The sequence below is a fragment of the Bartonella sp. LJL80 genome (genome assembly GCF_054871565.1).
The window spans coordinates 621,201-956,768 of sequence record NZ_JBTXLM010000001.1; the positions used below are offsets into that span (position 1 = coordinate 621,201).

A 335,568-nucleotide genomic window follows, 5' to 3' on the forward strand; every position below is an offset into this window, starting at 1 on the left:
AGCCGGCCAACCAATCTGTCATTGCGTGTCAAAAACACGCCTCCGGGGCTCACAACCCAATCAAGTTTATAAGTGGGTTTTTGACAGCCGGTTTGCGCGATCTCGACGGCGGCCAAACGGTTGGCAATTTCCGCTTTCAAACTGTCAGCAGTCCAATGATCATTATAGCGAATATTAAAACGGATACTGCATTCAGCCGGAATGATGTTGGTCGCATTATTGCCGGTATCAAAAGTAGTAATTTCAAGGTTGCTGGGTTGGAAATTATCCGAACCATGGTCAAGCGGCTTGCCGGTCAGTGCGTCACATAATTTGATGGCAAGAGCAAGCGGATTTGCGGCCCGCTCAGGATAGGCAACGTGGCCTTGCCGTCCTTTCACCGTCACAATGCCTGAAAGGGAACCGCGCCTGCCAATTTTGATCATATCACCCAGTTGATCGGGATTTGTCGGCTCACCGACAATAGCGGCATCCCAAGTCTCGCCTTTTTCGGCCGCCCATTGTAACAATTTCACGGTGCCATTAATGGCCGGGCCTTCCTCGTCATTGGTGATAACCAGACTGACAGAGCCTGCAAGCGGCTGTTTGTCCAAATGGCGCGCCAGAGCTGCGACGAAGCAGGCAATGCCGCCCTTCATGTCTACCGCACCCCGTCCGAACAGCATATTTCCTTCTATCGCACCCTCAAAAGGCGGGTGACGCCATTGTGCGATGTCGCCGGTGGGCACAACATCGGTATGGCCGGCAAACATCAGGTGTGGTCCAGCATCCCCAAGCCGCGCGTAAAGATTCTCAACATCCGCCGTATCGGAATCGTGAAAGATCGGCCGTTCCACCATAAAGCCAAGACGCTGCATCCATGCCTGCATAGTTTCCAGCACACCTGCCTCATCCGGGGTTACAGAGGCGCAACGGATCAGCGCTCGTGCCAGAAAAACAGGATCTTTAAGCGATTGCATAGGGGATGTTCCTTTAAAAGACATTTGTTCCGGCGATTATGATTCACCATGCCAAAAAATAAAAGGAAAAAGATAATGAGAACGTTTTCACCGTGCCGATAAAGCAGTAAGGTGCAGCACCGCCGAAATTCGGGCGGATAATTTTAGTGCAAAAAAGAAGAGGGCAATGGGACAATGACGGAACAAGGCAGAAAGCCGCAACCAGCGAATGGGCAGGTCGGCCTAACAACGGGCAAAGAAAAAACAAAATTGATAGTGGCCGCCGGCGTCGGCAATTTTCTCGAGATCTTCGATTTTACGGTCTATAGCTTTTTTGCAGCCATTATCGGCAATGTATTTTTCAATTCCAGCGATCCGCTGATTTCCTTGTTGATTTCTGTTTCTGTTTTTGGTGTCGGCTTCATTATGCGGCCGCTTGGCAGCATCGTCATCGGCGCTTATGCCGACCGTCATGGGCGTAAATCCGCCATGCTGTTGACCATCGTGCTGATGGCAATCGGCAGCGCTTTGATCGGCTTTGCTCCGCCTTATACATCCATCGGTATCGCCGCCCCCTTGCTTATTGTACTCGGCCGTTTGTTGCAGGGCTTTTCTGCCGGTGGTGAAATTGGTGCAGCCACAACATTGTTGATGGAATCCGCGCAGCGCAACCAGCGCGGTTTTTTCGTTAGTTGGCAGTTTTTTGGCCAAGGTGTCAGCTCGCTATGCGGGTCATTGCTTGCGGCCGGCTTGATGGGATTTCTGTCAGATGAAGCCATGCATAGCTGGGGTTGGCGGGTGCCATTCATCTTCTCGCTGGTGATCATTCCGGTCGGTCTTTATATTCGCGCCCATATCAATGAAACCTATGAAGCGCCGGCTGCAGAAAGCCACGTCGACCATCCCTTCAAGATTTTAATGAGCCAGCATACGCGCCAGACCTTGCTTGGCATTTTATTCATTTTGCCGGTAACGGCGCTGATGTACATTCTGATTTTCTATATGCCAAATTATCTGAAAACGGTGACCGATATTGGCAAGTCGCAAGCCTTCCTGGTTTCAAGCTATGCGAGTGTCATCATGATTGTGCTGACCTTTGTTTCCGGCTTTATGTGCGACAGGCTGGAGCGGCGCAAACCCACAGCCTTGGCCATTTTGGCAGTTGCCTTCGTAGCGGCTTACTTTGCCTTTCACTTTGTCGGAAACATAAAGTTGTTCCTGCTTTTTCACACCGTGGGCGTGGGTTGTCTCGGCCTCATCATGACATTCTCGGTCTTGATGATTATGGAAGCTTTCCCGCAAAAAATCCGCGCCACGGCAACGGCGGTTATCTACGCTTTCAGCGTTTCGATTTTTGGCGGTACGGCACAGATGATTGTGACGCTTTTCCTGAAGATTTCAGATAGCAATATTATGGCGCCATTCTGGTATCTGGGCGGTGCGCTGGTTATCGGTGCGATAGCATTGACGTTGTTCAAGGAAGAACGTCACGCGGTTTAGATGGTTTTCGCAAAGTGCCCAATTGGGGATTTGCTAGGAACTGCTTGATCGAATTAAAGAGAGCGTCACTTCCTTTTTTTGAACGAAAAGGCGCTCTGAACCCAGCTAAGGGAGATTGTTATGGGTGATAGAAAACTTTCGCAGGATGCGACAAAAATTCTCGACCATATATCCGGCTTTGTCCCGGAAATGGTCGCCATACGGCATGATTTGCATGCTCATCCGGAATTGGCTTATGAGGAGCATCGCACCGCGAAAATCATTGCGGATTTGCTGACGAAATGGGGCTATGAGGTAACAACCGGGCTTGGTAAAACCGGCGTGGTGGGACGGCTCAAGGTTGGCAATGGCGACAAATCCATTGGATTGCGTGCTGATTTTGATGCTTTGCCGATCGCAGAAATGACCAACCTCGATTATTCCAGTAAAAATGAAGGAAAAATGCATGCCTGTGGCCATGACGGCCACACAACCATGCTTTTGACGGCGGCGCGTTATCTGGCTGAAACAAAAAACTTCAATGGTACGCTCAACCTTATATTCCAGCCTGCTGAAGAAGGTTTTGCCGGTGCCAAGGCCATGATGGATGACGGGCTTTTCGAAAAATTTCCCTGCGACGCCGTATTTGGCATTCATAACTGGCCCGATGCCGCCACCGGTACTGTGGCTGTACGCACCGGCGCGTTTATGCCTTCAAGCGATACGGTTAAAATTCGGATCAACGGCAAAGGCGGCCATGGTGCGGTGCCGGAAAAAGCCATTGATCCGATTGCTGCCGGCGCGGCCATCATTACAGCTTTGCAAACCATTGTTTCGCGCAATGTGCCTCCGCTTGAAACAGCAGTTGTCACGGTTGGCAGTTTTCAGGCAGGATTTGCAGCCAACGTTATTCCCGATAGTGCCGAGATGCTGTTGACGGTGCGTTGCTTCAGTGCGGATGTGCGCGATTTGTTGCAAAGCCGCATTGAGAAACTGGTGAAAGCACAGGCCGAAAGTTTTGGAGCAACAGCCGAGATTGATTATCAGCGCATGTATCCACCGCTCGTCAACCACGCTGCTGAAACCGATTTTGCCGTGGCTGTGGCTGAAAAGGCCTTTGGTGCCGATCAGGTTGATGCCAATATGGTCAAGGCATCGGGCAGTGAGGATTTTGCCTTTATGTTGGAAGCGCGTCCTGGTTCCTATCTAATGATTGGCAATGGTGAAAGTGCGCCATTGCATAACCCGCATTACAACTTCAATGACGAGCTTATCCCGCTTGGCGGTTGCTACTGGTCATCCTTGGCTGAAACATTTCTACGTTGATCGTTAAAGGCCCGTCACAATAGGTGTGACGGGTCATATCCTTGGCGTCTTATACAGGAACTGAAATAATGGACCATATTCGTCAGCATATCGAAAAGACCCTTCCTGAAATGGTCGCCATAAGGCGTGCTTTTCATGAAAATCCCGAACTTTCCTATGATGAGCATCAAACAGGAGACAAGGTTGCAGAATTGCTGGCGGGCTGGGGCTTTGAAGTTACACGCGGACTTGGAAAAACCGGTTTGGTCGGCACGTTGAAAGTCGGCAACAGCCAAAAATCCATAGGTATTCGCGCCGATATGGATGCCTTGCCTATCTATGAGCAGACCAATCTGCCCTATGCCAGCAAAAACGAAGGTGTCATGCATGCCTGTGGTCATGATGGACATACAACCATTCTTCTCACAGCCGCACGTTATCTTGCTGAAACCAGAAATTTTGATGGCACGGTCCATCTGATTTTCCAACCGGCTGAAGAAGGACATGCCGGTGCCAAGGCGATGATTGATGATGGGCTTTTTGATAAATTCCCTTGCGATAAAATATATGGGCTGCACAACTGGCCGGGTTTCCCCGCTGGAAGCTTGCGTTTTGCCAAGGGGCCGATGATGGCATCGGTTGATACCGCATTTGTAACCATTCACGGCAAAGGCGGCCACGGTGCCCGTCCTGAAACGACGGTTGACCCGATTGTCGCGGCGTCTTCCATCGTCATGGCTTTGCAAACCATTGTTTCACGCAATGTGCCACCGCTTGAAGCAGCCATTGTTACGGTCGGCATGTTTCAAGGCGGCGCAGTGTCGAATGTCATTCCTGACGAGGTAAAGATGGAACTGACCATTCGCGCTTTTTCGCCGCAAATCCGCCAGCAATTGGAAAGCCGCATCTGTAAGATCATCCATGCACAGGCAGAAAGCTATGGCGCAAAGGCCAGCATCCATTATGAACACGGTTATCCGGTGACGGTCAATGATGCCGATGCGACGGATTACGCGTGCACAATCGCGGAAAAGCTGGTCGGGCGGGATAATGTGGTCGACAATGCCGAGCCTCTTACACCGAGCGAGGATTTTTCCTTTATGTTGGAAAAAGTGCCCGGTGCCTATATCATCATGGGCAATGGCGACAGCGCCGGGCTGCACAATCCGCACTATAACTTCAATGACGATATCATACCCGTCGGAGCCAGCCTGTGGGGGGCTTTGGTTGAATCCTATTTGGTAAAACCGTGAATACATCCCCCAACGCAACAGGAAAAAAGATGCAGACCAAAGCTAATGAATGGGACGCCCAGCCGGATGTCGGTTTAAAAACAAGCGGTGAAAAGGCAAAGCTGATTGTTGCCGCCGGTTTCGGTAATTTTTTGGAAATTTTTGATTTCACCGTTTACAGCTTTTTTGCCGCCGTGATCGGCGTCGTTTTTTTCAAAGCTGAAGACCCGATGGTGTCGTTGATGATTTCTGTTTCGGTGTTTGGCGTCGGTTTTATCATGCGGCCGCTTGGCAGCATCCTCATCGGCACATATGCTGACAGAAAAGGTCGCAAGGCGGCTATGCTGTTGACCATCGTATTGATGGCTTTGGGCAGCGCGGTGATTGGTTTTGCGCCGTCCTATGATGCCATCGGCATAGCAGCGCCTATTCTGATTGTTGTCGGGCGGTTGATGCAGGGCTTTTCAGCGGGCGGCGAAATCGGTGCGGCCACGACGCTGCTGATGGAATCGGCAGGATACCGCCAACGCGGATTTTTTGTCAGCTGGCAGTTCATCGGACAAGGGCTTGCGACCTTGTGTGGCGCACTATTGGGCGCGCTTTTGACTGCAATTCTCAGCACGGAACAATTGCACAGCTGGGGCTGGCGTATTCCGTTCATCCTGTCTTTGGCGATTATTCCGGTTGGACTTTACATCCGCGCCCATATTGAGGAAACCTTTGTTGGCGTTGACCACGATAAGGAAGGCGCTGCCCACAACCCTATCAAGACCTTGCTGACCCAGCACACATTGCAATTTTTCCTTGGTGTATTGTTGATCGTGCCTTCTACGGTCATGGTCTATTCGTTGGTCTATTATATGCCAAATTATTTGAAAGCCGTGACAACAATCGACCCGTCGATCGCTTTTCTCATTAGTGCGATTATCTGCGTCGTATGGATTATTTTTTCACTGCTTGCCGGGTTTGTTTGCGACCGGATTGAAAAACGGAAATTCTTTGCATTGGGTATCCTGGCCGTTGGTTTTGTCTCATCCTATCTGGCATTTCGATTTGTGCATGAATTTCCGATCTTCATCGTCAGCCTCTGTGTGGGGGCAGCAGCCCTTGGCGCCTTCATGACAACAAATCTGCTGGTGATCATGGAAGCCTTCCCGCGTGATTTGCGCGCCACGGCAACAGCGGTCATCTATGCGGTCGGCGTAACGATTTTTGGCGGAACAGCGCAGATGATTGTCACGCAATTGCTGATTTGGTCGCATAACAATCCAATGGCACCATTCTGGTATCTCGGTTCTGCGATTGTTGTCGGTGGTATTGCGTTTTCGCTTTTCCGCGAGGATCGCCATGTCTGAGGAAAAAATGATGTTTGATCGCCAAAAAATCCGGCAAACAATTGAAGCTTTCTTGCCAGAAATGATCAGCTTCCGCCATAACATGCACCAAAATCCCGAATTGTCGCTGGTTGAAACCGAGACTGCCGATAAAGTTGCAGAGCTTTTGCAAGGCTGGGGCTATCAGGTTCAACGTCACTTCGGCGGGCATGGGGTTGTCGCCAGCCTGACTGTCGGGCAAAGCAAGCGCTCGATCGGCATACGCGCCGATATGGATGCGCTTCCTATCTTCGAAGAAACCAACCTGCCCTATGCCAGTAAGAGCGAAGGTGTCATGCATGCCTGCGGGCATGACGGTCATACGACGACGCTGTTGGCGGCGGCGCGCTATCTGGCTCAAACCCGCCAATTCGACGGTACCATTCATTTGTTTTTCCAACCGGCAGAAGAGGTAGGAAAAGGTGCCAAAGCCATGATTGCAGATGGTCTTTTTAACAAATTTCCCTGCGATGCGGTCTATGGATTGCATAACTGGCCCGGCCTTGAACAGGGTAAAATCCAGATCACCCGAAATGCCATGATGGCTTCGGTCGATGCTGTGACCATTACCATTCAGGGCAAGGGCGGCCATGGGGCGGCACCAGAGCAGACGGTAGATCCGATCATTGTTGCATCATCGACCATTATGGCGCTGCAAACCATCGTCTCGCGCAATGTCCCGCCGCTGGAGGCAGCCATTATTTCTACCGGATCTATTCATGGTGGCCACGCTTTCAATATCATTCCCGATACGGTGGAAATATCGATGACCGTGCGGACATTCTCAGCCGAGATACAAGACAAAATAGAGCAGCGTATCCGTCAGATTGTTACCGATCAGGCGCAAAGTTTTGGTGCCAGCGCCGTTATACGTTACGACCGGTTGGTTCCAGTTCTGGTCAATCATCCGGCACAGGCCGATTTTGCCGCAAAGGTCGCGGCTGCGGCTTTGGGGAAAGACAAGATCGTGGAAAGCCAGAACCCGACTACGGTGAGCGAGGATTTTGCCTTTATGCTGCAGGCTTGCCCGGGCAGTTTCTTCTTCCTTGGAAATGGTGATAGTGCCGGTCTCCACAATCCGCATTATAATTTTGACGACCGCAATATTATTGATGGCGCGCTGTTTTGGAGTGCCTTGACGCAAAGCGCTCTGCCAGTCAATTAACGCTTCTGCAACCATCATCATGCATGATCACGGGCTGCCGGAATCCATCGGCAGCAATATCAGGTGTGTACTATGAGCGGTTCCAATCTTTCTTTTTCACGGCGGTCTTTTATTCTGGGGAGTGGCGCAGCTGCACTTGGTGCGTTGTCGGGTTGTACCAGCAATGGCCTGATGGGAAGTGTCGATGGCACAACAACAGGCTCCGTCATGCGCCCGCGCATCGGCATTGATGCCGGTTTTACCTCACCCGATAAAATGTATGCGGCTGTGCAGGAAGGCCCCTATGCGCTTGAAGCCATCCCCTACAGCAAGGTGCCGAAACAATTCTGGCGACAGATTGTGCCCAATCCTACCGGTGAAGCACCGGGAACGATTGTGGTAAGCTTGCAAGAGCATTTTCTTTATCTCGTCCAGCCGGATGGCGATGCGCTGCGTTATGGCGTGGGAATTGGCGCAAGCGGTTTTGAATGGTCGGGCCGCGCCAATGTACAGTTCAAACGCGAATGGCCGCGTTGGACACCACCGGCAGAGATGATCCAACGTAAGCCTGAACTGGTCAAATATCGCAATGGCATGGATCCCGGTGCAACAAATCCGCTGGGCGCGCGTGCACTTTACATCTATCAGAACGGTCGCGATACCGGTTACCGTATCCATGGATCGCCTGAATGGTGGTCGATTGGTCAATCCATGTCATCCGGCTGCATCCGACTGATGAATCAGGATATTATCGACCTTTATAATCGCGTTCCGGTTGGTACGCCGATCGTTGTACGCTGACCATTTAATCAAATCGAATTTTTTGGGGGGAAAGAATGAGGGGTGCCCGGCAAATCAAGCGGGGGCAATTGTGCCGGGCCCCCAGATCACCTCGCCATTTTCATGGCTTGGTATCATCATAACGGCGTATGGTGTATAAGGTTCCAACGGTTTTATATTTTTTTGAAAAGGTGATCAGATGCTGAAAAAAACAATTTTTGCTGTCGTGCTGTATGGTTGCGGTGCCAACGCATTGCCTGCTTTGGCAGATGATCTATCGGTAAAGAATGAAACCTATATTTGCGAGCGCGGAGTACAACTGCCGGTCGTATTCATGAACGACAGCAAAGGCGATTCCTATGCGATTGTTTCAGTTGAAGGAAAGCTTGTGCCGATGCGCCAGCACGTGGCTGCATCAGGGGTGCTTTATGTCGCATTCGATGAACAGGACAGCTATCGGCTGCATACCAAAGGCAATGAGGCCTTTTTGACCTATATGGAGGCGGACCACACGGCCAAGGAACAGACGATCCTGAATGCCTGTGAAGCAGACGTTGCGGAGGATTGATCGTGCAACCCGATTTTGACAGCGGGCTGTTTGGCCGGTTGCGTCATGATGCTGGTGCTTTATGGCAGGGCTATACCCACCACCCATTTGTGTGCAAGCTTGCCGATGGCTCATTGGAAAAACGCTGTTTCAAACGGTTTTTGACGCAGGATTATCTTTTCCTCATCCATTTTTCCCGCGCATATGCATTGCTGGCAGCGAAATCGACACGGTTGGATGACATCAAGGATGCGTTGACGGGGTTGCAAGCCATTGCCGACGAGCTTCCATTGCATGTGCGCTATTGCGCGCAATGGGGTATTTCAGAAAGTGAAATGCAGCGGGAAGTCGAAGCCAGCCAAACCATCGCCTATACGCGTTTTGTGCTGGATATCGGGCATATTGGTGACCGGTTAGACCTTTTGGCAGCGCTTATGCCCTGCGTAGCCGGTTACGCTGAAATAGGTTTGCGGCTTGCGCATGCTGATAATACTGTTTTTGCGGGGAACCCCTATGCAGATTGGATACGCAATTATGAAAGCGTGGAATATCTGCAGGGCGTTCAGGCCGGTATCGATATGATCAACAGGCTTGGCGAGAAGGAAGATGGGAAGGCGCGTTTTGCGCGACTTTCCGATATTTTCAAAACAGCCACCCGTCTTGAAACCGATTTCTGGCAGATGGGGCTTGATGGTTGACATCGCTCGACCATCAGCCACTGCCGAACCAAAAGCATCGATTATTATCATCCGATGAGTATCCAAGAGCATAAAGCTGTTGACTCTTGCTTATATTTAGACTGGTATACCAGTCATGAACCAGTCTGTTTCAAAACCCGTTGATGCCTATAGCTATATCCGCGACGAGATTATAGCAGGGCGTTTGAAAGCCGGTACTGCGCTGTCCGAGCGTGGCATCGCCGACACGTTGGATATTGGACGCACGCCGGTGCGCGAGGCCATTAAGAAACTTGCATTGGAAGGGCTGCTGGATGTTGCCCCCATGCAAGGCACATTTGTCCGGCAATTAAGTGTCAATGATCTGCGTGAAATCCATGAAATAAGGCTGATGTTGGAAGATCAAGCGGTGCAGTTGGCCTGCGCGCAGGGGGGCGATACGCGTCTGGCAGATATCATGCAGCGTTTGCAACGTGTTCTAGAGCGCGACCAGCTTCATGTGAGCGAGGCACAACAGTTGGGATGGCTGTTTCACGACGTGCTTTTCGAGGCGACGCAAAATAGCCGTTTGTGCAAAATGTATAATGATCTGCGTGCGCAGAACGGTTTGGCTTTGCAGGCGCTGCCATTCTACGACGCTGATCGCACGCGAATTGCGGTGCAGGAACATATCCAAATCATCCAAGCGGTTATCAGCGGCGATGTGCCAACTGCGCGCCACCTCATGCGTGCGCACATAAATGATGCCATGAAGGCGCGCTTGGTTACGCTGATCTGAATTTATACAATCGAGGTGAGGGAAAAATCATGGCTTCGGCAAAACGAAAACGATTGATCAGTCTGCCGGTGCAGATGGTTTTGGGACTTGTTCTTGGTATTGCATTCGGCTTTCTATTGCCGAACGCCGCAGCCTATTTGCAGCCTGTTGGCACAGCCTTTGTCCAGGCAATCAAAATGATTGTCGTGCCTTTGGTGTTCACAGCCATTACACTGGGTATCTACCAGATGGGTAATATGGCCAAGGAACTTGGAAAAGTGTCCTTGGTCAGTTTAAGCTACTTTTTTGTCGCAACGGTGGTTTCCATCATTATCGGTCTGGTATTGAACGGCATTTTCCATCCCGGCCTTGGAGCAGATCTGCACGAGACAGCAAAAATACCGGCCCATATCGATACGACCGTGAATTGGACAAAATTTTTCCTTGATATGATACCCTCGAACATCGTCGCGGCCATGAGCGGCAACAATCTTCTGCCGGTGTTGGTTTTCGCAGTGTTGTTAGGGTTGGCACTGGCATCCACCGGTGCACGGGCAAAACCGATGATCGACGTGCTTGATGCGCTGATGGGGGCGGTTTTCAAAATTACCGACTGGATCATCTCGCTTTCGCCGTTAGCCATTTTCGCCATTATGGCGTGGCTGTTTGCAACACAGGGATTTGCCACGATCCTTTCCCTGCTCAAGCTCGTGGGCGTGATGTATCTTGGATTGTTTGTTTTGCTGGTCATCTTTGCCATTATCTTGAAAGCTATCGGCGATAAGCCGCTTAAAGTTGCAAAAGATATCGCCGAACCTTTCATGCTGGCTTTTGCAACCCGCTCGTCAGAAGCAAGCCTTCCGCTGCATATGGAAAAGCTCATTGGTATGGGCGTGCCGAAAGCTGTCGCATCTGTGGTTTTGCCGCTTGGTTATGCCTTCAATCGCGATGGTTCTATTATGTATTTCGGTTTGGCTGTCGGCTTTTTGGCAGATGCCTATCATATCCCGCTTGAATGGCCGACCTTGTTGTCGATCATCATAGTTACGACCCTTGCCAGTAAAGGCAGTGCTAACGTTCCATCCGGCGGGCTTGTTGCCATAGCCATGGTTCTGGCAACAATCGGCGTGCCCGTGGAAGCCATTGCCATTATCGCTGGTGTCGATGCATTTTTGGACATGGGACGCACGGCAATCAATGTTGTCAGCAACACGGTTGCCGTCAAGCTTGTGATGAAGTTTACCGGCATCCAATATGTCGATAATAACGCTATTGCGGCAGAAACTCAGGAGCAGTCAGCATGATTGATTTGCGCAGCGACACAGTAACCCAGCCAACCGACGAAATGCGCACTGCCATGGCGGCAGTTCACCCCCATGATGACACGCTTGAGGGGGATCCTGTCGTGCGGTCTTTGGAAGAGAAGGCCGCAGCGATGTTGGGTAAACAGGCAGGGCTTTACGTTTCAGGCGGTACAATGGGCAATATTATTGCCTCGCTTGTGCATTCATCCGGTGGCGGGGAAGCGCTTCTGGATTGTCAGGCGCATATGGCTTTGTCTGAAGCTGGTGGTATCTCGCGGCTTGCAGGTCTTTATTCTATCCGCATTCCTTCAAAAAAGGGCGAGATGGATTTGGATATTCTAAAGAAATCAATACGCGCAGAACCCTCCCGCTATGGATTGGCAACCGCGATGATCAATGTGGAAACCAGCCACAACCATTCGGGCGGTTTTGTACCGTCGCTGGACTACATGCGCAATGTTTACGACCTTGGCCAAAAAAATGATGTTTCCATCCATATTGATGGTGCGCGTCTTTTTAATGCGGCAACAGCGCTTGGCGTGTCCGCACAAGAAATCGCGCAATATGGCGACAGTGTTTCCATTTGTCTGTCAAAGGGATTAAGCGCACCCATGGGGGCAGTGCTGGCGGGCAGTGAAAAATTCATAGAAACAGCACGCAGTTTCCGACGGATGGTGGGTGGCGGGCTTCGTCAGTCGGCAGGCATTATGGCTGCAGCCGGTTTGATCGGTTTGGAAACAATGTCAAAAAGACTTGCAGAAGACCATCAACAGGCCAAGCGTATCTGGCAGGGTATCGCTGAAATTGACGCGCAGATGGTGGAATCTGACGCACCGCAGACCAATATATTTCAGGTTCATATCGGACATTTGGCTGAAAGTGACGCGGCCATCTGGTGCCATCAATTGCAAGATTGCGGTTTGTTGGCGCGCCCCGCTTCCAAAACAACCATTCGTCTGGTCACCCATCGCCATATTGACGAAAAAGCCGCTGATGAAGCTGTAGCCATTTGGCAAAAAGTTTTCGCAAGGCTTAAACGTTGAGTGAAACGCGCTTTGAGAAGGTTTGCTCCGACGACGGAATCTTAGCCGGTATAATCGTAAAAAACGTCTTCAGCGAGCTGTTCCAGCGAGATTTGTGACCGGCGGTTATAAAGGGGCTTGAGCTTTCGTAACCATTGGGCAAAATGGATATAGACATCATCCTGACTTGCGCGGCGTTGCCGCGCATTGTTACACATTGCAACACTGAACTGTGTCATGAAATCGAACACCAGTGGATCGTCGATCTTCAAGTCATTATCAGACCGCATAATACGTTCCATCCAGAATACCAGATCATCACAATCGAAGCGCGCTGCACCGATTTTCAAAAAACGTTCCATACTGTCGGTAACAGTTGTGCTCGTCGATGGTGGATTTTGCGTTGTCGACATCAGCGACCCTCATGAAATTTCCAACGACCCTTATATTCATATAAGGCGCGCGGATATAACAACAAGAGCAGGCTTGCCTAGATTGGAGTGAAAACGCCGCTAAATCGGCCCGCTATGATGATTGATCTGGTCTTTTCCGTGGTGCTGTTCGCTTCACCCACATAGGGAAAGCTCTATTTGAAATCTATGGCGTGCAAGGCTTGGCCGTTGCGCTTCAGCCAGGCTTGATAGCGTTTGGATTCGGGACAAAGTTTTTCACACAACGCCCAGAACCGCGGGCTATGGTTCATTTCAATCAAATGCGCTGTTTCATGCGCCACCAAATAGTTGATAACACCTTTCGGTGCCATGATGATACGCCACGAAAATGACAGATGGCCATCTGCGGAGCATGAGCCCCAGCGGCTTTTTGTGTCCTTATAGCGGATGGATACCGGCTTTCGTCCCACCGTCGCGGCGTGCTTCGCCACCAGCGGCGCAATTGTTTGCTCCGCCTGTTTTATCAAAGCCGCAGATAACCGACGCGGCAGGTGGGCGGCATCACCATAAACAATGATATGCGCCGGGCGATCTTGCGTTTCGGCTACGATTTCTGCTGTGCCACGTCCGTCTTTATGAACAATTTCATGGGGTATGCCAAAAATCGGCAGAAATGCCCCTGCTTTTAACATTGGTGTGTCTTGCGGTGGCGGCAAACGTGCAATGCGGCTTTCGATCCACCCACGGTGCCGTTCGACAAAGCGCATGACCTCCGCCGCTTTCGTGGCTGGCGGAGTGGTTACGCGCAAAGCCTTGCCACCCGTTTCAATCCGCAATGTCAACCGCTTGGCGCGTTGGCTTTCACTCACACGAAGCGGCAATATACGGTCGGAAAGGGTAAAGTCCTGCTCATAGGAACGTGTGGTTGGAACGCTCGTTTTGCGGCTCAAGAAAAACATGGGCTTTATATAGTCGATTCGTTTTATCTTTGTAGGGCTCGATCGCAACAATAGACCAGCAAACCGGCTATCAAAGCCCAAAACGGTGCGCCTATTCCAAGAAGGGATATATTTGACGCCGTAAATGCAAAGGTGACAGTTGCGGCAATACGGTCGCGGTCAACGGCCATTGCAAGAACAACAGCATTGATAAATGCCGCAAGCAAGCCCAAACCCGCCACAAGAGCGATCAACGTCACCGGCAAGGCCGCAAAAAACGCTACCAGAGATGCGCCGAAAAGCGCGAAAACGACATAAACCGCACTGTAAACAGGGCCGGTCATCCAGCGCTTTTGTTTGTCGGGATGGGCGTCTGCTCCGGTACAGATTGCTGCGGAAATTGCGGCCATATTGCTCGGTGATGCAGCAAAAAAAGCAGACAGAATGGTCATCAGTCCTGTGACACCAAGACAGGATTTGGCCGGCACTTCATAGCCGGATGCACGCAAAACGGCAAAGCCCGGAAGGTTTTGCGATGCCATGGTGACAAGATAAAGTGGCAATGCCAAACCTATAAGGCTGCTCGGGCTGAACACAGGTTTGACGAAGGTCAGGCTGGAGAGTTCGATTGATGGAAGATGGGCAACCCTGTGCGTAAAATAGGCATAGAAAAAACCGGCAATCAGGACAACGATCACTGCTAAAGCAGGCTGAAACAGCCTGACGATAAAAAACACGACCATCAGCGGCAGAACGAAAGAGACGTCAACACCCAGCGTTTTTGCAGCAGCGACGACGAAAGAAAATAATACGCCTGCAAGCATACCGGACGAGATGGAAGTGGGAATGCGTGCGATAGCTTGTGAAACAGGATGGATCAAAGCGGTGGCAATAATGGCAATGCCGGTGGTGATAAAAGCACCGGTCGCCTCGCCCATATTGTACCCGCTGGTAGCGGCGATAAGCGCCAGTCCCGGCGTTGACCATGCTGTTACAATGGGTATGCGATGGCGGATGGACAAGATTGCCGTCGACAAAGCGATAGCCAGACAGATGGACGTGACCCAGCTTGCGGTTTGTGCTTGTGTTGCACCCAGACGATGTGCCGCATTGATAACCAGTGCCAAAGTACCGCCAAAACCGACGATTGCAGCAACAAAACCTGATGCAATCACCGAAAACCGCATCATCAACCTCGCTGGTGCGCAATGAGCATGGAAAGCGCATTGTCGAGACTTGCAAGATCTTGCGGCCGTGACAGGCGGTGATCTCCATCGCGAATAAGTGTCAAGGTCACATCATCAAGAGGCAGATGTTCAAGGAGCTCCAGCGTATGATGATAGGGGACATCTTTGTCCTGCATGCCTTGCAGGATATGCACCGGACAGCCCACGTCGATCAGCCCGCGCATAACCCGATTTTCCTCGCCATCCTCAAGGAGAATTTTTGTAAATGGTGTCGGTTCAGGGCCATATTCCGACGGAATTTCGAAATAGCCCTGGCTATCGAGCGCCCGTTTTTGTTGGTCTGTCAATTGCGGTTGGATCAAGTCATGGGTAAAATCCGGCGCCGGAGCTATAAGAACAAGACCGGCAAGAGCGATATTTTTCTTGCGTAATTCCTGCGCCATGCGCAGTGCGATCCAACCGCCCATCGACGAACCGACGAGAATTTGCGGCCCTTTGCAGAAGGTTTCAAAAACCTTCAGGCTTTCCTGCAACCAACGCGAAATGCAGCCTTGAAAAAAATCGCCGCCTGATTCTCCATGGCCAGAATAATCGAAGCGCAAACATGAAAGGTTATGAGCGGCAGCAAAGCTATCCACGGCCACAGCTTTAGCGCCCAACATGTCCGAGCGATACCCTGAGAGCCAGACAAGTCCGGGATTGCCTGTGCCATGGCGTGCGCGCACGGCAATCTGGCCGTGTTCGAGAGACAGGAACTGCACCTCTTCATGTGTCATGATAATTATCCAACCTATGTTGCTGTTCCGTTTGTGCACTGCATATGCGCTTTTTCCAATGATGGTATGAGGAAACATCAGCAAGGACAAGCCTTAAAGCAAACATGCATCGCGATAGTTCGGGCGAAAGCCGACATCTGATCAACTTAGGCAACGGTCAGGAAGGGCCGGAAAGCCGGTAAAAAGTACCCGCATGGCGGTTTGATGGCGCAATTCGACAAATCCAGCATGATATGGTTGTTTTTAACGATGTATTCTTTTAAAAAACATGTTATGGACAACGCCTGTTTGACTGAATATGACGCGCGACAGTTGTTTGGAACAATCTGACGCCATCTATGGTTAAATAGGACATATTGAAATCATTTGAGGAGAATCGACCATTCGCCGACCGTTTAAAGCAACGCCAGTCCAGAAAGACGGACCGCGTTCAAATCAGGATATCCGCGTTCCCCGCATCCAGCTTATTGATGATGAGGGACAAAATCACGGGATTGTTTCAACGCAGGATGCCTTGGCCATGGCTGAGGAAGCTGGTCTTGATCTTGTAGAGATCGTGCCTAATGCAGAACCGCCGGTTTGCAAGATCATTGATCTGGGCAAGCTGAAATATCAGAGCCAGAAAAAGGCATCTGAGGCGCGCAAGAAGCAAAAAACCGTTGAAATTAAAGAAATCAAGATGAGACCTAATATTGATACCCACGATTATGGGGTCAAGATGAAGGCCGTCGGGCGGTTTCTTGAGGATGGCGATAAGGTCAAAATCACGCTGCGTTTCCGTGGACGTGAAATGGCTCACCAGGAATTGGGTATGCGGCTTCTTGAAAGGGTAAAGGGCGACACCGTCGATATTGCCAAAGTCGAAGCGGAACCCAAGCTCGAAGGACGCCAGATGATGATGGTGATCGCACCCAAATAGGTGGCAGATCATCTTAAACAAAGCACCGCAACCTGCGGTGCTTTTTCTTTATAAGCATGTTTTTAAACGGTAAGCGTCCGGTGCAAAACCGTGCCCTTATACGTATTATCCCTGGCGCATGTAGCAATGCAGTTTCGGTCATCAGCGCTATTCTTTGGTGTTATTTTGCGTTGACTTCGGCAAAGGCTGGATTCTGCCAGTGCTATGGCATAGAAAAGAATTATCCAGTCTGTAGTGGGGAAAAGATTGTTGTTTGAATTCTTATCCATCAAGCATGGGTAAATGGAGGGAAATAGAGATGTCCAATTGGCTCCGCCGCAAGGCCGTATCACATCATGAAACCAAACAAGGCAGGCAGTTAACGCCTACTTTGGGTTGGCCCCATCTTATTGCGCTGGGTGTTGGCGGTATTGTCGGCACAGGTATCTATACCCTCATCGGCATTGGTGCGGATCGGGCAGGCCCTGCCGTTCTGATCGCGTTTGTGATTGCAGGTGTGATCTGTGCCTGTGCAGCCTTTGCCTATGCCGAACTTGCAACCTTGATACCCGTGGCAGGCGGTGCCTACACCTATTCTTATGCTGCTCTGGGCGAAATGATTGCATGGATTGTCGGTTGGAGCCTCATTCTGGAATATTCGTTGGTTGTCAGCACTGTTGCTGTTGGCTGGTCGGCCTATGCAACCGGTTTTCTCGACGGTGTGGGCGTGCATTTGCCATTCTGGCTAAAAGCCGGCATCGATGCCGTTGATCCTGCAACCGGACAGCATGGTCTTATCAATCTGCCGGCTGTATTTATCGTATTTGTCGTTGCCGGTATGTTGATGATCGGCACAAAGGCAAGCGCCACGCTCAACATGGTTTTGGTGGTGGTTAAAATCGCGGCTCTATTACTTTTTGTTGCGGTTACATTGCCTCATTTCAACGTTGACAACCTTCATCCTTTCATGCCGAACGGCTTCACCAAAGTCATGTCCCCTGATGGTGTGGAGCGTGGCGTCATGGCAGCTGCGGCGATTATCTTTTTCGCATTTTATGGCTTCGATACAATCGCAACCGCGGCTGAGGAAACGAAAAATCCACGCCGCGATTTGTCGATCGGTATCGTCGGCTCGCTTATCGCTTGTATCATTATTTATGTTTTGGTCGGATTAGGTGCAGTTGGCGCGCTGAACTACACCGCGTTTGCGCATAGCGAAGAGCCGCTTGCCCATATCCTGCGCTCGCTTGATTCCAATCGTGTTGCAGCTCTGATTGGTGTTGCTGCCGTCATTGCACTGCCTACGGTTTTGCTGGCCTTCTTCTATGGTCAGACACGCATATTCTTTGTGATGGGTCGGGATGGAACACTTCCTGCTTTTCTGTCCCGCGTCCATCCCAAAACCGGTACGCCGGTGGCGACCACACTGTTTACCGCTATCATCATTGCTGCGATTGCCGGGCTTTTCCGGCTTGACGAAATTGCCGCTCTCGCCAATGCCGGAACATTGGTGGCCTTTACATCGGTGGGTATCTGTCTGATCGTTTTAAGAAAAACCGCGGCTGATGCACCGCGCAAGTTCAAAGCGCCTTATGTTTGGATCATCGGGCCGTTGGCTGCTTTAGGCTGTATCTATCTGTTTTTCAGCCTACCCAATAAGACCCAGTTCTATTTCCTGATCTGGAACATTATCGGTATTATCTTTTACTTCTGCTACGGCTATCGTAAAAGTAACATTGCCAGAAAGACAGCAGCTGCTGGTGAAGCGAATTAATATCGGCGCTGAACGCGTTCACCCACGAAACGAGTTCATGGCAATTAGATTATCAGGTTTAATTTTGCCATGAATGTGCGGCATAAGCAGTTGAGACAGGTATAAAATACAAGGTTTGAGGTGAGCGCGTGCGAAGATTTACGAGGCTATTGGTTGTTGCTTTGGCAATGTTAAGCTGCCCTTTGCTTTCAGCGCAGGCAGCAATTTATCAAAAAGTGCCAGGAACTGCGGTTTATGTCAGCGCACCGGATGGCTTCGAATTGACCAATGCGTTTAGCGGTTTTGTCAATCAGACGACTGGCGCAACCATACTCATTGCAACCTTGCCGCCTGCCAATCCCGGTATGCAGGAAATTTTCACCGATGATAAAAAGTTTTCTGCGGAGATGGCATTGCAACATTACGCGATCTCAGGTCAAAGCCATGCTAAGACACGAGACGGCTATCTGCTGACGATCTATCAGGGCAAACAGACATCCGGTACAGACATTTTTGACAAATGGTCGACAATGGTTTTTGCCCCCGATGCAGCTTATGTGGTTACCATACAGGCACCGGAAAAAGCACAGCTATCAAATGACGAAGCGATGAAAATTCTTCGTTCGCTTTCATTGTCGCAAAACAATTTGCCCTCTGACCAGTTGGATGCTCTGCCTTTTACATTTAACGTCGAACCGCCTTTCCAATTCGTCGGCTCGATTATGAATAGCTCGGCTATGTTGACTGTTCCTGATTATAATAGGGATGATGTTAAAAGGCCCGATATCATCCTGACCAAAGGGCTCGAGATTGTGCGCGATGAGCCTCTCGAAAAAATTGTCGATACTTATCTTCTGTCTTTAAAGGGCACTGTAGATAATGTCGAAAATCGACAGCTGGTTGCGACAAAGTTTGCTGGACACTCTGCCGTCAGGATGGAGGCAACCGCGCGCATGAAAGGTGAGGCTGTAGATCTTATTATCTACGCTGCTTTGGATGATGCTGGTCGCCCGATATTCCTCCACGCTACAGGTTTGAAAGGTGCTCTTGCGGGCTATAAGCCGCAAATCGAAAAAATTGCCGCCAGCGTCACGCTCCGTAACAATACTGATACGGCGCAATAATCTCACCCAAACAAATATCGGCACGAGGGATGCAAATGGACATCAACCGGAAATTGGCGTGCCCTCAGCGTGCTGTACCGGGTATGTAGGTTGTCGCGATTTCTAAATTCTGTCGATAACAGACCAGCGCAAACATACGCTCAATAGCATGGAGCATTGTTCCGTCATTATCCAACGGCTCTTGTGGGTAATCCGACCATTTGAGATCGAGATCAATAAACGGTTTCAAGATTTTGGGCTTCGCCCAAAACATTGTTCCTACGGGAAAAACAACGTATTTTGGCAATTCGCCAATCCCAAGGCGTTCGGCAATCTTGCAACCGGCGTCATAGTTTCTTGCCCAACCGACAGCATAGCGATCATCAGGGAAGACAAGCGCGGTTTTATCGTTTTTGACCATATAATCGACAATGGTGTCGGCTGTTTTCATTGATTTCCCATCACCGAGAAGGTTATCCAATAAAAAACTGTTCCATTTTACCACGGATGACCGGTTGGACCGGTGAACACTTTGCTTGGTGTGTAGATGTCCGATGATATTATAATTGCCGATGAGTTCTTGTCCGAACTCGGTCAGTAATGGCCCAATATCACGTCCGCGATTGGGTACGGTTCTTATATCTATTCGCGCTTCATAATTGCGCAGAGACTCTTCGACCAAGCGACGCTCTGTTTCATCTTTAATACTGATGAAAAGGTCGGGTCGAATACTATTCGTTTTCAGTGTCGCTATGATTGGCGCAAGCATTTCCGGGTAAAAAGCGTGGATGTGCAACCCGATTTTTTGCTCTGTGCGATCAACCTTCGCGGTCGTTGCCGTTTTCAAGACCGTCCATGTCCACGGCCCATTTGGTTTACCTGCTTTTAAATAGTGGACAAAAGGGTCGATGCGTTCAACCCCCAGATTATGGTGTTCTGCATAGACACCGGGATGAAAACCCGGTTTCGGACGAGCGGCTGAGGCGCCGCTCTTATAATCGCGAATATATCGGCGCGCCAATGGCAACCGGCGAAAAACGTGTTTTCTCTTTCCTGTCCAATAAGCGACATCGAAGTCGGCACTGCAAGCGAGATAACGACTATCGCTTTCCTGTTGCAAGAGCTGGGCATGGGCTTGCTCAGTGATGGATGCAATCGTTTTCACAGTGTGAGCGATTTCGCCCCGTTCTTGCTCGGGAAGATTCAAAGCGTCGAGGCAATCAATGCTATCTGGAAAGGCCCAAAGATAATCGGAAAGGGTTTGCAAGAAAGTTTGTTTCGTATCGTAGATCACACGCGTGGTATAGGAGAGTATTCTATCAAGTGCATGGCTGCTCTGCACACGCGCTTGATTGATAAAAAGCACCGATGCAATGAGATTTCGCCAAAGATCGCGCATAAAGTAGCGTCCGACCTCGGCATCTACCAGCACGGCACGTAAATTTGGTAATCGCGTCAGCAGGCCCAAAAGGTGACGCGCTGCAGGATCAACAATCTCATGCCTGTCAAATTCATAGACCTTCCAGCAATCTTTTAGCGCTATCTTGGTTTGGTGTATATGGTTATCTGGTAGAAACAACACAAGATTATAGCTTAAAGCCAAAGACGGAATGCATTGTTCTAAATGCAGGCTTCCTGCGCTATCAGGGTCGCAAATCAGTGCGAGAGCGGGCAGATCGGGCTTGAAATGATTTATCGCGCCCGGTATGCGGGCAGGATAGTAAGCATGTTCCAGCATTTTTGATAAAAAGCTGCCAATTGGCTTACTGTTGCTCAACTGCCCATCCCCGATGATATTGCACCGATATGTTTAAAATAATTCTAAAATAGTACATCGTCCTGCCCTAGCGCAAAAATGCTACACTGTCACCATTTGGCGCAGAAGCAGCAATATATCGCTTTATTCAACCGATAGGATAGAGTCTCAGGATGGCTTGTAAAGGCTTTGTCTGTTCAATATTTACCCGATAGCTTTTTATGAACCGTGAGGTCTATAGCCACCCGGTCATAGAGGTCAAGGCACGAATAAAAGTGATAACGATCGTCCGTGCCTTGCATCTTCCGCTTATACAGGGTAGGGAAAAGCCGCCAGATTTATCATACTGTTCATATCATTGGCAGTTTGAGTGCCCACATTGAATAGCGTTCATATGGTCACCACATTTTTGGCAGGGAATGTAAAAGGTTGAGCTATTTATGGCCAAAAAAAAGCAGATATCTACTTTCGATAAGAAATTGATTGTACGCCTTTTGCGCGACAATTTTCGTAAACATGCCGGTTGGTATGTTTGTGCCATTATATCAATGCTTGCTATCTCGGCAACAACGGCTGCCAGTGCTTGGATCATGCGCGATGTCGTCAACCATATCATTGATGCGCAGGATTTCCGTATCATTGCCATGGTATCGATCGGCGTAGCGGTTATTTTCATCGTCAAAGGTTTCTCGACTTTTTTTCAAACCTATTTTCTCAGTAAAGCTGGTAACAGTATCGTTGCGGAACAACAGCGAAAAATCTATTCCCGTTTGATGCAGCAGGGCGTTTCCTTCTATCAGAACAATGCCTCTTCCGATCTTTTGGTGCGTGTAACCCACAATGCCAATGCGGCACGCAGCATCATTGATACTATCGTCACCACTTTTGTGCGTGATCTGTTTTCAGTCATCAGCCTTTTACTGGTAATGCTGGTGCAAAACTTCACCTTGAGTGTTATTGCATTGACGGTCGGTCCAATAGCATTCATCGCTGTCAGGCAGGTTTTAAAGCGCGTTCGCGGTTTGATGGAAAAAGAACTATCATCAATCGCCGAAATCATCAAAGTCATGCAGGAGACCTCAATCGGTATCCGTGTGGTCAAGGCGTTCTCCTTGGAAGACCTGATGAAAAATCGCATGAATAAGGCGATCAGCGATGTCGAAAGCCGTGCCAATAGCATTGCGACGCTTGAGGCCGCGACAAGCCCGATCATGGAAACGCTGGCTGGCATTGCAATTGCTGTGGTCATTTGTTTTTCGGGTTATATGGCAACACAACGTGTTGGCGTTCAGGGCGAATTAATGTCGTTTATCGTTGCGCTGCTTTTGGCTTATGAACCGGCAAAACGTCTCGCCAATGTGCGCGTGAAAATTGAGTCCGGTATGATCGGTGTGCGCATGATGTTCGAGATTCTCGATCATCCGATTACCATCATGGAACATGAAAATGCCAAAGATCTTGATCGCTCCAAGGGCAATGTCCGTTTTGACCATGTGGCTTTTGCCTATGTCGATGATCATAAGGTGTTACATGATATTAACCTTGAGATACCTGCGGGAAAAATGACAGCACTTGTCGGGCCTTCCGGGTCTGGGAAGTCGACGATGATTAATCTCATCATGCGGCTTTACGACCCGACCGAAGGGAGCATTCTCGTCGACGGGCAGGATATCCGAGAGGCCAGTTTCAAGTCTTTACGCCAGCTAATGTCTTATGTTGGACAAGATACCTTTTTGTTTCAAGGCTCTGTGAAATATAATATCGGACTTGGAAGAGAAGGCGCAAGCGATGAGGAAATCATCGAGGCGGCAAAATCGGCCAATGCGCATGACTTCATTATGAAACTGCCCAATGGCTATGATACCGATGTCGGTGATAATGGTGGTAATCTTTCGGGCGGTCAGAAACAGCGTGTCGCTATTGCCCGGGCAATGCTGCGCGACAGTGAAATTCTGATTCTGGATGAGGCCACCAGTGCGCTCGATTCCGAATCGGAAGCCTTGATCCGTGACGCGCTCAACCGTCTGACGAAAGGGCGTACCACAATTGTAATTGCCCACCGCCTTTCAACCATTTCACGCGCAGATAAGATCGTCGTTATGCAAAATGGTGAAATTGTTGAACAAGGCACACAACGTGAATTGCTGCAAATCGAAGAGGGGCTTTATAAGCGCCTCCACGACTTGCAATTCCGCGATCCGGACTTCGACGACATGTAGTCAAAGGTCATCGCATTGCAGGATGGTTCTGGTCATCTCCTTGTAATGCGGTTGCGCTGTCTTGATATTGCGCTTATCTTGAACTGGAAAGACCGCTTGCGTTCATAGTGTTTTTTTGACGCGAAATATGGCCGGTGAGCCTGCGGTCATCACAGTTCACTTTGGGAGAAAGTGCAAATGAAAGCCATAGGATATTTTGAAAATCTACCGATTAGCGACGATAAAGCCCTTCAGGACGTTCAAATCGCCGAACCGACCATTCGGGATCACGACTTGCTTGTTGAAGTTCAAGCCATTTCAGTCAACCCGATTGATGTAAAAACGCGGTTAATGGCGCCACCGTTTGATTCCGGCCCTCGTATTCTTGGATTCGATGCCGCGGGCACTGTGGCTAAAACCGGCAAATCGGTGAAAGGGTTTAGCGCGGGGGATGAAGTCTATTATGCCGGTGCCATTAATCGACAGGGATCAAACAGCCAGTTTCAGGCCATTGATTCACGTATTGTGGCCCATAAGCCCAAAAGCCTCGACTTCAAAACAGCGGCTGCCATGCCGCTCACGTCTCTGACAGCCTATGAAATGCTGTTTGACCGTTTGGACATTACCAAGCCGGTTCATAAGGGCAGAAATGCTCTTTTGATGATCGCCGGTGCTGGCGGTGTCGGTTCCATTGCGATTCAGTTGGCGCGACATCTTGCCGATGTGGAAATAATCGCTACCGCGTCGCGGCCGGAATCGCGCGAGTGGTGCCTGAAAATGGGTGCCCATCACGTGATTGATCATAGCAAACCGTTTGCACCGCAATTGCAGGAAATCGGCTATGATAAACCGGCTTTCATCTTTTCTACGGCAAATTCTGATGGGTATCTGCCCCAATTTGTTGATGTGCTTTATCCGCAAGGACGTTTCGGCCTTATTGACGGACCAAAGGTTTTCGATATCAATCCACTGAAGCTGAAAAGTATCTCGGTACATTGGGAATCGATGTTCACCCGCTCCATGTTCGAGACCGATGATATCGCCCGTCAGGGTGAAATATTGGCCCATGTAGCGGAGTTGATCGATACGAAAAAAATCACCCCAACCCTTGCGAAGGTGCTCTCACCAATTAACGCGCATAATCTTCGTGAAGCGCATAGGCTGATTGAAACCGGACGTTCCATTGGAAAAATTGTTCTCGAAGGGTTTTAGAGCGCTTTTTGACCTGATGCTATCCGGCCAGCGCGTTCCAAGATTTTGGTTTGTCGCGGTATCTTATCCGATTGATGACTCACATCAATCGGGAACCGCTCTAACGATATGCCGTCTTAAGGTCGCGGCTGGCTGGACGCAAACGGCACAAATGCAGAATCTATCGCGATAATCCCTATCTTATAAAAGAAGAAGGCGGCTTTCGCCGCCTTTTTGGTCTATTAAAGCAAGCGTCCGAGCCGTACGGCTGTGGTTCCCTTGCGCGCATGGCGTAGCGTTGGTTGAATAAGGACACAGCGGTCGTAAGGTGTTTTAACTTCCCTTTCACCGTCATAGCCAATCACGGTGCCCGCCTTTTCAATAATCTGCATCCCTTTATAGTCTTCGGCAAACCGGAAATCATCTGTTTGGATGGTCACGGCATCGGTGATGTCGACAACTTTTTGCTCCGGCTTTGACACAGGCAATAGATAATCCTTGACGTCATCCTCATGCGCTACACCCGCAACAATCAGGAAGCGTGCGGCAACATCCAACGCCAAAGGATAAGCTTGCTTTTCGAAATGGTGGCCAGATTCAAACAATACGGCTGCTTTGTCACTATTGGGATCACCGAAACCACCATAATCACGCAGACGCTTTCCTGCCGCATGGCCCTTATCCATGACAATAAATTCCGGCACACCGATTGCGCGGGCAAGGTCTTCGCCTTTCTTGAGGTATCCGCCCATCATGATTGCAGGATCAGCTTCATGCATGGAATGGAGATCCAGTAAAAGATCGACCTGATCCATCACCGGACGCAATATCCGCGCCCGCCGCAATTCAACCGTATCGCGTGAACCATCAAGAGAAGCATCATCCCAAACGCGGTTCATATCCTCATCTAGAAAACGGGTGGCATCGGGTGCATCCGGTGAAAAGGCTTCATAGGCTGCCACATTGGCAAAACCCAAGGTCAGGGTGCCCGCACGCGGTTTGAAACCATCACGCAACAACCGGTCGACGACCAATGCACCGCTGACTTCATTGCCGTGGACCAAGGCCATAATCATCGCATGTTTGCCCGGTTTGTCGGACTTGAACTGATGGATATATTCAACTCCACAATTGCCTTGTTTCCAAGGCGTGATATCGGGAAAGGGAAGTTCGATAGGGTATTGCTTAAAAGTCTTAGTCATCATTATTCCTCAAGATTCAGCCGTGTGATGGCGACGTGCCAACAGGCAAATGGATATCAGGCTTAAAATAACGGTCAGCATCACGTAGTAGCTTGGAGACATGTTGTTATGTGTGCTTTGAATAAGCCAAGTGGCGATGAGCGGTGCAAAACCACCGAAGATTGTGACGGATAGATTGTAGCTAACCGCCAGGCCGGTGCTGCGCACATTGGTGGGAAAGATATCGGCGATCAGTGCCGGCATTGCGGCCAGGCTGCAGGCCAGCAAAAAGCCGACAAATGCCTGCACCGCGAAAAGAACAGCCGGAATGGGCATCGCATTGAGAATGTAGAATAATGGCCAAGAGGTCAGCCCCAGACATAGCAACGAAACACCGACAATCCGCATACGTCCGAAATGGTCGGACATGGCACCGATCATCGGCGATACGATCAACAGCATCAGGCCGGTAATCATGGCGCCGATGAATGAGAATGTTTCAGGAAGGTGCAACTGCTTGATGGCATAGGTCGGCATATAGATTTTATGCACATAATTAAACGCGGTTGCTGCGGCAACAACGCCGATGCACAGCAACATATTATGCCAATTGTAACGGATGAGGTCTTTGAAAGGTGTGTTTTTGGGTTGTACGGCCTTGGTCTTTTCAAAATCGTCGGTTTCAGCAACGCTGCGACGAATGTACCAGCCGACGGGCCCGATCAGCAAACCAAAGCCAAAAGCCAGCCGCCAACCCCAGCCCTCAAGCTGTTCCGGTGTCAGGACAGCAAAAAGCAGAGCGCTCATACCAGCGGCAAAAACGGTTGCAAGACCCTGTGTGGACATTTGGAAACTGGCAAAAAAACCACGCCGTTTTATACCGGCATGTTCAACCAGAAAAGCCACGGACGCTCCAAACTCACCGCCAGTTGAAAAACCCTGCAACATGCGGGCAATAATGATAATGAGCGGTGCCCAGAAGCCGATCGAGTCATAGGTCGGGCAGAATGTAATCATCGCTGTACCAATGACCATCAATGTAATGGAAAGCGACATGGAAGCTTTTCGCCCTGCTTTATCGGCATAGCTTCCCAAGATGATAGAGCCTAGTGGACGGGTGATAAAGGATATACCGAATGTGCCGACCGAAATCAGCAGAGATACGGCGCTGTCTTCACTCGGAAAAAACAGGTGTCCGATGGTGATGGCGAAATAGCCATAGATGAGAATGTCATAAAATTCCAAAGCATTGCCGGCGCTGGCTGCTGCAAATTCACGCCAATGCGTGCGCAAGCTTTGTCGGATTGTTGGTGTTGTGTCAGATGTCGTTTGTCCCATTGGTGTCTCCCTCTACCGAAATACAGGCATAAGAAAGCAAGCCGACAGCATGTCTTCAAAGCCCGGGTTCACGTTGCCCACGCTCCATATTGAATATGCACGAAAAGCATATCCCCCATTTTAATGGATTAAGGCATCAAATTCTAAACTGCAGGAAGGGTAAAACACCCGTGCTTATTTTGCACAGTTGCGTGCCGGTATTGCACTATTTTGCAAATAATAGGCCCAAATCTTGTCAACTACCGGATGGCTGGAAAACTTCTTGCGATATAAAGCAATATCGACCGGCATAAGCCAGTCAGCATTATTGACTTGCACAATACGGCCAGTCTCCAGAGCCGGTTGGCAAAGCCGATAGGGCAACCATGCCATCCCCAAACCACTGGCGACGAGTTCGAGGATCGAGCTGAAGGAATCCGTCTCGTGGGCCACGTGGAGATTGGGCTTTTGATCCAGTGCCGAAAGATGCTGGGTGACGATTGTTTTCAGTGCCGTGGTAGGCAATAGCGCAAGAAAGGGATCGGATTTTTCTTTCATGCCGGTAAAGATCGGTTGCCCGTCCTGATCGGCGGCGCTGATTGGAACCAACGTTTCATCACCAATCGTCATCCAGTCGAATTGTGCTGGATTGATACGCAGTCGCGTATGGTAGCTTGAATAGGCCAATAGAAGGTCTGCATTATCGGCTGCAAGACAGGCAATAGCACCTTCGTTGCTTCCCGCCGTGATGCGGGTTTTAAAATTACCGATTTTTTCGCATATTTGCTTATACCACTGCGGGAAAAAGGTGACAGACAACGCTACGCCGGTGGCGATGCGCAGGTCTGGTTCCGCATCATTGTCGCGTGTGACTAAGCGTTCACGCAGAAGACGCATGGTTTCAAGGATATCAGCAGCCGCTTCAAGCACAATAACGCCATCCGGTGTTAATTGTACCGGCTTGCTACGCTCCACCAAGGCAACACCGGCCCACTCTTCCAACAATTTAATGCGTCGGCCGAAAGCGGGATGCGTGACATTGCGGTTTTCTGCAGCTTTGGTAAAACTGCGGGTGCGGGCCAATTCCAAAAAATCCCTTAGCCAGACCACCTGCATGCAATATTCTCCTAATCCGGCCGACGGTAACAGGTCGGTTGCGCATAAAGTCGGGCGATCCGCTCGATCGCCGTGTCGAGCGGCTCCACTTTTACATCCATGGATGCACCATTGGCGTGAATAATGTTTTGCTGGTCAGCCATGATAGCGACGTGGCCTTTCCAGAACACAAGGTCTCCGCGCTTCAGGCCGTCATTACGGGAAATTTCCCAGCCGATCGTGGTGCTTTGCATATCGGTATCGCGCAATACGGTTTTTCCTGCCATCATCATGGAAAGCTGCACCAAGCCTGAACAATCAATCCCTAGACTGCTCGCCCCACCCCAAAGATAGGGTGTGTAGATCAGACTTTCGGCGATGGCGACGTAATCTTTTATCGTCTGTTCTATATCTGCAATATGCGATGAGACGACAAAGCAGCCATTATCCAAAAGGGCATAAAGTGTTCCGCGTGTTTCAACCTCGTCCATAACGGTCAGATTGCTGCCGATCGATAGTGGCGCAATCATCGGGCTTCTCAAGTCGGGACCGGCATATTGGAAACTTCGCGGCTTGATGATGCGATGGCTGGCTTTTGCACATGTCGTGCTGAACGCCTCGCGCGCGATATAACCGACATAGCCGTCTTTGCGCGATTGCGCCCAACCGAAGTCTTTCGTTTCTTCAAAGATCGTCAGCTCTTCGCCAAAAAGACATTCGCTTTGCCGCTCGGATGACTGGTCGGCTGTTTTATGCAGTGCGGCAACCGGCACGACCACCCGCACAGGCACACCTGCGGTGAAACGTTCGGCAGTTACGTCGCCTTTCAACCGGCTGTCAGCGATATCGGGTCGAAAAGCGTGAAGGCGCGGATCAAGCCCTTGCATCATAGCCCCTTCAAGACATGGAAAAGCGTGCGAATACCTTGTGCCTCGCCGCCAATGGGGAAACCCGGCTTTTCAGCCGGTGTCCAACCATAAATATCAAAATGGGCCCAGTGGGCGGCTTTTTCCACAAACCGGCTGAGGAACAGGGCTGCGGTGATGGAACCGGCAAAGCCATCCGTCGTGACATTGTTGATGTCGGCAATGCGCGATGCCAATTTGGCCTGATAGGGTTTCCACAATGGCATTTGCCAAAGCGGATCCGCAACACGCAAGGCTGTGGCGGCAATTTTATCCGCCAAGCCTTGGACGTTACTGTAAAAAGGCGGCAAGTCCGGGCCCAAGGCCACCCGCGCAGCCCCAGTTAGAGTTGCCATGTCAAAGAGATATTGTGGCTTTTCCTCATCGCCATAGCTCAGCGCGTCGGCCAGAACGAGACGGCCCTCGGCATCGGTATTGCCGACCTCTACCGTCAAGCCTTTGCGGCTTTGCAAGACATCGCCGGGCCGGAAAGCATTGCCAGAGATCGCGTTTTCTACTGCCGGTATCAGCACACGCAAACGCACCGGCAATTTCGCATCCATGATAAGCTGTGCAAGGCCCATAACATTGGCAGCGCCCCCCATATCTTTTTTCATCAACAGCATGCCGCTGGCAGGTTTGATATCAAGGCCACCGGTATCAAAGGCAACACCTTTGCCGACCAGTGTAACCAATGGGTGGTTGTCTTGGCCCCAACGCAAGTCAACAAGACGCGGAGCTATGGCACCGGCACGTCCAACGGCGTGGATCAGGGGAAAGTTTTTTTGCAGCAGGTCGTCGCCACAAATACTATTGACCTCGGCCCCAAAACGCCGGCCCAATTGTCGGATAGCGTGTTCTATTGCATCCGGCCCCATATCATTGGCAGGCGTATTGATAAGATCACGCACCAGAAAGGTTGCTTCGATTTCGCGCTGGAGAGCGGCGATATCGATGCTTTCCGGTACATAAAATTGCACTGCGGCTTGTGCTTCGGCCTTGCGATAACGATTGAACCTGTAAGCGCCTAACGCCAAGCCAAGGAAAAGTGGGGTGGCATTTTCCGGCAGATTCTCAAAGTGCCAATGACCACCTGGCAGCGCGTGAGACAATTTGCCGGTGATGAAGGGATCTTCCCCTTCATCATAGCCGAACAGGAGTTGGGAGAGTTCCCCGTCGGCAGCCGGGACAGCTAATATTTGGCCGCTTTTGCCGGTAAAATCATGATGGCGGGCCCAGTTTTTTGCCAGCGGGTTCCCGGAAAATGCTGCTTCGCTCTTTTCGGTCACCAACACAATAGCGCGACTGTCTGCGGCTTTTGTGGCGCTTAACTGGATAGGGCAGTGCGACGTGTAAGAGCTTTCACCGGTCATAAATCACCTATAATTTGCGCAGCGCCACATATTCCACAAGATGGTTGCTGCCTTTACGCAGGATCAAATCAGCTCGCGGCCTTGTCGGCAAGATGTTTTCCTGCAAATTTTTGAGATTGATGTTGCTCCACAGTCCTTCGGCCACAGCCAGAGCTGCATCTTCGGTTAATTGCGCATAACGATGGAAAAAAGATTGCGGATTTTGGAAGGCAGTTTCGCGCAAACGCTTGAAACGCTCCATATACCAGTGTCGGATGATATTGATTTCTGCATCAATATAAATGGAGAAATCAAAGAAGTCGGAAACGAAAGGCACTGCCTTGCCATCGTCGGGCAGATCGCGCACTTGCAGAACGTTGATGCCCTCGACAATTAGAATATCAGGCCGGTCGATGATTATCTTTTCGTCCGGCAAAACGTCATAGGTTAGATGGGAATAAAGCGGCGCGGCAACATCACCCATGCCTGCTTTTATCGCAGAAAGAAATGCCAAGAGTTTGCCCACATCGTAAGAATCGGGAAAACCCTTTCGTTCCATGCGGTTTTCAGCCCGCAAAACTGCATTGGGGTAGAGAAAGCCATCGGTGGTGACCAGGTCGACCTTTGGGCTTGACGGCCAGCGTTTGAGCAATTCCTGCAAAATACGCGCCGTGGTGGATTTTCCAACGGCGACAGATCCGGCAATGCCGATGATGAACGGCGTTTTTGCGGTGTTCTGGCTGTGCAGGAAACGTTGACGCTTTTGGAACAGGCCCTGGATAGCCTCGACATGGGTTGAAAGCAGCCGCGAAAGTGAAAGATAGATGCGTTGGACTTCTTCCAGATCAATCGGGTCGCCGATAGAGCGCAGGCGTTTCACCTCGTCAAATGTCAAGGTGAGCGGCGTATCGGCCCGAAAGGCAGCCCATTCATGTGCGTTAAAAATACTATAGGGCGAGTATCGTCCGGCAATGAAATCAATCAGGTCGTTATCTTGCTCAACTTGAACAGGCCCATCAACCATCTGTGCGTGAAGCCTTTTCCTGCAAACCCGATTGTGCGGTGCGTCGCGCAAGCTCGGCCATAACGTCGTCTGATTGAATGCCTGCAATCTTCCACATCACCAGAAGATGATAAAGAAGATCGGCACTTTCGCTGATAAAATGCTTTTTATCTTCGGTGAGGGCTGCGATCACTGTTTCAACAGCTTCCTCGCCCATTTTTTTGGCAGCGCGCCCCATGCCCTTTGTCACCAGACTGGCGGTATAGGAGCTGCCATCCGTTGCCGATGCACGTTCGGCAATAATATCTTCAAGTGTTTGCAGGTTAAAAGTGGTCATCAGCCTTCTCCAAATTCGTCAAGGCGCATCGGTATGCCGGCCGCAGCCATATAGCGTTTGGCCTCGCCGATGGAATAGGTGCCGAAATGGAAAATAGACGCTGCAAGGACTGCCGTTGCATGGCCATCGCGGATACCTTCCACCAGATGGTCAAGTTTGCCCACTCCACCGGAGGCAATAACCGGGACATGCACCGCATCGGCGATGGTTCGGGTAAGCGCGATATCATAGCCGGCTTTCGAGCCGTCGCGGTCCATTGATGTCAGCAAAATCTCGCCCGCACCTTTGGCGACAACCAGTCTGGCGAATTCCACGGCATCAATTCCGGTGGATTGCCGCCCGCCATGGGTGAATATTTCCCAACGCCGATGCGTACCATCGGTCGGAACTTCTTTCGCGTCGATTGCCACGACAATACACTGATCGCCGAATTTATCGGCCGCTTCCGCCACGAAATCGGGATTTTTAACAGCAGCAGTGTTGATCGACACTTTATCCGCACCGGCAAGCAACAATTTACGAATATCGCCGACAGTACGCACTCCCCCGCCGACCGTTACCGGCATGAAACACTGGTCGGCCGTACGGGCAACAACATCGAAGATGGTTTCACGATTATCGCTGCTTGCCGTAATATCCAGAAAACATAATTCATCGGCACCGGCGGCATCATAGGCTTTTGCCGCTTCTACCGGATCACCGGCATCAACAAGATCGACAAAATTAATGCCTTTGACAACGCGTCCGTCCTTGACGTCAAGGCAAGGTATGATACGGGCTTTCAGTGTCATGATATTGGCCCTTTCGACTTTTGTTGTAAAAGCGCCAAAGCGGCCTTGCCGTCAATCCGTCCGTCATAAAGCGCGCGGCCTGTTATGGCACCATTGAGGATTGCAGCATCCGGCTGCATCATCCGTTCAATATCGGCCATGGAAGCCAGACCGCCTGACGCGATCACCGGTATAGAAACAGCGCGTGCCAGCTCCAGTGTTGAATCCCAATTGATGCCGGTGAGAATGCCATCGCGGTCAATATCGGTATAGATAATGGCTGCAACACCTGCGCCTTCAAAACGGCGTGCAAGATCAAGCACGGTGAGTTCGGATTCTTCTGCCCAGCCTTCCACGGCAACCTTGCCGCCGCGCGCATCAATGCCTACCGCCACTTTGCCCGGAAAACGTTGGCAGGCTTCGCGCACCAATTGCGGGTCGCGTACGGCAATCGTACCGAGGATGACACGCGAAAGCCCTTTTTCAAGCCAGGTTTCTATATGGGCCAATGTCCTGATGCCGCCGCCAAGCTGCACCGGATTTTTGGTGGCTTTCAAAATAGCTTCTACAGCTTTGCCATTGACAGAGGCGCCTTCAAAAGCGCCATTCAGATCCACCACATGCAGCCACTTGAAACCTTCAGCCTCGAAACTTTGCGCTTGTGCTGCGGGATCAGCATTATACACCGTTGCGGCATTCATATCACCCAGTTTCAGACGAACACAGACGCCATCTTTCAGGTCGATTGCGGGATAAAGAATCATGGCTTCCATTCCAGAAAATTGGCGATAAGGGCAAGGCCAAGACGTTGGCTTTTTTCAGGGTGAAACTGGGTGCCGAACAGGTTGTCACGTATAACGGCGGCACTGACCGGTCCGCCATATTCGGTTGTGGCCAGCAATTGATCGGGTTTTTCACAAACCAGATGATAGGAATGAACAAAATAGGCATGCAGGCCGTTTGCACCGGTCGGGATACCGTTGAAAAGCGCATGCGGGCGTTCAACTTCCAGCGTATTCCAGCCGATTTGCGGGATTTTCAAAGTTCTATCCTGTGGCGTCATCAAAGTAACATCGCCATCAATCCAGCCAAGTCCTTGCGTCACGGATTTTTCCAATCCGCGCGATGACATAAGCTGCATGCCGACACAAATGCCCATAAAAGGCCGGCCTTTATGCAAAGCCACTTCATTGATGGCGTCAACCATGCCGTCAACCGCCTGCAAACCGGCTTGGCAATCGGCATAGGCACCAACGCCGGGTAAGACGATACGGTCTGCCTTGCGGACATCCTCAGCCTTGTCGGTCAGCAAAATCTCGCCACCTGTGCCTTGGGCTGCGCGCTCGAATGCCTTGACGACCGAGCGCAAATTGCCAGAACCATAATCTATAATTGCTACACGCATCGCTTAGCCTTTCAGCGAGCCTTTGGTGGAAGGCACAACATTTTTTTGCCGTGGGTCGCTTTCCATCGCACTGCGCAAAACGCGTGCCACCGCTTTAAAACAGGTCTCGGCGATGTGATGGCTGTTGACGCCATAATGGTTGGTTATGTGCAATGTGATGCCGGCATGCTGGGATAAGGCCTGAAAAAACTCCCGAACCAGTTCGGTATCGAATGTGCCTATCTTCTGGGTTGGAAAAACCACTTGCCATACAAGAAATGGCCGCCCCGAAACATCAATGGCCGCACGGGTGCATGTGTCATCCATAGCGAGATCGAGCGAGGCATAACGCATAATACCACGACGTTCGCCTAAAGCCTGACTTATCGCCTGTCCAATCGCAATGCCACAATCTTCTACCGTATGGTGGTCGTCAATATGGGTATCGCCTTCGGCTTTGACCGTCATATCAATCAGAGAATGGCGCGACAGCTGTTCCAGCATATGATCGAAAAAGCCGACACCGGTCGCGATGTCAAATGTGCCTTTGCCATCAAGATCCACCGAAACGTCAATAGCGGTTTCGTTGGTCTTGCGTTTTACGCCTGCCTTACGTGCCATGCTCCATATCCCGTTTTATAGCCGGACAGACGATGTTTGCCTTGTAGCTCTACTATGAAACATCGTTGCCTGCTTGTTTGCAAAAGCCGTTTTAAAGCATGCAGCAAGAATATCCAAACGCTTTCGCAGCGTGCTTTCAATGCATTGCCGCTACTGGTTAACAGCCGGGCCAGGGTTTCCACTGTGACGTGATTTTTTCAAGGTTCCATCCCGCGCCCAGATAGGCCCATAATTGCAGGCGTGCTTTGACCGGCGAAAGCCATCCCGCCATCAGTACACCGCTTGCGATGAGGTCCATTTCAGACCCCTTATAGCCATAAGTTGCCTGCGTCGTCGGGCCGTTATAGGACCGCGTGGCCATGACAACAGGCAGTTTTTCTGCATAGAATTTGATGATGTCGGCTTCTTCGCTGCTGACATGGCCCGTGCCAAAACCCGCAAGAACGACACCGTCATAAAGACCGCTTTCAAATATCAGTTTGAGATGGTCATCGCCGGAAGAAAGACAGGTTTGCACCAGAGCGACTTTATGTTCACGATTTTGCGGAACGTCCAAAGGTGTGGCGAAATATTTTTCGTGGCTAAAATAGATCGGCTTCCCCTCAATCAGCGTTCCAAGCGGGCCGGCAAAGCCGGATTGAAAGGTTTGTACCTGAACCGTATGACTTTTGCGGGCAAAATAGGGCGAGTGGATTGTATCATTCATGACAACCAGCACACCGCGGTTGCGGCTTTGCTTATCAAGTACGACACGGGCGCAAGCCAGTAGGTTGGCAGGCCCATCCGCACCGGCGGCCAAGGGTGTCCGCATCGCACCCGTCACAATCAACGGTTCGGGCCGCTGCCAATAAAGACCAAGCAAAAAGGCTGTTTCTTCCAGGGTATCGGTGCCCTGTGTCAAGATAATACCTGCAGCGCCTGCGTCAATCTGTTGGTTGGCCCAGAAAAGCGCATCAAACAGGACGGAAAATGACAGAGATGCACTGGGCAGCTGTGCCAGTGTTTCGGCGTGAATGCGCGCAATATCGGAAAGGCCCGGAACACTTTTGATCAATGTTTCCGCCGTCAATGTCGGTTGCACGCCGCCCGTCGCATCGGCAACCATGGCAATGGTGCCGCCAAGTGCGCCGATGGCAATTTTTGGGTGAGCTGTCATGATATTGTCCTTTTCTTGGCTGTCGATTTAGCAGGAATTCTTCATTGCAACAATCTGCGTTTTGTTGCGGCGTGTGCAAGTTTCGGCCATTGAAAATCTATCTTGCGATAAGGTTGTGTTTTGGCGTTCGACTTCCTAAATACGGTAGCTGTTGCCGCTTTTCATTGCTGGATTCGGGATGAAGGCGCGTGGATCAAAGGAGTTTTCTTGTGACAGAACATAAGCCCGATACAATTTATGGCACAACGATTATCACAGTGCGCAAAGGCAATAAGGTTGTCATAGCCGGTGATGGGCAGGTCTCATTGGGGCAAACCATTATGAAGGGCAACGCACGCAAGGTGCGCCGGATTGGAAAAGGCGGCACGGTCATTGCCGGTTTTGCCGGTGCAACAGCCGATGCCTTTACGCTGCTTGAACGTTTGGAAGCAAAGTTGGAACAATATCCCGACCAATTGATGCGTGCCTGTGTGGAGCTGGCCAAAGATTGGCGTACAGACCGCTATCTGCGTAGACTGGAAGCGATGATGCTGGTTGCCGATAAAAATGTGACCTTGGCACTGACCGGCCTTGGCGATGTCTTGGAACCAGAGGATGGTGTTATGGCAATCGGTTCGGGCGGCAACTATGCGCTTTCGGCAGCGCGCGCTTTGATTGATACGGATATGGACGCCGAAAGTATTGCCCGCAAAGCCATGACCATTGCCTCGGAAATCTGTGTTTATACCAATGGTAACTTTACCGTTGAAACTTTGGATGCCGAATAGACCGTTTATTGGATATTGCCAGCTGCCGAAAGAAAAAGGCAAAATGGCTTGAAGAGAAAGCTTTATCGAATGAGTTCTGTATTTTCCCCACGAGAAATCGTGTCCGAGCTTGACCGTTTCATTATCGGCCAGAATGACGCCAAGCGCGCTGTTGCCATTGCTTTGCGCAATCGCTGGCGCCGTCAGCAGCTGGAAGGCCAGATGCGTGAAGAGGTTATGCCGAAAAATATTCTTATGATCGGGCCGACGGGCGTTGGCAAGACTGAGATATCCCGTCGTCTGGCAAAGCTTGCCGGTGCCCCCTTTGTCAAAGTCGAAGCCACCAAATTCACCGAAGTGGGTTATGTCGGTCGCGATGTCGAACAGATCATCCGCGACCTTGTCGAGATTGCCATCGGCCTTGTGCGCGACAAGCGGCGTGAAGATGTCAAAGCGAAAGCCCATATCAACGCCGAGGAACGCGTTCTTGAAGCGCTGGTGGGCAAGACAGCCAGCCCTGCAACGCGTGATAGTTTCCGCAAAAAACTACGCGAAGGCGAGCTGGATGACCGCGAAATTGAAATTGAAGTGGCCGATAACAGCAATAATGGTGCCCCGACATTTGACATTCCCGGCATGCCGGGTGCGCAAATGGGCATCATGAACCTGTCAGACATTTTCGGCAAAATGGGTGGCCGCACCAAAACGCGCAAAACCACCGTCAAAGATGCATTCCAGCCGTTGATTGATGATGAATCTGACAAACTTCTCGATCAGGACCAGATTGTGCAGGAAGCGCTACGCGTGACGGAAAATGACGGTATCGTATTCATCGACGAGATCGACAAGATCGCCACCCGTGAAGGTGGTGTGGGTGCTGGTGTCTCACGCGAAGGCGTGCAGCGCGATCTTTTGCCCCTGGTTGAGGGAACCACCGTTGCTACCAAATATGGCCAGATCAAAACCGACCATATTCTGTTTATTGCCTCGGGTGCTTTCCATGTTTCCAAACCGTCAGATCTGCTGCCCGAATTGCAGGGACGCTTGCCGATCCGTGTGGAGTTGAATGCTTTGACGCGGGAAGATTTCCGCAGCATCCTGACGGAGACAGAGGTCAGCCTGATCAAGCAATATATCGCGCTGATGGCGACAGAAGAAGTCACGTTGGAAATTACCGATGATGCCATCGACGCTTTGGCGGACATCGCTGTGGATTTGAACTCGACCGTTGAAAACATTGGTGCACGTCGCTTGCAAACGGTGATGGAACGGGTTCTTGACGATATTTCGTTTACTGCGCCCGATAAATCTGGCTCCACCTTTACGGTGGATGCGGCCTATGTCAAAAAGGCGGTTGGAGCGCTTGCGGCCAATACGGATTTGTCACGTTTTATCCTCTAAAGCATGTAGTCGCTTGGTGACTTTTTTGGACATGCTTTGAAGGCAGACCATATCATTTAAATGAATAGTTCCCGATGAGAAACAGCCCCTTGGGCTGTTTCTTACTTTAAGCATTATTGCATTTTGATCACTGAAATCATCACAAGGCTTGCCAGGGCAAGAATGCAGAGCGAGCATATCGCGGTCAAAATCACGCGTCCGCCGGCTTTTTTCAAAGACCGGACATCGACACCAAGACCAAGGGCCGCCATGGATATGACTGTCAGCACATTGGCAATTGCGGCCATCGGCTTTAAAGCGACTGTTGGTATGATGTTTGCCGATCGTGCCAGCATCAATAGGACAAAGCCGACAATGAACCATGGAACAAGGCGCGTTAAGCGCATTTTGCCACGTTCACCAGCGCCATAGAGAAGTGCAAGGAAGAATATTACCGGTCCCAACATCAACACTCGAACGAGTTTGACGAGTGTTGCAATCTGCACGCTGGCAAAGGAAACCGGCGCGGCTGCTGCCAAAACCTGCGGCACGGCATAGACTGTCATTCCTGCCAAAACACCATATTGCGTGTTGGATAGCGACAAAAGTGGTGCTGCAAATGGCAAAGCAAGGATGACAACAATACCCAGAACCGCTGTAAACGCGATAGATGCGGCGACATCCGATCCGTTGGCCTTGATGACCGGAGCGGCAGCGGCGATGGCGGAATTGCCGCAAATAGAATTGCCGCATGCTACAAGCATTGCAAGATGGGATGAAAGCCCGAACAGGCGGCCCAGCCCATAGGTTACGATAATCACCATGAATACGATAATTGCAATGCCGGCCAGAAGCCCGAAGCCTGCGGAAATGACCGCGTGGACACTGATGCTCGCCCCCAACAGAACCACCGCTATTTCAAGCAGAATTTTTGCGGAAAAACCGATACCTTCGGCAAAGATTGCCGGCATAGGTTGCCACATTCTAAGGGCAGTACCGATCAGGATAGCCAGCACCAGACTTTCAAGCCATGCTTCCCCGAAAATGGATCTTTCAGCGATTTCGAGAAGATAGGCGATAATCGACACACCGGCGCATAGAAGAATGCCGGGTGCGAAGCGATAGAGTAATGTTTGCGTTGTAAGCGACATGATATGAAACCTTTTGATCCGTCTTGGCTATCGTGGTTCCAATGTTTAATCAATTTGAAAATATGATATAAAACGTTTGATAATATCGAACGGTAGGGTAGAATGATCACGTTAGAGCAAATGCGCATATTTGTTTTTGTCGCAGAAAGGGAGCATTTGACGCAGGCGGCGGCAGCGTTAAATCTGACACCTTCGGCAGTTTCAAGTGCCATAAAAACGGTGGAAGAGCGCTTTCAGGTGCAACTATTCCATCGTGTGGGCCGACATATTCGTTTAAGCGATGCCGGTTCGATTTTTGTTGAAGAATGTCGCCAGACACTGGCGCGTGCCAAAATGGCCGAAACAACCTTGCGCGAGTTTGGCACATTGCAGCGCGGTTCGCTTTCGATCCATGCCAGCCAGACGATCGCCAGTTATTGGCTGCCGCCTTATCTCGCTCGATTCCGCACCACCTATCCGCTGATTGCGCTTAACTTGACGATTGGCAACACAAAGCAGGTGGAAGAAGCGGTAAAGTCCGGCATGACCGACATCGGGCTGGCAGAAGGCGATATGCTGGATGGCGGATTGGACGTGCGTATCATCGGCCATGACCGCCTGGTGATCGTCGTCGGCAAACATCATGCTCTGGCGAAAAAGGCAAAGGTGACGTTTTCCGATCTCGTGGCCTTTCCGTGGATTATGCGTGAAAAAGGTTCCGGTACACGATCGGTATTCGAGCAAACTTTGACCGAGCGAGGCCATGATTGCGCGGCGTTTCCTGTCGTCTTGACACTGCCATCAAACGAGGCGGTCTTGTCGGCGGTGCAATCGTGCAATGCCATAACAGCGGTGTCCAATCTCGCCGCCGGTACGCAGATTGCGGCAGGCACTATGGTGATGCTGCATTTCGAACCGGTTTCGCGTGATCTTATTTTGGCTCGACATCCAGCCCGATATCAAACCAAGGCAGTGCAGGCATTTGTGAATCTACTGGAAGCCGAAACCAAGGCGTGAGCGCACGATGCCTTTCCACTCCCGACAAAATGATGTTAGACGAACCCGTTGAAAGATTCGAGAGCGGAGGATGCGCCATGAAAAAATTATTACTCATTCTGGTTACCGGTATTGCCTTGCCGGGCAGTTCTTATGCGGCTTCTTCGCGCTTGGATGCTGTACTTGAATCTAAAACCTTGCGGGTTTGCACAACCGGGGATTACAAGCCCTATACTTTTCTCAAACCAGATGGCAGCTATGAGGGGATCGACATTTCCATGGCGCAATCCTTGGCCAAGACCCTTGATGCGAAAGTGGAATTTGTGCCAACCACATGGAAGACCTTGATGCCCGACTTTCTGGCAAATAAATGCGATATCGCCATGGGCGGCATTTCCATTTCAATGGCCAGACAGCAAAAAGCCTATATGTCTGAACCGCTGGATGTTGACGGCAAAATTCCATTTGTGCGCTGCGAAGACAAAGATAAATATGCCACCATCGCGCAGCTCAACCGCAATGATGTTCGCGCGATCGAACCGGCAGGTGGCACCAACGAGGCTTTCGTGCGCAAATATATGCCGGATGCACAGCTCGAGCTCTTTCATGACAATACGATTATCTTCCAGAATCTCGTGGACAATAAAGCCGATGTCATGATTACCGATGCTTCCGAAGCGCTCTATCAAAAGCGCAATTATCCGACATTATGCGCGCTTAACCCCGATATGCCGCTGCAATTTCTTGAAAAGGCTTACATGCTGCCGAAAGACGATATTTCGTGGAAGCTTTATGTCGATCAGTGGTTGAAACTGACTAAAAAGAATGGTGAATATAATGTGATTGCGGCGCAATGGCTGGGTGAACAATAGAATACCTAAAAGGCCTAAGAAAATGTATTTTGATTAACATTTAAAAATGGAGGAAGTAATGAAATTAAAGTATAAAATTGTGTCTATCGCATTAGCTACATTTGCAACGATAGCATCTGCCAGTGCGCAAGATATTGAGAAAATGACATCATTTGATTTTCTAGTTCAATATGATGATTTAAAAGGTAAGACTGTCGAGATTGATGATTGTCTCGCTGTTGCTGTCAGTATTGATAGACTTTTATGCAATGTGAATTCGGCTACAGGCAATGTTGGAAATATCTATGTTCGCCTTAAAAATGCTCCCAAAAAAGATCTGGTTTATGGTTTGAAAAAATGTGCCAGTCTTATGCCGGATAAGAAACAGTGTAGCGCATCAATTTCCGGAGAAGTAATTGATAGTCCAGCAAATGCAACGATAGAAGCCAATGCAATTAGCTGGAATGCAGAAAAAAAATAAACGTGTTTTATTTTTTCAAAAATAGCACTGATGGATAAGATGGGCAAAACCTGCCCATCTTTTTTCTTTTAACCGATATCTTCCGCCATTTTTTTCAGAGTCACATAATCGATTTTACCCGTGCCAAGCAAAGGCAGCTTGGCGACTAAAAATTTTGACGGGATGCCGATTTCCGCAACACCGTTGTCGCGCGCGAATTTTAACAATTGGGCGCGATTGGGTGTATCATCTTCGCTGACCAGCACCAGACGTTCGCCTTTTTTGGCATCGTGCACAGAAACAACAGCCAGCGCGACACCGGGCCAAACCTTGGCGGCAAGGGCTTCCACAGCTGAAAGCGAAACCATTTCACCGCCAATTTTTGCAAAACGCTTGGCACGACCCAGTATGGTCACAAAACCCTCGTCGTCAATATCCACAATATCACCGGTGTCATGCCAACCGTCTTTCGGCGGTAAAAGTTTGCCCGGCTGTTCCACTGTGACATAACCGGCCATGATGTTGGGGCCTTTTACAAACAGGCGCCCGCCTTTTTCCACGCCTTCCACTGGCTCCAGACGCGCGGTGATGCCCGGCATTAATTTGCCGACGCTGCCAACCTTGTTATACATAGGTGTATTCAAGGCCAAAACGGGTGATGCTTCGGTGACGCCATAGCCTTCAAGAATACGAATGCCGAATTTATTCATCATCATTTCGCGGGTGGCAGCCTTGACCGGTTCGGCACCGGCAAAGCAATAGCGGATCGAGCGCAAATCATAAGGGTGGGCATTGCGGCCATAACCGTTCAAGAAAGTATCGGTGCCGAATATAATCGTCGCATTGGACGAGTAGATAGCTTCCGGAACCACACGGTAATGCAGTGGTGAAGGGTAGAAATAAACCGGTACGCCATAGACCAGCGGCAACACCGTTGCGGCAGTCAGACCAAAGGAGTGGAACATCGGCAGCACATTGAAGATTTTGTCGGATGTATTAAAGTCAATACGCGCAGCTGCCTGTGCCGCATTCGCCAACATATTGGCATGGCTCAGCACGACACCCTTCGGTGTGCCTTCCGAACCGGAGGTGAACAGGATTGCGCCCGCATCCTGCGCGCTGATCTTCTTGTCAACCGGCTTGCTGCGCATGATAAAAGCCTTCAGCTTTGCTGCCGTCGAGATATTCTTTTTTAAATCTTCGAGATAGATAAAGCGGATGCCGGCGGCCTTTAGTGCTTCAGCGGTTTCATCCAGACGGGCCTGCCGTAAAAATGCCCGTGCCGTAATAATAGTGCGAATTTCGGCCGCCTTGGTTGCTGCCTGCAATGTGGAAAGTCCAACCGAAAAATTGAGCATGGCGGGCACTTTTCCAGCAGATTGCAGCGCAAAAAACGACAAGGCCGTCATATTCGAATTGGGGAGCAGAATACCAACAGCTTTTTCATTTTTGGTTAAGGCTTGAAACTGCACGGCAAGCGCGCGAATGCCTGTCAGCATAAGCCCATAGGTCATGCCGCCGTTGAGCGGGTCGGCAATGGCATTGGTGCGCATGCCGTAATTGTGGGCAGCTTTCACCAGCTCTTCAAACACTGTGCCATCTTTGCCCGATGTTGCAAAAACCAGATCGGACATAATGCGATAGAGTTCGTTGCCTGCCGCCTGCCGCCGTGCACGGCTCTTCAATTCCGGATCAAGCTCCAACGTGACGGGTTCGGTAATGGTAACGCGCACTTTAGGAAACAGGGAACGGCGGGTTTGAATGCCGGAAAGACGTGAAAAATAGGTGCGCTCCAAACCATCAATCTTGATTGGCACCACCTTTGAACCGGTCTTGTCGGCAACCATGGCGGCACCATCGTAAACTTTCATCAAGGCACCGGTTACTGTGATACGACCTTCGGGGAAAATAACCAGAGGAGAGCCTTGCTTGACCGTATGGATAAGACGGCGCGCAGCAAGCGGACGGGTGGGATCCATGGGGAATGCATTGATGAATTGCAGGAACGGACGCACCCACCAGCGGCGTGCGACTTCCGAGTGGATGGCAAAAGCAGGACTTTTCAAACCGGTGGTTTCACACACGGCCAATGCCAGCAAACCATCGAGAAACGAAACGTGATTGAGCGCCAGGATAGGCGTTTCGCCAGCCTTGGCAAAATTGTCCATCCCTTTGACTTCCAGACGGAAGAATGCGCGGAATAATATGGACACGAAATCGCGGAAGGCGTTGGTGGGTAGAAATTTCAACATGAAAGCGGATGCGACAAGCGAGGCGATGCCAAGGCCCAGCACGATCATATCAAGCGTCGCGCCAAAATATTGGATCAAGGCGACAAGACCGGCGCCAATGGCCATAATAGCGGAATTAAGAATATTGTTTGCTGCAATAATACGGGCGCGTTCTTCACGCTTGGCCCAAGCCTGCAAGGCGGCAAAACCCGGCACAACCAGAAATGCACCCGACAATGCTGCAAAAGCAAGATCAATGACGATGCGTGTAAGACCCGGATGGGCAAGAAACTGGCTGAAATTCTCGACAATAATCGTTGTATCAAGACCGCGAATAGCAAAGGCCAGATCAATCGAAGCCAAACCGCAGATAAATGTGCCGACAACCGATTGCAGCAGAACGATACGTCCTGCAGAAAGCCATGCCGCAATGGCCGAGCCAGCCGCCACAGCAATGGCAAAAACGGTGAGGAAAAGCGTGAAACCGTGATGATAGCCACCCAGAAGGTTGGTCAAAGCAGGCATGACAGAAAGCAGCATGGCACCGACAAACCAGAACCACGAAATCATCAATGTCACTGTCAGCAATCGTTTATCGACACCGAGATTTTTGAGAAGTGAGAATGTCGCACGGGCTATATTGCGGTCGATGGCCAAATCCGGTTTGGCGGGCGTATGGGCAGGAATAAAACGGCTCGCACCCCAAGCAATCAGCGCAAAGGCGATCATCAGCATCGCCGGTATGATTTGTGGCCCTTCATGCAGGCCAAAGCTTAGGCCGGCCGCCAAAGTGCCGGCAAGAATAGCGATAAAGGTTGCCGCTTCTACCCATGCATTGGCGCGTGGCAACTGATCCTTGCTCATCTGCTCTGGCAGAATGGCATATTTGACCGGCCCGAATAGCGCCGACCCCAAGCCGAAAAGAAATAACGAAACCATCATCAACGTTACCGATGACACCAACAGCGAACCAGCCGCAGCAAGGGCGGCAAAGATTTCGGCAAATTTGATCATCCGCGCGACACGGGCCTTGTCAAAACGGTCAGCAAGCTGGCCGCCCGTGGCTGAAAACAACAGGTAAGGCAGAGCGAATATGCCGCCAGCCAGAGTTATCATGGCAGGCTGGTGCTGCAATACAACTACCGAAAGAATAAGGAACACCAATGTGTTTTTAACAAAATTATCGTTGAAGGCAGAAAAAAACTGGGTCCAGAACAGCGGTGCAAATCGGCGCGAACGCATCAATTTCGCAGGTTCATGAACAGGTTTAAAGCCATCATTGGTGTTTGTTTGGTCGGTCATCGTCATCCCCTCTGGCTGACAAAAATTGAACATTGTTCATATTTAAGCCGGTTCCTTCGATAATGCAATCAAAAAATGAACGCCGTTCAATTATTTTCCCGTAAGGCAGTTTTGCAAGCCGCTTCCACCATTTGGCGCAAAACGATGATGCGGCTTTCCAACCAATCAAGCTCCTCATTGGTAATCTCGTATTTGGGCGAATAGCGCGCTTTGACATAGGCATCACGCAACCGCCCAAAGGCACGTTCAGCAAAGCGGTCATGGACCGGCCAGACATCTTTCAGCTCTGGCACCAGATCCACAGCGCGCTGATGCAGCGCCTTTAAATCATGCAATTTCGGCGCATATAGTTGCAGTGTGAGCAGGACACAAACGTAAAGGCATTCCGTGGTTTGATGGAGATTGAAAGCGGCAAGATTATTATTGCCTTCTCCTTCGCTTCGATCAAATTTATAATGTCTAAAAAACTTACCTGCCTCAGTAAGCTCCTGATGAAACCATTTGACGGCCATTTCATGGCGGCGGTCTTTTTTCATCGGGCCGATCGGTGCAAGGTCATAGCCATCCAGCGTGTAAAGCGTCATACCGTCACGCACAATGTCTGCGTAAAACGGCCAGCCATCCTTCAACCTTGCATTCATTTCCCGATAACTATGTACAATCAGGCTGGCGCGTGAGTGGTCTTTGTCACTTGGGGAGGGAATTTCTTTCAGTGCCGCTTCCACGCCGTGCCAATATTTGAAGTTTTTAAAACGCGCATTGTTGACCAGAATGCAAAAATCATAGTCGGAATGATAGCCCGAAACAAAGTCGTTTACATAGCCGCCGCGGGCATGCGAACCGTAAAGAATGACTTTGACAATATGGGCATCCTTGATGCTGCGGCCGCGCTTTGGCGCAAACTGTTCTTGAAACACACGCAATATCGTATCAAGCATCCGCTCGATCATCTGTTGTTTGGCTTGCGGCAAATGGGACAGTCTGTTTTCCATCATCAAAAGCTTTAAACGATATATCTTAAAACAAAAGTAAAACCTGCAGGATCGTAGACCAAGTTCATCCAAAAATCATTGTCAGGGCTGCTGGCAGCCCCAGTGATAGGCCGGAAAGAAACAATAGAACAAACACGACGCGTCTGATTCCGTTGGGAGCAAGCTTTGGTGGGTATCGCCGCGCCAGAACTGTTGCGATGATAACGATAGGGCAGCTTAACAACGACCACCACAAAATGCTGATATGCCAGCCGCCTGTTACAACAACAGTGCCAAGGCGCATAAACCCCGTGCAGGTGAAAAGTGCCAATAAGGTTTCACGTATAACCGGATAGGCGATGGGTTGGCGATAGAAGTGATAGACGATGGGCGGCCCCGCGCTGGAAAACAACCCGCTGAGCAGCCCGCCAAAGGTGCCGAAAAGTGTGAAAGTCCAGCCATGGGAAACATGGTTGAGCGGTTTAGGCTGGAAAAGAAGTTGAAAGCTCGAGGCGATAATGACCAAACCTAAAAGCATTTCCAGCAGAAGCAGGGATGATCCCGCCAACCATTCAAGAATGCTGTAACCGACCAGGACACAAGGGATGGCCCCCAGTAATGTCAGTCCCAGGTAGCGCAGGTTGACGCAACGCCAGCCACGCACCAGAACCACAAAGGCATTGACGATGGTTGCAATACTCACCACCACGGCAGCATCTTCCACACTGATAAGGCCGGTTAATCCAATCAAGCCCATGAATACAAGGCCGAAGGCAAAGCCCGTCACCGTTTGCACATAGGCGGCAGCAAAGACAACGATGATAAAAAGGAAAATATGCGCCACACCCAGCCCTCCCGTGCCGGGAAAAGCTGTTGCGCATTTTGCGCCGGTTGGCAATGGCAAGAATGTAAAAAGCCGCTATCCTTCACAAAGCTTTGTCGTTGTCGCAACGGCAAAGCTTTGTGAAGAATGGCTCCTTCAGCTGTTAGGCGCTGATGGCGCGGGCAGGGAAAAGCAGAAAAATCCGCGTCTGGTTTTTCAAGCGGTCAACAATCGCATTGTCTCCCACCTTGGCGCCAAGACGCAGGCAATAGCGCAACATCGGCGGCAGTGAGGAAAATGCCTCGTCAGGCTTGATCGCTTCTTCCGGCATAATGTCCATCGTCACACCATTTTCAGCCTTGGCCCGCAAACCCGATTGCGACCGGCAGAAATGGTAAAGATAGGACAATTCCAACGCGTGGGCTGCGGGATAGCGGCTATTGAATGCCAGACTGCCAACCACATAATCCACGTCGTTCAAGGCACAATAACGTGCAATCGACTGCCATAACAATCCTTGGGCACGGTGGGCCTTTGCCTCGTCGGCAAACTCAAAAGGCGCGATAGTCAGGAAACATGGTTCGGTCTGGTTGACCTCAACCTTGAAATTATCCACAAGACCGGCTGCGCGAAAGCTTTCGGAAGGTTGCAAATGGCCCGATAATGTCATGCGGCACAAGGCCATAGCCTCATGCGGACTATCCTTATCGCTAACGACGATGAACAAGTCGTCCTTATTCTGCATCTCGGCTTTGGATGCCAACTGGCGTGCCGTTTCATTGAGAAGGTCAAATGACATCACGACACGCGCATTGAGTGAACCGAGCGTCGCCAAAATCTCTGCATCTGTTCCTTCGCGTTTCTCATGATGAGGACGGTTGAGAAGTGTCCGTGCATAGGCTGTCATTTTAGGGCTCCTTCAGGCATTTTTTGCCGATTTGGTTTTGCGCATGTCGAATTGGGCCAACATTTGCTACAGCCCATTTAGGCACAACTTGTTGCACGACAATGACCGGAAAGTGATTTTTTCAAGGCAATTCACACACGCTATGTGACATGCTTAATGAAAGATGAATACGTTGGTTCCGGCCTCTTGAGGCTTTTACGGGCTGAGAAGACTTTTCAATCGATTTATCTCGCCGCGGATGGCACTGACGCGGTTTTTATCGCCCGGATGCGTATCAAAGATGGACATTTGGTTGTCATCTTCATCCGATTTGCGGATCTTGGCAGTCAATTGCTCGAAAAAGCGTGCAAGCGCCTCGGGGTCATAACCGGCATCCATCATCAGCTTGACACCGACAAGGTCGGCCTCGGCTTCTGCTGCGCGCGAATAGGATAAGGATAAAAGCACATTGCCTTCCAGCAGAATACGTTCCAATAACTCGCCCATATCGCCAGTGACGAACATGATCAAAGCCGACATGCCCGCTGCACGGTAGATTTGCCGCAGGCTATGCTGGCGCTCGACATGGGCAATTTCATGGGCGAGCACACCCGCAATCATCGCATCGTCATCACCGGCAAATGTAATCAATTCATCGGTAATCACCACGCGTCCATCTGGCAGTGCAAAAGCGTTTGGCCCCATATCGTCTGGCGCTTGCCTGAAATAAAGCCTGAAACGGGAATGGTCTTCGGGAGTTTTGCTTACAAGCCGATCAAACAGCGCGCGCACATCCTTTTGGCGGCTTTCCGGTATTTCTGACGGTGAAAGCATGGTGCGTTCCAGCGCCGCAAACGTGCTTTTGCCCATGGCATCGGGAATTTGCTTCGGCGTGGCATAAACAGCCATTTCAATAAAAGCAGGAATGCTGACACGATATGCCCCGTAGATCAATGCGACCGCCACAAGGATAAACACCAGAAGCCTTGGGCGGAAACGCTCCAAATCGGCTATGAAGCGGCTTTTTTTATGACCCGTTAGCGCCAAGAGTCGATCGATCGCGTCATTGTCAAAACTGGTAAATAGCGAGCCATCCGGAAAGGTCAGTTCGCGCGCGATGCCGCCGACACGGGCTGAAATGACAATCGCTTCCACCGGTGCATGGCAAAGCTGTTTTTGCTGGTGGTCACGAATGAGCAATTCCTTGCCGACAAGTTCCAATGTGACCGTTTCAAAACGGTTGGAATTTGTCGGATACCATTGCCCGTCAACCGGTGTCGCGCGTTCGTTAGAAGCCAAAATCGAAGCCTTCAAGATCTAGATATTCGGCAGCCATCGGTGCTCCCGTTTTTTCGACCTGCGATACAATTTCGCCCAGGTCTTCGGTAAATTTGATTGCGGTGTTTTCCCATGTAAAACGCGCCGTGCGGACGGCTGCCCAAGGGCGCATGAGACCGAATGTGACGATCGAGACGATGCTGTTGGTCACAATGATCCATAGATAGCGCCGACGCCCCATGGTGGAGCGAATAGGATGCTTGTTGTCGAAAATACTGTGCGACCACGCCAGATTGCGCAAACTGACAGCGTAAACCATCCACGCTATAATGGTAACAAAATAGGTCAACATGAAAAGAAACGGCAAAAACAGATGTATGCTGCCGGTCTTGTCATTGATCATGACAATCATAAAAACAATGTATGTTGCTACCAGAAAGCCGGTAAAAATGATAGGGATAAACCAGATTCTATAAAGGCTTGTGATGGGAATTTCCGTTTTGAATGGCCGGTCGCCATACATCATGTTGTTACCGATATATTCCTGCTGCCACTGAGCGGAGATTGGCATAAGCACACCAAAACTCATCGAGCTGATGAGGGGGCCAAGCAGGAAGGCCTTGTAAGCTCCTCCGGTTGTTCCTTGAAAGCTAAACCGTACATTCCGATAGCTGGTCATTTGCGCGTTAAACCGCAAAGAGCGGTGGTAGAGCATCGGCAATACGGCCAAGACACCGGTATAGGCAAAGAAATTAACAAATGGAATGAATAGCAGGATAATCAGACCCAAAGCCAAAAGGCGGCCAAGAAGGATTTGTTTGCCGGTGGCATGGTATCCAAAGCCATGCCCTTCAAGAATGGTGTGCCCTTGGAAATAACGCCGACGCCGCACCTTCGCCCAAGCCGAATAGATACCCAATGTCAAAACCGTCAGCAGAATATTGACGATCCAGATGCCAAAATAATCGCGCGCTGTGCCGGTGAACTGCAATGGCTGATACTGCGGTGTCGTGACACCGGTTGCTATTGTCTTGTCCAAAAGAGCCCCCTCTTCGTTTAGCGTGTGAAACAGAAAATCGCAGCTGTTTCTGTGTCAAAATTATGTGTCGCCAATCTTACATCTTTGTAACAACTGATAATATTCTGTGCATGAGGCCGCTTAAATACGTCAACCGGCAACTATTTCGGCTTATGTTTCTCCCGACGCCAGCTGAGCAATTCATCGACAATAATGAAAATTGCACCAACGGTGATAAAAGCATCAGCCAGATTGAAAATGGCAAAAGAAAACACGCCGTCAATATGGAACGAGATATAATCGACAACATAATGAAAACGTATCCTGTCGATCAGATTGCCAAGCGCACCGCCGATTACCAATAGAAACCCCAACCGCGACAGCGATTTTTCAGGGCCGGCATTTTTCCACAGCCACGCGACGAAGCCGATGATAAACACGGTTAGAATAATCAGGCCCCAATCGGAAAATGACGACAACATCGAAAAAGCAATGCCGGGATTGCGGGCATGATAGAGTGAAAGAAACGGTAAAATCACGATTTCTTCGCCCAATTCCATATTCTGGATGACCCAATATTTAATCCACTGATCAAGGCCGACAGTTATCAGCAAGCCAACGATCAATATCAATGCAGATTTACGGTTCATGAGCGCGCCTCACGCGGGTCAAGCGCCAAGGAATGGCGGCAGATTTCATACAGCATTACACCGGTTGCCACTGCAAGATTAAGAGAATCGGCGCGGCCAGCCTGTGGAATACGTGCCAATACATCACAACTGTCAGCCAGCGTGTCGGGCAGCCCCTGCTGTTCATTGCCCATCAACAAAATGGTCGGGCCTTTTTTAAAATCAATTGTGCGATAATCAACCGAACCCTTTAGATGGGTACCGACGATTTTGCCTGAAAACCCACCGCGCCATTTAAGAAAATCCTGTTCGCTCAAACGATAGAGTGGCAGGGCAAAAACCGAACCCATGGTGGCGCGAACGGTTTCAAGTGAAAATGGGTCGGTTGTGTCGCCAACAAGGATCAGCCCCTTGGCACCCACCGCATCGGCTGTACGGATAATCGTGCCCAGATTGCCCGGGTCGCGGATACGATCGAGCGCGACATAGACATCATCCGGCTTTGCCTTGAGGGCTGTGATTGGCTGCCATTGCTGCTCGAAAACCCCAACAACCATTTGTGGGTTGTCGCGTCTTGTTACCGATTCCATGACCTTTTGCGAGGCTTCGATGACCAGGCCGCCAGACGCAACGGTGCGCGCGGCGGTTTTTTCGATCAATGGATTGCCAAGGCCGCTTTTAGCAAAAAGAAGAGTCCGGATGGTCCAGCCAAGGTCCAGCGCATCAATGACGAGTTTCAAGCCTTCCGCCATGAAAACGCCCTCGCGGTCGCGGTTCTTTTTCTGGCCCAACGCTTTCAGATCCTTGATGATCGGATTGGCAAGGGAGGTGATTTCTTTCACCTGACCGGTACGTTTTTGTGTCATGTTCAAGCGATCCATCGGCTAAAAAGAGAGGTAGAAAGGGCGCGTTTTGCCTGTTCTTCACGCAAGATAAGTTCCCCGGATTCAACGGTGCCGCCAAGCCCGGTAAATTCGTCACGCATCAATTCATGAATGGCATAAAACGACGAGCGGATAGAATAGGCCGTTAGAATAACTGCCAGTGGTTTGGCTGACAAGATTGCACGGCATCCCCTGACCATATCCGGTAAATGGTCGAACAATTGCCAGACTTCACCATGCGGCCCCCTGCCGTAGGCGGGCGGGTCGAGCAAGATAATGTCATAGGTTTTTTCACGTCGCGCTTCGCGTTCAACGAACTTCATGGCATCGTCGCAAATCCACCGAATTGGCCGGTCAGTGAGACCTGCCATTTCCTGATTTTCCTTTGCCCACAATATGGCTTTTTTGGAAGCATCGACATGGGTCACTTCGGCGCCAGCGCGGGCTGCAATTAGTGATGCAACACCGGTATAGCCGAAGAGATTGAGGACTTTGACCGGTCGGTTTGCTGTTTTGATCAGCGTTTCCATATAGCGCCAATGCGCATCCTGTTCTGGAAAGACCCCCACATGACGGAATGAGGTAAAGCGGCCGAGAAACGACAGTCCATTCCATACGAGCGGCCATGTTTCGCCCAAAGCCTGTTTGGGAAAATGCCAACGCCCCATGCCTTCTTCGTCGGTATTGCCGGTAAAAATAGCATCGACATCCGACCATTCTTTTTCGCTCAATGCCGGTTGCCATAGTGCCTGGCCTTCCGGACGAATGATTTTCAACGGGCCATAGCGTTCGAGCTTAAGCCCATTACCACTATCGATAAGGGCATAATCATCGCCGGCACCTGTCTCCATAATCAAGGGCAGGTGTTCTTGCGGCCGTGCGCCGGTTGGGCGCGGTTGAAACTTTTTAATGGTAGGCGCTGACGCGGTTGAGCTTTCTATAGATGCTTTGTTGCGGTCGCCTTCAGCGCTGAAACCCGGTTGCTTTTGCGGCCTCATTGGTGCCCCAGCATGGGCACTCCTTTTGGCAGCTGCTTTCATATGGCCGGATTTATCTGTTCCGCCCGGTTTTTGCTGGTTAGCACGCGGCGTTGGCGCGTTTTTCTTGTCTTTAATTCTGAAAGGCGGTTTCACGGTGTTGTATTTCCGGTCTGTGACAAAGTTTTTCATGCTTATAAAGCATTCTTAACAAAAGGGGCATAATTTTTCCAAGGCTTCGCAAAACACTGTTGTCTGCGGTGGCGGAACAGGGGATGGCCAGCAAAATGGAGGGGGATTGATGTTTTCGATAATTATGATGGCATTATTGCCCATCGCTTTATTGGTCGGTCTTGGCTACGGCCTGCGGCGTGTCGAGTTTGTCGAAGCCGGTTTCTGGTCCGGCGCTGAAAAGCTCTGCTATTTCATTCTTCTACCATGTTTGTTCATTCATGGTCTCGTTCATGCGGATATGTCCGGCATTGGTTTATTGCCTCTATGTGCAACGCTTATTCTGCCGGGCTGTATTGTCGGTATCGTATTGGTTGTCTTGAACAGGTTGACCGGTTTTGATGGAAAAGCCTTTACCTCTGTTTTCCAAGGAAGCATCAGGTTTAATAATTATGTCGGTGTCACCGCCTCCATCGCACTTTTCGGGGCGCAAACGGTTGGTTTGACAGCGGTAGTCAACGCAATTCTGGTTCCAACCGTCAATATTCTAACTGTGCTGGCCTTTGCCCGATACGGTGGAACAAAGCCTAGTCTTATCGGTGTCGTTCGCGGTATTGCCAGCAATCCTCTAGTCGTCAGTTGTGCAATCGGGGCAGGTCTTCATGCCTTTGGATTGTTCCTGCCTTTCGGCATTGATGAGGTGATGCGCATCCTAGGCGCTGCATCTTTGCCGATTGGCCTTCTATGTGTCGGTGCTGCACTGGATCTCAGTATGTCACGAAGCAGGCTTTGGGCTGTTGGTTTTTCGTCGATGGTGAAATTCATCGTCATTCCGGCCCTGACGCTTGGTTTATGCCTGTTGACGGAAATGGATGGACAAATGGCTCTGGTTGTTCTGGTGTTCCAGTGTCTGCCGACAGCCTCATCATCTTATGTCATGGCACGGCGTATGGGGGGCGACCATGTGTTGATGGCAAGCATTACGGCGTTTGAAACTTTAGCCGCGATGGTTACAATGCCCATAACACTGCTGATCTGTATGGAGATTTTTGCCCTATAGAAAAGATAGGAGCCAGCATTCCTTCGGTCTGCTTTTACAGCTTTATATGGAATGCGCCAGCGCAGCCAATTCTTAAATTGCCAACGCGTCCTAGGAATGTAATGCGCCCTAGGAATGTAATGTCAGGTCGGTCTTTTTAGCCATATCCATCTTCAGTCCCTGCAATTCCGTTTGCGTATCTTTTAACGCTTTGCGGAAACGGTGCTGAGTCAGCCACATGGTGGCACCGCCAATAAGAATGCCCAAGGCCAAAAAAACGAAGAGCCAGACAAAGAACGGCGCATGATAGGTCAAGCCTTCAGCACCCGGCTGAAACGGATTGAGTGTCAGTGCCACACTTTCACGATTGGCAACGATAAATGCGATAAGCACAATGGCTATCGGTATCAGTATGATCAGTGAGATAACCCGTTTTGCGTTCATTGCATCACTCGCTGTTCAGGCGGTCGCGCAGTTCCTTGCCGGTTTTGAAAAAAGGAACCCATTTTTCATCCACTGAAACAGATTCACCGGTGCGCGGATTACGGCCGCTACGTGCAGGACGATTTTTAACCGAAAACGCTCCGAAGCCGCGAAGTTCAACACGGTTGCCTTCAGCCAATGCTGTCGAGATTTCATCAAATACAGCACCGACAATATTTTCCACGTCCCGTTGAAACAGGTGGGGATTGCGATTGGCAATAATCTGTACGAGTTCCGACTTGATCAAAACAGCCTCCATTTCAAACCAACAACAAAACCGTGCGATTAACAAGGCCGACCGCTTTTCCGTTGAAAGCATTTAAGGCCATGGGTTAAAAGCATCGGCAGCCCTGTTTTCCACATAAGATCGCCTAGATCGGGAAAACCTGCCAGCCAATCAATAGCTTATTGACCGTCTTCGGCTTTTCGTCAACGCTGTTTGACAAAAAATTGTTGCCTATCGGGCGGATTCAGGAAAAAAAACAGCTCTTGACGAATTTTTGTTTTGGTTTGTCACGAAAAACACCATATTGAATGGTTACAAAACAGCCGTAGGTGATGGGTGGAGTGGTGTACGCTCTTTTTGGGCCACGGAATCGGCAACAAGCGGATCGGGTAAAAGCCAAGGAGCAGAATGAACGATAGTTCTGAAATTTTTTCGGCCAGTCAGAAATCTGATGCGGTCTTCAATTCGGCGCACCGCCATTCGGCTCGGGTGCGGGTGTTGAAGTTTGTTTTGCCTTTGGCGGCACTGGCCATTGCGCTGGTTTTTTGTTGGTTTACATTTTTTGCTGCGCCCAGTTCGGCCGATCTTGTCGTTTTAAACGATGATCAGGGTGCCGATGGCCGGCTCACCATGACGGATCCGAAGTTGGAAGGCTATACGAGCGCCAACAAACCCTATTCGCTGAAAGCGGCGAAGGCGATACAGGATCCATCCCATTCGGGCATGATCGAATTGCAGAATATTATTGCGCAGCTACCATTGGGTGAGCGCGGGCAGGCCGATGTTGAAGCGGCAGGCGGCTTTTACGACAATATCAATGGTCGTTTGCAACTTGATAAGCCTTTTACAGTACAAACAGATGACGGCATGGTGGCAAAGCTGGAATCAGCCGATGTCAATCTTGCAACCAGCCAGTTGAATACAGACCGACCGGTGGATATCCGTCGGGATGGGCAGCATTTAAAGGCAAATGGCCTGCAAATCCGCGAAAACGGGCAGGTTTTGTTTTTTCGTGGTGGTGTCAGTCTTGTCATTGACAACACTAATGGGCAATAAGAGTTATGGTAAACGATGCCGGTCATGCGTGTCGTATTGATTTGAGGGTTGTGGAATGAAGCCGTTAAAACACTTTTCGCGCCGTTTGGGTGCGGTATTGGCCCTAGGCTTGGCTTTGACAAGCCTTCATGGTGTATCGGCCATGGCGCAGCAAACCAATTTCGGCGTTAATCTTTCCGGCGGCAAGGAGCCGGTGGAACTGAATGCCGACGATCTGGAAATGCGCGACAAGGACGGCGTAGCTATTTTCACCGGAAATGTCTCTGTGGTGCAGGGTGATCGTATTCTGCGGACATCAAAGTTGATCGTGCATTATGCCAAGGCACCGGATGCCGCGGGTGGCGATGCACAGGCAAAGCCGGCTGGCGCCAGTGCAGGCGGACTGGGCACGACCGGTGTTGAAAAAATGGAAGCGTCGGGCAAGGTCTATATTAAAACGGCAACGCAGGTCGCAACCGGAGATCAGGGTGTATTCGATGGCAAATCCAACGTCATGGTGTTGACCGGCAGTCGCGTCATTCTGACCGATGGGGATAATGTGGCAACCGGCTGCAAGCTGACCGCGCATATGGATACCGGAAAAGCCTTTCTCGAAAGCTGCAAGTCTTCGGGTAAAAAAGGCCGTGTGTCGATCATCATGAACCGGAACGAACAGAACGGAAACTAGTCCTTCATGTCACAAAGTGAATCCTCCACGGCTTTCGAGCAGATCGCCTATGAAGACAATTCAGGTGATGCGTTGGCGCAACGCCTGAAAGGCACGCTGGTTGCCCGCGAACTTACCAAGACCTATCGCGGTCGGCAGGTCGTCAATGGTGTTTCCTTTGGTGTGCGGGCTGGCGAGGCCGTGGGCATTCTTGGCCCCAACGGTGCAGGCAAAACAACGTGCTTTTACATGGTAACCGGTTTGGTTGAAGTGGATAGCGGCAGTATCGAAATTGACGGTTTTGATGTCACCGATATGCCGATGTATCGCCGGTCGCGTTTGGGCATTGGCTATCTGCCGCAGGAAGCTTCGATTTTTCGCGGTCTCTCCGTTGAAAACAATATCAAAGCTGTTTTGGAAGTGGTCGAAAAAGACCGTCGCAAGCGTGCGGAAGAACTGGATGCACTGCTTGATGAGTTTAAAATTGCACATTTGCGCAAAAGTCCGGCCATCTCTCTGTCGGGTGGTGAAAGGAGGCGTTTGGAAATTGCACGCGCTTTGGCCTCACGTCCTAATTTCATGCTTCTGGATGAGCCATTTGCCGGTATCGATCCCATCGCAATTGCCGATATTCAACAGTTGGTACGTCATCTGACCAGCCGCGGTATCGGTGTTCTCATTACCGACCATAATGTGCGCGAAACACTGGGTCTTGTCGACCGCGCCTATATTATCCATGCCGGTCAGGTTCTGACGCATGGCCAGCCGGATGATATCGTCACCAATGCCGATGTGAGAAGGCTTTATCTGGGCGATCAGTTCTCGCTCTGATCTTTCCATTGCGCATAAGAAATGCGTTTCATTTCAAACAGGTCGTGGCAACGTGTGTAGCCACCACTGCCATGCATCCGGCCAATCAAATCAAGTGCTTTCGTGTCGACATAGTGACGCTCGGCATCCTGGATATAGGCATCATCGATGCGGATTTCGACCACGCGACCGATGACCATATACTGCTTTGGGCCGGTCAACATTGTGGCATGGTTGACGCATTCAAATGAAACCGGTGATTGGGCTATTTGCGGTGTCTGGACAATATGGGACGGAGTGGTCGTCAGACCGGCCGCAGCTATCTCATCAAATCCATAGGGCGCATCCATAGCTGTCAAATTCATTGCTTCAGCCAAGCGTGCCGGCACAAGGTTGACTACGAACTCGTTGGTATCCAAAATATTGGCGATCGTATCTTTTTTGTCTTTGTCGTTCGATTTTCCCACGCTGAAAACCGCCAAGGGCGGCTCGCTCCCCATAATATTGAAAAAACTGAAGGGGGCTGCGTTCACGTTGCCTTGCCTATCGCAGGTGGTGACCCATGCAATCGGGCGTGGCGTTACAGTTGCCGTCAGCAACTTATAGATGGCTTGTTGCGGCAGCTCGCTGACTGTAAAACGCATGGGGAATGTCTCCGTTTCTTTCGTCCGGTTTGATTTCAAGCGGTGTTTCGCGGTCATGTTAAAGTGCGAAACCGGTTCGCACAAGCTGCTTTCAACGGCAATGAAAAGCCGTTTTTGCCAGAAAATTGGTTGTTTCTGCATAAATTCCGGTTGACAAGCAAGGTTCATACCAGTTTGCTAAAGTGGTCAAACAATGATGGACGGGGCCATGCGGATGAAACAAAAAATGCGACATAAATGCCGGCATTCTGTCTGGCGTAAGAGGGACGGCTGATGGCTCTTGCCCCGTTCCTTGATCTGCGCCAATCGCAATCTCTGGTCATGACACCGCAATTGATGCAGTCGATCAAATTGCTGCAGATGACAGCGCTGGAGCTGGAGCATTTTTTGGACGAGGAGCTGGAAAAAAATCCGTTATTGGAACGTTTGGAACCAACGCAAGAGCCTATGCCGGATAGTCATGCGGCTGATAACCCTTATGACTCTGGCAAGCCAGAGGCGCCGTTTGTAGCAGACGATGCAGCCATGCCGGATGGCGAAGTGTTGTCGAATATGTTTGATTCCTCGCCAGACAATATCGACCCCGATGCTTTGCGCCATGATGCGATGTCGCTGGTACCAAAACCCGTCGATTGGAGCGACGTTTCTACCCAGCCTTTATCGTTTGACTCTATCGATCTCGAGCAAACCCTGGCCGAAAAACCAAGCCTTCGCAGTCATGTTAGTGAACAGATTATCTTTTCGTTCAGCAATCGTACGCTGCATGAGGTTGCGCTTGATCTTGCCGATCAGCTTGATGAGGCCGGGTATTTTACCGGGTCTTTGGAAGAAACAGCCTCAAGACTTGGTGTGGAGTTGGAACAGGTTTCCATTGTTTTTGACACTCTTCGCCAATTTGATCCACCAGGCTTGTTTGCTACCTCGCTTAGCGATTGTTTGGCTTTGCAGCTGGAACGACAGAACCGGTTGGATCCGGCCATGCAGATTGTGCTGGATAATCTTCCGGTGTTGGCAAAACGGGATTTTGCAGGTTTGGCAAAATTATGCGGTCTGGACCAGAGCGAACTTGTCGATATGTTGCAGGAAATTCGCGCGCTCGACCCTAAACCGGGTATGGCTTTTGGTGCGGCGACTGCCGATGTTGTGGTTCCCGATGTGATCATCCATGCCTTGAACGATGGAGATTTTCAAGTTGAGCTGAACAGCGCCGTTTTGCCAAAGCTCGTCGTCCATCAGGATTATTCCTTGAAAATCTGCGCCAATGCCGACGAGCGAGGATTTATCGGCGAGTGCTTGCAAAATGCCCATTGGCTGTTACGTGCACTTGATCAGCGCGCCAAAACGCTTTTGACAGTCAGCGGGCAGATTGTGCGCCATCAACAGGATTTTCTGAAATATGGTATTGGCCACTTGAAGCCGCTCAATCTGGCCATGGTAGCGGATGCTGTGGGTATGCACGAATCGACCATTAGCCGGGTGACCGCCAATAAATATGTGGCAACGCCACGCGGTACATTTGAAATGCGCAGTTTTTTTTCTGCGGCTTTGCAGTCAGCAGAAGGTGGAGAAACCCATGCCGCTGACGCCGTGCGACATCGCATACGCCAGTTGATTGATGGCGAAGATGTCGACCATATTCTGTCGGACGATACGTTGGTCAGCCTATTGAAGAAAGAGAATATCGATATTGCCCGCAGAACCGTTGCCAAATACCGTGAAGGCATGAACATTTCGTCTTCAGTTGCACGCCGCCGTGAGAAAAAAGCCAAAGGCAGTTGCAACTAATGGTTGATTTTTGCCGGTTGACTTCGCCTTTGCAACCCACTAGAAGCCCGCTTTAAAGGGTTGACCCGGTCTTTTCCAGATTTATATGCGCTTTTGGTTGCGTCATATGGAAGATGTCGCTAAATTAGCCTGATCACGAATTATGAACGAGGTTTATAATGAGCTTGCGCATTTCGGGAAAGCATATGGATATCGGTGAAGCTTTCCGCACCCGGATCGAGGAACGTATCGCTGATGCTGTTTCCAAATATTTCGACGGTAGCGCCACCGGTCATGTCACTGTTGTCAAATCCGGTTCGCGCTATTCGGCTGATTGTGTTTTGCACCTGAGCACAGGCGCCATTTTGCAAACAACCGGCCAGGCGCAGGACCCGCAAGCCGCATTCGATGCGGCGGCAGAACGGATTGAAACCCGTTTGCGCCGGTATAAGCGCCGTCTGAAATCGCGCAGCAATATGCAAAGCGAAAGTGCTGCATTTTCCGAGTTTGCCTATCACATCATGGAGCCCATGCCGGATGAGGATGAAGATCTTCCGGCAGATTACGCCCCGACAATTGTTGCGGAAACATCCATGGCGTTGCGTGCGATGTCTGTAGCAGACGCGGTTGTTGAACTCGACCTCATGGACAATCCAGTGTTGGTTTTCCGTAACGCCGGTAGTGACAAGGTCAATCTTGTCTATCGCCGTGCTGATGGAAATATCGGCTGGGTTGACCCGTCATCTGTCACCAATAAGGCTTAACGAGCACAAATCCCGAACTGCCGCATTCATGGTTGGCAGGCTAATGGGATATCCGCAACCTTCACTGCCTTAGGCCGTTTTGTCGAAACCGGGGCAGTTGTTGGGTGTGAAAGAGGGAAACAGAGTATGGATCTGAGTGATTTGATCGCACCGGAAGCAGTTATTCCGGCGCTCAAGGCCAATTCAAAAAAACAGGTTTTGCAGATTCTGGCCGAAAAGGCGGCTGCAATTACCGGATTAAACGAGCGTACTGTTTTCGACACGATTTTACAGCGCGAAAAACTCGGTTCGACCGGCGTTGGCAATGGCATTGCCATACCCCATGGCAAGCTCAACAATATCGACCATATTGTAGGTGTGTTTGCCCGTCTGGAAAATCCGGTTGATTTTGAGGCTCTTGATGACGAGCCAGTTGATCTGGTATTCCTCTTGCTGGCCCCTGAAAATGCCGGTGCAGATCATCTGAAGGCTTTATCGCGGATTGCACGCGTCTTGCGCGATCCTGATATGGTGCAAAAGCTGCGTAATACGCATGAGGCGCAGGCCCTGCATTCTTTCCTGACACAGCATCCGGCAGCATCTAACGCTGCCTAATGCGTTTCCTGGAAAGTGTGAAGCGGTTTTCGGATAAAATAGATACTTAATGCATGTAAAGTGGATGAAATAAACCACGACATGCATTAGGCATACCTCGTGGCCGCGTGCCCATCTGCTAAATGAAATAATGAGTCTTTCTTCGCTAGGTGCGACTGATCTATAGCCTTTTTTCTGAATTTAGAGCGCTTTTCGACCTGATGCTATCCGGCCGGTGCGTCTCAAGCTTTTGATTTGTCGCGGTATCTTATCCGATTGATGTTTTACATCAATCGGGAACCGCTCTAAATCGTGTTCGAGCTGTTTTCAATTTTAATAACATTGGGTTCAAAACCGCCTGCGACACGAGATGCACGAATGGAAAAGCGTATTTGTTCGAAAAACATGTAAAGTAAGCTTTACATTTATAAACATCGGTTTATGATTTCTTTTGGACGTCATAAGGATGATTGAAAATGGAAAAGCGCCGTTACATGTTGAAGTTAGCCTTGTGGCTGTTCGTTTATGCTGTCGCCCTCACCGGTTCGATATATTTGTTGCTCAGCGCAGGGCCGAACTCGGCTTTGCTCCCTTTGTTTGCTTTATTGCCGATGGTTCCGGCTTTTGTGATTTGCTGGGTTGTTGTGGGTCAGCTGAGAAGGCTTGATGAAATGCAACGGCAAATGCAATTTGAGGCGCTGGCCCTTGCTTTTGCTGCGACAGCACTTTTAACCTTCAGCTATGGTTTTTTGGAAAATATAGGTTACCCAAAGCTGTCAATGTTTGCCATTTGGCCTTTAATGGCAACTCTATGGATTATTGGAACACTCGTCAGTTACTGGCGTTATCGATGAAGAACTGTGTCAAACAAAGGCGACAGGACATAGGCTGGTCGCAGAGCGAATTGGCACTGCGGCTGAATGTTTCGCGGCAGACAGTCAACGCCATCGAAAATGAGCGATACGATCCAAGCCTTCCCTTGGCATTTGCCATTGCCCGTGTCTTCGCTGCAAAAATTGAAGAACTTTTCGAGGATGAGGCGCCAAAAAATTGAATATACCAGCTTGAAATGATGGGGTCGACAACACCAATTTGGTGGCAGTGGTTGGAAAATGCCTACCGGTAGCTGACGCAAGTCTTGATGATCGAGAACGCCATCGTCGCTTTTGATCTCATGAATTGCGATGTATTTTCGGCTAAGACGGGATATTGGAAGAAATTAAGTATGTTTTGCCCTAGCGCCACCAGCAAAGTTCCAATAGCATCCGGTATGTAACAGGCGCTCCAGTGCCAGATATTAGATCGCAACAGGATGAAACCTATGACATCGCTTGCCCATGTTCAAGATGACCGTTTCCGCGAGCCGGGAATTGCCACACCGCTGACTTTCCTTATCATGTTTATCTTTTTCATTTATGGAGCCCTGCTTGTCGGACTTTTAGGCGTGTCCGACTGGATTATCCATGCATGGAATTTGACATTCTTTTTGAATCTAGGCGGGTTCGGGGTTTTTCTTCTGGCACTTATTATACCGGCTTTATGGGCGGTGCTGGTTGCAATATGTGCAACCGTTCCTTATGTCATTTTGCGCGCGCGCGGGCGGTTTATTCTGGCATCAAAGGTGGCAACGATTATCGTATTTGCCATGTTCCACATTTTTGCCCTGCCATGGATCTTATGGCCGATGATTCGCCGTGGGTCGCCGAAAATGCGCCAAAACCATATCAGGAAATTGCGCCAGATGGTCAAGGCCGGCAAAATGGATGACAGGCTTGCCGAACGGCGCCAGAGGTTGATCGACAAAGGGTATCAGTTTTAAACGATATAGGTGTTAAATTTTGTTAGAAAAACCGGATTGAATGCAATGCATATCAATCCGGTTTTTTTATATAATTCAGCTTAGAACGTATTAAGCGAACGGCGGTTATAACGCCGCGGAGTAACCCACCAATAGACCGCGCCTGAAACGATAGCGGCGATAAGATTGATGGCAAAGCCACCCAACGACAATGAAAAGCCGCTCATCCACAATGACAAGAAATAAAGCAATGCGGCGACAATCGCTGCCACAATGTAATAGCCCATTTTAAAGAAATGGCGATATTCGCCGTAGATGATGCTGGCAAAAAATACGATGCCGACAATCGCAAAATGCGGCGGTATGGCATAAAGCGGATTATTGGGTGAAAGCAGTTCATGCAGGCTGTAATTTTGTCCCGACAGCAATAATGTCAGCCCGATCTGCACAACCATAAAGGCGGCTTCCGCAAAAATACAGCCGACCAAGATCCATACAATGTGAAATGCTGTAATATTTTTCATGGTTTTTCCTGTTTCAGTCACGAATATCAATCACCGTGTCCGGCAATCATCATGGCTTCAAGTTTCAAACGATCCGATTTGCGCAAACGCTCTGACTCCGACTTCAGTTGCCCGCATGCCGCAAGAATATCGCGGCCGCGTGGCGTGCGGATCGGCGAAGCATAGCCGGCTTGATTGACGGCATCGGCAAAACGCTCGATCTGCTCCCAGTCCGAGCACTGATAGTTGCTACCCGGCCACGGGTTGAAGGGGATGAGGTTGATTTTCGCCGGAATGCCTTTCAAAAGCTGCACCAAACGCTTGGCATCTTCAAGACTGTCATTAACATCCTTCAGCATGACATATTCAAACGTAATACGTTTGGCATTGGACAGGCTGGGATAGGCCCGACAGGCATCCATCAATTCATTCAGCGGATATTTCTTATTGATCGGCACCAGCATATCGCGCAATTCATCACGCACTGCATGCAGCGAGATAGCCAGCATAACGCCGATCTCCTCACCTGTTCGGAAAATTTCCGGCACAACGCCCGACGTTGAAAGTGTGATCCGTCGTTTAGAGAGTGAAAGACCATCGCCATCAGAGGCGATCAACAGCGCTTTCTTGACGGCTTCAAAATTATAAAGCGGCTCGCCCATACCCATCATGACGATATTGGTAATTTTACGCCCTTCAGCAGGCACAATCGCACCATCGGGCGTGTCTTTTTCAGGAAAATCGCCCAAGCGGTCACGGGCTGTCAAAAGCTGCGCCAGAATTTCTTCCGCTGTCAGGTTGCGCACAAGCTTCTGCGTTCCGGTATGGCAGAAAGAACAGGTCAATGTGCAGCCAACCTGTGAAGACATACATAAGGTTCCACGCCCCTCTTCAGGAATATAGACCATTTCGATCTCGACAGGTTTTCCTGCTCCGCGCGGGGGAAAGCGTAATAACCATTTGCGTGTGCCGTCATTGGAGACTTGCTCTTCAACGATCTCCGGCCGCGCAATGGAAAAATGCTTTTTCAACGTTTCGCGCATATCCTTGGAAATGTTGAACATATCGTCAAAGCTTGCGACGCCGCGTACATAAAGCCAATGCCATAGCTGGCTCACGCGCATGCGGGTTTGGCGCTCCGGTACGCCGACATTCTTCAAGGCATCGGCCATTTCCTCACGCGATAAGCCGATGAGCGAAGGTTTTACCGCATCCATCACGGCTGGTCGCATGGCGGCATTGGCACCAATAGGTCTGAGATCGTAGGATACGCTCATTGTTTTCCGGTTCTTGACTAAAACTTTTACGTGCTGCCTGTAGCACAGAAAACCGGCAGCGTCACGCGCGCCAGCCACATAAAATAAGCACTGCAACATGGCAATACCATGATGCAGTGCGCTGATTGTGATAAAAAATGATTATTTACATTTTTGTGCAGCATTCAATGCTGCAGTCACACCTTTGAGAGAATAGGTATAGCTGGTGTTGGTTCCGCGTTGTGAAACAGCCTTGACGCTGAGATTAGAACCTGCCCGCATGGCTGCAATCAACTGAGTTTCAGTGGTTTGCGAAGCTGCCCATGCCGATGAATCCTTGGTGAAGAATTCAAAGTTTTTGCCGTCTACGGTCACCGTGACTTTTGAACCTTCTTTCAGCGTATAACCTGCCATGAACTGCGGTTCAAATGAAACGGCACCACCGGGGCGCTTACTGACGAGGAAAAAATTATCGCCATGGTTTACGCTTGCAGGCTGGGTGGTCAACGGGGCCGAAAGCACATAACAAACCGTGTTGGCGCCCGATTTATAGGAATAGGCACCCCATGCATCAAATTGGTTGAGGCGGGTGGGTGTCTGTGCCGAAGCTGTTCCGGCTACGGCCAGAACCATGACAGACGCAGCGACAAAAGTCTTTCCAAACATCGTATACTCAGCTCACTTCTTGTTTTCCATTGGCAAAGCCTTACGGCTTCGAACCGGCGGTGATTTCTATCACACCAACATAACATCTGTTGGATATGCCGCCAGTGTTTCATGCAATTTTGACCTGTTTGTGGTTACCAAAAGGTGAAATTTTGCATCAAATGGCAAAAAACCGGAAGAAATTCTTTATTTCACGCTGTCTTGATGTTCGCTCTCGCCAGCAAGCGCTTTGCGCGCAGCCAAAAGATGGGCTTCTGTAATATGGGCGCGCACGGTGGCAATGGCGATGGTCAAAACTGCCAGGTCGTCAGAAAAGCCGATGACAGCCAACATATCGGGGATAAAGTCGAACGGCATGACAAAATAGGCAAGCGCTGCCAGCAAGATACCCCGAACGCGTTTTGGGGTTGTGGGGTCAAGCGCACAGTAATAAGCTGCAACGACATCTTCCATAAAGGGAATGTGCGATGCGGCCTTGCGCAAAGTTTTCCAGAAGCGGGCACGTACCTTTGCCGCTCTTCCGGCTTGCACCTTTTCAGTGCCCGGTTGCAAAATATCGTCGATTGTTGCCTTATCCATTGTCAAACTTCCATTTGGGCCCCCGCCCAATATAGCCCTGAGATAAGAAGCCTGTATGCTATTTGCAAGTTTCCATAAAGCCCAGCCGCTATGAACGAACACGATGGGGTTCAAGCTTTGGTGCCTGTTTCACACCATATGCAATTATAATAATTCTGCTTGGTTCATCCTTAAGCCGAAAGATCGGGTGGCTTTATGCCCGGTGGTATCGTCCTAAAAAAACAAGCGATCCTGAGCCTTAATTGTTGAATTCGCCATGTAAGCGCTTTGGGCTGGAAGGCGGCACAACAGGCTATGTAGTAGGGAAGCGTGAAGGTGAGCAATTTTTTTCATCCAAAGACTCTGCTTGACTCTGTTTCTTATTCGATTCCATAATAGAACAAAACAAGAACATATATCGAGTCTTACGATGAAGAATATTGCCCAATTGCGCCATCTTGTCGCCCGCATGGAGGGACGGCCCATAGCCCCGCTATTGCCTGTTGGCGATGTGGGAGCTGCCGATAGTATGGGCAATTATGCTGGCCACCATTTTTACCTTGGTCATAGGACAGCCGACCTTTTGGCTGGCCCTTTTCCTTGTGGCGCGCTGCATGAAGTGGTGGCAGCACCCGCATCGATGAATATCGCTACCGGTTTTTGTCTGGGACTTTTGGCCCGCAGCCAGCAACCAAATCGCCCATTCATCTGGCTGGAGGAAGAAAGTGTCACAATGGAGTATGGCATGCCCTATCCGGCCGGTCTGGCCGCTTTCGGGCTTGATCCCGCCCGCTTCATCTTGGTGCGCTGTCATAAGGCGACAGATGCTTTGAAAGCGGCAGATGATGCGCTGGCGACACGCAGCATAGGCGGCATTATACTTAGTCTTTCGGGCCCTTCCAAAGCGCTTGATTTTACTGCCAGCCGCCGTCTGCATCTGGCGGCAGAAAAAGCCGGTCATCCGGCATTGCTTCTGCTTGGCAAGGCGGCACTGAAAACCAGCAGTGCCGCAACCAGATGGCAGATAGCTGCAGCTCCGTCGCAAAGTTCCGGCGCCAAGGCACCGGGGCTTACCGCTTTTGATGTCACCCTTCTGCGCAATAGAACCGGCCATACCGGCCATTGGCCGATGCAATGGAACCTCAATGACCAGACCTTTATTGAAACTCACGCCGATCAAATCGCTCAAACGGCTTTATCTGGCCCTCGCCTTTCCGCGCCTGCCCATAAACCGTCTCATGACGGTTTTGCCGCCTGAGCGTGTGCCAGACCCACAACAGCCTTTTGCCATCATAGATCGTGCGGCGCGCGGCCTGAAACTGACCTGTGTCAATCAGGCCGCGTCGCAGGCAGGGCTTTATCCCGGCCTGTCACTGGTTCATGCGCGCAGCCTTTGTGCCAGAATAGAAACCGCCCAGCAGGACGACAATGCCGACATGGTGTATTTGCAGCATCTGGCCCGCAATGCAGGGCGGTTTACCCCGCTTGTTGCCTATAGCCTGCCGTATGGATTGATGTTGGATGTTACTGGCTGTGATCATCTTTTTGATGGCCCAGCGGCGATGTTGCAAAAAGTAACCTGTCATTATCGGCAGCTTGGCGTTGAAACCTTGGCGGCGCTTGCGCCGACGCCTGCAGCAGCGCGGGCTTTTACCCGTTTTGGGGTCAATCGTTTTGTCCCGCGTGAAGAGCTTGCTTGCACATTGGATATGCTGAAACTGCCAGCCCTTGAAGCGCCGCCCGCAACGCAAACGGGGCTGAGGCGTGCCGGTTTTCAGACATTGCATGATATAAAGCATATTTCGCCCAAGGCGCTTGCCGCGCGTTTTGGGGAAGTTCTGCCTGCCCGCCTTGATGCGCTTTATGGCAAAAGCCGCCAACCGATTTCTCCCATCAGCCCGCCGCCGGCGCTCTATCTTCCCCTGCGTTTGAGCGAACCGTTGAGCGACCAAGCAATGGTCGAAAACCAGCTTGTGGTTCTGGCCAAGGATTTTTTCCAACGTCTTGAAAAATTGGGACTTGGCAGCCTTGCTTTAGCTATCGGCTTTTTTCGGGTTGATGGTCATATAGAAAATTTGATGATTGAAACCGGCCGCCCGCTCATTGATCCGGCTATTTTTCACCGTTTGATGAAAGAACGGCTTTCAACATTGGCCACACCACTGGATGCTGGATATGGTTTTGATACATTGACGCTTTCGGCCACCCGTTGTGCACCGCTGCAAGTGGTACAGACCGGCTTGATCGAAGAGGGTGCCGACACAGCCGAAATTGCTCAATTGGTAGACCGATTATCAACCCGCCTAGGGGCGTCGCATATTGTGGTGGCGCAAACGATCGAAAGTCATATGCCTGAGCGCGCAGCTTTTTGGGGTGTCGCCCAACACCGCCATCCGCAAACTGCCGCACTGGCTGCCCGTCTTGCCGCACAGGGCCTTGTGCCCCTTGCACCCAATCCGCCGGAACGGCCGCTGCGTCTGTTCTGCCCGCCGCAACCTGTCGACGTTATCGCAGCGCTGCCAGATGCGCCGCCGGCATCTTTTCGCTGGCGTCATGTCACCCATAAGATCCGCCTTGCCGAGGGGCCCGAGCGGGTGAGCGCTGAATGGTGGCAAAGCACGCAGAAAGACCGCGATTATTACCGCGTAGAAGATGAAAACGGTCAGCGATTCTGGATATTCCGCCATGGCCCATACCCTAAAACAAAATGGTTTTTGCATGGCTTGTTTGCATAAAAAACCGGTATATTTGCCCATAAGGCGCCACATGGTTTTGTCTGTCGGTGATGGCATCAAGGCCAAAAGGCCATGCATTGCCTGCCGGTCAAAGCGTGATAGGTGTGTGCCATGCTAGCATTGGCCGTCAGAAGCAACTTTTCGTTTCTGCGGGGTGGATCGCACCCTGAAGAATTGGTAGAGCATGCCGCATTGCTTGGCCATGGCGGTATTGGGCTGGCCGATGAAAACACCTTGGCAGGGGTCGTGCGTGGCTTTTCCATGGCCCGGGAAATTGTCAAACAGCATGGTGCCTTTCGTTATCTGGTGGGCTGTCGGCTGGTCTTTGCCGATGCAACGCCTGATCTGGTGGTTTACCCGCGTGATCGTGCCGCCTATGGCCAGCTGTGCCGCCTATTGAGTGAAGGAAAAACAAAGGCAGGTGAAAAAGGTGCCTGTCATCTGACATTGGAAGACTTTTTATTCCGCGCCCGCGGGTTTCAAATCATCGTCACATCATCAGGTGGTTTTGAAGCTGCCTTGGCCCGGTTGCAGATGGTCGCCAAAGGGCAGGTCTGGCTGGCATTGCCAATGGATTTTGGTGGTATGGATGCGCGTCGGGCAGAATATCTGGCACGCATCGCTGCGACCTATCATGTACCGCTGATTGCAGCCGGCGATGTGTTGTACCATTTGCCGGAAAGACGCCCTTTGCAGGATATCTTGACCTGTATTCGATTGCATAAAACGATTGATGAGGCCGGTTTTTCCCTGCAAGCCAATAGTGAAAAGCACCTTAAGCCGGTTGCAGAAATGCAGCGGCTTTACAGCCATTATCCCGAAGCGCTTGCGCAACAGCATGTCTTTATCGCGCCGATTGCTTTTACACTGGACGATCTGTCCTACTCTTATCCTGATGAACCGGTGCCGAAAGGCAAGACGCCGCAAGGCTATCTGGAAGAGCTGACATGGAAAGGTATGGAGGAACGGTTCTCACCCCAAGACCATACAAAGATAAAGCCGCTTCTGGACAAAGAATTACGACTGATTAAAAAACTCGATTACGCACCCTATTTCTTAACCGTCTACGATATTGTGCGTTATGCGCGCGAACAGAAAATCCTTTGTCAGGGGCGCGGCTCGGCCGCCAACTCGGCCGTGTGCTATTGCTTGGGTATTACCAATGTCAATCCGGCAGAAATCGACCTTTTATTTGAACGGTTTATATCGGAAGAGCGCAAAGAACCGCCGGATATCGATGTCGATTTTGAACATGAACGGCGCGAAGAAGTCATGCAATATGTCTATCGCCGTTATGGGCGTGAACGCGCCGCCATTGTGGCAACGGTTATCCGCTACCGGTCGCGCAGCGCCATCCGCGATGTTGGTAAAGCATTGGGCCTGAGCGAAGATATTACCGGCGCGATAGCGGCTACCGTCTGGGGGACATCGGGGCAGGGTGTCAGTGATGACCAGATCAGGCAGGCAGGGCTTGATCCTGAAAATCCGATGATCGGTTTGACGGTGCGTCTGGCCCAGGAAATTTTGGGCTTTCCGCGCCATTTATCCCAGCATGTCGGTGGTTTTGTGCTGACACAGGACAGGCTGGATGAAACGGTCCCGATTGGCCCTGCGGTGATGAAGGATCGCAGCTTTATCGAATGGGATAAGGACGATATTGATAGTGTCAAACTGATGAAGGTCGATGTACTTTCTTTGGGTATGCTCACCTGCATCCGCAAAGGGTTTGACCTTTTAAAGCAACATAAAGGGCTGAATCACGGCCTGCATGATATACCGCGCGATGATAGACCGGTTTATCAGATGTTGTCCAAAGGCGATTCTCTGGGGGTTTTTCAGGTGGAAAGCCGGGCGCAGATGAACATGCTGCCCAAGCTCAAGCCCAAAACATTCTACGATCTGGTGATTGAAGTGGCCATTGTGCGGCCAGGGCCTATTCAGGGAGATATGGTACATCCCTATCTGCGTCGTCGCAGCGGCGAGGAAAAGGTGGATTATCCCTTTCCCTCTGCCGAGCATGGCCCGCGTGACGAGCTGGAGCGTGTATTGGGTAAAACCATGGGGGTGCCGCTATTTCAGGAACAGGCAATGCGCATCGCCATTGAAGCGGCCAAATTTACCCCCGATGAAGCCAATCTTCTACGCCGCGCAATGGCAACATTTCGACGGGTTGGCACCATTCATACCATGCGTGAAAAAATGGTGGAGGGCATGGTCAGGCGTGGTTATGAACGGCCTTTTGCTGAAAACTGTTTTAAACAGATTGAGGGTTTTGGCGAATATGGCTTTCCAGAAAGCCATGCCGCAAGCTTTGCTCATCTGGTTTATGTTTCGGCTTGGCTGAAGTGCCACCATCCTGAAGTGTTTGCCGCAGCATTGCTGAATTCGCAACCCATGGGCTTTTATGCACCAGCCCAGATTGTGCGCGATGCACGCGACCACGGAGTGAGAGTATTGCCGGTGGACATTAATCAAAGCCGATATGACCATCGGTTGGAAAGGCTGGATCAAGTCTTGGCTTTGCGTTTGGGGTTTCGTCAAATCAGCGGTTTTTCAAGCGAATGGGGGGAGAGACTGGAAGAGGCGCAAACCAGCGGACGCTTCGATTCCATTGAACAACTGCACCAGCGAGTGGTGTTGCCCAAGCGGGCTTTCCAGCTTCTGGCTGATGCCGATTGTTTCCATAGTTTGCGTATTGAACGGCGTAATGCCTTATGGGCAGTGCGCCGCCTGCCTGACGATGCTGCACTGCCTTTGTTTGAAGCGGCAAAGCAATCAGAAATGGCGCGTGAAAAACGCCTGCTCTTGTCGCCGATGAAACTGGGTGAACATGTTATCAATGATTATGAAATGACCCGCCTTTCCCTTAAGGCCCACCCGATGAGCTTTTTGCGGGAAGCATTGAAAAAGCAGGGCATCATACCCTGTCAGGATGCGATGGAGGTTGCCGGAGGCGCTGTCGCTGCCATTGCCGGCATTGTAACGGTGCGCCAAAGACCCGGCAGCGCCAAAGGTGTTGTATTTCTCACGATGGAAGATGAAAGCGGCATTGCCAATATCGTGGTTTGGCCGAAAATCATGGCGCGGTTTCGCCGCGAGGTCATGGGCGGAAAAATGCTATGGGTCACCGGTAAGGTTCAACGCGATATATCCGGCGTAACACACCTTGTTGCAGCAGAAATTGAAGATAGAAGCATGGATTTACTGTCGTTAAGCGACATGCCGGAGCGTTTTGGGCCAACAGCATCGGAACCGATGGCACAACATCCACGTCAATTCCGTGCTATTCCGAAATCACGCGACTTCCATTAAGAGTTTGGCGCCCAGCCGGTTGAGACCCACCAACCATGTTTGAAATCTCAGGCGATAAAAATAACGGGATGCCTGTTTCGTTTGGCGCTGTCACCGTTTTGGAAAATGCCATGGCAATTTATAACAATGCCGATATTGGATAACCAAAGCGGCGCAACCCAGAGCCATTCCCCAAAAGTGTGAAGCGCATCCGCAGGAGAATTGATTCATTGGATCAATTCATTATTCCACTCCTATCGGATGAGTTGCGGTAAAACAGAGAGTTAGATGAAATTGATGGTTCAACATTAAAAATGTTTTGCTCGAGGCACATCAAATACTTTGAGAGGCGGTCAATCGGCTTATCTACGGGCTTACATCATTTTGGTGGTATTAAATGGATGGTAACCCATGGGCAAAAACGTTCCCCATGCTTTCCGTAAGGTTGCCACTATAGCTTTGGTAGATGTGATAAAATAGCTCTGCATTGAAGCGCGACATGAGAAATCAATCGCCAACCAAGCCAATAAAAAATGACTGCCAACAGCATGAAGCGGCAGGATTTACCTTATGAAATAGCTAAGCCAGACTATTGTTCTGCACTTTATTTTTGTTATCATGCCATTGAAAGGGTTGGGCAGAAATTTCCTATAAATGCATCGGAAAACCTTGACGGTGAAAACCACGCTGCCTGCATTTTTCTCTTATTCAGATAAGATTTTTGCGCCAACCAAGCCGTTCTTAAATGGTCACCGCCCACTTGCCTTGTATTTCAGAGTGTCTTTTGTTCATGTGCGGGGTTCAAGCTATATTAGGCGACAGCGGCAAGACGCTCATTGCCTAGCCGGTAAGAAATCGCCTCTGCAAGATGGTGTCTGGTGAGGCGTTGCGAGCCATCAAGGTCGGCAATCGTCCGAGCTACCTTCAAAACCCGATGATAGGCACGGGCGGATAACCGCATTTTTTCGCTGACATCGCGCAACAACGCCGTTGCACCAGCATCGGGAATGGCAATTTGCTCGATCAGGCTTGCCGGACAGTCGCCATTGGCACGGATATGGGGTGCGCCTAAACGGGCAAATCGTTCGGCCTGTAATAGACGCGCCTTTACAATGCGTGCGGCAACAACGTGGCTCGGCTCTGATTTGGCCGGTTGCATCAGGTCTAAAGCAGATAAAGCCGGCACTTCGATACGCAGGTCAATACGGTCGAGTAACGGGCCGGAAATACGTGCCTGATAATCAGCCTGACAGCGCGGGCCGCGGGCGCAGACATGGCCGGGTTCGCCCGCCATGCCGCAGCGGCAAGGATTCATCGCGGCGACGAGCTGGATACGGGCTGGATAGCTGACATGATGGTTGGCACGGGCAACCACACATTCCCCACTTTCCAAGGGTTGGCGCAATGAATCGAGAACCTGCGGTGAAAATTCTGGAAATTCATCAAGGAACAGCACACCATTATGCGCCAAGGACACCTCGCCCGGGCGGGCTTTTATGCCACCTCCCACCATAGCGGCCATCGATGCGGAATGGTGAGGCGACCGAAAAGGACGATGGACGGATACAGAACCATTGGTGGTTTCGCCAGCAATCGATGCAATCAGCGAGACATCCAGCAATTCACGCGCATCCAATGGAGGCAAGATAGAAGGCAGACGTTGCGCCAACATGGATTTTCCCGCCCCCGGAGGGCCAACAAATAACAGGTTGTGGCGACCGGCAGCGGCAACTTCCAATGCCCGTTTTGCCGCTTCTTGTCCTTTAATGTCGGCAAGGTCTGGCAGATTGTCCTGTATGACATATTGGCGGGGTTGTGGACGGGAAAGAATTTGCGCACCTTTAAAGTGGTTGACCAGAGCCAATAATCCCGATGGTGCCAGTATTTCGATGTCAGAACCGGCCCAAGCAGCTTCAGCACCGCATTTTTCAGGACAGATCAAGCCTTTGCCTAAAGCGACAGCGGTCATCGCTGCAGGCAGGACACCGCTGACAGGCGCAATAGAACCGTCAAGGGACAATTCACCCATAACAACATAGTCTTGCGCGACTTCCGGTGGCAAAAGCCCCATAGCGACCATAAGACCAACCGCAATTGGCAGGTCATAATGGGAGCCTTCCTTTGGCAGATCGGCAGGCGCTAGGTTGATGGTAACCCGCTTGACCGGCATGGAAAGACCGCAGGCGTGCAATGCTGCCTGTACCCTTTCACGGCTTTCGGCAACAGCTTTGTCGGCAAGGCCAACAATAGACATTCCCATTTTTCCGGGGGCAATCATCACCTGCACATCCACCGGTAAAGCATCAACACCGCTAAAGGCGACTGTCGTTATACGTGCAACCATGATGCTATTCCCTTTAAAAGTGTCCCAAATTGATACAACCATAGATTTCATAACAAATCAAGAACAATACGTGAACATTTTTGTGTCTTTTGCGTCACGCATAGCAGCTATGCGCCGCTAAAGTTGTGCGGTTTAACACTTCTTTGACAAAGATCATGCAAATTCAGCCGGCGCGGTGTAGGCATGAAAAGTCTGTTATGGTAACAAGGACAAACTTTGAAACCCTGCAAGGCGCGGCGGTTTTGCGTAAAATCGGCAGTATTGCGGGGCTGCCTATTATGCGTGTCGGTGCCGTCTCATATGTAGAGTAAAACGTTTAAGAGTACCTGTTTTGATTATATGTCGGGCAAAATCTTGGTTGAAAGCGGGAAGCGCGATAGCGTTGCTTGCCGGTTTTTCGCTTGTTTTTGTCCCACCGCAAAAGGCAGGCGCATTCGAACTTTTCGGCGTGCATCTTTGGGGCAAGAAAAAACAGGATGATGCCGCGGCCGATGTGATCGGCGAACCTAAATATTACACAGTCGATGTCGTTGCCGCACCGGGCGCACCCGAGGATGGTGTCAAGACGGTCAAAGCGGCCTCATCGCTGGTTGGCGATCATGAAAAACCCGCTTCGGGCTCTGCCGGACTGCTTGCAAAGGCCCGTGGAGATTATCGAAAGATACTGGCAGCCCTTTACGCTGAAGGGCGCTATGGCGGTGTTATCAGCATCACCGTGAATGGTCAGGAGGCGGCAGATTTACGCCCCGACACCGAGCTTCCGGAAAAATCTTCTATTGTCATTACGATTGATACCGGCCCTGAATATCATTTTGGCACGGCCAGCGTGCACGAGCTCGCACCGCCCACCGATAACAAAAAAGACAAAGTTCCTTTGCCACAGGATTCCGGCTATGCCGCGGGCGACGTGGCCAAATCCGGCACCGTATTCAAAGCCGAACAGCTTGCGGTTGAAGGTTGGCGCCAGCAGGGCTACGCCAAGGCAACAGTGAAAGGGCGCGACGTTGTGGCCGATCATGCCACACGCATTGTTGATGCCAATATTCAGGTGGAGCCAGGGCAAAAAGCGCATTATGGCCCGCTGACGGTGCGCAATGTGACAAAAAAGCCGCGTATGGATTCGGCGTATGTTGCTTGGATGACCGGCATCAAAGAAGGCGAAGAATACGACCCCGATGATATCAGCAAAGCCAATAAGCGGCTTGCGCGTCTTGATGTTTTCCGTGCCGCGAATGTTCGCGAAGCTGATAAGATCAACCCCGACGGCAGTCTGCCGCTGAATCTGGTGGTTCAGGAGCGCCCGCCACGGCGTTTTGGCGTTGGTGGCAGCTATTCGACGCTTGATGGGGCCGGCCTGGAAGCCTACTGGATGCACCGCAATCTGTTCGGCCACGCAGAACGCTTACGGTTTGATGCCCGTATCAGTGGTATCGGTGGCAGTCAGGATGATTCATATAATCCGAAGAATTTCAGTTATCTTTTGGGCACCACCTTTACTCGGCCGGGTGTGATAACGCCTGACACCGATTTTGTTGCCGGTTTGAAGGCGCAACGTGAAGTGCTGGACAACTATACAACGACGGGTGTCAGCGGCCAGCTCGGCCTGACACACATATTCAATGATGAACTGTCGGGGCGGGCTTATTTCAACGTGGCACAGACCAAGTCCGAAGATGACTATTTCGGCAGCCGCGATTTTACGACAATCGGCCTTCTCGGTGGTTTGCTCTATGACAGCCGCGATGACAAGGCAAACGCCAAGCATGGGCTTTATGGCGAGGTTGTGCTGGAGCCTGTCTATGAAGCGCAATACGGCAATTTCATCGGCAAGATGACGGTTGAGGGCCGGTCTTATTTCGCCCTCGATTCAAAAGACCGCTACGTAATTGCAACCCGTGCAAAAGTAGGCACAATCACTGGCGCGGAGGCCAAAGAACTGCCTTCCGATATGCTGTTCTTTGCCGGCGGTGGCGGTTCGGTTCGCGGCTATGGCTACCGCAATATCGGTATCAAGACAGAAACCGGCGACACGATTGGCGGTCGCTCGCTGGTTGAGGGCTCAGCCGAATTGCGCACAATGGTAACGGATACGATTGGTGTTGTCGGCTTTATTGATGCCGGCGTTGTGGGAGAGGATTCCTATCCCGATTTTTCCGAGAATACAAAACTTGGCGCCGGTATCGGCGGCCGCTATATGACGGGGCTTGGCCCTTTGCGTTTCGATGTTGCCGTGCCGCTTGATCGCGCCAGCGGCGATCCGGATCTCGGTTTTTATATCGGTATAGGGCAGGCGTTCTAATGATGAGAATTTCGCACATTTCCGCTATTGTCTTTGGTCTTTTCATGTTGCTTTGCAGCAGCTTTGTCCATGCCCAGAACACGCCCGCAGCGCAGGAAACTCAGGCTGATGAAGATAAGTCATGGGTGCTGTCATTTATTGAACGAACGATTTCGGCCCCAAACCGGCAAATCAAGATATCCAATATTCAGGGTGCTTTGTCATCCAGCGCAACGATCGGCTCTATTACCGTTGGCGACCGTAATGGCGTATGGCTGAAAATCACCAATGCCAAGATGGATTGGAGCCGTCTGGCTTTGCTGCGCGGGCAGATTTCCATAGACCAGCTATCGGCAGAGCGGATTGACGTTTTACGCAAACCTTTGCCATCCACATCCGCTCCTTCGCCGGAATCGCGCAGCTTTGCCATTCCCGAACTACCCGTCGCGGTAAATGTCAAATCAATCGATGCCAAGACAGTCGCTTTCGGGCCAGAGCTTTTCGGGCTGCAATCGCAGGTCTCTCTCAAGGGCGCTTTGTCGCTTGCCGATGGTGATTTGGAAACAAAGCTCGTCATGCAGCGTCTCGATGCGGCCGGTAGCTTTGATATTTTTACCGATATTTCGAATAAAAAACGCAAGGCCAAAATTGATATCAAAATTTCCGAACCGGAAAACGGTATTATTGCCAATGTGCTGAAGATCGAAAATCGCCCGCCGGTCGCTTTGACAGTGAAAGGCGATGGCAGCCTTGATAACCTTGTTGTCACGCTTGCCATGCAGGCGGGTGTGCAGCCGGTTTTAAACGGCACGTTGAAGCTTTTGGGTACGGAGCAGGGGCAAACAATCTCAGCTGATCTCTCCGGCCCGATTTCGATGTTGATGCCTGGAGAATACCAACCGTTTTTTGGTTCTGACACCTCTTTGAAATTGAATGCCTTGTCTAAAAAAGATGGTGGCTTGCGTCTTGAGACGCTGGCAATCAATGGTGCTGCCATCCATGTCAGCGCCAGTGGTGAAACGCTGGCCGATGGTTTTCTTCGCCGGTTGCAAGTCAATGCCGAAATCGCATCGGCCAACGGCGGTACGCTCATTCTGCCCGTTGCTGGTGGCAAAACAAGCGCGAATAAAATCGCCTTGAATGTTGATTATGGCACGAACAATGCGCCGATGTGGAGCGGTCAATTCGTCGTCAATAATTTTGCCAACGAGAATTTCCACGCTCATGACATCACTTTTGATATGGGCGGTGACAGTGAAAATCTGGATGATGCCGCAACGCGCCATGTGGGCGTGCAAGTGACCGGCGGTATTAATGGTATTACAACCAGCAGCAGCAAGGTTTCGGCGGCGTTGGGCAGTACCATCAATCTGAAAATTGATACCGATATTATGGCTGGCCAGCCGGTAACTGTGCGCACAGTCAACCTGACCGCAAACGGTTTAACGGTCTGGCTGAAAGGCCAGATCGAGAAGTTGGTTTTCAAGGGTGATCTTGGCGTGAAGGCCGATACTTTGGCACCGCTGGCAATGTTGAGTGGTAAACCCCTTTCGGGCGCTGTTGACATTGAAGGAAAAGGAACGATCGGTTTACTCACCGGCGCTTTCGATCTCGACCTTGCAGGCACTACAAATGCGGTAAAGACCGGCATTGATGCGGCCGATCGTCTTCTTGCAGGCAATGTCAAACTGTCAGGTGGCATTGTGCGCGATCAGGCCGGATTTACCACACGCAATTTCCAGCTTGGCAATGACAAACTCAAATTGACAGCAAATGGGCAATTTTCGAGTGTCAGCGCCGATATGGATTTCGGTGTTGAGCTTGCCGATCTTGGTTTGCTTGACCCGCGTATGAAGGGCCCAATCACGCTCAAAGGTGCAGCCCGCGGCCATAATCGGCTGGTTGCTTTAAGCGTTGGCGCGAAAATTCATGATGCGACGCTTTCGGGAAGGAAGATGCAGAATACAGCACTCTATCTCAATGCTCTTCTCGACAATACCTCTCCTATCCGTTCTTACATCAGTGGTGCACTTGACGGGGATGGCATTTTTGCGGGTGAAACCCTTCAACTGGCAGGTTCGTTTGCTGACAATGATAACGGACGAGGTTTAAATGGCCTGAATATAAGGGTAGGCGGCGCCCAGATTTCCGGCGACTTAACGCAAAATCTCGCAGGTCTTGTGACGGGTAAACTGCATATTGATGCGCCCGATATTTCCACTTTGGCCGCTCTTGCTTTGACCGAAGGCCGCGGCAGCATGAAGGGAGATTTTGCCTTCACTGATCAGGACGGCAAGCAAAGCGCTGATCTTTCTGCGAATATTAGGAAGCTCGTTTTTGCCAATAATCATATTGAAAGCCTTGATATGAAAGCCGGTCTGAGCGACCCGACCGGTCAATTGCGTATCGATGGATATATCAATGCCCAGAACATCCAAACTCCGGCTGTGGCTATCAACACTTTGGCAGCACGTGCAAATGGCAGCAACGGTCAAACAGCATTCAGTGCAACCGCTGATATGCAAAACAATACGAAAGCCGAACTGGCTGGCGCGCTGATTTATGCAGATGCAGCCGGCGGCGAACGCATGACGATCAATCTTGATCGCTTTATGCTGTCGCAAGATATGGTTCACGCAAAGCTTGTGAAACCGGCTTCAATCGCCCTGTCCGATGCAGGCTATCAAATAAACAATTTTATGCTGGATGTGAATGGCGGTTCGCTTTCACTGGCGGGCAATGTCGGTAAAACTTTGGATCTGCGCGTGATTATGGACGCGTTGCCGGTATCGCTTGCCAATATCGTCCGCTCTCATCTAGGTGCATCAGGCACATTGACCGGGCAGGCAGATATTAAAGGCACGACGGAAAATCCAAATATCCAGTTTGCACTTAAAGGCCAAGAGCTTACACTCGCAGCGCTAAAGGAAAAGAATATTGCGCCTTTAACGTTGAATGCGCACGGAACAACGGACGGCAAGTCACTCGCCATCAAGGCCGATGTTTCAGGTGGTGGACTTGATGTGAACGCAACCGGCAAAGTGCCGCTTGGCCAGGGTAACCTTGATGTTGACGTTGTGTTGAAAAATCTTCCGGTCGCACTTGCCAATGGTTTTGTCAGTGGACAAAATCTTGGCGGTGCCATCACTGGCAATGCTCATATAGGCGGGGCCGTGAAGAATCCAACAGCACGTTTCAACCTTGCTGGTCAGGGTTTGACGGCGCAAATCATAGCAAATAATGGCTTGGCACCCATCAGCCTGACAGCGCAAGGTGCCTATGAAAATTCGGTTCTGAACCTCGAACGGTTGAACGCAAACGGCCCTCAGGGGCTGAACATATCCGCACAGGGCCGAATTCCGGTATTGGGTAATGGTATTGATCTGAGTGTTAAAGGTTCTGCACCGCTTGGCATTGCCAACCAGTTTCTTGCCGAACGCGGAGCGCAAGTCTCAGGTTCGGCCACAGTTGACGCAACGGTGAAAGGATCCTTTGCACAACCCCAGCTTGGCGGAAGTTTTGCCGTATCGAATGGCAGCTTTCTTGATTCGGAAACCAATTTGCGTCTGAATGGTATTACTGTTCAGGGTAGTTTGAATGGTGATCGCATTGTCTTGAACAGCGTCAATGCCACTTCATCAGCCGGTGGTTCGATTGCGGCAAGCGGTTCCATCTCGACGGACTTCGCCGCTGGTATGCCTGCTGATATTACTGTTCGGTTGAACCATACGCGCTATAGTGATGGCGCAATGGTGGTAGCAACTGTTGATGGCACGGTCACAGTGACGGGTGCATTGTTGCGCGATCCTGTCATTGGCGGCGATATCACAATCGAAAAAGCGGAAATAACCGTTCCAGACCGCTTTGGTGGCGCAGCACAGATCGACGTGAAGCATAAACACCTTACCAAGGCAATCGAAACAACGCTGGAACGTGCCAAGATCATAACACGCAGTAGCGGTGTACCAGTGCCGGCAAACCGACCATCGGTTCCGCAATTGAAAATGCGTATTCGTGCACCCAATCAGATTTTTGTGCGCGGTATGGGCCTTGATGTCGAGTTGGGTGGTGGTATAGGGCTTGTTGGGCCTATCAATGACATCCACCCTGTTGGTGGTTTCCAAATGTTGCGCGGTCGGTTTGACATTCTTTCACAGCGTCTGGAGTTCAGCGAAGGGCGGGTGACACTTGTGGGGAACCTCAATCCGGAAGTTAATTTCGTGGCAACCAGCGATGGCAGCGATATCACCGTAACGGTGACGGTCAGCGGCACCATTGATGCGCTTGATATCAAGTTTACATCCACACCGGAATTGCCACAGGATGAAGTGTTGGCACGTTTGATCTTCAATCGCTCTATCAGTGAGTTGTCTCCGTTCCAGATTGCGCAACTTGCTTCGGCAGCTGCGGAACTTGCAGGCGTAACCAATACGTCATTGCTGGGCGCATTACGTTCTAGCACAGGTCTCGATGATCTTGATGTGGTTACGGATGCGCAGGGAAATACCGGAGTTCGTGCAGGACGTTACATACGCGATAATATCTACTTAGGAGTTGAAGCGGGTTCGGGCGGCAACACGAAAGGTACCGTCAATCTCGACATTTCCAAGAACCTGAAGGCTAAGGGCGCTTTGGGTGCCGAGGGAGATTCCAGTGTAGGTGTATTCTATGAAAAAGACTATTAGGTTCAGTTAGGTCTATGTCATATTTGCGTGGTAGAATTCTGTTAAACCATGTGGGATTAAAAAAACACAAAGTTCTGTGCTGATGATTCTAATGGTTTAGCGGTCTTCAAAACGATCATTGTTTAATCATGGTCACGAACGTTGAGAGTTGAAGCTTTCTTCAAGAGCGCTAAGGTTGATAGAACGAGATAGACGACACGTTTTGTATGCATAGGATATGCGCTACAGTTATTGAGATGCCGACACAGACAAATCAGGAATGACAATGCCACGCCTCTTTACCGCATTGGAAATATCTCATGATGCTTCATTATCGCTTTCACTGCTGCGTGGCGGTTTACCCGGTGCTCGCTGGATTGATACAGAAAACTATCATATTACACTGCGATTTTTTGGTGACATTGAAAATCATCTTGCAGATGAAATTGTTCAGGCGCTAGATCGAATCGAGCGGGAGCCGTTCCAGCTTCGCTTAACGGGCATTGATGTTTTCGGCTCCAAGAAACCGCATTCGCTTTTCGCCCGTGTGGCACCGAGTGAAGAGCTTTCGCTATTACAGGCGGAGATTGACCGGATTGCCAAAAGGCTTGGTCTTCCTATAGATAAAGCCAAATTCACTCCGCATGTGACGATCGCGCGCCTGCGGCAGGTCAAGCTGGACGACTTGTTAATTTACCTATCATCTCGCGGCAATTTTTCAACACAGCCATTCACAGTCAACCGATTTGTCATGATGTCATCACGAGAGTCTGTGGGCGGTGGCCCATATATCGTTGAAGAAAGCTGGGCGTTGCGCGGAAGGCAACTTCACCTTTTATAAGGCCGGTGCTGCTTATTTTCGCTATTATTTGAGATTTGAAATTAATCAAAGCGGCATCTACCGATATCAGTAGTTTTTCAATGTATTGATCTGACGATGAAATTATAAAAAGCTAACACAGCAATGCTGAACAGCTTTTATTATGAAAAAACTCAGACTGAATGTTTTCGTAATTCAAGTTTTATTGCACTTCGAATAAGTTCTATAGCGATATGATGACGCCAAAATGATAGGATGTTTTTATCTGGTTTTATGCCTGTACGTTTAATTGGTTTTTTGGCTCCGAAAAACCAATATTACTTAACGTGAACTTGGTGCAAAATTCCACGATGTTGATTTGCTTTCCGGGTGTAAAAATATCATCAAGGTAATCTAGCCAACAAGCGATCCAATTTTACCACTACTTCCGCGGTTTAATTTGGCCATCTCGGTTGATCAAAGCGAAAAGCACCCAATCGGACACTCTCTTATCCCAAAAGTTGCACTGAAGATATCGGGTTAAGAAGGCGATAATGACCGTTGGTTTGACAATTCAGTTGATAAATGACGTTTATGAGCTTTACTGTGGCGCAAACATAGTAAGGCTCTATCACGATTTTGCGTTCTCAGCGCTATCTAATTATTTGGTAACTTCTAAAACTGGATTGATGCAGGCATGACAACGAAAAACACAGCGGTTGCAAATTTGGAAAAACAACAAGATCGTTCCGTGGCTGTTATCATCCCTTATTATAATGGCTCGAAATATATTGAGCGTAGCGCCAAAAGCGTCTTGGAACAAACAATCAAGCCCGACGAATTTGTGGTTGTTGACGATGGTTCAACGCCAGAAGAAGCCGCTTTTTTGGATAAAATTGGCGCACAGATGGGCTTCACCGTTCTGCACAAAGAAAATGGCGGTCAAGGTTCTGCCAGAAATTTTGGTGTGGCGCATACCAAATCTCGTTTCATTTCATTCCTTGATCAAGACGATTTTTATCTCTTGCAACATATTGAAATCCTTTTGGATGAAGTCGTTTGGGACGATCCGCGTTTTGGATGGGTATACGGCGATTTATATGAAGCAGATGAAGAAGGAAACATCATTTTAACTGATATTGTAACGCGTTATACAAAAGACAGTCATCCTAAAAAAAATATTTATAGCATGTTGCGCAATGACATGTTCGTTTTACCTTCGGCATCACTTATTTGCAGGACCGCTTATGAAGACGTAGGTGGATTCGATCCGCAATTCACTGGCTACGAGGATGATGATCTATTTCTACGACTGTTCCGTAGTGGCTGGAGTAATTATTTTACTCCTAAATCTGTAACGGTGTGGTGCGTAAACAGCAATAGTACTTCATACAGCATCAAAATGAGCCGAAGCAGACTTCGCTATATTAAGAAAATATGTGAAAACTTTCCGGAAGAGGATCGTTTAGGCCGGTCTTATATCCGAGACTGTTTGGTACCACGTTTTATGGATACGATTATCAAAGAAGCGCGTTTTGCAGTTGCCAAGCCTAAAACTCCACAGCAATTTAAGATAAATGAGACTAGAGATGAATTTGTTTCAATTTTAGACGATTTTAACATGTTGATCAGAAAATACACGCGCTTAAAAAGCGCTTTGAGGTGGAAAATAAAACGCCGTACATTTAAAATAAAATTGAAATACAAATGGAACTCTCTCTTCAGAGATTGATTGCCCCAGATGCAATATAAACATCTGAGGCTCAAATAGTTAACTGGTTATTTTTTTCTCTCACACAACATGACATCATCTACAAGACGAAACAGGTTTTGCTCGAATATTTGAGATGAAAAATGTTTCTCAAAAACCAAACGTCCCTCGTTCCCAACAACCCGCCATTCATCGACCCGCTTTAAAGCTTCTTCTAACGCATTCGCCATAATTTCTGGTTTCAATTCATAGATGATGAAGCCGGATTTATTATTTTCGATATATCTGCTAGTGCCTGTCTCGACAGTGCACATGACCGGCACGCCAGCTCCTAGTGCATCAATCGAAACTATAGGCAATGTATCACTTCTAGAAGGTACTATAATTAAATCAGATAGTTCAGTCTCCAGCATACACTCATCATGCGTTAACTCTCCGTTTACATTTACATTTTGATATCTACTTGCGGCGATAGAAAGATTGTTCTTAAAGTCTTTATCATGATTTCTACCGAAAAATTGAAGTGTGAATTGATTAAGAGAGTCGGCGGATATATGATCCATTGCCTTTAAGAGGATATCCTGCCCCTTACGGTATTCAAAGGATCCGAAAACAGAAATTTTAAGCTTGCTTTCCTTGTTTTCTTTCCTACAGAGTTGGGGGAAACCCGTTTCCAACAAAGGTGTATTGAAGGTTCTATATTTTTGTATGTGTTTTAAGGCATATTCGCTAACAGCTACAATATTTTTTGCATCTCTTAATATTAGTGCACAATCTGCAAATGATTCAGCAAGTTCAGAAATAAGCTCAACTTCATGGATATACCACAGTACAGGCACCGTCTGATCTAACTGTTTTACAATAGGCCAGGATACGACGGTATTGGCGATCACTATATCAAAATTACGGGCAAACGATAATACACTTTCATGCATTGTAAAGAGAAGGCTGTCGACTATAACATTAAAGCCTAAAGACTGCAGCTCATGCCGCAGTGGCCCATCTTCACACGATGCGATAACAACAAAATAGCCTTCCTTGGACAGAGCTTTAGCCATTTCAACCACGACACGTGGCGCTCCGCTATTTGTTAAGTCGTGGCTGACTAAAAGAACATCACCCTTTGCTTTCCCAGTGTATTCATTACCCGGATATATAATGAAATCTTCCGGTGAATCATGATACAATAGCGCTTTCATAAGCGGCGTGAAGTAAGGATCATCGGCAATTTCAGCGGGCCATCTTTTTAAAAGATAGATGTCTGATTTATCAATCTTAGCTATCTTATCTTTTTCAATTTCTGCGATTGATTGATGGCCTAGATGCATCAGCTTTACATCAGGTTGATATATGCAAGTTTGCTGAAGCGCGCGAATTTTAAAACACAAATCTATATCGGAATGCGCGATTGGGGTATTAATTGCATCAAATCCTCCAATTTTTGTGAAAGTCTCACGTGATACAAGCAAACACGCTCCACAGAGTAACGAAACTTCACGCAACTGGCTCGGCATATTAAAATAAGTATCTTGTGTATCATTTAGTCCATGAAAGGCGGTACCAACCAATCTTCGGACACCTGTTACCATGCCAGCGTGCTGTATAGTTTGGTCCTCATATAACATTTTTGGTGCAACAGCACCTACGCCTTCTATAAGACCTATATTTACCAATTGCTCTAGCCAATCTTGATCGATAATTCTTACATCATCATTAAAAAAAACTAAAAACTGGCCTGAGGCAATTTCGGCGCCTTTGTTACATTTATCAGAAAAATTGAACGGCTTATCGTAAGCGACGAACTTTACCTCTAGTCTTTCTTTTTTGAGTAACTTTATAATATTAGAATTTGTAACTATCACCACCTCATAGTTGGGATATGTGCTTCGATTTTCGATGGATTCAATGGATAGTTTTATATTTTCGACATTGTCCGATGGTACAATAATAGTTACTTTTGGCCAAACATCTTTTTGCTTCCAAACTATACGATTCGCATGGGATAAAGGTGTAGCCACACCTTGCCACTCCCTGCGGTCAGCCGCTGCCTGTAAGGCCGCTATATTTGTTGTTCTTGCAAAATCTTTTCCGCCGCCTGCCGCAGAAGAAGCAATAGCGCGCCACCCATATAAAGGTTGAGCAATATGATAAATTTTATCTGTTGTTTCGGTCACTCGTAATGCAAGGTCATAATCTTGAGAGAAATCAAATGCACTTTGGAAGCCTCCAATTTTTTGGATAATGGAACGGCGGTACACAGATAGATGACCTAAATACATGCAGTTCGTAAGATAAACTGGACTCCAGTCTGGTTTAGCTAAAATTTGTATAGGATATCCATCTTCATTCAATATGCATTCATCTGAGTAAACTAGATCGGCGTCAGGATGTTGCAAAATACATGCAGCAACACACTCAAGTGCATTCCATGCCAATTCGTCATCATGATCGACCAGGGCAATATAGTCCCCGGTTGATATCTTTAAGCCAGCATTATGGGCGCCAGAAATACCAAGATTTTCTCCATTTTGAACGAGCTTGATTCTTTTATCTAGGACAGAAAACCGTGAAAGAATTTCATGCACATGAGGCTCAATAGAACAATCGTTAACAATTACGACCTCAAAGTTTTTATAACTTTGCAAGAGTACAGTTTTCAGAAGGCGCTCCAACAAATGAGGTGGAGTATTGAATATTGTTATGAGAATAGTAAACTTCAGAGAGCCGTCCTCAACGAACTCATACTTAGAGCTGTAGTCGGAATGAAGTAGGAACTCTTGAACCGCTCTCATATAGTTTTGTGGGATCGGTAATTTTATGGCAGGATTACCTTTAGTCTGCGGATGTTTTTGTCCAATGCCAATACTATTTAATCGCTTCGTTAGGCTTCTCTTCCATTTTTTTTTGAACCGCTTTAATTTGCTAATGTTTCTTTGCTTATCAGTATTTTCTGGTTGTGACGTAGGTTCGCCTACATTGACTTCAGATGCTGTATTTTGAAGTTTTCTGAGATTGGTGTATTTATAAAGATATGAATTTTCGTCTCTTAACACAGAAATCAGTGACGGGTTGATATTCGTTTTTTCTCTAAATTCTTCATCTACAGAAGGTAACAGTGAGTGAGAAACAACCAGACGATGTTTGCTATCATTTGCTAGATATCGAAGTTGTTTTAAATTATCATACACAGGTCTATTATTGCCAGTTAGGAATCGTCTATATAGATGATCCTCAAATTTATCAGCTAATTCAACTACAACGACAGAATCGTAAAAAGAAATAGAGTCAATACGCTTGTGATATTCATGAAAGCGATCCGAATTAGGTAATGTACTTATTTCATTCTCAGGAATATGATGATAATTTAATACGTCTGTTAAGTTTTTGAAAAACTCAAGCGCTGATCCTTTTTTACGGAAGCCTCCTTCAAAATTTTGATCATAGCTACAATGTAAGTCTTCGACAACATATATTCCACCTGGATTCAATAACTTTAGGCAGCTAAAGAAAGTAGCTAGAATATCAGGTGACCTATGAGAACCGTCATCTATGATTATGTCGAATTTCCTATCAGCTAAAACAGAATGTAACTTATTACTGTCAGCAGCATTACAACAGAATACTTCTATATTATTGCCGAGGTTGAGATTAGCACATTTAGGATCAATGTCCAAACCTGTAAAAGTAGAATTATCGGGAAAGAATTTCTTCCAGATTTGAAGTGAACCGCCATTTTGCACGCCGATTTCAAGAACGCTTACCGGTAAATTATTTTTTACGAAAAATTCGAAATGTTTATTATATATTTTGATATAATTTTCCCATTTATCTGATAGGTTTTCGCTATGATTCCAAAAAATTTTTTCTAAATTGCGCATTTCTGTTCCTGTGTAACTTTCTCGAACATCTACTCAGCTTGCGTCAGAGATAGTGTTTCCAGTTAAGTATATCTAGATGATAAATCGATCGAATTTTTTGATTATCGATTATTGAATTTTGCGGTCTACTGGCTATGGTTTTATAACGCGAAGCGGGTATTGATGTAACTTTTATTGTTTTTTCATTATTCTTCAGTTTTTGCAAAAATATTTCACGCGCAAAATCGGCCCAATTGGTTTTCCCGTCAGGAACCAGATGAAATATCCCGCGCCATGTTTCCGGCGGATTGGGTCCTAGTATCTGCCTGGATATCTCGACAATGTTTTCAGCGATGAAGTCAGCGCTTGTCGGCGTGCCCCATTGGTCACAAACAACACTGATCTCGTCGCGTGTTTCAGCAAGCTTCAGCATGGTTTTGACAAAATTACTGCCATAGCTACTGTAAACCCATGCGGTTCTTAGAATAACGTGATCGGGATTGGCCGCCTGTACGGCCCATTCCCCTTCCAACTTTGAAAGGCCATAAACATTCAGTGGGCCGGTTGCGTCATCTTCCTCATAAGCACCGTCTTTTTCGCCATTAAATACATAGTCGGTGGAGATATGGATGATAGGAAGGCAATTTTCAGCGGCAACCTCGGCAACATTTTTTGCGCCGTCGCGGTTGATAGCAAAAGCAGCGGCTACGTCATCTTCAGCCTTATCAACGGCAGTGTAAGCAGCGGCATTGACAATTATATCAGGCTTATGGGCTTTGACGGCGCGTTCAACCGAAGACTTGTCGGTGATATCAAGCTCCGGCCTTCCGAGTGCGATTATGTCCAAACCGTCTTTCGCGCAAGCAAGCAATGCTTGAGCGACCTGTCCGTTTTTACCTGTTACCAAAATTTTCATCGATGCTTTAACCTTTTAAGAGATTTTCGCCCGTTCGCGTAAAGGCTGCCACCACCACTGGTTTTCAAGAAACCACTGGACGGTTTTCTCAAGGCCGGTGGTGAAAGTTTCCTGTGGCGCCCATTTCAACTCGGTTTCGATCTTGGTCGGATCAATAGCATAACGGCGATCATGGCCGGCACGATCTGTCACGAAGCTGATAAGTTCGCGATAGGATTGGCCATTTGCCCGCGGTTTTAAGCGATCAAGCGTATCGCAAATCGTTTCGACCACTTGCAGATTGGTGCGTTCGTTTTTACCACCCACATTATAGCTTTCGCCGACTTTTCCCTTCAGCACTATCGTTTCAAGGGCACTGGCATGATCTTCAACATACAGCCAATCACGCACATTTTCGCCTTTGCCGTAGATCGGCAAAGGTTTCTCATCCAGAGCCGAGAGGATGACCAAGGGTATAAGCTTTTCAGGGAAGTGATAGGGCCCGTAATTGTTGGAACAATTAGACAGCACCACCGGAAGCCCATAGGTATGGTTCCAAGCGCGCACCAGATGGTCCGATGCTGCTTTTGAGGCCGAATAGGGCGAAGACGGATGATAAGGCGTTTCTTCCGTGAAAATACCACTATCGAATGGCAGATCACCAAAGACTTCATCCGTTGAAATGTGATGGAAACGGAAAGCTTGCCTTCTATCTGCGGGAAGCTTCTCCCAATAAGCACGGACCGTTTCGAGAAGACGGAAAGTGCCGACAATATTGGTGTCGATAAAAGCGGCTGGGCCGGAAATAGAACGATCAACATGGCTTTCAGCAGCCAGATGCATAACGGCGTCAATCTGGCTTTCGTCGAGAATGCTGCCAATGGCATCACTATCGGCAATATCCAGTTGATGAAAATGATAATTGGGAGCGTTGGCAATGGTTTTCAATGATTCCAGATTGCCTGCATAGGTCAGCTTGTCAATATTGAATACATCATGGCCTTGTGCCACCAAATGACGACAAAGCGCCGAACCGATAAAGCCAGCACCGCCGGTTACAAGAATTTTCACTTCTTCATCTCCGAATACTCAAAAAGGTCTGCGTCAGCGACAAATGATGCTTTTTTATCTTTTTCTGAAAGCTGTAGTTGGGTTAAATCAAATGGCCATTCGATGCCGATTTCCGGATCGTCAAAGCGAATAGATCTGTCACATGTGGGTGCATAGAAATCCGTGACTTTATAGAGGAACTCGCAATGGTCTTCCAACGTTAGAAAACCATGGGCGAAGCCTGCAGGAATATAGAATTGCGTCCAGTTTTCTGCTGAAAGTTCAACGCCGGTCCACTGCAAAAAAGTCGGCGAACCGCGGCGTATATCAACCGCGACATCGAATACCCGACCACGCGTGACGCGCACAAGCTTGGCTTGTGCATGTGGTAGCAATTGATAATGAAGGCCACGCAAGACGCCGGCTTTTGCTGAATAGGAATGGTTATCCTGCACAAAAGTGTCGTCGATGCCATGTTCGGCAAATAATTTTGCATTGTAGGTTTCTGAAAAAAAACCGCGATCATCACCGAATTTTTGTGGGTGGATAATGACCACGCCTTCTAGGGAAGTTTTTTCAATCTCAATCATTTTCCAGCTCTGTAATCCGGCGTTTTAAATAAGCGGCATATTCTGTTTTTCCTAAACAGTCCGCGCGTTTGAGAACCTGTTCGGCAGTGAGGTAACCAGCTTCAAAAGCAATTTCCTCGGGGCACATAACTTTAATGCCCTGACGCTTTTCGATAGCCCGCACATAAGAGGAAGCATCGTGCAGACTATCATGCGTGCCAGTATCGAGCCATGCGTAACCCCGACCAAGCCGGATGACTTGCAAACGGTTGAGCTCTAAATAGATACGGTTAATATCGGTGATTTCCAATTCGCCGCGTGGCGACGGTTTTAAATCGCGGGCAAAGCCTACAACGTCATTATCATAGAAATAAAGACCGGTGACAGCCCAGTTGGATTCTGGATGCGATGGTTTTTCAACCAATGACTTTGCTGCGCCCGTTTCCTTATCAAAACCGACAACGCCATAGCGTTCCGGGTCATCAACACGATAGGCAAAAACAGTTGCCCCACTTTTACAGGCCTGCGCCAGTTCTAGATAAAGCGATAAACCATGACCAAAAAAGATATTGTCGCCGAGGATAAGCGCCACAGGGTCGCTGCCGATAAAATCTTTGCCAATAATGAATGCTTCTGCCAAACCATTGGGATGTTCCTGCTCGGCGTAAGATAAGGAAATGCCATAGTCACTGCCATCACCAAGAAGCTGTTGAAACAAAGGCAGATCGCGCGGTGTCGAAATAATCAGAATTTCTCGAATGCCTGACAGCATTAAGACGCCAAGCGGATAATAGATCATCGGCTTGTCATAAATCGGCATCAGCTGTTTGGACACACCAAGCGTTGCTGGATAGAGGCGGGTTCCACTGCCGCCTGCAAGAATGATTCCCTTCATTTTCCACCTTTATTGGAGCGGCTTACAGCCATAAATTGCGTTTGTACCGGCTATTTACAGAAACCTTACGTGTCCCAATACACCTTCAAACAGTTTCTGACCCTATTAGGGTGGTTACCGCTTTTTCTCTGTAAAGTCCAGTAAATGCATAGATATTTTGCCCCAGTCCACCGCGTGTTTTACTTCAAGATATAAAGCCATCTTTATATCTTGATTGCGTTAGATGGTGACTTCTGGTAAGTCGGTTGCAACTGAAAGAATGAAGGAGCGCACAATGGCTGCCAACGATTACGTCATCAAAGATATCAGTCTTGCCGATTATGGCCGCAAAGAACTGGATATTGCTGAAACTGAAATGCCGGGTCTGATGGCCTGCCGCGAGGAATTCGGTTCGTCGCAACCTTTGCGTGGTGCCCGTATTTCCGGCTCGCTGCACATGACCATTCAGACAGCGGTTTTGATTGAAACCTTGAAGGCTATTGGTGCTGACGTGCGTTGGGCGTCTTGCAATATATTTTCGACCCAGGACCATGCTGCCGCAGCGATTGCTGCTACGGGTACACCGGTATTCGCCGTCAAAGGGGAAACATTGGAAGAATATTGGACCTATACCGATGCAATCTTCCAATGGCCGGATGGCGAACCATCCAATATGATTTTGGATGATGGTGGCGATGCGACCGCATACATTCTTTTGGGTGCCCGTGCCGAGGCTGGCGAAGACGTTCTTTCCAGGCCGGAATCGGAAGAAGAAGAAGTATTGTTTGCACAGATCAAGAAGCGTATGGCAGCAACACCCGGCTTCTTTACCCGTCAGCGGGCGGCAATCAAGGGTGTCACAGAAGAAACAACAACCGGCGTCAACCGGCTTTACCAGTTGCAGAAAAAAGGCCTACTGCCTTTCCCGGCAATCAATGTGAATGACAGTGTTACCAAGTCGAAATTCGACAATAAGTATGGCTGTAAGGAATCCTTGGTGGATGGTATCCGTCGCGGTACCGATGTCATGATGGCGGGCAAGACTGCCGTTGTTTGTGGTTATGGCGATGTTGGCAAAGGTTCTGCCGCCTCGCTTTCGGGTGCCGGCGCCCGCGTCAAGGTTACGGAAGTCGATCCAATTTGTGCCTTGCAGGCGGCTATGGATGGCTATGAAGTGGTTACGTTGGAAGATGCGGCCCCGACGGCCGATATCATTATCACGACAACCGGCAATAAAGACATTGTACGCATTGAACATATGCGCATGGTCAAGGATATGTGCATTGTCGGCAATATTGGCCACTTCGATAATGAAATTCAGGTTGCAGCGTTGAAAAACCTGAAATGGACCAATATCAAGCCGCAGGTTGATATGATCACATTCGCGGATGGCAAACGCATGATCTTGTTGTCAGAAGGCCGTTTGCTCAATCTAGGCAATGCGACGGGGCATCCTTCCTTTGTTATGTCGGCATCTTTTACCAATCAGACACTTGGCCAGATCGAGTTGTTCACCCGTGGCGAGCAATATAAAAACGAAGTCTACGTGCTTCCCAAGCATCTCGATGAAAAAGTGGCACGTCTGCATCTTGATCGTCTGGGCGTAAAACTCACAAAGTTGAGTGAAGAGCAGGCAGCTTATATCGGTGTTACACCTGAAGGCCCTTATAAGCCCGAACATTACCGTTATTAAGCGTCGCAAATCAACAAGATAGGAAAAGGCCGGATAGGGATCTATCCGGCCTTTTGCTTACGCCGTCCCCTTCACCTTGATTAACTGGCCATGTATGGTGAAAAATGATTCGGTCACTGGCAATTGAGATGTGAATTTTGCAGAAACAACGCGGATATAATGGCAAGACACATTGGAATGGCTCGCTGCAAACCACTCTATCTGTGGTATTCTTTCTGTTGATCTTGGTACCGATTGATGCGCAGGCGGCGCCGTTGGATTTCTCGGCCATCAACGCAGTTGGTTTACTAGTCGCAGCAATCGGCGCGGGGATTGTTCTGACGATTTTGCTATTGATCTATCGAAACCGCGCCAACACCCCTGTGAAACGAGCTTCAGCCGAAGCGGATTTTATCCAACAGCGCGATCATTATGAACGCTTGCTAGCCTATACGGGACAATGCGTGGTGAGTTGGGAAAGCCCGTTTGCCCGTCCGCAAATAGCAGGACGAATGCACGCTCTGGAAGAGTTGGGTATCCTGCCTGCCGATATTTTACGGTTTGGGCAATGGCTGGAAGAAAATGAACTGCGTGTCTTGGATCAGGCATTGGAGGCGTTGCGGCAAGAGGCGCAACCGTTTGAGCTTTATTTGAAAAATCGAAAAGGCACTCTGTTGCAGGTGAGCGGCTTGATTGCTGGCGCATCTGCCATTGCCCGCTTTCAGGATATTTCGGCCAGTGAAAGGGTAGCCGCGCAACGCCAGCATGATATGGCGGAAATGCAACAACGCCTGCAAATGCAAACAGCGTTGCTTGAGGCGTTGGATGAGCCGGTTTGGATCAATTCGGCTGATGGAAACTTCACCTTTACCAACAAAGCCTTTCGTGACGCTGTCGGATATAGCAATAGCAGCGACTTGCCGGTTGATGCCTCGTTGTTCAACGAAGCGACACGCTTGAAAATAGCCGAAAGCAGACCGGTTTTCAAAGGCATGGCACATGCCATTGTGCATGGCGAGCGGCGTATTTTCGAGGTTACCCAAATATCCGGCGATCAGGGGGCAGCCGCAATGGCCCACGATATCAGTGCGGCGGAGAACCTCAACGATGAGATGAAGCGGATTATCCGCGGTCACTCCGAGACGTTGGATCAGATCTCGACGGCTGTGGCTATTTTTGGCGCGGATCAAAAATTGAAATTCGCCAACCAGTCTTTTGCCATGTTGTGGCCTTTGGACACATTGTTTTTGGAAAGCGAACCGAGCCATACATTGTTGCTTGACCGATTGCGTGAAGGCGGCATCATTGCCGAACAGCCCGATTGGCGTGGCTGGAAGGATGATCTGTTTTCTGCCTATCGCTCTGGTGAGCCAAGCCAGCATATCTGGAACCTGCCGGATGGGCGGACCCTGCGCGTTTTGGCCAGTCCACATCCGCAAGGGGGTGTGACATGGCTGTTTGAAAACCTGACTGAAAAAATCGACCTCGAAAGACGTTATAATACGCTCATCAAGATGCAGGGCGAAACACTTGATCATCTGTCTGAGGGCGTGGCCGTATTCGGTGCCGATGGGCGTGTACAGCTTTCAAACCCTGCTTTGGCAAAATTATGGTCGCTGCCGCAAGGTTTGATGGTAGAGGGCACGCATATCACCCGGTTGCAGGCGCATTGCGCGCCGATGATCAGCGGACAGGAATGGAACCGTTTTGCGGCTTTTATTACCGGCTTTGCCGAAACCCGCGATGCTGTTTCGGGCCGCATGGATCTGCGCAGCAATGTGGTCCTTGATTATGCGCTGGTGCCCTTGCCAAATGGCCAGACAATGATGACCTTTGTCAATGTCACCGATACGGTCAATGTCACCCGCGCACTGCAAGAAAAGAACGAGGCATTGGAAAGCGCCGACCGATTGCGCAGTGAATTTGTGCAGCATGTTTCCTATGAGCTGCGCACACCCTTGACCAATATTATCGGCTTTTCGGATATGCTGCGGACAGAAACCTTTGGGCCCCTCAACCAGCGTCAGCATGAATATCTCGATCATATCGGTTCTGAATCGGGTGCACTGCTGAATATTGTCAATGATATACTCGATCTTGCCACACTGGATGCCGGTATTATGGAGCTTGATATCAAGGAAGTCGATATTGCGGATGCCATGGCTTATGCGACGGAACGCACCGAAGAGCGCCTGGGTGGTCGCCCCGTAACGATTGTGGAAACGATCGATCCTGCCCTGGGATGTATTGCAGCGGATGCTGCGCGCTTGCGTCAGATATTCGTCAATCTATTAAGCAATGCCGCTAATTTTGCGCCCGATAACAGTTCCATCTTGTTCAGTGCTGAGAAGGACCATGATGACGTTGTCTTCACTGTTCATGATGATGGCTGCGGCATTCCTGAAGACATTCTGGATACGGTGTTCAAGCGCTTTTCATCCCATTCCCATCATGGTGCAAGAGCGGGTGCGGGTTTGGGACTTTCGATTGTTAAAAGTTTTGTGGAATTGCATGGCGGCAGTGTGACAATTGAAACAGGTCAAGGAAAAGGGACGACGATTTTATGCCGTTTTCCTTCTATGCAGAAAGCGATCGAGCGGAGCGATATGCAATGAATTTCAGTTTTTTTCTTGAGGATGAAGCGGCAACAAAACGCTTTGCACAAGACTTCGCCTTGGCGCTTAAAGCCGGAGACCTGGTGACCTTGGAAGGTGATCTCGGGGCCGGCAAGTCAACCTTGGCACGTGCCATCATCCACACGCTTGCCGATGATGAGGGGATGGATGTTCCAAGCCCGACATTTACGCTGGTCCAAATTTATGAGCTTGCGCGTTTTTGTGTTGCCCATGCCGATCTATATCGATTGAGCGAAGCGCAGGAAATTGACGAATTGGGTTTCGATGATGCGCGTGAAACTGGTGTTTTATTGGTGGAATGGCCGCAAAAGGCAGATGGCGGGCTCGGCACGCCGGATTTTGCTATCACCCTTACCCATGAGGGGCGCGGACGCCGTATTGATATCATTGCCGGGGAAAGTTCTGGCAAACGGTTGCAACGCTCATTGACCATTCGTGATTTCTTGCAAAAAAATGGACGGGGCGATTGTGTCAGACGGTTTTTTACCGGTGATGCATCGGCCCGCTCATACGAGCTGATCTACTGCGATAATGGCCATGAGGTGCTGATGGATGCACCGGAAATGGAAATGCCGGAAACAACCGGCCCATCCTATGCCGAGATTGCCCATCTTGGCACTGACATTACCCAATTTATCGGCACAGACCGGCTCATCGTGGCCCATGGTTTTGTCGCACCCCATATCGCGGCACAAGATATTCATAACGGCCTATTGATCACCGATGATTTGGGGCGTGACGGGATTCTCGATGGAGATCGCCGGCCGATCCCTGAACGCTACATAGCGGCAGCGCAACTGCTTGCCGCTTTCCATCAGAAAGATTGGCCGCATGAACAGGTTTTTGACGACTTTGTTTTAAAGATACCGCGCTATGACCGTAGTGTGTTACAAGCCGAAGTGTCGCTTCTACTCGATTGGTATCTGCCCTATGTCGGCAGTCAAAATGTCGACGCGGCGCTGAGAGACGCCTTTTTTGACGCTTGGGAACCTTTCTTCGCGGCTTTCGAGGCGGCTGAATCTACCTTTGTCATGCGTGACTACCATTCGCCTAATATTATCTGGCGGGCAAATGAAACCGGTTTTGACCGTCTTGGTTTGATTGATTTTCAGGATGGGCAGATCGGCCCCACGGCCTATGACCTTGTTTCACTGGCGCAAGATGCGCGTGTACCCATTTCAAGAGAATTGGAAACGCAGATTGTCGATGCTTATTGTGTCGCACGTCGTGAAGCACGCCGCCCCTTTGATGAAGTTGAATTTCGTAAAGCTTATGCGATAGCCGGCGCACAGCGCATATCAAAAATACTCGGTATTTTTGTGCGCCTTGACCGGCGCGATGGCAAGCCTGCCTATCTCAAATATTTGCCCCATTGTCAGGATTATCTCATCCGCAATCTGGCCCATACGGCTCTTGTCGATCTCAAAGCCTTCTATCTGAAAGCCGGGTTCATCCATGATTGAGCGGCCCGATATACAAAAAGCCATGGTGCTGGCAGCCGGTCTTGGCACCCGCATGCGGCCATTAACACTGAAAACGCCCAAGCCATTGGTCAAAATTGCCGGTCGCACGTTGCTTGACCGCACGCTCGACCAATTGCAAAAAGCCGGTATTGATGAGGCGGTGGTAAACGTCCACCATCTCGGCAGCCAGATTGAAGACTATCTCGAAGCCCGCAAAAGCCCGCATATCATCATATCAAACGAGCGGGCAGAACTGCTGGATTCCGCCGGTGGCGTGGTCAAGGCTTTGCCGCATCTGGGATCTCATCCGTTTTTTATCCTCAATGCCGATACATTCTGGGTGGATCATGGCGCAGCCACTCTGGCCGCAATGGCCCGTCATTTTGACGACGATAAAATGGATATGTTGCTTTTGACCGTTCGACGCGATCAGGCTGCAGGGCCGGAGCGCGGTGATTTCCTTGTTGGGGAGGATGGAAAACTTTCCCGTGCCCCTGAAAACATGCAGGAAGCCGTGATCTATGGCGGGGCTATCCTTGTGCGGCCCGCCATTTTTGCAGCTGCGCCCGTAACGCCGCATTCGCTTAATCACTATTTCGATCAGTCAATCGAGAAGGGCAGGCTTTTCGGTTTTCCGCTCGAAGGAAACTGGTATACAGTGGGCACTGTCGACATGATCGCAACAGTGGAAGAACTATTGGAAAAACGGGGTGAAGGCGCTTGATTGAAAAAGCCAATCTGTTTTCCATCAGTTCCGGTTGTGCGTTTTTGCCCACCTTCGTCGATGCCCTACTGTCAGGCAGTCTCATAAAAGATTATGTGCAAAACGGCGATGTGCAAGCCGCACTGGCAGATACATTGATTTACGTGCCGACACGGCGTGCGGCCCGCGCCTTACGCTCATGTTTTGTGGAGATGAGCGCTCGGCAATCCAGTTTTCTGCCCACTATCCGCCCGCTTGGCGATGTGGATGAGGATGCGGCGTTTTTTCTTGATAGCGGTGTAGAAGCGCTTAGCCTCACCCCGAAGATCGGTGATATCGAGCGTCTGGCCCTGTTGGCCCGTTTGATCCGTCCATGGCGGGAAAACTTACCGACACATGTGCGGGCAATGTTTGGCAGCGAGGATGTTCTCATACCAGCCAATACGGCCGATGCAATCTGGCTAGCGCAAGACCTTGCGCGTTTGATGGACGAGGTTGAAACCGAAGCCGCCGATTGGTCGAAATTGGGCGAGATCGCACCCGATATGGTTGCGGAATGGTGGCAGGTAACACTGGATTTCCTCGACATTGTCACGAAAAGCTGGCCGAAAATCCTACAGGATAGAAACTTAGCTAATCCGGCCGAATGGCGCAATCATGCGGTCAAAGCCGAAGCGGAACGTCTGTCGCGCACACGGCCAAACCGGCCGATATTGGCCGCCGGTTCCACCGGTTCTATTCCGGCTGTGGCGGATTTGCTCAAGGTTATCTGCCGGCTGCCCAAAGGCGCGGTCGTTTTGCCGGGGCTTGATCTCAACATGGATGACGCCCAATGGAAGGCTTTGGACAATACCGAACAGGATGCTTCGATTTTTGGCCATCCGCAATATAGCTTGAAAAAACTGCTTGTGCGGTTGCAGGTTGCGCGCGATGATGTGCAAGAAATAGGGACGCTTTCAGCCGCAAAAAAAATACGGGCGAAAATTGTGTCGGAAGCGCTAAGGCCTGCCGATACAACGGAATTTTGGGCCGATTTGCCGCGTGACGGTTTTACGGAAGTCTTCAACGATATTGCGCTGATTGAAGCTGCGAATGAGCGTGAAGAGGCCGTTGCCATCGCCGTGGCGTTGCGCCATGCCATTGAATCGCCGAAAAAAACGGCGGCTCTGGTTACCGGCGACCGTAATCTCGCCCGCCGGGTGGTGGCGGAATTGAACCGGTTTGGCATTGATGCCAATGATTCCGGCGGCATACCCTTATCGGAAGCTTTGCCGGCAACACTTCTACGCTTGTTTCTCGAAAGCCTTTTCCATCCCGGTGATCCGGTGGCCTTCCTGTCATTGTTGAAACATCCTTTAACCTCGCTTGATATGTCACGCGGGCGGTTGCGGCAATGGGCTGAAGATTTCGAACTCTTCGCCCTTCGTGGCGGTACGGGCAGGGTCAGCCTTTCTGCCTGTGACCGTTTTGTTGAAGCGCGGATCATGGCATTGACAACGGCGCAAAATATGCGGGACGACATCGACCAGAAGATGATTGCCAATGCGCGTGATCTGGCTGCCCGCCTGAAGCAAGCGGTTGCACCACTCGTGGTATTGATGGAAAAGAGTGAGCCTGTTTCGCTGGAACTGGCAGCCACCGCCACGGCACAGGTCTTTGAAGCTTTCGGACGGGATGAAAACGGCTCACTTGCCCGTCTCTACGACGGTGAAGCGGGAAAAGCCATTGCCAATTTCTTCCGCGATCTTGTTGCCGACCAATCAGGGCTTACCTTCGATATTTCCGAATGGCCTTCGATTTTGCAGGCCTTGATGGCAGCACGTTCTGTCAGTCCGGCGGCAGGGGGACACCCGCGCCTGTTTATTTGGGGTGCATTGGAATCACGTTTGCAAACGGTGGATACGATGGTTATCGGCGGCCTCAATGAAGGTTCCTGGCCAGCCAAAACCCGCAACGACCCGTTCATGTCGCGACCGATGAAAATGACCCTGACGCTAGACCCGCCCGAGCGGCGTACCGGGCTTGCCGCCCATGACTTCCAGTTGGCCATGGGGATGGATAAAGTGGTGCTGAGCCGCGCATTGCGGGCCGATAACGCACCATCGGTACCGTCGCGCTGGCTGCAGCGTTTGGAAACTGTCGCAGGTCAACAGGTCAGCCGGAACATGCGCAATCGCGGACATGTTTTTGTCCATTGGGCGCGCGCGCTCGACCGCGCCAAAAACGTGGCCTTTGTTGCACAGCCTTGCCCTAAACCGCCTTTGAATGTGCGGCCAAAACGCTTTTCAGTCACGGAAATTGAAACCCTGCGCCGCGACCCTTACGCTATTTATGCCAAAAAGATTCTAAGGCTCAAACCGCTGGAAGATCTCATCCATGACCCATCGGTTGCAGAGCGTGGCACGCTTTACCATGCCATTGTGGCAGGCTTTGTCGAACAGGGCATTGATGCTGCCGCACCCGACGCGTTGGAAAAATTTCTGGCACTGGCACGGGCCGAGTTTGATAAATTGCAACTGCCGCTTGATGTGGAAGCGGTCTGGTGGCCGCGTTTTGAAATTCTTGCTCCGGCGATTATCGAATGGGAAAACGGCCTTTTGCAGCGGCAGCGTTTGGTGGAAATATCTGCTCGCCCAACCGAAATTTGCAAAACCGGTGTGACGCTTTCCGGCCGCGCCGACCGCATTGACGTGCTTGCAGGCAACCACGCCGAAATTCTCGATTTCAAAACCGGCACCAGCCCATCGGTCAAACAGGCGGCAACGTTGATGGCACCGCAATTGGCCTTGGAGGCTGCACTGTTGCGGCGCAATGCATTTGAAGAATGTCAGGATATGACGCCGGCAGAATTGCTCTACATCCGTTTGAACGCCAAAGGCGAAGTGCAGGAACAGCGTATTTGCGAGGCCGCAGGAAAAAGTGCGGTGGAACTTGCCGAAGAGGCGTGGACAAGGCTCGGCGAGCTTGTGGCTTTCTATGAAAATTCGGCCCAAGGCTATCTTTCGCGTGCAATGCCGCCTTTGGCCAATTATGAGGGCGATTATGACCATCTGGCGCGGGTGCTGGAATGGTCGGCAGGCAGCGATGCGGCAGGTGAAGAATGAGTGCTTTTATCATTCCGCAAAAGGCATTGGATGCCCAAAGCGAAGCGGCCCATCCACGCAACAGTGTCTGGGTGTCCGCCAATGCCGGTTCAGGAAAAACCCATGTTCTGACCGAACGGGTTATCCGGCTGTTGCTCAACGGCACAGAGCCTGCCCGCATTTTATGCCTGACTTATACCAAAGCGGCAGCCGCGGTGATGCAGACGCGTATTTTCCGCACATTGTCGGGCTGGACTGAATTTGACGAACAAAAGCTGACACAGGAACTTTTGCGGCTGGAAGGCAAAAGGCCGGATGCGAAACGGCTCGCCGAGGCGCGGCGTCTGTTTGCCCGCGCGCTTGAAACGCCGGGTGGTTTGAAAATCCAAACCATCCATGCTTTTTGTGAAGGGTTGCTGCACCAATTTCCTTTGGAGGCCAATATAGCCGGCCATTTTGAATTGATGGACGAACTGCATCGCGATGAATTGCTGCAAAATGCCCGTCGATATGTTTTGGAAAAAGCCTATCTCAAGGCTGACCCGCAGCTCTACGACGCTTTCATGCAGGTGCTTAAAACCGTCGGGGAAAGCGGGCTGGATAATCTGCTGTCGGAGGCGATCGGCCAGCGGCAGGCACTCAGACCGTTCTTGACTGCTATAACGGCGGAAAATGGCAAGGCTTTGCTGGCTGATGCATTGCAAATTGGCCCGCAAGATAGTGTCGAGACAGTGGTGCAGCAAATTTTAGAGGCGGCCTTGCTGCCGTCAGATATTTTGCAGCAATGTCTGGCTCATGGCCATAGCCGCACGGCCGAGTTTGTGGAAAGATTACGCCCGCTTGCTGAAACCAAAAATGTTAGCGCGGTTTTGGAAGCTGTTTCACAAGCCTATTTTACTGGCGGCAAACCCCGCTCGGTCACCCATATGACATCGAAAGCGCTGCGTGAAAAGCTGCCTTGGCTGGAAGCCGACATTATCGGGCGGCAAGATATTCTGCTCAATCTGATGGACAAGATCCGCCGGTTAAGGCTTGTTCCGCTCAATCTTGCGGCCTTCAGGCTTTGTGACGCACTTTTACGCCGCTATGAAACTTTAAAGAAGGCCGACGGTCTTTTGGATTTCGATGACCTGATCGAGCGTTCGCTCAATCTGTTGCAGCGCGAGGGTGCGGGCCAATGGGTGCAATATAAGCTTGACCGCGGTATTGACCATATTCTGGTGGATGAAGCGCAGGATACAAGCCCTGCCCAGTGGAAAATCGTGCAACTTCTGGCGCAGGAATTTTTTGTCGGTAAAGGCCAACGCGATGTCGAGCGTACAGTCTTTGCTGTTGGCGATGAAAAACAGTCGATCTATTCATTTCAAGGTGCCGTACCGGAAGATTTTGACGCCAATGGCCGCGTCATCGAAAAAGCGGCAAACCAGATCACCCGACCATTCCGCCGGTTGCGCTTGGACTTTTCATTTCGCTCCACAGCCGATGTGTTGAAAAGTGTCGATCTCGTTTTTGAAAGCCCGCAAAACTACAAAGGTCTTTCAGCCGAAAATATTAAAACCGTGCATGAGCCCATTCGCGTCAATGACCCTGGCGAGGTTGTAATCTGGGAAATGCTGACACCCCAACAGGTGGAAGAGCCTGACGATTGGCGCCTGCCGGTGGATCAGCTTCATGCACCCGCAGTGCGTTTGGCTGAAGAAATCGCCAATCAAATTGCCAGCTGGCTGAAAAATGGAGAAATGCTGGCCGGCAAAGGTCGGCTGATGAAGGCCAGTGACATTATGGTGCTGGTGCGCAAACGCGACCAGTTCGTGCCTGCTTTGGCACGGGCGTTGAAAAACCGTGATGTGCCGGTGGCCGGTGCCGACCGTTTGCAGCTGACAAACCACATTGCGGTGCGCGATCTTATGGCGCTTGCCCGTTTTGTCCTTCAGCCGCAAGATGACCTTTCGCTGGCTTCGGTTTTAAAAAGTCCGCTCTTCGGGCTTGATGAGGATGACCTTTATGGCTTGGCTGTCGGGCGTGAAGGTTCTCTTTGGCAAAGTTTAAGCCGTAAGGCTCAGGACAATACACGTTTCGATGCCGCCTATCAGGCAATTTCAAAATATCGGTCATTGGCCGACAAAACACCGGTTTTTGAATTTTACAGCCATATTCTGAGTGAAGATGCGGGGCGCAGCAAAATATTGGCGCGCCTTGGAACAGAGGCAAGTGATGTTCTTGATGCCTTTATGGACTATGCCTTGGCCATACAAAAAAGCGGCTTGCCGGGTTTGCAGGCGTTTTTAGAAACCATCAGCGCTGCCGAGCCGGAAATCAAACGTGAGCTTGACCAGAACCGCGAAGAGGTGCGTATCATGACCGTCCATGCCGCCAAGGGGCTGGAAGGGGCGGTGGTGTTTTTGGTGGATTCTGGCAGCCGCATCTGGAATGCGCAGCATGAACCAAAACTGATCCATCTTGAATTTGGCGCACAAAACGGTTTCCTTTGGCAGCCTTCCAAAGACTATAAAACGATACTGGGCGAAACCTACGTTCAAGGGCTGAAAGAAAAGGCGGCAGAGGAATATCGGCGCTTGCTTTATGTCGGCATGACACGCGCCGAGGATCGGTTGATTGTGTGTGGCTATCGCGGCAAAAACGCGGTCGAAGGCACTTGGGCGCCAATGGTGGCTGCGGCCATAAAGCCGCATTCGCAAGAAATACAAGGCCCCTCAAACGATATTGCGGCATGGCGCTATGTCGCCGATCCTGGCCGTAAACCCCGCGAGATTGTGGACGACACGGATGACCGTTCCTTGAACGAACCGCCATTGCCTGATTTTTTGAAAATTCGCATGGCGCCAGAGGCGGATTTGCCCAAGCCCTTGACGCCGTCTGGCGCTTCGCTTGAGATTGATGGCGATGCCCCTGCCTTGGAAAATATTGTAAGCGTTTCACCGGTGCTCGGCGAGAAAACCGCCAATGCATCCTTTGCGATCGAGCGCGGCAACATCATTCACCTTTTGCTGCAATATTTGCCGCAATGCGATGAGGCGGCGCGTCGGCCGCTTGGCCAAGCCTATCTTGCCAAAACTGCGGCCCACTGGAGCGAGGACGAAAGGCAGGATGCAATCCGGCGTGCTTTTGATTTGATGGATGATGCACGCTTAAAGCCACTTTTTGCAGCTGAGGCCCGTGCTGAAGTGTCGCTGATGGGCGTGGTCGAAATCAACGGCAAAGACCATGCGGTTTCGGGCCAGATTGACCGGCTGAATGTGGGGCAGGACAGCATTGTGCTTGGCGACTTTAAAACCGGTCGCGCACCGCAAAGTGCCGATACCATCCCGCAAAGCTATATGTTGCAAATGGCTCTATATCGGCGGTTGTTGAAAGCCATCCACCCACAAAAAACCGTGCAAACCCTGTTGATTTATAGCGATGGGCCGAAAGTGTTTGAATTAAACGCTGAAAAACTCGACGCAATGCTGTATCATGGGCACAATAATTTGAATTCCGAGTGAAACACGCAAAGGCTTGCCCTTGACGGAATGGGTCAGGCACGCCAAATTCAAACCAATAAGAATCAAGAAGGATAGATCAATGAGCACTGTGAAAGTCGATACGAGCAATTTTGAAAGCGATGTGCTGCAGTCGGCAGAACCTGTTGTTGTGGATTTCTGGGCTGAATGGTGTGGCCCGTGCAAGATGATTGCACCGTCGCTCGATGAAATAGCCGCCGAATTGCAGGGCAAGATCAAAATCGCCAAAATCAATATCGATGAAAACCCGGAATTGGCAACCCAGTTCGGCGTTCGTTCTATTCCGACACTTTTGATGTTTAAAAATGGTGAAGTGACATCCAATATGGTCGGTGCGGCACCCAAAAGCCGTTTGGCTGACTGGATCAAAGGTTCGGTAGAATAATCTCAAATCAGCGAGTGGGGATGCACACCTTACGTTGATGGCGGTGGTCTGAAAAGGCCGCCGCCTTTTGCGTTTCAAGCCTTGTCTTGATCTGGCCTGCCATAAAGACCGGCGGTACTGTGTCAATCTGAGCATTTCCAACAAAAGTTGACAGACTTTTGTGTCAGGATAATGCGACTAAACAAAAAGCTAAAGCATTTTCAGCAAAAGTTGAATCGACTTTTGCATCTGAATAATGCGACAAAACAAAAAGCTAGAGCAATTCTTATCCGATAGGAGCAGGATAAAGAATTGATCCAGTGAATCAATTCACCTTCGGATGCGCATCACACTTTTCGGGAATTGCTCTCAGTCAGGCAAGATGGCCGTTGATGGGCTGTTCATTGGAACCGACAGCCCTAACTTAAAGTTATGATAGCTATAAAAAGGAGTTTATCATGACGACGACACAGAGCACAAAATCTCAGACATTGGGAAAAGGCGGGGAAATCCATCAGACGGATGACATGGGATATTCCACACTGACCACCCAGCAAGGTGTTGCCGTCAGTGACGATCAAAACACCCTCAAGGCCGGTATCAACGGTCCTGCATTGATTGAGGATTTCCATTTTCGCGAAAAGATTTTTCACTTCGACCATGAGCGCATTCCAGAAAGAGTTGTGCATGCACGCGGTTACGGCGCACATGGCTATTTCGAAACCACAAAATCATTAAGCGATATTACCAAAGCCGACATCTTCCAGCGCGTGGGAGATAAAACACCGGTCTTTGTGCGCTTTTCAACGGTGGCCGGCAATAAGGGGTCTTTCGATGTGGCGCGCGATGTGCGGGGCTTCGCTGTTAAATTCTATACACAGGAAGGCAATTGGGATCTGGTCGGCAATAATATGCCGGTGTTCTTCATTCAGGACGCGATTAAATTTCCTGATCTGGTACACGCGGTCAAACAGGAGCCGGACAGAGACTTTCCGCAGGCGCAAAGCGCCCATGACAATTTCTGGGATTTTGTTTCGCTGATGCCGGAATCCATGCACATGATCATGTGGATTATGTCGGATCGCGCCATTCCAAGGTCATTCCGATTTATGGAAGGGTTCGGCGTTCATACCTTCCGTTTTGTCAATAAGGACGGCAAGTCAACCTACGTCAAATTCCATTGGAAACCCAAACTCGGGCTTCAATCGGTGGTTTGGAACGAAGCTGTAAAAATCAACGGTGCTGATCCGGACTTCCACCGCCGTGATTTGTGGAATGCAATCTCACAGGGAGATTTTCCAGAATGGGAGCTGGGTGTTCAGGTTTTCGATCAGGAATGGGCGGATAAATTCGATTTTGACGTGCTTGATGCCACAAAGCTCATTCCCGAAGAGCAGCTTCCAGTCGAGATAGTTGGCCGTATGGTGCTTAATAAAATGCCCGATAACTTCTTTGCTGAAACCGAGCAGGTGGCGTTTTTTACCCAAAACATCGTGCCGGGAATTGATTTTACCGATGACCCGTTGCTGCAGGGGCGCAACTTCTCCTATCTCGATACGCAGTTGAAACGTTTGGGCGGGCCAAACTTTACCCATATTCCGATTAACGCGCCCAAATGTCCTTTCCACAATTTCCAGCAGGACGGCCATATGGCCATGCACAATCCAAAAGGCCGCGCCAATTACGAGCCGAATGGGTGGGACAAAGATATTGCTGGCCCGCGGGAAAGCCCGACCAGGGGCTTCACAAGTTTCCGTGGTCAGGTTGAAGGTGAAAAAACACGTCTGCGCGCCGAAAGCTTTGGCGACCATTATTCGCAGGCAAGACAATTCTATATTAGCCAGACCGATGTTGAAAAAACACATATCGCCAATGCGCTGACATTTGAATTGAGCAAATGCGAGTTTCCGCAAATTCGCAAACGCGTTGTGTCACAACTGATGAATATCGATGAAGAACTGGCAAACAAAGTGGCCCAGAGCTTGGGTATTGATGAAAAGCTGCAAGCGGCGGAAACCAAAATCAAAGCCAACACTACACTCAAAGCATCCGATGCGTTGAGTATTTTGAAAAATACACCGCAAAGTTTCAAAGGCAGAAAACTTGGCATCTTTATCAGTGACGGCATCAAGCAGGATGATCTGAAAATTCTCGAGGCAGAATTTACAAAAGCCGGTGCCACTGTTGAGCGCATTGCTTTGAAGGTGGGTGGTGTCAAAGACGCGCAAGGCAAACGGATTGAAGCGCAGTACCAAATTGATGGTGGCCAGTCGGTTTTATTTGATGCAGTGGCTATTCTCGTGTCAGAAGATCAAACAGAGACACTGGGCAAAAGCGCCGCCTTGCGCGATTTCCTTAACGATGCTTATGCGCATTATAAGTTTATCGGCTATCACGCTGCTGCCATGGGCCTATTTCAATCCATCGGCCTTGATAGCAAAATGGATGACGGATTTGTCAAACTAGACGATAAAAATGCCAGTCAGGCTTTCCTCAAGCAATGCTGCGCCTTGCGGTTTTGGGATCGCCCAGACGGGGCATGAAGGTTGCATTGAACGATATAAAGGTTTAATATCGTTTCAAATACAGTTCAACATGTGGGGATGCACACCTTACGTTGATGGCGGTGGTCTGAAAAGGCTGCCGCTTTTTTATTGGTTGGTAATGCCTCCCCTGCTATACTACTAGCCGCCGGGGGCTTCGGCCATGTCCAAGCTCTCACGAGCCAAAAGCCTGAGGCTACTCACAGATTAGCTGTTGCAACTCCCGGCATTGCAGATTTTTTGGAACGATCAGGTTGCTGCGCCGTTCATCGCATGGACAGTTTCAAAACACTTTCTCTTTTCAAAAGTTGATAGGCTTGCTACTATCGTTGTGTTCAGCCGTGACGGCGGCTGAATCGGGTTTGCAACCCCGTAACTAGTGTAGTGTGTCGACCGCTCGAAGTGTTGACCATCCGGTTTTTGGACCGGGGGCTTGGGTTATGTCCAAGTTCTCGCGAACCAAAAGCCCGAGGCTATTACTAGTTATAGCTGTTGCAACTCCCGGTTTCTTAAAACGGATGATTTGCGTGGACGCACGCACGAAACCGCCGGGGAGACTAGACATGGTCGAGGATACATCAGTTTCAAAGCCGGCTGCCGATATGCTGATGGAGGAGCAGCTGCGCCAGCATGAAAAACAGATTGATATTAAAATCGGCGCAACGCTGCGCTATTTTCGGTTGCAAAAAGCCGTAACACAAATGGCGCTTGCAAAGGGTGTCGGTGTAACATTCCAGCAAATCCAGAAATATGAAAAAGGCCTGAACCGCGTTTCTTTCTCCCGCCTACTTTCGATGCTGGATTTTCTTGATCAGGATATAGGAAGCTTTTTCAAAAAGGCGGAATTGCTTGACGAGATACCTTACACGACACCAATACAGCCTATAGCGCACCAAAGACAGATACATTTGCTTTTTCAAATGGAGGGTCTATCGCCCACCATGCTGGCTTTTGCTGAAGAGAATATCCGTCAATTGGCACGTCTGCAAAGTCGCATTTATGACGAGATGAAGATACGCCCGACAGAACCTGCATTTGACCCTTAATACCAGGTATATTCGCCCTGTTCGCGTTCCTGCTCGATGGTTTTCACCATATAAAGACAAGGGAGATCCTTGCCCCATATTTGTGGCATGACCTCTAGGGCGCTAAATCCCACGCGCGCAAAAAACTGCCTGGCGCCGCCAAAATCGCGGTCATGATCGCTTTCGGCGACCGTTTTAGCGGTCAGAAAGGATGCTTTTTGGTTTCCGCAAAATTCTTCCGCCTTGCGCAGCAAAGCGCGTCCTGCCCCTTGGCGCTGGTGGCTGCGCAACACGCCGACGAACACGACGGCCCAACTGCTGGCCGCCATTTGCTGTAAACAGACGAAGCCGGCGACGCGGCCGTTTAAATCGGCAGCGAACATTGGCAGTTCCATTAAAGCCTGGATGGCGGCATCTTTATTGCGATCAAGCCCGGGCCAAGCAACCGCCATATCGTTGAGGATATTCCGGCAAATTTCCGCTTTATTGGCAATGGCCCGTTCTACAATGATCATTTCTCTTATCCGTTACGCACCTGATAATCCTTGAAGGTGGCAAATTTAATCTTTGGTGCGCGTTCCGCCTCATAATTCAACGAAAATCCGTGTTCTGCAAGGAAAACCGGATCGCCATCCAAATCATGGGCAATGGCCGAGCGATGGCTGGTAACAAATTTTTCCAAATCCGCCTTGTCATCAGCGGAAATCCAGCGACAAACCGTAAAGCGCGCCGGTTCAAAACCAACCGGCAGCGAATACTCAACCTTCAAACGTTCGGTCAAAACGTCAATTTGCAAAGCACCGATAACACCCACAATAGCGGGCGAACCGTCTTCTGGCGTAAACAATTGCACCACGCCTTCTTCGGCCATTTGCTGAAGCGCTTCCTTCAACTTTTTTGCCTTCATCGGGTCGCCCAAACGCACACGACGCAAAATTTCCGGCGCAAAGTTCGGCACACCTTTGAACAGAATGTCTTCACCTTCCGTCAACGTGTCACCAATGCGCAAAGTTCCATGGTTGGGAATGCCCACGACATCGCCGCCATAGGCTTCATCGGCAATCTGTCTTGAACGGGCAAAGAAAAACTGCGGTGCCGACAACGTCATCGGCTTGCCGGTACGCACCAATTTTGCTTTCATCCCGCGTGAAAGCGTGCCGGAGCACACCCGCAAAAATGCTATACGGTCGCGGTGGTTGGGGTCCATATTGGCCTGAATTTTAAACACAAAGCCCGTCATTTTCGGTTCGGTCGCCGCCACCGTTCTGCTATCGGCTACTTGGTCGCGCGGGCTGGGGCCAAATTCCACCAAAGCGTCAATCAGGTCACGCACACCATAATTACGCAAGGCCGAGCCAAAATAGACCGGTGTCATATGCCCTTCACGGAAGGCTTTGACGTCAAATGTTTTACAAGCATCACGTGCCAGCTCCACGCCTTCGATAAAGGCTGCGCGGTCGTTTTCCGGTAGAAGCAGTGCAGCCTCTTCCGGCCCGCTGACCGGACGAGCTTTGACCTCTTCATCCTTTTGACGCACTTTGTTATTGTGTAGGTCAAAACTGCCGGCAAAGTTTTTGCCAGAACCGATCGGCCACGTCACCGGTGCCGTATCCAACGCCAGTTTTTCTTCAATTTCGTCCAGGATCTCCAGCGGATCGCGCGCTTCACGGTCCATCTTGTTGACAAAGGTAACAATGGGAATGTCACGCATGCGGCAGACTTCGAAAAGCTTCAACGTTCTAGGCTCGATACCGCGCGCACCATCCAGCACCATTACCGCACTATCAACTGCGGTGAGCGTGCGATAGGTGTCGTCGGCAAAATCTTCGTGGCCCGGTGTATCCAACAGGTTGAAGATGTGATCCTCATATTCAAAGGTCATCACCGATGTCACCACGGAAATACCGCGGTCGCGTTCAATATTCATCCAGTCCGAACGCGTTTGAATGCGATCTTTCTTGGCCTTGACTTCGCCCGCAAGCTGAATGGCACCGCCAAATAAAAGCAGCTTTTCCGTCAAAGTCGTCTTACCAGCATCCGGGTGCGCAATAATCGCAAACGTCCGGCGCCGCGCTACCTCTTGTGCCTCACTCATGATCGTCTCCTATTGGCTTACGGGGCTATTGCCCCGGTCCCCATTTGGGGAATGAATTCCCCAAACCCCTTCTTTTTCTGGTCATCGTTCCAAAGAGAAGAGAGAGGGGTGGTATTGGTTTCAAAAATGGCTCTGATGCCCCTCTCTCTTTTCTTTGGAAAAATAATTAAAAGAAAAGGAGGGTCTGGGAGTTCTCTCCCAGATCGGGGATTGGGGGTGATAACCCCCAAAGTCCACCAGAGACGTCAGGTGTTGGCACCGAGTTTGCCCGCAAGCGCATCGGCGATAAGTTGTCTTGTTTCGTTGATGCCATAGAGGGCGACGAAGGAGCCGAAGCGTGGACCGCGTTCCTGGCCGATCAGCACTTCATAAAGCATCTGGAAGAATGATACCGAAACGCCGGGGCCGCCTTCGGGGCTTTTCTTGGTGTGGTCCTGATAACGCTCTGTCACACGGGCGACATCAAGCAGCGCATTTTGAATGGTATTGCCATCGGCATTGTCGGGCAGGTTTGCCAATTTCGCATCAATTTCGGCCAGCACTTTTTGTTCGATGTCGTCGGCAGGACGGAATTTTTTCGTTGGTTTAACAAAGTCGTTAAAATAATGAATGGCAAAGCCGACAAGACTGTCCAGCTCTGGGTGGGTCTGAGCGTTTGCACCATCGGCATAGCGCGAGATAAAGCCCCACAAAACATCGGCATTTTCAGCATTGGATGCGCTGACAAGGTTGAGCAACATGGCAAAAGGCACCGGCAGATCGATCTGCGGCGGGTTGCCATTGTGCATGTGCCAGACAGGGTTGTTCAACCGGTCTTTCCATTCCTGCCGCGTATAGGCGGAAAGATAGGTGTAATATTCATCCACTGCTTTGGGAATGACATCAAAATAAAGCCGCTTGGCGGTTTTTGGCTTTTGATACATGTAAAGGCCAAGGCTGCTGGTTGGCGCATAGGTCAGCCAGTCGTCAATGGTGAGGCCATTGCCCTTGGATTTGGAAATTTTCTGGCCCTTATCATCAAGAAACAATTCATAATTAAAACCTTCTGGCGGAGTACCGCCAAGGGCTTTACAGATTTTCGATGAAAGGGTGACCGAGTCGATCAGGTCTTTTCCGGCCATTTCATAATCTATGCCAAGGGCTGTCCAGCGCATGGCCCAGTCGGCCTTCCATTGACACTTGACTTTGCCGCCAGTGACTTCGGTTTCAATCGTCTCGCCGGTTTCCGGTTCAATATAGGTGATCGTACCTTTTTCCACGTTGCGGGCAATCATCGGCACTTGCAACACTTTGCCAGAAACCGGTGAAATCGGCAAAAATGGCGAATAGGTGGCGCGTCGTTCTTCGCCCAAGGTTGGCAGAATAATCGCCATCACCTTGTCGTAGGCGGCAAGCATTTTCAGCAATGTTTCATCAAAACGGCCGGATGTATAATAGTCGGTGGCGCTGGCAAATTCATAATCAAAACCAAAACGGTCAAGAAAAGCGCGAAGCCGGGCATTATTGGCCGCACCAAATGATGGATATTCGTTCGAAAACGGATCCGGTACGCGGGTGAGCGGCTTGCCGATATAGCTTTCCATCATGTCGCGGTTGGGCACATTTTCCGGTACCTTGCGCAAGCCATCCATATCATCGGAAAAGCAGAGAAGTTTGGTTTTGACCTTATTTTCCGTCAAGACATGAAAAGCATGACGCACCATGGTGGTGCGGGCAACCTCGCCAAAGGTGCCGATGTGTGGCAGGCCGGAAGGGCCGTAGCCGGTTTCAAACAGCACAGTTTCGGGATAGCCGGTTTTTTCATAACGTTTGACAATTTTGCTTGCCTCTTCAAACGGCCATGCTTTTGACTGGCCTGCCGCCGCAATCAATTCGGGCGTAAGATTGAGGGCGTGGAAATTGTTGATCGTCATGGGTTTTATCCTGAACTTAACTTGTATATGACATTGCTCTATGGCTGTTGCAGCAATTCGTCAATAATTGCACGTTAAAAGCGGCAAAAAAACCGATATATCGAACGGGTTATGAGGAAATGATGGAAAAACTGACCGCTCAGGAAGCACTGATTTACATTATGGTCACGACATCCGCCGCCGATGCGGCAATGAGCACCGATGAATTGCAATCAATCAGCGAGATTGTTTCGCACTATCCGGTCTTTCGCGGGTTCGATTTTGACCGTCTCGATGCATTGGCTGCCGAATGCTACACCTATCTTGAAGAAAATGACGGTATCGAGCAGATATTGGATGTTGCCCACGCCGCTTTGCCGGAAAAATTGCGTGATACAGCCTACGCGCTTGCTGTAGAAGTTGCGGCCAGCGATCTGGATGTAAAACAGGAAGAACTGTTATTCTTGCAATTATTGCGTGACCGTTGGGAGCTTGATGACTTGACCGTCGCCGCCATTGAACGTTCTGCCCGCATCCGGTTTAGAAAAGGCTGAAGTGGTCGAGTGGAAGAAAACCGTGTGCCGCTTCAGGTTTTGAACGGGGAATAGAGCCCCAATTCTTCATCCGTTGCGTCGGGATAATTTAAAAGAGCGCGTTGATCGGCTACGTCCTGACGCTGCAAAAAAGCATCGAAGGATAGGCTGACACGTTTGGCGGCTTCGCTTTCAGGATCTATCATGGCGTCAAGAAAATCGGCCAATGTGACATCCACGATATCGAGGCCGAATTCCTTCTCAATAGCCGCAATATCAAAATTGTTTGCCGGTGAAAACAGGTGCGCTTTCAGGTAAGCGGCCGCTTGCGCCAGAGAAAAGCCTGCCGGCTTTTCAATACCGAATTTCTCGGCAATAAGACGCAGAAGCTTTTCTTCCTCATCCTCGATTTCTTCCGCGCTCTTTTGCTGGTTGGCGGGTTTAAACCGGTTGGCAACCTGCCGCGCGCCGCTCTCGGCCTGCGACGACATGCTGGGATTAACCGCATTGAACGTTTCCACCGCATCTTCAGAAGAGGAATCGCCATCAAGCCCTTTGGCACGGCGGCTGTTCATTTGCTGGGCAGCAGCCACTGTTGCGTAGAGATGCACGGGAATGGGCGGTATCATGGCAAATCCCTTCCGGCTTTTTATTGAAGCAAATCTTTTTGGTTTTGAACCAACGATTTGCTCTCAATCTTTGTTTGACCGTAATTCTTATCCGAAAACCGTTCCACACTTTTCGGGAATTGCTTTAAAGCGATATTCGGACGGTTTATCGCTCTCGGTCTCGATATTGGCGCTGTTATGTCGTATGTCTAACCAAATGCGCTCTACAACCTATAGTAAACCAATTTCAGATTTGCAGCAAATGCAGAAGCGGTTGCGCATCAATTTGTAGCTTGTTTCAAGGTTGATGCATATTGGTTTGATACTGTTTGGGGGTAAAGCCGCTATAGCGGCAAAAAAAGCTGACAAAAGCGCTGTCGCTTGCAAAATCCAGTTCCATTGCGGTCTGATGCACGGAAAGACCGTCAGCCAGATATTCCACGGCGCGGATAAACCGCCATTGCTGCGCCCATTGCTGATAGGTTAAACCCGTTTCACGCAAAAACATGCGCGAAACGGTTTTGGCATGGAGATTGCAACGGGCTGCGAACAACAGCAAAGGCGGCAGATTGTCATGCTCTTTATAGGCATCCAAGCTGTCGAGAATGCGCTGGTCGTGTGGCAAGTCAATTGCGGGCAACAGGGTGCCGGAGGCCTGTATTTCTTCCAGCAACAAGCCGACAAGGTGACCTTGCGGGTGTAGGTCTGCCTTAAACGATGTGATAGCAACACGCTCGATCAGAGCGCGCATCAAGGCCTTCACGCGCAATGCTTTAACATGACCGGACAGGTTTAGAAGCTGCGGTTTAAAATAGATGGAGCGGTAATCGACGCTGCCCGAAAGGCTTACCTGATGGGGAACATCTGGGGGTATTAACAGAGCTTGGGTTGGCGTTAAGATCATCCAGCGGTCTGTAAAGGTGACCCGCATACATCCTTTCGGCGCGTAGAGCAGCTGCGCTGCTTTGTGTTGATGCATGGGGGCATGATGCCCGCGCTGCAAAACAGCCGCTATGCCGATAACAGGTGTGGCAAAAGAGTCGGGATTGAAAGCGTCATCCGCTTTGAGAATAGCCAAATCAAGTCCCTTTTTTGATATTTTTTGTCTTTATAGCTGTAATGGAACGTCCTGCAAAGCGCTATAGCCAATCAACTTCTTTAGAATAGGGCGCATAGCTGATGAAAAAGACCTTTTTCCCGCTTTTGGTTATCCTGATGATGATGCCGCAGATTTCAGAGACGCTTTACAGTCCAGCGCTTATCGGTATCAGCCGAACGTTTCACATTTCAGCCGCGGTTGCTGGGCAAACCGTGTCGGTATATTTTTTTGGCTTTGCGGTTGGGGTTGTGTTTTTCGGCATTGCCTGTGATCGTTTCGGGCGACGCAAAACGATGCTTGCTGGGCTTACGGTTTATGTCTTAGGTGCGGTTGTTGCATTGCTCGCCAAAGATTTTTCTGTATTTCTATTGGCGCGCATTGTGTCTGCCTTTGGCGCAGCGGTTGCCTCGGTTGCAACGCAAACCATCATGCGCGATGTCTATAGGGGTGAAAAACTTGCTCGAGCCTTTGCGGTGATGGGTTTAGCCCTGTCTTTCAGCCCATTGCTCGGGCTTTATGCCGGTCATGCTTCATTTCAATGGGGCGGGGTCAATATGGTTTTCATCGTGCAGATAGGAATGGCTGCGACCCTGTTGACGGCGTGTTGTTTCATCTTGCAGGAGACCCGCACCAAAGCAAACCAATCACACGCCCTTTGGCCTGTTTTGCAGGTCATGCTGCGTGATTGGGCGATATGGCGTTCAGCTATTCTAATCGCGGCTTTCAATATTATGCTTTATGGATTTTATCTGCTGGCTCCTTTTTACTTTGCGCGATTGGCATTGGGCGATCATATCTATGGGGCTGTCGGGCTTTGTTTGGCGGCGGGCGGTATCATGGGCGCTTGGTTAAATCATGCAATGGTCAAGGCGTCCGTTGCACATGCTGTCCAACTCCTAGTTGCGATAGGTTTCGCTATGGTCAGTGCCGGGCTGTTTTCCGGTGGCACAAATGTTTGGCCGGTGCTTTTATCATGCTTTTTTCTAAGTTTTGCCTATGGCGTTGCCATACCGGCACTTCTAGCGGCAGCGTTGACATCCTATCGTCAACACTACGGCGTGGCTGCCGCAGTTTTGGGGCTTTTTTACTATATGGTGATTGCCTGTGGATTGGCCATTGCTGGTCGAGAGCAGCAGCTTGCAGGGACGGTTTTCATCTGTGCGTTCATCGCCCTTATTCTGACATTGCAGCTACGGAAAACCAAACTTACGGCACGAGATAGTGCTTGTCCCAATGATCACGCGGAATGAGTTTTCCGATTTTATAGTTGAAGGACGCAATGGTCATATGGTCGGCTTGCGCCGTACAATCATAGCTTAAATGGTACCATTGCCCTTTGGCACGAAAAGCGGCACCCTTCGCCTGAATGCGGTGTTCGGTTGTTTTCGGATCACCATACGCATAGGCCAGCACCTTATCGGGCGACCATTTCGTGTCTTTGTTCAGCCGTTCCATGGCTTCAATGTCACAACGCTGTTCAAGGCGTGTCTGAGGATCAAGCTCTTCCAGCTGGCGTTTTTCCACCGGGTTCATGGCATAGGCGCCGAAAGCTGTATAACCGTTTATCATGCAAAAGACCGCCAATAGAGCAGGCAGCCTGCGTGTTATTTTTTTAGAATCCATCATTTCAAGCATGGCGGCATAATAACGCGATCGGCCTTGAGTGCAAGAAAGGATGTTGATTTCTTTTTCGTTTCATGTGTTTTGTGAAGCACAAGGAGAAATAGCATGAAACCGATCTTCATCCAGTTGCAATGTGCCCCGGGCACCACCTATACTGTAGCCGATGTGCTTTATCAGCGCGAGATCGTTTCCGAACTCTATTCAACCAGCGGCGAATTCGAGTTGCTGGCGAAAATCTATATCGAAGAGGGCAAGGATATCGGTAAATTTATCAATGATAACGTGCTTGATATTCCCGGCATTACCCGTTCGTTGACAACACTGACGTTTACAGCTTTTTGAGGTTTGTTCGACAGCTAAAATGACATACGACCGGTTGCAAACCATCAATCGTTTATTGGCAAGCCTGTTGCTGGCCTTTGCGGTGTTTATGCAATCAATGGTGATGGCGAAAGCAGGCTTGCCAGCCATTACGCCGAAGCTGGATGCCTATGGCAGTGTTATTTGTGGTTCCGATACCGTTGGCGGCGGCGCAGAACACCAAAGCGCTCCAGCCTGTTGCTTGAGCGGATGTATATTGACGGCCGCTGGAACCCATTTCAATCCGCCGGATTTATTTTTAAGTTTGCATATGCGGTCAAGCGAAGCGCTGCCACTCATGCAAGCGGTTTCATCGCCCCATCTGGTTTATCGCCTAAGCCATGAAGCCCGTGCTCCGCCAAATCCCATGATGTTTTCACCGTTTTAACATTGCTGCCTATCGCCTGGTGGCATATCAGCAGTCCAAAATATGAAAAGACCGGCATGTTGACATGCCAAACATCATGGAGTTTCCAATGTCTTATATTATTCCTAAGCAAAGCACTGGTTTGAAATTGCTTTTTTCTACTTTCATTGCTGTCCTGTCGCTGGCATTTTCAGCAACATTTTCGAATCTATCCGCCCATGAATACAAGGTTGGTGACCTTGAAATCATCCACCCTTGGTCACGTGCCACGCCGAATGGCGCAAAGGTGGCAGGCGGCTATTTCAAGATCATCAATCACGGCAAAACACCAGATCGTCTAGTTTCCGTTTCCTCTGAACTTTCTGATAAGGCAGAGATCCATTCTATGGAAGTGACGGATGGCGTGATGAAGATGCGTCATCAGCCCGAAGGCATCGTCATTCCCGCCGGCGGTGAAATCGAGTTCAAGCCCGGTGGTTACCATGTCATGTTTATGGATATCACCAAGACCTTGAAAAAGGGCGACAAGGTTACTGGCAAGTTGAATTTTGAAAAGGCAGGCAGCGTAGATGTCAATTTTGCCGTCGATGCGATGGGTGTAAAAAGTCCCGGTGAAAACAGCAATAGCGGCGCTGAGCACCAGCACTAAAGCTTTTTCGCAATATCTCATGTTCAAAAATGACGATAGGCAGTGAATCAAATTGCCTATCTCTGCCGTGTCTGCCGGACAAGAAACATGCATTCGAGAGTGATGTTAAACGTGCAGACGCTCTCTATGTACGCTGCTGGCGATCCATAGCAAAACGGGATAGGTTGCAAAAATTGTTTGTTTAGGGCGCTTTTCGACCGATGCTATCCGGCTGGCGCGTCTCAAGCTTTTGATTTGTCGCGGTATCTTATCCGGTTGCTGATTCACGTCAATCGGGAACCGCTTTATTGCGGTGTCACACGGCGAAGCGTCAGGTTTATGCGCCCTGGCGTTTTAAGCAGTGTCGACGTATCCGGGTAGATACGGTCTACTCCGTGATAAGCCAGTCTGGTAGCGCCGCCAAACATGATCACATCGCCGCTATTCAAACGGATAGAATGGGTTTTGCCACCACGGGTCGTGGACCCCATACGAAAAAGGCAGGAATCACCGAGCGAGATCGATATGACAGGCGCTTCAAGGGCGTTTTCATCTTTGTCTTGATGCATGCCCATTCGCGCATCGGGGGCATAAAAATTGATAAGACAAGCTTCGGGCGGCGCAGAAAACCCCGAAAGTGTTTCCCAAAGATCAAGCAATTGCTCTGGAATATCGGGCCAAACCTGCTTTGTCACCGGATGGTGTGCTTGATAGCGATAACCGCGCTCTTTGTCTGTTACCCAGCCAAGTTTTCCGCAATTGGTTTGCCGCACGCTCATTGCCTTGCCTGTATTGGGCATGATTGGCACAAAAAGCGGCGCTTTAGCCGCCACCTGTCTTACCTCATGAAGAAGCGCCTCCTGTGCGGTCCGGTCGAAATAATCTGGAAAATAATCAAAGCCGTGAAGTTTCATCGGTTAAAAATAAAGCGGCGGGAGACCCGCCGCAAGAAGTTTCGATCAAAAACGCTTTTCACCAGGTGCAAAAAGCGTGTCAGAAACTTTAAGCCTGATCAAGTTCAGGAATACGCAAAAGCTGACCGGGGTAGATTTTATCGGGCGAGGTCAACATTGGTTTGTTGGCTTCAAAAATGACTTTGTTTTTATCGCCATGGCCTTTACCATAGACCTCTTCAGAAATTTTCCAAAGATTGTCACCTTTTTTGACCTCGTAAAAACGCGGTTCTTTGCCCGCACCTGCGTTGGCCACCTGAAGCTGGTCTGTATCGACAGATTCGATACCCAATGAGTTGCCAACTGCCAGAACAGCTTTTTCAAGCGTTTCCTGATCTTTGACTTCGCCGGTCAAAACGGCTTTACCATTTTCAACCTTGACGTCTACCTTGTCGGTGCCGAGATTGAAATTGTCGAGTGCAGATTTGATGTTCTGAGCCTTGGGCTCATGATCGCCGATTCCAAGCTTTTCACCGACAGATTTTACAAAGCTAAAAAGTCCCATTCCATTCTCCTTTCAGGAAATATCACCGTGCTGCCCTTAAAGCTTAACGGTTGCTATATGACAGGGACATTGTGTCCCTCGCTGTAAAGAAACATAGGGCGCAATCTGAACTTTCAATCCTCCGATATTTTTCCGCGCATTTTTTTTATGCCGGATCGGCTGGTTTTTGCTTTCAACCGTCGTTCGACCGAGCCTTTGGTGGGGCGCGTTTTCTTGCGTGGCGGCGGCGGCGGTTCTGCCGCCTTGGTGATCAGGGCCACAAGCCGGTCACGCGCATCTTGACGATTGCGCTCCTGTAATCGGAAGCGTGAAGCCTCGATGAGAATTTCCCCCTCTTTCGTGGCGCGCTGGCCTGCGAGTTTGATCAGACGATGATAGACATCGTGCGGCAAACTTGCCCGATAAGCAAGAAACCGCAATTGGACAGCGGTTGCAACCTTGTTAACATTTTGTCCGCCTGGGCCGCTGGCTCGAATGAAGCTTTCTTCCAGATCGCTTTCACGGATCCGGATTGTTGCGTTAATGAAGATGCTGCGGCTTGTTTCACTCATACTGTGATTATAACGAATACACGCCAATAAAAAAGCCCGACTGAAACAGCCGGGCTTTTTTTAGACGATCGTCTTATTTTCAAGCGTTTGGCGCTGCATTCTTTACGGCATCATCGACATGGGCGGCAAATTTCTCGAAGTTTTTGATAAACATGCCCGCAAGCTTTTTCGCCTGTGCGTCATAGGCTGCCTGATCTTTCCATGTGGAACGTGGATCGAGAATGCCGGTATCAACGCCGGGTACAGCCTTTGGCACCATGAAGCCGAAGTTTTCATCCTTACGGAATTCGACATTCTTAAGCGAACCGTCTAACGCCGCTGTCAGCAATGCACGGGTGGCCTTGATCGGCATACGGCTGCCAACGCCATAGGCGCCGCCGGTCCAACCGGTGTTGACCAACCAGCAATCGACCTTATGTTCAGCGATCAATTCACGCAGCAAATTGCCGTATTCCGAAGGGTGGCGCGGCATGAAAGGAGCACCAAAACAGGTTGAAAATGTTGCTTCCGGCTCGGTCACGCCTTTTTCGGTGCCGGCAACCTTGGCCGTGTAGCCTGACAGGAAGTGGTACATTGCCTGCGCCGGTGTCAATTTGGAAATGGGAGGCAGAACACCAAAAGCATCGGCTGTCAGCATGATAACATTTTTCGGCTGGTTGCCTTTACCGGTGGCGCTGGCATTGGGAATGAAATCGAGCGGATAGGCAGCGCGGGTATTTTCCGTCAACGAACCATCGTCAAAATCGGGTTGGCGGGCTGCATCAAGCACCACATTTTCAAGCACAGTGCCAAAACGCTGGGTTGTTGCATAGATTTCAGGCTCTGCTTCGGCTGAAAGGCGGATAGCTTTGGCATAACAGCCGCCTTCGAAATTGAATACGCCGTCCTTGCCCCAACCATGTTCATCATCGCCAATCAATGTACGGCTCGGATCGGCAGAAAGGGTTGTTTTGCCGGTGCCGGAAAGACCGAAAAAGATTGCCGTGTCACCCTTCGGCCCTTCATTGGCCGAACAATGCATCGGCATCACGCCCTTGGCAGGCAGGATATAGTTTAATGCCGTGAAGACCGACTTTTTCATTTCGCCAGCATAGGAGGTGCCGCCGATCAACACGATAAGGCGTGTCAGGTCGCAGGCAATAACCGTTTCAGAACGGCAGCCATGACGCTTGGGATCGGCACGGAACGACGGCAGATTGATAATCGTCATTTGCGGCAGATAACCGGCCAATGCCTTTTCCTCAGGCCGGATCAACAGATTGCGAATGAAGAGGGCGTGCCACGCATATTCCGACGCAACGCGGGCGCGAATGGAATTCGCACTGTCGGCACCGCCAACCAGATCCTCCACGAACATGTCGCGGCCTTTGGCGTGCTCGATGAAATCGGCGTAAAGCACATCGAAGTGCTCCTGACTCATCGGCTTATTGTTGTCCCACCAGACATGCGGTTCTGTCTCGGCCGTGCGCACGACATATTTGTCCTGTGCAGAACGGCCCGTGTGTTGTCCGGTATAGGCCACGAGAGCACCCTGTGCCGTCAGTTTTGCCTCGTCACGACGGATCGCTTCTTCATAGAGCAATGCCGGTGTCAGGTTGTAATAGACATTGCCGAGGTCTTTCAAACCTGAAGTTGTCAACGATGCTGCCGGGTTAAAGGTGCCAATCTCTTTCATAATATCTCCGCATATTGCTTATGAAACAAGGATTTTGCCCGTATGAAACGGACGGTCGTGACTTCACAAGCAGAAAATCCATGCAGTTTCAAATATTTAATCGATTTAAAGAAAATTTAATTTTTTTAAATTCTGTGGAAAGGGGCCAAAACCATACCGCGCTGCGTTTGATAAACGATGGCCAAGCGGTGTTATTTATTATGGAAACAGCGGGTTTTATTGCCTTTGCCACAATTTGTACCACATTTGTTTTGCAAAACACCGACGGTTCAACCATATAATGGCTGCACAAAGACAAAAGGCCGAGCGGCGGTTAGGCCGACAGAAAGGGCAAGAATATGAAAGATATTGCAACGACCACGCAGACGATTGCACTTGTCGATGACGATCGCAACATTCTGACATCGGTGTCGATTGCCCTCGAGTCGGAAGGCTATCGTGTCGAGACATATACAGATGGCGCCTCTGCGCTGGAAGGGCTGACAGCACGCGCGCCCAATCTTGCCATTTTCGACATCAAGATGCCGCGGATGGACGGTATGGAATTGCTGCGTCGTTTGCGTCAGAAGTCTGATCTGCCGGTGATTTTCCTCACCTCGAAAGATGACGAAATAGATGAGTTGTTCGGCTTGAAAATGGGTGCTGACGATTTCATCACCAAGCCGTTTTCCCAACGTCTTCTGGTCGAGCGTGTCAAGGCAGTGCTGCGGCGTGCCGCTGCCCGTGGAGAACCGGTCAAGGCGGGAGCGCAGACGTCATCTTCGCTCGAGCGTGGAAACCTTGTTATGGATCAGGAGCGCCACACATGTACGTGGAAAGGCGAGCCCGTCATCCTGACAGTAACCGAATTTTTGATCCTGCATGCATTGGCACAACGCCCCGGTGTGGTGAAAAGCCGTGATGCTCTTATGGATGCTGCCTACGATGATCAGGTCTATGTCGATGATCGTACCATTGACAGCCATATCAAGCGGCTGCGGAAAAAATTCAAGCAGGTCGATGATGATTTTGAAATGATCGAAACGCTTTATGGTGTTGGCTACCGCTTCCGCGAAGCTTAAATCCGCGTGGCATAGGTGCTGATAAATATATGGTGCCTATTGTCTGGCTATCCGCGTGATGGCCAGCATTGAAGAAGCAACAGAAGGAACCATGTGCCCCTGATGGTCACACAGGAAGCTCAAACCGAGGCAAATGCCAAGATGGATGCGAAAAAGCCGACGCGCAGGCCGACAACGGCAGCGCGTTTGCGCATGCGCGGGCATCGTCTGTTTGAGCAGCTTTTCTTTTCCAGCCTTACACGCCGCATTGTTATTCTTAACCTCGCAGCTTTGTGTGTTTTGGTTGCCGGTATCATGTATCTCAACCAGTTTCGCGATGGGTTGATCGATGCAAAAATTGAAGCCCTGCGCACACAGGGCAAGATTATTGCCGGTGCCATCGCGGCTTCTGCTACGGTGGATACCAATTCCATCTTGATTGATCCGGAAAAATTGATGGAATTGCAGGCGGGGCAAAGCATCACGCCCAAGCCGGAATCCACCGACAATTGGGACTTTCCCATCAATCCCGAGCGTGTGGCACCATTACTGCGCAATATCATTTCGCCGCTCACGACCCGCGCACGTATTTATGACCGCGATGCCAATTTGCTTCTTGATTCGCGCGTTCTCTATTCGAGCGGGCAGGTATTGAGTTACAATCTGCCGCCGATAGCAGAAGACCAGCCCGGTATTTTAGAGCGCTTGCGGTATTGGCTTTCCAATACGATTTACGGCAGCGATATTGTGCTTGATAAGGATCAGCCGGGTGGCAATGGTGCTGTTTATCCCGAAGTGATCAAAGCCATTAACGGGCTGTCGGCGACTGCGCAGCGTCGTAACAAACAGGGGGAACTTATCGTTTCCGTTGCTGTGCCGGTGCAGCGTTATCATGCTGTTGTCGGCGTTTTGCTGCTTTCGACCGTCGGGTCTGATATTGACGATATTGTGCGGGCTGAGCGGTTGGCCATTTTCAAGGTGTTTGCCGTTGTTGCTGCGGTGCTTTTGGTTTTGTCGCTGTTTTTGGCCTACACGATCGCCAATCCGTTGCGCAAACTTTCCGCTGCGGCCGATCGTGTACGCCATGGCAACAATAAACGCGTGGAAATACCGGATTTCTCGGAGCGGCAGGATGAAGTGGGACATTTGTCCACCTCGATCCGCGATATGACAGATGCACTTTATGCCCGCATCGAGGCGATTGAACGCTTTGCTGCCGATGTCAGTCACGAGTTGAAAAATCCTTTGACGTCACTGCGCAGTGCGGTGGAGACATTGCCATTGGCAAAAAATGATGAATCACGTGTGCGATTGTTCGAAATCATCCAGCACGATGTGCGCCGTCTCGACCGGTTGATTACCGACATTTCCGATGCTTCCCGTCTGGACGCGGAACTGGCCCGTGAAACGGCTGCGACTGTTGATATGACAGCCCTCTTGGAAAGCATTGTGCGTGCTGCACGTGAGGTGCGGCGAAACAAAGTCACGGCCAATATCGAGTTGGATATTGCACCGCGCACCGGCGGTAAATCCTATCGCGTTGCCGGACATGATCTGCGCTTGGGGCAGGTCATATCCAATTTGATCGAAAATGCCCGTTCCTTCATTCCGGTCGATGGCGGAGAGATCCGTATTGCGATGAAAGCGGACGGCAGCAAGCTGGTCCTAACGGTCGAAGATAACGGCCCAGGCATACGCGCTGAAAAAATCGATCGTATTTTTGAGCGCTTCTATACCGATCGCCCCGGTGCGGAATCTTTCGGTCAGAACTCCGGTCTTGGGCTATCTATCAGTCGGCAGATTATCGAAGCGCATAACGGAACGCTGAACGCCGAAAATATCTATGCCGCAAAGGACCCTCAAACCAAGCGCGGCGCGCGTTTTACCATTGTTCTGCCGCTTGAAAAATAACGGGGCACTGAAATGCAGCAAGTTCTTGAAACGATCCACGCCAATTGCCTTCGCTTAGGCGACAAGGGTGTGTTGTTAACGGGGCCATCGGGTACAGGCAAGTCCGCACTCACGCTGTCCTTGATCGAGCGTGCAGGTTGGTCGGGCAGGCAGGCTTGCCTTATCAGCGATGACTATACCGCGTTGCGTGCAGAAAATAACAAGGTGATTGCGGCTTGTCCGCCTGCTTTGGTCGGCGGTTTGGAAATCCGCGGTGCCGGTCTTTTCCAGATACAGCATCAAAACCAGATTGCATTGGATATGGTGGTTGCTCTGGGTGATGACTATGAGCGCTTTCCCTCGGGTGAGCAAATCACCTTATGCGGCATCGAGCTGCCATTGTTTAAGCTCCCGGGATTGAATAACGCCGATAGCGCAGCCATTTGTCAGGCCATCGAGGCGTTCTGTTTTAGGACCCGCTGGCAAAATTCCGCCTGAATTGTGACAGTTGCAGAGAGCGCACGCTTTTTTTTATGAAACATGAAAGATTTTTCTTGGCACTGGCAACAAGCCCTGTCACAATGGAGAACCCGCTGCCGACTGCCATGGTTCAAGACGGTCGGGTCGTTGATGACAGGAGCTTTTTTGAATGATCGGACTCGTGCTTGTGACGCACGGCAGATTGGCCGAAGAATTTCTTCATGCTGTAGAGCATGTTGTAGGACCCCAAGAAAAATTTGCCACTGTGTGCATCGGCCCGGACGATGACATGGATCAACGTCGCGACGATATATTGGCGGCGGTAGCTTCGGCTGATGAGGGGCATGGCGTTATCATTCTCACCGATATGTTTGGTGGAACGCCTTCCAATATGGCCATTTCAGTGATGAAGGAAGGACGTATCGAAGTGATCGCGGGTGTTAATCTGCCGATGTTGATCAAGCTGACATCGGTGCGTCAGTGTAATGATATTTCCATGGTTGACGCATTGAAAGCCGCACAAGATGCCGGCCGCAAATATATCAATGTACCAAGTATGATCTTGTCGGATGAATAAATGAGCGAACTTGCTGAACAGTTGGTGGGTGGCATGTTAAGCCGTCGATTGGGTATTTGTAACAAACGCGGGCTGCATGCGCGCGCTTCGGCTAAATTCGTCCAGACCGTCGATGCTTTTGATGCGGTGGTCGAGGTGGAAAAAGACGGCCAGACAGTCGGTGGCACATCGATTATGGGCTTGATGATGTTGGCAGCCTCGCCGGGCTGCTGCGTGGTGGTACGGGCAAGCGGCCCGCAGGCAAGTGATGTTCTGGATGCTCTGGAAACCTTGGTCAATGATAAATTCGGCGAAGAATGCTAGGGTCAGCCTTTATCAAGCTGCAATCTGCTTCATCGAAAAACTCAAACGAATATACCATCCGCTTTTCGCTTTCCTTGGCGCGGCTCGCGATTGATGTGAATGATCAATCGGATAAGATAGCGCGATAAATCAAAAGCTTCAGACGCGCCGGCCGGATAGCATCAGGTCGAAAAGCGCTCTAGCGCTTCAATATGACAGTCCAAACAACTTTGGGTGAGATGACAATCCAGCGATAGACGGTTGAATGCAATTTGCTATCATGGTGGCCCCATCACCTTTTTGGAGAAAGCCCATGGCCACGTCGCTCAATTCAGCAATGAAACAATTGGAACCAGCAATTGACGCTCTGGTGGCACCGCTGACAGCATTATATAAAGACCTTCACCAACATCCCGAACTATCCATGCAGGAATTTCGGACTGCCGGTATTGCAGCCGAACATCTTAACAAACTCGGCTTTGAAGTTTCTGAAAAGATCGGTGTGACCGGAGTTGTCGGTATACTGAAAAACGGCAAAGGCAAAACCGTGATGTTGCGGGCCGATATGGATGCGTTGCCGATGGCCGAGAAAACCGGTCTGGATTATGCCAGTACAAAAACGGCGACCAATGATGACGGGGAAACCGTTCCGGTATCACATATGTGCGGTCATGATATGCATGTCAGCTGGATGATTGGGGCGGCTGAGATATTCGCTGCCCATAAAGATCTTTGGCAAGGAACGTTAATGATAGTCTTTCAGCCGAGTGAGGAGGTTGGTAAAGGGGCGCTAGCCATGCTGGATGACATGGATGCGTCTTTTCCCAAACCCGATATTATCTTGGGCCAACATGTCATGGTCGGTAAGGCTGGCACGGTGAGTTATCGCGCCGGAGCGGTCTTGACTGCCGGTGATAGTATGCATGTCAAGTTTACAGGCCGCGGGGCGCATGGCTCGATGCCGCAAAACTCTATCGATCCGGTGATGATGGCCGCCTATACCGCGGTGCGTCTGCAGACGATTGTTTCGCGTGAGACGGCACCGCTGGACAGCGCGGTCTTGACGATCGGTAGCATACAGGCTGGCACCAAAGAAAATATCATACCTGATGAAGCGGTCATCAAGCTGAATATGCGCAGCTATAAAGATAATGTACGCGATAAGATGATGGCATCGGTCAAGCGGATTTGTTGTTGCGAATGTCAGGCTTCTGGCAGCAATGTGGAACCGCAATTTACTGTTATCAGCAGCTATCCGGTGACGGAAAATGATGTGGCGGCAACGCAAAAGATCCAACATAGTTTCGAATCATTTTTTGGTGCGAACGCTTATGAGGCTGAACCGGCTACCGCCAGTGAGGACTTCAGCCAGTTTGGGCGCAAGTGGAAAGTGCCTTATGTTTTCTGGTTTGTCGGTGGCACCAATGAGGATGTCTGGAACAAAGCGGTGGAACAGAATGCCGTTGAATCCATACCGGCCAACCATTCATCGCTATTTCAGTTGCAGCTTGATCCCACGGTAAAAACCGGTTTGGAAGCAATGGTGGTTGCGGGACTGAGCTGGTTGACGGGAGATGCCACGGCTTAAAACCGTCAGTTTTAGGGCGGCAAACAACGCCATGACAAGTTTGCCGCTGTAACATGAAGTGTTTTATGATGTATTTGCCTTCCACAAAAACCTCTGTATTTCAGGCGTTTGGTGTGCAATCTCCACCGCCTAACTGTGATTGGCGAGAAAGCCGTCTTAACTGCTGGTCGTTTGGCTTGCTTTTCTAGCTTGCGGCATGAAGACAACAGCAGGAACGCAAACAAAGGTTGCAGTCTTTGCAATGCGCTGTTTGCAATAAGCCGAACTTCTGTTTATTGACGTTATGCCTTTGGCCTATCTGTTTCATTGTGTGTTTGGATAAAAATATGCTGCTTCACTGGATTGATGTCATTGGTACGTTTGTTTTTGCGCTGAGCGGTACAAGTGCGGGCATTCGTCGCGGGTTCGATATTTTCGGTGTATTCGTGGTGGCGACGGTGACTGCCTGTGGGGGCGGTATTATCCGCGATGTCTGTATCGGTGCCACACCGCCTGCCGGCCTTATCAACGCGGAATATTTCATTGCCATTATCGTTGCCATCATTATCGGTATTTATTGCCAAGGGCTGATTATCAGAATGGAAAAGCCCACACTGTGGCTTGATGCTTTAGGGCTTGGTTTTTTTGCGGCTTTTGGCGCCGACAAAGCGTATCAGATCACCGGCAATATCCAGATTGCGGTTATTCTTGGTTGTGTCAGCGCGGTTGGCGGTGGTTGTGTGCGTGATGTGCTGACGGGTCGGTCACCGGTCATTTTCAGTAAGGAAATCTACGCCAGTGCTGCCATAGTAGGGTCGGCAATTGCGCTTTTGGGTTCAACCCGTTTGATCAGTCCCACTTATAGTATCTGGATCGCCATCGGCGTTTGCACGGCCATTCGCATTATCTCCATGCATTATCAGATCAATCTGCCACCGGTCACGTTGAAAACACCCAACAGACCAAAGTAGCGGTCATGCCGCAATCGTGACAGGGCAACTTGATTGACAGCACCCGACAAGCGGTTCATCCTCTCAGGCAATTTGTATGGAAGGATTGAAACGATGGAAACGATACGTTCAAAACGAATTGTTCTGGCATCCCGTCCTAAAGGCCAGCCGGTAGAAGAAAATTTTGCATTTGAAGAGGTAACCTTGCCCCGGTTACAACAAGGGCAGGTGCTGTTGAAAATATTGTTTCTGTCACTCGACCCCTATATGCGCGGTCGTATGGATGACGGCCCCTCCTATGCCAAGCCGGTTGCTGTTGGTGACGTTATGGAAGGGGGAACGGTTGCTGAGGTTATTGGCTCTCGTCATGCTGACTATGCAGTCGGCGACAAGGTCCTGTCCTATAGCGGCTGGCAAAGCCATAGCATTGCCGAAGGTGAAAGCCTGGTCAAGCTTAACCATTGGAAAGCACCGCTGACAACGGCTTTGGGTGTTTTGGGCATGCCCGGTTTTACGGCTTATGCCGGTTTGCGTAATATAGGCAAGCCGAAGGCGGGTGAAACGGTGGTTGTGGCTGCGGCAACCGGGCCGGTCGGTTCCATGGTAGGGCAGCTTGCCAAGATTGCCGGTGCCAAAACCGTGGGCATCGCCGGCGGTATGGAAAAATGTGCCTTCGGACGTGATATCCTTGGGTTTGATGTCATGATCGATCATAAAAATCATGCATTTTCGGAGCATCTGGCTAAAGCCTGTCCCGAAGGTATCGATGTCTATTTCGAAAATGTCGGCGGCGCGGTTTGGAATGCCGTCTTTCCCCTATTGAACGACTTTGCACGTATACCGGTTTGCGGTTTGATCGCGCAATATAATGGTTTGGAAGCATCCCGACAGGCGATTGATAGGTTGCCGGAACTCATGAGCCATATTTTGCGCAAAAGTTTGACACTGCGTGGGTTTATCCAGCGCGAATATATCGCCCAACGAGAAGAGTTTATTGCCGAAGCGCAAGACTGGCTGGCTCAGGGGCGCATCCATTATCGTGAGGATATTGTGGACGGGCTGGACAAAGCGCCGGAGGCTTTCTTTGGTTTGTTAAAGGGTAAAAATTTCGGCAAGCTGATCATACGTTTATAACGTAAACTCTGTCGCTTTTGCTTGTAGGCCTGTTTCATATCATCGAGAAGCCGCCTGCTTAGCGTTTCGCGGCTTTAGTTGTGAAAGCTTCAGTAAAAGCCGACAGGAAAATAGCGCAGATATAATTCCGTTAGCTTGCCTTTGCGCTCGAGTTGCTTAAGGGCATAATCAAGCGCATAGACAAGTTGCGGATTGTTCTTTGCCACGGCAATGCGCATGCCGCTTTGCAGAAATTGCGGGGCGAGATAAGCCTTGCCGACGAAATGACAGCAATGTTCCGATTGTTTGTCGTTCAACCAGAGTGAAAAGCCCATACCATCGCCAAAGGCGAGGTCGATTGATTTGGCTTTCAACGCAGCCCGCAACGCGTCCTCATTATCGAATGGTTGCCATTTGAGCTTTGGAAAATAGGCGGCAAACAGCTTTTCATGGGCGCTGCCGCGTACAATGCCGATTTTCATTTTCCGTAATTTTTCAGTGATCGGTTCCTGAAGATCGATATTGTTTGCTGCAACAAAGCGCGCTGGAAAGCGCAAATAGCTTTGGGTGAATGAAAGGTTTTTTGCGGTATCGGGTGTTTCCCTCAAACCGGCAATGATGGCTTCACCGCCCTGCGCTTGTAGGTGCGGAACAAGCTCATCCCACGGCAGAGCCTCCACCTGACAGATCTGTTCAAGCTTCAATTCGCTGCAAATTGCCCGTAAAAGGTCGATATTATAGCCCGAAAGCCGGCCTGTCTGATCGATAAAGTTAAAAGGCGGAAAGTCCACAGTGGTGAGAAAACGCAGCCGCGTAAGTGTCGTCACATCGGGACGGTCCAATCGTTCCTGACTGTCGAAAAAATGCGGCAGACCAGGATTATTCGCCGATTGGGCAGAAGCGCCGGATAGTACGCCAAGGCCGATTAACGCCGCGATAAATAGTCGATAGAGAATGGCAAAAGAATGCATCTTCATGATCAACATATGTTGCTTTCCTCGAAACGCGTGCAACATATATCAGCTCCTTAATCTATCGCCTTTGTCAAACCTGATACGGCGTGTCTTTTTCCATATAGACCACATCGCAAAACTGTCGCTGTAGCGGATTGCATGGCAGCCACGCAATCGCCTCGTCACGGGTTCAGTCATTGCGCAATTTCACCATCACTTCAACTGGTTTGACTGAGAAATTCCGGCCCTATTCCGATAATCTTTTCGTCTTCCGGTCCAATCGCTTTGATATCGCGGTCGGCATAGGGAATGGAGAGCAAAATTCTTCGGATGACCGCCAGCCTTGCACGCCTTTTGTCATTTGACTTAACGATTGTCCACGGAGCCATTGCCGAGTGGGTGCGTTCAATCATACGTTCTGACGCTTTGGTGTAGGCGTCCCACATAGCCATGCCCGCCTCGTCCATCTTCGAATATTTCCAATGTTTCAACGGGCTGTGGCGGCGGTCATGAAAGCGTTTGAGCTGCATTTCCTGCCCGATATCAAGCCAGATTTTGAAAAACCGGATGCCGTCGGACACAAGCAGCCGCTCGAATGTCGGTGCTTCAGCAAGAAAATTTTCTACCTGGGCAGGGCTGGCAAAACCCATCACCGATTCAACCCCGGCGCGATTATACCAAGAGCGGTCAAAGGTGACAATTTCACCATGGGTAGGAAAATGACGGGCATAGCGTTGGAAATACCATTGCCCGTCTTCGGTTTCATCGGGTTTGGGCAGTGCAACATTGCGTGCCGAGCGCGGATTCATATATTGGCGCAGCGTAAAGATGGTGCCGCCTTTACCCGCGGCATCTCGGCCTTCAAACAGCGCGATGACCCGCTCGCCGGTTTGTTGCAGCCATGTCTGCAGTTTCACCAGCTCTATCTGCAAGGCTATCAATGTTTCTTCATACTCTTTACGTGGCATGCGTTTGTCATAAGGGTAGCCGCCAGATGCGAGAGCATTCTTTTCTATCCAATCGGGGATTTTGGGTTGATTGATGTCGAAAACGCGCTTCTTGCCGCCGATTGTCAGCTTTATGCCCGCACCGTCTTTATCCACCGTCGTTTTCTTCGGTTTTGTCGCCACGATCGTCCCCTTTATCGGCCAGATGCTATCGCTATAGATTGTTTCATCAATTTCGCAATACAATCCATCTATTTTGCCGTGTCATATAGTTGTAAAAAAACTGTAATAATTATCATACTGGCTTTATGCTGCATGCAACCAATCAAGCGCGATTATAGGGCCTCGTGTAAAAAAGAAAATCGGCATTTCTGCTGCAAGGACATAAAAATGGAAAACAAGCGCTTATTATGGTGTGTGGCAGGCGGATTGATTGTGCTTTGTGCTATCGCGCTCCTTCCTGCAATGGTTGCGGCACCGCTTTCATTGCTGGTATTCGGTATGGCATTTTGGTGGCAGAGACCGGTCGATCCTGAGGGAGCAACCGGACAGCTCAACCAGCCCGTCGCCCCCTCCAGTGAGCATAACAGCATGCTTGACGTACACGCACTTGCCGATGCGCTTCCCGACGGCTTGTTTTTTCTCGATGGCAATAGCGACATTGTGTTTTTGAACAAAATGGCCGGTGAAATTTTCTCCGGCGTCAATGCTGGACAAAATTTTATCACGCGGTTTCGCGCGCCCGAACTTGTCAATGCGGCGCGCAGATGCCTGCAAATGCGCCAGACGGTCAAGGTGGATTATCTTGACAAGAAAAACAACGAACGTTTCTTCATCGTTCTGTTTGTGCCATTGGACGGCAACCATACTTTATGCATCTTTCGTGATCGGACTGAAACCCGCATGTTGGAGCGTATGCGGTCGGATTTTATTGCCAATGCCAGCCATGAGTTGCGCACGCCTTTAACGTCATTGCGTGGCTTTATCGAAACAATCCGTGGTCCGGCCAAGGATGATGCGGCGGCGCGCGACAAGTTTCTGTCTATCATGCAAGAGCAGGCTGAACGGATGTCGCGTCTGATTGACGATCTTCTTTCTCTTTCCAGATTAGAGATGAAAAGCGGTCTTGATGGTGCAGAGCCGGTCGATATCCGTGGTGTACTAACGCATGTCGTCGAGACACTCTCGCCGCTTTCACAACAATTGGGTGTTCAACTGACATTGGATCTGCCAAAGCTGCCGGTACAGGTTTTCGGGCGCCGTGATGATCTTATCCAGCTTTTCCAAAACCTGATTGAAAACGCCTGTAAATACGGTCAAACCGGTGGCAAAGTTGAAATTGGGGCCAATGTCGATGCCGCACAAGTGGCTGTCATGGTGCGTGATTTCGGCCCCGGTATTGCTGAGGAGCATATTCCGCGCCTGACGGAAAGGTTTTATCGGGTCAATGCGGAGGCAAGCCGCTCGCATAAAGGCACCGGTCTTGGGCTGGCCATTGTCAAACACATCCTTACACATCATAGCGGCAGGCTGACGATTCAATCCAAACCGGGAAAAGGCGCTCGTTTTACCGTTGCGCTTCCAATTATAAACGCGTAAGAGCGCGAGAATTGAAAGTCGGGAGGGTTTATCAATGCGTCATGTCGCCATTCATGTATCACTAGCTATTACGGTTTCTCTGTCTCTGGTAGGTTGTAGTTCAAAGCAACAGCTTTCGCCAGAAATGCAAATCAAGCAAGCGCAATTATCCAAACTGCAATTTACCTATATGCTATCGGAATGCACCGTGGCAGACCAAATCAATCAAAATCGTCGGACAACAAAACCCGCAGAAGTCACTATACCGCAAGATGATTGCAACTATTTCCGCTCCAAAGGGAAGGCCGAAGGTTACATGCCAATGTCGTCCAAGATTCCTTCATTGAGCATTAATGGCATACCGCTGCCATTCCACGAGATGAAACTTTTGCAAGAAGGCATGCAGACCCGGGCAAATAGTCAAAGAGCATCGAATGCGCAGGTGCCTGCAGCGATTAGCGCAAAAGGCGATGGCGCAACAACCGTTTATAGAAATTTGGTCTATCGCGGTTTTCGTGAGGATGAAGTGAACAAAATTATAAACAGTTCGGGGTTCCAACAGGCGGTCGCCAATTATAACGCTGTGCAAGCCTATCGTTTCGATTAGGTCTTCCGGATTTTCTGCATATAGCATCTGTCGGGAGCAGCAATGTCCCGACAGTATTCTCCTGGTCGATCTTGGCATGGCGCGTCTTTTAGACGCGTGACCCTTACGAATCGCAAAAGCATTGGCGTGTTTGATAGCTTAAGGGATTTTGATTGATCTGTTCAAACAGCAAAACAGGCCGGGCAGTTTTTTTTGATGCACCAAAATGGTGACATCCAGCATATAAACGATAGACGCAATATGGGCTGAACATGAAAGGGTGAATTAATGGCTTTGGATAGCGTAACGTGCCGACTATACCGCGAAAGCGACCGGGATGGTGTTGCGCGTTTAGTCATAGCACTTCAGCAATTCCATAAAATCCCGTTGCAGAGCTACGATACGATATGCGCGGACTTACAAAATATGCCGGTTTCTTTCGAGCTATGGGTGGCAGTCGATCTCGATGACAATATATGCGGTTTTGCATTGCTTTGTCTTTTTCCCGGTCCGGGCGTTTCATGCGGCCTTTATTTGAAAGAACTATTCGTTGCCGAGGAAAAACGCAATCAGGGTATCGGCAGACGCCTTATCCAGACAGTCGCTTCTTCGGCGATCAAGCGCGGCTTCTCGCGTATCGACTGGGTGACTGGCAGGGGAAATGCTGCTGCACGCAAACTCTATGATGATTTGGGTGCTGTCGCCGATCCGGAGAAGTTGTATTATCGCCTTCAAGGCCAACCACTGGCAGACAAGGGTACATGTAGCGAACCGCAATAACCGAGTTGTCTTTCCGGTGCAGTATTACCAGAAAGAGTTGCATGATTTTTTCGTCCGGAAAATACCATAAAATAACGAGTGGGAATGAATCCGTGACTCTATCCAAAACGGATTCACTCTAACCGGCGACAATCAGGCCGAATCCCATAGCTCAATAGTCGACTTGTGTCAGATATAGGCCGGAAGGCGGAGCCACGACACCACAACGTTTACGGTCTTTGGCTTCCAACGCCGCTTGCAGGTCGTCTGCTGTCCAACGTCCAACACCCACTTCCATCAAGCTTCCCGCAAAGGAGCGGATTTGATTGTGCAAAAAGGAACGGGCGCTGGCATAAAAGTCGATTTCATCACCGCGACGAACCACATCCAGCCGGTCAATGCTGCGCACTGGACTTTTTGCCTGACACTGCGTTGCGCGAAAGGTTGTGAAATCGTGTTGACCCAGCAGGCGCTGCGCTGCTTCATGCATGGCTTGCGCATCAAGCGGTTTTGGCACCCACCATACGCGATTGGCAAGAATGGCAGCCGGTGCGCGACGATTGAGAATGATGAAGCGATAATGGCGTTTGCGGGCAGAAAAACGGGCATCGAAATCATCAGCAACGTTTTCTACCTTCAAGATGGAAACGGTTTCCCGATTTTGCACCAGATGGGCATTAAGGGCATCGCGCACCACATCGCTACGCCAGTCTTTCGCCAAATCGACATGCGCCACCTGACCTGTTGCGTGAACGCCTGCATCGGTACGTCCCGCCGTCGTAATGCTCAATTCTTCACCACAAAAGCAAAAAATCGCCTGTTCGATGGCAGCTTGCACGGTATGATGGCCGTCCTGCCGCTGCCAGCCTGAGTAATTCGTGCCGTCATACTCAATCGTCAGTTTGAAACGGGCCATGTCAATAAACCGCGGAAACGTGGAAACCGCGTACAAATGTGTCACAATCCAGTGCTTTACCGCCAGATTTCTGCAAACGCGTTATGGAAACACAATTATCTCCGCAGTGGACGGTGAGCGTTTGCGGATCAATATGACCAATGCCGAGGGATTTGCCCTCAACGAATTTTGCGCCAAGAATTTTTACGCGCTCGCGCTTGCCACCAATGTCCATTTCGCACCAACTGCCCGGAAACGGCGAAAGCCCGCAAATCTGTTTTTGTATAAAAGCAGCCGGTTTCGACCAATCGATACGGGCTTCATCCTTGCTGATTTTGGCAGCATAGGTCACACCATGTTCCGATTGCGGTGTGAAGGACAAGGTGCCACGTTCAAGTTGCGCCATCGCATCCACCATCAGATCCGCACCCAAGCGGGAAAGCGCATCATGGAGTTCACCAGCCGTCATTTCCGCCGTGATGGGAATAGATTTTGAAAGGGCAACCGGCCCCGTATCCAGCCCCTCGTCCATCTTCATAACCATCATGCCTGTCTTATTGTCGCCCGCCATGATCGCCCGCTGTATCGGGGCAGCACCACGCCACCTTGGCAAAAGCGAAGCATGGCCATTAAAGCAACCATGTTTTGGCGCATCCAGAATGGCTTTTGGCAATAAAAGCCCATAGGCCACAACGATAGCCGCATCCAGTTCAAGGGCGGTAAAACTGTGTTGCTCGTCCTCATTTTTCAGGCTTTTGGGTGTGTGAACAGGAATATTCAGTTGCTGGGCGGCGAGTTGCACCGGCGAAGGGGTCAATTCCAGTCCGCGCCGTCCCGCAGGGCGGGGCGGTTGACTGTAGACGGCCACAATGTCATGGCCGGCACCTTTAAGAGCATGCAGGATAGGCACTGAAAAATCCGGCGTTCCCATGAAGGCAAGCCGCAACGCCATTAGAGCACCGTCCCGCTTTTGGCTTTTTCTTTCGCCAGTTTTTTGAATTTGCGTATCACCATATCGCGTTTCAACTTCGATATATGGTCGATAAACAATACGCCGTTGAGATGGTCGATCTCATGCTGCAAACAGGTTGCCAGCAAATCATCGGCCTCGCATTCCGCCTTCGTGCCATCGCGATCCAGAAAGCTGACACGGACGCGTTTCGGCCGTTCCACTTCGGCATAATATTCGGGAATGGACAGGCATCCTTCCTCATAGACATTGCGCTCATCTGATGACCAGACGATTTCGGGGTTGATAAAGACTTGTGGTGCCTTCGGCTCGTCTTTTCCAGCAACATCAATCACCAGCAAGCGCACCGGCTTACCGATCTGGATTGCGGCCAACCCGACGCCGGGCGCGTCATACATGGTTTCCAGCATATCATCGGCAAGTTTCCTGATTGCACCATCAATACGCTCGACAGGTTTTGAAACCTCGCGCAAAATGGGATCGGGTAATATCACTAAAGGTTTTATCGACATAAATCTGAGTTAATCAATCACTGCTTATCCGTCAATGTCGAATTGCATCTTTGTTCTTGTTTTGATCGCTTTGTTGCAGGAAAACCTTTAAGCTTTCGCCATGATTGATTCGTCTTCGCAACCTTTATTCACCATTGCCGGATGGCCCGTTGATCTCATGGGGCTATTGATGGCGGTCCTTGTGTTCTTCGTCATCATCATGGTGTTGGCAATTTTCAGCGGCAACCGGCGCCGGTCGATGTTGGAAATCCAGACCGCAGAACGGGCGCGGGATGCGGAGATGCATATGAATGCCTTGCTGAAAACCCAAGCCGAAATGCAAGGCCGTATGCAGACAATGGCCGAAATTTTCGGGCGTCGTCAGGCCGAGCTTAACCAGTCGATCCGCGAACAGCTTACCGGGATGACAAGTAATCTCGGTCAGACAATCAACGCGCAAACCAAATCCACCCACGAAAATCTGGCGCGCTTGCAGGAAAGGCTGGCGGTTATCGATACCGCCCAAAACAACATTCAATCCTTGGCAGGGCAGGTGGTGCAGCTGCAAGCTATCTTAAGCAATAAGCAAACACGCGGCGCATTCGGACAAGGCCGCATGGAGGCGATTATTGCCGATGGCTTGCCGCAAAATGCTTATGCATTTCAAGCAACGCTTTCCAACGGCAATCGGCCGGATTGCGTGGTATTTATGCCCAATAAAGCACCCTCGCTGGTTATTGATGCAAAATTTCCGCTTGAAGCATGGAATGCCATGCGTGAAGCGGCTTCCCCCGAAATACGTCAAGCAGCGGAGCGGCAATTTCGCAGCGATATCGACATCCATATCAAAGATATTTCCCAAAAATATCTGATAGCGGGTGAGACACAGGACACCGCTTTTATGTTTGTGCCTTCGGAATCCATTTTTGCGACAATCCATGAAGATTTCGAAGCTGTTGTGCAAAAGGCCAACCGCGCCCGTGTCATTATTGTTTCACCTTCGCTTCTGATGTTGTCGATACAGGTGGTGCAAGCCATCATGAAAGATGCGCGTATGCGCGAACAGGCTCATCTCATCCAATCAGAAGTTGGCAAACTGATGGAAGATGTCGGCCGTCTCGACGACCGTGTCCGCAAACTGCAAACCCATTTCCAGCAAACTGGCAAGGATATTGACGATATTCTTGTCTCGACCGGAAAGGTCAAGCGACGCGGCGAACGTATTGAGGGACTTGATTTAAAAGCGCCAGAAGCAGCCGTGGCCGCCTCGGAAGAAAATGCGCCGCGCTTGCGTCTTGTTGATGAGGACTGAAATCCTGGCCGAGAGTGTGTCGACATCGGCCTGACCCAAGAATATTTTCAACAAACGTTGATAGACTTGTGTGTCAGGAAAACACGCCAAAACAAAGAGATAGAGTTAATTCATGACTCTATAAAAACAGATTCACTCTTCAGCCTTCAGCCTTTTCCGAAAAGTGTGAAGCGCATCCGTGGGGAAAACGATTCAAAGGATCGTTTTCTCAATCCCACTCCTATCGGACAAAAAATGCGGAAAATCCAAAAACTTAGAGCACGTATTTGGTTCATCAAATACCGAACGTGCTCTAAGGCGTATTCGTCTTGCCTGGTCACCAAAACGGCAATGCTGTGAGAAAAAGCGCACTTGCGTGTCGGCTTGCAATCCTGACCGACACGCAGCAATATTTAGCCTGATCCATGCATATTGCTATGCTACATGCATGGATCTTGACGATTGTTCGGCTGCTTTATTACCAGCGGTAGCCCAAGCCGACTTTTCCAGAAATTTCCTCACGTTTTCCGGCAACGCCCTTAACACCGGCATTGGCCGTCCAGCCTTGCATACCGGGTACAGCTTCGAACTTTCCACCCAGTTCAAACACCGCACTGGCTCCGCTGAAGTCTGGTTTATCGACGCTGAAGCCGTCAAGCTTGCCACCGGTTTCCCCGTCAAGCTCCTGCTCCCACGCCGCACCGGCGTAAAGCTTGGCCTGCTCGGTAACCAGGTGCTCATAGCGGGCGCCGAGATGGGTGCGTACTGAACGTGCCTGATCAAAATCCAGATATTCACCAGCATGCGAAGTGGTGGAGAAATCTTCAATTTCGCTCCACAACAAGCGACCATTCAAGGTGACTTTATTGGTGGTTGAGATTTCAACCGCCTTTCCGCCGCCAATATGGAAACCGTAATAGTTCGAGCTTTTGTCGTCAAAGCCACCGTCCACCATGCTGGAGCTTGAGAAGTCGCGTTTGACGCGACCGGCCCGTGCCGAGCCATCCAAAAACCAGCCATTGTCCCAGCTTTGTTTGGCATAAACACCGCCACCGGTATAGCTAAGGTCGCCTTTCCCATGGATGGATGCATGGTAGGTATCATAGTCGCCGTCACCATGTTCTATAAACACCGTAGCCAAAAGGTTGCCCTGTTCCTGATGATAGCGAATACCGGCGCCGCCCATCAGGTGGTAGCCGTCATTTTCAATGTGACTTCCGGTTTCAACCGTCTGGTTAAAGCCGCTGCCTTGCAGGAAGACGACACCTTCAACCGGTTCGCCAATTTTCTTTATATCCATGGGCAAGACATAATCATCAATGGATGCAATTTGATCGGCTCCGAAATTAATCGCGTTAAGTGCCGCTGCATTGCTCTGGAAATAGGCTTTCGCCTTGTCGCGGTTAATTGTCACCGCACCATAATTATCGGTGTAGATGTTGCCATTGCCGTCATCCCTGCCAATAAGACCGCCCGGATTGCCGGTATTGCCTTGTCCGCTGCCTTGATCGCCGGCATTACCGCCATTGGCGCCGGTGCCAGTGTCGCCGCCGCCGGTTGTCGAGCCGGGTAAAGACGCAGTTAGATTCTTGTTTTGCGTGGCGATCTGGAAATTCCATTCTTTTGCGCCATAGCTGACAGTTTGCGCAGTTGTCGCAGCGTTGCCGCTCACATTGCCTTGTATCAGATTGATACTGTCGCCCGCCTGCAACTGGCGCAAATCTGTGCCTGCCAAACGTAAATCTACAGCGGCATTGTCAACGATGATATTGCCAGTACCGCTATTGTTCAGAATCACGCCGCCATTGGCGATATCTTCCGGCAGATAAAAGGTTAATTTCGACTGGCTACCGAATTTCAAATCCGTCGCGGATGAAAAATCTGCTGCGGTTAAAGAATTCTGCCCTTCGCCGCCAATAGTCAGTGCCGAAAGGGTGTAAGCGCCATCACCGGTAATGCTGACCTTGCGGCCCATACCCATCATGAGCTCGCCAAAGGTGACGCCTCTATTGTTGTTGTTGCTCCAAGCTTTTGTCCCTTGCAGATCAATGGATAGATTGCCTTTTGTGGCATCGAGCTGTTTGGTTTGGAAATAGAAATCGCCATCTTTTTGTTCGAGCGTTAAATTGACGTTTTTATCCTCGCCAACAACCAATTTGTCAGCATAAAACTCGACAGTGCCACCACGGCTTTTTTCTGCAATTGCGTTACCTGAAGCACCACTTGAAACAGTCAGGCTTTGATTAAGTGTAACCGCGTGGCCGGTCGCATCGAAACGAACACCGCCGCCCATACCGCCGACACCGACTGGATCGGTGCTGCCGCCCGATGCTGTGCCAGAATCACCACCGGCACCTGCTTCAAGAATCAAATTTTCAACCGTGATGTCTTTCGTCACTGTCGCGGCAACATCGCCGCCTTTTCCACCCCTACCGTAATTGTCGTTAGTGCCATCAATGCCGTTGCCGACAGTGACAGTTGTAACGCCATCGATAGGCTCGCTCAAAGTATTTTGGCCGTTTTGACTATCCGAGCCGCCTTTTCCGCCTTGACCACCTTCGGGTGCCGCTCCGGCAGTCCCTTGACCTTCTGTTGCAGGTCTTTGTGACGCGACCAAGCCACCGGCGCCGTTACCTCCAAGGTTATTGAAAGCACCGCCACCGCCGCCGCCGCCAGAAAGAAAGAGTGACTGCGCCTGTGTAGGTAATGGTGCAGCAGTCGCCAGGAATACCAGACTGAGACTTCCGGCCAATGCGGTTGCACCAAGCCAATTCGTGCGACTTTTTCGACTTACGCCGTTCATTTCAAATGCCCCTATTCGAAAAACACAACAATGATAAAAAGAGTTTATTTTTACCCGTCATGTTCATCGCCAACTCTAAACAAAAGGTTGCCGATAAGGACAATACGGCCTGAAATGGGGGCTCGAGCGCCAAAAGCTTGCATTATGGTTAACGCGGAAATTAACAATCTGTTAAGACGCCCGCTATATCCTGCCCAGTCAAAATAGAGGTATTGATCATGAAGCGCATTTTGTTTCTCGTGGCGCTTGTGGTGATGCTGGGTGGTTGTGCAACAAAGCCCCCGACACGCACAAACAATGTCTGCGCCGTTCTTGACCAGAAAGACGGGTTCTTCAATAACTGGGAAAAGGCCGCTAAAAAGGCCGAGGCCCGCTATGGTATTCCGATGCCGATTATCATGGCGACGATGAATACCGAATCCGGTTATCGTCATAATGCGCGCCCGCCGCGTACAAAACTATTCGGCTTTATACCGTGGAAACGCCAATCTACCGCTTATGGCTATTCGCAGGCGCTTAACGGGACATGGGACCACTATGTGCGTGCGACCGGCAATCGCGGTGCCAAGCGCACGAATTTTGCCGATGCTGCCGATTTTATCGGTTGGTATCATCGCGAAAGTGTGCGCCGCAATGGCGTCAGTCCCAATAATGCCTATGCGCTTTATCTCAATTATTATATGGGGCACGGCGCTTATGCGCGCAGTGGCGGCAAAGCAAGCGGCATTGGTGCCAGAGGTGCGCAGCGTACAGACCAGATGGCGCGCCGTTATGACCAACAGTTGCGGGCATGTGGGCGGCGTTGATACGCCGCTTGATATTTGTTTGACACCTGTTAATGCAATAGGCTGCTTTGGAGATAGTTGCGGATAATTTCAGCGAGCATTTCAAGGCTTACGCTTAATACGCCGTTAAACAAACGGGGCTGCCGGGGCAAACTACCCTAATGCGCCGCTTTCTTCATATTGGACCAAATCGGGCAGACAGGTACTTATTTATATTTTTTCATTTCCAGCCGGTGGCGTGCCAATGCCGCATTGCGATAGGCATTGATCTGGCGGATCAGTGAATCGCGGTTGGTATCAAGGCGAAAATTGAAACCGGAGATCATCAATTTCTTCTTCTGCTTATCATAATAGGAACCGCCGCGGCATTTTTCATTTTCTTCCGGCAGATACCGGTCGGCAATAACGAATTCCATTCCAACAGCAATATTCATCGAATTGCTCTTGGAAGAATTGATCTGGAAGTCTTCGATACCGCGCCACGGAACCGGCGTTTTAAAAACCGTTGTTTCCAGACCTTCAGGCGTTAACGTCATGAATGGGACGCGTCGTCTGATAAGCGTGCGGAAAAGAATGAAAAACAACAAAAGGGCGAGGGCACACAAAATGGCAACCGTCATCATTTTGCCGATCATCAAGTTCTGATATGCCGTCCCCAATAGCGCAACGCCAAGGACAAAAAAAGCTGCAGGAATGAAAAATCCCCCCTCCCAAACGGTGAAAGTGCCATTGGCGCCCTCGGCCATGGCTTCCAACGTTCTTCTGTCATTCGGCAGCTTTACGTCGCTGATCAGGTGGGTTTCTTCTAATTTGCGGTCGACCATTTGATACTCCGGCGTGCATGAAGACAAAACCTCATGCCGGTATGTTGATTGCAGTGTGATAAAATCCTTGTTACAGGCCAACTCTTATAGGCCTGAATGAGCCTATTAGCTATCGCTTTATCGTCGCAGGCTCAAACCGGATGCTTTTGTCGGGCACGATTTTTGCGTTATTGCGCAGCAAGCCGCTATCCCGACAGCAAGGAAAATAGACACGTTTCTTTTTCAATTGCCACCCGATTGTTGTGGCCGATGAAAGGCATGGACAAAGGCTTATAATTCTGTAAATCTCGAAGGCTGAACCGGCGTGAATCGCCATGCATAAAACCAATGGCGAAGGGCCTTTCAGATGAATTGGCTTAAATCTATAAAATTATCCGACCGGGCAGTTTTCTTCGGTATTCTTTTGATGCTCCTGGGCGACTTTATGTTTGCCGCCAATGATGCAATGGGCAAATGGCTGGTCGTTTCTTTTTCGGTCGGGCAAGTTTTGCTGTTGCGCTCCGTCGGGGCCTTTCTGGTCTTAGGCCCGATGCTGACCACAGTAAGCGCCAAGGCCCTGTTCAGGCCTAAAAAACCGGTTTTGATTTTCATCCGTGTGGTTTGTGCCACAATGGATACCGGTCTGTTCTATGCCGCAGTCGCCTATTTGCCACTGGCGGATGTTTTAACATTCTACATGGCAGCGCCGATATATGTTGCTGCGGTGTCCCACTTCTTTTTAGGAGAAAGAATCGGCTGGCGTCGTTGGCTTGCCATTATGGTCGGTTTTATCGGCGTTATCATTGCATTGCGGCCTTCCACGGCCATGCTCTCATGGCCATCGGTTTTTGCGATTCTCGGCAGTATGGGTTTTGCCTTGGTGATTGTTTTCAGCCGCGTTTTGAAAGATATCAGCGACACGGTTCTGGTGACATGGCAAACATTCGGCGCGCTGGTTGTCGGCCTTGTATTGACCATCCATCAATGGAAAGACCCGACTTTGACCCAATGGGGTGCCATGGCATTGCTCGGCATCGTTTCCTGCTCGGCCCATTTGCTTATTTCCCGTTCCTTGAAAATGGCACCGGCATCGGTTCTGGCGCCGTTGCAATATACATTGCTTCTATGGGGCATTATTTTCGGCATTGTGTTTTTCGGGAATTATCCCGACCCTTATATTGTCGTGGGCGCAGCTATCATCGTTATTGCGGGGTTGTTTATCTTCCACCGCAAACGCGTTGTCGACAACGAAGTGCCCGATGAAGATGTGGCCAATATTAAACAATAAATAATAAGCACGAGGTGCCAAACCTTGCGAAGATTTAATTAAACTTCGCAGAATTGGCACCTTTTCACCGCATTCCTGCCTTTTTCGGTGCCCAAATTAAACTCCAAGCAAAATGTTTTGCTTTGTGGTCGGTAGAGACCCTCACAGTATCTGGAGTTTTGACATGAAAAAATTTATTCTCGCATCTGTTCTGGCATCATCCATGGTTGCGCCTCTGCTTGCATCAAGTGCAATGGCAGAACCGACACCACCACCAGCCCACGGCGAGCATAAGCCAAAACCTCCACATGAAAAGGGTCCAGGTCATAAAGGCCCTGAGCATAAGAAAGGCCCGCACGGCAAGCATAGCGGCATGCGCATGGCGGAAAAGCTTTCTGCGATGGAAACTGCTGTCGGTATCCGTTCGGACCAGCTCGACGCTTGGCGTAAATATACATCCAGTTTCGTCGATATGACGGATATGACACCTCCCAAGCCTGAAGAAGCTGCAGCAGAGGCGAAAAACAAACCCATTTTCGGTGAGCGTATGGCCGATATGACCATCGAGCGTGCTGAAAAGGCGGCGAAGTTCAAAACCGCCGCTGAAGAATTGCGTAAGGTGCTTGACGCGGAACAGCTTAAGAAGATGGAAGAATATGGCAAGCATCCCCATGGTCCGGCACATGGCGGTCCGGATGCACCTAAAGAACATCCCAAGCCTTAATGCTGAAGCTGGATGATGGCGCGTCACGCCAAACATTGAAGTGAGGACGCGCTCTAAATCCTGCTTTTGGATTAAAACAACTTTCGAGTGGCGGTGCGAACAGGCAGAATGATTTGTTAATCGCCACTCGAGAAGCAAATTTCGACCTCTCCAGTCCCGGCCTTTCAGGCCGGTTTTTTTTTGTGCTTCCGAAGCTAGTGTTTTCACCGTACGTCTTGCATATTAGAGCGCTTTTTGACCTGATGCTATCCGGCCGGAGCGTCTCAAGTTTTTGATTTGTCGCGGTATCTTATCCGATTGATGTTTCACATCAATCGGGAACCGCTTTAAGAGCGGTATTGTCTTGGCAGGCGGAACGCCAACCGGGAACCTTACCGGATTTTGTGGATTACCCTGATATAAAAGGAGCGATCGTCATGCGTGACAAACAAAAATATGCAGTGGGTTTGGTACTGGTTCTCGGAGCGATGCTGGGTGGACAGGCGAGGGCCGATGCGGGAGGCATCGTCGCGGGAACCCTTATTTGTGATAGCGATGGCGGATTAGGAAAAATCTTTACGTCGGCCAAAGCGTTGGAATGTCGTTTCAAGCCATTGGGTGGACGCGCGCAGCAGGACCATTATCTTGGGCGAATTGATAATTATGGCTTGGACCTTGGTATCACAGGACGCACCAAGATGGTTTGGTCCGTGCTTGCCAGTTCCCGCCAGCCGCAAATGTCTGGCGCTTTAGCTGGTACCTATCATGGTGTGGGGTCAAGCATTGGGTTTGCTGCCGGTGTAGGGAGCCAACTTCTCGGTTTCGGCCCGGTAGAAGGCTGGACATTACAACCTTTGAGTATTGATGTGCATGAAGGTGTCAATCTCGCGCTCGGCGTATCGAAAATGACACTGACGTCCGCTTACGAGCGACGTTGAACGCGTGTTGGAAATCGCGCGTTGGTTCAAGAGTGGCGTTGGAATAGTCATCAGACAATTACAAGAGATCAAAACAGCATGGCTGCCTTAAACTCATATTTTGTTTGATAATATCAAAGTATAAATACAATTCATTCGACCAGTCAGCCATCTGTTCTGTACCTCAAAGACCACTTTGGCAGAAACTATCCCACAACCCTCGCGCAAGCTTGAGAAACTATATTAAGCAAATAGAATTTGCGAGGGTGTTGGTCATGGCGAAATTGGATATGTATCACGAGCATAATCTCATTCATCCAGTTGTTTACGGTGACGAGGATATGGATCTCCAGCGCCGCGACAGGGCTGAAAATACCGCGTGCATGATTGCATTGATTGTTTGTGTACCGTTTTTCATCGCCGCCGCTTTTTACGGCCTGCATGATTTTGCAGCCTATATTAAAAGCGGTGTCGGGCACATGACGACACTCGCAGACATCTTCTCAACATCGCCTATTTCTGGTGGTCATCATAGTGGTCTGATGACAACCTTATCTTTCATGCCCGCATGTATTGTGTTTTTTCTGCTCGCCGCTTTTTTACCCTTCGCGGTTTTGAAGGTACTTTTCCGGCTGATGAAATAATCTCTACCGGCGCTGTTTGCGTGGGCAATTTTGAACGACAAATTGCGCCGCCTGTTTTAAACCTGCCATATCTGAAAACTGTAGCTGAATAGCCCCCTTCAGGTCTTGTGGTACTTGAATTCCATTAAGGTAGGGCGCATCAACACGCCAATTCTGGGGCGGTGTTTTTGGCAATTTTAATGAATAGACAATACGTCCTTCTGAATAATTGAATTGTAGATCGGTGATGGGAATCCCCATTCCCCAAAGATCCATTTTTGTGGCGGCCTGGCGATAATTGTCGAAGCTTGCCGCATCGTAGCGGGTCGGCCCGCTGATTTCTAGAAAGGTGGTTTTATGCATATCGCAGTAAAGACGTGCCGTGGTTTTTTGGTCATCACTCAAAGCCACAGCCGAAAGCGCATTGTCTGCCGGAACAAGCTGCCATCGGCCAATCATATCGGGTGAAAATCCTAACCTGAAAGTGGTTTTTTCCTGTTCGGTATAGATGTGCGGATCCGCATGTTCCCAATCGATGAAGGCAATAGCCGGATCAAAACCCATTTCGCGTGCATAGTCGGAAATATAGGCGATATCGGCCAATTGCTGTTTGCGCACATCCACTTCCTGTCCCGATGTGGTGCCTGCTTCGTCAAGAGGTGGCCGGTATGTGCGCATTTCAAGCACACCACTATCGGCATTGCGTGCCCGGCCGCCAAAAAATGCCCATAGGCAAGCTTCCTTACACATGCCAGAGGCCTTGGTTTTTGATGTCTTGTCCTCTTTGTCAGGTTCCGCCGCCACTTGTTCGATCGTGGTATCAAGCCCGCGGCGGCGGATATCGCGGCCAAGGGCTATTGCAGCCAAAATATCGCCACCATTGGAATGAAGTGCCAGCGTCAGTCCGCTTTGGTAGCTCGCAACATTATCCAAATGATTGTCGGCCATAAAACGGCTGAATGCTGCGGGTGTCTCGGGCGTGATATCGCCTTGTGCGCTGATCCACCGACAGCTGGCGCAGCCTTTATCATTGTTGATAAGTGAAAATTGCATCGCGCCGTCAGGCGGATTGGCGATATCGGCTTCCGATTCTGCCTGGGTGGTTTGCGCTGCTACTGCATCATGGGGTTGATGCGCTGTGTTATCCTCTTCCGCAACAGCATAGAGCGGCAAAACAAGCGATAAAAAAAAGGCAGCAACAACTGATTTCATCATGAATACACCGCTTGAGGAATAGAATAACCTTGTCCGATCCTACCACTGCGCTTGGTCACGCGCAACGCTAAGCCTGCGCTATCCTTTTGATACCAGTCGTAGAGCTGTTTGATACCAGAAATGGAACGAAGCCCGCGCAAAATAGTTGTAACTTTCAGAAGATTTGAAAAGGAACGTAAAATGGCAACGCATATAGACCAGAAAACCGACGAGCAGAAGCATGTTTGGGATCTGATTGAAAAAGTCCGATTTTGTATGTTTACCACACGCCATGGTGAAATGATGCATGCCCGCCCCATGGCGGCATATGTCGACAAACAGGATGGCTATATATACTTCCTTACTGATAATACCGGCGACAAGATCGACGAGATAGAACAGCACGATGACGTCTGCTTGTGTTTTGCCGATACGGGAAGCCAGAAATACGTTTGCGTGATGGGTAAAGCGCAGGTTCAAAATGACCGCGCGAAAATACACGACCTCTGGGGCACACCGGCAAAGGCTTGGTGGAATGATCCGGAGGATCCCAAAATCCGTGTCATCAAGGTTGCACCGCAAAGTGCGGAATATTGGGATGGCCCGGGCAAGCTCGGTTCGCTTTTCAAAATGGCACTTGCGGCTGTAAGCGATCATCGCCCCGATATGGGCGAGACCGGACATGTCAATTTGGCTTGATTTATTTAGAGCGTCGGTCTGATCCCAGCAGATCACCGCTCTGATCGGTCTTACCGTGATCAATTCGGGTGCGTTTACATATTTTGCCCCGACCATGAATTTTTTCAAAAAGCGTCCCTCAGGGCGCTTTTATTTTGTTCGACTGCCGAATCGTACATATTTACAGCAGGAAAGCACATACCAGCTTGCCATCGCAGCAGGTGCTAACAACAACATAGACCAGCCGATATGATCATAAAAAAAGCCAAAGCTGATACCGAGATAGGATGTCGGAAGGAATATGCTGCAAAGTGACGTTGCAAGGGCCGCACCGAACATCCAAGTAAAATTGATAGATCGATGCCAAAGGCACAGCGCCAGTGTGAAGAGACCAAAAATAACGCCTGCATGCATATAGGCCAAAGATAGGTTGGCCGTAAAAAATGTCACGGGTGGCAGTGCAAATAACAAGGCGCGCCATAAAATAACACCGCATTGCCAGATGGGCGGTGCAACAATGCAGATGATGATGGCAGCAAAGGGTGCAAATGCCCGCAAGGAACCGCTAGCCAAAAGGGGGGAAGGACGGATGCATGTGTCCATACGGTGCCCACGAAATGAAACACCCATCATACGTAAAAGCCCCCCACCGAAAACCGTAAGGCTTATGGCTGTTGCAAGATAGACACCGAGGTGATGCATTCCGGTTTTTTGCCAGTCGGCTTTAGAAACAGCCAGACTATCCACAATCCAGAAACATAACGCGATAGCAATGCTGACCGTGAGCAGCCAAATCCACGACAGGCTGCCTTCCAGACGCAGCTTGCGTACGGCAGAAAAAACAATCAGCGTAGTCAGCATCAAACCGGCAGTGTTGATGTCGCCCGAAAGCGGGCCCTGCGCTGCCAGAAATGCCAGTTCGGCACCCAACATCAGCCATAATGTCGCTATGGCATAGAGCATAGGGCCGAATATGGCAAAAACCAATGTCACCTTTGCAGCATCGCTCAGCCGCACACGTTCATCCGCTTTATAGCGTTTGCTCAGTCCGCTTAATGCCAGAACACACCAATATAATCCCCCTGCAAAAAACCATGCACCGACCCAGTAGAAGAAAGCCTCATTTGCCAATCCGAGGTCGGCCATTTTCTGTGGCCAGATGGATATGAGAATACGCAAGCCGGCATCAAAACCTATGGCAGCCACCAATGATGCAATCAGGCAGAAGCGTAGCGAAACACTGCCCCAGCTGGCACTGCGCAATGCCGTTAAAACCACGATGACGCAAGCAGTTAAAAAACTTGGAGGATAAATCTGATAGGGTTTGAAAAAAGCGGTTGCCAGGGAAAATCCGAGGGTCTGGAACCAGCCACCGAAGGTCAGGAAGAAAAACGCCCATAAGCTTGGTAAAACAACCATGCCGGAAATCCCGACAAGGATTGCCTGTAACAGACGTGCTTTCCAGAAACTTGCCTCTGGTTGCGGCCCTGTTGCGTGTCCTGCCATTATACCGCTTTTTTCGTAAGTCGGCATAAAGCCAGCACAAACCAGACAAGAATGCAGGCGATCAACCAAATAGGCCAGACTATAGCGAGAATATCAAAAAAGCGCGATGTCGCCTCGATCCATGTGCAAATGGCAAGTACAACAAGCAATGTAAGCACGGTCTTGAAAAAACTCAGATAGACGTTCCATGCCGCCATAACGGCAAGGACAAGAGCGCTGACAAAGCTTGGGCCAAAGTGGAACCGATAAGAAGCCAGATAGGCCTCCGGTGAAAAACGGCCAACAAAATAGGTCAGCACAGACGGCAATGTTTCCAACCTGACCTGTCCCACCGTATTATATGTCGATACCAGATAGGTTGCGAAGACATAGAGCGGCCCTGTGATAATAAACACCACGATCAACATTGTGATCGCGCGCTTCCATGCAGCTTTTCTTCCGTTCATAAAGTCCTCAATTGATTGTCAGCCGGTGTTGCGCAGGCGGGGCAGGTGTTCCCTTTGCAACTTAGGCGTCTCCACTTTGATGGGGTTGCGTTAAAGCCGATGCAGGCGTGTGGGCATGAAATAGACGTAGAAAATTCCAGCATACTGCCGATGTCACAATCCATACAAACAAATCGACCAACATTGTAGGCGAAATATAATCTTTTCCATCCGGCGCAAACAGGATGCTGAAAATAGCCAGAGCCAGCCACAGGCATAAAGCGCCCGCTATCGAAAAGCGCAAAGATACGCCCTTATTTTGCATGGCTCGCAAGGCCACTATAATGCCAAGGATTGTCATGAAGGGAAGAAAAGCCGCATAAGCCAGACTTGGATAGCTTTCGACCGGCCCGTTGATAAACTTCTGGAAGCGGGCTGCTATCGTATCGGGATTGGCGGCTGGGGCATCGAGGGGCAACAGGATGTCGCCAAGACCAATTAAAAGAAAAGTGATGATCGGCCCCATGGCCATATAAACCAGCAGAGCAATCAAAGCTTTTCTTGGCTGCTTTAACATCGACGCCTAATCCACAACCGGCTTGTCCAGCCGGAAACCGGTTGCTAAAATCCAACAGATCCAGCCCACCCCGATCCATTGGATCAAACCGAAGAACAGGCTGCGCACAATGTTTTCACCCGCGACGTTTTGCATATAGGGTTGCGACATCAGAAGATAGAACACTTCCACGCACAGGCTGACCAGAATGGTGCGCCAGATAGAGCCGGAAAGCGACAGGCCTTCCCCGCGTGATGGCGGCAGTGAACAAACAATACCGCTGAGGAAAACCGACGGCATATAATAGGAATAGCCCGGCAAAATTCGCGGCCAGGCTTCCTTGCTCAATACATCGAATATCTCAACCAAGAGGTTTGCGCCCCCCACCCAATGGTGGAACAGATAGGTGCCGACAATGGTTTGTACCGCGGGGCCCAGTGCCAAAAAAATCGCAACAATGCCAAGCCCGCGCATCGGGTGGCTGTAAAGAGGTTTTCTGCTCGGGTCTGGCATAACAATCCTAAAAATAAATTGACACCGAACTTTTAGAAGCTGTGTTGAGGCTTCGCAAGCCAATAAATGCGCAATACCGCATATGCAAACCATATCGGCAGAAATATGCAGATCAACGGCAACACAACCACATAAAATGCGACCGATTCCATGGGCATGGTTACGCGCGCCATATTGAGATAAAAAGCAATGCCGATGACACTGACAAAAAAGATCGCGCAGGAATATGAGAGCGCAAATGCGAATGGAAGTTTTTGGGTCGTATAAAAATAAAGCGATGGCAGAATGGATATGAGACAGGCGCTGCCAATATTTTGCGCCACGAACCAGCATAGCAGTTCGCTATTGCTGAAATTATTCATCATTTCATTGAGGAAGCGGTCGTTGTGAAAGCGCTGTGAAAGAAGATAACTATAGGTCAGGCGACCGGCCAAAAGCGCCAATCCGCCGAAAACGGACAGAATAATAAAGACCAAGGCCGTTTTAAACCGCAAATTCACCCCCTCTGTCACTCCTTCGCAATGGGAAAAGCGGTAAGTCCAATACCGTTTCCATAAAGCCGTTTTGGGTGCGGGGTGATGCATTGTGATAGCCTATAGTCCCTCTAAGCTATCGTTAAGCCACCCATCGTCCCAAATCCCTTCCGCATCAATATGCACAAACCGGCTGCCAGCTGATACCGTGGCGTCATCGCGACGGTAGTTTTTGCTCACCTTGCACATATCACACCCCGATCTAACATCGAGACGGTGTGGAAATAGCTATAATACAATTATAACGGGAAGGAAACGGGGAAAACTGCGGCAATGTGAACCATGAAGGTTCAGAAAGTCCGCCAAGCTGACGAGTCCAAGACGTTCGTTAAAGGCAGCCTTGCCGCCGTCATGTCGGCAAGGCCTATCGCCACAAAATATTAAAGGGGTTCCGGATTGAAGTGAAACATCAATTGGATAACACACCGCGACAAATCAAAACCTTGCGACGTGCTGGCCGGATAGCATCAGGCGCGAAAAGCGCTCTAATGCAGCGTGACGGTTTGTAATTCGTGATCATTTGCCCCTTCCAGCGCTTTTGCGCGGGCATCGGACAGAATAATCGGTTCACCGGCAGCGCCAAACAGACCCCAAAGCGAAATGCCGGGTGCCATTGGCGGCATGTCGGGAAATTTTTGTGCCAGCTCATCGGTGCGGATTTGACGCAGATAGGCAATCTGGCCTTCGCCCAACAAAGCAAATTCTTTTAACGAAAGTGGCTGTTTTTCAGTTTTCATTTTATTCTCCTCTCGCATTACTCGTCGTCGCTTGCGGTAATGGTAATGCGTTTGACGCGCTTTTGTGGTGTTGGACGCTCCAGATCAATACATAAAAGGCCATTTTTAAGGTCAGCCGCGCCTACGCGCATACCGTCTGCAAGGACGAAGATACGCTGAAATTGACGCGATGCTATACCTCGATGCAAGAATTCGCGCTCCTGCGCGTCTGTTTGCCTTCCACGAATGATAAGTTGGCTATCCTCGACTGTGACATCCAGTTCTTCTGGCGCAAAGCCTGCGACTGCCAATGTAATGCGCAGACGAACATTTTGATCCTTCTCGCAAAGCCGTTCTATATTATAAGGAGGATAGCCGTCGCCAGACTTGGTCAGACGATCCAGAGTTTTTTCCATTGTCTCGAAGCCCAGAAGCAACGGGTTGGAAAAAGGTGTCAAGCGTGTCATACGATAGTCCTCTTCGAAGCGACCATATAGGTGAGAACCCGTTAGCGGCATTCTCATTTCAAAACCATATATGGCAATCGGCTTGGAGCAAATCAAGATAGTGTATCGCAATGCCATTTTGCGGTGCCTTCAGGGCTTGCTCGGCCGTGTTTGTTTTGAAAGGTTTGCTTGACCAAAGGATGTGGCCGCAATGAACGAACATACAAAAGAACGCCGAATTGCCGGAACGCTTTATACCAAATCGGAAGTGGCCGAAATTTTTCGTCGCTTTTCCGTCCAGCGTCCAAACCCGCAAAGTGATTTGATTTATCATAACCCTTTTACATTGCTTGTCGCGGTGGTGTTGTCGGCGCAGGCCACCGATGCCGGCGTCAACAAAGCCACCAAGCCGCTGTTTGAAATTGCCGATACACCGCAAAAAATGGCAGAGTTGGGTGAAGAGGGTATTGCAGATTATATCCGCAGCATCGGCCTGTGGCGTGCCAAGGCCAAAAACGTTTATGCGCTTTGCAATATATTGGTGGCGCAATATGGCGGAATGGTTCCCGACACGCGTGACGCTTTGATGGCACTTCCCGGTGTGGGAAGAAAAACGGCCAATGTGGTGCTCAATGTCGCCTTCGGCCAGCCCACCATGGCGGTGGACACGCACATTTTTCGTATCGGCAACCGCTTGGGACTGGCACCGGGCAAAACACCGGACGAGGTGGAAAAGAAGCTCGTCAAAATCATTCCGCCGCAATATATGGATCATGCCCACCACTGGCTGATCTTACATGGCCGCTATATCTGCAAAGCCCGCAAGCCCGACTGTCTGCATTGCATTATAGCCGATATCTGTCAGGCAGCCGTTAAAACCAACGTCATTCCCGCTCCGTTGGTGGAGATTAAAGGCAATGGCGCACCAGTTCCGGTTTAGGGCAGAATGAAATTGCCATTTCCATCAATTTCGGCAAAAGGATTATGTGCAACCTCCCAGAGATGGCCGTCAAGGTCGGCAAAATATCCGCTATGGCCGCCCCAAAATACATCCTGGGCCGGCTTGACGAGGGTCGCTCCGGCGCTCACGGCTCTCTCCAGAATGGCCGCGACCATCGGCTTGCTTGCAACGTTATGGGCCAATGTCATTCCGCGAAAACCGATGTGACTGTCGGCTAAGGCAGGCGCTAGTGTTGTATCTTCTGCAAGTTTTTCCCAAGGGTAGAGCGAAAAGGCAATCCCGTTTAACTGGAAAAACACGATGTTTTCCGTGCTAACATTTGCTGCTTTCCAGCCGAGCCCGCTTTCATAAAAATTGCGGGCCTTTGCAAGGTCGTTTACGCCCAGTGTGATAAGTGACAGTCGTTGTTCCATATCGCCTCCCAAATGTGCGAACCATGTTAGTTGTGTTGAATAGTGAACGTTTTATTTTTCAGTGTTTCTTCGCAGAAGGTTTTGACCAGCTTTTGCAAAATTTCGATGCGCTCGAAAAGCCATATCAGTTCTTCCGGCGTGATCTTGTATTCAGACGAATAACGCGCTTCCACATAAGCGCGTTGCAGCAGCTCAAACCGGCTTTTGTAAACCCTTAGATTTTGTGGCCAAGCCGCAACAACGCTGTTGGTGTATGCCTCAGACAGCGCGCGCAATCTTCGTAAACTATGCAGTTTCGGGCTGTAGAGTGAACGTGTCAGCAGCAGGCAGTGATAAATATGTTCCGTTGCTTGATGCGCTTCAAATGCAGCACTTCTCAAAAGCAAGTCTATTTGTTTTTCATCATTTTCTGATTTTATTTTGTTAAGACTATATTTTGCTAGGTCGAGGCTTAAGAGTGATTTTCTGTACCAAGTATCAAAATATCCTTCTGCTTCCTCCAGCATTTCGCTTTCGCTCAAGTCAATTTTTGCCGTCGTGTCAATCGGGTAACGGCTTGAATCAAAAAGCGTGATGCCATCGCGCATAATGTCGACAAAAAATGGCTTTCCTCGTTTGAGTTCTGAGACTACTTCACCATAGCCATGCACAATAAACTCGACCGGTGTTTTGATCCGTTTTGTTATTAACCATTCCTGATCCAAACGTAGCTCTGCCTGCTCCCAATAATCGGATTTGGTGAAGATTGGGTTGTCTACAACAACCAGCAGGTCATAATCGGAAAAATAGCCGCCAATGCGGTCTTCCACCCAATCGCCACGCGCATAGGAACCAAACAGCACCAGTCTGACAATATTGCCCTTGACGCGGCCAACACCGACTTCTTTTTTCTTGACCTTGGCCGAGGCGATAAACTGTTCGAAAATGATTTCGGCAACACGGCCAAGCTCACGCCGTTTTCTCAGCGGCAGGTGCTTCAAACGCTCGTCAAAATCTTCCGGCAGTGAACCCATCGTGCCCCTCAAAGCATGTTCTCATGTCCCATCGTTATAAACATATATTCGGTGAAAACAAAACAATGCAAAATAGCTATAAAAATGCCTGCCTGATTTCTGGCGCACAGTCTTTCATTTTTGTCTATATTGCTTGCCATGACATTATTGATGCACAACTCCGACCAACTTTATGATGCGCTCATCAACAAAGACCGTTCTTATGACGGGCATGTTTTTGTTTGTGTCACTACGACTGGTATTTTTTGCCGTTTATCGTGCTCTGCCCGTAAGCCGAAACGCGAGAATGTATTCTTTTGCGAGAGTGTCGCCGCCTGTCTGGAGCAGGGCTATCGCCCATGTCAGAAATGTCGACCGTTGGAAGCGGGCGGCCGCGTTGATCCGCTTTATCGCGATTTAATGGCAAGGCTGGATGCTGACCCTGAACATATATGGTCTGAAGGGGATTTGGCGCGTTTGGGGTTCGATCCATCTACGGTGCGCCGTGTTTTCAAACGCCAGATCGGCATGACATTTCTGGATCTTGCACGGTTGAAGCGTGCGGGCCGCGGTGCGGCCGTACTGGCCGAGGGGCAGCCGGTCATCGAAGCGCAATTGACCGCGGGCTATGATTCCGGCAGCGGCTTTCGCGAGGCTATCCACCGCTTGATTGGCAATCCGCCGAAAGCGTTGCAAAACCGGAGCCTGCTGAAAGCAGCATGGATTGAAACACCGATAGGCCAGATGCTGGCAGTTAGCGATGCCCATGTTTTGCACCTATTGGAGTTTTTTGACCGCAAGGGCTTGCCGGCCGAGCTTAAAAAGTTACAGGCCACAACGCGCTCGTCCATTACATTCGAGCGGACAACGGTCATTGATCAGGTGGAAGCCGAGCTTGCGGCCTATTACGAGGGCAAATCCTGCCATTTTGAAACGCCGCTTGCCAAGGTTTCCGGTGGTTTTGCGCCGTCTGTCTGGGCTGCGTTGCGCGCAATTCCGCCCGGTGAGGTTTGGTCTTACAGCCAATTGGCGGTGAGTTTGGACAAGCCAACAGCCATGCGAGCGGTGGCGCGTGCCAATGGCCAAAACCAGATTGCCATTATCATTCCGTGCCATCGTGTCATTGGCGCCGATGGTTCGCTGACTGGCTATGGCGGCGGCTTATGGCGGAAAGACTGGCTTTTGCGCCACGAAAAAAAGGTTTTTTCCTGAGAGTCTGCTTGCTATTTCGGCCATGCTGTTTTATGAGAGCACCGTTCAAGCCGTCCGGCAGGGCATGCCGTGGCGACTTTCATGCTTGATCAGACTTTGGTCAGTCTGATCATCAATCACAATAATGGAGAAGCAAAATGCCCAAGATGAAGACCAAATCGTCTGCCAAAAAGCGGTTCAAAATCACCGCAACAGGCAAAGTCAAAGCGGCTGCCGCAGGTAAGCAGCATGGCATGATCAAACGTTCCAATAAGTTTTTGCGTGACGCTCGCGGCACGATGGTTCTGGCTGAACCAGATGGCAAAAAGGTCATCAAAAATTATTTGCCGAACGGCCTTTGAACCTGACGTCTTAAGGAGATTATGACATGGCACGCGTAAAACGCGGCGTTACCGCCCACGCCAAGCACAAAAAAGTTCTCAAGCAAGCTGAAGGCTTCTACGGCCGTCGTAAAAATACGATCCGTACGGCAAAAGCTGCTGTTGATCGTTCCAAGCAATATGCTTACCGCGATCGTAAAAACCGCAAGCGTACTTTCCGCGCATTGTGGGTTCAGCGTATCAACGCTGCTGTCCGCATGGAAGGTCTGACCTATGGCCGCTTCATTGATGGTTTGACAAAAGCTGGTATCGAGGTTGACCGTAAGGTTCTTTCTGACATTGCAATCCATGAACCGGCAGCATTCTCTGCTCTGGTTGCTTCTGCAAAGAAGGCTTTGGAATATCTGAAAGAGACAACCCCGAATGCTTTTGAAGGCGCCGTCAAGTAAGCCGGTCGCGTTCCTTTCAAGCAAACTAAATTCGGAACCCGCACTGGCCAACCGCCGGTTGCGGGTTTTCTCTTTTGAGGATTCCATGGTTGTTGAACCCCATCATGAAATGCACGAGGCAGCTAGCCACGACCGCCAGCTGATTGCCAGTTGTGCCGGCGAGCGTATCGCCACGGTTATGCGTGATGGTCAAAAGGTTTGGATCAAGCGGCAGGGCATAGAGCGACGGCCCTTTGGCAAAAGATTGCACGCCGCATTTTCGTTTCTTCTGCCCGCCGCTTTTATGCGGGCCTCTCCGGTGCGCGATGCTGTTGCCATGAATGAACAGGAAGTGCGCAAGATCAACGCCTTTGCCAAAGCTGGCATCGCCGTGCCGCAAATACTGGCAATTGATGGCCCGGCTTTGATGATTGCCGATGTCGGGCAGACCGTGCAAAAGCGTCTGGATGCTTTGCGTAAAACCAACCCTCAAGCCCATGATGCTCTGCTGGTTGAATGTGCGGCCGCTTTGGGAAAAGCCCATGCCAGCGGGCTGGTGCATGGCCGTCCGCACCCGCGTGATATGTTTTTGACTGATGGTGGCCTTGGTTTTTTCGACTTTGAGGAAGAGCCGGAAGCCGTTATGCCGTTGGCTACCGCGCAGGCGCGTGATGCATGGTTATTGTTTTTTCAAATCAGCGCGCAGGCAATCGCCAAAGATCAAACGCAGGACGCGGCTTTTAGCGCATGGGCGGGGAGTGTTTCCCGTGAATCATTGCAGCAGCTCGGCAAGCTCGTGCGGTTTTTCTCAATATTTATCACGCCATTAAAACTTGTCCGCCCGATTTATCTTGGCGGTGATGGCAAGCGCATGTTAAGCGCAATGGAGTTTCTTTCATCTCATCTAAAAAAACAGGCAAAGACATGAGCGATATTGACAGTCTGGAACAGGAAATTTGTTCAGCCATTGAGGCCGCAGAAGACGAACAGGCACTGGAGACCGTGCGTGTAAATGCGCTGGGCAAAAAAGGCAGCATTTCAGAAAAATTGAAAGGCTTGGGCAGTATGGGCGCAGAAGAGCGCCAGATTGCAGGCCCGGCATTGAACGGCCTGAAAAATCGCGTCATGGAAGCGCTGGCAGCCAAGCGCAATGTTTTGAAACGTGCAGCCACGGCTGCCCGTCTAGCCAATGAAACGGTTGATGTAACCCTGCCGGTTCGTGGGTCCCCTGCCGAGCGTGGGCGCATTCACCCGATTGCGCAAGTGATAGACGAGATTACCGCGATCTATGCCGATATGGGTTTTTCCATTGCCGAGGGGCCGGATATCGAAAGCGATTATTACAACTTCACCGCGCTGAACTTCCCTGAAGGCCATCCGGCGCGTGAAATGCACGATACGTTCTTTTTCAATGCCGATGAAAAGGGCGAGCGTAAGCTTTTGCGCACCCATACATCGCCTGTGCAGGTGCGCACGATGGAAAAGCAACAGCCACCTATTCGCATAGTTATTCCGGGCAAAACCTATCGTATGGATTCGGATGCCACCCATTCGCCCATGTTCCATCAGGTTGAAGGTTTGGTCATCGACAAGAAATCCACCATTGCCAATATTATGTGGATCCATGAAGAATTCTGTAAGGCGTTTTTTGAAGTGCCTTCATTGAAGATGCGTTTCCGCCCTTCCTTCTTTCCATTTACCGAGCCTTCTATGGAAGTGGACATTCAATGCGACCGTTCCGGCTCGGAAGTTAAATTCGGTGAAGGCAATGACTGGCTGGAAATTCTAGGTTGCGGCATGGTGCACCCAAATGTGCTGAAAAATGTCGGCTTTGATCCGGATGAATATCAGGGTTTTGCCTGGGGCATGGGCATCGACCGTATCGCCATGCTGAAATATGGCATGCCGGATTTACGCGCTTTCTTTGATGCCGATGTGCGCTGGCTTGACCATTATGGTTTCCGCCCACTCGATATTCCAACTTTGTTCGGCGGCTTGAGCAATAGCTGATCTTTCTGCGCTAGAGCAGATCCATTTTATGTTGGGTCATAGATCTGCTCTAACTCTTTGTTTTACCGCAATTCTTATCCGAAAACCGCTTCACACTTTTCGGGAATTGCTCTAGCGTTTAAAATGAGGTTTTTAAAATGAAATTTACATTGTCCTGGTTGAAAGATCATCTGGAGACAGACGCATCGCTTGAAGATATCTGCGAAAGATTGACCGCCATTGGTCTGGAAGTTGATGATGTTAACGACCGTAAAAGCATCAATGCTTTTGTTATTGCCAAAGTGTTGAGCGCTGAAAAGCACCCCGATGCCGACAAGTTGCAGGTATTAAGCGTTGATACGGGTGAAGGCAAGCCGTTGCAGGTTGTCTGCGGTGCTCCCAATGCGCGCGCCGGTCTTATCGGTGTTTTCGGCCCTCCCGGTGCCTATGTTCCCGGCCTCGATGTCACCCTGTCCGTTGGCAAAATCCGCGGTGTGGAAAGCTTCGGCATGATGTGCTCCGAGCGCGAGCTTGAACTTTCAACGGAACATAATGGCATTATCGAATTGCCGGAAGATGCGCCGGTGGGCACTGCCTTTGCCGCCTATGCCGGTTTGAATGACCCGATCATTGATGTCGGGCTGACACCGAACCGTCCCGATTGCACGGGCGTTCGCGGTATTGCCCGCGATCTGGCTGCCAGCGGTATTGGCCGTTTGAAAGAGTTGAAAACGCCTGAAATTTCCGGTTCTGGCGCAGCCTCGGTGGATGTGTCGCTGGACTTTGGTGATACAGCCCCGCTTTGTCTGGGCTTTGCATGGCGCGAAATCCGTAATGTAAAAAACACCGCTTCGCCAAAATGGATGCAGCAGCGCTTAACCTCCATCGGCTTGCGCCCTATCAACGCGCTTGTCGATATGACCAATTATCTCACCTTTGACCTTGGCCGCCCTCTGCATGTTTTTGATGCTGACAAGGTCAAAGGCAATTTGACCGTGCGCCGTGGCCGCGAAGGCGATACCCTCTTGGCTTTGAATGGCAAGGAATATAAGCTTGGCGGCGACAATTGCGTGATTGCCGACGAAAACGGCGTCGAGTCGATTGGCGGCATTATGGGTGGTGAAACCACCGGCTGCGATGAGAACACCAAAAATGTCATCATCGAATCGGCCTTGTGGGATGCGCGCAACGTTGCCATGACCGGCCGAACATTGGGCATTATTTCCGATGCGCGTTATCGTTTTGAGCGTGGTGTTGACCCTGAATTCATGCAAGCCGGGCTGCAATTTGCCACAAAAATGGTCACAGAGCTTTGCGGCGGCGAGCCCTCGGAAGCTAAAACCGTTGGCTATGAAAAACCTGTGCTGAAAGTTATTGATTTTCCCTTTGCTGAAATCAAACGTCTGACCAGTCTTGATCTTGGCCATGACGCAGCAAGCGAAATCCTGACCCATCTGGGGTTCAAGGTCGAGGGCAAGGGGAACGTGGTGAAAGTTCAGGTGCCGTCATGGCGACCCGATATTGATGGCAAGGCTGATCTGGTCGAAGAAGTCATGCGTATCCATGGACTGGACAAGATAACACCACAGCCGCTTGATACCCATGCGGCCATTAATGGTCGCATTCTTACAACCATACAGACCCGCTCTCGCAATGCCCGCCGTGCGCTGGCTGCCCGCGGCATGATGGAAGCGGTCACATGGTCGTTTGTGTCTGAAAAACAGGCCAAGGCTTTTGGCGGCGGCAAGCAGGAATTGAAACTTGCCAACCCGATTGCTGCCGATATGTCGGAGATGCGCCCGTCGCTTTTGCCGGGCCTGCTTGCAGCCGCACAGCGCAATGCCGACCGTGGTTTTGCCGATCTCGGCCTTTTTGAAGTGTCAGGCACCTATGAAGGAAACCAGCCGGAAGACCAACGCCGCGTGGCTGGTGGCATTCGTCGCGGCACATATAAGCTTGATGGTTCAGGCCGCTTCTGGTCTGGCGCGTCAAAGCCCGTCGATGTGTTTGATGCTAAAGCCGATGCCCTTGCCGTGCTTGAGGCCTGTGGCATGGATGTCTCGAAACTGCAGGTGGAGACGGGTGCACCGGATTGGTATCACCCCGGCCGGTCTGGCGTGGTAAAACTGGGCCCCAAGGTGACACTGGCGCATTTTGGCGAGTTCCACCCCGACACATTGGAAGAATTGGACGTGAGCGGCCCGCTCTGCGGCTTCGAAGTGTTCATTGATATGGTGCCGGAACCGAAGAAAAAAGCAACCAAAACCAAACCGCCATTGGAGCTTTCAGCTTTCCAGATGGTGCGGCGCGATTTTGCTTTTGTGGTAGATAAAACGGTGGCTGCTTCTGTCATCATCCGTGCCGCCAGCGGTGCCGATAAAAAGCTCATCCGCTCTGTTCAGGTGTTTGACTTGTTTGAGGGTGCAAGCCTGGGTGAAGGTAAGAAGTCGGTTGCGATTGAAGTGTCGATCCAGCCGGTCGAGCGTACATTGACGGACGAGGATCTAGAGGCACTGGCCACCAAGATTATTGACAATGTTACTAAGTCCACCGGCGGGACATTGCGCGGCTAAGACTCTGGGTTATGTCACCTCGGCTATAAGATTATTTTTTGGCATGACATACAACCGTCATGCCAACAAAAACTCTATCAACGAAATAATGACTATTAGTGTGATGAGAAATTAGCGTCTGTTTCAAAGCTTCAAACCTGTGTTATTGGTATTTTGGAGGGGAATGTCATGCGTCGATTTCTACAAAATCACCTAATTTGGTTTGTAGCACTTGTTGGGGCTGCCATTGGTGCACTGCCTTTGGCATTGTCCACTCTGCGGGGGGCAGACTCAATTGGTCATGGTTTTGTATTTTTTATTGTTATTGTATTATTTTTTCTCCCTGCCAGTCTTATCCTTGTACAACTCATCAACGTATCGATTTGGACATATCAGCAGATAAGATTGTATGTTTGGTTTTGCGCGCTTCCTTGCATGCTCCTTCCCTATTGGCTTTTTGCGCAGCTCAACAATTCATTGTCTCATTTTACCCGATTGCTTTTACCGTCATTGCCAAGCTTTTTTGCTGTAGTGATTTTGGTTGTGGCTTGGTTGGTGATGAATATCAGGGACGATAAATTATCTATCTCTTCGGACGTGCTTATCATTGCTCGCAACAAAAAACCAAATTTCCAATCCATGTTTGATGCTTATATGGCAGGCACGATTGGAATATCGCTTGCGGTCATTTTGAGCTTGGCTTTACTGAATGCGACTGAAACAGCTCAAGAAATAATAAAAAACATCGTTACAGATACGGGAACTTATTTAAACATCGCTGCCTTTTCTGTCATTGGCTTTTTGCTTTGCCGAGATTTGCAAAAACATGGTCAAATCAACCGCCGTTATTTTATCAATAGGTCAGTTGTTGTTGTCGCATTGGCCAATGCGATGTTGTCTATCTATATTTGGCTTGATGGAACGGATGGGGACGGCCCTATCGCCTTTCCTTTTTTAACAGCAATTATCGTGTGGATCGTCCAGACACCTTTATGTGTCTTTCCTGCCCTATGCGGATTTTGGCTGGTCGAAAATTTTTGGCTTTCAACCAAGTTAACGAGCCGTTCTTCCGATTGATATCTATTAAGTAGAGTTCAATCAATAGACTGTTCGGCTTCTATACACGATGGCGTCACGCTTTTCGATTCAAGCCGAAATCCCCCTACTTCTCTCGCTGCGCCATCCAAGCCCCTTTCGCGAAAGTTGCGTGTTTCCTAGCGCTACCTTTACCGGTTGTCGAGTTAAGCAGTGGGTCGTATGTCGCTGTCTCATTCTGGAACCTTTATCGATCTTCAGCATTCTATTGCCTCAGGACAACATTAAGGGATGGAATGATGAAAGTGGTTATATCAATAGGTTTGGCACTTGGTTTGGCACTTACCGCGGCGGGTTGCACAGCGCGTGAAAAGCGCACTGCCGGTTATGGTGTAGGTGGCGCGGCGCTTGGCGGTTTAACGGGTGGTGCTATTGGTGGTGGTAGCGGCGCCGCAGCGGGTGCGGCAGTTGGTGGAGTTGCAGGAACAGTGATCGGTGCAAACCGCTAGAGAATCCGACTTTGGATTTTCAACTGGAATCGGCGAGAGACAAATAGCGTATCGTCGTCATCAATCCTGAAGATTGAAGGTTCCGGTGCGTTTGCATCCGATATTGGGCGACGGGCGTCCTCCCCGAAAGGGAGGGCGTCCGATTTGTTTCCGAGGCACGTTCCAGAAAAATGCGCCGGTTCGGACACTGACCCTTGCTATAGTCGCGTCTTTTCCATAATCCTGCGGGGCAGAATGTAATTGCAAGGATTATGCCCCGTTTGGCAAATCAATCGATGATGAGGCTCTTTATGGTGTTCCGAGCGATACGACTCTATCTATTTCTTTTGTTCTATGGTCTGGTCGCCAGCATTCTCGTTGCTATACCGGAATTCTTTCCAGTTTCATTTTTTTCAGCACTTGCCGACCCTACAAATGGAGGCTTTATCGCCCGTCCCTTTGTCGCCAGCGCAATATTCGCAACAGTTATTTCCTGTTTGATCACCAGTTTTTTTGGCGTCGCATCTTGGGTTTGGCTCAAAAAAATCCATCCGCTTATGTTCGTTTTGTCACTCGCATTTTGCATTGTCATTGTGGGTGGAATTTTCTTGCAGGCCTATGGCGCAGACCTCTTGGGCCTCATGCTGATCACTTATCTCAGTCTTTATGCGCAAGTATTGAGCATCATTTGCTGGTTCGCCAAGCAGGTTTACGACATGCGCGGCCGTACCATCGCGATCCATATTATAAAGGATCAAGATCGTACTCAGCAGGCATGGATGGCGGCAATCGGCATCTTGGTATTTTATGCATTCATTTATGTTTTATGCTTGGTTGTGCCGCGCATCATCCTGGCGGTTGCTGTCGGCACGCTTGATAGCCTTGACATAGTAAGTTTGGTGAGTGGACCGAGTTTGCTCGTCGCATTGCTTCCGGGGCTGCTGTTGGCAATCTATGTCACGTTTTATTTGAAGCGCCACGATGCAATGCCGATGGTGAAGTTTACGCGCATAGCGATTTTGGTAACTGTCTTGCTCATGTTGATAGCGGGTTGTCTCGCCCTCTTGGCGCAACCCCTCCCATCGGTCAGCTATCTGGGAATATTTGCTCTTTCTCTTCTGCCGACGATCCTGACGGCCATTTGTCAGGTTTCAGTAATCTTATCCCTGTCATTCTGGCTAACCATGAAACTACTCGATGTTAAAAATAGCCGAACAACAGTGAAAGGTTAATTGCCATTGTGATGCCTATGCCACGAGGGCGCGGTATTTTGGCATCAAAGTTTTCTATCATCGGGCAGGTTTTTGTTTTAAATTTTTAAAGGGTATGCTGGGCATTGGCTTGAGTGGAACGAGCTCATATATACAAAAAAGAAGTAAAATATCGGGAAGAAAATACGAAGACGATTGATGAGCAATGCGTTCAATAAATGTGCCGATGATCAAGGATACTATGATGACAGAGCCTGATGATGTTTAACGCGTTGAGCGAAAACGAGCGGCTATAAGATAATGCTATGAAAGAGCGTCAATTTTGAAGAGCTTCCCGTATAATGGTTCACACGGGAAGCTTTTTGTTAAATCTAGCGGCAGCGTGCCTCATAGAGGCGGCCATTGCGATCACGATATTGGCAATAACGCACACCGTCTTTTGTGCGGATATAGCCGATCAAACCACCGGCAAGCGCACCAACAGCTGCGCCGGCCATAACAGCGCGTCCACCATTACCAAGAACAGCACCACCGAGCGCACCGACGGCTGCACCGCCAACACCCCATTTCGTCACTTCTTTTTCTGTCTGCGTGCAGGCAACCGTAGCGAATGCGAGTGCGGAAACGGTAAGTAAAGAACACAATCTTTTCATGATAAAACTCCAAAACCCTCAATAGCACCCTCTATAGCACAAGCCCAAATGCGCCGCCTTAAAATAGTTTGTGATAACGTTGCTTTTAGACATAACAAAAAAGCGCCTGACGACGCTTTTTTAAGTACCGTGAATGGTGCGAGCAAAGCGCCGCTGGTCGCGCTATCGCATCTTATTGCATAAGAATGGCGCAGTCTTCCGCAGGACAGCACTGTTGCACGCAACTATGTTGTCAGAGAAGATGGTTCAGATTTTCACGCCATTCTTGTAAGTACGAGCGTTTTTAGCAAATTGCCCGTGCGGACGGAACCGCCAGAGATAGGCAGGAAGTACAGCTTCCATGGCGCGCGCTTCAATGCCGACGCCTTCAAGGGTACGGCCTTCACGTTCTGCGTCATCGGATACGACACTATCATATTTCAGCATCTTGATCTGTTCGGCGGTGGCGATTGTCGGCAACATCGGTAGTTTGCCAATGAGGCCGAAAATGCCCCCCATCACAGTTCCGACAGAGAATGGAACGGAAAGAAGAACCTTTTTGCGCAGGATTACTTTCAGCATTTCTTCCATGGCATGGCGGAAAGACAGAACCTCTTTGCCGCCTAACTCATAGACCTTACCCGGCGCTACCTTGCCTTCTAATGAACGGATAACAAATTCAGCAATATCGCCGACATAGACCGGCTGTAATTTGGTTTTGCCACCGCCAAACATCGGCAATACCCATGTGAAGCGCGACATATCGGCGAATTTGTTGAAGAAGGAATCTTCCGGCCCGAAAATGACTGATGGGCGCATGATGATGGCATCCTTATGGGCCGCTTGTACGGCCTGTTCGCCTTGCGCCTTTGTCTTGGCGTAGGAAACAGAAGAATGGATATCGGCGTTCAAAGACGACATATGGATAAGCGGAATGCCAGCACTATTGGCCAGCTCGGCGACATTTTTAGCGCCTTCCACCTGTACATTGTTGAAATTGTTTTTGCCTGATGAATAGAGCACACCAGGAAGAAAGACAGCCGCGTCCGCATCAATAAGCGCACGGGCCACAGACTCACGATGGCGAACATTGGTTTTGACCATCTGTGTCTGCCCGACCTCGCCGACCTGCAACATATAATAAGCTGTCTCTGGACGGCGCACAGCAATGCGCACGCGATAGCCGCGTTTGGTCAGCGCTTCCACAACATGACGGCCGACAAAGCCGGAGCCACCAAAAACAGTAATGAGTTTTGGGTGTTGGTAAAGATCGGTGCTAAGCGTCATGGATGCACTCCTGAAAGTCTTAAATCTTGCCTGATATTGGTTTAACTTTTTTTGGCCGAAAGGCAAGTCTTTAGAGCCAAACTCATCAAGAGTTGAACGCTTTCACCCGATTTTCGACGTTTTAAAACTTGTATAAAAAATGAAGGTTTCACAGCTGCTTGAAACAGTCTTGACGCTAGGCATGAAGGTGTGATCCTGTTGACCGTTTAGCGCTGGCAGAAGCGCATTTACGTTGGTGGTGTGCCATTCTGTTTCAAGAAGTCACCCGCAAGATAGAGGGATCCGCCAATAAGGATGGTGTTGTCGGGGTTTGTCGCTGCGATACGGTGGAGCGCAGCCTGAATGCCCGTCATCGCCTCGGCATTGAGGCCGGCACGTCGCGCCGTTTCGGCAAGCTCGTGCGCGGGCACGCCGGCATCGCTGGAATGCACCGGCACGGTATAGACTTTTTCAACAAGACCTTTAAAGGCAGAAAAGTAGCCGCCTGCATCCTTCGTGTTGATCATGCCGGCAACCATGATAACCGGTTTGGCGCCTGTATATTGCTTTCGGCGCAGCTCTTCGGCAATAACCTTTGCGGCTGCCGGATTATGTCCACCATCAAGAAAAACCTGTTGGCCTGCTGGCAACATATCGACGATGGTGCCTTTGTCCATGCGCTGCATGCGGGCAGGCCAATCAACATTTTGCAACGCTTTGGCAATATCGGCTTCTTCTAGCTTGAAACCGGCTTTAAGCACTGCTTCTATGGCGGAAGCGCTGTTGGCAATCTGGTGTTGTCCGCTTAACTTTGGCCGTGGCAAATCCATTAACCCGTTTTCATTTTGGAAAACCATGCGGCCATGTTCTTCATAGGCTTGAAAATCTTGACCGAAAACGGCCAGCGGCGCGCGGTGTTTTTCAGCTAAGCTGCGCAATACATCAATGGCCTCATCGCTGTCCTGCTTGCCAACAACAACCGGAACATTGTTTTTAATGATGCCGCCTTTTTCAAATGCAATTTTTGCAATCGTATTGCCAAGATATGCTTCATGGTCGAGCGCAACCGGCATGATGAGGGAAACTGCCGATGTTTCAATGATATTGGTGGCGTCAAAGCGCCCACCCAAGCCCACTTCCAGAATTACCGCATCAGCGGGATGTTCAGCAAACAGTACAAAGGCTACAGCGGTGAGGATTTCAAAAACCGTAATGGGCTGGTTGTCATTGGCCTTGGCCACCCGTGAAATGGCGTCGGCCAAAGTGGTATCATCCACCAATTGTCCGCCGCCTTTTCGGCCCAGCCTGTAACGTTCATGCCAGTGAACGAGGTGCGGCGAGGTATGAACATGAACGAGATAGCCCGCACTTTCCAGCAATGCACGGCAATTGGCTGAAGCGGAGCCTTTGCCATTGGTGCCGGCGATGTGGATGACCGGCGGCAACTTCAGCTGTGGATTGCCGAGAACCGCAAGCAGCTTGGTTATGCGCTGCAGAGAAAGGTCGAACCCTTTCGGATGCAGCTTCATCAAATCGTCAATAAGCTGTTCGGCGCGGGAATCCTGCATCGTCTTCAGGCGGCGCTGCTGCCCTCAATCCGAGATGCCGGTGCAGTATAAGCTGGCTGTTTCATCATCAGGCGCAAAAGTTTGGCGATTGTTGCCTTCATTTCCAAACGCGACACGACCATATCGACCATGCCGTGTTCCTGTAAATATTCGGCACTCTGGAAACCTTCGGGCAGTTTTTCCCGAATAGTCTGTTCAATCACGCGTGGGCCCGCAAAGCCGATCATGGCACCCGGTTCTGCGATATGGACATCACCCAGCATCGCATAGGAAGCTGTTACACCACCGGTTGTCGGATTGGTCAAAACGACGATGTAAGGCAGCTTGGCATCTTTCATCATCTCGATTGCCACGGTTGTGCGCGGCATCTGCATCAACGACAAAGTGCCTTCCTGCATACGCGCGCCGCCGGAAGCGGCAAAGAGAACCAGTGGGCGTTTTTCTTTAATGGCCGTTTCAAAGGCTTTAACAATCGCTTCACCCGAAGCCATACCCAGCGAGCCGCCCATAAAGGCAAAGTCCTGCACGGTGGCTATAATCGGCAGGCCTTCGATCGTGCCGCGGGCATTCATAATATTGTCGTCGACACCCAGTTTGGCGCGATAGTCCTTCAAACGGTCGATATAACGCTTTTCATCACGAAATTTCAGCGGATCGATCACCACTTTCGGGTTTTCCAACAGCTCATAGGCGCCATTGTCGAAAAAATGGGTTAAACGGGCCTTGGCCGGTATGCGCATATGGTGGCCGGAAGCGGGCACAACATACTGGTTCTTTTCCAAATCCTTATGGAATACCATTTCGCCGCTGGCCGGATCCTTGATCCATAGATTTTCCGGCATCTCGCGACGACCCAACATCGAGTTGATTTTCGGACGAACATAATTGGTAATCCAGTTCATCTTTTCACCCTTATCCTTATCATCTGCGGTTACATTCCGTCGCCCTATTGACGGGCTGCGTGGACACCGGCACTTAATTCCTTAACCAGCTCGCTGGCAGCTTTGACAGCATCACCTTTTGGCCGACCACTATCGTCTAATGTTGCTGCAATAGCGTTGACAATGGCACTGCCGACAACCACACCATCGGCGGCTTGTCCAACTTTTGTGGCCTGTTCTTTTGTCTTGATACCAAATCCCACGGCAATTGGTAAAGATGTATGTTTTTTTATCGCCTGGACAGCATCAGCCACAATGTCTGTATTCGGCAAAGCCTGTCCGGTGATGCCGGTCATGGAAACATAATAGACAAAGCCCGATGTATTCTCCAGCACTTTCGGCAAACGCTTGGCGTCGGTGGTAGGGGTGGCAAGACGGATGAAGTTGATTCCCGCTTTAACGGCTGGAATGCACAATTCCATATCCATCTCCGGCGGCAGATCGACAATCAACAAACCATCTACACCGGCAGCAGCCGCATCTTTCAAAAACTGTTCAACCCCATGCACATAGATCGGGTTGTAATAGCCCATCAAAAGCACCGGTGTTGTGTCGTCGGTTTTGCGGAAATCGGCGACCATTTGCAACGTCTTGTTAAGCGTTTGCCCGGCTTTCAAGGCACGCAAACCTGCCGCCTGAATGGCGGGGCCATCGGCCATCGGGTCTGAAAAAGGCATGCCAAGCTCAATCACGTCGCTACCGGCTTGCGGCAACGCTTTCATAATGTTCAGCGCGGTTTGATAATCGGGATCGCCAGCCATCATATAAGTGACAAGGGCAGGGCGGCCTTCTTTCGCCAAAGCGGCAAATTTAGCGTCAATTCTTGTTGTCATAACCGCTCTCCTTACATTTCCATGCCAAGCAGGGTGCCAACCGTATGGACATCCTTATCGCCACGGCCTGAAAGGTTGACGATGATGATCTGGTCTTTATCCATTTTAGGCGCTCTTTTTACGGCCTCGGCAATCGCGTGGGATGATTCAAGCGCCGGTATAATGCCCTCACAGCGTGTCAAAAGCTGGAAAGCATCCAGCGCTTCACCATCAAGAATAGGCACATAGTCAACGCGGGCTGTGTCTTTCAGCCAAGAATGTTCCGGTCCAACGCCGGGATAATCAAGGCCGGCAGAAACGGAATGGCCTTCTAGAATCTGGCCATCATCGTTTTGCAAAAGATAGGTGCGGTTGCCATGCAATACACCGGGGCTTCCCGCAGTCATCGAGGCGCAATGTTCCACACCGTCGAGGCCACGGCCGCCAGCTTCAACACCAACAATCTTCACAGACTTTTCGTCAAGGAAAGGATGGAAAAGCCCAATCGCATTGGAACCGCCGCCAACAGCGGCAATGATCATATCCGGCAAGCGGCCTTCGCGCTCCAATATCTGCTCTTTGGCTTCCTGACCGATGACTGCCTGAAAATCGCGCACCATTTCAGGATAAGGGTGCGGGCCTGCGGCCGTGCCGATAAGATAATAGGTATCGTGGACATTGCTGACCCAATCGCGCAGCGCTTCATTCATGGCGTCTTTCAATGTGCCGTTGCCTGCTGCAACCGCGTTCACTTTAGCGCCCAAGAGATTCATGCGGAACACATTGGGTTTCTGGCGTTCCACATCTGTCGCGCCCATATAAACAGTACACGGAAAGCCAAAGCGGGCTGAAACGGTTGAGGCGGCAACACCGTGTTGCCCTGCACCGGTTTCCGCGATGATGCGGGTTTTACCCATGCGCTTGGCAAGCAGGATCTGGCCAAGACAATTGTTAATTTTGTGACTGCCTGTATGGTTCAAATCTTCGCGTTTAAGATAGATTTTCGCGCCACCCAAATGCTCGCTCAAACGCTCGGCGTAATATAGCTTGGAAGGGCGACCGGCATAATGGGTGGAAAGCGCCTGAAGCTCGGCCTTGAAAGCCGGATCATTCTTGGCCGTTTCATAGGCTTCCTGCAATTCCAGGATAAGCGGCATCAGGGTTTCTGCAACAAAGCGTCCGCCAAAAATGCCGAACATGCCATCTTCATCAGGCCCCGTGCGGTAGGAATTGAGTTCAGCCGACTTTTCCACGTCAGTCTCCTTTGGTTTTTAGAGCTTTTTCGACGCTGTCAAAAAAACCGTCAATCAATTTCACATCCTTTATACCGGGTGCGCTTTCCACACCGGACGATATATCAAGGGCAGCAGGTTGTGCTATTGCAATGGCCTCGCCAACATTAGCCGCATTCAGCCCACCCGAAAGCATGGTTTGGCTTGCCGCGTCAAGCGTTTCGTCAAGCTTATGCATTAACGACCAGTCAAAGGAAACTCCGTTGCCGCCCGGTAGATTGGAACTTTCGGGCGCTTTGGCATCAAACAAGAATTGGTCTGCTATAGCTTTATAAGCTGAAACGGTGTCGAAATCGCCAGCTTCCCGAATGGAAAAGGCTTTGATAATCGGCAACTGATAGCGCTGCTTGATCTCGCTTGCACGTAGCGGTGTTTCCGATCCATGCAGCTGTAAAATGTCGGGCCGGATTTTCTCGACGATTTCGTCCAGCATTGTGTCGTCTGCATTGACTGTCACAGCCACAAGTTTGACCGGCTTTTGAATGTGTAAACGCAAGCGTGCCGCGTCCGCAATCGGCAAATGGCGTGGACTTTTTTCAAAGAAAATAAAGCCGATATAGTCGGCGCCACGTGCAATGGCGGCCGCTATGGCTTCGGGCGTTTTCAGCCCGCATATCTTTATTTTTACATCCATGATTTCTTGTTGTCATAAAAACATGTCAAAGTCGAGTTCAAGCCCGCGATAAAAGCCTGTCATTTTTACGTGACAGGCTTTTATGCAAATGCGTCATAAGCGCAGCCGCAAAAAGCGGTGTCAGCAAATTCAAAAGGGGCACGGAAACAAAAAGCGCAATGACAAGTCCGCCGCCGAAGACTGTCAGCGCATTTTGTCGGTAAAAAGCATGGGCTTCTGCTTCAGGTCGCAAACGACAGGCGGCAAATTCAAAATATTCCCGTCCCAGAAGATAGCCGTTGATTACGTAAAAAGCGATCAAATTGACGCCTGGCACAAAGAATAAGATCAACGCCACAATATTACCAATGATACTCAAACCCACAAAGCGCAATGAAATGACAAGTGAGCGGCCAAGCGGCATTTCTACACCGGCTTTGTCCTGGGGATAGTCGTTATCTTCGATGATTTTTGCAGCATCATCCATAAACAACCCGCCAATCATAGCGGTGATGGGGGCAACGAGCAGCGCCATCAGCAGCGCGAGGCCGATGGAAAACACAATCGCGCCAATGAAACCGAGCCAACCAACCCAATGAGGCAGTGTGGGCAAAAATTCTGCGATCCAAGGCCAGACAAAGGCAAAGAAGACCTCTCGAACCAGAAGCCAAAGCAAAACCAGAACGAGTAAAGTTGCGCCCAAGGCTTTCCATAGCATGGAGCGGTACTCAGGGGTGAAAATGCGCTGGAAGGCGCGGATCGCTGCGTCGAAAATCATGGATTAGTAAATAAGAAAACAGCGGATAATAAACAAGAGGCAGGGCTTGCTCTGGCAATTTCATTTCGCAACAGGTAAACGGATTGGATTGAAGTGAGATGGAGCAGAGTGATGGCCCAATTCGATGTTTTGACAATCGGCAATGCGATTGTGGATGTAATTGCACGGACTGATGATGATTTTCTTGTCAATAATGGCATTATCAAAGGCGCAATGAATTTGATTGATGCCACACGGGCGGAACTGCTTTATTCACGCATGGGGCAGACCGTTGAAACATCTGGCGGCAGCGCTGGTAATACAGCTTCGGGCGTTGCCAGTCTTGGTGGTAAGGCTGCTTATATGGGGAAGGTGGCAAATGATCATCTTGGACAGGTATTTGCGCACGATATGCGCGGTCAGGGCGTGGCTTATGATACAAGGCCTCTGGAAGGCGGCGCGCCGACAGCACGTTGCATGATTTTCAATACGCCTGATGGCGAACGCTCAATGAACACTTATTTGGGTGCATGTGTTGAATTCGGGCCGGAAGATGTGGAAGTCTCCAAGGTGGCCGAGGCGAAGGTTGTCTATTTTGAAGGCTATTTGTGGGACCCGCCACGCGCCAAGGAAGCTATGCGTCTCGCCGCAAAAATTGCCCATGAGAATGGCAATGAAATGGCCATAACACTTTCTGATTCCTTTTGTGTCGACCGCTATCGCGATGAATTTTTGGAGCTGATCCGTACCGGTACGGTCGATATCGTTTTTGCCAATGAGGCTGAACTTCTTTCACTCTATGAAACGTCCTCATTCGATATGGCAATGACAGCGATAAGGAATGATGTGCGTGGCTTTGCTTGTGTGACCTTGGGTGAAAAAGGTTCAGTGGTCATGCGCCGTAACGAGACCTTTTCGGTCAAGGCCTATCCGGTGGACGAGGTGGTTGATCAAACAGGGGCCGGAGATGTCTATGCAGCTGGTTTCCTTTACGGTTACACAAATGGCTTGTCGTTTGAGGATAGTGCGCGTCTTGGCTCGCTTTGTGCCAGCACCATCATTCAGCAGGTTGGCCCGCGGGCACAGTTTTCGTTGCGTGATCTTGGTGTGCAGGCAGGACTCATCCAGCCCGAATAAAGCAACTCGGTTTCAAGATAGAAATGTCCCTTCAACTTTTTAGATTTGAGGGGACATAATTATAAATTTTTCTGCGCGTTGAATTGCTGGCAAAGCCGTTTGGGTTAGCCGCCGATTTCGCGCGAAATTCGAACAAACCTGTGCGTCGTGGTATATCTGATATTTCGTCTAACGATAGAAGGCGTTCAGTCCTTGTCATTTGCAATTCGTTAGATAACGACCTTTTTCCCGATGTGTAGTGTTAAGATTGTTACTTTACGGTGGGGGGATGAAAAAATGATCTTCGTCCATTGTTCTCTTTTTGGCAAGCCATCGTCTGTAATGGCTGGTTGGAAAGGTAAAGATTGGGGAACAACATCTCAAAACATAATAAAAGCATTACAGTCCGCGAAAAGTACTTTAACAACTATGCGTGAAATGAAAGACGCAGTGGGCGGAGATAAAAATTTTATTTATTTTTGGAAACCATGCTTCAGTATAAGCAGCCATAGAAAATTTCTGAAAATATAAGATAAAAATGCCTCATGAGAGTTCGTTATGCAATATCATTTTATAAACGCAACAAAAAGTAAAATGTTTCATTCGTCAATATAGCCAACACCACGAATGATAGAAATTTAGCCAAATGTAATGGTCGGGCGGTAAAGTAGACGAGTTCGTATGCACTGCAAGTCTAAGTGCAATTAATGTCCATAAATCCTATTATATTTTGATGCTGTACGATAAAATGCAGCCGTTATAAATTAGCGCTAATTCAATTTTTTATAGAGAATAATATTTCAGCCGATGGAGCAATCCAATAACTTCATCTAAAAAATCATAGATTTTTTATTGGAGCTGCTTTATCGTTGCATCCAAGAAATGGGTGCGCATGACCATTTCCTGCGCTTTAGAAGGCGCTCGAGCGATGCGTTAGACTGTTCAGGATAACGCAATATCAATGCGTTTTCCTTAGTGTTGAATATTTGCTGGCTGTGCCATCGGTACAGGCAGATGTTTTGCTATGTGGAACAATCTAACTCCCCAATCCTTATTGAATAGGGCGGGGAGCGTCTGTGTGTTCAGGTGGTATCTTGCGCTCGCGCAAGAGGCTGTTCCAGCCGTCATGGATGGAAGAGTCAACACTAAAAGCAACGACCATTTCGTTCGAGTGGCTTCTAACTCTCCGCCTCAAAAGTGTCTGCATCATGCGCAGCAGACCGCACGGGGGACGCTATATGACCCAAACAAAACACCATCTGCACGCCAGGCAGAATGCCGTGGGCATGCCGGATATGAAGCAGAGACAGGCCTGGCTTGACAGCAATCGCGATCAGGATGTGCGCAATACCGTTGCCAACAAGCTTAAATATCTAAGAAAAGCGGTCGGTGTAACGCAATCGGAAATCGGTGCATTTATGGGCGACATTTCTTTTCAGCAAGTTCAAAAATACGAAAACGGTTCTAATTTGGTTCCGCTAGACCGCCTTTCCATGTTGGCAAAGAAGTTCGACCTTTCAATCGAATTCTTCGTCGACGCGGAAAACTACAATATTGCCGATTTCGTCAAGCAGACAGACGAAGAACGCGTTTTGCCTTTTTATAGCAACACAACGCTTGAGCTGGCAGAGATGATTAGCGGGCTTCCTGAAGAGAAAAGAAAGGCTCTGCGTGTCCTATGTGAAATGAAATGACCCCCGTAGATGGTCTCGGGGGTCATCATCGCAATTGTGTTTTATCGTTAAGTCCGTTCCTATTGCTTTAGGCGATTGGCGATAGCGTTGAACATCAAGGAAGCTTCCAAGGGTTGCTCCAAGAATGAAGGTTCGGCCTTCGGCCAAGTGGACCACTGGATGATAACAAGATTTTCTTTCTGGTTGATCATCATCATCTGGCCGAAAATACCCAGACCCCACATTGTCTCGCTATTATCGAGGCCGGTTTTAGGGGAGACATCATGAGCGTCTTGAGGTACTGAGTTGTTCCACCATTCATAGCCGTAAGTACCTTCGGGGTGGGCGCTTGTGACTGAATTTTTAGCCTGGTTCCATGACCGTGCATCGGCAACCCAGTTGTCAGGCAAGATTGTCTGTCCATTTGGCAGGGCGCCATTTTCAAGCACAAACTGGCCGAATTTGCCCCAATCTTCCAATGTGGCGTTAAAGCCATGCGCTCCGACGTCATGCTTGCCAACCTGATAACTATGCCACACGCCATCATTGACCATGCCATAGGGTTGCCAGACCTTTTCCTGCAGATATTGCGCAATCGGCATGCCGACGGCTTTTTCAAGCGTATCGCCTAAAAGCCACGCTCCACCAGAAGAATAAGACCATGCTTCGCCGGGCTTGGCATAGGCTTTGCGGTTTTTGCTGATGATAAGGTCGTGCACACAGGAATAGGTGTCTTTGCCTGCTTCACATTGTGTCAATTGAGCGAAATCCGACTTTGGATTTTCGTAATTTTCTGACCATTCGACGCCTGATGTATGTTGCAGCAATTGGCGAACACTGACATTTTCCCATACAGTACCAGCAACGTCGGGATTATATTTTACGATTTTATCATCAAGGGATTGGATTTTACCGTCTTTGACAGCAACACCAACCAATGTCGATACCACCGATTTTCCAACCGAGCGGGACGTCCACAAGGTCTTGGCTGTATTGCCTTGGCCATAATATTCGACAACCACGGTGCCGTTTTTGATAACCATCAAACCGGTAACGTTATTGCGGTTGATGTATTGTTGCAAATCATAGCCATGGTTATCGACACTATAGGACACGTTAGAAAGATCCTGAATGTCACGCGGAAGCGGCCGCGGTGTCGCATGCTTGAAAACATCACCCGGATACGAACGATAATCGTTACGGAAGCCGACGACACGGTCCTGTTTGTCCCAAGTCAACATATCTTTGACGGCCGGAAGTGTCGTATCAAGCGGCGTCGGGCACTGAGTCAACGCAGGTACACCGCAAGGAGACGCGGCAAAAGCAGGTGTGTAGGCACTGATACCTAGAATAACAAATCCAAATCCTGCTAATAATTTTTTCATCTCATTCGCCTTTCATGCAAATTGACGTTTCAAGCTACTTTTCGATGGTGCATGACATGTTGCCATGCTGATCGAGTAAGCCCTGCAGCCAATAGATGTGTTTGTCTCGTCCAACAATTATGCAGCGGACAATATCTATTGGCTGGCGGATAGAATTGCAGGCCAAACCCGTTCAATCAACACAATTATAGGTGAAAATAGAACAAAAGACCGAAATGAAAAGCTTTCGCACCCAATTCTTTTCAAAATGGAATGTCTTGCGCAAATATCTTTCCAGCATCTAAATAATCAGATCGCCGTATGGTTATTTCGTTCAGTCTTAGATTCGAAGTATGTTGATTCACTCTATCGGCGTGCCATCGAGGCGCTGCCGGTCTAAGATTGTTCATCGAACCAACGGGCAATATAGCCGGCAAGTTTTTCCGCAACTTGCTGCTTGGTCATTTGCGGCCAATCCTCCACGCCGTTACGGCTTATAAGGTGGATAGTGTTGCTATCACCGCCCATCACACTCTCACCGTTTTGCCCAAGCGACACATCATTGGCAAGGATGAAATCCGCACCCTTTTTGTCCAGCTTTTTTTGCCCATTGGCCAAAAGATCGTTGGTTTCAGCAGCAAAGCCGATCACCAGCTTCGGTCTATTTTCAGCATGGCCAATAGTTGCCAGTATATCAGGATTTTCCACCATCTGGATCATTGGTGCAGACTGGCCTGCCTGTTTTTTGATTTTCTGCTGTGCTGTCTGTTCGGTGCGCCAGTCGGCTACAGCGGCCACAAAAACCGCAGCATCGGCGGGTAGTGCTTTTTGCACCGCTGCCAGCATTTCCCGCGCGGTTTCCACGTGGATTGTTTCCACTCCATTCGGGTCTGTCAGGCTGACAGGGCCGGAAATAAGCGTCACCTTTGCACCAAGCTCGTGCAATGCGCTGGCAATGGCATGGCCTTGTTTGCCAGATGATCGGTTTGCCAGATAACGCACCGGATCAATCGGCTCATGCGTGGGGCCGGAGGTGACAACAATATGTTTGCCCAAAAGTGGTTTATGTATTGTACCAAGGTGATATTCAACGGCGGCCACGATGGCTAGTGGTTCGCTCATACGCCCGCGCCCGGCCTCGCCACTTTCGGCCATTTCGCCGCGCTCCGGGCCAATCATTTGAATGCCGTCGGCTTTTAACGTGGCCACATTGCGCTTTGTGGCAGGGTGCGCCCACATGGCAGGGTTCATGGCTGGTGCCAGCAATATGGGGCAGTTGGCGGCAAGCAGCACGGCACCGGCCAGATCATCGGCAATGCCCGTTGCCATTTTTGCCATGCGGTCTGCGGTAGCGGGTGCCATGATAATCAGGTCGGAATTACGCGCCAGCCGGATATGGCCGACATCCTGCTCGTCGGTGCGTGAAAACAGATCCGTAAACACATGGCCGCCCGCAAGCGCACCAGCGGCAAGCGGGGTGACAAATTGCTGCGCTGCCTGCGTCATCACCACGGTCACTTCCGCGCCGCGCTCACGCAAACGGCGGATAAGATCGAGCGATTTATAAGCGGCAATGCCACCACCGATGATAAGAAGAATGGATTTTGATTGCAATGATTGCATAGTGGGTGAAGAAACTGCAAGCGGCATCGCAATCTCTTCCGGTGGTGTTGAAAGCATGCGCCGTGCTTGCTCTTCCATGGAAACGCTGTTTTTAGCCGCGCGCAAACGCAGTTCATCCTTGGCTTCGATGGAAAGGTTACGAATGGTAATGCTGGCCATGGCTTTTATCCAATTGCAATCAATGCAATCAAATTTAGCACATTTTATCGTTTAAAAAAGCCTGCAGGTGATAATAACCATACAAATTGCTATCACAACAAGCGCATAACGGCCAAAACGGTTTTGCTTGGCTTGCGCGCGTGCCATTCTTTTGACCGTGGGGGCATCAAGATGGATGCCATTTTGCGCCATCTCATCCATACCTTCCTGAATGCGCTGAAAGCTTTGGGCGATTTCCGGTGTGCGGCGGGCCAAAAGCAGCAAGGATTCAGCCCCTTCGCGCAGGTCCTTGACCATGCCGACTGGCCCCATATTCTTCGCGATCCATTCCTTCACCACCGGATCGGCAGCTTTCCACATATTGAAATGCGGATTCAGTGTGCGGGCAACACCTTCCACCACCACCATGGTTTTTTGCAAAAGCAAAAGTTCGGGCCGGGTTTCCATATCGAAAAGCTCTGTCACCTCAAACAGCAATGTTAAAAGTTTGGCCATGGAAATGGTTTCGGCGGGTTGGCCGTGGATAGGCTCTCCGATAGCGCGGTTGGCCTGCGCAAAACTTTCAAGATCATGGTGGTGAGGGACATAACCCGCTTCGAAATGCACTCTGGCAACACGGCGGTAATCGCGCGTGATAAAGCCATAAAGAATTTCGGCCAGAAAGCGCTTTTCCTTTTTGCCAAGGCGCCCCGTAATCCCAAGATCAACCGCAACAATGCAGCCAGTTGGGTCAACAAACAAATTGCCCGGATGCATGTCGGCATGGAAAAAGCCATCGCGCAATGTATGGCGCAGAAATGACTGCATCAAAGTGACAGCAAGCGCATTAAGGTCAAAACCGGCATCGCGCAGGGCGTCGACATCAGACATCTTGATGCCGTCAATCCATTCCATTGTGAGCACATCGCGGCCGGTGCGTTCCCAATCCACAAGCGGCACGCGAAAACCGGGGTCTTCGGCTGTATTTTCATTCAACTCTGAAAGGGCTGCCGCTTCCAGCCGCAAATCCATCTCGATCTTGGTTGACTGCGCCAACATGTCAACCACGCTGACGGGGCGCAAACGGCGGGTAGCGGGCACATAGCGCTCCTGCGTTTCGGCCACCATGTAAAAGCCTTCCAAATCCTTGGCAAAGCGTTGGCGCACTCCCGGGCGAATAACCTTGACCGCCACCTTGCGCAGACTGCCGTCTGCATCGCGCACCGTCGCAGGATGCACTTGCGCCATGGATGCTGCGGCGATGGCAGGCCCGAATTCAACAAACAAGTCGTCAATCTTGCGGCCAAGCGAACCTTCAATCTGCGCAACAGCCTGCTCATGGGGAAAGGTGTAAACACGGTCTTGCAGTTGTGCCAAATCCTTGGCCACGTCAGAGCCGACAATGTCGGGACGCGTCGCCAAAAATTGGCCCAGCTTGATATAGGATGGCCCGAGCTTGTTCATCGCCCGCGACATATTTTCGCTGCGATCGGTATTTTTTGTTTTACGTCGTGCCACCCATCCGGCCATGCGGTGGGCCAATGCTGGCGGGCCTTGCAAGCCATCGCTTGGCAGGGCGCTTAACACACCTTCACGCGCCAAAATCCAACCGGCGCGCATCAAACGGAATGAGGCGGAGATTTTCGACATTCAAATTTTCCAACCAGAATGCATGGCAGCAATGCCACCGGTAAGATTACGGTAGGATACGCGGGAAAAGCCCGCTTTGGTAATCATGGCGGCAAAGTCGTCTTGCTTGGGAAATTTGCGGATGGACTCTACAAGGTAACGGTAGGAGTCTGCGTCACCGGCGATCATCTGCCCCACACGCGGAATGCCGTGGAACGACCACATGTCATAAACCTTGTCGAGAACAGGCATTTCCACTTCCGAAAATTCAAGGCACATGAAACGCCCACCGGGTTTTAATACGCGGAATGCTTCTGCCAAGGCTTTGTCGATATGCGGCACATTGCGAATGCCGAAAGCAACGGTGTAGGCGTCAAAACTCTGATCGTCGAAGGGCAGCTTTTCGGCATTGGCTTCAACGAAATCGACATATTGGGAATAGCCTTTTTTGTTGGCGCGTTCTGCCCCCACTTCCAGCATGGAGCTGTTAATGTCGAGCACGGTGGCATGGGCATGGCGGTTTGATGCGTCGATAATGCGGAAGGCGATATCGCCCGTGCCGCCAGCCACATCCAGCACGCTCCAACCGTCCACATGCGGTGGCGAAAGCCAGGCAACGAAAGCATCTTTCCATAAACGATGCATGCCCATGGACATCACATCATTCATAATGTCATATTTCTTGGCGACAGAATGGAACACTTCGTTGACCATGGACTGTTTCTGGTTTTCTTCAACTTTTTTAAAGCCGAATGATTCTTCCATACCGCCTTTGGCGCCAACGCGAGCTGTCTCAACAGTCATTTCTGTGACCTTTCAATATTATCTGCCTTTTTATCTATCGCAACTTGCGCACTTATGGAATGGTCAACAAACGAAAAAGGTAAATTGAAGGCAGTCAGCATCTTTTCATCTTTTCCATGAAAGCTTATAGGCCTAATAAGTTGCACAATAAGGAGAAAAGTCCATGGCCGTGACAATTGTTTCCCATCCGCTGGTTCAGCATAAATTGACCATGATGCGCAGAAAAGAAACATCAACAGCCGAATTTCGCCAGCTTGTGCGTGAGACCGCCTTTCTCTTGGGCTATGAAGTTACCCGCGATCTGGAGCTCGAAAACGCTGCCATTGAAACGCCTATGGAGGAAATGGAAGCGCCGGTTTTGAAAGGGAAAAAACTGGTTTTGGCCTCGATCCTGCGTGCTGGTGAAGGGCTGCTTTTCGGCATGCTGGATCTGCTGCCATCAGCGCGTGTTTGCCATATCGGCCTTTACCGCAACCACGACACACTGGAAGCGGTGGAATATTACTTCAAAGCGCCTGAAGATATCGCCGAGCGGCTGGTGATTGTGGTGGACCCGATGTTGGCTACCGGCAATTCAGCCGTGAAAGCCATTGACCAGTTGAAAAAACGCGGGGCAAAGCAAATTCGCTTTGTGTGCATTTTGAGCGTGCCGCAGGGCATTAAACATTTGCAAGAAGCCCACCCCGATGTTGACATCTATACCGTGTCGGTTGACCGCGGGCTCGATGCTGCAAGCTATATCCTGCCGGGCTTGGGCGATGCGGGCGACCGCATGTTTGGCACGAAATAGGATTTAGAGATGAAAAACTCGCTTTTGGCTATCCGTCATGGGGGCTTTGAGGATTTGGGTAGTTTTGCTCCGCATTTTCAAAACGCGGGTTACGAAATAAACTATTTCGACATTGGCGTTGATGATATAGCAACACTTGATTTGGTCGCGCCGGATATGGTTGTTATTCTGGGTGGGCCCATTGGGGTTTATGAAGAAACGGCCTATCCGTTTCTGGTTTCTGAAAAGCTGGCTTTAAAAGCACGACTCGATGCAGGAAAACCAACTCTCGGTATTTGTCTCGGCAGCCAGCTGATTGCCAATGTTCTTGGTGCTGAAGTAAAAGCAACCGGTCACAAGGAAATCGGGTATAGCACACTCCATATCACGCAAGCAGGCTTGAAAACTGTTCTGCGCCACCTTGATAATGTACACGTTCTGCATTGGCATGGTGATATGTTTGAATTGCCGCAAGGATGTGTCACATTGGCTGAAACATCGCTTTGCAGGCATCAGGCTTTTATGGTGGGGTCGCATGTGTTGGCGCTGCAATTCCATCCTGAGGTTGTATCATCGCGGATAGAGCAGTGGCTTGTCGGACATGCTGCAGAATTGGCCAGTGCAAAAATCAACCCGGCTCAAATCCGTAAAGATGCGGCGGTTCTTGGCGAGAGGCTGGATCATGCTTGCAAAATCATGATTGAAGAATGGCTGGCCAATCTATGAGAATGCAACGATAAAGTCAGTGACGATGCTCAGTTACCGGCCGGCTGCCAAATGTGTTTCGCAGATTGTTTTGACCTCTGCTTGTAGCAATTCAATCCGCTCGAACAACCATTTCAGTTCTTCCGCAGTAATTTCATAATGCTGCGAATAACGCGCCTCCACATAAGCGCGTACCAGACGCTCGAACGAGCGCTTGTAAAGTCGTTTATTACGCGGCCAGATAGCTATGAGTTCTGGTGCAATTTCCGCACCCATATCGCGCAATTTCCAGATATTATGCATCTTCGGGCTGTACAGTTTCAATGTCAGCAAAAGACAATTATAGGTATGCTCTGTCGCTTGATGGGCAAGAAAAGCTGCCATGCGCATATCCGCTCCCATCTTACCTTTTGATTCATAAAAATGAAATTTGGCGCCCTTAAGCGCGGATTGCGAAAGCGGGAACCACTCATCAAAATACTTTTGCGCTTCTTCGTGCTTTTGCTCATCGCTCATATTGCCCGGCTTGGTAAAACCGCGGCCACCGCCGTCATAAAGCACAATGCCATCACGCAAAATGTCCAGAAAAAACGGACGACCGGCATTGAGCTGCTTATTGATGTGGCTTATGGAATGCACAATCGGCTCTGCCGGTGTCTTGATGCGCTTGGTTACAACATATTCTTGTGACAAGCGCTTATCAGCATCATACCAATAGTCAAAGCCTGCATATCTTTCCTTATCCACCACGACAAGCAAATCAAAGTCGGAAAAATAGCCGCCTATGCGGTCTTCCACATAGTCGCCGCGCGCATAAGAGCCATAGAGCACAAGTTTGAGAATGCGGCCTTTGGGGGCAGCTTTCAGCCGTCTTTTTGATTGGGCCTGTTCAAATTCCTCGAACAGAACCTTAGCAATATAGGCGAGCTCTCGCCGCTTGCGCAGCGGCAGATGTTTCAGCTTTTCTTGCAACTGGTCGGCGTCATATTCCATAAAACCACTTAAAGCATATCACGAACATGTTGCAAACAGTCTCTTGCATTGCTGTTTGTCTGCCAGCCTTAACCCACATCATATTGCCAAAATGGATGACTGCAAACCATGCTGACAAATATTGTCATGCAAGCGGTCTATGAAACGGGCTTATGAAAAACTGCGAGATCAGGGATGATGAATATGCACTATTGGCTGGCAATCGCTTCTGCCAATCATGTCCAAAGAGGTGTCGATGGCGGTTTTATGCAAGTTTGCCATGGCAAAGAGCGCCCGTTAAAAAGGCTCCATCAGCATGATCGTGTTGTCTATTATTCACCTTCAAAAGTGATGGGTGAGAAAGACGGTTTTCAGTCGTTCACATCTGTTGGACATGTTTGTGATGATGTGCCCTATCCCTTCGATATGGGCCATGGCTTTCAACCCTATCGCCGCAATGTCAATTGGCTGGCAAATGCGGCGGTGCCGATCAAACCGCTCTTACAGGTTTTGGATTTAACCCGCGGCCAGAAGAATTGGGGCTATGCTTTCCGCTTCGGGCTTTTGTCGCTGTCGGAGAATGATTTCAATGTCATCCTTGAGCGCATGAAACAATTGGCCGGTACCGTCAGCGAGATAGGCCCTCAACAGGGCTAAACACCACGCGCAAGCCGCCAAGCGGACTTTGCTGCAAAGCCAACTGCCAGCCATAGGCTTTTAAAATACTATCGGCAATGGAAAGGCCAAGTCCGGTGGACGAACTGCGTTCATCAAACCTGATGCCACGTTCGACAGCGCTTTCCCGCTGTTCCGGGTTCATGCCGGGGCCATCATCGTCTATGACAAGATGGTTTTGCGCGCTCATGCTGATTTTGACCGTCGATTTTGCATGGCGGGCGGCATTTTCCAACACCGGCCCCAAGGCTTCCGCCATATCGGCACTATCCAGCGGCAGCATGGTTTTGGGTGCGATAGGACTTTGCCAGTCAAGCACTTCGCCATAAGCGGTATTGGAAAGGACGCGCACCAACTGTTGGACAAGCGCTGCAATGTCACATGAGACCGGCCCTTTTTGCACCGAGACTTCCGCGCGGCTGCGGGTCAGCTCCCGCTCGATCTGGCGTTCCAGACCCAAGCCAAGGTCACGCAGATTTTGCGCGGTTTCACTATTACCTTCATCCGACAAACGTTGTGCCAAATTGCGCAAGGCGGCCAGTGGCGATTTCAGGCCATGGGCAAGATCGGCAGCACGTTTGCCCGCCGCATCAATGGACTTAGCGCGCGCATCCATCAAATGGTTGATGGTGCGGGTCAGCGGCTGCAACTCGGCCACAAAATCGTCGCTCATGCGGGTGGAAGGGTTGTTCATGAGCTTTTCAACCGCGCGATTAAGCCCGCGAAGCGGCAGCAGCCCCAGTTCGATTTGCAGCCAAATCAACAAAACCAGCACCAAACCCAGCAAAGCCAGATAGCGGGCAAGATCGCTTGCAAATTCATCACGCGCCTTGTCAATCAAACTGGTGGCTATGGCCACATCGATGCGGACCCGCCGTGCCATGTCGGCAGAAGACAGGGTAAGATCGCGCGAAAGCATGAAAACATCACCTTGCCTTGTAGCTTGGGCATTCAGGGTTGTTTGTGGCAAGGTTGTTTGCGGCAAGTCACTGTCCCATAGCGAGCGGGAGCGCAAAACCTGCCCATCTTCAAGGTCGCTCACCCGCCAATAATATCCACTGAGCGGGGCATCAAATTGCGGGCTTAACCTTGAGGCTGAAAGGTGCAGTGCATTGTCTTGGCCGACAATCAGACCGGCGGCAATGGCATTGAGATGGGCATTTAGTTCATCAGAAAAACGGCGCTCAATATGGCGTTCAAACAGATAGATAAAGCCGAAAAAAGAAATCAGAAGCGCAATGGCAATGGCAATGATACCCAAGGCCAATTGGCGCAGGCGTAAAGACCGCATCGCGCTCATACATCACCGGCGAAGCGATAGCCAAAGCCGCGGCGTGTTTCGATGGTGCCGGCACCAATTTTGCGGCGTATGCGGCCAATCAAGGCCTCTAATGCATTGGGGTCGCGCGCATCAACATCGCCATAAATATGCTCGCTCAATTCGGTGGGCGAAACAATGCGGTCGTGATGGAGGGATAAAAAATGCACCAGCCGATATTCCAAAGCGGAAAGCTCAACCATTTTGCCTTTGACGGAAACACGCATCAACCTTGTGTCGATCTGCACATCGCCAATTTGCAAAACCGGATCGGCCTGTCCGGCACTGCGCCGGATAAGGGCACGAAGCCGCGCAATCAGCTCGATCATTTCAAACGGTTTGGCCATATAGTCGTCGGCACCGGCATCAATGCCTTCCACCCGTTCCATCCATGTGCCGCGGGCTGAAAGGATGATCACCGGAACGCTTACACCGGCTTTGCGCCAAAGTTTCAACACGCTTAACCCGTCTTTGACCGGCAGCCCGAGATCAAGCACAATGCCATCGTAATTTTCGGTGTCGCCCATAAACCATGCGGTTTCGCCATCGGCGGCCTCGTCGGTGCTGAAGCCCGCCTGCGAGAGTGCCTCGCTCACATCTTTGCGCAATTGCGCATCATCTTCAACAACCAGAACTTTCAAAACATTCCCTTTATGACCACCATCAGTCATCAATTTCAATATCAATGATCTCGCCTGTCTTGGCGTTCATTTCCACTTCGCGGATGACACCGCCCGCATCAATCACCTTCAGCTCATATATGTAAAGACCATCATCGCGGTCAAATTCAACCTTGATGACGCTGTTTCCCGGCAAAGCTTTCTCCAGCGCCGCAAGCATATCCTTAAGCGGGCGGATTTCGCCGCGCGCCAAGGCGGCACGTGCGGCATCCTGATCGTCATCGGCAATGGCCGGTACTATCCCGGCGAGAAGGGCGCTCAACGCGCATATGTGCAACCATTTCAACATGGCCTCATTATGCCTCAATGAAACTGACAGGACGCTGACAGGGGGTGTAAGATTGCCGTCAGCTTGCCTATGTTATTGATAGGCCATATTCCGGAAACAGCAAAATCGACCGGATTGAGATAAATTAAAAAAGGAGACCAACCATGTCAATGAAAACAGTTCGAATGATTGCTTTGGCTGCAGCTACTACCGTTTTGGGCGCCACCGCAATTGCCACGACAGCTTCCGCACAAACGCCCGATGCGCGTATCAGTTGGTCGCAATTGACAAGCAAGCTCGAACAGGCCGGTTATCAAATCCGTGATCTCGACCAAAAGCACGATGGCTGGGAAGCCGAAGTGACAGACAAGAACAATCAGCGTCTGGAACTTCGTCTTGACCGTCAGGGCAATATCACCCGCCAAAAGATTGATGATTAAGACAGCGATAGAGTGACACAAGCTTAATATTTGTAACAAAATATAAGTTTAGATTGGAATGCCGGTTGCCATGCGCTTCCGGCATTTTGATGTTCTGACCCTGTATTTGTTGATTTTGTTTGGATGTGACACTATGATGAAATCGTCATAGTCCAAGAACAAAGAGTTTTTATGAGTGAGAATGTAATCAGCAGATAATTGCCGCCAAGTATGAAGGCGCAATTATCAATTCAATGTTTCATTGCTGGCAGTGATGCCGGCACAGTTGAATTATGATTACTGCATAGAGTTCCTCATGAATATCTCAAAACTTGAACAAAGGACGTTACACGTTCTGGCTAAAGGCGGACATATCGACTATATCCGCGACGATAGTGGTAAAATCTCCGAAATCGAATGTTACACACGTGAAGGTTTTCTGCTTTCCGATTGTACCCTGGATATTTTCAAAAAACTGAAAGCGAAGCGGCTCATCCAATCCAGAGATGGCGATGCTTATAGAATTAGCCGCAATGGGTTGCTGCATACGCGTGCTCGCCTTGATAATCGCTAGGCCGCGGTGACAAAAGCAAAGAAGCACATTTGAAGGTTCAAGTCTGTTTTAAGCTTTGTTCGTGTTGCTTTTGACTGTCTGATAAAGCCGGCATTTTTCACATTTATGGGATGCCGGTTTTTTTACAAGCTGGATTGCCACGTCAATATGCGCGATGGCATAACCTTCGGGCACAGGCGGATGATGATCAAACGGCAGTGCAGCTTGAGGCGCAACGGCAACCGTCCCATCTTCGTAGTGGTAAAGGGTAAGGTTGCAACATTGCGTTGAATAAAGTTGCTTCTGCGCTTTACCCGCAACAGGGCGGATCATTCCGGCGGCAGAAAAATGATGCAATGTGTTATAAACGGTTGCGGGAGAGATATTGCCGCCGCTGAAAGCAATCTCTTCATAAAGCGTTTCTGCATCCACCAATCGGTCTTCTTCACCAAATAGATGTGCGGCAATTGTCAGGCGTTGGTTGGTTACCCTGAGCCCAAAACCTTCGAGAATTTGCCGCAGGCGATCATCATCAATTTTCGAGCGCTTCAGAATTTGGCGCATTTGCGGGGTAACGAGCAGCATGAGAAATCTCCAACGATGGAATAAGAGACGTTATTGCGAATAGTTTGCATTTGCAATTCAGAAAAACTCTGCTAAGTATTATTGTAAATGCAAATCATGTGCAATAAGAAAGTGGATATAATGTTGGTTGTAGAAAAATCTTTAGGCTCGCTCCCTAAGGCCCGCAGTTTGAGCCGTGCGGCATTTGCGGTCGGGCTCATGATGTTCGGCCTGTTGTCACCTTCGGTCTCGGTGGCTGCCGAAAAGTTTAAGGCTGTTACGACATTTACCATCATTGCCGACATGGCGCGCAATGTTGCCGGTGATGCGGCGGATGTGCAATCGATTACCAAGCCCGGTGCTGAAATTCATGAATATCAGCCCACGCCGCAGGATTTGATGCGCGCGCAAGGGGCCGATCTTATCCTTTGGAACGGTTTGAATCTGGAACTATGGTTTGAAAAGTTCTTTGATAATATCAGTGATGTTCCAAGCGTTGTCGTATCAAATGGGGTGGAGCCGATGAGTATTTCGGATGGCCCTTATGAGGGAAAGCCTAACCCGCATGCATGGATGTCGCCAAGCTCTGCCTTGATCTATGTCGATAATATCCGTGATGCCTTTGTCAAATACGATCCCGAGCACGCCGCGACCTACAAGCAAAATGCGGAAAATTATAAGCAGCAGATCCGCGCGCAAATCGACCCGATTAAAGCCGAGTTGGCCGCATTGCCGCAAGACCGCCGTTGGCTGGTGACAAGTGAAGGGGCGTTCAGCTATCTCGCCCGTGATTTCGGCTTGAAGGAACTTTATCTCTGGCCAATCAACGCCGACCAGCAAGGCACTCCGCAGCAAGTCAAGCGCGTGATCGATGCCGTGCGCGAACATCACATTCCGGTGGTGTTTTCCGAAAGCACCATTTCGCCAGCGCCTGCCAAACAGGTGGCACGTGAAACCGGTGCCAAATATGGCGGTGTGCTTTATGTCGATTCACTGACCGAAGCCGACGGTGCCGTGCCCACCTATATTGATCTGCTGAAAGTCACAAGTTCCACCATTGCAAAGGGTCTGGCAGATGGAGAAGGCAAGCAATGACAACTGGAGCAATGACAACAGGAATTTCTGCCTGCGGTGTCACGGTCACCTATCTCAACGGCCATACAGCTTTGCGCGATGCCAGCTTTGAAACACCAACCGGTTCCATTACCGCGTTGGTGGGCATTAACGGTTCTGGCAAATCGACGCTGTTTAAAGCGATCATGGGGTTTGTCGGCTTGTCCAAAGGTACCATCAGCGTTTTCGATATGCCGGTGAAAAAAGCCCTGAAGCAGAACCTTGTGGCCTATGTGCCGCAAGCCGAAGATGTCGACTGGGATTTTCCGGTTCTGGTGGAAGATGTGGTGATGATGGGGCGCTATGGCCATATGAATTTTCTACGCCGCCCCAAAGCCGCCGACTATGCGTCTGTCACCGATGCTTTGCAGCGCGTCAATATGCTGGAGTTTCGTAAACGCCAGATTGGCGAATTGTCCGGCGGGCAGAAAAAACGGGTGTTTTTAGCCCGCGCCATTGCGCAGGAAGCAAAAGTCATTCTGCTCGATGAACCGTTCACCGGTGTCGATGTGAAAACGGAAGACCAGATTATCGTGCTGCTTAAGCAATTGCGTGATGAAGGGGCGGTGATGCTTGTTTCGACGCATAATCTTGGATCTGTACCGGAGTTTTGCGACCGTACCGTTTTAGTTAAAGGCACAATTTTGGCTTTCGGGCCAACGCGCGACATCTTCACACAAGCCAATCTGGAAGAAACCTTTGGCGGCGCTTTGCGCCACCATGTTTTGGAAAGGGTGGGGGAACGCCAAGTCAATGTGCTGAGTGATGATGAAAGCCCGCTGTTTCTTTATCCTGAAAAACAAACGGAGCCTTCGTCATGAGCGCATGGTTGCTGGAGCCGTTCCACTATCAATATATGGTCAATGCCATGTGGGTTTCCGCATTGGTGGGGTGTGTCTGTGCTTTTCTTTCAGCGTTTTTGATGTTGAAAGGCTGGTCGCTGATTGGAGATGCGCTGTCTCATTCCATCGTGCCGGGTGTTGCGGGGGCCTATATACTTGGCCTGCCATTTGCCTTGGGCGCTTTCTTTTCCGGCGGTTTGGCAGCTGCCGCCATGCTGTTTTTCAATCAGCGTACCAAGCTGAAAGAAGATGCGATTATCGGGCTTATATTTTCGTCATTTTTTGCACTCGGCCTGTTTATGAAGTCGTTAAAGCCCATGGCCGTGAATATCGACACCATTGTTTTGGGCAATATTTTGGCCGTCAGCCCTTCAGATATTTTGCAGCTTGCACTGATTGGTTTCGTATCGCTCATCATTTTAAGCCTGAAATGGAAAGACCTGATGGTGACGTTTTTTGATGAAAGCCACGCCCGCACCATCGGCCTGCATACCAATGGTTTGAAGATATTGTTTTTTGCACTGCTTGCCGCTTGTACCGTTGCGGCGATGCAGACAGTGGGGGCTTTTCTGGTTATCAGCCTGGTGGTCACACCGGGAGCCACGGCCTATTTGCTCAGCGACCGTTTCCAGCGTCTGCTTGTCATTGCCGTGGTAATTGGCACATTCACCAGTGCCGTCGGGGTCTATCTCAGCTATCTTTTCCATGCGCAGACAGGCGGGGTCATCGTGCTTTTACAGGCGTTCATTTTTGCATTGGCGTTTTTCTTCGCCCCCAAACACGGGTCTATCGCGGCAAGACTGCGCGCAAAGGAGGCCCGCTCATGACAAGTTCCATGATGGATACGCTGCTTTTACCCTTTCAATTTCCTTTTATGGTCAAAGGAATGGTGATTACCATGACGGTTGCCGTGCCAATGGCGATGTTGTCCTGCTTCTTGATATTGAAAGGTTGGTCGCTTCTGGGGGATGCGATTTCACATGCCGTCTTTCCCGGTGTGGTCTTGGGTTATATGGCAACGCCTTGGGCCGTCGGTCTTATCAGCGCGCTGCCATTTATTTCATTGACCCCCATCAACACTGCAGATGTCACCATGGCGATGATGGCTTTGGGGGCTTTTATTGCCGGTATGGTTTGCGCGGTTCTAACCGGTTTTTTAAGCGCCAATAGTCGCATCAAGCAGGACACGGTGATGGGCGTTGTTTTTTCGTCAATGTTCGGTCTGGGGCTGGTTATTGCCACCAGCATTCAAAGTGAACTGCATCTCAACCATATTCTTTTTGGCAATTTGCTGGGTGTCAATTGGCTTGATATCGTACAAACGGCGATTATCTCTTGCGCCATAGCACTGGTGCTTGGCACAAAATGGCGCGACTTTATGCTGTTTGTCTTCGACCCAGTACAGGCGCGGGCCGTGGGCTTGAAAGTCACCTTTCTGCATTATGCACTTTTGACCATGATATCCCTGACAATTGTTGCAGCACTCAAAGCCGTGGGGATCATTCTGTCGATCTCATTATTGATTGCTCCCGGTGCTATTGCCTATCTTATCACCAAGCGCTTTTCGTTTATGATCATCATTGCCGTGCTGATTGGTGTGGGTTCAAGTTTTCTGGGTATCTATCTCAGCCTGTTTATCGGTTCTGATTCAGCCTCCACCATTGTTTTAATGATGACCGTTCTGTTTATACTGACCTTTATCAAGGTATCCCTTTCAAATCGTCGAGCTGCTTTGGGCGGTTGAGCGCTGCCGTCAAACGAAATTGGGAACCATTGGCAGATTGCGTCGTCCGTGATAAGCACTAGGCCTGATTAACAGCGACGCAATTGGGCTTTATGAAACATTATGTCATCAATCTCGACCGTTCCAAAGACCGTTTGGAGCATGTGGAAGCAGCCTTCCAGCAAGCCGGATTAGATTTTCTTCGTGTCAGTGCGGTGGATGGACGGGCTTTGCCTGATGAAGACTTCGAGCGGTTGACCCGTATACGCAACTGGTCAAAGCCATTAACGCGCACCGAGGTCGGTTGCTTTTTAAGCCACCTTGCATGCCTCAAATTGATTGCCGAGGGCGACGATCCCTATGGCGCTATTTTTGAAGATGATATCAATCTATCTCCCAATGCGGCTCTATTCCTGAAGGACTGGAAGTGGATTCCAAAGGGCTGTGACATCGTGAAAATAGATACTGCCGAGACGGTTTGTGTCCTGGGCCGCTTTGATACTACCCTGCAGCAGAATTATAGGCTGGCACCGCTCATCAGCAAGCATTACTGTGCCGGTGGCTATATCGTTTCAAAAGCCTGTGCGCGGTATTTATATGAAAGCAACCAGCAGGTAACAGCGCCGATAGACGAGATCTACTTCAACCCTGAATGCGGCGTGCTACAAACGATGAAAGTCGAGCAAATGGTGCCGGCTATTGTTGTTCAAGCCGGGCTTGTCAGCACAATTCGCGCACCCATGCAGAAAAAGAAACATAAATCATCTAACCGTTCACTCGCGCAAAAGCTTGGGCGTGAGGTGATACGCTTGGAAAAACGTTATCTTTACCCCTTACGGATGAAGATCTTTCGAGGCTATTTCTGGGGTGTTGTACCCTTCAAATAAGGCACATGACGGCCATGTTAATTGGCCATTTTGATATGCATATCAGCTATGCATTATTGTGCGTTGTTGGTGCGAATGATATCGGCTAATTATCTTGTCACCGGGTTACTCCTCCTCCCAAACCCGGTAGATGAATGCAGCACCTCCTCCTCCCAAAAGCTGCATTCGGAATCAAAAGGCTGCGCACCTCCTCCCGCGCAGCCTTTTTTCTTTTCTGCTTTCAGATTTTCCAAACACTAAGCCTGCATGATTAATCGCGCCTTTATGGTCTGTGTTGAAAACTAAAGAGAATAGTAAAAAGTGGGAACCGCATCCGCAGATCAAACAGTCCGGATGCCTGTTTTCGATCAGGAACCTGTCGGATAACTCTATGCGGTAAAACAATCAGCGCAATTATGGGACAAAAAAACACAACTTATAGTAGAAATTTGTCTTATTGCGTCATCTCGGTGGCTTATGGTTAACATCCTATTAACCCTATCGGCATTAACTCGGACAATATTATATTGATTCGTTTTTGACTACACTGTCAGACTTTGTGAGGGGAATTATGCGCTTTAAATCTGTTTTGATTGCGGCTGGACTCTTGGCGGCTTCTGCACTCACCGGTTGTACAACAACGGGTGGGCCATCTGGCATGACGTCCACCTATCCTTCTGTGAATGATGGCGGATATGTCATTCCGGCGGTGCCGCAAGATAAGATCAAACCGGAATATCGCCGCCAAATCGTTAATTATCCGACCAGCGAAAAGCCCGGTACGATCATCATCGAAACCCAGACGAAGCATCTCTATTTCGTGATGGAAGACGGTAAAGCCATGCGCTACGGCATAGGGGTTGGCCGTGATGGCTTCCGTTGGAGCGGTAATGCCAGCGTTGGCCGCAAGGCTGAATGGCCGGTTTGGACACCGCCACCGGCCATGATGGGTCGTCAACCAGAATTGCGCAAGTTTGCGGGCGGCATGAAACCCGGCTTGACCAATCCACTGGGTGCGCGGGCTCTCTATCTTTATAAAAATGGTCGCGACAGCATGTATCGGTTGCATGGCACACCTGAATGGTGGACGATAGGCAGCAATGTATCATCTGGCTGCGTACGATTGATCAATCAGGATATCATCGATCTATATAATCGTGCTGCGGTTGGTGCCAAGGTCATTGTTCGCTAGAGCATTTCCAGAAAAGTGTGAAGTGGTTTTCGGATAACAAACGCGTTGTAAACAATAGATTATAGCGTCGATCTGATTTAATCAGATAGACGCTCTAATAAACGCTGCGTTACTCTGAATTCAGACAAAACACATAAGCCATCTGTTTATTGCGTGTAGCTAATGGATCGGCATCGGATAGAAATACAGGCCGCAGGGCTATCTTAGCGATGCAAGCTGTCGTCATTTCAAGGCGACGCTATAGATTAAGCGAAAAAACATATAGCGAAAAGCGCGGCTCAGCCGCGTTTTTTGCGTTTTTAGCGATAAGTTTGCACAATAGCTCCTGACCCTATCGGGATGGGCGCGTGAGAATATAGACCGAGATTGCCGCCAAGACGATGATGACGCAAATTGCAAGCCATAGAACCGGCTGGGCAATGAGCAGGAATGAACAAAAGCCTACGGCCATGCCGCCAACGGCAAGGAATTTGACAAAAGGCGCAATAACGCCCTGTTCTTCCCATTGTTTGATTGGCGGCCCAAAAACCTTATGGTGATGCAGCCAATGATGAAAACGCGGTGATGAGCGGGCAAAGCACCATGAGGCGACCAGTAAGAAGGGTACAGTCGGCATAATCGGCAAAACCGCACCGATAACACCCAAAACAATCATCAGGCAGCCCAATACATAGTAAACCAGACGCAACGGCCCCGGTGTATTAAAATCTTTCATGACGCTCCTGTACCACCAAACTTTGTTCTGATTTGTGCAACCATGCCTTAAAATGGGGCAACTTCACGACAAATGCGGCGAAATTGCCTTCTGAGGGCCATTTCCAGACCACATAGCCGCGTTATTGAGCATGCCTCGCTTTTCTTATCTCAAAACAAACCAGTTAGCAGGATATGTGTTCTTTCATTAATAAAAAAACCCTTATTTCGCTGATAACCGCAATTATTGTTGTTATTCTTCCTTCAGTCAGTTCTGCCGGCCAATGTGGCAAAGCATCATGGTATGCCCTGCACTCCAAAACAGCTTCCGGTGAAATGATGAATCCATCCGGCATGACGGCTGCCCATAAAACACTGCCGCTTGGCACCAAGGTTCGTGTGACAAACAAAACCAATGGCAAATCCATTGTGGTGCGTATCAATGATCGGGGTCCGTTTATTCGCGGGCGTGTGCTGGATCTGTCCAAGGGCGCAGCCCGCCAACTCGGTTTCATTCAAAGTGGTCATACCAATGTCTGTTATGAGCGCCTTAGCTAAATAAGGACCTATTTATTGCAATGAATAGGTTCTACCCTCTCGAGTTTATCGCTGCGGCAATAAAAAAGACCGGTAAAACCGGTCTTTTCATTTTATAGTTTTGAAGAACAACCTTTTAGACTAGCCATTTGACTGCCGGATAGAGCGCAGACCAAGTGAAAATGCAATCCAACTCCAACCTTGGAAAATCAGGTCGATGGAGAGGAAAAGGCCCAAAATCCACAATGTGTTTGCCGGCCATCCGGTTGTAATGACAATGCCAGCCAATGCGGTAATGACGCCCGCTGCAATGATCCAGCCAGAACCTTTAAGACCTCTGCTTTGAAAACCGACGATGATACGGATAACACCGGCAACAATCAGCATAAAACCGAGCAGGAAGGTAAACACGGCAGCAGCTAGGATAGGCTGGGTGAAACAGATAACCCCACCTACCGTATAGAGCAGACCGGCAAGCAGCCAGTAAAAGAAACGGCCCCAGCTTTGCACGCCAAAAGCGTGGATCAATTGTGTTACACCGGCGAAGACCATCATAATGCCGATGTAGATTGCAACTGCGGCGGTTGCGAAAGGCAATGTCAATGAAGCGATGATGCCGACGATGAGCAAGATGATGCCCATGGCCATGAACCATCCCCATTTGCCTGCAACTTCTCTGCCACGTTCAGGGAGATTCAAATTGTCTGCTCTCACCATGGTATTTCCTTTTCAAAATGATTGTTCCAGCGGAACGTTTTTTATGGCATTGCTTTGTGACATAAGTGGTATAGCACAAACTGTCCTATTTATAGAATATATGGCAAAATAACGGCGTGAAAAGGGATCATTGATCACGATTGCGGCAATCGTTCATAAGCACAAACAGGAAGATACAAGATAACCGATGGATGTATTTCTGGAAAATTATTGGCCGCATATTCTGGCCGTTCTTTCTCTCGTTCTCGGGCTTGTCGCGGCCATCCATGCAACCATGACCAAGCAGGAAGTGCGCACCGCCATCGGCTGGGTCGGTGTCATTCTGCTTTCACCGGTTCTTGGGGCGGTTATCTATGGGCTTTTCGGCATCAATAGGATGCGTAGCCGCTCGGTCAATGAAAAACGCCGCCACGCTATTGCCAATACCTATTTCCATGCAGCCGATTATGATTGCAAAAACGAAGATATACTGAGCCGTTTTGGCAGGTTGGCACTGCCGATGAAAAAATTGGGCGACCATGTCAGCGTTAGCCGCATGACGTCGGGTAATACCATGGATGTATTGGAAAACGGTGATGCTGCCTATGGTGCCATGCTGGAAGCGATCAAAAATGCCCAGCGTTGCATTATTCTTGAAAGCTACATTTTCGACCGCGATGCAATGGGAGAAGAATTTGTCGATGCACTTTCAAACGCTGTTCAACGCGGTGTCGAAGTCCGTGTTTTGATTGACGCGGTCGGTGCGCGCTATTCTATACCGAGCATTGTACGCGATCTGCGATTGAAACACGTGCCGGTTGCGGTTTTCAATGGCAATATTATCATCGGCCTGCGTCTTCCTTATGCCAATCTGCGCACGCACAGAAAAATCCTGGTGGTTGACAATCATCTGGCCTTCACCGGTGGCATGAATATCCGTGCAGGCTTTTCTAAAACATTGAGTGGCGGTGCTGCCGCAGACGATACGCATTTTAAGGTGGAAGGGCCAGCTGTCATTGATCTCTTTCATGTTGCTTCCAATGATTGGCGTTTTGCAACCGGAGAAGCTCTGGAAAGTGACAAATGGGCCATTCCTCCGCCTGACCTGAAACCCGGGCAGGGTATGTGTGTCCGTGTGGTTCCGACCGGACCGGACCGGTTGATAGAAACAAACCAACGTATGTTGATCGGTGCTTTCTCGGTAGCGGAAAAACACATTCATATCATGACACCCTATCTCTTGCCGGATCGGGAATTGATCAGTGCGCTGGTGACGGCCGCACGACGGGGTGTAGAGGTGGATATTGTTGTTCCCGGCAACAACAACCTGAAACTTGTTGACCGTGCCATGCGGGCGCAATTTGACCAGCTGCTTCGTGATGGTTGTCGTATTTGGCGGGCGAATGGCCCTTTCAATCATTCAAAACTCATGGCAGTCGACCATATCTGGAGCTATGTCGGTTCGTCCAATCTTGATGCGCGTTCGCTCAGACTCAATTTCGAGATTGATTTGGAAGTTTTTGATGAATCGCTATCCCATCATCTGTCTGAAAAGATCGAGATGGAACGCAAGGATTCGACACAGGTTCTTTTAAAGGATTTACAAAAGCGGCCTTTTATCTTCCGTCTAATCGACAAAATTATCTGGCTTGGTTCACCATATCTCTGAGGGATTGCGTTGCTGCTGCCAAATCCACTTCAGCCTTGATGGGAAGGTGATCGGATGCAACCCTTGCCAAAGGTGAAGAATGGCTTTCGATACTTGAAACCAATTGGTGGGGGAAGGCGAAAACGCGATCGAGTGCGAGAAACGGAAAACGCGATGGAAAGCTCGGCACGGTGCCTAAAGTCACATCGAAATAAGGTGCAAGATTGGTTAAGGACGATCCTTTGCCAACGCGCCATTCGTTGAGATCCCCGATCATGATGGTGGGCATGACATCGCGTTTTTCAAGCAGCGACAAGATCATCTTGGCTTGCTGGTTTCGGGAATGTCGTAGCAGACCGAAATGAGCCGCCACAATCCGTATCGGCCCTGCTTCCATATCCAATTCTGCAATCAGTGCACCACGGGGTTCAATGCCGGGAAGCTTGATTTGTAAAACATCCCTTGCAGTACCATTTCGGAAAAACAAGGCATTGCCATGCCATCCATGGCCATTGGGCGACATCGCGTTGATCGGCACAGGTACAAGCCCCGTTTCAGCACGCAAATGGTTCAGGTCGAGCAAACCGACACGTTCACCAAAGCGCTTATCTGCTTCCTGAATCGCGATGACATCGGCTTCGAGTTCTCCGATGACGCGAACGATGCGGGCCGGATCGAAAACTTTGTCCACCCCGACGCATTTATGCACGTTGTAAGATGCGATGACCAGATCGTGCCCGTCTCTATCGGCATCGACAGGGCGATGGCCACGACGGTTGCGGATAGCACGCAGCAGGTTCTGGTGGATGGCTTTCTGGCTCAATTGGCTGGGCCAGCCGAATTTGGTGTTCTTTAGTATTTCGATCATTTGTCCATTCACACTTATGAAGGATGACCCGCTTCATCGCAACACTATGGAGCGGCTCGCGACGAAGCGCAAGCCGCCTCGCTAAGAGTTGAAGACCACACATTTTCGCGCTTGCTTGAAAAGATTGGCTTGAACATCCATACTATATTGGAAATAGGGCGATTTCGCGGGTGTAAATGCCCCAAAATGGAGTTTTTTCTCCTGAAGGATTGCGATGCGTGAGAGTGATACGAACGAGGTGATTGTTATCACCGCCTTTTCTCAAACACCCCAGACACCAAAACGGGCCGGGCCGATTGCCTTTAACCGTACAGAGCTTGATGCCATCCTGCGCATCTATGGCCAGATGGTTGCCGCAGGTGAGTGGCGCGATTATGCCATTGACCATCTGGATGATAAGGCAGTTTTTTCGATCTTTCGTCGGACAAGCGAAGTACCGCTTTTCCGCGTCGAAAAAAATCCGAAACTGGCGAACCGGCAGGGTGCTTTTAGCGTCATTGCTGCCAGTGGCATGATTTTGAAACGCGGGCAGGACTTGCGCCAGGTATTGCGGGTGTTTGATAAAGCACTGTTGAAAATCGTTTAAACCAAGCAACAGGACATCAGCTGACATTGATGTTTGCAGGATCGTCGCTTGTTATGCCTTATCTTTTTCGTAAAAAGCTGGTTTTGCTTCGCAGCCAATGACAAGCGACAGGAAGATCGCCAGACTATGGCGCAAAAAAAAGCCCCGCGGCAAACACCGCGGGGCTTTTTGAAACTGTAATATGATCAGTTACGGTTTGAACCGAGGAACTGCAGCAAGAATACGAACATGTTGATGAAGTCGAGGTAGAGATTCAACGCGCCCATAATGATCTTACGGCCACGTGTATCGTGCTCGTCACCTTCATAATACATCAACTTAATGGTCTGCGTGTCATAGGCGGTAAGGCCTGCGAAAATCAGAACGCCAATCACGGAAATCGCGAACTGCAACGCACTTGAACCGAGGAAGATGTTGACCACCATGGCCAGCAAAATACCGATCAGGCCCATGAACAAGAATGAACCCATGCCCGTTAGATCGCGCTTTGTTGTATAGCCATAAAGCGATAGCGAAGCAAAAGCTGCTGCGGTGATGAAAAATGTCTGTGTGATGCTACCTGGTGTGTAACGCAGGATGATCGACGACAAGGAAAGGCCGACCAAAGCCGCATAGACAAAAAACAGCGTGCGTGCAGAACTCGTGCTGAGCGTGTTGATCTTGAAGCTGAGGAAAAATACAGCTGCAAGAGGTGCAAACATAACGACATAGGCCAGCGGCGAGGTGTAGAATGTCACACCGAGAGATGTCAGCAAAACACCGTTGCCCAACTGCCCGGCGGCCTGAGCAACATCATCCGTTGTTGCCATTGATGAAATAGCAAGAGCAGCAAAAGCCGTGATGACAAGCCCGATCGCCATTGTGTTGTAGACGCCCAGCATGTAGCTGCGCAGCCCCTGATCAATGGATGCATCGGCCCGTTCCACGGTCGCTGAACGTAAGTTTTTGAAATCAGCCATTTAAATTTAGTCCTTTAGCGTGTGTTCCGTCGGGTGTCGGGATGGAAAATGCATGATTGTTGTTTCCCAATATCTCCCAGGCTCCGCTGGCGGAACCCCAGCATGCCTGAGTGTTATTATGGGAATTTATTTGCAAATTACAAGTCTTTCTATCATCGGCCAACCTTACAAATCCTTAAGGTAGCGCGAAGGCTTCTGACCTAAAACACGCCAGGTTCCGACCAATCCAAAGCCAACGCTGAGAACCAAAGCCACTATGATGACGCTGATGCCCGTTCCCACCAGAATGCCGGCATTGGACAGTTCCATTTTGAAACGCGCTATGGCCCAACCGGCAAAGCTACCGGCAATGAAGGCAAACACCGCCGTTGCCAATCCCAAAAGGGCGTATTCATAAATGAACGCCTTGACCAGTACCTTGCGGGTGGCACCCAATGTTTTCAATATGACAGCATCATGGGCCCGCGCACGGTTGCCGGCTGACAATGCACCTGCAAGAACCAGCACCGAAGCCAATAGCGCAATGGAAGCAGATGCGCGAATGGCGGTACCGATCTGTCCCACAAGCACTTGCGCATCGGCCAATACCTGACGCACCGGTACGGCAGTTACCGATGGGAAATCCTTGGAAATGGACCGCATCAAACCTGCTTCATCGAAATTCGCGCCTTTGGCGCTCTTGAATGTCGCAAGCCAGACATGAGGCGCCCCTTTCAACGCTTCGGGTGAAAAGATCATCACAAAATTCATATTGAACGAATCCCAGTCAACATCGCGGAAGCTGGTGATCGTGGCCGTAATGTCGTGACCAAGGACGTTCACCGTGATCGTATCACCGATTTTCAGTCCGAGCTCTCCTGCTTCCGGCTGCGAGATAGAAACTTCAGCCCCTGCTGTCGCCTCATTTTTCGGATCGCTCGGCCACCACTTCCCTTCTGACAGATATGTGCCTTCCGGCATGGTTGCTGCATAGGTGATGTTGCGGTCACCACGCAAAACCCAGGCACTATCGGGATGGACTTTTGCATCCTTTGCCGCCACATCGTTTAGCTTGGTAATGCGGGCGCGCAAGGTCGGCATGATTTTGAGCGTGCCTTGCGGGTCTTGCTTTTGTAAAAATGCGGTAAATGCGTCGGCATCATTGCGTGCAATATCCATGAAAAAGAAATCGGGAGCTTTTTCGGGAACGGAATTGGCCAACTGTTTGCGCAAATTGCCATCTATAGTGGCGAGGGCGACCAATAACGTTAGTCCAAGACCCAGCGCCAGTACAACAGAGGGAGTCAAAGCGCCCGGCCGATAGATATTTCCAATCGCAAGCCGAAGCGGCGTGGAGCGTACATGTACGCATTTGCGTGCAATCCATTGAATGACGATTGATACCAAGCGCAGGACAATGAATGCACCTGCTACAGCGACAAGAAAAATAACAGCCATACGGCGGTCATAGGCATTGTAGACAGCAAGGGCTGCGGTGATGGCCAGCAAGAAGGCCACCGCAAAGACTGCGCCTTTTTGCGCGCGCAGCCGGTTTGTTGTGCCAAAGGAACGCAACAAGGCCGTGACAGGAACCGAGCGTGCACGTGAAAGCGGTAAAATGGCGAAGGCTGCTGTTGTAAGCAAAGCAAAGACAATGGCAACCAATAAAGCGGATGGGTAGAGATGAGCGGTGCCGAGAAACGGCAGATAGTGACGCAGCAGTCCCGCTGTTGCAAAAGGAATGAACGCCGCAATGATCAAGCCGATGAACACACCGATCAAGGCAATCAGCATGATTTGCAGAAAATAGATTTCCATAACCATGCGACCGCTGGCGCCAAGAGATTTGAAGGTGGCGATAACAGCGCGCTTTTCATCCATATAAGCGCGCACTGCATTGGCAACACCTACGCCGCCGACGATAAGTGCAGTCAGACCGATAAGGGTCAGAAACTGCGAAAAGCGCTCGATATTTTTCGATAGAGCAGGCGCGGCGTTGCTGCGTGTGCGAACAGACCAGCCGGTTTCTTCGAAATCCTTTTCAGCTTTATTTTTAAGCTGTTCCAATTGCGCGTCGCTCGCGCCTTTGATGGCTATCTTGTAGATATAGGCATAGAGGCTTCCAGGTTGCAAAAGGCCGGATGCTTTGATCGCATCCAAGGACACAAATAACCGCGGCCCGAGCTGGAAACCCTCGGACAGAAGGTCGGGTTCTTCTGCCAGAGTTGCCGTTACAACAAGGTCGAGATTGCCGACTTTAATTTTATCACCGACGTGGATCTGCAGCCGGTCCAGCAGTATCTGCGGTGCAACAGCTCCATAGGTCGATCCTTGTTTTGCAAAAAGTTCGGTCGTATCTTTTTGCGGCGTCGTTTTCAAAGTTCCGTACAGCGGATAGAGCGTGTCTACGGCTTTGATCTCAACCATCGTTTGATCGCCGGAGTCAGCACGGCGCGCCATCGACCGCATCCATATGGACGTGGCGACATTGCCGGCTTCGGTGAGAAAAGCCTTTTCTTTTTCATTCGCCTCACGCTGGATAAGGCTGACGCGCATGTCGCCTGCCAGGATGGTTTGGCCTTGCCGGGTCATTTCCTCGTCAATGCTGCGTGAAACCCCGTTGACACCGCCAATGGCCGCTACTCCCAAAGCGATACAGGAGAGAAAAATATAAAATCCCTTCAAACCGCTGCGCATCTCGCGCAAGGCAAAACGCAGCGACAGGGAAAATTCGCGTATCAGCGTCATTCTCCCAGTTCTCCAGCCATTTCGATAACGCCATTTCGCACGTGGATCTGTCGGTCACACCGCGCAGCCAAGCCAAGGTCATGCGTCACCAATATTGTGGTGAGCCCACGGTCTTTGGCACGCTGAAAAATGAGATCAGCCGTGGCGGCACCGGTCACTGCGTCGAGATTGCCAGTTGGCTCGTCGGCCACAAGAATATGCGGATTTGGCGCTAGGGCGCGTGCGATGGCGACACGCTGTTGCTCGCCGCCCGATAAAGTACCGGGGTAATGGTTGAGACGGTGGCCAAGGCCGACCGTTTCCAGCTCGCGGCGGGCAACGTCAAAAGCATCGGCTCTGCCAGCAAGCTCCAAGGGTACAGCGGTATTTTCCAAGGCTGTCATATTGGGGATGAGGTGAAAGGACTGGAAAACGATGCCGATATTCTTCCCCCGAAACAGCGCGGCTGTGTCTTCATCCATCTGGTCAATCCGTTCACCTGCGATGGTAACTTCGCCCTGATCGACCTTTTCAAGCCCAGCAAGCACCATCAACAGCGTTGATTTGCCCGAACCAGAAGGCCCGACAATGCCTACAGTCTCACCACGGGCGATTTGCAGGGATAGGTCTTTCAAAACATGCACACGTGAAGCGCCATCACCTAAAGTGAGGTCAATATTTTTTAGTTCAACCAGCGGACTTGCCACAAATAACTCCTGATCTTATCTCTAAGGTTAGTTTTTAACGCTGACAGGTAAACAAATGTTGCGATCCTCACTATCGGCACTAATCGGGCTTTTTCTGGGCCTGTCGATGATTTCACCCATTTCGGCTCAAGAAACCGGATTGGAAGAGGCGGTGACACCGCCGCAACCGTTCCAGATTGTGGGCCTTGGCGACAGCCTCATGGCGGGCTATCGACTTGACAGCGATAAATCTTTTACGGCACAGCTTGAAAAAGCGCTGCACGACAAAGGCTATAATGTGACCGTCACCAATGCCGGTGTATCAGGGGATACATCGACGGGTGGGCGTGAACGCATTGACTGGTCGGTACCCGATGGCACAGGTCTGGTTATTCTGGAGCTTGGCGCCAATGATATGTTGCGCGGCATCACACCGGATCTCACGGAAGAAAATCTTGATTTCATGTTGGCGCGCCTGCAAGAGCGCCACATCCCGGTATTATTGGCCGGTATGTTGAGTGCTCCCAATCTTGGACAGGAAAATGCCGATCATTTCAACCCGATCTATCCGCGTCTGGCCGAAAAATACCACGTCGCATTTTATCCGTTTTTCCTCGATGGTGTAGCAGGAAATACCGCGCTTCAGCTCGATGACGGAATGCACCCCAACGATCAGGGTGTCGGCATCATGGTCGAAAAAATGCTTCCGTTGATAGAAAAGCAATTGGCCGCACTTGGTGTTGCCCATTAAGGCGCTGTCGGTTTTCAAACATCATTGACCTGACGCATGAAACGGTCATTTATCAGCCAAAACAGGAAATCTATGCCCATTATTAATTTGCATAAAGACCACCCGCTGGAAGACGGACGTCAGTCTGAAAAGGCATTGCTGGTGCGCCGCGGGGTGCAACGTTTATTCTTGCAGCTTGGCATTCCAGTTTTGAGCGAGTTGCCATTGGCTGATGGACGACGCGCCGATCTGATCGGCATAAACCGGAAAGGCGAAATCTTCATCGTTGAAATCAAGTCATCAATCGCCGATTTAAAGGCCGACCATAAATGGCAGGATTACCGAAACCACTGCGACAGGCTCTATTTTGCAAGCCATAGCGAAGTGCCGATGGAGCTTTTTCCCGACGATTGCGGATTTATTCTTGCGGATAGTTTTGGTGGACATATGGTACGGGAGGCACCGGAACACCGCATGTCTGCGCCCACCCGGAAAGCCTTGATGCTGCGCTATGCCCGCGTTGCGGCACGCCGCCTGACAAGGGCGGAGCTGGATGGCTTCGACCTGCCCGATGACAGCGAGGCAAAGGAGAGCTGAACGATCGCTTCAGCGCGGCGCGCGTTTTGCCAGAATGCGTTGCAGGGTGCGCCGATGCATGTTGAGACGACGGGCTGTTTCCGACACATTGCGGTCGCACATCTCATAAACGCGCTGGATATGTTCCCAACGCACACGGTCGGCAGACATCGGGTTTTCCGGCACCGGCACCTTATCATCAGCATGACGGGTCAATGCCGCAAATATATCGTCGGCATCAGCGGGTTTTGACAGATAGTCAATGGCACCAAGTTTGACGGCATTGACAGCGGAAGCGATGTTTCCATAGCCTGTCAACACGATCATATGCGTATCGTCACGGCGGTTACGGATTTCTTCAATCACATCAAGGCCGTTGCCGTCACCCAGCTTCAAGTCAACCACGGCATAAGCAGGCGGACTGAGTTTTACACTTGCTATGCCATCCTGCACAGATTCGGCCATTGTTACCTTGAAGCCGCGGGTTTCCATGGCTCGTGCCAAACGCTGGAGAAACGGCCTATCGTCATCTACCAGAAGCAGAGAGGCATCGGGGCCGATAGCTTCCTGATTCTGTTCGTCCTGCATCATGTGTCGTCTTTCTGTTACATTCAATGATTCACATGAAACCATCGGCGCGGACATTAGCCTTGACTGCGACATTTTGTCAAATTTCGCCGTGTTTTATGCGAGGTTCTTGCGGTTCCATGCAAGGTAGACTTCTGCGCCCAGTTCTTTTTTGGGGCTGTTGCGGAAACGCAATTGCGCGCCTGATCGTTCCAAAAGGGTTTTGGCAATAAATAATCCCAGCCCGAGCCCGCCCCCATGACTGCTGGCTTGACGGCTTGTTGTATAAGGCTCCCCGATACGATCAAGAACCGAAGCGTCATAGCCAAGCCCATCATCAATGATTGTCAGCCCGATGTAACGCTCATTCCATTTGTACTGGATTGTCACTTTGGAACGGGCAAAATCGACAGCATTTTCCAAGAGGTTGCCTAAGCCATACACAATGCCCGGATTGCGTTGGAAAACCGGCTCGTCACCGACGGTGTCGCCTTTTTCCGTTATGATATCAATGCCGAACTCGCGTAAGGGCGCACTGACTTCTTCAATCAACGTTGTCAAAGACATACGCGCCAAATGATCTTCACCCTCGGTCGCCAGACTGGTCAGGCGCTTAAGAATATTGCGACAGCGCTCCGTCTGGCTTTTTAACAGTTCCAGATCCTCGCTGACGGCCGGGTCATCTTTGAGGCCGTGATACATTTCTTTGACAACGAGCTGAATGGTGGCGAGTGGTGTACCCAGCTCATGGGCGGCAGCGGCTGCCAATCCATCCAGTGCGGAAAGGTGCTTTTCATGTTGCAGCACGAGCTCTGTGGCGCTCAATGCATCGGCAAGACGCCGTGTTTCTTCAGCAACGCGATAGGCATAGGCTGTCGTAAACATCAGCGAGGAAACGATAGCCGCCCATATGCCGTCGATCAGAAGTCGTGGGAGTTCGATGATTTGTCCCGGATACCAAGGCAAAGGTTCCGAATAGATTGAAAGTATGCTGGCTGAAATAATGACTAGGAAATTAAGCAGGATAATATGCAGCACTGGCAATGACGTTGCAGAGATAACGGCTGGCGCGATCAATAATACGGAAAACGGATTTTGCAGACCGCCGGTCAGGTAAAGAAGCGTTGCCAATTGCAATACGTCGAAACTTAGAATTGCGGTCGCGGCTTTTGACGATAAACGATGGTTGATGGAATAATGAAAGGTCAGAAAAATATTTAACCATGCGGACGCAGCAATCAACACGATGCAGGATGCAAGCGGAAAAGGAAAGCCAAGATAGAGTGCAACAAACATGACAGCTATGGTCTGGCATACGACCGCAAGCCACCTTATGCGCACAAGCGTTGTGGAGCGCAGACGACGGGAATAGGCGGAGGTACGTTGTGTAAATTCCTGATCCATCAGACAACCTTTTCATCGCCAATGTTTGGCTAGAGTGAACCCGTTTTTGATAGAGTCATTGATTCACTCTAAGCTTCTATCTTTAAGTATTTTCCGAACGAAAAAGTCATTCAACTTTTTGTGGAAATAGTCTAGAGCCTCCCTTAAGTCGTTCCAGCGACAAGTTCAACTGCCACGTGGTTTCGCCCGCCTTGTAGGGTCGGCAAGCAGCGGATTTTCCGGCCATGGATGTTTAGGGTAGCGCCCGCGCATATCGGCCCTTATATCAGCCCACGAACCGCTCCAGAAGCCTGGTAGATCACGGGTAATCTGGATTGGCCTGTGGGCGGGTGAAAGGAGCTCCAGCAACAAGGGTACTGTACCATCGGCAATTGCGGGATGTTCGCTAAGACCGAATAGTTCCTGCACGCGCACAGAAAGTATCGGCGCTTCCCCATCATAGCGTATGGCAATATTAGAGCCGGTAGGAACGACAAAATGGGTGGGGGCTTTTCGGTTGATGTCTCGTTGTTGTGCATAAGGCACAAGGGAGATCAAAGCCTGTTGCAGGGTATGGCTGTTGATCGAATCCAACCGCGCATCTCCTTTCAAAAACGGCAACAGCCAATTCTCCAGTTCGTTTAGAAGATTAGCATCGGACATATCCGGCCATGGCGTACCAAGGCCGCGATGCAACCATTGCAGCCGATGGCGCAGCGTCTGTGCTTCCTTGCTCCATGGCAGAAGCTCAATGCCATACTGTTTTATAGCGTCAATTATCGCAAGGTCAGCCCCGTCACCCTGCGGGGGAGGACGCGTTTTTTCGCTCAGCGTCAAGGCTCCGAGCGTTTGCAGTTCACGCGCACGCAGGCTGCGCGACGTAGGATCAAATTGCAGCGCCACCCGACACGCGATGTCATCTTTCAAAACGCTGCGGATTGTGTCCTCGTCAATGTCGGCGGCAGCCAGTATCCGCGCCTGTTCGGCACTGCCGGACATGTCTGCAACCACCAGATACCGGGATTTTGCCAAGGGCGACAAGTCGTCAACGACCACGCCGCGCCCGTTTGCGAGGACGAAACGGCCATGGGTGCCGCGCGTTTTGGCCACGCGATCAGGCCAAGCCGCCAATAGGAGCCGGGCTGCATCATGTGGCGATGCCCTTGCGGTTTCTCCGCCAAGGCGCCTGGCAAGGCCGCGGGCCTTTTGCCCGCGTTCGGATCGGTCTTTGCGAAAGTTTTCTATGCGCCGTTCAATGTCAATATCCGCGCCGCCCAAACCCCGTTCGGTTAGAATAACAGCAATCTCGGCGGCAAGAGCTGCTTCCCCGGTTTCCTCCGCTTTTATCAGCATGGCCGCCAAGCGTACTGGCAAGGCATTTTCCCGCATGGCCTTTCCGATCGCCGTTATACGCCCATCGCCATCCAATGCTCCCAGACGGATCAAAAGAGCGCGCGCCTCATTGAGTGCAGGCAAAGGCGGTGGATCAAGAAAGGTGAGATTATCCAAATTGCTAACGCCAAAAGCGGCACTATCCAGTACAAGGTTCGAAAGGTCAGCGGACAGAATTTCCGGTTGGGAGAATTGTGGCAATGCCGCTGTCTGACCTTCATGCCAAAGCCTCACCGCAATACCGGCTGTCGTGCGCCCGGCACGTCCTGCCCGTTGGTCTGTCGAGGCACGTGACGACCGGATGGTTGTCAAACGTGTGACACCGGTTGCTGGTTCAAAGACCGGCACCCGCGAAAGGCCGCTGTCAATGACGATACGTACACCATCTATCGTCAGCGAGCTTTCAGCAATCGACGTTGCCAGCACAATCTTGCGTTTTCCTGTCTCTGCCGGACGGATAGCAATATCCTGCGCATGGCCTTCCATCGCTCCAAATAGTGGCGCGAGAATAGTATTTTCCGGCAACCGGTTAGCAAGCAGTTCTACTGTGTGCTTGATTTCGTTTTGGCCGGGTAGAAACGCCAGAATGCTTCCATCTTCCCGTGCCAACCAACTCTTGATGGCACTGGCCATAGCCTCTTCCAACCTTTGGTCGGCTTTACGCGGCTCATAGACAATTTCCACCGGAAAGGCCCGCCCTTGGCTTTCAATAACCGGCGCGCCGTCAAGATGGGTGGCAATACGGGATCCATCCAGCGTAGCTGACATAATCAGCAAACGCAGATCCGGCCGCAGCCCCTGATGGACATCCAATGCCAAAGCGAGGCCAAAATCTGCATCAAGACTGCGTTCGTGAAATTCATCGAAAACCACGGCGTTAATGCCCGATAATTCGGGGTCGTCAAGGATCATGCGGGCAAATACGCCCTCTGTTACGACCAGAATGCGCGTCTTCGCTGAAATGCGCGATTCAAGCCGCATACGATAGCCGACTGTTTGCCCGACCTCTTCACCCAAGATGGATGCCATGCGTCTGGCGGCGGCGCGTGCGGCAAGCCTGCGTGGTTCCAGCAGAATGATCTTTCCGGCCCCCATCCATGTTGCATCCAACAGATATAACGGCACCAAGGTTGTTTTTCCTGCACCTGGCGGTGCGACCAACACAGCTTTGCCGCTGTTTTGCAGTGCGCGTTCGATGTCCGGCAAAACTTCGGTTACCGGTAATTTTGGAAGATTCAGACGCATGCTGCTTTGTAATGATCCGTAAAAGGGGTGGTACAGAGATAACGAGATAGGATAGACAAATGCCTGATATAGACAATAAATATTGTCGTTAGAAAAAAAATAAATGTTAAATTACCGTATTTGAAGGTGGCCGGATTTCGTAAATGGAACCAATAGTGTTTGTCAAAACGCCGCTTTTCATTTGCAAAAGGTTGAAATCAGGAGACAATAATGGAAATTATAAAAGCCGATGCCGAAACGACAGCACGCTATCTGCGTTTTGATCGATTGGTGGATGTGCTTGATCGCGGTTTTGCGGCAGGCTGTGTTGTTCCCGAGCGTCACCACCATGCAATGCCGAAAACAGATCAGGCCGATCCCACACTGTTATTGATGCCGGCTTGGAGCCATCCCGATGACGAAAAACAATATTTGGGTGTCAAGATTGTCAATGTCTATCCCGATAACCGCCTGAAGAACCTACCCGGCCTGACATCCACCTATATGCTCTATAATGGTGCCACAGGTGAAGAGCTGGCGATCCTTGATGGAAATACCATCACCGGGCGTCGCACCGCGGCAACATCGGCACTGGCCGCCCGCTATCTATCGCGGCCGCAATCGCGCAAACTTGCTGTGATCGGTTCGGGCCGTGTCGCAAGCCTGATGCCGGATGCTTATCTGGCCGTCCGGCCGATTGAAGAGTTTATTATCTGGAATGTTTCGCCCGCGGGCGCCCACGCCTTGGCTGATTCCCTAAGCTCACGCGGTTTGAATGCCCGCGTAGCCAACAGCGTTGAGGAGGCCGTTGCAGAGGCTGATATTGTTACCGCAGCTACATTGTCGACGCAGGAGTTGATCCGTCATGAATGGTTAAGGCGGGGCGCACATGTCGATTTGATCGGAGCATTCGCACCGCATATGCGCGAATCCGATGATGCTCTCATGAGACACGCGAAAATTTACGTCGATACCAATGAAGCGCTGGATGAGGCAGGTGACCTGACGCAGCCGATTGCTGCCGGTATCTTGGCTGAAAGCGATATAATGGGCAATCTTGCCGAGTTGACAAGCAAGCAAAAAACAGTTGAACGTGATGATGATGATATCACGGTTTTCAAAGCTGTCGGTTCTGGATTGGCAGATCTTTATGCCGCCAAACTGGTCTATGAAACAATCACGGCCTAAAGGTTGGACGTGAAAAGAAAGGAAAAGGGAATACTATGACAATAAAGCGTATTGGGGTTGGCGATCGTATGAGCGAAGCTGTTGTTTTCAACGGCATGGTGTTTTTGGCGGGGCAGGTTGGCAGCCCGGGAAAAACGACCAAAGAACAGACCGTTGAAGCATTGGCTGAAGTTGATCGTCTGTTGAAGGAAGCGGGTACGGACAAATCGCGTCTTTTGTCTGCTACTATTTGGCTTGCCGATATGGTCGATTTCGATGTGATGAACTCGGTATGGGAAGATTGGGTCGTTAAAGGTGCAACACCTACCCGTGCGACATGCCAGGCACAATTGGCATCACCGCAATACCGTGTAGAGATCATTGTGACAGCGGCACTTTAAGCATCAGTCATCGAAAATGAGAAAAAGTTGAAAGCCCGGTTCTACCGGGCTTTTTGTATAGCCCGTAGCTATACTAGCAATATCTAATAAATATTTTTCAAAGGCTAGTAGATAGAGGACTATGGCTGTCATAGGAAAAAATCTAAACGGGAACAGTCATGACCAGAGAAACACCCCATGGAGCCAATCATATAAAGTCGAATATGCAACGTTTATGGGACACGCTTATGCAGTCGGCTGAAATTGGTAAGACTGATAATGGTGGGCTACGGCGGCTGACACTATCTGATAGTGATGCAGATATGCGTCGGCTTTTTATTTGTTGGTGTAAAGACGCCGGTTGTGAAATCCGTATTGATGCCATGGGCAATATCTTTGCAGAACGGGCAGGAATTAATCCGCGAGCAAAGCCTGTATTGGTAGGTAGCCATTTGGATACGCAGTTTCATGGCGGCCGTTTTGACGGTATATTAGGCGTGCTGGCAGGCGTCGAACTTATACGCAGCCTCAACGACAATCGTGTTGAAACGCATCATCCAATTACGATCGTCAATTGGACAAATGAAGAAGGAGCTCGGTTTGAACCTCCGATGATAGGCTCTGCTGTTTTTACCGGTATGAAGCCACTGGAATTTGCCTATTCACGTTGTGACAAGGATGGAATAACGCTTGAAGCGGCTCTTGAAAAAATAGGTTTCAAGGGCAAAGATTGTTTAGGGCCAGACCAATTTGATAGTCTTTTCGAGCTGCATATCGAACAGGGGCCGAAGCTTGAGGACGCAGGCATACAGGTCGGCGTCGTAACAGGTGCATTTGCAGTACGTGGATTTGTCGTTCAGGTTTTTGGAGAAACGGGTCATGTTGCAGCGACCCCCATGCCGAAACGTAAAAATGCGATGATTGGTGCTGCCCGCGTGATGCTGGCTAATGATGAAATTGGCTGGCAATATCATCATGTCGGAGCAAAAACGACAACAATGCGGATTAAGGCTGAGCCCAATCTTTTGGGTGCCATACCCAATTTTGTCGAAATGACCTGCGATATGCGTCATCCAGACGATGCGGTGGTCATTGAAATGATGGAGAAGTTTCTCGCGCGGATTCCCGATATAGAGCAAAAAACGCAATGTCGTATTGTGGTGAAGGAAGGCTGGGCCTACGGTGGCATGCGCTATGATCCTGATTGTGTCGACATGGTACGTCGTGCTGCTATCAATCAGGGATATAGCCAGATGGATATACTCACAGAAGCCGGACATGACGCGATGCATGTGGCAGATTATCTGCCCACAGCCATGATTTTTACCCTCTGTGAAGGCGGACTATCGCATAATGAGGCAGAAAATGTAACGCTCCAAGACATAGAGCCAGGGGTTAATACACTCATACAGGCGGTGCTTGAACGGGCCAATCGACGATCATAGCGATGTAGGTGCTATCGGTTTGCCAAGGTCGAACAGCGCCATCTGATAGATGTCGAGGAAAGCGCGTTCGGCAGGCGTCGGTTTCATGTCGGGATTGCGAACGAAATAGACGTCGGCACCCAGCGTATCTTGAAACGTGGATAATAACCATAAACGGCCGCTTTTTACATCGTCCGCAACGACATCTTTGGGGAGAAGACCAATGCCTATACCTGCTGCAATCATTCGGTGGACTTCTTCCAGATTGCGGCTGCTGCCAACCGTCCACGCACCTAGCCCCACGCCATCGCGTAAGGCGATCATCGGTTCAAACGCTTGTCCCTGTTCGGCACAGGCAAATGAGATGAAAGCTTCCTTACGCAGCTCTTCCATGGCAACATTTTTTTGGCCGTACAAAATATGCCCAGAACCGCAATAAATCCCGAACTCTTCACGGTAGAGATAGTGGCAAGCAAGCGACGCGACAGGTTTCTGAAGCAGGCAAAACCCGAAGGGAAACTGTTTTTGTGCGATGCCGCGGATGATATCCTGACTGCTCGATACTGCAATTTCGATTGCTACGGACGGATAAGTGCTGCGCATCTGACGCATGGCGTGTTCGAGTGCAGGTACGGGGATGTGGGTGACCAGCTGGATGTGCACCATACCGGTCAACCCATCTTCCACAGCGATAAGCTCCTGACCTATGCGTTCGACGCGACGGGTAATTTCCAGACATTCCTGACGCAGGATTTCACCATGGCTTGTCAGTACAAACCGACGGCTATCGCGTTGGATCAACTGGCACCCCAGTGTTTCTTCGAGTTTTTGCAAGGCAGTGGTCACGGTGGGCTGGCGCACAAGAAGGCGGTCGGCAGCGCGGGTGATGCTACCTTCTTCAACAATAACCAAAAATGTGCGCAACAGATTCCAATTGAGGTTTTTTATCCGTGGATAGGTGGGCGTCATAAGCGGCGACCTTTCTTCTTAAAAATGCCAGTTTAAAAGTATGTCAAAGTTTTGACAAACCGACGGACGGGTAAGTCGGCTCAGAAAAATAGAAAGGTATCAGATGAAACGCGAAATCATAGACGTTCCGGTTATATCCAAAGCAATTCGCAATCTTGGCGCGCCAACCTCTGCTATTGTTCGTTGTGATGGAATGGTCTTTACTTGTGGTATGCCGCCTATCGACCCCGTTAACGGACAAATCGTTGCTGGTACGATGCGTGAGCAGACAACGGCATGTATGGATGCACTGAAAGTCGCCCTTGAATATGCGGGCTCGTCTATCGATGATATCGTCAAAGCTGTTGTCTATGTCTCTGATCCTGATGGCATGGGCGATGTTAATGCGGTGTATCAAAGCTACTTTACAAAAGGCTATCCGGCGCGAACATCTGCTACAATCCATCCTTGGAAACTGCCTTTCAATATTGAGATTGAATGTGTAGCAATCGTTAGCATCTGATTCATGATAAGATAGCCAATAACCGGCGCTGATGGCGCCGGTTATATTTACGAAGGTTGATAGGGCTTTATGCCGACGGCTCTTCGGCAATCATACTTCTTCCGCGCTTGACTGTTTCAGCCAACACGATAAGCGCAATAGCGGATAATAGCGCCGAGCCGATCATATACCACGCAACGGAAGACCCTTGTCCGGTTTTCGCAAGAAGCCACGTTGTCACTGTCGGGGTTGCCGCACTTCCTAAAAGTCCACATAGCATATAGGCAATTGAAAGGTCTGAATAGCGTACTTTGGTTCCGAAAAGCTCTGCAAGCCAAGTGGCAATCGGGCCATAATTTGCAGCGAATGCGGTCATCATCAGAAGGTATCCCAGCAACGCACCTATGAAGGTTTTGGTATCCATTAGCCAGAACATTGGAAAAGCCACCAATGCTTCTCCCAATATGCCGCCGAGAATGACAGGTTTGCGACCGATTTTGTCTGAAAGCCAACCGAAAAACGGTAATAAAAAGACGCATACCGCACACGCAATCAGCACGATCATAAGCATTTCGTTGCGTGTGATTTCCAAGGTTTGTGTGCCGTAGCTAAGGCCAAAAGCGACGATAAGATTAAAAGACGAGCCGGTCGACATAGCAGCAACTGCTGCAAGCAGTACAGTTTTCCATGAACGTCGAAGCAACTCGAAAAATGGAATTTTCGCCGTTTCCTGTGTTTCTTTGACTTTTTCAAAAGATGGCGTTTCCGTTGTGTTCAGTCGGATATATCCGCCAATGCCTACCAAAATAATACTTGCCAAAAACGGGACACGCCAACCCCACGAAATGAGCGCATCTTCGGGCATTGACGCGGCTATGATGAGAAAAACCAAATTTGCAATCAGTGTCCCCGCTGGAACGCCTATTTGTACCCAGGAACCATAGAGGCCTTTTTTATTCGCAGGTGCGTGTTCCACAGCCATAAGAACCGCGCCGCCCCATTCGCCACCCAGTGCCAACCCTTGGACAATTCGGAGTGCAAGGAGCAGGATAGGTGCAAGTATTCCGATCGCGTGATAATCGGGCAGAAGGCCGATAGCAAATGTCGCAACCCCCATCATTATCAATGATATGAGCAGCATTGACTTGCGTCCGAGGCGATCGCCGAAATGGCCAAATATAATGGCGCCGAATATTCGTGCGAGGTAGGCGGCAGCGAAAGTGCCAAAAGCCAGAAGTGTCCCTACCAACGGGTCAAAACTGGGAAAGAAAACTTTGTTGAACACCAAGGCAGAAGCCGTGGCAAAGACAAAAAGATCATACCATTCGACTGTCGTTCCGATGACGCTCGCAATAGCGATCTTGCGCATATCAGGCTTTGGAGATGGATCGTGTGATGCTGAAAAAGTAGACGATGTTCCCATTTTTTATTCCTTCCAAGATCGGCGAATATGTGCCGATAGGCTGAGCAGATAAGTGCCGCGGGCGTTTCCCAGTCAGGAGATTGATCGATGTTTATGGAAGTTAGGTCCCATTTCGATTCTTTTGACAGGCCATCTGTTTTTCTTGCGGCCTTTTTCCCCTTTTTATCCAATCCAACATGCCGAATAAAAGGGTGTTTTGACAAATAGATAATTCTTATGTCTGCCATAGACGCCTTCAAAAGATATGCCGGTTATTCATTGTCGCTTTTGGGCTCATTGGTATGCTCAAGAGCAAAGTTCATTGACGTACGTGGCTGAAATACCGATACTGCGCAGAGAACAATCATATGGGAGAGCCAAAAATGAAATCTCGTGCCGCGGTCGCTTGGGAAGCCAATAAGCCTTTAACGATCGAAACCATTGATATCGGCGGCCCGAAGGCGGGTGAAGTCCTGGTGGAGATTATGGCCACCGGCATATGTCATACCGATGCCTACACTTTGTCCGGTCTTGATTCTGAAGGACGTTTTCCCGCTATTCTCGGTCACGAAGGTGCAGGGATCGTGCGCGAGATAGGCGCAGGGGTGACATCGGTAAAGCCGGGCGATCATGTGATCCCGCTTTACACACCGGAATGTCGCGGCTGTAAAACCTGCCTGTCGCAACGTTCAAACCTCTGCACGGCTATCCGTTCGACACAGGGGCAGGGTCTGATGCCGGATCACACAAGCCGCTTTTCCTGTGACGGCGGCGAGGTTTTTCATTATATGGGATGTTCGACCTTTTCGAACTTTACTGTGTTGCCTGAAATCTCCGTTGCCAAAGTGCGTGAAGATGCTCCGTTTGATAAAATCTGCTATATTGGTTGCGGGGTGACCACAGGGATCGGTGCGGTGGTTTACACAGCCAAGGTTTGGGCCGGTGCCAATGTCGTGGTTTTTGGTCTTGGCGGTATCGGTCTCAACGTTATCCAAGGTGCGCGGATGGTAGGTGCCGATAAAATCATTGGTGTTGACCTCAATCCTTCCAAAGTGGAAATGGCTCAGAAATTCGGCATGACGCATTTTGTCAATCCAGATGAAGTCGGGCGCGATAAGGTGGTGGAGGCCATTGTTGATCTCACGGGCGGTGGGGCCGATTTCTCCTTTGAATGTATCGGCAATGTCCACACCATGCGCCAGGCTTTGGAATGTTGCCATCGCGGCTGGGGTGAATCGATCATCATCGGCGTGGCACCGTCTGGTACGGAAATCTCGACGCGTCCATTCCAATTGGTCACTGGACGCGTGTGGAAGGGCTCGGCATTTGGTGGTGCGCGTGGCCGAACCGATGTACCAAAAATTGTCGATTGGTATATGGAAGGCAAGATCGATATTGACAGCCTGATAACACACACCATGCCGTTAGATGAAATCAACACGGCTTTCGATTTGATGCATGAAGGCAAGTCCATTCGCTCTGTCGTACTTTATTGATGGAGAAATAGGCATGAAAACAATAAGCGAGAACCGGGCATTTGAAGGCATTCAGGGCGTTTACGCCCATGATTCACATGAAACACAATGCACAATGACCTTCGCAGTGTTCATGCCGCCTCAGGCCGAAAATCATAAAGTACCATTGCTGTGGTATTTGTCCGGTTTGACGTGCAGCCACCAGAACGTCATGGACAAGGGAGAATATCGTCGTTTGGCAGCAAAGCTTGGTATGGCTATTGTTTGTCCTGACACCAGCCCGCGTGGTGAAAATGTTGCTGACGAAAAAGACAATTGGCAATTCGGTCAAGGTGCGGGCTTCTATGTTGATGCGACTGAGGCACCTTATTCTCGGAACTACCGGATGTATTCCTATCTCAAACAGGAGCTACCGGAACTGCTCGGACAAAACTTCTCCGTCGACTTGGCAAGGCAATCTATTTTCGGCCATTCCATGGGTGGGCATGGCGCATTGATTATGGCACTCAAAAATCCGGGGCGGTTCCAATCCGTTTCTGCTTTTGCACCCATCATGCAGCCCATGACTGCCGATTGGTCGCGCCCCGCATTTGCCAAATATCTAGGCGAAGATGAACAGAACTGGCGTGCTTATGACAGCACAGCCCTTATTGCTGACGGCGCGAAGGTTGACCACATTCTGGTTGATCAAGGCACAGATGACGGTTTTCTGGACAATGGGTTGCGGCCATGGCTCTTGCAGGAGGCGTGTAAAAAAGCCAATATCTCTTTAACACTCAATATGCGCGCGGGATATGATCATTCCTATTATTTCATATCGACTTTCATGGACAACCATTTGCGCTATCATGCTGAAAAACTCGGCCTTTAGAGTTATCCATGTTGGTTGAAACGCCAGCAATCAGGCTTTCCGTCCACTTTACCCCATGTTGAGTGGTTATCTTTATCGGCTGTAATGACCATTTCGCTCACTTGAGATTTTATCGGAAGTTTGGTTATGTGTCGTGTCATCTAAGTTTATGGGGCGATGCGGGACAATGTTGATCGGAATAGACCTAGGCACCATCAATAGTGTGGCTTCTCGTGAAAAGGTTAGCAACGCCACCTCATTCACGATGCGCTGGGCGACTATCTCTCCCCTTCAGTTGTCAAAGCTTTTCATGTCAGGTTTTTGTGGACAGTTTCGGCAATGCGTGTGCGTAAGGCGCAAAAGCCCCACCAGATACAGTCTGTTTTTATAGGTCAAACGGAAGATAAGACTCTATTGGCATTGCAAACGAAGTTCATCGCGCTGGCATATGATCTGTCCTTTGGTAATAAGACGGTTGTTGGGAGGTTTATCTGAATATGATCATCTTTATTCACCAGGTCTTTTCACAGTCATGTCGATGCAATTTTGTAGGCGTATAGGTGTCGCCAGCGAATAATGCAAACCATCAGTAACTTGGTTGAGACAGGAAGCGCCAGCGTTTTGGCATGACTTATTTCGACTTTTGCCTATCCACGGAAAATTGGCGAAAAAATTTGGGTTTTCAAGGTACTTGGCGTATAACTAAAGGGCTTGTTTGCCGTGATTCGCGTTGCGGTGTAACATCTTGTTTTTGAAACAGAAATGGACCAGCTTATGAGTGATGAAACAACGCCGCAGGCCAATGGCGAATATGGTGCCGATTCCATTAAGGTTCTTAAAGGCCTTGATGCCGTGCGCAAACGTCCGGGCATGTATATCGGCGATACCGATGATGGCTCCGGTTTGCACCATATGGTCTATGAAGTTGTCGATAATGCGATTGATGAGGCATTGGCGGGGCATGCTACACTTGTCACCGTAACACTGCATGCCGATGGCTCCTGTTCGGTCACCGATAACGGACGCGGCATTCCTACCGATATCCATCCGACCGAAGGGGTTTCTGCTGCCGAAGTTATTATGACACAACTTCATGCCGGCGGTAAATTTGACCAGAATTCCTATAAGGTTTCCGGTGGTCTGCACGGTGTCGGTGTTTCTGTTGTCAATGCGCTTTCTGTATGGTTGCGTCTTCGTGTTAAGCGCAAGGGCAAGCTTCATGAAATATCCTTTACCCATGGTGAGGCTGATGGCCCGCTGAAAGTGGTGGGTGACTGCGGTGATGAAACCGGAACTGAGGTCAGTTTTCTACCCAGTACGGAAACGTTCACCATGGTCGAGTTTGACTTTGATACGCTGGAACGCCGCTTGCGTGAACTGGCTTTCTTGAATTCCGGTGTACGGATTCTCCTGACAGATCGCCGTCATGCCGACGTCCATCAGGTGGAATTGCATTACGATGGCGGCTTGATTGAATTTGTTAAATATATTGATCAAACCAAAAAACCGCTGATTGAAGAGCCTATTTATATTATGGGCGAAAAAGACGGTATGACGGTTGAGGTTTCCATGTGGTGGAACGACTCATACCATGAGAAGGTGCTGTGCTTCACCAATAACATTCCGCAGCGTGATGGCGGAACGCACTTGGCCGGGTTCCGCGGTGCATTAACTCGTCAGGTCAACGGTTATGCGGAAACATCCGGTATTGCCAAGAAAGAAAAAGTCAGCCTGACAGGTGATGATTGCCGTGAAGGATTGACTGCCATTCTTTCGGTCAAAGTGCCCGACCCCAAGTTCTCGTCACAGACGAAGGATAAGCTTGTTTCTTCAGAAGTACGTCCGGTTGTGGAAAGTCTTGTGAATGAAGCGCTGTCTTCTTGGCTTGAAGAACATCCGGCTGAAGCGAAAATACTCATTGGCAAGGTTGTTGAAGCCGCAGCCGCGCGTGAGGCCGCGCGCAAGGCGCGTGAATTGACACGCCGCAAAGGTGCTTTGGATATTTCTTCGCTGCCAGGCAAACTCGCCGATTGTCAGGAACGTGATCCGGCTAAGTCTGAAATCTTCATCGTTGAGGGTGATTCCGCCGGTGGTTCGGCCAAAAGTGGCCGTTCAAGACAAAATCAGGCCATACTGCCGCTGCGCGGTAAGATCCTGAATGTGGAGCGTGCACGTTTTGACCGTATGTTGTCATCGGATATGATCGGCACACTTATCACGGCGCTTGGGACGTCGATTGGCAAAGACGAGTTTGCGCCGGATAAATTGCGCTATCATAAAATCATCATCATGACCGATGCCGACGTTGACGGCGCGCATATTCGCACGCTGCTGCTGACCTTCTTTTTCCGTCAAATGCCGGAATTGATCGAGCGTGGTCATCTTTATATCGCCCAGCCGCCGCTTTATAAGGTCACACGGGGCAAATCCTCGCAATATATCAAAAATGAGGCCGCTTTTGAGGAGTTCCTCATTGATACGGGTCTTGATGAGGCTGTGCTGGAATTGGCAAACGGTGAAATGCGTGCCGGCGCTGATTTGCGACAGTTGGTTGAGGATGCGCGTATGTTGCGCCAATTGCTGACCGGTCTGCACACGCGTTACGATCGTGCTGTGGTGGAGCAGGCGGCAATTGCAGGTGCTCTTAATCCTGAAGCCCTTTCAACGCCGGAAAAAGCCCAGGCTGCAGCAGATCGAGCCGCATTGCGACTTGATTTGATCGCCGAGGATATGGAGCGTGGCTGGACAGGCCATGTCGGAGAAGATGGCGGCTTGCGTTTCGAGCGTGTTTTACGTGGTGTCAAAGATGTTGTGGTGCTGGATATGGGGCTTATCGGTTCTGCCGATGCGCGCCAGATCGATCGGTTGTCCCAGCGTTTGGGCGAGGTTTATGGACAGCCGCCTGTGCTAAGGCGCAAAGACAAAACCGAGCCGATGTCTGGCCCTGTAGCATTGTTAGATAGTATTTTTGCCAATGGTAAAAAGGGATTGGCGCTGCAGCGTTATAAAGGCTTGGGCGAGATGAATGCAGAACAGCTTTGGGAAACAACGCTTGATCCCGATGCTCGCTCACTTCTGCAAGTCAAAGTGACGGATGCGACTGACGCCGATTCATTGTTCTCACGGTTGATGGGTGACGAAGTAGAGCCACGGCGTGAGTTTATTCAAGAAAACGCCCTGAGCGTTGCAAATCTCGACGTGTAAGATCGTATTGATTTTAAAAGCTATGAAGAACCGGCTTTCGTAAAGAAAGTCGGTTTTTTATCGTCTTTCTATACACGCACTGGCTTTGCTATCCGTTCCGCATTGCCGAAAAAGTCGAGATAACGCTGCAGCTCATCCGGTTCTCCCGTTGCCTTTTCAGGATTGTCAGAAAGCTTCACTGCCGGTCTGCCATTGGCATGGGTGACTTTGCAAACCAGTGAAATAGCATCCAGCCCTTTAATCTGTTTTGGCGCGCAGCCAACGAAATCATTGGTGAGGTTGGTTCCCCAGCCGAAGCTCATCCTAACCTTGCCATCAAAGTGCTGATAGGTTTCTTCAATCGTGTCGACATCCAAAGCATCGGAAAAGATCAAAAGTTTTTCGCGCGGGTCTTTGCCCTGTTCTTTCCACCATTTGATAATGCGCTCTCCTCCTTCAATGGGCGGGGCACTGTCCGGCCTGAAACCGGTCCAGTCGGCAACCCATTCGGGTGCATTGCGCAAAAAGGCAGCAGTTCCAAATGCGTCAGGAAGTGCAATCAAAAGATTGCCACCATAATATCGGTTCCAGTCTTGCATCACCTGATAAGGCGCATTGCTCAGTTCGTCATCGGTATTTGACAAAGCCGCTACCACCATGGGTAATTCATGGGCATTGGTGCCCAATGCTTCCAAATCCGTATCCATAGCCAACAACACATTGGAGGTGCCGGTGAAGGAGTTACCGATTCCTTCCTTCAATGCTTCCACACACCAGCGTTGCCATAAAAATGAATGACGACGCCGGGTGCCGAAATCAGATATTTTAATGTCGGGCAGTTTCTTTAACCGCTCGACCTTGCTCCACATTTTGGCTTTAGCGCGGGCATAAAGCACATCCAGCGCAAAACGACCAAGGCCCTTCATGGCAGCGCGTGAACGTAATTCGTTGATAATGGCAAGCGCTGGAATTTCCCACATGGATGTATGCGTCCATGGCCCGTCAAAATCCAAGATATACTGCCCGTCTTTGCGGGTCAGTTGATATTCGGGAAGCTGAAAATCTTCCAGCCAATGAAGAAAATCCGGTTCGAAAATCTGCTTGCGACCGTAAAACGTATTACCGGCAAGCCAGATCATTTCTTTCTTGGTAAAACGCAATGTGCGGGCGTGATCCAATTGCGCACGCAGTTCACTCTCGTCAATATCATCGGCAAGATGCACTGATTTTGTCCGATTGATAAGAGAAAAAGTAACATTGACATCCGGGTAAAGTCCCCAAATCATCTGCAGCATCAATAACTTATAGAAATCCGTATCCAGCAATGAGCGGATGATGGGATCAAGCTTCCATGCGTGATTATACACACGTTCTGCAATATCAGTACGGGCCATGGCTCAGCTAATGCCTCCGGTTCAACCTATAATCTGTGCTACAAGGGGCATGTTGCCCCTTGCGTCAAGATTTCAAGGTCACCACAATTTCATGGCTTCCAGTTTTTTTCAACCCTATGCCGTCATCAGCCTTGCTGAGCTTTTTTCCATCCAGCTTGGTCGATGATGTCGTACCTCGATTGACTTTGACAACATAGGTCGCCTCGTCAAATGTCAAAGTGGCTTCATATCCGGGCCAGCTGGATGGCAGGTTTGGCTCGACAAATAACAGATCACCCTGACGTCTTATACCAAGGATTGCTTCCGTTGCTGCACGATAGAACCAGCCAGCCGAGCCAGTGTACCATGTCCAGCCGCCCTGACCGCGTCGCGGTTCAACCGAATAGATGTCGGCGGCGATGGCATAAGGTTCCACGCGGTAGATATCCGGATTCTCTCCATGATGGATCGGGTTAATCATAGAAAACACATCATAGGCTTTGTCTGGCTCACCCATTTGGGCCAAAGCCAGAATGCTCCAGATGGCACCATGGGTATATTGCCCGCCATTTTCACGGATACCGGCAGGATAGCCTTTAATGTAACCAGGCTCCTGCTCTGTCTTATCAAAAGGCGGCCAGAACAAGCGGATCAGACCACCTTTTTCGTCCAACAAATGATCAAGCATGGAGTCCATTGCCTGTTTTTGACGCTCGATGGGTGCCATGCCGGAAATAACACTCCAAGACTGGGCAATCGTGTCAATCTGGCATTCATCGCTTAAGTGCGAGCCAAGCGGTTCGCCATTGTCATAATATCCACGGCGATACCAAGCGCCATCCCAGCCATTCTTTTCCAAGGCTTTGGTGAGCTTTTCAAGATGCTTCGTCCAAGCTGCAACGTGTTTTTCATCACCGCGGGCTTGAGCAATCGGAATGAAGGCTTGCAAGGCATTGCCGAGGAACCAGCCAAGCCAGACACTTTCGCCTTTGCCTCTAGCACCCACTAGGTTCATGCCATCATTCCAGTCACCGCCCAGCATGAGCGGAAGGCCGTGGCCGCCGGTACGTTTGATTGCCAGATCAAGCCCCAGAGCGCAATGCTCATAAAGGCTGGCATTTTTAGGCGAAACAGCCGGCTGGAAATAGCTGTCATGCTGGCCGTCCTTGAGTGCATCGCCTTCAATGAAGGCAATCGACGTATCCAGAAACTCCTTGTCTCCGGTGGTGTTGACATAAAGCGCTGTACCATAGGCAAGCCATGCCACATCGTCTGAAATAAGGGTTCTGACACCCGCACCGGTGGCGGGCAGCCACCAATGCTGGACATCACCTTCAGGAAATTGCCGTGAAGCGGCGTTCAACAATTGTTCGCGCGCAAGCTCCGGTTTCAGTAACAGCATCGACAATGTATCCTGCAACTGGTCGCGGAAACCGAACGCGCCACTGGCCTGATAAAAGGCTGCACGTGCCATAATACGGCAAGCATAAGCCTGATAGGGCAGCCAATCATTGACCATAATGTCAAATGAAGGATCCTGTGTTTTTACCTGTAGGCCAGATACGAAACTTTGCCATTGCTGCTTTTGCTGTTGGAGCAGTGTGGCAAAGTTTTCCTGTCTGATTTCATCCAGCAGCTTTTCAGCCTGTTTCTGATGATCGGTATTGCCGAGATAGAAAACAATCTCCTTAGTCTCGCCTGCTTGCAGGTCGATATCATAGGCAAGGGCCGAACAGGGATCGCGTCCTGCTTCAACCATGTTGGAAAGAGCGCCTGCTTTGCGGATGGCAAAGGGGTGTTTTACCGTACCGGTTGCGCCGATAAACTCCATCCGGTCAGCGGTAACACTTGATGGTAGTTGCGAGGCGGCAACAAAGCTCACCTGATCGGATTTTTCCGTATGGTAAGGATTGCGCACAAAAAGGGCGCCACGTTTTGCATCATGCTTCGGCACGATGAAAGGCGCGTTTTTGGCACGTACATTCCCCAACACCCACTCAATATAGTTGTAAAGCCGCAGACTGCGCGGTGTCTGGCCCTCATTCTTGATAACCAAGCGCGACATGCGCACCGGACGCGTCGTGTCAACCGTGTGGGTCAACTCCAATGCAATGCCTGAATGGCTGGAGGTAAATGTCGAGAAGCCAAACCCATGCTTTGCTTCATAAAGCGCGTTATCATCACATTCGACCGATGACACCGGTGAAAAGCGTGTTTGTGACACACGGTCAACCAGATAGAGCGCTTCACCCGGCCGGTTGGAAACCGGATCATTGGCCCATGGGGTCAACTGATAGTCACGGCTATTGCCTGCCCATGTAAATGCCGAACCTTCGGCGGAAACATGGAAACCGAAATTTTCATTGGCAATGACGTTGATCCATGGATGCGGTGTCGGGGTGCGGCCGGCAAGACGGATGACATAGGCATTGTCCTTGTCGAAACCGCCATAGCCGTTCCAAAATTGCAGCCCTTGGCCATCAGCCTTTTGTGTTGGCTTATGGTCATCACCAATAATACCGATCGAGGTAAACTGCCCTTCTTCCGGTATAGCCAGAACTTGATCTTTTTTGCTGTTTTTCTTTTGCGCGCCACGTTCGGCGGTTTTTGCCAACAGCTCGGCATCGCTATTGCGTGCTGCAAGGTCTGAATCTATCGTTTCCATGCGTTTTAGCTGTTCTGAAAGCGGGCCGTTTTGTGCTTGCAGCACAATGCGGGCCGATGCCAGAAGCGTCTGGAAGCTTTGGTCATTCATCTGGTCGCGACGCACGGTAAAGATATGCTGGCGGCCATCGGCTTCTGCGGTGCGGTTGCGATAGCCCTCACAAATCCACTCAATGGCGCGCTGCGTATCCTGCGCATAAGAAAATGCCCGTTCGTTGAGCACAACCAGGTCAACCGTCAAGCCGCGCATACGCCAATATTCATGGGCTTTGAGGAGCCCACGCAAGACGCCGATGTCGGCTTCATTGTCTAAACGCAACAGAAAGATCGGAAAGTCGCCGGAAATCGACATCGGCCACAAGTCGGATTGTTTGCCAAGATTTTCCGCCAAAGCTTCCGGCGGCAAGCGCCATGTGCGGTCGGGATAAATCAGCGAGGTTGCAAATTTTTGATAATCCACAGCTTCACTGGGTTTAATACCGATCTGGTAAAGCGAGACCTGCGACCGTGTCCATGACATGGAAAATTCACGCTGGAACACATTGGGTTGGCGATAATGCTCGATATTGCCTTTGAGCATATCCTTGGTTTCAGCTGCAAAAGTCCAGAAAATCAGGTCAACCTTTTTGCGAGCCGGAACACGAACACGACAACGGATTGAGGCAATGGGATCCATCACGCAACCTTGGCTGCCGGTGAATTTCGCATCGCGGTCAAAGGCTGCCGGACGGCGGATAGAGCGCCCGCGACCTATAAAGACGCGGCGGTCGGTTTCAGCCTCGGCTTCACGGATGGCCCCGGAGGCATCGGTGACAAAATGTGTCATGTGCATTTCGCGGTCGCTTGGCGCGCGCTTGCGCCGCTTGGCAAAAATTGTTGCACCCTGATCGGATATTTCGGTTTCCACAAACATGCGCGAGAACACCGGATGGGCGGAATCCGTATCGCTCGTCGTCAAAACCAGTTCGGCATAGGATGTTACTTCGATAATACGGTCTTTGGTGGTGGTGTTGATAAGCTCGATACGGCGCCCTTCACCATCACCTTCCGAGGCGACAATGCATTCCACTGTTGAACGGATACCATCGACAGACTTTTGGAACTCACCTTTTTCGTCTGTAAAGACGGTAATCGCTTCTTCCTCGGCTACCCGTGTCGGTTCACCGGTGGCGGACCACCAGCGGCCTGTACTCACATCACGCAGGAAGAAGAATGTACCCTGCTGGTCTTCGGCTGCATCGGCCACAAACCGGGTCACGGCAATATCGCGCCAGCGACTATAGCCGGAGCCGTTGCCGCTCAACATGGTGGAATAGATGCCATTGGACAAAAGCAGCGTTGACCGCGGCTTGGTCAAAGGCGCGGTGATAACACGCATTGGCGCATCTTCGAAACCACCGGAATCATTGCGCATCGGGTTGGCGGTTTTTGCATGCACCATCGGGATTTCACGCGGGGCTTTTTCCTGTAGCAAAAGCTCGGCAGCCTCGATGACCGGATCGCCATGAAAGCGATTGCGCATACGGCCTTCAAAAATCACATTGTTGACCGCCAAAATCGACATGCCATGGTGGTGGGCATAATAGTTTTTCACCACGGCACATTTTTCACCCTCACGCACACGGGCTGGGGTGAAATCGACAGAGTCGTGATAGCCATATTCACCAAGTGCACCAATATCACGCAGGCGCTTGAGATTGGCGACAGCTTCCGTTGGCATATATTGCGCTGCCAAAATGCTGGCATAAGGGGCAATCACCGCATTGCGCGATAGTCCGCGTTGCAGCCCGAGGCTTGGAACACCAAAATTGGAATATTGATAGTTCATCATCGGATCGCGCGCATTGAATGCGGCTTCCGAAATGCCCCATGGCAGACCACGTTCATTGGCATATTGAATTTGACGACGCACCACCAAACGATTGGTCTGGTCAAGCAGCGAACCAAGTGGCTCACGCATAACCAGAGGCGGCATCAAATATTCAAACATCGAGCCTGACCACGATAGCAGTGCACCCTTCCAGCCAACGGGAATGAGCATGCGGCCAAGGCGGAACCAGTGTTCAACCTTGACATCACCTTTGGCGATCGCAAACAGGCTCGAAAGACGGGCCTCCGAGGCTAGAAGATCGTAGCAGCTTTCATCGAGTTCATTTTCCTGCACGCGGTAGCCGATCGACAAAAGCCGACGTTCAGGGCGCTCCAGAAAGTCAAACTTCATATCGAAAGCAAATTGGCGTGCCTTTGTTGCAAGCGTATTGAGCTTTTGGCGCAATTGATCGGTATTGTGTTCACCCGTGGCATCATGATTATGGGCCTCGCAGGTTTCGATCAGACAGTGGGCCCAGGATAAAGCACGGCGCGATTCTGGCGAACCAATCTCGCTATGCAATTCCTGCGTCAAGCGTTCGATGTCGTGGGCGGCAAGCGAAAGATTAATGGTGCGGAATGTTGCCGTTTCCGGTTCATCCATAATGGTGCGCGTTGCGCGACGGAAATTGGCAATGCGTTCTTCAAGGCGGCGGCGTAATGGGCGCAAGACCCGACGGTCATCAGGTATTTCCGCCAGCATTTCTTCCAAAATGTCGTTCACATCAAGCAAGCCCTCAAGGTCTCCTTGCAAAAAGACGGAAGGGGCCTCCGCCCATTCTTTAAGGGCGCTGGAAAGGGTGACAAGATGACCGGCAAAATTGCCCGAATCCACGGTTGAAACGTAAGTAGGCAAGAGCGGACGCAAGGTATCGGTTTCATACCAGTTATAAAGGTGGCCGCGGAATTTTTCCATCTCTTCAACGGTGGCCAAAGTGCGCTCAATCCGTGCAATGGCCGCATCAAAACTGATCCAGCCAAAGTCACGGGCAGCAACTGTCGACAGAAGATAGACGCCAATATTGGTGGGCGATGTCCGTTTGGCCACAACAGGCTGTGGTTCTTCCTGATAATTATCAGGCGGCAGGAAATTGTTTTCCTCATCGGCAAAGGTTTCGTAATAAAGCCAAGTGCGGCGTGCAATGCGGCGCAGATCACCCTTATCGGAAGACCGCACTTCAAGCGAATCCTGAACGGCCGCCGAGCGGCTGACGATCCATGCGATCAACGGCGAGAAAAACCATGCAAGTCCAAAGGGAAGCGCGACAAAAACCGCTGCATTGTGAAATGAAGCCGGCAATGCTATCGCCAAAACACCAATCAGCGATGCCGGCCACATGGTCATAATATAGAACCATAAGGTATTGGGTGCCGATTTTGTGGCAGCTGAGGTTTTCCATTCGAGCAGATTGTGATGCGAAATCAACATGCGATAAAGCGTACGCACGATGGCATCGACCATGAAATAGGCCGAATGCGCAATGAAAGTTGTCCGCAGCGCCACATCCGCTGTATTGGACGCAATGTTGGTCAAGACTGATTGGAAATGGCCGCGCAGCGAATTGTCCATACTGGTCGGCATAATATTGCGCAAGACGCCGAGTGTTGGCGCTGTAAACAGGCCAAGCAGCAGGAATATCTGCCAGATGACAGCGCTGTGCAATGGCAAAACACACCAACCGGCAATAGATGCTATGACCCAAAGCAGCGGTGTCAAAGAACGGCGCAAATTGTCCTGCATTTTCCAGCGGGTAATCAGACTGATATTGTTGCGGGTAAAGAGATAGGGCAATAATTGCCAATCACCACGGATCCAGCGGTGATGACGCGCGACGTCGACATTGTAAGCGGTGGGATAGTCTTCCACCACTTCAACATCTGTCACCAGAGCTGCCCGTGCATAGCCGCCCTCCAGCAAATCATGGCTTAAGACGGCATTTTCTTTGACACGGTCGTTCAGCGCCTTTTCGAAAGCATCAATGTCGTAAAGCCCCTTACCGGTGAAGGTTCCTTCACCCAACAAATCCTGATAGGTGTCGGAGACGGCAAATACATAAGGGTCAATACCGCGGTTCATCGAGAAAACACGCTGTAGGAATGAGGCCTCGTCACCGGTTGTTAAAGACGGTGTGACGCGCGGCTGCAAAATGCCGTAACCTTCAATAATGCTTGACGTTTGCGGGTCAAAAACCGGACGATTGAGCGGATGGTTCATTTTACCGACAAGCTTGGTTACCGCTTCCGGTGTCAATCTTGTGTCGGAATCAAGCGTCATGACAAAGCGGCAATTCAACGGCAGGCGTTGGTCGGGCTTGAAGAAACTGGTATCCTGATCGCCACGAAGCAACAGGTTCAATTCATGCAGCTTGCCGCGTTTGCGCTCCCAGCCCATCCAGCAGCCTTCGCTGGCATTGAACAACCGCTTGCGATGCAGAAGGAAGAACAGCGGTTCACCCTCGCCGCGATAATGCTGGTTGAGATCCGCAATGCTTTTTTGTGCATAATCAAGCAGGTCAAGATCATCTTGGCTTTGCTCATATTTGGAATCTGCCCAATCGGTTACAAGCGCAAAATGTACGGCCCCTTGCGGGTTGGACAAATAGTGCACTTCAAGATTTCTTACCTGCTCGTCGATACTATCGCGCGAGGTGATCATGGTTGGCACAGCCACAAGTGTGCGCGCTTCGGCAGGAATGCCTTCCTTATATTCATAACCAATCAAACGGCTTGGCGGTACAAACCAGGCAATAAGAGTGTTGAACAGCGCAAAAGCCGTGTCCATGGTCGGGAAGAGCGCCAAGGCGGTAAAGACAAAAGACATGGTGTGTGTCAGGCCGGAATAGCGCAAAAGCGCATAGACACAAGCCAGAATGACGATTGTCAAAACCGAGACGGGAACAGCAATGCTCCATATCTTCATATTGCGATAGGCACGCATGAATTTGGTTGAAAATGGTTTTTGATATCCGCAGGCTTCTTCAAAAGCCGGGCGACCGCTTCCCATGAGATAGCGTGCGACCGAAGCGCCAGTCTGCTGGTCATCGCCACCTTGTGATGCTTTGGCCATGTCCAAGGCTTTGCGGGTAACGTCAAGCTCACTCAAAGGCGAGCGACGGGCGATTTTTTCAATAACAACACGATAGGCATTACGCGAGTGAAAATCAATTTCGGCGAAATCGCTCTTTTCCCGCAACATGAAATCAACATGGCTGACGCTTTCAAACCATGATGTCCAGTCGACATCATCAATGGCCTTCAAAGCGCGAATGATATTGCCCATTGTCACGCCGCCGGTTGCTTGACGGGCATGTTCTTCTGCTGTCGCCGCTTCCGGATCACTGCCATGATGATGCAAGCGGTCTTCAAGCCAATTCAGTGCCGCGGTCGAATCAACCGATGCACCGCGCAAGCGGTAAAGCAGATGGGTGGCAAAGGTCGCGTCTGCGGTCAGCTCGTCATAGAGGCTGAAAATTTCTTGTAATTCGCTTTCGGATTTGACCAGAGCCATTTTATCGGCAGCCTGATTGGCAAAGCGCCGCATCCGGCGCGCCCGTTCGATGCGTATGGAAAGCCTACGGGCATTTTCAATCAAGATCATCCGTACCGCTGAGGGCAGCGCCCATAATTCGCCGATCTGGAAGCTTGCAACTTCCTGATAGCCGTTGACCATGGCTGTCAGCGTCTTCAGTGAAAAACTGCTATCGGTATGGGCGACATAAAGCCAGGCAAGCGCAAAAATACGCGGAAATTCCGTCTCTCCCTTGTAACGGGGCAACTGCTTGACAAAGGCTTTCGGAAAATCCCGTCGTGCCTGCTGTACGGTTTTATCTATGGTGTAATGGTTGTCGAGCAACCATTGGGCGGCGGGGGTTATGGTGTCGTTATTGCGGGCTGCGGCATCGGTGGCGCGAAAGGCATGAAGGATGATCTTGGCATTTTCACTGAGGCGTTTGCCGAAATCGAAATCCACATATTCAGGTAGGGCAATGGTTTCGCCCGCAGCCATGTTGTGGGCAAGCTGGCGCAATTCATCTTCAGACTTATAGGAAGCTCGAATAGGAAAAGTTGTATCCGGAATATAACGGACTTCCGTTTGTTCAGACAAAAACCACTTAATTGAAGACGCCGTTTCGGCCATGTTATTCTATCCCTCACCATACGCATATGCGATCTACAGGCATTTTAATCATTATAGCATTAAACTATCTCTTTTTTATTAAATCGGCATTTTTAAGTTTTTCTGCAAAACCACAAACACATTATATTACACGCTGACAAAATCAGCGTTCAGCATGAACACGGTTCGGTCTGTTGGGGGGGAGAGAATTCAAAGAGGCAGACTGCTCTAAGCATGAGCGGCAATGCAAATGAGAAACCGATATTGCACCGGTGAAATACAGGGCCAGCCCCGCTTTTCAACGGGGCTGGTTGGATAGGGTCAGGGTTTACTTTGTTGCATTATAAGCAGCAATAGCCGCCATGTTGACAACATCGGAATCGCGTCCGCCAAGCGGGACAATCTGCGCGGATTTTTCCAAGCCGATCAGGATCGGCCCGATAATGGTTGCGCCACCCAGTTCCTGAAGCATTTTGCTGGCAATAGAGGCCGAATGATAGCCCGGCATAACAAGCACATTTGCCGGCTCACTCAACCCCATAAACGGATATTGCGCCATCATCTTCGGGTTAAGCGCGACATCGGCACTCATTTCACCGTCAAACTCGAAGTCGACCTTGCGTTCACCCAGAATTCGGACGGCTTCCTGTATGCGCTGCGCACCTTCACCCTTCATATGGCCAAAGGTTGAAAATGCCAGCAATGCAACGCGCGGTGTATACCCCATACCTTGGGCAAATTTTGCGGCCTGCTCTGCAATATCCGCCATTTCCTCGGCATTGGGATGTTCATAGACGGCCGTGTCGGCAATAAACACTGTGCGTCCACGGCAGATGGCGATGGAAACACCCACCAACCTTTCATGCGGTTTGACGTCGATCACACGGCGTACGTCTGCAAGACCGGTTTCATAGTTTCGTGTAACACCGGTAATCATTGCATCAGCATCGCCCAATGCTACCATACAGGCGGCAAAATGGTTGCGGTCATTGTTGATATAGCGGTGGCAATCGCGCAACAACCAGCCTTTGCGCTGCATCTTGCTATAAAGATAGTTGGCATAGGCATCTTTACGGTCTGACAGCCTCGCGTTGACAATTGTCAAACCTGCGCGGTGTAGATCAATACCCGCGGACAGAGCGGTCTTTTCAATCATCTCTTCACGGCCGATCAATATGGCCTGACCTAGATTCTGGTTTACGTAGGAGATAGCCGCCCGCATGACCTGTTCTTCTTCACCTTCGGCAAAAACAACGCGCTTGGGCTCTTGACGTACGCGGTTGTAAACGCCCCGCATTGTCGAGGCGATAGGATCACGCCGTGCCTTCAGATCGCGTCCATAGGCCTCCAGATCTTCTATCGGTTTGCCTGCCACGCCGCTTTCCATAGCAGCTTTTGCTACCGCCGTCGGGATGGCAGAAAGCAGCCTCGGGTCAAACGGAACAGGAATGATATAATTGGGGCCGAATTTAAGACGGCTGCCGCGATAGGCTTCGGCAACATCATCCGGCACCTCTTCGCGCGCCAATTGGGCGATTGCTTTTGCCGCCGCTATTTTCATATCTTCATTGATGGTGCTGGCGCGGACATCAAGCGCACCGCGGAAGATATAGGGGAAGCACAAAACGTTGTTGATCTGGTTGGGGTAGTCGGAACGGCCCGTCGCCATGATGGCGTCATTGCGAACCTTGGCGACTTCTTCCGGTGTAATTTCCGGATCAGGATTTGCCATAGCAAAAATAATCGGATTTGGCGCCATGGACTTGACCATGTCTGGCGTGAGAGCGCCTTTTGCCGAAACGCCAAAGAAAATGTCGGCACCATCAAGTGCTTCTGCCAAACTGCGCTTGTCGGTTTTAACAGCATGGGCCGATTTCCACTGGTTCATGCCTTCCTCGCGGCCTTGATAAACGACACCCTTGGTGTCGCACAAAATCACGTTTTCCGACTTGAAACCCATCGCCTTGATCAGCTCAATGCAGGCAATCCCCGCAGATCCGGCACCATTACATACAAGGCGCGTATTTTTCATATCACGACCGGTAAGATGCAAGGCATTGAGCAGGCCGGCTGTTGCAATAATCGCCGTGCCGTGTTGGTCGTCATGGAAAACAGGGATATTCATCATTTCCCGCAAACGACTTTCAATAACAAAACAGTCCGGTGCTTTGATGTCTTCAAGATTGATGCCGCCAAAAGAAGGGCCGAGATAGCGAACAGAGTTGATGAATGCTTCAATATCGGTTGTGTCGACTTCCAAATCGATCGAATCAACATCGGCAAACCGTTTGAAAAGCACCGCCTTGCCTTCCATAACCGGCTTGGACGCAAGCGCGCCGAGATTGCCCAAGCCAAGGATGGCTGTACCGTTGGATATGACCGCAACAAGGTTGCCTTTAGCCGTATAGTCATAGGCCAAGGACGGATCGACAGCAATTGCATTGACCGGAACCGCGACACCTGGCGAATAGGCAAGCGAAAGATCATGCTGGGTTGCCATCGGTTTAGTCGCAACAATTTCAAGCTTTCCCGGACGGCCGCGGCTATGAAAATCCAGCGCTTCCTGTTCTGCTGCACTATAGGTTGTTTTTTTTGCGGAATTTTTCTGTTCGTTTTTGCTCATTTTTCTTTCTTTTTCTCCGGAAACGTTGCAAATCCTGCGTATCGGTCTGTAGGGAGTGGTTGTCGTTTAAAACTTTGATTTATCGAGCGCTAATCGCTATGGTTGTATAACGTGAATCCGGTTGCGGTTTGGTATTGCCAAGGGATAACGATGACAGGCGTTGAAGTAAATATAAAAACAGACAATAAGAAGGCCGGTTGCTGCGGGGAATAGTCTTATGCGCGGGGGTCATGGGTATAATCAAGAAGTATAAGCGGCGATGAAATGGCGGATGACAGAGTGAATAATACAGTTCTGACTGGTGGTGACAGCCTTGAAGGCACCGAGCGTAAAGAGCGCCCGACACCGATGATGGAACAATATATCGAGATTAAAGCGGCAAACATCGATTCGTTGCTGTTTTATCGCATGGGCGATTTCTACGAATTGTTTTTCGACGATGCGGTGGAAGCTTCCAGAGCATTGGGGATTACGCTCACCAAACGCGGCAAGCATCTGGGCGAGGATATTCCCATGTGTGGCGTGCCAGTACATTCAGCAGATGACTATCTGCAAAAATTGATTGCCAGCGGCTACCGTGTTGCCGTTTGCGAACAAACCGAGGATCCGGCCGAAGCAAAGAAACGCGGCGGTAAATCGGTTGTCCGTCGTGATGTGGTCAGACTTGTTACGCCAGGCACTTTAACTGAAGATAAATTGCTCGACCCTTCGCGCGCTAATTATCTCATGGCGCTTTCGCGCGTCAAAGGTGGTCAGGGAGAACATTTCGGGCTTGCTTGGATCGACATATCAACAGGTATTTTCAGGGTAAGCGAGACGACGCAGGAGCGCCTTTTGGCCGACATTATGCGGGTTGATCCAAGCGAACTGATCGTTGCTGATCCACTTTTTCACGATGAAGCGCTGCGCCCGCTTTTTGATGTTATCGGCCGCATCGTTGCGCCGCAGGCAGCAAGCCTTTTCGATAGCAGCATGGCCGAACGCAATATTTGCGATTATTTTCAATTGGCAACGCTTGAAGGTTTGGCAACTTACAGCCGTGCTGAACTTTCTGCGATTTCTGCTGCTATTCGTTACATCGAGAAAACCCAGATTAACGAGCGGCCGCCTCTTATGCGGCCGGAGCGCGAAAGCGAAGGTGCAACCCTGTTCATTGATCCGGCAACGCGGATCAATCTGGAACTTGCAAGGACGCTTTCAGGCCAGCGCGATGGCAGCCTGATCAAAGCTATAGACCGTACAGTCACCGGTGGTGGAGCCCGTCTTCTCAGTGAGAGATTGATGGCACCTTTGACCTCGCCCGTCGCCATCGACGAGCGATTGGATTCGGTTGCTTTTTTTCTCAATAATATGCGTCTTGCGGAAGCCATTCATATCACACTCAAAGGCGCACCGGATATGCCGCGTGCGCTTTCACGTTTGGTGCTTGGTCGTGGCGGCCCGCGCGATCTGGCGGCTATTCAACGTGGGTTTGAAGTTATCGAAGAATTGTCCGAACTGTTGGCGGGTGGTTTGTTGCCGCTGGAATTGAGTGAAGCACAAGGTGTACTCGGTGATTTGCCGAAGGCATTGCATCATCATTTGGAACGCGTCCTTGCTGACGAGCTGCCGTTACTCAAGCGTGATGGCGGCTTTGTCAGGAGCCAATACAACACCGAACTGGATGAGCTGCGCGGCCTGCGTGATGAATCGCGACGCATCATTGCCGAACTACAAGCCCGTTATGCCGATGAAACGGGGGTGAAGGCCCTTAAAATAAGACATAACAATATTCTGGGTTATTTCATTGAAGTCACGGCAATGCAGTCCGCAGCTTTGACCGAGGGTGCCGATGCAAAAAGCCGCTTTATCCATCGTCAAACCATGGCCAATGCCATGCGGTTCACAACAACCGAGCTGGCTGAACTCGAAAGTAAGATTGCCAATGCTGCTGATCGTGCACTAACGATCGAATTGGAGATCTTCGACAAGGTTGTTGATGATATTGGCGGTCATGCCGATTTTATCCGTAAAGCCGCGCAGTCGCTGGCAGTGCTCGATGTGTCTGCAGCTTTCGCGCGCTTGGCGGAAGAGCAGGGATATTGCCGCCCGCAAGTCGATCAATCTTTGGCTTTCGAAGTGGTTGCAGGACGTCATCCGGTTGTGGAACAGGCCCTGCGTAAGCAGGCGTCAGACCCGTTCGTGGCCAATAATTGTAACCTGTCGCCCGATGGCCATGACCAGTTTGCGGCCATCTGGCTGCTGACCGGCCCCAATATGGGTGGTAAATCGACTTTCCTACGTCAAAATGCGTTGATTGCCATTATGGCACAGATGGGATCTTTTGTACCTGCCGGTTCTGCGCATATCGGCGTTGTCGACAGGTTGTTCAGCCGTGTCGGTGCCTCGGACGACTTGGCCCGCGGTCGATCAACCTTTATGGTGGAGATGGTTGAAACGGCTACAATCCTCAATCAGGCGGGCGAGAGATCGCTTGTTATACTGGATGAAATCGGCCGCGGCACCTCGACGTTCGATGGTTTGTCTATCGCGTGGGCTGCGGTTGAATATCTGCATGAGGTCAATCACTGCCGTGCGATATTTGCCACCCATTTCCATGAAATGACGGCATTGACCGAAAAGCTCAACCGTTTGCATAATGTCACGATGAAGGTGAAAGAATGGAATGGCGACGTCATCTTCCTACATGAAGTTGGCAAAGGTGCTGCGGACCGCTCTTACGGCGTTCAAGTGGCTAAATTGGCGGGACTGCCGGAAGTGGTGGTTGCGCGGGCCAAAGATGTTCTGCATCAACTTGAAGAAGGCGAGATGGCCGGAAAAGGACATAAATTGATCGACGATTTGCCGCTTTTCTCTGTGACCATGTCGCAGACGGAGCAGCGGGCCAAGTCAGCTCAATCGCTGGTCGAACAAGCTTTGAAGGCTGTTAATCCTGACGATCTTTCGCCAAAGGAAGCGTTGGAGGAACTCTATCGGTTAAAACAGCTGAGCCTTACAGCGCATTAGAGCATTTCCAGAAAAAGTTGAATCAGCTTTTTCGTTGGACAATGCGACAAATAAAAAATCTGGAGCAAATCCACGCCCCAACAAAAAGAAGATTTGCTTTAGAGCATTTCCAACAAAAGTTGACAGACTTTTGTGTCAGGACAATGCGATAAAACGGAGAGTTAGAGCATTTTCCGAAAAGTGTGAAGCGCATCCGCAGGAGAATTGATTCACCGGATCAATTCTTTACCCTGCTCCTATCGGACAAAAAATGCGGCAAAAGCAAAGGCATAGAGCGCATGTTCGATTCATCGAACAGCGAATGTGCTCTAGAGTGAATCCACGCCTCAATTAACAAACGGATTCACTCTAAGAAATGGAATATCCTCGGCGAGTGCCTGCCGCGGATTTTCCAATGCCGTTGATTGCAAGAAACGACAGCACACGGTCAGTCTGCACGATAGGGTTTAAACATCGAGCTTAAGCCCATGCCGCCGCCAATACCCATCGTTGCAAGTGCTAACGCTCCCGAAGGCATACCCTTCATCTGGAAAAACAAGCGCGTTACCATAACGGCGCCGGATGCCCCGAACGGGTGGCCGAGTGCAATCGCACCGCCCTGCCTATTAACGGCATCCGGTTTGATTTCCAACGCATCCAACGAGGCCAGAACCTGCGCCGCAAAAGCTTCGTTGAATTCTATCAAGGAAAAATCTGCAATTTTCACCGTGGGATTTCGAACCAGCAATTTTCGTGTTGATGCAACCGAACCAATCCCAAGAAGATTGGGGTCAACACCGGCAACGGCACTGTCAACGAAATGCAACCCATGGCCTATGCCCAAGCGCTTTGCCTCGGCTTGCGAGGTGACAAGCACCAGCGATGCACCATCATTGAGCGGACAGGCATTGCCGGCGGTGACACTGCCTTTCTCTAGAAATACCGGTTTCAGTCTCGCCAGTGTTTGCAATGACAAGCCACTGCGTGGGCAATCATCTTGCTCAAACAAACCTTGCGGCGTTTTAAGGGGCACAACCTCGTCATCGAAGGAGCCTGCTTTTTGCGCTGCAACTGCGCGTGTATGGCTTTGCAGGGCGAAAGCATCCTGCCTTTCTCTTGTGATATCATACTGTTTGGCAACATTTTCAGCAGCAATCCCCATTGTCGGATCGCCAACTTCATCGGGTGAGAAACGAGCCTTGTTGAAAAATTGCGGCATTTCGACGGGCTTTTTCGGGCGGTGTACGCGCCATGGGGCCGTACTGACACTCTCGGCCCCACCCGCGATATAATAGGAACCCGCACCTGCAGCAATCAGGCGGCATGCTTGAATAATAGCTTCAAGCCCCGAGCCGCATTGGCGATCGACTGTCTGTCCGGCAACGTCAACCGGCATGCCGGCTGTCAAAGCGGCAAGTCGGGCCAGATTGCCGCCACCGCCGGCAGCGTTGCCCATGATCACATCGTCAATCGCGCCAGCCGCAACATTGGTTTCAGCTAAAAGCGCTTTAATGAGAGGCGCTGCAAGATCATGGACATCCACCATGCCAAGTGCACCGAAAGCGCGTGCAATAGGTGTCCGCAAGGCGGCAATAATAACGGGCTGGCGGGTTTCATCCATTGTTACAATCTTTCCAATTGACCTGTGGCTTTTTCGAGTATGGCCATCACCTGCACCCGCGCGATTTTTCCGCTCCACGTCATTGGCCATGTGTCGATCACATAGAATTCTCTGGGCAGTTTAAATTTAGGAAGTTGTTCAAGACAAGCTGCAATAATCATATCTTTGGAAAGGCGTGCGTGATTTTCAAAGCGGATGACCGCAACCAAACGTTGCCCATAAATATCATCATCAAGACCGAAAGCGACTGCGTCTTCAATGCCGTCTATGGCTTTGAGTACCGTTTCTATTTCAGCCAGATAGATATTATTGCCACCGGAAATAATCATATTCCCAGCCCGCCCCAAAACGAAAAGATTGCCATTCTCATCCTGTACACCGAGGTCGCCGACCGTGGCACCATAAGCGGTTTTCTTGAACGACTGGCCATTATCACCCCAGAGATAGCCTATGGCAATCAATGCGCTCTCGACAAATATAGTCCCAATGTCGCCACATGCACAAATCTTGCCGTTCTGGTCGCGTATGCTGACTTTTACCCCTGGGAATGCCTGGCCAACCGGAGACATCATTGCATTGCCTTCCATCAATGCCGAGGCCATTTCGTTCACTGCCACAAAGCTCAATTCCGAAGCGCCGTAATATTGCAGGATCTTTGTTGATGGAAACAGCCGCTTTGCCTGTTCAAAATGCTGTTTGTCAAATTTGGATGCTCCGGTTACAAGCTGGCCGAGGCGTGGGAAGACAATGTTGTTGGTTTCGGCAGCCTTACAAAGCACAGTCAACATGGTTGGCACACCGATAAAACGATCCGCCTCCGGGAGGATTGCGAGCAGTTTATCGGCTTCGAAATGTTGAACGCCATAAAACGTCTGACCGCTATCCAGACATTCTGCCAAAGCATAAAGTGTAACACCATGTGCCATAGGGCCGGGCGCTACCGTGTTTTGCATGGGTTTTAAAGCAAAAACATCCCGTCCGCCTTCAAGCGACTTTCGCCAACTGTCCCGTGTGCGGATAAAAGCTTTTGGCAGTCCGGTTGTTCCCGATGTAAAGCCGATAAAGAACGGATGATCGGGGCAGTCTTCATACGATAGAAATTCAGCGCCGGCTTGCAGAAAACGTTCATAATTGTTGTCGGTTTGGCCGCCATCGTCAACAGCCAAAACCCGCGCTCCCGATTGTTGGGCAATTTTTCCCACGATGCTGTCCGCTTTATCACAGACAATCAGATCGGGCTGCAAGCGCTTGATAATTTCGGTTATCTGCGCGGCCGGAGTTTCGACAGAAAGAACAGCGACACAATGGGGCGATGCCGATGCGCCGGTAAAGATTTCTGCAAAAAGATGATGATTGGGCAGCGCTAAAAGAACCAGTCGGCCGTTCTCTGGCAGGTTGACCGATTGGTTCTGCCTTTTGTCGATCGTTGCCAGCGCATAGCGGAAACGCTGTGCATGCGCATAGAGCGCCGCATAATCGAGTGTGCAGCCATCAATGTTGACGGCGATGGACCGAGGTATCTCATCAGCATATTTGGCAACGGCATCGATGATCGGCATAGGCGCCCTCCCTTTGCAATAATATCGCCTTGATAAAGGAGATAATGGGGACGCATGCAAGCTTTATTTAAAGCAAAACGCCTTACCCAGAGCATAACATACAGCCATGGGTAAGGCGTTTTAACAGAAGGCTAGATCTGTCTTACGGCACCTTTTGCGGCCGAGGTGGTCATGGCAGCATAAGCTTTGAGTGCCTTTGATACTTTGCGCTTACGTACTTCTTCCGGTTGCCATCCAGATGCCCCTTTCTCTTCCATCTTTTCACGACGACGGGCAATTTCTGCATCATCGACAGAAAGATGGATTTTACGATTGGGAATGTCGATCTCGATGATGTCACCTTCTTCGACAAGACCAATTGTACCACCTTCGGCGGCTTCCGGCGAAACGTGGCCAATAGATAGGCCGGACGAACCGCCCGAAAACCGACCGTCGGTAATCAAAGCACAGGCTTTGCCCAATCCTTTGGATTTCAGGTAGCTGGTAGGGTATAGCATTTCTTGCATGCCCGGCCCGCCACGCGGCCCCTCATAACGGATAAGCACAATGTCACCCGGTTTGATTTTGCCGTTCAGAATAGCCAATACAGACGAATCCTGACTTTCAAAAATGCGGGCAGGGCCTTTGAATTTCAGAATGGAATCGTCAACACCGGCAGTTTTTACAATACAGCCATCTTCCGCCAGATTGCCATAAAGAACAGCCAGACCGCCATCCTTCGAATAGGCATGATCAAAATCGCGGATAACACCCTTTTCGCGGTCAAGGTCAACCGCATCATAGCGCCGCGATTGGCTGAAAGCGGTTTGCGTCGGTATGCCGCCCGGTGCGGCACGGAAGAATTCATGCACCGCCGGATCATTGGTCTGCTTTACGTCCCACTGACGCAATGCGTCTTTCATTGTCGGCTCGTGGACTGTGTAGGTTGTATTCTCAATCAGGCCTGCGCGATCAAGTTCAGCCAAGATTGCCATTATGCCGCCAGCGCGGTGAACATCTTCCATGTGCACATTGGCGACAGCCGGCGCCACTTTACAAAGGACAGGTACGCGGCGTGATAGACGGTCGATATCCGCCATGGTAAAATCGATTTCGCCTTCTTGGGCTGCTGCCAGAAGATGCAGAACCGTGTTGGTTGATCCCCCCATGGAAATATCCAATGTCATCGCGTTTTCAAACGCTTCAAAAGAAGCAATCGAACGGGGAAGAACTGTCGCGTCATCATTTTCATAATAACGTTTTGCAAGACCGACAATGCGTCGTCCGGCTTCTTCAAATAGACGCTGGCGGTCTGAATGGGTTGCCAATGTCGAGCCATTGCCCGGCAAGGAAAGGCCAAGAGCCTCGGTCAAGCAATTCATGGAGTTGGCGGTAAACATACCTGAGCATGATCCGCATGTCGGGCAGGCTGCACGCTCCATATCGGCAATTTCCGCATCGCTATTGTTGTCATCGGCTGCAGCAACCATGGCGTCAATCAGATCAACCGAAAGATCCTTGTCTTTCCACTTGATCTTACCTGCTTCCATAGGGCCGCCGGAAACGAAAATGGTCGGGATGTTCAAGCGCATCGAGGCCATCAACATACCGGGTGTGATTTTATCACAATTGGAAATGCAAACCAGAGCATCGGCACAATGGGCGTTGACCATATATTCAACCGAGTCGGCGATAATCTCACGTGATGGCAATGAATAGAGCATGCCGTCATGCCCCATGGCGATACCGTCATCAACGGCGATGGTGTTGAATTCTTTTGCGACTCCGCCGGCTTTGGCAACTTCCTGCGCGACCAATTGGCCCAAATCTTTCAAATGGACATGTCCGGGCACAAATTGCGTAAACGAGTTGGCGATAGCAATAATCGGCTTACCAAAATCTCCGTCTTTCATACCTGTGGCGCGCCAAAGGCCGCGCGCACCGGCCATGTTGCGGCCATGGGTGGAGGTTCTAGAGCGATAGGGAGGCATTTTTCATTTCCTTGAATAATTCCAATCTAGCTTTTGTTGTGCAGCAGACAGCCGCCAAACGCAAGGCTTTTGACCGCCTTTTTGATAGGAGATGCGATCACATTTGGCTTATAATTGCAAAATTAAAGACTAAAATGCGCAATATTATTGCGCATCATCGGGCCATGTTTCATAATAGATCAGCTGCTCCAGCGGTACGCGCTGCCGCCAGCCCTTTTGTTGCAATTCCGGTGTTTCATAGAAATGGCTGACATAGCCAATGCAAAGATAAGCGATGATTTCGATATGTTGAGGAATTTTCAGCAGCGCCCGTAAATCAGGTTCATGGTAGATGGAAACCCAGCCAACGCCGATATTTTCAGCGCGTGCTGCCAACCAAAGGTTTTGTACGGCACAGACGCAGCTATAGGCTGACATTTGTGGATTGTGGAAACGGCCAAGACCCTGCGTGCCGTCTCGCGCCCGGTCACAAGTGACCACGATGTTAAGGGGGGCCTTAACAATCCCTTCCAGTTTAAGTGCGTGATATTGCCTTTGTTTCTCATCATCGAAAATAAGGGCTTCTTCGGCTTGCGCGCGGGCAAAGATTTCTTTTACCTGCGTTTTGCGAACCGCATCGCTGATAAGCAGAAAGTTCCACGGTTGTTGGAAGCCGACGGAAGGCGCGTGATGGGCCGCGTCGAGAAGCCGCATAATCACGTCGTCTTCCAGTGTTGTGGGTAAAAATTCATCGCGTACATCGCGGCGCGCACGAATGGTGGTGTAAATATCTTCAAGCATAAGGCATCATGGTGCTTTTCAGTTTAAAAACCAACCCGCAAAATAATATTCGCGATATGAGCACGCGAATGATTCATTGCTATTATAGCCGGTGAAGGACTGGCTGCTTAGACAAAGTGACGGCGTTTACGCGAGTTGAAAAAGAAGTTGGTGGAGCTAAGCGGGATCGAACCGCTGACCTCTTGCATGCCATGCAAGCGCTCTCCCAGCTGAGCTATAGCCCCAATCCATGCCGGATTGGCAAAGTGCAGATGAACTGCTTGGGCGGGTTCATAAAGTGAGACACGCCGAAGATCAAGAGGGAATTTGCAATCTTGATAAAAAGACCGCACCTTCCCTCATGAATTTATTAGATATCGTCGTCGTTTGGAACGCCGCCGCCAAGGATGCCGCTGACATCATCGTCTTCGTCATCTTCATCATCAGGCAAGAACGCATCGTCATCGTCACCAAGGTCGACATCATCATCGCCCAGATCAGGAAGGTCATCGTCGCCCTTGTTTTCATCATCCGCATCTTCCAGCGAAATGAATTCAGGCTTTTCCAAAGCTGTATCCAGCTCTTCGGCTTCTTCTTCCTGCTCTTCACCCTTGGCTTCGGCTGAAGCTTCGAAATAAGAACGCGGATAGGAAATGCCAGTATAGGGAGACACAATCGGATCACGATTGAGGTCATAAAATTTCTTGCCCGTTTCCGGGTCTACACGTTTGGTTCCAAGTTCAGGTTTTGCCATGGACCGAGCCTCTTTGGTTGGTCGGGTGATTGACGGTTTGCAAAAACAACCCGAAATAATCCGACGCCTTTGTTTAGGTGCGTTTTCAAGCAGATGTTTCAATCCCGCTTATAATGAAAACGCTCTATGGTTTCATCAAAAAAATCTTTTCACGGTGCTTAAGCGCAAATTAGTGCATTTGTCAAAGATAAACAGTGCTGTTGCTATGCATTTTCCCATGACGGACACAAAAGCTTATGTTAGAACCCATTCATTTCCCGCGAAAGACAATAGAAAACAGGTAGCCATGCAAAAGCCGATACCCGCCATTGCCAAGAAATCCGAAAGCCTTTCCGGCCATATCCGTATTCCCGGCGACAAGTCCATATCGCATCGTTCATTCATGTTTGGCGGTTTGGCAAATGGCGAGACGCGCATCACCGGTCTCCTTGAAGGTGAGGATGTGATCAACACCGGCAAGGCGATGCAAGCCATGGGTGCGCAAATCCGCAAAGAGGGTGATGAGTGGATTATCAATGGTACGGGAAATGGCTGTTTGCTGGAAGCTGAAGCGCCTTTGGACTTTGGAAATGCCGGTACTGGAGCAAGGTTGACGATGGGGCTTGTCGGCACCTATGCAATGAAAACCAGTTTTATCGGTGACGCATCATTATCGAAACGGCCGATGGGGCGTATACTGGATCCATTGCGCTTGATGGGTGTGCAGGTTGAAGCTGCTGAGGGCGACCGCTTGCCATTGACATTGCGGGGACCGGTGATGGCAAGCCCGATCACCTATCGTGTGCCGATGGCTTCGGCGCAGGTCAAATCGGCTGTGCTTCTTGCCGGTTTGAATACGCCGGGTATCACGACGGTGATAGAGCCTGTTATGACGCGGGATCATACAGAGAAAATGCTTGTGGGCTTCGGTGCCGACCTTGAAGTGGAGACTGATGCCGAAGGTGTTCGCCACATCCAGTTACAGGGGCAGGGCGAGTTGCAGGGGCAGATCATTGATGTGCCGGGCGATCCATCTTCTGCGGCTTTTCCATTGGTGGCGGCTTTGCTGGTGGAAGGCTCTGACATCACGATCGAGAATGTTCTGTTAAATCCCACCCGCACAGGATTGATCCAGACATTGTTGGAAATGGGCGGCAATATCGAATTCGAAAATAAGCGGCAGGCTGGAGGCGAGGATGTCGCCGATATCCGTGTCCGCTCTTCGGTGTTAAAGGGTGTGACGGTGCCGAAAGATCGTGCACCATCGATGATTGATGAATATCCGGTGCTGGCCGTTGCTGCTGCATTTGCCGAAGGCAAGACAGTCATGGAAGGGGTGGAGGAACTGCGCGTTAAAGAGTCAGACCGCCTTTCTGCTGTGGCAAACGGTTTGAAGGCCAATGGCATTGAATGTCAGGAAGGCGAAGATTTTCTGGTTGTCTTCGGGCAGCCGAGCGGCAAAGGGCTGGGTGGTGGAACGGTAACAACGCATCTTGACCATCGCATTGCCATGAGTTTTTTGACATTGGGTTTGGCTTCGGAAAAACCGGTCAGTATTGATGATCGACGCATGATCGCAACCAGCTTTCCGGAATTTATGGATCTGATGGTGAAACTTGGGGCAAAGATTCAATGACATCTTTGAAACGGGCCAAGCCATTCGTCATTGCCATAGATGGGCCCGCCGCATCAGGTAAAGGCACTTTGGCGCGAAAGCTCGCATTGCATTATCACCTGCCCCACCTCGATACCGGCTTAACCTATCGCGCTGTGGCAAATGCTCTTTTGCAAAAAGCTTTACCGCTTGACGATGAGAATGTGGCCATTTCGGTGGCACAGTCACTTGATTTAAGCAGGCTTGATCCTGCCGAGTTGTCGAGCCACGCAATTGGCGAGGCCGCATCAAAAGTGGCGGTGATGGCGAATTTACGTAAAGTCCTTGTCGCCGCACAAAGACAGTTTTCCCAAATGGGCGTTGGCGCCGTCTTGGATGGCCGCGATATCGGCACGGTAGTCTGTCCTGATGCCGATGTGAAACTCTATATTCTTGCCTCGCCGCAAGCGCGGGCCGAGCGCCGTTACAAGGAAATCATAGCAAAAGGTGGCGCGGCTGATTATGCGGACATTCTGGCTGATCTTGAGCGGCGTGATGAGCGTGATATGAACCGCGCCGAAGGCCCGCTGAAACCGGCGGCGGATGCGCACTTGCTTGATACAACAAAATTGAGTATAGAAGCAGCGTTTGCAGCAGCCTGCGCCTTGATCGACCCTGTTCATCAAAGCTTTGGCGATTGAAAACATTTAAAATATAGTTTTCGGCCATGCGCCAAAATACTCCCGTTATATACGGGGCGGTTCGGAAACTGTGTGGTCTTAACACTAACCCGGCGCTTGTGCCTGACATTTTTGGCACTTTTCAGGAGTTTCTATGTCACAATATAATCCCACAATGGCGGATTTCGAAGCCCTTTTGGCTGAATCCTTCCAGACCAATGATTTGGCCGAAGGTTCGGTTGTTAAAGGCCGCATCATCGCAATCGAAAAAGACATGGCTATCATCGATGCCGGTCTGAAGGTTGAAGGCCGTATTCCTTTGAAGGAATTTGGAGCCAAGGGCAAAGACGGCACGTTGAAGCCGGGCGATGAAGTTGAAGTTTATGTCGAACGCATCGAAAATGCGATGGGTGAAGCTGTTCTTTCGCGCGAAAAAGCGCGCCGCGAAGAAAGCTGGGTTCGTCTTGAAGAAAAATTCAATGCGGGTGAACGCGTTGAAGGCGTTATCTTCAGTCAGGTCAAGGGTGGTTTCACTGTTGATCTTGATGGTGCAGTTGCCTTCTTGCCGCGCAGCCAGGTTGATATTCGTCCGATCCGTGACGTAACGCCATTGATGCACAACCCACAGCCATTTGAAATCCTGAAAATGGATCGTCGTCGTGGCAATATCGTTGTATCACGTCGTACAGTGCTTGAAGAAAGCCGTGCAGAGCAGCGTTCGGAAATCGTCCAGAACCTTGAAGAAGGTCAGGTCGTTGAGGGTGTGGTTAAAAACATTACCGATTATGGTGCATTCGTCGATCTCGGCGGCATTGACGGTCTGTTGCACGTCACCGATATGGCATGGCGCCGTGTCAACCATCCTTCTGAAATCCTCACAATCGGTCAGACTGTGAAGGTTCAGATCATCCGTATCAACCAGGAAACACATCGCATCTCGCTCGGCATGAAGCAGCTTGAAAGCGATCCTTGGGATGGTATCGGTGCGAAGTATCCAATCGGCAAAAAGATCACCGGTGCAGTCACAAATATCACTGACTACGGTGCATTCGTTGAAATCGAGCCAGGCATTGAAGGTCTTATCCACGTTTCAGAAATGAGCTGGACCAAGAAAAACGTTCATCCTGGAAAACTTCTCTCGACCTCGCAGGAAGTCGAAGTTGTTGTTCTCGAAGTGGATCCGGCCAAGCGTCGTATTTCTCTCGGTCTCAAGCAGACCCTTGAAAATCCATGGACAACTTTTGCTGACAAATTCCCTGTCAATTCGCAGGTTGAAGGCGAAGTCAAGAACAAGACAGAGTTCGGTCTCTTCATCGGCCTCGAAGGCGATGTCGACGGTATGGTTCACTTGTCAGATCTCGACTGGAACCGTCCGGGCGAACAGGTCATCGACGAATACAATAAGGGCGATGTCGTAAAGGCTGTTGTTCTTGATGTTGATGTTGAAAAAGAGCGTATTTCGCTCGGTATCAAGCAGCTTTCAGGCGACAAGGTTGGTGAAGCAGCAGCATCTGGCGATCTTCGTAAGGGTGCGGTTGTAACCTGTGAAGTCACTGGCATCAGCGACAACGGCGTTGATGTGAAGCTGGTTGACCACGATCTGGAAACAACCATCCGTCGCGCCGACTTGTCGCGTGACCGTGATGAGCAGCGCCCTGAGCGTTTCACCGTCGGCCAGAAGGTTGATGCACGTGTGATCGCTTTTGATAAGAAGAGCCGCAAGCTTTCCGTATCGATCAAGGCATTGGAAATCGCTGAAGAAAAAGAAGCTGTTGCCCAGTATGGTTCAACGGATTCCGGCGCTTCGCTTGGCGATATTCTCGGTGCTGCTTTGAAGAAGCAAGAACAGGACTAATATCCTGTTGTTAAAATAGTCTCACGATTGCCTGTTAGGGGTAATTGATGGAATGAGAAAGCCCGCCTTTTGGCGGGTTTTCTTTTTTGGTATAGCATGTCGCCCAAAAGTGGGAACCGGTTTTGGGATAACGACATGCGATGGGAAAGTTCATGTCGCGCAAAAGTGGGAACCGGTTTTGGGATAACGACATGCGATGGGAAAATTCATGTCGCCCAAAAGTGGGAACCGGTTTTGGGATAACGCCGTGCGATGGGAAAGTTCATGTCGCGCAAAAGTGGGAACCGGTTTTGGGATAACGCCATGCGATGGGAAAGTTCATGTCGCGCAAAAGTGGGAACCGGTTTTAGGGCAACGCCATATCTGAAATTTAAGCTTTGTTTCTCAATAGGGGCTGCCCGTATGCCAGATAGTTGTTCACCGCAAGAATGCCGTTCCAAAACGTGATGTCTCATCGCACCAGTGCGGATGACGAGATGTTTGAAAACCACAGCTATTTGCCATGCATGACAACTGACGGCCTTTGAGAGCAAGATGACAAATCATTTGGTCTTGAAATGTGGTGGATGGTTTGACGGGGTGCGATAGACCGCACGATATCGGAAAACAATTCCTTTAGTTTCTGCATCCGTAGCAAGCGCTCTTTTGTCCATTGAAACCATAAAGTGGCTATCGCTATTGAATAAGAAGGGTAGCCGATACCCACGCAATAAAAAACACCCCTGAAGTGATCTTCAGGGGTGCTTGAACGCGCATCTTCAAGTCATACAATGACAAGAATGATGACTATTTTCAAGAAGGCTGAACCTGCGCCCGTGCCTGCTCTTCAGCAATACGTTTTTGGAAGAGCCCGGCAAAATCGATAGGATCGATCATCAATGGCGGGAAGCCGCCATTACGTGTTGCATCTGCGACGATCTGGCGTGCGAAGGGAAACAACAAACGTGGGCATTCGATGAATACCAACGGCATAACGTGCTCTTGTGGAATATTTTTGACGCGGAATACACCGCCATAGACCAATTCCACGTTGAAAAGCATGTCTTTGCCGTCGCCTGCTTTGGCGGAAAGGCTAAGCACAACATCATAATTGTCGTCGCCAATCGGATTGGCGTTTACATTGATGCCGATATCGATTTCAGGTGCCTTGTCGCGCGGGCGCAAAGCTTCGGGCGCATTCGGGCTTTCAAATGAGAAATCCTTGAGATACTGCGTCAGTACTGTGAATACCGGTGTTTCGCCATTATTGTTTGCATCGCCTTCGGCCATGTTCAAAACCTTCTCTTGTCGCTGGCAAGGGCCTGCCATCTGGGTTTAAAGATGCTCTTGGCTATCATGTCACGCATCATCTTGCAATAAAAGCCCGCATCCCTTTCACATTTTTCCGTGGTTCCGGTCAGGGCAAAAGCCGGTCACTATCGTTTTTCTTCCATGGAGAATGATCTGGGTCTGATGAATGATAATCGTCGGCGTCAAGATCGATCGTCTGCCCATCTTCGTGACGAAAATTGCCGCGAAATTCAGTTTTGACGCTGACACGCTTTGAAATAAAACGCCAGATAACATCACGCACCGGCGGGATGAAAAGCAATATGCCAATAATATCGCTGACGAAACCCGGTATAATCAGCAAAATAGCACCCAAAATCATCAAGGCTCCATGGGCAATTTCGCGGTCGGGAACTTTACCAGCTGCCAACTCTTTCTGCATGGTTGTCAAAAGGCTAAGGCCTTGCAGCCGCAACAATATACAGCCCGCCAATATGGACAAGACGATGAGACCAAGGGTGGCCAATACGCCGATCTCGCTACCAACGACGATAAATCCGGCAATCTCGATGAAAACCGCAGCGAGGAATATCAATCCGGCAATTCCGGGCTTTGCTTGATAAGAACGATTCAATGTTTCTTTTCCTTTCGGGGCCACTGTCGGGAACCCGCATACTATTATAGCATTGCGTCTTTAAATAGGAATTGAAAAGCAATATTTGAATGATAGCTTCAGGTGTTCTATATGTTTAACGGTATCCCGCCGCTGTAAATCATAGTGCAGCAAAAAGTTTTGTTTTTTTGGAGATTGGCCGCGCTGATGGAATTCGACATTGTAATGGTTATAGCACTGGTGATTGCTGTTGTGGTGTTCTTACAGCTACGAAGCGTATTGGGCAAAAGAACAGGATTTGAGCGTCCGCCTTTCGATCCGAATGCACCGGAAATGAGGAAGCAGTCGGATGATGCACCTTCCGATAATGTCGTGTCTTTGCCCAAACGTGAAGCAAGACAGCCAGATGATTTTTCCGATATTGATAATGTTTCTGCGGCAGGCAGTGAATTGAATGATGGTTTGAGGGCTATCCGCAAAGCCGATCCGTCATTTTCGCCGCAATCATTTGTCGATGGCGTACGGGTGGCCTATGAAATGATTGTTACCGCATTTGCCAATGGTGATAAAAACGGTTTGAAGGCGCTTTTGTCGAAGGATGTCTATGAGGGCTTTTCACAAGCCATTGATGCCCGAAAGAAAAATGGTGAGTCAGTTCGTTTCACATTTGTCGGCATCGACAAGGCTGAAATCGTTGACGCTGAAATGCAGGATGCAGATGAACTTGTAACGATGCGTATCGTCAGCGAAATTATTTCTGCTACTTATGACAGTGATGAGAAGCTGGTTGACGGCGATCCTGAAGTGATTGCAGAAATCACGGATATTTGGACTTTTTCGCGCAATAGCCGTTCGCGTGATCCGAATTGGAAACTGGTTGCAACGCAAGACGACCAATAGAGCATTTCCAACAATAGTTGATGGAATTTTGTGTCCGGATGATGTGAAAAAAAGAGATAGAGCAAATCTGTTGGCCCGAAATATAGACGATTTGCGCTAGGCCGCGGTGACAATTTTACTATTTATTGCGCCATAGCAAAAATGGCCATGTTTTAGGAGTGAAGAGGAAAACATGCGGTGCATATTTGACGATAAACGACAACAAACAGGGCCATTTTGGCAAGGCCCTGAAAGGGTTGGGCAAAAATCTTGCCTGAATGCGTCGAAAATTCTTGGCGGTGGGCTACACCGTTTGCGATTTTTCTCCTATTTAGCCAAAATTTTTGCACCAACGCAATGAAAAGTTAAATTGTCGCCGCGGCCTAGAGGTTGGTAGAACAATGTTAAGTGTCGCTTGGCGCGGTCACCACAAGGGTATTTCAAACAATATGGCAAAAGGCGCGCAGCAGCAGAAACATGGTTTACTCCATGCTGAAGACCGCATCCTATGGGACGCGGTGCGCCGGAGTGCAATCCCGCTTCATCGCAACGAAGTTGAAATGATCGAGATCGAAAGTGCGAGCGACGTATTCGCCCGTGCTGTGGGAGAGACACAGTTGATCCGGGCAGAAGCATCGCCCAAATCCACCACGAAGGCAGCGACCGACACAACGCGTTTACATCCCTTCGATAAACCAACGCACCGAAAAATTGCTAAAGGCCGTATCCATATTGATGGACGGGTTGATTTACACGGTCTGATCCAAAGCGAAGCCTATTCGCTCTTGTTGCATTTTTTGCAGTCGGCCAATAGTCGGGGATTGCGCCATGTGCTGGTGATTACCGGTAAGGGCACGTCACCGGGTAGTGACGGAATATTGCGGCAATCGGTTCCCCATTGGCTGTCCACGCCGCCTTTTCGCCAGATTGTCTCGTCATTTGAAGATGCCGCCCGCCATCATGGCGGTCACGGCGCGCTTTACATTCGCTTGCGTCGGATCGCTACGGTCACGCAACGATGACACCGTTTGGTGAGAAAATCCGGCAATTGCGTGCCGAACGTGGATTGTCGCAAAAGCAGATGGCCGAAGGAATCGGTGTATCGCCCGCCTATCTTTCAGCGCTTGAACATGGAAAACGGGGAGCCCCAAGTTTTCCTCTCGTACAGAGGATGATCACCTACCTCAATATTATATGGGATGAAGCGGACGAGTTGATTGTCCTTGCGGGAATATCACATCCGCGCGTGGTCATTGATACGTCTGGACTTTCCGTTGAGGCAACAGCTTTTGCCAACCGTTTGTCACGCGAAATCGGGCGGCTATCGCAGACGGATATCGCTGTCTTGGCTGAACGTCTTGATCAATCGGCGAACAGCGATAATCAATCAAGCGCGTATGACCAAAGCGATATCGAGCTTGTCAGTAAAGACTGATCCACGCACGAAATAGTTTGTTGGCAATGCCGTTAGAGTGAATCCGTTTTTGATTGTGGCATGGATACGCTCTAACTCTTTGTTTTGTCGCATTATCCTAACACAAAAGTCTGTCAACTTTTGTTGGAAATGCTCTAGAATAATTTTTTCAAATCATCGATCTTGGAATTTACAAACCAACCGTAGTAATTTTCTTGTGGCAGTTTTGGGGTGCCGCCGCTACTCAACGCCTGTTTGTTTTGCGCAGCGAGTGCGCGTGCTCGCGCTTCTGCGCCGCCAGTATTGTAGAGTGTGGCTGTAAGACCGGGATTTTGCGAGATATCAAAACCGGCGATTTGACGATAGGCATCAATTGATTGGCGAATGGTGGCAGCAATATAGGGAATTGTAAGGTCGGGATCCATAATGGTTTTATAGACCTGACCGCCATTTTCGGCGTTTAGCTTCGGCAATCCTGAGATACGGTTGACACGATCGGACATCATCAACGCCGTCAGCGGGTTTACCTGTCCAAGTCCGAAGGTCTGACCGGCAAAAAACGGCTGGAAGAAAACTGCGCTAAAACGGTTATTGGGATATTTGACGCCATCTACGGTTTTTCCGCGAAAATCATTGTCCCAAACGGCCTCGCGACACGTCCATAGACGATAGCTGTCATTCATGCTTGTACAGGATGAAAACTGTGGACGTTTGACAAAATGGCTCACATCTTCACCATTATAGGCAAATTGAACGCCCTGATTTACATAGGACATGCCTTTGACATAATAGGTTTGCAAACGGTCATAGACGTCGACATTATAGGTGTGTTCGCCGATAATGGCACCGGCAATATGGATAGGGTCTATGCCATATGCTTTTGCAGACGCGATAATGCGGGCGCGCAATTTAGGATCGTTTTTCAATAACGTGTAGATTTTGGTGTATTTTGCAGCATAACTTGTTTGCAATTCGCGGGTGCGTTTTGCTGATGCACCAGGTATTGGCGGTTGTACGCTATTGCGGTTGCCGGGCGGAACAACGGTTATAGCCTGTGCTTCCAGCATAAACGTGCATGAAAACACCACGATCAGACATAATTTTGCAATAACGGTCCGCAAGGCTCGACCCCCTCCTGAAATGAAGTGACATTTTCTCTTAGGAAACGGGCGTTGGAGAGTCGAGTATAAAAGTGCTGAACCTCGAACTTTATCGTATTTGCGCGACTTATCTGCCACGCAAAATATCAAACAATGTCCTTTTTCTCGGTGGTTGCTGTTGTTCTCCAATGTCAGCTGGCGGGCGCGGCGCCCAATAGCCGTCATTATTGTTCTGCACAGCCGGATAAGGTTGCGATGTCGATTGATCGCTTTCGGGCAGAATATCGCTGCCACCGGGAATTGCGTTTTCCAAATTGTAATTGCCGGGGAGGGGCGTAATAGGCAATGATTTTTCGGCGACACTCATATAGGCTTTCCAAGCACGCACCGGCAATGATCCGCCCGATATGGTTTTCATGGATTGCCCGTCATCATTTCCAAACCACACGCCGGTGACATAATCAGCAGTATAGCCGATGAACCAGGCATCGCGGAAATCCTGGCTGGTGCCGGTTTTTCCGGCGGCAGGGCGGCCGATAGCTGCGTGTTTTGCCGTACCATTTTCGACAGTTTGTGCAAGCATCGCATTCATCATGCCCACAATATCCGATTGTATAACCCGGGTGGCGGTGATGTCACCAAAGTCATAGAGTGTTTTGCCTTGAGTATCTTTCACGCGCGCGATCAAGCGCAATTGGGGCTTATAACCGCCATTGGCGAAGGGCACAAAAGCGCCGGTCAACTCCATCAGGCTCACTTCCGATGTCCCAAGGGCTATGGAAGCATTGTCCGACAGGGCAGAGTGGATACCAAGCCTATGGGCCACTTCGATCACCTTGTCGGTGCCAACCTCCATAATGAGCTGGGCTGCTACCGAATTCAACGAATGCGAGAGCGCTGTCGTCAGCGTCACTTCGCCCATATATTTTCCACCATAGTTTTTCGGGGTCCATTTTCCGATTTTTACAGGTGCATCATTGCGCACCGAATTGGGGGTGCGGCCAGCTTCCAGCGCTGCTAAATAGACAAAAGGTTTAAAGGTGGAACCCGGTTGGCGTTTGGCATCGGTAGCGCGGTTAAATTGACTTTGCGCATAATCTGCACCGCCGACAAGGGCACGGATGGCACCACTTTTGTCGATGGAAACGAGCGCGCCCTGACTGACATCGCGTTTCTTGCCATTCTCTGCGATCTGATCGCGGATAGCCTCTTCGGCAACACTTTGCAACGACATATCCAAAGTTGTTTCCACGACAATGTCCTTGTCGCTCTCGCCGATGAGAAATGGAAGCTGGGCAACAACCTGATCGGCAACATAGTTTTCTGAACCCGTCCAATAGGCTTCGGCACGCGTCATCGGTTCAGCCTCGGCAATGGCCACTTCCGCATCGCCCACCATACCTTCTTCCCGCATGGCGCCAAGCACCAACTTTGCGCGGTCATTGGCAGCCTTCGGGTCGCGTGCAGGTGAAAGTCGCGATGGCGCCTTGAGCAATCCCGCTAAGGTGGCAGCTTCCATCAAATTGATATCTTTCGCAGACTTATTGAAATATCGGCGTGAAGCGGCTTCTACACCGTAAGCACCCGAGCCGAGATAGACACGGTTGAGATACATTTCCAGGATTTGATCCTTGGTGTATTTATGCTCAAGCCACAAGGCAAGCAACGCCTCCTGCACCTTCCGTTCCAACGTACGATCGGGCGAAAGAAACAGATTTTTCGCCAATTGCTGCGTCAAGGTCGAGCCACCCTGTTTGCCGCTTCCATGAAGAATATTGGTCACCATAGCGCGCCCGATGCCCACCGGATCGACGCCGTAATGGTCGTAAAACCGACGATCTTCGATCGCTATAACGGCTTTGGGTATCCACGGGCTCATTTCTGCAAGAGACACGGCCTCGCCGCCCGTTGCGCCGCGATTGGCAATCAATACGCCGTTGCGGTCCACGATACGGACATTTGGCGGGCGCTGCGGAATATCCCATGTTGAGGCTTGCGGCATTTTCAATGCTACATAGCCAACATAGCACGCCAAGGCTACGCCGCCCCAAATGGCAATGACCAGACACCAACCGACAAGGCGCCTCAAAAGCCCACGATTTTGCTTTGGACGCTTGCCGTTTTTTGAAGCCTTTTTACGCTTTTTTTGCGCCGGTACTGCGCGGTCATCTTCAGTTACACGCATATGAACCGGCTCCCGTCGGGCGATATCGGGCTATAGAATAAAAACAAAACATCAAAACAATCTGTGCAATGTGTCGAAAACGCTTTCGTCTAAGGCTTAATTGCGGCAGTTTAACGAACAGTAAATGGTTTCCCTCAGAAGATACAAAATGCGTGTTATCCTATGGCTCCATTAGTCGCCGTCTTTATCCTCACCTGTATCTATTGTGTGCCTCTCTTGCCTCAGATTGCGCAAAAGGCATCGGATGGAAATTGGGGTGGGGCACTTGCCGACCTCCTATCACCAGCCGTTTTTTTCGGCATTATCTATGGTATTACCGCTTTATGCCGCAATTCAGGTTGGAAAAAGCTCGAGCCTGCGGCGCGGCGTAAAAGCAAGAACAACGCCGCATTGGTTATTTTCCTGCTGGCGTTGGCTTGGCTTTTACTCTCTCTGTTCGGCAAGTTGTCTCATGGAACGGTATGAATAAGCCGTTCGATCATGCTTCGTCCCGCGCACGCAGTTCTTGCGGTGTAAAGCGATAAACCGTGGAGCAAAATTCGCACGCGACGGTAATTTCACCGTCTTCGACACTTTCTTCAAGCTCTTCGGCTGAAAAACCTTTCAACACGCTTTCGATTTTTTCGCGTGAACACGAGCAGCGGTCGATAATCGGAGTTGCATCGAAAACGCGCACGCCATGCTCATGGAACAGCCGGAACAAAAGACGCTCGGTTCCGACTTGCGGGTCAGTCATTTCCGCGCTTTCGATTGTGGTGGTCAAAGCTTTCACTTCCGCCCAATGGTCGGCCAGGATCTTCTGGTTTTCCTTTTCATCACGCCCTTCATGCAAGGAAGATTGTGGCAGGAACTGCGCCAAAACTCCGCCGGCACGCCAACTCTGCTTTGGCTTGCCCTCCTCATCGCGGTCAAACAAGGTTGCCACTGCCAGACGGATATCGGTGGGAATTTGTTCCGATTGCTCAAAATAATTGCGCGCAATTTCTTCAAGGTTGGAACCGTCCAAGGCTACAATGCCCTGATACCGTTGCATATGTGCACCCTGATCGACCGTCAAAGCGAGCGTGCCTTTGCCGAGAAGCTGTTCGGGTGCGGTTTCACCATTGGCGATCGCATTTTGCAATCGCTCTTCATCAAAACGTGCATAGCCGCGCAGGCTGGAAGGTGTTTGAAAATCGCATACGAGAAGATTGACCGGACCATCGGAGCTGGTCTGGAAAATAAATTTCCCGTCAAATTTCAAGGATGTCCCGAGCAAAACGGTCAGCACCATGGCCTCGGCCAGAAGGCGCGAAACGGCATCAGGATAGCGGTGGCGCGCCAGTATCGAATTAATGGCCGCTCCAAGCTGCACTGAACGACCGCGGGCATCAAGACCTTGGACTTCAAACGGGACGACAGCATCATCTCCGGCGAAATGGAAATCGCCTAAACGGATTGCATCCTCGCCTGTACCGAATTGCTCACTCACGGTTTTTGCTTTCTTTTTATTGTTTTCAATTGTTGAAGGGCTAGATTTTACAAAACAAAAAATAGCCTGTCGGCCGATTTGGCCGACAGGCTATAGATAGGTATGAAATCTAGTCCTGCAAGCACCAGGCAAGCACGGCCTTTTGTGCATGAAGGCGGTTTTCCGCTTCGTCGAAAACAACCGAATGTGGCCCGTCAATGACCGCATCCACGACTTCTTCTCCGCGATGCGCCGGCAAACAGTGCATAAACAGGGCATCGGGTTTGGCCAATTTCATCAAAGCTTCGTTGACCTGATAGGGTTGGAATATATTGTGCCCACGTGCGCGGAATTCCTGCCCCATGGAAACCCACGTGTCCGTGACAATACAGTCTACGCCTTCAGCCGCTTCCTGAGCGTTATGCGTCAAGGTGATTTCAGCACCGCGTTCGCGGGCCCAGTCGACATATTGCTGTTGTGGCTCACTGCCTTCGGGTGTGGCAATGCGGACATTGAAGTCGAATAAAGCTGCCGCTTCAATCAACGAATGAAGCACGTTGTTGCCATCGCCCATCCAGGCAAATGTTTTGCCTGCAACGGATCCGCGATGTTCTTCATAAGTCAGAATATCTGCCAGAATCTGGCAAGGATGGGTATCGTCCGTCAAAGCATTGATCACCGGAACATCGGCATATTCGGCCAGTTCCAGCATACGGTCATGGGTGGTGGTGCGTATCATGATGATATCGACAAAGCGGGACAGTACCCGTGCAGTGTCTGCGATCGTTTCGCTATGGCCCAATTGCATTTCAGAACCTGTCAACATCAGCGTTTCCCCGCCGAGTTGGCGCATGCCGACATCAAATGACACCCTTGTTCGGGTAGAAGGCTTCTCGAAAATCATAGCCAAGGTTTTGCCGGCAAGCGGCTTTTCACCCTGACCCTGTTTCAGCGCGGTTTTTACCTTTTTGGCATGATCGAGAATGCCGCGTGCCATTTGCGGCGTCAGAATGGAAAGATCGGTAAAGTGGCGAATACTCTTCGTCATAATATTAAGCCTGTTTTTGTTTGTTGGCATGGGAAACGCGCGCAATTGCCGTTTCGATACGGTGCAGACCGTCGCGGATTTCGTCTTCTGTTACATTGAGCGGGGGCAGAAGTCGGACGACGTTGTTTCCAGCACCTACACTTAATATTTTTTCTTCACGCAAAGCTGTAATGACATCACCGTTGGGGACGACACATTTCAAACCGGTCAATAAGCCGGTGCCCTGAATTGCACTGACAACATCAGGGAAGCGGTCAATGATGGCGGCCAGTCCCTGTTTGAACAGGTTGGCCATCGCATTGACGTGATCGAGGAAACCGTCTTCCAGCATAACGTCAAGCACGGCATTGGCGGCCGCCATGGCAAGCAGATTGCCACCGAATGTCGAGCCGTGCGTGCCCGGTGTCATACCCTTTGCAGCCTCTGCTGTGGCAATGCAGGCCCCAATGGGAAAGCCGCCGCCGAGCCCTTTTGCCAAAGCCACAACATCCGGTGTTACACCCGTCCATTCATAGGCAAAAAGTTTGCCTGTACGACCAACGCCCGTCTGCACTTCATCAAACAGCAACAGTAGCCCGTTTTGATCACACAAGTTGCGTAACAGCCGCAATGTTTCATTGGGAACAATTCTCACACCGCCTTCGCCCTGAATGGGTTCAATCAGAATGGCAGCAGTATGGTCGTTGATTGCCGCGCGCAAAGCGGTCTCATCTCCAAAGGGGACTTGCACGAAACCGCCAGCTTTCGGGCCGAAGCCCTCAAGGTATTTTTCCTGCCCGCCTGCTGCCAGCGTTGCAAGGGTACGGCCATGGAAAGCACCTTCGAATGTAATAATGTCTGTACGTTCGGGGTGGCCGGACACATATTGATAACGCCTTGCTGTTTTAATAGCGCATTCCAACGCTTCCGCACCCGAATTACAAAAGAACACCTTGTCGGCAAAACTGTTTGCACAAAGCCGGTCCGCCAACTTCTCTTGCTCTGGCGATTGAAACAGATTGGACACATGCCAAAGCTTTTCGGCTTGTGCTTTCACGGCTTCAACAAGTTTGGGATGGCTGTGACCGAGCGCATTGACGGCAATACCGGATGTAAAGTCGAGATAACGCTCGCCTTTGTCTGAAATGAGCCATGCACCGTTTCCTCGCTCGAAGCGCAAGCCGATACGGGCAAAAGTATCATAGAGCGGTTGCGCAGAGGAATGGTTCATCATGGTCTCCTTTTCATTCCTTTATATATCAAATGTCATAAATGGTTTGCTATCGGTGAAAACATGTTTCACGCAGCGATTGTTACTATAGCTACATTTTGCTGAATGAAGCGTTAGTTTTTTTAAAAAACGCTCTTACTCATAGGTCACGCCAGACCGCAGGCCCTTGCGCACCCTTAATGATTGCCTCATTTACTATTCAGTGCCTTCATAAAAAAGTCAATTGACGCCACGTAATCACCATAATCAAAATATATCTTGCAAAAATCTATAAATTGGCCGTCGATTTTGCATTTTCTCGATAAAGTGATTCGCAAGTTGGGGAAAACCTCGCAAAACACCGTGTTAACCCATGTCGGACTCTTGTCACGGAGTCATGCCCTATTGTAGTTTGCTCAGACCAGCACATTTTGTGTCTTTGGCCGGATTATCAGGACAGATATAGTCGTTTTGCGCTTGTAGCAGCGCGATGATGGATTCCAGCATTAAGAACGAAATGGCAAAAAATGCGTATCGTCAGGCACATCCATAGATTGTGCCGCGATGAAAAGATTAAGAACGGAGTGCCGGTATGAACTGGACAGATGAACGTGTTGAACTGTTGAAGAAGCTTTGGAGCGACGGGTTGAGCGCAAGCCAGATTGCTGCCCAGCTTGGCGGTGTAAGCCGTAATGCCGTTATCGGCAAGGTTCATCGCTTGAAGTTGTCGGGCCGCGGCAAGACAACCAAAACCACACCACGTGCAAAAAAGGTTGCGGAAACTGTGGTGAATAATACCACAACGGCCGCCCGTCCGAGCCGTGTTGCAAGTGCTGCTCCTGCGGCATCTGCTCCCCGCACGACCGCGCGCAGTGTTGGCGCAACCGCTTTGAAGATGGAATTTGTCGCGGATGCTGTTTCGGAAGTTGAAATGCGTCCATCCGCTGACGTTGTTGTACCGATGTCCCGTCATCTCAGCCTTTTGCAGCTCAGCGAAAATACCTGCAAATGGCCGATAGGTGATCCGTTGTCGGAAGATTTCTACTTCTGCGGTGCGGATTCAGGTGATGCGGGTCCTTATTGTGCGTTCCACGCAAAGGTAGCATTTCAACCGGCATCCGAGCGTCGGCGCGTAAGGGCATAAAATTCTAATTATTTCGCGCGAATTGGAATGCGCATTTCGTGTTGTTCGTGAAAATTAGAAAATATAAACTGTTTTTTCTTTTAAATTAATAAAGTGTTTTTATAATGGGTCTCTCAATTTTGTGAGGCCCATTATGAATACACATGTTGCGAATGCGAGCTGGGATGCCCCTGCCTGTTGCAGCCGTCAATGGCTGCAAAACGCTATTGATATTATCGAAGCGGAAGCCAGTAGGTCAGCCGATACGCATTTGATGCGCTACGATTTACCGGCATCTTGTGGTATTACGCTTTATCTCAAGGATGAATCCTGCCACCCGACCGGTAGTTTGAAACATCGTTTGGCGCGTTCGCTTTTTCTCTATTCTTTGTGTAATGGAAAAATCGGACCCAACACGACGGTGGTGGAAGCTTCGAGCGGTTCAACGGCGGTCTCGGAAGCATATTTTGCCAAGTTGATCGGTGTTCCTTTCCTAACGGTGATACCGCGGACGACATCCCCTCAAAAAATAGCAATGATTGAAGCCTATGGTGGTCAGGTTCATTTTATAGATGACCCAAAGTCGGTCTATGTGACTGCGCAAAAACTCGCAGACGAACTGGGTGGTTACTATATTGACCAATTCACCTATGCCGAGCGGGCAACGGATTGGCGTGGAAATAACAATATAGCCGATTCCATTTTCTGCCAGATGAGCCGTGAAGCGCATCCGATACCTGATTGGATTGTTGCCAGCGCTGGTACCGGCGGTACGTCGGCTACACTTGGCCGCTATATCCGTTATCGTAAATTTTCTACCCGCCTTTGTGTAGCAGATCCCGAGGGGTCTGTTTTTCACCGTCACTATGCCGACCGTTCCATCCATGAAATTGATAGTTGCTGTTCCGTTATTGAAGGAATCGGCCGCGCCCGCGTTGAACCATCGTTTCTCCCCGATGTTGTGGATCGGATGGTGGTTGTGCCCGATACGGCAAGTCTGGCGGCGATGCGTGTAATCAGTCGTTTGATCGGGCGCAGCTGTGGCGGTTCTACCGGCACCAATATCTATGCGGTTGCCCATCTTGTCTCGGATATGATCCGTGCCAAAAAGCGAGGTTCGGTGGTAACACTCATCTGCGATAGCGGAGAGCGTTACCGTTCAACCTACCTCAACGACGACTGGCTTAAACAGAAGGGATTTGATATCGCTGAAGATATGCAGCGTCTTGAGCTGCTCTTTTGCGAAGGGGTTGCCTTGGAAAAGCTTTGACGCTTACAAGCATTGAGGTGGCACAATCGAGATCAGCATTTTCATTCTGATGCTTCGCTAGCATGTACCAAAAAGCGAGACCCGTCTTCGGATGAATACAAGCGGTGAGACATCGGAAGTGAGTGTGTAGCTTGAACGTCGTGAAAAGCTGCACATATTCGCGGCTGTGCGACATGTTGAGAATGACCTTAGGCACCTATGGCCATTTGGTCGCTTTTATGGTGGTCAGGACGGGCAATCCCGGTTCAGGACTAAATGCTCACGCGCTTCTTGGTCGCAAACAATAGACTGATTGATCAGCGGTCTATGCGGCTCTCGTATGCGAATTTTTCAATACTTAATTGTCGGGATGAACCGAACTCACCACGATATCGTCGCGTTGCTCGATCGCGACCCAGCGACCTGTCATTTGCGATGATTGGCGTTTGAGATAGGTGTATTCGGTATCTTTCCAATTATAGATTTCATCACGCAGATTATCGAGGATGAAATCGCCGCGATCTGTCCTGACCGTTAGCACGGCATGACCTTCACCGTCCGGCTTGCGAACCACAGTTATGAGCAGACTTGCGAGTGGCAGGCCTTTTTGATGCAACTCACGCTGCTTTTCCAACACGTAATCTTCACAATCACCGGCATTAACCGGATAGGCCCAGTACTCTTCACGGCCGTATAGTTCCATATCGGTCGCCGGTTGAATGCGGGTATTCACACTATGATTGGTGTCGACAAGCGTATCCCAAACCGTCTGTGTCAAAGCAATCGGTTGCAAAATGGTATTGCGGATTTTGCATTCTTTCGGCAGACGCTGACAAAATTCGTAATGACCGATCGGTTGCGACGTCTGGCCTGTGGTTGTCATAAATTCATCGGCAGCCTGCGACGACGCAGTTGACAATACCATGCCCAAAAAACACAAACCTGCCAGTTTAAACGCAAACAACATTTTTACACTCAACTCGAACTTGCCACGACAGTAATCGTTAACAAAAGGTTAAAGTCGAACTTTGGTTCCCAGTCAATGACGCGGATGCAACACTTGGTTAAGATTCGTAATATGGTTAAAATTTTTGGTAATATAAATCAATGGGTTAGTGTAGCGGTATGGTTAACGCGCGAAAATGTTTTTTGCCGGGTTATGTTTTTTACAGCTTTGAAGGCGCGTAATCGTGATGAAAGGCGTTGCTTGCCAATCTTGCAAAACGAGGAATATGTCATAATCATGCCACGAATATCCTATTTGCGGGATAACGAAACAGCGGTTCTGCTGTGCGAGAATTGAGAGTCTGCCCATGGGCAATTTGACCAGCCGTAATGCCAGCTTTGACGATATTGATGCACTTGTGGCCATAGAGGAGAGCTGTTTCGATGGCGACCGTATTTCAAGACGCTCGTTTCGCACATTAATTTCGCGCCCGACTGCCCGCACCATTGTTGCGCAATCGGGGGATGAGATTGTCGGCTATGCGATGATCCTCTTCCGCAAAGGAACAGCATTGGCACGGCTTTATTCCATTGCTGTTCAACCGCAGAGCCCGACCAAGGGTGTCGGCACGATGCTGCTTGAAGCCGCTGAAAAGGTTGCCTTCGAAGAGGGACGTATTTTCATGCGTCTTGAGGTGCGCGAGGATAATGCACGGGCAATTGCGCTTTACGAGCGCTTTCACTACCGTCCCATCGGGCGATATCTTGATTATTACGCCGACCATACACCCGCTCTGCGTTATGAAAAAACATTACGTGGCGACACGCCCGTCGAAACTTCAGTGCCGTATTATCAACAGACAACAGATTTCACCTGCGGAGCGGCATGCCTGATGATGGCGCTTAAATATTTCAAACCGCAGACGCGGATGGATCCGGTATTTGAAATTCGGCTTTGGCGGGGTGCTACCACTGTTTATATGCTTTCCGGGCCGGGGGGATGCGAACCCTTTGGTCTAGCCGTTTTGGCCCATGATTATGGATTGAAAGCAACCATTACCGTGTCGAGTGACGAATTTTTATTTATCAATTCGGTACGCAATAGCGAGAAACGCAAAATCATGGAATTGGCACAAACCGACTTTCGTGAACAGGCAAAGGCTGCCAATATCCCTGTCAAAATTTCGGCTTTTACCCTGCAGGATATCCGCTCCGCATTGGCGCGTGGTGCGGTGGTTCTGGTGCTTATCAGCTTCTATCATATGTTTGGTGAAAAAATTCCCCATTGGGTGCTGGCCCATGGGGATGATGGACGCCATATTCTGATCCATGATCCCTGGGTAGAAGAGGAAGAAGGAGAAACAATTGCTGATTCTGCCAATCTTCCACTGACCTATGAAATATTCGACCACATTGCGCGTTTTGGAAAAGACGGCCTGCGCGCTGCCGTCATATTGGAGAAAAAATAGCTTTCCATGTCTATTTGTGTGATTCTCGCCGGACGTCTGTCCGATCTCGATAATGGTGCCACACCGCATAAGGTCATGACCCATCGTGACTATCTCGCCAATCCGGCGCTTTTTGCCGGCCAGCGCCCCCGTCTGATCAATCTGTCGCGCGCCTACCGTTATCAAAGTCGGGCCTATTATGCCTCATTGCTTGCCGAGGCACGTGGCCACAGGGTTATCCCATCCGTTGAAACGATGATCGATCTGTCCGAACGTCGTCTCTACGAAAAGTCCATTCCGGAGTTGGAAGATTGTCTGAATAAAGCGTTGAAAGGGGATGGGACCGAGGCACCCGAAACCATTCGTATTTTCTTCGGTATTGCAGATGATAGCGACCAGGAAAAAAAGGGACGATTTGAGAAATTCGGACGGCTGCTCTTTGACTGGTACAGGGCACCGGCTTTGGAGGTAACGATAAAAGCGGGAGAGTGGGCGCGCATTCACAAGATTTCATTTGCCAATTGGCAAAAGCTTGAAGGCACGCACAGAACCGCCTTTTATGATGCGATGGAAAGCTATACGACGCGCGCCTGGAAAGAGGCACGTCAGAAAATCGCCCCCCGCTGGACCTTTGCAACCCTGTGTGATCCGAGGGAAGATTTGCCCCCGACAAGCGTTGCGAGTTTGAAACATTGGGCCAAGGTTGCAGCACGTCTTGGCGTCGAGGTCGAGCCCATCGGTGCGCGCGACCTTGCCCGTCTAGCGAACTACGATGCGCTTTTTATCCGTGAAACAACAACCATTTCCAACCATACTTACCGTTTTGCCCGTCGTGCAGAACAGGAAGATATGCCGGTTATCGATGACCCGATGTCGATGATCCGCTGCACAAACAAAGTCTATCTGGATGAGTTGATGCGGGCCAATAACGTGCCGGTACCACCAACAATCATGATTGCCGGTGAAGAAGATCTGGTAAAGGCTGCCGACTGTCTCGGTTTTCCGATGGTGTTGAAAATTCCTGATTCTTCTTTCTCTCGCGGCGTCAAACGCGTTGCCTCGATGGAGGAGCTTCGTATTCTGGCGCAAGAATGGTTGAAGGATAGCGATCTGCTATTGGCGCAGAAATATATGCCGACCAAATTTGATTGGCGTGTCGGTGTTTTGGGAGGTAAGCCTTTATTCGTCTGTCAGTACAAAATGGCGCGGCATCACTGGCAAATTGTCAAGCATGATCCAAAGGGCGGAAAGCCCTTGGAAGGCGGTTTTGCAACCTGCGCCTTGGCCGATGCACCGCCAGCCGTTATTGATATCGGGTTGAAAGCGGCCCGCTGTATCGGTGATGGGCTATATGGGGTGGACTTGAAAGAAACCGATGACGGCATTGTGGTGATAGAGGTAAACGATAATCCCAACATCGAGCATGGCGTTGAAGACGCCGCCGAGAAAGACGATGTTTGGCTCAATATCACCCGCTGGTTTATCGACAGGCTGGAGCGTGAGTAACTGCCCAAGATAAAGCCCGCTCATATGTGCAAGAACAATTTCCTAAAAGTATGAGCTCCATCCGCGGGAGGATGGATCACTCCTTTACCCTGCTTCTATCTGACAAGAATTCCGGTAAAACAGACCATCAGAGTAGATCTGCGACCCAATGCAAACCTAACATATCGCAGTTTGTAGCTTGTCGCACCTTCGGTGTCCGGCCCACCAGATGCGCGATTTTCATGGGGCCTTGTTAGAGCGCTTTTCGACCTGATTGAATCAGGCCGGCACGTCTCGAGTTTTTATTTGTCGTGTTATTTTATCCGATTGATGATTTACATCAATCGGGAACCGCTCTAAGCGCCTTTTCAATTTCGGGTAGGGTTTCGCGTGTATAGATTTCCGCGGTCAAAGGGCCGATATGCTTATAAAGAATAATGCCATCAGCGCTCAATAAAAAGGTTTCAGGCGGGCCGTAAACACCCCAATCAATTGCTGCGCGACCGGATGGATCGAATCCGATAAGTTTGAACGGATTGCCGAAATTTGACAGAAAACGCTCTGCATTATCGCGATTGTCCTTGTAGTTCACACCAACAAGATCAAAACGGTTATCCTTGCTGATTTCCATAAGAAGCGGATGCTCGTCGCGGCATGGTGGGCACCAGGAGCCCCAAAAATTGACCAAAGTCACGCGACCTTTGAAGTTTTTGGCATCAAACCGACCCTCACCCGACAATAAAGGTAGATCGCTTTCGGGTACCGGCTTACCGGCCAAAGCGTTGGGTACAAGGTTGGCACTGTCAGGATCACTGTTTTCCATATGGTTGAACATGATCGCGACAAGGACAACAAAAAGAATGAAGGGGCCGAATAGAGCCAGCATAACCGGCCAGCGCATCGTTTTTTTTGGGTCAGCCATGGGTGTTTCCAGCGTTTTTTGCACGGCGTGTCAGGCCGCTTGCTTCCAGCTTTGCCAATTTTGCTTTTTGGCGCTTTCCATCAATAAGAATATATCCGACGAGAAACAGCAGCACGATGGCCGATACGGCGTAGCTCAATATGACAATTTGTAGATGATCGAGGCTGCCAAGCCAGAAATCTATGCGATTGGAAAATCCGCCCGAAAAAGATGCTGTCGTGTCATTCATGCGTTGCTTTCCTTATCGCGGATACGGCGTGCAGCCAAACGCTGCATCGTGTGAATGCGCCGACGTGTGATTTCAGTGCGCATGGATACGAGATGCAAGGTAATAAGCGCCAAGGTGAACCCGAGTGCCATCGTTAGCAGCGGCCATAACATGGAGCTATCGATTGCCGAACCGCCAGAGCGTAACAGAGATGCGGGTTGATGCAGTGTGTTCCACCAATCCACGGAAAATTTTATAATCGGAATATTGATAAAGCCTACCAAGGTCAGGATTGCCGCGGCTTTTGCAGCTTTTGAAGCATCGTCAAACGCGCGTGAAAGGGCAATAATAGCCAGATAGATCAGAAATAAAACCAAAACGGATGTCAGTCTGGCGTCCCATTCCCACCACGTCCCCCATGTCGGACGTCCCCAAAGCGAACCGGTTATGAGTGCCAAGGCTGTAAATGTCGCGCCTATCGGGGCCGCACATTTAAGGGAAACATCTGCCAAGGGATGGCGCCACACAAGGGTACCAAGCGCAGAAATGGTCATGATGGTATAACAAAACATCGACAGCCAGGCAAAAGGCACATGCAGATACATGATGCGAACAGTCATGCCTTGCTGATAATCATCCGGCGAGCGTAACACCATAAACAGTCCACAGGCCAGAATGATAAGTGTTATTGCCGTTAACCATGGCAACAATGTTGCACTCAGGCCCATGAAGCGGGTGGGATTGGCCAGAGCTTGCCACCAATTTGGTTTTTTCTGTGTTAATTCCATCATCTCTCCATGATAGGCAGGCTTGCCGCTTGCGGCAACATGGTTTCGTTATTCTGACAAATATTTGAGTGTCATCGCCGCGGCAAATGGCCCAAGAATGCTAAAAAATAATGACAAAGCGATGAGAAACATCAAAGGTGTCAAAAAAGAAATTCCCGGACTGGTTGCGGCATAGGCCGCTGATACCCCGAATATCATCACAGGAACAGCCAAGGGCAGAACGATAATTGATATAAGGACGCCGCCTCGCGGCAGGGACACGGCCAAAGCCGCTCCCACAGCACCGATCAGCGTAATGGCAGGCGTTCCACAAAGAAGCGTCAGCATGACGCTGAAAATGGCCATTGCGTCAAGATTAAGCATAAGTCCCAAGACCGGTGTTATAAAAATCAGCGGCATGATGGTACCCACCCAATGCGCCAGACATTTGATGAACACCACCAGACTGAGGCTCTGGCGATGCCGTGCCAAAATCAGTTGGTCAAGGCTGCCGTCATCGCGGTCGGTCTGAAACAACCGGTCGAGGCCAAGCAGCGTGGCCAGCAAAGCGCCAACCCAGAGCATACCCGGCCCGATGCGAGCCAGGATTGCTTGGTCAGGGCCCACTGCAAACGGCGTGATAATGATGATTGCGGCAAAGAAAAGCAATCCGGTGAGCAGCGAACTGCCCGGACCTGTTGCCATTTTAAGATCGCGCCAGAAAAGGGCTCTCATTCATTTTCCTCCCATACGGGCAAGAAATCCGACATGGCAATGTTGCTATCCTCTTCTACGCCCAACGGGAGATGGGTTGCAGCAATCGCCATTCCATCCTGCAAAAGATGGTTTTGAAGGATCCGTGAAAAGATACCGCTTGCTTGCCTATCAAGACCGGAGGTTGGTTCGTCCAAAAGCCAAATTGGCTGGCTTGAAAGCAACAGGCGGGCAATGGCTACGCGCCGTTTTTGACCGGTAGAGAGGACACCGAATGGCAGGTGGTCGATACCAGATAGCTCGACAGCGCCAAGCGCTTCGGGCGGCGTCATTTTTGGACTGCCTTCAAAAGCCGTCCAAAAAGCAAGGTTTTCTTGCACCGTCAGATGTGGTTTCATCGCGTTGAGGCCGCCAAGATAATGGCAGGCGGCTGATACGGGAAATTCCAGCCCGGATTCCTCTATGACGACACGACCTTCATCGGGATCAAGAAAACCGGCAACGATTCGCAGTAAAGTGGATTTTCCTATGCCGTTCGGCCCGGTGATCGTCATCAATTGCCCGGTATGAAGTGTGAACCCAAGACGATGAAAAAGTATTTCATCACCCCGTCTTGCACTGAGATCGATAGCGGTTAATTGCATGTAAGCACCTGATTTTTATATGCTTCCATAACCTTTCTGACACGGATGGGCAAGTGAACACATTTTTTTGCTCAGATTCAGTCTGGAACAGTTCCAGAAAAGTCTCTATAAAGCAAAAACCACACCAGCGGTCGGTGTGGAACGAATTTTTGGGCCGGTCTCCAAGTCTGCCGATTTTGGCGGTTGAGGAACGGACAGCGGAAATGACTGCACCCGCACCGTATCTGCGATCTTGACCCGCAGTTTGTGGCGTTCGTTCCGGGAGCTTTTGGCTCGCAAGCATAAGGACGAACAGTCGTGTCTAAAATAGATAGTTTCAAGTGCCGCAAGACTCTCAATGTCAATGGCAAGGACTTTGTTTATTACAGTCTGATCGAAGCCGAAAAAAACGGTCTTGAAGGCGTTTCCCGCCTGCCGTTTTCCATGAAGGTTCTGTTAGAGAACCTCTTGCGGTTTGAAGATGGTCGTACGGTCAAGAAAGAAGACATTCTCAATATTGCTAAATGGCTTGTCGATAAGGGCAGTGCCGGTGCAGAAATCGCCTATCGCCCGTCTCGCGTTCTCATGCAGGACTTTACCGGTGTGCCTGCTGTTGTTGATTTGGCAGCCATGCGCGATGCCATGGTGAAGCTTGGTGATGACGCGGAAAAAATCAACCCGCTCGTTCCTGTTGATCTTGTCATCGACCATTCGGTCATTGTTGACGATTTTGGGAATCCGCTGGCGTTCAAGCATAATGTTGATCTTGAATATGAGCGTAACGGCGAACGTTATCGCTTCTTGAAATGGGGCCAGCAGGCATTCAAGAATTTCCGCGTCGTGCCGCCCGGCACAGGCATCTGCCATCAGGTGAACCTTGAATATCTGGCGCAATGCGTCTGGACCAAGGATGAAGATGGCCACACGGTCGCTTATCCGGATACATGTGTGGGGACCGACTCTCACACGACCATGGTCAACGGTCTAGGTGTTCTTGGTTGGGGTGTCGGCGGTATCGAGGCTGAGGCAGCCATGCTCGGTCAGCCCGTTTCCATGCTTCTGCCGGAGGTCATCGGTTTCCGTTTGACAGGAAAACTAAAAGAAGGGGTCACCGCGACCGACCTTGTTTTGACGGTCACGCAGATGCTGCGCAAAAAAGGTGTCGTTGGTAAATTCGTTGAGTTCTTTGGCCCGGGTCTCGAACATATGACATTGGCGGATCGCGCGACCATTGCCAATATGGGGCCTGAATATGGCGCAACATGCGGCTTCTTCCCGATTGATAAGGAAACCGTGCGTTATTTAAACATGACAGGTCGTGATGAAGACCGGATTGCGCTGGTCGAAGCCTATTCCAAAGCACAAGGAATGTGGCATGATGATAAAACCGCAGATCCTGTTTTCACCGATACGATCGAATTGGATATGGGCAGTGTCGTTCCATCGATGGCGGGTCCGAAACGTCCAGAAGGTCGTATTCCGCTTGAAGATGTTGGCAGCGGATTTGCGACTGCATTGGCCAATGAGTATAAGAAAACAAGTGGCCAGACCACACGTTATGCGGTTGAAGGCGAAGAGTTTGAAATTGGCCACGGCGATGTCGCAATTGCTGCCATCACTTCATGTACCAATACGTCCAATCCAAGTGTTTTGATTGCTGCCGGTCTTTTGGCGCGCAATGCCGTTGCCAAGGGACTGAAAACCAAACCATGGGTAAAGACGTCTTTGGCTCCCGGTTCTCAGGTTGTCGAGGCCTATCTGGCCAATTCCGACCTGCAAAAAGACCTTGATGCTTTGGGCTTCAATCTCGTTGGTTTTGGTTGCACGACCTGTATTGGTAATTCAGGGCCGCTTCCACCGGCTATTTCCAAAACAATCAATGACAAAGGTTTGATTGCTGCGGCAGTGCTCTCCGGCAACCGTAACTTCGAAGGTCGTGTTTCACCCGACGTTCAGGCCAATTATCTGGCTTCACCGCCATTGGTTGTTGCGCATGCGCTGGCTGGCACGGTTACCAAAGATTTGACAACAGAGCCTTTGGGTATCGGTTCCGACGGCAAGCCGGTTTATCTCAAGGATATCTGGCCGACCTCGCAGGAAATACAGGAATTCATTGAAAAGAACGTCACCCGCAAGATCTTTGCAGAAAAATATGCCGATGTCTTCAAAGGTGATGAAAACTGGCAGCAGGTTCAGGTTCCTGCCGGCGAAACCTATGCATGGGATGATAAATCAACCTATGTGCGCAATCCTCCTTATTTCGAGAATATGCCGAAGGTTCCCGCGAAACTTGAAAATATCGACGGCGCCCGTATCCTTGGTTTGTTCGGTGACAAAATCACGACCGACCATATTTCGCCGGCCGGTTCGATCAAGGTCGATTCGCCAGCCGGTAAATATCTGACCGATCATGGTGTGAAACCGGCTGACTTCAACCAGTATGGAACCCGTCGTGGTAACCACGAAGTGATGATGCGCGGTACCTTTGCCAATATTCGTATTCGCAACTTCATGTTGGGCGAAAATGGCCGTGAAGGTGGTTACACCATCCACTATCCAAGCAAGGAAGAAGAATCCATCTATGATGCTGCGATGCAGTATAAAAAGGAACATGTTCCTTTGGTGGTCTTTGCCGGAATTGAATATGGCAATGGTTCGTCCCGTGACTGGGCCGCCAAGGGCACCAATCTGCTTGGCGTTCGTGCGGTTATCGCTCAGTCATTCGAGCGTATTCACCGTTCAAACCTTGTCGGTATGGGTATTGTTCCGTTTGTTTTCGAGGATGGTGCCAGTTGGAAGTCATTGGGTTTGAAGGGTGACGAGTTGGTCACCATCGACGGTATCAATGAATTGAAGCCACGCCAGAAGACTGTTGCCAAAGTAACCTATGCTGATGGAACTGTAAAAGACGTGCCGATTCTATGTCGCGTCGATACGGTAGATGAGCTGGACTACCTGCATAATGGCGGTATCCTGCAATATGTGTTGCGTAATTTGGCCGCTTAGAGCGATAGCCAGGCTAAAAAATGGGGCGCAGTCGCTGCGCCCCATTTGTTTTTTACCGCAGGGTAAGAGAATCTGATTGACGTAGTATCAAAAGTTACGTTATAAGCCCGCCAAAGATAAGCGGCATATCGGCCGCAATTTGTGTTTTCAGGCATTATATGCCGTCCAGTTAGAAGAGAGAGATAGACTCATGGCGAATACACCTTCGGCCAAAAAAGCAGCGCGCAAGATTGCAGCGCGCACAGAGGTCAACAAGGCACGCCGCTCGCGCGTTCGTACATTCATCCGTAAATTTGATGATGCCGTTGCCGGTGGTGACAAGGCAGCAGCAGAAGTCGCTTTCAAGGCTGTAGAGCCTGAAATGATGCGTGCGGTTACCAGAGGCGTTATTCATAAGAATACAGCGTCACGCAAAGTGTCACGCTTGGCAAAGCAGCTTAAAGCGCTTTCAGCTTAATATACGTTTTGGGGCTATTGGCCTTTTTGATGCGATTGATAAAACCGGCTCCTGCAAAGGAGTCGGTTTTTTTGTTTTTTTGATCGTAATCAAACGAAAAAAACACCTCTGAAATTCAATATTTTTAGAATAAAAATTAAGTATAAATTAACGTAAAAAACTGTTTTAAATCATAAGGTTAATGAGGTTATCCACAGGCTTGAAATGGGTAGGGTGGAAGCGATTTTTGTCAAGCATTTTTTTTTAATTTTTTTTTAACGGTTGCGCCAATCGATCTCTTTGATCGATCGAAAATGAAAAAGCTTATTGAATCAAAGTGATTAGGCGTTTTGGTCATGCTCATGCCAGCATTTTCGGGCGCTGAGCGGGGTGAGATGCGTGGTTTTGCCCTCTTGCATTTATAGGTATCGTTTTTGTATGGTCTTTTGACGGGAGCCGTAAGCTTTCTTAATTTTCTGGTGGGGCCGGCCAATAGTGGCGACCGGGCGGAAAAGGCAGAAAGTAACGGCGCAGGGCTGCAGGGGCTCCATGGGGGTCTGTAGTGTTTGCGTCGCGGTTCGCCTGAATGGTGTTTGGAGGTGCAATGCCTCTTGGGCTTTCAGGATGTCTTTACAGGCTGTGTCTGGAAAAAATAATCCGGAACATGGTTGATGCGGAATGAAATGATTATCATTTGTTCCGGTCATTTGTAGGAACGGAATTGTTAGGGGTCTGAACGAATTTTTATTGGGCGTAAGAGCCATGTGTCGGCGGGTTTACTGAATCCGTCGCGGATGAATTTGTGTTTTTGTAGTGAGAGATGACGGATGGTGTAGTCGGAAAGCTCAATTGAAAGTTTTCATCAAGTTGCTACACAAAGTTGTTGTCAGAGAGAATGATGCGTAAAATGTCGAATGTGAATGGGATTGTGTCTGATGAAGCGGCCGTTGAAGACGGTATTCATCATTTGGTGGCACAAGAAGATGGTGTGGAGCTTTTTGCTCGCGTTATGGCACAATTAAAGGCGCAGGTTGGCACGGAGGCTTATACAAGCTGGTTCGGCCGCCTGAAGCTCGATGAATATAGCCGCAGCCTGGTTCGCCTTTCCGTCCCGACAGCTTTTTTACGCTCGTGGATCAATAATCACTATGCCGCCATGCTGACAGATTTGTGGCGTCAGGAATGCCCCACGCTGCTGCGTGTGGAAGTTGTTGTTCGTGGAATGAACCGCGTTACAAAACCAACCGTTGCAAAGCCGGGTGAAGAGGCCGGTGCCAATCTTGTTCGTGAACAAGCCTCTCCCGCATCTTTGCGGAACAGGATTGAACGTTTTCCGAGCGATGGGCAGCCGAGTGTATTTGGTTCACCTCTTGATACGCGCTATACTTTCGACAGTTTTGTGGAAGGGGCTTCAAATCGCGTTGCGCTCGCCGCAGCCCGTTCGATTGCTGAAAGCCATAAAAGTGCATTGCGCTTTAATCCGTTGTTTATTCATGCGTCTGTCGGTCTTGGTAAGACCCATTTGCTGCAGGCAATTGCTGCCGCTGCATTGCAGCGTCCGACACCTGTACGCGTCATTTATTTGACGGCTGAGTATTTTATGTGGCGCTTTGCCACGGCCATTCGCGATAATGATGCTTTGTCTTTCAAAGAGCAGCTGCGTGATATTGATCTGTTGATTATCGATGACATGCAATTCCTGCAGGGAAAATCGATCCAGCACGAGTTCTGTCATCTGCTCAATATGCTTCTCGACAGTGCAAAGCAGGTTGTTGTGGCTGCGGATCGTCCGCCAGCAGAGCTGGAATCCCTTGATGTGCGTGTTCGCTCGCGTCTTCAAGGTGGTGTCGCGCTGGAGATCGAGTCGCCGGATTTTGAAATGCGTCTGGAAATGCTGCGTCAGCGCTTGAAGAATGCCCAGCAGGATGATGCCGCCGTGGCGATTCCCGAAGATGTATTGGCGCATATCGCAAAGACCGTCTCTGGTTCGGGGCGTGATCTTGAAGGCGCATTTAACCAGTTATTGTTCCGGCAATCCTTCGAGCCAGATTTGTCGCTCAACCGTATAGACGAATTGTTGGATCATTTGACCCGTTCAGGTGAGCCAAAACGTATTCGTATAGAGGAAATACAGCGCGTTGTTGCGCGCCATTATAACGTCTCGAAGCAGGATTTGCTGTCAAATCGGCGTACCCGCACGATCGTAAAGCCGCGTCAGGTGGCAATGTATCTGGCTAAGATGTTAACGCCGCGTTCGTTGCCGGAAATCGGGCGTCGTTTCGGTGGTCGCGATCATACCACCGTGCTTCATGCTGTGCGTAAGATCGAAGATCTGGTGGGTGGTGATCAACAATTGGCCAAGGAGCTTGAACTGCTCAAGCGCCTGATCGGTGAGCAGGCGGCCTAGTCACAGCCTTTATCAACAGACAAGATAGCTATCGGATGCAGCATCACTTGCATTTGGAGCAGGAATGCTGCCATTTTAAACTTTTACCAACGCTATTGGGTGTGTGATTCCTTATTTTAACGGGGAAGCTCATCGTTGCGTTGGAAATACAGGTTTAATCGGCAGAGTATAAGCGAGTATCCAATATGCGCATTACAGTTGATCGTAGTCATCTTTTGAAGTCCCTTGGTCGGGTTCACCGCGTGGTGGAACGCCGCAATACAATTCCTATCCTGTCAAACGTGTTGATTGATGCCGTCAATGGTGGAATGGAGTTAAAGGCAACCGATCTTGATCTTGAGGTGACAGAGTCGACCGGTGCCAATGTTGAGCAGGCCGGATCGACGACTGTTCCCGCTCATCTCTTATATGATATTGTGCGTAAGCTCCCTGATGGCGGCGAGATCATGCTATCCGTTGGCGAAGACGGAAATGCAATGTCAGTGGTGTCAGGGCGGGCAAACTTTCGTTTGCAATGTCTGCCGAAGGCCGATTTTCCAGAATTGAGTGCTGGCCAGTTCAGCCATAGTTTCTCTTTGTCGGCCTCCGCCCTCAAGCGTTTGATTGATTGCACGCAGTTTGCCATTTCAACGGAAGAAACCCGATATTACCTCAATGGTATTTACTTTCATGTTATCGACAATAACGGTTTGAAACTTCGTACAGTTGCAACCGACGGACACCGTTTGGCGCAAGCAGAAACCGATGCCCCTTCAGGTTCCGAGGGGATGCCGGGTGTGATCATTCCACGGAAGGCTGTGGGAGAGTTGCAAAAACTGTTAGGCGAAGAATCCGATAATGAAATTCGTATCGAGGTTTCCGAATCCAAGATACGTTTCGTGGTTGCCTCTGTCGTGCTTACGTCGAAATTGATTGACGGTACATTCCCCGAATATCAGCGCGTTATTCCTGTCGGCAATGATAAAAAACTGACAATCAATCGGCAAAGTTTTGCATCGGCAGTTGATCGTGTTTCGACCATTTCGAGCGATCGCGGACGTGCCGTTAAGCTGACGATTGAGAATGGTCAGCTGACATTGACCGTAAACAACCCTGATTCGGGCAGCGCTGAGGATCAGATTGTCGCCGATTATGAGGCTGATTCTATCGAGATCGGTTTTAACTCACGCTACCTTTTGGATATCACATCGCAGCTTTCAGGTGATGAAGCCGTCTTCATGTTGGCTGATGCAGGTGCACCGACACTCATTCGCGATAACGATGATGCTGACGCGCTTTATGTGCTGATGCCAATGCGTGTATAGGGATAGTTTGCGTGAACGCGCTTGACGGGCAAGCACAAAGGGTGGTCGTCCGGCAGTTGCAACTTACCAACTATCGTAATTATAATTCTTTTGCCCTAGGTTTTTCAGGGCAGCATGTCGTCTTTACCGGCCATAATGGTGCCGGTAAGACCAATCTTCTGGAAGCGCTTTCTTTTTTGTCGCCGGGGCGGGGGCTGCGGCGCGCAGCCTATAACGATATTCCCGCATCAATGCGTTCCGATGGTGGCTTTGTCGTTTTTGCCCACTTGCAATCAGCTTTATATGGTGACGTCAATATTGGAACGGCACTCGAGGCCGGTGAGGGTGGGCGTAAAATCCGCATCGATGGCACGAATACACCCGCAGATCGTCTGGCGGAATACTGCCGCGTCAGCTGGCTCATACCGGCGATGGACGGATTATTCACTGGTTCAGCAGCCGACAGACGCCGATTCCTGGATAGGATGGTTCTTGCGATTGACCCCGCTCATGCTCGTCGCGTTATGGATTTTGAAAAGTTGATGCGTTCGCGCAATCGGCTTTTGCTGGAAGGCAGCCGGGATGGCAGCTGGTTTGACGCATTGGAAGTGCAGATGGCGGAGCTGGCAACCGCAATAGCTGCCGCACGTTTGGATGTCGTCAGATTGTTGGAAGAGATGGGTGCTGCCTATACGGCTGATTCTACCTTTCCGCGCGCCGCCCTGTCTGTTGATGGATTATTGGAGCAATCATTGACTATCCGCTCTGCCATTGATGTTGAGGAAGACTATATGCAGCGCCTGCGCAACGGTCGGGAGTTGGATCGTGCTACCGGACGCACAATGGAAGGGCCGCATCGCAGTGATCTGCAGGTTATCTATGCGGATAAAAACATGGCTGCCGCTCTATGTTCAACCGGTGAACAAAAAGCGCTGTTGACGGGCCTTATCTTATCACACGCGCAAGTGACCGCGAAGGTTTCGGGGATGGCACCCATTCTGTTGCTTGATGAAATGGCCGCGCATCTTGACCATAGGCGTCGTGCTGCTCTCTTTGATATTCTTGATGACCTTGGCGGTCAGGCATTTATGACGGGTACGGACCGCGCGCTATTCAATGCGTTAGAAGGGCGGGCTGAATTTTTTGAAATAGCGGATGGGGCTTTGTTCTCGATGTAAACATGGTAAGCTGGCGGGAAACCCCAGATCATTGCATAATCGAAAGTGTACCAATGCCGAAAAATATATTGATTCTAAATGGACCCAATCTTAACTTTCTGGGCAAAAGGGAACCGGATATTTATGGTCACGAAACGCTGGACGATATTGAGGCGCTTTGTCACAAGCGTGCTTCATCTTTCGGTCTCGGTGTTACGTTTCAGCAAAGCAATTGCGAAGGCGAGCTGGTCGGATGGATACAGGAAGCAATCGGGACGAAAGATGCAATCGTCATCAATCCGGCCGCCTATAGCCATACATCGGTTGCTATTTTGGATGCTTTGAAAATGTTTGCAGGCCCGGTCGTAGAGGTTCATCTTTCCAACATCCATCAAAGGGAGGCATTTCGCCATCATTCCTTTGTCTCGGCGCGGGCAGATGCTGTGATTGCCGGGTGTGGCAGCGCAGGGTATGAATTTGCAATTGAATATATCGGTCGCAAGCTGTCCAAAGTGTAAGAAAACAGCGAGAAAACCGCGCAATATTGACGCAGGGGGGCAAAATCCCCTTGCGAAATTCTACCCAAGGAGTAAGACGTGCCCAGATGATGCCACAATTGCGTTTGTGGCAACGTCATGTCTGGTTGCTATTGGGGTTGATTTTTTCAGAACCATAGACGGTCGGACAGGGAAAGTTGGAGAGGTGGAAAGCCGCTTTTCCTTGACGAAATGAACATAAATACCCTCGCGCAAGAATATGCGATGCATATAAAGAGGCAGGTAAGAATGAAAAACTTTGGTAAACTAACTGGGCTGTTGGGTGTTTTAGCATCTGCTTTGCTCTTGTCGGGTTGTGAATTTGATGTTCTCAATCCGGCGGGCTACGTTGCGCATCAACAGCTAATTTTGATTATTATCTGTGTTGTTGTGATGCTGTGCGTCGTCATTCCGGTGATGATTGCTATTGTTGCTTTCGCAATCAAATATCGTGCCACCAACACCGAAGCAGAATATCTGCCGGATTGGGGACATTCCAATAAAGTGGAAACCTTCATGTGGGGTATTCCAATCGTGATCGTGGCTGTTTTGGCAGCCCTGACCGCTTACTACACCTTTAAGCTTGAGCCATCTAAACCGCTTTCAACGGCAGTTGCTGGTGATGCCAAGCCTGTTCAGATCGACGCTGTAGCGCTCGATTGGAAATGGCTTTTCATCTATCCGGAATATGGTGTTGCTTCTATTAATGAGATCTACGCACCGGAAGGCCGTCAGGTTTTCTTGCAGTTGACCTCTGAAAGCTCCGTCAACGCTTTTTGGGTGCCTAAGCTTGGTACCGTTCTTTATGCTATGCCGCAGATGAACGCCAAGTTGCACCTTATTGCTGATCAGCAGGGCGCATTTAACGGCTCATCCGCAAACTATAGTGGTGATGGTTTCTCGAATATGCGTTTCAAGTGGCATTCAGTGTCACAGGGCGAGTTCGATAACTGGGTCGCCAAAGCCCGTGAGAGCGGTAATACGCTTGATCGTGCATCTTATCGTCAGCTTTCATTCGCCCCGAAAATGGGTGATGTAGCGGGTAAGGAAAAAGATGCGGAAGTACGCTATTTCTCGCAGGTTGAAAAGGGTCTCTATTATCGGATTGTCAATCGTTGTGTAGACGACGGTACAACGTGTAACGAAGACCAGATGAAACTTGCAGCGGCTCAGACGTTGTGGGGCGAACTGTGCTCCGTGTTTGATCCGGGTGTGGTTCAAAAGCAGTAAAACTATCGAGGAAGGGGCCTGCTCTCTTAACGGCAGTGTCCCCTCCAAACCGAAATTCATTTGATATGGGTTGAAAAATGTTTGGAAGACTTACAGACCCGGTAGCCGGAGCGTTTCATGCGCTGACGCATGAACCCATTGTCCTATACACATGCATTGCCATTGTTGTATTGGGTGTTGTGGTTCTTGCAGCCCTTACGCTCCTCGGCTGGTGGGGAATTCTGTGGCGCAACTGGATTACGACGGTTGACCACAAACGCATCGGTATCATGTATATCGTGCTTGCCATTGTCATGCTTGTGCGCGGCTTTGCCGACGCTATCATGATGCGTACACATCAGGCTTTTGCGCTCGGCACGGAAAATGCCGGTTACTTGCCGCCTGATCACTTTGACCAGATTTTCTCGGCGCATGGCACCATCATGATTTTCTTCATGGCAACGCCATTGCTGTTCGGCATTTTCAACTATGTTTTGCCGCTACAGTTGGGTGCCCGCGATGTGGCTTTCCCTTTCGCCAACAATCTGGGCTTCTGGATCACCTTTGCAGGTGCCATCCTTATCAACATTTCGCTCGGTATCGGTAATTTCGGTCGCGGTGGCTGGTTGATGTATCCTCCTTTCTCGGAGCTTGCGAATAGCCCCGATACAGGTGTGGATTATTATCTCTGGTCCTTGCAGCTATCCGGTATTGCGACGACGATGGGTGCAGTCAACTTTGTGGCGACAATCATCAAAATGCGTGCCCCTGGCATGACCATGATGAAGATGCCGGTTTTCTGCTGGACTGCATTGGTTTCAAACGTTCTTATCCTTGTAATCTACCCACCTTTGGCAGTTGCTTACGCATTGCTCGCTGGTGACCGTTACCTTGATATGAATTTCTTCACCAATACCGCTGGCGGTAACCCGATGGTCTGGATCAACTATGTCTGGATATTCGGTCACCCTGAAGTTTATGTTTTGGTTGTACCTGCTTTCGGTATTATTTCTGAAATCGTTCCAACCTTCTCGTCCAAACGTCTCTTCGGTTATACGTCGATGGTTTGGGCTGTTCTGGTGATTTTGATCCTTTCGCTTATCGTTTGGGGTCACCACTTCTTCACCATGGGTGGCGGCGAGGCTGTTAACACATTCTTCGGTGTTGCAACGATGATCATCGCGATCCCGACCGGTGTGAAGGTCTTCAACTGGCTCTTCACCATGTATAAGGGCCGCATTCGCTTCGAGCCTCCAATGTTGTGGGCTATGGGCATGATGTTCACCTTCGTCGGTGGCGGTTTGACCGGTGTTCTTCTGGCAATTGTTCCTGCTGACTGGCAGTTCCACAATTCGCTGTTCCTGGTTGCTCACTTCCACCACACGATTATTGGCGGCGTTGTGTTCTCCTATCTCGGTGGTCTGGCCTTCTGGTTCCCGAAAGCATTCGGTATCAAGCCAAATCGCGCTTTGGGTATCGCATCGTTCTGGTTCTGGTTCGTCGGTTTCTATGTGGCTTTCTTCCCGATCTATGCGGTCGGCTTGATGGGCGCTACCCGTCGTCTCCAGCACTATGTGGAAGCAAGCTGGCAGCCAATGTTTATGATTGCCGCTGTTGGTGCGTTCATCATCCTTCTTGGTATCCTTTGCTTCGTGCTGCAAGTTGTGCTCGCCATCTGGTATGGTATTAAGCACAAGGGCTCTTTGCCTGTCATGCAGAACGATCCATGGGGCGATGCCCGTACGTTGGAATGGTCGATTTCTTCGCCTCCTCCAGCTTACAACTTCGCATCAATTCCTGTGGTTCAGTCGGATGATGCCTACTGGGATATGAAACAACGCGGTGAAAGCCGTAAACAGAACGGTTTCGACAAAATCCATATGCCTTCCAATACAGGTGCAGGTTTTGTTGCAGGCATCCTGATGCTGGTACTGGGTTTTGCTCTTGTCTGGCACATCTGGTGGTTGGTTGCTGTAAGCTTTATCGCTTTCGTTGTAACCATTCTTCACCATTCGCTGAGCGGTAACCATCATGGCTACTACATTTCAGCTGAAGACGTGCAAAAGACGGAAGACGAATTCGGCGCCGTTCTTAAGGCACAAGGAGTAAAAGCATGAGCGCGACAGCATTAAATACCGCTCACGCGGACGACCATCATCACGACAGCAGTTCGACGATGACTTTCGGGTTCTGGGTTTATATCCTTTCGGACTTGATTCTCTTCTCGACATTGTTCGCCACTTTTGCAGTGTTTGCCTCCGCCTATGGCGGCGGCAAGCCCGGCAAGGAGTTTATCGACCTGAACTTCGTTCTGGTTGAAACGGCACTGTTGCTGTTCTCATCGATCACTTATGGCTTGGCTATGGTGCAGGTGTATAAGGGCAATTTGGGCGGGGTGAAAACCTGGCTCGGTATTACCTTCATTCTCGGCGCCTGCTTTATCGGAATGGAAATTTACGAGTTTCATCATCTTCTTGGTGAAGTGTTCTATTTCGATCCAGCTGCCTATGCCGGTATTGATCCTGAAACCGGCCTGAAAATTTTCGGTAAAGAAGTTCTTTCCGCCTATTGGTCAGCCTTCTTTGTGTTGGTCGGCACACACGGTCTACACGTCACAACCGGTCTGATCTGGATGGCATTGATGTTTGTACATCTAAGCCGCCGTGGTCTGGATGAAGACAACAAGACACGTTTGGCTTGCTTGTCTATCTTCTGGCACTTCCTTGACATCGTCTGGGTTGGCGTCTTTACCGCTGTCTATCTTCTGGGAGCACTGTAATGAGCGCACATGATGAAGCACACGGTGCAAGCACCGGTAAATACATGGTCGGCTTTATCTTAGCCGTCATTTTGACCCTCGCATCATTCATTCCTGTTATGCAGGGCATGCTTGATAACTGGGCTGTCAGCACCAAGGTCATCTACCTTATCGGTATGGCTTTGATCCAGATCGTGGTTCAGATTGTTTTCTTTCTGCACCTCAATCAGGGGCCAGATGCCAAGTGGAATGTTGGCTCAATGTGGTTTGCTGCTGTCTGTGTATTCGTCATTATTGGCGGTACATGGTGGGCGATTTCCCATCTTAACTACAATATGATGGGTGGTTCAGGCCGTATCATTCAGCCGGATCTGTTGGATCAGTTGCCTGGTGGAGCTCCTGCTCCTGCTGCGGAAACTGAACCGGCAGCACCCGCTCAATAGGCATTAAAGATTGCAGCTGTCATTGACAGTGCGATTGAGAAAAGTGAAAAGCCCCGCATTGCGGGGCTTTTTGTTTTGGTTACGATTCAAAATGATCAGTGCACCATGCGATTGAGTTTGATGCTTCCGAGAAGACAACCGCATGGCTTAGAGTGATGGCTGTAAACACCCTTTGGTCGGAACCTATTCAAATTCTCGGACAGGCGACGTTCACAAGAAGTCGAAACTGCGTCGGTTTAGATTTATTCACCGCGATCGACAGTTCCAACGTGGTTTTCTCACTCAAAGTGCGTGGCATTATCCCCAGATGTTGAGCTATTGCACTCTTTGAATCCTCAAAAAATAGATTGCACACAGGCTTTGCGGAAAGACGGCTCGACTATCGGATAGATACGAAATTGCCAATTTAACAAAAAAGCGCTCGGTTGTTTACCGAGCGCCATTGCTTCAAAGTAGGATATTTGTTGATCGAACTTAGCTTTCCTGGATATGTGCTTCCAGAAACCATAGGTTCTTATCAAGATCGCGCGAAGCGGCGGTGAAGATATCGGCTGTATCCGCATCGCCAGCTTCATCGGCTTCGTCGATTGCCTTACGCATTTCATTTGCAGCATCGCCATAACGCTCGATCAAAGCTAACAAATGATCATGCACTTTATAGATGTCAGTCGGATAATCTTTCAAACTTGAAGTCTCATTCACTGTTTGAGTGGTGCCGAGTGCTGTTGCACCAAGTTGCACTGCACGCTCCGCAATGATATCGACATGCTCATCAAGAGTGTCGCGGAAGCCGTCAAGCATTTCATGGACGCCAATGAAATTGGGACCCTTTAAGTTCCAATGGGCTTGCTTGGTAATCAAAGCAAGATCAATCATATTGGCAAGGTTCTTGTTCAGCAGGGCGACTGCAGTCGTTTTGGCATTCGAAGCCATATCATTACGGGTTTTGTGGTTCTTAATCATAACTATCTCCGCTTGAATTTACTACATCGTGCTAACGCATCAGGCGTCATAAGGTTCCATTAAAAAAAAACTTGCCGTCCATAAGCAAAACCCTAATTCACTCGCCATGATGCAAATTGAACAATACACCCAAAACCCAATATTCCAATATCAAAGCTTCGGGAGGACAAATATGGAGTCTGTCGCGCTTTTCCTTGATATCGATGGCACGCTGATCGACATAGCCAGTACGCCCGACCAAGTGGTCGTCCCGACAGATTTGGGACGGACACTGCAAAAATTATATGCCAAATTGGATGGCGCGCTTGCTCTCGTGACAGGCCGCAGCATTTCGGATGCCGACCGTCTGCTTGGCGTACGCCTGCCGGTGGCGGGCCTACATGGTGCAGAGATAAGGGATGCTCAGGGCCTCTATCACCGTTGCCCGACATCGTTGCGCTTTGACCAGGCAAAAAAGTTCCTGAAACGTGAAGTTGAAAATTGGAATGGGCTGCTCATCGAGGATAAAGGGGCGGCGATCGCGCTTCACTTCCGGCAAAATCCTGAACTTCAACCCATTGCGGGCGATCTGATCGTCAAGGCGTTAAACATGGCTGGCCCGAACTATGCTGCCCAACGCGGTCGCATGGTGGTGGAATTGAAACCGGCAGCGCCAGACAAGGGAAAAGCCCTCCGTTTCTTCATGAAAGATCCTTCTTTTGCCGAGCGCCGACCTATTTGTTTCGGCGATGACCTGACAGATGAGTCGATGTTTGTCACGGCACGAAATTTTGGTGGTCTATCGGTGAGCATTGGCAGAAGATTGCCTATGAGTGCCGCCGTTTGCAGCTTGCCGACGCCTCAGAGCTTGCGTAAATGGCTTGAAAGTCGGTTGTTATGAGCCGTATCATTGTTGTTTCCAACCGCGTACCGCTGCCGGAGAAAAACGGCGATCTTCCGGCAGGAGGGCTAGCTGTAGCCCTCCATGCTGCCTTGCAAAAACAGGGTGGCATTTGGATGGGGTGGTCTGGAAAAACAATGTCGGCCGCCAAGAAACCGGAAATCTCGATGCAGCAGAATGGTCGCATACAATATGCGCTGATGGATTTATCCCGCCGTGATATGGAAGAGTATTATGCGGGGTTTGCCAATCGGATGTTGTGGCCGCTCTGCCACTACCGCATTGATTTGATTGATTATGCGCGTCAGGATATGTCGGGATATTTTCGGGTTAATCGGCTGTTTGCGGAAAAGCTTGCGCCGTTGATTGAACCGGATGATATTATCTGGGTTCATGACTACCATTTGATCCCGTTAGCGTCAGAACTGCGCCAGATCGGTATTTCAAATCCCATCGGTTTTTTCATGCATATCCCTTGGCCGCCAGCGGATGTGTTCTTCACCTTGCCGGTCCACGAAACCATATTACGCGGCTTGGCGGCATATGACGTTGTCGGCTTTCAGACCGATCATGATGTTGATAATTTCACCAATTGTCTTGAACGCGAAGGCGTGGGCGGAAGAGGAGAGGACGGACGTTTTTATGCGTATAATCAGGCATTTCATGCCGCTGCCTTTCCGATAGGCATTGATACTGCTGATTTTGCCGCAATGGCTGCGAATAACAGCAATAATCATAAATTGAATCGCATGAAGCAAAGCCTGGGTGAAAGAGATCTTATTATTGGCGTTGATCGGCTGGATTATTCGAAGGGCATCATTCATCGTTTGGAGGCGTATGAACGCTTTATCCAATCATATCCGGGAAGCCGAGGGCGCGTCACTTTCTTACAAATTACGCCGAAATCTCGCAGTGATGTTGCTGAATATGAGACGATGCAGAAACGGGTTGCAGAACTGGCCGGGCGTATCAATGGTGATCATGGCCGCATTGATTGGACGCCGATACGCTACGTCAATCAGTCGACGCAACGAGATGTTTTGGCAGGCCTATACCGGGCTGCGAGAGTTGGGCTGGTCACTCCATTGCGTGATGGGATGAATTTGGTCGCAAAAGAATATGTAGCTGCACAAAACCCTGAAGACCCCGGTGTTCTTGTATTATCGCGTTTTGCTGGCGCGGCACGTGAGTTGAAGAATGCTCTTCTCGTCAATCCTTATGACAGAGACGCAATGAGTGATGCCATTGCGCGCGCACTTTCTATGTCTTTGGAAGAGAGAATCCAGAGATGGCACCCTATGAAGGAACAATTGGATCGGAATAATGTTGCTCGATGGTGTGCTGATTTTCTTGAGGTTTTACGGGGCACGCCTGTTGCCCAGGTTCCGCCGATGGCCATGGCTATATAAATTGGGTCTCCGACCGGTATAAAATTGCTCCAATCCATGTTGTCGCTGAACAGACATGGTTATTTCCGCTGGCATCCACACGCCGCCAGGGCGTTCGAGCTGCTTCTGTCACGGATCACCATGATATTCTCACGTTGGACATCACCATGTTTAAAGCGCTTTCCGACCTGATGCTATCCGGCCGGCGCGTCTCAAGCTTTTGATTTGTCGCGGTATCTCATCCGATTGATGATTCATAGCAATCAGGAACCGCTCTAGAAAAGAGAGAATTTTAAAGACTGTATTCTTTCGTTTCGCCAAACAATGATTTAAAACAGCGTGATGATAACACTTGCGATTGATACAGCTTCCAATAATTGCGCTGTTGCTATTGTCGAAGATGGCAAGCAGCGGGCGCGTGTCAGTGAGACCATTGGCAAGGGACATGCGGAAAAACTGGTTGGCCAAATAACGCTTGCGCTTCAGCAATCTGAGTTGGCCTTGGCGATGGTCGACAAGTTCATTGTCAATATCGGCCCCGGTTCATTTACAGGTGTCAGGATCGGTGTTTCAACTGCACGTGCACTATCGCTCGCTTTGCAAAAACCGGCTATCGGTGTCAGTTCACTTGAAGCAATAGCCTATGAGGCACAACAGGCGCACGCAAATCGCGGCGTTACCGCCTTGATCGATGCCGGGCGCGACATGGTTTATCGTCAGGACTTTTGTGCAGATTCAAAGCCTCTCAAAACGCCTTATTTGCAAACTCGCACCGATTGTGTCCTGTCACTGATGCCAGATTTTGTGCTTTCGGGGCCTGCAGCAAATCTTATCGCCAGCATGCAAGACGATGCTATTGCCAATATTTTTGTGATCGAAAGCGCCGATGTTTTGACCTATTCCGCCCTTGGTGCGTTAAAAGACGCTGACGGTCGTCCGAAACCTTTATATTTGCGCGATGCTGATGCCAAACCGCAAACAGGCTATGCCCTGCCCAGGACGCAGGCATGATCGGCTTTCCTTTTGCCAAAAACAATTTTTCGGTTTCGCCTATCACGACGGACGACAGTGCGTTGCTTCATGACATCCATCGTCACTCTTTTCTTCATGTTTGGGATGAGGATACATTCAGCGGGTTCCTTTTGGATCGGCAGGTTTTTGGCTTTCTATTACGTCTTGTCGGGCAACCAAACAGAATATTGGGCTTTGTCTTGTGTCGATTGATCGTCGATGAGGCTGAAATCATCACCATTGCAGTGCACCCCAACTTTAGGGGCAGAGGTGTTGGCCAGCGCTTAATGGACGCAGTCTTGCGCCATCTCCATCACGAACGGGCGACAGCCTTGTTCCTTGAAGTGGATGAAAGTAACGGTTCTGCACTGCAACTTTATAAGCGTTTTGGCTTTGTTGAAGTTGGGCGTCGGCCTGCTTACTATGAAACTTCTGCTGGGCGGAGTGATGCTTTGATTATGCGAAGAAGTTTTCAGCAAAAAGATTGAGATTTGCCCGAAAAACGGCTAGAAGCGCGCTATGAGCGAAGCAAACCAAAAAAATCAGATCGACAATACCCGTAAGGTTTTTATCAAGACCTATGGGTGTCAGATGAATGTCTATGACAGCCAGCGGATGAGCGACAGCCTTGACGCCGAAGGCTATGTTGCAACAGAAACCCCTGATGACGCTGATCTCATCTTGGTCAATACATGTCATATCCGTGAAAAAGCCGCTGAAAAGCTCTATTCCGATTTGGGGCGGTTGCGTGTTCTTCGGCAAAAGAGAATGCCCTCCAGGCCATTGACCATTGGTGTTACGGGCTGCGTTGCGCAGGCTGAAGGCGAGGAAATCCTCCGTCGTGCGCCCGGCGTCGACTTGGTTGTCGGCCCGCAAACCTATCATCGATTGCCGGAGTTGTTGCAGAAGGTCAAGCAAGGCAAAAAGGTTGTTGAAACGGAATATGCCGTTGAAGACAAATTTGCCCATTTGCCCGCCCATAATCGGCGTGCAGTGCAAAAACGCGGTGTAAGTGCTTTTTTGACCGTCCAAGAGGGTTGCGACAAATTCTGTACGTTCTGCGTTGTCCCATATACACGCGGGGCCGAGGTTTCGCGCAGTGTTGAACAGATAACCGAAGAAGCTCGGCAACTGGTCGATGCCGGAGTGCGTGAAATAACGCTTCTTGGCCAGAATGTGAATGGTTGGCATGGTGCGGGCACGGATGGCAAAACATGGCGGCTGGGCGAACTGCTCTACCATCTGGCAGAAATTGAGGGTGTCAAGCGGCTCCGTTATACAACGAGCCATCCGCGCGATATGGATGACAGCCTGATTGCTGCCCATCGCGATTTGGACATGTTGATGCCCTATCTTCATCTGCCGGTACAATCCGGTTCGGATCGTATCCTGAAGGCGATGAACAGGCAGCACAAGGCGGCTGATTATCTCGCTTTGATTGACCGCATCCGTTCTGTTCGGCCCGATATAGCATTTTCAGGTGATTTTATTATCGGTTTTCCGGGTGAAACAGATGAAGACTTTGAAGATACAATCAAACTGATTGAGCATGTCGGCTATAGCACTGCCTATTCTTTCAAATATTCTCCAAGGCCGGGAACCCCCGGAGCATCGATGAAAGGCCATGTCGAAGAAAAAGTCAAAGATGAGCGCTTACAGCGTTTGCAGGCGCTGTTGCTTGATCAACAGCATGCATTTTTACGCTCCAAGGTCGGGCAGGCCACAGACGTGCTGATCGAAAAGGCCGGAAGGCATGACGGACAAATGATGGGGCGTTCACCATGGCTTCTGCCTGTAGCAGTCACGACCGACGCCAAGATTGGTGATATTATTCAAGTTGATCTGCAGGATGCGCGGTCAAATAGTTTGTTCGGCGTTACCGTTGCATAGCCGAAACACGGAAATTCGGTATGACAAAACTTCCCAGTGACAAAATGTGTTTCACTTTCGATAATCCGCACTATATTAAAGCTGAGTGAGTTTTTTTCAGGAGAACGGGTTGAACACTTCAACCGGCAAAAAGCCGACAGGCAAATCCAAATCTGATATTACCGACAGCCGGACTGGCGCATCTGATATGGCGCATATTGTTTTGACATTCGAAACAAACCGCCATGCCAGCGCCGTTTTCGGAAAATTCGACGAAAATCTGGCCCGCATCGAGCAAAAGCTTGGTGTTGACGTGCGTGCTCAGGGAAACGAGGTTTCCATTCGGGGCGCTTCCGCGGAAACGGAGATCGCACGTCAGGCGCTTGATCAGCTCTATGGCCTGGTAAAGAGCGGGCAAGAGCCCGGCCTTTCGGATGTTGATGGCGCAATCGCCATGGCTGGTGCGGCAGATGACCAATTGGAGCTTCCGACGATGGAACAAGCAGCCGCCAAATTGGCCATCGCGCGCATTTCGACGCGTAAAAAAACGATTTATGCCCGCACTCCGACGCAGGATGCCTATATGCGGGCGTTGGAACGGGCAGAGCTGGTTTTCGGTGTTGGTCCGGCTGGAACAGGTAAAACCTATCTTGCTGTCGCCCATGCTGCAATGCTGCTTGAGCGTGGCGTGGTAGAACGCATTATTCTTTCTCGTCCAGCGGTGGAGGCGGGCGAAAGGCTTGGCTTTCTGCCAGGCGATATGAAGGAAAAAGTCGATCCCTATCTGCGTCCCCTTTATGACGCTTTATACGATATGATGCCGGCTGAAAAGGTTGAACGGGCTTTGGCTGCCGGTGTGATAGAAATTGCGCCGCTTGCTTTTATGCGCGGGCGCACATTGGCTCATTCCGCCGTTATCCTTGACGAAGCGCAAAATACCACATCGATGCAGATGAAAATGTTTTTAACGCGGTTAGGCGAAGGTGCGCGAATGATCGTCACCGGTGATCCAAGTCAGGTTGATCTTCCTGCCGGGCAACGATCCGGATTAACCGAAGCGATGCGGATTTTGGGCAATGTCGAAAATATTGTCACGGTGAGGTTCAACGAGAAAGATGTTGTTCGTCATCCTCTGGTAGCCGCCATTGTCACGGCCTATGACCGTGATGCGCGTGAGCAGGCTGAAAAACGCCGACAAGGCAATGCGACAGCTGCGAGCGACGGAAAATGACAGTATCGACGGATATTGCCATCGCAAGCGAAGGCTGGGCGGAACAGCACGTGCTACAAAGCATTGTCGAAGCAGCGCTGACCGCCACGTTGAAGCGACTAGGTTTAGAAGATTTGGAAAGTGAGCTGAGCCTCGTCTTCACCAATGATGATGAGATCCGCCGGATTAATGCTGAATGGCGTCGAATTGACAAAGCGACGAATGTTCTATCTTTTCCGGCATTTCCAGTTAAAGCAGGAGATAAAGCGGGGCCGATGTTGGGTGATATTATTGTTGCCTGTGAAACTGTGACCCGTGAAGCGGACGAAGAAAATAAGCGCTTTGAAGATCATCTCAGCCATTTGCTGGTTCATGGGCTCCTCCACCTTATGGGCTACGATCATGAAAATGATGAGGATGCCGAACAAATGGAGCAACTGGAAAGAGAAATTCTGCATAGTCTTGCTATTGCAGATCCTTATGCGGTATCGTTTTAAAAAGAACACAATTGAAGTTAATAGAGCGTCAATATAATATTGGGATATATTCTCTGGTTTGATAAGCAAAAACACCAGAAGATTTCGGGATCATGACAGAAAAAACAAACAGTTCGAATAATGCCGATCCCTCACAGGATAGTGAGGGGCAGAGTCCGCAGCGCACGCAAAATGCGGAAAAGCGTTCATTGCTTGGCAATCTTTTTCCATTTTTACGTGCGCGCAATAACTCTTCCTTGCGGGACGATCTGACAGATGCGTTAGCCGCGGATAATAATGATGAAAACGCATTATTTTCACCCGAAGAGCGTATCATGCTCAACAATATTCTACGGCTTCGCGAAACGCGGGTGGAAGATGTGATGATACCTCGGTCTGAAATCGAGGCTTTGGAAATCAACACCACGTTGACAGAAGCGTTGGACCAGTTCGAAAAGTCGGGACATTCGCGTATGCCGGTATATGCCGAAAGCATGGATGATCCTCGTGGCATGATCCATATTCGCGACGTGTTGAACTTTATTACCCGTTCAGCACGTCCGGGAAAAAAAGACGGCGCATTGGATTTATCCCATGTGGATTTTTGTCAGCCAATCGGACAACTTGATCTCATTCGCACGGTACTGTTTGTGCCAGGCTCCATGCTGGCGAGCCAGCTTTTAACACGGATGCAGGCCACGCGTACGCAGATGGCGTTGGTTATCGATGAATATGGCGGCACAGACGGTTTGGCATCCATGGAAGATATCGTCGAACTTGTCGTCGGTGATATTGAGGATGAACATGACGACGTCGATATTCTGATCATTCGTGAGCCGGATAATAAGTGGCTGGTTGATGCCAGCGCCGAACTTGAGGATGTCGAGGAAGCACTCGGTCCTGATTTCGATGTCAAGGAACATGGTGAAGATGTTGATACGATCGGTGGATTGATTGTATCGGTATTGGACCGGATTCCTGCCAAGGGTGAATTGGTAGAACCCGTTCCAGGCTATCGTATCCGTATTCTCGAGGCAGATAAGCGTCGGATCAAGCGCATACGTATTCAGCGAATTCCAGACGATGAACGCAAAAGTCTTTCTGAGAAGTCGTCGTCTAAGGATTAAAAACATCGCCTTAAAAGGCGATTGCTCTTTAAGGAATGTTCCACTCTTATAGGTTCAGGGTGGCTTGATTTTGAACTCGAGCGCGGTTGAAAGATTTCGTGCAGCCGCGCAAGAGGTGTTTGAAAAACCGTTAAGTGCAGGGGTAGAATGACTGGTATCGCAGCGTATCTGCAGCAACTGAACGGTTGGAAACGGCAGTCCGTCGCATTGATCTGTGGCGCGGCCACATCCTTTGCACTCACGCCGTTCTATCTCACCCCCATCAGCTTTCTGACCTTTCCAATCTTGGTCATTTTGCTCGACGGCATTGCAAAAACACCGCTGCGTAAAAAGCGTTTGCAGTTGGCCGCGCTCACTTGTTGGAGTTTCGGTTTCGGCTATTTCGTTTTCGGTCTTTGGTGGCTGAGTCATGCCATGCTCGTTGATCCAATTGCTTTTGCATGGGCTATTCCTTTCGCGGTGTTTGGCCTTCCCGCATATCTCGCGCTTTATTGGGCATTTGCGGGCATAATCGCGATGTTGCTTTGGCGTGCCGGGCCGTCGCGGTTTTTTGCACTCGCATTTGCACTCGGTGTTGGTGAATATTTGAGGGGGACGTTGCTGACCGGTTTTCCGTGGGGGGCTATCGGCTATACGGCAATGCCTTTTCCTTTGCTCATGCAGTCGGCAGCTGTCGTTGGCCTCTATGGCATGAATGCACTGGTTGTATTGATTTATTGTGTACCGGTTGTCTTCTTAACCGGGGAACGCAAGGCGTTTGCTTTGGCTATGGCCATCATGTTGCTTTGTGCACAAGTCGGCTTCGGTTTGTATCGTATGAGCAACATACCGCAAATTGCCGACTATAACCAGGTGCAGCGTTGGGTGCGGCTGGTTCAGCCATCCATCGAACAAAGCGAAAAGCTCGATAGTCAGGTTCGTATGGCCATGTTCGATGCGCATTTAAAGCTCAGCGAAGCGCCAAATCGTGCTGGTTCGGCAGAACCTGAAATGGTTATTTGGCCGGAAACGTCGGTACCCTATATTCTTGATTACGTTCCAGCAGCCAAAATGCGCATTGCTTCCACTCTAAAGCCACAACAATTTGCTATTGTCGGTGCTGTCAGAAGTGATGGTGGACCGGAAGATGAAGAAAAGCATTATTTCAATACGATCGAAGTCATCGACGGCAATGGTCAGATATTAGATGCTTCCGATAAAGTACATTTGGTGCCTTTTGGTGAATATTTACCCTATCAAAGCCTTTTTGATAAGATTGGATTACGCGGAATTGCTGATACAGTAGGTGGTTATACGGCGGGAGAAGGTCGCAAAACCGTCACATTGCCAAATGGTTTTGTCTATCTGCCCTTGATTTGCTACGAAGTTATATTCCCCTATGGTCTAGATTATCAGGGACCTGCCCCAGACGCGATATTGAATGTCACCAATGATGCCTGGTTCGGCGTAACTCCGGGGCCTTTTCAACATTTTGATCAGGCACGTTTGCGTGCAGTCGAACTTGGCATTCCTTTGATCCGCGCTGCCAATAATGGTATATCGGCAGTTGTTGACCCATATGGACGAATCGTTGCATCACTCGGACAAAACAAGGTAGGTTTTTTGGATGTTCCGATACCCCCAGCCATTGTTCCAATCTGGTACAAAGGACCGAATTTTTTCCACGCTTTCGTTATAATTGCTGTTATACTGATATTTAGTATAATATTAGGGCGTTCAAATCCCCGTCGGTCAATTGACAATTAATGAGCAATGCTATGTTATGCCGGGCGGCGACGTTCTGCGGGGGACTAATGCCTTAACCCTTGAATTTTCAATGGCCCTGCACCGGTTTCAGACCGGTGATGCTGGAAAGTATTGAAGTAAAGAGCTGAATCATGACCGCACTGAAAAAAAAGCCTGATCCGACGGATATCTATGTTGGAAGCCGTATTAGGTTGAGACGAAATATGCTTGGACTTAGCCAGGAAAAGCTTGGCGAACAGCTTGGGATCACCTTCCAGCAAATCCAGAAATATGAAAAAGGCACCAATCGCGTTGGCGCCAGCCGGTTACAGGCAATTTCCGAAATTATGGATGTGCCGGTTTCGTATTTCTTCGAGGAAGCCCCAGGTAGCCGACCTTTAGAAGGTTTTGGTGAGAGCGATAACAGCTTCATGGATTTTTGCTCAAGCAGCGAAGGTATCCAATTGATGCGTGCATTTACCAATATCAAAGACCCCAAGGTTCGCCGTAAGATCATTGATCTGGCAAAGGCTTTGTCGGAAGACGAAACGACCGATAAGCTCTGATATTCGAGTTAATATTCGTGCCCTTTGGCATTGTCAGGCTGTGTATATGTTTTTACAATCCAGCCCGTACGTTGAAAACGTTTTTATTCGTTGAAATAATATTTTCAGAAAAGATGGCCGTTGCAATCTTCGATTGTGCGATGGTGAACCTATTCGCTCAATGTCTTTAAATAATTTGACCTATGGCGCGTACCCTTAAAAAGCGAACTGTTTTTCGTATAACCACACGCGCGAGAAAACAAAAAGATGATGCCTGTCGTGTCGACGCAATAAAATGCTAAACGCGTTATTATCATCGCCCAAACGGCTCGGAAACATCACGCTTATTTCAATAGATAGCGGTAAAACAGCATTGACGAAAGGCGGCAAGCTTGGCAAATAGAATGCGTCGCTGTTCTCTACAGGGCGTCTGAAGAGGATGTAGACGTTTTTCTTTCAAGAGGGGTTTCCCGTGTCGCATCAAAATTATCTTTTCACTAGTGAATCCGTATCTGAAGGTCACCCCGACAAAGTTTGTGACCGCATTTCCGATGAAATCGTCGATATGATCTATAAGGAAGCGCGCAAAACCGGCGTTGATCCTTGGTCTGTACGTATTGCGTGTGAAACCCTTGCCACCACCAATCGTGTGGTCATTGCGGGTGAAGTACGGGTGCCGGATACCCTTTTGAAAAAAGATAAAAATGGCAAATTGGTGCATGATAAGGCGGGGCATCCGCTTATCAATCCTTCCCGTTTCCGCGCGGCCGCGCGCCGCGCAATCCGTGCTATCGGATATGAACAGGAAGGTTTTCACTGGAAGACCGTAAAGATTGACGTATTGTTGCATCCGCAATCTGCTGACATCGCACAGGGCGTTGACAATGCAGCCGATCGGCAGGGTGAAGAAGGTGCGGGCGATCAGGGTATCATGTTCGGCTATGCATGCCGCGAAACGCCCGATCTTATGCCAGCGCCGATCTATTATGCCCATAAAATTCTGGAACTCCTAGCTATCGCCCGTCATATGGATGAGGGTGAAGCTGGAAAACTCGGTCCTGATGCCAAAAGTCAGGTGACTGTGCGGTATGAAAATGGCCATCCGACGGAAGTGACATCCATCGTGCTGTCAACGCAACACATCGATGCCAGCTGGGATTCTAAAAAAGTGCGTTCTGTGGTGGAGCCCTATATCCGTACCGCTCTCAGTGATATTGCAATTGCCGATGATTGCAATTGGTACATCAATCCAACCGGAAAATTCGTCATTGGCGGCCCCGATGGTGATGCAGGGTTGACCGGTCGCAAGATCATTGTTGACACCTATGGTGGTGCAGCTCCGCATGGTGGTGGTGCGTTTTCCGGCAAGGACACAACAAAGGTTGACCGTTCCGCGGCATACGCCGCGCGTTATCTTGCCAAAAATGTTGTTGCTGCTGATCTGGCCGAACGTTGCACCATCCAGATTTCCTACGCAATCGGAGTGGCGCAACCCTTGTCTATCTATGTCAACCTACACGGAACCGGCAAGGTCGATGAAAGTGCGGTCGAAGCGGCTATCCGCAAAACGATGGATTTGTCCCCGACGGGCATTCGCAAGCATCTTGATTTGAATAAGGCCATTTATGCCAAGACGTCGGCCTATGGCCATTTTGGCCGTAAGCCGGGGCGAGATGGTTCATTCTCCTGGGAAAGAACAGATCTTGTAAAGGCTCTCAAGTCTGCGATCAAAGCGTAATGGAAAATCGCAAACAACGTGCAAGCGAAGCGTTTTACGGTCGTCGTCATGGTAAAGCCCTGCGCGACGGCCAGTTGACACGTGCCGAAACACTTCTTCCAGCATTAAAGCTTGACCTTGAAAAGCCCGCCCCAGCAAAGCTTGCGGATCTCTTCAAGGCAGAGGCTGGCAAGGTGCGTTTGGAGATTGGTTTTGGCGGTGGAGAGCACTTGCTGCACGAAATGGATCGGTATCCTGAGACGGGTTTTATCGGGGTAGAGCCTTTCGTGAATGGAATGGCGAAAATGCTTGCCGGTTTGGACGGTCGCGTTGACCGGCAGAACCATATTCGTCTCTATGATGATGATGCAACGCGTCTGCTTGATTGGATGCCCCCGGTTTCGCTCGATGGTATCGACCTTTTTTATCCAGATCCTTGGCCCAAAAAGAAGCACTGGAAACGTCGCTTTGTCAGTGACAAGAATCTTGACCGGTTTGCACGCGTATTAAAACCCGGTACAAAGTTTCGCTTTGCCAGTGATATTGATACCTACGTAAATTGGACGCTTTATCATTGCGCCCGACATGACGCATTTGAATGGCAGGCCGAAGGGCCGCAGGATTGGAAAACGCCTTATGAGGCTTGGCCAGGAACCCGATATGAGGCCAAAGCTTTTCGAGAGGGCCGTAGTGCAGCCTATCTGACGTTTATCAAGCGTTAGGTCACGAGCCTGCTTGGTGCAGTCTTTGGATAATCTCGTTAAAGCGCTTAATGAATGACTTGAAAAGAACTTCTTTTAAGCGTATATAGAAGGAAATTCTTGATCTTCTGATGAAGAGTGGGCCGCCCGGACCCGCTCTTTTTTGTTTCCAGGACGGGCTATGAGGTTAATTTGGAACAGAACGAGATGTGTGCAGCTGAACGGTTGATTGATATTGATGAAGCGCGCTTGTTCGAAGAAAATGGCATTGATGCCCGTGTGGCCGCGCTGATTGCGCCGGTCTTGAAGCCGCTTGGTTTCAGGTTGGTCCGTGTCAGGATGTCAGGCCTCAACGGTCTTACGCTGCAGATTATGGCGGAACGCGCCGACGGCACCATGACGATAGAGGATTGTGAAACCGTTAGTCGTACAGTGTCGCCTATTCTTGATGTTGAAGATGTGATTGAGCGTAAGTATCATCTTGAAGTTTCATCGCCCGGTATTGACCGGCCATTGGTGAGAAAGTCTGATTTTGTCCATTGGCAGGGACATATTGCCAAGGTTGAAACCGGTATTGTGATTGATGGCCGACGGAAATTTCGTGGCGTAATCTCCGAGGTTGATGGCGAGGCTTTCACACTCAATACCGACAAGGCGGCTTATGGCGAGGCCATGAGCGTGCGTATTCCGTTTGTAGATGTCACCGATGGTCGGTTGGTGTTGACGGACGAACTGATCCGAGATGCCTTGAAAAAAGATAAGGCTCTGCGCCAACAGCTGATCCCTGATGATGATCTGGGTGCATCGGAAGATGCTGCGCCGTTGGATGAAGTTGAAGAAAAGAAATAGTTTGGTCGATGCCGCGGGGCGGCACAAAAAAGGAGAGAATCAATGGCTGTAAGCGCTAACAGGCTGGAACTTCTGCAAATTGCAGATGCCGTTGCCCGCGAAAAGTCGATTGACCGTGAAATCGTGATTGCTGCTATGGCGGACGCTATCCAGAAAGCGGCCCGTTCGCGCTATGGTCAAGAGACCAATATCCGTGCCGACATTAATTCTAAATCCGGCGAAATCAAATTGCAGCGCTTGCTTGAAGTTGTGGATACGGTTGAAGATTATGCAACCCAGATCGCATTGGTTGACGCGCTTGGACGCAAGCCTGATGCGGTTGTTGGCGAGTTTCTGTCCGATCCGCTGCCGCCTATGGACTTCGGTCGTATTGCTGCCCAGTCTGCCAAGCAGGTGATTGTGCAAAAAGTACGCGAAGCAGAACGTGACCATCAGTTTGACGAGTTCAAGGACAAGGTTGGCGAAATTATTTCGGGAACGGTCAAGCGCGTCGAATATGGCAATGTCATTGTTGATCTTGGACGCGGTGAGGCGATTGTTCGTCGAGACGAGCTTATCCCGCGCGAAGCATTTCGTTATGGCGATCGTATCCGTGCATTTGTTTATGATGTACGTCGTGAGCAGCGTGGTCCGCAGATTTTTCTTTCACGTACCCATCCGCAATTCATGGCTAAGCTTTTCACCATGGAAGTGCCGGAAATCTATGATGGCATTATTGAAATCAAGTCGGTCGCTCGTGATCCGGGTTCACGCGCGAAGATTGCAGTGGTGTCACGTGATGGTTCGATCGATCCTGTCGGTGCTTGCGTTGGTATGCGCGGTAGCCGTGTGCAGGCTGTTGTTGGTGAACTGCAGGGTGAGAAAATCGATATCATTCCTTGGTCTCCAGATGCGGCAAGCTTTATTGTTAATGCTTTGCAGCCAGCTGAAGTGGCAAAAGTTGTTCTCGATGAGGAGTCCGAACGTATTGAAGTGGTGGTTCCTGATGATCAGCTGAGCCTTGCTATTGGTCGTCGCGGTCAAAATGTCCGTCTGGCTTCGCAATTGACGGGCTGGGATATTGACATTCTGACCGAGCAGGAAGAATCTGAAAATCGGCAAAAAGAGTTCACCGAGCGCAGCAAGCTCTTCATGGAAGCGCTGGATGTTGACGAAATGGTTGGTCAGGTTCTCGCCTCCGAAGGTTTCGCTTCAATCGAAGAGATCGCTTATGTAGAGCTTGATGAAATCGGCTCGATAGAAGGTTTTGACGAAGAGACCGCCTCGGAAATTCAGAACCGCGCAAAAGAGTTCCTTGAGCGTAAAGAGGCAGAGCTTGACAACAAGCGTAAAGAACTCGGTGTTGCTGACGAATTGCGTGAATTGCCTGGTCTGACGACGGCAATGTTGGTTGCTGTCGGTGAAGACGGTGTCAAAACCATCGAAGATTTTGCCGGTTATGCCGTGGATGATCTTGCTGGTTGGCGCGAACGTAAAGATGGCGAAACACAAAATTTTGCCGGTGTCCTGACCCCGTTTGATATCAGCCGTGCGGATGCGGAAGCGATGGTTGTCGCGGCGCGTTTGAAAGCCGGTTGGATGACAGAAGAAGACCTGGCAAAAGAAGAGCCTGTTGAAGAAGAGGCTGTCGCACAATAGGGTGTTGGAATAAACTGATGAATGATCGGACCTGCATTGTAACGCGAAAAAGCGGCTCGGCTGAAGAGCTTATCCGCTTTGTTGCGGGCCCCGACGGTCAGGTTGTTCCGGATATTAAAGGTAATTTGCCGGGGCGTGGTGCTTGGGTTTCTGCTTCGCGGCCAGTCCTTGAGGATGCAATCAAGCGCAAGGCTTTTCCGCGCAGTTTCAAACAGGAAGTCGCGGTTGAAAGCAATCTGTCGGAGTTGGTTGACCAGCTTCTGGTCAGGGCAGCGTTGGGGAATTTGGCCATGGCGCGCAAGGCTGGCGCTGTTGTAACGGGTTCATCGAAGGTGGATGCCGCCATACGAAGTGGTCAAGTGCGCTTGGTATTACATGCGGTAGAGGCGGCGGAAGATGGCCGGCGTAAAATCTCGCAGGCAATCCATGCCGCAAGGCTGCAGACAAAACAAACAGTTTCGGTGATGTCTTTATTCACCGGTGATGAAATGGGTGTGGCTTTTGGTGACAATCATGTGGTACATGCTGCACTATTGAATGTGCAGGCTGCGGACGGGTTCATCAAGACGGCGCGAAAACTTGTCGCCTATCGCGGGGTTAAGCGCAATGAACCTGAGAAGATGACGGTAGAAGCCGTGAAGGAAACGGAATGACTGAAGACAATAACGACAAAACAACAGCAAAAAAGACGCTGACGCTGAAACGTCCGGGCGTGGAAACAAGCACGGTTAAGCAGAATTTCAGCCATGGTCGGACCAAAGCTGTCGTTGTCGAAACGAAACGGCGCAAGATAACCCGTCCTGATGAAAAAGCGGAAACGCCGCAGGTGGTTACCAAGCCTCATGTTGCTCCGCATGTGAAGCCGCATGTCGAGACGCCGCCGCCTGCCATTGAGCAGCCTTTGCAGAGCAATCTTTCATCGGCTGAAATGGAAGCGCGTATGCGCGCCCTTGAAGAAGCGCGTATTCGCGCTGAGGAAGAACGTAAGCAGGCTGAAGAAGATGCCAAATTGCGTGCGGCTGAAGAGGCTGAGCGCGCAAAAGAGCGCGAAGAAATTTTGCGTAAGCAGGCAGAAGAAGATGCCAAGGCACGTGCCGAGGCTGAAGCACGTAAGGCAGCTGAGGCGCCAGCCACACCTGCTGCTCAGGCAGCTGTTCCGCCTGTCTCGGATGCCGCAGCGATAACCAAGCCGCGTACGGCTGCGCCTGTTGTCAAGCGCAGTGCTGGCGAAGAAGAGGACGAGGAACGTCGCGCCCGTCGTGGCGGTGCGCCAGCGAAGCCGGAAGTCCGTACCCCCAAGGTTGTCAAAGGTGCCGATGAGCGGCGCCGTGGCAAGTTGACGCTGAATAGCGCACTTGATGATGATGGCAATGCTCGTGGTCGCTCCATGGCTGCAATGCGCCGTCGGCAGGAAAAGTTCAAACGTTCGCAAATGCAGGAAACGCGTGAGAAGATCTCGCGTGAAGTGACGCTTCCAGAAACGATTACTATTCAGGAGTTGGCACAGCGTATGGCCGAGCGTTCTGTTGAGGTCATCAAATATCTGATGAAGCAAGGCCAGATGATGAAGCCTGGCGATGTGATTGATGCCGATATGGCGCAATTGATTGCAGAGGAATTTGGCCATACGGTAAAGCGTGTTGCCGAGTCTGATGTTGAAGAAGGTCTGTTCAATGTCGCCGACGATACAGGGAAGCTACAACCGCGTCCCCCTGTTGTCACCATTATGGGGCACGTCGATCACGGCAAAACCTCTTTGCTTGATGCAATCCGCAAAGCCAATGTCGTTTCGGGTGAAGCCGGTGGTATTACCCAGCATATTGGTGCGTATCAGGTTGTGCAAAACGGTCAGAAGATCACATTCATCGACACTCCGGGCCATGCTGCCTTTACTGCGATGCGTGCTCGTGGTGCGCAGGCAACGGATATTGCAGTTCTGGTTGTCGCAGCCGATGATAGCGTCATGCCGCAGACGATTGAATCGATCAATCATGCCAAGGCTGCCGGCGTACCGATTATTGTTGCAATCAACAAAATCGATAAGCCCGCTGCTGACGCACAAAAGGTTCGTACAGAGCTTTTGCAATATGAAGTTTTTGTCGAAACAATGGGTGGTGACGTGCTGGAAGTGGAAGTTTCAGCCAAGACCGGTCAAAATCTCGATAAGCTTCTTGAGGCCATCTTGCTTCAGGCCGAAATCCTCGACCTGAAGGCGGATCCGGATCGTACCGCTGAAGGCGTCGTTATTGAAGCCGAGCTTGACCGTGGCCGTGGTTCAGTCGCCACAGTCTTGGTGCAGAAAGGCACATTGCATCCTTCTGATATTATTGTTGCTGGTAATGAATGGGGGCGTGTTCGTGCGCTTATCAACGATCGGGGCGATCACATCAAGGAAGCCGGGCCATCTATGCCGGTGGAAATTCTTGGTATGCAAGGAACGCCGCAGGCCGGTGACCGCTTTGCCGTGGTGAATAATGAATCGCAAGCGCGCGAAATCGCTGAATATCGTCAGCGTTTGGCTCGCGAGAAGGCCGTTGCCCGTCAGGCAGGTTCACGTGGTTCGCTCGAGCAGATGATGAACCAGTTGCAAGCCAGTGGTGTCAAGGAATTCCCGCTTGTCATCAAGGGCGATGTGCAGGGTTCGGTGGAAGCTATCTGTGTTGCACTTGAAAAACTTGGCAATGACGAGGTTCGTGCTCGTATCGTCCATGCCGGTGCCGGTGGTATCACGGAAAGTGATGTGTCATTGGCCGAAGCGTCTAATGCCGCCATTATCGGCTTTAACGTGCGTGCGAATAAGCAGGCACGGGATTCCGCTGAAGCGCAAGGCATCGAAATCCGCTATTACAACATCATCTACGATCTGGTGGACGACGTGAAAGCGGCAATGTCGGGTATGCTATCGCCAGAGCGCCGTGAGACGTTCCTTGGCAATGCCGAGATCCTGGAAGTCTTCAATATCACCAAGGTCGGCAAGGTTGCCGGTTGCCGTGTTACCGAAGGAAAAATGGAGCGTGGTGCAGGCGTTCGCCTTATACGTGATAACGTTGTTATCCATGAAGGCAAGCTTAAGACACTTAAGCGTTTCAAGGACGAGGTCAACGAAGTGCAGGTTGGTCAGGAATGCGGTATGGCTTTCGAAAATTACGAAGACATCCGCGCCGGCGATACGATCGAAGCATTCCGCGTCGAGCATATTACCCGCACCTTGTAACAGTTTCGGCGGTGTCAGAAAAAGGCACCGCCGGATTCTGCCGGTTTTACCGGTAAATAAAGCGATAGCGCTGGACGTTCAAAAGAGCCGTTTATGCCTTTATTGCGGTTGAAACGGCTTTCAAAACATCAGAACAAAAAGAAACATACGCCAGAGTGCGGATGTTTCAACTCGGATCATAAAGGTTGGTTTTCTCATGAAACATGCAGGGCCGTCGCAACGACAATTAAGAGTTGGCGAGCAGGTGCGCCATGCTGTTGCAACCATGCTGCAACGCGGCGTCTTGCTTGATCCGGTTTTAAACGGTGTGGTCCTTTCCGTATCGGAAGTGCGCATGTCGCCAGATTTGAAGATAGCAACCTGCTTTGTGGCACCGCTTGGCAATGTTGACAGTGATCCGGTGATAAAAGCCTTAAACCATCATGCCCGTTTTATCCGGGGTGAAATCAGCCATGATTTGCGGCAGATGAAATATATGCCGGAATTCCGTTTTCGGCTTGATACAAGTTTTGACAACTTTTCAAAAATTGATGCATTGCTCCGTTCTCCCGAAGTAGCACGCGATTTGCGTCACGATGACGAACAAGAGGACTAAGCAGAACATGGCGCGCCAACGTAAGAAAAAAGGTCGGCCGGTTTCCGGCTGGGTAGTTTTGGATAAGCCTAAAGGTATGGGGTCGACAGAAGCTGTTTCGAAAATCAAATGGTTGTTCAATGCCGAAAAAGCCGGACATGCTGGAACACTTGATCCGTTGGCTTCAGGCATGCTGCCCATCGCGCTCGGTGAAGCTACAAAGACAGTTCCCTATGTTATGGAGGGGACCAAGGTCTATCAGTTCCATGTAGCTTGGGGTGAGGAACGCAATACGGACGATCTTGAAGGCGAAGCAACCAAAACATCGGAAAAACGTCCGACAGAAGATGAGATCTTGGCGATTTTGCCTCATTATATCGGTGTGATTATGCAAACACCGCCGCAATTTTCGGCCATCAAGATTGACGGAAACCGCGCCTACGACCTTGCCCGCGAAGGTGAGACGATTGAAATACCGGCTCGTGAAGTCGAAATTGATAGTCTGGAATTGCTTGAGACAAATGCCGAGGGACATTCAGTCTTTGAAGTGGAATGTGGAAAAGGCACGTATGTACGTTCTTTGGCGCGCGACATGGGGCGTGAGCTTGGATGTTACGGCCATATTGCAGATTTACGCCGCATTGAAGTGGCACCTTTTTCCGAAGATGATTTCGTAACGTTGGAAGAGTTGGAAACGGCCGCTCCGCAAAAAGGCGAGCCGGATGAAGATGGCAACTTGCCAAAACGCGATTTTTCCAAGATTGATGATCTGTTGATCGAAACCGGCGCAGCATTGGAATGCCTGTCGCAATATGCACTAAGTGATGATCAGGCCCATCGCGTAAAGATGGGTAACCCCGTTATCCTGCGCGGTCGTGATGCCCCCATTGACGAAGATGAAGTATGTGTGACGCAAAAAGGTCAATTGTTAGCTATTGGAATGATTGAAAAAGGTCAATTCAAGCCAAAACGTGTCTTTACAATCAATAATTGATCGTCTGCCCTGTTTGTAAATATCCTGGCTGCTTCCGCTTTCCTTCGCGCATCTCTTTGCTGTTTAGAGCGGTTCCCGATTGATGTGAATCATCAATCAGATAAGATACCGCGACAAATCAAAAGCTTGAGACGCGCTGGCCGGGTAGCATCAGGTCGATAGTTTTTGCAAATCAACTATGCTTTGCGATGCGATTTGCGTATTCTTTTGAAGCGCTGATAAGCCAAGCCAAAATAGCCGCGCCCTTAAGAACTGTCCCATTATATAACGATTTGAAACATTTTAAAAACATAATGGGTCTAACGACGCTTATTTCAGTCTTTCTTCGCTGTCTTTGAGCGAAAATCATTTTCAAAACACCCGATTTTTATTTAGGTAGCCTGCTGAAAAAAAATGCGCTTATTCTTATTTCTCCGGCAGACAGCGGGTGGGGGATATCGAGCGCGATGATGTCTTTATCGGAGTTGTTACTTTATGAATCTACGTGGCTCGTGTGCATGCCTTTGCACGCCATCTCCACTCGTGTCTGGAAAAGCTTTCTGGGCTGGGGCACTATTTTCTATTTTATCGTCTTTCGCCGTTTCGGGCAAAGCAGAAGCTCAAACATTTTGTGGTAAGCGGACCAATATCAGCACTGGCAATGCATCGGCGATGACGCTTGGAAGCAACGATTGCCTGGAAGTCTCACCGAATACTACGCTGACAGATTGGACTATTTCCAATGGTGCAAAAGTTTCTGTTCTTGGTACATTGAATAATAGCACGATCGCAGATAGCGAGGCGGTTATCAGCAAATTGCCGCAGATCGGCGACGGTGCTTACGACCCCAATTTTCAAGCGTCGGCAAAGGGCTGGACGGTTAATCAGGGCGCAGTGGTAAGCGTGATGGCGGGCGGCGCTATTTCCGATTCTACGGTTCAAGATGGCGGCCAGATCCATATTTTTACTTCCGATAGCGCAGATAAATCGATGGAAGCCGGTAAGGCGCAAAATATCATCGTCGGTGATGACGGCACTCTGAGTGTCTATGATGGCGGGCAATCCTTTGGCACACAAATTGAACTCGGTGGCTTCGAAAATGTGTTTGGAAGTGGTGTATCGGTAGGAACTACTGTTAATGGCGGTAGGCAAACGGTGTCTGACGGTGGTATTGCGCGCCAAACCCGTGTCAATGACGGCGTACAATATGTTATTGATAATGGTGAAGGTACGGGGTTTGCTTATGATACGATCGTTGCTGGCAATGGGTATCAACGCGTCATGTATGAAGGTCAAGTTTTCAATACGACAGTATATGATTATGGTTCCATCTACATTTTTGAAGATTCAAGCATTACCGACGCGACATTGCACGATGGCTCGGTATTGTGGGGTGCAAGCAACGCAAAGATGAATGGCCAGCTGGATGTTTATGACAATGCGCGAATTGAAATGATGGCAGGTGCTGGCGACGGTACTTCTGCGGGCATTATCAACTTGCACGACAAGACAACATTTCTGGGTGTCCATAACGGGCTTAACAACGACGATTATATCACCATCGATAAATTGACCGGTCAGGGAACAATTGTCACTATCCCTCTTGGGGATAGCGCGGCTTTTAGCCGTATGAATATTGGTGAATTGTCCGGCAACTTGAATTTTATGATTCATACAAGTGTCGCAGAAAATGTAGGAGATTTCATCAGCGTACAAAAAGGCAGCGGTAATCATACGCTGATGATCAGCGATAGCGGCAGTGAAATTACCCGAGCTGAAAGCAATAGTCTCAATCTTATCCAAGATCAGAGTGGAGGGTCGCGTTATCAGCTTGTTGACAAGAACGGAGCCGTGACGCGCTATGTCGATGGCGGTGCCTATATGTATCAGCTTTACACCGCCAAAGACAAAGATGGTTTGGCTGGCAGTGTCTGGTATCTTGGCCTTCCTTCAACCGAACCCGAGACACCTGAGGGCAATGGCAATGAAGGTGAAACCAGCAGTGAAAATGGTGCTGGAGGCGGCGTAAGTGGTGAAACAGGGCCTGGTCAGGTTTTGCCCGTGCCAGAGGAACTCAAAACCACACCTTCAACAGATGCAATGCTGGCGATTGCTTCCGTCGGGCACAATATTTTTTACAACGAGCTTTCCACCTTACATACGCGAAATATAGGAACGGGCGAGAGGGATCTGGATGGTTGGCGCTTCTGGACACGCGGTATAGGCAGCCATAGCAATTTTGCTTATGGCTTGGCTGACTATCGGCTGAACCAGAAAGGTATTGAGTTCGGCGTTGATAAATCCGTCAACGGCGCGCGCGGGACGTGGCTGATAGGGGGAATCGTCTCTTATACGGACAATAAGGTCAAACACGAACGTGGTGGTGAAAGTGATATTGACAGCTATAGCGCATCGATTTTTGCCAGCTATTTCGACAAAAGCGGGTTCTATTTTGATAGTATCTTGAAGGTCAATCGTTTCAAAGGCGACATACAGGCACGTATGACCAATGGTGACATGGCATCGGGCAGCTATTCGCAAAATGCGATAGGTGGGGCGCTTGAGGCAGGATACCGTTTTGAATTGCCATCATCCACCTTTATCAATCCTTATCTGCGTGGCTCGTTCTTCACCAGTGAAAATAAAACGGTCAAGCTCGATAATGGTATGCGTGCAAAATTGGGGCGCGGCAGCTCAGCTAAAATTGAAGCCGGTGTTGTGATTGGCCGTGAGTATGCGTTGAAAAATGGTTGTTCTGTCAAACCCTATGTGCGTTTGGCTGTCGAACATGAATTTGTCGATTCTGAAACGGTTACGATCAATAGATCACATCGCTTTAAAAATGATTATAGTGGCACAACGGCAAAAATTGGTGCCGGAATAGATGCAAAGATCAGTAAAAAAGCATCGGTTTTTGGTGAAGTTGAATACCGTGCCGGTGGTGCCACAAGTTCGTCCGTATCCGGTAATATCGGCCTGCGTATTCGTTTTTAACAATTAATGATGGTTCTTCCCGTCAATGCAAATGATGGGGAGAGTGCTTTAAATGCATTTCATTGGCCTGGGGGACAGTTTGACGTTCGATCATACGGTGAACGCGAATACCCTCAGGTGCCTTGTTCAGTTTACTCAACCGTTCATTCACCTCGGCATCAGCCTTTGTGCGTCGATGGTTATGACGCAGATAATCCACCCAAGTCGGCATATGGTAGGATTCCGTCCAGCAATGCGGTTTTTCGAGGTCTCTTAACAGAACCCATTGGCGTGCACCGTCGCGCAAACGTATTCTGCGTCTTAAGGTCATCGTGTCGAGGAATTCCGGCAGGTCGGCCTCGGTGATTTCATAATCAATCATAATCATGATCGGGCCGCTACGGGCTTGTAAATCGAGCAAAAGTTCTGGTTCACGAAACTGATCCAATGGATCAAGGTTGATACTGGGGATCTCATGAATGGCAAATTTCAAACCGGCCAGCGCACCAAGAAGCAAAAAGGCGGAACAGATATAAAGCGCAACGGTTGGTGAATAGCCATCGGCTAATGCACCCCAAAGCCAGCTACCAAGCGCCATGCCGCCAAACGATGCTGTCTGGTAAAGCGCCAAGGCTCGTGCCACTACCCAGCGTGGTGTGGAAAGCTGAACGGAAACATTGAAAAGCGACAGCGCCAGAACCCAGCACATACCTGCCGGCAACAACACAATATGTGTGAGAATAAGGGAACGGCTTATTGCCAAAAGAAAGCATGAAAGGGCAAAGCCGACAAAAGCACTTGCCACAATGGTTTCAGAGCGAAAGCGACGGCGTATACCTGAATTGATAACACCGGCTATAATCGCCCCGATACCGAAGAAGCCCAGCAACGTTCCATATAACAATGCGCCGCCGGCAAGCATCTCGCGTGCGACAACCGGCAGAAGCGCCAATATGGCAATGCCACCGAGGCCGAACATAAAGGCGCGGGTCATGATATTAAGCAGATGCGGTGACATCATGACATAGCGCAAACCATCCGACATGGCACCAACCAGACGCTCACGGGGTAGGGTCTTGGCGGAGTAGCGAGGTTTCCAAAGAAATAAAGCGCCCAATAGGGGAATATAGCTGAAAGCATTAAATATAAATGCCGCTGCTCCGCCGAAAGCAGCCACAATAGCACCACCAGCAGCAGGGCCGACACTGCGCATCAGGTTGAAACCGACGCTATTCAGCGTGACAGCGGCGGGAATATCTTCCCGCGGCACAATATCACCGACAGTTGCCTGCCATGGCGGATTATAAAGTGCAGAGCCACAACCGATCAGAAAGGTGAATAACAAAAGAAGCCAAGGCGTGATAAGTCCCATATAGGTCAAGATCGCGAGCGCAATCGACACCATCATCATCATGGCCTGTGCGCTCAACATGATCTGGCGTCGATTGAAATTGTCGGCAAGGGCGCCAGCCATAAGCGAAAAAATAACAACCGGCAGCGTCGTTGCGCCCTGAACCAGCCCAACCATGGAGTTTGAGGTGGTGATCAATGTCATCAACCATCCCGCGCCCACCGTTTGGATAAGGCCGCCAAGGTTCGACACGAGCGTGGCCGACCAAAGGCTCCTGAAAGCAGCATTTTTAAACGGCGCCAAAGTTGTATTTTTCTGCTGCATTGGCCTCCCTGCCCAAAAACTACTTTTATTCGTTCAAGTAGTCTAAGCGAGGTGTGAAGGCGCCGCAAGGGCTTGATGAAACGTGCCGACGAGTTTGTCGGCACGTTTTATCATAAAACCGTACATCGCAAAGAATAACGGCAGCTTTAGTGCTGTGACCTGACATTGGCAATTACGCGGTTGATAGAAATATGACCGCGGTCGTTACCAGAATGATGCCGAACCAGCCGATCGGTTTCAATCGATGTCCGAACAAAATGCGTCCACAGGCGGCGGTGCCAACCACACCGATAGCGCCCCACATCGCATAGGCGATGGCGAGATCCATGGTTTTGACTGCTTGGCCGAGCAAAGCAAAGGCAATCCATACCAAAATAATAGCGCCGAAGCCCCAGCCCAATTTTTGGAAGCCCTTTGAACGGGCCACCATCATATTGGCACCAATGTCGATAAAGGCTGATAGGGTTACATAGATGATTGCTGTTATTGTCATGATGAATGCTCCTCACCCAAAGCGACGCAAATAATTCCAATAAGCGCGAGAACAAGGCCGATGAGTTCCTGTATGGAAAGAACATCCTTGAAGATCAGAACACCAACGACCGTCAGCAAAGTCAGGCCAAGACCTTCCCAAATCGCATAGGCGACGCCGACAGAAATTCGACGCACCGAAAGCGCTAAAAAGTAATAGGAGAGCGCGAGAGCCATCGCCATGATAGCGAAACCCATATAGCCGCCATGGCGGGCCGACTCGGCCATGAAGGATGTTCCTGTCACCTCTGCAACGATGGCTATAAATAGTGCAAACCAAGCCCAGTAGGTTTTGAACGCCAACTGCTTGTTTATCATTTTCCATTCCTTGGTATTATCGAAGTTGATTTTTCCAAATGAAAATGATCGATTTTTATAGTATAATCAAAATAGGATGTATCGAAAAAAACGATAGGAAATGGATAATGCGTTATGCACCTGAATCGCTGACGGCCTTTGTGGAAGCTGCTGCACTTGGTTCTTTTTCTGCGGCAGCACGAAAATTGCAGAAAAGTCAGTCGACGATCAGCGCAGCAATCGCTCATCTTGAAACCGATCTTGGGCTGATACTTTTTGATCGCAGTGGCCGCTATCCTGTCTTGACCGAAGAAGGGCGCAAAGTGCTTTGGTATGCGCAGGATATCCTTGATGCCGCCGACCGGCTCGATGAATTAAGCATCAGATTGGCGGATGACATCGAGCCACGTCTGGCGATTGTGGTGTCGGATACCTATCCGATCAGTCCCACACATCGCTTGATGGAACGTTTTGCATCGCGTTATCCCGATACCGAGTTGGAGATACTTGATGCAGAGGCGTCTTATGTGGTCGATCTCCTTCAGCGTGGACGCGCGCAATTAGGACTTTTGGCGGCTATGGCCGATTATCCTAGCGATATCAGCGTAAAACGGCTTCCTATACGCGCAGAAATGGCGCTTTATGTCGGTAAAAACCACCCAATGGCCAATCGGGAATTGTTGACACCGTCGCAACTTTACACAGCGCGACAGATCCGATTGACGACGCCGTCTAAAACCGCTGAAAAGACTCGCCCCTATATCTGGTCTGCATCGGATTATATGGTTATTATGGAGATGGCCGAACAAGGCTTTGGCTGGGCAGAACTGCCGCAAAATCTGGTTCGGCAATATGGCGGTGACCGTCTTAAACAATTGGATGTCAACGGGTGGCCGCGCTCGGTGCCGATTGATGCTGTGACGCTTAAGCAAACGCCGCCGGGCGCTGCGGGCTTATGGTTTCTGGAACAATTGATGAAAACCGATGATGATGTGGACAGCGATAGATGACAGATATTGTTGCGCCAATGCCTGAACTTGCCGCATAAGCGATTGCTTCGGGTCTGGGGACTAGCAATCGCACGTAAATTCCTATATAGGATCGGCATTGACAGGTGCCTTGCGGTATCCTGTTGTTTCACTGACCCCTGCTGGACGACATCCCGGCTGGGGCGTCTCATATGTCCCTCTTTTATTGAAAGGATGATACGATGTCGATTACTGCTGAACGCAAACAGGCTTTGATTAAAGAATATGGAACCAAGGAAGGTGACACAGGTTCACCGGAAGTACAGGTTGCTGTTCTATCAGAACGTATTGCCAATCTTACCGAACACTTCAAGTCTCACAAGAAGGATAACCATTCCCGCCGTGGTCTTTTGAAGTTGGTTTCGCAGCGTCGCCGCCTTCTCGATTACCTTAAGGGTATCGATGCCGGCCGCTACCAAACCTTGATCGGCAAACTCGGCCTGCGCCGCTAAAAAGCATTCGGGCGGGAAATCGGCAACGGTTTCCCGCCCAAAAATATCAGATGGCCGGTTTGAGCCGCTGATGATATGGAACCGTCATGGGGCAGGATTGCCAGCCGCTTCAGGTTCTCACCTCTTTGAGGTGGATGACAGCTCGATGCGTCTTGTTGTCTTGCCCATGACACGAAGAAAGAACACGCTATAGGCAGGGTGCTTATGGCGTTAATCAAGGACAAGAAATGTTTAATACTCATAAAGTTGAGATTGATTGGGCAGGACGCCCGCTTATTTTGGAAACCGGCAAGGTTGCCCGTCAAGCTGATGGCGCAGTGATTGCCACCTATGGAGAAACAGTTGTTTTGGCAACCGTCGTTTCTGCCAAGGAGCCAAAGCCTGGTCAGGATTTTTTCCCGTTGACCGTAAACTATCAGGAAAAAACCTACGCTGCCGGTAAGATACCGGGTGGATACTTCAAGCGTGAAGGCCGTCCGAGCGAAAGCGAAACGCTGATATCCCGTTTGATCGACCGTCCAATCCGTCCGCTTTTTGCTGATGGCTACAAAAATGATACGCAGGTTATCATTACGGTGATGCAGCACGATCTGGAAAACAATCCTGATATCCTTTCCATGGTTGCAGCGTCTGCAGCACTGACCCTTTCGGGTGTTCCGTTCATGGGGCCGATCGGTGGCGCACGTGTGGGCTACATTAATGGCCAATACGTTCTTAATCCGAATATCGACGAAATGCCGGAATCGAAGCTTGACCTCGTCGTTGCAGGAACTTCCGAAGCCGTTTTAATGGTTGAATCGGAAGCACAGGAACTGCCGGAAGACGTGATGCTGGGTGCCGTTGTGTTCGGCCAGAAAGGTTTCCAACCGGTTATTGATGCAATCATCAAATTGGCCGAAGTTGCTGCCAAAGAACCACGGAACTTTTCTGCAGAAGATCTTTCCGATCTTGAAAAGAAAATGTTGAAACTGGCTGAAAAAGATTTGCGTAAGGCTTATCAGATCACCGATAAACAGGCTCGCTATGAAGCTGTTGATGCGGTGAAGGCCAAGGTTGTAGCCAAGTTTCTTCCAGAAGGTCAGGACAACCCAGAATATAGTGCAGAACAGATCGGCACAGTGTTCAAGCATCTTCAGGCCAAAATCGTCCGCTGGAACATTCTCGATACGGGTAGCCGTATTGATGGACGCGATCTTTCCACCGTTCGGCCAATCGTTTCGGAAGTTGGTGTCTTGCCGCGGACCCATGGTTCGGCATTGTTTACCCGTGGTGAAACACAGGCTATCGTTGTTGCCACATTGGGCACTGGTGAAGATGAACAATATATTGATTCATTGACCGGAATGTACAAGGAAACTTTCCTTCTTCATTACAACTTCCCGCCGTTTTCTGTCGGTGAAACAGGCCGTATCGGTTCGCCCGGTCGTCGTGAAATCGGCCACGGTAAGCTCGCATGGCGCGCTATCCATCCGATGCTTCCTGCCAAGGAAAGCTTCCCTTACACAATCCGTGCAGTGTCTGAAATTACAGAATCCAATGGTTCGTCCTCTATGGCGACTGTTTGCGGTACATCACTTGCTTTGATGGATGCCGGCGTTCCGTTGCAGCGTCCTGTTGCCGGTATTGCTATGGGCTTGATCAAGGAAGGTGACCGTTTTGCGGTTCTTTCCGATATTCTGGGTGATGAAGATCATCTCGGCGATATGGATTTCAAGGTTGCCGGTACAGAAAATGGTATCACATCGCTTCAGATGGACATCAAGATTGACGGTATCACCGAAGAAATCATGAAGGTCGCTTTGGACCAGGCCAAGGGTGGTCGTATCCATATTCTCGGCGAAATGGCAAAAGCTTTGACCGGTGCACGCGCCGAGCTGGGCGAATTTGCACCGCGCATTGAAATGATGAATATTCCGGTTGATAAAATCCGTGATGTTATCGGTTCGGGCGGTAAGGTTATCCGCGAAATCGTTGAACAGACGGGCGCTAAGATCAACATTGAAGATGATGGCACAGTCAAAATCGCTTCTTCGGATGCAAAAACCATCGAAGCTGCAAAACGCTGGATCCATTCGATTGTTGACGAACCGGAAGTCGGTGAAATTTACGAAGGTACAGTTGTAAAAACAGCTGATTTCGGCGCTTTTGTTAACTTCTTTGGCCCTCGTGATGGTTTGGTTCACATTTCGCAACTGGCTTCAGAGCGCGTTGCAAAAACTACAGATGTGGTTCAAGAAGGCCAGAAGGTCTGGGTTAAGTTGATGGGCTTTGATGAACGCGGCAAAGTGCGTTTGTCAATGAAAGTTGTCGATCAGGAAACCGGTAAGGAAATTCCGCGTGATGAATCTGCGAAAGCAGAAGAAGCCGATAATGCCGATCAGGGTGATAGACCTGAAAAGAAGCGTCGTCGTAAAAGAAACGATGATTGATATCAAACGGCAGTTATGAAATAAGAAGCCGCCCGATAAAGGGCGGCTTTTGTTTTTCTACGATGTTTTTCTGCACATTGCGCGTTTTCAACCGGAATAGATTTGAAAAGATCATTGCAGTAACTTTCTAAAGCTACACTTTGCTTCAGAGTGGATCCGTTTTTGATTGAGACAATGATTCACTCCGAGTTTTTTATTTTACGCATTATCCGGACACAAAAGTCATTCAACTTTTGTTGGAAATGCTCTAAGCGGTATAGACATGTCTGTTTTTCTACCATTCGATCAGGGCATTTTGGCCTTTCCAACCAAGAACGAAAGCTGGCTGGCTGCTGGTCTCGTTGCTGTGCCCGATCTTGAGTGGCAGGAGAGACTGACAATGGTTCAACCTTGGCGGCCCGATTTTCTGGCACAGTCCAAGGCGGGTTTTCGCTGCCAACCAACGTTCCCGGAAAGAGCCATCCCATTTGACGGTGCAATGCTACAGCTAGGTAAACATAAGGGACTGAACCAGAACCGGTTTCTGGACATTCTTGAACGGGTTAAGCCCGGCGGCCTTATCATTGTCAGCGGCGATAAAACCGTTGGTGCCGCGCCTATGGCAAAATGGGTGAATAGTCTCGCTCCGGTTGAAGATAAATGTTCAAAAAACCACGGGATTGTTTTTTGGCTGCGTGTCCCTGTGGATCTTGATAGCGGCTTGATCGAACAACACCGCGTTCCGGATATTACTTTTGCGGAGCGTTTTTCCACATCTGCGGGGATGTTTTCGCATGGGCGCATCGATAAGGGGTCCGCTATGTTGGTCCCGCATTTGAAAAATATCGTTTTTGGCAAAACTGCCGATTTTGGTGCCGGCTGGGGTTATCTTGCATGCGAAATATTGGCAGCTGAGACAAAGATCAGCACACTTGATGTTTTCGAAGCAGACTATCATGCTTTGCAAAGTGCAAAAGACCATATTGCGCAGATGCAAAGCTCAATACCGGTTGCATTCCATTGGCATGATCTGACATGTGAAACTGTGGAGGGTATTTATGATACGGTCATAAGCAATCCACCTTTCCACGAAGGGCGAACGGCCGATGCCGCTTTAGGCCAGCGTTTCATTGAGGTTGCGGCGAAGCGGCTGAAATTAGGCGGCTGCCTTCTTTTGGTGGCAAATAGACACCTTCCCTATGAAGCTGGCTTGAAAAGCCTGTTTCGCAAGGTATTTGTTTTAGAAGATGCCGGTGGCTTTAAAATCATCGAAGCGCGCAAATAGGCGGGAAACTATTTGTGAAACGTGCGGATATTGGCGCGTGCAAGATGCAGGGGCGATAGCAATGCCGTGGGTCTATAGCGTGTAGCGAAGAGTGGAAACCGCAACCGCTGCTAAACTGTCCGTGCATTTGGAACCGTTTGCTTTTTTCTTCAGGAAAATTCTGCCTTTAGCTTGCTATTTTGTTATTTTTCGCGACATTATCCGTGCCTATCAATATGGGATAATAGGGAACGGGATTATGTTTACGCGTCGTCAATTCAACAAGATGGTGAGTTTCACAGCTGCAGCCGCATCAGTCGGTGCAGTGGGTTTGGCAAAGACTGCCAGTGCTGCGTCCAACTCTTCGCTTGACCGGGTCAAAGCTTCTGGTGTTTTGCGCATTGGTGCGGTCGCTGATGGCGCGCCCTATTTCCAGAAGTCGCTGATTGATGGCAAATGGCGTGGTTTCAATATTGATATTGCGCAAGCTCTTGCCGATGATCTTGGTCTGAAACTGGAAATTACCGAGACGACGTGGGGCAATTCGGTTCTTGACTTGCAAGCCAACAAAATCGACGTTTACTTTGGCTTGAATCCTACGCCGCAGCGTCGGGAGGCGGTGGATTTCTCCGGCCCGCTTTTTCAAAATGCTTTTGCTTTGATCACCAAGAAGGGTATCGATGTCAAAACCTGGGATGATATAAATCGCCCCGATTTTCGCATTTCGGTAGATGCCGGTTCTTCGCAGGACTCAGCGGTGACGCGACTTGCGCCCAAGGCCAATATCTCACGTCTCAAATCCGTCAATGATGCCAGTGCCGCCTTGCAGGTCGGCAGGGTAGATGCACAATGCATCATTCTTTTGATATCACTCACCGTTCTGGCAAAAAATAAGTCCTTGGGAACACTCGTTGTTCCGACTCCTACCGATTTTACCACCTCCCATGCCGGTTTCCGTAAGGAAGAAGACAAATCGTGGATGCAATTTGTTGATAACTGGATCAATGAACGTCGCGCTTCTGGCTTTATCCGTGACGCTATTGTCCGCAATATGGCGTTGGTTGGTGTAAAGGAAAGTGATTTTCCAGCCGGTGTTACACTGTAATCGTTTTGGCCGTATAGCAATGCAGTGAACGCCGGAAAAATATCCTGAAAGCGTTGCTATGCTAAAGATTCTTTGCTGCTTTTCATGGTGATGTGTGGAATTGCGCATTGCAGTGCGATTTGCGCGTTTTGTCGGTCAAATAGCCTTGCATTTATAAAGGTGGTATGGCTAAAACCAGCGTGGGAATAGGCGCCCTTTTGTTATTGGGCGATAATGGTCAGATCAAATGAAATCCGGTTTGTAATGGGCAGCGCATACGAATGGAATTTTGAAGTCTTATGGAATTACCGTTGGTTATTCCTCGACGGTCTTTGGGTAACAATTCTTTTTACGCTGGCGGTTGTTTTTTTCGGTTTGTTGATCGGCTTCATTCAGGCCATCGGTTCTCTATCGCGATTTGCCACTGTCCGCGCTGTTACATTGGCCGTGGTTGAGATTTTCCGATGCACCCCGATACTGGTGCAGCTGATCTGGTTTTACTACGCGTTTCCGGTATTGATTGGTATAGAAATGTCGCCGATAACTGCCTCGGCGGTGGCTATTTCACTCTATGGTGCGTCTTTCTATTCTGAAATCATCCGCGGTGGTATCGTTTCTATCGATAGCGGCCAGTCCGAAGCTGGTGCGGCTTTGGGCATGCTACCGTCCCAGATTATGCGGCGCATCGTGCTGCCACAGGCTTTGCGGCGCATGATACCGGCATTAACCAATCAATCCATCATACAATTCAAAAATACGTCGCTGGTTTCTGTATTGGCCGTGCCAGACCTTGTTTATCAAAGCCAGCAAATCGCCTATGATAATTATCGTCCACTTGAAACCTATACTGCGCTCGCATTGGCCTATCTTGTTGTTCTTTTGCCTTTAACCTTTGTTCTCAGGGGCTGGGAAAAACGTATGGGAGCAAAAGCATGAGCGACGTGTTCGAGGTTGAAGTCCAGAATCTCAAAAAGCGTTTTGGCGATAATGAGGTGTTGAAAAATATCAACCTGACAGTAAAACTCGGCGGGGTGGTTGCGCTTATTGGGCCATCGGGTTCTGGAAAATCTACTTTGCTGCGTTGTATCAATCTCCTTGTTAAACCCGATGGTGGTTTCATCCGGGTCGGCAATACAGCTTTCAATTTTGATCATAAGCGTAACATGCCTGATAAGCATGCTTTGGCAGCATTTCGGGCCAGAACCGGCATGGTCTTTCAACAGTTCAATTTGTTTCCGCATATGACGGTTTTGGGGAATGTTATGGAAGCCCCGGTTATCGTGCGGAAAATGAATAAGCCAGCAGCCCGTCAACTCGCTATGGAGCAGCTCGCTAAAGTGGGATTGGCAGAAAAAGCCAATGCCTATCCCTCGACGCTTTCCGGCGGACAAAAGCAGCGTGTCGCCATTGCCCGCGCTTTGGCTATGGAGCCTAAGGTCATGCTGTTTGACGAGGCAACGTCAGCTCTGGATCCAGAGCTTGTCGGCGAGGTTCTGGCAGTCATTCAACAGCTGGCTGCCGATGGCATGACCATGGTTCTGGTTACCCATGAAATGGCATTCGCGCGTGAAGTTGCCGATCGTGTGGTTTTTATGCGTGATGGTGTGGTGGTCGAAGAGGGCCCGGCGCGTGCGTTGATTGATAATCCGCAAAATGCAGCAACGAAGGCATTTTTAAGCCACTTCCATAATTCGGGCGCGTTGCCCGCCTTGAAGGAATAAACCGCATGAAGCGCCGTGTCTTCATTATCACTGGTGCAGCAAGTGGAATTGGACGGGCGACAGCGCTGGCAATAGCGGGGCCACAGACAGCAATGGTATTGCATAGCGGCAAAAACCAAGCGGGACTTGACAGTGTTGCCAAATCAGCAAGCGCCATTGGCACTGATGTCGTTTCTGTCACCGGCGATATCTGCAAAGCGGACACTGTCCAAAATTGCGTCACCAAAGCGTTGGAAACGTTCGGCACGATTGATGCGATTATCGGTGTGGCTGGTCGGGCGCGTAATGGCGATATCCTGACACTTTCACGGCAAGATTTTTATGAAGCCTGCGACGAGTCGTTGTGGGTGCTGATTGAGTTTGCGAGGCAGGCGCGGGCCGAGTTGAAGGCGTCTGCCGCACCACGCCTGATCGCCGTTTCATCATTTGTCGCACATTTGGCAAAGGCAAAAACCTATGATCCGTTTGCCGCAACGGCCCTTAGTCGTGCCGCACTGGAAAATGCTGTGCGTCAATTATCCCAGATTCTTGCTGTTGACGGCATATTGGTGAATGCGGTTGTTCCCGGTTTGATTGAAAAAGACGATGCCGCAAATAGCAGGCTTTCAACACAAATGATTGGCAATATCCAAAAGGATATTCCTCTGCAAAGACGCGGGACTGCCGAAGAGGTAGCGCAGGTGCTGGCTTTTTTGGCGTCGGAAAAGTCGTCTTATATAACTGGACAGATATGGCACGTGAATGGCGGTCTCATAAAAGGATGTTCGTGATGACACAGGAAAAGAAGCGCGTTGCAGTGATTGGTGCCGGTATCGTTGGCGCGACCCTTGCATTACGATTGATACAAAACGGCTTCTCCGTTACATTGATCGATGCGGATGAGGCCGGTGGAGAGCAAGCCGCAAGTTATGGAAATGGCGGATGGATCAGTCCTGCCTCCATCATTCCGATGACAAGCCCGGGAATTTGGAAAAAAGCGCCGGGTTATCTGCTCGATCCGACAGGGCCGTTGACCATACGGCCCGGGGCTTTGCCGAAGCTTCTCCCATGGCTATGGCGTTTTGTAAAAGCCGGTTCAACCGAAGAGAAATTGAGCCGCACGGCTGCCATCCTCAATGGCCTCATCCACGATGCGCCGGAGCGCCATATTGCTTTGGCAAAGGAGATCGGCCATCCCGATCTGGTTGAACAAAACGGGCTGCTTTATGCTTTTCCAGATCGACAGGCATTTGAACAGGATGCACGCTCTTGGCGGCTGCGCCGTGAAAACGGTTTGGAATATCAAGAGCTGGAAGGTCAAGAGTTGCAGGACAAAGCACCCATCTTGGCCAAAAAATATACATTCGCAGTCTATGTTCCCCGCGGTGCCCATAGCACCGATCCCGGTGCTTACACGGCCGCAATCGCTCATCATGCACAAACGCTGGGTGTTGCATCCATCCGTGCGCAAGCGCTCGATTTTATCCGTGAAAACGGTCGCTTGCAAAGTATCGTTACGGACAAGGGCATCGTCAGCGTGGATTGCGCGATCGTTTCTGCCGGAATTCATTCCCGTATTTTGGCGGCGCGCGCGGGGGATCGAGTGAGTATGCAAAGCGAACGCGGATACCACGTCCAGATTGACAAGCCGGGTGTTTCGCTGAAAATTCCCGTTATGCCGAGCGATGGAAAAATGGCCAACACCATGGTTGGGAATGCGCTGCGCGCTGCAGGACAGGTGGAGTTATGCGGTGTTGATGCAAAAGCAAACTGGAAGCGTGCGGATATTCTCATGCAACATCTTCTCAACGCTTATCCCTCTCTCAAAGCGCAACAAAACCATTGGCAGGTCAAGCGCTGGTTCGGACATCGTCCATCAACCCCCGACGGCTTACCGGTGCTTGGAAAGGCATCCGGTCTTGAGGGTGTTTTCTATGCGTTCGGACATGGGCATGTGGGGTTAAACGCGGCACCGAAAACGGCTGAGATTATTGTTGCCATGCTGAAAGGGCAGGAGCAGGATCTCGCCTGTTTTTCGCCTACCCGATTTTAGAGTGGTTCCCGATTGATGTGAATCATCAAACGGATAAGATACCGCGACAAATCAAAAGCTTGAAACACGCCGGCCTGATGCCATAAGGTCGAAAAGCGCTCTAATGGGCCCAGGTAATAAAGAGAACAGCCAAACCCAGTGCAGCACATAAAGGCGACCAATAATGCGTATCGTAAAATGCGAATTCGCTATTTTTGACCCGTTTGAAAGCCCCCACAAGTCGGAAATCGCCCACTGCACGAGCGATGAAACCACAAGCCAACACCGTTCCTCCGAGCTTGTTGAACCAAAGCGACAAGCCAAAGGCATTGTACGTCAGTTCAACCAGAAAAAGACCCATCAATAAAAGTAGGAAGGCAACAAAAGCCGTGCCTTTGCGTGTGGGAATAAAGGCAGGTTTACCGTCAATATACGGGACAACTTTTGCGCTTGGCTGCGAGGAAGAAATCATGGCCCAGTAAAAATGGACCAAGGCTAGGAAAAACAAGACAATCGTCGTCAAACTTCCCAAAACCAAGGTCAATTCCGGCACCCCCATAGCAGCGACTTCGCTAGAGTGAATCCGTCTTTGACTGAGGCAAGGATTCACTCCAACTCTTTGTTTTGTCGCATTATCCTAACACAAAAGTCTGTCAAATTTTGTTGGAAATGCTCTAATTCTCTATTCGCCGCGGGCCTCTTCGCTCTGCTTTAACTCATCCAGTGTCGGCATCGACATAATGTTATAGCCGGAGTCAACATAATGAATTTCGCCAGTTACACCAGATGACAGATCAGACAAAAGGTAGAGCGCGGATTTACCGATTTCATCAATATCAACAGTACGGCGTAAAGGCGCATTGCGGCGCTGATAAGAAAAGATCGCCCGGGCAGCGCCGATTCCATTGCCGGCCAATGTCCGAATCGGACCGGCGGAAATGGCGTTGACGCGGATGTTCTGCTGCCCATAATCGGCTGCCAGATAGCGTACCATAGCCTCAAGCGCCGCTTTTGCGACACCCATAACATTGTAATTGGGCACCACTTGCTGCGACGCACCGTAGGTTAGGGTCAGCAATGTACCGCCATTTGGCATGAGACGTCCGGCACGCTGGGCAATTTCAGTGAAAGAATAGGCCGATATTACCATGGTACGGCTGAAATTCTCGCGCGTTGTCACATCGACATAACGGCCTTTAAGCTGCGATTTGTCTGAAAAACCTATAGCATGCACAACAAAGTCGATTGTGCCCCATTCCTTCTCCAATCGATCAAATACCGCATCGACGGATTCAATGTTTTCAACATCACATTCAAGCAGAAGCTTTGAATCGAGTTTATCTGCCAGCGGCTTAACGCGTTTTCCAAACGCATCACCCTGATAGGTAAATGCCAGTTCGGCCCCTGCCTTTGCAAGCTGGCACGCAATTCCCCAGGCGATTGAATGGTCGTTCGCGACGCCCATAATGAGGCCGCGCTTGCCCTTCATCAAACCTTCCATATTATTCTCCGTAAGCCTGTGGCACTTTTCAGGGTTGAAAAATGTCCGGTTTATTCGTAGCGCTGGAAAACCAGCGTTGCATTGGTTCCGCCAAAGCCGAAAGTATTTGACAGGACAGTATTCAGTTGTTGGTTATCACGACGTTTCCGAACGATCGGCATATCAGCCAATGCAGGATCGAGCTCGTCAATATGGGCACTTTCGCAAATGAAGTTATTATTCATCATCAACAAAGTGTAGATTGCTTCCTGCACGCCAGCGGCACCAAGCGAATGGCCGGTCAACGATTTTGTCGCCGAGATGGGCGGGCATTTATCGCCAGATCCGAAAATATTACGCATTGCCTGCAATTCCGGCGGGTCGCCAACCGGGGTCGATGTCGCATGCGGATTGATGTAGTCAATCTTGTTCTTGACGGTTGCAAGTGCCATGCGCATGCATCGTTCAGCACCTTCACCAGATGGCGCGACCATGTCATGGCCATCAGATGTGGCACCATAGCCGATGATTTCGCCATAGATTTTCGCGCCGCGCGCTTTTGCAACTTCCAGCTCTTCCAAGACAAGCACACCGGCACCGCCGGCAATTACGAAACCGTCGCGGTTGGCATCATAGGCCCGTGAAGCGCGTGACGGCGTATCGTTATACTTGCTCGACATGGCGCCCATGGCATCGAATAGAACGGACAATGTCCAGTCCAGATCTTCACATCCGCCAGCAAATACGCGATCCTGCTTGCCATATTGAATCATTTCATAGGCGTTACCTATACAATGGTTCGACGTGGCGCAGGCGGACGAAATCGAATAGTTGACGCCCTTGATTTTAAAAAACGTCGCCAAAGTTGCCGAAGCTGTCGAACTCATGGCTTTCGGTACGGCAAAAGGGCCAACCCGTTTGGGACCTTTTTCACGGGCAATATCGGCAGCATCCACAATAGACCGGGTGGAAGGGCCGCCGGACCCCATGATGATGCCGGTTTGTGGGTTAGAGACCTCTTCAGGCGTTAAACCTGCGTCTGCAACGGCCTGATCCATCGCAATATGATTCCAAGCGGTGCCCCGCCCGTGAAAGCGCATGGCGCGACGGTCAACCAGAGCCTCGATATCGACATCCGGCATGCCATAAACCTGGCTGCGAAAGCCCATATCGGCATATTCCTGAGAAAATGTAATACCCGATTTTGCTTCGCGCAAACTGTTAAGAACGGCTTGAGGATTATTCCCGATTGAGGAGACAATCCCCATACCGGTTACAACTACTCGACGCATCAGTATCTCCTTGATTCCTCACAAACAGGGAACACACCCCGCTGTTTGAAATAATGCTTAGTCTTCTTTGAACAAGGCCACGCGCAAATCGCTGGCTTTATAGATCACTTCACCGTCAGCCTTTACCCAGCCGTCAGCGATGCCCAAAACGAGGCGTCCACGCATGACGCGTTTAAAGTCTATGCCATATTCGACAAGTTTTGTCTTGGGCGTGACCATGCCTGAAAACTTGACTTCGCCGGTTGAGATGGCACGGCCCTTGCCGGGCTCACCGAGCCAGCCGAGATAAAAACCGGTCAACTGCCACATGGCATCCAGCCCCAGACAACCCGGCATGACCGGATCGCCAATGAAATGGCAATCGAAGAACCAAAGGTCGGGGGAAACATCAAATTCGGCGCGAATCAGCCCTTTGCCGTTTTCGCCGCCAGTTTCGCTGATTTCGGTAATACGGTTGAACATCAACATTGGCGGGGCGGGTAATTGCGCATTGCCTTTCCCAAACATTTCGCCGCGTGCGCAGCTAAGAAGCTCTTCATAAGTGTAGCTAGACTTTTGTTCAGCCATTGTTACTCCATCCGTCTGCGCAATTTCATTTATCAGCGCTTTTCAACGACATACTCTTAGAGCAATTTCAAGGAGGTGGGAACCGGTTTTCGACAGTTTTTGATGACAAAACACCGTCTTATTCGTTTTTATTGGGTCATTGGTTCGCCGCTCGCCTGAGTTTTAACGACTCTAAGCGCGCTAATACATGCTTGTTGGAGTTGCCAGCTTGAACACAAATCCTTTTCAGATTATATTGCCGAGATATTTATGTGCAGCAATAGAAGTGGTACGGGTAAAAGCAGTGAATTATCATTCATTATCTGAACTTGAGAAGCATTTGCGTGAAAGAGGCTTGAGGCCGACAAGACAGCGCTTGGCGCTTGCCAATATGCTTTTCTCGCAAGGCAACCGCCATATTGCCGCCGAGGAGCTGCATGAGGAGGCCGTCAAAGCCTCTGTTCCTGTCTCGCTTGCCACTGTCTATAATACATTACATCAGTTTACGCAGGCGGGTTTGTTGCGCATTATTGCGGTTGAAGGTTCAAAGACCTGGTTTGATACCAACACGTCGGATCACCATCACTTCTATCTTGAAGGTGAAAACCGCATTATCGATATTCCGCATGGCCCTGAGGGGCAACCGATTATCGACAATCTGCCGCCTCCGCCGCAGGATATGGAAATTTCCCATGTCGATCTGATTATTCGGTTGCGGCCTAAACATACCAATTGAGCATCTGCTACGCATTTTTACGATGCATATAATACTTCGCCGAATGTCCGGGCGCTTTTTTTTCAGTCGCTTGGAGAAAAGTGTTGTAAAGGACGCATTCTGCTGAAAAGCAGTCTGTGGTATAGTTTGCTATCTTACTTGGCGAATAAGTGTCGACGCTTTTCAGAAATTTCGTTTAAAGAACGGTTTCAAGCCGAATAAGAGGCAGACATTGCTGCGAAAACAGGCGCGTGAGCTCAGTCACCCTCGTTGTTTTCTTCTATTTTTTTGCGGCGGCTTGCCCATGTTCCAGCCGTTTGCGGTTTGACGAAAAATCCGACAAGTTCAGGTTTTATGCTCGCAAGATGCTTTTCAATGCGGACCACGCATTCTTCAATTTGTGGCGCGGTTAAGTGATCTTCAAATTCCAAACTGACATTGGCTACAATTTGGTCCGGGCCCAATTGTGCGGTGATAATACCGTTGACTTTTTGCACTTCTGGGTCGGCTGAAACAATGTCGAAGATAGTCTGTTGAACCTCGGGCAGCGCTGCCTCTCCCAACAGTAAACCTTTGCATTCCCGTGCCAAAAAAATTGCAGTCATGGTCAAAATCGCTGCAATGCCCAGTGACGCTATACCGTCAAATACCGGATTGCCCGTAAGAACAGAGGCGGTAATACCGATAAGTGCAATAACCAGCCCCAACAGCGCAGCGCTATCTTCAAATAGGACAGAAAAAACGGTTGGATCTTTCGAGCGCCGCACAGCCGCAATATAACCGAGTTTGCCCTTGGTCTGCCGGAAGGCTTTTAACGCGATGAGCCATGAGCCGCCTTCAAAGATGATGGAAAGACCAAGGACAACATAGTTGACCATGACATTGCGCATTTCTTCTGGATAGAGGACATGCATAACACCTTCATAGAATGAGACGCCTGCGCCCAACGCAAAAACCAGAAGTGCAACAATAAAACTCCAGAAGTAGAGTTCGCGGCCATGGCCGAAGGGATGTCCGCGATCTGGCGGCCGGGCAGCGCGCTTCAGGCCGTAGAGCAACAATAATTCGTTTCCAGTGTCGACAAGCGAATGCACACCTTCTGATAGCATGGCGGAAGAACCGGTAAACGCGGCAGCGATAAATTTCGTGACGGCGATAAAAAGATTGCCTGCCAAAGCGGCGTAGATGACGACTTTGGAGCCCGAATGCGATGCCATTTAGCGGATATCCTGAATGAGTTTGCGGCTGGGAAAGCACGTTGCCTTTTGCCCGTGTTTTTCCTGCCATAGGCCAATAGAACGACGTGTTTTAAAACCCGCCAATCCATCGGGTTTGCCAATGTCGAAGCCTTGTTTTTGTAGCACTGTTTGCATTGTCGCAACATCCGATCGATAAAGCTTATCAACTTTTTGCCACGGCGCTTTAAAAGCGCCTGCACCCGAAATGCGGTCGGACGCACTGCCGATAAATAGTGCATAAAGATCGCTCATATTATAGGCTTTCAGCGCGTAAAAATTATCTGTCACAATAAAGGCCGGCCCTAACCGACCCGCCGGCATAAGAAGAAAACCCTGACGGGAATTTTCACCTGCAGGAAAGCTCTTCATAGCAACAGGTTTGATACCAAGCCGCTGCCATTCGGCAAAACTTTTGCCTTGATCCGGCCCTTCAAGGCTACAGGATACAGCCTCAGGCACAGAAACCTCGTAACCCCAGCTGCGGCCCTGCTGCCAGCCATTCAATTTAAGATAATTTGCGATCGATGCCAGCGTATCGGCGGTTGAAGTCCAAATGTTGCGATGCCCGTCACCGTCAAAATCGACGGCATATTTCAAATAGGATGTCGGCATGAATTGTGGTTGGCCCAAAGCACCCGCCCATGAGCTTTTCATGCTGGCAGCGTCCATGTAGGAAGACTGGACAATTTCCAAAGCCGCCAATAGTTCATCGCTGAACATGTCTTGACGGCTGCTCATAAATGCTTTTGTGGCAAGAACCTCAAAGGCGTTATAAGGAATTTTGACAGTACCGAAAGCCGATTCTCTTCCCCATATGGCAAGAAGAACGGTCGCTGGAACGCCATAGTTCTTTTCAATAGACTTTAAAGTTTTAGCATTGGCAGCATAGCGGTTTTTACCACCCGAGATGACGGCGCCAAGCGATTTTTCGCTGAAATAATCGGCGGGTGAACCAAATTCCGCCTGATGTTGGCGTTTTGGTGTTTTTGGTTTTTCACCGGGCAGTGTCAGATCCGGTAATTGCAGGTTTGGACGAATAGGATCCATAACGTTGCGATAGATTTCTGGCGATATGCCGCGCTTTCGCGCTTTGTCGAAAAAATCCTTCGCAACCCAGTTTTTGAATTGTTGATCTACAACGGTTCGATCTGTTTGCGCGAGGGCCGAAAGTGGCAGCAGCGAAATGAGCAATGTGAAGATAAATGTCCGCATTGTTACAGACTCGTTCGTGCGCGTAAAGCGGCAGCGAGAGTGCCGTCGTCGAGATAGTCCAATTCTCCCCCCACCGGAACACCGTGGGCAAGGCGGGTGATGCGCACCGGATAGTCGGTGAGTTGGTCGGTGATATAGTGGGCGGTTGTTTGTCCCTCAACGGTAGCATTGACAGCAAGGATGATTTCCTTGACGCCGCCTTTTGCTATGCGGTCAACCAGACTGCGGATATTAAGGTCATCGGGGCCGATTCCATCAAGCGGAGAAAGGCGGCCGCCCAGAACATGATATTTGACCTGCATGGTGCCAGCCCGCTCCAATGCCCAAAGATCGGACACATCTTCCACGACAATGATAGTCGCCCCATCGCGTCTGGGGTCGGTGCAAATAGAGCAGGGGTCCGAGGTATCCACATTTCCACAAACAGAACAAACCCGTACTTTGGCTGCGGCGTCCTGCATTGCGGTGCCTAAAGGTTCGAGCAGGGCTTCCTTTTTCTTGATCAAATGAAGAGCTGCCCGTCTCGCAGATCGGGGGCCAAGGCCGGGAACACGCGCCAAGAGCTGGATAAGGCGTTCGATTTCAGGACCGGCTATATGTTTGGACATGCGGTTTTCTCTTTAATTCATAGCAGGATCGAATTGATCGGCATTGGTTTCGCGGCTCAATCTTATGGCGTTGATCAACGAATCCTTCACATGCAAGATATGCTTGCGCAAGGAATTTACAAAGGCGTCAAAGATTTTTTTTCAAAAAGTGGCATCAATTGGCAGTGATCTTTGTTTACCGTTGCAGCTCGAAGAACCGTTGGTAAGACGATAGCCGTGTTAAAGGCTTCGCTTTGATGAAAACGTCTATTGCAAGTGAGATGCGCGCATCATTTGAAAAAGAAAAAGCGGAACAGGCCGCTTTTTCTCATATTCGTGTTTCATCAAAAAGGCAGTTTAAAGCCGGGTGGTATAGGTAAGCCAGCAGTCATTGCCTGCGTCTTTTCGGCCATGGCTGTTTCAATTTTGGCTTTGGCTTCATTATGGGCTGCCATAATCAAATCTTCCAAGATCTCCGCTTCTTCCGGCTTGACCAAAGATGGATCAATCTTGATGCCAACAATCGTGCCTTGACCGCTCAATGTCACACTGACCAAGCCGCCGCCGGATGTTCCGGTCACCTGCATATTGGCCATTTCTTCTTGCATTTCCTGCATTTTGGCCTGCATTTCCTTGGCCTTTTTCATCATGCCCATCATGTCACGCATGGGTTTTAATCTCCTTGTTCATTCTCTTCATCAGTCTCGGTTTCAAAAGCTTCCAAAGTAAGCTCTGCATCATCATCCTGTTTGTTCAAACGCACATCGACGATTTTCGAACCGGGAAAATGACGTAGGATTTTTGCAATATCCGGATCGGCCTCCGCATCGGAAAGAAGTGCCGCCCGTGCGGCATCATCTTCTTCACGCATGGTGGCGCCGCCGCCTTCGTTGACAACGGTGACAGTCCAGCGTTCGCCCGTCCATTCGCGCAGAATTTTTGCCATATCGTGGGCAAAAGACCGTGGCGTGCCTTCCGCTGGCTCGAATTCAATCCGTCCGGGTTGGAAAGATACCGGACGCACATACTCCTTAACCAGAAGTTTGAAATGCATGTCATTATGACGATCAGCCAGATCAACTATGTCTTGCAAGGAACGGATTGACACCGAATGCCCGCCGTCTTGAACTTTGTCTTGCCCGTGAGCCGCAGCCTTGATCGGCTCCACTGTTTTTTCATCCAAGGGTTGTTCTATCTGCTGCAACATAGCCGATGTGCTGCTGACAAGCTGCATGGTCGGCTTGTTTTCAACAGCCGGCATCGGTTGAGAACCGGAAAAGGCCGTGGGCGGTACTGGCCCGAGCGCTGCCGTATTTTCACGCGGCGCATTGAATGCGGCGTTCGAGGCATAATCCCCACCCGTATCAGGTGCCTTATGGGCTTGCGATGATTGTGGCACATTGATTGCACCGGTTTTTCCATCGGTAATGGCTTTTAACGCTTCGTCCAATGTCGGTAAATCTGCGGCATGGGTCATGCGGATCAAAAGCATTTCTGCCGCTTGAATGGGCCGCGCCGCTTGATCGACCTCCTGCATCCCCTTTAGCAACATCTGCCATGTACGGGAAAGAACACGAACGGATAGTTTTTGCGAGAAATCAAGTCCGCGCTGGCGTTCTTCCTCGGCAAGGGAAACATCTTCGGCCATATCGGGTGTAAAGCGCAATCGTGTAACAAGGTGGTTGAAGTCGGCCAATTCGCCCAAGACAATAAGCGGGTCAGCACCTGAATCATATTGGCTGCGCAGTTCTTTCAATGCGCTGGCAACATCACCTTTCATAATCAATTCGAAAAGATCGATAATGCGCGCACGGTCGGCAAGCCCCAGCATAGAACGCACGGTTTGCGCATCGACTTTACCATCGCCATGCGCGATTGCCTGATCGAGTATGGAAAGCGCATCACGTACCGAGCCTTCGCCCGCCCGCGCAATCATGGCGAGCGCTTTATCTTCTGCTTCGACATGTTCGCTGCCGACAATTTTGTGCAAATGCGCAGCAAGAACGGAGGATTCAATCCGGCGTAAATCGAACCGCTGACAGCGCGAAAGCACCGTGATCGGCACCTTACGGATTTCAGTGGTTGCGAAAATGAATTTGACGTGCGGCGGTGGTTCTTCCAATGTTTTTAACAGGCCGTTGAATGCCTGTGTCGAAAGCATGTGAACTTCGTCGATGATGTAAACTTTATAACGGGCAGATACGGGACGATAGCGCACCTGTTCGATAATTTCACGGATATCATCAATACCTGTATGGGACGCCGCATCCATTTCGATGACGTCAACATGGCGGCCTTCCATGATAGCCTGACAATGTTCACCCAATTCATGCAAATCGATTGTAGGCTTGTCGATCGTGGCAGTTTTATAATTGAGCGCGCGGGCCAAGATACGTGCAGTTGTGGTTTTCCCTACACCGCGTACACCGGTCAACATCCATGCCTGTGCAATGCGGCCGGTTTCGAATGCATTGGTGAGCGTGCGCACCATCGGCTCCTGACCTATCAGGTCGGAAAAGTTTTCAGGCCGATATTTACGGGCAAGAACGCGGTAGGCTGTCTCTGCCGGTGTGGTTTCCATCGCTCACTTCCAATTTCCCAAATTTGAATTGCGCCAGACTGGACTGTGCCAAAGCTGTCGTCAACCAATACAACCTATATAGAAGGATTTTGTGCCAATCAAACACTCTCCGGTTTTTCGGCAAGTTGTTTTGCACATGTTAAAGCTGTGGCCACAACAAAGATGTGATTGGCAAAAAAGGTGGGAGGCTGGCACGATGACCCGTGCCGGAGCTCGTTGGGGCTGCTTCCTTCCGGACCTGACCCGGTTGGCGAGTGGCTCGTCCACCACCAACCTCCCGACGTTCATATCGTCAATTTAGAAACAAAAAGCAAGTCGTGAAACAAAAAACATTGGAGATAATTGCTTTGAAACAACAGTTCAAACTGGATCCGCAGCTTGAAAAGGACACCTTGCCGGTTGTCAAATTGGCGCTTTGCGACGTTCGCCTTATGGCTGATTCACGCTGGCCATGGCTCATTGTCATCCCTCGAATCGTCGGTGCTGAAGAAGTGCACCACCTTGTTTTTGACGATCAATTGGCATTGCTTGCCGAATTGAACGAAGTTGCTGTGGCTCTGGAGGCAATGACGGGGTGTCGCAAGGTCAATATCGGCGCGCTGGGCAATATTGTCAGGCAATTGCATATTCATGTGATCGCGCGCAATGAAGGCGATGAAAATTGGCCCAATCCTGTTTGGGGCTATGGCAAACCTGTCGCCTATACGCAGGCACAAGCCCAAAAGCTTATCCGTGATTTACAACTGAGACTGGACTGATTGATGACCGCAACCATAGCCTTTATCGGGAATCGTATCGATCGACAGTCTGAAAAACGTACGGACAATGCGGTTATCGAGCAAAGAAATCATCATCCCCATTATATCGCTTTAAATGGCTTATCCATTCTCTACCGCATGCATGGCAGCGCCGCCGATCTTTATCTGGATGAAGCAGCGCTGGAATTGTTCAAACCCAATTGGGACGAGGCATGCCTGCTTGGTTGGGAAGATAAACGCCCGGTGATTGCGCTGACTGTCGGCGAATTTTCGGATCAGCCCCCGCGTGGTTATCATCAGGTTGGTTTACGCGAAGCCTATAGCCGTGCTGTTTTTACACAGAACCAATCCGGTGCATTGGCGCAAGGCTATTCCTTATTAATGTGGCATCGCAATAACCGATTTTGTTCGCGTTGCGGCAATCCGAGCCAAATGGCTGCTGGTGGCATAAAGCGGTTATGCACGTCTTGTAAGGCCGAGCATTTTCCCCGCACCGACCCAGTGGCAATCATGCTTGTCCATCATCGCGATAAGTGCCTTTTGGCCCGCACACCGAATTTTGAAAAAGGGCGCTATTCCTGCCTTGCCGGTTTTATCGAACAGGGTGAAACGTTGGAAATGGCTGTGCGTCGGGAGAGCCAAGAGGAAATGGGGCTGTCGATTGGTCAGGTCACTTACATCGCATCACAGCCGTGGCCGTTCCCTCATTCTCTCATGCTCGGCTGCCATGCCGAAGCTTTGAGCGGAGAAATTGTTATTGATCGCGATGAAATGGAGGACGGGCGTTGGTTCAACCGTGATGAGGTTTTTCAGATCATTGCCGGTCAGCATCCCGAAGGTATCCATATGCCACCCGAAGGTGCCATAGCCCATTATCTGATCAAACAATGGTTAGAGAGATCATAAATGTTCAACCGCTTTAAATTTTTTGCCTGCTTGATCCTGTCCCTATCCATTGGTGCAACGTTATGCCTGGCAGATGAAAGCAAGGAACAAAACCTCAGCCTTGATTCAATTGATTCACTTGAGGGAAACAATCTGCAATGTAGTGCGACAATGGATGGTGAGTTGCGATTGGATATCTCCCGCGAGACAGGACGAACGGCATATATTCTTAAGAAACAAGACCAATGGTTGCACCTGACAAGGACAGATATCAGCTATAGTCGTGTTTTCGATACACCACAAAAAAACGGGGATTCGGATGCACTCGAGATTTTTTCAAAAAGCAGCGATAGCTATTACAAGCAGGGGAAACCGGTTTGCCCCTTTTGTGAGGAGCCGGATTTACAGGCAGCGCAAACAAATTTCAATTTTTTAAAAAAAGCTATCCATGAGGCGCATCAGAAGGATGCTTGCAAAGGGTGGACTTTATAAGTCCACCGACGCTCTTCTAGAACGGTTCCCGATTCATGTAAATCATCAATCCGATAAGATGCCGCGACAAATCAAAAGCTTGAGACGCGCCAGCCTGATGCAATCAGGTCGAAAAACACCCTAGCGTCAGAACCAGCGCGTTTTAATGTATGGTGCAATGAATAGCAAAAAGATGTGCGAAGGAACGCGAAAAGCGCATGATAGAACTGCTTTTCGTTTTTCAACAAAGCGAGGTTTGTAGTTGTTTTGTATCGATTCAGGATAGAGGTGGTTTGCTAACAACGTTGTCAAAAAAAACTTACAGAATTTCGTGTTTCGTGCGGCTTTTCTCCGCGTTCTTAACAGAAAGACCTCATCTGTTTTCGTTCAAAACAATCGGTCCTGACCCCTGCCATTGCGACAAAAATTATGTTTTGCTTTTTCGGTCGGGGCTGGCGGGATAAACGCCGACAATGCGGATTTCGGCGGAGAAGAAAGCAAGTTCCTCCAAAGCCAGTCGCACCATACGATCATCCGGGTGGCCTTCTATATCGGCGAAAAACTGTGTCGCATTAAACGAGCCGCCAATCTGGTAGCTTTCAAGCTTGGTCATATTGACCCCATTGGTAGCAAATCCGCCCATGGCCTTATACAAGGCAGCGGGAACATTGCGTACGCGAAAAAGGAAGCTCGTCATGACCTTTTCATCATGTTGCGGTTGTGGCGCACGGACATCGGTGCGTGAAAGCACAACAAAGCGCGTTGTATTATTGGCTTCATCCTCGACATTGTTTTCCAGAATATCCAAACCGTATAATTCGGCGGCCAACATTGGCGCCAAAGCAGCCTGACTACGCTTGGCTTCTTCCTTAATCATTTTTGCGGCACCGGCTGTGTCGCCGGCCACAACACCGCGCCAGCCATTGTTGCGGATGATTTTGCGACATTGACCAAGCGCATGGACGTGGCTGTGGACGGTTTCAATCTCTTCACGTTTGACACCTGGAAGAACCATCAGTTGAAAATGGATGGGAAGAAAATACTCGCCGATGATAAAGAGCTTGGTTTGCGGCAGCAAATGATGGATGTCGGCAACACGCCCCGCAAGTGTATTTTCTATCGGGATCATACCAAGATCGGCTTCTCCTGTCTCGACGGCGTTTAATGCATCTTCGAAGGTCGCACAGGGCAGGGGCACCATATCGGGAAACATATTGCGGCAGGCCGTATCGGAATTTGCGCCGTAATCACCCTGAAAGGAAATCTTATTGGTTTTTATCATTGTTTTGATCCCAGAATTCGCCGTGCCTGTTCAAGATCAGCAAGCGTGTCTACACCCAGTGGTACACCTTTGATAATCTGTACGTCAATGCGCATGCCTGCTTCAAGGGCGCGCAATTGCTCGAGGCTCTCACGCTTTTCAAGCGTGGATGGAGCAAGGGAAACAAAGCGTTCCAAAGCCTTGCGACGATAGGCATATAATCCGATGTGATGGTAAAGCGGGCCTTCGCCGTAAGGTGCGGTTGCCCGGGTGAAATAAAGCGCTTTTAGTCGTTTTTCCGCTAGGGGTGACCCAACAATTTTGACAACATTCGGATTGTGTTTTTCATCGTCTTCAATGATCTCGACGCCCAGCGTGCCGATATCGACAGATTGCGTGTCGAGTGCTTCAAGTGCGGCGGCTATTTCCAGCGGTGCAATGGTGGGCAAATCACCTTGAACATTCAACACGGCATCAAATCGCCCGTCAGGGTCCAGTTGTGTCAATGCTTCGTAAATGCGATCGGAACCGGATTGATGGTCGGCACGCGTCATGACCACGTCAATGCCATGATTTTTGACCGCTGCTTCAACGTCTGCATGGTCGGTTGCAACCACGACGCGTCCAAGTGCTGCTTCGAGCGCCCGTTCTGCAACATGCACAATCATCGGTTTGCCGGCAATGTCTGCCAGAGGTTTTCCGGGAAGGCGTGTTGACGCCATGCGTGCCGGGATGAGAATGAGAGTTTCAAGCGCCATTGCCAATATCCAACTGAATTTATATCTTGCTTTATAGATATTGCTTCGGACAAGCAAAAGACATAAATTTCAAAACCATGATGAAAAAATGTCTCGCTTGAATTTTCGATGACTGGTTCTTCGATGAATGTATCGACCGTCAATAATCTGATTTGTGCCTGTCTCTTTTGGCTGCTTATTCTTTTTGCCATTTTTTATAGCAGCGACCGGATTTATGATAATCCTGCACCCGTAAAGGCGGCCTATAATATAGATGGTGAAGCGACCTTGCCGCAGACGCCTCAAGCCCAAACCCATGAAGCTTCGCTGGCGACGCGCTTGCAACAAGGAAACCTTGAAAATGGCCGCAAGGTATTTGGCCAATGCGCTTTGTGCCATACGCCTGTCAAGGATGGTCCAAATCGTGTCGGTCCGCATTTGTGGGGTGTTGTCGGCAGACCATTCGCTGCTCTGGATGACTTTACCTATTCCCGCGCCATGCGTGCACAACCGGATAAACATTGGGATTTTGCCACATTGGATGCCTATTTAACTTCTCCGCGGAAGGCTGTTCCTGGCACCGCCATGTCATTTGTCGGCATTCAAAATCCTCAGGATCGGGCCGATTTATTGCTTTATTTGCGAAGTCTGTCAGATATGCCTGTTTCTCTGCCACGCGAAAATCCAGATTGATGGATATAAGTGCGCGGATAAACGTTACATTGGGTGAGATATAGTGGTTGCGAGCACGTTGATGAAAAGAGTAAACATTGCCCTTTGGCTTTTATTGGCCTTATGCGGTTTAGCGCAAGCGGAACCGCAGTGGCGCACCGCTCTGTCTTTGGGCGCACAACCGAAATATGGTGAGAACTTCACCCATTATGACTATGTCAATGTGAACGCGCCGAAAGGCGGGCAGATCAACGATAGTCGCACCGGCACATTCAACAGTTTCAACCCGTATATCGTGATGGGGACGCCCGCTGCCGGATTTTCCTCGCGCGGAGGTGGCGAACAATATGATACGCTTATGGCGCCTTCTACCGAAGAGCCATCGGTGAATTATCCGCTCATTGCCGAGGCGGCACAGTATCCTGACGACTATTCGTGGGTTAAATTCAAACTGAATGCCAAAGCACGCTGGCATGACGGTCAACCGATTACCGCTGACGACGTCGTGTGGAGTTTCAACGCGTTGAAGGCCAATTCGCCTTTTTTCAACAATTACTATCATTCGGTCGTCAAGGCAGAAAAAACAGCGGCACGCGAAGTGACATTTACGTTTGAAGCCGCGGGCAATCGCGAACTGCCTTTTATCATGGGCCAGATGCCCGTTTTGCCGCAACATTGGTGGGAGGGGACTGATGCCAGCGGCAAAAAACGTGATATTTCCGCCCCGACACTCGAAGTTCCGTTAGGGTCCGGTGCCTATCAGGTCGCAAGTTTCAATGTCGGCAAATCCATTACGTGGAAACGCGTCAAAGATTATTGGGCGGCAGATTTGCCCGTCAATGTGGGACGATTTAACTTTGATACCGAACACTATAGCTATTTCCTTGATCCCAATGCCGAATGGGAGGCGTTTAAAAAGGGCAATATTATTGACTGGCGGATAGAAAACCGCATCCAGCGTTGGCAACAAGGCTATACCTTTCCCGCTGTACTGCGCGGCGATGTCGTGCGGCAAAGCTTTGCTTTCCACGGCAGTGGGCGCGTGCAAGGTTTTTTTATCAATACACGACGACCGCAATTTGCCGATGTAAGGGTGCGTAAAGCGCTCAATCTGGCATTTGATTTTGAATCTTTAAACAAGTCCCTTTTCTTTAACGACTATCATCGTATTTCAAGCTATTTCGATGGTCTTGATCTCGCTGCCAAAGGTGTACCCCAAGGGCTGGAACTGCAAATTTTGGAAACGGTACGCAATGAAGTTCCTTCAGCACTTTTTACTGAAGCCTTTGCCAATCCCGTATATGACAAACCTGATTCATCACGGCAATATCTAACAGAAGCGATGAAGTTGTTGAACGAGGCGGGTTGGCAACTCAAAGGCAATCGTTTGGTGAATGACAAAGGCCAGCAGTTCACTGTGGAGGTGATGCTGAGTGATCCTGCGTTTGAACGTGCAACAGCGCCATTTCTGGCCAATCTACAACGGTTGGGCATTGATGCGACCATGCGTGTGGTCGATGCGTCACAATATCAAAACCGCGAGGCCAATTATGATTTTGATCTTGTCGTCAAAGCGATAGGCCAAAGCGATTCTCCGGGCAACGAGCAGTTGGAATTCTGGGGATCAAAAGCTGCAGATCGACCTGGCGGATACAATGTTGCCGGGATCAAAAATCCTGCGGTCGATACGCTGATCAATCGTGTGATTTATGCCGAAAACCGCGACGAACTTGTTGCTGCAACCCGTGCGCTCGATCGTGTTTTATTGTGGAACTATTATATCATTCCGCAATGGTACGCAGACCATCTCAATATCGCCTACTGGAACAAGTTCGGCATTCCGCAGCCGCAACCTGAAGCAAGCGGGGTGGACATTGCGTCGTGGTGGATTGATGTCGCCAAAGAAGCGCATATTGAAGCCGAATAAATCTTTGTAATTTGTTTACCATAAAGACGCCAAAATAAGTGTTCTCAATCATGTGTTCAATTTTGATTCGCATGGGTGCTCGGTCAAAAAGGTGAAATAAACAAATGGCGGCATATATATTGCGGCGTCTGGCGCTGATCATACCGACATTGATCGGCATTTTGACCGTAACGTTTGTCATAGTGCAGTTCACGCCTGGCGGCCCGATTGAAAATATCATCGCACAATTGCAGGGCACAGGTGGCGATGCCATGGGCCGTGTCGCAGGCGGGGGTGGCGACCTGGGACTTTCTGCAGATGTGACGTTTCAGGGCAGTGATGCCAGTTCAAAATATCGTGGCGCGCGCGGCCTTGATCCTGAATTTATTGTCAAGCTTGAAAAGCAGTTCGGTTTTGATAAGCCGCCTTTGGAACGCTATTTCACCATGCTGTGGAATTATCTGAAATTCGACTTTGGCGATTCCTATACACAAGGTCGGTCGGTGGTTGACCTTATCAAGTCAGCCCTTCCCGTTTCGATATCGTTGGGATTATGGCAATTGTTAATATCCTACGCCATTTCCATCCCGCTGGGCATACGCAAAGCAGTGAAAGATGGCTCCCAATTTGATGTCTGGACAAGTGCGGTCATCGTCATCGGTTATGCTATTCCTAGTTTTCTGTTTGGTATTCTCCTTATGGTACTGTTTGCCGGTGGTTCCTTTTTCGACTGGTTCCCGCTCAGCCATCTGACCTCTGAAAATTTTGACGAATTGTCGCTGGGTGGCAAAATTCTTGATTACTTCCACCATCTGGCATTGCCGTTGACGGCGATGGTCATCTCGGCTTTTGCCACAACAACACTTTTGACCAAGAACTGCTTTCTGGAAGAAATCCGCAAACAATATGTCGTCACGGCTCGTGCTAAAGGGTTGAGCGAGCGGTCTGTTCTCTATGGACATGTATTCAGAAATGCAATGCTTGTTGTTATTGCCAGCTTTCCTGCGGCTTTTATCGCTTCATTCTTCACCGGATCGCTGCTGATTGAAATGTTGTATTCACTGAATGGCATGGGCCTGCTTAGCTATACCTCCATTGTTAATCGCGATTATCCGGTTGTATTCGGGTCGTTGTATATTTTCTCTTTGATAGGACTGGTTGTCAGCCTGATCTCCGACTTAACCTATATGCTTGTTGACCCACGTATCGATTTCGATAAGAGGGACGTGTAATGACAGACGCTGCCCTTCACACCGAATTTAGTTCAAAAGCCAAAAGGCCGTTTCTTTCGCCACTGAACCAACGACGTTGGCAGAATTTCAAAAAGAACCGGCGGGGATGGTGGTCATTATGGATATTCCTAGGCCTTTGCCTATGTTCCTTTTCGGCCAATCTGATCGCCAATGATCGTCCGATCATCGCGTCCTACAAAGGCGAGATTCTGTTTCCGGTGCTTTTTGACTATCCCGATGAAAAGTTCGGCGGTATTTTGGCGACTGTGGATTTCCGCGAAGATTTTATCAAAAAAGAAATAAAACAGCATGGTTGGGCTATTTGGCCGCCCGTTCATTATTCCTATGATACAACAGTTGGCAATAAGCCGGTCGCTTTAGCCCCGCCTTTCTGGTTACAGAGCAAAGACGAACGATGCAAAAATTATGCTGGCGGCGTCAATGACCCAGAATGCACCTTAGGCAATTGGAACTGGCTTGGCACCGACGATCAGACCCGCGATGTTTTTGCCCGCGTTCTCTATGGCTTTCGCGTGTCTATTTCTTTCACGATTATCCTGACGGTTGTCTCCTCGATCATCGGCATTGCAGCCGGGGCAGTGCAGGGCTATTTCGGCGGCTGGGTCGATTTGATCTTCCAACGGATCATTGAAATATGGTCCTCGGTTCCCGCCCTCTATCTTATTATCATTATGGCATCGGTTCTGGCTCAGGGCTTCTGGGTTTTGCTGGGCATCATGCTGTTGTTCCAATGGGTAGCGCTGGTGGGAGTTGTGCGTGCAGAGTTCCTGCGCGCGCGTAATTTTGAATATGTCAATGCCGCACGGGCCTTAGGCGTACCAAACCGGACGATCATCATACGCCATTTGCTGCCCAATGCCATGGTGGCCGCCATCACCTATCTTCCATTTCTATTGACGGCGGGCATCTCGACATTGACTGCGCTGGATTATCTTGGCTTTGGCTTGCCACCCGGTTCAGCATCACTGGGCGAGTTGATGCGCCAAGCCGCCACCAACCTCAATGCGCCATGGATCGGTATCACCGGATTTGTGGCCATCGCAGTCATGTTATCGCTTTTGGCCTTTATCGGGGAAGCTGCACGCGATGCATTTGATCCACGAAAGACATTCCAATGACCTCTTCGCTCATCGTTCGTGATCTTTCAGTACTCTTCCGGCAGGATGGCAAGGAGACTGTGGCTGTTGACCATATTTCTTTTGACATCAAGCCGGGTGAGACCGTTGCACTGGTCGGTGAATCCGGCTCGGGCAAATCGGTTACGGCTTTGTCGATCTTGAAATTATTGTCCTATCCGATGGCGAGCCATCCTTCAGGCGAAATCCTGTTTGGCGACAAGGATTTGATGAAGCTTGATGAAAATGGTTTGCGCAAGGTACGCGGTAAAGACATTGCGATGATCTTTCAGGAACCGATGACGTCCCTCAACCCGTTACATACTGTTGAAAGACAGATTGGCGAGATTCTGAAAATCCATCAGGGGATGCCGGATAAGGCAGCGCGTCTACGCACAATCGAATTGCTAACCCAAGTGGGTATCAGGGATCCTGAAAAGCGGTTGTCATCTTTTCCCCACCAGCTGTCGGGCGGACAGCGTCAACGTGTCATGATTGCCATGGCGCTTGCCAATAATCCACAATTACTGATTGCCGACGAGCCGACAACAGCTTTGGATGTGACCGTGCAAGCACAAATTCTCGAGCTTTTGGCCAAGCTCAAGACCGAACGGTCTATGTCGATGCTTTTCATCACCCATGATCTTGGTATTGTCCGGCGCGTGGCTGATCGCGTTTGCGTCATGACAAAAGGCAAGATTGTTGAAAGTGGTAAAACCGCCGATATTTTTGCAAATCCGCAACATGACTATACAAAGAAACTTCTGGCAGCCGAACCGAAAGGCAACCCGCCAAAGGCTGATCTTGAGGCTCCCGTTGTCATGCAGGGGGAAAAGGTTCGTGTCTGGTTTCCCGTCAAGAAGGGACTCATGCGGCGCACGGTTGATCATATCAAAGCGGTTAATGATATCAGCATAACCATCCGCGCCGGCCAGACTTTGGGTGTTGTTGGAGAATCCGGCTCAGGCAAAACGACGCTGGGTTTGGCTTTGACCCGCATGATTTCTTCAACAGGCAAAATCCGTTTTGATGGGCAGGATATTGAAGGCTATTCTTTTAAGCAAATGCGGCCTTTAAGGCGCCATATCCAGATCGTCTTTCAGGATCCATTCGGTTCATTATCGCCACGCATGTCCGTGGGGGAGATCATCGCCGAAGGGCTTTTGATTCATGAGCCTCAATTGACCTATGACGAGCGGGATCAACGCGTTATCGAGGCTCTACGTGAAGTGGATTTGGATCCGCAGACACGTCATCGCTACCCGCATGAGTTTTCGGGAGGGCAGCGCCAACGTATTGCGATTGCGCGCGCTATGGTTCTCAATCCACGTTTTGTTATGCTCGACGAACCAACGTCAGCTTTGGATATGAGCGTACAGGCGCAGGTTGTTGACCTGCTAGGCAGTCTGCAACAAAAACATAATCTCGCTTACTTGTTTATCAGCCATGATTTGAAAGTTGTGAAGGCATTGGCAAATGAGTTGGTCGTCATGAGAAATGGCGAGATGGTTGAACATGGGATAGCTTCGGATATTTTTTCAGCGCCGAAGACGGACTATACAAAAGCTTTGATGAATGCCGCATTTGAAATGCGTGCCGTATAAAGAAATATTGTTATCCGAAATTCGTATTCACTCAACTTGATACATGTCTCAACGAAACATAAATGTTGCCGAAGATTAAATTGGTTGCACTATAAGCATATAAGCAACATCCAGCTTAGCTTATATGCGCTTCAGTGCGATAGATCTGTCTTGAGTTATTATTGTTTTTTGTATATAGCTGCAACGTGCACTTCATTCGTGATGTGCGGCGGGGTTTATCATGGTTTTATCGACGGGGCTATATCGTAATCATTATACTTGCGCTGGCAATAATCTGCCGGCGACGTTTGTTTTTGGGGGGGGGGGGGGGGGGGGGGGGGGGGGGGGGGGGGGGGGGGGGGGGGGGGGGGGGGGGGGGGGGGGGGGGGGGGGGGGGGGGGGGGGGGGGGGGGGGGGGGGGGGGGGGGGGGGGGGGGGGGG

The 335,568-nt window shown here is 50.0% G+C and carries 295 protein-coding genes, 1 tRNA gene, 1 other RNA gene and 2 pseudogenes (1 of these 299 cut by a window edge); 165 read left to right on the forward strand and 134 right to left on the reverse strand.

Features of this window, described 5'->3' with window-relative positions; translation table 11 throughout:
- On the reverse strand, positions 1 to 959 hold the 5' portion of the coding sequence (gene dapE, locus ACYSNS_RS02800) for a succinyl-diaminopimelate desuccinylase (RefSeq protein WP_461721597.1). It extends 223 nt beyond the left edge of the window; 959 of the gene's 1,182 nt are visible here — the first part of the coding sequence; it begins with the start codon at positions 957 to 959; its stop codon lies beyond the left edge, outside the window.
- Between the two features lie 174 nt (positions 960 to 1,133).
- Between dapE and ACYSNS_RS02805 the strand changes: the two genes are divergently transcribed.
- The 11 genes from ACYSNS_RS02805 (at position 1,134) to ACYSNS_RS02855 (ending at position 12,579) form a co-directional block, all read left to right on the forward strand.
- Positions 1,134 to 2,438, forward strand: coding sequence for an MFS transporter (locus ACYSNS_RS02805; protein WP_461721598.1), 1,305 nt, complete (start codon positions 1,134 to 1,136; stop codon positions 2,436 to 2,438).
- Between the two features lie 120 nt (positions 2,439 to 2,558).
- The gene (locus tag ACYSNS_RS02810) at positions 2,559 to 3,743 is read left to right on the forward strand and encodes a M20 aminoacylase family protein (protein WP_461721599.1); all 1,185 of its coding nucleotides are present in this window, start codon (positions 2,559 to 2,561) and stop codon (positions 3,741 to 3,743) included.
- A 68-nt stretch (positions 3,744 to 3,811) separates the two neighbouring features.
- Positions 3,812 to 4,975: a M20 aminoacylase family protein gene (locus tag ACYSNS_RS02815; RefSeq protein WP_461721600.1), complete on the forward strand. Its 1,164-nt coding sequence runs from the start codon at positions 3,812 to 3,814 to the stop codon at positions 4,973 to 4,975.
- Between the two features lie 29 nt (positions 4,976 to 5,004).
- Entirely contained in the window at positions 5,005 to 6,309 is a 1,305-nt protein-coding gene (locus tag ACYSNS_RS02820; protein WP_461721601.1) for an MFS transporter, read from the forward strand.
- Positions 6,302 to 7,492, forward strand: coding sequence for a M20 aminoacylase family protein (locus ACYSNS_RS02825; RefSeq protein ID WP_461721602.1), 1,191 nt, complete (start codon positions 6,302 to 6,304; stop codon positions 7,490 to 7,492). Before ACYSNS_RS02820 ends, ACYSNS_RS02825 begins: the two co-directional genes overlap by 8 nt.
- Before the next feature lie 72 nt (positions 7,493 to 7,564).
- The gene (locus ACYSNS_RS02830; protein ID WP_461721603.1) at positions 7,565 to 8,272 is read left to right on the forward strand and encodes a L,D-transpeptidase family protein; all 708 of its coding nucleotides are present in this window, start codon (positions 7,565 to 7,567) and stop codon (positions 8,270 to 8,272) included.
- Positions 8,273 to 8,450: 178 nt separating this feature from the next.
- Positions 8,451 to 8,819 (forward strand): MliC family protein, encoded by a 369-nt coding sequence (locus ACYSNS_RS02835; RefSeq protein WP_461721604.1) that lies wholly within the window; start codon positions 8,451 to 8,453, stop codon positions 8,817 to 8,819.
- 2 nt (positions 8,820 to 8,821) lie between these two features.
- Entirely contained in the window at positions 8,822 to 9,496 is a 675-nt protein-coding gene (locus tag ACYSNS_RS02840; RefSeq protein ID WP_461721605.1) for a TenA family protein, read from the forward strand.
- A gap of 115 nt (positions 9,497 to 9,611) precedes the next feature.
- Positions 9,612 to 10,253, forward strand: coding sequence for a GntR family transcriptional regulator (locus ACYSNS_RS02845; protein ID WP_461721606.1), 642 nt, complete (start codon positions 9,612 to 9,614; stop codon positions 10,251 to 10,253).
- A gap of 29 nt (positions 10,254 to 10,282) precedes the next feature.
- Positions 10,283 to 11,536 carry a dicarboxylate/amino acid:cation symporter gene (locus tag ACYSNS_RS02850; protein WP_461721607.1) on the forward strand — a complete coding sequence of 418 codons (1,254 nt, stop codon included), beginning with the start codon at positions 10,283 to 10,285 and terminating at the stop codon, positions 11,534 to 11,536.
- On the forward strand, positions 11,533 to 12,579 hold the full coding sequence (locus ACYSNS_RS02855) for a threonine aldolase family protein (protein WP_461721608.1): 1,047 nt from the start codon (positions 11,533 to 11,535) through the stop codon (positions 12,577 to 12,579). Before ACYSNS_RS02850 ends, ACYSNS_RS02855 begins: the two co-directional genes overlap by 4 nt.
- Positions 12,580 to 12,620: 41 nt before the next feature.
- Here the strand turns inward: ACYSNS_RS02855 and ACYSNS_RS02860 are convergent, their stop codons facing one another.
- From ACYSNS_RS02860 to ACYSNS_RS02875, 4 genes are all read right to left on the reverse strand, one after another.
- Positions 12,621 to 12,971 (reverse strand): hypothetical protein, encoded by a 351-nt coding sequence (locus ACYSNS_RS02860; protein WP_461721609.1) that lies wholly within the window; start codon positions 12,969 to 12,971, stop codon positions 12,621 to 12,623.
- A 173-nt stretch (positions 12,972 to 13,144) separates the two neighbouring features.
- Positions 13,145 to 13,909 (reverse strand): M48 family metallopeptidase, encoded by a 765-nt coding sequence (locus tag ACYSNS_RS02865; protein ID WP_461721610.1) that lies wholly within the window; start codon positions 13,907 to 13,909, stop codon positions 13,145 to 13,147.
- A gap of 23 nt (positions 13,910 to 13,932) precedes the next feature.
- Entirely contained in the window at positions 13,933 to 15,075 is a 1,143-nt protein-coding gene (locus ACYSNS_RS02870; protein WP_461721892.1) for a benzoate/H(+) symporter BenE family transporter, read from the reverse strand.
- 2 nt (positions 15,076 to 15,077) lie between these two features.
- Positions 15,078 to 15,851 carry an alpha/beta hydrolase gene (locus ACYSNS_RS02875; RefSeq protein WP_461721611.1) on the reverse strand — a complete coding sequence of 258 codons (774 nt, stop codon included), beginning with the start codon at positions 15,849 to 15,851 and terminating at the stop codon, positions 15,078 to 15,080.
- 382 nt (positions 15,852 to 16,233) lie between these two features.
- On the opposite strand from ACYSNS_RS02875, the gene infC reads away from it, so the two are divergent.
- The 3 genes from infC to ACYSNS_RS02890 all read left to right on the forward strand — a co-directional run bounded on the left by infC (position 16,234) and on the right by ACYSNS_RS02890 (position 19,626).
- Entirely contained in the window at positions 16,234 to 16,770 is a 537-nt protein-coding gene (infC, locus tag ACYSNS_RS02880; RefSeq protein WP_461721893.1) for a translation initiation factor IF-3, read from the forward strand.
- A gap of 298 nt (positions 16,771 to 17,068) precedes the next feature.
- Positions 17,069 to 18,523, forward strand: a complete 1,455-nt coding sequence (locus ACYSNS_RS02885; RefSeq protein WP_461721612.1) for an amino acid permease — start codon at positions 17,069 to 17,071, stop codon at positions 18,521 to 18,523.
- Between the two features lie 128 nt (positions 18,524 to 18,651).
- The gene (locus ACYSNS_RS02890; RefSeq protein WP_461721613.1) at positions 18,652 to 19,626 is read left to right on the forward strand and encodes a hypothetical protein; all 975 of its coding nucleotides are present in this window, start codon (positions 18,652 to 18,654) and stop codon (positions 19,624 to 19,626) included.
- Positions 19,627 to 19,690: 64 nt separating this feature from the next.
- On the opposite strand, the gene ACYSNS_RS02895 is transcribed toward ACYSNS_RS02890, so the two are convergent.
- Positions 19,691 to 21,382 carry a rhamnan synthesis F family protein gene (locus tag ACYSNS_RS02895; protein ID WP_461721614.1) on the reverse strand — a complete coding sequence of 564 codons (1,692 nt, stop codon included), beginning with the start codon at positions 21,380 to 21,382 and terminating at the stop codon, positions 19,691 to 19,693.
- A gap of 419 nt (positions 21,383 to 21,801) precedes the next feature.
- Between ACYSNS_RS02895 and ACYSNS_RS02900 the strand changes: the two genes are divergently transcribed.
- Positions 21,802 to 23,580 (forward strand): ABC transporter ATP-binding protein, encoded by a 1,779-nt coding sequence (locus ACYSNS_RS02900; RefSeq protein ID WP_461721615.1) that lies wholly within the window; start codon positions 21,802 to 21,804, stop codon positions 23,578 to 23,580.
- Between the two features lie 177 nt (positions 23,581 to 23,757).
- Entirely contained in the window at positions 23,758 to 24,771 is a 1,014-nt protein-coding gene (locus tag ACYSNS_RS02905) for a zinc-binding alcohol dehydrogenase family protein (RefSeq protein ID WP_461721616.1), read from the forward strand.
- Positions 24,772 to 24,992: 221 nt separating this feature from the next.
- Here ACYSNS_RS02905 and ACYSNS_RS02910 read toward each other — a convergent pair whose 3' ends face one another.
- The 12 genes from ACYSNS_RS02910 to ACYSNS_RS02965 all read right to left on the reverse strand — a co-directional run bounded on the left by ACYSNS_RS02910 (position 24,993) and on the right by ACYSNS_RS02965 (position 35,871).
- Positions 24,993 to 25,952: a M14 family metallopeptidase gene (locus tag ACYSNS_RS02910; RefSeq protein ID WP_461721617.1), complete on the reverse strand. Its 960-nt coding sequence runs from the start codon at positions 25,950 to 25,952 to the stop codon at positions 24,993 to 24,995.
- A gap of 9 nt (positions 25,953 to 25,961) precedes the next feature.
- Positions 25,962 to 27,269 carry an MFS transporter gene (locus ACYSNS_RS02915; RefSeq protein ID WP_461721618.1) on the reverse strand — a complete coding sequence of 436 codons (1,308 nt, stop codon included), beginning with the start codon at positions 27,267 to 27,269 and terminating at the stop codon, positions 25,962 to 25,964.
- Positions 27,270 to 27,443: 174 nt separating this feature from the next.
- The gene (locus ACYSNS_RS02920) at positions 27,444 to 28,364 is read right to left on the reverse strand and encodes a LysR family transcriptional regulator (protein ID WP_461721619.1); all 921 of its coding nucleotides are present in this window, start codon (positions 28,362 to 28,364) and stop codon (positions 27,444 to 27,446) included.
- Positions 28,365 to 28,375: 11 nt separating this feature from the next.
- Entirely contained in the window at positions 28,376 to 29,230 is an 855-nt protein-coding gene (locus ACYSNS_RS02925; RefSeq protein ID WP_461721894.1) for a C40 family peptidase, read from the reverse strand.
- The gene (locus ACYSNS_RS02930) at positions 29,230 to 30,621 is read right to left on the reverse strand and encodes a leucyl aminopeptidase family protein (RefSeq protein WP_461721620.1); all 1,392 of its coding nucleotides are present in this window, start codon (positions 30,619 to 30,621) and stop codon (positions 29,230 to 29,232) included. The genes ACYSNS_RS02925 and ACYSNS_RS02930 overlap by 1 nt, the downstream gene beginning before the upstream one ends.
- Before the next feature lie 7 nt (positions 30,622 to 30,628).
- Entirely contained in the window at positions 30,629 to 31,624 is a 996-nt protein-coding gene (coaA, locus tag ACYSNS_RS02935) for a type I pantothenate kinase (RefSeq protein WP_461721621.1), read from the reverse strand.
- Positions 31,617 to 31,940 (reverse strand): phosphoribosyl-ATP diphosphatase, encoded by a 324-nt coding sequence (locus tag ACYSNS_RS02940; protein ID WP_461721622.1) that lies wholly within the window; start codon positions 31,938 to 31,940, stop codon positions 31,617 to 31,619. Before ACYSNS_RS02940 ends, coaA begins: the two co-directional genes overlap by 8 nt.
- Positions 31,940 to 32,731 (reverse strand): imidazole glycerol phosphate synthase subunit HisF, encoded by a 792-nt coding sequence (hisF, locus tag ACYSNS_RS02945; RefSeq protein WP_461721623.1) that lies wholly within the window; start codon positions 32,729 to 32,731, stop codon positions 31,940 to 31,942. The genes ACYSNS_RS02940 and hisF overlap by 1 nt, the downstream gene beginning before the upstream one ends.
- A complete protein-coding gene (gene hisA / locus ACYSNS_RS02950; RefSeq protein ID WP_461721624.1) occupies positions 32,728 to 33,474 on the reverse strand; it encodes a 1-(5-phosphoribosyl)-5-[(5-phosphoribosylamino)methylideneamino]imidazole-4-carboxamide isomerase in 747 nt (248 codons plus the stop codon). Before hisA ends, hisF begins: the two co-directional genes overlap by 4 nt.
- Positions 33,471 to 34,115 carry an imidazole glycerol phosphate synthase subunit HisH gene (hisH, locus tag ACYSNS_RS02955; protein ID WP_461721625.1) on the reverse strand — a complete coding sequence of 215 codons (645 nt, stop codon included), beginning with the start codon at positions 34,113 to 34,115 and terminating at the stop codon, positions 33,471 to 33,473. The genes hisA and hisH overlap by 4 nt, the downstream gene beginning before the upstream one ends.
- Positions 34,116 to 34,118: 3 nt before the next feature.
- Entirely contained in the window at positions 34,119 to 34,715 is a 597-nt protein-coding gene (hisB, locus tag ACYSNS_RS02960; RefSeq protein ID WP_461721626.1) for an imidazoleglycerol-phosphate dehydratase HisB, read from the reverse strand.
- 157 nt (positions 34,716 to 34,872) lie between these two features.
- Complete coding sequence (locus ACYSNS_RS02965) at positions 34,873 to 35,871, reverse strand: asparaginase (protein ID WP_461721627.1); 999 nt, start codon at positions 35,869 to 35,871, stop codon at positions 34,873 to 34,875.
- 209 nt (positions 35,872 to 36,080) lie between these two features.
- On the opposite strand from ACYSNS_RS02965, the gene hslV reads away from it, so the two are divergent.
- Both hslV and hslU read left to right on the forward strand, forming a co-directional pair.
- Entirely contained in the window at positions 36,081 to 36,638 is a 558-nt protein-coding gene (gene hslV / locus ACYSNS_RS02970; RefSeq protein WP_461721628.1) for an ATP-dependent protease subunit HslV, read from the forward strand.
- A 69-nt stretch (positions 36,639 to 36,707) separates the two neighbouring features.
- The gene (hslU, locus tag ACYSNS_RS02975; protein ID WP_461721629.1) at positions 36,708 to 38,018 is read left to right on the forward strand and encodes an ATP-dependent protease ATPase subunit HslU; all 1,311 of its coding nucleotides are present in this window, start codon (positions 36,708 to 36,710) and stop codon (positions 38,016 to 38,018) included.
- A gap of 113 nt (positions 38,019 to 38,131) precedes the next feature.
- On the opposite strand, the gene ACYSNS_RS02980 is transcribed toward hslU, so the two are convergent.
- A complete protein-coding gene (locus ACYSNS_RS02980; RefSeq protein WP_461721630.1) occupies positions 38,132 to 39,148 on the reverse strand; it encodes a YeiH family protein in 1,017 nt (338 codons plus the stop codon).
- A gap of 105 nt (positions 39,149 to 39,253) precedes the next feature.
- On the opposite strand from ACYSNS_RS02980, the gene ACYSNS_RS02985 reads away from it, so the two are divergent.
- The 3 genes from ACYSNS_RS02985 to ACYSNS_RS02995 all read left to right on the forward strand — a co-directional run bounded on the left by ACYSNS_RS02985 (position 39,254) and on the right by ACYSNS_RS02995 (position 41,455).
- Positions 39,254 to 40,144: a LysR family transcriptional regulator gene (locus ACYSNS_RS02985; protein WP_461721895.1), complete on the forward strand. Its 891-nt coding sequence runs from the start codon at positions 39,254 to 39,256 to the stop codon at positions 40,142 to 40,144.
- Positions 40,145 to 40,221: 77 nt separating this feature from the next.
- Entirely contained in the window at positions 40,222 to 40,995 is a 774-nt protein-coding gene (locus ACYSNS_RS02990; RefSeq protein ID WP_461721631.1) for a transporter substrate-binding domain-containing protein, read from the forward strand.
- Between the two features lie 58 nt (positions 40,996 to 41,053).
- The gene (locus ACYSNS_RS02995; protein WP_461721632.1) at positions 41,054 to 41,455 is read left to right on the forward strand and encodes a hypothetical protein; all 402 of its coding nucleotides are present in this window, start codon (positions 41,054 to 41,056) and stop codon (positions 41,453 to 41,455) included.
- 68 nt (positions 41,456 to 41,523) lie between these two features.
- On the opposite strand, the gene ACYSNS_RS03000 is transcribed toward ACYSNS_RS02995, so the two are convergent.
- The 9 genes from ACYSNS_RS03000 to ACYSNS_RS03040 form a co-directional block, all read right to left on the reverse strand.
- Positions 41,524 to 44,967, reverse strand: a complete 3,444-nt coding sequence (locus ACYSNS_RS03000) for an acyl-[ACP]--phospholipid O-acyltransferase (RefSeq protein WP_461721633.1) — start codon at positions 44,965 to 44,967, stop codon at positions 41,524 to 41,526.
- A gap of 86 nt (positions 44,968 to 45,053) precedes the next feature.
- Positions 45,054 to 45,962, reverse strand: a complete 909-nt coding sequence (locus ACYSNS_RS03005) for a HEPN domain-containing protein (protein WP_461721634.1) — start codon at positions 45,960 to 45,962, stop codon at positions 45,054 to 45,056.
- Positions 45,963 to 46,023: 61 nt separating this feature from the next.
- On the reverse strand, positions 46,024 to 46,782 hold the full coding sequence (locus ACYSNS_RS03010) for a TSUP family transporter (protein WP_461721635.1): 759 nt from the start codon (positions 46,780 to 46,782) through the stop codon (positions 46,024 to 46,026).
- Between the two features lie 142 nt (positions 46,783 to 46,924).
- On the reverse strand, positions 46,925 to 47,668 hold the full coding sequence (locus ACYSNS_RS03015; protein WP_461721636.1) for a hypothetical protein: 744 nt from the start codon (positions 47,666 to 47,668) through the stop codon (positions 46,925 to 46,927).
- A gap of 195 nt (positions 47,669 to 47,863) precedes the next feature.
- The gene (locus ACYSNS_RS03020) at positions 47,864 to 48,946 is read right to left on the reverse strand and encodes a M48 family metallopeptidase (protein WP_461721637.1); all 1,083 of its coding nucleotides are present in this window, start codon (positions 48,944 to 48,946) and stop codon (positions 47,864 to 47,866) included.
- Entirely contained in the window at positions 48,936 to 49,964 is a 1,029-nt protein-coding gene (locus ACYSNS_RS03025) for a YjgN family protein (protein WP_461721638.1), read from the reverse strand. Before ACYSNS_RS03025 ends, ACYSNS_RS03020 begins: the two co-directional genes overlap by 11 nt.
- Positions 49,965 to 50,104: 140 nt before the next feature.
- On the reverse strand, positions 50,105 to 50,593 hold the full coding sequence (lspA, locus tag ACYSNS_RS03030) for a signal peptidase II (RefSeq protein WP_461721639.1): 489 nt from the start codon (positions 50,591 to 50,593) through the stop codon (positions 50,105 to 50,107).
- Positions 50,590 to 51,438, reverse strand: a complete 849-nt coding sequence (locus ACYSNS_RS03035; RefSeq protein ID WP_461721640.1) for a TrmH family RNA methyltransferase — start codon at positions 51,436 to 51,438, stop codon at positions 50,590 to 50,592. The genes lspA and ACYSNS_RS03035 overlap by 4 nt, the downstream gene beginning before the upstream one ends.
- Before the next feature lie 2 nt (positions 51,439 to 51,440).
- A complete protein-coding gene (locus ACYSNS_RS03040; protein ID WP_461721896.1) occupies positions 51,441 to 52,496 on the reverse strand; it encodes a class I SAM-dependent methyltransferase in 1,056 nt (351 codons plus the stop codon).
- A gap of 238 nt (positions 52,497 to 52,734) precedes the next feature.
- Here ACYSNS_RS03040 and ACYSNS_RS03045 point away from each other — a divergent pair, with 238 nt between their 5' ends.
- Positions 52,735 to 53,664, forward strand: a complete 930-nt coding sequence (locus ACYSNS_RS03045; protein WP_461721641.1) for an AEC family transporter — start codon at positions 52,735 to 52,737, stop codon at positions 53,662 to 53,664.
- Positions 53,665 to 53,772: 108 nt separating this feature from the next.
- On the opposite strand, the gene ACYSNS_RS03050 is transcribed toward ACYSNS_RS03045, so the two are convergent.
- A complete protein-coding gene (locus tag ACYSNS_RS03050; RefSeq protein WP_461721642.1) occupies positions 53,773 to 54,087 on the reverse strand; it encodes a lipopolysaccharide assembly protein LapA domain-containing protein in 315 nt (104 codons plus the stop codon).
- Between the two features lie 4 nt (positions 54,088 to 54,091).
- Positions 54,092 to 54,373 (reverse strand): integration host factor subunit beta, encoded by a 282-nt coding sequence (locus ACYSNS_RS03055; protein WP_461721643.1) that lies wholly within the window; start codon positions 54,371 to 54,373, stop codon positions 54,092 to 54,094.
- Between the two features lie 387 nt (positions 54,374 to 54,760).
- On the opposite strand from ACYSNS_RS03055, the gene lptC reads away from it, so the two are divergent.
- The 3 genes and pseudogenes from lptC to lptB all read left to right on the forward strand — a co-directional run.
- Entirely contained in the window at positions 54,761 to 55,408 is a 648-nt protein-coding gene (gene lptC / locus ACYSNS_RS03060) for an LPS export ABC transporter periplasmic protein LptC (RefSeq protein WP_461721644.1), read from the forward strand.
- A 55-nt stretch (positions 55,409 to 55,463) separates the two neighbouring features.
- Positions 55,464 to 56,075 carry an LptA/OstA family protein gene (locus ACYSNS_RS03065; protein ID WP_461721645.1) on the forward strand — a complete coding sequence of 204 codons (612 nt, stop codon included), beginning with the start codon at positions 55,464 to 55,466 and terminating at the stop codon, positions 56,073 to 56,075.
- Positions 56,076 to 56,147: 72 nt separating this feature from the next.
- Positions 56,148 to 56,885 (forward strand): annotated as a pseudogene (lptB, locus tag ACYSNS_RS03070) (LPS export ABC transporter ATP-binding protein); the annotation flags it as partial.
- On the opposite strand, the gene ACYSNS_RS03075 reads toward lptB, so the two are convergent.
- Positions 56,870 to 57,508 (reverse strand): flavin reductase family protein, encoded by a 639-nt coding sequence (locus ACYSNS_RS03075; RefSeq protein ID WP_461721646.1) that lies wholly within the window; start codon positions 57,506 to 57,508, stop codon positions 56,870 to 56,872. The pseudogene lptB and the gene ACYSNS_RS03075 sit on opposite strands and share 16 nt — an antisense overlap.
- 273 nt (positions 57,509 to 57,781) lie before the next feature.
- Between ACYSNS_RS03075 and rpoN the strand changes: the two genes are divergently transcribed.
- The 6 genes from rpoN to ACYSNS_RS03105 all read left to right on the forward strand — a co-directional run bounded on the left by rpoN (position 57,782) and on the right by ACYSNS_RS03105 (position 62,428).
- Positions 57,782 to 59,293, forward strand: a complete 1,512-nt coding sequence (rpoN, locus tag ACYSNS_RS03080; RefSeq protein ID WP_461721647.1) for an RNA polymerase factor sigma-54 — start codon at positions 57,782 to 57,784, stop codon at positions 59,291 to 59,293.
- Between the two features lie 158 nt (positions 59,294 to 59,451).
- Positions 59,452 to 60,036 (forward strand): ribosome hibernation-promoting factor, HPF/YfiA family, encoded by a 585-nt coding sequence (hpf, locus tag ACYSNS_RS03085; protein ID WP_461721648.1) that lies wholly within the window; start codon positions 59,452 to 59,454, stop codon positions 60,034 to 60,036.
- Positions 60,037 to 60,162: 126 nt separating this feature from the next.
- Positions 60,163 to 60,630 carry a PTS IIA-like nitrogen regulatory protein PtsN gene (gene ptsN / locus ACYSNS_RS03090; protein ID WP_461721649.1) on the forward strand — a complete coding sequence of 156 codons (468 nt, stop codon included), beginning with the start codon at positions 60,163 to 60,165 and terminating at the stop codon, positions 60,628 to 60,630.
- 455 nt (positions 60,631 to 61,085) lie between these two features.
- Entirely contained in the window at positions 61,086 to 61,463 is a 378-nt protein-coding gene (locus tag ACYSNS_RS03095; protein ID WP_461721650.1) for a hypothetical protein, read from the forward strand.
- Complete coding sequence (locus ACYSNS_RS03100) at positions 61,460 to 61,663, forward strand: helix-turn-helix transcriptional regulator (RefSeq protein ID WP_461721651.1); 204 nt, start codon at positions 61,460 to 61,462, stop codon at positions 61,661 to 61,663. Before ACYSNS_RS03095 ends, ACYSNS_RS03100 begins: the two co-directional genes overlap by 4 nt.
- A gap of 267 nt (positions 61,664 to 61,930) precedes the next feature.
- Positions 61,931 to 62,428, forward strand: a complete 498-nt coding sequence (locus ACYSNS_RS03105; RefSeq protein ID WP_461721652.1) for a hypothetical protein — start codon at positions 61,931 to 61,933, stop codon at positions 62,426 to 62,428.
- Positions 62,429 to 62,508: 80 nt separating this feature from the next.
- Here the strand turns inward: ACYSNS_RS03105 and ACYSNS_RS03110 are convergent, their stop codons facing one another.
- The 4 genes from ACYSNS_RS03110 to ACYSNS_RS03125 form a co-directional block, all read right to left on the reverse strand.
- Positions 62,509 to 62,931, reverse strand: coding sequence for a hypothetical protein (locus ACYSNS_RS03110; protein ID WP_461721653.1), 423 nt, complete (start codon positions 62,929 to 62,931; stop codon positions 62,509 to 62,511).
- Positions 62,932 to 62,957: 26 nt separating this feature from the next.
- Positions 62,958 to 64,187 carry a dual-specificity RNA methyltransferase RlmN gene (gene rlmN, locus ACYSNS_RS03115; protein ID WP_461721654.1) on the reverse strand — a complete coding sequence of 410 codons (1,230 nt, stop codon included), beginning with the start codon at positions 64,185 to 64,187 and terminating at the stop codon, positions 62,958 to 62,960.
- A 141-nt stretch (positions 64,188 to 64,328) separates the two neighbouring features.
- Positions 64,329 to 64,832, reverse strand: coding sequence for an invasion associated locus B family protein (locus tag ACYSNS_RS03120; protein WP_461721655.1), 504 nt, complete (start codon positions 64,830 to 64,832; stop codon positions 64,329 to 64,331).
- A gap of 186 nt (positions 64,833 to 65,018) precedes the next feature.
- On the reverse strand, positions 65,019 to 65,411 hold the full coding sequence (locus ACYSNS_RS03125) for a YkvA family protein (protein WP_461721656.1): 393 nt from the start codon (positions 65,409 to 65,411) through the stop codon (positions 65,019 to 65,021).
- A gap of 409 nt (positions 65,412 to 65,820) precedes the next feature.
- Here ACYSNS_RS03125 and ACYSNS_RS03130 point away from each other — a divergent pair, with 409 nt between their 5' ends.
- From ACYSNS_RS03130 to ACYSNS_RS03140, 3 genes are all read left to right on the forward strand, one after another.
- Positions 65,821 to 66,648 carry an ImuA family protein gene (locus ACYSNS_RS03130; RefSeq protein WP_461721657.1) on the forward strand — a complete coding sequence of 276 codons (828 nt, stop codon included), beginning with the start codon at positions 65,821 to 65,823 and terminating at the stop codon, positions 66,646 to 66,648.
- Positions 66,536 to 68,125 carry a Y-family DNA polymerase gene (locus ACYSNS_RS03135; RefSeq protein WP_461721658.1) on the forward strand — a complete coding sequence of 530 codons (1,590 nt, stop codon included), beginning with the start codon at positions 66,536 to 66,538 and terminating at the stop codon, positions 68,123 to 68,125. Before ACYSNS_RS03130 ends, ACYSNS_RS03135 begins: the two co-directional genes overlap by 113 nt.
- Positions 68,126 to 68,227: 102 nt before the next feature.
- A complete protein-coding gene (locus ACYSNS_RS03140; protein WP_461721659.1) occupies positions 68,228 to 71,437 on the forward strand; it encodes an error-prone DNA polymerase in 3,210 nt (1,069 codons plus the stop codon).
- A gap of 790 nt (positions 71,438 to 72,227) precedes the next feature.
- Here the strand turns inward: ACYSNS_RS03140 and ACYSNS_RS03145 are convergent.
- A complete protein-coding gene (locus tag ACYSNS_RS03145; protein WP_461721660.1) occupies positions 72,228 to 73,760 on the reverse strand; it encodes a YifB family Mg chelatase-like AAA ATPase in 1,533 nt (510 codons plus the stop codon).
- 334 nt (positions 73,761 to 74,094) lie between these two features.
- On the opposite strand from ACYSNS_RS03145, the gene ACYSNS_RS03150 reads away from it, so the two are divergent.
- The 4 genes from ACYSNS_RS03150 to ACYSNS_RS03165 all read left to right on the forward strand — a co-directional run bounded on the left by ACYSNS_RS03150 (position 74,095) and on the right by ACYSNS_RS03165 (position 83,233).
- A complete protein-coding gene (locus tag ACYSNS_RS03150; protein WP_461721897.1) occupies positions 74,095 to 76,059 on the forward strand; it encodes an autotransporter assembly complex protein TamA in 1,965 nt (654 codons plus the stop codon).
- Positions 76,059 to 80,723, forward strand: a complete 4,665-nt coding sequence (locus ACYSNS_RS03155; protein ID WP_461721661.1) for a translocation/assembly module TamB domain-containing protein — start codon at positions 76,059 to 76,061, stop codon at positions 80,721 to 80,723. Before ACYSNS_RS03150 ends, ACYSNS_RS03155 begins: the two co-directional genes overlap by 1 nt.
- Before the next feature lie 265 nt (positions 80,724 to 80,988).
- Entirely contained in the window at positions 80,989 to 81,543 is a 555-nt protein-coding gene (gene thpR / locus ACYSNS_RS03160) for an RNA 2',3'-cyclic phosphodiesterase (RefSeq protein ID WP_461721662.1), read from the forward strand.
- Positions 81,544 to 82,198: 655 nt separating this feature from the next.
- Entirely contained in the window at positions 82,199 to 83,233 is a 1,035-nt protein-coding gene (locus ACYSNS_RS03165; RefSeq protein WP_461721663.1) for a glycosyltransferase family 2 protein, read from the forward strand.
- A 47-nt stretch (positions 83,234 to 83,280) separates the two neighbouring features.
- On the opposite strand, the gene ACYSNS_RS03170 is transcribed toward ACYSNS_RS03165, so the two are convergent.
- Genes ACYSNS_RS03170 through rfbA form a run of 5 tightly spaced genes read right to left on the reverse strand, consistent with a single transcriptional unit; the run spans position 83,281 to position 90,478 of the window.
- Positions 83,281 to 87,090, reverse strand: coding sequence for a glycosyltransferase (locus tag ACYSNS_RS03170; protein ID WP_461721664.1), 3,810 nt, complete (start codon positions 87,088 to 87,090; stop codon positions 83,281 to 83,283).
- A gap of 43 nt (positions 87,091 to 87,133) precedes the next feature.
- Positions 87,134 to 87,985 (reverse strand): dTDP-4-dehydrorhamnose reductase, encoded by an 852-nt coding sequence (gene rfbD / locus ACYSNS_RS03175; RefSeq protein ID WP_461721665.1) that lies wholly within the window; start codon positions 87,983 to 87,985, stop codon positions 87,134 to 87,136.
- A 15-nt stretch (positions 87,986 to 88,000) separates the two neighbouring features.
- On the reverse strand, positions 88,001 to 89,035 hold the full coding sequence (gene rfbB / locus ACYSNS_RS03180) for a dTDP-glucose 4,6-dehydratase (RefSeq protein WP_461721666.1): 1,035 nt from the start codon (positions 89,033 to 89,035) through the stop codon (positions 88,001 to 88,003).
- Positions 89,032 to 89,604 (reverse strand): dTDP-4-dehydrorhamnose 3,5-epimerase, encoded by a 573-nt coding sequence (gene rfbC / locus ACYSNS_RS03185; RefSeq protein ID WP_461721667.1) that lies wholly within the window; start codon positions 89,602 to 89,604, stop codon positions 89,032 to 89,034. The genes rfbB and rfbC overlap by 4 nt, the downstream gene beginning before the upstream one ends.
- Positions 89,597 to 90,478 (reverse strand): glucose-1-phosphate thymidylyltransferase RfbA, encoded by an 882-nt coding sequence (rfbA, locus tag ACYSNS_RS03190; RefSeq protein ID WP_461721668.1) that lies wholly within the window; start codon positions 90,476 to 90,478, stop codon positions 89,597 to 89,599. The genes rfbC and rfbA overlap by 8 nt, the downstream gene beginning before the upstream one ends.
- Positions 90,479 to 90,752: 274 nt before the next feature.
- On the opposite strand from rfbA, the gene ahcY reads away from it, so the two are divergent.
- The 9 genes from ahcY to ACYSNS_RS03235 all read left to right on the forward strand — a co-directional run bounded on the left by ahcY (position 90,753) and on the right by ACYSNS_RS03235 (position 107,488).
- Positions 90,753 to 92,150, forward strand: a complete 1,398-nt coding sequence (gene ahcY / locus ACYSNS_RS03195) for an adenosylhomocysteinase (protein ID WP_461721669.1) — start codon at positions 90,753 to 90,755, stop codon at positions 92,148 to 92,150.
- A 137-nt stretch (positions 92,151 to 92,287) separates the two neighbouring features.
- Positions 92,288 to 94,744 (forward strand): sensor histidine kinase, encoded by a 2,457-nt coding sequence (locus ACYSNS_RS03200; protein ID WP_461721670.1) that lies wholly within the window; start codon positions 92,288 to 92,290, stop codon positions 94,742 to 94,744.
- Entirely contained in the window at positions 94,741 to 96,228 is a 1,488-nt protein-coding gene (tsaE, locus tag ACYSNS_RS03205) for a tRNA (adenosine(37)-N6)-threonylcarbamoyltransferase complex ATPase subunit type 1 TsaE (RefSeq protein WP_461721671.1), read from the forward strand. Before ACYSNS_RS03200 ends, tsaE begins: the two co-directional genes overlap by 4 nt.
- The gene (locus ACYSNS_RS03210) at positions 96,221 to 96,952 is read left to right on the forward strand and encodes a nucleotidyltransferase family protein (protein ID WP_461721672.1); all 732 of its coding nucleotides are present in this window, start codon (positions 96,221 to 96,223) and stop codon (positions 96,950 to 96,952) included. The genes tsaE and ACYSNS_RS03210 overlap by 8 nt, the downstream gene beginning before the upstream one ends.
- Positions 96,949 to 100,035 (forward strand): double-strand break repair protein AddB, encoded by a 3,087-nt coding sequence (addB, locus tag ACYSNS_RS03215; protein WP_461721673.1) that lies wholly within the window; start codon positions 96,949 to 96,951, stop codon positions 100,033 to 100,035. The genes ACYSNS_RS03210 and addB overlap by 4 nt, the downstream gene beginning before the upstream one ends.
- On the forward strand, positions 100,032 to 103,517 hold the full coding sequence (gene addA, locus ACYSNS_RS03220) for a double-strand break repair helicase AddA (protein WP_461721674.1): 3,486 nt from the start codon (positions 100,032 to 100,034) through the stop codon (positions 103,515 to 103,517). The genes addB and addA overlap by 4 nt, the downstream gene beginning before the upstream one ends.
- A gap of 79 nt (positions 103,518 to 103,596) precedes the next feature.
- Positions 103,597 to 103,920, forward strand: coding sequence for a thioredoxin (trxA, locus tag ACYSNS_RS03225; protein WP_461721675.1), 324 nt, complete (start codon positions 103,597 to 103,599; stop codon positions 103,918 to 103,920).
- A 437-nt stretch (positions 103,921 to 104,357) separates the two neighbouring features.
- Positions 104,358 to 106,442 carry a catalase gene (locus ACYSNS_RS03230; protein WP_461721676.1) on the forward strand — a complete coding sequence of 695 codons (2,085 nt, stop codon included), beginning with the start codon at positions 104,358 to 104,360 and terminating at the stop codon, positions 106,440 to 106,442.
- A gap of 563 nt (positions 106,443 to 107,005) precedes the next feature.
- Positions 107,006 to 107,488: a helix-turn-helix domain-containing protein gene (locus ACYSNS_RS03235; protein WP_461721677.1), complete on the forward strand. Its 483-nt coding sequence runs from the start codon at positions 107,006 to 107,008 to the stop codon at positions 107,486 to 107,488.
- Here the strand turns inward: ACYSNS_RS03235 and ACYSNS_RS03240 are convergent.
- The 3 genes from ACYSNS_RS03240 to ACYSNS_RS03250 form a co-directional block, all read right to left on the reverse strand.
- Positions 107,485 to 107,982: a GNAT family N-acetyltransferase gene (locus ACYSNS_RS03240; RefSeq protein ID WP_461721678.1), complete on the reverse strand. Its 498-nt coding sequence runs from the start codon at positions 107,980 to 107,982 to the stop codon at positions 107,485 to 107,487. The genes ACYSNS_RS03235 and ACYSNS_RS03240 overlap by 4 nt on opposite strands.
- Positions 107,983 to 107,987: 5 nt before the next feature.
- Positions 107,988 to 109,562, reverse strand: coding sequence for a peptide chain release factor 3 (locus tag ACYSNS_RS03245; RefSeq protein WP_461721679.1), 1,575 nt, complete (start codon positions 109,560 to 109,562; stop codon positions 107,988 to 107,990).
- Positions 109,563 to 109,807: 245 nt separating this feature from the next.
- Positions 109,808 to 111,475, reverse strand: coding sequence for a lysine--tRNA ligase (locus tag ACYSNS_RS03250; protein ID WP_461721680.1), 1,668 nt, complete (start codon positions 111,473 to 111,475; stop codon positions 109,808 to 109,810).
- A gap of 122 nt (positions 111,476 to 111,597) precedes the next feature.
- On the opposite strand from ACYSNS_RS03250, the gene ACYSNS_RS03255 reads away from it, so the two are divergent.
- Positions 111,598 to 112,008 carry a tellurite resistance TerB family protein gene (locus ACYSNS_RS03255; protein ID WP_461721898.1) on the forward strand — a complete coding sequence of 137 codons (411 nt, stop codon included), beginning with the start codon at positions 111,598 to 111,600 and terminating at the stop codon, positions 112,006 to 112,008.
- A gap of 32 nt (positions 112,009 to 112,040) precedes the next feature.
- Here the strand turns inward: ACYSNS_RS03255 and ACYSNS_RS03260 are convergent, their stop codons facing one another.
- Both ACYSNS_RS03260 and ACYSNS_RS03265 read right to left on the reverse strand, forming a co-directional pair.
- Complete coding sequence (locus tag ACYSNS_RS03260) at positions 112,041 to 112,616, reverse strand: hypothetical protein (RefSeq protein ID WP_461721681.1); 576 nt, start codon at positions 112,614 to 112,616, stop codon at positions 112,041 to 112,043.
- Positions 112,617 to 112,893: 277 nt separating this feature from the next.
- The gene (locus ACYSNS_RS03265) at positions 112,894 to 113,673 is read right to left on the reverse strand and encodes an AraC family transcriptional regulator (protein WP_461721682.1); all 780 of its coding nucleotides are present in this window, start codon (positions 113,671 to 113,673) and stop codon (positions 112,894 to 112,896) included.
- 101 nt (positions 113,674 to 113,774) lie between these two features.
- Between ACYSNS_RS03265 and ACYSNS_RS03270 the strand changes: the two genes are divergently transcribed.
- Positions 113,775 to 114,944, forward strand: coding sequence for an MFS transporter (locus ACYSNS_RS03270; RefSeq protein ID WP_461721683.1), 1,170 nt, complete (start codon positions 113,775 to 113,777; stop codon positions 114,942 to 114,944).
- On the opposite strand, the gene ACYSNS_RS03275 is transcribed toward ACYSNS_RS03270, so the two are convergent.
- A complete protein-coding gene (locus ACYSNS_RS03275) occupies positions 114,901 to 115,263 on the reverse strand; it encodes a DUF930 domain-containing protein (RefSeq protein ID WP_461721684.1) in 363 nt (120 codons plus the stop codon). The two genes, ACYSNS_RS03270 and ACYSNS_RS03275, sit on opposite strands and share 44 nt — an antisense overlap.
- A gap of 159 nt (positions 115,264 to 115,422) precedes the next feature.
- Between ACYSNS_RS03275 and ACYSNS_RS03280 the strand changes: the two genes are divergently transcribed.
- From ACYSNS_RS03280 to ACYSNS_RS03290, 3 genes are all read left to right on the forward strand, one after another.
- On the forward strand, positions 115,423 to 115,659 hold the full coding sequence (locus ACYSNS_RS03280) for an Lrp/AsnC ligand binding domain-containing protein (RefSeq protein WP_461721685.1): 237 nt from the start codon (positions 115,423 to 115,425) through the stop codon (positions 115,657 to 115,659).
- A gap of 19 nt (positions 115,660 to 115,678) precedes the next feature.
- Entirely contained in the window at positions 115,679 to 116,065 is a 387-nt protein-coding gene (locus ACYSNS_RS03285) for a hypothetical protein (protein WP_461721686.1), read from the forward strand.
- 88 nt (positions 116,066 to 116,153) lie between these two features.
- Entirely contained in the window at positions 116,154 to 116,693 is a 540-nt protein-coding gene (locus ACYSNS_RS03290; protein ID WP_461721687.1) for a copper chaperone PCu(A)C, read from the forward strand.
- Between the two features lie 284 nt (positions 116,694 to 116,977).
- Here ACYSNS_RS03290 and ACYSNS_RS03295 read toward each other — a convergent pair whose 3' ends face one another.
- The 4 genes from ACYSNS_RS03295 to ACYSNS_RS03310 form a co-directional block, all read right to left on the reverse strand.
- Positions 116,978 to 117,586, reverse strand: a complete 609-nt coding sequence (locus ACYSNS_RS03295; RefSeq protein ID WP_461721688.1) for an alpha-ketoglutarate-dependent dioxygenase AlkB — start codon at positions 117,584 to 117,586, stop codon at positions 116,978 to 116,980.
- A gap of 88 nt (positions 117,587 to 117,674) precedes the next feature.
- On the reverse strand, positions 117,675 to 118,130 hold the full coding sequence (lysM, locus tag ACYSNS_RS03300; protein ID WP_461721689.1) for a peptidoglycan-binding protein LysM: 456 nt from the start codon (positions 118,128 to 118,130) through the stop codon (positions 117,675 to 117,677).
- A 113-nt stretch (positions 118,131 to 118,243) separates the two neighbouring features.
- Positions 118,244 to 118,681, reverse strand: a complete 438-nt coding sequence (gene arfB / locus ACYSNS_RS03305) for an alternative ribosome rescue aminoacyl-tRNA hydrolase ArfB (protein WP_461721690.1) — start codon at positions 118,679 to 118,681, stop codon at positions 118,244 to 118,246.
- Between the two features lie 79 nt (positions 118,682 to 118,760).
- Complete coding sequence (locus ACYSNS_RS03310) at positions 118,761 to 120,356, reverse strand: phosphoenolpyruvate carboxykinase (protein WP_461721691.1); 1,596 nt, start codon at positions 120,354 to 120,356, stop codon at positions 118,761 to 118,763.
- A gap of 20 nt (positions 120,357 to 120,376) precedes the next feature.
- Between ACYSNS_RS03310 and ACYSNS_RS03315 the strand changes: the two genes are divergently transcribed.
- From ACYSNS_RS03315 to ACYSNS_RS03355, 9 genes are all read left to right on the forward strand, one after another.
- Complete coding sequence (locus ACYSNS_RS03315) at positions 120,377 to 120,637, forward strand: hypothetical protein (protein WP_461721692.1); 261 nt, start codon at positions 120,377 to 120,379, stop codon at positions 120,635 to 120,637.
- Between the two features lie 57 nt (positions 120,638 to 120,694).
- Positions 120,695 to 121,417 (forward strand): response regulator transcription factor, encoded by a 723-nt coding sequence (locus ACYSNS_RS03320; protein WP_461721693.1) that lies wholly within the window; start codon positions 120,695 to 120,697, stop codon positions 121,415 to 121,417.
- Positions 121,418 to 121,558: 141 nt separating this feature from the next.
- Complete coding sequence (locus tag ACYSNS_RS03325; protein WP_461721899.1) at positions 121,559 to 123,307, forward strand: stimulus-sensing domain-containing protein; 1,749 nt, start codon at positions 121,559 to 121,561, stop codon at positions 123,305 to 123,307.
- A 12-nt stretch (positions 123,308 to 123,319) separates the two neighbouring features.
- Positions 123,320 to 123,784, forward strand: coding sequence for an HPr kinase/phosphorylase (locus ACYSNS_RS03330; protein ID WP_461721694.1), 465 nt, complete (start codon positions 123,320 to 123,322; stop codon positions 123,782 to 123,784).
- Between the two features lie 151 nt (positions 123,785 to 123,935).
- Positions 123,936 to 124,343 carry a PTS sugar transporter subunit IIA gene (locus tag ACYSNS_RS03335; RefSeq protein ID WP_461721695.1) on the forward strand — a complete coding sequence of 136 codons (408 nt, stop codon included), beginning with the start codon at positions 123,936 to 123,938 and terminating at the stop codon, positions 124,341 to 124,343.
- Positions 124,344 to 124,646, forward strand: coding sequence for an HPr family phosphocarrier protein (locus tag ACYSNS_RS03340; RefSeq protein ID WP_461721696.1), 303 nt, complete (start codon positions 124,344 to 124,346; stop codon positions 124,644 to 124,646). It abuts the gene before it with no gap.
- Between the two features lie 292 nt (positions 124,647 to 124,938).
- On the forward strand, positions 124,939 to 126,213 hold the full coding sequence (locus ACYSNS_RS03345; RefSeq protein ID WP_461721697.1) for an amidohydrolase: 1,275 nt from the start codon (positions 124,939 to 124,941) through the stop codon (positions 126,211 to 126,213).
- A gap of 326 nt (positions 126,214 to 126,539) precedes the next feature.
- Positions 126,540 to 127,163, forward strand: coding sequence for a trimeric intracellular cation channel family protein (locus ACYSNS_RS03350; RefSeq protein ID WP_461721698.1), 624 nt, complete (start codon positions 126,540 to 126,542; stop codon positions 127,161 to 127,163).
- 93 nt (positions 127,164 to 127,256) lie between these two features.
- Positions 127,257 to 128,276: an NADP-dependent oxidoreductase gene (locus tag ACYSNS_RS03355; RefSeq protein WP_461721699.1), complete on the forward strand. Its 1,020-nt coding sequence runs from the start codon at positions 127,257 to 127,259 to the stop codon at positions 128,274 to 128,276.
- Positions 128,277 to 128,365: 89 nt separating this feature from the next.
- Here ACYSNS_RS03355 and ACYSNS_RS03360 read toward each other — a convergent pair whose 3' ends face one another.
- A complete protein-coding gene (locus tag ACYSNS_RS03360; RefSeq protein ID WP_461721900.1) occupies positions 128,366 to 129,232 on the reverse strand; it encodes a transporter substrate-binding domain-containing protein in 867 nt (288 codons plus the stop codon).
- Between the two features lie 194 nt (positions 129,233 to 129,426).
- On the reverse strand, positions 129,427 to 130,338 hold the full coding sequence (ppk2, locus tag ACYSNS_RS03365; protein WP_461721700.1) for a polyphosphate kinase 2: 912 nt from the start codon (positions 130,336 to 130,338) through the stop codon (positions 129,427 to 129,429).
- A gap of 207 nt (positions 130,339 to 130,545) precedes the next feature.
- Here ppk2 and phoR point away from each other — a divergent pair, with 207 nt between their 5' ends.
- The 3 genes from phoR to ACYSNS_RS03380 all read left to right on the forward strand — a co-directional run bounded on the left by phoR (position 130,546) and on the right by ACYSNS_RS03380 (position 133,099).
- Complete coding sequence (gene phoR, locus ACYSNS_RS03370; protein WP_461721701.1) at positions 130,546 to 131,754, forward strand: phosphate regulon sensor histidine kinase PhoR; 1,209 nt, start codon at positions 130,546 to 130,548, stop codon at positions 131,752 to 131,754.
- Between the two features lie 34 nt (positions 131,755 to 131,788).
- On the forward strand, positions 131,789 to 132,340 hold the full coding sequence (locus ACYSNS_RS03375) for a hypothetical protein (protein WP_461721702.1): 552 nt from the start codon (positions 131,789 to 131,791) through the stop codon (positions 132,338 to 132,340).
- Positions 132,341 to 132,607: 267 nt separating this feature from the next.
- The gene (locus ACYSNS_RS03380) at positions 132,608 to 133,099 is read left to right on the forward strand and encodes a GNAT family N-acetyltransferase (protein WP_461721703.1); all 492 of its coding nucleotides are present in this window, start codon (positions 132,608 to 132,610) and stop codon (positions 133,097 to 133,099) included.
- 151 nt (positions 133,100 to 133,250) lie between these two features.
- Here the strand turns inward: ACYSNS_RS03380 and truA are convergent, their stop codons facing one another.
- Genes truA through def form a run of 3 tightly spaced genes read right to left on the reverse strand, consistent with a single transcriptional unit; the run spans position 133,251 to position 135,455 of the window.
- A complete protein-coding gene (gene truA / locus ACYSNS_RS03385) occupies positions 133,251 to 133,994 on the reverse strand; it encodes a tRNA pseudouridine(38-40) synthase TruA (RefSeq protein ID WP_461721704.1) in 744 nt (247 codons plus the stop codon).
- Position 133,995: 1 nt separating this feature from the next.
- A complete protein-coding gene (fmt, locus tag ACYSNS_RS03390; protein WP_461721705.1) occupies positions 133,996 to 134,925 on the reverse strand; it encodes a methionyl-tRNA formyltransferase in 930 nt (309 codons plus the stop codon).
- Entirely contained in the window at positions 134,925 to 135,455 is a 531-nt protein-coding gene (gene def, locus ACYSNS_RS03395; protein ID WP_461721706.1) for a peptide deformylase, read from the reverse strand. The genes fmt and def overlap by 1 nt, the downstream gene beginning before the upstream one ends.
- Before the next feature lie 100 nt (positions 135,456 to 135,555).
- Between def and ACYSNS_RS03400 the strand changes: the two genes are divergently transcribed.
- Positions 135,556 to 136,746 carry a DNA recombination protein RmuC gene (locus tag ACYSNS_RS03400; protein ID WP_461721707.1) on the forward strand — a complete coding sequence of 397 codons (1,191 nt, stop codon included), beginning with the start codon at positions 135,556 to 135,558 and terminating at the stop codon, positions 136,744 to 136,746.
- Between the two features lie 457 nt (positions 136,747 to 137,203).
- Here the strand turns inward: ACYSNS_RS03400 and ACYSNS_RS03405 are convergent, their stop codons facing one another.
- A complete protein-coding gene (locus ACYSNS_RS03405; RefSeq protein WP_461721708.1) occupies positions 137,204 to 139,528 on the reverse strand; it encodes an autotransporter domain-containing protein in 2,325 nt (774 codons plus the stop codon).
- A gap of 218 nt (positions 139,529 to 139,746) precedes the next feature.
- On the opposite strand from ACYSNS_RS03405, the gene ACYSNS_RS03410 reads away from it, so the two are divergent.
- Complete coding sequence (locus ACYSNS_RS03410; protein WP_461721709.1) at positions 139,747 to 140,334, forward strand: transglycosylase SLT domain-containing protein; 588 nt, start codon at positions 139,747 to 139,749, stop codon at positions 140,332 to 140,334.
- Positions 140,335 to 140,519: 185 nt separating this feature from the next.
- Here ACYSNS_RS03410 and ACYSNS_RS03415 read toward each other — a convergent pair whose 3' ends face one another.
- A complete protein-coding gene (locus tag ACYSNS_RS03415; RefSeq protein ID WP_461721710.1) occupies positions 140,520 to 141,137 on the reverse strand; it encodes a hypothetical protein in 618 nt (205 codons plus the stop codon).
- A 346-nt stretch (positions 141,138 to 141,483) separates the two neighbouring features.
- Here ACYSNS_RS03415 and ACYSNS_RS03420 point away from each other — a divergent pair, with 346 nt between their 5' ends.
- The 4 genes from ACYSNS_RS03420 (at position 141,484) to ACYSNS_RS03435 (ending at position 144,647) form a co-directional block, all read left to right on the forward strand.
- On the forward strand, positions 141,484 to 142,404 hold the full coding sequence (locus ACYSNS_RS03420) for a DMT family transporter (RefSeq protein WP_461721711.1): 921 nt from the start codon (positions 141,484 to 141,486) through the stop codon (positions 142,402 to 142,404).
- A 163-nt stretch (positions 142,405 to 142,567) separates the two neighbouring features.
- A complete protein-coding gene (locus ACYSNS_RS03425; protein ID WP_461721712.1) occupies positions 142,568 to 143,107 on the forward strand; it encodes a hypothetical protein in 540 nt (179 codons plus the stop codon).
- Positions 143,108 to 143,523: 416 nt separating this feature from the next.
- A complete protein-coding gene (locus ACYSNS_RS03430) occupies positions 143,524 to 144,024 on the forward strand; it encodes a DUF992 domain-containing protein (protein ID WP_461721713.1) in 501 nt (166 codons plus the stop codon).
- 254 nt (positions 144,025 to 144,278) lie between these two features.
- Positions 144,279 to 144,647, forward strand: coding sequence for a hypothetical protein (locus tag ACYSNS_RS03435; RefSeq protein WP_461721714.1), 369 nt, complete (start codon positions 144,279 to 144,281; stop codon positions 144,645 to 144,647).
- A 3-nt stretch (positions 144,648 to 144,650) separates the two neighbouring features.
- On the opposite strand, the gene ACYSNS_RS03440 is transcribed toward ACYSNS_RS03435, so the two are convergent.
- A complete protein-coding gene (locus ACYSNS_RS03440) occupies positions 144,651 to 145,841 on the reverse strand; it encodes a hypothetical protein (RefSeq protein ID WP_461721715.1) in 1,191 nt (396 codons plus the stop codon).
- A gap of 180 nt (positions 145,842 to 146,021) precedes the next feature.
- Between ACYSNS_RS03440 and ACYSNS_RS03445 the strand changes: the two genes are divergently transcribed.
- The gene (locus ACYSNS_RS03445; protein WP_461721716.1) at positions 146,022 to 146,519 is read left to right on the forward strand and encodes a pyridoxamine 5'-phosphate oxidase family protein; all 498 of its coding nucleotides are present in this window, start codon (positions 146,022 to 146,024) and stop codon (positions 146,517 to 146,519) included.
- A 129-nt stretch (positions 146,520 to 146,648) separates the two neighbouring features.
- Here ACYSNS_RS03445 and ACYSNS_RS03450 read toward each other — a convergent pair whose 3' ends face one another.
- The 7 genes from ACYSNS_RS03450 to ACYSNS_RS03480 form a co-directional block, all read right to left on the reverse strand.
- Complete coding sequence (locus ACYSNS_RS03450; protein WP_461721717.1) at positions 146,649 to 148,004, reverse strand: hypothetical protein; 1,356 nt, start codon at positions 148,002 to 148,004, stop codon at positions 146,649 to 146,651.
- Positions 148,004 to 148,450 (reverse strand): hypothetical protein, encoded by a 447-nt coding sequence (locus tag ACYSNS_RS03455; protein WP_461721718.1) that lies wholly within the window; start codon positions 148,448 to 148,450, stop codon positions 148,004 to 148,006. The genes ACYSNS_RS03450 and ACYSNS_RS03455 overlap by 1 nt, the downstream gene beginning before the upstream one ends.
- A 61-nt stretch (positions 148,451 to 148,511) precedes the next feature.
- The gene (locus tag ACYSNS_RS03460) at positions 148,512 to 149,006 is read right to left on the reverse strand and encodes a hypothetical protein (protein WP_461721719.1); all 495 of its coding nucleotides are present in this window, start codon (positions 149,004 to 149,006) and stop codon (positions 148,512 to 148,514) included.
- 6 nt (positions 149,007 to 149,012) lie between these two features.
- Complete coding sequence (locus ACYSNS_RS03465) at positions 149,013 to 149,498, reverse strand: hypothetical protein (RefSeq protein ID WP_461721720.1); 486 nt, start codon at positions 149,496 to 149,498, stop codon at positions 149,013 to 149,015.
- 32 nt (positions 149,499 to 149,530) lie between these two features.
- On the reverse strand, positions 149,531 to 149,992 hold the full coding sequence (locus ACYSNS_RS03470; RefSeq protein WP_461721721.1) for a hypothetical protein: 462 nt from the start codon (positions 149,990 to 149,992) through the stop codon (positions 149,531 to 149,533).
- 524 nt (positions 149,993 to 150,516) lie between these two features.
- Positions 150,517 to 150,768 carry a BQ00720 family protein gene (locus tag ACYSNS_RS03475; RefSeq protein WP_461721722.1) on the reverse strand — a complete coding sequence of 84 codons (252 nt, stop codon included), beginning with the start codon at positions 150,766 to 150,768 and terminating at the stop codon, positions 150,517 to 150,519.
- Between the two features lie 17 nt (positions 150,769 to 150,785).
- Positions 150,786 to 151,214: an Hsp20 family protein gene (locus ACYSNS_RS03480; RefSeq protein ID WP_461721723.1), complete on the reverse strand. Its 429-nt coding sequence runs from the start codon at positions 151,212 to 151,214 to the stop codon at positions 150,786 to 150,788.
- A gap of 190 nt (positions 151,215 to 151,404) precedes the next feature.
- On the opposite strand from ACYSNS_RS03480, the gene nth reads away from it, so the two are divergent.
- The gene (gene nth / locus ACYSNS_RS03485) at positions 151,405 to 152,133 is read left to right on the forward strand and encodes an endonuclease III (RefSeq protein WP_461721724.1); all 729 of its coding nucleotides are present in this window, start codon (positions 151,405 to 151,407) and stop codon (positions 152,131 to 152,133) included.
- On the opposite strand, the gene ACYSNS_RS03490 is transcribed toward nth, so the two are convergent.
- Positions 152,130 to 152,567: a VOC family protein gene (locus ACYSNS_RS03490; protein ID WP_461721725.1), complete on the reverse strand. Its 438-nt coding sequence runs from the start codon at positions 152,565 to 152,567 to the stop codon at positions 152,130 to 152,132. The two genes, nth and ACYSNS_RS03490, sit on opposite strands and share 4 nt — an antisense overlap.
- Before the next feature lie 26 nt (positions 152,568 to 152,593).
- A complete protein-coding gene (locus ACYSNS_RS03495; protein WP_461721726.1) occupies positions 152,594 to 153,580 on the reverse strand; it encodes a HEPN domain-containing protein in 987 nt (328 codons plus the stop codon).
- A gap of 150 nt (positions 153,581 to 153,730) precedes the next feature.
- Between ACYSNS_RS03495 and ACYSNS_RS03500 the strand changes: the two genes are divergently transcribed.
- The 9 genes from ACYSNS_RS03500 (at position 153,731) to ACYSNS_RS03540 (ending at position 162,815) form a co-directional block, all read left to right on the forward strand.
- Entirely contained in the window at positions 153,731 to 154,771 is a 1,041-nt protein-coding gene (locus ACYSNS_RS03500; RefSeq protein WP_461721727.1) for a bifunctional transcriptional activator/DNA repair enzyme AdaA, read from the forward strand.
- Positions 154,772 to 154,908: 137 nt separating this feature from the next.
- A complete protein-coding gene (gene rpmI, locus ACYSNS_RS03505; protein ID WP_461721728.1) occupies positions 154,909 to 155,112 on the forward strand; it encodes a 50S ribosomal protein L35 in 204 nt (67 codons plus the stop codon).
- A gap of 26 nt (positions 155,113 to 155,138) precedes the next feature.
- Entirely contained in the window at positions 155,139 to 155,540 is a 402-nt protein-coding gene (gene rplT, locus ACYSNS_RS03510) for a 50S ribosomal protein L20 (RefSeq protein WP_461721729.1), read from the forward strand.
- 85 nt (positions 155,541 to 155,625) lie between these two features.
- Entirely contained in the window at positions 155,626 to 156,447 is an 822-nt protein-coding gene (locus ACYSNS_RS03515) for a serine/threonine protein phosphatase (protein WP_461721730.1), read from the forward strand.
- Positions 156,444 to 157,529, forward strand: a complete 1,086-nt coding sequence (pheS, locus tag ACYSNS_RS03520; protein ID WP_461721731.1) for a phenylalanine--tRNA ligase subunit alpha — start codon at positions 156,444 to 156,446, stop codon at positions 157,527 to 157,529. Before ACYSNS_RS03515 ends, pheS begins: the two co-directional genes overlap by 4 nt.
- A 137-nt stretch (positions 157,530 to 157,666) precedes the next feature.
- Positions 157,667 to 160,081, forward strand: a complete 2,415-nt coding sequence (gene pheT, locus ACYSNS_RS03525) for a phenylalanine--tRNA ligase subunit beta (protein ID WP_461721732.1) — start codon at positions 157,667 to 157,669, stop codon at positions 160,079 to 160,081.
- 168 nt (positions 160,082 to 160,249) lie between these two features.
- The gene (locus tag ACYSNS_RS03530) at positions 160,250 to 161,137 is read left to right on the forward strand and encodes a hypothetical protein (RefSeq protein ID WP_461721733.1); all 888 of its coding nucleotides are present in this window, start codon (positions 160,250 to 160,252) and stop codon (positions 161,135 to 161,137) included.
- Between the two features lie 254 nt (positions 161,138 to 161,391).
- On the forward strand, positions 161,392 to 161,604 hold the full coding sequence (locus tag ACYSNS_RS03535; protein ID WP_461721734.1) for a hypothetical protein: 213 nt from the start codon (positions 161,392 to 161,394) through the stop codon (positions 161,602 to 161,604).
- 251 nt (positions 161,605 to 161,855) lie between these two features.
- Entirely contained in the window at positions 161,856 to 162,815 is a 960-nt protein-coding gene (locus ACYSNS_RS03540; RefSeq protein WP_461721735.1) for a hypothetical protein, read from the forward strand.
- A 350-nt stretch (positions 162,816 to 163,165) separates the two neighbouring features.
- Here the strand turns inward: ACYSNS_RS03540 and ACYSNS_RS03545 are convergent, their stop codons facing one another.
- The 8 genes from ACYSNS_RS03545 to ACYSNS_RS03580 form a co-directional block, all read right to left on the reverse strand.
- Complete coding sequence (locus ACYSNS_RS03545) at positions 163,166 to 163,447, reverse strand: hypothetical protein (RefSeq protein WP_461721736.1); 282 nt, start codon at positions 163,445 to 163,447, stop codon at positions 163,166 to 163,168.
- A gap of 246 nt (positions 163,448 to 163,693) precedes the next feature.
- On the reverse strand, positions 163,694 to 164,713 hold the full coding sequence (locus ACYSNS_RS03550) for a complex I NDUFA9 subunit family protein (protein WP_461721737.1): 1,020 nt from the start codon (positions 164,711 to 164,713) through the stop codon (positions 163,694 to 163,696).
- A gap of 227 nt (positions 164,714 to 164,940) precedes the next feature.
- Positions 164,941 to 166,221 carry a bifunctional folylpolyglutamate synthase/dihydrofolate synthase gene (locus ACYSNS_RS03555; protein ID WP_461721901.1) on the reverse strand — a complete coding sequence of 427 codons (1,281 nt, stop codon included), beginning with the start codon at positions 166,219 to 166,221 and terminating at the stop codon, positions 164,941 to 164,943.
- 44 nt (positions 166,222 to 166,265) lie between these two features.
- A complete protein-coding gene (gene accD / locus ACYSNS_RS03560) occupies positions 166,266 to 167,162 on the reverse strand; it encodes an acetyl-CoA carboxylase, carboxyltransferase subunit beta (RefSeq protein ID WP_461721738.1) in 897 nt (298 codons plus the stop codon).
- A gap of 44 nt (positions 167,163 to 167,206) precedes the next feature.
- Complete coding sequence (gene trpA, locus ACYSNS_RS03565) at positions 167,207 to 168,034, reverse strand: tryptophan synthase subunit alpha (RefSeq protein ID WP_461721739.1); 828 nt, start codon at positions 168,032 to 168,034, stop codon at positions 167,207 to 167,209.
- A gap of 11 nt (positions 168,035 to 168,045) precedes the next feature.
- On the reverse strand, positions 168,046 to 169,212 hold the full coding sequence (gene trpB, locus ACYSNS_RS03570) for a tryptophan synthase subunit beta (protein ID WP_461721902.1): 1,167 nt from the start codon (positions 169,210 to 169,212) through the stop codon (positions 168,046 to 168,048).
- Between the two features lie 55 nt (positions 169,213 to 169,267).
- The gene (locus ACYSNS_RS03575; protein ID WP_461721740.1) at positions 169,268 to 169,939 is read right to left on the reverse strand and encodes a phosphoribosylanthranilate isomerase; all 672 of its coding nucleotides are present in this window, start codon (positions 169,937 to 169,939) and stop codon (positions 169,268 to 169,270) included.
- Positions 169,940 to 169,976: 37 nt separating this feature from the next.
- Positions 169,977 to 170,696 carry a sulfate transporter family protein gene (locus ACYSNS_RS03580; RefSeq protein WP_461721741.1) on the reverse strand — a complete coding sequence of 240 codons (720 nt, stop codon included), beginning with the start codon at positions 170,694 to 170,696 and terminating at the stop codon, positions 169,977 to 169,979.
- 111 nt (positions 170,697 to 170,807) lie between these two features.
- On the opposite strand from ACYSNS_RS03580, the gene ACYSNS_RS03585 reads away from it, so the two are divergent.
- Complete coding sequence (locus ACYSNS_RS03585) at positions 170,808 to 171,812, forward strand: adenosine kinase (protein WP_461721742.1); 1,005 nt, start codon at positions 170,808 to 170,810, stop codon at positions 171,810 to 171,812.
- A 1,217-nt stretch (positions 171,813 to 173,029) separates the two neighbouring features.
- Positions 173,030 to 173,485, forward strand: coding sequence for a helix-turn-helix domain-containing protein (locus ACYSNS_RS03590; protein ID WP_461721743.1), 456 nt, complete (start codon positions 173,030 to 173,032; stop codon positions 173,483 to 173,485).
- A gap of 59 nt (positions 173,486 to 173,544) precedes the next feature.
- Here ACYSNS_RS03590 and ACYSNS_RS03595 read toward each other — a convergent pair whose 3' ends face one another.
- From ACYSNS_RS03595 to ubiE, 4 genes are all read right to left on the reverse strand, one after another.
- The gene (locus tag ACYSNS_RS03595) at positions 173,545 to 174,849 is read right to left on the reverse strand and encodes a serine hydrolase domain-containing protein (RefSeq protein ID WP_461721744.1); all 1,305 of its coding nucleotides are present in this window, start codon (positions 174,847 to 174,849) and stop codon (positions 173,545 to 173,547) included.
- A gap of 375 nt (positions 174,850 to 175,224) precedes the next feature.
- The gene (gene coaBC / locus ACYSNS_RS03600; protein WP_461721745.1) at positions 175,225 to 176,610 is read right to left on the reverse strand and encodes a bifunctional phosphopantothenoylcysteine decarboxylase/phosphopantothenate--cysteine ligase CoaBC; all 1,386 of its coding nucleotides are present in this window, start codon (positions 176,608 to 176,610) and stop codon (positions 175,225 to 175,227) included.
- A gap of 51 nt (positions 176,611 to 176,661) precedes the next feature.
- Positions 176,662 to 178,239: a 2-polyprenylphenol 6-hydroxylase gene (gene ubiB, locus ACYSNS_RS03605; protein WP_461721746.1), complete on the reverse strand. Its 1,578-nt coding sequence runs from the start codon at positions 178,237 to 178,239 to the stop codon at positions 176,662 to 176,664.
- Entirely contained in the window at positions 178,240 to 179,022 is a 783-nt protein-coding gene (gene ubiE / locus ACYSNS_RS03610; protein ID WP_461721747.1) for a bifunctional demethylmenaquinone methyltransferase/2-methoxy-6-polyprenyl-1,4-benzoquinol methylase UbiE, read from the reverse strand.
- Between the two features lie 163 nt (positions 179,023 to 179,185).
- On the opposite strand from ubiE, the gene upp reads away from it, so the two are divergent.
- Both upp and ACYSNS_RS03620 read left to right on the forward strand, forming a co-directional pair.
- A complete protein-coding gene (upp, locus tag ACYSNS_RS03615; protein WP_461721748.1) occupies positions 179,186 to 179,812 on the forward strand; it encodes a uracil phosphoribosyltransferase in 627 nt (208 codons plus the stop codon).
- Between the two features lie 9 nt (positions 179,813 to 179,821).
- Positions 179,822 to 180,517, forward strand: a complete 696-nt coding sequence (locus tag ACYSNS_RS03620) for a glutamine amidotransferase (RefSeq protein WP_461721749.1) — start codon at positions 179,822 to 179,824, stop codon at positions 180,515 to 180,517.
- A gap of 33 nt (positions 180,518 to 180,550) precedes the next feature.
- Here ACYSNS_RS03620 and ACYSNS_RS03625 read toward each other — a convergent pair whose 3' ends face one another.
- Positions 180,551 to 181,489, reverse strand: a complete 939-nt coding sequence (locus tag ACYSNS_RS03625) for a HEPN domain-containing protein (protein WP_461721750.1) — start codon at positions 181,487 to 181,489, stop codon at positions 180,551 to 180,553.
- A 183-nt stretch (positions 181,490 to 181,672) separates the two neighbouring features.
- On the opposite strand from ACYSNS_RS03625, the gene ACYSNS_RS03630 reads away from it, so the two are divergent.
- Positions 181,673 to 182,125 carry an EVE domain-containing protein gene (locus ACYSNS_RS03630; protein WP_461721751.1) on the forward strand — a complete coding sequence of 151 codons (453 nt, stop codon included), beginning with the start codon at positions 181,673 to 181,675 and terminating at the stop codon, positions 182,123 to 182,125.
- Here the strand turns inward: ACYSNS_RS03630 and ACYSNS_RS03635 are convergent.
- From ACYSNS_RS03635 to ACYSNS_RS03645, 3 genes are read right to left on the reverse strand one after another with little or no spacing between them, the layout of a single operon-like run.
- Positions 182,097 to 183,434 (reverse strand): sensor histidine kinase, encoded by a 1,338-nt coding sequence (locus ACYSNS_RS03635; RefSeq protein WP_461721752.1) that lies wholly within the window; start codon positions 183,432 to 183,434, stop codon positions 182,097 to 182,099. The two genes, ACYSNS_RS03630 and ACYSNS_RS03635, sit on opposite strands and share 29 nt — an antisense overlap.
- A 5-nt stretch (positions 183,435 to 183,439) precedes the next feature.
- On the reverse strand, positions 183,440 to 184,102 hold the full coding sequence (locus tag ACYSNS_RS03640) for a response regulator transcription factor (protein ID WP_461721903.1): 663 nt from the start codon (positions 184,100 to 184,102) through the stop codon (positions 183,440 to 183,442).
- Between the two features lie 22 nt (positions 184,103 to 184,124).
- The gene (locus ACYSNS_RS03645; protein ID WP_461721753.1) at positions 184,125 to 184,430 is read right to left on the reverse strand and encodes a PepSY domain-containing protein; all 306 of its coding nucleotides are present in this window, start codon (positions 184,428 to 184,430) and stop codon (positions 184,125 to 184,127) included.
- A 143-nt stretch (positions 184,431 to 184,573) separates the two neighbouring features.
- Between ACYSNS_RS03645 and ACYSNS_RS03650 the strand changes: the two genes are divergently transcribed.
- On the forward strand, positions 184,574 to 184,849 hold the full coding sequence (locus ACYSNS_RS03650) for a PepSY domain-containing protein (RefSeq protein WP_461721754.1): 276 nt from the start codon (positions 184,574 to 184,576) through the stop codon (positions 184,847 to 184,849).
- A 295-nt stretch (positions 184,850 to 185,144) separates the two neighbouring features.
- The gene (locus ACYSNS_RS03655; RefSeq protein WP_461721755.1) at positions 185,145 to 185,402 is read left to right on the forward strand and encodes a YjhX family toxin; all 258 of its coding nucleotides are present in this window, start codon (positions 185,145 to 185,147) and stop codon (positions 185,400 to 185,402) included.
- 48 nt (positions 185,403 to 185,450) lie between these two features.
- Here ACYSNS_RS03655 and ACYSNS_RS03660 read toward each other — a convergent pair whose 3' ends face one another.
- Entirely contained in the window at positions 185,451 to 185,966 is a 516-nt protein-coding gene (locus ACYSNS_RS03660) for a Fur family transcriptional regulator (protein ID WP_461721756.1), read from the reverse strand.
- A 198-nt stretch (positions 185,967 to 186,164) separates the two neighbouring features.
- Here ACYSNS_RS03660 and ACYSNS_RS03665 point away from each other — a divergent pair, with 198 nt between their 5' ends.
- The 6 genes from ACYSNS_RS03665 (at position 186,165) to ACYSNS_RS03690 (ending at position 191,681) form a co-directional block, all read left to right on the forward strand.
- On the forward strand, positions 186,165 to 187,040 hold the full coding sequence (locus ACYSNS_RS03665) for a metal ABC transporter substrate-binding protein (protein ID WP_461721904.1): 876 nt from the start codon (positions 186,165 to 186,167) through the stop codon (positions 187,038 to 187,040).
- Positions 187,037 to 187,879: a manganese/iron ABC transporter ATP-binding protein gene (locus ACYSNS_RS03670; RefSeq protein WP_461721757.1), complete on the forward strand. Its 843-nt coding sequence runs from the start codon at positions 187,037 to 187,039 to the stop codon at positions 187,877 to 187,879. The genes ACYSNS_RS03665 and ACYSNS_RS03670 overlap by 4 nt, the downstream gene beginning before the upstream one ends.
- The gene (locus ACYSNS_RS03675; protein WP_461721758.1) at positions 187,876 to 188,727 is read left to right on the forward strand and encodes a metal ABC transporter permease; all 852 of its coding nucleotides are present in this window, start codon (positions 187,876 to 187,878) and stop codon (positions 188,725 to 188,727) included. The genes ACYSNS_RS03670 and ACYSNS_RS03675 overlap by 4 nt, the downstream gene beginning before the upstream one ends.
- An 8-nt stretch (positions 188,728 to 188,735) precedes the next feature.
- Positions 188,736 to 189,644 (forward strand): metal ABC transporter permease, encoded by a 909-nt coding sequence (locus ACYSNS_RS03680; protein ID WP_461721905.1) that lies wholly within the window; start codon positions 188,736 to 188,738, stop codon positions 189,642 to 189,644.
- Positions 189,645 to 189,736: 92 nt separating this feature from the next.
- Positions 189,737 to 190,510, forward strand: a complete 774-nt coding sequence (locus tag ACYSNS_RS03685; RefSeq protein WP_461721759.1) for a glycosyltransferase family 25 protein — start codon at positions 189,737 to 189,739, stop codon at positions 190,508 to 190,510.
- A gap of 550 nt (positions 190,511 to 191,060) precedes the next feature.
- Entirely contained in the window at positions 191,061 to 191,681 is a 621-nt protein-coding gene (locus ACYSNS_RS03690) for a L,D-transpeptidase (RefSeq protein ID WP_461721760.1), read from the forward strand.
- Between the two features lie 331 nt (positions 191,682 to 192,012).
- Here the strand turns inward: ACYSNS_RS03690 and ACYSNS_RS03695 are convergent, their stop codons facing one another.
- The gene (locus tag ACYSNS_RS03695; RefSeq protein ID WP_461721761.1) at positions 192,013 to 192,396 is read right to left on the reverse strand and encodes a YbaN family protein; all 384 of its coding nucleotides are present in this window, start codon (positions 192,394 to 192,396) and stop codon (positions 192,013 to 192,015) included.
- 173 nt (positions 192,397 to 192,569) lie between these two features.
- Here ACYSNS_RS03695 and ACYSNS_RS03700 point away from each other — a divergent pair, with 173 nt between their 5' ends.
- Complete coding sequence (locus ACYSNS_RS03700) at positions 192,570 to 192,932, forward strand: septal ring lytic transglycosylase RlpA family protein (RefSeq protein ID WP_461721762.1); 363 nt, start codon at positions 192,570 to 192,572, stop codon at positions 192,930 to 192,932.
- Between the two features lie 120 nt (positions 192,933 to 193,052).
- On the opposite strand, the gene ACYSNS_RS03705 is transcribed toward ACYSNS_RS03700, so the two are convergent.
- Complete coding sequence (locus ACYSNS_RS03705) at positions 193,053 to 193,628, reverse strand: HdeD family acid-resistance protein (protein ID WP_461721763.1); 576 nt, start codon at positions 193,626 to 193,628, stop codon at positions 193,053 to 193,055.
- A gap of 187 nt (positions 193,629 to 193,815) precedes the next feature.
- Between ACYSNS_RS03705 and ACYSNS_RS03710 the strand changes: the two genes are divergently transcribed.
- On the forward strand, positions 193,816 to 195,276 hold the full coding sequence (locus ACYSNS_RS03710) for a phospholipase D-like domain-containing protein (protein ID WP_461721764.1): 1,461 nt from the start codon (positions 193,816 to 193,818) through the stop codon (positions 195,274 to 195,276).
- Here ACYSNS_RS03710 and ACYSNS_RS03715 read toward each other — a convergent pair.
- The gene (locus tag ACYSNS_RS03715; protein ID WP_461721765.1) at positions 195,248 to 196,123 is read right to left on the reverse strand and encodes an endonuclease/exonuclease/phosphatase family protein; all 876 of its coding nucleotides are present in this window, start codon (positions 196,121 to 196,123) and stop codon (positions 195,248 to 195,250) included. The two genes, ACYSNS_RS03710 and ACYSNS_RS03715, sit on opposite strands and share 29 nt — an antisense overlap.
- 214 nt (positions 196,124 to 196,337) lie before the next feature.
- On the opposite strand from ACYSNS_RS03715, the gene ACYSNS_RS03720 reads away from it, so the two are divergent.
- A complete protein-coding gene (locus ACYSNS_RS03720) occupies positions 196,338 to 196,709 on the forward strand; it encodes a DUF2794 domain-containing protein (protein WP_461721766.1) in 372 nt (123 codons plus the stop codon).
- Between the two features lie 185 nt (positions 196,710 to 196,894).
- Here the strand turns inward: ACYSNS_RS03720 and ACYSNS_RS03725 are convergent, their stop codons facing one another.
- The 3 genes from ACYSNS_RS03725 to ACYSNS_RS03735 all read right to left on the reverse strand — a co-directional run bounded on the left by ACYSNS_RS03725 (position 196,895) and on the right by ACYSNS_RS03735 (position 201,081).
- A complete protein-coding gene (locus ACYSNS_RS03725; protein ID WP_461721767.1) occupies positions 196,895 to 197,668 on the reverse strand; it encodes a Bax inhibitor-1/YccA family protein in 774 nt (257 codons plus the stop codon).
- Positions 197,669 to 197,833: 165 nt separating this feature from the next.
- Positions 197,834 to 200,395, reverse strand: coding sequence for an ABC transporter permease (locus ACYSNS_RS03730; RefSeq protein ID WP_461721768.1), 2,562 nt, complete (start codon positions 200,393 to 200,395; stop codon positions 197,834 to 197,836).
- Positions 200,392 to 201,081 (reverse strand): ABC transporter ATP-binding protein, encoded by a 690-nt coding sequence (locus ACYSNS_RS03735; RefSeq protein WP_461721769.1) that lies wholly within the window; start codon positions 201,079 to 201,081, stop codon positions 200,392 to 200,394. Before ACYSNS_RS03735 ends, ACYSNS_RS03730 begins: the two co-directional genes overlap by 4 nt.
- A gap of 55 nt (positions 201,082 to 201,136) precedes the next feature.
- Between ACYSNS_RS03735 and ACYSNS_RS03740 the strand changes: the two genes are divergently transcribed.
- Both ACYSNS_RS03740 and ACYSNS_RS03745 read left to right on the forward strand, forming a co-directional pair.
- The gene (locus tag ACYSNS_RS03740) at positions 201,137 to 201,811 is read left to right on the forward strand and encodes an arylesterase (protein WP_461721770.1); all 675 of its coding nucleotides are present in this window, start codon (positions 201,137 to 201,139) and stop codon (positions 201,809 to 201,811) included.
- A gap of 72 nt (positions 201,812 to 201,883) precedes the next feature.
- On the forward strand, positions 201,884 to 202,387 hold the full coding sequence (locus tag ACYSNS_RS03745) for an MmcB family DNA repair protein (protein ID WP_461721771.1): 504 nt from the start codon (positions 201,884 to 201,886) through the stop codon (positions 202,385 to 202,387).
- Between the two features lie 9 nt (positions 202,388 to 202,396).
- Here ACYSNS_RS03745 and ACYSNS_RS03750 read toward each other — a convergent pair whose 3' ends face one another.
- The 3 genes from ACYSNS_RS03750 to hrpB all read right to left on the reverse strand — a co-directional run bounded on the left by ACYSNS_RS03750 (position 202,397) and on the right by hrpB (position 206,953).
- Positions 202,397 to 202,957 carry an ActR/PrrA/RegA family redox response regulator transcription factor gene (locus ACYSNS_RS03750; protein WP_461721772.1) on the reverse strand — a complete coding sequence of 187 codons (561 nt, stop codon included), beginning with the start codon at positions 202,955 to 202,957 and terminating at the stop codon, positions 202,397 to 202,399.
- A gap of 93 nt (positions 202,958 to 203,050) precedes the next feature.
- A complete protein-coding gene (locus ACYSNS_RS03755; protein ID WP_461721773.1) occupies positions 203,051 to 204,337 on the reverse strand; it encodes an ActS/PrrB/RegB family redox-sensitive histidine kinase in 1,287 nt (428 codons plus the stop codon).
- A 165-nt stretch (positions 204,338 to 204,502) separates the two neighbouring features.
- Positions 204,503 to 206,953 (reverse strand): ATP-dependent helicase HrpB, encoded by a 2,451-nt coding sequence (gene hrpB / locus ACYSNS_RS03760; RefSeq protein WP_461721774.1) that lies wholly within the window; start codon positions 206,951 to 206,953, stop codon positions 204,503 to 204,505.
- 210 nt (positions 206,954 to 207,163) lie between these two features.
- Between hrpB and lhpI the strand changes: the two genes are divergently transcribed.
- From lhpI to ACYSNS_RS03775, 3 genes are all read left to right on the forward strand, one after another.
- Positions 207,164 to 208,120 (forward strand): bifunctional Delta(1)-pyrroline-2-carboxylate/Delta(1)-piperideine-2-carboxylate reductase, encoded by a 957-nt coding sequence (gene lhpI / locus ACYSNS_RS03765; RefSeq protein WP_461721775.1) that lies wholly within the window; start codon positions 207,164 to 207,166, stop codon positions 208,118 to 208,120.
- 35 nt (positions 208,121 to 208,155) lie between these two features.
- A complete protein-coding gene (locus ACYSNS_RS03770; protein WP_461721776.1) occupies positions 208,156 to 208,500 on the forward strand; it encodes a RidA family protein in 345 nt (114 codons plus the stop codon).
- Positions 208,501 to 208,658: 158 nt separating this feature from the next.
- Positions 208,659 to 209,924, forward strand: coding sequence for a Zn-dependent hydrolase (locus ACYSNS_RS03775; RefSeq protein ID WP_461721777.1), 1,266 nt, complete (start codon positions 208,659 to 208,661; stop codon positions 209,922 to 209,924).
- Here ACYSNS_RS03775 and ACYSNS_RS03780 read toward each other — a convergent pair.
- Positions 209,919 to 210,872 (reverse strand): LysR family transcriptional regulator, encoded by a 954-nt coding sequence (locus ACYSNS_RS03780; protein ID WP_461721778.1) that lies wholly within the window; start codon positions 210,870 to 210,872, stop codon positions 209,919 to 209,921. The two genes, ACYSNS_RS03775 and ACYSNS_RS03780, sit on opposite strands and share 6 nt — an antisense overlap.
- Positions 210,873 to 210,975: 103 nt before the next feature.
- Here ACYSNS_RS03780 and ACYSNS_RS03785 point away from each other — a divergent pair, with 103 nt between their 5' ends.
- A complete protein-coding gene (locus ACYSNS_RS03785) occupies positions 210,976 to 211,374 on the forward strand; it encodes a RidA family protein (protein ID WP_461721779.1) in 399 nt (132 codons plus the stop codon).
- Positions 211,375 to 211,441: 67 nt separating this feature from the next.
- On the opposite strand, the gene ACYSNS_RS03790 is transcribed toward ACYSNS_RS03785, so the two are convergent.
- Positions 211,442 to 212,776 (reverse strand): MFS transporter, encoded by a 1,335-nt coding sequence (locus ACYSNS_RS03790; RefSeq protein ID WP_461721780.1) that lies wholly within the window; start codon positions 212,774 to 212,776, stop codon positions 211,442 to 211,444.
- A 362-nt stretch (positions 212,777 to 213,138) separates the two neighbouring features.
- Between ACYSNS_RS03790 and ACYSNS_RS03795 the strand changes: the two genes are divergently transcribed.
- From ACYSNS_RS03795 to gyrB, 3 genes are all read left to right on the forward strand, one after another.
- Complete coding sequence (locus ACYSNS_RS03795; protein WP_461721781.1) at positions 213,139 to 214,251, forward strand: S-(hydroxymethyl)glutathione dehydrogenase/class III alcohol dehydrogenase; 1,113 nt, start codon at positions 213,139 to 213,141, stop codon at positions 214,249 to 214,251.
- A 13-nt stretch (positions 214,252 to 214,264) separates the two neighbouring features.
- The gene (gene fghA / locus ACYSNS_RS03800; RefSeq protein ID WP_461721782.1) at positions 214,265 to 215,101 is read left to right on the forward strand and encodes an S-formylglutathione hydrolase; all 837 of its coding nucleotides are present in this window, start codon (positions 214,265 to 214,267) and stop codon (positions 215,099 to 215,101) included.
- A gap of 753 nt (positions 215,102 to 215,854) precedes the next feature.
- Positions 215,855 to 218,284 (forward strand): DNA topoisomerase (ATP-hydrolyzing) subunit B, encoded by a 2,430-nt coding sequence (gyrB, locus tag ACYSNS_RS03805; protein WP_461721783.1) that lies wholly within the window; start codon positions 215,855 to 215,857, stop codon positions 218,282 to 218,284.
- Positions 218,285 to 218,352: 68 nt separating this feature from the next.
- On the opposite strand, the gene pncB is transcribed toward gyrB, so the two are convergent.
- The 3 genes from pncB to ACYSNS_RS03820 form a co-directional block, all read right to left on the reverse strand.
- Positions 218,353 to 219,657, reverse strand: coding sequence for a nicotinate phosphoribosyltransferase (pncB, locus tag ACYSNS_RS03810; protein ID WP_461721784.1), 1,305 nt, complete (start codon positions 219,655 to 219,657; stop codon positions 218,353 to 218,355).
- A gap of 64 nt (positions 219,658 to 219,721) precedes the next feature.
- Complete coding sequence (locus ACYSNS_RS03815) at positions 219,722 to 228,307, reverse strand: GH36-type glycosyl hydrolase domain-containing protein (protein ID WP_461721785.1); 8,586 nt, start codon at positions 228,305 to 228,307, stop codon at positions 219,722 to 219,724.
- 307 nt (positions 228,308 to 228,614) lie between these two features.
- Entirely contained in the window at positions 228,615 to 230,909 is a 2,295-nt protein-coding gene (locus tag ACYSNS_RS03820; RefSeq protein WP_461721786.1) for an NADP-dependent malic enzyme, read from the reverse strand.
- Positions 230,910 to 231,236: 327 nt separating this feature from the next.
- On the opposite strand from ACYSNS_RS03820, the pseudogene mutS reads away from it, so the two are divergent.
- Positions 231,237 to 233,915: pseudogene (gene mutS, locus ACYSNS_RS03825) on the forward strand (DNA mismatch repair protein MutS); the annotation flags it as partial.
- 427 nt (positions 233,916 to 234,342) lie between these two features.
- On the opposite strand, the gene ACYSNS_RS03830 reads toward mutS, so the two are convergent.
- The 6 genes from ACYSNS_RS03830 to ACYSNS_RS03855 all read right to left on the reverse strand — a co-directional run bounded on the left by ACYSNS_RS03830 (position 234,343) and on the right by ACYSNS_RS03855 (position 240,557).
- Positions 234,343 to 235,515, reverse strand: a complete 1,173-nt coding sequence (locus tag ACYSNS_RS03830; RefSeq protein ID WP_461721787.1) for a thiolase family protein — start codon at positions 235,513 to 235,515, stop codon at positions 234,343 to 234,345.
- Between the two features lie 2 nt (positions 235,516 to 235,517).
- Complete coding sequence (locus ACYSNS_RS03835; RefSeq protein WP_461721788.1) at positions 235,518 to 237,074, reverse strand: AMP-binding protein; 1,557 nt, start codon at positions 237,072 to 237,074, stop codon at positions 235,518 to 235,520.
- A gap of 131 nt (positions 237,075 to 237,205) precedes the next feature.
- The gene (gene ilvD, locus ACYSNS_RS03840; protein ID WP_461721789.1) at positions 237,206 to 239,044 is read right to left on the reverse strand and encodes a dihydroxy-acid dehydratase; all 1,839 of its coding nucleotides are present in this window, start codon (positions 239,042 to 239,044) and stop codon (positions 237,206 to 237,208) included.
- A gap of 144 nt (positions 239,045 to 239,188) precedes the next feature.
- Complete coding sequence (gene bluB / locus ACYSNS_RS03845; protein WP_461721790.1) at positions 239,189 to 239,824, reverse strand: 5,6-dimethylbenzimidazole synthase; 636 nt, start codon at positions 239,822 to 239,824, stop codon at positions 239,189 to 239,191.
- A gap of 148 nt (positions 239,825 to 239,972) precedes the next feature.
- Positions 239,973 to 240,048 (reverse strand) — tRNA-Ala (locus ACYSNS_RS03850).
- Between the two features lie 125 nt (positions 240,049 to 240,173).
- A complete protein-coding gene (locus ACYSNS_RS03855; RefSeq protein ID WP_461721791.1) occupies positions 240,174 to 240,557 on the reverse strand; it encodes a TIGR02300 family protein in 384 nt (127 codons plus the stop codon).
- Between the two features lie 286 nt (positions 240,558 to 240,843).
- On the opposite strand from ACYSNS_RS03855, the gene aroA reads away from it, so the two are divergent.
- The 3 genes from aroA (at position 240,844) to rpsA (ending at position 244,665) form a co-directional block, all read left to right on the forward strand.
- Positions 240,844 to 242,172 (forward strand): 3-phosphoshikimate 1-carboxyvinyltransferase, encoded by a 1,329-nt coding sequence (gene aroA / locus ACYSNS_RS03860; RefSeq protein WP_461721906.1) that lies wholly within the window; start codon positions 240,844 to 240,846, stop codon positions 242,170 to 242,172.
- The gene (gene cmk / locus ACYSNS_RS03865) at positions 242,169 to 242,831 is read left to right on the forward strand and encodes a (d)CMP kinase (RefSeq protein WP_461721792.1); all 663 of its coding nucleotides are present in this window, start codon (positions 242,169 to 242,171) and stop codon (positions 242,829 to 242,831) included. Before aroA ends, cmk begins: the two co-directional genes overlap by 4 nt.
- A 133-nt stretch (positions 242,832 to 242,964) precedes the next feature.
- The gene (gene rpsA / locus ACYSNS_RS03870) at positions 242,965 to 244,665 is read left to right on the forward strand and encodes a 30S ribosomal protein S1 (protein ID WP_461721793.1); all 1,701 of its coding nucleotides are present in this window, start codon (positions 242,965 to 242,967) and stop codon (positions 244,663 to 244,665) included.
- A gap of 792 nt (positions 244,666 to 245,457) precedes the next feature.
- Here the strand turns inward: rpsA and secB are convergent.
- Together secB and ACYSNS_RS03880 are read right to left on the reverse strand one after the other, a co-directional pair.
- Positions 245,458 to 245,934 carry a protein-export chaperone SecB gene (gene secB / locus ACYSNS_RS03875; protein WP_461721794.1) on the reverse strand — a complete coding sequence of 159 codons (477 nt, stop codon included), beginning with the start codon at positions 245,932 to 245,934 and terminating at the stop codon, positions 245,458 to 245,460.
- 127 nt (positions 245,935 to 246,061) lie between these two features.
- Positions 246,062 to 246,568 (reverse strand): FxsA family protein, encoded by a 507-nt coding sequence (locus tag ACYSNS_RS03880; RefSeq protein ID WP_461721795.1) that lies wholly within the window; start codon positions 246,566 to 246,568, stop codon positions 246,062 to 246,064.
- A 186-nt stretch (positions 246,569 to 246,754) separates the two neighbouring features.
- On the opposite strand from ACYSNS_RS03880, the gene ACYSNS_RS03885 reads away from it, so the two are divergent.
- The 3 genes from ACYSNS_RS03885 to ACYSNS_RS03895 all read left to right on the forward strand — a co-directional run bounded on the left by ACYSNS_RS03885 (position 246,755) and on the right by ACYSNS_RS03895 (position 248,861).
- A complete protein-coding gene (locus ACYSNS_RS03885; protein WP_461721796.1) occupies positions 246,755 to 247,447 on the forward strand; it encodes a Tim44/TimA family putative adaptor protein in 693 nt (230 codons plus the stop codon).
- Positions 247,448 to 247,827: 380 nt separating this feature from the next.
- The gene (locus ACYSNS_RS03890) at positions 247,828 to 248,448 is read left to right on the forward strand and encodes a Smr/MutS family protein (protein ID WP_461721797.1); all 621 of its coding nucleotides are present in this window, start codon (positions 247,828 to 247,830) and stop codon (positions 248,446 to 248,448) included.
- Positions 248,445 to 248,861, forward strand: a complete 417-nt coding sequence (locus ACYSNS_RS03895) for a helix-turn-helix domain-containing protein (protein ID WP_461721798.1) — start codon at positions 248,445 to 248,447, stop codon at positions 248,859 to 248,861. The genes ACYSNS_RS03890 and ACYSNS_RS03895 overlap by 4 nt, the downstream gene beginning before the upstream one ends.
- 134 nt (positions 248,862 to 248,995) lie before the next feature.
- Here ACYSNS_RS03895 and ACYSNS_RS03900 read toward each other — a convergent pair whose 3' ends face one another.
- Positions 248,996 to 249,907, reverse strand: a complete 912-nt coding sequence (locus ACYSNS_RS03900; protein WP_461721907.1) for a DUF1402 family protein — start codon at positions 249,905 to 249,907, stop codon at positions 248,996 to 248,998.
- A 160-nt stretch (positions 249,908 to 250,067) separates the two neighbouring features.
- Positions 250,068 to 252,125 (reverse strand): transglycosylase domain-containing protein, encoded by a 2,058-nt coding sequence (locus tag ACYSNS_RS03905; RefSeq protein ID WP_461721799.1) that lies wholly within the window; start codon positions 252,123 to 252,125, stop codon positions 250,068 to 250,070.
- 162 nt (positions 252,126 to 252,287) lie between these two features.
- Between ACYSNS_RS03905 and ACYSNS_RS03910 the strand changes: the two genes are divergently transcribed.
- Positions 252,288 to 252,590 carry a hypothetical protein gene (locus ACYSNS_RS03910; RefSeq protein ID WP_461721800.1) on the forward strand — a complete coding sequence of 101 codons (303 nt, stop codon included), beginning with the start codon at positions 252,288 to 252,290 and terminating at the stop codon, positions 252,588 to 252,590.
- 13 nt (positions 252,591 to 252,603) lie between these two features.
- Here the strand turns inward: ACYSNS_RS03910 and ACYSNS_RS03915 are convergent, their stop codons facing one another.
- The 3 genes from ACYSNS_RS03915 to ACYSNS_RS03925 form a co-directional block, all read right to left on the reverse strand.
- Positions 252,604 to 253,626 carry an Hsp33 family molecular chaperone gene (locus tag ACYSNS_RS03915; RefSeq protein ID WP_461721908.1) on the reverse strand — a complete coding sequence of 341 codons (1,023 nt, stop codon included), beginning with the start codon at positions 253,624 to 253,626 and terminating at the stop codon, positions 252,604 to 252,606.
- 79 nt (positions 253,627 to 253,705) lie between these two features.
- Complete coding sequence (gene argF, locus ACYSNS_RS03920; protein WP_461721801.1) at positions 253,706 to 254,623, reverse strand: ornithine carbamoyltransferase; 918 nt, start codon at positions 254,621 to 254,623, stop codon at positions 253,706 to 253,708.
- Between the two features lie 4 nt (positions 254,624 to 254,627).
- Positions 254,628 to 255,833 carry an acetylornithine transaminase gene (locus tag ACYSNS_RS03925; RefSeq protein WP_461721802.1) on the reverse strand — a complete coding sequence of 402 codons (1,206 nt, stop codon included), beginning with the start codon at positions 255,831 to 255,833 and terminating at the stop codon, positions 254,628 to 254,630.
- Positions 255,834 to 256,404: 571 nt separating this feature from the next.
- On the opposite strand from ACYSNS_RS03925, the gene ACYSNS_RS03930 reads away from it, so the two are divergent.
- Together ACYSNS_RS03930 and ACYSNS_RS03935 are read left to right on the forward strand one after the other, a co-directional pair.
- Complete coding sequence (locus tag ACYSNS_RS03930; protein WP_461721803.1) at positions 256,405 to 256,956, forward strand: GcrA family cell cycle regulator; 552 nt, start codon at positions 256,405 to 256,407, stop codon at positions 256,954 to 256,956.
- Between the two features lie 133 nt (positions 256,957 to 257,089).
- Positions 257,090 to 258,205 (forward strand): PLP-dependent cysteine synthase family protein, encoded by a 1,116-nt coding sequence (locus tag ACYSNS_RS03935; RefSeq protein ID WP_461721804.1) that lies wholly within the window; start codon positions 257,090 to 257,092, stop codon positions 258,203 to 258,205.
- Between the two features lie 337 nt (positions 258,206 to 258,542).
- On the opposite strand, the gene ACYSNS_RS03940 is transcribed toward ACYSNS_RS03935, so the two are convergent.
- Complete coding sequence (locus ACYSNS_RS03940; protein WP_461721805.1) at positions 258,543 to 259,151, reverse strand: transglutaminase-like cysteine peptidase; 609 nt, start codon at positions 259,149 to 259,151, stop codon at positions 258,543 to 258,545.
- A gap of 346 nt (positions 259,152 to 259,497) precedes the next feature.
- Between ACYSNS_RS03940 and ACYSNS_RS03945 the strand changes: the two genes are divergently transcribed.
- Positions 259,498 to 260,598, forward strand: a complete 1,101-nt coding sequence (locus ACYSNS_RS03945; RefSeq protein WP_461721806.1) for a GNAT family N-acetyltransferase/peptidase C39 family protein — start codon at positions 259,498 to 259,500, stop codon at positions 260,596 to 260,598.
- 6 nt (positions 260,599 to 260,604) lie between these two features.
- The gene (locus ACYSNS_RS03950) at positions 260,605 to 262,083 is read left to right on the forward strand and encodes a RimK family protein (RefSeq protein WP_461721807.1); all 1,479 of its coding nucleotides are present in this window, start codon (positions 260,605 to 260,607) and stop codon (positions 262,081 to 262,083) included.
- 319 nt (positions 262,084 to 262,402) lie between these two features.
- Here ACYSNS_RS03950 and ACYSNS_RS03955 read toward each other — a convergent pair whose 3' ends face one another.
- The 5 genes from ACYSNS_RS03955 to ccmA are packed head-to-tail and all read right to left on the reverse strand — an operon-like array spanning position 262,403 to position 265,317.
- Positions 262,403 to 262,984, reverse strand: a complete 582-nt coding sequence (locus tag ACYSNS_RS03955) for a DsbE family thiol:disulfide interchange protein (protein ID WP_461721808.1) — start codon at positions 262,982 to 262,984, stop codon at positions 262,403 to 262,405.
- Entirely contained in the window at positions 262,977 to 263,213 is a 237-nt protein-coding gene (gene ccmD / locus ACYSNS_RS03960; protein WP_461721809.1) for a heme exporter protein CcmD, read from the reverse strand. Before ccmD ends, ACYSNS_RS03955 begins: the two co-directional genes overlap by 8 nt.
- Positions 263,210 to 263,980 carry a heme ABC transporter permease gene (locus tag ACYSNS_RS03965; protein ID WP_461721909.1) on the reverse strand — a complete coding sequence of 257 codons (771 nt, stop codon included), beginning with the start codon at positions 263,978 to 263,980 and terminating at the stop codon, positions 263,210 to 263,212. Before ACYSNS_RS03965 ends, ccmD begins: the two co-directional genes overlap by 4 nt.
- A 48-nt stretch (positions 263,981 to 264,028) precedes the next feature.
- Positions 264,029 to 264,694 carry a heme exporter protein CcmB gene (gene ccmB / locus ACYSNS_RS03970; protein WP_461721810.1) on the reverse strand — a complete coding sequence of 222 codons (666 nt, stop codon included), beginning with the start codon at positions 264,692 to 264,694 and terminating at the stop codon, positions 264,029 to 264,031.
- Positions 264,691 to 265,317: a heme ABC exporter ATP-binding protein CcmA gene (gene ccmA, locus ACYSNS_RS03975; RefSeq protein ID WP_461721811.1), complete on the reverse strand. Its 627-nt coding sequence runs from the start codon at positions 265,315 to 265,317 to the stop codon at positions 264,691 to 264,693. The genes ccmB and ccmA overlap by 4 nt, the downstream gene beginning before the upstream one ends.
- A 297-nt stretch (positions 265,318 to 265,614) precedes the next feature.
- On the opposite strand from ccmA, the gene acnA reads away from it, so the two are divergent.
- The 10 genes from acnA to cyoD all read left to right on the forward strand — a co-directional run bounded on the left by acnA (position 265,615) and on the right by cyoD (position 278,531).
- A complete protein-coding gene (acnA, locus tag ACYSNS_RS03980; RefSeq protein WP_461721812.1) occupies positions 265,615 to 268,302 on the forward strand; it encodes an aconitate hydratase AcnA in 2,688 nt (895 codons plus the stop codon).
- Positions 268,303 to 268,492: 190 nt separating this feature from the next.
- On the forward strand, positions 268,493 to 268,759 hold the full coding sequence (gene rpsT / locus ACYSNS_RS03985; protein WP_461721813.1) for a 30S ribosomal protein S20: 267 nt from the start codon (positions 268,493 to 268,495) through the stop codon (positions 268,757 to 268,759).
- Between the two features lie 886 nt (positions 268,760 to 269,645).
- On the forward strand, positions 269,646 to 271,145 hold the full coding sequence (dnaA, locus tag ACYSNS_RS03990; protein WP_461721814.1) for a chromosomal replication initiator protein DnaA: 1,500 nt from the start codon (positions 269,646 to 269,648) through the stop codon (positions 271,143 to 271,145).
- A 185-nt stretch (positions 271,146 to 271,330) separates the two neighbouring features.
- A complete protein-coding gene (gene dnaN / locus ACYSNS_RS03995) occupies positions 271,331 to 272,449 on the forward strand; it encodes a DNA polymerase III subunit beta (protein ID WP_461721815.1) in 1,119 nt (372 codons plus the stop codon).
- An 11-nt stretch (positions 272,450 to 272,460) separates the two neighbouring features.
- Positions 272,461 to 273,606, forward strand: a complete 1,146-nt coding sequence (recF, locus tag ACYSNS_RS04000; RefSeq protein ID WP_461721816.1) for a DNA replication/repair protein RecF — start codon at positions 272,461 to 272,463, stop codon at positions 273,604 to 273,606.
- Positions 273,607 to 273,659: 53 nt separating this feature from the next.
- Complete coding sequence (aroQ, locus tag ACYSNS_RS04005; RefSeq protein WP_461721817.1) at positions 273,660 to 274,103, forward strand: type II 3-dehydroquinate dehydratase; 444 nt, start codon at positions 273,660 to 273,662, stop codon at positions 274,101 to 274,103.
- A gap of 267 nt (positions 274,104 to 274,370) precedes the next feature.
- The gene (gene cyoA, locus ACYSNS_RS04010) at positions 274,371 to 275,351 is read left to right on the forward strand and encodes a ubiquinol oxidase subunit II (RefSeq protein ID WP_461721818.1); all 981 of its coding nucleotides are present in this window, start codon (positions 274,371 to 274,373) and stop codon (positions 275,349 to 275,351) included.
- 77 nt (positions 275,352 to 275,428) lie between these two features.
- Complete coding sequence (gene cyoB, locus ACYSNS_RS04015; protein WP_461721819.1) at positions 275,429 to 277,447, forward strand: cytochrome o ubiquinol oxidase subunit I; 2,019 nt, start codon at positions 275,429 to 275,431, stop codon at positions 277,445 to 277,447.
- Positions 277,444 to 278,109: a cytochrome (ubi)quinol oxidase subunit III gene (locus ACYSNS_RS04020; protein ID WP_461721820.1), complete on the forward strand. Its 666-nt coding sequence runs from the start codon at positions 277,444 to 277,446 to the stop codon at positions 278,107 to 278,109. The genes cyoB and ACYSNS_RS04020 overlap by 4 nt, the downstream gene beginning before the upstream one ends.
- A complete protein-coding gene (gene cyoD, locus ACYSNS_RS04025; RefSeq protein ID WP_461721821.1) occupies positions 278,109 to 278,531 on the forward strand; it encodes a cytochrome o ubiquinol oxidase subunit IV in 423 nt (140 codons plus the stop codon). Before ACYSNS_RS04020 ends, cyoD begins: the two co-directional genes overlap by 1 nt.
- 474 nt (positions 278,532 to 279,005) lie before the next feature.
- Here cyoD and dps read toward each other — a convergent pair whose 3' ends face one another.
- Entirely contained in the window at positions 279,006 to 279,494 is a 489-nt protein-coding gene (gene dps, locus ACYSNS_RS04030) for a DNA starvation/stationary phase protection protein Dps (RefSeq protein WP_461721822.1), read from the reverse strand.
- Positions 279,495 to 279,666: 172 nt separating this feature from the next.
- Here dps and otsB point away from each other — a divergent pair, with 172 nt between their 5' ends.
- From otsB to ACYSNS_RS04125, 19 genes are all read left to right on the forward strand, one after another.
- Positions 279,667 to 280,374, forward strand: a complete 708-nt coding sequence (gene otsB, locus ACYSNS_RS04035; RefSeq protein ID WP_461721823.1) for a trehalose-phosphatase — start codon at positions 279,667 to 279,669, stop codon at positions 280,372 to 280,374.
- Positions 280,371 to 281,783 (forward strand): alpha,alpha-trehalose-phosphate synthase (UDP-forming), encoded by a 1,413-nt coding sequence (gene otsA, locus ACYSNS_RS04040; protein ID WP_461721824.1) that lies wholly within the window; start codon positions 280,371 to 280,373, stop codon positions 281,781 to 281,783. The genes otsB and otsA overlap by 4 nt, the downstream gene beginning before the upstream one ends.
- Before the next feature lie 321 nt (positions 281,784 to 282,104).
- The gene (gene tsaB / locus ACYSNS_RS04045) at positions 282,105 to 282,773 is read left to right on the forward strand and encodes a tRNA (adenosine(37)-N6)-threonylcarbamoyltransferase complex dimerization subunit type 1 TsaB (RefSeq protein ID WP_461721910.1); all 669 of its coding nucleotides are present in this window, start codon (positions 282,105 to 282,107) and stop codon (positions 282,771 to 282,773) included.
- Positions 282,770 to 283,261, forward strand: coding sequence for a ribosomal protein S18-alanine N-acetyltransferase (gene rimI, locus ACYSNS_RS04050; protein WP_461721825.1), 492 nt, complete (start codon positions 282,770 to 282,772; stop codon positions 283,259 to 283,261). The genes tsaB and rimI overlap by 4 nt, the downstream gene beginning before the upstream one ends.
- A gap of 31 nt (positions 283,262 to 283,292) precedes the next feature.
- On the forward strand, positions 283,293 to 284,663 hold the full coding sequence (gene miaB, locus ACYSNS_RS04055; protein WP_461721826.1) for a tRNA (N6-isopentenyl adenosine(37)-C2)-methylthiotransferase MiaB: 1,371 nt from the start codon (positions 283,293 to 283,295) through the stop codon (positions 284,661 to 284,663).
- A 187-nt stretch (positions 284,664 to 284,850) separates the two neighbouring features.
- Entirely contained in the window at positions 284,851 to 285,873 is a 1,023-nt protein-coding gene (locus ACYSNS_RS04060) for a PhoH family protein (RefSeq protein WP_461721911.1), read from the forward strand.
- Positions 285,870 to 286,349 (forward strand): rRNA maturation RNase YbeY, encoded by a 480-nt coding sequence (ybeY, locus tag ACYSNS_RS04065; RefSeq protein WP_461721827.1) that lies wholly within the window; start codon positions 285,870 to 285,872, stop codon positions 286,347 to 286,349. Before ACYSNS_RS04060 ends, ybeY begins: the two co-directional genes overlap by 4 nt.
- Before the next feature lie 92 nt (positions 286,350 to 286,441).
- Positions 286,442 to 287,455, forward strand: a complete 1,014-nt coding sequence (locus ACYSNS_RS04070) for a hemolysin family protein (RefSeq protein WP_461721828.1) — start codon at positions 286,442 to 286,444, stop codon at positions 287,453 to 287,455.
- A gap of 147 nt (positions 287,456 to 287,602) precedes the next feature.
- Positions 287,603 to 289,201 (forward strand): apolipoprotein N-acyltransferase, encoded by a 1,599-nt coding sequence (lnt, locus tag ACYSNS_RS04075; RefSeq protein ID WP_461721829.1) that lies wholly within the window; start codon positions 287,603 to 287,605, stop codon positions 289,199 to 289,201.
- 131 nt (positions 289,202 to 289,332) lie between these two features.
- Complete coding sequence (locus tag ACYSNS_RS04080) at positions 289,333 to 289,746, forward strand: helix-turn-helix domain-containing protein (RefSeq protein ID WP_461721830.1); 414 nt, start codon at positions 289,333 to 289,335, stop codon at positions 289,744 to 289,746.
- Between the two features lie 451 nt (positions 289,747 to 290,197).
- Complete coding sequence (gene metK / locus ACYSNS_RS04085; protein ID WP_461721831.1) at positions 290,198 to 291,463, forward strand: methionine adenosyltransferase; 1,266 nt, start codon at positions 290,198 to 290,200, stop codon at positions 291,461 to 291,463.
- Positions 291,463 to 292,164: a tRNA (guanine(46)-N(7))-methyltransferase TrmB gene (gene trmB / locus ACYSNS_RS04090; protein ID WP_461721832.1), complete on the forward strand. Its 702-nt coding sequence runs from the start codon at positions 291,463 to 291,465 to the stop codon at positions 292,162 to 292,164. Before metK ends, trmB begins: the two co-directional genes overlap by 1 nt.
- A 186-nt stretch (positions 292,165 to 292,350) precedes the next feature.
- Positions 292,351 to 292,992, forward strand: coding sequence for a ribosome maturation factor RimP (rimP, locus tag ACYSNS_RS04095; protein ID WP_461721912.1), 642 nt, complete (start codon positions 292,351 to 292,353; stop codon positions 292,990 to 292,992).
- Between the two features lie 42 nt (positions 292,993 to 293,034).
- Positions 293,035 to 294,630 (forward strand): transcription termination factor NusA, encoded by a 1,596-nt coding sequence (nusA, locus tag ACYSNS_RS04100; RefSeq protein ID WP_461721833.1) that lies wholly within the window; start codon positions 293,035 to 293,037, stop codon positions 294,628 to 294,630.
- A 17-nt stretch (positions 294,631 to 294,647) separates the two neighbouring features.
- Complete coding sequence (locus ACYSNS_RS04105; protein WP_461721834.1) at positions 294,648 to 295,283, forward strand: RNA-binding protein; 636 nt, start codon at positions 294,648 to 294,650, stop codon at positions 295,281 to 295,283.
- Positions 295,280 to 297,844, forward strand: a complete 2,565-nt coding sequence (gene infB / locus ACYSNS_RS04110; protein WP_461721835.1) for a translation initiation factor IF-2 — start codon at positions 295,280 to 295,282, stop codon at positions 297,842 to 297,844. The genes ACYSNS_RS04105 and infB overlap by 4 nt, the downstream gene beginning before the upstream one ends.
- Positions 297,845 to 298,040: 196 nt before the next feature.
- Positions 298,041 to 298,439, forward strand: coding sequence for a 30S ribosome-binding factor RbfA (gene rbfA / locus ACYSNS_RS04115; RefSeq protein WP_461721836.1), 399 nt, complete (start codon positions 298,041 to 298,043; stop codon positions 298,437 to 298,439).
- A gap of 7 nt (positions 298,440 to 298,446) precedes the next feature.
- The gene (truB, locus tag ACYSNS_RS04120; protein WP_461721837.1) at positions 298,447 to 299,412 is read left to right on the forward strand and encodes a tRNA pseudouridine(55) synthase TruB; all 966 of its coding nucleotides are present in this window, start codon (positions 298,447 to 298,449) and stop codon (positions 299,410 to 299,412) included.
- Between the two features lie 474 nt (positions 299,413 to 299,886).
- Positions 299,887 to 302,385 carry an autotransporter outer membrane beta-barrel domain-containing protein gene (locus ACYSNS_RS04125; RefSeq protein ID WP_461721838.1) on the forward strand — a complete coding sequence of 833 codons (2,499 nt, stop codon included), beginning with the start codon at positions 299,887 to 299,889 and terminating at the stop codon, positions 302,383 to 302,385.
- 22 nt (positions 302,386 to 302,407) lie between these two features.
- Here the strand turns inward: ACYSNS_RS04125 and ACYSNS_RS04130 are convergent, their stop codons facing one another.
- The 3 genes from ACYSNS_RS04130 to ACYSNS_RS04140 form a co-directional block, all read right to left on the reverse strand.
- Positions 302,408 to 304,039, reverse strand: coding sequence for an MFS transporter (locus ACYSNS_RS04130; protein WP_461721839.1), 1,632 nt, complete (start codon positions 304,037 to 304,039; stop codon positions 302,408 to 302,410).
- A 172-nt stretch (positions 304,040 to 304,211) separates the two neighbouring features.
- Positions 304,212 to 304,532, reverse strand: a complete 321-nt coding sequence (locus tag ACYSNS_RS04135) for an SMR family transporter (protein WP_461721840.1) — start codon at positions 304,530 to 304,532, stop codon at positions 304,212 to 304,214.
- Positions 304,529 to 304,888: a DMT family transporter gene (locus ACYSNS_RS04140; protein WP_461721841.1), complete on the reverse strand. Its 360-nt coding sequence runs from the start codon at positions 304,886 to 304,888 to the stop codon at positions 304,529 to 304,531. Before ACYSNS_RS04140 ends, ACYSNS_RS04135 begins: the two co-directional genes overlap by 4 nt.
- A gap of 107 nt (positions 304,889 to 304,995) precedes the next feature.
- Here ACYSNS_RS04140 and ACYSNS_RS04145 point away from each other — a divergent pair, with 107 nt between their 5' ends.
- The 9 genes from ACYSNS_RS04145 (at position 304,996) to ACYSNS_RS04185 (ending at position 314,856) form a co-directional block, all read left to right on the forward strand.
- Positions 304,996 to 305,877, forward strand: a complete 882-nt coding sequence (locus ACYSNS_RS04145) for a LysR family transcriptional regulator (protein WP_461721842.1) — start codon at positions 304,996 to 304,998, stop codon at positions 305,875 to 305,877.
- 200 nt (positions 305,878 to 306,077) lie between these two features.
- Positions 306,078 to 306,347, forward strand: coding sequence for a 30S ribosomal protein S15 (gene rpsO, locus ACYSNS_RS04150; protein WP_461721843.1), 270 nt, complete (start codon positions 306,078 to 306,080; stop codon positions 306,345 to 306,347).
- A gap of 227 nt (positions 306,348 to 306,574) precedes the next feature.
- Positions 306,575 to 308,776, forward strand: a complete 2,202-nt coding sequence (pnp, locus tag ACYSNS_RS04155; RefSeq protein ID WP_461721844.1) for a polyribonucleotide nucleotidyltransferase — start codon at positions 306,575 to 306,577, stop codon at positions 308,774 to 308,776.
- A 262-nt stretch (positions 308,777 to 309,038) separates the two neighbouring features.
- Complete coding sequence (locus ACYSNS_RS04160; protein ID WP_461721845.1) at positions 309,039 to 310,040, forward strand: class I SAM-dependent methyltransferase; 1,002 nt, start codon at positions 309,039 to 309,041, stop codon at positions 310,038 to 310,040.
- A gap of 238 nt (positions 310,041 to 310,278) precedes the next feature.
- Entirely contained in the window at positions 310,279 to 311,124 is an 846-nt protein-coding gene (locus tag ACYSNS_RS04165) for a transporter substrate-binding domain-containing protein (protein ID WP_461721846.1), read from the forward strand.
- Between the two features lie 213 nt (positions 311,125 to 311,337).
- Positions 311,338 to 312,039 (forward strand): amino acid ABC transporter permease, encoded by a 702-nt coding sequence (locus tag ACYSNS_RS04170; protein ID WP_461721847.1) that lies wholly within the window; start codon positions 311,338 to 311,340, stop codon positions 312,037 to 312,039.
- Positions 312,036 to 312,824 carry an amino acid ABC transporter ATP-binding protein gene (locus tag ACYSNS_RS04175; protein ID WP_461721848.1) on the forward strand — a complete coding sequence of 263 codons (789 nt, stop codon included), beginning with the start codon at positions 312,036 to 312,038 and terminating at the stop codon, positions 312,822 to 312,824. Before ACYSNS_RS04170 ends, ACYSNS_RS04175 begins: the two co-directional genes overlap by 4 nt.
- A 5-nt stretch (positions 312,825 to 312,829) precedes the next feature.
- Complete coding sequence (locus ACYSNS_RS04180) at positions 312,830 to 313,594, forward strand: SDR family NAD(P)-dependent oxidoreductase (RefSeq protein WP_461721849.1); 765 nt, start codon at positions 312,830 to 312,832, stop codon at positions 313,592 to 313,594.
- Positions 313,594 to 314,856 (forward strand): NAD(P)/FAD-dependent oxidoreductase, encoded by a 1,263-nt coding sequence (locus tag ACYSNS_RS04185; RefSeq protein ID WP_461721850.1) that lies wholly within the window; start codon positions 313,594 to 313,596, stop codon positions 314,854 to 314,856. Before ACYSNS_RS04180 ends, ACYSNS_RS04185 begins: the two co-directional genes overlap by 1 nt.
- A gap of 100 nt (positions 314,857 to 314,956) precedes the next feature.
- On the opposite strand, the gene ACYSNS_RS04190 is transcribed toward ACYSNS_RS04185, so the two are convergent.
- The 4 genes from ACYSNS_RS04190 to fabA all read right to left on the reverse strand — a co-directional run bounded on the left by ACYSNS_RS04190 (position 314,957) and on the right by fabA (position 318,174).
- Positions 314,957 to 315,445: a DUF3995 domain-containing protein gene (locus tag ACYSNS_RS04190; RefSeq protein WP_461721851.1), complete on the reverse strand. Its 489-nt coding sequence runs from the start codon at positions 315,443 to 315,445 to the stop codon at positions 314,957 to 314,959.
- Between the two features lie 72 nt (positions 315,446 to 315,517).
- Complete coding sequence (gene fabI, locus ACYSNS_RS04195; protein WP_461721852.1) at positions 315,518 to 316,336, reverse strand: enoyl-ACP reductase FabI; 819 nt, start codon at positions 316,334 to 316,336, stop codon at positions 315,518 to 315,520.
- A gap of 50 nt (positions 316,337 to 316,386) precedes the next feature.
- Entirely contained in the window at positions 316,387 to 317,607 is a 1,221-nt protein-coding gene (gene fabB / locus ACYSNS_RS04200; protein ID WP_461721853.1) for a beta-ketoacyl-ACP synthase I, read from the reverse strand.
- A gap of 57 nt (positions 317,608 to 317,664) precedes the next feature.
- Entirely contained in the window at positions 317,665 to 318,174 is a 510-nt protein-coding gene (gene fabA / locus ACYSNS_RS04205) for a 3-hydroxyacyl-[acyl-carrier-protein] dehydratase FabA (protein ID WP_461721854.1), read from the reverse strand.
- A gap of 235 nt (positions 318,175 to 318,409) precedes the next feature.
- Between fabA and irrA the strand changes: the two genes are divergently transcribed.
- On the forward strand, positions 318,410 to 318,889 hold the full coding sequence (gene irrA, locus ACYSNS_RS04210; RefSeq protein WP_461721913.1) for an iron response transcriptional regulator IrrA: 480 nt from the start codon (positions 318,410 to 318,412) through the stop codon (positions 318,887 to 318,889).
- 236 nt (positions 318,890 to 319,125) lie between these two features.
- Here irrA and ACYSNS_RS04215 read toward each other — a convergent pair whose 3' ends face one another.
- From ACYSNS_RS04215 to ffs, 6 genes are all read right to left on the reverse strand, one after another.
- A complete protein-coding gene (locus ACYSNS_RS04215) occupies positions 319,126 to 320,085 on the reverse strand; it encodes a cation diffusion facilitator family transporter (RefSeq protein ID WP_461721855.1) in 960 nt (319 codons plus the stop codon).
- Positions 320,086 to 321,318: a lytic murein transglycosylase gene (locus ACYSNS_RS04220; RefSeq protein ID WP_461721856.1), complete on the reverse strand. Its 1,233-nt coding sequence runs from the start codon at positions 321,316 to 321,318 to the stop codon at positions 320,086 to 320,088.
- Between the two features lie 2 nt (positions 321,319 to 321,320).
- Positions 321,321 to 321,926: a recombination mediator RecR gene (recR, locus tag ACYSNS_RS04225; RefSeq protein WP_461721857.1), complete on the reverse strand. Its 606-nt coding sequence runs from the start codon at positions 321,924 to 321,926 to the stop codon at positions 321,321 to 321,323.
- 323 nt (positions 321,927 to 322,249) lie between these two features.
- The gene (locus ACYSNS_RS04230; protein WP_461721858.1) at positions 322,250 to 322,573 is read right to left on the reverse strand and encodes a YbaB/EbfC family nucleoid-associated protein; all 324 of its coding nucleotides are present in this window, start codon (positions 322,571 to 322,573) and stop codon (positions 322,250 to 322,252) included.
- 5 nt (positions 322,574 to 322,578) lie between these two features.
- Positions 322,579 to 324,486, reverse strand: coding sequence for a DNA polymerase III subunit gamma/tau (locus ACYSNS_RS04235; protein WP_461721859.1), 1,908 nt, complete (start codon positions 324,484 to 324,486; stop codon positions 322,579 to 322,581).
- A 180-nt stretch (positions 324,487 to 324,666) separates the two neighbouring features.
- Positions 324,667 to 324,764: signal recognition particle sRNA small type (gene ffs, locus ACYSNS_RS04240), an RNA gene on the reverse strand.
- Positions 324,765 to 324,833: 69 nt separating this feature from the next.
- Here ffs and ACYSNS_RS04245 point away from each other — a divergent pair.
- The 3 genes from ACYSNS_RS04245 to ACYSNS_RS04255 are packed head-to-tail and all read left to right on the forward strand — an operon-like array spanning position 324,834 to position 326,621.
- The gene (locus ACYSNS_RS04245; RefSeq protein WP_461721860.1) at positions 324,834 to 325,244 is read left to right on the forward strand and encodes an HIT family protein; all 411 of its coding nucleotides are present in this window, start codon (positions 324,834 to 324,836) and stop codon (positions 325,242 to 325,244) included.
- Between the two features lie 3 nt (positions 325,245 to 325,247).
- Positions 325,248 to 326,150: an NAD(+) diphosphatase gene (nudC, locus tag ACYSNS_RS04250; protein ID WP_461721861.1), complete on the forward strand. Its 903-nt coding sequence runs from the start codon at positions 325,248 to 325,250 to the stop codon at positions 326,148 to 326,150.
- Positions 326,151 to 326,621 carry a hypothetical protein gene (locus ACYSNS_RS04255; protein WP_461721862.1) on the forward strand — a complete coding sequence of 157 codons (471 nt, stop codon included), beginning with the start codon at positions 326,151 to 326,153 and terminating at the stop codon, positions 326,619 to 326,621.
- A 406-nt stretch (positions 326,622 to 327,027) separates the two neighbouring features.
- Here ACYSNS_RS04255 and ACYSNS_RS04260 read toward each other — a convergent pair whose 3' ends face one another.
- Together ACYSNS_RS04260 and ACYSNS_RS04265 are read right to left on the reverse strand one after the other, a co-directional pair.
- The gene (locus ACYSNS_RS04260; RefSeq protein ID WP_461721914.1) at positions 327,028 to 327,891 is read right to left on the reverse strand and encodes a prephenate dehydratase; all 864 of its coding nucleotides are present in this window, start codon (positions 327,889 to 327,891) and stop codon (positions 327,028 to 327,030) included.
- Entirely contained in the window at positions 327,879 to 328,619 is a 741-nt protein-coding gene (locus ACYSNS_RS04265) for a 3-deoxy-manno-octulosonate cytidylyltransferase (RefSeq protein ID WP_461721863.1), read from the reverse strand. Before ACYSNS_RS04265 ends, ACYSNS_RS04260 begins: the two co-directional genes overlap by 13 nt.
- A gap of 123 nt (positions 328,620 to 328,742) precedes the next feature.
- Here ACYSNS_RS04265 and ACYSNS_RS04270 point away from each other — a divergent pair, with 123 nt between their 5' ends.
- The 5 genes from ACYSNS_RS04270 (at position 328,743) to ACYSNS_RS04290 (ending at position 335,148) form a co-directional block, all read left to right on the forward strand.
- Complete coding sequence (locus ACYSNS_RS04270) at positions 328,743 to 329,291, forward strand: c-type cytochrome (protein WP_461721915.1); 549 nt, start codon at positions 328,743 to 328,745, stop codon at positions 329,289 to 329,291.
- Between the two features lie 61 nt (positions 329,292 to 329,352).
- Positions 329,353 to 331,197 (forward strand): extracellular solute-binding protein, encoded by a 1,845-nt coding sequence (locus tag ACYSNS_RS04275; RefSeq protein WP_461721864.1) that lies wholly within the window; start codon positions 329,353 to 329,355, stop codon positions 331,195 to 331,197.
- Between the two features lie 104 nt (positions 331,198 to 331,301).
- Positions 331,302 to 332,408, forward strand: a complete 1,107-nt coding sequence (locus ACYSNS_RS04280; protein ID WP_461721865.1) for a microcin C ABC transporter permease YejB — start codon at positions 331,302 to 331,304, stop codon at positions 332,406 to 332,408.
- Complete coding sequence (locus tag ACYSNS_RS04285; protein WP_461721866.1) at positions 332,408 to 333,547, forward strand: ABC transporter permease; 1,140 nt, start codon at positions 332,408 to 332,410, stop codon at positions 333,545 to 333,547. The genes ACYSNS_RS04280 and ACYSNS_RS04285 overlap by 1 nt, the downstream gene beginning before the upstream one ends.
- Positions 333,544 to 335,148, forward strand: coding sequence for an ABC transporter ATP-binding protein (locus ACYSNS_RS04290; RefSeq protein ID WP_461721867.1), 1,605 nt, complete (start codon positions 333,544 to 333,546; stop codon positions 335,146 to 335,148). Before ACYSNS_RS04285 ends, ACYSNS_RS04290 begins: the two co-directional genes overlap by 4 nt.
- Positions 335,149 to 335,568 lie beyond the last annotated feature (420 nt).

Coding starts and splice junctions, on each gene's coding strand:
- ACYSNS_RS02805 (WP_461721598.1), top strand. CDS start 1,134: ATGACGGAACAAGGCAGAAAGCCGCAACCAGCGAATGGGCAGGTCGGC.
- ACYSNS_RS02810 (WP_461721599.1), top strand. CDS start 2,559: ATGGGTGATAGAAAACTTTCGCAGGATGCGACAAAAATTCTCGACCAT.
- ACYSNS_RS02815 (WP_461721600.1), top strand. CDS start 3,812: ATGGACCATATTCGTCAGCATATCGAAAAGACCCTTCCTGAAATGGTC.
- ACYSNS_RS02820 (WP_461721601.1), top strand. CDS start 5,005: ATGCAGACCAAAGCTAATGAATGGGACGCCCAGCCGGATGTCGGTTTA.
- ACYSNS_RS02825 (WP_461721602.1), top strand. CDS start 6,302: ATGTCTGAGGAAAAAATGATGTTTGATCGCCAAAAAATCCGGCAAACA.
- ACYSNS_RS02830 (WP_461721603.1), top strand. CDS start 7,565: ATGAGCGGTTCCAATCTTTCTTTTTCACGGCGGTCTTTTATTCTGGGG.
- ACYSNS_RS02835 (WP_461721604.1), top strand. CDS start 8,451: ATGCTGAAAAAAACAATTTTTGCTGTCGTGCTGTATGGTTGCGGTGCC.
- ACYSNS_RS02845 (WP_461721606.1), top strand. CDS start 9,612: ATGAACCAGTCTGTTTCAAAACCCGTTGATGCCTATAGCTATATCCGC.
- ACYSNS_RS02850 (WP_461721607.1), top strand. CDS start 10,283: ATGGCTTCGGCAAAACGAAAACGATTGATCAGTCTGCCGGTGCAGATG.
- ACYSNS_RS02855 (WP_461721608.1), top strand. CDS start 11,533: ATGATTGATTTGCGCAGCGACACAGTAACCCAGCCAACCGACGAAATG.
- ACYSNS_RS02860 (WP_461721609.1), bottom strand. CDS start 12,971: ATGTCGACAACGCAAAATCCACCATCGACGAGCACAACTGTTACCGAC.
- ACYSNS_RS02865 (WP_461721610.1), bottom strand. CDS start 13,909: ATGTTTTTCTTGAGCCGCAAAACGAGCGTTCCAACCACACGTTCCTAT.
- ACYSNS_RS02870 (WP_461721892.1), bottom strand. CDS start 15,075: ATGCGGTTTTCGGTGATTGCATCAGGTTTTGTTGCTGCAATCGTCGGT.
- ACYSNS_RS02875 (WP_461721611.1), bottom strand. CDS start 15,851: ATGACACATGAAGAGGTGCAGTTCCTGTCTCTCGAACACGGCCAGATT.
- ACYSNS_RS02885 (WP_461721612.1), top strand. CDS start 17,069: ATGTCCAATTGGCTCCGCCGCAAGGCCGTATCACATCATGAAACCAAA.
- ACYSNS_RS02900 (WP_461721615.1), top strand. CDS start 21,802: ATGGCCAAAAAAAAGCAGATATCTACTTTCGATAAGAAATTGATTGTA.
- ACYSNS_RS02905 (WP_461721616.1), top strand. CDS start 23,758: ATGAAAGCCATAGGATATTTTGAAAATCTACCGATTAGCGACGATAAA.
- ACYSNS_RS02910 (WP_461721617.1), bottom strand. CDS start 25,952: ATGACTAAGACTTTTAAGCAATACCCTATCGAACTTCCCTTTCCCGAT.
- ACYSNS_RS02915 (WP_461721618.1), bottom strand. CDS start 27,269: ATGGGACAAACGACATCTGACACAACACCAACAATCCGACAAAGCTTG.
- ACYSNS_RS02920 (WP_461721619.1), bottom strand. CDS start 28,364: ATGCAGGTGGTCTGGCTAAGGGATTTTTTGGAATTGGCCCGCACCCGC.
- ACYSNS_RS02925 (WP_461721894.1), bottom strand. CDS start 29,230: ATGCAAGGGCTTGATCCGCGCCTTCACGCTTTTCGACCCGATATCGCT.
- ACYSNS_RS02930 (WP_461721620.1), bottom strand. CDS start 30,621: ATGACCGGTGAAAGCTCTTACACGTCGCACTGCCCTATCCAGTTAAGC.
- coaA (WP_461721621.1), bottom strand. CDS start 31,624: ATGGTTGATGGGCCTGTTCAAGTTGAGCAAGATAACGACCTGATTGAT.
- ACYSNS_RS02940 (WP_461721622.1), bottom strand. CDS start 31,940: ATGACCACTTTTAACCTGCAAACACTTGAAGATATTATTGCCGAACGT.
- hisF (WP_461721623.1), bottom strand. CDS start 32,731: ATGACACTGAAAGCCCGTATCATACCTTGCCTTGACGTCAAGGACGGA.
- hisA (WP_461721624.1), bottom strand. CDS start 33,474: ATGATTCTTTATCCCGCAATCGACCTGAAAGATGGCGTCTGTGTTCGT.
- hisH (WP_461721625.1), bottom strand. CDS start 34,115: ATGCGTGTAGCAATTATAGATTATGGTTCTGGCAATTTGCGCTCGGTC.
- hisB (WP_461721626.1), bottom strand. CDS start 34,715: ATGGCACGTAAGGCAGGCGTAAAACGCAAGACCAACGAAACCGCTATT.
- ACYSNS_RS02965 (WP_461721627.1), bottom strand. CDS start 35,871: ATGACAGCTCACCCAAAAATTGCCATCGGCGCACTTGGCGGCACCATT.
- hslU (WP_461721629.1), top strand. CDS start 36,708: ATGAGTTCTGTATTTTCCCCACGAGAAATCGTGTCCGAGCTTGACCGT.
- ACYSNS_RS02980 (WP_461721630.1), bottom strand. CDS start 39,148: ATGTCGCTTACAACGCAAACATTACTCTATCGCTTCGCACCCGGCATT.
- ACYSNS_RS02990 (WP_461721631.1), top strand. CDS start 40,222: ATGAAAAAATTATTACTCATTCTGGTTACCGGTATTGCCTTGCCGGGC.
- ACYSNS_RS02995 (WP_461721632.1), top strand. CDS start 41,054: ATGAAATTAAAGTATAAAATTGTGTCTATCGCATTAGCTACATTTGCA.
- ACYSNS_RS03000 (WP_461721633.1), bottom strand. CDS start 44,967: ATGACCGACCAAACAAACACCAATGATGGCTTTAAACCTGTTCATGAA.
- ACYSNS_RS03005 (WP_461721634.1), bottom strand. CDS start 45,962: ATGATGGAAAACAGACTGTCCCATTTGCCGCAAGCCAAACAACAGATG.
- ACYSNS_RS03015 (WP_461721636.1), bottom strand. CDS start 47,668: ATGACAGCCTATGCACGGACACTTCTCAACCGTCCTCATCATGAGAAA.
- lspA (WP_461721639.1), bottom strand. CDS start 50,593: ATGAACCGTAAATCTGCATTGATATTGATCGTTGGCTTGCTGATAACT.
- ACYSNS_RS03035 (WP_461721640.1), bottom strand. CDS start 51,438: ATGACACAAAAACGTACCGGTCAGGTGAAAGAAATCACCTCCCTTGCC.
- ACYSNS_RS03040 (WP_461721896.1), bottom strand. CDS start 52,496: ATGAAAGCAGCTGCCAAAAGGAGTGCCCATGCTGGGGCACCAATGAGG.
- ACYSNS_RS03045 (WP_461721641.1), top strand. CDS start 52,735: ATGTTTTCGATAATTATGATGGCATTATTGCCCATCGCTTTATTGGTC.
- ACYSNS_RS03050 (WP_461721642.1), bottom strand. CDS start 54,087: ATGAACGCAAAACGGGTTATCTCACTGATCATACTGATACCGATAGCC.
- lptC (WP_461721644.1), top strand. CDS start 54,761: ATGAACGATAGTTCTGAAATTTTTTCGGCCAGTCAGAAATCTGATGCG.
- ACYSNS_RS03065 (WP_461721645.1), top strand. CDS start 55,464: ATGAAGCCGTTAAAACACTTTTCGCGCCGTTTGGGTGCGGTATTGGCC.
- ACYSNS_RS03075 (WP_461721646.1), bottom strand. CDS start 57,508: ATGCGTTTTACAGTCAGCGAGCTGCCGCAACAAGCCATCTATAAGTTG.
- rpoN (WP_461721647.1), top strand. CDS start 57,782: ATGGCTCTTGCCCCGTTCCTTGATCTGCGCCAATCGCAATCTCTGGTC.
- hpf (WP_461721648.1), top strand. CDS start 59,452: ATGAGCTTGCGCATTTCGGGAAAGCATATGGATATCGGTGAAGCTTTC.
- ptsN (WP_461721649.1), top strand. CDS start 60,163: ATGGATCTGAGTGATTTGATCGCACCGGAAGCAGTTATTCCGGCGCTC.
- ACYSNS_RS03095 (WP_461721650.1), top strand. CDS start 61,086: ATGGAAAAGCGCCGTTACATGTTGAAGTTAGCCTTGTGGCTGTTCGTT.
- ACYSNS_RS03100 (WP_461721651.1), top strand. CDS start 61,460: ATGAAGAACTGTGTCAAACAAAGGCGACAGGACATAGGCTGGTCGCAG.
- ACYSNS_RS03105 (WP_461721652.1), top strand. CDS start 61,931: ATGACATCGCTTGCCCATGTTCAAGATGACCGTTTCCGCGAGCCGGGA.
- ACYSNS_RS03110 (WP_461721653.1), bottom strand. CDS start 62,931: ATGAAAAATATTACAGCATTTCACATTGTATGGATCTTGGTCGGCTGT.
- rlmN (WP_461721654.1), bottom strand. CDS start 64,187: ATGAGCGTATCCTACGATCTCAGACCTATTGGTGCCAATGCCGCCATG.
- ACYSNS_RS03120 (WP_461721655.1), bottom strand. CDS start 64,832: ATGTTTGGAAAGACTTTTGTCGCTGCGTCTGTCATGGTTCTGGCCGTA.
- ACYSNS_RS03125 (WP_461721656.1), bottom strand. CDS start 65,411: ATGGATAAGGCAACAATCGACGATATTTTGCAACCGGGCACTGAAAAG.
- ACYSNS_RS03130 (WP_461721657.1), top strand. CDS start 65,821: ATGAAGAATATTGCCCAATTGCGCCATCTTGTCGCCCGCATGGAGGGA.
- ACYSNS_RS03135 (WP_461721658.1), top strand. CDS start 66,536: ATGACCAGACCTTTATTGAAACTCACGCCGATCAAATCGCTCAAACGG.
- ACYSNS_RS03145 (WP_461721660.1), bottom strand. CDS start 73,760: ATGGTTGCACGTATAACGACAGTCGCCTTTAGCGGTGTTGATGCTTTA.
- ACYSNS_RS03155 (WP_461721661.1), top strand. CDS start 76,059: ATGATGAGAATTTCGCACATTTCCGCTATTGTCTTTGGTCTTTTCATG.
- thpR (WP_461721662.1), top strand. CDS start 80,989: ATGCCACGCCTCTTTACCGCATTGGAAATATCTCATGATGCTTCATTA.
- ACYSNS_RS03165 (WP_461721663.1), top strand. CDS start 82,199: ATGACAACGAAAAACACAGCGGTTGCAAATTTGGAAAAACAACAAGAT.
- ACYSNS_RS03170 (WP_461721664.1), bottom strand. CDS start 87,090: ATGCGCAATTTAGAAAAAATTTTTTGGAATCATAGCGAAAACCTATCA.
- rfbD (WP_461721665.1), bottom strand. CDS start 87,985: ATGAAAATTTTGGTAACAGGTAAAAACGGACAGGTCGCTCAAGCATTG.
- rfbC (WP_461721667.1), bottom strand. CDS start 89,604: ATGATTGAGATTGAAAAAACTTCCCTAGAAGGCGTGGTCATTATCCAC.
- rfbA (WP_461721668.1), bottom strand. CDS start 90,478: ATGAAGGGAATCATTCTTGCAGGCGGCAGTGGAACCCGCCTCTATCCA.
- ahcY (WP_461721669.1), top strand. CDS start 90,753: ATGGCTGCCAACGATTACGTCATCAAAGATATCAGTCTTGCCGATTAT.
- tsaE (WP_461721671.1), top strand. CDS start 94,741: ATGAATTTCAGTTTTTTTCTTGAGGATGAAGCGGCAACAAAACGCTTT.
- ACYSNS_RS03210 (WP_461721672.1), top strand. CDS start 96,221: ATGATTGAGCGGCCCGATATACAAAAAGCCATGGTGCTGGCAGCCGGT.
- addA (WP_461721674.1), top strand. CDS start 100,032: ATGAGTGCTTTTATCATTCCGCAAAAGGCATTGGATGCCCAAAGCGAA.
- trxA (WP_461721675.1), top strand. CDS start 103,597: ATGAGCACTGTGAAAGTCGATACGAGCAATTTTGAAAGCGATGTGCTG.
- ACYSNS_RS03230 (WP_461721676.1), top strand. CDS start 104,358: ATGACGACGACACAGAGCACAAAATCTCAGACATTGGGAAAAGGCGGG.
- ACYSNS_RS03235 (WP_461721677.1), top strand. CDS start 107,006: ATGGTCGAGGATACATCAGTTTCAAAGCCGGCTGCCGATATGCTGATG.
- ACYSNS_RS03240 (WP_461721678.1), bottom strand. CDS start 107,982: ATGATCATTGTAGAACGGGCCATTGCCAATAAAGCGGAAATTTGCCGG.
- ACYSNS_RS03245 (WP_461721679.1), bottom strand. CDS start 109,562: ATGAGTGAGGCACAAGAGGTAGCGCGGCGCCGGACGTTTGCGATTATT.
- ACYSNS_RS03250 (WP_461721680.1), bottom strand. CDS start 111,475: ATGACGATCAACAATTTCCACGCCCTCAATCTTACGCCCGAATTGATT.
- ACYSNS_RS03255 (WP_461721898.1), top strand. CDS start 111,598: ATGGAAAAACTGACCGCTCAGGAAGCACTGATTTACATTATGGTCACG.
- ACYSNS_RS03260 (WP_461721681.1), bottom strand. CDS start 112,616: ATGATACCGCCCATTCCCGTGCATCTCTACGCAACAGTGGCTGCTGCC.
- ACYSNS_RS03270 (WP_461721683.1), top strand. CDS start 113,775: ATGAAAAAGACCTTTTTCCCGCTTTTGGTTATCCTGATGATGATGCCG.
- ACYSNS_RS03275 (WP_461721684.1), bottom strand. CDS start 115,263: ATGATAAACGGTTATACAGCTTTCGGCGCCTATGCCATGAACCCGGTG.
- ACYSNS_RS03280 (WP_461721685.1), top strand. CDS start 115,423: ATGAAACCGATCTTCATCCAGTTGCAATGTGCCCCGGGCACCACCTAT.
- ACYSNS_RS03285 (WP_461721686.1), top strand. CDS start 115,679: ATGACATACGACCGGTTGCAAACCATCAATCGTTTATTGGCAAGCCTG.
- ACYSNS_RS03290 (WP_461721687.1), top strand. CDS start 116,154: ATGTCTTATATTATTCCTAAGCAAAGCACTGGTTTGAAATTGCTTTTT.
- ACYSNS_RS03295 (WP_461721688.1), bottom strand. CDS start 117,586: ATGAAACTTCACGGCTTTGATTATTTTCCAGATTATTTCGACCGGACC.
- lysM (WP_461721689.1), bottom strand. CDS start 118,130: ATGGGACTTTTTAGCTTTGTAAAATCTGTCGGTGAAAAGCTTGGAATC.
- arfB (WP_461721690.1), bottom strand. CDS start 118,681: ATGAGTGAAACAAGCCGCAGCATCTTCATTAACGCAACAATCCGGATC.
- ACYSNS_RS03310 (WP_461721691.1), bottom strand. CDS start 120,356: ATGAAAGAGATTGGCACCTTTAACCCGGCAGCATCGTTGACAACTTCA.
- ACYSNS_RS03315 (WP_461721692.1), top strand. CDS start 120,377: ATGAAACAAGGATTTTGCCCGTATGAAACGGACGGTCGTGACTTCACA.
- ACYSNS_RS03320 (WP_461721693.1), top strand. CDS start 120,695: ATGAAAGATATTGCAACGACCACGCAGACGATTGCACTTGTCGATGAC.
- ACYSNS_RS03325 (WP_461721899.1), top strand. CDS start 121,559: ATGGATGCGAAAAAGCCGACGCGCAGGCCGACAACGGCAGCGCGTTTG.
- ACYSNS_RS03330 (WP_461721694.1), top strand. CDS start 123,320: ATGCAGCAAGTTCTTGAAACGATCCACGCCAATTGCCTTCGCTTAGGC.
- ACYSNS_RS03335 (WP_461721695.1), top strand. CDS start 123,936: ATGATCGGACTCGTGCTTGTGACGCACGGCAGATTGGCCGAAGAATTT.
- ACYSNS_RS03340 (WP_461721696.1), top strand. CDS start 124,344: ATGAGCGAACTTGCTGAACAGTTGGTGGGTGGCATGTTAAGCCGTCGA.
- ACYSNS_RS03345 (WP_461721697.1), top strand. CDS start 124,939: ATGGCCACGTCGCTCAATTCAGCAATGAAACAATTGGAACCAGCAATT.
- ACYSNS_RS03350 (WP_461721698.1), top strand. CDS start 126,540: ATGCTGCTTCACTGGATTGATGTCATTGGTACGTTTGTTTTTGCGCTG.
- ACYSNS_RS03355 (WP_461721699.1), top strand. CDS start 127,257: ATGGAAACGATACGTTCAAAACGAATTGTTCTGGCATCCCGTCCTAAA.
- ACYSNS_RS03360 (WP_461721900.1), bottom strand. CDS start 129,232: ATGAAGATGCATTCTTTTGCCATTCTCTATCGACTATTTATCGCGGCG.
- phoR (WP_461721701.1), top strand. CDS start 130,546: ATGGAAAACAAGCGCTTATTATGGTGTGTGGCAGGCGGATTGATTGTG.
- ACYSNS_RS03375 (WP_461721702.1), top strand. CDS start 131,789: ATGCGTCATGTCGCCATTCATGTATCACTAGCTATTACGGTTTCTCTG.
- ACYSNS_RS03380 (WP_461721703.1), top strand. CDS start 132,608: ATGGCTTTGGATAGCGTAACGTGCCGACTATACCGCGAAAGCGACCGG.
- truA (WP_461721704.1), bottom strand. CDS start 133,994: ATGGCCCGTTTCAAACTGACGATTGAGTATGACGGCACGAATTACTCA.
- fmt (WP_461721705.1), bottom strand. CDS start 134,925: ATGGCGTTGCGGCTTGCCTTCATGGGAACGCCGGATTTTTCAGTGCCT.
- def (WP_461721706.1), bottom strand. CDS start 135,455: ATGTCGATAAAACCTTTAGTGATATTACCCGATCCCATTTTGCGCGAG.
- ACYSNS_RS03400 (WP_461721707.1), top strand. CDS start 135,556: ATGATTGATTCGTCTTCGCAACCTTTATTCACCATTGCCGGATGGCCC.
- ACYSNS_RS03405 (WP_461721708.1), bottom strand. CDS start 139,528: ATGAACGGCGTAAGTCGAAAAAGTCGCACGAATTGGCTTGGTGCAACC.
- ACYSNS_RS03410 (WP_461721709.1), top strand. CDS start 139,747: ATGAAGCGCATTTTGTTTCTCGTGGCGCTTGTGGTGATGCTGGGTGGT.
- ACYSNS_RS03415 (WP_461721710.1), bottom strand. CDS start 141,137: ATGGTCGACCGCAAATTAGAAGAAACCCACCTGATCAGCGACGTAAAG.
- ACYSNS_RS03420 (WP_461721711.1), top strand. CDS start 141,484: ATGAATTGGCTTAAATCTATAAAATTATCCGACCGGGCAGTTTTCTTC.
- ACYSNS_RS03425 (WP_461721712.1), top strand. CDS start 142,568: ATGAAAAAATTTATTCTCGCATCTGTTCTGGCATCATCCATGGTTGCG.
- ACYSNS_RS03430 (WP_461721713.1), top strand. CDS start 143,524: ATGCGTGACAAACAAAAATATGCAGTGGGTTTGGTACTGGTTCTCGGA.
- ACYSNS_RS03435 (WP_461721714.1), top strand. CDS start 144,279: ATGGCGAAATTGGATATGTATCACGAGCATAATCTCATTCATCCAGTT.
- ACYSNS_RS03440 (WP_461721715.1), bottom strand. CDS start 145,841: ATGATGAAATCAGTTGTTGCTGCCTTTTTTTTATCGCTTGTTTTGCCG.
- ACYSNS_RS03445 (WP_461721716.1), top strand. CDS start 146,022: ATGGCAACGCATATAGACCAGAAAACCGACGAGCAGAAGCATGTTTGG.
- ACYSNS_RS03450 (WP_461721717.1), bottom strand. CDS start 148,004: ATGGCAGGACACGCAACAGGGCCGCAACCAGAGGCAAGTTTCTGGAAA.
- ACYSNS_RS03455 (WP_461721718.1), bottom strand. CDS start 148,450: ATGAACGGAAGAAAAGCTGCATGGAAGCGCGCGATCACAATGTTGATC.
- ACYSNS_RS03460 (WP_461721719.1), bottom strand. CDS start 149,006: ATGTTAAAGCAGCCAAGAAAAGCTTTGATTGCTCTGCTGGTTTATATG.
- ACYSNS_RS03465 (WP_461721720.1), bottom strand. CDS start 149,498: ATGCCAGACCCGAGCAGAAAACCTCTTTACAGCCACCCGATGCGCGGG.
- ACYSNS_RS03475 (WP_461721722.1), bottom strand. CDS start 150,768: ATGAAAACTGAAAAACAGCCACTTTCGTTAAAAGAATTTGCTTTGTTG.
- ACYSNS_RS03480 (WP_461721723.1), bottom strand. CDS start 151,214: ATGACACGCTTGACACCTTTTTCCAACCCGTTGCTTCTGGGCTTCGAG.
- nth (WP_461721724.1), top strand. CDS start 151,405: ATGAACGAACATACAAAAGAACGCCGAATTGCCGGAACGCTTTATACC.
- ACYSNS_RS03490 (WP_461721725.1), bottom strand. CDS start 152,567: ATGGAACAACGACTGTCACTTATCACACTGGGCGTAAACGACCTTGCA.
- ACYSNS_RS03495 (WP_461721726.1), bottom strand. CDS start 153,580: ATGGGTTCACTGCCGGAAGATTTTGACGAGCGTTTGAAGCACCTGCCG.
- ACYSNS_RS03500 (WP_461721727.1), top strand. CDS start 153,731: ATGCACAACTCCGACCAACTTTATGATGCGCTCATCAACAAAGACCGT.
- rpmI (WP_461721728.1), top strand. CDS start 154,909: ATGCCCAAGATGAAGACCAAATCGTCTGCCAAAAAGCGGTTCAAAATC.
- rplT (WP_461721729.1), top strand. CDS start 155,139: ATGGCACGCGTAAAACGCGGCGTTACCGCCCACGCCAAGCACAAAAAA.
- ACYSNS_RS03515 (WP_461721730.1), top strand. CDS start 155,626: ATGGTTGTTGAACCCCATCATGAAATGCACGAGGCAGCTAGCCACGAC.
- pheS (WP_461721731.1), top strand. CDS start 156,444: ATGAGCGATATTGACAGTCTGGAACAGGAAATTTGTTCAGCCATTGAG.
- pheT (WP_461721732.1), top strand. CDS start 157,667: ATGAAATTTACATTGTCCTGGTTGAAAGATCATCTGGAGACAGACGCA.
- ACYSNS_RS03530 (WP_461721733.1), top strand. CDS start 160,250: ATGCGTCGATTTCTACAAAATCACCTAATTTGGTTTGTAGCACTTGTT.
- ACYSNS_RS03535 (WP_461721734.1), top strand. CDS start 161,392: ATGATGAAAGTGGTTATATCAATAGGTTTGGCACTTGGTTTGGCACTT.
- ACYSNS_RS03540 (WP_461721735.1), top strand. CDS start 161,856: ATGCCCCGTTTGGCAAATCAATCGATGATGAGGCTCTTTATGGTGTTC.
- ACYSNS_RS03545 (WP_461721736.1), bottom strand. CDS start 163,447: ATGAAAAGATTGTGTTCTTTACTTACCGTTTCCGCACTCGCATTCGCT.
- ACYSNS_RS03550 (WP_461721737.1), bottom strand. CDS start 164,713: ATGACGCTTAGCACCGATCTTTACCAACACCCAAAACTCATTACTGTT.
- ACYSNS_RS03555 (WP_461721901.1), bottom strand. CDS start 166,221: ATGAAGCTGCATCCGAAAGGGTTCGACCTTTCTCTGCAGCGCATAACC.
- accD (WP_461721738.1), bottom strand. CDS start 167,162: ATGAACTGGATTACCAATTATGTTCGTCCGAAAATCAACTCGATGTTG.
- trpA (WP_461721739.1), bottom strand. CDS start 168,034: ATGACAACAAGAATTGACGCTAAATTTGCCGCTTTGGCGAAAGAAGGC.
- trpB (WP_461721902.1), bottom strand. CDS start 169,212: ATGTTCGGCATTTTTGGCGGACGCTTTGTTGCAGAAACCCTGATGCCG.
- ACYSNS_RS03575 (WP_461721740.1), bottom strand. CDS start 169,939: ATGGATGTAAAAATAAAGATATGCGGGCTGAAAACGCCCGAAGCCATA.
- ACYSNS_RS03580 (WP_461721741.1), bottom strand. CDS start 170,696: ATGATTTTCGACGCAGCGATCCGCGCCTTCCAGCGCATTTTCACCCCT.
- ACYSNS_RS03585 (WP_461721742.1), top strand. CDS start 170,808: ATGGCCCAATTCGATGTTTTGACAATCGGCAATGCGATTGTGGATGTA.
- ACYSNS_RS03590 (WP_461721743.1), top strand. CDS start 173,030: ATGACCCAAACAAAACACCATCTGCACGCCAGGCAGAATGCCGTGGGC.
- ACYSNS_RS03595 (WP_461721744.1), bottom strand. CDS start 174,849: ATGAAAAAATTATTAGCAGGATTTGGATTTGTTATTCTAGGTATCAGT.
- coaBC (WP_461721745.1), bottom strand. CDS start 176,610: ATGGCCAGCATTACCATTCGTAACCTTTCCATCGAAGCCAAGGATGAA.
- ubiB (WP_461721746.1), bottom strand. CDS start 178,239: ATGTCGAAAATCTCCGCCTCATTCCGTTTGATGCGCGCCGGTTGGATT.
- ubiE (WP_461721747.1), bottom strand. CDS start 179,022: ATGACTGTTGAGACAGCTCGCGTTGGCGCCAAAGGCGGTATGGAAGAA.
- upp (WP_461721748.1), top strand. CDS start 179,186: ATGGCCGTGACAATTGTTTCCCATCCGCTGGTTCAGCATAAATTGACC.
- ACYSNS_RS03620 (WP_461721749.1), top strand. CDS start 179,822: ATGAAAAACTCGCTTTTGGCTATCCGTCATGGGGGCTTTGAGGATTTG.
- ACYSNS_RS03625 (WP_461721750.1), bottom strand. CDS start 181,489: ATGGAATATGACGCCGACCAGTTGCAAGAAAAGCTGAAACATCTGCCG.
- ACYSNS_RS03630 (WP_461721751.1), top strand. CDS start 181,673: ATGCACTATTGGCTGGCAATCGCTTCTGCCAATCATGTCCAAAGAGGT.
- ACYSNS_RS03635 (WP_461721752.1), bottom strand. CDS start 183,434: ATGCGGTCTTTACGCCTGCGCCAATTGGCCTTGGGTATCATTGCCATT.
- ACYSNS_RS03645 (WP_461721753.1), bottom strand. CDS start 184,430: ATGTTGAAATGGTTGCACATATGCGCGTTGAGCGCCCTTCTCGCCGGG.
- ACYSNS_RS03650 (WP_461721754.1), top strand. CDS start 184,574: ATGTCAATGAAAACAGTTCGAATGATTGCTTTGGCTGCAGCTACTACC.
- ACYSNS_RS03655 (WP_461721755.1), top strand. CDS start 185,145: ATGAATATCTCAAAACTTGAACAAAGGACGTTACACGTTCTGGCTAAA.
- ACYSNS_RS03660 (WP_461721756.1), bottom strand. CDS start 185,966: ATGCTGCTCGTTACCCCGCAAATGCGCCAAATTCTGAAGCGCTCGAAA.
- ACYSNS_RS03665 (WP_461721904.1), top strand. CDS start 186,165: ATGATGTTCGGCCTGTTGTCACCTTCGGTCTCGGTGGCTGCCGAAAAG.
- ACYSNS_RS03670 (WP_461721757.1), top strand. CDS start 187,037: ATGACAACTGGAGCAATGACAACAGGAATTTCTGCCTGCGGTGTCACG.
- ACYSNS_RS03675 (WP_461721758.1), top strand. CDS start 187,876: ATGAGCGCATGGTTGCTGGAGCCGTTCCACTATCAATATATGGTCAAT.
- ACYSNS_RS03680 (WP_461721905.1), top strand. CDS start 188,736: ATGATGGATACGCTGCTTTTACCCTTTCAATTTCCTTTTATGGTCAAA.
- ACYSNS_RS03685 (WP_461721759.1), top strand. CDS start 189,737: ATGAAACATTATGTCATCAATCTCGACCGTTCCAAAGACCGTTTGGAG.
- ACYSNS_RS03690 (WP_461721760.1), top strand. CDS start 191,061: ATGCGCTTTAAATCTGTTTTGATTGCGGCTGGACTCTTGGCGGCTTCT.
- ACYSNS_RS03695 (WP_461721761.1), bottom strand. CDS start 192,396: ATGAAAGATTTTAATACACCGGGGCCGTTGCGTCTGGTTTACTATGTA.
- ACYSNS_RS03700 (WP_461721762.1), top strand. CDS start 192,570: ATGTGTTCTTTCATTAATAAAAAAACCCTTATTTCGCTGATAACCGCA.
- ACYSNS_RS03705 (WP_461721763.1), bottom strand. CDS start 193,628: ATGGTGAGAGCAGACAATTTGAATCTCCCTGAACGTGGCAGAGAAGTT.
- ACYSNS_RS03710 (WP_461721764.1), top strand. CDS start 193,816: ATGGATGTATTTCTGGAAAATTATTGGCCGCATATTCTGGCCGTTCTT.
- ACYSNS_RS03715 (WP_461721765.1), bottom strand. CDS start 196,123: ATGATCGAAATACTAAAGAACACCAAATTCGGCTGGCCCAGCCAATTG.
- ACYSNS_RS03720 (WP_461721766.1), top strand. CDS start 196,338: ATGCGTGAGAGTGATACGAACGAGGTGATTGTTATCACCGCCTTTTCT.
- ACYSNS_RS03725 (WP_461721767.1), bottom strand. CDS start 197,668: ATGGCTGATTTCAAAAACTTACGTTCAGCGACCGTGGAACGGGCCGAT.
- ACYSNS_RS03730 (WP_461721768.1), bottom strand. CDS start 200,395: ATGACGCTGATACGCGAATTTTCCCTGTCGCTGCGTTTTGCCTTGCGC.
- ACYSNS_RS03740 (WP_461721770.1), top strand. CDS start 201,137: ATGTTGCGATCCTCACTATCGGCACTAATCGGGCTTTTTCTGGGCCTG.
- ACYSNS_RS03745 (WP_461721771.1), top strand. CDS start 201,884: ATGCCCATTATTAATTTGCATAAAGACCACCCGCTGGAAGACGGACGT.
- ACYSNS_RS03750 (WP_461721772.1), bottom strand. CDS start 202,957: ATGATGCAGGACGAACAGAATCAGGAAGCTATCGGCCCCGATGCCTCT.
- ACYSNS_RS03755 (WP_461721773.1), bottom strand. CDS start 204,337: ATGGATCAGGAATTTACACAACGTACCTCCGCCTATTCCCGTCGTCTG.
- hrpB (WP_461721774.1), bottom strand. CDS start 206,953: ATGCGTCTGAATCTTCCAAAATTACCGGTAACCGAAGTTTTGCCGGAC.
- lhpI (WP_461721775.1), top strand. CDS start 207,164: ATGGAAATTATAAAAGCCGATGCCGAAACGACAGCACGCTATCTGCGT.
- ACYSNS_RS03770 (WP_461721776.1), top strand. CDS start 208,156: ATGACAATAAAGCGTATTGGGGTTGGCGATCGTATGAGCGAAGCTGTT.
- ACYSNS_RS03775 (WP_461721777.1), top strand. CDS start 208,659: ATGACCAGAGAAACACCCCATGGAGCCAATCATATAAAGTCGAATATG.
- ACYSNS_RS03780 (WP_461721778.1), bottom strand. CDS start 210,872: ATGACGCCCACCTATCCACGGATAAAAAACCTCAATTGGAATCTGTTG.
- ACYSNS_RS03785 (WP_461721779.1), top strand. CDS start 210,976: ATGAAACGCGAAATCATAGACGTTCCGGTTATATCCAAAGCAATTCGC.
- ACYSNS_RS03790 (WP_461721780.1), bottom strand. CDS start 212,776: ATGGGAACATCGTCTACTTTTTCAGCATCACACGATCCATCTCCAAAG.
- ACYSNS_RS03795 (WP_461721781.1), top strand. CDS start 213,139: ATGAAATCTCGTGCCGCGGTCGCTTGGGAAGCCAATAAGCCTTTAACG.
- fghA (WP_461721782.1), top strand. CDS start 214,265: ATGAAAACAATAAGCGAGAACCGGGCATTTGAAGGCATTCAGGGCGTT.
- gyrB (WP_461721783.1), top strand. CDS start 215,855: ATGAGTGATGAAACAACGCCGCAGGCCAATGGCGAATATGGTGCCGAT.
- pncB (WP_461721784.1), bottom strand. CDS start 219,657: ATGGCCCGTACTGATATTGCAGAACGTGTGTATAATCACGCATGGAAG.
- ACYSNS_RS03815 (WP_461721785.1), bottom strand. CDS start 228,307: ATGGCCGAAACGGCGTCTTCAATTAAGTGGTTTTTGTCTGAACAAACG.
- ACYSNS_RS03820 (WP_461721786.1), bottom strand. CDS start 230,909: ATGAGCAAAAACGAACAGAAAAATTCCGCAAAAAAAACAACCTATAGT.
- ACYSNS_RS03830 (WP_461721787.1), bottom strand. CDS start 235,515: ATGGATGAAACCCGCCAGCCCGTTATTATTGCCGCCTTGCGGACACCT.
- ACYSNS_RS03835 (WP_461721788.1), bottom strand. CDS start 237,074: ATGCCGATCATCGATGCCGTTGCCAAATATGCTGATGAGATACCTCGG.
- ilvD (WP_461721789.1), bottom strand. CDS start 239,044: ATGCCTCCCTATCGCTCTAGAACCTCCACCCATGGCCGCAACATGGCC.
- bluB (WP_461721790.1), bottom strand. CDS start 239,824: ATGCTTGAAGATATTTACACCACCATTCGTGCGCGCCGCGATGTACGC.
- ACYSNS_RS03855 (WP_461721791.1), bottom strand. CDS start 240,557: ATGGCAAAACCTGAACTTGGAACCAAACGTGTAGACCCGGAAACGGGC.
- aroA (WP_461721906.1), top strand. CDS start 240,844: ATGCAAAAGCCGATACCCGCCATTGCCAAGAAATCCGAAAGCCTTTCC.
- cmk (WP_461721792.1), top strand. CDS start 242,169: ATGACATCTTTGAAACGGGCCAAGCCATTCGTCATTGCCATAGATGGG.
- rpsA (WP_461721793.1), top strand. CDS start 242,965: ATGTCACAATATAATCCCACAATGGCGGATTTCGAAGCCCTTTTGGCT.
- secB (WP_461721794.1), bottom strand. CDS start 245,934: ATGGCCGAAGGCGATGCAAACAATAATGGCGAAACACCGGTATTCACA.
- ACYSNS_RS03885 (WP_461721796.1), top strand. CDS start 246,755: ATGGAATTCGACATTGTAATGGTTATAGCACTGGTGATTGCTGTTGTG.
- ACYSNS_RS03890 (WP_461721797.1), top strand. CDS start 247,828: ATGTTAAGTGTCGCTTGGCGCGGTCACCACAAGGGTATTTCAAACAAT.
- ACYSNS_RS03895 (WP_461721798.1), top strand. CDS start 248,445: ATGACACCGTTTGGTGAGAAAATCCGGCAATTGCGTGCCGAACGTGGA.
- ACYSNS_RS03900 (WP_461721907.1), bottom strand. CDS start 249,907: ATGCTGGAAGCACAGGCTATAACCGTTGTTCCGCCCGGCAACCGCAAT.
- ACYSNS_RS03905 (WP_461721799.1), bottom strand. CDS start 252,125: ATGCGTGTAACTGAAGATGACCGCGCAGTACCGGCGCAAAAAAAGCGT.
- ACYSNS_RS03910 (WP_461721800.1), top strand. CDS start 252,288: ATGGCTCCATTAGTCGCCGTCTTTATCCTCACCTGTATCTATTGTGTG.
- argF (WP_461721801.1), bottom strand. CDS start 254,623: ATGACGAAGAGTATTCGCCACTTTACCGATCTTTCCATTCTGACGCCG.
- ACYSNS_RS03925 (WP_461721802.1), bottom strand. CDS start 255,833: ATGAACCATTCCTCTGCGCAACCGCTCTATGATACTTTTGCCCGTATC.
- ACYSNS_RS03930 (WP_461721803.1), top strand. CDS start 256,405: ATGAACTGGACAGATGAACGTGTTGAACTGTTGAAGAAGCTTTGGAGC.
- ACYSNS_RS03935 (WP_461721804.1), top strand. CDS start 257,090: ATGAATACACATGTTGCGAATGCGAGCTGGGATGCCCCTGCCTGTTGC.
- ACYSNS_RS03940 (WP_461721805.1), bottom strand. CDS start 259,151: ATGTTGTTTGCGTTTAAACTGGCAGGTTTGTGTTTTTTGGGCATGGTA.
- ACYSNS_RS03945 (WP_461721806.1), top strand. CDS start 259,498: ATGGGCAATTTGACCAGCCGTAATGCCAGCTTTGACGATATTGATGCA.
- ACYSNS_RS03950 (WP_461721807.1), top strand. CDS start 260,605: ATGTCTATTTGTGTGATTCTCGCCGGACGTCTGTCCGATCTCGATAAT.
- ACYSNS_RS03955 (WP_461721808.1), bottom strand. CDS start 262,984: ATGGCTGACCCAAAAAAAACGATGCGCTGGCCGGTTATGCTGGCTCTA.
- ccmD (WP_461721809.1), bottom strand. CDS start 263,213: ATGAATGACACGACAGCATCTTTTTCGGGCGGATTTTCCAATCGCATA.
- ACYSNS_RS03965 (WP_461721909.1), bottom strand. CDS start 263,980: ATGGAATTAACACAGAAAAAACCAAATTGGTGGCAAGCTCTGGCCAAT.
- ccmB (WP_461721810.1), bottom strand. CDS start 264,694: ATGAGAGCCCTTTTCTGGCGCGATCTTAAAATGGCAACAGGTCCGGGC.
- ccmA (WP_461721811.1), bottom strand. CDS start 265,317: ATGCAATTAACCGCTATCGATCTCAGTGCAAGACGGGGTGATGAAATA.
- rpsT (WP_461721813.1), top strand. CDS start 268,493: ATGGCGAATACACCTTCGGCCAAAAAAGCAGCGCGCAAGATTGCAGCG.
- dnaA (WP_461721814.1), top strand. CDS start 269,646: ATGTCGAATGTGAATGGGATTGTGTCTGATGAAGCGGCCGTTGAAGAC.
- dnaN (WP_461721815.1), top strand. CDS start 271,331: ATGCGCATTACAGTTGATCGTAGTCATCTTTTGAAGTCCCTTGGTCGG.
- aroQ (WP_461721817.1), top strand. CDS start 273,660: ATGCCGAAAAATATATTGATTCTAAATGGACCCAATCTTAACTTTCTG.
- cyoA (WP_461721818.1), top strand. CDS start 274,371: ATGAAAAACTTTGGTAAACTAACTGGGCTGTTGGGTGTTTTAGCATCT.
- cyoB (WP_461721819.1), top strand. CDS start 275,429: ATGTTTGGAAGACTTACAGACCCGGTAGCCGGAGCGTTTCATGCGCTG.
- ACYSNS_RS04020 (WP_461721820.1), top strand. CDS start 277,444: ATGAGCGCGACAGCATTAAATACCGCTCACGCGGACGACCATCATCAC.
- cyoD (WP_461721821.1), top strand. CDS start 278,109: ATGAGCGCACATGATGAAGCACACGGTGCAAGCACCGGTAAATACATG.
- dps (WP_461721822.1), bottom strand. CDS start 279,494: ATGATTAAGAACCACAAAACCCGTAATGATATGGCTTCGAATGCCAAA.
- otsB (WP_461721823.1), top strand. CDS start 279,667: ATGGAGTCTGTCGCGCTTTTCCTTGATATCGATGGCACGCTGATCGAC.
- otsA (WP_461721824.1), top strand. CDS start 280,371: ATGAGCCGTATCATTGTTGTTTCCAACCGCGTACCGCTGCCGGAGAAA.
- tsaB (WP_461721910.1), top strand. CDS start 282,105: ATGATAACACTTGCGATTGATACAGCTTCCAATAATTGCGCTGTTGCT.
- rimI (WP_461721825.1), top strand. CDS start 282,770: ATGATCGGCTTTCCTTTTGCCAAAAACAATTTTTCGGTTTCGCCTATC.
- miaB (WP_461721826.1), top strand. CDS start 283,293: ATGAGCGAAGCAAACCAAAAAAATCAGATCGACAATACCCGTAAGGTT.
- ACYSNS_RS04060 (WP_461721911.1), top strand. CDS start 284,851: ATGGCGCATATTGTTTTGACATTCGAAACAAACCGCCATGCCAGCGCC.
- ybeY (WP_461721827.1), top strand. CDS start 285,870: ATGACAGTATCGACGGATATTGCCATCGCAAGCGAAGGCTGGGCGGAA.
- ACYSNS_RS04070 (WP_461721828.1), top strand. CDS start 286,442: ATGACAGAAAAAACAAACAGTTCGAATAATGCCGATCCCTCACAGGAT.
- lnt (WP_461721829.1), top strand. CDS start 287,603: ATGACTGGTATCGCAGCGTATCTGCAGCAACTGAACGGTTGGAAACGG.
- ACYSNS_RS04080 (WP_461721830.1), top strand. CDS start 289,333: ATGACCGCACTGAAAAAAAAGCCTGATCCGACGGATATCTATGTTGGA.
- trmB (WP_461721832.1), top strand. CDS start 291,463: ATGGAAAATCGCAAACAACGTGCAAGCGAAGCGTTTTACGGTCGTCGT.
- rimP (WP_461721912.1), top strand. CDS start 292,351: ATGTGTGCAGCTGAACGGTTGATTGATATTGATGAAGCGCGCTTGTTC.
- nusA (WP_461721833.1), top strand. CDS start 293,035: ATGGCTGTAAGCGCTAACAGGCTGGAACTTCTGCAAATTGCAGATGCC.
- ACYSNS_RS04105 (WP_461721834.1), top strand. CDS start 294,648: ATGAATGATCGGACCTGCATTGTAACGCGAAAAAGCGGCTCGGCTGAA.
- infB (WP_461721835.1), top strand. CDS start 295,280: ATGACTGAAGACAATAACGACAAAACAACAGCAAAAAAGACGCTGACG.
- rbfA (WP_461721836.1), top strand. CDS start 298,041: ATGAAACATGCAGGGCCGTCGCAACGACAATTAAGAGTTGGCGAGCAG.
- truB (WP_461721837.1), top strand. CDS start 298,447: ATGGCGCGCCAACGTAAGAAAAAAGGTCGGCCGGTTTCCGGCTGGGTA.
- ACYSNS_RS04125 (WP_461721838.1), top strand. CDS start 299,887: ATGAATCTACGTGGCTCGTGTGCATGCCTTTGCACGCCATCTCCACTC.
- ACYSNS_RS04130 (WP_461721839.1), bottom strand. CDS start 304,039: ATGCAGCAGAAAAATACAACTTTGGCGCCGTTTAAAAATGCTGCTTTC.
- ACYSNS_RS04135 (WP_461721840.1), bottom strand. CDS start 304,532: ATGACAATAACAGCAATCATCTATGTAACCCTATCAGCCTTTATCGAC.
- ACYSNS_RS04140 (WP_461721841.1), bottom strand. CDS start 304,888: ATGATAAACAAGCAGTTGGCGTTCAAAACCTACTGGGCTTGGTTTGCA.
- ACYSNS_RS04145 (WP_461721842.1), top strand. CDS start 304,996: ATGCGTTATGCACCTGAATCGCTGACGGCCTTTGTGGAAGCTGCTGCA.
- rpsO (WP_461721843.1), top strand. CDS start 306,078: ATGTCGATTACTGCTGAACGCAAACAGGCTTTGATTAAAGAATATGGA.
- pnp (WP_461721844.1), top strand. CDS start 306,575: ATGTTTAATACTCATAAAGTTGAGATTGATTGGGCAGGACGCCCGCTT.
- ACYSNS_RS04160 (WP_461721845.1), top strand. CDS start 309,039: ATGTCTGTTTTTCTACCATTCGATCAGGGCATTTTGGCCTTTCCAACC.
- ACYSNS_RS04165 (WP_461721846.1), top strand. CDS start 310,279: ATGTTTACGCGTCGTCAATTCAACAAGATGGTGAGTTTCACAGCTGCA.
- ACYSNS_RS04170 (WP_461721847.1), top strand. CDS start 311,338: ATGGTCAGATCAAATGAAATCCGGTTTGTAATGGGCAGCGCATACGAA.
- ACYSNS_RS04175 (WP_461721848.1), top strand. CDS start 312,036: ATGAGCGACGTGTTCGAGGTTGAAGTCCAGAATCTCAAAAAGCGTTTT.
- ACYSNS_RS04180 (WP_461721849.1), top strand. CDS start 312,830: ATGAAGCGCCGTGTCTTCATTATCACTGGTGCAGCAAGTGGAATTGGA.
- ACYSNS_RS04185 (WP_461721850.1), top strand. CDS start 313,594: ATGACACAGGAAAAGAAGCGCGTTGCAGTGATTGGTGCCGGTATCGTT.
- fabI (WP_461721852.1), bottom strand. CDS start 316,336: ATGGAAGGTTTGATGAAGGGCAAGCGCGGCCTCATTATGGGCGTCGCG.
- fabB (WP_461721853.1), bottom strand. CDS start 317,607: ATGCGTCGAGTAGTTGTAACCGGTATGGGGATTGTCTCCTCAATCGGG.
- fabA (WP_461721854.1), bottom strand. CDS start 318,174: ATGGCTGAACAAAAGTCTAGCTACACTTATGAAGAGCTTCTTAGCTGC.
- ACYSNS_RS04215 (WP_461721855.1), bottom strand. CDS start 320,085: ATGGCATCGCATTCGGGCTCCAAAGTCGTCATCTACGCCGCTTTGGCA.
- ACYSNS_RS04220 (WP_461721856.1), bottom strand. CDS start 321,318: ATGCGGACATTTATCTTCACATTGCTCATTTCGCTGCTGCCACTTTCG.
- recR (WP_461721857.1), bottom strand. CDS start 321,926: ATGTCCAAACATATAGCCGGTCCTGAAATCGAACGCCTTATCCAGCTC.
- ACYSNS_RS04230 (WP_461721858.1), bottom strand. CDS start 322,573: ATGCGTGACATGATGGGCATGATGAAAAAGGCCAAGGAAATGCAGGCC.
- ACYSNS_RS04235 (WP_461721859.1), bottom strand. CDS start 324,486: ATGGAAACCACACCGGCAGAGACAGCCTACCGCGTTCTTGCCCGTAAA.
- nudC (WP_461721861.1), top strand. CDS start 325,248: ATGACCGCAACCATAGCCTTTATCGGGAATCGTATCGATCGACAGTCT.
- ACYSNS_RS04255 (WP_461721862.1), top strand. CDS start 326,151: ATGTTCAACCGCTTTAAATTTTTTGCCTGCTTGATCCTGTCCCTATCC.
- ACYSNS_RS04265 (WP_461721863.1), bottom strand. CDS start 328,619: ATGGCGCTTGAAACTCTCATTCTCATCCCGGCACGCATGGCGTCAACA.
- ACYSNS_RS04270 (WP_461721915.1), top strand. CDS start 328,743: ATGAATGTATCGACCGTCAATAATCTGATTTGTGCCTGTCTCTTTTGG.
- ACYSNS_RS04275 (WP_461721864.1), top strand. CDS start 329,353: ATGAAAAGAGTAAACATTGCCCTTTGGCTTTTATTGGCCTTATGCGGT.
- ACYSNS_RS04280 (WP_461721865.1), top strand. CDS start 331,302: ATGGCGGCATATATATTGCGGCGTCTGGCGCTGATCATACCGACATTG.
- ACYSNS_RS04285 (WP_461721866.1), top strand. CDS start 332,408: ATGACAGACGCTGCCCTTCACACCGAATTTAGTTCAAAAGCCAAAAGG.
- ACYSNS_RS04290 (WP_461721867.1), top strand. CDS start 333,544: ATGACCTCTTCGCTCATCGTTCGTGATCTTTCAGTACTCTTCCGGCAG.